The sequence below is a fragment of the Ruegeria sp. CDSA021 genome (assembly GCF_059612325.1).
Genome location: NZ_JBXWQJ010000003.1, coordinates 1 through 378353 on the forward strand (window position 1 = coordinate 1; position 378353 = coordinate 378353).

381 protein-coding genes, 9 tRNA genes and 1 other RNA gene are annotated in these 378353 nt (G+C 57.7%); 216 read left to right on the top strand and 175 right to left on the bottom strand.

Features of this window, described 5'->3' with window-relative positions; genetic code table 11:
• Positions 1 to 60: 60 nt before the first annotated feature.
• The 3 genes from AC2FLD_RS04395 to AC2FLD_RS04405 all read right to left on the bottom strand — a co-directional run bounded on the left by AC2FLD_RS04395 (position 61) and on the right by AC2FLD_RS04405 (position 1768).
• A tRNA-Gln gene (locus AC2FLD_RS04395) sits at positions 61 to 135 on the bottom strand.
• Between the two features lie 90 nt (positions 136 to 225).
• Positions 226 to 1215, bottom strand: a complete 990-nt coding sequence (locus AC2FLD_RS04400) for an NADPH:quinone reductase (protein ID WP_496667682.1) — start codon at positions 1213 to 1215, stop codon at positions 226 to 228.
• A gap of 91 nt (positions 1216 to 1306) precedes the next feature.
• Entirely contained in the window at positions 1307 to 1768 is a 462-nt protein-coding gene (locus AC2FLD_RS04405) for an SH3 domain-containing protein (RefSeq protein WP_083445206.1), read from the bottom strand.
• 198 nt (positions 1769 to 1966) lie between these two features.
• On the opposite strand from AC2FLD_RS04405, the gene AC2FLD_RS04410 reads away from it, so the two are divergent.
• The 6 genes from AC2FLD_RS04410 to AC2FLD_RS04435 all read left to right on the top strand — a co-directional run bounded on the left by AC2FLD_RS04410 (position 1967) and on the right by AC2FLD_RS04435 (position 9774).
• The gene (locus tag AC2FLD_RS04410) at positions 1967 to 2953 is read left to right on the top strand and encodes a 2-hydroxyacid dehydrogenase (protein ID WP_496667984.1); all 987 of its coding nucleotides are present in this window, start codon (positions 1967 to 1969) and stop codon (positions 2951 to 2953) included.
• A gap of 20 nt (positions 2954 to 2973) precedes the next feature.
• Complete coding sequence (locus tag AC2FLD_RS04415) at positions 2974 to 3357, top strand: GFA family protein (protein ID WP_496667683.1); 384 nt, start codon at positions 2974 to 2976, stop codon at positions 3355 to 3357.
• A gap of 111 nt (positions 3358 to 3468) precedes the next feature.
• Positions 3469 to 5256, top strand: a complete 1788-nt coding sequence (gene ggt, locus AC2FLD_RS04420; protein ID WP_496667684.1) for a gamma-glutamyltransferase — start codon at positions 3469 to 3471, stop codon at positions 5254 to 5256.
• Between the two features lie 93 nt (positions 5257 to 5349).
• Positions 5350 to 6759 (top strand): FAD-binding oxidoreductase, encoded by a 1410-nt coding sequence (locus tag AC2FLD_RS04425; protein WP_496667685.1) that lies wholly within the window; start codon positions 5350 to 5352, stop codon positions 6757 to 6759.
• Between the two features lie 8 nt (positions 6760 to 6767).
• A complete protein-coding gene (locus AC2FLD_RS04430) occupies positions 6768 to 7124 on the top strand; it encodes a hypothetical protein (RefSeq protein WP_496667686.1) in 357 nt (118 codons plus the stop codon).
• A 142-nt stretch (positions 7125 to 7266) separates the two neighbouring features.
• Positions 7267 to 9774 (top strand): GcvT family protein, encoded by a 2508-nt coding sequence (locus AC2FLD_RS04435; protein WP_050602965.1) that lies wholly within the window; start codon positions 7267 to 7269, stop codon positions 9772 to 9774.
• A 42-nt stretch (positions 9775 to 9816) separates the two neighbouring features.
• On the opposite strand, the gene AC2FLD_RS04440 is transcribed toward AC2FLD_RS04435, so the two are convergent.
• From AC2FLD_RS04440 to AC2FLD_RS04450, 3 genes are all read right to left on the bottom strand, one after another.
• A complete protein-coding gene (locus AC2FLD_RS04440; RefSeq protein WP_050602964.1) occupies positions 9817 to 10152 on the bottom strand; it encodes a carboxymuconolactone decarboxylase family protein in 336 nt (111 codons plus the stop codon).
• 68 nt (positions 10153 to 10220) lie between these two features.
• Positions 10221 to 10874 carry a DUF938 domain-containing protein gene (locus tag AC2FLD_RS04445; protein ID WP_496667687.1) on the bottom strand — a complete coding sequence of 218 codons (654 nt, stop codon included), beginning with the start codon at positions 10872 to 10874 and terminating at the stop codon, positions 10221 to 10223.
• Positions 10871 to 11944: an NAD(P)/FAD-dependent oxidoreductase gene (locus AC2FLD_RS04450; RefSeq protein WP_496667688.1), complete on the bottom strand. Its 1074-nt coding sequence runs from the start codon at positions 11942 to 11944 to the stop codon at positions 10871 to 10873. Before AC2FLD_RS04450 ends, AC2FLD_RS04445 begins: the two co-directional genes overlap by 4 nt.
• Positions 11945 to 12130: 186 nt before the next feature.
• On the opposite strand from AC2FLD_RS04450, the gene AC2FLD_RS04455 reads away from it, so the two are divergent.
• Positions 12131 to 12535 (top strand): hypothetical protein, encoded by a 405-nt coding sequence (locus tag AC2FLD_RS04455; protein WP_496667986.1) that lies wholly within the window; start codon positions 12131 to 12133, stop codon positions 12533 to 12535.
• Positions 12532 to 13764 (top strand): HlyD family secretion protein, encoded by a 1233-nt coding sequence (locus AC2FLD_RS04460; protein WP_496667689.1) that lies wholly within the window; start codon positions 12532 to 12534, stop codon positions 13762 to 13764. The genes AC2FLD_RS04455 and AC2FLD_RS04460 overlap by 4 nt, the downstream gene beginning before the upstream one ends.
• A 58-nt stretch (positions 13765 to 13822) precedes the next feature.
• Here AC2FLD_RS04460 and AC2FLD_RS04465 read toward each other — a convergent pair whose 3' ends face one another.
• The 7 genes from AC2FLD_RS04465 to AC2FLD_RS04495 form a co-directional block, all read right to left on the bottom strand.
• Entirely contained in the window at positions 13823 to 14968 is a 1146-nt protein-coding gene (locus tag AC2FLD_RS04465) for an iron-containing alcohol dehydrogenase (RefSeq protein WP_496667690.1), read from the bottom strand.
• A gap of 68 nt (positions 14969 to 15036) precedes the next feature.
• On the bottom strand, positions 15037 to 16419 hold the full coding sequence (locus AC2FLD_RS04470) for an aldehyde dehydrogenase family protein (protein WP_496667691.1): 1383 nt from the start codon (positions 16417 to 16419) through the stop codon (positions 15037 to 15039).
• Between the two features lie 94 nt (positions 16420 to 16513).
• Positions 16514 to 17866 (bottom strand): glutamine synthetase family protein, encoded by a 1353-nt coding sequence (locus tag AC2FLD_RS04475; protein ID WP_496667692.1) that lies wholly within the window; start codon positions 17864 to 17866, stop codon positions 16514 to 16516.
• Between the two features lie 92 nt (positions 17867 to 17958).
• Positions 17959 to 18990 (bottom strand): TRAP transporter substrate-binding protein, encoded by a 1032-nt coding sequence (locus AC2FLD_RS04480; protein ID WP_496667693.1) that lies wholly within the window; start codon positions 18988 to 18990, stop codon positions 17959 to 17961.
• 67 nt (positions 18991 to 19057) lie between these two features.
• Entirely contained in the window at positions 19058 to 20383 is a 1326-nt protein-coding gene (locus AC2FLD_RS04485) for a TRAP transporter large permease (protein WP_496667694.1), read from the bottom strand.
• Positions 20383 to 20901: a TRAP transporter small permease subunit gene (locus AC2FLD_RS04490; protein WP_496667695.1), complete on the bottom strand. Its 519-nt coding sequence runs from the start codon at positions 20899 to 20901 to the stop codon at positions 20383 to 20385. Before AC2FLD_RS04490 ends, AC2FLD_RS04485 begins: the two co-directional genes overlap by 1 nt.
• A 16-nt stretch (positions 20902 to 20917) precedes the next feature.
• Entirely contained in the window at positions 20918 to 21712 is a 795-nt protein-coding gene (locus tag AC2FLD_RS04495; protein WP_496667696.1) for an N-formylglutamate amidohydrolase, read from the bottom strand.
• Between the two features lie 94 nt (positions 21713 to 21806).
• On the opposite strand from AC2FLD_RS04495, the gene AC2FLD_RS04500 reads away from it, so the two are divergent.
• The 5 genes from AC2FLD_RS04500 (at position 21807) to AC2FLD_RS04520 (ending at position 27791) form a co-directional block, all read left to right on the top strand.
• Complete coding sequence (locus AC2FLD_RS04500) at positions 21807 to 22679, top strand: MurR/RpiR family transcriptional regulator (RefSeq protein ID WP_050602952.1); 873 nt, start codon at positions 21807 to 21809, stop codon at positions 22677 to 22679.
• Positions 22680 to 22784: 105 nt separating this feature from the next.
• Positions 22785 to 22858, top strand: a tRNA-Gly gene (locus tag AC2FLD_RS04505).
• A gap of 127 nt (positions 22859 to 22985) precedes the next feature.
• Positions 22986 to 24806: an ABC transporter transmembrane domain-containing protein gene (locus AC2FLD_RS04510; RefSeq protein ID WP_496667697.1), complete on the top strand. Its 1821-nt coding sequence runs from the start codon at positions 22986 to 22988 to the stop codon at positions 24804 to 24806.
• Between the two features lie 159 nt (positions 24807 to 24965).
• Positions 24966 to 26855, top strand: a complete 1890-nt coding sequence (locus AC2FLD_RS04515) for an acyl-CoA synthetase (RefSeq protein WP_496667698.1) — start codon at positions 24966 to 24968, stop codon at positions 26853 to 26855.
• Between the two features lie 12 nt (positions 26856 to 26867).
• Positions 26868 to 27791: an alpha/beta hydrolase gene (locus AC2FLD_RS04520; RefSeq protein WP_496667699.1), complete on the top strand. Its 924-nt coding sequence runs from the start codon at positions 26868 to 26870 to the stop codon at positions 27789 to 27791.
• 30 nt (positions 27792 to 27821) lie between these two features.
• Here the strand turns inward: AC2FLD_RS04520 and AC2FLD_RS04525 are convergent, their stop codons facing one another.
• From AC2FLD_RS04525 to AC2FLD_RS04590, 14 genes are all read right to left on the bottom strand, one after another.
• Entirely contained in the window at positions 27822 to 28658 is an 837-nt protein-coding gene (locus AC2FLD_RS04525) for an alkaline phosphatase family protein (protein WP_496667700.1), read from the bottom strand.
• A gap of 154 nt (positions 28659 to 28812) precedes the next feature.
• Positions 28813 to 30450: an ABC transporter ATP-binding protein gene (locus tag AC2FLD_RS04530; protein WP_496667701.1), complete on the bottom strand. Its 1638-nt coding sequence runs from the start codon at positions 30448 to 30450 to the stop codon at positions 28813 to 28815.
• A complete protein-coding gene (locus AC2FLD_RS04535) occupies positions 30447 to 31262 on the bottom strand; it encodes an ABC transporter permease (RefSeq protein WP_050602946.1) in 816 nt (271 codons plus the stop codon). Before AC2FLD_RS04535 ends, AC2FLD_RS04530 begins: the two co-directional genes overlap by 4 nt.
• Positions 31259 to 32215 (bottom strand): ABC transporter permease, encoded by a 957-nt coding sequence (locus tag AC2FLD_RS04540; RefSeq protein ID WP_496667702.1) that lies wholly within the window; start codon positions 32213 to 32215, stop codon positions 31259 to 31261. Before AC2FLD_RS04540 ends, AC2FLD_RS04535 begins: the two co-directional genes overlap by 4 nt.
• Positions 32216 to 32230: 15 nt before the next feature.
• Positions 32231 to 33817 carry an ABC transporter substrate-binding protein gene (locus tag AC2FLD_RS04545; RefSeq protein WP_496667703.1) on the bottom strand — a complete coding sequence of 529 codons (1587 nt, stop codon included), beginning with the start codon at positions 33815 to 33817 and terminating at the stop codon, positions 32231 to 32233.
• A 238-nt stretch (positions 33818 to 34055) separates the two neighbouring features.
• Positions 34056 to 35159, bottom strand: a complete 1104-nt coding sequence (locus tag AC2FLD_RS04550) for a DUF4147 domain-containing protein (protein ID WP_496667704.1) — start codon at positions 35157 to 35159, stop codon at positions 34056 to 34058.
• Complete coding sequence (gene dtd, locus AC2FLD_RS04555) at positions 35159 to 35596, bottom strand: D-aminoacyl-tRNA deacylase (protein ID WP_496667705.1); 438 nt, start codon at positions 35594 to 35596, stop codon at positions 35159 to 35161. The genes AC2FLD_RS04550 and dtd overlap by 1 nt, the downstream gene beginning before the upstream one ends.
• Positions 35597 to 35638: 42 nt before the next feature.
• On the bottom strand, positions 35639 to 36310 hold the full coding sequence (locus AC2FLD_RS04560; protein WP_496667706.1) for a nitroreductase: 672 nt from the start codon (positions 36308 to 36310) through the stop codon (positions 35639 to 35641).
• Between the two features lie 74 nt (positions 36311 to 36384).
• Positions 36385 to 37491, bottom strand: coding sequence for a TFIIB-type zinc finger domain-containing protein (locus AC2FLD_RS04565; RefSeq protein ID WP_496667707.1), 1107 nt, complete (start codon positions 37489 to 37491; stop codon positions 36385 to 36387).
• A 46-nt stretch (positions 37492 to 37537) separates the two neighbouring features.
• Positions 37538 to 38686, bottom strand: coding sequence for an SPFH domain-containing protein (locus AC2FLD_RS04570; RefSeq protein WP_496667708.1), 1149 nt, complete (start codon positions 38684 to 38686; stop codon positions 37538 to 37540).
• 22 nt (positions 38687 to 38708) lie between these two features.
• Positions 38709 to 39704 carry a DUF2927 domain-containing protein gene (locus AC2FLD_RS04575; protein WP_496667987.1) on the bottom strand — a complete coding sequence of 332 codons (996 nt, stop codon included), beginning with the start codon at positions 39702 to 39704 and terminating at the stop codon, positions 38709 to 38711.
• Positions 39679 to 40869, bottom strand: a complete 1191-nt coding sequence (locus AC2FLD_RS04580) for a toxic anion resistance protein (protein ID WP_496667709.1) — start codon at positions 40867 to 40869, stop codon at positions 39679 to 39681. Before AC2FLD_RS04580 ends, AC2FLD_RS04575 begins: the two co-directional genes overlap by 26 nt.
• Before the next feature lie 30 nt (positions 40870 to 40899).
• Positions 40900 to 41814, bottom strand: coding sequence for a 5-bromo-4-chloroindolyl phosphate hydrolysis family protein (locus AC2FLD_RS04585; protein WP_496667710.1), 915 nt, complete (start codon positions 41812 to 41814; stop codon positions 40900 to 40902).
• A gap of 174 nt (positions 41815 to 41988) precedes the next feature.
• Positions 41989 to 42804, bottom strand: a complete 816-nt coding sequence (locus tag AC2FLD_RS04590) for a pseudouridine synthase (protein ID WP_496667711.1) — start codon at positions 42802 to 42804, stop codon at positions 41989 to 41991.
• Between the two features lie 61 nt (positions 42805 to 42865).
• Between AC2FLD_RS04590 and AC2FLD_RS04595 the strand changes: the two genes are divergently transcribed.
• Positions 42866 to 43330, top strand: a complete 465-nt coding sequence (locus tag AC2FLD_RS04595; RefSeq protein ID WP_496667712.1) for a nucleoside deaminase — start codon at positions 42866 to 42868, stop codon at positions 43328 to 43330.
• Between the two features lie 14 nt (positions 43331 to 43344).
• Here the strand turns inward: AC2FLD_RS04595 and AC2FLD_RS04600 are convergent, their stop codons facing one another.
• Positions 43345 to 44037 (bottom strand): metal-dependent hydrolase, encoded by a 693-nt coding sequence (locus tag AC2FLD_RS04600; RefSeq protein WP_496667713.1) that lies wholly within the window; start codon positions 44035 to 44037, stop codon positions 43345 to 43347.
• A 60-nt stretch (positions 44038 to 44097) separates the two neighbouring features.
• Between AC2FLD_RS04600 and AC2FLD_RS04605 the strand changes: the two genes are divergently transcribed.
• The gene (locus AC2FLD_RS04605; RefSeq protein WP_496667714.1) at positions 44098 to 44769 is read left to right on the top strand and encodes a ceramidase domain-containing protein; all 672 of its coding nucleotides are present in this window, start codon (positions 44098 to 44100) and stop codon (positions 44767 to 44769) included.
• Positions 44770 to 44845: 76 nt separating this feature from the next.
• Here the strand turns inward: AC2FLD_RS04605 and AC2FLD_RS04610 are convergent, their stop codons facing one another.
• Both AC2FLD_RS04610 and AC2FLD_RS04615 read right to left on the bottom strand, forming a co-directional pair.
• Entirely contained in the window at positions 44846 to 45409 is a 564-nt protein-coding gene (locus tag AC2FLD_RS04610; RefSeq protein WP_050602933.1) for a DUF4202 domain-containing protein, read from the bottom strand.
• A 154-nt stretch (positions 45410 to 45563) separates the two neighbouring features.
• A complete protein-coding gene (locus tag AC2FLD_RS04615) occupies positions 45564 to 45722 on the bottom strand; it encodes a hypothetical protein (protein ID WP_496667715.1) in 159 nt (52 codons plus the stop codon).
• Between the two features lie 228 nt (positions 45723 to 45950).
• Here AC2FLD_RS04615 and gatC point away from each other — a divergent pair, with 228 nt between their 5' ends.
• From gatC to rnpB, 5 genes are all read left to right on the top strand, one after another.
• Positions 45951 to 46238 (top strand): Asp-tRNA(Asn)/Glu-tRNA(Gln) amidotransferase subunit GatC, encoded by a 288-nt coding sequence (gatC, locus tag AC2FLD_RS04620; protein WP_496667716.1) that lies wholly within the window; start codon positions 45951 to 45953, stop codon positions 46236 to 46238.
• Between the two features lie 3 nt (positions 46239 to 46241).
• A complete protein-coding gene (gatA, locus tag AC2FLD_RS04625; RefSeq protein ID WP_496667717.1) occupies positions 46242 to 47729 on the top strand; it encodes an Asp-tRNA(Asn)/Glu-tRNA(Gln) amidotransferase subunit GatA in 1488 nt (495 codons plus the stop codon).
• 37 nt (positions 47730 to 47766) lie between these two features.
• On the top strand, positions 47767 to 48471 hold the full coding sequence (locus AC2FLD_RS04630; protein WP_496667718.1) for a hypothetical protein: 705 nt from the start codon (positions 47767 to 47769) through the stop codon (positions 48469 to 48471).
• Positions 48422 to 49138 carry an N-acetylmuramoyl-L-alanine amidase gene (locus AC2FLD_RS04635; protein WP_496667719.1) on the top strand — a complete coding sequence of 239 codons (717 nt, stop codon included), beginning with the start codon at positions 48422 to 48424 and terminating at the stop codon, positions 49136 to 49138. Before AC2FLD_RS04630 ends, AC2FLD_RS04635 begins: the two co-directional genes overlap by 50 nt.
• A gap of 123 nt (positions 49139 to 49261) precedes the next feature.
• Positions 49262 to 49661, top strand: an RNA gene (gene rnpB, locus AC2FLD_RS04640) — RNase P RNA component class A.
• A gap of 6 nt (positions 49662 to 49667) precedes the next feature.
• Here rnpB and AC2FLD_RS04645 read toward each other — a convergent pair.
• The 3 genes from AC2FLD_RS04645 to AC2FLD_RS04655 all read right to left on the bottom strand — a co-directional run bounded on the left by AC2FLD_RS04645 (position 49668) and on the right by AC2FLD_RS04655 (position 51558).
• A complete protein-coding gene (locus tag AC2FLD_RS04645; protein WP_050603035.1) occupies positions 49668 to 50000 on the bottom strand; it encodes a GYD domain-containing protein in 333 nt (110 codons plus the stop codon).
• 66 nt (positions 50001 to 50066) lie between these two features.
• A complete protein-coding gene (locus AC2FLD_RS04650; protein ID WP_496667720.1) occupies positions 50067 to 50909 on the bottom strand; it encodes a DUF2182 domain-containing protein in 843 nt (280 codons plus the stop codon).
• Between the two features lie 13 nt (positions 50910 to 50922).
• Positions 50923 to 51558 carry a DUF1326 domain-containing protein gene (locus tag AC2FLD_RS04655; protein WP_496667721.1) on the bottom strand — a complete coding sequence of 212 codons (636 nt, stop codon included), beginning with the start codon at positions 51556 to 51558 and terminating at the stop codon, positions 50923 to 50925.
• A gap of 267 nt (positions 51559 to 51825) precedes the next feature.
• Between AC2FLD_RS04655 and AC2FLD_RS04660 the strand changes: the two genes are divergently transcribed.
• The 3 genes from AC2FLD_RS04660 (at position 51826) to AC2FLD_RS04670 (ending at position 53547) form a co-directional block, all read left to right on the top strand.
• Positions 51826 to 52527 (top strand): DUF533 domain-containing protein, encoded by a 702-nt coding sequence (locus AC2FLD_RS04660; RefSeq protein ID WP_496667722.1) that lies wholly within the window; start codon positions 51826 to 51828, stop codon positions 52525 to 52527.
• Between the two features lie 127 nt (positions 52528 to 52654).
• Positions 52655 to 52822: a 50S ribosomal protein L33 gene (gene rpmG / locus AC2FLD_RS04665; RefSeq protein WP_037309480.1), complete on the top strand. Its 168-nt coding sequence runs from the start codon at positions 52655 to 52657 to the stop codon at positions 52820 to 52822.
• A 218-nt stretch (positions 52823 to 53040) separates the two neighbouring features.
• Complete coding sequence (locus AC2FLD_RS04670) at positions 53041 to 53547, top strand: hypothetical protein (RefSeq protein ID WP_172677856.1); 507 nt, start codon at positions 53041 to 53043, stop codon at positions 53545 to 53547.
• A 137-nt stretch (positions 53548 to 53684) separates the two neighbouring features.
• Here the strand turns inward: AC2FLD_RS04670 and AC2FLD_RS04675 are convergent, their stop codons facing one another.
• Positions 53685 to 54464, bottom strand: coding sequence for a Bax inhibitor-1/YccA family protein (locus AC2FLD_RS04675; protein WP_496667723.1), 780 nt, complete (start codon positions 54462 to 54464; stop codon positions 53685 to 53687).
• 186 nt (positions 54465 to 54650) lie between these two features.
• Positions 54651 to 54860, bottom strand: a complete 210-nt coding sequence (locus tag AC2FLD_RS04680; protein ID WP_496667724.1) for a DUF1127 domain-containing protein — start codon at positions 54858 to 54860, stop codon at positions 54651 to 54653.
• Positions 54861 to 54987: 127 nt separating this feature from the next.
• On the opposite strand from AC2FLD_RS04680, the gene AC2FLD_RS04685 reads away from it, so the two are divergent.
• Positions 54988 to 55869: a LysR family transcriptional regulator gene (locus AC2FLD_RS04685; protein WP_496667725.1), complete on the top strand. Its 882-nt coding sequence runs from the start codon at positions 54988 to 54990 to the stop codon at positions 55867 to 55869.
• Positions 55870 to 55875: 6 nt separating this feature from the next.
• On the opposite strand, the gene AC2FLD_RS04690 is transcribed toward AC2FLD_RS04685, so the two are convergent.
• Positions 55876 to 56832: an NADPH:quinone oxidoreductase family protein gene (locus AC2FLD_RS04690; RefSeq protein WP_496667726.1), complete on the bottom strand. Its 957-nt coding sequence runs from the start codon at positions 56830 to 56832 to the stop codon at positions 55876 to 55878.
• A 334-nt stretch (positions 56833 to 57166) separates the two neighbouring features.
• Here AC2FLD_RS04690 and AC2FLD_RS04695 point away from each other — a divergent pair, with 334 nt between their 5' ends.
• The 3 genes from AC2FLD_RS04695 to AC2FLD_RS04705 all read left to right on the top strand — a co-directional run bounded on the left by AC2FLD_RS04695 (position 57167) and on the right by AC2FLD_RS04705 (position 59819).
• Positions 57167 to 57538, top strand: a complete 372-nt coding sequence (locus AC2FLD_RS04695; RefSeq protein WP_050602923.1) for a helix-turn-helix domain-containing protein — start codon at positions 57167 to 57169, stop codon at positions 57536 to 57538.
• Positions 57539 to 57578: 40 nt separating this feature from the next.
• Positions 57579 to 58370 carry a histidinol-phosphatase gene (gene hisN, locus AC2FLD_RS04700; protein WP_496667727.1) on the top strand — a complete coding sequence of 264 codons (792 nt, stop codon included), beginning with the start codon at positions 57579 to 57581 and terminating at the stop codon, positions 58368 to 58370.
• A 114-nt stretch (positions 58371 to 58484) separates the two neighbouring features.
• Positions 58485 to 59819, top strand: coding sequence for an 8-oxoguanine deaminase (locus AC2FLD_RS04705; protein ID WP_496667728.1), 1335 nt, complete (start codon positions 58485 to 58487; stop codon positions 59817 to 59819).
• On the opposite strand, the gene guaD is transcribed toward AC2FLD_RS04705, so the two are convergent.
• Entirely contained in the window at positions 59816 to 61102 is a 1287-nt protein-coding gene (gene guaD, locus AC2FLD_RS04710) for a guanine deaminase (RefSeq protein WP_496667729.1), read from the bottom strand. The two genes, AC2FLD_RS04705 and guaD, sit on opposite strands and share 4 nt — an antisense overlap.
• A 139-nt stretch (positions 61103 to 61241) precedes the next feature.
• Here guaD and mgtE point away from each other — a divergent pair, with 139 nt between their 5' ends.
• Both mgtE and AC2FLD_RS04720 read left to right on the top strand, forming a co-directional pair.
• Positions 61242 to 62636 (top strand): magnesium transporter, encoded by a 1395-nt coding sequence (gene mgtE, locus AC2FLD_RS04715; protein ID WP_050602921.1) that lies wholly within the window; start codon positions 61242 to 61244, stop codon positions 62634 to 62636.
• Positions 62633 to 63190 (top strand): 5-formyltetrahydrofolate cyclo-ligase, encoded by a 558-nt coding sequence (locus tag AC2FLD_RS04720; protein WP_496667730.1) that lies wholly within the window; start codon positions 62633 to 62635, stop codon positions 63188 to 63190. The genes mgtE and AC2FLD_RS04720 overlap by 4 nt, the downstream gene beginning before the upstream one ends.
• A 3-nt stretch (positions 63191 to 63193) precedes the next feature.
• Here the strand turns inward: AC2FLD_RS04720 and AC2FLD_RS04725 are convergent, their stop codons facing one another.
• On the bottom strand, positions 63194 to 63421 hold the full coding sequence (locus AC2FLD_RS04725) for a putative hemolysin (protein ID WP_496667731.1): 228 nt from the start codon (positions 63419 to 63421) through the stop codon (positions 63194 to 63196).
• A gap of 133 nt (positions 63422 to 63554) precedes the next feature.
• Between AC2FLD_RS04725 and AC2FLD_RS04730 the strand changes: the two genes are divergently transcribed.
• The 3 genes from AC2FLD_RS04730 to AC2FLD_RS04740 all read left to right on the top strand — a co-directional run bounded on the left by AC2FLD_RS04730 (position 63555) and on the right by AC2FLD_RS04740 (position 67069).
• On the top strand, positions 63555 to 64370 hold the full coding sequence (locus AC2FLD_RS04730; protein WP_496667732.1) for a TIGR00282 family metallophosphoesterase: 816 nt from the start codon (positions 63555 to 63557) through the stop codon (positions 64368 to 64370).
• Between the two features lie 87 nt (positions 64371 to 64457).
• Entirely contained in the window at positions 64458 to 66236 is a 1779-nt protein-coding gene (locus AC2FLD_RS04735; protein ID WP_050602917.1) for an SLC13 family permease, read from the top strand.
• A 95-nt stretch (positions 66237 to 66331) separates the two neighbouring features.
• Complete coding sequence (locus AC2FLD_RS04740; RefSeq protein ID WP_496667733.1) at positions 66332 to 67069, top strand: YbaY family lipoprotein; 738 nt, start codon at positions 66332 to 66334, stop codon at positions 67067 to 67069.
• 13 nt (positions 67070 to 67082) lie between these two features.
• Here AC2FLD_RS04740 and AC2FLD_RS04745 read toward each other — a convergent pair whose 3' ends face one another.
• The 4 genes from AC2FLD_RS04745 to AC2FLD_RS04760 form a co-directional block, all read right to left on the bottom strand.
• Positions 67083 to 68744 (bottom strand): FAD-binding dehydrogenase, encoded by a 1662-nt coding sequence (locus AC2FLD_RS04745; protein ID WP_496667734.1) that lies wholly within the window; start codon positions 68742 to 68744, stop codon positions 67083 to 67085.
• 11 nt (positions 68745 to 68755) lie between these two features.
• Complete coding sequence (locus AC2FLD_RS04750; RefSeq protein ID WP_496667735.1) at positions 68756 to 69613, bottom strand: bile acid:sodium symporter family protein; 858 nt, start codon at positions 69611 to 69613, stop codon at positions 68756 to 68758.
• A 73-nt stretch (positions 69614 to 69686) separates the two neighbouring features.
• Entirely contained in the window at positions 69687 to 70421 is a 735-nt protein-coding gene (locus AC2FLD_RS04755; protein WP_496667736.1) for a glutamine amidotransferase, read from the bottom strand.
• Positions 70422 to 70437: 16 nt separating this feature from the next.
• Complete coding sequence (locus AC2FLD_RS04760) at positions 70438 to 72210, bottom strand: SLC13 family permease (protein WP_050603029.1); 1773 nt, start codon at positions 72208 to 72210, stop codon at positions 70438 to 70440.
• 111 nt (positions 72211 to 72321) lie between these two features.
• On the opposite strand from AC2FLD_RS04760, the gene AC2FLD_RS04765 reads away from it, so the two are divergent.
• A complete protein-coding gene (locus tag AC2FLD_RS04765; protein ID WP_050602913.1) occupies positions 72322 to 73062 on the top strand; it encodes a YebC/PmpR family DNA-binding transcriptional regulator in 741 nt (246 codons plus the stop codon).
• 92 nt (positions 73063 to 73154) lie between these two features.
• On the top strand, positions 73155 to 74489 hold the full coding sequence (locus AC2FLD_RS04770) for an MFS transporter (RefSeq protein ID WP_496667737.1): 1335 nt from the start codon (positions 73155 to 73157) through the stop codon (positions 74487 to 74489).
• 11 nt (positions 74490 to 74500) lie between these two features.
• On the opposite strand, the gene AC2FLD_RS04775 is transcribed toward AC2FLD_RS04770, so the two are convergent.
• Entirely contained in the window at positions 74501 to 75190 is a 690-nt protein-coding gene (locus AC2FLD_RS04775; protein ID WP_496667738.1) for a nitroreductase family protein, read from the bottom strand.
• A gap of 27 nt (positions 75191 to 75217) precedes the next feature.
• Positions 75218 to 76111, bottom strand: coding sequence for a LysR family transcriptional regulator ArgP (locus AC2FLD_RS04780; protein WP_496667739.1), 894 nt, complete (start codon positions 76109 to 76111; stop codon positions 75218 to 75220).
• 87 nt (positions 76112 to 76198) lie between these two features.
• Here AC2FLD_RS04780 and AC2FLD_RS04785 point away from each other — a divergent pair, with 87 nt between their 5' ends.
• The 7 genes from AC2FLD_RS04785 (at position 76199) to AC2FLD_RS04815 (ending at position 82671) form a co-directional block, all read left to right on the top strand.
• Positions 76199 to 76798 carry a LysE/ArgO family amino acid transporter gene (locus AC2FLD_RS04785; protein ID WP_496667740.1) on the top strand — a complete coding sequence of 200 codons (600 nt, stop codon included), beginning with the start codon at positions 76199 to 76201 and terminating at the stop codon, positions 76796 to 76798.
• Between the two features lie 40 nt (positions 76799 to 76838).
• Positions 76839 to 77747: a DMT family transporter gene (locus AC2FLD_RS04790; RefSeq protein ID WP_496667741.1), complete on the top strand. Its 909-nt coding sequence runs from the start codon at positions 76839 to 76841 to the stop codon at positions 77745 to 77747.
• 86 nt (positions 77748 to 77833) lie between these two features.
• A complete protein-coding gene (gene betI, locus AC2FLD_RS04795; RefSeq protein WP_496667742.1) occupies positions 77834 to 78406 on the top strand; it encodes a choline-binding transcriptional repressor BetI in 573 nt (190 codons plus the stop codon).
• Positions 78403 to 79911 carry a choline-sulfatase gene (gene betC / locus AC2FLD_RS04800; RefSeq protein ID WP_496667743.1) on the top strand — a complete coding sequence of 503 codons (1509 nt, stop codon included), beginning with the start codon at positions 78403 to 78405 and terminating at the stop codon, positions 79909 to 79911. Before betI ends, betC begins: the two co-directional genes overlap by 4 nt.
• 70 nt (positions 79912 to 79981) lie before the next feature.
• Positions 79982 to 81640: a choline dehydrogenase gene (gene betA / locus AC2FLD_RS04805; protein WP_496667744.1), complete on the top strand. Its 1659-nt coding sequence runs from the start codon at positions 79982 to 79984 to the stop codon at positions 81638 to 81640.
• A 135-nt stretch (positions 81641 to 81775) separates the two neighbouring features.
• Positions 81776 to 82342, top strand: coding sequence for a thermonuclease family protein (locus AC2FLD_RS04810; protein ID WP_496667745.1), 567 nt, complete (start codon positions 81776 to 81778; stop codon positions 82340 to 82342).
• An 89-nt stretch (positions 82343 to 82431) separates the two neighbouring features.
• Positions 82432 to 82671, top strand: coding sequence for an HP1242/YdcH family protein (locus tag AC2FLD_RS04815; protein WP_496667746.1), 240 nt, complete (start codon positions 82432 to 82434; stop codon positions 82669 to 82671).
• Between the two features lie 49 nt (positions 82672 to 82720).
• Here AC2FLD_RS04815 and AC2FLD_RS04820 read toward each other — a convergent pair whose 3' ends face one another.
• Positions 82721 to 84121: a helix-turn-helix domain-containing protein gene (locus AC2FLD_RS04820; protein WP_496667747.1), complete on the bottom strand. Its 1401-nt coding sequence runs from the start codon at positions 84119 to 84121 to the stop codon at positions 82721 to 82723.
• 63 nt (positions 84122 to 84184) lie between these two features.
• The gene (locus tag AC2FLD_RS04825) at positions 84185 to 85390 is read right to left on the bottom strand and encodes a multidrug effflux MFS transporter (protein WP_496667748.1); all 1206 of its coding nucleotides are present in this window, start codon (positions 85388 to 85390) and stop codon (positions 84185 to 84187) included.
• 183 nt (positions 85391 to 85573) lie between these two features.
• Between AC2FLD_RS04825 and AC2FLD_RS04830 the strand changes: the two genes are divergently transcribed.
• From AC2FLD_RS04830 to AC2FLD_RS04840, 3 genes are all read left to right on the top strand, one after another.
• Positions 85574 to 87106, top strand: a complete 1533-nt coding sequence (locus AC2FLD_RS04830; protein ID WP_496667749.1) for an acyl-CoA carboxylase subunit beta — start codon at positions 85574 to 85576, stop codon at positions 87104 to 87106.
• Between the two features lie 113 nt (positions 87107 to 87219).
• Positions 87220 to 87705 (top strand): DUF6497 family protein, encoded by a 486-nt coding sequence (locus AC2FLD_RS04835; RefSeq protein WP_496667750.1) that lies wholly within the window; start codon positions 87220 to 87222, stop codon positions 87703 to 87705.
• Positions 87706 to 87838: 133 nt separating this feature from the next.
• Positions 87839 to 88192: a hypothetical protein gene (locus AC2FLD_RS04840; RefSeq protein WP_496667751.1), complete on the top strand. Its 354-nt coding sequence runs from the start codon at positions 87839 to 87841 to the stop codon at positions 88190 to 88192.
• 86 nt (positions 88193 to 88278) lie between these two features.
• Here AC2FLD_RS04840 and AC2FLD_RS04845 read toward each other — a convergent pair whose 3' ends face one another.
• Positions 88279 to 89430 (bottom strand): DcaP family trimeric outer membrane transporter, encoded by a 1152-nt coding sequence (locus AC2FLD_RS04845; RefSeq protein ID WP_496667752.1) that lies wholly within the window; start codon positions 89428 to 89430, stop codon positions 88279 to 88281.
• A gap of 650 nt (positions 89431 to 90080) precedes the next feature.
• Here AC2FLD_RS04845 and AC2FLD_RS04850 point away from each other — a divergent pair.
• The gene (locus AC2FLD_RS04850; protein ID WP_083445188.1) at positions 90081 to 90284 is read left to right on the top strand and encodes a hypothetical protein; all 204 of its coding nucleotides are present in this window, start codon (positions 90081 to 90083) and stop codon (positions 90282 to 90284) included.
• Between the two features lie 116 nt (positions 90285 to 90400).
• Positions 90401 to 92446 (top strand): acetyl-CoA carboxylase biotin carboxylase subunit, encoded by a 2046-nt coding sequence (locus tag AC2FLD_RS04855; protein ID WP_496667753.1) that lies wholly within the window; start codon positions 90401 to 90403, stop codon positions 92444 to 92446.
• Between the two features lie 76 nt (positions 92447 to 92522).
• Here AC2FLD_RS04855 and AC2FLD_RS04860 read toward each other — a convergent pair whose 3' ends face one another.
• Positions 92523 to 92969, bottom strand: a complete 447-nt coding sequence (locus AC2FLD_RS04860; protein WP_496667754.1) for a DUF4174 domain-containing protein — start codon at positions 92967 to 92969, stop codon at positions 92523 to 92525.
• A 165-nt stretch (positions 92970 to 93134) separates the two neighbouring features.
• Here AC2FLD_RS04860 and scpA point away from each other — a divergent pair, with 165 nt between their 5' ends.
• The 6 genes from scpA (at position 93135) to AC2FLD_RS04890 (ending at position 98600) form a co-directional block, all read left to right on the top strand.
• Positions 93135 to 95261 carry a methylmalonyl-CoA mutase gene (scpA, locus tag AC2FLD_RS04865; RefSeq protein ID WP_496667755.1) on the top strand — a complete coding sequence of 709 codons (2127 nt, stop codon included), beginning with the start codon at positions 93135 to 93137 and terminating at the stop codon, positions 95259 to 95261.
• Between the two features lie 107 nt (positions 95262 to 95368).
• Positions 95369 to 95971, top strand: a complete 603-nt coding sequence (locus AC2FLD_RS04870) for a VOC family protein (RefSeq protein ID WP_496667756.1) — start codon at positions 95369 to 95371, stop codon at positions 95969 to 95971.
• Positions 95968 to 96456: a GNAT family N-acetyltransferase gene (locus AC2FLD_RS04875; protein ID WP_496667757.1), complete on the top strand. Its 489-nt coding sequence runs from the start codon at positions 95968 to 95970 to the stop codon at positions 96454 to 96456. The genes AC2FLD_RS04870 and AC2FLD_RS04875 overlap by 4 nt, the downstream gene beginning before the upstream one ends.
• Before the next feature lie 45 nt (positions 96457 to 96501).
• Positions 96502 to 97182, top strand: a complete 681-nt coding sequence (locus tag AC2FLD_RS04880; protein ID WP_496667758.1) for a TerB family tellurite resistance protein — start codon at positions 96502 to 96504, stop codon at positions 97180 to 97182.
• A gap of 4 nt (positions 97183 to 97186) precedes the next feature.
• Positions 97187 to 98188 carry an endonuclease/exonuclease/phosphatase family protein gene (locus tag AC2FLD_RS04885; RefSeq protein WP_496667759.1) on the top strand — a complete coding sequence of 334 codons (1002 nt, stop codon included), beginning with the start codon at positions 97187 to 97189 and terminating at the stop codon, positions 98186 to 98188.
• A gap of 37 nt (positions 98189 to 98225) precedes the next feature.
• Positions 98226 to 98600 carry a hypothetical protein gene (locus tag AC2FLD_RS04890; protein WP_496667760.1) on the top strand — a complete coding sequence of 125 codons (375 nt, stop codon included), beginning with the start codon at positions 98226 to 98228 and terminating at the stop codon, positions 98598 to 98600.
• A 7-nt stretch (positions 98601 to 98607) separates the two neighbouring features.
• On the opposite strand, the gene AC2FLD_RS04895 is transcribed toward AC2FLD_RS04890, so the two are convergent.
• The 5 genes from AC2FLD_RS04895 to AC2FLD_RS04915 all read right to left on the bottom strand — a co-directional run bounded on the left by AC2FLD_RS04895 (position 98608) and on the right by AC2FLD_RS04915 (position 104393).
• Complete coding sequence (locus tag AC2FLD_RS04895; RefSeq protein ID WP_050602890.1) at positions 98608 to 100152, bottom strand: Ppx/GppA family phosphatase; 1545 nt, start codon at positions 100150 to 100152, stop codon at positions 98608 to 98610.
• A 49-nt stretch (positions 100153 to 100201) separates the two neighbouring features.
• Complete coding sequence (locus AC2FLD_RS04900; RefSeq protein WP_496667761.1) at positions 100202 to 100891, bottom strand: P-loop NTPase family protein; 690 nt, start codon at positions 100889 to 100891, stop codon at positions 100202 to 100204.
• Positions 100892 to 101965: an AI-2E family transporter gene (locus AC2FLD_RS04905; RefSeq protein ID WP_496667762.1), complete on the bottom strand. Its 1074-nt coding sequence runs from the start codon at positions 101963 to 101965 to the stop codon at positions 100892 to 100894.
• 89 nt (positions 101966 to 102054) lie between these two features.
• Positions 102055 to 103029, bottom strand: a complete 975-nt coding sequence (locus AC2FLD_RS04910; protein WP_496667763.1) for an isopenicillin N synthase family dioxygenase — start codon at positions 103027 to 103029, stop codon at positions 102055 to 102057.
• A complete protein-coding gene (locus AC2FLD_RS04915) occupies positions 103029 to 104393 on the bottom strand; it encodes an FAD-dependent oxidoreductase (RefSeq protein ID WP_496667764.1) in 1365 nt (454 codons plus the stop codon). The genes AC2FLD_RS04910 and AC2FLD_RS04915 overlap by 1 nt, the downstream gene beginning before the upstream one ends.
• 169 nt (positions 104394 to 104562) lie before the next feature.
• Here AC2FLD_RS04915 and proS point away from each other — a divergent pair, with 169 nt between their 5' ends.
• The gene (gene proS, locus AC2FLD_RS04920) at positions 104563 to 105903 is read left to right on the top strand and encodes a proline--tRNA ligase (RefSeq protein ID WP_050602885.1); all 1341 of its coding nucleotides are present in this window, start codon (positions 104563 to 104565) and stop codon (positions 105901 to 105903) included.
• A gap of 116 nt (positions 105904 to 106019) precedes the next feature.
• Here the strand turns inward: proS and AC2FLD_RS04925 are convergent, their stop codons facing one another.
• On the bottom strand, positions 106020 to 106379 hold the full coding sequence (locus AC2FLD_RS04925) for a hypothetical protein (RefSeq protein WP_496667765.1): 360 nt from the start codon (positions 106377 to 106379) through the stop codon (positions 106020 to 106022).
• A 356-nt stretch (positions 106380 to 106735) separates the two neighbouring features.
• On the opposite strand from AC2FLD_RS04925, the gene AC2FLD_RS04930 reads away from it, so the two are divergent.
• Both AC2FLD_RS04930 and AC2FLD_RS04935 read left to right on the top strand, forming a co-directional pair.
• Positions 106736 to 108031: a lipoprotein-releasing ABC transporter permease subunit gene (locus tag AC2FLD_RS04930; RefSeq protein ID WP_496667766.1), complete on the top strand. Its 1296-nt coding sequence runs from the start codon at positions 106736 to 106738 to the stop codon at positions 108029 to 108031.
• Entirely contained in the window at positions 108024 to 108710 is a 687-nt protein-coding gene (locus AC2FLD_RS04935) for an ABC transporter ATP-binding protein (RefSeq protein ID WP_496667767.1), read from the top strand. Before AC2FLD_RS04930 ends, AC2FLD_RS04935 begins: the two co-directional genes overlap by 8 nt.
• On the opposite strand, the gene AC2FLD_RS04940 is transcribed toward AC2FLD_RS04935, so the two are convergent.
• On the bottom strand, positions 108694 to 109131 hold the full coding sequence (locus AC2FLD_RS04940) for a DMT family transporter (RefSeq protein ID WP_496667768.1): 438 nt from the start codon (positions 109129 to 109131) through the stop codon (positions 108694 to 108696). The two genes, AC2FLD_RS04935 and AC2FLD_RS04940, sit on opposite strands and share 17 nt — an antisense overlap.
• 92 nt (positions 109132 to 109223) lie before the next feature.
• Between AC2FLD_RS04940 and AC2FLD_RS04945 the strand changes: the two genes are divergently transcribed.
• Complete coding sequence (locus tag AC2FLD_RS04945) at positions 109224 to 109628, top strand: c-type cytochrome (RefSeq protein WP_496667769.1); 405 nt, start codon at positions 109224 to 109226, stop codon at positions 109626 to 109628.
• Here the strand turns inward: AC2FLD_RS04945 and AC2FLD_RS04950 are convergent.
• Together AC2FLD_RS04950 and AC2FLD_RS04955 are read right to left on the bottom strand one after the other, a co-directional pair.
• Complete coding sequence (locus AC2FLD_RS04950) at positions 109619 to 110311, bottom strand: hypothetical protein (RefSeq protein WP_496667770.1); 693 nt, start codon at positions 110309 to 110311, stop codon at positions 109619 to 109621. The genes AC2FLD_RS04945 and AC2FLD_RS04950 overlap by 10 nt on opposite strands.
• Before the next feature lie 42 nt (positions 110312 to 110353).
• Positions 110354 to 111016: a DNA-3-methyladenine glycosylase I gene (locus tag AC2FLD_RS04955; protein WP_496667771.1), complete on the bottom strand. Its 663-nt coding sequence runs from the start codon at positions 111014 to 111016 to the stop codon at positions 110354 to 110356.
• 418 nt (positions 111017 to 111434) lie between these two features.
• Between AC2FLD_RS04955 and AC2FLD_RS04960 the strand changes: the two genes are divergently transcribed.
• The 5 genes from AC2FLD_RS04960 (at position 111435) to AC2FLD_RS04980 (ending at position 116870) form a co-directional block, all read left to right on the top strand.
• Entirely contained in the window at positions 111435 to 112385 is a 951-nt protein-coding gene (locus AC2FLD_RS04960) for an ABC transporter substrate-binding protein (RefSeq protein WP_050602878.1), read from the top strand.
• A gap of 10 nt (positions 112386 to 112395) precedes the next feature.
• A complete protein-coding gene (locus AC2FLD_RS04965) occupies positions 112396 to 113445 on the top strand; it encodes a quaternary amine ABC transporter ATP-binding protein (RefSeq protein ID WP_050602877.1) in 1050 nt (349 codons plus the stop codon).
• Entirely contained in the window at positions 113442 to 115508 is a 2067-nt protein-coding gene (locus AC2FLD_RS04970; protein WP_496667772.1) for an ABC transporter permease, read from the top strand. The genes AC2FLD_RS04965 and AC2FLD_RS04970 overlap by 4 nt, the downstream gene beginning before the upstream one ends.
• Before the next feature lie 105 nt (positions 115509 to 115613).
• Complete coding sequence (locus AC2FLD_RS04975; protein ID WP_496667773.1) at positions 115614 to 116279, top strand: NnrU family protein; 666 nt, start codon at positions 115614 to 115616, stop codon at positions 116277 to 116279.
• Between the two features lie 69 nt (positions 116280 to 116348).
• Entirely contained in the window at positions 116349 to 116870 is a 522-nt protein-coding gene (locus AC2FLD_RS04980; protein WP_496667774.1) for a DUF2478 domain-containing protein, read from the top strand.
• A 421-nt stretch (positions 116871 to 117291) separates the two neighbouring features.
• On the opposite strand, the gene AC2FLD_RS04985 is transcribed toward AC2FLD_RS04980, so the two are convergent.
• Positions 117292 to 117375 (bottom strand) — tRNA-Tyr (locus AC2FLD_RS04985).
• Positions 117376 to 117491: 116 nt separating this feature from the next.
• Between AC2FLD_RS04985 and rlmB the strand changes: the two genes are divergently transcribed.
• From rlmB to AC2FLD_RS05005, 4 genes are all read left to right on the top strand, one after another.
• The gene (rlmB, locus tag AC2FLD_RS04990; protein ID WP_496667775.1) at positions 117492 to 118262 is read left to right on the top strand and encodes a 23S rRNA (guanosine(2251)-2'-O)-methyltransferase RlmB; all 771 of its coding nucleotides are present in this window, start codon (positions 117492 to 117494) and stop codon (positions 118260 to 118262) included.
• Between the two features lie 15 nt (positions 118263 to 118277).
• Positions 118278 to 118559 (top strand): hypothetical protein, encoded by a 282-nt coding sequence (locus tag AC2FLD_RS04995; RefSeq protein WP_496667988.1) that lies wholly within the window; start codon positions 118278 to 118280, stop codon positions 118557 to 118559.
• Between the two features lie 98 nt (positions 118560 to 118657).
• Positions 118658 to 119116 (top strand): YHS domain-containing (seleno)protein, encoded by a 459-nt coding sequence (locus AC2FLD_RS05000; protein ID WP_496667776.1) that lies wholly within the window; start codon positions 118658 to 118660, stop codon positions 119114 to 119116.
• Positions 119117 to 119312: 196 nt separating this feature from the next.
• Positions 119313 to 119783 (top strand): CoA-binding protein, encoded by a 471-nt coding sequence (locus tag AC2FLD_RS05005; RefSeq protein WP_496667777.1) that lies wholly within the window; start codon positions 119313 to 119315, stop codon positions 119781 to 119783.
• Here the strand turns inward: AC2FLD_RS05005 and AC2FLD_RS05010 are convergent.
• The 3 genes from AC2FLD_RS05010 to hisF form a co-directional block, all read right to left on the bottom strand.
• The gene (locus tag AC2FLD_RS05010; protein WP_050602869.1) at positions 119780 to 120352 is read right to left on the bottom strand and encodes a hypothetical protein; all 573 of its coding nucleotides are present in this window, start codon (positions 120350 to 120352) and stop codon (positions 119780 to 119782) included. The two genes, AC2FLD_RS05005 and AC2FLD_RS05010, sit on opposite strands and share 4 nt — an antisense overlap.
• A gap of 69 nt (positions 120353 to 120421) precedes the next feature.
• Positions 120422 to 120739 (bottom strand): phosphoribosyl-ATP diphosphatase, encoded by a 318-nt coding sequence (locus AC2FLD_RS05015; RefSeq protein ID WP_496667778.1) that lies wholly within the window; start codon positions 120737 to 120739, stop codon positions 120422 to 120424.
• Positions 120736 to 121497 carry an imidazole glycerol phosphate synthase subunit HisF gene (gene hisF, locus AC2FLD_RS05020; RefSeq protein ID WP_496667779.1) on the bottom strand — a complete coding sequence of 254 codons (762 nt, stop codon included), beginning with the start codon at positions 121495 to 121497 and terminating at the stop codon, positions 120736 to 120738. The genes AC2FLD_RS05015 and hisF overlap by 4 nt, the downstream gene beginning before the upstream one ends.
• 174 nt (positions 121498 to 121671) lie before the next feature.
• On the opposite strand from hisF, the gene AC2FLD_RS05025 reads away from it, so the two are divergent.
• Positions 121672 to 122064, top strand: a complete 393-nt coding sequence (locus AC2FLD_RS05025; protein ID WP_496667989.1) for a DUF302 domain-containing protein — start codon at positions 121672 to 121674, stop codon at positions 122062 to 122064.
• A gap of 4 nt (positions 122065 to 122068) precedes the next feature.
• On the opposite strand, the gene hisA is transcribed toward AC2FLD_RS05025, so the two are convergent.
• Positions 122069 to 122788, bottom strand: a complete 720-nt coding sequence (gene hisA / locus AC2FLD_RS05030; RefSeq protein ID WP_496667780.1) for a 1-(5-phosphoribosyl)-5-[(5-phosphoribosylamino)methylideneamino]imidazole-4-carboxamide isomerase — start codon at positions 122786 to 122788, stop codon at positions 122069 to 122071.
• A 134-nt stretch (positions 122789 to 122922) separates the two neighbouring features.
• On the opposite strand from hisA, the gene AC2FLD_RS05035 reads away from it, so the two are divergent.
• Positions 122923 to 123324, top strand: a complete 402-nt coding sequence (locus AC2FLD_RS05035; RefSeq protein WP_496667781.1) for a DUF2147 domain-containing protein — start codon at positions 122923 to 122925, stop codon at positions 123322 to 123324.
• A 3-nt stretch (positions 123325 to 123327) separates the two neighbouring features.
• On the opposite strand, the gene hisH is transcribed toward AC2FLD_RS05035, so the two are convergent.
• Entirely contained in the window at positions 123328 to 123966 is a 639-nt protein-coding gene (gene hisH / locus AC2FLD_RS05040; RefSeq protein WP_496667782.1) for an imidazole glycerol phosphate synthase subunit HisH, read from the bottom strand.
• Entirely contained in the window at positions 123967 to 124554 is a 588-nt protein-coding gene (gene hisB, locus AC2FLD_RS05045) for an imidazoleglycerol-phosphate dehydratase HisB (protein ID WP_496667783.1), read from the bottom strand.
• Between the two features lie 153 nt (positions 124555 to 124707).
• Between hisB and AC2FLD_RS05050 the strand changes: the two genes are divergently transcribed.
• Positions 124708 to 124947: an Lrp/AsnC family transcriptional regulator gene (locus AC2FLD_RS05050; RefSeq protein WP_050602861.1), complete on the top strand. Its 240-nt coding sequence runs from the start codon at positions 124708 to 124710 to the stop codon at positions 124945 to 124947.
• Here the strand turns inward: AC2FLD_RS05050 and AC2FLD_RS05055 are convergent.
• The 3 genes from AC2FLD_RS05055 to AC2FLD_RS05065 all read right to left on the bottom strand — a co-directional run bounded on the left by AC2FLD_RS05055 (position 124944) and on the right by AC2FLD_RS05065 (position 126074).
• Positions 124944 to 125810 (bottom strand): GNAT family N-acetyltransferase, encoded by an 867-nt coding sequence (locus AC2FLD_RS05055; protein WP_496667784.1) that lies wholly within the window; start codon positions 125808 to 125810, stop codon positions 124944 to 124946. The genes AC2FLD_RS05050 and AC2FLD_RS05055 overlap by 4 nt on opposite strands.
• An 81-nt stretch (positions 125811 to 125891) precedes the next feature.
• Positions 125892 to 125966 (bottom strand) — tRNA-Gly (locus AC2FLD_RS05060).
• Between the two features lie 33 nt (positions 125967 to 125999).
• Positions 126000 to 126074 (bottom strand) — tRNA-Gly (locus tag AC2FLD_RS05065).
• Positions 126075 to 126222: 148 nt separating this feature from the next.
• On the opposite strand from AC2FLD_RS05065, the gene AC2FLD_RS05070 reads away from it, so the two are divergent.
• Entirely contained in the window at positions 126223 to 126375 is a 153-nt protein-coding gene (locus tag AC2FLD_RS05070; RefSeq protein WP_157054140.1) for a hypothetical protein, read from the top strand.
• Positions 126376 to 126387: 12 nt separating this feature from the next.
• Here AC2FLD_RS05070 and AC2FLD_RS05075 read toward each other — a convergent pair whose 3' ends face one another.
• The 4 genes from AC2FLD_RS05075 to AC2FLD_RS05090 form a co-directional block, all read right to left on the bottom strand.
• On the bottom strand, positions 126388 to 126771 hold the full coding sequence (locus AC2FLD_RS05075) for an MAPEG family protein (protein WP_050602859.1): 384 nt from the start codon (positions 126769 to 126771) through the stop codon (positions 126388 to 126390).
• A 78-nt stretch (positions 126772 to 126849) separates the two neighbouring features.
• Positions 126850 to 130287 (bottom strand): pyruvate carboxylase, encoded by a 3438-nt coding sequence (locus tag AC2FLD_RS05080; RefSeq protein ID WP_496667785.1) that lies wholly within the window; start codon positions 130285 to 130287, stop codon positions 126850 to 126852.
• 153 nt (positions 130288 to 130440) lie between these two features.
• Positions 130441 to 131568, bottom strand: a complete 1128-nt coding sequence (locus AC2FLD_RS05085; protein WP_496667786.1) for an alpha-hydroxy acid oxidase — start codon at positions 131566 to 131568, stop codon at positions 130441 to 130443.
• 39 nt (positions 131569 to 131607) lie between these two features.
• A complete protein-coding gene (locus tag AC2FLD_RS05090; RefSeq protein WP_496667787.1) occupies positions 131608 to 133383 on the bottom strand; it encodes a sensor domain-containing diguanylate cyclase in 1776 nt (591 codons plus the stop codon).
• 179 nt (positions 133384 to 133562) lie between these two features.
• On the opposite strand from AC2FLD_RS05090, the gene AC2FLD_RS05095 reads away from it, so the two are divergent.
• A complete protein-coding gene (locus tag AC2FLD_RS05095) occupies positions 133563 to 135959 on the top strand; it encodes an ATP-dependent helicase (RefSeq protein WP_496667788.1) in 2397 nt (798 codons plus the stop codon).
• Positions 135960 to 135963: 4 nt separating this feature from the next.
• Here the strand turns inward: AC2FLD_RS05095 and AC2FLD_RS05100 are convergent, their stop codons facing one another.
• Complete coding sequence (locus AC2FLD_RS05100; protein WP_496667789.1) at positions 135964 to 136254, bottom strand: DUF1330 domain-containing protein; 291 nt, start codon at positions 136252 to 136254, stop codon at positions 135964 to 135966.
• 370 nt (positions 136255 to 136624) lie between these two features.
• On the bottom strand, positions 136625 to 136849 hold the full coding sequence (locus AC2FLD_RS05105) for a DUF1127 domain-containing protein (protein ID WP_496667990.1): 225 nt from the start codon (positions 136847 to 136849) through the stop codon (positions 136625 to 136627).
• A 989-nt stretch (positions 136850 to 137838) separates the two neighbouring features.
• Here AC2FLD_RS05105 and mraZ point away from each other — a divergent pair.
• From mraZ to AC2FLD_RS05155, 10 genes are all read left to right on the top strand, one after another.
• Positions 137839 to 138342, top strand: coding sequence for a division/cell wall cluster transcriptional repressor MraZ (gene mraZ / locus AC2FLD_RS05110; protein WP_083445187.1), 504 nt, complete (start codon positions 137839 to 137841; stop codon positions 138340 to 138342).
• A 4-nt stretch (positions 138343 to 138346) separates the two neighbouring features.
• Positions 138347 to 139339 (top strand): 16S rRNA (cytosine(1402)-N(4))-methyltransferase RsmH, encoded by a 993-nt coding sequence (gene rsmH, locus AC2FLD_RS05115; protein ID WP_496667790.1) that lies wholly within the window; start codon positions 138347 to 138349, stop codon positions 139337 to 139339.
• Positions 139336 to 139704, top strand: a complete 369-nt coding sequence (gene ftsL, locus AC2FLD_RS05120; protein WP_496667791.1) for a cell division protein FtsL — start codon at positions 139336 to 139338, stop codon at positions 139702 to 139704. Before rsmH ends, ftsL begins: the two co-directional genes overlap by 4 nt.
• The gene (locus AC2FLD_RS05125; protein ID WP_496667792.1) at positions 139701 to 141488 is read left to right on the top strand and encodes a peptidoglycan D,D-transpeptidase FtsI family protein; all 1788 of its coding nucleotides are present in this window, start codon (positions 139701 to 139703) and stop codon (positions 141486 to 141488) included. The genes ftsL and AC2FLD_RS05125 overlap by 4 nt, the downstream gene beginning before the upstream one ends.
• 22 nt (positions 141489 to 141510) lie before the next feature.
• Positions 141511 to 143010, top strand: a complete 1500-nt coding sequence (locus tag AC2FLD_RS05130; protein ID WP_496667793.1) for a UDP-N-acetylmuramoyl-L-alanyl-D-glutamate--2,6-diaminopimelate ligase — start codon at positions 141511 to 141513, stop codon at positions 143008 to 143010.
• A complete protein-coding gene (locus tag AC2FLD_RS05135) occupies positions 143007 to 144401 on the top strand; it encodes a UDP-N-acetylmuramoyl-tripeptide--D-alanyl-D-alanine ligase (protein ID WP_496667794.1) in 1395 nt (464 codons plus the stop codon). The genes AC2FLD_RS05130 and AC2FLD_RS05135 overlap by 4 nt, the downstream gene beginning before the upstream one ends.
• 36 nt (positions 144402 to 144437) lie before the next feature.
• Positions 144438 to 145520 carry a phospho-N-acetylmuramoyl-pentapeptide-transferase gene (gene mraY / locus AC2FLD_RS05140; RefSeq protein ID WP_050602846.1) on the top strand — a complete coding sequence of 361 codons (1083 nt, stop codon included), beginning with the start codon at positions 144438 to 144440 and terminating at the stop codon, positions 145518 to 145520.
• 14 nt (positions 145521 to 145534) lie between these two features.
• Complete coding sequence (locus AC2FLD_RS05145; protein WP_496667795.1) at positions 145535 to 145876, top strand: hypothetical protein; 342 nt, start codon at positions 145535 to 145537, stop codon at positions 145874 to 145876.
• Positions 145877 to 145880: 4 nt separating this feature from the next.
• Positions 145881 to 147275 carry a UDP-N-acetylmuramoyl-L-alanine--D-glutamate ligase gene (gene murD, locus AC2FLD_RS05150; RefSeq protein WP_496667796.1) on the top strand — a complete coding sequence of 465 codons (1395 nt, stop codon included), beginning with the start codon at positions 145881 to 145883 and terminating at the stop codon, positions 147273 to 147275.
• A gap of 112 nt (positions 147276 to 147387) precedes the next feature.
• Positions 147388 to 147762 carry a glycine zipper family protein gene (locus AC2FLD_RS05155; RefSeq protein WP_253276814.1) on the top strand — a complete coding sequence of 125 codons (375 nt, stop codon included), beginning with the start codon at positions 147388 to 147390 and terminating at the stop codon, positions 147760 to 147762.
• Between the two features lie 50 nt (positions 147763 to 147812).
• Here the strand turns inward: AC2FLD_RS05155 and AC2FLD_RS05160 are convergent, their stop codons facing one another.
• A complete protein-coding gene (locus AC2FLD_RS05160) occupies positions 147813 to 148994 on the bottom strand; it encodes a BaiN/RdsA family NAD(P)/FAD-dependent oxidoreductase (protein ID WP_496667991.1) in 1182 nt (393 codons plus the stop codon).
• Between the two features lie 145 nt (positions 148995 to 149139).
• On the opposite strand from AC2FLD_RS05160, the gene AC2FLD_RS05165 reads away from it, so the two are divergent.
• The 17 genes from AC2FLD_RS05165 to AC2FLD_RS05245 all read left to right on the top strand — a co-directional run bounded on the left by AC2FLD_RS05165 (position 149140) and on the right by AC2FLD_RS05245 (position 166394).
• The gene (locus AC2FLD_RS05165; RefSeq protein ID WP_496667797.1) at positions 149140 to 149436 is read left to right on the top strand and encodes a putative quinol monooxygenase; all 297 of its coding nucleotides are present in this window, start codon (positions 149140 to 149142) and stop codon (positions 149434 to 149436) included.
• Between the two features lie 166 nt (positions 149437 to 149602).
• Positions 149603 to 150766 (top strand): putative lipid II flippase FtsW, encoded by a 1164-nt coding sequence (gene ftsW / locus AC2FLD_RS05170; protein ID WP_050602841.1) that lies wholly within the window; start codon positions 149603 to 149605, stop codon positions 150764 to 150766.
• Positions 150766 to 151863 (top strand): UDP-N-acetylglucosamine--N-acetylmuramyl-(pentapeptide) pyrophosphoryl-undecaprenol N-acetylglucosamine transferase, encoded by a 1098-nt coding sequence (locus tag AC2FLD_RS05175; RefSeq protein ID WP_496667798.1) that lies wholly within the window; start codon positions 150766 to 150768, stop codon positions 151861 to 151863. The genes ftsW and AC2FLD_RS05175 overlap by 1 nt, the downstream gene beginning before the upstream one ends.
• On the top strand, positions 151860 to 153269 hold the full coding sequence (gene murC / locus AC2FLD_RS05180) for a UDP-N-acetylmuramate--L-alanine ligase (RefSeq protein ID WP_496667799.1): 1410 nt from the start codon (positions 151860 to 151862) through the stop codon (positions 153267 to 153269). Before AC2FLD_RS05175 ends, murC begins: the two co-directional genes overlap by 4 nt.
• A 74-nt stretch (positions 153270 to 153343) precedes the next feature.
• Positions 153344 to 153592, top strand: a complete 249-nt coding sequence (locus tag AC2FLD_RS05185; protein WP_050602838.1) for a DUF2484 family protein — start codon at positions 153344 to 153346, stop codon at positions 153590 to 153592.
• Positions 153589 to 153855 (top strand): DUF2484 family protein, encoded by a 267-nt coding sequence (locus AC2FLD_RS05190; protein ID WP_050602837.1) that lies wholly within the window; start codon positions 153589 to 153591, stop codon positions 153853 to 153855. Before AC2FLD_RS05185 ends, AC2FLD_RS05190 begins: the two co-directional genes overlap by 4 nt.
• Before the next feature lie 21 nt (positions 153856 to 153876).
• Positions 153877 to 154170, top strand: a complete 294-nt coding sequence (locus tag AC2FLD_RS05195) for a hypothetical protein (RefSeq protein WP_050602836.1) — start codon at positions 153877 to 153879, stop codon at positions 154168 to 154170.
• The gene (gene murB / locus AC2FLD_RS05200) at positions 154167 to 155093 is read left to right on the top strand and encodes a UDP-N-acetylmuramate dehydrogenase (protein WP_496667800.1); all 927 of its coding nucleotides are present in this window, start codon (positions 154167 to 154169) and stop codon (positions 155091 to 155093) included. Before AC2FLD_RS05195 ends, murB begins: the two co-directional genes overlap by 4 nt.
• A 109-nt stretch (positions 155094 to 155202) precedes the next feature.
• The gene (locus AC2FLD_RS05205) at positions 155203 to 156120 is read left to right on the top strand and encodes a D-alanine--D-alanine ligase (protein WP_496667801.1); all 918 of its coding nucleotides are present in this window, start codon (positions 155203 to 155205) and stop codon (positions 156118 to 156120) included.
• Positions 156108 to 157115 carry a cell division protein FtsQ/DivIB gene (locus AC2FLD_RS05210; RefSeq protein WP_496667802.1) on the top strand — a complete coding sequence of 336 codons (1008 nt, stop codon included), beginning with the start codon at positions 156108 to 156110 and terminating at the stop codon, positions 157113 to 157115. Before AC2FLD_RS05205 ends, AC2FLD_RS05210 begins: the two co-directional genes overlap by 13 nt.
• A gap of 8 nt (positions 157116 to 157123) precedes the next feature.
• Entirely contained in the window at positions 157124 to 158458 is a 1335-nt protein-coding gene (gene ftsA / locus AC2FLD_RS05215; RefSeq protein WP_050603019.1) for a cell division protein FtsA, read from the top strand.
• Positions 158445 to 158864, top strand: a complete 420-nt coding sequence (locus AC2FLD_RS05220) for a hypothetical protein (protein ID WP_496667803.1) — start codon at positions 158445 to 158447, stop codon at positions 158862 to 158864. The genes ftsA and AC2FLD_RS05220 overlap by 14 nt, the downstream gene beginning before the upstream one ends.
• 347 nt (positions 158865 to 159211) lie before the next feature.
• Complete coding sequence (ftsZ, locus tag AC2FLD_RS05225; RefSeq protein WP_496667804.1) at positions 159212 to 160819, top strand: cell division protein FtsZ; 1608 nt, start codon at positions 159212 to 159214, stop codon at positions 160817 to 160819.
• A 213-nt stretch (positions 160820 to 161032) separates the two neighbouring features.
• Entirely contained in the window at positions 161033 to 161953 is a 921-nt protein-coding gene (gene lpxC, locus AC2FLD_RS05230) for a UDP-3-O-acyl-N-acetylglucosamine deacetylase (protein WP_496667805.1), read from the top strand.
• Positions 161954 to 162079: 126 nt separating this feature from the next.
• Entirely contained in the window at positions 162080 to 162922 is an 843-nt protein-coding gene (locus AC2FLD_RS05235; protein ID WP_496667806.1) for an outer membrane protein assembly factor BamD, read from the top strand.
• Between the two features lie 36 nt (positions 162923 to 162958).
• The gene (gene recN / locus AC2FLD_RS05240; RefSeq protein ID WP_496667807.1) at positions 162959 to 164608 is read left to right on the top strand and encodes a DNA repair protein RecN; all 1650 of its coding nucleotides are present in this window, start codon (positions 162959 to 162961) and stop codon (positions 164606 to 164608) included.
• A 100-nt stretch (positions 164609 to 164708) separates the two neighbouring features.
• On the top strand, positions 164709 to 166394 hold the full coding sequence (locus AC2FLD_RS05245; protein WP_496667808.1) for a chloride channel protein: 1686 nt from the start codon (positions 164709 to 164711) through the stop codon (positions 166392 to 166394).
• A gap of 3 nt (positions 166395 to 166397) precedes the next feature.
• Here AC2FLD_RS05245 and AC2FLD_RS05250 read toward each other — a convergent pair whose 3' ends face one another.
• A complete protein-coding gene (locus AC2FLD_RS05250) occupies positions 166398 to 167765 on the bottom strand; it encodes a DUF3179 domain-containing protein (protein WP_496667809.1) in 1368 nt (455 codons plus the stop codon).
• Between the two features lie 326 nt (positions 167766 to 168091).
• Here AC2FLD_RS05250 and AC2FLD_RS05255 point away from each other — a divergent pair, with 326 nt between their 5' ends.
• Positions 168092 to 169381: a TAXI family TRAP transporter solute-binding subunit gene (locus tag AC2FLD_RS05255; protein WP_496667810.1), complete on the top strand. Its 1290-nt coding sequence runs from the start codon at positions 168092 to 168094 to the stop codon at positions 169379 to 169381.
• Between the two features lie 63 nt (positions 169382 to 169444).
• On the opposite strand, the gene AC2FLD_RS05260 is transcribed toward AC2FLD_RS05255, so the two are convergent.
• The 5 genes from AC2FLD_RS05260 to AC2FLD_RS05280 form a co-directional block, all read right to left on the bottom strand.
• Positions 169445 to 169786: a DUF427 domain-containing protein gene (locus AC2FLD_RS05260; protein ID WP_496667811.1), complete on the bottom strand. Its 342-nt coding sequence runs from the start codon at positions 169784 to 169786 to the stop codon at positions 169445 to 169447.
• A gap of 63 nt (positions 169787 to 169849) precedes the next feature.
• Entirely contained in the window at positions 169850 to 171640 is a 1791-nt protein-coding gene (locus AC2FLD_RS05265; protein WP_496667812.1) for an aminopeptidase P family protein, read from the bottom strand.
• 137 nt (positions 171641 to 171777) lie between these two features.
• A complete protein-coding gene (cobT, locus tag AC2FLD_RS05270; protein WP_496667813.1) occupies positions 171778 to 173655 on the bottom strand; it encodes a cobaltochelatase subunit CobT in 1878 nt (625 codons plus the stop codon).
• A 123-nt stretch (positions 173656 to 173778) separates the two neighbouring features.
• Positions 173779 to 174765: a cobaltochelatase subunit CobS gene (cobS, locus tag AC2FLD_RS05275; protein WP_050602823.1), complete on the bottom strand. Its 987-nt coding sequence runs from the start codon at positions 174763 to 174765 to the stop codon at positions 173779 to 173781.
• Positions 174766 to 175031: 266 nt separating this feature from the next.
• A complete protein-coding gene (locus tag AC2FLD_RS05280; RefSeq protein ID WP_496667814.1) occupies positions 175032 to 175259 on the bottom strand; it encodes a methyltransferase in 228 nt (75 codons plus the stop codon).
• A gap of 604 nt (positions 175260 to 175863) precedes the next feature.
• On the opposite strand from AC2FLD_RS05280, the gene AC2FLD_RS05285 reads away from it, so the two are divergent.
• Positions 175864 to 176751, top strand: coding sequence for a Hint domain-containing protein (locus AC2FLD_RS05285; protein WP_496667815.1), 888 nt, complete (start codon positions 175864 to 175866; stop codon positions 176749 to 176751).
• A 154-nt stretch (positions 176752 to 176905) separates the two neighbouring features.
• Here AC2FLD_RS05285 and AC2FLD_RS05290 read toward each other — a convergent pair whose 3' ends face one another.
• Both AC2FLD_RS05290 and AC2FLD_RS05295 read right to left on the bottom strand, forming a co-directional pair.
• Positions 176906 to 177454 (bottom strand): NYN domain-containing protein, encoded by a 549-nt coding sequence (locus AC2FLD_RS05290; protein ID WP_496667816.1) that lies wholly within the window; start codon positions 177452 to 177454, stop codon positions 176906 to 176908.
• A 137-nt stretch (positions 177455 to 177591) separates the two neighbouring features.
• Positions 177592 to 178218 carry a J domain-containing protein gene (locus AC2FLD_RS05295; protein ID WP_496667817.1) on the bottom strand — a complete coding sequence of 209 codons (627 nt, stop codon included), beginning with the start codon at positions 178216 to 178218 and terminating at the stop codon, positions 177592 to 177594.
• 107 nt (positions 178219 to 178325) lie between these two features.
• Here AC2FLD_RS05295 and AC2FLD_RS05300 point away from each other — a divergent pair, with 107 nt between their 5' ends.
• A complete protein-coding gene (locus AC2FLD_RS05300) occupies positions 178326 to 178580 on the top strand; it encodes a BolA family protein (RefSeq protein WP_496667818.1) in 255 nt (84 codons plus the stop codon).
• Positions 178581 to 178592: 12 nt separating this feature from the next.
• Here the strand turns inward: AC2FLD_RS05300 and cysK are convergent, their stop codons facing one another.
• The 7 genes from cysK to pepN all read right to left on the bottom strand — a co-directional run bounded on the left by cysK (position 178593) and on the right by pepN (position 187863).
• Positions 178593 to 179669, bottom strand: coding sequence for a cysteine synthase A (cysK, locus tag AC2FLD_RS05305; RefSeq protein WP_496667819.1), 1077 nt, complete (start codon positions 179667 to 179669; stop codon positions 178593 to 178595).
• 330 nt (positions 179670 to 179999) lie between these two features.
• A complete protein-coding gene (locus AC2FLD_RS05310; RefSeq protein WP_496667820.1) occupies positions 180000 to 180419 on the bottom strand; it encodes a DUF4177 domain-containing protein in 420 nt (139 codons plus the stop codon).
• 80 nt (positions 180420 to 180499) lie between these two features.
• Positions 180500 to 181756: a peptidase T gene (gene pepT / locus AC2FLD_RS05315; protein WP_496667821.1), complete on the bottom strand. Its 1257-nt coding sequence runs from the start codon at positions 181754 to 181756 to the stop codon at positions 180500 to 180502.
• Positions 181757 to 181903: 147 nt separating this feature from the next.
• On the bottom strand, positions 181904 to 183415 hold the full coding sequence (gene gatB, locus AC2FLD_RS05320; RefSeq protein ID WP_496667822.1) for an Asp-tRNA(Asn)/Glu-tRNA(Gln) amidotransferase subunit GatB: 1512 nt from the start codon (positions 183413 to 183415) through the stop codon (positions 181904 to 181906).
• Between the two features lie 81 nt (positions 183416 to 183496).
• Positions 183497 to 184756, bottom strand: coding sequence for a hypothetical protein (locus AC2FLD_RS05325; RefSeq protein ID WP_496667823.1), 1260 nt, complete (start codon positions 184754 to 184756; stop codon positions 183497 to 183499).
• A 129-nt stretch (positions 184757 to 184885) separates the two neighbouring features.
• Entirely contained in the window at positions 184886 to 185314 is a 429-nt protein-coding gene (locus AC2FLD_RS05330; protein ID WP_496667824.1) for a hypothetical protein, read from the bottom strand.
• A complete protein-coding gene (gene pepN, locus AC2FLD_RS05335) occupies positions 185311 to 187863 on the bottom strand; it encodes an aminopeptidase N (RefSeq protein WP_496667825.1) in 2553 nt (850 codons plus the stop codon). The genes AC2FLD_RS05330 and pepN overlap by 4 nt, the downstream gene beginning before the upstream one ends.
• A 209-nt stretch (positions 187864 to 188072) precedes the next feature.
• Here pepN and AC2FLD_RS05340 point away from each other — a divergent pair, with 209 nt between their 5' ends.
• The 3 genes from AC2FLD_RS05340 to AC2FLD_RS05350 all read left to right on the top strand — a co-directional run bounded on the left by AC2FLD_RS05340 (position 188073) and on the right by AC2FLD_RS05350 (position 191709).
• Positions 188073 to 190208 (top strand): malate synthase G, encoded by a 2136-nt coding sequence (locus tag AC2FLD_RS05340; RefSeq protein WP_496667826.1) that lies wholly within the window; start codon positions 188073 to 188075, stop codon positions 190206 to 190208.
• A 75-nt stretch (positions 190209 to 190283) separates the two neighbouring features.
• Positions 190284 to 190709, top strand: coding sequence for a GlcG/HbpS family heme-binding protein (locus AC2FLD_RS05345; RefSeq protein ID WP_496667827.1), 426 nt, complete (start codon positions 190284 to 190286; stop codon positions 190707 to 190709).
• A gap of 220 nt (positions 190710 to 190929) precedes the next feature.
• Positions 190930 to 191709 (top strand): gamma-glutamyl-gamma-aminobutyrate hydrolase family protein, encoded by a 780-nt coding sequence (locus tag AC2FLD_RS05350; RefSeq protein WP_496667828.1) that lies wholly within the window; start codon positions 190930 to 190932, stop codon positions 191707 to 191709.
• 47 nt (positions 191710 to 191756) lie between these two features.
• Here AC2FLD_RS05350 and AC2FLD_RS05355 read toward each other — a convergent pair whose 3' ends face one another.
• Both AC2FLD_RS05355 and AC2FLD_RS05360 read right to left on the bottom strand, forming a co-directional pair.
• Entirely contained in the window at positions 191757 to 193997 is a 2241-nt protein-coding gene (locus AC2FLD_RS05355) for a xanthine dehydrogenase family protein molybdopterin-binding subunit (RefSeq protein WP_496667829.1), read from the bottom strand.
• A gap of 3 nt (positions 193998 to 194000) precedes the next feature.
• The gene (locus AC2FLD_RS05360) at positions 194001 to 194465 is read right to left on the bottom strand and encodes a (2Fe-2S)-binding protein (protein ID WP_496667830.1); all 465 of its coding nucleotides are present in this window, start codon (positions 194463 to 194465) and stop codon (positions 194001 to 194003) included.
• A gap of 99 nt (positions 194466 to 194564) precedes the next feature.
• Between AC2FLD_RS05360 and AC2FLD_RS05365 the strand changes: the two genes are divergently transcribed.
• Positions 194565 to 195143 (top strand): TetR/AcrR family transcriptional regulator, encoded by a 579-nt coding sequence (locus AC2FLD_RS05365; RefSeq protein ID WP_496667831.1) that lies wholly within the window; start codon positions 194565 to 194567, stop codon positions 195141 to 195143.
• Here the strand turns inward: AC2FLD_RS05365 and kynU are convergent.
• Entirely contained in the window at positions 195136 to 196329 is a 1194-nt protein-coding gene (kynU, locus tag AC2FLD_RS05370; RefSeq protein WP_496667832.1) for a kynureninase, read from the bottom strand. The genes AC2FLD_RS05365 and kynU overlap by 8 nt on opposite strands.
• Positions 196330 to 196501: 172 nt before the next feature.
• Between kynU and AC2FLD_RS05375 the strand changes: the two genes are divergently transcribed.
• From AC2FLD_RS05375 to AC2FLD_RS05400, 6 genes are all read left to right on the top strand, one after another.
• Positions 196502 to 196951, top strand: a complete 450-nt coding sequence (locus tag AC2FLD_RS05375) for a methyltransferase family protein (protein WP_496667833.1) — start codon at positions 196502 to 196504, stop codon at positions 196949 to 196951.
• Between the two features lie 129 nt (positions 196952 to 197080).
• Positions 197081 to 198652: a Re/Si-specific NAD(P)(+) transhydrogenase subunit alpha gene (locus tag AC2FLD_RS05380; RefSeq protein ID WP_496667834.1), complete on the top strand. Its 1572-nt coding sequence runs from the start codon at positions 197081 to 197083 to the stop codon at positions 198650 to 198652.
• 13 nt (positions 198653 to 198665) lie between these two features.
• Positions 198666 to 200120 carry an NAD(P)(+) transhydrogenase (Re/Si-specific) subunit beta gene (locus tag AC2FLD_RS05385; RefSeq protein ID WP_496667835.1) on the top strand — a complete coding sequence of 485 codons (1455 nt, stop codon included), beginning with the start codon at positions 198666 to 198668 and terminating at the stop codon, positions 200118 to 200120.
• A 152-nt stretch (positions 200121 to 200272) separates the two neighbouring features.
• Complete coding sequence (locus AC2FLD_RS05390) at positions 200273 to 200629, top strand: VOC family protein (RefSeq protein ID WP_050603017.1); 357 nt, start codon at positions 200273 to 200275, stop codon at positions 200627 to 200629.
• A gap of 107 nt (positions 200630 to 200736) precedes the next feature.
• Positions 200737 to 202014 (top strand): DUF3422 family protein, encoded by a 1278-nt coding sequence (locus tag AC2FLD_RS05395; protein WP_496667836.1) that lies wholly within the window; start codon positions 200737 to 200739, stop codon positions 202012 to 202014.
• Between the two features lie 68 nt (positions 202015 to 202082).
• The gene (locus AC2FLD_RS05400; RefSeq protein WP_496667837.1) at positions 202083 to 203219 is read left to right on the top strand and encodes an MFS transporter; all 1137 of its coding nucleotides are present in this window, start codon (positions 202083 to 202085) and stop codon (positions 203217 to 203219) included.
• A 7-nt stretch (positions 203220 to 203226) separates the two neighbouring features.
• Here AC2FLD_RS05400 and AC2FLD_RS05405 read toward each other — a convergent pair whose 3' ends face one another.
• The 3 genes from AC2FLD_RS05405 to AC2FLD_RS05415 form a co-directional block, all read right to left on the bottom strand.
• Positions 203227 to 204207, bottom strand: coding sequence for an ABC transporter permease (locus tag AC2FLD_RS05405; RefSeq protein WP_050602798.1), 981 nt, complete (start codon positions 204205 to 204207; stop codon positions 203227 to 203229).
• On the bottom strand, positions 204200 to 205207 hold the full coding sequence (locus AC2FLD_RS05410) for an ABC transporter permease (protein ID WP_496667838.1): 1008 nt from the start codon (positions 205205 to 205207) through the stop codon (positions 204200 to 204202). The genes AC2FLD_RS05405 and AC2FLD_RS05410 overlap by 8 nt, the downstream gene beginning before the upstream one ends.
• A 94-nt stretch (positions 205208 to 205301) precedes the next feature.
• The gene (locus AC2FLD_RS05415) at positions 205302 to 207008 is read right to left on the bottom strand and encodes a peptide ABC transporter substrate-binding protein (protein WP_050602796.1); all 1707 of its coding nucleotides are present in this window, start codon (positions 207006 to 207008) and stop codon (positions 205302 to 205304) included.
• Positions 207009 to 207291: 283 nt separating this feature from the next.
• Here AC2FLD_RS05415 and AC2FLD_RS05420 point away from each other — a divergent pair, with 283 nt between their 5' ends.
• From AC2FLD_RS05420 to AC2FLD_RS05440, 5 genes are read left to right on the top strand one after another with little or no spacing between them, the layout of a single operon-like run.
• Complete coding sequence (locus AC2FLD_RS05420) at positions 207292 to 209112, top strand: ABC transporter ATP-binding protein (protein WP_050603016.1); 1821 nt, start codon at positions 207292 to 207294, stop codon at positions 209110 to 209112.
• Between the two features lie 5 nt (positions 209113 to 209117).
• Positions 209118 to 210284 carry an acetylornithine deacetylase gene (gene argE, locus AC2FLD_RS05425; protein WP_496667839.1) on the top strand — a complete coding sequence of 389 codons (1167 nt, stop codon included), beginning with the start codon at positions 209118 to 209120 and terminating at the stop codon, positions 210282 to 210284.
• Between the two features lie 43 nt (positions 210285 to 210327).
• Entirely contained in the window at positions 210328 to 211494 is a 1167-nt protein-coding gene (locus AC2FLD_RS05430; protein WP_050602794.1) for a M20 aminoacylase family protein, read from the top strand.
• Positions 211495 to 211509: 15 nt separating this feature from the next.
• Complete coding sequence (locus tag AC2FLD_RS05435) at positions 211510 to 212673, top strand: M20 aminoacylase family protein (RefSeq protein ID WP_496667840.1); 1164 nt, start codon at positions 211510 to 211512, stop codon at positions 212671 to 212673.
• A 17-nt stretch (positions 212674 to 212690) separates the two neighbouring features.
• Positions 212691 to 213854 carry a M20 aminoacylase family protein gene (locus tag AC2FLD_RS05440; RefSeq protein ID WP_496667841.1) on the top strand — a complete coding sequence of 388 codons (1164 nt, stop codon included), beginning with the start codon at positions 212691 to 212693 and terminating at the stop codon, positions 213852 to 213854.
• Positions 213855 to 213896: 42 nt separating this feature from the next.
• Here AC2FLD_RS05440 and AC2FLD_RS05445 read toward each other — a convergent pair whose 3' ends face one another.
• Together AC2FLD_RS05445 and moaA are read right to left on the bottom strand one after the other, a co-directional pair.
• A complete protein-coding gene (locus AC2FLD_RS05445; protein WP_496667842.1) occupies positions 213897 to 215219 on the bottom strand; it encodes a 3-deoxy-D-manno-octulosonic acid transferase in 1323 nt (440 codons plus the stop codon).
• A gap of 1 nt (position 215220) precedes the next feature.
• Complete coding sequence (moaA, locus tag AC2FLD_RS05450) at positions 215221 to 216228, bottom strand: GTP 3',8-cyclase MoaA (RefSeq protein ID WP_496667992.1); 1008 nt, start codon at positions 216226 to 216228, stop codon at positions 215221 to 215223.
• A gap of 91 nt (positions 216229 to 216319) precedes the next feature.
• Between moaA and AC2FLD_RS05455 the strand changes: the two genes are divergently transcribed.
• Positions 216320 to 216751 (top strand): hypothetical protein, encoded by a 432-nt coding sequence (locus AC2FLD_RS05455; RefSeq protein ID WP_496667843.1) that lies wholly within the window; start codon positions 216320 to 216322, stop codon positions 216749 to 216751.
• Here the strand turns inward: AC2FLD_RS05455 and AC2FLD_RS05460 are convergent.
• From AC2FLD_RS05460 to glmU, 4 genes are read right to left on the bottom strand one after another with little or no spacing between them, the layout of a single operon-like run.
• On the bottom strand, positions 216739 to 217428 hold the full coding sequence (locus tag AC2FLD_RS05460; RefSeq protein WP_496667844.1) for a DNA alkylation repair protein: 690 nt from the start codon (positions 217426 to 217428) through the stop codon (positions 216739 to 216741). The genes AC2FLD_RS05455 and AC2FLD_RS05460 overlap by 13 nt on opposite strands.
• Positions 217425 to 217994 (bottom strand): GNAT family N-acetyltransferase, encoded by a 570-nt coding sequence (locus tag AC2FLD_RS05465; protein ID WP_496667845.1) that lies wholly within the window; start codon positions 217992 to 217994, stop codon positions 217425 to 217427. The genes AC2FLD_RS05460 and AC2FLD_RS05465 overlap by 4 nt, the downstream gene beginning before the upstream one ends.
• The gene (gene glmS, locus AC2FLD_RS05470) at positions 217991 to 219814 is read right to left on the bottom strand and encodes a glutamine--fructose-6-phosphate transaminase (isomerizing) (protein WP_496667846.1); all 1824 of its coding nucleotides are present in this window, start codon (positions 219812 to 219814) and stop codon (positions 217991 to 217993) included. Before glmS ends, AC2FLD_RS05465 begins: the two co-directional genes overlap by 4 nt.
• Positions 219815 to 219818: 4 nt before the next feature.
• A complete protein-coding gene (gene glmU, locus AC2FLD_RS05475; protein ID WP_496667847.1) occupies positions 219819 to 221174 on the bottom strand; it encodes a bifunctional UDP-N-acetylglucosamine diphosphorylase/glucosamine-1-phosphate N-acetyltransferase GlmU in 1356 nt (451 codons plus the stop codon).
• A gap of 134 nt (positions 221175 to 221308) precedes the next feature.
• Between glmU and AC2FLD_RS05480 the strand changes: the two genes are divergently transcribed.
• The 3 genes from AC2FLD_RS05480 (at position 221309) to AC2FLD_RS05490 (ending at position 224535) form a co-directional block, all read left to right on the top strand.
• Positions 221309 to 221980: an HAD-IA family hydrolase gene (locus AC2FLD_RS05480; RefSeq protein WP_050602786.1), complete on the top strand. Its 672-nt coding sequence runs from the start codon at positions 221309 to 221311 to the stop codon at positions 221978 to 221980.
• Positions 221981 to 222019: 39 nt separating this feature from the next.
• Positions 222020 to 223210 carry a DegT/DnrJ/EryC1/StrS family aminotransferase gene (locus AC2FLD_RS05485; protein WP_496667848.1) on the top strand — a complete coding sequence of 397 codons (1191 nt, stop codon included), beginning with the start codon at positions 222020 to 222022 and terminating at the stop codon, positions 223208 to 223210.
• Positions 223211 to 223371: 161 nt separating this feature from the next.
• Positions 223372 to 224535: an isovaleryl-CoA dehydrogenase gene (locus AC2FLD_RS05490; RefSeq protein ID WP_496667849.1), complete on the top strand. Its 1164-nt coding sequence runs from the start codon at positions 223372 to 223374 to the stop codon at positions 224533 to 224535.
• A 52-nt stretch (positions 224536 to 224587) separates the two neighbouring features.
• On the opposite strand, the gene AC2FLD_RS05495 is transcribed toward AC2FLD_RS05490, so the two are convergent.
• A complete protein-coding gene (locus AC2FLD_RS05495) occupies positions 224588 to 225190 on the bottom strand; it encodes an OmpW/AlkL family protein (RefSeq protein ID WP_050602783.1) in 603 nt (200 codons plus the stop codon).
• Positions 225191 to 225326: 136 nt separating this feature from the next.
• On the opposite strand from AC2FLD_RS05495, the gene AC2FLD_RS05500 reads away from it, so the two are divergent.
• From AC2FLD_RS05500 to AC2FLD_RS05650, 31 genes are all read left to right on the top strand, one after another.
• On the top strand, positions 225327 to 226853 hold the full coding sequence (locus AC2FLD_RS05500; protein WP_496667850.1) for an AMP-binding protein: 1527 nt from the start codon (positions 225327 to 225329) through the stop codon (positions 226851 to 226853).
• Complete coding sequence (locus AC2FLD_RS05505; protein ID WP_496667851.1) at positions 226850 to 227419, top strand: hypothetical protein; 570 nt, start codon at positions 226850 to 226852, stop codon at positions 227417 to 227419. Before AC2FLD_RS05500 ends, AC2FLD_RS05505 begins: the two co-directional genes overlap by 4 nt.
• A complete protein-coding gene (locus tag AC2FLD_RS05510; RefSeq protein ID WP_496667852.1) occupies positions 227416 to 229020 on the top strand; it encodes a carboxyl transferase domain-containing protein in 1605 nt (534 codons plus the stop codon). Before AC2FLD_RS05505 ends, AC2FLD_RS05510 begins: the two co-directional genes overlap by 4 nt.
• A gap of 1 nt (position 229021) precedes the next feature.
• Positions 229022 to 229447, top strand: a complete 426-nt coding sequence (locus tag AC2FLD_RS05515) for an ASCH domain-containing protein (protein WP_496667853.1) — start codon at positions 229022 to 229024, stop codon at positions 229445 to 229447.
• 3 nt (positions 229448 to 229450) lie between these two features.
• Positions 229451 to 231382 (top strand): acetyl/propionyl/methylcrotonyl-CoA carboxylase subunit alpha, encoded by a 1932-nt coding sequence (locus AC2FLD_RS05520; protein ID WP_496667854.1) that lies wholly within the window; start codon positions 229451 to 229453, stop codon positions 231380 to 231382.
• Positions 231383 to 231460: 78 nt separating this feature from the next.
• The gene (locus tag AC2FLD_RS05525) at positions 231461 to 232312 is read left to right on the top strand and encodes a hydroxymethylglutaryl-CoA lyase (RefSeq protein ID WP_496667855.1); all 852 of its coding nucleotides are present in this window, start codon (positions 231461 to 231463) and stop codon (positions 232310 to 232312) included.
• A 1-nt stretch (position 232313) separates the two neighbouring features.
• Positions 232314 to 233096 carry a crotonase/enoyl-CoA hydratase family protein gene (locus tag AC2FLD_RS05530; RefSeq protein ID WP_496667856.1) on the top strand — a complete coding sequence of 261 codons (783 nt, stop codon included), beginning with the start codon at positions 232314 to 232316 and terminating at the stop codon, positions 233094 to 233096.
• Positions 233097 to 233289: 193 nt separating this feature from the next.
• Positions 233290 to 233655 (top strand): NADH-quinone oxidoreductase subunit A, encoded by a 366-nt coding sequence (locus AC2FLD_RS05535; protein ID WP_050602775.1) that lies wholly within the window; start codon positions 233290 to 233292, stop codon positions 233653 to 233655.
• Entirely contained in the window at positions 233646 to 234179 is a 534-nt protein-coding gene (locus AC2FLD_RS05540) for a NuoB/complex I 20 kDa subunit family protein (RefSeq protein WP_010442777.1), read from the top strand. Before AC2FLD_RS05535 ends, AC2FLD_RS05540 begins: the two co-directional genes overlap by 10 nt.
• 11 nt (positions 234180 to 234190) lie before the next feature.
• Positions 234191 to 234793, top strand: coding sequence for an NADH-quinone oxidoreductase subunit C (locus tag AC2FLD_RS05545; protein ID WP_496667857.1), 603 nt, complete (start codon positions 234191 to 234193; stop codon positions 234791 to 234793).
• 2 nt (positions 234794 to 234795) lie between these two features.
• Complete coding sequence (locus AC2FLD_RS05550) at positions 234796 to 234972, top strand: hypothetical protein (RefSeq protein ID WP_050602773.1); 177 nt, start codon at positions 234796 to 234798, stop codon at positions 234970 to 234972.
• Between the two features lie 126 nt (positions 234973 to 235098).
• Positions 235099 to 236322, top strand: a complete 1224-nt coding sequence (locus AC2FLD_RS05555) for an NADH-quinone oxidoreductase subunit D (protein ID WP_496667858.1) — start codon at positions 235099 to 235101, stop codon at positions 236320 to 236322.
• Positions 236322 to 237461 (top strand): NADH-quinone oxidoreductase subunit E, encoded by a 1140-nt coding sequence (locus AC2FLD_RS05560; protein WP_496667860.1) that lies wholly within the window; start codon positions 236322 to 236324, stop codon positions 237459 to 237461. The genes AC2FLD_RS05555 and AC2FLD_RS05560 overlap by 1 nt, the downstream gene beginning before the upstream one ends.
• A 30-nt stretch (positions 237462 to 237491) precedes the next feature.
• Positions 237492 to 237719, top strand: coding sequence for a DUF5337 domain-containing protein (locus AC2FLD_RS05565; protein ID WP_496667861.1), 228 nt, complete (start codon positions 237492 to 237494; stop codon positions 237717 to 237719).
• 6 nt (positions 237720 to 237725) lie between these two features.
• Positions 237726 to 239024 (top strand): NADH-quinone oxidoreductase subunit NuoF, encoded by a 1299-nt coding sequence (nuoF, locus tag AC2FLD_RS05570; protein ID WP_496667862.1) that lies wholly within the window; start codon positions 237726 to 237728, stop codon positions 239022 to 239024.
• A 5-nt stretch (positions 239025 to 239029) separates the two neighbouring features.
• Positions 239030 to 239446 carry an MAPEG family protein gene (locus AC2FLD_RS05575; RefSeq protein ID WP_496667863.1) on the top strand — a complete coding sequence of 139 codons (417 nt, stop codon included), beginning with the start codon at positions 239030 to 239032 and terminating at the stop codon, positions 239444 to 239446.
• A gap of 37 nt (positions 239447 to 239483) precedes the next feature.
• Complete coding sequence (locus AC2FLD_RS05580) at positions 239484 to 239834, top strand: hypothetical protein (protein ID WP_496667864.1); 351 nt, start codon at positions 239484 to 239486, stop codon at positions 239832 to 239834.
• A gap of 101 nt (positions 239835 to 239935) precedes the next feature.
• Positions 239936 to 240340: a DUF5333 domain-containing protein gene (locus tag AC2FLD_RS05585; protein ID WP_496667865.1), complete on the top strand. Its 405-nt coding sequence runs from the start codon at positions 239936 to 239938 to the stop codon at positions 240338 to 240340.
• 3 nt (positions 240341 to 240343) lie between these two features.
• Positions 240344 to 242365 (top strand): NADH-quinone oxidoreductase subunit NuoG, encoded by a 2022-nt coding sequence (gene nuoG / locus AC2FLD_RS05590; RefSeq protein ID WP_496667866.1) that lies wholly within the window; start codon positions 240344 to 240346, stop codon positions 242363 to 242365.
• Complete coding sequence (locus AC2FLD_RS05595; protein ID WP_050602764.1) at positions 242362 to 242586, top strand: hypothetical protein; 225 nt, start codon at positions 242362 to 242364, stop codon at positions 242584 to 242586. The genes nuoG and AC2FLD_RS05595 overlap by 4 nt, the downstream gene beginning before the upstream one ends.
• Positions 242570 to 243607 carry an NADH-quinone oxidoreductase subunit NuoH gene (nuoH, locus tag AC2FLD_RS05600; protein WP_496667867.1) on the top strand — a complete coding sequence of 346 codons (1038 nt, stop codon included), beginning with the start codon at positions 242570 to 242572 and terminating at the stop codon, positions 243605 to 243607. The genes AC2FLD_RS05595 and nuoH overlap by 17 nt, the downstream gene beginning before the upstream one ends.
• A 2-nt stretch (positions 243608 to 243609) precedes the next feature.
• Positions 243610 to 244104 (top strand): NADH-quinone oxidoreductase subunit NuoI, encoded by a 495-nt coding sequence (gene nuoI / locus AC2FLD_RS05605; protein WP_050602762.1) that lies wholly within the window; start codon positions 243610 to 243612, stop codon positions 244102 to 244104.
• Complete coding sequence (locus tag AC2FLD_RS05610) at positions 244101 to 244511, top strand: carboxymuconolactone decarboxylase family protein (protein WP_496667868.1); 411 nt, start codon at positions 244101 to 244103, stop codon at positions 244509 to 244511. The genes nuoI and AC2FLD_RS05610 overlap by 4 nt, the downstream gene beginning before the upstream one ends.
• Positions 244508 to 245110, top strand: coding sequence for an NADH-quinone oxidoreductase subunit J (locus AC2FLD_RS05615; protein ID WP_496667869.1), 603 nt, complete (start codon positions 244508 to 244510; stop codon positions 245108 to 245110). The genes AC2FLD_RS05610 and AC2FLD_RS05615 overlap by 4 nt, the downstream gene beginning before the upstream one ends.
• 4 nt (positions 245111 to 245114) lie before the next feature.
• On the top strand, positions 245115 to 245420 hold the full coding sequence (gene nuoK / locus AC2FLD_RS05620; protein ID WP_050602759.1) for an NADH-quinone oxidoreductase subunit NuoK: 306 nt from the start codon (positions 245115 to 245117) through the stop codon (positions 245418 to 245420).
• Between the two features lie 7 nt (positions 245421 to 245427).
• A complete protein-coding gene (nuoL, locus tag AC2FLD_RS05625) occupies positions 245428 to 247581 on the top strand; it encodes an NADH-quinone oxidoreductase subunit L (RefSeq protein ID WP_496667870.1) in 2154 nt (717 codons plus the stop codon).
• A complete protein-coding gene (locus tag AC2FLD_RS05630; RefSeq protein ID WP_496667871.1) occupies positions 247581 to 249125 on the top strand; it encodes an NADH-quinone oxidoreductase subunit M in 1545 nt (514 codons plus the stop codon). The genes nuoL and AC2FLD_RS05630 overlap by 1 nt, the downstream gene beginning before the upstream one ends.
• Positions 249126 to 249140: 15 nt before the next feature.
• Complete coding sequence (gene nuoN, locus AC2FLD_RS05635; protein ID WP_496667872.1) at positions 249141 to 250583, top strand: NADH-quinone oxidoreductase subunit NuoN; 1443 nt, start codon at positions 249141 to 249143, stop codon at positions 250581 to 250583.
• 54 nt (positions 250584 to 250637) lie between these two features.
• The gene (locus tag AC2FLD_RS05640) at positions 250638 to 251387 is read left to right on the top strand and encodes a biotin--[acetyl-CoA-carboxylase] ligase (RefSeq protein WP_496667873.1); all 750 of its coding nucleotides are present in this window, start codon (positions 250638 to 250640) and stop codon (positions 251385 to 251387) included.
• Positions 251388 to 251398: 11 nt separating this feature from the next.
• On the top strand, positions 251399 to 252178 hold the full coding sequence (locus tag AC2FLD_RS05645) for a type III pantothenate kinase (RefSeq protein WP_496667874.1): 780 nt from the start codon (positions 251399 to 251401) through the stop codon (positions 252176 to 252178).
• The gene (locus AC2FLD_RS05650; protein WP_496667876.1) at positions 252175 to 253842 is read left to right on the top strand and encodes a ribonuclease J; all 1668 of its coding nucleotides are present in this window, start codon (positions 252175 to 252177) and stop codon (positions 253840 to 253842) included. The genes AC2FLD_RS05645 and AC2FLD_RS05650 overlap by 4 nt, the downstream gene beginning before the upstream one ends.
• A 10-nt stretch (positions 253843 to 253852) precedes the next feature.
• Here AC2FLD_RS05650 and AC2FLD_RS05655 read toward each other — a convergent pair whose 3' ends face one another.
• Together AC2FLD_RS05655 and AC2FLD_RS05660 are read right to left on the bottom strand one after the other, a co-directional pair.
• Positions 253853 to 254554 (bottom strand): NUDIX hydrolase, encoded by a 702-nt coding sequence (locus tag AC2FLD_RS05655; RefSeq protein WP_496667877.1) that lies wholly within the window; start codon positions 254552 to 254554, stop codon positions 253853 to 253855.
• Positions 254555 to 254579: 25 nt separating this feature from the next.
• Entirely contained in the window at positions 254580 to 254978 is a 399-nt protein-coding gene (locus AC2FLD_RS05660; RefSeq protein WP_496667878.1) for a DUF983 domain-containing protein, read from the bottom strand.
• Between the two features lie 222 nt (positions 254979 to 255200).
• Between AC2FLD_RS05660 and AC2FLD_RS05665 the strand changes: the two genes are divergently transcribed.
• From AC2FLD_RS05665 to AC2FLD_RS05680, 4 genes are read left to right on the top strand one after another with little or no spacing between them, the layout of a single operon-like run.
• Entirely contained in the window at positions 255201 to 255671 is a 471-nt protein-coding gene (locus AC2FLD_RS05665; RefSeq protein WP_050602750.1) for an EF-hand domain-containing protein, read from the top strand.
• A gap of 6 nt (positions 255672 to 255677) precedes the next feature.
• Complete coding sequence (locus AC2FLD_RS05670) at positions 255678 to 256295, top strand: RNA polymerase sigma factor (RefSeq protein WP_496667879.1); 618 nt, start codon at positions 255678 to 255680, stop codon at positions 256293 to 256295.
• A complete protein-coding gene (locus AC2FLD_RS05675; protein WP_496667880.1) occupies positions 256285 to 256638 on the top strand; it encodes a hypothetical protein in 354 nt (117 codons plus the stop codon). Before AC2FLD_RS05670 ends, AC2FLD_RS05675 begins: the two co-directional genes overlap by 11 nt.
• Positions 256635 to 257108: a periplasmic heavy metal sensor gene (locus tag AC2FLD_RS05680; protein WP_496667881.1), complete on the top strand. Its 474-nt coding sequence runs from the start codon at positions 256635 to 256637 to the stop codon at positions 257106 to 257108. Before AC2FLD_RS05675 ends, AC2FLD_RS05680 begins: the two co-directional genes overlap by 4 nt.
• 5 nt (positions 257109 to 257113) lie before the next feature.
• Here AC2FLD_RS05680 and AC2FLD_RS05685 read toward each other — a convergent pair whose 3' ends face one another.
• Complete coding sequence (locus AC2FLD_RS05685; RefSeq protein WP_496667882.1) at positions 257114 to 258514, bottom strand: diguanylate cyclase; 1401 nt, start codon at positions 258512 to 258514, stop codon at positions 257114 to 257116.
• Positions 258515 to 258602: 88 nt separating this feature from the next.
• Between AC2FLD_RS05685 and AC2FLD_RS05690 the strand changes: the two genes are divergently transcribed.
• The 5 genes from AC2FLD_RS05690 (at position 258603) to AC2FLD_RS05710 (ending at position 262977) form a co-directional block, all read left to right on the top strand.
• On the top strand, positions 258603 to 258887 hold the full coding sequence (locus AC2FLD_RS05690; RefSeq protein ID WP_496667883.1) for a DUF3572 domain-containing protein: 285 nt from the start codon (positions 258603 to 258605) through the stop codon (positions 258885 to 258887).
• 24 nt (positions 258888 to 258911) lie between these two features.
• Positions 258912 to 259607 carry an HAD family hydrolase gene (locus AC2FLD_RS05695; RefSeq protein WP_050602744.1) on the top strand — a complete coding sequence of 232 codons (696 nt, stop codon included), beginning with the start codon at positions 258912 to 258914 and terminating at the stop codon, positions 259605 to 259607.
• 115 nt (positions 259608 to 259722) lie between these two features.
• Complete coding sequence (locus AC2FLD_RS05700) at positions 259723 to 261282, top strand: trimethylamine methyltransferase family protein (protein WP_496667884.1); 1560 nt, start codon at positions 259723 to 259725, stop codon at positions 261280 to 261282.
• A 118-nt stretch (positions 261283 to 261400) separates the two neighbouring features.
• The gene (locus AC2FLD_RS05705) at positions 261401 to 261988 is read left to right on the top strand and encodes a heme NO-binding domain-containing protein (protein ID WP_496667885.1); all 588 of its coding nucleotides are present in this window, start codon (positions 261401 to 261403) and stop codon (positions 261986 to 261988) included.
• Entirely contained in the window at positions 261985 to 262977 is a 993-nt protein-coding gene (locus AC2FLD_RS05710; RefSeq protein WP_496667886.1) for a diguanylate cyclase domain-containing protein, read from the top strand. Before AC2FLD_RS05705 ends, AC2FLD_RS05710 begins: the two co-directional genes overlap by 4 nt.
• A 14-nt stretch (positions 262978 to 262991) precedes the next feature.
• Here the strand turns inward: AC2FLD_RS05710 and AC2FLD_RS05715 are convergent, their stop codons facing one another.
• From AC2FLD_RS05715 to AC2FLD_RS05750, 8 genes are all read right to left on the bottom strand, one after another.
• Entirely contained in the window at positions 262992 to 263690 is a 699-nt protein-coding gene (locus AC2FLD_RS05715) for a CbiX/SirB N-terminal domain-containing protein (protein WP_496667887.1), read from the bottom strand.
• Positions 263691 to 263751: 61 nt separating this feature from the next.
• The gene (locus tag AC2FLD_RS05720) at positions 263752 to 264684 is read right to left on the bottom strand and encodes an AEC family transporter (RefSeq protein WP_496667888.1); all 933 of its coding nucleotides are present in this window, start codon (positions 264682 to 264684) and stop codon (positions 263752 to 263754) included.
• 54 nt (positions 264685 to 264738) lie between these two features.
• Complete coding sequence (locus AC2FLD_RS05725) at positions 264739 to 265536, bottom strand: MBL fold metallo-hydrolase (RefSeq protein ID WP_050602739.1); 798 nt, start codon at positions 265534 to 265536, stop codon at positions 264739 to 264741.
• Positions 265533 to 266339, bottom strand: coding sequence for a TatD family hydrolase (locus tag AC2FLD_RS05730; RefSeq protein WP_496667889.1), 807 nt, complete (start codon positions 266337 to 266339; stop codon positions 265533 to 265535). Before AC2FLD_RS05730 ends, AC2FLD_RS05725 begins: the two co-directional genes overlap by 4 nt.
• Positions 266336 to 267457 (bottom strand): DNA polymerase III subunit delta', encoded by a 1122-nt coding sequence (locus AC2FLD_RS05735; protein WP_496667890.1) that lies wholly within the window; start codon positions 267455 to 267457, stop codon positions 266336 to 266338. Before AC2FLD_RS05735 ends, AC2FLD_RS05730 begins: the two co-directional genes overlap by 4 nt.
• 3 nt (positions 267458 to 267460) lie before the next feature.
• Positions 267461 to 268087, bottom strand: a complete 627-nt coding sequence (gene tmk, locus AC2FLD_RS05740; protein WP_496667891.1) for a dTMP kinase — start codon at positions 268085 to 268087, stop codon at positions 267461 to 267463.
• A complete protein-coding gene (locus AC2FLD_RS05745; RefSeq protein WP_496667993.1) occupies positions 268084 to 269202 on the bottom strand; it encodes a D-alanyl-D-alanine carboxypeptidase family protein in 1119 nt (372 codons plus the stop codon). The genes tmk and AC2FLD_RS05745 overlap by 4 nt, the downstream gene beginning before the upstream one ends.
• A gap of 64 nt (positions 269203 to 269266) precedes the next feature.
• A complete protein-coding gene (locus AC2FLD_RS05750) occupies positions 269267 to 270589 on the bottom strand; it encodes an SPOR domain-containing protein (protein ID WP_496667892.1) in 1323 nt (440 codons plus the stop codon).
• 202 nt (positions 270590 to 270791) lie between these two features.
• Here AC2FLD_RS05750 and AC2FLD_RS05755 point away from each other — a divergent pair.
• The 4 genes from AC2FLD_RS05755 (at position 270792) to AC2FLD_RS05770 (ending at position 274801) form a co-directional block, all read left to right on the top strand.
• A tRNA-Ser gene (locus AC2FLD_RS05755) sits at positions 270792 to 270881 on the top strand.
• Between the two features lie 220 nt (positions 270882 to 271101).
• A complete protein-coding gene (xylB, locus tag AC2FLD_RS05760; RefSeq protein WP_496667893.1) occupies positions 271102 to 272559 on the top strand; it encodes a xylulokinase in 1458 nt (485 codons plus the stop codon).
• Positions 272559 to 273506 carry an aldose epimerase family protein gene (locus AC2FLD_RS05765; protein ID WP_496667894.1) on the top strand — a complete coding sequence of 316 codons (948 nt, stop codon included), beginning with the start codon at positions 272559 to 272561 and terminating at the stop codon, positions 273504 to 273506. The genes xylB and AC2FLD_RS05765 overlap by 1 nt, the downstream gene beginning before the upstream one ends.
• Positions 273503 to 274801: a cytochrome-c peroxidase gene (locus AC2FLD_RS05770; protein WP_496667896.1), complete on the top strand. Its 1299-nt coding sequence runs from the start codon at positions 273503 to 273505 to the stop codon at positions 274799 to 274801. The genes AC2FLD_RS05765 and AC2FLD_RS05770 overlap by 4 nt, the downstream gene beginning before the upstream one ends.
• Here the strand turns inward: AC2FLD_RS05770 and AC2FLD_RS05775 are convergent, their stop codons facing one another.
• Both AC2FLD_RS05775 and AC2FLD_RS05780 read right to left on the bottom strand, forming a co-directional pair.
• The gene (locus AC2FLD_RS05775) at positions 274802 to 276313 is read right to left on the bottom strand and encodes a CRTAC1 family protein (protein WP_496667897.1); all 1512 of its coding nucleotides are present in this window, start codon (positions 276311 to 276313) and stop codon (positions 274802 to 274804) included.
• Positions 276303 to 277520 carry an ROK family transcriptional regulator gene (locus AC2FLD_RS05780; protein ID WP_496667898.1) on the bottom strand — a complete coding sequence of 406 codons (1218 nt, stop codon included), beginning with the start codon at positions 277518 to 277520 and terminating at the stop codon, positions 276303 to 276305. Before AC2FLD_RS05780 ends, AC2FLD_RS05775 begins: the two co-directional genes overlap by 11 nt.
• 192 nt (positions 277521 to 277712) lie before the next feature.
• Between AC2FLD_RS05780 and xylF the strand changes: the two genes are divergently transcribed.
• From xylF to xylA, 4 genes are all read left to right on the top strand, one after another.
• Positions 277713 to 278693, top strand: coding sequence for a D-xylose ABC transporter substrate-binding protein (xylF, locus tag AC2FLD_RS05785; protein WP_371255952.1), 981 nt, complete (start codon positions 277713 to 277715; stop codon positions 278691 to 278693).
• A 75-nt stretch (positions 278694 to 278768) separates the two neighbouring features.
• Positions 278769 to 280067, top strand: coding sequence for a sugar ABC transporter permease (locus tag AC2FLD_RS05790; RefSeq protein WP_496667899.1), 1299 nt, complete (start codon positions 278769 to 278771; stop codon positions 280065 to 280067).
• Positions 280067 to 280864 (top strand): ATP-binding cassette domain-containing protein, encoded by a 798-nt coding sequence (locus AC2FLD_RS05795; protein WP_496667900.1) that lies wholly within the window; start codon positions 280067 to 280069, stop codon positions 280862 to 280864. Before AC2FLD_RS05790 ends, AC2FLD_RS05795 begins: the two co-directional genes overlap by 1 nt.
• 10 nt (positions 280865 to 280874) lie before the next feature.
• Positions 280875 to 282182: a xylose isomerase gene (gene xylA, locus AC2FLD_RS05800; protein WP_496667901.1), complete on the top strand. Its 1308-nt coding sequence runs from the start codon at positions 280875 to 280877 to the stop codon at positions 282180 to 282182.
• Between the two features lie 43 nt (positions 282183 to 282225).
• Here xylA and AC2FLD_RS05805 read toward each other — a convergent pair whose 3' ends face one another.
• Positions 282226 to 282651: a VOC family protein gene (locus AC2FLD_RS05805; RefSeq protein WP_496667902.1), complete on the bottom strand. Its 426-nt coding sequence runs from the start codon at positions 282649 to 282651 to the stop codon at positions 282226 to 282228.
• A gap of 192 nt (positions 282652 to 282843) precedes the next feature.
• On the opposite strand from AC2FLD_RS05805, the gene AC2FLD_RS05810 reads away from it, so the two are divergent.
• A complete protein-coding gene (locus tag AC2FLD_RS05810) occupies positions 282844 to 284247 on the top strand; it encodes an MATE family efflux transporter (protein WP_496667903.1) in 1404 nt (467 codons plus the stop codon).
• Between the two features lie 10 nt (positions 284248 to 284257).
• Here AC2FLD_RS05810 and AC2FLD_RS05815 read toward each other — a convergent pair whose 3' ends face one another.
• The 8 genes from AC2FLD_RS05815 to AC2FLD_RS05850 form a co-directional block, all read right to left on the bottom strand.
• Positions 284258 to 285352: a M56 family metallopeptidase gene (locus tag AC2FLD_RS05815; protein ID WP_496667904.1), complete on the bottom strand. Its 1095-nt coding sequence runs from the start codon at positions 285350 to 285352 to the stop codon at positions 284258 to 284260.
• Complete coding sequence (locus AC2FLD_RS05820) at positions 285339 to 285734, bottom strand: BlaI/MecI/CopY family transcriptional regulator (RefSeq protein WP_050602724.1); 396 nt, start codon at positions 285732 to 285734, stop codon at positions 285339 to 285341. The genes AC2FLD_RS05815 and AC2FLD_RS05820 overlap by 14 nt, the downstream gene beginning before the upstream one ends.
• A 65-nt stretch (positions 285735 to 285799) precedes the next feature.
• Positions 285800 to 286204: a DUF2160 domain-containing protein gene (locus tag AC2FLD_RS05825; protein WP_050602723.1), complete on the bottom strand. Its 405-nt coding sequence runs from the start codon at positions 286202 to 286204 to the stop codon at positions 285800 to 285802.
• 8 nt (positions 286205 to 286212) lie between these two features.
• Complete coding sequence (locus AC2FLD_RS05830; protein WP_496667905.1) at positions 286213 to 287010, bottom strand: carbohydrate ABC transporter permease; 798 nt, start codon at positions 287008 to 287010, stop codon at positions 286213 to 286215.
• Positions 287007 to 287870, bottom strand: coding sequence for a carbohydrate ABC transporter permease (locus tag AC2FLD_RS05835; RefSeq protein ID WP_496667906.1), 864 nt, complete (start codon positions 287868 to 287870; stop codon positions 287007 to 287009). The genes AC2FLD_RS05830 and AC2FLD_RS05835 overlap by 4 nt, the downstream gene beginning before the upstream one ends.
• The gene (locus tag AC2FLD_RS05840; RefSeq protein WP_496667908.1) at positions 287867 to 288943 is read right to left on the bottom strand and encodes an ABC transporter ATP-binding protein; all 1077 of its coding nucleotides are present in this window, start codon (positions 288941 to 288943) and stop codon (positions 287867 to 287869) included. The genes AC2FLD_RS05835 and AC2FLD_RS05840 overlap by 4 nt, the downstream gene beginning before the upstream one ends.
• Before the next feature lies 1 nt (position 288944).
• Complete coding sequence (locus AC2FLD_RS05845; protein ID WP_496667909.1) at positions 288945 to 289994, bottom strand: ABC transporter ATP-binding protein; 1050 nt, start codon at positions 289992 to 289994, stop codon at positions 288945 to 288947.
• An 81-nt stretch (positions 289995 to 290075) separates the two neighbouring features.
• A complete protein-coding gene (locus AC2FLD_RS05850; RefSeq protein WP_050602718.1) occupies positions 290076 to 291815 on the bottom strand; it encodes an ABC transporter substrate-binding protein in 1740 nt (579 codons plus the stop codon).
• Positions 291816 to 292058: 243 nt separating this feature from the next.
• Between AC2FLD_RS05850 and AC2FLD_RS05855 the strand changes: the two genes are divergently transcribed.
• Genes AC2FLD_RS05855 through AC2FLD_RS05885 form a run of 7 tightly spaced genes read left to right on the top strand, consistent with a single transcriptional unit; the run spans position 292059 to position 299445 of the window.
• Entirely contained in the window at positions 292059 to 293420 is a 1362-nt protein-coding gene (locus AC2FLD_RS05855; RefSeq protein ID WP_496667910.1) for a V-type ATP synthase subunit B, read from the top strand.
• Positions 293398 to 294003 carry a V-type ATP synthase subunit D gene (locus tag AC2FLD_RS05860; protein ID WP_496667911.1) on the top strand — a complete coding sequence of 202 codons (606 nt, stop codon included), beginning with the start codon at positions 293398 to 293400 and terminating at the stop codon, positions 294001 to 294003. Before AC2FLD_RS05855 ends, AC2FLD_RS05860 begins: the two co-directional genes overlap by 23 nt.
• Positions 294000 to 295796 carry a V-type ATP synthase subunit I gene (locus tag AC2FLD_RS05865; RefSeq protein ID WP_496667912.1) on the top strand — a complete coding sequence of 599 codons (1797 nt, stop codon included), beginning with the start codon at positions 294000 to 294002 and terminating at the stop codon, positions 295794 to 295796. The genes AC2FLD_RS05860 and AC2FLD_RS05865 overlap by 4 nt, the downstream gene beginning before the upstream one ends.
• Complete coding sequence (locus tag AC2FLD_RS05870) at positions 295793 to 296236, top strand: ATP synthase subunit C (protein WP_050602715.1); 444 nt, start codon at positions 295793 to 295795, stop codon at positions 296234 to 296236. Before AC2FLD_RS05865 ends, AC2FLD_RS05870 begins: the two co-directional genes overlap by 4 nt.
• Entirely contained in the window at positions 296236 to 296913 is a 678-nt protein-coding gene (locus AC2FLD_RS05875; RefSeq protein ID WP_496667913.1) for a hypothetical protein, read from the top strand. The genes AC2FLD_RS05870 and AC2FLD_RS05875 overlap by 1 nt, the downstream gene beginning before the upstream one ends.
• 1 nt (position 296914) lies before the next feature.
• Positions 296915 to 297607, top strand: a complete 693-nt coding sequence (locus AC2FLD_RS05880; protein ID WP_496667914.1) for a hypothetical protein — start codon at positions 296915 to 296917, stop codon at positions 297605 to 297607.
• Positions 297604 to 299445 carry a V-type ATP synthase subunit A gene (locus tag AC2FLD_RS05885; RefSeq protein ID WP_496667915.1) on the top strand — a complete coding sequence of 614 codons (1842 nt, stop codon included), beginning with the start codon at positions 297604 to 297606 and terminating at the stop codon, positions 299443 to 299445. The genes AC2FLD_RS05880 and AC2FLD_RS05885 overlap by 4 nt, the downstream gene beginning before the upstream one ends.
• Before the next feature lie 9 nt (positions 299446 to 299454).
• On the opposite strand, the gene AC2FLD_RS05890 is transcribed toward AC2FLD_RS05885, so the two are convergent.
• The 6 genes from AC2FLD_RS05890 to AC2FLD_RS05915 form a co-directional block, all read right to left on the bottom strand.
• Positions 299455 to 299529 (bottom strand) — tRNA-Glu (locus AC2FLD_RS05890).
• Between the two features lie 24 nt (positions 299530 to 299553).
• Positions 299554 to 299628: transfer RNA gene (locus AC2FLD_RS05895), tRNA-Glu, on the bottom strand.
• A 98-nt stretch (positions 299629 to 299726) separates the two neighbouring features.
• The gene (gene recJ / locus AC2FLD_RS05900; RefSeq protein ID WP_496667916.1) at positions 299727 to 301469 is read right to left on the bottom strand and encodes a single-stranded-DNA-specific exonuclease RecJ; all 1743 of its coding nucleotides are present in this window, start codon (positions 301467 to 301469) and stop codon (positions 299727 to 299729) included.
• A gap of 93 nt (positions 301470 to 301562) precedes the next feature.
• A complete protein-coding gene (gene glpX / locus AC2FLD_RS05905; RefSeq protein WP_050602710.1) occupies positions 301563 to 302546 on the bottom strand; it encodes a class II fructose-bisphosphatase in 984 nt (327 codons plus the stop codon).
• Positions 302547 to 302615: 69 nt separating this feature from the next.
• Entirely contained in the window at positions 302616 to 303902 is a 1287-nt protein-coding gene (locus AC2FLD_RS05910; protein WP_496667917.1) for a homoserine dehydrogenase, read from the bottom strand.
• A 126-nt stretch (positions 303903 to 304028) separates the two neighbouring features.
• Entirely contained in the window at positions 304029 to 304277 is a 249-nt protein-coding gene (locus tag AC2FLD_RS05915; protein ID WP_496667918.1) for a hypothetical protein, read from the bottom strand.
• 104 nt (positions 304278 to 304381) lie between these two features.
• Between AC2FLD_RS05915 and AC2FLD_RS05920 the strand changes: the two genes are divergently transcribed.
• On the top strand, positions 304382 to 304969 hold the full coding sequence (locus AC2FLD_RS05920) for a TetR/AcrR family transcriptional regulator (RefSeq protein ID WP_496667920.1): 588 nt from the start codon (positions 304382 to 304384) through the stop codon (positions 304967 to 304969).
• A 21-nt stretch (positions 304970 to 304990) separates the two neighbouring features.
• Here the strand turns inward: AC2FLD_RS05920 and AC2FLD_RS05925 are convergent, their stop codons facing one another.
• Entirely contained in the window at positions 304991 to 305902 is a 912-nt protein-coding gene (locus AC2FLD_RS05925; protein ID WP_496667921.1) for a pirin family protein, read from the bottom strand.
• A gap of 157 nt (positions 305903 to 306059) precedes the next feature.
• Between AC2FLD_RS05925 and AC2FLD_RS05930 the strand changes: the two genes are divergently transcribed.
• Positions 306060 to 306539, top strand: a complete 480-nt coding sequence (locus tag AC2FLD_RS05930) for a hypothetical protein (RefSeq protein ID WP_496667922.1) — start codon at positions 306060 to 306062, stop codon at positions 306537 to 306539.
• Here AC2FLD_RS05930 and AC2FLD_RS05935 read toward each other — a convergent pair.
• The 3 genes from AC2FLD_RS05935 to AC2FLD_RS05945 form a co-directional block, all read right to left on the bottom strand.
• Positions 306501 to 307016 (bottom strand): TadE/TadG family type IV pilus assembly protein, encoded by a 516-nt coding sequence (locus tag AC2FLD_RS05935; protein WP_496667923.1) that lies wholly within the window; start codon positions 307014 to 307016, stop codon positions 306501 to 306503. The genes AC2FLD_RS05930 and AC2FLD_RS05935 overlap by 39 nt on opposite strands.
• Before the next feature lie 85 nt (positions 307017 to 307101).
• Positions 307102 to 307632 (bottom strand): TadE/TadG family type IV pilus assembly protein, encoded by a 531-nt coding sequence (locus AC2FLD_RS05940; RefSeq protein ID WP_496667924.1) that lies wholly within the window; start codon positions 307630 to 307632, stop codon positions 307102 to 307104.
• Positions 307629 to 309266: a Tad domain-containing protein gene (locus AC2FLD_RS05945; protein ID WP_496667925.1), complete on the bottom strand. Its 1638-nt coding sequence runs from the start codon at positions 309264 to 309266 to the stop codon at positions 307629 to 307631. The genes AC2FLD_RS05940 and AC2FLD_RS05945 overlap by 4 nt, the downstream gene beginning before the upstream one ends.
• 332 nt (positions 309267 to 309598) lie before the next feature.
• Here AC2FLD_RS05945 and AC2FLD_RS05950 point away from each other — a divergent pair, with 332 nt between their 5' ends.
• From AC2FLD_RS05950 to rpoD, 4 genes are all read left to right on the top strand, one after another.
• On the top strand, positions 309599 to 311029 hold the full coding sequence (locus AC2FLD_RS05950) for a Glu/Leu/Phe/Val family dehydrogenase (RefSeq protein WP_496667926.1): 1431 nt from the start codon (positions 309599 to 309601) through the stop codon (positions 311027 to 311029).
• Positions 311030 to 311161: 132 nt separating this feature from the next.
• On the top strand, positions 311162 to 311458 hold the full coding sequence (locus AC2FLD_RS05955) for a hypothetical protein (RefSeq protein WP_050602700.1): 297 nt from the start codon (positions 311162 to 311164) through the stop codon (positions 311456 to 311458).
• An 80-nt stretch (positions 311459 to 311538) separates the two neighbouring features.
• Positions 311539 to 313485: a DNA primase gene (dnaG, locus tag AC2FLD_RS05960; protein ID WP_496667927.1), complete on the top strand. Its 1947-nt coding sequence runs from the start codon at positions 311539 to 311541 to the stop codon at positions 313483 to 313485.
• A gap of 114 nt (positions 313486 to 313599) precedes the next feature.
• Entirely contained in the window at positions 313600 to 315588 is a 1989-nt protein-coding gene (gene rpoD, locus AC2FLD_RS05965) for an RNA polymerase sigma factor RpoD (RefSeq protein ID WP_496667928.1), read from the top strand.
• A gap of 173 nt (positions 315589 to 315761) precedes the next feature.
• On the opposite strand, the gene AC2FLD_RS05970 is transcribed toward rpoD, so the two are convergent.
• A complete protein-coding gene (locus tag AC2FLD_RS05970; protein WP_496667929.1) occupies positions 315762 to 316712 on the bottom strand; it encodes a helix-turn-helix domain-containing protein in 951 nt (316 codons plus the stop codon).
• 398 nt (positions 316713 to 317110) lie between these two features.
• Here AC2FLD_RS05970 and AC2FLD_RS05975 point away from each other — a divergent pair, with 398 nt between their 5' ends.
• From AC2FLD_RS05975 to ribD, 6 genes are all read left to right on the top strand, one after another.
• Complete coding sequence (locus tag AC2FLD_RS05975) at positions 317111 to 317548, top strand: thiol-disulfide oxidoreductase DCC family protein (protein ID WP_496667930.1); 438 nt, start codon at positions 317111 to 317113, stop codon at positions 317546 to 317548.
• Positions 317548 to 318096, top strand: a complete 549-nt coding sequence (locus AC2FLD_RS05980; protein WP_496667931.1) for a DUF4166 domain-containing protein — start codon at positions 317548 to 317550, stop codon at positions 318094 to 318096. Before AC2FLD_RS05975 ends, AC2FLD_RS05980 begins: the two co-directional genes overlap by 1 nt.
• 78 nt (positions 318097 to 318174) lie before the next feature.
• Positions 318175 to 318579 (top strand): hypothetical protein, encoded by a 405-nt coding sequence (locus AC2FLD_RS05985; protein WP_050602695.1) that lies wholly within the window; start codon positions 318175 to 318177, stop codon positions 318577 to 318579.
• Positions 318580 to 318600: 21 nt separating this feature from the next.
• Positions 318601 to 319014: a secondary thiamine-phosphate synthase enzyme YjbQ gene (locus AC2FLD_RS05990; protein WP_496667932.1), complete on the top strand. Its 414-nt coding sequence runs from the start codon at positions 318601 to 318603 to the stop codon at positions 319012 to 319014.
• A 120-nt stretch (positions 319015 to 319134) separates the two neighbouring features.
• A complete protein-coding gene (gene nrdR / locus AC2FLD_RS05995) occupies positions 319135 to 319605 on the top strand; it encodes a transcriptional regulator NrdR (protein WP_050602693.1) in 471 nt (156 codons plus the stop codon).
• Positions 319602 to 320702 carry a bifunctional diaminohydroxyphosphoribosylaminopyrimidine deaminase/5-amino-6-(5-phosphoribosylamino)uracil reductase RibD gene (gene ribD / locus AC2FLD_RS06000; protein WP_496667933.1) on the top strand — a complete coding sequence of 367 codons (1101 nt, stop codon included), beginning with the start codon at positions 319602 to 319604 and terminating at the stop codon, positions 320700 to 320702. The genes nrdR and ribD overlap by 4 nt, the downstream gene beginning before the upstream one ends.
• Positions 320703 to 320704: 2 nt before the next feature.
• On the opposite strand, the gene AC2FLD_RS06005 is transcribed toward ribD, so the two are convergent.
• The 3 genes from AC2FLD_RS06005 to AC2FLD_RS06015 form a co-directional block, all read right to left on the bottom strand.
• On the bottom strand, positions 320705 to 322705 hold the full coding sequence (locus AC2FLD_RS06005) for a capsule polysaccharide biogenesis protein (protein ID WP_496667934.1): 2001 nt from the start codon (positions 322703 to 322705) through the stop codon (positions 320705 to 320707).
• Between the two features lie 3 nt (positions 322706 to 322708).
• Entirely contained in the window at positions 322709 to 323827 is a 1119-nt protein-coding gene (locus AC2FLD_RS06010) for a polysaccharide biosynthesis/export family protein (protein ID WP_050602690.1), read from the bottom strand.
• 71 nt (positions 323828 to 323898) lie between these two features.
• Positions 323899 to 325224, bottom strand: coding sequence for a capsule polysaccharide biogenesis protein (locus AC2FLD_RS06015; RefSeq protein ID WP_496667935.1), 1326 nt, complete (start codon positions 325222 to 325224; stop codon positions 323899 to 323901).
• Between the two features lie 141 nt (positions 325225 to 325365).
• Between AC2FLD_RS06015 and AC2FLD_RS06020 the strand changes: the two genes are divergently transcribed.
• From AC2FLD_RS06020 to nusB, 4 genes are all read left to right on the top strand, one after another.
• Positions 325366 to 325953, top strand: a complete 588-nt coding sequence (locus tag AC2FLD_RS06020; RefSeq protein WP_050602688.1) for a riboflavin synthase — start codon at positions 325366 to 325368, stop codon at positions 325951 to 325953.
• 99 nt (positions 325954 to 326052) lie between these two features.
• Entirely contained in the window at positions 326053 to 327174 is a 1122-nt protein-coding gene (gene ribB / locus AC2FLD_RS06025) for a 3,4-dihydroxy-2-butanone-4-phosphate synthase (protein ID WP_050602687.1), read from the top strand.
• 4 nt (positions 327175 to 327178) lie between these two features.
• Positions 327179 to 327730 carry a 6,7-dimethyl-8-ribityllumazine synthase gene (locus AC2FLD_RS06030; RefSeq protein WP_496667936.1) on the top strand — a complete coding sequence of 184 codons (552 nt, stop codon included), beginning with the start codon at positions 327179 to 327181 and terminating at the stop codon, positions 327728 to 327730.
• Positions 327727 to 328209, top strand: a complete 483-nt coding sequence (nusB, locus tag AC2FLD_RS06035; RefSeq protein ID WP_496667937.1) for a transcription antitermination factor NusB — start codon at positions 327727 to 327729, stop codon at positions 328207 to 328209. The genes AC2FLD_RS06030 and nusB overlap by 4 nt, the downstream gene beginning before the upstream one ends.
• Positions 328210 to 328365: 156 nt before the next feature.
• Here the strand turns inward: nusB and AC2FLD_RS06040 are convergent, their stop codons facing one another.
• The 3 genes from AC2FLD_RS06040 to AC2FLD_RS06050 are packed head-to-tail and all read right to left on the bottom strand — an operon-like array spanning position 328366 to position 328971.
• A complete protein-coding gene (locus AC2FLD_RS06040) occupies positions 328366 to 328515 on the bottom strand; it encodes a LuxR C-terminal-related transcriptional regulator (RefSeq protein WP_496667994.1) in 150 nt (49 codons plus the stop codon).
• Positions 328516 to 328527: 12 nt separating this feature from the next.
• Entirely contained in the window at positions 328528 to 328797 is a 270-nt protein-coding gene (locus AC2FLD_RS06045; RefSeq protein WP_496667938.1) for a hypothetical protein, read from the bottom strand.
• 21 nt (positions 328798 to 328818) lie between these two features.
• Positions 328819 to 328971, bottom strand: a complete 153-nt coding sequence (locus AC2FLD_RS06050) for a hypothetical protein (RefSeq protein WP_496667939.1) — start codon at positions 328969 to 328971, stop codon at positions 328819 to 328821.
• An 87-nt stretch (positions 328972 to 329058) separates the two neighbouring features.
• Here AC2FLD_RS06050 and AC2FLD_RS06055 point away from each other — a divergent pair, with 87 nt between their 5' ends.
• Positions 329059 to 329364, top strand: coding sequence for a hypothetical protein (locus AC2FLD_RS06055; RefSeq protein WP_050602682.1), 306 nt, complete (start codon positions 329059 to 329061; stop codon positions 329362 to 329364).
• Positions 329365 to 329578: 214 nt separating this feature from the next.
• On the opposite strand, the gene AC2FLD_RS06060 is transcribed toward AC2FLD_RS06055, so the two are convergent.
• Entirely contained in the window at positions 329579 to 330004 is a 426-nt protein-coding gene (locus AC2FLD_RS06060) for an SRPBCC family protein (protein ID WP_496667940.1), read from the bottom strand.
• Entirely contained in the window at positions 330001 to 330321 is a 321-nt protein-coding gene (locus AC2FLD_RS06065; protein ID WP_050602680.1) for an ArsR/SmtB family transcription factor, read from the bottom strand. The genes AC2FLD_RS06060 and AC2FLD_RS06065 overlap by 4 nt, the downstream gene beginning before the upstream one ends.
• Before the next feature lie 114 nt (positions 330322 to 330435).
• Between AC2FLD_RS06065 and AC2FLD_RS06070 the strand changes: the two genes are divergently transcribed.
• Complete coding sequence (locus AC2FLD_RS06070; protein ID WP_496667941.1) at positions 330436 to 330867, top strand: MmcB family DNA repair protein; 432 nt, start codon at positions 330436 to 330438, stop codon at positions 330865 to 330867.
• 2 nt (positions 330868 to 330869) lie between these two features.
• On the opposite strand, the gene AC2FLD_RS06075 is transcribed toward AC2FLD_RS06070, so the two are convergent.
• On the bottom strand, positions 330870 to 331058 hold the full coding sequence (locus tag AC2FLD_RS06075; protein WP_050602678.1) for a DUF6324 family protein: 189 nt from the start codon (positions 331056 to 331058) through the stop codon (positions 330870 to 330872).
• A gap of 77 nt (positions 331059 to 331135) precedes the next feature.
• Here AC2FLD_RS06075 and AC2FLD_RS06080 point away from each other — a divergent pair, with 77 nt between their 5' ends.
• Entirely contained in the window at positions 331136 to 331618 is a 483-nt protein-coding gene (locus tag AC2FLD_RS06080) for a GNAT family N-acetyltransferase (RefSeq protein ID WP_496667942.1), read from the top strand.
• 47 nt (positions 331619 to 331665) lie between these two features.
• Positions 331666 to 331742: transfer RNA gene (locus tag AC2FLD_RS06085), tRNA-His, on the top strand.
• 90 nt (positions 331743 to 331832) lie between these two features.
• Here the strand turns inward: AC2FLD_RS06085 and AC2FLD_RS06090 are convergent.
• The 11 genes from AC2FLD_RS06090 to secG form a co-directional block, all read right to left on the bottom strand.
• Positions 331833 to 332639, bottom strand: a complete 807-nt coding sequence (locus AC2FLD_RS06090) for an ABC transporter permease (RefSeq protein WP_050602671.1) — start codon at positions 332637 to 332639, stop codon at positions 331833 to 331835.
• Entirely contained in the window at positions 332636 to 333523 is an 888-nt protein-coding gene (locus tag AC2FLD_RS06095; protein WP_496667943.1) for an ABC transporter permease, read from the bottom strand. The genes AC2FLD_RS06090 and AC2FLD_RS06095 overlap by 4 nt, the downstream gene beginning before the upstream one ends.
• Positions 333524 to 333607: 84 nt before the next feature.
• Positions 333608 to 334357 (bottom strand): transporter substrate-binding domain-containing protein, encoded by a 750-nt coding sequence (locus AC2FLD_RS06100; RefSeq protein WP_496667944.1) that lies wholly within the window; start codon positions 334355 to 334357, stop codon positions 333608 to 333610.
• Between the two features lie 32 nt (positions 334358 to 334389).
• Complete coding sequence (locus AC2FLD_RS06105; RefSeq protein ID WP_050603008.1) at positions 334390 to 335166, bottom strand: ABC transporter ATP-binding protein; 777 nt, start codon at positions 335164 to 335166, stop codon at positions 334390 to 334392.
• 125 nt (positions 335167 to 335291) lie between these two features.
• The gene (locus AC2FLD_RS06110; protein ID WP_496667945.1) at positions 335292 to 336044 is read right to left on the bottom strand and encodes a phosphate/phosphite/phosphonate ABC transporter substrate-binding protein; all 753 of its coding nucleotides are present in this window, start codon (positions 336042 to 336044) and stop codon (positions 335292 to 335294) included.
• Positions 336041 to 336478 (bottom strand): tellurite resistance TerB family protein, encoded by a 438-nt coding sequence (locus AC2FLD_RS06115; RefSeq protein ID WP_050602667.1) that lies wholly within the window; start codon positions 336476 to 336478, stop codon positions 336041 to 336043. Before AC2FLD_RS06115 ends, AC2FLD_RS06110 begins: the two co-directional genes overlap by 4 nt.
• A 20-nt stretch (positions 336479 to 336498) precedes the next feature.
• Positions 336499 to 336948, bottom strand: coding sequence for a tellurite resistance TerB family protein (locus AC2FLD_RS06120; protein WP_050602666.1), 450 nt, complete (start codon positions 336946 to 336948; stop codon positions 336499 to 336501).
• Between the two features lie 181 nt (positions 336949 to 337129).
• Positions 337130 to 337906, bottom strand: coding sequence for an isocitrate lyase/PEP mutase family protein (locus tag AC2FLD_RS06125; protein WP_496667946.1), 777 nt, complete (start codon positions 337904 to 337906; stop codon positions 337130 to 337132).
• A gap of 167 nt (positions 337907 to 338073) precedes the next feature.
• The gene (locus AC2FLD_RS06130; protein ID WP_050602664.1) at positions 338074 to 338556 is read right to left on the bottom strand and encodes a bacterioferritin; all 483 of its coding nucleotides are present in this window, start codon (positions 338554 to 338556) and stop codon (positions 338074 to 338076) included.
• Between the two features lie 123 nt (positions 338557 to 338679).
• Positions 338680 to 340323 carry a CTP synthase gene (gene pyrG, locus AC2FLD_RS06135; protein WP_496667947.1) on the bottom strand — a complete coding sequence of 548 codons (1644 nt, stop codon included), beginning with the start codon at positions 340321 to 340323 and terminating at the stop codon, positions 338680 to 338682.
• A gap of 160 nt (positions 340324 to 340483) precedes the next feature.
• Entirely contained in the window at positions 340484 to 340849 is a 366-nt protein-coding gene (secG, locus tag AC2FLD_RS06140) for a preprotein translocase subunit SecG (RefSeq protein ID WP_496667948.1), read from the bottom strand.
• A 151-nt stretch (positions 340850 to 341000) separates the two neighbouring features.
• On the opposite strand from secG, the gene nthA reads away from it, so the two are divergent.
• The 5 genes from nthA (at position 341001) to AC2FLD_RS06165 (ending at position 344370) form a co-directional block, all read left to right on the top strand.
• Positions 341001 to 341615, top strand: a complete 615-nt coding sequence (gene nthA, locus AC2FLD_RS06145; RefSeq protein ID WP_496667949.1) for a nitrile hydratase subunit alpha — start codon at positions 341001 to 341003, stop codon at positions 341613 to 341615.
• Positions 341612 to 342289 carry a nitrile hydratase subunit beta gene (nthB, locus tag AC2FLD_RS06150; RefSeq protein ID WP_496667950.1) on the top strand — a complete coding sequence of 226 codons (678 nt, stop codon included), beginning with the start codon at positions 341612 to 341614 and terminating at the stop codon, positions 342287 to 342289. The genes nthA and nthB overlap by 4 nt, the downstream gene beginning before the upstream one ends.
• Positions 342286 to 342615: a nitrile hydratase accessory protein gene (locus AC2FLD_RS06155; RefSeq protein ID WP_496667951.1), complete on the top strand. Its 330-nt coding sequence runs from the start codon at positions 342286 to 342288 to the stop codon at positions 342613 to 342615. The genes nthB and AC2FLD_RS06155 overlap by 4 nt, the downstream gene beginning before the upstream one ends.
• Before the next feature lie 223 nt (positions 342616 to 342838).
• Positions 342839 to 344134, top strand: coding sequence for an adenylosuccinate synthase (locus tag AC2FLD_RS06160; RefSeq protein WP_496667952.1), 1296 nt, complete (start codon positions 342839 to 342841; stop codon positions 344132 to 344134).
• On the top strand, positions 344134 to 344370 hold the full coding sequence (locus tag AC2FLD_RS06165; RefSeq protein ID WP_050602657.1) for a DUF2842 domain-containing protein: 237 nt from the start codon (positions 344134 to 344136) through the stop codon (positions 344368 to 344370). The genes AC2FLD_RS06160 and AC2FLD_RS06165 overlap by 1 nt, the downstream gene beginning before the upstream one ends.
• On the opposite strand, the gene AC2FLD_RS06170 is transcribed toward AC2FLD_RS06165, so the two are convergent.
• Both AC2FLD_RS06170 and AC2FLD_RS06175 read right to left on the bottom strand, forming a co-directional pair.
• Complete coding sequence (locus AC2FLD_RS06170) at positions 344361 to 344933, bottom strand: GNAT family N-acetyltransferase (protein WP_496667953.1); 573 nt, start codon at positions 344931 to 344933, stop codon at positions 344361 to 344363. The genes AC2FLD_RS06165 and AC2FLD_RS06170 overlap by 10 nt on opposite strands.
• Positions 344934 to 345120: 187 nt before the next feature.
• Positions 345121 to 346824: a hypothetical protein gene (locus AC2FLD_RS06175; RefSeq protein WP_496667954.1), complete on the bottom strand. Its 1704-nt coding sequence runs from the start codon at positions 346822 to 346824 to the stop codon at positions 345121 to 345123.
• A gap of 123 nt (positions 346825 to 346947) precedes the next feature.
• Between AC2FLD_RS06175 and AC2FLD_RS06180 the strand changes: the two genes are divergently transcribed.
• On the top strand, positions 346948 to 347655 hold the full coding sequence (locus AC2FLD_RS06180) for a thiamine diphosphokinase (RefSeq protein ID WP_496667955.1): 708 nt from the start codon (positions 346948 to 346950) through the stop codon (positions 347653 to 347655).
• Here the strand turns inward: AC2FLD_RS06180 and AC2FLD_RS06185 are convergent.
• From AC2FLD_RS06185 to AC2FLD_RS06200, 4 genes are read right to left on the bottom strand one after another with little or no spacing between them, the layout of a single operon-like run.
• Complete coding sequence (locus tag AC2FLD_RS06185) at positions 347600 to 348514, bottom strand: DMT family transporter (RefSeq protein ID WP_496667956.1); 915 nt, start codon at positions 348512 to 348514, stop codon at positions 347600 to 347602. The genes AC2FLD_RS06180 and AC2FLD_RS06185 overlap by 56 nt on opposite strands.
• 45 nt (positions 348515 to 348559) lie before the next feature.
• The gene (locus AC2FLD_RS06190; protein ID WP_496667957.1) at positions 348560 to 348976 is read right to left on the bottom strand and encodes a GFA family protein; all 417 of its coding nucleotides are present in this window, start codon (positions 348974 to 348976) and stop codon (positions 348560 to 348562) included.
• Positions 348977 to 348998: 22 nt separating this feature from the next.
• A complete protein-coding gene (locus AC2FLD_RS06195) occupies positions 348999 to 350372 on the bottom strand; it encodes an L-serine ammonia-lyase (RefSeq protein ID WP_496667958.1) in 1374 nt (457 codons plus the stop codon).
• A 1-nt stretch (position 350373) separates the two neighbouring features.
• The gene (locus AC2FLD_RS06200) at positions 350374 to 351075 is read right to left on the bottom strand and encodes a glutathione S-transferase family protein (RefSeq protein WP_496667959.1); all 702 of its coding nucleotides are present in this window, start codon (positions 351073 to 351075) and stop codon (positions 350374 to 350376) included.
• Positions 351076 to 351242: 167 nt separating this feature from the next.
• Here AC2FLD_RS06200 and rpiA point away from each other — a divergent pair, with 167 nt between their 5' ends.
• The 6 genes from rpiA to AC2FLD_RS06230 all read left to right on the top strand — a co-directional run bounded on the left by rpiA (position 351243) and on the right by AC2FLD_RS06230 (position 357447).
• Positions 351243 to 352031 (top strand): ribose-5-phosphate isomerase RpiA, encoded by a 789-nt coding sequence (gene rpiA / locus AC2FLD_RS06205; RefSeq protein WP_050602650.1) that lies wholly within the window; start codon positions 351243 to 351245, stop codon positions 352029 to 352031.
• A 127-nt stretch (positions 352032 to 352158) separates the two neighbouring features.
• Entirely contained in the window at positions 352159 to 353517 is a 1359-nt protein-coding gene (gene gor / locus AC2FLD_RS06210) for a glutathione-disulfide reductase (RefSeq protein ID WP_496667960.1), read from the top strand.
• 72 nt (positions 353518 to 353589) lie between these two features.
• Positions 353590 to 354732 (top strand): FtsH protease activity modulator HflK, encoded by a 1143-nt coding sequence (gene hflK / locus AC2FLD_RS06215; RefSeq protein ID WP_496667995.1) that lies wholly within the window; start codon positions 353590 to 353592, stop codon positions 354730 to 354732.
• On the top strand, positions 354732 to 355628 hold the full coding sequence (gene hflC, locus AC2FLD_RS06220) for a protease modulator HflC (RefSeq protein ID WP_496667961.1): 897 nt from the start codon (positions 354732 to 354734) through the stop codon (positions 355626 to 355628). Before hflK ends, hflC begins: the two co-directional genes overlap by 1 nt.
• Positions 355628 to 355822, top strand: coding sequence for a DUF2065 domain-containing protein (locus AC2FLD_RS06225; RefSeq protein ID WP_496667962.1), 195 nt, complete (start codon positions 355628 to 355630; stop codon positions 355820 to 355822). Before hflC ends, AC2FLD_RS06225 begins: the two co-directional genes overlap by 1 nt.
• Positions 355823 to 355953: 131 nt before the next feature.
• On the top strand, positions 355954 to 357447 hold the full coding sequence (locus AC2FLD_RS06230; RefSeq protein WP_496667963.1) for a Do family serine endopeptidase: 1494 nt from the start codon (positions 355954 to 355956) through the stop codon (positions 357445 to 357447).
• A gap of 219 nt (positions 357448 to 357666) precedes the next feature.
• On the opposite strand, the gene AC2FLD_RS06235 is transcribed toward AC2FLD_RS06230, so the two are convergent.
• The 5 genes from AC2FLD_RS06235 to AC2FLD_RS06255 all read right to left on the bottom strand — a co-directional run bounded on the left by AC2FLD_RS06235 (position 357667) and on the right by AC2FLD_RS06255 (position 361903).
• Entirely contained in the window at positions 357667 to 358335 is a 669-nt protein-coding gene (locus tag AC2FLD_RS06235) for a Crp/Fnr family transcriptional regulator (protein WP_496667997.1), read from the bottom strand.
• Between the two features lie 115 nt (positions 358336 to 358450).
• Positions 358451 to 359056, bottom strand: coding sequence for an inner membrane-spanning protein YciB (locus AC2FLD_RS06240; RefSeq protein WP_050602646.1), 606 nt, complete (start codon positions 359054 to 359056; stop codon positions 358451 to 358453).
• Positions 359057 to 359072: 16 nt separating this feature from the next.
• Positions 359073 to 359975 (bottom strand): EamA family transporter, encoded by a 903-nt coding sequence (locus tag AC2FLD_RS06245; RefSeq protein WP_496667964.1) that lies wholly within the window; start codon positions 359973 to 359975, stop codon positions 359073 to 359075.
• A 91-nt stretch (positions 359976 to 360066) separates the two neighbouring features.
• On the bottom strand, positions 360067 to 361206 hold the full coding sequence (gene ftsY / locus AC2FLD_RS06250) for a signal recognition particle-docking protein FtsY (protein ID WP_496667965.1): 1140 nt from the start codon (positions 361204 to 361206) through the stop codon (positions 360067 to 360069).
• Between the two features lie 58 nt (positions 361207 to 361264).
• The gene (locus AC2FLD_RS06255) at positions 361265 to 361903 is read right to left on the bottom strand and encodes a lysoplasmalogenase family protein (RefSeq protein WP_496667966.1); all 639 of its coding nucleotides are present in this window, start codon (positions 361901 to 361903) and stop codon (positions 361265 to 361267) included.
• A gap of 140 nt (positions 361904 to 362043) precedes the next feature.
• Between AC2FLD_RS06255 and AC2FLD_RS06260 the strand changes: the two genes are divergently transcribed.
• Positions 362044 to 362439, top strand: a complete 396-nt coding sequence (locus tag AC2FLD_RS06260) for a hypothetical protein (RefSeq protein WP_496667998.1) — start codon at positions 362044 to 362046, stop codon at positions 362437 to 362439.
• On the opposite strand, the gene AC2FLD_RS06265 is transcribed toward AC2FLD_RS06260, so the two are convergent.
• Together AC2FLD_RS06265 and xseA are read right to left on the bottom strand one after the other, a co-directional pair.
• On the bottom strand, positions 362440 to 363081 hold the full coding sequence (locus tag AC2FLD_RS06265; protein WP_496667967.1) for a glutathione S-transferase family protein: 642 nt from the start codon (positions 363079 to 363081) through the stop codon (positions 362440 to 362442).
• A gap of 3 nt (positions 363082 to 363084) precedes the next feature.
• A complete protein-coding gene (gene xseA, locus AC2FLD_RS06270) occupies positions 363085 to 364569 on the bottom strand; it encodes an exodeoxyribonuclease VII large subunit (RefSeq protein WP_496668000.1) in 1485 nt (494 codons plus the stop codon).
• 75 nt (positions 364570 to 364644) lie between these two features.
• Between xseA and purD the strand changes: the two genes are divergently transcribed.
• Positions 364645 to 365913, top strand: a complete 1269-nt coding sequence (gene purD / locus AC2FLD_RS06275) for a phosphoribosylamine--glycine ligase (RefSeq protein WP_496667968.1) — start codon at positions 364645 to 364647, stop codon at positions 365911 to 365913.
• A 271-nt stretch (positions 365914 to 366184) separates the two neighbouring features.
• Here purD and AC2FLD_RS06280 read toward each other — a convergent pair whose 3' ends face one another.
• The 6 genes from AC2FLD_RS06280 to AC2FLD_RS06305 form a co-directional block, all read right to left on the bottom strand.
• Positions 366185 to 366838 (bottom strand): hypothetical protein, encoded by a 654-nt coding sequence (locus AC2FLD_RS06280; RefSeq protein ID WP_496667969.1) that lies wholly within the window; start codon positions 366836 to 366838, stop codon positions 366185 to 366187.
• A gap of 308 nt (positions 366839 to 367146) precedes the next feature.
• Positions 367147 to 367509 carry a tautomerase family protein gene (locus AC2FLD_RS06285; RefSeq protein WP_496667970.1) on the bottom strand — a complete coding sequence of 121 codons (363 nt, stop codon included), beginning with the start codon at positions 367507 to 367509 and terminating at the stop codon, positions 367147 to 367149.
• 10 nt (positions 367510 to 367519) lie between these two features.
• Positions 367520 to 367963, bottom strand: a complete 444-nt coding sequence (locus tag AC2FLD_RS06290; RefSeq protein ID WP_496667971.1) for a hypothetical protein — start codon at positions 367961 to 367963, stop codon at positions 367520 to 367522.
• Positions 367960 to 368175, bottom strand: a complete 216-nt coding sequence (locus AC2FLD_RS06295) for a hypothetical protein (RefSeq protein WP_496667972.1) — start codon at positions 368173 to 368175, stop codon at positions 367960 to 367962. The genes AC2FLD_RS06290 and AC2FLD_RS06295 overlap by 4 nt, the downstream gene beginning before the upstream one ends.
• Positions 368176 to 368685: 510 nt before the next feature.
• Entirely contained in the window at positions 368686 to 369783 is a 1098-nt protein-coding gene (locus tag AC2FLD_RS06300) for a Gfo/Idh/MocA family protein (protein ID WP_496667973.1), read from the bottom strand.
• A gap of 12 nt (positions 369784 to 369795) precedes the next feature.
• Positions 369796 to 370506, bottom strand: a complete 711-nt coding sequence (locus tag AC2FLD_RS06305; RefSeq protein WP_496667975.1) for a GntR family transcriptional regulator — start codon at positions 370504 to 370506, stop codon at positions 369796 to 369798.
• A gap of 105 nt (positions 370507 to 370611) precedes the next feature.
• Between AC2FLD_RS06305 and AC2FLD_RS06310 the strand changes: the two genes are divergently transcribed.
• Genes AC2FLD_RS06310 through AC2FLD_RS06335 form a run of 6 tightly spaced genes read left to right on the top strand, consistent with a single transcriptional unit; the run spans position 370612 to position 376188 of the window.
• The gene (locus AC2FLD_RS06310; RefSeq protein ID WP_496667976.1) at positions 370612 to 371766 is read left to right on the top strand and encodes an LLM class flavin-dependent oxidoreductase; all 1155 of its coding nucleotides are present in this window, start codon (positions 370612 to 370614) and stop codon (positions 371764 to 371766) included.
• Entirely contained in the window at positions 371766 to 372656 is an 891-nt protein-coding gene (locus tag AC2FLD_RS06315; protein ID WP_496667977.1) for an aldo/keto reductase, read from the top strand. The genes AC2FLD_RS06310 and AC2FLD_RS06315 overlap by 1 nt, the downstream gene beginning before the upstream one ends.
• Positions 372656 to 373171 (top strand): flavin reductase family protein, encoded by a 516-nt coding sequence (locus AC2FLD_RS06320; RefSeq protein ID WP_496667978.1) that lies wholly within the window; start codon positions 372656 to 372658, stop codon positions 373169 to 373171. The genes AC2FLD_RS06315 and AC2FLD_RS06320 overlap by 1 nt, the downstream gene beginning before the upstream one ends.
• Positions 373172 to 373224: 53 nt before the next feature.
• Positions 373225 to 373812: a TRAP transporter small permease gene (locus AC2FLD_RS06325; RefSeq protein WP_050603411.1), complete on the top strand. Its 588-nt coding sequence runs from the start codon at positions 373225 to 373227 to the stop codon at positions 373810 to 373812.
• Positions 373813 to 375102: a TRAP transporter large permease gene (locus AC2FLD_RS06330; protein WP_496667979.1), complete on the top strand. Its 1290-nt coding sequence runs from the start codon at positions 373813 to 373815 to the stop codon at positions 375100 to 375102.
• Positions 375103 to 375126: 24 nt separating this feature from the next.
• Positions 375127 to 376188 (top strand): TRAP transporter substrate-binding protein, encoded by a 1062-nt coding sequence (locus tag AC2FLD_RS06335; RefSeq protein WP_496667980.1) that lies wholly within the window; start codon positions 375127 to 375129, stop codon positions 376186 to 376188.
• Positions 376189 to 376218: 30 nt separating this feature from the next.
• On the opposite strand, the gene AC2FLD_RS06340 is transcribed toward AC2FLD_RS06335, so the two are convergent.
• On the bottom strand, positions 376219 to 376689 hold the full coding sequence (locus AC2FLD_RS06340; protein WP_496667981.1) for a tetratricopeptide repeat protein: 471 nt from the start codon (positions 376687 to 376689) through the stop codon (positions 376219 to 376221).
• Positions 376690 to 376704: 15 nt separating this feature from the next.
• Here AC2FLD_RS06340 and AC2FLD_RS06345 point away from each other — a divergent pair, with 15 nt between their 5' ends.
• Complete coding sequence (locus tag AC2FLD_RS06345; RefSeq protein ID WP_496667982.1) at positions 376705 to 377976, top strand: cytochrome-c peroxidase; 1272 nt, start codon at positions 376705 to 376707, stop codon at positions 377974 to 377976.
• Positions 377977 to 378353 lie beyond the last annotated feature (377 nt).

A 378353-nucleotide genomic window follows, 5' to 3' on the forward strand; every position in this document is an offset into this window, starting at 1 on the left:
GGGGCATTTCTCGGGTATCGGTGACCCAAGAGCATGTCGTTGTTCCATGTTCTGATGAGCTGGCTGGGGTGGTAGGATTCGAACCTACGATACACGGTACCAAAAACCGCTGCCTTACCACTTGGCTACACCCCAACGGTGAGCGGCTGTCTACGATTGTTGTCGGCGGGGTTCAAGAGCTATTTGCAAAAAATGAGACCGCGATGCGAAAATTTTTTCTGACCATTATTTGGTATCGATCAGCACGGCTCCGGCGCGGTTTCCGGCCTGTACCATTTCGTGTGCAGCGGCGCAGTCTGCCAGTGAAAATACCTTTTGAAGCGGGCAGATCAAAGCGCCGTCCGTCAGCGCCTGATGAAGGGTTTTCACGGCAGCAGTGCGCATTTCCGGTGGCAACAGATAGATCAGGATTGTCTCAAGCGTAACGGCCTTAAACATCATCGATCCGAACGGAAAGACAGGTGCCATGTTATGGGCAGAGCCATAGGTATTGATACGTCCGTTCTCGGCGATCACAGCGGTGTTCGTTTCGATGTTTTGTCCAAACTCCACATCAACGATTCGGCTGAGTGTCTGCCCGCCATTCGCTTCCAGAATCTCGTCTGCAAGGGTCTCGCTGGCATAGTCCAGCACCACATCTGCTCCGGCTACATTGACCCGATCAAAGTTTCGGGGGCTCGCAGTTGTTATAACGCGCGCGCCGGCCCATTTTGCAAGCTGAACTGCTAGATAACCGACCGTGCCTGCGCCGCCGTGAATTAGAATCGTTTGGTCTTTGGGTGTTCCGCTCGAGAAGACGGCATGGCATGCCGTCAGGCCGGGGATACCCAGAATTGCGCCTGTCTCAAGCGACACAGTATCCGGCAGCTCAACAGCCTGACCACTAGGCAAGGTAATGTGGCTGGCGGCTGTGCCAAAGGCGCGCCGCCATTGCCCGTTCCAGATCCAAACACGCTGACCGATCCGTGAAGTGGGAACACCGTCCCCAACAGCTGAAATAACACCTGACCCGTCGCTGTGGGGGATGATCACAGGGAAAGGAGGTTGCGTCACGCCCGGACGGGTTCCCGCGCGGGCTTTGATGTCCGATGGGTTGACGCCTGAAAATGCCAGCTCGACGGTAACTTCGCCTGGACCCGGAGGAACCGGAGGGAGATCTTGCAGGCGTAAGACATCGGCTGCGTCTCCGAAAGCGGAATAGGTGACTGCGCGCATGAAAACCTCCGATTTTTTCGGAGTATCACAACAATCTGACAGGAAACTCAATGGGAGTATTGCTGGTTGCCCAACTAGCAAGGTCACGGCTTTATTCGCGGATTTCGGCCGGATCGACGCCCCACAGATTCGACTTCAGCGTCCAGCCCCGATAGCCGCCCGCCGTGATACGGCACCAGTCCAGCGAACACGTGCCAAGGCGAGCCACGACGCCGGTCTCGAAATGCGCATTCGCGGGCGAATTAGAGTCGGGGCGGGCATAGACGGGCAGCATGTCGGATTCGATCAGCACCGTGCGCACACCTGACAACAAGGCATAGTGCACCCAGCCACCGGCACCGTCGCGGTCCTGAACTTTGCGCCAGTTGCCATATTCCGCCGTCACTTGCAGCGGCATGCCGCGCCGTTTGAACACCCAATCGATTCGATGGCTCAGCGAAGGCCCGCGCCGCACGTTCCCTTCTGCTGCTTTCATGGACACATAGCGCGGCAGGGGCAGGTTGGTGACAGATCCACGTTGATCCTCGGCATGTGCGGCCCAGGAACCGAACATGACCAGAAATGCGGATATCGCCGCCAGACATCGGCTTTTTACCGGTCGAATACCACTCACTGACTGCCCGCTCTTATGCCCGTTGATCCGATTATGAAAAAAGGTCGACTCAATGCCAATGGGGTTCTTGTGCCCCGCCTTATCCTGCGCCACGATGCCATGGCGCGCGTCTGTTTGCAAAGCAGTGGGAGGGCCGAGGTGCCAAGAGAACGTCTGAGTGTTGTCGTTACGCGACGGTTGCCCGAAGCAGTTGAAACCCGGTTGAGCGAGTTGTTTGATGTGCGCCTGCGCGATGACGACACGCCGATGACAAGAGATGAGCTTGTGGCCGCGATACAGGAAGCCGATGTTCTGGTGCCCACGGTGACGGATGCGATTGATGGCGGCCTTTTGGGTCAAGCGGGTGAAAACCTGAAGCTGATTGCCAATTACGGGGCGGGTGTCGACAATATCGATGTGTCTACAGCGCGACAGCGCGGCATTTTGGTGTCGAACACGCCCGGCGTGCTGACAGATGACACTGCCGACATGACAATGGCCCTGATCCTTGCCGTCACGCGACGCATTCCTGAAGGGCTGAGCGTGATGCAGCAGGGCGATTGGTCCGGCTGGGCCCCAACCGCCTTTCTGGGTGGTCGGATCGGTGGTCGCCGTCTGGGTATTCTAGGGATGGGTCGGATCGGGCAGGCCGTTGCGCGGCGTGCAAGCGCTTTTGGAATGCAGGTTCATTACCATAATCGCCGCAGGCTGCGCCCCGAGACTGAACAAGAACTGGAGGCAACCTATTGGGAAAGCCTTGATCAGATGGTCGCTCGAATGGATGTGATTTCGGTTAATTGCCCGTCAACTCCGTCGACCTTCCACCTGATGAATGCGCGTCGTTTGAAGCTTATGAAGGCGTCAGCCGTGATCGTGAATACCTCGCGCGGTGAAGTTGTCGACGAAAATGCCCTGACCCGGATGATTCGAGCGGGCGAAATCGCGGGCGCAGGGCTGGACGTTTACGAACAGGGCACCGACGTGAACCCGCGGTTGCGGCAGCTGCCCAACGTTGTGTTGTTGCCGCATATGGGGTCGGCCACGCTGGAGGGGCGGATCGAAATGGGCGAGAAGGTCATCATCAACATCAAAACCTTCGAAGACGGCCACCGTCCGCCAGATCAGGTTGTGCCCTCTATGCTCTAAGCCGCCGGAAAGGAGCCTGAATGGACCTGTTTGAAGGGGGATGCCGCTGCGGACGGTTGCGCATCATGGCTTCGGGCCGTCCCCTTCGGGTCGGGGTGTGTCATTGCATTGACTGCCGCAAGCATCATGGGGCTTTGTTCTATGCCGCAGCGATTTTTCCCAGCGATGCCGTCGAAATATCAGGCCCGTCGCAGGGCTATGCGGACCGGTTCTTCTGCCCGACCTGCGGTTCTGCGGTTTTTGCGCGTAGTGGTTCTGAGGTCGAGGTGCATCTGGGATGTCTCGACATGCCCAACCAATTGACGCCGACATACGAATGCTGGGTCTCGCGGCGCGAAGGCTGGTTGCCCGAATTCAATGGAATGACTCGGTTTGACCGGGATCGGGATGAATTTGAGCAATAGGTATCGTGGCGAAACCTTGCTGTGAAGTCACGACTGTACGGCGAACCGTTGCAGAGCGCGGTCATTGCTTACAGGTGTGAAACAAAACGAAGTATTGGAGGATTTAATCAGATGAGATGTGTTTCTGCTTTATTACTTTCGGCAATTGCGTTTTCGACGCCGGTCCTTGCTCAGGAGGCTGCTGATGCCGTTGCACCCGAAACTGCCTCGGAAGGGCAGGTGCAGGCCCTGACAGCCGAAGTCATCGCCGCGCTTGAGGCCAAGCTGGACGGTGTTCCGGTTACATCTGAGAACTGGATGGTGGCTGCCGCCAACCCACTGGCCGTTGAAGCCGGGGCCAAAGTATTACGCGCAGGCGGGTCCGCTGCGGACGCGATGGTAGCCGTACAGGTTGTGCTGGGTTTGGTCGAGCCGCAATCCTCGGGCCTGGGTGGTGGCGCGTTTTTGGTCTGGTACGACGCAGCAACTGGGCAGATGACAACGCTGGACGGGCGCGAAACCGCACCACAGGCGGCCACACCAATACTGTTTCACGACGAAAACGGTGAGCCGCTGAAATTCTTTGATGCGGTCGTTGGAGGATTGTCGGTGGGAACTCCGGGCACGCCTGCCTTGCTGGAAGAGGCCCATCGTCGCTGGGGACGCTCTCCCTGGCCCAGCTTGTTCGCTGATGGAATCCGTCTGGCAGATGAGGGCTTTCTGGTCTCGCCGCGCTTGGCCAGCCTTGTTGAAAACGATGCCGAGCGCCTGTCGCGCTTTCCCGAAACGGCCGCGTATTTTCTGCCGGGTGGAGAACCTTTGCAGCAAGGGCAGCGCCTGATGAATTCGGCCTATGCCGATACCTTGCGTGTGCTGGCCAGTGACGGGGCCGCAGGATTTTATGGCGGTGAGATCGCTGCCGATATTGTCCGCACGGTGCAGAACGCTCCGGGCAATCCCGGTGTTCTGTCCGGCATTGACTTGGCGCTGTATCAAGTGAGCGAACGTGAACCGGTTTGTGCCGAATACCGCGCGTATGAGGTTTGCGGAATGGGGCCGCCATCGTCCGGTGCGCTGACTGTGGGACAGATTTTGGGGATGCTGAACAGCTATGATCTGGCAGCGATGGGTCCCGAAAGCGCAGAAGCCTGGCGGTTGATCGGAGATGCCTCTCGCCTCGCCTTTGCAGATCGTGGTCGTTACATGGCTGACAGTGATTTTGTGCCCATGCCCACAAAGGGGTTGGTTGATCCGGACTATCTTGCGCAGCGTGCGGCTTTGTTGGAAACCGAAGGTGCGTTGGCTGAAATCGCTCCGGGGCAGCCTGAATTCGACCATGCGCTGAACTGGGCAGACGACGTATCGCTCGAATTACCCTCGACCTCGCATATCTCAATCGTGGACGGCTATGGCAACGTGTTGTCGATGACGACGACCATAGAAAACGGCTTTGGATCGCGTCTGATGACGAACGGGTTTCTGTTGAACAACGAGCTGACGGACTTCTCGTTCAAAACCCATAGCGACGGAGTGCCGATTGCCAACCGGTTGGAACCCGGAAAACGTCCGCGTTCTTCCATGAGCCCGACAATCGTGATGCAGGACGGCGCGCCGGTTCTGGCCATCGGTTCGCCGGGCGGCAGCCGTATCATTGGCTATGTCGCGAAAACGATCATCGCCTGGGCTGATTGGGATATGGACGTACAGCAAGCACTGTCCTTGCCGCATCTGGTCAATCGTTTCGGGACTTATGATGTCGAGGCTGGTAGCGCCGCCGAAGGGTACACGGATGCGCTGGTTTTGCAGGGCTTTGAGGTTAATCCGCGCGATCTGACATCGGGCCTGCATGCCATCGAAATCGGTGACGTGCTGAGCGGGGGCGCCGACCCGCGTCGCGAAGGGATTGCGCTGGGCGAATAAGCCCTCGGTATTTGTGGGGGTTGCCCACACTCTGCGGGCCTTTTAGTCATAGGCTGAAAGGCCCGCAGTGTTTTGGGGCAGCGGAGGATGACAATGGTACAAGCTACGGCCTTGCCTAGAAATGAAACAGGCATAGAAACCGCGATCAGCATTCTCAAACAACGTTTCGGCGACAGGCTGCAAACAGGCGCCGCGATCCGGGAACAGCACGGCCACACCACAACATGGATCGAAAACCAAAGCCCAGACGCCGTGGTTTTCCCGCACACGACGCAGGAGGTTTCGAACATCGTCAAAACCTGTGCCGCGCATGGGGTGCCGGTGATCCCGTTTGGAACTGGAACGTCGCTGGAAGGGCATGTGAACGCGCCGGCTGGAGGCATCTCGGTCGATCTGACGCAGATGGACAAGGTGCTGTCGGTTCATGCCGAAGATCTGGATTGTGTCGTGCAGCCTGGCGTGACCCGCGAGGCGCTGAACGCCCATTTGCGAGATCAAGGCCTGTTCTTTCCGATTGATCCCGGGGCCAATGCCTCGCTTGGCGGTATGGCTGCCACGCGCGCCTCGGGCACCAATGCGGTGCGGTATGGGACGATGAAGGACAATGTTCTCAGCCTCGAGGCGGTCATGCCAGATGGCCAGATCATCCGTACAGGGCAAAGGGCCAAGAAATCCTCGGCTGGGTATGATCTGGCCCGCCTTCTGATCGGGGCCGAAGGAACGCTGGGGATCATCACCGAACTGACCCTGCGTCTTCAAGGCATCCCCGAAGCGATTAGCTCGGCCCGATGCTCGTTTCCAACTGTGGATGCGGCCTGCCGCGCAGTGATGATGACCATACAGTATGGCATTCCTGTCGCCCGAATTGAGTTGCTGGATGAAATGTCGGTTCAGGCGGCCAACGCCTATTCCGGGCTGAACCTGCCGGAAACGCCGTTGTTGCTGTTGGAGTTCCATGGCTCTGAAGGCGGTGCCGTGGAACAGGCCGAGACATTTGGTCAGATCGCTGAAGAATTCGGCGGTACCGATTTTGCCGCGACTTCGACCACCGAGGACCGAAACATGCTGTGGCAGGCGCGGCATGACATGTATTGGGCCTGCCTGCAACTGCGCCCCGGCGCGCGGGGTATCTCCACGGACGTCTGTGTGCCGATCTCGCGTCTGGCCGAATGTGTGACGCAGGCTCAGAAAAAGGCCGACGACCTCAGTCTTCTGGCCCCCATCGTGGGGCATGTAGGAGACGGCAATTTCCACACGCTGCTGCTGATCGACATGGAAAGCGCCGATGAAGTTGCCAAGGCTGACGCCTTTGTCGGCTGGCTGAACGATCTTGCGATCTCGATGGAAGGCACCTGCACCGGGGAACATGGTATCGGGCAAGGCAAACGGCCTTATCTTGAAAAAGAACTGGGGCCTGCCACCCGGTATATGGCCGCAATCAAGGCCGCGCTGGACCCCGACAACATCATGAACCCCGGCAAGATCTTGTCTGATCGCCCCTAGCGGATTTCGTGATCTGGTCGGTTTTGTGCCCTCAAAACGTCCACTTGTTCTGGATTCTTACAGCCGAATACAAACAGGTGGTCGACATGAGCGCGAAATATTTGGCAGGCCTTGTTACAATCTGCGGATTGGCGGTTGCAGGGCTTGACTATTATCAACAAGCCCAGGCATCGGAAAACGGTCTGAATATGAAAGATTATTTGGCTTCTGTGTCGGCGCGCGCCGGGTTTACGGACACCCTTGCTGAAGCAGAATCCCAAGTTTCCCAACCACAGGAACCAGCGGCGCAAAAACCCTCAGGCGAGGGCGGCAAACTGGTCTGCGTTACAGTCGGGACCAGCAAACGCTGCAGCTCTAGCGGGTGAACCAAGCGGCCAGATAGGTGATCTGCGACCTGCATTCGATGTTCGGGTCGTTTTTTTCCTATCACTGGTCGGATGAATGTCGCGCGTTGCCCCCTAAGTGCGCCATATGGTGTCAGCTGAATTCAAGGGGAGACGCCCGGTTATGAAAACCCAAGTCAAAGCATTGGTCGTTGGCGGTGGCGCCGTTGGGACCTCGATTGCCTATCATCTGGCCAAAGCGGGCTGGGACGATGTGATGTTGATCGAACGGGACGAGCTGACGTCGGGCTCGACCTGGCATGCTGCTGGTTTGCTGCCACTGTTCAACATGTCCTATGCGACAACTCATATTCACAAGTATTCGGTCGACTTCTACAAGACACTGGAAGAAGAAACCGGACTGAATGCGGGCTTTGCTGTTGTTGGTAACCTGCGCATGGCGCAGACGCAGGACCGCATGGACGAATACATGCTCTATGCCTCCACGGCCGAGACCTGTGATGTCAAATACGAATGGTTGACCCCGGGTCAGATCAAGGAACGCTGGCCGCTGATCGAGACCTCTGATCTGAAAGGTGCGATCTATCATACCGAGGATGGTTACATTAATCCCGCCGATGTGACGCAGGCGATGGCAAAGGGTGCCCGTCAGCGTGGAGTGGACATCGTGCGGAAAATGCAGGCTGATGCGTTCCATTGGAACGGTACTCATTGGGAAGTCACCTGCACCAAGATGGTCGAAAAAGGCGGCAACCTCGTTCCGTCCGATGAGCAGGTCGTGATCACTGCTGAGCATGTTGTGACCGCTTCCGGAAACCATGCGCAGCGTACGGCCAAAATGCTGGGCATCAAAATGCCCGCGATCCCGGTTGAGCATACGTTCATCGTCATGGACAAAGACCCCGAGCTGGTCAAATGGCGTGAAGCTGGTAACCCCGAACACCCCGTTGTGCGCGATGCCGACAACGAATCCTACGCGCGTGAAGAGCGCGGCGGCTGGATTCTAGGCATCTATGAACATGGCGCGCCTGCGCAGTTCGAACATGGCGTGCCGGACAGCTTCCGTGCCGACCTGTTCCCGCTGGACCTCGACCGCATCGCCGATCAGTACATGGCGATGGCCGAACGCGTGCCGTCCTGCGCCGAATCCGGTCTGAAAGACGATTTCAACGGCCCGATCTGCTACACCCCCGACGGCAACCCGCTGGTTGGCCCGGCTCCGGGCCTGCGCAACATGTGGCTGGCCGAAGGTTTCTCGTTCGGCATCACCGCTGCGGGCGGCACCGGCTATTATCTGGCACAGATGATGGTCGATGGCGAAGCCGAGATCGACATGGCCTCGCTGGACCCCAAACGCTACAGCAGCAACTGGATGACCACCGAGTTCGCGGCACGCAAGAATGAAGAGTGCTATGAGCACGTCTACATTCTGCACCACCCCGACGAAGAGCGTGCGGCCTGCCGCCCATTGCGGACTGTTCCGGCGTACGATCGTCAGAAAGCGCGTGGCGCACAGTTTGGCTGGGTCAATGGATGGGAGCGCCCGAACTATTTCGGTCCGCTGGATGCACCCGAAAACTTCGACCATGACGCCCGCTCGTTCCGCCGCGGTGGCTGGTGGCAGCATGCCGTTGACGAAGCCAAGGCGATCCGAGAAGGCGTTGGCCTGATCGACGCGTCGGCCTTCACCAAGCATGTCGTCAAAGGCCCCGGTGCGACCCAGTTCCTGGATTGGTTCACCTGCAACAAACTGCCCAAAGTCGGTCGTATCAACCTGACCTACGCGCTGACTTCGCACGGCACCACCCGCACTGAATACACCATCGTCCGCAACGGCGAGAACAACTACTACATCGTCTCTGCCGGGGCATGGACTGAGTATGACGCCGACTTCCTGCGCAAGGCGGCCGAGGACAAGATGGAGGAGTTCGGTTACATCGAGATCCAGGATGTGACCACTCAGTGGGGCGTCTTCGCCATCGCCGGACCCAAGTCGCGTGACGTTCTGAAAGAGGTCATCAAGGACGCCGACCCGGAAACCGCATTGTCCAACAAGCGCTTCCCATGGCTGTCGGCCCGTCAGATCGAATTGGGCATGTGCCCGGTCAACGCGATCCGCGTGGCCTATACCGGTGAGCTGGGCTGGGAACTGCACCATCCGATCGAGATGCAGAACTACCTGTTCGACCTGCTGGAAAAAGCCGGTGAGAAGCATGGCATGAAGCTGGTTGGTGCCCGCGCCCAGAACTGGCTGCGTCAGGAGAAATCCTATCGCGCATTTGGCACTGAGCTGGGCCGCGACGCGACCCCGCTGGAAGCCGACCTGCCGCGCTTTGTCGATCTGTCCAAGGACTTCTATGGCAAGGCCAAGCTGGAAGAGACTGGCGTGCGCGTGAAATGCTGCACCCTGCTGATAGACGGACCGGAGGATGCCGACCCGTGGGGCCGTGAGGTGCTGTATACCCCGGAAGGTGAGCGCGTTGGCCGTCTGACCTCGGGTGGGTATTCGGTGGCCTTCGAGAAGTCCATCGGCATGGGCTATGTGAAGCCTGAAATGGCCGTCGAAGGCACCAAGCTGAAGGTCAAGATGCTGGATAAGCTGTGGGACGCTGTTGTCACCTGCGATAGCCCCTACGATCCGAAAAACGAGGTCATCCGCAAGGACGGTTGATCAAAGAAAGGCCCCGGAAACTTCCGGGGCCTTTTCAGTTGGTTACGCGGACAGTTCGTCAAAACATTCCAGCGCTTTGGCCGCGTACATCATGGCTGGTCCACCACCCATCTGAACGGCCATGGCCAATACGTCCGAAACCTCATCTCTCGTCGCACCTGCTTTGATCAGGGCTTCTGTGTGTAAGGTGATACAGGGCTCGCATCGGAGTGTGACCGACATGCCCAAAGCGATGAATTCCTTTGTTTTGTAGTCGAGCGTTCCGCCCTCTTTCACGGCCTTCCCTAGCGCGCCGAACGCGCGCGTTGCGTCCGGGATGGACCCGTTGAGATTACGGAGGCTCTTGCGGGTTGCCGAGAGCTTTTCTTGCCAGTGCATGTCTGCTGCCTTTCACATTTCGCAAATGGAATATGAAATAAGAAGCAGGGATTTGACTTTGATCTCGATCAGGTCGCTGGTCGCGATGTGATGAATGCAAGATTGTTGGCGGGCATATCGACCGTATTCAGTACCGTCAGGTCGACATCCTCAAAAAGCGCTATCATATCTGTGTCGTCTTTGTAGCCTATGTCCGGATCTTGCTGGGTGAGAGCTTCGTGAAATCTCTTGTCGCCTTCGCTTGTAAGCTGGCCCGAGCGCTTGAATGGTCCGTATAAGACAAATCGACCGGATGGCCTTAGCACTTTGGCAGTCTCGGCGATGATGGTTTGCGTTTCCTGCCAGCTGATCAAGTGCATCAGATTGATCAACAAGATCATGCTTTGTTCGGGGAACCGGACATGCCAGCCTGCGGTTGTGGCATCCAGTTCTCGGGCACGCGCGACGTTCGGTAAATCGCACGTGTAGGCGTCGATACTGGCACGCCGTTCCGAGTCAATTTCCGTCGGCTGCCACTGGAGGCCGGGCAACAGGTCCGCGAAGGCCGCGATATGCTGACCGGTGCCGCTGGCAATCTCTAACGCCTGTCCCTGGGACGGAGCCCAGTCACGCAGCAATGCGCACAAGGCGTCGGAGTTTCGCGATGCCGCCGGGGCCACCAGTTTGCCATCTTCAGCCGAATTGGCAACGCTGGCAGAAGAGGGAAGTCTGCGTTTGATCATTGCTTCAACCTTTCTGGGGTCAACATGGCAACAATCTCAGGGTCGAGAGCAGGAGGAGCTCCTGTAACCAGATCGCAAAGCAACTGAGATGCTGCTGGCGCGGTTTGAAAGCCATAGCCACCTTGTCCAGCGCTCCATATGAATGAAGGGTCCTGAGGGTCTCTTCCAAGTACCAAAGTTCCGTCTGGCGCAAAACTGCGCAACCCGGCCCAGTTTGTTTCGACCCGCGTGACCCTTTCGGTCATCAAAGCTTCGTAACGCGCCAGACCTTCTGCCAACACCATATCGTCGGCATAGGCATCCTGAGGCGGAACAGGGTCGGCTTCGGATGGCGAGACCAGAAGTTTCCCGGCATCGGGTTTAGCGTACCATGTTTCACCCACACCCAGCATCATGGGCCAGCCGGAAACATCATGGCCACCTGGGGCGGGCAATCGCGCCATGGATCGGCGGCGCGGGGTAATACCGATGGGCGGAAGCCCCGCAAGACCGGCGACTTCGTCCACCCACGCCCCGGCGGCGTTGACCAGGTTATGGGCCTCAAAACTCTGGCCGGCGGTGACGATCCAATGCAAGTCTTTGCGGATGGCAGTGACCCTGTGTTTGGTCGAAATCGTCCCGCCATTCTGCCGAATGGTTCGGGCAAAATCCTGCAACAAACGATCTGTATCGATGTCAAAAGCGGCTTCGCTGACAGCCGCAAAGCCCACGTGCTGGAGGTTCAGGATGGGAATGCGTGCAATGGCGTCAACTGTCGATATTTGCGCCATGTTCAAGTCCCTGCAATCAGCAGCAAACAGGTCTGACTGATCTCGCGCGCCGACCAACATCAATCCGCGCGGAGTCAGATAACCTCCGTTCTGCGAATGCAGGAAGGCAGCGCCTGCCTTGTTCAGAGCGACAACCGAAGGCGATCCATAGTTTTCTTCAAACAGTGCAGCAGATCGGCCGGATGCGTGATAGCCTAGGGCGTCCTCGGCCTCGAGCACCATCACGGTTCCATGCTTCGACAGGCGCGCGCCGGCGCTGAGACCGGCGATGCCACCACCGATGATCAGAAAATCAATCATGGTTTGCGGGCGCCTCGGACGGGATGCGGCGAAGTATTCTGGAATCGCATATTGGTCTGTGAGTCTTTCATTCGTTTTGCGTTTGTCTTTCAAGACTATAAGCAGCCTTGAATTTACGCTTCAACCCGGTCAAAGAAGTATCAAAATATTAAGGAGGGTAAGGTGACTGCAGCAGACCTTCATCCAATGGCTACAGGGCATATTCCCCGATACGTTGTCGCAGCTGATGGAAGCGACTACCTTTTTTCAGCCATGATCGTCTTTTTTGTCGTTCTGGTGGTGTTGATTGGTGTTGGATACCTGACGCTCCACTCCGTGCCGGAAAAAATGGCTCATGAAAACAACCACCCGCAATTTCAATTGGTGGGTATTTTGGCGCTGCTCGCGCTGTTTACGCATAATGGACTGTTCTGGGTTGCCGCCATACTGGTCGCAGGGTTTCAGTTTCCGGACTTTGCCACACCGCTCAGAAACATTGCTGATGCCATTCGTTCTCTTGGTCGGGTCCAGGTGCCGGATCCGTTGCCTGAGGCAGTCGCACCGGCAGCGCCCGTTACAGAAGCTGGTGAAGCGCAGGAGCACAGCAAATGATCGAGACCATGCTCTGCGCCTTGATTACGGTGCTGCCCGATTATTTGTTCCGCCGGTTTGTACAGGGCAAACGTATAGGTCACGAAATCACCTTGTTTACCATGTGGTACGAACTGCGTTGGGGCCTGACGACATGCGCCATTCTGGCGCTGACCGTGATCACCACGCTGTTTTATTTCCACCCGGCCAGCAAAACGGCCGCGTCCTATTTCCGTACCGTCACGATCCTGCCGCAGCTGGGTGGGCGTGTTTCAGAGGTTTTCGTAAAGAACAACCAACTGGTCACGGCGGGTCAGCCGATATTCCGGATCGAGGATTTCAGCCAAACCGCGCAGGTTCAGGCGGCAAATGCACAGATAGCGCAGGTCCAGGCCTCGCTTAAAGTTGCCGAAACCGACCTGGCAGAGGCTGACGCTGGCATCGCTGGCGCGAAGGCGGCCCTTGCGCAGTCTCTCGAGGATCTGGAACGCAACACAACCTTGCGCGACGAAGGTTCGAGCGCTGTGCGGCTGGCCGAGATCGAGCGCCTTGAAAACCTTGTCGCCGAGCGAGAGGCTCAGGTTGTCGCGGCTGAAGCCAAACGTGCAGCAGTTGAGCAGCAGATCGAAGAACTGATCCCCGCCCAACTGGCCAGTGCGATTGCGCAACTGGACGCCGCGCAGACCGAGTTGGACAAAACAGTTATTCTCGCTGGTGTTACCGGACGGGTCGAACAGTTTAGCTTACAGGTCGGCGATTATGTAAGCCCATTGTTGCGCCCTGCCGGTATTCTGGTGCCGTCACATACCGGACATGACCGGTTTCAGGCTGCGTTTAACCAACTGTCTGCTCAGGTCATCAAACCGGGCATGATCGGTGAGTTGGGCTGCATGACCAAGCCGTTCACGGTAATTCCCACGGTCGTGGTCGAGGTGCAGGATGTGATCCCATCGGGACAGATCCGCCCGTCGGACGAGCTGCGCGATGTGCAAACCAACAACCAACCCGGTTCGATCCTGGTCTATTTGGAGCCGCTATACAAAGGTATGGCCGATGACATTCTTCCGGGCAGCAACTGTCTGGCCAATGTCTACACCGACAACCATGAGCGGCTAGAGCACGAGGATCTGGGCTTTTGGGAGGCTGCGTTCTTGCATGTGGTGGACACAATCGGTGTGGTTCACGCCGCAGGTCTGCGCCTGCGTTTGATCCTGATGCCGGTGAACACTTTGGTGCTGACCGGGCATTGATCCGGTCTTGGCAATCCAAACGCAAAGGGCCCGGCAGTTTTTGCCGGGCCCTTTGGTTTTAAAGCGCGGCCTTGAACAGCTGCGTCAGATTTTCTTTCGTCAACTCTATCGGGTTGCCCCCGCAAGAGGGATCGATGATCGCGCCTTCGACCAGTTCGGGGATTGCGACCTCGGTCACGCCCAAGTCGGACAGGGTGCGCGGGATGCCGAGGCTGTCGTTGAACTCCTGCACAAAGGCACGGAAGCCGTCAAAGCCACCATCAATGCCCAAATAAGACGCGGCCTGTTGGAACCGGTCGGCGATGGCAGGGGCGTTGAACTCCAGCACAGCAGGCATACAAACCGCGTTTGTGGTGCCGTGGTGGGTGTTGAACACCGCACCGATTGGGTGGCTCATCGCGTGGATGGCACCTAGCCCTTTCTGGAAGGCCGTCGCGCCCATGGCTGCTGTGCTCATCATCTGGGCGCGGGCCTCGATATCGGTGCCGTCGGCATAGGCGCGAGGCAGATACTCTTTCACCAGCAGCATCCCTTCCAGCGCAATGCCCTGGCTCATCGGGTGATAATGCGGGCTGGAATATGCCTCGACGCAGTGAGCAAAGGCGTCGAGACCTGTGCCTGCGGTGATGAACTTGGGCATCCCGACGGTGAGTTCAGGGTCGCAGATCACTACGGTTGGAAGAACCTTGGGGTGGAAAATGATCTTCTTCGCGTGGGTTTCCGAGTTGGTGATGACACTGGCACGCCCAACTTCCGATCCCGTCCCGGCGGTGGTCGGCACTGCGATGATCGGCGCGATCACTTCCGCGTCTGCGCGGGTCCACCAGTCGCCGATATCCTCAAAATCCCATACGGGCCGCGTCTGACCCGCCATGAAGGCGACCATCTTGCCCAAATCCAGACCTGAACCACCGCCAAAAGCGATCACACCGTCATGGCTGCCCGCATTGTAGGCAGCAACCCCGGCGTCGAGGTTCTTTTCGTTCGGGTTGGGATCCACATCGCTGAATAGCCCACGACCCAGTCCTGCGGCCTCCATGATGTCCAAGGTTGCGGCGGTGATCGGCAGATCGGCAAGCCCCTTGTCCGTGACAAGCAGGGGTTTTTTCATCCCGGCGGCAGCGCAGGCTTCAGGCAGTTCCTTGATGCGTCCGGCGCCGAATTTGATTGCGGTCGGATAGGACCAGTTTCCAACAAGTGACATGTCAGGTTTCCTTTGTGATTTGAGGTCTGCTTGGGGGGAGGGGGTCAAACCCGAGCAGACCATCGTCCTTAGCCCGTGACCTTCTTCAGGTGATAGGATTTGGGACGGGTTAGGTTGTGATAGCCAATGACCGAAAGGCCGCCGCCGCGCCCGGTGTTCTTGCAGCCGGTCCAGCACAGGCCAGGGTCTAGATAATCCGCCCGATTCATGAATACAGTGCCGGTCTCGATCTGATCGCCCACCCGCGCCGCACGATCCACATCGCGGGTCCACAGGCTGGCAGTCAGGCCAAACTCGCTGTCATTCATCAGTTGAATGGCTTCTTCATCCGAAGACACTTTCATGATGCCCACAACCGGCCCAAAGCTCTCATCCCGCATCACCCGCATGTCATGAGTCACATTGGTCAGAATCTGTGGCGTCAGGTAGGCGCCACCATCGTCTTCAGCAAAGGTGTCGATATGTGCGACCGCACCGGCCTCAACAGCCTCGGCAATCTGCGCGCGCACTTCTTTGGCAAAACGTACATTTGCCATCGGACCAATCGTCGTCTCGGTATTCAGCGGATCGCCCAACTTGTAGCTGTTTACAATCTCAACTGCCTTGGCGACAAAATCATCAAAGAGGCTTTCGTGGACGTAAATGCGCTCGATCCCACAGCAACATTGGCCCGAGTTGAACATTGCTCCGTCGATCAACGTATCGACGGCTGCGTCCAGATCCGCGTCCTCCATGACATAACCCGGGTCTTTGCCACCCAGCTCGGTGCCTACGCCGGTAAACGTACCAGCCGCCGCATGTTCCATCGCCTGGCCACCGCCGACCGAGCCGGTGAAGTTCACAAAATCAAACGCATTGCCCGCAATCAGTTCATTGGTGACGTCATGGCTCAGGAACACGTTCTGAAACACGTCCTCAGGCACACCTGCCGAATGGAACGCCTGTGCCATACGCTGACCCACCAGCAGCGTCTGCGTGGCATGTTTCAGGATCACAGTATTCCCCGCGATCAGCGCCGGTGCGACCGTGTTTATGGCGGTCATATAGGGGTAGTTCCACGGTGCCACGACAAACACCACCCCATGCGGAATGCGCTTGATGTAACGCTTGAACGTCTCATCTTCGCTCACCGCGATATCAGCCAGAGAAGCCTCAGCGATTTCGGCCATATGGCTGGCGCGCTCGTTGAAACCACCAAACTCACCGCCATAGCGCACCGGGCGACCCATCATATGCGCCAGCTCGGGCACGATCTCGTCATTCATCGCGCCAACAGCAGCCACGCCCGCCATGACAAGATCAATCCGCTCCTGCAGGGGCCGCGCCGCCCAATCTGCCTGAGCGGCGCGCGCCCGGTCTGCAACCTCAAACGCCGCGTCCCGAGACAACACTTCTCGTTCCGCAAAAACCGATCCATCGATCGGTGAGACACATTTCAACATCTGCCCCATATCCACTCCATTTCCGAAAGAAACAGGATCCCTGCTTCATCTGGCCAAAAATATCTCGGGGGTCTGGGGGCAGAGCCCCCAACCTGGCCCGACCTCAAGCCCGTTCAAACCCGCGAGCAACTTCCCAATCGGTCACTACACGCTCGAACTCTTCGATCTCGACCTCTGCTGCGCGGGCGTAGTGATCGACAACGTCATCGCCCATGGCCTCCCGTAACATGGCCGAGCCATGCAGCGCATCCCGTGCCGCACGCAGGTTGCCGGGGATCATGCCGGTCTCGCCCTGATAGACGTCGCCGGTGGTGGGCGGCTGCAACTCCAGCCCTTCCTCGATCCCTGCAATCCCAGCAGCCAGCATTCCGGCCATCGCCAGATAGGGGTTCATGTCCGAACCTGGAATCCGGCACTCGACCCGAACCGCCTTGGTGCCATCCCCACATAGGCGGAAACCGGCGGTGCGGTTGTCGACCGACCAGATGATCCGCGTCGGTGCAAAGGTGCCCTTCATGAAGCGTTTGTAGCTGTTGATGTAGGGCGCCATGAAACAGGTATAATCAGGGGCGTATTTCAGCAGACCGGCCATGTAGCTTTTCATCAGCGCTGACATGCCCAACGCGTCGTCCGCGTCATAGAACGCAGGCTTGCCATCGGCCCACAGTGACTGATGCACATGGGACGAGCTGCCCACCTTATCATGGTGCCATTTTGGCAGGAAAGTCGCGGCATGGCCGTGCTGCCATGCAATCTCCTTGATCGCGTTTTTTGCGATCGAGTGATACTCGGCGGTATCCATTGCCGGGGCGTATTTGATGTTCAGCTCTTCCTGTCCGGTTTCGGCCTCGCCCTTCGAGTTCTCAACCGGTATGCCCGCGTCCCACAGGTGATTCCGGATCGGGCGCATCACATGCTCTTCTTTGGTGGTTTGAAGAATATGATAGTCTTCGTTGTAGCCCGAGATCGGTTCCAGATCGCGGAAGCCCTCCTTGCGGATCTGGTCAAAGCTCTTCTCGAACAGGAAAAACTCCAATTCCGTCGCGGTCATCGCGTCGTAGCCCATGGCTTTCAAGCGTTTGACCTGTTTTTTCAGGATCGAACGCGGTGCGTGTGGCACCTCTTCATGCGTATGGTGATCCAGCACATCGCACATTACCATGACCGTGCCCTCAAGCCATGGAACCGGGCGCAACGTATCAAGGTCGGGTTTCATGACATAGTCACCATAGCCGCGCTCCCAACTGGTGGAGGCATAACCGTCGGGCGTCGCCATTTCCAGATCAGTGGCCAACAGATAGTTGCAACAATGTGTCTCTTCCCATGCGCTGGCCACGAAATGGCCTGCGTGAAAGCGTTTGCCCATCAAACGGCCCTGCATATCGACCATGCAGACCAAAACCGTGTCCACCGATCCCTCGGATACCTGCGTTTTCAGATGTTCGAACGTGAGCATGTGCCACCTTTGTCTTTGCCGAATTGAGTTTTCGGCCATTCGTCCTGATAGACCTGCCCCCACGAAAGGGGCAGGTTGAGTATGCAGTTTTCTTAACCGTAGCGATAAGGCCGACCGGCCTTTTGCATGTCGGCATTGTATTGTTTGAAGATTTCGACAACTTTCGCTTTTGTCTCAGACTCGGCCGCAATCTCGTCCCAGAATTTGACGGCCGCGTCCTCGACGGTTGCCCATTCATCATCCGGGATTGTGGTCAACTTCAGCTTGTCGCCATTCACGCGCAATGAGGCTTCTCCGCCCCAATACCACCACTGGCGGTAATAATGCGACTGGTCGGTGCAGACCTTGAACAGTGTTTTAAGATCTTCCGGCAATTCATTCCAACGGTCCATGTTGGCGAAGAAGTGACCCGCCCAAGCGCCCGACACATTGTTGGTCAGGAAGTAGTTGGTCACATCTGCCCAGCCCACGGTGTAGTCTTCGGTAATGCCCGACCAGGCGATCCCGTCCAATTCACCTGTCTGAACCGCAACTTCGATATCTTCCCAAGGTAGAGTCACCGGTACGACACCGAACTGTGTCAGGAACCTGCCTGCGGTCGGGAAGGTAAAGATGCGCTTACCCTGCAGATCAGCAAGCGAATTGATAGGATCTTTGGTCGCAAAGTGGCAAGGGTCCCATGCACCGGCCGAGATGTGTTTAACACCGACTGCCGAATATTGTTCGTCCCAGATTTCATTCAGGCCGTACTGGTTGAACAGAACCGGCACGTCCAATGAGTAACGCGATGCGAAGGGGAAATACCCACCAAACACCGTGACTTCGGTGGGCGAGGCCATCGAGTCATCGTCTGACTGCACCGCATCAATTGTACCGCGCTGCATTGCGCGGAACAATTCGCCTGTGGGCACAAGCTGGTCCGCGTAGAACAGCTCGATCTGCATCCGGTCACCGGCGATGTCATTGAACATCTTGATGGCAGGATCGATCACGTGTTCTGCCAATGCCGGACCGGCATATGTTTGCATCCGCCACGTTATCTTCGATTGCGCCAATGCAGGCGTCGCCAGCGCAGCAGCGGGGGCCGCTGCGGCACCTTTCAGAAATGCACGTCTGTTTGTCATTCTCTCTCTCCGTTGGTCAGTTTCAGCAATGCGGGGGATACCCGCGATGCCCCGGTTTGGTCCGGGATCATTTGTTGTAGACAAATTCTGGCAGCCACAGCGCGATCTGCGGGAAGGTCATGATGATAGCCAGTGCAAGCGTCATCACCATCACGAAAGGCAGGATTGACCCGTAAATGTCGCGCAGCGAAATCTCTGGTGGCGCCATCGCGCGCATCAGGAAAAGGTTATAGCCGAAGGGTGGGGTCATATAAGCGATCTGGGTCGTGATCGTATAAAGCACGCCATACCAGATCAGATCGAACCCCAATGCCCCGACCAGCGGCACATACAACGGTGCGACGATGACCAGCATGGCCGTGTCGTCCAGGAAAGTACCCATCAGGATAAAGCTGAGCTGCATGAAGATCAGGATCACCCACGGGTTCAGACCCAGACGTTCGGTGAACAGGTTCTCGATGGCGCGCACCGCGCCCAGCCCGTCGAACACGGCGCCAAAAGCCAACGCCGCAAGGATGATCCACATGAACATGCAGGTGATGCCCAGTGTCGAGCGCACCGAGGTCTCGAACACTTCGCGCGTCATACGGCCTTTCAGGATTGCGGCCGCAAAAGCGGTCAATGCGCCGATGGCCGAGCTTTCCACCAATGAGGTCCAACCGTTCACAAACGGCACCATCATCGCGGCGAAAATTCCCAAAGGTAGCAAGCCTGCACGCAACAGGCGCATTTTCTCTGCCATTGGCACGTCGCGCTCTTCCGCCGAGAGCGCCGGTCCCAAGGCTGGGTTAATCCGGCAGCGGATCACGATATACAGGATGAACATCGCAGCCATCATCAGCCCCGGCAGCAACCCAGCCAACCAAAGCTGGCCAACCGGCTGGCGCGCGATCATCGCATAAAGAACCAGCACAACAGAGGGTGGCACGAGGATACCCAGCGATGATCCGGCTTGTATCACCCCGGTTACCATTTTCTTGTCATACCCACGTTTCAGCAATTCAGGCAGCGCAATAGTCGCGCCAATGGCCATTCCGGCAACGCTCAACCCGTTCATGGCCGAGATCAAAACCATCAGGCCAATGGTGCCGATGGCCAGACCGCCGTTCAAACCGCCCATCCAGACGTGGAACATCTTGTATAAATCGTCTGCGATTTTGGATTCTGCCAGCACATACCCCATGAAAATGAACATCGGCAGCGTCAGCAGCGGGTACCATTTCATCAGCTTCATGGCGGCGGAAAAGCCGATGTCATAACCACCGCGATCCCCCCACAGGAACAGGGCGGCCATGACGGCAACAAAGCCGATGGCCCCAAACACCCGCTGCCCGGTCAGCAGCATCAGCATCATGGTCGAGAACATCAAGATGGCGATCATTTCGTAAGACATCAAATCACCTCGCGCGGGATGTCATCGCCCTTGAGGCGCAAAATATCTTTGAACAGTTCCGAGATGGCCTGAAGCAACATCAGGAACAGCCCTACGACCATGATCACCTTGATTGGCCAGAGGTACGGACGCCACGCGGTTGGGCTGCGTTCACCATATTGCAGCGAATAGCTCAGCGAGTCGTATCCGCCGTAGATCATCACACCGAGATAGACGATCAGAAAGAACACTGTGATCGCGTCGGTCCAAGCCCTGCGGCGATCGGACCATTCACTGTAAAGCAGGTCCATGCGGACGTTTGACCCCATCTGGATCGAATAGGGGCCGCCCAGAATGTAATAGGCCACCATGGCGAACTGGGCCATTTCCAGTGTCCATAGCGACGGAAGAAAGAAGGTTTTCGAGATCGAAGACCAGAGCAGAATGCCCATCATGACGAAAATGCCATACATGACCACGCGCCCGATCCAGCGGTTCGCGCGGTCAATGACCGCCACATATCCCCGCATGAAATTCATTTCGATACCCGTGTTCTCATGATTTTACGCCTGTGCCTGGAAGGGCGGTGATGACTGATTGCAGGATCGGCGCCAGCAGACCTGCCATGCGGTTCACGCCTTTTGGTGTGTCGATCAGGTCATTGCGAACCTCGATCATGACGTTCGGAAGTCCGCGTTTGATCGCATGTTCCCGCAACGTATGCGTGACGCCGTCAGTCGCCGAATACGGCTCGTTCAGCGCAACGCGCAGCCCGGACCCCTGCGCCTGTTGCAGCATGATCTGGGCCGCACGGTTGTCTTCGTCGTGCAGAATGCCCAGTTCCACCGTCCTTCTCTGTCCTTTGTAGACCGGAGTGAAGCTGTGAATGGTGACGACAATCGGCGGTTCGCTTCTCGCGTCCAGTGTGGATGACAGCAACTGCCGGAACGGTTCGTACACATCATGAACCCGCTGGGCACGCTGGGCCGCCGTCAGGTTTGCGTTGCCGGGAACCGAGAACACTTCGCTAAGTTGCGGCATCGCATCTTCGCGTTCCGGTGGACGGTTGCAGTCGTAGACAAGGCGACTGACACGGGAATGCACCAATGGTGCGTCCAGCGCTCCCATCAACTCAACCGAAAGCTCTAAGGCGCCGATGTCCCATGCCGCATGAGACCGTGCTGCATCCTCATCCAGACCCAGACCGTTCAAAGCAGCCGGGATGAAACGGCTGGCATGTTCGCACACCAAAACCGCAGGCGCGCGGCCTTGTGCATTAAGCACACGGGCGGCCGGGGCTTCTGTCGGTTGTAGCAGTGATGACTCGGTCTCGTGAAGCATAGGTAGCATTTGTTACAGCAATTTCCCACCTGTCAAGAAAATTACTGTAGACAAAATTACAAACGAGAATACTCTGTAACAAATTTAAGAAGAGAGGGCATCGATGGCCACCGTTGTGAAGCTCGTCAAACAGCGGATTCAGGATGAACTGGACGAACTGACCCGGTCAGAGCGCCAGTTGGCATCTATCCTGTTGCAGGACTATCCGATGGCAGGGTTGCAATCGATCACCAAGCTGGCGGCTGCGGCTCAGGTCTCGACGCCGACGGTTATTCGCATGGCGCGCAAACTGGGATTCGATGGGTTTCCAGATTTGCAGGATGCGCTGCGCGAAGAAGTGGCCGCGCAGATCAAGAAACCGATCTCGAAACGGGATGCCTGGGTCGTCGATGACGAGGCCGAACACCCGACAACCCGCTTTGCGCAAGCCGTATGGACAAACATGCGCCACACCCTGGAGCGTCTGGACAAAGGGATGTTTGACACCGTTGCCCAGCTGTTGGCCGAGACGGATCGGCATCTCTATGTGGTGGGTGGCCGTATCACCCGATCCAACGCGGATTACCTGTTCAATCACATGCAGATCATCCGGCCCAATGTGACGATGCTGGGCAATTCGGCCAATGTGTGGCCGCAATACCTTCTGGATATGGACGCGTCCTCTGTTCTGGTGATCTTCGACATCCGCCGGTACGAAGCGCATTTGGAAAAACTGGCGCAAGTCGCTTCGAGCCGGGGCGTGACGGTTGTTTTGTTTACGGATCAATGGGGCTCACCGATCGGAAAGGCTGCCAATTACACCTTCCACGCTTTGGTCGAGGCCCCTTCAAGCTGGGATTCGACGATAGCACTGCAACTGATTTCCGAAACCCTGATTGCCGAAGTGCAGGAGGCTCGGTGGGAGGAAAGCAAGGAGCGGATCGAGGAACTGGAGCAGTTTTTTTCCTCGACCCGGATATTCCGCAATCAGGATTGATCGGGCGAATCTGACTAAGCGCTGTGGTGCAAAAACGGAGGCACAAAATTTGCCACTTCCTGCTTGACGCGCCCGGGTGCATGACTTAACCAACGCAAACCATTTGCGGGTATAGCTTAATGGTAAAGCCCCTGCCTTCCAAGCAGGCTATGTCGGTTCGATTCCGTCTACCCGCTCCAAACTCTCCAACTTTCTGCGTCAAATGGCCCTTTCGGGTCGCTGATCCTTATCGTGATGCTTGACCACAAGGGCGGCTGAGGCCAAGAAAGCTGTCACTTTCTAGCGTTCAATCCATAAGGGCCCGACATGGCAAGACAGACCGCCAACAAACCAGCACCAGCCGCTGCACCCGGTGCCAGCGAAGAGCGGGCCCGCTCAAAGAAAATAGGGGTGCTGGCCTCGCTGTGGCCATTCATGAAGCCCTACAAGCTTTTGATGATTGGCGCGACACTGGCGTTGATTCTGACTGCAAGCATGACGCTGACTCTACCACTGGCGGTCCGGCGCGTGATCGACAACTTTCGCATTCAGGATGGCGAGCTGTTGGATTGGTACTTTCTGGCCGCACTCGTCATTGCCGCTGTTTTGGCTGTGGGTACCGGCATTCGATATGCGCTGGTGACGCGCTTGGGTGAACGCGTGGTCGTTGATATTCGCAAGGCCGTGTTCGATCGCGTGATCGCGATGAGCCCGGAATTCTATGAACGCATCATGACGGGTGAGGTTCTCAGCCGGATCACAACGGATACGACCCTGATTCAATCGGTTCTTGGGTCTTCGGTGTCTATCGCGCTGCGCAATATGCTGTTGTTCTTCGGTGGGCTTGTGCTCATGCTGTTGACCTCGGCCAAGTTGACCGGTTTGGTCCTGTTGCTTATCCCGATTGTCATTGTTCCGATTCTGGTTCTGGGTCGCCGTCTGCGTGTGATCAGCCGCGAAAATCAGGATTGGATCGCGGCGTCGTCCGGCAATGCCGGGGAAGCTTTGGGTGCGGTGCAGACCGTGCAGGCCTTTACCCATGAGCAGGCCAGCCGCCAGCGATTTGGTGAGATGACAGAGACTTCATATGAGGTCTCGTTGCGCCGCATTCAAACCCGCGCTGTCCTGACGGTCATTGTGATCTTTCTGGTCTTTTCTGGCATCGTTGGTGTCCTGTGGATGGGTGCAATTGACGTGCGCAACGGTGTGATGACCGAAGGTGTGCTGGTGCAGTTCGTGATTTATTCGATCATCATGGCAGGTTCGGTCGCGGCTCTGTCCGAGATCTGGAGTGAAATTCAGCGTGCTGCTGGTGCCACTGAGCGTTTGGTTGAGCTTCTGAATGCCCAAGACACCGTAACCGATCCCGCCAAGCCCGTAATCCTGCCCAAAGACCTCAAAGGTGAAATCCGGTTCGAAGATGTCAGTTTCCGTTACCCCGCGCGGCCCGATACCGTCGCGCTGGATCATCTGTCGCTGCAGGTCAATCCGGGTGAAACGGTGGCCTTTGTCGGACCGTCCGGCGCAGGCAAGACGACCGTCATTCAATTGATCCAGCGTTTCTATGATCCCAATTCGGGCCGGGTCACGCTGGATGGTCACGACCTGCAAGAACTGGGGCGGGCAGATTTCCGAACGCATATGGCGCTGGTCCCGCAAGACCCAGTAATCTTTGCGGCTTCGGCCCGTGAAAACATCCGTTTCGGTCGTCTGGATGCAACTGACGCCGAAGTTGAAGCCGCAGCTCGCACTGCCGCTGCACATGATTTCATTGCGGCCTTGCCTGAAGGATATGACAGCTTTGTGGGGGAACGCGGTGTCATGTTGTCCGGTGGTCAGAAGCAACGTATCGCCATTGCGCGTGCCATCCTGCGCGACGCACCAGTACTGCTGCTGGACGAGGCAACCTCGGCCCTGGATGCGGAAAGCGAACGCGCGGTACAGGGCGCGGTGGACCAGATGCGCGCCGGACGCACAACCTTGATTGTTGCGCATAGATTGGCAACCGTGAAGAAGGCCGACCGCATCGTCGTATTGGAAGAAGGGCGTATTGTGGCGCAGGGCAGCCATGACGATCTGGTCTCTCAAGACGGGCTGTACGCACGGCTTGCACGGCTGCAATTTACCGATGGCGTTGCTGCCGAATAGAAGTGACGCACGGGCACTAACCCTTTCGCCGTAGCGTCATTCTACATTTTACCCACTGTCACAGCTAAGCCCTCGCTTGCGCGGGCTTAGTTTTACTTCCATCTTGGAGGCGAACAACAAGCCCGCGCAAATGCGGGAGAAAATAACGGGAGGAACCACATGGCCTTTGTGGGATTGGAAGACAAAACGCGCATGGAACAGGAAATGCCGTGGGAGGATCGGGATCTGCCCGTCACCTTCCATCAACTCTTGTCGCGCACGGCAGAGAAGTTTCCCAACCACAATGCCATCAGTTTTCAACTGCTTTCGGGACCAACCGACAAAGCCGAGACTCTGACCTGGTCGCAATTGCAGGGCAAGGTAAACCAGGCGGCGAACCTGTTCCGGTCGCTGGGCATTGGCGAAAAGGATGTGGTGGCCTATGTGCTGCCTAACTGTAACGAGACGCTGGTTACGATGATGGGCGGCGCGGTTGCAGGGATCGTCAACCCGATTAACCCGCTGCTTGAGCCGGAACAGATCGCGGCCATCCTGCGTGAGACCGGCGCCAAGGTTGTGGTGACGCTGAAATCTTTCCCAAAGACGGATGTCGCCCAGAAGGTTGAAGAGGCTGTTCGCCACGCGCCCAAGGTCAACACCATTCTGGAAATCGACCTGAACCGCTATCTGACACCGCCCAAATCCTGGTTGGTGCCTTTCCTACGCCCCAAGATGGGTGACAAGGAAAAACTGGCTCATGCGAATTACAAGAACTTTAACAAAGAGCTGGCCAAGCAGCCGACGACGCTGACATTCGAAGACAGTAAGGAAGACCGCGTTGCGTGTTACTTCCACACCGGCGGCACGACGGGCATGCCAAAAGTGGCGCAGCACAAGTATTCCGGCCTCGTCTACAACGGCTGGCTGGGTCATACGCTGCTGTTTGACGAAAATGACGTCATCATGTGTCCGCTGCCCATGTTCCACGTCTTTGCGGTACATGTGATTATGATGGCGGCTGTGTCCTCGGGTGCGCATGTGATCTTCCCGACACCGGCCGGGTATCGTGGCGACGGCGTTTTCGACAATTTCTGGAAGCTGATCGAACGCTGGAAAGTGACATTTATCATCACCGTTCCTACGGCGATTTCAGCCAAGATGCAGCGTCCGGTCGATGCTGATATCACCAGCGTGAAAACGGCCTTCTCGGGCTCCGCCCCGCTGCCGGTCGAACTGTTCCGTCGCTTTGAAGAAGCCACCGGCGTCACCATCGTTGAAGGCTATGGCCTGACCGAGGCCACCTGTCTTGTGTCGTGCAATCCCGTGGACGGTGAGAAAAAGATCGGCTCAATCGGTATTCCGTTCCCATATACGGACGTGAAAATCCTTCAGGACGGGCCGGATGGACCGAACGAATGCGGCACCGATCAAATCGGTGAAATCTGCATCTCGAACCCGGGTGTTTATGCCGGCAACACTTATACTGAGGCCGACAAGAACGTAGATCTTTATTACTTTGAAAAGTACCTGCGCACAGGTGATCTGGGGCGGTTCGACGAAGACGGATACCTTTGGATCACGGGTCGTGCCAAGGACCTGATCATTCGGGGCGGTCACAACATCGATCCGGCCGAGATCGAAGAGGCACTGCTGGGCCACAAGGCTGTCGCTTTTGCCGGGGCCATTGGCCAGCCCGACGCGCATTCTGGCGAAGTGCCCTGTGCGTTCGTTGAACTGGTCGACGGTGCTTCGGTCACCGAAAAAGAGCTGATGGAGTACTGCAAAGTTCATGTGCATGAGCGCGCGGCGCAGCCCAAGCATATGACCATTCTGGACGAGTTGCCAAAAACTGCGGTGGGCAAAGTCTTTAAACCCGATCTGCGCAAGCAGGCCATCACGCGCATCTACAACGGAGCACTTGAGTCTGCGGATGTTGCAGCGCGGGTGGTCTCGGTGATCGACGATAAAAAACGCGGCCTTGTCGCGCAGCTTGACGCGAACGGATCTTCGGAAGACGATGTCTCAAAAGTGCTGGGTGCTTATACCCAGCCGTGGGAGTGGTCTGAGTAAGCCGGAGGGACAATGGACTATGAACGCCTGATTGATGAGGAAACCTGGGCGTTCATACGTCGCACGGCTGAAAGCTATCCTGATGATGCGGTTGATCTTTCAATCGAGGATCAACGCCGCGTCTACGACACCATGTGTCAGGATTTCCGCCAACCGCGCCCCAAGGGAGTGGAAACACAGGACAAGACCGCTGATGGTGTTCCGGTCCGTATCTATAGCGCCGGTCAACCCACACGCACTGTCGTCTACTTTCATGGCGGCGGGTTTGTTGTGGGCGGGCTGGACAGCCATGATGACGTTTGCGCTGAACTGTGCGCGCAGACCGGCTACCGAGTGATGGCGGTTGACTACAGGCTGTGCCCCGAACACGTGCACCCGGCGCAATTTCAGGATTGTTGGGCGGCTGTGAATTGGGCCGCGGCTGAGTTTGGAGACCCGCTTGTTTTGGCCGGGGACAGTGCCGGAGGGAACCTGGCCGCCGCCGTTGCACATCAAACGCGGGGACGGCTTGAGGGCATTCTGGGGCAAGTGCTGATCTATCCCGGGCTTGGAGGGGACCGTAGCCAAGGCTCGTATCTTGAACACGCCCACGCCCCTTTGCTGACGCTGGACGATATCACTTTCTATGAAACTGTTCGGTGTTCAGGCGACCACCCGCAGGGTGATCCGACCTATGCCCCTTTGCAGGACAGTGATTTCTCTGACCTTCCGCCAACCGTGGTTATCACCGCTGATTGCGATCCGTTGCGCGATGACGGGCAGGTCTATTGCGGACGCGTTATCGCGGCGGGCGGCCAGGCGCACTGGATCAACGAGCCTGGCCTTGTACACGGCTACCTGCGCGCCCGGACCTCGGTCAAACGCGCAGCAGAAAGCTTCGAACGTATTTCGGTTGCCATCGAGGCACTGGGGCAGGGGATCTGGTCCTACGATTAAGCCATTTGCAGCCACGAAGGTGGGCGCATCCTACCGCAAGAACACTTCACCCTTCATTGTCTCGGCAACAGGTGCGCCCATGCGCTTCAGCATCGTTGGGGCCAGTTGCAGCTGGTCGATTATGGTGTCTGCATCCGGCCCTTCGGCGTCACCAAAGTAGTACAGTGCTGTTTCCTGTTGCAGCGGGCCGCGCCCACCGTGATGGCCGCGTTCGTCCTGACCGTGATCGGCAGTTACGATGACCTCATATCCCAGTTGACGCCAGCGGGTAATGAAAGGGGCAAGCATCTCGTCCGCGACAAAACAGGCGTGGTCCATCTCTTCGCAGTCATGGTAGAAGCGGTGGCCCATGCTGTCCAATGTACAGGTGTGCAGAATGCCGTAGTTCAGACCGAAGCGCAGGCACAGATTGGTAAGTGTACCATACAGGTCGACATCAGACGGCGTCATCTGATTGTCTTTGCCATAGCCGGTCATGCTGTAAAAACGACCATGGTTGATGGTCATGCTCTCTGGTTCATCATATTCGATGTCGCGCACGTAGTCGAACGGGTGACGGTTGAAGAACTGCGACCAGTAGCTGTGGGTAACGGCCCCGGTCACGCCACCGGCCTCTCGCACCTGGCTAAATACGTCCTTGTGGCTCAGTCGGAAAACATTGCCGTTGCCGGTGCAACCGTGCTCCTGAGGTGTCACACCGGTATGGATCGATGCATAACAACTAGCCGATATCGACGGCAGCACTGCGCGCAGCTTCCAAACGCGTGCGTCGCCGCTGTCGACCCAGCCTTCGAGATTACCGAACAGGCGGCGAAAGTTGCGATAGGGGACGCCGTCCAGAATGATGAGGAGAAGCTTACGGTCCATGTCGAGGCCCTTCGAGAGTCATTGTTTTCAGGCGACCCCATGAGATTCGCAATCCACGGGCTGCCACTTTGCGCCTCCAATAGCAAAATCCCGACGCCTGTCATCAGATAAAGCGCCGGGATTTCAAATCTTCATGGGAGTGTCACGAACCGTGTTAGTTTCCGGCGCTTTCCATCTTGCGATGGGCGACAACTTCTTCCAGCCAACCCAGATGCATTTCGGGCACCGAACTGAGCAGAAGGTCGGTATAGTCGTCGAACGGCGGGCTCAGCACCTGGCTCTTTGAGCCATAGCGTGCCACGCGCCCCTGATACATTACCGCAATGCTATCGCTGATCGCACGGACCGTCGCCAGATCGTGGGTGATGAACAGATAGGCCACGTCCTCGATCTTTTGCAGGTCCAGCAACAGCTTGAGGATACCGTCCGCCACCAATGGGTCCAGCGCCGAGGTCACCTCGTCACAGATGATCATCTTGGGCTTGGCCGCCAGTGACCGCGCGATACAGACACGCTGTTTCTGACCGCCGGACAGTTCCGCAGGATAGCGGTCGATGAACTTTTCACCCAACTCGATCTCATCCAACAGTTCGATGATCCGTTTTCGCTTCTCGGCGCCGCGCATGTTGAAGTAGAACTCCAGCGGACGGCCAATGATCGTGCCAACGGTCTGACGCGGGTTCATGGCCACGTCTGCCATCTGATAGATCATCTGCAGCTCACGCAGATCCTCGCGGGTGCGGCCCTTGAGGTCTGGTGAGAGCTTGCGCCCGGCAAAGGTGATCTCACCATCACGCGGTGGCAGCAGACCTGTGATCACACGTGCTAGTGTGGATTTGCCCGAGCCGGACTCACCCACAACTGCCAGCGTCTGCCCCGGATGAAGCTCAACGTTGACATTGTGCAGCACGTCGAAGTTCAGCCCTTTGTAGCGCGCGGTGATACCGTCGACGCTGAGCACCGGTTCCGATGTGGGCTGTTTTTCTTCGTGCTCGATTGAGCGGACCGAGACAAGCGCCTGGGTATACTCTTCCTGCGGGTTGTTGATGATCTGATCGGTACTGCCATACTCGACCGTATCGCCCATCCGCAAAACCATGATTTCGTCGCTGACCTGAGCAACGACGGCCAGGTCGTGCGTGATGTACAATGCGGCAACGCCGGTGTCGCGAATGGCATCCTTGATTGCCATCAGAACGTCTATCTGCGTGGTCACGTCCAGCGCCGTGGTCGGTTCGTCAAATACCACCAGATCAGGTTCGGGACACAGCGCCAGCGCGGTCATGCAACGCTGCAGCTGACCGCCTGAAACCTGATGCGGATAGCGATTGCCGATATTGTCAGGATCGGGCAGGCCCAGCTTGGCGAACAATTCGCGCGCGCGGCCTTCGGCCTCTTTGCGCGAAAACTTCTTGTGCTCGACCGCAGCCTCGACAACCTGATCCATGATCTTCTTGGCGGGGTTGAACGACGCCGCGGCGGACTGGGAGACATACGCAACCTCACCACCGCGCAGATTGCGGATATCACCATGCGATGACTTTAGGATGTCGCGTCCGTTGACCCAAACCTCGCCTCCGGTAATTTCGACGCCACCACGGCCATAGGCCATCGAGGCGAGGCCGATGGTGGATTTACCGGCACCTGATTCACCGATCAGCCCCAGGACCTTGCCGCGCTCGAGGTCAAAGCTGACCCCGTGCACGATTTCGATATCCTGGGGTTTCTCGCCCGGTGGATAGACGGTCGCACCGATCTTGAGGTCGCGGACCTTGAGAAGGGTATCACTCATCCCCGGCCTCCTTTCAGTGATGTGGTTCGGTTCAGGACCCAGTCAGCCACAAGGTTGACCGAGATTGCCAGTGTCGCGATGGCCACAGCGGGGTACAGAGCCGCGCCAATGCCATAGACGATGCCGTCCTTGTTTTCTTTCACGATGCCACCCCAGTCGGCCAAAGGCGGCTGAACGCCGAGCCCGAGGAAGGACAGGGTTGAGATAAACAGCACCATGAAGATGAACCGCAGACCAAACTCGGCCACCAATGGCGACAATGCGTTTGGCAGGATTTCCCGGAAGATGATCCAAGCCCGTCCCTCACCGCGCAGTTTTGCTGCTTCGACATAGTCCATCACGTTGATGTCGACGGCAACAGATCGCGAAAGGCGATAGGGGCGCGTCGCATCCAAAAGGCCCATGACAAGGATCAGGATCGGAACAGTTACCGGAACGATGGCCAGAATGACCAACGCCAGGATCAGTGTAGGGATCGACATGACAAGGTCGACTGCCCGGCTCAGTACTTGATCTGCCCAACCGCCCAGAACGGCAGCCAACAGGCCCAGCGAGGTACCGGTCAGAAAGCTGAGCAGAGTCGCCGCAGCAGCAATGAAGATTGTCGTGCGCCCGCCATAGATCATGCGGGTCAGCAGGTCGCGACCGATGTTATCCGTGCCCAACAGGTGTTTGGCACTGGCCGGTTCCCATACATCGCCGACCACTTCTGCCATCCCGTAAGGCGCGATCAACGGGGCTGCGATAGCCACGAAGAAATAGGCGCCTGTGAATATAAGGCCAATCAGAGCCGAAATAGGAATATTTTTCATTTCGGATGCCTCAGTCTTGGGTTGGCAAGGATCGAGACGACGTCCGCAACCATGTTCAGGCCGATGTAAACAGCGGCAAACACTACGCCGCAGGCCAGAACGACGGGCACGTCACGCTTGGTCACCGCATCCACAAGGTATTGCCCCATGCCGGGATAGACGAACACCACTTCGACCACGACGACTCCAACGACCAGATAGGCCAGGTTCAACATGACGACGTTCACGATAGGTGAGATGGCGTTGGGAAAGGCATGCCGTGCGATAACCTGAAACATGCTCAGGCCCTTAAGCTCGGCTGTCTCGATATACGCTGATTGCATCAGGTTCAGAATCGCGGCACGTGTCATGCGCATCATTTGCGCAAGGACCACCAGCGTCAGAACAAAAGCGGGCAGGGCGATTGCATTCAGTTTTTGCCAGAAGGACATCGAGTCGTTGATCATCGCAAGTGATGAAAACCATCCCAGCTTGACCGAGATAAAATAGATTACGACGTAGCCGATCAGAAACTCAGGGATCGATACTGTTGTCAGCGTGATGGCAGAAATGAGCTTATCCGGCCACCGATTGCGGTACCGGACGGCCAGCAGCCCCAGAAAAATCGCAAGAGGAACGGATACGATCGCGGCAACACAGGCCAGGAACAACGTGTTACCTAAACGTTTTCCAATGCTCTCGGAAATATCCAACTTGTTGGTCAGCGATTGGCCAAGATCGCCCTGAACAATGCCACCCAGCCATTCAAAATAGCGGGTCAAGGCCGGGCGATTCAGGCCCATTTCTTCTCGGAGGTTTGCAAGCGCTTCAGGAGTGGCGGACTGCCCCAGGACGGCTTGCGCGGCGTCTCCGGGAAGGGCTTCAGTCAGGCCAAAAATCAAGGCCGAAGCGCCGAGCAGCAATAGAATTCCCAGCGCGAGGCGCTGGGAAACCAGTTTGATGATGGGATGCATTATCCGGTGCCCGTATCAGACGAACCACATTTTGCGGGACATGTTGCCGTTCATCATTTCTTGCGTCGGGTCGCTTTCCCAGCCGTCCAGCTGGTTGCTAACACCTTCGACAAAGTCGTTGAACATCGGGCAGATCAGGCCGCCTTCGTCGCGGACCATCCGACCCATCTGGCTATAAATGCCCTTGCGTTTTTCAACGTCCAACTCCGCCTTCGCCGCGAACAACATGTCGTCGAATGCCTGAACCTTGAACCGTGTATCGTTCCAGTCGGCGGTCGACAGATATGCGGTCGAATACATCTGATCCTGAACTGGACGGCCACCCCAGTACGAGGCACAGAAGGGCTGAACATTCCAGACTTCGGACCAATACCCGTCGTTCGGCTCGCGTTTGATCTCCAGCGGAATTCCGGCTTGCGTAGCTGTTTGCTGGAACAGAGCAGCAGCGTCCACAGCACCCGGGAAGGCGCCATCTGCGACACGCAGAATAATCGGCGAACCGTCATGACCGGACTTCTTGTAGTGCTCAGCCGCCTTTTCAATGCTGAACTCTCGCTGTTCGATTGTCTCATCAAACAGGGGGTAGGCCGCGTTAATCGGCATGTCATTCCCGACAGAGCCGTAGCCGCGCAGAACCTTGTCCACCAGTTCCTCGCGGTTGATGGCGTATTTCAACGCGGTACGCAGTTCGTTGTTGTCGAACGGCGCGGTATCGCAGTGCATGATGAAGACATAATGCCCACGGCCAGCGGTTGAGTGAACCGTCAGGTTTGGTGCACGACCCAACAGGTCGGCAACTTTGGGTTCAACGCGGTTAACTGCGTGGACCTGACCAGATTGGAGAGCCGCGGTACGCGCCGTTGCATCGTTGATTACAACAACCTCAACACTGTCAAAGTTACCGAAATCACTGTTCCAGTGGTTTTCGTTCTTAGTGAACAGGTGACGGACGCCGGGTTCGTCCACTTCCAGTTTGTAAGGACCTGTACCAATACCCGCCCCCGGATTGTCCATTCCACCATCGGGCTGAATGATCAGGTGGTAGTCGGCCATCAGGTATGGCAAGTCAGCGTTTGGCTCTGTCAAAGTGACCTGAAAGTTGTCACCATCAGCTTTCATCGACTCGATGCCCTTCATGATGCCAAGGGCGCCGGATTTAGAGTCTTCGTTCGAGTGGCGCTGCATTGTCTTCAGCACGTCTTCGCTGGTCATTGTCTTGCCGTTGTGGAACTCGACGCCTTGACGCAGCTTGAACGTCCACACCTTTGCGTCCGCGCTTCCTTCAACGCTTTCGGCCAGACGCGGCTCGATCGTGCCGTCAGGCGCAACTTCCACCAGTTGGTCACCGAACTGTTTGCCGTTCTGGAACGGAACCGAACTTGCATAGGTTGCCGGGTCCAGAGAGTTGGTGGACTCGCCGCCCTGAAGACCAAATTTCAGATCGCCGCCTTTTTTGGGGCCAGCCGCACGTGCAGCATCTGCAAACATTGTGCTGGCCATAGCTGCCGATACACCCAGAGCTGCGGCTTTCCCCATGAACTCGCGGCGGGTCATTTTCCCCGTCGTAACTTGACCAGCCATGTGAGTGAGTTGATCGTTCATTCAGAATTCTCCCTATCGTTTAGTACTGCCCTGTTTGGGCATTTTTTATTGACGCGATAGTCAATGTTGGCCGATTTCAGCCCAACGGGCAAGCGCTAATCTAAGACAATGATATGGACGGGTACCGAAGATTCGGTTGTTCATCCCGATCATCTGAAGTGACGCAAGCCAGCTACAACATGCTTATTTGAGACAGTGTCATTGCTTTCCAGATCGCGGGGTTGCGAAATGCGTCAATTCATCCTCGGATTGCGACAACCAAGTCCATCACGTTCGTGCTAGTAGGGCCAGTGGTCAGCAATGCATTCACATTGTCCAAAAACGTCCCACTGTCCGCGTTGTCGAGGTAGGATTGCGCCGTTTCGCTCCAGGTTTTACCGGATATGATTCCTCCTGCCGCGTTTGTCGGGCCATCTGTTCCATCTGTTCCGCCAACAACAACAACAAGATTGGGCTGCCCAGAGATCTCTTTTGCCAGCGCAAGCGCCAGTGCCTGATTTCGCCCTCCACGACCCGGTTGATCCGGTAGAACCACAGTTGGTTCACCACCAAAGATCATCACGCCTTTGTCCATGCCGCGCAGAATTGGCCCCAGTTTCGCGGCGACCTGCAAATAGTCGTCGTGCAGGGCTTCGTCATTGGCCAAAACAGCAAGGCCTGCCGAGACCGCAACGTTGGCCGCCGCATTCCGAGCATGGGCGTTTGAAGCCACGATCTGCGTGGTGGCAGTAAAGCTGTAGCTGTTCGGCAAAGCGCCGATGCCCGAGCCAATGACATTCAGATCATCCCCCAGCACGTCCGAAATCGCCAGTACGGTGGCGCGTGCGCCCTTAAAATGAGATAGCAAACCGCCACCCTTGATACGCGACATCTTGCGCCGCTCGTCGTTCATGGCGCGGATGTCCAAGCCTTCGGCCAGCAGCTTACGGTTCAGCGCCTCAAGATCGCGCAGAGAAGTGCCGGGCAAAAGATCCTCGGCCAATGAGGACGCCCCGCCCGAGACCAGCAGAAGCACATGTGATCCGGGCTGCATCCGTTCCATTGCCAATCGCAGCTCTCGCCCGCCAGCAAGGCTGCGGTTGTCCGGCACCGGGTGCGAGGCTTCGATGACGTCGACCGCTTCCGGCAGGTCGCGGCCATGATCGTCTTTGGTGACAACAAGTGCGGGGACCGGTCCAAAGTGTGCCAGCGCCGCACGTGCCATGGCGGCTGCGGGTTTGCCAACCGCGAGAATCTGGTCCGGCTTGGGAACATCAGACAGAGCGGCATTGGTGGCGGCAAATCCGTCAACCGCATCGACCCCTGCCTGCCAAAGTTCTGCAGCGCGCTTGGCTGTATCCATCAGTTCTCAATCCAGATCGTGACAGGGCCGTCATTTACAAGTTCAACCGCCATGTCAGCCCCAAATTGCCCAGTTTCCACTGCAACACCTTGTGCGGCAAGATGCGTTGCAAATTCCTTGTACAGGTGCTTGCCCTGATCCGGCGGCGCTGCGGTTGAAAACCCTGGACGGTTGCCGCTTGTTGTATCAGCAGCCAAGGTGAACTGGCTGATCACCAGCGCCGATCCGCCAATATCCAGCAGAGAGCGATTCATTTTACCTGCATCATCCTTGAAGACACGCAGTTTCGCGGCTTTCTCTGCAAGCTTTCTGGCCTGTATGTCGTCATCGCCCTGCATGGCGCAAACAAGAATCAAAAGGCCCGGTCCCGACGATCCTATGGCTGTGTCATCAACCGAAACTTTGGCGTGTGACACTCTTTGCAACACTGCGCGCACGTGGTTCCTCCCTTAACGCGATAGGACTGCCCTTGCGTCCGTTTACCCGCGCCATTCCACAAAGTCACTCGGTGCGGCGCGATCCGTGCGAAAGTTATTTGCAGGATGACTTGGATCGGCATAGCCAAATGAAATCGCGCAGAGGATCAGGCGGTCTTCAGGGATTTGAAAATACCGGTGCAGAAAGGGGCTGTACGTGGCCAACGCGGCTTGGGGGATGGTCGCCACGCCCAAGGCCTGCGCGGCCAGAGTGAAGGCTGTGATAAAACCACCGCAATCCATTGCGCCATAGGGGCCAAGCTCTGCCGGGCTTGAGAGGATGGCACAATGCGGCGCGCCAAACAGGGCAAAGTTCTGCATCATTTGCTGCGCTGACCCGACGCGGTCCCCTCGTTCCACCCCAACAGCTTCGTAAAGCGCCCAGCCACAGGCCCGGCGGCGGTCTTGGTGCACGCCAGAATAGGATGTTGGAAACGGAAGATCCGGTGCCGGAGCTCCGCTGAAAGCCTCGTTTTGCATCGCTTCACGGAAAGCATCTGTTTCGTCTGCGCTGGTGATCACCAACTGCCAGGGTTGCGCATTGCACCAGCTTGGCACCCTCGACGCGCTTGCCACGATCTGTTCAATCTGCGCGCGCGGAATTGGATCCGGCAGAAACGCTCGGCAGGAATGGCGATCTTTCAGTAGGGAATTCAACTCAGCAAACGACACCACAGGCCCACCCCATTGTTTTTCGAGCTGAACATGACCGTGCTTTGGCGGATGCACAAGCTTGTATGCAGGTCCGCCTATTGCCCGGTGGCCGCCAGATACCCGACACCTGCTGCCACCAGTAAACCCAGAACGACGGCGATGGTTATCTTGATGGCTGACCACGGGCGTTCACCCTGAACCCGCCCGGTTCGGCCATTGACCACAAACCGATAGGTCTGGCCGCGGTATTTGTAAGCGGCCATCCAAACCGGCAACAGGATATGCTTGAACGTGACATCGCGTACGTCTGTATCGACCGCATGGATGCGCTGCCGATCCCCGCCGATGTCAAAACGAACATCCCGCTCGATCACGCGCGCCATATGGGTACGGGCTTCGACGTAGCCGTCCCTGAGTTCAACGGTATATGCCTCAGCCCGGAAACCGGCCAGGTATTCGGGCTGATACGGTTCGAGCGCGGGCAGGTCCCAGGGCTCCAGCGCGTCGGTATATTTTTTGGGGAGCGATCTGGACGCCAGCACCAGCACGTCGTCAAAAAATCGCGCGACGCGCCCGGACTTGGACGTCCAGCGTACCTTTGGCACCTGTTGCTGAACCCGTTTGCCGTCTCGCATCACGGTGTGGGTTTCGTAATAGACAATGCCGCGTTCGCCGCGATAAGTGGATTTGGTGTCGGCATCGAAGGTCCAGTAGGGCACGTAAATACCCTGCATCCTGCGCCCCTTGCGGGCATACTCTTTCAACCCGTTAGGTGCGAACCACAGTCGTCCCAGCCAATCTCCCATCGCCTTATGGGCCGAGTGTTCGTCGAACGCAAAAGGCAGCACACCTTTTGGCTTGATATGCCGATTGATTCCGGTGTCGGTCACGACCGGCGTGGCACAGAACGGGCATTCGGCGGCGTGTGTGTTCGGGTCAAACTCCACCTGTGCGGCGCAGTTTGGGCAGGACAGAACACGGGTTTCTTCGATCTCGCTGTCCGGCAGGCGATCCGCGATGGCCGCTTCAAAGTCCAGTTCTCGCAGACTGGCACCGCCCCAAGGCCCGGCACCGATTGGTCTGGAATGCCCGCAATGATCGCATGTCAAAGTGCCGTCACCCGGGTTGAACCGGTAATCCGCGCCGCACTGGTCGCAGGGAAAGCGGTGTTCGGCAAGGTCAGGGGCGGTGACTTGTGTCATGAGTTACCCAGTGGTCACGATGAATATGAAGGAAGACCGCGTTTTGTTAAGCTCCGGGCGGCGGTGGCGGCAAGATGGTGAACAGCTGCGCCAGTTCCTGCACATCACCTGCCTTTTTCCAACCGTCTTGTCCTGCGGTCCAGACATAGGTGTCCCGGGTAAGCTCGCCTTCGCTGGCCATCCGCCCCATCTTGGCCTTGGAAAACGGCCCGCTGGTCTGCCCATCCACAGCGATATGCCAAACATGCTCAACTGGGGGAGGGGGCGGCGGTGCCGCATGTGCTGCCGGTTGCGGGGCAGCGGGGGCAGGCGATCCCCACGGGCCGCTTGGTTGCCCCGCTGCCATGTTCGACATTTGCTGCGCCATCGCCATGCCCATGCCCATGCCAAGACCTGCACCCATACCACCACCTTGTCCGGGGTTGTTTGCCGCAGCGGTCATTGCTTCGGCGGCAGAATACTGCGTGAACTTGCCCAGATCGCCAGCCAACCCCATCGAGGTCCGCTTATCCAGCGCCGCCTCGACCGCAGGCGGCAGCGAGATGTTCTCGATATAAAATTCCGGCATCTCCAGCCCATAGCTGTCCAGAACGGGTGTCACCTCGGCTGCGATCAGCTTGCCCAGATCGGCGGTGTTTGCGGCCATGTCCAGCACCGGAATGCCCGAGCTGGAAATGACGCGGCTGAACTCCTGCACGATGATGTTGCGCACCTGAAAGCTGATTTCATCCATGGTGAACTCGCCGTCTGTTCCGACGATCTCGACCAGAAACTTCGCAGGGTCTTTCACACGTACCGTGTAGGTGCCATAGGCCCGGATGCGGGTTGGGCCAAATTCCGGATCGCGCAGCATGATCGGGTTCTTTGTGCCCCATTTCAGGTCGTTGAACCGGGTCGTGTTGACGAAATAGATCTCAGATTTGAACGGCGACTGAAAGCCGTGATCCCAATGCTGCAGCGTCGTCAGGATCGGCATGTTGTTGGTCTCAAGCATGTAGAGACCCGGCGTGAACACATCGGCCAGTTGCCCTTCGTGTACAAACACCGCTGCCTGACCTTCGCGCACGGTCAGCTTGGCACCGTACTTGATTTCGTGGCCTTCCCGTTCAAAACGCCAGACCATTGTGTCACGAGTGTCGTCCACCCAGTGAATGACATCAATGAATTCTCCGGTCAGAAAATCGAAAATTCCCATTTGGGTTCTCCTGTCCTTGGGGTCAGAGCGGCTGCCCCATCAATTCGCGTGCAATAATTCGTACGACGGGGCGCGCCTCGTCCACGCCCACACCGGGCTGCAACCGCTGGTCGTACAGCATCGTCAGCAGTTTCTCATCATGGCTGGTCAGCAGGGCAAACTCATCATCATCGTTGAAGATCGAAGGTCGTGCTGCTGGGCTATCATTAGACAGACCAAGCCCCTGAGCGATTTCTTCGTGAATACAGCTGCGGCGCACCAGATCCGTCAGTTCAGCCCGGATCAATGCAACCGCGCGCACATATTTGTAGGGTGACGCCTTGGTCGCAGATGCAAAGACGAGACAGTCGAAATTGGCGCGTGGGTTGGCGGCCAGATCCAGCGAGGCCTGGCTGATATTTGGGATCAACTGCTTCAGTCGTGACGCGACATAGGCGCTGTCGTCCTTGCCTGCGAAAAAGACATGGAAATTGGCGTTTCGCGACACAACCGAAATCGGGTGCTGGGTCAACGCGGCCAGGCGGCCTGTAAACAGCCGCACCTGCTTCGCATCCTGCGCTCGCGTTTCGGGCAGAACCGAGGGGCCGAACTCGGTCTGGATACGCACGGGGCCGGACCACCGGCTCAACTGCCCGTCCGTCTGCCGTGAGCCGATCGAGACGCTTTGTGTCGGATATTCGCTGTAGAACGCGATTGCTTCGAAGTTTCGGGCCAGATCATCGGCATCATAAGGTGTATCCGGTCCGCCGCCATCAGTGCGCAACAACCCACGAACCAGAAGGTCACGTTCAACACGCTGGTAAAACCGCGCCAGATCCTGACTGGCGGCAGAGGGCGGCACATAGGCATTGGCTGCCGTAGGCGCAGGTTCCGGCCGGGGTTGCGGTGCAACAGTGGTCGTCAGGGTTTCATCGCAATTGGCCAGAGCCATAACCGAGGTCATCCCCAACGCAAATTTCAGAGAGTTGAAGCGCCGCACGCCAATCCTGCCTTTAGCCGGGAACCGCCGTACCGGCATTGTCACCAGTCCCGTCCCGGCGCGCTTTGGCAGCGGACAGTGTGTCGCGCAGCTCGGTTTCCATCTTTTGCAATTCAACCTCAGCCGCAGCACGTTTGGCCTTGCCTTCATCTGCAATCGCCAGGCTTTCGTTGATGGTGCCGATCAGGTCAGCATTAGCCTGCTTGACCGCTTCGATGTCGAATACGCCGCGCTCCATCTCTTCGCGGATCATCTTGTTGGATTCGCGTAGGTTGGCTGCATTCGAGGTCAGCAGTTCGTTTGTCAGATCGTTGGCGTCACGCACGGCTGCTGCAGCCTCGGCGCTGCGCTGGATGGTGACGGCCTGCGCAAGCTGGGTTTCCCACAGAGGAACCGTGTTCACCAGCGTCGAATTGATCTTGGTCACAAGCGACTTGTCGTTTTCCTGTACCAAACGGATCGATGGTAGCGACTGCATCGTGACCTGGCGCGTTAGCTTCAGGTCATGAACACGGCGTTCCAAATCGTCGCGCGCAGCACGCATGTCGCGCAGCTCCTGCGCTTTCATCACCTGTTCTTCCTCGGGTACTGCCTGTACTTCGGCTTCTTTCTCAGGGATGTCGTGGCTGTCCAACTCGGTCAGCTTTTCCTCGCCCGCTGCAATATACAGCGCCAGTTCGTCGTAGAAATCCAGGGTCTTTTCATACAGCAGATCCAGCGACTTGATGTCCTTTAGCAACGTATGCTCATGGCCCAGAAGATCGTCGGTGATGCGGTCGATCTGGTCCTGAACTTCTTCGTACTGAGCGGTGAATTTGGCAAAAGGTGCAGCCTTGCCCAGCAGTTTCTCCCACCAACTGCGTTCACGGCGCACGTCCAATTCACTGACCGAGAATCCACGGATCGTGGTCACGATGTTACGCAGGCTGTCGCCAGCCGGGCCCACGTCCTTGTTGCGCACATCCGCCAGCATAGCCTGACTGATTTCCTGCAACTCTGCCTGTGCGGAGGAACCAAATGAAACGATGGAGTTGGTGTTATCCATGTCGATCTCATCCATCCGTTTGCGGATCTCAGCGCTGACGGGTTCTTCAGCCTCTTCCAGCGAAACGATCTCGCCCTGCGGTTCGGGCAGGGCAACTGCGGTAACCTCCTGCACCAGCGTTTCGGCCTGAACTGCCTTGTTCTTGATCTCTTCGGACATGGGGATGTTCCTCGCTCAAATATTGGCCGGTCAGTCCAACCGGACGCCTTCGCGTTGCAGCCTTTCGCGCAACACATCAATTTCAACCGTCAGATCACTGCGGTCATCCAAAAGCATTTTGCGCGTGCGCGCGGCGAAATTCTGTTCCAGATCGTCCAGCAAAGCGGAGTAATCCGCAAGCGCCTGCGCGTCGCGGGTGCGGGCGTAGACGTCGGCAAACTTGACGGTCGCGTCACGTGCACCCTGCAGGTACACGGTCAGGTACTTTCTGGCACCGGCCAGATCGCGTGGGTCTTCCTCGACCGTGCGGAACAAGTCCCGCGCGGTGTCCTGAAACCGTTCCACGCGGGCTTCGACGCGGCGGTCGCCTGCGCGTTTGATCGCATCGGTCATCTCGGACAGGTGCTTCTCGGCATCGTCGACAACGCGGGCTACGCGGTCTTGTTGAAAGGTGTCCACCCCTTCCATGCCTTTGTCTTTCATCGGATCAATTCCGAAAGAGACTGAGTGTAAAACGGTTGCCGCAATACCGAACAGCACCGGGGCCAACAGGCCCGCTTGTGCGGCGGTTTCTGCATCCAGAAGTTCAGTCCTGTAAGTGGCAAGCCCTGCACCCAGACCTGTCAGAAAGCTTGCAAATATCTTACGCGGGAAAGCAGGCCGACGGGCGGTTTTGCGGGTGTTGTACGCCGCCTCGGCCCGCAACCCTTCACGCAGCAAAAACGCAGCCGCTGTTAGAATACCAGCCGCGACCAACCCGATGGTCATGCCAATCGCGCCATCGTTCAGGGACAAAAACACCAAAGGGATGGCCGGAAGAAATAGCAGATTTGCTCGGGCACCAGCCGGTTCAATCCGCGCGCCATCGAACTGCCCCCTTGGCAGAGGAGTATTGTCCGACGCATCCCCTTGTGGGCTATACTTGCCGCCAAACCGCTTTGCCATGGTTTACAGACCCCCAAGCAGTCCGGTGCAGACACCAATCAACAGCAGCAACAAGACAGCGTAGGCCAGTTTTTGCACTCCGCTTCCGGACATCACATCCCCCAATAGCAACTTCCACTGAAAATTTAGGGGATGCGCGGGCTTAGCGCTAGGGGGAAGGTTGCCAAACCCGCGTCACTTGCGAGGTTTCTTGCCGATTGGGGGGCGTTTTCGTTGCGGTCGCGACGGAGGCTTGGGTGCCGCATCGGGTTTGGTATCTGAATCCAGTCCAAGTTGATCGCGCATCACACGGCGACGGACCTCTTCGACCTCGCCCTGTTTCAGATCGCCCAGTTGGAACGGTCCGTAGGACACGCGCAACAGGCGGTTCACCGTAAACCCGATGTCTTCTATCGCACGACGGATTTCGCGGTTCTTGCCTTCACGCAGACCAATGGTCAGCCAGGCATTTGCCCCTTGCTGGCGATCCAGCGCCACGGTCATTGGCTGAAACCGCTCGCCTTCGATGACCAGACCTTTGCGCAGCGCTTCGAAATTTTCGTCCTTGGGGCGGCCATTTATGCGAACACGGTATTTCCGCAACCAGCCGGTCGAGGGCAGCTCGAGCTTGCGTTTGATGCCACCGTCGTTGGTCAGCAGCAACAAGCCTTCGGAATTCAGGTCCAACCGACCGACGCTCATGACCCGTGGCATGTCGTCGGGCAGTTTGTCGAAAATCGTATCGCGCCCTTTTTCATCGCGAGTCGTTGTCACCAACCCCGCGGGCTTGTGGTACAGCCACAAGCGCGACGGTTCCGGTTCAGAGACCGGTTTGCCATCGACAACAATCTTGTCTTTTGCCGTCACGTTCAGGGCAGGGCTGTCGATGGTCTTGCCATTTACGGCCACACGGCCTGCTTCGATCATGCGCTCAGCCTCGCGCCGCGATGCAATGCCAGCACGGGCCAGGACTTTGGCGATCCGGTCGCCGGGAGGAGGGGTCTTGTTCATGTCAGGCCCATAACGCATCCCGCGCGCTTGCGAAAGGCAGGTTTCTGATGCAGTCAGAGGCATGGTGTTCAAATCGCATATGGAACAGGCCCTGGCCGAGGCGCGCGCGGCAGCGGATCGTGGCGAGGTACCGGTGGGGGCTGTTATTGTCGGCCCTGACGGAAGTGTTGTGGCGACAGCAGGGAACCGAACGCGCGAATTGAATGACCCAACTGCCCATGCTGAAATCCTGGTCTTGCGCGCGGCATGTGCCAAGGCGGGGTCCGAACGGTTGCCAGAGCATGATCTCTATGTGACGTTGGAGCCCTGCGCCATGTGCGCTGCGGCCCTGGCAGCCGCGCGCATCCGGCGGATTTACTATGGGGCCGCAGATCCCAAATCCGGGGGTGTGGCCCATGGGGCGCGGGTGTTTTCACACGCGCAATCCCACCACGTGCCCGAAGTCTATGACGGGATCGCCAGTGAAGACGCTGCGGCCCTTCTGAAAGCCTTCTTCGAAGCCCGCCGCAAGGACGCGCCGGACTGATCCGACGCGTTAACTCAGACGGTGATGGCTTTCATAACCTCTGGTTCGATCACGTCGACCCCGGGAAGCCCATCAATCAGAGCCTGTGCAGACTGTTCAAGAATTGGGAAAGTCTTGTAATGACACGGAATAACCGTCCTGAAGTTGAAATACCGATTGGCGGCATAGGCGGTGGCTTTCATGTCCATGGTGAAATGTCCGCCAGCCGACAGGATGCCGATATCGGGTTTGTAGTAATCCCCCATCCAGTCCATATCGGCCATGATGTCAGTGTCGCCGGAAACGTAAAGCACTTTTTCCTCAGCCGCGATCATGAAACCGACCTCGCTACCGCCGGTGCGCAGACCATCGGGGGTTGAAAAAGTCGAGCTGTGAGAGGCCGGGACCATTGTCGCCTTGACCCCGTTCAGGTTGACGGTGCCGCCCTTGTTGAAGCCAACGGTCTCAACGCCTTCGGCTTCACTCCAATACCCCATCAAATCGTATTGACCAACAACTGGGATTTTCAGGTGCTTGGCCAGCGGCAGAACATCAGCGACATGGTCAAAATGTGTATGGGTCAGAAGGATATGGGTTGCACCGTCCAGCGCTGCATCATGCTGTTCTTCGGGCAAAACCGGGTTGCCGGTCAGCCACGGATCAATCAATAGAACCTGCCCCTGCGTTTCGACGCGGAAACTGCCATGGCCCAACCAGATAATATTCATAAATTATTTCCTCCTGAACATACTATTGGCATCAACCTAGCATCGGCTATGTAAAATTTCATGGACTGGATTCGAGAAATCGACGGATATTGCGAACGCTTGTCGCCGGACTATTGGGCCGAGCCAATCAATGCGGCCACAAATGCGGCCTTTCTTATTTCTGCTTGGATCATGTGGCGACGGGCGCGCGATCAGGACATGCCACTGGCCATGGTTCTGGTTGCGCTTTTGGCGATGATCGGGATTGGCAGCTATCTGTTCCACACACATGCGCAGGTCTGGGCGGCCTTGGCAGATGTGGTGCCGATCCTTCTGTTCATTCTGGTCTATATCTTTGCAGTGAACAGGGACATCTGGCGGATGTCTTCGGTGTTTGCATTTGGGGCAACGTTGCTTTTTTTTCCCTATGCTGCTGCAACCGTTCCGCTGTTTCAGCTTGTTCCGGGGCTTGGCGGATCAGCGGCTTATGCGCCGGTCCCGTTGTTGATCCTGATTTACGCGGCCCTGTTGCGGGGTCGTGATCCGATCTTGGCCAATGGGATGGCAATCGGAGCGGTGATTCTGCTTCTTTCGATCACGTTCCGTGCGCTCGACTTGCCTGTTTGCGGAGAATGGCCGCTGGGTACGCATTTCATGTGGCACATCCTGAATGCCATCATGCTGGGCTGGATGATCGAGGTGTACCGCGCGGCGCTGATACGGGGTCGCTTTTCAACAGGCTTCGGGTCGTGAGGACGCAGCGGGATGAACCATTTCTGGTCATCCCAGAGAAACGCAATTGAGGTTCTTAAACCGCGCCGGTCCTGACTTAATCCTGAAAGGCCGCAGCCAGATGGTTAGGCAAGTCAAACTCAGCCAAAACCCGCGCGCGGCCCGCTGATGACATCTTTCGGGCGGTCTTTTCGACAATACTCTGGATTTTTTCAGCTGAATGCTTCGCGGCAAAGGGAAGGAAATACCATTTCAGGAATACAAAGCAGATCACATCTTCCAACGCCTGCACCTCTTCATCGCGCTTGATTCCCTGCTTGCGCAACATACGTCCTGCGGCCTCGACCTGCTCTGCGTCATAGCCTTCACGGGTCATCAGGCCAGTGACCACTTCGGCATGGTGCACAGCCTGCGCTTTGCGCCATGCCAGATAACCTGCCCGACCTTCGGGGTACTCACTGCGGGCCAGTTTCCACCGCTCTACATGCTGACCACGCGCCGCAATCTGTAGGACGTCAGAGGCGTTCGGGACCAAACGGTCCAACTCAGCGGTCATGCGTTCACCGTAAAGCAGCGCTTCGGGTCGGTCGTCGTCTAGGTTGGGGTCATGTGCATTGGCTGCATCAATTGCGTCCAGAACCGCTTGTTTTTGCGCGCTCATGTCTTGCTCCACTGGCTTGCCTGCGCCACGAGAGACCCGCGGCCGTCTTGGATATCGTTGCTCATGCTAGCGGCTTGCCGTGGGATGTGCATCCTCGAAAATGCAAAATGGCCGGGTCAGAGAGGGGAAGTCCGACCCGGCCGGGACCTGCGCTTTATTTGGCAGGTTTAACCTGATCCTGCGTGACCGGTTCCGCCACAGGGGACGGGAAGGTCAACGTGCGTGTCAGGTTGTTTGTGTCGATACCCAAAGCCATTGCCGGTGCGGCCAAAAAAGTGGCGGACAAGACTGCGGCTGTCATCAGGGGTTTCATGTTTTTTCTCCGGTTTGCGTTATGTCGCATAATTAAAATGAACTGTACAGTACAGTTTTCAAGTTCCAAAATGAACTAAACAGTTTACTATTTCGCATATCCCTCATTCAGATTTGAATAGCAGGTGACAGACCCGGAATTTGAAACACTGGCCTACCAGTGGCGCAGTGGTCTTGCGACTGCCGCGACAGACGGGTAAACGCCCCATAACGTAGATGAGGGAAGCCGATGTCGATTGACCAAAGCACCGCCGCCAAAGTGGCCAAACTGGCCCGGATCAAGGTCGAGGATGACGCGCTGCCGGCGCTGGCATCCGAGTTCAACACCATCCTTGGGTTCATCGAGCAACTGAACGAAGTGGATGTTGAAGGCGTTGAGCCGATGGTTTCGGTCGAGCCGATGCGCCTGAAACGTCGTCAGGACGAGGTCACCGACGGCAACCAGCAGGACAAGATTCTGGCGAACGCGCCCGACGCGCGCGAGGGCTTTTTCGCAGTCCCCAAAGTGGTGGAGTAAGACATGAGCGATCTGAACAAACTTGGCCTGGCCGAGGCCCGCGACGCCCTGCGTGCCGGCGACGTCACTTCTGTCGAACTGACCGAATCCTGCCTGAAGGCCATTGATGAGGCCGACGCGCTGAACGCTTTTGTGCATAAGACGCCCGAAATCGCGCTGGAGCGTGCGAAGGCAGCGGACGAGCGGATCAAGGGCGGCGAGGCGCCGTCGATGTGTGGTCTGCCCATTGGTATCAAGGATCTGTTTTGCACCAAGGGCGTGCCGTCACAAGCCGCATCGGGCATTCTTGAAGGCTTCAAGCCTGAATACGAATCTACTGTGTCGCAGCAATTGGCCGATGCCGGTGCGGTGATGTTGGGCAAGCTGAACATGGACGAATTCGCCATGGGATCGTCCAATGAAACCTCGGTCTATGGTAATGCGGTCAGCCCGTGGCGCCGCGGCAATGATGATGCGCAACTGACACCGGGTGGTTCGTCGGGCGGATCTGCATCCGCTGTGGCCGCTGACTTGTGCCTTGCGGCGACGGGCACCGATACAGGCGGCTCCATCCGCCAACCTGCCGCTTTTGTCGGCATCACCGGCATCAAGCCGACCTATGGCCGCTGCTCGCGCTGGGGCATCGTGGCCTTCGCATCTTCGCTGGATCAGGCCGGTCCGATGACAAAGAACGTCCGCGACGCAGCGATCATGCTCGAAACCATGTGCGGCCATGACGCCAAAGATTCGACGAGTGCCGAGCTGGCCGTCCCGAATTTCGAGGAGATGCTGACCGGTGATATCAAGGGCAAGAAGATCGGTATCCCCAAGGAATACCGCATGGACGGTATGCCTGCCGAGATCGAAAAGCTCTGGGCCGAAGGGGCTGAAATGCTGAAAGCCGCGGGTGCCGAGATCGTCGATATCTCGCTGCCGCACACCAAATACGCGCTGCCTGCGTACTACGTGATTGCTCCGGCCGAGGCGTCCTCGAACCTCGCACGCTACGACGGTGTTCGCTATGGTCACCGCGCGCAGCTGGCGCAAGGCGACGGCATCACTGAGATGTACGAAAAAACCCGCGCCGAAGGCTTCGGCCACGAAGTGCAGCGTCGCGTAATGATTGGCACCTATGTGCTGTCGGCAGGTTTCTACGATGCCTATTACAACCGTGCACGCCGGGTGCGGACGCTGATCAAGAAAGACTTCGAGGATGTATTCGCGGCAGGCGTCGATGCGATCCTGACCCCGGCAACCCCCTCGGCGGCCTTTGGTCTTGGCGAAATGACCGAGGCGGATCCAGTTCAAATGTATTTGAACGATGTCTTCACGGTGACTGTAAACCTGGCTGGTTTGCCCGGTATCTCGGTCCCCGCTGGACTGGATGCACAGGGTCTTCCGCTGGGTCTGCAGCTGATCGGACGTCCGTGGGAAGAGGGTGATCTGCTTAACACCGCCTATGCGCTGGAAAACGCGGCCGGTTTTGTGGCCAAGCCCGGGAAATGGTGGTAAGCCTCGGGCAACTGAAGCACTAGACACGGAGCCAATGATGCGCGTTTTGCTTTCGGTCCCCGCCCTGACGCTGGTTGTGGCCTGCACGGATGTTGCGCCGCTAACCAGCACCGGTTTCAATACGCCTGAGTATCAGGCGCAGCGCGAGGCGCAATTGGCCGGGCAGGGCGCAGTGGGCAACCCACTTCTGGCTCCTGTCGATGTGTCGCAGCAGCCGCTGGGCGCGCCAGGTTCGACAGATGTCGCAACCGGTGAGAACGCCGACATTGCCAATCAAGCCGCAGCAGCCCTGGCCGGCACGTCTGGACAAAGCTCTGCAGGCGTGTCCACAGCACCTGCATCAAACAATGGCGCAATTTCCGACGAACAGGATTTCGCGGCTGTGTCTGAGCGGCGCAGCATCGAATCCGACGCCGCGCGGATCGAGCAAAACCGCCAAACCTACGAAGTTGTGGCCCCGACCGCCGTGCCCGAGCGTAGCGCAGGCGGTCAGCCCAACATCGTGCAATACGCGCTCAGCACCTCGAACCCGGTCGGCACGCAACTCTACAGCCGCGCAGGCTTTAACCTGCAAGCCAAGGCACAGCGGAACTGCGCACAATTCCCATCGCCGGATCAGGCGCAGATCGAGTTTCTGTCCAATGGCGGCCCGCAGCGCGACCGCAAGGGTCTGGACCCGGACGGGGATGGCTATGCCTGCGGCTGGGATCCCAGCCCGTTCCGCAGTGCCGTCAACAACTGAACTCTCACCCATTTGGCATCCGTCGCCCAATGTCGGTGAGCGCAGGGATGGGCTGACGCCGAGTTTGGTCGTGATCCATTACACGGCCATGAATAGCGCGAAAGCGGCGTTGGATCGTTTGTGCGATCCGGCTTCCGAGGTTTCGGCCCATTTCCTGATCGGTGGTGATGGCACCCTTTGGCAAATGGTGCGTGAAGAAGACCGCGCCTGGCATGCTGGGGCAGGGGAGTGGGAAGGTCAAACCGACATTAACTCGCGGTCGGTCGGGATCGAATTGGACAACACAGGATCGCATCCCTTTTCCGAACCGCAAATGTCGACCCTCGAAGCGCTGCTGCCGCGGATTATGAAAAGCTGGTCCATCCCGGCATCGGGCGTGATCGGCCATTCCGACATGGCGCCCGGCCGCAAATCAGATCCCGGGCCCCACTTCGATTGGCAAAGGCTGGAGCGGCAAGCTTTGGCTAAACCTCGCGCGCTGGTCACCACGTCAGCCACACCAAGCCCGGAGGCATTCCGCGCCGCGGCGCGAAGGGCAGGTTTCACTGCTCCCGTGGATGATACCCAACTGCTGGCTGCCGTCCGGCTGCGATTTCGTCCCTGGGCACAAGGCCCACTGGAAACAGGGGATCTGAATGCGCTCACCCCGCTCGGCACAATAACCTGATCTGCGCTTCATCGGGCTAATAATACCTCGGGGTTGAATTGGCCGCAGGCCAAGAAGGGGTTGGCCCAATTCCCCGCTTTCCACTCTTGACGCCGCATGGCGCACAGCCTACCCATCCCCGGCGCGGAGGGCCGGATGGCCGCTGGGGTCGCAAGGCCCGAGAGGAAAGTCCGGACTCCACAAGACAACGGTGCCGGGTAACGCCCGGGCGGGGCAACCCGACGGAAAGCGCCACAGAAATTAGACCGCCCAGGATTTCGGTCCGGGGTAAGGGTGAAACGGTGGGGTAAGAGCCCACCGCGCCTCTGGCAACAGGGGCGGCACGGCAAGCCCCACCGGGAGCAATGCCAAATAGGGTCCCCGCGCGGGCCGGTCGGCGCAAGCCGATACCGCCGCTAAGCGCGTCTTGGCCGAGAGGGACCGGGTTGGCAGCTTGAGCCGCGCAGCAATGCGCGGCCTAGAGGAATGGTCATCGAAGGGGGAAACCCCGGAACAAGATCCGGCTTACAGGCCCTCCGCGCGTATTCTCTTAGCCTCCGGGCGGCGTATAAGCCCCCGTTAGTCGGGCCGCTTTTTCGGTGACCGAGACGAACTCGTCTGCCGTCCAGGCGCGAACCGTCTCGATATTCGTCACCGCACCCGATGCGGCAACGGCCATGCCAACAGCGACTGCATCGGTTCCATCGGGGGCTTCGCTGATCACAACAACATCGTTGCCGCCAGTGGTCATGTAAAACGACAACAGCCTGCCGCCGACTTTGTCGAGCAGGGCTTTTACCGGACCGGTGCGGTTCTCGGGCTTCTGCAACATGCCTTTGACGCCAGCTTGCGAGTAAGTTGCGTATGTAATGAAAATGGGCATTGAAACCTCCGTTTTGTGACAATCAAACGGGGCCATTGCATCGGCTGGTCCCGGGGCCGATTGGTGTCAGCCGCCGGTAAGAAACGGGGCTGCGATCAACCAAATACCTGCGCCGATAAGCGCCACACCGGAGACCGGAACCAGCCAGCGGGCCGTTGGCAGAAGTTTTTCAAGCGCAACGTAAGCGGCGATACCGACGATCCAATAGAGGTTCATGATACCGCCGACGAAAAGCAGCAGCATCAGCGCCCAGCAGCATCCGAGGCAATAGGTGCCATGCAAGCCACCTGTTCTGAACGCCCCCCAAAGACCGGGATGGTTGTGGTCCGCCAAGAACCGGGCGGGGCTTTGGCAATGGCGCAGACACGCCGTTTTCAATTCTGAAAACTGGTAGATGCCCGCAGCTAACAGAACGGATCCAGCAAAAATGCCAGACCGGACCGTCATCATCGGCCCGTCAGACAGTCCAATGTGCTCTAACCCCCATTGCAAAGCGGTTGCGGTAAAACTGAAAACCCCCCACGCCACCAGATAGCCCGACAGAAAGCTCAGACTGTACGTCGCGGTGCGCTCCTTGTCTGGACCTACGCGCTTGAGCGCGGTGAACAAAAGTACAGCAGGCGTAGCGCTTGGGGTCATCATCGCGATCATCATGACCCACCACATGAAAAAGATCAGCAGGGCGTAACCGGTGCTCCAGGCCATGGCAGAACCCATGTTCATTGGCTCACCTATCGGGCCAGCCATCCGCGTCATCTCAACTGCGGACATGTTCATCCCAACCCCGGTGACCGTGTACCATGCGGTACACAGAACGATCAAAAAAACACTGCCTAAAACGATCACAGTGTCCTGTCGTAACAGCCGCTCAACCGCGCCGGCTTGAAGTGATGATTTCTGCTTGGTCATGAGACATCCTAGGCTATGCGCCCAAAACGCCGTGGCCCGAGATGTTTAGATGCGCCAGATGGGCGTGAGTGGTATCAAAGGTGAGGCTGATCTTGCTGCCGGTGGTTTTTGCACTGCCCGAGGCAGCCTCGGCATGGCGATACTCAAACCCGTTTGGCAACTGGATCGATGCCCGATGGGGCGCGCCAGAGACGATATGAGGAATCGGTTTGACCTCGACGTCGAAAACACCCGTGACCTTGGCATATCCGCTGCGATCTTCGCGGCTCCAGTCCAGCTCGATCGGAACGAATAGTGTTTCATGCTTGGTCGGAGCCATCGCGCTGAAGACGTACCAGAACGTAGCCATTTCGTCAGTGTCTTGCCCGGTCATGATGGCCTGCAATGCGGCCCGCTGATCTTCCGAGGCGCTTTCATCGATGATCAGTTGCATCTGACCATTGCCTTCATGAATTGGGCCTGGCCAGTAGTAAACACCTGCCGCCCGAAGGCCGCCCAGATCGGTGTCACCATAGTGGCCGCTATGGATATCGAAGACGACAACCGCTTCGCAATTGCCATGAGACGGCAGAACGCTGAACTGGCAAGGACAGCCGAAGTTGCAGTTGCAATTGGCCAGTTCCTCGGCCTGAATAACCCATTCTGTCATGATAGCCCCCCAAGAAAAGTCGCATTAAACAACTCTGCTCGACACAGGCCGACCCTGTTTTTGCTGCCTCGGCTTATGAGCCTGAACTTGGCTTCTTGGATGAGAGTACGTATCACGAATCCTTGATATGTACAAACATAACAGCAGATTTAACGCACCAAACAGATGTTGTCTGAGCATTAATCGCGTTGGGGTTGAACGCCGTATTCGCTTATACATTCTGCTGTTAGACTCGCCGTGTAGATTTGAAGAACCGGGAGGATAGTTATGAGCTTTATGAAAACACTGGCGTCTGTGGCCATTGGTTTTGCAGCTGCAAAGGGCATGGACAAGTATCAAAAGATGGGTGGAATGGCTGGCCTGCAGGATATGATGCAGGGCGGTGGTTTTGGTATGGACCAGCTTGGCAAGATGGCCGATCAGTTTGGCTTGCCCGGCGGTGCTGCTGGCCTTCAGGACATGATGGGCAAGATGGGGCTTGGCGGCAACGCCGCCGGGGCCGCCGGGTTGGGCGGGTTGTTGAATGCCATGCAAGGGGCCGCAAAAACCGCCAATCAACAGGCCGGTGATATGATGGAAACCGTTTTCAGTGGCACACCCGCAGGCGCAGCGATGGAAGAGCAGGCAAAGCTTATGCTGCGGGCCATGATCCAGGCGGCCAAGGCGGATGGCGAACTGGATGAACAGGAACAAGAGATCATTCTGGGAGAACTGGGCGACGACGTCACTGATGAGGAGCGTGCTTTTGTGCAAGAGCAGTTGAACGCACCGATTGACGTGATGGGATTGGCGGCTGATTCTGGCGCGCCGCTCAAAATACAGATCTACGCTACATCTCTGGCAGCCATCCGTCTGGACAACACGCGCGAGGCGTCCTATTTGCGGCAATTGTCCACTGCGCTGGGCCTCTCAGACGCGGAAAGAGACCAGATTCACACCTATATGGGGGCCCCAACCCTGCCGGATTAAGTTCGGTCGGGATTCCTGTGGCAGGATGGGCCGATTGGTCTTGACATAGGCGGTGCAGCGCGTAAAAGCGCACGCTCATAGGAATTCAACCGAAAGGCCCCTGCCTTTCCGGACGCAGGAGATAACCATGGCGAAGCCGACGACAATCAAGATCCGTCTGAACTCGACCGCGGGCACGGGCCACTTCTACGTGACCAAAAAGAACGCGCGCACCATGACCGAGAAAATGACCATTCGTAAATACGATCCGGTCGTTCGTAAGCATGTCGAGTACAAGGAAGGCAAGATCAAGTAATCTGCCGTTCCGCGTGAACAATTTGAAAGGGGCTCTGTTTTTCAGGGCCTCTTTTTTTGTGCGAGAAAGCCCCTCATCAAAAGGGCAGGGGCGCACATAACTGCCAGGGTCCGTTGCAGCCGCGCATCAGCGGCCAGAGCAATCGCATTGCCTGTGGCTTGCTTTTTGCGGTGCCCAGCAAGTACGGTTCAGCAAACCGCCACAAAATGTTGAGCGCCATGAAAAAAATCTTGTTATCCACAATTGCTGTCCTGACCCTTGCGGCCTGCGATGACCCGTTCAACCGCGAAGGCGTCGGGTTCACTGGAATCGATGGTGAACCGCGCACGATTTCCGATGTGCCCGGTGCCGTCGCCTTTTTGCCAGACGCAACCAACGTGCCTGCGGAACTGGCAGAGTTTCCGACTGTGACGCTGCTGGTGGATGAAACCGACCCGTCCAAAGTGGCGTCAGTGGCAATCGACAATGGTGGGCAGACGCCAAATTCCGCTGTTCAACTGGAGGGCAGCGACAGGGACCTGTTCCTCAGCACCGTCAGTGTCAATGGCACACTGTTTGGCGTGTTGCGTACATCAAGCAACAGCGCGAAGGTTGAAAATTCGATAGGGGTCGGTTTTGCGGAAGAGACCGAGCGATTCACCGGATGCCTGCCGGCGGGCGGCGTGTTCCGAAAAGGTACATCCGAGCGGAGTTCTGGCTTTGCCATTCCGCTGAATTGTAGCTGATCGGATTTTGATCCAGATAAAAAAGCCCCGCCTGAACGGCGGGGTTTTTTGTTTCTCCGCAAACCAGACATGGCTGTTGAAGCAAAGAAAAGGGCCGGTGATTAACCGGCCCTTTCATCATTGACTTGCAGCAGGCGCTATTCCTGTTGCCCCATGAACATCAACAGGAACTGGAACATGTTCAGGAATGAGATGTACAGGCTCAGCGCGCCGTCAAAGGCCGCCTTGTCCAGCCATTCCTGATCGCCATGCGCAGCATGTGCGACATAGGTGTTCTTGATGTCCTGCGTGTAGAAGGCAGTCAGACCGGCAAAGATCAGGATACCGATGGCGGAAATGGCCATCATCATGACGCCAGACTGCAGGAATAGGTTGATGATCATTGCAACCAGAAGCCCAATCACACCCATCATCAGGAAGGTGCCCATACCGCTGAGGTTACGCTTGGTGGTGTAACCGTACAGGCTCAGGCCGGCAAAGGCGATCGCGGTCACCAGGAAAGTCTGAGCAATCGAGTAGGGCGTGAAGACCATGAAGATCGAGCTCATGGATACGCCCATAACGGCGGCAAAGACAAAGAAGCCAAGCTGAACTGTCGCGGCTGAACCACGGCGCATCAGAGCACCCCAGCCAAAGAGGATAAAGGCCAGAGGGGCGAACATGACCACCCACTTCAGCGGCGATAGGAACAGTGCACCACCCAGGCTGGTCAGATAGCGATCAGCGCCAATTTGTGCGACCGCGTTGCTTGGATCACTGGTGACAGCCAGACCGGCGATCGCCCATGCCGCCAATGCTGTGATCAGCATGCCGACGGACATTGTGCCGTAGACTTTGTTCATGTGGGCGCGCAGGCCCTGATCAATCTCGGCGGCGCGCGCGCCGGATACCGTCCGGATCGTGTCGAATTGTGCCATCAAAGGGTCTCCCTATTCATCGAGTTAATACGCCCCGGCGATGCGGGGCGGTTTTCTCTCTAAATATCGGCAACTAGTGGCTGTGTTTCAAGAGATTCCGACCGAAAACCGACTAAAACACGCAACAAATTCTGCGGCAGGTGACTCTTGGCCGCCCGCCGCCGCAAAAAAATGTGTGTTTTGCAGTTACCTTTTCCAGTAACCGGGAGCATCCCAGAGGAATCGCTCTGCCTCAGCAGAGGCTTCAGTGCGTGTCACGCCGATATCTTCAAGGGCTGCATCGTCCAGCTGAGCCAGCTTGCGTCGCTGCCGCATCAGTTCGATTGCCTGAAAGACCAGCGACGCCAGGGACCGGTTGGCGGGTTTGCAAGGTGTGTGCAATGCAATTTGGGTCATGATCTTTGTCCTTTCCAGGTTTTTCGATGATTTCCGCTTCAGTCATCAACTTCCTTGATTGATATGGGGCAATGTGGCATATTTTAAAAACGAATATTTTTGATGGTATATATAAGGAAACGTGAAGTTGCGAAATTTGGATATAACCACCCTTCGCTCTTTTGTGGCTGTGGCGGATCAAGGCGGTGTCACACGCGCCGCCGGGTTTCTGCATCTGACGCAATCCGCCGTCTCCATGCAGTTGAAGAGGTTGGAGGAACTGTTGGGTCTGGAATTGCTGGACCGTAGCGGTCGGACCATTGCGCTGACGGCTTCAGGCGAGCAATTGCTGGCCTACGCCCGGCGCATGATCGCGTTAAACGACGAGGTAATCGGGCGCCTGACAGATCAGGCATTTGAAGGCGAGGTGGTGCTGGGTGTGCCGCATGACATCGTTTATCCAGCGATTCCCCGGGTGCTGCAGCGGTTCAATGCGGAATTTCCACGCGTCCGCGTGCAATTGGTGTCGTCATATTCGCTTCAGCTCAAGGACATGTTCAAACGTGGTGAATGTGATGTGATCCTGACAACAGAACCGTCTTCGACTGTGGGGGCAGAGACCATCGCCGAGCTCCCTTTGCGTTGGATTGGCGCGCCGGGCGGAACTGCGTGGCGCAAAGAGCCGCTGCCTCTGGCACTTGGGCGTCGCTGCCTGTTCCGACCTCAGGTGATCTCGGCATTAGATGCTGCAGGAATTCCGTGGGAGTTGTCGGTTGAAACCGAAAACGATCGGACCATCGAAGCCACGGTCAGTGCCGACCTTGCTGTTCACGCCATGTTGGACGGAACCGAAGCCTCGCATCTTGAGCAAATCGATTCCGGTGGCACGCTGCCAGAGCTGCCGGCCCATATGATCAACCTCTATGGTGGCGAGTCGGGCCGTGGCGCTGTTGTCGAGGCATTGGCGCAGTTGGTACGCCAGAATTTTCGGATGCTGGGTGGTGCGCCTCTGCGTGCGGTGGCGGGGTAACGGCGATCAGGGGGTGATGACAATCTTGCCAGTCGATTTCCGCTCTTTCAGCAATTGCAGTCCAAGAGCCACCTGTTCAAGCGGCAGGATGTGACTGATATGGGGCTTGATCCGACCCTCTGCGTGCCAACGGAACAGGGTATCGAAGCTGTTGTGCACCACCTCGGGGCGGAATCTCAGGTAACCACCGATGTAAAACCCGATCACAGTCAGATTCTTGACCAGAAGATGGTTGGCAGGGATTTGCGGAACCTCGCCCCCGGCAAAACCGATGGGCAACAAGCGGCCTTCGGGGTTCGTGGCGCGGAAGGCGGCTTTGAACACGTCGCCGCCGATGGCATCATACACCACATCCGCGCCGCCCAGGGCTTTGACCCGCTCTCTGAGGTCCTCAGAGGCGTCTATCAGATGATCGGCTCCTGCAGCCTTGGCCACGGCCAGTTTATCCTGGCCGCGTGCATGCGCGATGACGGTGGCACCCATGAGTTTTCCGATTTCAACAGCGGTCAGCCCAACACCACCCGCTGCCCCTGTGACCAGTAGCGTTTCACCGGGTTGCAATCTGGCCCGATGATCCAACGCCATGTGGCTGGTGCCATATGCAATCTGGATGGCGGCGGCCTCTTCAAAGCTGGTGCTGTCCGGCAGAAGAATCGCCCGGTCGGCGTCGAACACGCCATATTCTGCCAGCCCACCTTGACCCGAATACACCGCGATGCGGTCACCGGGTTTCAATTGTGACACGCCTGCTCCGACGGCATCGACAACCCCCGCAATTTCCATGCCGAGGGTAAACGGAGCAGCGGGTGTATCCTGATAGCTGCCCTTTTGCATCAACAAATCGGCGAAGTTCAAACCACATGCCTTGATTGCAACGCGCACCTGACCCTTGCCTGGTTCGGGCACCTCAAGGCTGCATAGTTGGGCAGCCGCCCCGTCAGATTGAATGCGATAGGCCCGCATAATTGTCCTCGTTTTTTTTGGCCATAGGCGCGAGCGTGATAACAAAAGTCAATTGCTTTGAGGAAACGGTGTGAAGAGGAAAATCAGGGGGCTTTGGGGGAACAACTTAAACGGGCGCGGTAGGCTCAATTCAATACAACCACAGCCCTTCCTGAGGGGGCTCGACTCAACCGCCTTGAAAAAAATTTCAAAACCGGCATTATAAGCGTCTAGTGCTGTGCGGGGGAGGCGGCGCAATCCGAATTAGGAGGAAGTTAAGGGGAAACCTCTAAGTCTGCGATATCGGACGTCGCGAACTCCCGCGTAGATGTTTGTGTAGTATAGGAGAATACCAATGACTCATCACGTCGATGTCCATGTGGGCAAGCGCGTTCGGCATCGCCGCTGGCTGATTGGCATGACCCAGCAGCAGTTGGCGCAACAAGTTGGTATCAAGTTTCAGCAAATCCAGAAATATGAGACCGGGGCCAACCGAATCAGCGCATCTCGCCTGTGGGACATTGCCGAGGCATTGGACGTGCCGGTCAGCTTTTTCTTCGAAGGTTTGGAAGAAGCTGAAAAAAGCGATGCGGACAAAAAATCTGTTCCGGCTGACCTGATGGGCGACAAGGAAGCTTTGGATCTGGTGCGCTCTTACTATGCGATTCCAGAAAACCAGCGCCGCCGCTTGTTTGAGCTAGCTCGCGTTCTCAGCGAAGTCGCCTGATAGACTTGACTTTGGGGGGCATTGCTCGCACCTGTGGGCTATGCAACCGACGACGTTGAGCGACCTAGAAATTGCCGAAGAAATGGCCGAAGCGGCACGCGCGGCCATTCTTCCTTTTTTTCGTCAAGCAGATCTGGAAACCGCGAACAAGCTGGCCGATGGGTTTGATCCTGTTACGGTGGCTGACCGTGCGGCTGAACAGGCGATGCGTGAGGTTCTGGCCCGGCAACGTCCGGATGACAGCATTCTGGGCGAAGAGTTCGGCGAACACAAAGGCACCAGTGGTCGAACCTGGGTTCTGGACCCTATCGATGGCACCCGTGGATTTATCAGCGGTACGCCAACCTGGGGTGTTCTGATCGCGCTAAGCGATCAGGATGGACCGTTCATGGGGGTGATCGATCAACCCTATATCGGAGAGCGTTTTGTGGGATCCTCTTCTGGCGCTCAACTGACTGGTCCGCACGGGACCACCGCTTTGCAGACACGCAAGACGAAGACGCTGGAACAAGCGACCCTGTTCACAACCTTTCCCGAAGTCGGCACCCCGGAAGACAGGGCAGGGTTTCAGGCTGTGTCCGAGCAGGTGAAACTGACGCGCTATGGAATGGATTGCTACGCTTACGCGCTTCTTGCGGCAGGCCAGGCGGATCTGGTGATTGAGGCGGGCCTGAATTCCTATGATATTCAGGCACCTATTGCCGTTGTTAAGGCGGCGGGCGGTATTGTCACCGATTGGCAGGGTGGTCCGGCCCATGAAGGGGGTCGTGCCCTGGCTGCTTCAAACGCGGACCTACACGCCGCGGCCCTTCAGGTATTGCGTCATTTCTGAATTCTGTTGCCGGGCGGGCCAATGACGATTAAACCGGTTTTAGCCGGTTCTTGAGCCCGTTTTCCGCCGGCACACGCACTCCTTGCATGAAACGGGCAGATGCAGGAGCGCGATATGACAGAAATCCTACTCCAGAATGCCGATCTGATCCTGACGATGGATGATACCCGGCAAGAGATGCCCGGGTCTGACATTCTTATCTGCGACGGGCAAATCGCCGAAATTGGTCGCGGGTTGCAGACACAGGGCGACGTTCACGACGCGACGGGGTGTCTGATTACACCCGGTCTGGTGAACACCCATCACCACCTTTACCAAACCCTGACCCGTGCTGTACCGGGCGGGCAGGATGCGTTGTTGTTCGGGTGGCTGCAAACGCTTTACCCGATCTGGGCAAGGTTTGGACCGGACGAGATGTTCACTTCGGCCCAGATTGGATTGGCCGAGCTGGCGCTGTCTGGCTGTTCGCTCAGTTCCGATCACCTTTACCTTTACCCCAATGGTGCGCGGCTGGAGGATACGATTGCTGCCGCGTCGGAGCTGGGGATGCGGTTCCAGCCGACGCGTGGCGCGATGAGCATTGGTGAAAGTGACGGTGGTCTGCCGCCGGACAGTCTGGTGGAAGACGAAGCCGCCATTCTGAACGACATGATCCGTGTCGTTGATGCGTTTCATGACCCGTCGGAAGGGTCGATGTGCCGCGTCGGCCTCGCCCCGTGTTCGCCGTTCTCTGTAAGCCGAGACCTGATGCGCGATGCAGCCTTGCTGGCGCGGGACAAAGGCGTGATGCTGCACACTCATTTGGCCGAGAATGACGAAGATATCGCCTATTCGCAGGCACAATTCGGCTGTCGCCCCGGTCAGTATGCCGAAGATTTGGGCTGGACCGGCGCTGATGTCTGGAACGCCCATTGCGTCAAGCTGGACGGGGCCGAGATCGACCTGTTTTCGCGAACCAAAACAGGCGTGGCCCACTGCCCCTGCTCAAATTGTCGTCTCGGATCGGGCATCGCGCCAGTACGGGCGATGCGGGATGCAGGCGTCAGGGTTGGCCTTGGCGCGGACGGATCAGCCAGCAATGACAATGGCAACCTGATGCTGGAGGCCCGGCAGGCGATGCTGTTGCAACGGGTGGCCAATGGCGCAGATGCCATGTCAGCCCGCGAAGCGTTGGAGATTGCGACGCGCGGCGGAGCCGACGTATTGGGACGTCCGGATTGTGGGCGACTCATGCCAGGCAAACGCGCTGATATTGCGGTATGGGATACGCGCAGCATCGAAAGCGCAGGTAGTTGGGATCCGGCGGCTCTGCTTTTGGCGGGGCCGATGACCGTGAAACATCTGTTTATCGAAGGCCGTCAAATCGTGCGCGATGGGCAGATCGCAACGATTGATCTGCCCCGCGTGATCGAGCGTCAGAATGCGCTTGCTCGGGCGTTGCAGGCTTAAACTGCCTGCTGCCCGCCGATCCAAACCTCTGCCACGGCCCGATCATCACCCATCATGATGGTCGGGAAGATCGCCTCCCAAACATCCTCTGCATGAGCTTCGCGCTGGGCGATGGCCGGGGTCGAGGCGAGGTCGAGCACTACCAAATCCGCCTCCATTCCCGGGGCGACATTGCCAATGCAGTCATCCATCCGCAGGCTAAGCGCGGACCCTACTGTGCCCAGCCAAAGCAATTGCGCCGAGTGCAGCGGGCGACCACGCAACTGGCCGATCTCATAGGCGGCAGCCATGGTACGTAGCATCGAGAAACTGGACCCTCCGCCTGTATCGGTGGCCAGACCGATACGGTGGCCATCATGGACCAGCCCGTTCATGTCGAACAGGCCCGACCCGATGAAGGTGTTGGAAGTGGGGCAGTGGATCAACGACGCATCGACCTCACGCAGCCGATCCCGCTCCCGGTCTTCCAGATGGATGACGTGCCCATACAGGGCATTCTGACCCAGCAGGCCGAACTTCTCGTACGTGTCCAGATAATCCCGCGCATCCGGGAACAGCGACTGGACCCATTCGATTTCATCTGTTTGCTCGCTCAGATGAGTTTGCATCAGGCAGTGCGGATGTTCGGCCCATAGAGCGCCCATCGCCTCAAGTTGCTCGGGAGTTGAGGTAGGGGAAAAGCGTGGGGTGATGGCATAGGACAGTCGGTCGACACGGTGCCACTTTTCCAGAAGAGTTGCCGATTGATCATAGGCGGTTTGAGCCGTGTCGCGCAGACCTTCAGGCGCATTGCGATCCATGCAGGTCTTACCTGCCACTACCCGTTGTCCGCGTTGTTGCGCTGCTGTAAAGAACGCGTCCACGCTTTCGGGATGGATCGTGCAAAAGCTGCACATGGTTGTGGTGCCATGTGCGGCAGTCAGGTCCAGATAGCGATTGGCAATTTCGGTCGCATAGCCGAGATCGCCGAACTTCATCTCTTCCGGGAAGGTGTAAGTGTTCAGCCAGTCGATCAGCCGTTTTCCCCAGCTGGCGATCATCGCCGTTTGCGGGTAATGCACGTGCGGGTCCACAAACCCTGCCATGATCAGGTGCTTGCCGTGATCCTTGGTGATTGCATCAGGATGAGCCTGCGCCAACGCATCGGCGGTGCCGACATCTGCAATGCGCCCGTCTTCGATGACAACCGCTTCGTCCAGCCGGGTGGCCTCGGTCGGCTCTCCGTCAAAGGGTGAGGCCGTGAAACTCAGAACGCGCCCTTTCAAAAGCGTCTTTTGCGCCATTGTCCCTATTCTCCACCTGTTTGGAACCGCGCATCAGCATAGGCAGACGAAAGAAGTGGGTAAATCGGTGCATTGTCATTGTTTTCCGGTAGCTGCTTCTTCTATTTAGAAGTCAATCGCCGAATTAAGGGGGCCGCGCATGACGACAGGCAGTGACGAAGCCGGATACGATCAGCCCCGGGACGAAGACGCCTATGCGCTGGATCCCAAGGCAGTGGCGGGGATCCTCTATGCGGTGGATATCGATGATCGCGACAAGCTGATTGAGCTGATGGAGCCGCTGCACGCGGCCGACATCGCTGACCTTCTGGAACAGATCAATCCGTTTGATCGGGCCCGCCTGATCCGACTGTATGACAAGGAATTTGATGGCGACATCCTGTCTGAACTGGATGAGTCGGTCCGCGAAGAGGTGATCTCGGTCCTAAAGCCGGACGTTCTGGCCGAAGCCGTGCGCGAGATGGAAAGCGACGACGTCGTTGACCTGCTGGAAGACCTTGAGGAACCTCAGCAGGAAACTATTCTGGATGCGCTGGAGGATTCCGAACGGGTTGCAGCCGAACAGGCGCTGTCTTACCCTGAGAACTCGGCCGGTCGTCTCATGCAGCGCGAGGTCGTCATGTCGCCCGAGCATTGGACGGTCGGGCAAGCCATTGATTTCATGCGCGCAAATGATGACCTGCCCGAGCAGTTCTATCACGTGGTGCTGGTCGATCCACGCCTGAAGCCGGTGGCGCAGGTGACATTGGGCAAGTTGATGGCGACGCGGCGCGAGGTGCCGCTGCACGACCTTGCGGAGGAGGAGTTTCACATCATCCCCGTCGATCAGGACGAGGAAGACGTGGCCTATGCCTTCAACCAGTACCACCTGATCTCGTCCCCGGTGGTGGACGAGGATGGGCGTCTGGTTGGCGTTATCACCATCGACGACGCGATGGTGGTTCTGGATGAAGAGCACGAAGAAGACATTCTGCGTCTTGCCGGTGTCAGCAACGAAAGCTCTTTGTCCGACAGCGTGGCGGCAACCAGTCGGCGGCGATTGCCGTGGCTGGCGGTGAATCTGTGTACGGCGATCTGTGCCTCGCTGGTGATTTCACAGTTTGAGGCGGCGATTGATCAGTTGGTCGCCCTGGCCATCCTGATGCCGATTGTGGCCTCGATGGGCGGCAATGCGGGCACGCAATCGCTGACGGTAGCCGTGCGCGCACTGGCGACGCGCGACCTGACCAATGCAAACGTGATGCGGGTGATCCGGCGCGAGTTGCTGGTCGGTATGCTCAACGGGCTGTGTTTCGCCATCGTGTTGGGAACCGTGGGGATGTTGTGGTTCGATTCTCCGCTCTTGGGTGTCGTGATCGGATCCGCCTTGGTCGTGAACATGATCATCGCAGGGTTCGCGGGTACGGTAGTACCGGTCGTGCTGGACCGTTTGGGCGTTGACCCGGCGCTGGCGTCTGGAACCTTTGTAACAACCACAACGGATGTCATGGGGTTCTTCATCTTTCTTGGGCTTGCCAGCGTGGTGCTTCTGTGACCGATCTGACCGAAATTAAAGCCGCAGCCCGCAAAGCGGCCTTTGCGCGCCGCAAGGCTGCATTTGATGCGTGTTCACCAGGAGCTGCAGGACGTTTGTCCGAGGTTTTGGCAGGCCACCGCGGCGTGCCAATGTCAGGCTATATGCCGATCCGGACCGAGATCGACCCGCTGCCCGCGATGGCCGAGGCATCAGCTTATGGGCCGGTGGGGGTGCCGGTCATTCAGGCCGCCGGTCGCCCTTTGAAATTCTCTCGCTGGACACCCGAAGGGGCGCTGAAAGATGGCCCGTTCGGTGCCAAAGTGCCCGAGGTGGATGACTATTTCGATCCCGAGATTCTGATCGTGCCGCTGGTCGCGTTTGATGCAAAAGGCGGTCGGCTGGGTTATGGTGGCGGGTTCTATGACCGCACTCTGGAAGGTCTGCGCGCCAAACGTCCGACGCTTGCCATCGGCTTTGCCTTTGACGCGCAGGAGGCAGAGGGCCTGCCGCTGGAGCCAACCGACCAACAGCTGGATATGGTCATCACGGAAAGCCGGGTACTGACCTTCTAGCTGTTACTGCTCGAAGTGGCTGCGCAAGTAATCCCAGGCATCAACTTCGGTGCCGTCTTTCAAAATGCAGACGCCAAAAACGCTACCATCTTCGTTTTTCCGAAGTTGGTAAGTCCCGTCGTTTTCGATGCAAAATGTTGCCGCCGGATTGGGCATGGATGTTTTGGTGCCTTCCGCCCCCGCAGCCGAAGCGGTCAAAAGACAGGCGGTCAGAAAAATTAGAGCTTTCACGAAGAATTCCTTCTGTATTCAAACGCTATTTCAATACATTGCCGCGCTTGAATGTTAATTCAACCCTCAACTCTGCGGCAAATTTCATGCTTCCGCCTTGTTATTGCCCTGCACAGCCCCTACGACCCGGATCATGAGGATTTTATTTCTTGGTGATGTCATGGGGCGCGCGGGCCGCGCAGCCGTTCAGCAGCATTTGCCACGTCTTCGCGACGAATGGCGGCTGGATTTTGTTGTGGTCAACGGTGAAAACGCGTCGAACGGAATGGGGCTAAGCGGTGATCACGCCAAGCTGCTTCTGGATGCTGGTGCGGATTGTCTGACGCTGGGTGATCATGCCTTCGACCAGAAGGATATGTTGCAATACATCGATAAAGAACAGCGTATCGTGCGTCCGGTGAACTTTGCCAAAGGAGCACCGGGGCGGGGGCATCGACTGTTCAACGCGCCGGGCGGGCGCAAGGTTCTGGTGGTGCAGGTGCTGGGGCAGGTCTTCATGAAACGGCCGTTTGACGATCCGTTCTCGGCCATTGAACCGATCCTGAAGTCGCATCCTCGCGGAGGGCAGGCGCAGGCTATCATCGTGGACATGCATTGCGAGGCGACGTCCGAGAAGATGGCGATGGGCCATTATTGCGATAAACGTTCCAGCCTCGTGGTGGGAACACATACCCATGTGCCGACTGCGGATTCTCAAATTTTGCCCGGTGGTACAGCGTATCTGACGGATGCGGGCATGTGCGGCGACTACGACTCGGTCATCGGCATGGACAAGCAGGAACCGATGCGCCGCTTCATCACCGGAATGCCCAAGGCGCGGTTCACCCCTGCCAATGGCGAGGCCACGTTGAGCGGCGTGTTCGTGGAAACCAATGATCGCGACGGTCAGGCTAAATCTGTGCGTATGGTGCGCGTCGGGGGGCGTCTTGAACAGGCTGGGCCTGATTAATCAACGTCAGACTTGCTCTGCTGCGCGCAATGCGTGAAACTGCATGTCATCAGGCGCTTGGGCCCGGGTTCGGACAGAATACCACGAATGAATTTCCTTTCACTGACAGACACAGGCAGCGCAATTCTGGCGCTGCTCATCGTTGCGGGCATGTTCGTCATGTTCCTGCGCGAGGTTTATCCGACCGAGGTCGTGGCCATTGGTGGCGTCTCGCTGATGCTTGTCACAGGCATCCTGCCCTATCAAAGCGCGTTGGCGGTTCTGTCCAACCCTGCGCCCTGGACGATTGGCGCGATGTTCATCATCATGGGGGCTTTGGTGCGAACGGGGGCGTTGGACTCATTCACCTCGACTGCGCAGAAACAGGCTCAGGTCAACCCGCGTTTCGCCATCGGGTTGCTTATGGCGTTTGTCGTGCTGGCTTCGGCGGTGGTGTCGAATACACCTGTTGTTGTGGTGATGATCCCGGTCTTTGTTCAGATCGCCCGCACGCTGAACGTACCTGCGTCGAAACTGTTGATTCCGCTGAGCTATGCCGCCATTCTGGGCGGCACGCTGACGCTGATCGGCACGTCGACCAACCTGCTCGTTGATGGTGTCGCTCGCGCTCAGGGGATGAAAGCCTTCACGATTTTCGAAGTCACGCCACTGGGGATCGCGCTGGTGATCTACGGCATGATCTATTTGCGGTTCATTGCGCCCAAGCTGTTGCCCGAGCGGGACAGCATGGCGTCACTGCTCAGCGATCGGTCCAAGATGAAGTTCTTCACCGAAGCTGTCATTCCGCCGGACAGTAACCTGATCGGGCGCGAAGTAACCGGGGTACAGTTGTTCAAACGCCCTGGTGTGCGTCTGATCGATGTCATTCGGGGGGACGAGTCGCTGCGGCGTAACCTGAAAGGCGTCGAACTGAAAGTTGGCGATCGGGTGGTTTTACGCACCGAGATGACCGAACTGCTGAGCCTTCAGCGCAACAGAGAGCTCAAACGCGTGGATCAGGTGTCCGCCGTTGAAACCAAGACGGTTGAGGTGCTGATCACGCCCGGATGCCGTTTGGTGGGTCGGACCCTTGGAATGATGCGGCTTCGGCGTCGTTATGGCGTCTACGTGTTGGCGGTGCACCGCCGTAACCAGAATATCGGTCGCCAGTTGGATGATTTGGTGGTCAGGGTTGGGGATACTCTGCTTCTGGAAGGTGCCCCGGCGGACATTAAACGGCTTGCAGCCGAAATGGATATGGTAGATGTCACCCAGCCGTCCGCGCGCGCCTTCCGTCGCAGCCACGCGCCAATTGCAATTGGCGCGCTTGTCGGGATCGTCGCTCTTGCCGCGCTGGGCGTCGCGCCGATCCTGCTGTTGTCGATTGTGGCCGTTGCTGTGGTTCTTTTGACCCGCTGCATTGATGCTGATGAAGCGTTTTCCTTTGTTGAAGGTCGGCTGCTGGCGCTGATCTTTGCGATGCTGGCTATAGGTGCGGCGCTGAACAGTTCCGGCGCGGTCTCTCTGATCGTCGAGGCCATAGCGCCGGGGCTCAGTACTTTGCCGCCATTCCTGATTATCTGGGCGATTTACTTGCTGACCTCGGTGCTGACCGAATTGGTTTCCAACAACGCGGTCGCGGTTGTCGTCACCCCGATTGCCATTGGTTTGGCGCAGGCTGTAGGGATTGATCCACGCCCGCTGGTGGTCGCGGTTATGGTGGCGGCATCGGCATCCTTTGCAACACCGATCGGATACCAGACCAACATGATGGTCTACGGTCCCGGTGGCTACAGGTTCACTGACTTCATGAAAGTGGGCGTTCCGCTTAACCTGACGGTTGGACTGCTGGCGTCCCTGCTTATCCCGTTGATCTGGCCACTATAATATCGGCGCAGATTTGCCACTTTGTCGGAGGCAGGCTTGTAAATGGCGGACAATATACAATCTTTTGTGAATAAAACTTGCAAAGGGGATTAGCCATGCTGACGATAGGACGTTCTACATTTGCAGGCGCAGCGTTTGCGACCGTCATAAGCAATGTCGCGATTGCAGGCACCGTTGCAGGGAACGCATCCTACCGAGAGCGTATTGCGGTCCCGCCCGACGCAACTCTTTTTGTCGAACTTCAGGATATCTCACTGGCTGATGCTCCGGCTGTGACACTTGCTGCGCAGAGATACGCTCTGACCGGGGTGCCGGCGCAATTTGAACTGACCTATGATGATGCGTTGATTAAGGACGGGTATAGATACGCGGTGCGCGCTTCAGTCATGCAGGGGCAAAAACTGCTGTTCACGACTGATACTAATTACCCGGTTCTGACCAATGGCGCAGAGAATACCGCCGACCTGTTGATGGTACAGGTTCAGCATCAGGAAGCTGCTATGCTGGAAAACACGGAATGGGTCGCCTCAGGCCTGAACGGCGCGCCTATTGAGACTGAAAAACGTCCCGAGCTTGCTTTCGGGCAAAGCGGTGCGTTTTCGGGAAGCGGCGGTTGTAATCGGTTTAGTGGTCAGGCAGAGATTTCTGCTAATCGGATCGAATTCCCGGACAACATGGCTGCGACACTCATGGCGTGTCCACCCCCGATGGATGAGGTCGAACGGCAGTTTCTGAAAGCGATGCAAAGCGTCACGACGTTCGCAATGCAAGGCAACGCACTGGCCCTTTTGGATGCGGACGGAGAGCCGGTGATTAAGCTGACCCGTAAGTAACGCGATGGGGCCGTCAGGCGACGGCCCTTGACCGCCCTGCGTTGCGCCCCGAAAAGATGCAACCGCCCAGAAACGTACCCTCCAGCGCGTTGTAGCCGTGATAGCCGCCACCGCCGAACCCGGCGACTTCGCCTGCTGCGAACAGGCCGGACACCACCTGCCCATCCGCTCCGATCATCTGGCTGTCCATATTGGTCTGAAGCCCGCCCAACGTCTTGCGTGTCAGGACGTGTAGCTTGACCGCGATCAGCGGACCGTTGGCCGGGTCGAGGAACTTGTGTGGCTTGGCGGTGCGGATCAGCTTGTCGCCGCGGTAGTTTCTGGCCGCCAGGATCGCCATCATCTGCGCGTCTTTTGAGAATGGATTGTCGACCTGAGAATCTCGTGCTTCGATCTGCGCGCGCAGGTGCGCTTCGTCAATCAGACCGCCGCCCAGATGGTTCATCCCGTTGACCAGTTCGGTCAACGTGTTGGCCACGACGAAATCCTCGCCATGTTCCTTGAACGCTTCGACCGGGGCGGTTGCCTTGGACCCCGACAGGACGCGCTGACGGATCACCTCTTTCCAACTGCCCGAGGTGAAATCGGGGTTCTGTTCAGACCCGGACAGGGCGAATTCCTTCTTGATGACCTTCTGGGTCAGAACAAACCAGCTGTATTCGTACCCTGTCTTCAGAATTTCGCGCAGCGTACCCAGCGTATCGAACCCCGGCAGGCAGGGAGGCGCGAGGCGGTCGCCCTTGGCGTCGAACCACATCGAGCTGGGGCCGGGCAGAATGCGAATGCCGTGGTCGGGCCAGATCGGATTCCAGTTGCGCACGCCTTCGGTGTAATGCCACATGCGGTCGCCATTGATGACATGGCCGCCCGCTTTTTCGCTGATCCCGATCATGCGGCCATCGACGTGAAAGGGTACGCCTGCCACCATCTTCTGCGGCGGTTCCCCCAGACGATCCTTGGGCCAATTCTGCCGCACCATTTCAAAGTTACCACCGATACCGCCAGAGGTGACGATGATCGAGGGCGCATAAACCTCGAACTCGCCCACTTCGTCGCGGTTGGTCTTGCCGCCGCGCTGGGCAGTGTCATCGGCCAGCACTTCACCGGACACGCCTTTGGCGGCGCCATTTTGCATGATGATATGGCTGACCTGATGGCGGAATTTCATCTGGATCAACCCGGCGCTGGCATGCTCTTTTACACGACGGATAAAATGCTCCAGCACGCCGGGTCCTGTGCCCCACGTTATGTGAAAACGGGGAACCGAGTTTCCGTGCCCGTTCGCATAGGAACCACCACGTTCGGCCCAACCAACCACCGGAAACCAGCGTAGGCCCATCTCGTGCAACCATGGGCGCATCTCGCCCGCTGCAAACTCGACATAACTCTCGGCCCATTTGCGGGGCCAGGTGTCTTCCGTGCGGTCAAACTGCGCGCTGCCCATCCAGTCAAGTAGGGCAAGATCTTGGCTGTCCTTGATGCCCATCCGGCGTTGTTCCGGCGTGTCGACCATGAACAGTCCACCAAGGCTCCAGAATGCCTGACCACCCAGAAAGCTCTCGGCCTCTTGATCGACAATGATCACCCTTTTTCCCCGATCCCCCAGCTCAGCCGCGGCTGCCAATCCCGCCAGGCCCGCGCCGACGACAATCGCATCTGCTGTATTATTGGTCATGAACTGTCCTTTCAGCGTCTGCGAAACCAAACGAGGAACGGTAGCACGACCGCATACATCGTGATCCCGTAGACTGCGGACGGCAAAGCCAGAGGGCTAAACCCGCTCTCTGTGCCCGTGATAAGTGCCGCCAGCGTTATACCCAGTGTCGAATTCTGGATGCCTGTGTCAATTGAGATGCTTTTACACTCGGCCCATGACAGATTTGCAGCACGTGCGATCCCCAGCCCGATGAGCAAAAGGGCAACGTTAAGTGAGATCAGGCCTGCACCCATAATGCCCAAGTTATCAACGAAAATCTGCCAGTTTCCGGCCAGGGCGGCCACGACGATCACAACAAACAAAGCAGTTGCTAACTTTGAAAGTCCGCCGTCGATATGGTTTGCAAACTCGGTTGCAAATCTGCGAACCCCGATGCCGATTGCCACAGGAAGGGTGGTGATCAGGAACATGGCAACGGCCAGACCGCTGATCGAAACGTCCGGGGCATTTTCCCCCATAAAATAGGTGATGGACCATGCCGCCAGAAAGGGCACTGTCAGGATAGACAGAATGCTGATCACCGCAGTCAGGCTAACGGAAAGCGCCACGTCACCCTTTGCCAGTTTGGTCAGAATGTTACTGGTCACACCGCCCGGGCAAAAGCTGAGCAGCATAAAGCCCACCGCTATTTCAGGGGGCAGGCCAAACAGAGTGACAGTAACAAAAGCAGCAATAGGTAGAAGCACCACCTGACAGATCGCACCAATTGCAAACGGGTATCTACGGTTCAACACGCGCCGGAAATCCGCAATCTCTAGCCCAATGCCAAGGGATAGCATGATAATGGCCAGCGAGATCGGCAGGCCGACATTGATTAGAAAATCCAAGAACAACTCCTCCCAAAGTCGTTTCGGATCAGCCTATGCGAGCATGAAAGCCGCAGGCAACCGCTCCGTTAGGTCACTTGTAACGTTCGACGAACCGGCGCAGGATTTCGCCGGGTTGGGTGACGTCAGCGGCGTTGCAGACATCGATCAAACGTTGGGCGTCTTCGGGCGGGAAATAACCGTGATGTTTGTAGATGTTAATGCGCTGCTCAAAGTCCTTCGCATCCGCTTCGGGGTGAAACTGTGTGGCATAGACGTTCTGGCCAAAGCGGATCATCTGAAACGGGCAGGGGTCTGAGGAGACAAGATGCACGCAGCCCTCCGGCAATGTCTGGACGGCCTCTTTGTGGCCGACGAAGGCGTCGAATTCAGGGGCCAGCCCAGTGGTCAGCGGGTCTGACACGCCGTCTGCCGTCAGGTGGCAGGCTGACGGGCCGACCGGTTCGCCGTAACGGGCTTTGCTCACGTCGCCACCTAAGTGTGCAGCCAGAACGCCTAAACCATAGCAGCAGCCCATGAAGGGATGATCTTGCGCCGTGATCTGCGGCATGAGCCCCATGACCGCATCTTCGATCTTTGCGTCCAAGTTGGATTTTGTTGCGGGGTCATCGCTGACACAACCGGGACCTCCGCCAACGATGACGCCCGCATAGTCCGTCACGTCCAAGCTGTCAGGCAAATCCTCACAATCCAGCCGGATACGGTGGGTCTGCTCGGGCGTAAGGCGGGTCTTGTCCAGAATCGAGGCGTATTCGGCGTCGGACGCATCCGTTTCCGGGCGCAGTTGCAGGATCAAAAAGCGTTTCATGTGCTGCCTTTACCCGTCACAACGGCCAAAAGACAAGGATGGCGGGGATGGAAACCGCGATGATCAGCACCTCAAGCGGCAGACCCATACGCCAGTAATCTCCGAACCGATAGCCACCAGGTCCCAGAACCAGCGTATTGTTCTTGTGCCCGATAGGCGTGAGGAACGCGGCCGAGGCCGCAACGGCAACCGTCATCAGGAACGGATCGGGCGAAACCTCGAGCGTGCGGGCCATTTGTATCCCAACCGGTGCAGCGACAATGGCAGTGGCTGTGTTGTTCAGGACATCAGACAAAGTCATGGTCACGACCATCAAAACGGTCAGGATGGCCCAGGCGGGAAGGCCATCGGTCAGTTGGATCAGCGCATTCGCGATCAGTTCAGTCCCGCCCGAGGTCTCCAATGCACTGCCCAGCGGGATCATGGAACCCAAGAGGACAACCACCGGCCATTCGATGTGGTTATAGATGTCGGCGATCGGCATGATCTTAGTCAGCACATAGGCAATGACCACTAACCCCAGGGCAACAGGCAAGTAGATCAACCCGACACTGGCGGCCAAAACGGCGGCAGCAAACAGGCCGATGGCCAGCCACGCCTTGTCATTTGCAGTGACGTTCAGCCCGCGCCCGGCAAGGGGCAGGCAGCCCAGCCACTCCGTTACATCCGCAGCGCGGTCGCGGGGGCAGAGCAGTAACAGGATATCACCGGGCTCAACCTCAGTCTTGCGGACCTGTTGGGTGATCTGCCGACCTTGGCGCGATATGCCCATCAGGACGGTGCTCTGCCGCCATGCCAGCCCAAGACCCTGTGCAGTGCGGCCAGTGATGCGGGCACTTTCCGGCACAACCACTTCGATCACTTCCAGCCCGTCACCCTCTGCCGTCAGAAGTTCCTGTCGCCGTGTGTCTGAGAAATCCAGATTAAGCGCGGCACGGAATTCATCCAGCGCCTCGGGCCGGGCTTCCAGAACCAATGCGTCGCCTTCTTTCAGTGTGGTATGGGCAGAGCGGCCATAGCGCCGCTTGCCGTCGCGGATGAGGCCAATAATGGCCACGTCGGATTTTTCGGCGGCCTCATAAAGCTCGCTGACACGTTTGCCGATATGCGCGGATTCGGGAGGAACTGTCAGCTCGGCGATGTATTCTGCCAGCGCTTCAGACGTCTCGGTTTGCGGCCCGCGATTTGGGATCAGACGCCAGCCCACCAGTGCGACAAAAGCAAGACCGGCGATCGCGGCCAGCCCACCGACCGGGGCAAAATCGAACATGTGAAACGGCTCGCCCAGCGTCTCGGCCCGGATCGAGGCGATGATGATGTTCGGAGGGGTGCCGATCAACGTCGCCATTCCCCCCAGAATGGTGGCAAAGCTCAGCGGCATCAGGGTCAGGCCCACAGATCGCCCCGCTTTGCGTGCGGTCTGAATGTCGACGGGCATCAGCAGGGCCAATGCTGCCACGTTGTTCATGAAGGCCGACAGCACTGCGCCGATCCCGCCCATCAGGGCGATATGCGCGCCCAATCCACGTGAGGCATCGACCAGGGTGCGGGTGATCAAGAACACCGCCCCCGACCGAACCAGACCGGCAGAGACGACCAGAACCAGCGCCACGATGATGGTGGCCGGATGACCGAACCCGGCGAAGGCGTCGTTCACAGGCACGACGCCCAGCACAACGCCGATCATCAGTGCCGCAAAGGCCACAAGGTCGTATCTAAACCGACCCCAAAGCAGCATTCCGAAGACCGTGATGAAAAGTGAAAAAAGAATGATCTGATCTGTCGTCATGTCGTCACCATACAAGTCAGTGATGTCGTCGCAAGCCGCTCTCTTGATCCTGCCCCCCGCAAACGTCTATATGAGCGCCGAACACGAAATCACGAATGACGAGGACGCACTATGGCAGGCCACTCCAAATGGGCCAACATCCAGCACCGCAAGGGACGTCAGGACGCCGCGCGGTCCAAACTGTTTTCCAAACTGTCGAAAGAGATCACCGTGGCCGCCAAGATGGGCGACCCCGATCCCGACAAGAACCCGCGCCTGCGCCTGGCCGTGAAAGAGGCCAAGTCGAATTCGGTCCCAAAGGACGTGATCGACCGGGCCATCAAGAAGTCGCAGGCGGGCGACGGCGACGATTACGAAGAAATCCGCTATGAGGGCTACGGCCCCAACGGCGTGGCCGTGATTGTTGAAACAATGACCGACAACCGCAACCGCACCGCGTCGACCGTACGTTCGACCTTTTCCAAGAACGGTGGCAATCTGGGTGAGACGGGCTCGGTTGGGTTCATGTTCGAACGCAAGGGCGAAGTTCTCTACCCGGCGACTGCGGGTGATGCGGATACCATTTTCGAAGCGGCCATCGAAGCAGGCGCCGAAGATGTCGAAAGCTCAGAAGATGGTCACATCATCTGGTGCGCGGATACGGATCTGAACGACGTTTCGAACGCTCTGGAAACTGCTTTGGGTGAAACGGAGTCCACCAAACTGGTCTGGAAGCCCACCACCACGACCGAGCTGGGTCTGGAAGACATGCAAAAGCTGATGAAGCTGGTTGATGCGCTGGAAGACGATGATGACGTGCAGCGCGTCACGACGAACTTCGAGGCCACTGACGAAGTGATGGCTCAGCTCTGAAGAAGCAAAATATGCAATTGCGGAACCCGGCCAATCTGGCCGGGTTTTTTAGTTTCAGGACAATTCGTATGGGTTATTGGCTGAAGCCCTAGATGCGCTTAGGCTGGGTGGGTGTTGAACTATGGAAAGACGCGACCCCAAGATCCATGACGTCCAAGAAACCTGATACTGCCAAACGCAATGTGCCGGTTCTGACCGGGCAGAGTATTGTGTCCCAGGTTGCGTGGACCTTGGGCAGCCCTTCGGTGGTATTGCCGTTTCTGGCCGTGTCCTTCGAACTGCCGATGTTCGTGGCAGGCGCGCTGGTTTCTGTGCGGATGGTCGGTAGTATGATTTCCGATTTTTTTCTGGCGCAACCTGTCGCGGCAAAATCGCAGAAAAAGCGCGCCATTGCTCTGACCGAAGCTGTTATCGGCGTCTGTCTGGTACTGGCGATGGCCGCAGCAGCGACCGGGGTCGTTCCGTTGATTGCTGTGATCTTCGTTTCGGTCTTTTTTGTGATTGGTCTGGTGGACGAGGTTCAGAACCTGATGTTCACTGATCTGCTGGGCGATCATGTCCATTCACGATCACGCATGGCGATGCAGTACCTGCAACTCGGGTGCGGTGGGCTATGCGCCATCGGCCTTGCCTTGCTTGTGCATCAGATCACCAAGGAAAACCCACCGTTTTCGCGCCATTCCACAATGATTGGAGTGTCGGTTGCGTTTTTTATGCTCTCAGGGCTTTTGATGCTGGCGATGACCGAGAATGCGCGCTCTGTCGAACCAGCAAAGAGGGCTGAAACCAAGCCAAGGCTATCGTTTAAGGCCAATGTTCAGGGTATTCTGAACATGTTCGAATTCCCTTGGTTTCGGCGTTACATGGCTATGCGTATGCCTTTGGTGGCTGTCTCGCTCTCTGTACCGTTCTTCGCCCTGATCGCGGCAGAGGCGCATCACAGTTCGGCAAAAGGTCTGACCGCGATGATCGTGTCTTCTGCTTCAGGTTATCTTGTTTCAGGGCCTTTATGGCAATTCGTGAACATGAAGTCCCATCGCGCTGTCATGATGGTTGGAACCCTGATGGTGGCCGCCACCGGAAGCGTCCTTTTGGCGTTCCACTATTTGGGCATCGATCACGATGTGCATCTGCATGCCATCGCTCTGTTTGTTGTCACCGTGGCGGTGACGGGGATCAGCAGTTCGCGCAAACTGTATTTTCTGGACATCGCGCCCAAGGATCTTCGCGTGCAGGGGTCAGCTGCGGTCAAATCAATTGCCCGTTTGTCAGCGGTGCTTCTCTCGGCGGCATTGGCCGCAGTTGCCCATATGCATGAGGTCGCATTGGCGGTCGCCTTCATTGTCGCCGTCAGCCTGGCGTCCTGCGTAACATGCTATCTAATGATGCAGCCTGTCCGGAAAGACGCATCCCAGCCGCAGGAGTAAAGCGCGTGTTCTCAGAAGAACGACGAGATCTCGTCCAGCGGTTTCTTCAGCTTTGCCACTGCAGGCACTGTCGCGGTTTCCGAAGAATGCCCAGCTGCGATGATCATCGTCGGTTTTTCTGATGCGGGCCGGTCCAGCGCGTCGTTCAGAAACCGCATCGGATTCGGGGTATGGGTCAAAGTGCTGAGCCCCGCGTGGTGCAGTGCAGCCAGCAGAAAGCCGGTGGCAATGTTCACGCTTTCCGGCACGTAGTAATTCTTATATCGCGTCCCATCGTCGAACTGTCCCCAGCGCTGGGCGAAAACCACGATCAGCCAGGGGGCGATGGTCAGGTGCTCTTTGACTGCATTGGTGCCGATGGGCTCAAGCGCTTTGATCCATTCATCACCTGCGCCGCCCGCATAGAACCTGCGTTCTTCTTCCTCGGCTTCTTCGCGGATGCGCTGCTTTAGGTCAGGGGCCGAGATCGCGGCAAAGTGCCAAGGTTGATGATTGGCGCCAGAAGGCGCGGTGCCCGCCGTGCGCAAACACATTTCGATCACGGTGCTGTCGACGGGGCGGGGGCTGAAATCCCGCACCGTATGGCGCTGGCGCATCTTGTCGTAAAAGGCCTGTGCCGCGTCTAGCATGTCTGCATCGCTGATCTCGCACCGGTCTGGCAATGGAATTGGATCATAGCTGAGAGCATCGCGTGAGAACATCGGTTCCTCCGAAATTGGGGTGTGCGATCAGTTCGCGCTTGGGGGCAGCAGGACCTGCTTTGCGGCACGTTGAACCGCATTTGTAAGTGGTTTGAGGGCAGGCGCAAGTACGCGCCCAACCTGCCAGCTGAGGGAAATGTCCAGCGGAGCATTTGCAGCGATGGGACGCAACAGCCCCTGATCCAAGGCGTCTTGGGCAAGGGCCGCAGGGTTCATGCCCCATCCGAGCCCGGCAATCGCCGCATCCACGAATCCGTGCGAGGACGGCAGGAAATGAAACGGGGGCGACAGGTGAGGGGCGATATATTGGGACAGCCACGCCTTTTGCAGACCATCCTTTTGGTTGAAGACAAGGCAGGGTGCTTTGCCGAGCGTGCCCTCGGTCACGCCGTCCTTGAACCACGTGTCGATGAAGGCCGGACTGGCTGTGGGTAAGTATCGCAGGACACCCAGCGCTGTCACGTTACACCCCGTAACGGGGTGCCCGCCAACGGTGACAGCGGCGCTGACCTCACCTCGTTTCAGCCAGTCTGCCGAATGATCCTGATCGTCGATGACGAGATCGAACAGCATATTGGGCACTTGCGCCATTGCATCGACAAACCACGTGGCCAGTACATCGGCGGGCACAGCAATGCGAACACGCGCCGATCCCGGATCCGTTTCCAATGCCAATTCGCGGGCCAGTTGCGCCTCAAGCAGTCCGACATCCTCAGCATAGCGGGCAATGCGCAGCCCTGCCGACGTTCCGGTGCATGGCGTACCCCGATGGATCAGTGATGCCCCAATCCGGTCCTCCAGTGCCTTTATCCGTTGGGAGATGGCTGAAGGCGTCACAGCCAATTCCGCCGCTGCTGCGTCAAAACTGCCATGACGTAGAATGGCTGACAAAGCAGACAGGTGGTTAGGGTCCAGAAACATTAGTGGAACTTAATTGAGGGTAACATCTTTAATTTGATAGATCGTGCCATGGGGCTTAGTCAACGTTGGGAATTCGCAGGAGGTCCCATGCCCACATCCATGATCGCCGGTTTCGCACTGGGTTTCAGCCTGATCCTCGCGATCGGGGCGCAAAACGCCTTTATTCTGCGGCAGGGGTTGCGGCGAGAGCATGTTTTCATTCTGTGCCTGACCTGCGCGGTATCTGATGCTTTGCTGATTGGTGCGGGCGTGGCTGGATTTGGCACTCTGGCACAGGCGATACCATGGTTCGAAACCGTGATGCGCTATGGCGGAGCCGCGTTCCTGACTTGGTATGGGCTGCGCAGCCTGCAGTCGGCTTGGCGGGGTGGCGCGGTGATGGAGATCGGCAATGGCCAGCGCACCAGCCTGAAAGCCGCGCTTCTTACGGTGCTCGCGTTCACTTGGCTGAACCCGCATGTCTATTTGGACACTGTAGTCCTGATCGGTTCAATCTCGGCGCAGTATGACGACCGTCTTCGGTTCGCTCTGGGTGCGATGTTCTCCAGCTTTGTGTTCTTTTTTTCGCTTGGGTATGGCGCGGGCATTTTGTCGCCCGTTTTTACACGACCACGGGCGTGGCAGGTGCTGGATGTGGGGATTGGCGTTGTCATGCTGGGTATCGCACTGAAACTTGTTATCATGTGAAGGGTTGTCCCGGGTCTGGTTTCGGTGTTCAACCTATGCCATGACCTCACACACCGCTTCGTCCCGTCCCCTAGCAGGCATGTTCTGGATGTTTTCCGCCGGGCTGTCCTTTGTTGTGATGACGGCATTGGTGAAGTCCCTGGGCACGACCATGAACCCGATCCAGGCCGCGTTCCTGCGATACGTTCTGGGGCTGGTGTTCTTACTCCCGGCTTTACGGTCGATCATGGCAACCAAACTGACACCCCGGTTGTTGACCCTGTTCGGAGTGCGTGGGGTCGTTCATGCGGTTGCGGTAATGCTGTGGTTCTTTGCCATGACCCAGATCCCGTTGGCTGAAGTCACGGCCATGAACTACATGACGCCGGTTTATGTGACTTTGGGGGCAGCCCTGTTTCTGGGTGAAAAACTGGCCTTTCGGCGGATAGCCGCAATTCTGGTAGCTTTGGTCGGGGTACTGATCATCCTGCGACCTGGATTTCGAGAAGTGTCAGCAGGCCATTTGGCTATGCTGGGGACGGCCCTGACACTGGGTGGCTCTTATCTGTTGGCCAAACTGCTGGTGCGAGATGTGCCACCTTCGGTCGTCGTGGCGCATCTGTCGATTTGGGTGACGCTTGCGCTGATCCCATTTGCTGTGGCCGTCTGGACCCAACCCAGCTTGCGTGATCTCGGGGTTCTGTTTCTGGTGGCCTGTTTTGCGACCGCCGGGCACTATCTCATGACCCTCGCCTTGCAGGCCGCGCCGGTGGCGGTCACGCAGCCGATCACGTTTCTTCAACTGATCTGGGCCACATTGCTGGGCGCTGTTGTGTTCCACGAAAGCGTCGATGTTTGGGTCGTTGCCGGTGGCACATTGATCCTGTGTGCTGTCAGTTTCATCTCATGGCGCGAAGCAGTCCTGAACCGTCGAGACTTGACGCCTCCGAGTATTGCGCCGAAGCTGTGAGGTCGGCACGCTTCGGATTTTCATTAATTGACGAGTCAATAAAACTCCCTTAGCTTGGCATCGTGATGCTTGCTCAGGGGGAAGTGATGCCGAAAGTCGGAATGGAACCAATTCGCCGGGATGCGATTGTCCGTGCGACGATTGCAGAATTGGGCGTGCAGAAATCCCTTGATGTGACTGTCAGCCAGATTGCGAAGCGCGCGGGCATGTCCAGTGCACTGGCGCATCACTATTTCGGTGGCAAGGATCAGATATTTTTGGCTGCCATGCGTCAGATCCTTTCGGATTTTGGTGATGAAGCGCGGGCCAAACTGAAGGCATCTGCTCCGGAAGGTCGGGCACAGGCGATCATTGAGGCGTGTTTTGCCCCCTCGTGTTTCACACCCGACGTGATCGCAGCATGGATGACCTTCTATGTTCTGGCGCAAACCAATGATGATGCACTGCGCTTGTGGCAGATCTATCAGGCACGCATCCGTTCAAACCTGATATACGCTTTGCGCTCAAAGATGCAGGATCCCGTCGAAGCCGCCGAAAACATGATCGCCCTTATTGACGGGTTGTATATCCGCGCGGCTCTCAGCGCGCCGGAAGAACCACAACTGGCCGTGACACACGCGATACGCGTGCTCAACACTCTGCTCGAGGCTGAAAAGTGACTAAACCAAACATTCTTATCCTGATGGTGGATCAGCTCAACGGGACCCTCTTCCCCGACGGTCCCGCTGATTGGCTTCATGCCCCGAACCTGAAGAAGCTAGCGGAACGGTCGACCCGGTTTGCAAATGCTTACACGGCGTCGCCACTCTGCGCGCCGGGGCGGGCCAGCTTCATGTCCGGTCAATTGCCTTCGCGCACCGGCGTCTATGACAACGCAGCCGAGTTTCGCAGCGACATCCCCACCTACGCACACCATCTGCGCCGGGCAGGATATTACACATGCCTTTCGGGCAAGATGCATTTTGTAGGTCCGGACCAGATGCACGGGTTCGAGGATCGCCTGACCACTGATATCTATCCGGCTGATTTCGGCTGGACCCCGGATTATCGCAAACCGGGCGAGCGGATCGACTGGTGGTATCACAACATGGGGTCTGTCACCGGTGCTGGCGTTGCCGAGATTTCCAACCAGATGGAATACGACGACGAGGTTGCCTATCACGCCAAGGCCAAGCTCTATGATCTGGCGCGCGGCAAGGATGATCGCCCATGGTGTGTGACCGTCAGCTTCACCCATCCGCATGATCCTTACGTCGCCCGTCGCAAATACTGGGATCTGTACGAGGATTGCGAGCATCTGCAGCCCGAGGTCGCTGATATCGGCTATGACAATCAGGACCCGCACGCCCAACGTATCTTCGACGCCAATGACTGGCGCAGTTTTGACATTACCGAAGAGGATATCCGCAAATCCCGTCGCGCCTATTTTTCCAATATCTCCTATCTGGACGACAAGATCGGCGAAATCCTAGAAGTGTTGGAAACGACCCGGCAGGAGGCGATCATTCTGTTTGTCTCGGATCACGGCGACATGCTGGGCGAACGCGGCTTGTGGTTCAAAATGAACTTCTACGAAGGCTCGGCGCGCGTGCCGCTGATGATTTCGTCCCCGGATCTGCCTGCTGGGCGGATCGATACACCGGTTTCGACCATCGACGTAACACCAACCCTTGGGGCATTGGCAGGTGTAGACATGGATGAAATCGCGCCGTGGACGGATGGTGAAAACCTCGTGCCGCTAGCGAAAGGCGTCGAACGTACCGCGCCAGTAGCCATGGAGTACGCGGCCGAGGCGTCTTACGCGCCGCTGGTTTCGCTGCGCTATGGCAAGTGGAAATACAACCGCTGCGCGTTGGACCCTGATCAGCTGTTTGATCTTGAGGCCGACCCGCACGAAATGACCAATCTGGCAGACAGCCCCGAACATGCGGGTACGCTGCAAACCTTGCGCGCAAAATCCGAAGCCCGCTGGGATTTGGATCGTTTCGACGCCGATGTCCGCGCCAGCCAGGCAAAACGCTGGGTCGTGTACGAGGCGCTACGGCAAGGCGGATATTACCCATGGGATTATCAGCCGCTGCAAAAAGCGTCTGAACGCTACATGCGCAATCATATGGATCTGAACATCGTAGAGGAAGACGCCCGGTTCCCGCGCGGCGAATAACCTCTTCACCTTTGTGAAAATACCCCCGCCGGAGGCGTCCAACCTTCTTGGCGGGGCAGGAGTTATGGAAATGGAAGCAGATTTTGTCATCGTTGGCGCAGGGTCCGCAGGCTGCGCAATGGCGTATCGCCTAAGCGAAGCCGGGGCCTCGGTTCTGGTGATTGAACACGGTGGCACCGACGCAGGTCCGTTCATTCAGATGCCGGCGGCTCTCAGCTACCCCATGAACATGTCGCGCTATGATTGGGGCTATCAGTCCGAACCTGAGCCGCACCTGAAGAACCGTCGTCTGGCTTGTCCGCGCGGCAAGGTGATCGGCGGCTCGTCCTCAATCAATGGTATGGTCTACGTTCGCGGTCACGCGCGTGATTTTGACACATGGGCCGAGATGGGGGCAGATGGCTGGTCTTATGCGGATGTGCTGCCTTACTACAAGCGCATGGAAAGCTGGCACGACGGAGGTCACGGCGGTGATCCGACATGGCGGGGTACTGATGGTCCGCTTCACGTCTCGCGTGGCCCTCGTGACAACCCTTTGTTCAAGGCGTTTGTCGATGCAGGCCAGCAAGCTGGTTACGAGGTGACAGGCGACTATAACGGTGAAAAGCAGGAAGGCTTTGGCCCGATGGAGCAGACCGTCTGGAAAGGACGGCGCTGGTCGGCGGCAAATGCCTATCTGAAGCCCGCTCTCAAACGCGACAATTGCGATATCGTACGGGGCCTTGCGTCTCGGGTCGTGATGGAAAACGGTCGCGCCACCGGTGTCGAACTGATCCGCGGCGGCAAGAAAGAGGTGATCAAAGCCCGACGCGAAGTGGTATTGGCGGCGTCGTCGATCAACTCGCCCAAGTTGCTGATGTTGTCCGGCATCGGCCCCGCCGCGCATCTGGCCGAGCATGGGATCGATGTTGTGGCGGATCGTCCGGGGGTTGGCGCAAACCTGCAGGACCATCTGGAGCTTTACATCCAGCAGGCCTCGCTGCAGCCAATCACGCTGTATAAACACTGGAACTTGGTCAGCAAGGGTTTGATCGGGGCGCAATGGCTGTTTACGAAAACCGGCTTGGGGGCATCGAACCAGTTCGAAAGTGCGGCTTTCATCCGGTCGAAACTGGGGGTCGAGTATCCGGACATTCAGTACCATTTCCTGCCCATCGCCGTGCGTTATGACGGGCAGGCGGCTGCAGAAGGGCACGGGTTCCAGGCGCATGTTGGCCCGATGCGGTCCCCGTCGCGCGGGGCAGTTACGCTGCGATCGGCAAAAGCCACGGATGCGCCGGTGATCAGGTTCAACTACATGAGCCATGAACAGGATTGGGAAGATTTCCGCACCTGTATACGTCTGACCCGCGAAATCTTTGGCCAGGACGCGTTCAAACCCTATGCAGGCAAAGAAATCCAGCCGGGTTCTGCTGTGCAAACGGATGAAGAGCTGAACGCCTTTATCTCGGAACATGCCGAAAGCGCCTATCACCCTTGCGGCACCTGCCGAATGGGGCGTGCGGATGACAAAAACGCCGTGGTCGATCCCGAAGGCCGTGTCATCGGTGTGGATGGGCTGCGCGTTGCAGACAGTTCGATCTTTCCTCAGATCACCAACGGCAACCTCAACGCGCCGTCAATCATGGTGGGCGAGAAATTATCGGATTCCCTGTTGGGCAAGGACCCGCTGCCCAAAGCCAATGATCGGCCCTGGATTCACCCAAACTGGGCATCTGCGCAGCGTTAACCTTTTGGCGTGCCTCCGGTTGAATATGCGTGATTTCAAGCGCATATCGGGGGCATGTTAAGGATTTGTTTAGCTTTTGTTATTCTTTTGCCGTGCGTAGCGCTGGCTGCAGAACGACTCACGGGTCGGGTTCATGTGATTGATGCCGATACCTGGGATGTGGGCGGCGTTCGGGTTCGATTGCATGGAATCGATGCCCCTGAGTTGGACCAAACCTGTCAGGATGCCAAAGGCTCACACTGGCCGTGCGGTGCCTGGGTTACGCAGGAGGTTCGGCAGCAGTTTCAGGGAAAAACAGCGCCCTGCATACCGTTAGATCGCGATCGCTATGATCGTATCGTCGCAAATTGCACGGTTAGGGCTCAGGATGCGGCGGATCAACTCGTGCGGCAGGGATTGGCCTTTGCTTATCGCAAGTATTCCTCTACCTATGCGGGTGCTGAAAAGGACGCAAAGGCGCGACGTGTCGGACTGCATCAGCAGAAGGTTCAGGTGCCTTGGGTGCATCGGACGGCAGGAAAGTCCAGATCGTCCGATGCGTGCTGGATCAAAGGGAACATCTCTGCCAAAGGTGACAGGATATATCACCGGCCGGGCCAGAACTTCTATGCCAAAACCCGGATTGATACGTCCAAAGGCGAGCGTTGGTTTTGTTCCGCCGCTGAGGCACGCGCTGCCGGGTGGCGCGCTTCGCGACGTTGAAATCTGTATGAAATTGATCCGCGTCAAAGCGAGTACAGCCAGACGCATCTACGACTGATGTGCAACGACTTATTATGGAGCGAACAGATATGTCCCACACCCCGCATGAACTGGCCGAAGAGTTTCCGGACAAGGTCGAACTGATGAGCCAGCTCAAGCAATCGGACGCGCATTTTGCCCGGCTGGCCGACGAGTACCACGAAGTCAATCGTGTGGTGCACCGGGCGGAAACCAATGTCGAGCCCATGGAAGAACTGGCCGAAGTTGATTTGCGCAAGAAGCGGGCAGCGCTGAAAGACGAAATCTGGGCGATTTTGTCCAAAGCCTGATCACTGTGCCGGGGGCAGCGCCCCCGGAATACGCTTTGCCTGGTCAAGATCAGGTAACTTCGTAGGGCAGGGTGCCACGAGTATGGGTGTCAATGCTTAGGCGACGCTCAAGCGGAGGAACCGAACGCTGGTGGCAATTCTGCCGTTCGCAGATGCGGCAGGAGATACCGATAGGCTCGTAGGCGCTTGCGTTGTTGATATCGAGGTTGTCGGCATAAACCAGAGCGGGCGCATGGCGCACCTCACACCCCAATGCGATTGCATACCGTCTGACGGGCGCGCCGAATGATCCCCCGGATTTCGACACATCCCGCGCCAGCGAGATATAACGCACCCCATCCGGCGTTTCCGCCAGTTGCCGAAGGAAATGACCGGGCGTTTCAAAGGCCCGATGTACGTTCCACAGGGGGCACGCGCCACCAAACCGTGCAAATTGCAGACGGGTGGCCGAGTGCCGTTTGGTAATCGTTCCGGCCTGATCAACCCGGACGAAAAAGAATGGGATACCCTTTGCTCCGGGGCGTTGAAGCGTCGACAATCGATGAGCAACCTGCTCGATCGAAGCGCCGAACCGATTGCTGAGTAGTTCCAGATCGTGGCGCTCTTCCTGCGCGGCGGTCAGGAAGGTGGAATAGGGCATCAATGATGCGCCGGCAAAATAGTTGGCCAGGCCGATTTTTGCAATTGACCGGGCCTCGTCGCTTTGGAACTTCGCAAAATCCAGCGTCGCTTCCAACAGTTTGTCCTGGCTGATCAAGGCAACCTGCAACAGCAATTGGAACACTTGTGTTTGCGGCGCGGCGCGTGACGATAGACGCAGTATCTTGCTTTCGGCGTCATACGTGCGCAGGGGTGCAATGTCTGAAAATATCACCTGTATGCCGCGTTCCGTCAGGCTGTTCAAAGCGGCCTGGCGGATGTTCCCAGGCCCGTCTGCCCGGTTGGCAAACAGTTCCGCCGCCCTGTCCACAGCGTCGATATAGTTGTCGCAGTAGTGAAAGAAATCCCGCACTTCCTCCCATGGGCTGGCCTGAATGCGGGCGTCTTCGCGACCTAGCGCTTCGTCCAGTGATGCAAGGCGTTCGTGGGTTTGGCGGTAGGTTTTGTGTAACTCGATGAATGCGCGTGCCAGGGCGGGTGCATTGGACGCCGTCAGGCGCAAATCCGCCAGCGGAGGTTGGATATCGGCAAACACCGGATCGGCCAATGCCTCGCGCATGTCGGACACAAGTCGTTCGCTGTCACCGGTGCTCAGCTCGGTCACATCCATGCCGAATTCCTGCGCCAGAGCCAACACAACCGTTGTTGAAATCGGTCTGTTGTTGTTCTCCATCTGGTTCAGGTAAGGCAGGGAAACACCCAGCTTGGCTGCGAATTCCCGTTGTGTCAGGGTCAGGCGTGTGCGCATCTCACGCAGCTTTGCACCCGCATAGAGTTTTTGAGTCGCCATTGGGGGCCTTTGCAAGTTTTCTAAATCCGAAGACTAACTTTGCAAACTGGTCCGCGCAAGCTGTCAGAGCCCCAATTGCCGTTCCCGTCGGATGACGGCCGCGATGGCGCAAATGGCCAGAAGGGCGGTGGTCAGCATCAGCCACAACAGCGGCATTGCGCCGGTTTCGTGGGTCAGCAGTGCACCTGCCAATGCGCTGAGTCCCGCGCCGCCACCCAACATGATGGCGCCACTCAGGCCCGACGCTGTTGCCGCCAGATGGGGGCGAACTGATAGAGCACCCGATGTTGCATTGGGAATGACCATGCCGTTGCCCACACCGACAAAGGTCATAAGTCCAAAAAAGCTGAGCGCGGTGCCGCTGCCTGAAAGAAAAAAGAGGGCTGACAGGGCGACACCGAAGGCGTTCAACAGGCTGCCCCAAAGCACCATGCGATTTACCCCGACTCGCACGGAGTAGCGCCCGCTGATAAAGTTTCCCGCAAAATATCCGACGGCTGGCGCGCCAAAATAAATGCCGACCTGAGCGGCGCTTAACCCGAACAATTCAGTGCCGATGAAGGGTGCGCCGCCCAGATAGGCAAAGAACGCCCCTGACGAGAAGGCACAAGCCAGCGAATACCCCCAAAAGCGGGGCGAGGTCAGCAACTCGGGGTATTCTTTGAATTGCTGTACAAGCGATTTCCCGCTTTTAGCGGCCGTTTCGCCGAAATCCGTGAATGTCAGGAACAAGGTTAACACGCCGATGGCAAAAGGCAGCCAGAAATTGGCTTTCCAGCCAAGCGTCTCTTCCAATATGCCGCCGATAGCGGGACCGATCATGGGGACCACGGCCATGCCCATGGTCACATAGCCGATCATCGAAGCTGCCTGATCTTGGTCATACATGTCACGTACTGCGGCACGGCTGAGAACCATGCCCACGACCACAACCGCCTGGCACATCCTGAAGATCAGAAAAATTTCGGCGTTGGGGGCATAGATACATCCCAAGGTCGCCAGCAGGAACAGCGCGAGCCCCCAAAGCAGAACGGGTCTGCGACCTGCCTTGTCTGCGAGCGGTCCAATCACGATTTGCAGAATGGCGTTGATCAGCAGGTACAAGGCAATCGACAGCTGCATGACCTTGTAATCGGTTTCGAAATACAGGGCCATATTGGGCAAGCTGGGCAGGAATAGGTTCATGCTCAGGGCGGACAGGCCCGAAAGCAAGACAAGCGTTGCCAATGTAGGTGGTGTGCGCGTAACGGCGCCAGAGCTGAACTGCATGGTTCACGTGTATAGCCATGGATTTTTGGAAAGCCAGCCATCTTGAGAATTCAATGTGATACTTAGCTAATTTGCATTTATCCAAAAGACTGTTGCTTAAAATTTGCAAATTTGCCGAAAAGAACTTTGGCTGAGGAAGGCGAACGGGTAGGGTCGCGTCAAATTTTATAGGGGATACTCGCCATGAAAGACATCCTTTCTGAGTTGGAAGACCGCCGCGGCGATGCACGGCTGGGCGGAGGGCAAAGACGGATCGACGCCCAGCATTCACGCGGCAAACTGACCGCGCGCGAGCGGGTCGAGCTGTTGTTGGATGAAGGCAGCTTTGAAGAATTTGACATGTTTGTCAGCCATCGCTGTACTGAATTTGGGATGGAAAACCAAAAGCCTGCGGGGGATGGTGTCGTCACCGGCTGGGGCACAATCAACGGCCGTATGGTCTATGTGTTCAGCCAGGATTTCACTGTTTTTGGCGGGTCGCTTTCGGAAACCCATGCGCAGAAGATTTGCAAGATCATGGATATGGCAGTGCAGAACGGCGCACCGATCATCGGGATCAACGACTCGGGTGGCGCGCGAATCCAGGAAGGTGTTGCTTCGCTGGCTGGCTATGCCGAAGTATTCCAGCGCAATATCACGGCCTCCGGCGTTGTTCCGCAGATCAGTGTAATCATGGGCCCTTGTGCCGGTGGCGCGGTTTACAGCCCGGCGATGACCGACTTTATCTTCATGGTCAAAGATTCGTCTTACATGTTCGTGACCGGCCCTGACGTGGTCAAAACCGTTACCAACGAGGTTGTCACGGCCGAGGAACTGGGTGGTGCTTCGACACATACCAAAAAGTCTTCGGTTGCGGATGCGGCGTTTGAAAACGATGTCGAGGCACTGGCGGAAGTACGTCGACTGGTGGATTTCCTGCCCCTCAACAACCGCGAGAAACCACCAGTCCGCCCGTTCTTTGACGAACCTGGCCGGCTTGAGCCATCGCTGGACACACTGATTCCGGATAATCCAAACTCGCCTTACGACATGAAGGAGCTCATCACCAAAGTGGCGGATGAGGGCGACTTTTACGAAATCCAGGAAGATTTTGCCAAGAACATCATCACCGGCTTCATCCGGCTTGAAGGGCAAACCGTGGGCGTCGTCGCTAACCAGCCGATGGTTCTGGCAGGATGTCTGGACATTGACAGCTCGCGCAAGGCGGCACGCTTTGTGCGTTTCTGCGATTGCTTTGAAATTCCGATCCTGACCTTTGTGGATGTTCCTGGCTTCCTGCCAGGCACGCAGCAGGAATATAGCGGCGTGATCAAACACGGTGCGAAGCTGCTTTATGCTTATGGTGAAGCCACAGTGCCCAAAGTGACTGTGATCACGCGGAAAGCCTATGGCGGTGCTTATGTGGTTATGGCGTCTAAGCACCTGCGCGGCGATTTCAACTATGCCTGGCCCACGGCCGAGATCGCGGTGATGGGGGCAAAAGGTGCAACCGAAATCATCCACCGTGCGGATCTTGGGGATGCGGAAAAGACCGCACAGCACGTCGCGGATTACGAAGATCGGTTTGCCAATCCCTTTGTGGCAGCCGAACGCGGCTTTGTGGACGAGGTGATCATGCCGCAATCAACCCGCCGCCGCGTGTCCAAGGCGTTTGCCAGCCTGCGGGGCAAGCAGCTGAAGAACCCGTGGAAAAAACACGACAATATCCCGCTGTGACCGATCCGGGGCGGTGCAGGCCGCCCCGGTACTGCTCCCTGCTGTCAGGCTGAGATTTGGGCAAAAACTGCTCAAAATCGAGGCGGAATTGACAAGAATCGGCAAATAGTTGAATGATCCGACCCATCAGACATAGAACAGCGCAGTTCAACAGCACTGCGCGCGCGATCCTGGAAGGAGGAGCTCGCCTTCGGCGAGTCCGGGATCGCGCCATTTGTCTGGTGTTTTGTGCGCTTTGTGCGCCTGTTTTTGCTCAATCGGATGCCCCGCTGCCAGTGCCCTCCGGCCAGCCGGTGCACTTGGACGACGTCTTGCTCGACAACAATCCGGGCGAGCTTTGGCTGCGTTTTCGGTTCATCGCCCCAAAGATCGGCGCGACGGTTGGGCGGATCACCTATGATGTGGCGTCAAAGGACATGGAGCATCTGTGCCAAATTCTGGCGGTTCCCTATGTGACGCAACATAACTTGCAGCCGACACGTGTTGTCATTTCGTTGTCGGACAGACCGGTGGAATTCGGTGATGCCGCCCCGGACGCGACGCAGTTTTTTGAAGCCTACCGGCTGGAGCAATCCCGGTGTATCTGGGAGGGGCTTTGATCATGAATTTTTCCCGTCATGACATCAGAGCATCTCAGACCAACGGTGCGGCTTTGGAGGTGCGCAACATGATCCCATCCCTTTTCGGGCTCGATTTGTCTTTGTCTGTAACTGTTAAGCAGGAGGTGCTGACATGCTGAAGCATCGTGGGTTTCCCGGTCGTCTGACCGGTACAGATTTTCAATTCACCATTCGCCGCGCTAATCCAAAAGGCGTGACACCGCTGACCCGCAGGGAACGGTTTCGCGACCGCAAACCTGCGGACAAGCGCGCGGACACAGCGTTCTTGGAGGCGCTATGGACGCATTTCGGCGATCAGCCGTTCGAGCGGGGCAATCTGGATGCAGGCCGCCTGAGCTGGTTGTACGGGCGCGAGGTTATTCCGGCAGAGGATCCGTTTGATCCGGCCAGTTATGATGCGCTTTTGGTTATTGATGTGGATGCGGCCCGCGCATCCTTTCCCGAAATCATCGACGGGATGGGCTGACTGTGACACTGGCTGCCGCATATCAGTTTGCCGAACCCGGTTTTGCGGCGATCCTGCCCAAATCCGGGCAGGATCTGTGTGTGGCATCAGAAGTTCAGCTGAGCAGCAAGTTGAACGCGGCTGCCGTCAAATGTGCGACCGGTGGGCGCGTCGTTTCGCTCACCATAGATATACTCGGCGCTGAGGGTCAGATTGTCGGTCGCCTTGTAGAAGGCGTTGACGTGGATCGTTTCCAGCTCGGTAAAGGACAATGTGCCGGTCGAGGTGGGAAGATCATAGTCCTCACGACCATAGGCTATGCCGACATTCCATTTCGGACTCAGATCTTGTCTGAATTCGACGGTATAGCCATCCACGTCGTTCGCCTGTCCACCGACAATGGCATCCCCGAGGCCGATCAAGTAAGGGCCAAGGGCCTCACCTGTCACATAGTTGACCTGGAACAGCCCGCCTTCCCACGGACGGACCGAGGCAGAGGCGGTGAAGCCGGTTTGATCAACCTCGACATTGCCGGAATTGGCTTTGCCATACAGCACAGCACCACGTGCGATATACGTGCCATCGTTGTACTCCGCCGAAGCGGTCAGGACCGGGTCCTCGGAATTGGAACCGCTGACGTTTTCTTCCACCGAAACGGCAAACTGAGCATTGCTTCCCAACTGCCCAGTGTAACGCAACTGTGGAACACGGGCGAAGGCGATGCCGACCGGTCCGTTGAATTCAACCGAGGTCGGATAGGTGTCCAGCGGCTGGAAGTTAGTCCAGTACTGACCGATCAGGAATTGGTCACCGATCGTGATGTTCGCATGACGCACGCGCAGCTCGGCGGTGCCACCGGAGCCGAACAGGTCAAGCTCCAGTTGACCTCCAATGTCTCCGATCCCGCTGGGTGTTGTGGTGCGCAAGCCGATCCGCGATTGGCGCACAGTGGCGCCAAAGGTGCCATCGGTCGCGGCAGAGGGTTCACCTATGACGTTCACGAAGGCGGTATCGCCCTGATCGAATTCGAAGTCATAGAAGAAGTCGGCCTTGACGTACCCGTATACGTCCAAAGTGGTATTACCAATCCGAAAGTCGCCGTTGGCCGGGCTGCTTTTGGCAGTTTCCAGCGCTTCAACCCGGGCGCGCAACGCGTCGAGTTCGGCTTGGGTCTGGGCGTCCTGAGCATAAGCAAGCGTGCCGGTCACACTAAGCGCGGAGGCAGCAAGCAGGAGTGCCTTCAGTCTTGTCGTCGTCATGTGGGTGTTTCCTTGTGTGCGAGTGTGCACCAACACCGTTTCACGCGGTTTGCGGCGACGGAAATCACGAGAATGGGACAAAAAAGATCAAATATCTCAAGGAATTGTGCAAATTTTGCGTCAAATCCTCACGCGTGGGTGAACAGGTCTGTCAACCATATGAATCCGAAGGCGTTTTTGCGATGCAGAAAGTTGCCGCTGCGTGATGCTGCAGGTGCAAAAAGCCGCCATCCAAACCGGCGTTGTAACGCCAAAGTGACAAGGCAAGCCCCTGGTTTTGACGGAATGTCGAAATCTTTGGTCGGCGCTATTTCGCGCGGGTTTGCAAGAGATGGGCAATTTCCAGCCGGAATCTCAGTTGGAAACAATACTTTGTTTGCGCACCTAATTGTGGCGTGCAAACTGACAGGGCCGTGCGGCTCTACTTTGCCTGCGCCGCACATGCACCTACTATTCCGTACCCCTTCCTTGCGCGGGCAGGCTTGTGTTCCCCACAAAGACCTGTCCGCGTTTTTCTTTGGGTGCCTCGCAGGTAAAAAGAGGCAAAAACCTGCACAAAATCTGCCCACTTGCCTATTGATATTGAATAACAGCTCGCCTTTCGCGCATCTGAGCCCAAAAGGACAAGAAAACCAAAAAGGGCAGACACAATGCGATTCTCACGACTCATCCTTGTTGCGGCAACCTGTGCGGGCCTGGCCGCCTGCGGCGACACCACGGGCGAACAGGCAATCCTCGGCGGTGGTGCCGGGGCAGTGGGGGCGGCTGTCCTCAACGCCGATCCGTTGTTTGGCGCAGCCGTCGGCGCGGCAGGCAACGTGCTTTACTGCAAAACGCAGAACACCTGTAACTAACGCATCTTTTTCGGGGCGCGCGTCGTCCCATCCGTCATCGCGCATCACGCCGTCGTGGGGATCGTTCCCTGCGGCGGCGTTTTGCGTTTCCAGAACACCAAGCCAAAGGACGTTCCATGTTCAATAAGATCCTGATCGCCAACCGGGGCGAAATCGCCTGCCGGGTCATCAAGACCGCCCGCAAGATGGGTATCGGCACCGTCGCCATTTTCTCGGACGCGGACAAGAACGCGCTGCATGTGTCGATGGCCGATGAAGCCGTTCATATTGGCCCGCCGCCCGCCAACCAGTCCTATATCGTGATCGACAAGGTCATGGACGCCATCCGCCAAAGCGGTGCGCAGGCGGTGCATCCGGGTTACGGTTTCTTGTCAGAAAACTCGAAGTTCGCTCAAGCACTCGAGGCTGAAGGTGTCGCCTTTGTCGGCCCTCCGGTTGGTGCGATCGAAAGCATGGGCGACAAGATCACCTCGAAAAAGATTGCACAAGAGGCCGGTGTTTCAACTGTTCCCGGTTACATGGGCCTGATCGAAGACGCGGACGAGGCGGTGAAGATCTCGAACGAAATCGGCTATCCTGTCATGATCAAAGCCAGCGCCGGTGGCGGTGGTAAGGGCATGCGAATTGCGTGGACCGACGAAGAAGCCCGCGAAGGGTTCCAATCGTCCAAGAACGAGGCTGCAAACTCGTTCGGGGATGACCGGATTTTCATCGAGAAGTTCGTCACTCAGCCGCGCCACATCGAAATTCAGGTCCTGTGTGACAGCCATGGCAACGGCATCTATCTGGGCGAGCGTGAATGTTCGATCCAGCGCCGGAACCAGAAGGTGGTTGAAGAGGCACCATCACCCTTCCTTGATCCGGAAACCCGCAAGGCGATGGGCGAACAGGCTGTGGCGCTGGCCCAGGCCGTGAACTACGCCAGCGCAGGCACGGTCGAATTCATCGTGGACGGAGACAAGAACTTCTACTTCCTCGAAATGAACACCCGTTTGCAGGTGGAACACCCCGTTACTGAACTGATCACCGGCGTCGATCTTGTCGAACAGATGATCCGTGTAGCAGCGGGCGAGAAGCTGACGATCACGCAGGATGACGTCACATTGACTGGCTGGGCCATTGAGAATCGCCTGTATGCTGAAGACCCGTATCGGGGCTTCCTGCCGTCGATTGGTCGCCTTTCGCGTTATCGGCCGCCGCAAGAAACAGCGGCTGGCCCGATGCTGGTTAACGGCAAATGGCAAGGCGATGCGCCGGAAGGTGAGGCCGCGGTGCGTAATGATACCGGCGTCTATGAAGGCGGCGAGATCAGCATGTATTACGACCCGATGATCGCCAAGCTCTGCACTTGGGCGCCAACTCGCGAACAGGCGATCGAGGCGATGCGCGTGGCGCTGGACAGCTTCGAGGTCGAAGGCATCGGTCACAACCTGCCGTTCCTGTCGGCCGTGATGGATCACCCGAAATTTATCAGTGGCGACATGACCACCGCTTTCATTGCCGAAGAATATCCGGACGGGTTCGAAGGTGTAGAGCTGCCCGAACTTGATCTTCGTCGGATAGCAGCTTCTTGCGCGGCGATGCATCGTGTCGAAGAAATTCGTCGCACTCGAGTTTCGGGCCGCATGGACAACCATGAACGCAAAGTCGGTAAGCGCTGGGTCGTTTCGCTGGAAGGTCTCGAATTCCCGGTTCAGGTTAACGCTGACAAAGAAGGCGCAACGGTCAAGTTCGAAGATGATACAACCATTCGCGTTTCTTCGGATTGGACACCGGGTGATCAACTGGCGATGTTGGACGTTGACGGCAGCCCGCTGGTTCTGAAAGTCGGTAAGATTTCGGGCGGGTTCCGCATCCGCAATCGTGGTGCCGATATGAAGGTGCGGGTGCGGCGTCCGCGCCAGGCCGAGCTGGCCAAGCTTATGCCGGAAAAACTGCCGCCGGATACTTCGAAAATGCTGCTCTGCCCGATGCCTGGCCTGGTCGTTAAAATCGATGTCGAAGTGGGACAGGAGGTGCAGGAAGGTCAGGCGCTTTGCACCATCGAGGCGATGAAGATGGAAAACATCCTGCGCGCCGAGAAGAAAGGCACGGTTGCCAAGATCAATGCGGGTCCCGGCGACAGCCTCGCCGTGGACGAAGTGATCATCGAGTTCGAGTGATCATGGCTGCGCTTTCAACATATCTCCAAAAGTCTCCGGCGTTCTGCGCCGGGGCTACGGGGTGCGGTGAAAGCGCTCAACCGCCTTCGCGTCGGTCGCGGATTTCGCGCTCACGCAGGGGGGTCTTGTCGATGGACCGGCCGATCTCTCGCACGCTCCAAGGGCTTGGTTTGCGCAGTTTGACCACACCGTCCTTGTCGACAAACACCATCTGGAACCCGCGCGGGCGTAGTTGCGCCCGGATCGGGGATCGCGCCGACGGGTCGGTATCGGTCAGGACCACCACATCCCGGTCTCGCATGGTCGCCTCCCCGTCCAGAAGCATATCTATCTGTTGCTGGAACCTGGGATCGGCAGGTGTGTCTGCAAAAACGACTATGGGCCGGTGCATCCACAAAAAATCGCTTAACTCACTGTCGCCTACAGGGCGGACAAATTCATCATCAGCGGGCGCGGACCCATCGGCGGCCATCGCTGCCAGCGGTATTAGTGCCGAGAAAACAAAGGCAAGCGTTTTGTTCATGGGGCCTCCTGTTCCGTTGAATATAACCCTTGCGCGCGCGAATGCGACTGACGAATTGCACAAGCTGCTCAATTTGTCGCGCGTTGCCCCCGTGGACCCGACGCTGATCAACCATACGCACGGATTACAGTTGCCTGCGATCCGAATTGACGAGAGGACCCCTCAATGACCAACACAAAGGACTGGCGCGCGCTGGCAGAGAAAGAGCTGCGCGGACGACCATTGGATGATCTAACGAAGGAAACGCTGGAAGGCATCGACGTTAAACCGCTTTATACGCAGGAAGATACGGCTGATCTGCCGCACATGGGCTCTCTGCCCGGGTTTGGTCCGTTTACGCGCGGGGTGAAGGCAACGATGTATGCCGGTCGCCCTTGGACGATCCGTCAATATGCAGGCTTTTCGACTGCCGAGGAATCGAACGCCTTCTACCGCCGCAACCTCGCTGCGGGTCAGCAAGGTGTCTCGGTCGCCTTCGATCTGGCCACGCATCGCGGATATGACAGCGACCATCCTCGCGTTGTCGGCGATGTGGGCAAGGCGGGTGTGGCCATCGACAGCGTCGAGGACATGAAAATCCTGTTCGATGGTATCCCGCTGGACAAGGTCTCGGTTTCGATGACCATGAACGGGGCGGTGGTCCCGATCCTTGCCAGCTTCATTGTAGCAGGCGAAGAGCAGGGTCATGACAAATCCGTGCTGTCCGGCACCATTCAGAACGACATTCTGAAAGAGTTCATGGTGCGCAACACCTATATCTATCCGCCCGAGCCATCGATGCGGATCATCTCGGACATTATCGAGTACACCTCGAACGAAATGCCCAAGTTCAACTCGATCTCGATCTCAGGCTATCACATGCAAGAGGCCGGGGCGAACCTGGTGCAGGAACTGGCCTATACCCTGGCCGACGGGCGCGAATATGTACGCGCTGCGACACAGTCTGGTATGGACGTGGATAAGTTTGCGGGCCGTCTGTCGTTCTTCTTTGCCATCGGTATGAACTTTTTCATGGAGATCGCCAAACTGCGCGCCGCGCGGACCCTGTGGCATCGCGTGATGACCGAGTTCGGCGCAAAATCCGACCGTTCAAAGATGCTGCGCACGCACTGCCAGACGTCTGGCGTGTCGCTGCAAGAGCAGGACCCCTATAACAACGTGATCCGCACAGCCTATGAGGCGATGAGCGCGGTACTGGGCGGCACCCAGTCGCTGCACACCAACGCTTTGGACGAGGCGATTGCGCTGCCGACTGACTTTTCGGCCCGCATTGCGCGGAATACCCAGCTGGTGCTGCAGGAAGAGACCGGTGTGACCGATGTGGTCGACCCTCTGGCCGGTTCTTATTACATCGAAAGCCTGACCAACGAGCTGGTCGAAAAGGCCTGGGCCCTGATGGAAGAGGTCGAGGAGATGGGCGGCATGACCAAGGCCGTCGCTTCAGGTATGCCCAAGCTACGGATCGAGGAAAGCGCCGCGCGCCGTCAGGCCATGATCGACCGTGGTGATGAGGTGATCGTCGGTGTCAACAAGTACCGAAAGGAACAGGAAGACCCAATCGACATTCTGGACGTCGACAACGTCGCCGTGCGCGAAGCGCAGGTCGCGCGACTGGAACGTATCCGTGCAACCCGTGACGAGGGTGCGTGCCAAGCGGCACTGGACAATCTGACCCAAACCGCCCGCGAAGGTGGCAACCTGCTGGCTGCTGCGGTTGAGGCCGCCCGTGCCCGCGCATCCGTAGGAGAGATCAGCATGGCAATGGAGAAAGAATTCGGCCGTCACCGCGCCGAAGTGAAAACGCTGGCCGGTGTTTATGGCGCGGCTTATGAAGGTGACGAAGGCTTTGCCGCGATCCAGAAATCCATTGAAGACTTTGCCGAAGCTGAAGGACGGCGCCCCCGCCTGTTGGTGGTGAAAATGGGCCAGGATGGTCACGACCGGGGTGCCAAGGTTATTGCGACGGCCTTTGCGGACATTGGATTTGACGTCGATGTCGGGCCTTTGTTCCAGACACCTGCCGAAGCCGCGCAGGACGCAGTGGACAATGACGTGCATGTGGTCGGGATTTCTTCGCAGGCTGCCGGGCACAAGACGCTGGCCCCGCAGTTGGTGGAAGAACTGAAGAAGGCCGGGGCCGAGGACATTATCGTCATCTGCGGCGGCGTGATCCCGCAGCAGGATTACCAGTTCTTGTACGACCACGGTGTGAAAGCGATCTTTGGTCCGGGCACCAATATCCCCGAAGCGGCCCAGGACATCCTGCGCCTGATCAGCGAAGCTCGCGACTAACCATTGGCCAAGATTTTCCGTCGAAAAATCTTGTGATCCTGCGCTAATGTCGGAAACATGCGACCAGACCTGCTTGGGTCTGGTCGTAATTTTTTCAGGAGGGGCGCATGTTGCTCGATCATCTGGCTGTCGCTGGCGAAACGCTGGAGGAAGCGTCCGCGCATATCGAACAGGCATTGGGCGTGGCGCTGCAGGCGGGCGGCAAGCACGAGAAGTTTGGCACCTATAACCGATTATTGGGCCTCAAAGATGGTTTGTATCTTGAGGCGATTGCAATTGACCCCGACGCGCCGACACCGGAACGGACCCGCTGGTTCGATCTGGACCGGTTTACAGGCAACCCTCGCTTGACCAACTGGATTTGCCGCGTGCCCGATATCGAAGCTTCGCTGTCAGTATTTCCCGATGGTGTCGGAGCGCCTGTCGATCTGAACCGCGGGGCCCTGAGTTGGCGCATGGCCGTGCCACCGACTGGTCGTCTTCCTTTTGATAACCTGTTTCCTGCACTGATCCAGTGGCAGGGTGATCTGCACCCAGCACAGATGTTGCAAGACAGCGGTTGCCGCCTGCGCAGGTTGGTTGTGTACCACCCGGATGCGCTGACATTGGCCACGCATCTTGGCGCGCTCGACGGGGTGGTTTTTGACACTGGCCCAGCCGCCCTGCGGGCCGAGGTTGAAACCCCGCACGGTCTGCGCGTGTTGGAATGAAGGTTCGCCCTGCTCAGCCAGCAGATGCGCCCGCGATTGCCGAGATTACCAATCAGATCATTCGCGAGACGCTGGTGACGTTTACAACCGATACCCGCAGCGCTGAGAGTATCGCCCAAGATATCCACGCCCGAGGTCCGGGGTTTCTGGTTGCAGAAGTTGACAATCACGTGGTCGGGTTTGCAACCTTTGGACCTTTCCGCTCTGGCCCCGGTTATGCCCACAGTTGCGAACACTCGATCCAATTGGCACGCGACGCGCGCGGCAAAGGCGCGGGCCGCGCCTTAATGACCGCGCTTGAGCAGGCAGCGCGGGCCAAGGGCATCCACGTGCTGGTTGCGGGTATCTCGTCCGCAAACCCTGCTGCTGTTGCATTCCACGCGGCGCTGGGCTTCGAACAGGTCGGGCATTTGCCTCAGGTTGGTTACAAATGGGGGCAATGGCTGGATCTTATGCTGATGCAGAAAATTCTTTCACCGGGATGATCTATCGCACCTGACAGTCCCTTATTGTGGCGCTAGGGTACGCCCATGTCGATTTGGACTCGCATATCCGACGCGCTCAGCGCCCTTGCCCAAGGCGAAAGCCTGACCGCCGTTTTTGAAAAACTGCGCTCACCACCTGAACGCTCGGTGGCGTTCACGATTGCCGTGATTGCACTGGGTGCAAAAATGGCCAAGGCCGATGGGCAAGTGACGCGGGATGAGGTCACGGCCTTCCGCGACGTGTTCCAGATCGCCCGCGAGGATGAAGAGGGCGCGGCGCGGGTTTTCAATATGGCGCGCACGGATGTCGCCGGGTATCAGGACTATGCCCGCAAGATCGCGCGGATGTTTTCCGAAGACAGCACCACGCTTTGCGACCTGATGGAGGGGTTGTTCCACATTGCGATGGCCGACGGTTTCTATCATCCCAACGAAAATGAGTTTTTGGAAGACGTCAGTCGCATTTTTGGCCAGACAGATGCGCAGTTTCTGGCCTTGCGCGCACGGTTTGTAACGGATGCGCCCAACGACCCATATGTGGTGCTGGGTGTGTCTCGGGATATGCCCATGGCTGAGATTCGCAAAGTCTGGCGTCAGTTGGTTCGTGAGACTCACCCGGACGCCATGATGGCGCGCGGGGTCCCGGAAGAAGCGATCCGGTTGGCAGAAAAGAAGATGATCGACATCAATCGCGCCTGGGACGAGATCAACGGCGCGGCGGCCTAAGGAGATGCGGCTGGCGACCTACAATATCGAATGGTTTGCCAATCTCTTCGACAAAAATGACGCCCTCATTGTCGATGGCAGTTGGTCGGGCCGGCACGACGTCACCAAAGCTCAGCAAGTCGAGGCTATTGCCAAGGTTTTGACCGCGATGGATGCCGACGCGGTGTTGATTGTCGAGGCCCCGAACACCGGCAAACGCCAGAACACGGTACGTGCGTTGCAGGCTTTTGCCGAGGCATTTGATCTGCGCACCACTGACGCAGTAATGGGCTTTGCCAATGACACGCATCAGGAACTTGCGTTGCTATATGACAGATCTGTTCTGAGCACGCGTCACGATCCGCAAGGGGACATCGCAGACGGGTCTGCCCCCCGGTTCGATGGCGAATTCAGAATCGACCTGGATGTTGATGCGACCGAGGACATCGTTCGGTTTTCAAAACCGCCATTGGAATTGGCGCTGACAACACAAGCAGGCAAGGACATCAGGCTTATTGGGGCGCATCTAAAGTCCAAAGCGCCGCATGGGGCAGGGTCCAGAGACGAGGCGATCCGCATTTCGATTGCCAATCGCCGCAAGCAGCTTGCGCAGGCGGTCTGGTTGGCCCGAAGGGTCGAGGGGCATTTGGCGCAGGACGAGTCTGTCATTTTGCTGGGGGATCTGAATGACGGTCCGGGGCTGGATGAGTTCGAACACCTCTTTGGCCGCTCGTCGGTTGAGATCTTGCTGCAAGCGGGGCTGTTTGATCCGCACGCGGTCAGGGCTCATGAATTCCGGCCGGGATCTCTACCTGCTACCGCGCGATTTGCGCGCCCAGACGAAGGCCGGTATCTTGAGGCGCTATTGGATTACATCATGATATCCGACGACCTCCGTACCTTTGATCCCACCTGGCGCATATGGCACCCGTTTCGGGATGTCGCCTGCTGGTCTGAACCTGAATTGCGGCAGGCGCTGTTGACAGCTTCGGATCATTTTCCGGTCACTCTGGATATTGACCTGTGACCTTTGCAGCCTGTGCTCGAGAGGTTTTATAAAGGCTATGAAACAGATTGTTCTGATCAGCATCTTATCGGCGTCTATTGCGATGCCATCTTCGGCGCAAGAAGACACGGACAAATCCCTGATGGAGCAGGGGGCCGAGCTGTTTTTCGAAGGGCTGCGCAAGGAAATGGAACCGGCGCTGGATGACTTGCTGGGGCTGGCGGATGAGTTTGGTCCCGCCATGCAGTCCTTTTTGCAGGAAATGGGCCCTGCGTTGGCGGAGCTGGCGGCTCAGGTCAAGGATTGGAGCGCCTATGAAGCGCCTGAAATCCTGCCCAATGGCGACATCATCATCCGCAAAAAGCCGGTTGAAGACCTGCCTGAACCTGAAAGCAAGGACGAAGAGATCCCCGAGGGCACAACCGATATCTGAGCCCGCCTCAGCCCTTGATGATCACCTGCGCCTCAGATTTCAGCGCGCTTGCCAGCGAATTCAGGCGGGCTTCGGCCACTTCGCTGAACAAAGGGGCTGCAGTCTCGGGCAGATACAGCTCAAGTTCGCGCTTTTTGGGATAGAATTTCAGACGTCCCATACTGGCGTCGTTATGCATCCACAGCATCGCGCCAAAACGCATGGCCTTGCCAAGAATCTCGGCTTGTTTCTGGTCTTTTTCGTCCAGCAACGCATACAGGGGTGCAAACCTGTTGCCCTCGCGCTTGTTCTTGTAGCGATGTTGCAGTGCCAGCCCGATAAAGACACGTTCCGAGTGTTTCAGACCCCCAAGGTTGGCGCGGGTGACATTGTCAAAGCAGACCTCGGCCCGATAGTCGGGATGGGCGCGCCAACTGACGTCGTGCAACAGGCACGCCGCCTGGATCAGGCGCACTCGGCTTGATGGGGCTGAATTGAACAGCGGCATCACAAAGTCATACAAACTGCGGCCAAAGCCGGGTATACGCGCGTCCTTGGCTTCGGAAAAACGGCTGGCTTCGATCAACGGGTCGCGGTCGCGCAGTTCCTGCGACATCTGTTCATACAGCAACCCCTCGCGGATGCCGTAGCTTGAGATCGCGATATCCTTTGGTTTGAACGTACGGATCAGCCGCGCCAGAACATCCATTGCATAAGGGATCAGAGACATACGCGAGCTTGAGACCCCGGCCTCGCTGCGCAGTTTTTCATAGTCACTCTTTTCTATGAACTTGATCGTCTCGCGCACCTGTTTGGTGGTCATGCGGTATTCGTGCAGCACGTTCAGCGGATAACCCCGTCGCAGCATGTCCAGCCGGGCAAAGGCACGCCAGCTGCCTCCGACCAGAAACAGGCGATCGCGCTGCGGACCCATCTGATCGCGCAGCTCTTCCATAGTTGACTTGATATGCGCTTTTCGCGCCCGCCGCCCACCCTTGATGTCGCGCAGCTTCAGTGGCCCGAGGGCTGATGTCACGCGACGACCGACCTGACCATCGCCGATTTCCGCCAACTCCATGGACGAGCCGCCAATGTCGCAGATCAGGCCATAAGCGCCGGGCCAGCCCAACAACACGCCTTGCGCTGACAAACGCGCCTCTTCGGCCCCGTCGATCACAGCCACGTGCAATCCGGTTTCTGCCTTGACCTGCGCGCAGAAATCCGGCCCGTCTTCGGCCTCGCGCACTGCGGCTGTGGCCACCACGTGCAGTCCTGGCAAATCCAAGTCCATTGCCAGATGCTGGAACCGCCGCAGCGCCGCCAGCGCTCGGTCGCGCCCGCGCGGGTTCAGCCGACCCGTCTCGGACAGGCCCGCGCCCAGTTCGCACATCACCTTTTCGTTGTAGAAATAAGCGGGCGACCGAGCCGCCCCGTCGAAGATCACCATCCGAACCGAGTTCGACCCCACATCGACCACCCCGACCCTCGACAGGGCCCGTGTGCCAGGGTCGTCGAACAGAGGTTTTCCGAAAGGTCCCCAGTCCGGGATGTCGGTTTCGACGGTCTGATCCATGTGTCTTCCAGATACTGCAGTAAGAGGATGCGAAATTGGGGCTTGCGGGTCAATCATCCGTCTCGATCTCATCCGGGTGTGTGTTCAAGACCCGGACCGCCAAGGCGCGTGTGATGTCACGCTTTTCTGCCAACGCCAAATGGTCAAGTTGCGCGACAACGTGCGCGGCGGTTTCAAACCGTCGATCCATGTGCTTGACGAGATAGGCGATGACCTCGGGGCCCGGATTTAGCTGCCGGTCCACAAACAGTTTGGCCAGCACCGCGCCCAGCAACGCGTCATCAGGTGGATCCAACGCGACGTGATGGGCCCCTTCCACGCGGCTTTGCAGATCCGCCAGCGGCAGCTCCCAGAACTTCGGCGCAAGCCTGCCGGTCATAAGCAGGGCATGCCCTTCGGCCAGAACCAGATTGTGCAGGTGAAAGAGTGTTTTCTGCTGTTCCAAGTCCCCCGCAACCATGGGCACGTCTTCAACAGCGATCGGCTTGCGCGCCAGATCAGGCACGTCGTCATAACGCAGGTCTGCCGCCTGAATGATCCGACCGCCGGTTTCGGCGGCCCATACATGCGCCAGATGAGTTTTGCCCGCGCCCGCCGGGCCACTCAGCACCAGCTTGTTGCCGGGCCAGGACGTGGCCGAGATCATTGCAACGGCCAGAGCATTAGAAGGCGAGACAAAGAAATCCTCACGCCCAAGCGCAGTTTTGGCGGGCAGGTCAAAGCTGAGTTGTTGGGCCATTTAGTCGGTTTCCTGATCCTGGCTTTCAAGACCGGTGTAAAGTCTGCTGTCCAGATACAGTGATGTACCAAACCGGGCCAGCACACCCAACGCGGCGGCGACCGGAACGGCGATCAGCATCCCGACAAAGCCGAAAAGCGCACCAAAGACCGATAACGCCAGCAGCAGCCAGACCGGGTGTAGCCCAACAGAGTTGCCTACCAGCTTGGGCGTCAGGAAATTGCCTTCGGTGACTTGGCCAATAGCAAAGATGCCCGCGATCAAGCCGATATGTGCCCAATCGCCCCAAAATTGAAACAGCGCCAGCCCAATGGCCAGTGAGCCACCGATCAAAGCACCCAGATAGGGAATGAACGTGACCAGTCCGGCGATGAAACCCACGATCAGCCCGAATTGCAGACCGGCCAGCATGAGGGCAACCGCGTAGTAGGTGCCGAGGATCAAACACACAGTTCCCATCCCACGCACAAAAGAGGCTAGCACCACGTTGATCTCGCCCGCCAGTCGCATGATGGCGGGGGCATGGTCGCGCGGCAGCAACTCTCCGATACGGGCGATCATGCGATCCCAATCCAGCAGCAGGTAGACAGCCACAACTGGTACGATCACCAGAAGCACCACGATGTTGAGTGCTGAACCCAATGAGGTCAGCACCGTTTGCAAGACATCCCCAGTCTTGGATTTCAGCGTTTCACCGAAAGACACCAGCATTTGGTGTGTGCTTGATTCCCGGTCCAATAGGGAGGGAAACTGTTTTTCGATAAAGCCGCGCAATTGTTTGAACAGGTCGGGTAGGACATCAATCAGGTCCAGCAACTGAGTGATCAGAGCGGGTACTACCATCAGAATTGCCAGCACAAATCCCAGCACGCCCACCACCGTGATGATGGCCGTGGCCGCCATGCGCGACAGGCCAATCCGCTCAAGTCGGTCTGCAACCGGATCAAGGAAATAGGCAATTGCCCCACCAATGACGAAGGGCAGCAGGACATCCCCCAAAGCCCAGAGGATCAGCACAAAAACCGCAGCGGCGACGCTCCAGTATCTCAGTTGATCCTTAACCGGCAAAGCCATGGCGATCCCCTTGTTCAGGCCGTTGCTGGTGTTCTTGGCGTATCAAAGCCCATGATGCAAGCGCTTCATTTGACCGGGCTTTGCAGCGTTCAGACGTGCAGTGTCCCGAGTTCCGGAGTGTTCACGTCTGCGGCTTCATCTGGCCAGTTGGTACGCCAGATTTCCGCTGACCAATGGCCGCAATGGACGGCAGGGCGGTCAAAACCGGGCAGGGCAGGCAACATCGGTTCAACAATGACGTCATGGCGGGGGACGGCGAAGTAAGGGAAGGAGTATCGTTCCTTGCCTGACCGGTTGACCACACGATGTGGTGTGGACTTCAATCGTCCGCCGGACCAAAGCTCCAGCATGTCGCCGATATTGACCACAAAGCCGCCGGGCGGGCAGTCCGGTGTGATCCATCCGCCGGTGCGGGTTTGCACCTCAAGCCCGCCAACCGGATCGGGGGCGATGATGGTCAGCGCGTCCGTGTCCTTGTGCGGGTGGATGCCATAGCCTGCCTCATCCTCCTCCTGCGGAGGGTAGTGCAGCAGGGTCATGTTGGTCATCGGGTCCCGAAAGGCGCCGCGCAGCGTGTCATGTTTCAGGTTCAGGCCAGCCTCTAAGGCGCCCAGCAAAAGATCGGCTACGCGATCCAGTTGGGCCCAATAGCCCAGAATGATCTCTTTGGCACCGGGCACCTCATCTGGCCACAGGTTCGGTCCGTATAAAGCACAATCTGCGCGTACCGGCGCGTCTTCCGCGACCTCGTGATGCAGTTTGTAGCCTTCATACTTGTCGGCCTTGCCTGACCCATCATTGGGCGTGAAGAACCCCATGGGAATATAACCGCGATAGTTCTCACGGGTGATGGCCTGATCCCATTTGCGGGTCTCTTCGATGGCAAAAATCTCTCGGGTCGCCTGCCGGACCATATCAACGGTTTGCCGAGGCACGCCTGTCCCGGTGATGGACAGGAACCCGATCCCGGTACAAGCCTCAATGATGCGCTGTACAGTCGCATCGTACGCCGCAGTATTCGGCTCAGCCAATGGCGAGATGTCGATGGTCGGAATGCTGTCCATCAGTGAATCCTGACCCCCTGACGCCGTAGTTCCTTGTGAACAGGTGTCAGATTCAACTGGTCCAGGTCCTGATTGCTTTTCAAAGACAGGGCTGCCGCAACGCCTGCACCCTGACCCATGACGGCGCAGCAGGCCATGTTGCGTGTGGCGGCATGGGCCACGCGGTCCGCGCCATGGGACCGACCTGCGACCAGCAGGCCCTTGATCCCCTTCGGCAGCATCGAGCGATAGGGAACCTGCATGTATCGCCCCGTGGTGGGCAGGATCAGAATGCCATAGCCGTCGATGAATTCGGGGTAGATGCCGATCGTATCCTCGAACCGGCCCTGATGGCGGGCGTCGTTTTCGGTCATGGTGTACACGGCATCGATCTTGCGGGTGTCGCGAATACCAATGGTCATCCCGAAATTCCGCAACCGTGCGTTCTCGCAACCGGGCATGAACCTTCGTAGGGCATCGATGGCCAACATCGACTGGCGCCGCCCCTCGATTTCACCGCGCGTCAGGCTGTCAGGATCGGTCCCGTCGATCTCGGCCAGGTGGATGAGGTTCATATAGGTCAGCTCACCCGTGTCATGCATCGCGCCCCAAGTGCCCGCAATCGTGTTCAGATGCGGGGGGATCAGACCTTCGTCTATCGCTTGCTGGAACGGCTTTTTTACGAAGGGCGAGAACATGTCGTCCTCTTTTCCGCTGGTTTCGATATTCCACTCACCGCCACCGCCCCAATCCTTGTAGGTCTGCGGGTCCGCTTTCACGCCTTCCATAAAGGCGCGTTTGTCGACACCTGCCAGATGGAACATGACCGAGGCGGCCATCATGTCCTCACGTGGGGTTTTGTAGGTCGGCGCTCCCGCGCGATGGGCCACATCTGCATCACCGGTGGCGTCGATCACAACCTTGGCAAGGATCGCCTCGCGCCCCGCCTTGGATTCGGTGATGATGCCGGTGATCCGGTCGCCCTCCATGATGGGGGCAACGAATTGACGGTGCAGCATGGGATGCACGCCCGCCTCTTCGACCAGTTTGTCTGCGACCAGTTTGAACCCTTCGCTGTCCAGCTCATAACTCAGCGATTGACTCTCCGGGACAGCAGCCCCCATGTCTTTGGCCCTGGTTTCGAACTCCATCCCGATACCGCCTGCTTCAACGGTTTTCTCGTGCCGGTACCAGGCGAATCCTTCGACGCCGACCGCTGTGATGTTGCCGCCCATGCAGCCGAACCGATCAACCAGAGACACCTCGGCCCCGGCTCGTGCAGCGGCCAGCGCTGCGGCCAGTCCGGCGGGGCCGGAACCCACAACCAAAACATCGGTCTGATGGATCACAGGGACTTGGCGGGCTGGTTCCTGAATCGTTTGCATCGGCGCCTCGTGGATTTAGCAATTCTGTTACAATTGAAACTCTCGATTGGCGGGTCAATCAAAAAACCGACTGACGTGAAGTCGTAAAATCACCAATGTCCGATTGCCCCCGGCGGGGCTTTGGAATAATCACCTGTGCAGTCGAATTCTTACCTTTGAAGGTCCACCCATGCGCCTCAGCCGTTACTTTCTGCCCGTTCTCAAGGAAAACCCCTCCGAGGCCCAGATCGTCAGCCACCGGCTGATGCTGCGCGCGGGCATGATCAAACAAGCCGCCGCCGGGATTTATTCATGGCTGCCGCTGGGCTTCAAAGTGCTGCGCAAGTTGGAAAACATTGTGCATGAGGAGCAGGCGCGCGCGGGACACATCGCAATCCAGATGCCCATCATCCAATCGGCGGATCTGTGGCGCGAATCCGGTCGTTATGATGATTATGGTCAGGAAATGCTGCGCATGAAGGACCGGCATGACCGGGACATGTTGTTTACGCCGACGGCTGAAGAACTGGTGACTGATATCTTCCGTGGTCACGTGAACAGCTACAAAGATCTGCCGCTGACGCTGTATCAGATCCAGTGGAAGTTTCGCGATGAAATCCGCCCCCGCTTCGGCGTGATGCGGGGACGCGAGTTCTATATGAAGGATGGCTACAATTTCGACCTGACCAAGGAAGATGCGTTGCACGCGTATAACCGCCATCTGGTCAGCTACTTGCGCACCTACGAACGCATGGGTTTGCAGGCGATTCCGATGCGCGCCGATTCAGGCCCCATCGGCGGCGATGATACCCATGAGTTCCTGGTGCTGGCTGATACTGGTGAATCCGAGGTCTTCTATGACAGTGCCGTCACTGATCTTACCTTCGGTGACCGTGAGATCGACTATGACAGCCACGGACAGTGTCAGGCTATTCTGGAAGAGTTTACTTCGAAATACGCGCGGACTGACGAAACTCATGACGAAGCGCTGTTCAACCAGATCCCGGAAGAGCGCCGTCGCGTGGCGCGTGGTATCGAAGTTGGGCAGATTTTCTATTTCGGCACCAAGTACTCCGAACCATTGGGCGCGACTGTACAAGGCCCCGACGGCAAACCGGTTCCGGTTCACATGGGCAGCCACGGTATCGGCGTCAGCCGCCTGATTGGCGCGATCATCGAGGCCAGCCATGACGACAAAGGCATTATCTGGCCAGAGGGCGTGACACCGTTCCATTGCGGTATCGTGAACCTGAAGCAGGGTGATGAGGAAGCGGATGCGGCCTGTGACAAGATCTATGCGGCGCTGACCGCCTTGGGTCTGGAGCCGCTATACGATGATCGCAACGAACGAGCAGGCGGCAAGTTTGCAACCATGGACCTGATCGGTCTGCCCTGGCGCATCACCGTGGGCCCGCGTGGTTTGAAGAACGGTGTTGTTGAACTGACTTGCCGCCGCACTGGCGAAAGCGAAGAGCTGAGCCCGGAAGCGGCTGTCACCAAAGTTGCTGAAATCTATGAGCAGATCGCCTGAGCACGATTGTCGGGTGCCGCGCTGACCGGCACCTGAAACTGATCTGAACGAGTTTGACGGACAGAATCTTGAACTGGCCGCCGTCTGCGGCCGGAGCAAGGCGCTTGGCTTAGCCTTTAGTTTCGGTCTGGCGTCGGGCGCTCAGCCAAAATATCGCCATTGGCGTCGTCGCCGCGTGCGACCACGATCGGTCGGCCCAGACGGCTGACCAGTTCACGAAACTCAAGGCCCAGAAACCGCAGCCCGCAAACACGTGCGTCGGTTGTCCGATCCGTGATGCACAAACGGCCCTGACGGAACACCAGCCGGTATCCTTTTTCTTTCAGGATATCTGTCAGGTTGCTCCAGCTTGCTGCGCTGGCAAAGATCGGTCGAATGGCCGCGCGCAGCAGTGCCGCTGTTTCGCAATCCAGTTCTGTTGATGCTTGGCGGGACGGAATAACCCCCGCTCCATTGGTTGAGATTTGAAAATTCATTGAGCGACCCCCGCTCTTTAAATGTGTTCCCCCACAGTCAGGGTGACAAAGTTTCTGAAAATAATCAAAAAGAGTAATAATATTTCGCACTTATTGTTGCCTTTTGGATTCAGGACATCACGAAGCGCGATGATTAACTTCATAGCTGAAACAATCCGGCTTTGTCTGTGATGCGGTTCACAACTCATGGTGTAGCGCTTGATATCCAAGTCATCTGTTTGGCCGTAACGCTACTGTTGTCACCTGTATTGATTCGGCTCATTCGGGCTGAGGAACCGGGTCAGAGTGACAACCGGCTTGACCATTGGGTGAAATGCCGAAACTGTCCCCGCAAACAAGAACACCCCGGAGCAGGCATGGCCAAAACACCCCCGCCCTTTGCCCAATTTGAATGGAAAATCGCCTGGCGTTACCTGCGGGCCCGCCGGGCCGAAGGTGGTGTCAGTGTGATGACGTGGATTTCCTTGATCGGGATCACCCTGGCAGTGTTTGCACTGATTGCGACACTGGCGGTCCGGTCCGGCTTCCGCTCGGAATTTGTGGGCACCATTCTGGGTGCCAACGCACATGTGACGGTCTATTCGTCGGGGGAAATTGATGATCAGGGTCGGGTCGACCGAACGATAGCTGATTATGAAGATCGTGCGGCCCGGATCGCGCAGGTCGCCGGAGTTGAGCGAGCTGCGCCTTTGGTCAAAGGGCAGGTTTTGATCACAAGTCGCGACCGCAGCAGCGGAGTTGAGGTCTTTGGCATCCACCCCGATGATCTGCGTGACCTGCCGGGTGTAGCGCAGGCGGATCAGGCCGCAGGCGACCTGGCAGAGTTTCAAACCGGTGAAGATGTCATCGCCATCGGGTCTGGCGTGGCGCGCAGTATCGGGGCCACCGTGGGCGATGTCGTCAAGTTGACTTCGCCCAATGGGGTCAAAACCGCCTTTGGTACCTCGCCGCGTGTAAACGCGTATCGCGTCGTCTACGTGTTCTCGGCGGGTCGCTATGACATCGACCGCACCCGCATCTATATGCCGTTTTCGCAGGCCCAGAGTTTTTTCAACCGCGAAGGTGTGGCGGATGAGATCGAAGTGATGGTACAGCAACCCGAAAGTCTGGGTCCAATCCTGATTTCGATCATTGAAGCCTCGGGTGAACGCAGCCAGATCTGGACATGGCAGGATGCGTCCGGTGGCTTTCTGCGGGCCTTGGAGGTTGAGGACAATGTGATGTTTATCATCCTCTCGATCCTGGTTCTCATTGCCGCAATGAATATCGTTTCTGGCCTGATCATGTTGGTTAAAAACAAGGGGCGCGATATCGGCATCCTGCGCACCATCGGGCTGAGCGAGGGGTCGGTTCTGCGTATCTTTTTCATATGCGGGGCTTTCACCGGCCTGATCGGAACGGCGATGGGTGTTATTCTGGGATGCCTCTTTGCCATCTATATCGATCCGATTTTCTCGTTCGTGAATTACGTGATGGGCGGCGGCGTATGGGACCCGTCGATCCGGGGCATCTATGCTTTGCCGGCCGAATTGCATCTGAGCGATGTACTCAAAGCCATCGGCCTGTCGCTTGGCCTGTCCTTCATCGTCACTTATTTTCCAGCTCGCCGCGCGGCGCGGCTGAACCCGGTCGAGGCGCTGCGCTATGAATGATGTCACATTGCGTCTGAATGGTCTGACAAAGACTTACCTCAAAGGTACGCCGGGCGAAGTACAGGTTCTGCGCGGTGTCGATCTGGACCTGCGCGCGGGGGAGGCCGTGGCGATGGTTGCCCCGTCAGGCGCGGGCAAATCAACGCTTCTGCACATTGCCGGTTTTTTGGACAAGCCCGATGAAGGCTCGGTCGAGATTGGCGGGCAGAGCGTGACCGGCAAGGGCGATCGCACCAGAACCGCGCTGCGCCGTCAGGATGTCGGGTTCGTTTATCAGTTCCACCACCTGCTGCCTGAGTTTACGGCACTGGAAAACATCACCCTGCCGCAACTGGCGAACGGCATTTCAGAAAAGGCCGCGCAGGTACGGGCCATGGATCTGTTGGACCGGGTCGGCGTTGCCCCGCGCGCCAGCCACCGGCCCGCAGCATTGTCCGGCGGCGAACAGCAGCGTGTCGCCTTTTGCAGGGCTCTGGCCAACGAACCGCGTGTATTATTGGCGGATGAGCCGACCGGCAATCTGGATCCCGAAACCTCGGATCAGGTGTTTGATGCGCTGATGGCTCTGGTACGCGACGAAGGGCTGTCGGCCTTGATCGCGACCCACAACCTGAATCTTGCGGCGCGTATGGACCGGATGGTCAGGCTTGAGGGCGGGGTGCTCAGGCCAGTTGAGTGATCGCGACACCAATGGCCATCACGGCAATACCACCGGCCCGTATCCAAGTCAGTGGCGTGATCTGAGCGCCAAACAGGCCGAAATGGTCAATAGCCGCCGTGCTGATCAATTGCCCCAGCAATACAAAGAACACGGCGTTGCCAACCCCGAAATGAGGGGCAACGTGGGTGATTGACAGAACGTAGAATGCGATCAGGACACCGGCCAGTAACAGATGTTTCGGCGCTGCGGCCACCTTGGAAAGCGCTTCGAAACCCGGAAATAGCAGCATCACCAGGACCGACGCCGCGAAGGCGATCGCGAACAGAATCACGGCGGCCGTGGTTGGCGATCCGATCAGCTTGCCCAGGGCCGCGTTCAAAGCCGCAAGAATAGGGACGCCGATCCCTGCCGCCAGCATAATGGCTGCGTATTGTGTCATTGCCCGTACCCTCCGCCTGCGTTGATCTGGATCATTGCGCCAAGACGTCGACCGGGCAACCCTGCAAATGTCTATCGTGGCAGGAGGATATGATGTTCAGGGCAACTCTTAGGATGCTGGTGTTTGGGTTTTCGGTCGCCACCTCACAGGCGGTTTCGGCGCAGGATGCCAAGACCGGAGAGGAGCTTTACATGCATTATTGCGCAACCTGTCATGGGATTGATGCAACCGGGCAGGGGCCTATGGCCAGCGTTTTGGTTGTACAGCCAACCGATTTGACCAATTTGACCGATGAGGATGGCCTGTTCCCGACCGCTCGTGTGGTCGCCCGGATCGATGGCAGAGATCCATTGGTCAGCCACGGCAGCCCTATGCCGGTTTATGGACCGTTTTTTGACGGGCAGGACACGTCCATGAAAACACCTCGGGGTCAGCCTATCCTGACCAGCCAGCCTATTGTAGATCTGGTGGCCTATCTGGAAACGCTTCAGGACTGACTGCAAATTCCGTCTACTTCCGCCTCGCTCCAAGGCAAAAGAACCGCCCGTTCACGTCCGTTTTCCGGCAAGGGTGACAAGTCGAAATTTTCGCCCAGCATGGTGTGCAGCCTCTTGGTGCGCTTGGCCTGAGGGTCCAGCGCGCGACAGCACACGTATTCCTCGACAATCGCGCCCTGCTGTTCGAAGCCGTAGGATAAAAAGTCAGGCGAGGTGTCCAGATTGAACAGATACGGATCTCTCCGTCCGCCATGCTCTGCTGCCGCCCGCAGAGGGTGATAGCCGGTGGTTGCGCGATTCTGCCATTGCCAGACATGTGTCAGTTCATGAGCCAACAACATAGCGGCAATTAGGTTCATCTGATCGGGGAAGTCGGTCATATAGTCTTCTAAATACCAGTCGCGCGCGAAATAGACCTTGTTGAAAAGGGCTACGGCCGCGGGCTTGCCTGTCACATGCCCGGCCTCGACCGGCGGCAGGATAAGCTCGCGGCAGGCCAGACGCGGGCGTTCCTCTCGGAAATACGTGACCGGAGCCACCGGGGCACCTTCGACCAATCGCACATTATTCAAGTTCAGTGTGTCGCCTTGAATGCTCTCTGCAAACACGCGTTCCGGTTCGGTCAGTGGGCGACCGCAGGAAGACAGAAACAAGAGTGCAACAAGAAATACACGCAGAACCATGAGTTGAATCCTAGTCCGCTGTGCCTGTTCCGCAAACCGTTTTCACAGGCTCGTGGCCAGAACCCGGCTGATTTCACTCAGGGATCGCCCGGATTGGTCCATCCAAGTATTAAAGGCATGTTGAACGGCCAGCATAGCTTTCTTGGACGTGGCGGGTTTGTCGATCACACCTTCTGCGATCAGTCGCGCTGTAACGTCTTGAGACAGAATGAAACTGTCCCGTCCGGAAAATCGCATCGCGTATTGGGCTGAAGCGCCACCCAGACGTGACCCACGCTTGGCCAGCAGTGCAAGCAAGTTGATGTAATCCGTTGAGGGCCACCCCCCCAGTACTTTGCTCGCACCACCTTCTTCACGCAGCTCCATCAGAAACGCAGCGTTGTCCCGCACTGCCGCGATCTTGGTTCCATTGCGCACGATTCGCGTATCCTGCAGCAACGCATCGAATTTTTCGTCATCCATAAAGGCACATCGACCTACATCAAAACCATCAAACGCGATCTCGAATCCATCCCATTTGTTTTCGATGACCTTCCAGTTAAACCCGGCCTGAAAAACGCATTTCGTGATAATGGCCAGCCAGCGATCTTCCGGAATTGCGGCCAGTTCCTCAGGGCTCTTGGGTTTGTGCAGCATCGCCTCCAACGCATCCGGCCCGCCATGTCGTGCTGCTGAAATGTCGAAGATTTCGTCAAATGTGCGCATCAGCCAAACCTCAAAATCACTCCTCGAATGTTTGTCTTTTGTTCCGGTTTGGCAATGGCAAACTTGAAATAGTGCTTCTTAGCTGTTGTGCTGACATTTCTGATCCGAGTGAAAAAAGGGCAGAAGTGTTAAAGAAATCCTCGACAAACGGGGGCAAAATAGTTTGTGATTGACTCGTCAGTCAACGATCCGCGTTTTGTACGAGGGTTAATGATTGGCCATGCCGGGTGCGTTAGGGGTACTTGAAAGGAAATATCCACGGTTTGCCGTACGATTAACGTCGTCTGGTACAAACTGATTACTTTCCTTTTCCGGCTAAATTTGTGCATGTTGCGACATGGTATTGTCGTCAGACAAGTATGCCGGCGGAAACAAGTCCGCCGGGGTGGGCAAAACAAATAAGACAGGGAGAAAATCCATGAAAAAACTAAGTGTAAGCCTTATGGCCCTAACCGTTGCTGGTGCGGCGCAAGCGGCGGATATGGGTGCCGTGGACGAGCCGATCAAGCTGGCGATCAATGAATGGACTGGTCAGCACGTGACCACGCATGTGGCGGGTGAGATGCTCAAGGCCGCAGGCTATAACGTCGAGTTTGTGACTGCGGGCATGATGAACCAGTTCCAAGCGCTGGCCGATGGCGACATCGACGCGACGCTGGAAATCTGGTCGTCCAACGTATCGGACGAATATGCCAAGAAGATCGACGAAGGCACGGTTGTCGAAATCGGCGATCTGGGCCTGGCTGCCAAGGAAGGCATCGCATACCCGGCGCACGTCGCTGATCTGTGCCCGGGCCTTCCCGCCTGGGAGGCGCTGAAAGACTGTGCGCAGGTCTTCGCAACCGCCGAAACCCTGCCTGGTGGCCGTCTGGTTGACTATCCGGCCGACTGGGGGACGCCTGGCGCAGATCGTATGACCGGTCTGGAACTGCCGTTCAAAGCTGTGCCTGCGGGTTCCGAAGGTGCTCTGATCGCTGAACTGCGCGCCTCGACCGAGCGTAAGTCGCCGCTGCTGATCACGTTCTGGCAGCCGCATTGGGCGATGTCGGCCTATGACGTCCAGTTCGTCGACCTGCCCGCGGGTGAAGAGGCGTGCTTCAACGATCCGGCATGGGGCCCGAACCCCAATGCGATCAACGATTGCGACTTCTCGCCGTCGCGCATCTTCAAAGCCAGCTGGAGCGGCATGGAGGACAAATGGCCCGCTGCTTATGAGATCCTGTCGAACTACCAACTGGCGGTCGAAGACCAGCAGCCAATGATGGGCGCGATCGACGTTGACGGCGGACAGGTCGAAGAGGTTGTTGCCGCATGGATGGCCGAAAACGAAGGCAAGTGGCGTCCGGTTGTTGACGCAGCAACGCAGTGAGCGCGCGTAAGTGACTGACGCGACTATGCCAGCCATCGCCTGCCGGAATCTCTGGCAGGTGTTTGGCCCCGGCGCTGACAAAGCCCTGACCGACGCGCTGTCTCGGTCAGGGAATGACGCTGACAAAGCCGCCACCGACCTGCGGGAAAACGGGTTCATCCCGGCGGTGCAAGACGCCAATTTCGAGGTCAAAGAGGGCGAGTTGTTCGTCATTATGGGCCTGTCAGGCTCGGGTAAATCCACGTTGATCCGCTGTATCTCGCAACTGCTGCCCGGCACGGGCGGCGAGATTCGTGTGGATGATCAAAACGTCATTGGTGCTTCGAAGAAGGTGATGACGGACCTGCGCCGCAAAAAGCTGGGTATGGTGTTCCAGCATTTCGGTCTGTTCCCGCATATGACCGTGGCCGAAAACGTGGCCTATCCGTTGCGTGTTCAAGGCGTGAGCAAAAGGGAACGGCTGGACCGCGCGCAGGAAGTAATCTCACTGGTCGGTCTTGACGGGCGCGAAGACAGCTTTCCTCGTCAGCTTTCTGGTGGTCAGCGTCAGCGTGTGGGCATCGCACGCAGCCTCGCCGTGAACCCCGATATCTGGTTTCTGGATGAACCGTTCTCGGCCCTTGATCCACTGATCCGCCGACAGCTGCAGGACGAGTTTCTGCGCATTCAGGCGACGCTGAAGAAATCAATCGTGTTTATTACCCACGATATCCAAGAAGCACTGAAACTGGCCGACCGCATCGCCATCATGCGCGATGGCAAGATCGTCCAGATCGGAACGCCGACAGATATCGTATTGCGCCCCGTAGATGACTACGTTCGCGAATTTTCGAAAGACGTGGCCAAGGGTCAGCACGCCAAGGTCGCCTCGGTTATGCGGAGCGAGGCGGACTGTGGTCCGGACGATCCTGGCCTGACCACTTCGATGACGTTGGACGCGGCCCTTGCGCATTGCATGGAGTTGTATGAGCCCGTGCCGGTGCGGGACGCCGACGGCAACGTTGTCGGTACGGTACATCCATCTGATCTTGCTGCCGCGTTGCAGGTGGACGAATCATGACGGCTGTAACCGACCTGTCGACGCAAAACAGCGCGCAGTTGACGGCGGGGGCAAAGGCCGCCCTTATCACGGTCATCATCGGCGCCGTTTGCCTTGTGCTTGAAGGTATCGCCCCATGGCTGGTGAAATGGCCAACTGCGTGGGAATTGCCTGCAACCCAATGGGTTGGCGCGTTTCTGGACTGGTTTTTGAACCTGATCAAACCGGCGATGCGGTTGTTTTCAGACCTGATGACCTATCCGATGGACTGGGCTAATTACGTGCTGGGCAATACGCCATGGCCCATCCTGATTGGAATCGTGACCGCACTGGGCTGGTACCTTGGCGGCTTGCCGATGGCAGCACTGGGTTTTTTGGGTCTCAGCTTTGTACTGGCGTCGGGCTATTGGGCCGAGAGCATGAACACCTTGGCTCTTGTTGCCGTTTCCGTCCCGGTGGCGTTGATCATGGGCGGCGGTATCGGCATTCTCGCCAATGAGGTGCCTAAGGTAAAATCCTTGGTGCAGGCTGTTCTGGATGTCATGCAAACGGTACCGACCTTCGCTTATCTAACGCCTCTGTTGCTGCTTTTTGGCTTTGGGCCCGTTGTCGGCCTGATCGCCTCGGCCATCTACGCAGCGCCACCTATGGCACGCAACGTGATGCTGGGGTTGGAGCGCGTGGAGCCCGAGATCAAAGAGGCCGCCATCATGTCTGGCGGCACACGGTTCCAGCAACTGTTTCAGGTCGAAATCCCCGCCGCTACAACGCAGATCATGGTCGGTGTGAACCAATGCCTTATGGCCGCTTTGTCGATGGTGATCATTGCCGCAGTTATCGGTGGGTTCAACGATATCGGCTGGGAGGTTTTGCTGACCATGCGCAAAGCTCAGTTCGGTGAATCGCTGATGGCGGGTCTGGTCATCGTGGTCTTTGCCGTGGTGATCGACCGGATGAGTGGCACCCTTGCAACCGAACGCAAACGTTATGACAGCCGTGTTGTCTGGGCGATGCTGGGCTTTGCCGTGTTGTTTACTTTGGCATTCCGCAATTGGTTGCCGAATCCGTCCGAACTGACCCTGTTGGACCCGATGGCCGAGGCTGTCGACAGCGGCTTGACCGCGTTCACACAAGCCAACGGCCCTTGGCTGGATGCGTTCAAGAACAACTCGTTGTTCTATGTGCTGCTGCCGTTACGGATCGGTCTGGATCAGGCGGTGCTGCCCTTCACTTGGGGCTTTCAGTGGACGTCGACCATGAGCGCTGGCCTGTTCGCCGCTGGTGCCGCGATTGCCCTGTTGATGGCTTGGCGCGGGCGGTTGACGGGTGGCCTGATCGTTCTGATCCTGATTGGAATGCTGGAAACTGGCATCGCCAACCTGCCGTGGCCTTTTGTCCTGACCAGTGTTGCCGCGCTGAGCTGGGTCGCGGGCGGTTGGCGTCTGGCCGCGCTCTGTGTGGGTCTGCTGTGCACCATCCTTGTTTCGGGCCTTTGGGAAAGAGCGCTTCTGTCACTCTACCTCAGCGGCGCGGCAGTGTTTTCCTGCGCCGTGCTTGGCGGCCTGATCGGTCTTGCCAGCGCGGTATGGGAACCGGTGTGGAAAGTGGTCCGCCCGATCTGCGATATGCTGCAGACGATCCCGCTGTTCGTGTTCCTGATCCCGGTCCTGATGGTGTTTCAAATCGGCGAATTCTCGGCCTTCCTTGCAATCTGCGCCTACGCGATCGTCCCAATGATCCGCTACACCCGGCACGGGCTGGTCAACACGCCAGAGGAAATGATGGAGGCCGCGATCTCCAGCGGGGCGACCGAATGGCAGATCATGCGGGACGTACGAGCACCCTATGCAGCGCCGACCATATTACTGGGGCTGAACCAGACCATTCTCTATGCCTTTGCAATGTTGGTGATTGCCGCCCTGATCGGGACCACAGGTCTGGGTCAGTCGATCTATCTGGCGCTGGGTCAGGCGGATGTGGGGCTTGGTATCTCGGCGGGCGCGGCGATGGCGATTCTGGCACTGATTGCTGATCGCATCGTGCAAGGTTTTGCCGAAGAACGCCGCGCTGCACTTGGGTTATAAAACAGGGCAGGGGCGGTTCATCTGCCCCTGTTCCAAACTTGATTTCGGACAAGGAAGCCGCCGCCGTCCTGAACTAGACCGATCCCAATACATTCGGAGATCACCATGACCGGTTGGGGCCTATTCCTTGCAGCGCTTATCACATTCCTCCTCAGCCACGTAATTCCCGTGCGGCCCGCAGTGCGCGGGTGGCTGGTCGGAACGCTGGGGCATCGCGGGTATTTTGCAGGGTATTCCATCCTGTCGCTGGCTGTGCTGGCCTGGCTGATCATTGCTGCCGCAAACGCACCGTATGTGGAGGTCATTCCACCGTTTGCGGTTCTGCGCTGGGTTCCGATCCTGATCATGCCGGTTGTCTGCTGGCTGGCAGTTGTGGGGCTGGCTATCCAAAACCCGTTCTCGTTTGGTGGGCTGGGCAACCGACCGTTTGATCCAGAGCAGCCCGGTATTCTACGCACAACCCGCCATCCCATTCTTGCCGCTCTGATGCTGTGGGCGGTGGCGCATTTGCTGGCCAATGGCAGCCTTTCTCATGTGATCCTGTTCGGTCTTTTTGCCGGGTTCGCGGCAATGGGCATGGCCCTGATCGACCGGCGTAAATCCCGCGAAATGGGCTTTGAGTGGGTCCGATTGTCTCGAAACACTGCACGGTTTTCACTCCGCGCGCCGCGTCCCTGGCCGCGTCCCAGGGTCTGGCTGGCGGCGATTGCAGTATACGCAGTTCTTCTTCACCTGCATGCACCTGTGATCGGCCTGTCGCCGCTTCCGTAGCTAGGGGAGTGGTCGGATGCGCCTTGGCGTGCTATTTGAAATGTCGCAATGAAAAACAAGAGGTCCAAGATGAATCTGGCCTATGTCACCACCACCGATCGCGGCGCCACCGACCGCTTGCTGAGCGCTGTCGCAGAACGTCTACTGGACTCGGGCGCAAAATTGGCGGGCGTTGTTCAGACCAACACCGAATGCGTGGACAGCAGCAAATGCGATATGGATGTACGCGTGCTGCCAGAGGGTGAAACCATCCGCATCTCGCAATCGCTGGGAACCCAGTCGCGCGGCTGCCGTCTGGATCCGGCGGCGCTGGAACAGGCCGTGGGATATGTGACAGCCTCGCTTGAAGATGCGCCTCAACTGTTGATCATAAACAAGTTCGGCAAGCACGAATCCGACGGGCGCGGATTCCGCCCAGTGATCGGTGAAGCGCTGGCGATGGACATCCCGGTTCTGGTCGGTGTGAACGGATTGAACGAGGAGAAGTTCCAGGCCTTCGCAGACGGTGCTGCCGAGGTCTTGCCAGCCGATCTGGATGCGATTGAGGCCTGGTTCGAAAGGGTCTCAGAGCTGCGTACGGCGGCGGAATAGGCGCGTCAAATCGCAAGACACACAGTGGCAAACGCAAACAAGATCGTGCTGATAATCAATCAGCGCGGCCTTTTTGGGTATTGGTAGCAACTACGATGCCCCAAGTCTGCGATATCCGCCAAATGCTATCACGGCATCCAACAACAACAGGCCGCTGGCGGGCAAGGGAACAGGTGCCAGGGTGACGTTCAGGTTGTCTATCCGATAACCAGGGCACCAATCGTTACACCAAACCGTGTTGGGGCTAAACGGGTGATAAAGGTCGTTCCAGAACGGTTGCCCTTGTAGTGGATTGTTGAGGGTCAGAACCAACTGGTGCGATAGCACTGAACCCGCTTGAAAGTGCCCGGGTTTGCAACGAGCTCTGACTGGAAATCTCTGAAAAAAGGGTTTTCAACATGATTTCAGATACTTTGGAAGATGGTGGGCGACCCTGGAATCGAACCAGGCGTGCGTCTCCGCGAGGGAGTTACAGTCCCCTGCCACACCTTGCGGCCTGTCGCCCACTGTCAGGCGTTGCACCTGACGTGGAGGCGTGATTACTAGCGCACCAAAGGAGCGTCAACAGGAAAATTTCGCTTTGACGCAGGAAACCGAATTCTCGGCCCGGAGGCCCTTAAAATGAAGAAACCCAAATGGGTCGTCGAAAAGGAACAGGCGCGCAAAGCTGCTGCGGCCGAAACCGTCTGGCTGTTTGGCCTGCACGCGGTGCGGGATGCTTTGATGAACCCAAGTCGTCAGAAACTGCGCCTGATCGTGACACGCAACGCGCGTGACAAACTGGCCGAAGCGATTGAATTTGCAGGGATCGAGGTCGACATGGTTGATCCGCGCAAATTTACCGCGCCCATCGATGCGGGATCGGTTCACCAGGGTGCAGCACTTGAGGTCAAGCCGTTGGATTGGGGTGGTCTGGTCGAAAACTGTATTGGACGGGAAAACCCGAGAGTCATTCTGTTGGACCGTGTGACCGATCCGCATAACGTTGGGGCGATTCTGCGCTCGGCCGAAGTTCTTGGGGCCAGCGCCGTGATTGGCACGCGCCATCATTCTGCACCCGAAACGGGAGCGCTGGCCAAAACTGCCAGCGGCGCGCTGGAGCGCCAACCATATCTGCGGGTGCGCAACCTTGCGGACGCGATCATTGAACTTCAGGGCATGGGCTTTCTGGTACTTGGACTGGACGGCGAAGCCGAGGTGACAATCGAAGGCGCGCTGGGCGAGGGAAGTGATCGCCCCGTGGCGCTTGTGCTTGGTGCGGAAGGCCCGGGTTTGCGGCAGAAGACCAAGGAAACCGTGGATCAGTTGGTGAAAATTGACGCAGCAGGTGGGTTTGGGTCACTGAATGTCTCAAACGCGGCGGCAATCGCCTTATATGCATCTCGTCCCTGAGCAAAGGAGAGCGCCATTTCCGGTCCATCCAAAATCGCCACCTGCTGTTATTGCGGGACTCGCGCGGCCCTGGTCCTGAAGGGCAAAGAGCGATACGAGCTCAGCTGTTCAAACTGCGGGGCGCCGTTGCATGATTTGAAGATGCTGCCCAGGCGAAAGACCGGGAAAACCGCAAAAGCACGATCGGCCGGTTCTCATGTGTCACCAACTAAGGCGAAACGCAAAAAGAAGAAGAAAACTATGCTCTCGCGGGTGTTTGACGAAGCCTGGGATGTGATCGAGGACATCTTTGACTAAGGGCAGCGGCGCTGAACCCTGATCACATCCATGTCAACAGGGCTTCCGTTGCCGGAAAAAACTTGCATCTTGATACCTTCAAGATTGCAGATTCTGAAATGACGATGTTGATCCGACGTACCATCCTTGGCGTGCTGAGTGCCGTTTTCCTGACTTCTGCGGCATTCGCGCAGGACAAACCGGTCTATTTTGTCACCGAAGGTGTGGCATTGGCCGGGTATGACCCCGTGACCTATTTTGAAGGTTCGACGCCTGTCATGGGCGCAGCTGAAAATGCGGTGATGTGGAAAGGGGCCAAGTGGCATTTCTCATCTGTGGAAAACCGTGAGCGCTTTGAAAGCAACCCACGCGCCTTTGCCCCGCAGTTTGGCGGGTATTGTTCTTATGCGATGGCCAAGGGGGTCCTGAAAAGCACCGATCCCAATGCGTGGCAGTTGGTCGATGGTCGCCTGTATTTGACGCATTCCCCACAGATCGAGGCGATGTGGCGGCAGGACAGGGCCGAATACATTGAAATGGCAGAAAAAAACTGGCCGATAATCCTGTATCAGGATTAGGCGGGAATCAGCTGATTGTGAAAAGTCATCACAAAAAAGCGCGCCACCTCTTTTTTTCCTCAAACTTATGCCTAAATGTCACAGTGACCGCGGAACGGAACTGCCGCGGGTCATTTCACTGTCCCTCGTTCCAACAACTGGCGCCCAAGGTTTCTTGGGCGCTTTTTTCTTTTTGGAACCCTGTTAAGGATGAGGCATGCCTCAGTATTCTGACCCATATCTGAAAGCCATTCTGCAACGGACCAAGACGGTCGCCGTTGTTGGGGTATCCATGAATCCGGTGCGGCCCAGCTATTACGTGGCGCGTTATCTGTCGTTGAAAGGGTTCGTTGTGATCCCGGTCAATCCGGGACATGCGGGTAAGGAACTGTTTGGCCAGACGGTGCGTGGCAGCTTGTCGGAGTTATCCGAGCCGGTGGACATGGTCGACATTTTCCGGCGGTCCGAAGCTGTGCCACCCATCGTTGACGAAGCGTTGGCAGCCTTCCCTTCACTCAGTACGATCTGGATGCAAATCGGGGTTGAACATCCCGAAGCAGCCGCAAAGGCCGAAGCGCGAGGTGTGGACGTCGTGATGAACCGCTGTCCCAAGATCGAGTATCAACGCCTGTTTGGCGAGCTGCGCATGGGCGGGTTTTCGACCGGAATCATCTCATCCAAGCTTTAAGGCGTTGCCGGCTGATACGGTTTCAGCCGGGCCACTTGTTCCTGACGCCGCTTCTCCAAAACCACGTCGCGCGGCACCCATTCGTACCGGGTGTCCTCAACCAGCGGAGACCAGAACAAAACCCCGCCGTAGCGCCACGGATCCAGTACAACGCCGTCATACAGCGTTTCCCCCTTGCGGCTGATGATTGCGGTGCTGTGGTCGATCCTCAGCGGGTTGTCGGCATTGGCGATGGCGCGGTGCATCTCCAGCGTTTGGAAGTTCTCTTGTTTCAGGCGACGCTCAATGTCTTCGGCCCAGTGCCAGCACAGCCCGCGCGGGCGTAGGCCCTTGTTGACTTTTGCGTTGTGGATCAATGGCGGATCCGTGATCTGATATTCATCGACAAGCTGCGCGGTGTAGGCATAAGCGACTTGCGCAGCCCGTCGGGCTTCTTCTGGGTCGATATCAGGACCCAGCGCCTGAATTTCGGCTGACAGTCGTTGAACCTCGTCCCCGGTCGAGGCAGGTGGCGCAGAGCAGGCCGCAGCAATGGCAAGCGTTGCCACAAGCATCAAAACTCGGATCATATCGCGCCCTCGGCCTGCCAATCTGACGCCCGAGTATAGCGGTCAAAACAGCGGCGCGGAACCCAGGCGTTACCCGTCGGAGCGGGATGCCTTTTCCGCGATGCCGCTGACGCCCTGACGACGGGCCAGTTCGGCCAAGACATCATCCAGCGCCACGTCCCGTGCGGCCAACATGACCAAAAGGTGATACAGAACATCCGCCGCCTCAGAGGTCAGCTTGGCTTTGTCACCCTTAACGGCCTCGATGATCGCCTCAATGGCTTCCTCGCCGAATTTCTCGGCGCATTTTACTGGGCCTTTGGCCAGAAGCTTGGCCGTCCAGCTGGAGTCCTGGTCAGAACTCTTCCGAGCCTCAATTGTATTGGCCAGTTCGTGCAGAGTGTTCATGTCAGCCTCATCGGGATACCAGCGGCGGACATGTGTTCCTTGGCTTCGCGGATGGTGTATTCGCCGAAGTGGAAAATTGAAGCAGCGAGTACCGCACTCGCCCGGCCTTTCGTGACGCCTTCCACCAGATGTTCCAGATTGCCGACACCGCCGCTGGCGATCACCGGCACGTCCACAGCATCGGAAATTGCGCGGGTCAGGGGCAGGTTGAACCCAGCCTTTGTGCCGTCACGATCCATCGAGGTCAGCAGGATTTCTCCGGCCCCTTTGGCAACGACGGTTTTTGCAAATTCCACAGCATCAATGCCGGTGGGCTTGCGTCCTCCATGGGTAAAGATCTCCCACTTGCCGGGGCTGACCGTCTTGGCGTCGATGGCGCAGACAATGCACTGACCTCCGAACTGGTCCGCTGCTTCCGCGATCACATCCGGGTTGGCAACGGCGGCCGAGTTGAAGCTGACCTTGTCCGCCCCTGCCAAAAGCAAGGCACGGACATCATCCTTGGTGCGTACGCCACCGCCCACTGTCAGCGGCACAAAGCACTGCTCGGCCGTGCGTCGCACCACATCGAACATGGTTCCACGGTTCTCATGGGTCGCGTGAATATCCAGAAAACAGATCTCATCTGCACCGGCAGCGTCATAGGCTTTGGCCGATTCCACCGGGTCGCCTGCATCGCGCAGACCGACGAAGTTTACACCTTTGACCACGCGGCCATCAGCAACATCGAGACAGGGAATGATCCGGGTTTTTAGCATCTGGGCGTCCTTCGTTGCCGGACCTTTAGCGGCAAAGCCCCGCCGATGCCAGACTTGTGATTGCGATCCATCGTGAAGCCATGGAAATTAGAGGTGAAATTCATGAAAAGGATTATCGAGATGAAACATCTTCTTCTGGCTTCAATTCTAACATTCGGGGGCGCACTATCCGCCATGGCTGACGACATTATCAAAGTTCAAACAAATAAATCCGTGGTTGAGGCGCTGGACGCGTTGGAAGCAGCGGTCGGCAACGCCGGGGCCACCGTGTTTGCACGCATCGACCATGCGGCCGGGGCGGAAAAGGTCGGCACACCCATTCCCGCCAATCAGGTGCTGATTTTCGGCAATCCTGCGCTGGGCACACCAGCCATGCAGATTGATCCACGTGCCGGGTTGTTCCTGCCGCTCAAGGTGCAGGCCTATGAAGATGCCAACGGTCAGGTCTGGCTGGCTTATGAAGACCCCAAAGAAACGATGGATGAGCTGGATGAAGTCGAAAAGTCACCCGCCATCGAAAAGATGCGCGGCGCTTTGGCCAAACTGACCGCCGCTGCCGCGCAGTAACCTATCAAGACAGGGCGCGAATGGCCTCGGCCAGGTCAATCGCGCCATCATACAGTGCCCGACCCGAGATCGCGCCGTCCAGTTCGACACCACAGTCGCGCAGGGCAATCAGGTCGTCCAGAGAACTGACACCGCCCGAGGCGATGACCGGGATTGATACAGCCTGTGCCAGCGCGGCGGTGGCCTCGATGTTCGGACCCTGCATGGCGCCGTCTCGGTTGATATCGGTATAGATGATTGCGGCGACACCGGCATCCTCAAAGCTGCGGGCAAGGTCGGTGACTTGCACGTCAGTTTCTTCGGCCCAACCTTTGGTGGCAACCATCCCGTTGCGCGCGTCGATACCCACAGCGACCTTGCCGGGAAAGGCTTTGGCGGCTTCCCGCACCAGATCGGGGTTTTCGACAGCAACCGTGCCCAGAATGACCCGGGCCAGACCCTTGTCTATCCAGGTCTCGATGGTGGCCATGTCGCGGATGCCACCGCCCAGCTGAGCTGGCACATTGCACGCTTTCAGAATCGCCTCGACGGGGGCTGCGTTGACTGGCTCACCCGCAAAAGCGCCGTTCAGATCGACCAGATGCAGCCACTCGCATCCCGCCTCGACAAAGGCGCGGGCCTGTGCGGCGGGGTCTTCGTTGAAAACGGTCGCCTTGTCCATTTCTCCGCGCAGAAGGCGGACGGCGTTGCCGTCTTTGAGGTCGATGGCGGGGTAGAGGATCATTTCGGGCGGCCCTATATCACTGTTACACGCGCGGGATATCGCACAAGCAGGGCAGGGGATGCAACGCGACGCTGGGTCATTCTTGCCCGTCGCCCATTGGCGGGTCAGACTGTCCTCAAAACAGGGAGAAAACCATGAAGAGATTTACTTTTGCAGCGGGTTTGACGCTTCTTGCAACCGGGGCAATGGCCGCTGATCCCGTCGATGGTCTGTGGAAGACCGCACCGGGTGATACAGGCGGATATCTGCACGTAACAATTTCAGAATGCGGCAGCGCGATTTGCGGTACCATCGACAGTGCGTTCGACGCGGATGGCAACCAGCAGCTGGAATATGAAAATCTGGGTAAACAGATCATCTGGGACATGGTGCCCGAGGGTGGCGGCAGTTATGACAGCGGCAAGATCTGGGCCCCGGACCGCGACAAGACCTATAACTCGAAAATGTCGTTGGACGGCCAGAACAATCTGACTGTCAAAGGCTGTGTGGCGGGCGGTTTGATCTGCCGGGGTCAGACCTGGACAAGGGTCCAGTAAGCGTCAGGGTTTCCAGGTCAGGAAATTGCCCAACAGACGCAGGCCAACGTCCTGGCTTTTCTCGGGGTGGAACTGCATCCCAACCATCGTGTCGCGGCCGATCATGGCCGTGACTTCCTGACCATACTCCACATAAGCCAGCCGCTGTGCCGGATCTGTGACGCGGAAGTGGTAGGAGTGCACGAAATAGGTGTGATCCCCCGATTTCACTCCGTTGAACACGGGGTGATCGCTTTCCAGAACCAGATTGTTCCAGCCCATATGGGGTACTTTCAGAGTTGAATCCGAAGGCTCGATCCTGACCACATCACCGGCAACCCAGTCCAGACCATCCGTATCAGTATATTCATGGCCTGTTGTTGCCATGAGTTGCATGCCGACGCAGATACCCAGAAACGGTCGGCCTTTCTGCTCGACTGCCTCGACCATCGCATCATAGATACCTTTGTGGCCGCGTAGCTCGGCAGCACAGGCCGGAAATGCCCCGTCACCGGGCAGAACCAGACGATCCGCTCGCGCGACAACATCCGCGTCCGAGGTTACAACAACCTCGCCCGCGTTCACCTCGCGCGCCATGCGCTGAAACGCTTTCTCGGCCGAATGCAGGTTACCGCTTTCGTAATCAATAATTGCGGTCAGCATTTACAGCGCGCCTTTGGTTGACGGAATAGCGTCCGCCTTGCGGGGGTCGGTCTCAACCGCATCCCGCAGGGCGCGTGCAACGGCCTTGAAGGCAGCTTCGGCGATGTGGTGGCTGTTGAAACCGTGCAGTTGATCGATATGCAGCGTGATGCCGCCATGGGTGCTGAGTGCCTGAAAGAACTCGCGCACCAGCTCGGTGTCGAATGTACCGATCTTCTGGGTCGGCAGATCAACGTTCCAGATCAGGAAGGGACGGCCCGAAAGGTCCAGCGCACAGCGTACCTGTGCGTCGTCCATGGGCAGGTGACATTCGCCATAACGACGGATGCCTTTCTTGTCCCCCAAAGCCTGCGCCAGTGCCTGACCCAGCGCAATACCGGTATCTTCGACCGTGTGGTGGTCGTCGATGTGATAATCGCCCTTGGCGTTGATCGTCATGTCGATCAGCGAATGGCGCGCCAGCTGATCCAGCATATGGTCAAAGAACCCGACGCCGGTTTGGTTGTCATAGGTGCCGGTGCCGTCCAGATTGACCTGAACCGAAATTTCGGTCTCGGCGGTCTTGCGGCTGATCGAAGCGCTGCGCATGGGCGAATTCCTTTTGCTACAGGCGCGCTTATAGACGGGGTTGGGTTGCCTTATCCAGACCATAGGTGGCATTCACGGCAAACTGTTGCAGGGGATTGCACCCGGCTGTGCCCCGTGTCAGCTTGCAAGCAAACGAACCGATAGGGTTACACCATGTCCACCTGCGTTTTCATCCAGATCCGCTGCAAACCCGGCACCACGTATAAGGTGGCCGAGGAAATCGCTCTGCGCGAAATTCATTCGGAACTTTATTCCACCAGCGGTGAATACGACCTGCTGCTCAAACTCTACATCCCCGAAACCGAGGATGTAGGTCATTTCATCAACGAACATTTGTTGGTGATTCCCAACATCGAACGTTCGCTGACGACGATGACGTTCAAGGCGTTTTAACCAAGTTCGAACGTGGTGACGCCAAAGATGCGGTTCAGATCGATATCCGGCTCGTGGTCGGAATACATCCGGGCCGTTTCAAAGACTTTATCCAGCCCAAGCTCGTCGGCCAATGCGAAGGCTGATGCGTTGGGCTGAGGCATATCCACGAAAACCTGGTGTTGATTGTGGTCCTCGGGAATCGAGGACAAGACAGCGTTCAACAACGCCTTTGCGATATCGGTGGTGTCCGCAAACAGAGGCCCTACTTTATAGCCCGTGAGGCAAGGGCGCAGCGTAGCGTAGCCTCTGATCTCGCCATTCTCAGTATAAACCTTCGAGACATGGCTGTAAGCGCTCAGCCAACTATCCAAAAAAAGGTCACGTGGCGCAGGGAACAGTTTGCGGTCATAAGCCTTCAATGCGACGGATGCGTTGTTCAGATCCGCGATGCGATCATTCGGAGATGTGTCCAGTTTCGCCAACATCCGAGTTTTCGTTCCGGCAAACCGATAGTTGTTATAGGCGAAGGTGAACCCGGACTTGCGATAATTGTCCTGTTGCTCGACCACGCCGTCCAGACCCATGTTGCGCCCGGTGCAATGGGCCAGCGCATGCTGCGCGATCTCAAGCCCGTGGCCATGGTGTCTGAATTCGGGTTTGACGATGTAGAAGCCCAGGAAAGCAAAGTGATCGTCATAATTTACCGCTGAAACTGATGCGATCATCTCTCCGTTCAGAAAACCTCCCAAGAAGCCGTCGGGGTCCGTCGGACGAAAGCACTCGGCATCATGAACCCCCAGGTTCCAGCCCTCGCGCCCGGCCCAATCGACGGCGTGCTGAACTTCGGCGGCAGTGAGCGGGCGTATGATGTAATCAGACATAGGGTAATCCTGCATTGCGTAATGCGGCCAGAATGGCGCAACGCCCAGCAAAGAACCAGCATGTTTGGAGAGTTTGGTATCTGGAGCGGGCGAGGCGATTCGAACGCCCGACCCTAACCTTGGCAAGGTTATGCTCTACCCCTGAGCTACGCCCGCATCAGATACATATGTGGTCCAAAGACCTCTCAATGGAGCGGGCGAGGCGATTCGAACGCCCGACCCTAACCTTGGCAAGGTTATGCTCTACCCCTGAGCTACGCCCGCGCCGTTGAGTGAGGAGGGATGTATAAATTCCCACGCGGGGCTGCAAGCGGAAAAACGCAAAAAAGCGGAAAAATCTTTCGACGGAAATCTAGGGTTGAAGCGTTCTAAATCCAGAGCATCACAAAACAAGAGGGGCTGAGAGAAGAAAATGACAAATACAGCGGACCTGAAAATGGCGGTGTTGGCTGCCTTGATTGCGCTTACAACACTGATCTGCGCGCGCGGCGAAGACAGGGTGGCAGAGGTCGAGCCAACCCTGATGCAAGCCCCGCTGATCGAAACGCGGGTTTTGGCGGGTTAAACCCGCAATCGGTCAGAGCGCCAAAACCAGATTCGCAATGGCAGCGACCAATATCGCCGTGAAGGTCAGCCCCATACCAATCTGTCGCAGGATGACGATCTGTGGCGTTCTGCCAAACCCATAAGCGTGCAGCAAACGTCCAGCCAGCAACAGCAAGCCCAGCACATGCAAAAGCACGCCACCTGCGCCCTGCAACTCCACCATTGCGATCAGCAATAGGCCGATGGGTGCGTATTCGGCGCAGTTGGAATGCGTCCGTACCGCTTTGATCATCATTTTGCTGCCGCCATCCCCGACTGAGATCTTGTCGCTGCGGCGCTGCAGGATCACTTTGACGCTGAGCGTCACATAAAGCAGTGCGATCAGGGCCGCGTAGATCGGGGTGATTGCAAGCATGGTGTATCTCCGTTCCATTATAGAAAAGGGCCACGCAGTTTCCCGCGCGGCCCTTTGAACTGTAGAAGGTTCTGCAGCTTATTCCAGCTCGACCAGAAGGTCCTTTGCGTCAATCTGGCCGCCGGGCTGCACATGAACCGCTTTGACCGTCGCGTCGCGCTCGGCGTGGATACCGGTTTCCATCTTCATCGCCTCGATGGTCAGCAGCATGTCGCCTTCCTTGACATGTTGGCCCGCAGTAACGGCGACAGTGGCCACAACACCCGGCATGGGGGCTCCGACATGATCTGGGTTGCCGACCTCGGCCTTAGGCCGAGCCTGCGTGGTCGATGTGACCATCCGGTTCGGAACCCGGATGACACGCGGCTGGCCGTTGAGTTCAAAGAACACTTTAACCTCGCCCTTTTCATCCGTTTCGCCAATGGCCTGGCAGCGTATTTCCAGCGTCTTGCCCGGGTCGATTTCCGCCGTGATCTCTTCGCCCGGCTCCATGCCGTAGAAAAAGGTGCGCGTGGGCAGGGTGCGGACCGGGCCATAAACCCGGTGACGGCCAATGTAGTCCAAAAAGACCTTGGGATACATCAGGTATCCGTTCAGGTCCTCGTCATCGACCTCTTTGCCTTCCAATTGCTTGGACAGCTCTTCGCGGGTGGCCTCAAGATCAACCGCAGGCACGTCCTTGCCGGGGCGTTCGGTGTTGGGGGCTTCGTCCTTGAGCACCTTCTTTATGATGGTGTCGGGGAACCCGCCCGGAGGCTGACCCAGATTGCCGCGCATCATGTCTGCGACCGAGTCAGGGAAGGCCACATCGGTGCCCGGGTCCTCGACCTGTTCGCGGGTCATGTTCTGGCTGACCATCATCAGTGCCATGTCGCCAACAACCTTGGACGACGGTGTCACCTTCACGATATCGCCGAACATCCGGTTCACGTCCGCATACATCTGCGCCACCTCATGCCAGCGCTCTTCCAGCCCCAGGCTGCGCGCCTGCGCCTTGAGGTTGGTGAACTGGCCTCCGGGCATCTCGTGCAGATAGACTTCCGATGCCGGAGCCTGGAGACTGGATTCAAAGGCCGCGTACTGGCCGCGTACAACCTCGAAGTAATCGCTGATTTCGCGGATCGCCTTGATGTCCAACCCGGTGTCGCGGTCGGTATGGCGCAGCGCCTCGACCACGGTGCCCAGCGTTGCCTGGCTGGTGTTGCCCGAGAAGCTGTCCATCGCGCAATCCACCGCATCGACGCCCGCCTCGGACGCCGCCAGAATGGTCGCGCTAGCAATACCTGCAGTGTCATGGGTGTGGAAGTGGATCGGCAGACCGACCTCTTCCTTCAACGCGCGGATCAGGATCTTGGCTGAGGCCGGTTTCAGCAGGCCAGCCATGTCCTTCAGGCCCAGAATATGTGCACCGGCATCGCGCAGCTCTTTCGCCATGCCGACATAATATTTCAGGTCATATTTGGCACGATCCGGGTCTAGAATGTCACCGGTGTAACAGACGGTACCTTCGCAGATTTTGCCGTTTTCTACCACGGCGTCCATCGCCACACGCATGTTCTCGACCCAGTTCAACGAGTCGAACACACGGAACACGTCGATATTTTTGGACGCCTGACGCACAAATTCCTGCACTACGTTGTCGGGATAGTTGGTGTAACCCACACCGTTCGCGCCGCGCAGCAACATCTGGGTCATCAAGTTCGGCATCGCTTCGCGCAGGTCACGCAAGCGCTGCCACGGGCATTCCTGCAGGAAGCGATAGGCCACGTCGAAGGTCGCACCCCCCCAGCATTCGACCGAGAACAGTTGCGGCAGGTTGGCGGCATAGGTGGGGGCCACCTTGATCATGTCGATCGAGCGCATACGGGTTGCCAGCAGCGACTGGTGCCCGTCGCGCATGGTGGTATCGGTGATCAGCAGCTGACGCTGCGCTTTCATCCAGTCGGCCACGGCCTGCGGGCCCTTCTGCTCCAGCAGGTTGCGGGTGCCCATTTGCGGCTCTGCCTTCTGCGCGGGGGGCTTGGCCTCTTTCAGATCGGCGCGCGGCTCTGGCCGATCCTTTGTTTCGGGGTGACCGTTCACCGTGATGTCGGCGATATAAGTCAGAACCTTGGTGCCCCGATCGCGGCGGCGCTTGAAGGCAAACAGGTCCGGCGTCGTGTCAATGAACTTGGTAGTGTATTCATTCGACAGGAAGGTCGGGTGCTTCAGCAGGTTGATGACGAAGTCGATATTGGTGCTGACGCCACGAATACGGAACTCGCGCAGCGCACGGTCCATGCGGGCAATCGCTGCTTCGGGGGTAGGCGCTTTGGCCGTTACCTTGGTCAGCAGCGAATCATAATAACGCGTGATCACACCACCTGCATACGCCGTGCCGCCGTCCAGACGAATGCCCATGCCGGTGGCCGAGCGATAGGCGGTGATGCGGCCGTAATCGGGGATGAAGTTGTTCTGCGGGTCTTCGGTCGTGATCCGGGTCTGCAGAGCATGACCGGTCAAATGTACGTCTGCCTGACTTGCTGCACCGGTGGCCTCGGCCAGTGTTTTGCCTTCCGCAATCAGGATCTGCGCCTGCACAATGTCGATGCCGGTGACTTCTTCAGTCACGGTGTGTTCCACCTGTACGCGCGGGTTCACTTCGATGAAGTAGAACTTGCCGGTTTCCATATCCATCAGGAATTCGACCGTGCCAGCGCATTCATAGTTCACATGGGCACAAATCTTGCGGCCCAGCTCGCAGATCTCGGCGCGTTGCTCTTCGCTCAGGTATGGGGCGGGGGCGCGTTCGACCACTTTCTGGTTCCGGCGCTGGACCGAGCAGTCGCGTTCATAGAGGTGATAGATCTCACCATGCTTGTCGCCCAGGATCTGTACCTCGACATGGCGGGCGTGGATGATCATCTTTTCCAGATATCCCTCGCCGTTGCCAAAGGCGGCTTCGGCCTCGCGGCGACCTTCCAGAACTTTTTCTTCCAGCTCATCTTCCGACTGGATCGGGCGCATTCCCCGACCACCACCGCCCCAGCTGGCTTTGAGCATCAGCGGATAGCCGATCTCGGCGGCCTCTTTGCGGATGGTATCCATGTCATCGCCCAGCACTTCGGTTGCCGGAATGACCGGTACACCCGCCGCGATTGCGACACGCCGCGCGCTGGCCTTGTCGCCTAGTGCACGCATGGTTTCCGCCTTGGGGCCGATGAAAGTGATGCCATTCTTGACACATGCATCTACGAAATCCGGGTTCTCGGAGAGCAGGCCATAGCCTGGGTGGATCGCGTCTGCGCCGCATTGCTTGGCAACACGGATTATCTCATCGATCGACAGATAGGCCGCGACCGGCCCCATGCCCTCACCGATCTGATACGCCTCGTCCGCCTTGAACCGGTGCAAGCCCAGTTTGTCCTCTTCGGCGTAAACGGCGGCGGTTCGTTTTCCCATCTCATTTGCTGCGCGCATAACGCGGATGGCAATCTCGCCGCGGTTGGCGATCAGGATCTTGGAGAAGTCTGTCATAATAGGTCCCGGTCTTTTGTGGTTGGGCGTCTCTTTGGGCGAACAATACGCGCAGGTATATCCGTTCTTCTGGGTAGAACCGGCATGTTACCGCTCGCAAACGCCCTTGGTCGCTGCGCTCTTATACTTATGCCGCGCCGCAGCATCAAATACTTAGCGTTTTCTCTCAAATTGAGACAAATCTGCCAGGCCCATCTGACCCATATTTGCGTGCAGATCCTGTCTTAGAATATCGATGACATGGGCGGGTCCGCGCGCGCCAAGTGCCGCCAATCCGTACAAGAATGCGCGCCCAAGCATGACGAAATCCGCTCCCAGAGTCAGCGCACGCAGAATATCCAGCCCGCCTTCGACACCGCTGTCAAAGATCAGGGGCAGGCGGGTTGTGTTGCGGATCGAGGGAAGAACCTCAATGCTGGCAGGAGCGGCGTCAAACTGACGCCCACCGTGATTCGAGACCCAAAGGGCGTCCACCCCGATCTGTTCCAGACGCTCTGTGTCTTCGGCGCGCAGGATGCCTTTTATAACAAAAGGTCCGTCCCAATGATCGCGCAGCCACGAGACATAGTCCAACCCTGGCGAGGTCCTTAACAGGTATCCGACATGGGCCGTCGGAGGCAGATCTCCGGGATTTTCGATGTACTTGTCCAGAGTGCGCATATGCGGCACGCCGTTGCGCAACATCCCCATAGCCCAGGCGGGTCTTGCCGCAATCTGTGCCAGCAAGCGCGGCGTCAGCTTTGGCGGCTGCCTGAGACCTGAGCGGGTTTGCCGTTCCCTGCGCGAGGCAACAGGGACGTCCACGGTCAGCACCAGAGTTCGAAATCCGGCCCGGCGCGCCCGATCCAGCATATCCTTGCGAATTTCGGGGTCCCGCGGTGGATAAAGCTGAAACCACGCGTTTGGTCCCAAATGCGGGGCCAAATCTTCGGGGCTTTGGCTGGCAACGGTGGACAGGGTATAGGGAATACCCGCCTGCGCGGCGGCCTGCGCCAACAGCCGTTCCGCATCGGGCCAGACCAGTCCAGACATCCCGATGGGGGCGATTCCGAAGGGCAATGGGCAAGCGGTACTCAGACACGTCCTTGATGTGTCGAACTCCAGCTCACCGTGCAGGATCGAGGGGGAAAGGCGGACATCATCCAGCGCTATGCGGTTGCGGTTTAACGTCGTTTCAATACCGGTTCCGCTGTCGATATACTCCCACACGAAATGCGGCAGGCGGCGGCGCGCGCGTCGTTTCAGGTCCGGAATGCCGGGATAGGTGCTGTGCAGATCCATGCAGATTGATCCGATCCGCCACGCGATTCGGCAAGGTTTTTATGCTGCATCTGTCGAGGGATGCTTGCTTTCAGGCCCTGCGCGTTTAGCCGGATCCGTGGTTCCGCAGGCAACCTGAACCTGATTGCGACCCTTATCCTTGGCAACATACAGTGCGTCGTCGGCAGCACGCATCAGGTCCTGTGGAATGGTGCCATGGGCCGGGTAATGCGCGACCCCAACCGACATCGTGATGCGGGGCAGAGCCTTCTCGCCATAGCGTACAGCTACGGCTTCGACCGCCTGACGCATCTGTTCGGCACGAGTTACGGCGTCTTCGGGGCTGTTGTCGGGCAGAATCAGCATGAATTCTTCGCCGCCGATGCGGCAGGCGATTTCGTCCCTGTCGCAGCCTTGCTCCAGCGCGGCGCCGACCGCGCGCAAGACCATGTCACCGGCATAATGCCCATGTGTATCGTTGAACTTCTTGAAGTGATCGACATCCACCGCAATCAGGCTCAGCGCAGCGCCCGTCTGTTGGCAGCGGCTGATGGATTTGCGCAGCGTTTCGGTCATGTGGCGGCGATTGAACAATCCGGTCAGCGGGTCGCGTACCGATTGGTCATGAAGCTGATCCCGCATGCGGACATTGGCAATCGCCATGCTGATCTGTTCGGCGCACAATTGAGCCAATTTACGGCTTTTGTTGAAACAATCCTCACGCCCCTCGATTGCCCTAAGGTGCAGAAGACCAACTGTTTCGCCATGTGCCAGAATGGGAAAGCAGAAATAGGGTCGGCCGTCATGCGGTTCGGCATGTTCGCAGACAAAATCGATCTCGGATGCGCCGAACTCATAGGTCCTGCCGCGCCGCAAGCCCCAGCATCCTTCAGGATGGATATGCGCCTTGTGCGCGCCGCCATTCCAGCTGGCGCAGCCATCCAGCACATCGCGAGAGTTCGAATAGACATAAACACTGCCTTCCGACTCAGGCAAAATGTGGGTCATAAAGCGTGAGACCATTTCGAAAAGCTCGTCCAGTGATCGACTTGATTGCAACCATTCGTTCAATTCCCCGAGCAGGCGAACCTCTCGAGCCAGGCGCAGTTGTTCATCCATCAGCTCACGTTCTTTTTCGGCACGTTTGCGCAGATCACGCACCTGACGGCGGTTGGTGCGGTGGACAATCAGGATGACGGTGGTCAGTGCCAGCAAGGCGACTCCGCTCAAAAACGCCAGAGAAATGCGGACGCGGGAGATAAACAGGTTCCTGAGGTCTGTAATATCCGAATAGAATTCGATAGCCCCCAGAAACACCGCATCCTTGATGATCGGTGTGTGAACCTCGGCCACGTGACGACTGCTTAGGCCTGTATCTCCGGCATGATCGGGATCAAACGAATCTATTTCCGTGATCGGTTTCTCTTCGTGTTTGTAATAGAGACCGCCGGCCGCGACGACCGACTGGAAAAACGGTTGTGTGTTCACGGTTCCAATATCATTTGTACGTGTCGACCAGAAAACGTGCCCCGAAGCATCAAACAGCTTGAAGCGATAGATGTCCGAGGTTTCGGGCAACAGCTCCAGAAATTCTTCATCATGCTCGGTCAATGCGTGAAAACGGAAAGTAGCATTCAGATCGCTCAGGTGGCTTTCGACCTGACGGCTCATCTGCATTGCCCTTTTTCGCAGGTCGGATTCCAGCATGCGATCAACCACCGGTGCGGGAACGGCATAGATTCCCCAGCCTGCTGCTGCCGTCAGCGCAAGCATCATTACGGTCACACCCACCAATTTCAGCCTTGATGACTGACCAGTCGGTTCCACCTGTTCCATTTTTTCCGCTCCCACAACACTCAGACAAGCATCCGATCCAAGATTTGACAGAGGGTTAACAGGCGCTCAGGGCAGCGGCGTATTTGTTTAGGATTGAATGGAAAAAGAAGTGCAAAAGCTTGTGAACAAGCCGTGAACAAACTCTTTCCCTCGGCGCGCATCCGGCGTAGTTTGGATCCATGAGCAGTTTTGACGAAATGGACGCCTTCGAAGGCGCATCGCTGTCGGCGCGGGCAATGGCCGTGCGCCCTTCGCCCTACCTGGATGAGTTGAACCCGGCGCAGCGGGACGCAGTTGAGCGTCTGGACGGTCCGGTTCTGATGCTGGCCGGGGCAGGGACGGGCAAGACCAAGGCCCTCACTGCCCGGATCGCGCATTTGCTCAATACGGCGCGGGCCCGTCCGAATGAGATTCTGTCGGTGACGTTTACCAACAAGGCCGCGCGCGAGATGAAAGAACGGGTCGGTCGCCTGCTGGGTCAGCCTGCCGAAGGGATGCCGTGGCTGGGCACGTTTCATTCGATCTGCGTCAAGCTGTTGCGCCGCCATGCGGAGCTGGCTGGCTTGAAGTCGAATTTCACCATTCTGGATACTGATGATCAGCTTCGCCTGCTCAAACAACTGGTACAGGCCGCCAATATCGATGACAAACGCTGGCCAGCGCGGATGCTGCTGGGGATCATCGACGATTGGAAGAACCGCGCGCTGACACCGGAGAAGGTACCAACCGCAGATGCCGTGGCCTACAACAACAAAGGCATTGAGCTTTATGCTCAATACCAGACCCGTCTACGTGAGTTGAACGCGGTGGATTTCGGCGACCTGCTGCTGCACGTGGTCACGATCTTCCAGACCCAACCGGACGTGTTGGAGCAATACCAGCGCTGGTTCCGCTATATTTTGGTGGATGAGTATCAGGACACAAACGTCGCCCAATACCTGTGGCTGCGGTTGCTGGCCGGGGGGCACAAAAACATTTGCTGTGTGGGTGATGACGATCAGTCGATCTATGGCTGGCGCGGGGCCGAGGTAGGCAACATCTTGCGGTTCGAAAAGGACTTCCCGGGCGCATATGTGGTGCGGCTGGAGCAGAACTATCGCTCGACCCCGCATATTTTGGCGGCTGCATCGAACGTTATTCGGGGCAATGAAAACCGTCTGGGCAAAGAGCTTTGGACTGATGCGGATGATGGCCACAAGGTCAACCTGATCGGCCATTGGGATGGCGAGGAAGAGGCCCGCTGGATCGGTGAAGAAATCGACGCGATGCAGGGCGGCACACGTGGCATCCGCCCTGTGAACCTTGATGAGATGGCTATTCTGGTCCGTGCCTCGCACCAGATGCGCGCGTTCGAGGATCGGTTCCTGACCATCGGTCTGCCCTACAAGGTGATCGGCGGCCCGCGATTCTATGAACGCATGGAGATTCGCGATGCCATGGCCTATTTCCGGCTGGTCGTCAGCCCCGAGGATGATCTTGCCTTTGAGCGCATCGTAAACACCCCGAAACGCGGCCTTGGTGACAAGGCGCAGCAGACGATTCAGATGACAGCGCGTGAGAACGGGGTGCCTCTGGTCGAGGGCGCGCGGATCGCGGTCGATAATGGGTTGATCAAGGGGAAGGGTGGCAAAGCGCTGCGCGAGTTGATCGATGGGCTGGCCCGGTGGAACGCGATGACGCGCGGCCCCCGGATCGAAGTCGAAGACGATTCGGTGATCGATGACGGGATATCCCCCATGCGGTTCGGCGCGCCCGAACATACGCATATCGAGTTGGCGCAGATCATCCTCGATGAATCCGGCTATACCTCCCATTGGCAGAACGACAAGACCCCCGAAGCGCCTGGGCGTCTGGAAAACCTGAAAGAACTGGTCAACCAGCTGGACAATTTCGAAAACCTGCAAGGGTTTCTGGAACATGTCAGTCTTGTCATGGACAACGAACAAGACAGCGACGGAGCGAAGGTGTCGATCATGACCCTGCACGCAGCCAAGGGGCTTGAATTCCCGGTGGTCTTCCTGCCGGGGTGGGAGGACGGCTTGTTCCCGTCGCAACGGTCAATGGACGAATCCGGCCTCAAAGGGCTCGAGGAAGAGCGCCGTCTGGCCTATGTCGGCATCACCCGCGCTGAAGAGGTATGTACGATTTCCTTTGCTGCCAATCGGCGGGTGTTCGGGCAATGGCAGAACTCCATGCCTTCGCGCTTCATCGATGAATTGCCGGAAGACCACGTTGAGGTGCTGACGCCCCCTGGTCTTTATGGCGGCGGGCACCGGACCGCGGGAATCGAAACCCGCGCAGCCGAAGCCAATGTCTACAACTCACCAGGCTGGAAACGGTTGCAGGCGCGGCAAGGTCAATATGGCATGTCGCAGCCGAAAGAAAGCCGGAGCACGGTGATTGACGCCACCGCATTGGCCAGTTTCACGCTGGGTGAGCGTGTTTTCCATCAGAAATTCGGCTACGGCGCGGTGATCGGGATCGAGGGCGACAAGGTCGAGGTCGATTTTGACAAGGCGGGAACCAAGAAAGTGGTCTCGCGTTTCCTGACCAACAAGGATGACGTCCCGTTCTGAGGTGTCAGATTCCTTCGACCAGAACCAGGTTGGTCGAGGCGGTGGCTTGCCGGATCTTCGCTAGCTCGATGTAATCGGGGTCGTCTTTCCAGGCTTTCGCCGCAGCAAGGTCTGGAAACTCCATCAGCACAATTCCACCTTCCGGCCAACCGCCTTCAATCTGTTCGACCGGTTTCGACGAGACCGTCAGCAAGCGGCCTCCGTGGCGGTCAAAGATTGGCATGAAGCCCGCCAGATAATCCTGATACCCGTCCGGGTCGTGGATGTCGATCTGCGCGATGAAATAGGCTGCCATGGCGTCCTCCGGATCAGAAATCAGAAGGCCATCTTACACCAGTGTCGAAAAAACAAAAAACGGCGGTTCCCAGGGAGGAGGAAGGGAACCGCCGTCTTGTCAACATCAGAGCAGGGAGGAGGAGAGCCCTGACGTATGCGAACCCGGGTCTGAGCCCGGTATGAGGAAGACGCGGCGACGCTAGGGAGGAGGAATGCGTCGCCGCGCGCTTTCAACATCAAGGCAGGGAGGAGGAGAGCCCTGATGTATCAGGTTCCGGCATCTTGAGGCCGGTATAAGGTGCGGCAACGTCAAGGAGGAGGAAAGACGTTGCCGCTGATTACAGACCCAAAGGGAGGAGGAAGGGCCTGATCTCTGTATCTGTTTGCGCTTAACGCGCGGTGTGGTCTTCTGCGGCCTGCAGCGCGACCCGGCGGATCATCGAGCGGTGCAGACCCAGATCGGTCAGTTCACGATTTGACAGCCCGGACAGTTCGTTAACTGTCTGGCGATACATGCGATAGCGCACAAAACGGGTCTTGGCGGTCTCAACCAATGCGGTCAATCCAAACGCCGTTGTGCTTTTATGTGCTGTATGTGTGCCTGCGACTGCCATTTTCATCATCCGTCTGTCTTGTGTTACCGATATCACTCGGCCCTTGCTTGAGATTGAAAATAGGCAAATGCTGCGATTGCACAATAGGTCACATCGTCAATGCTGCCATGCAGCAAATGCATAGATTGGTTCGGGTTTTTCGTGGCGGTGAAATACGCCTTTGAAATATAGGTATTGTCTGAGGCACCGTCAGGGCCTTGAAAAACGCCACGCGGTGGTGTGCCTTTGAATTGAGCATGTTCGGCGTGAATTTGTGCGACGTGAAATGCTGACATCAGATCATTGAAGTGCCGGAGGACACCAACGACTGGCCGTTTGGAGGCGTAGCATCGTCTCGTTGATTCCAGTTTTTCGGGGTGGAGTCAGGTCGGGGACTCGCTTTTGCGGTCGCAAGTGACTGCGTATGGGAAATCGTGGGCGGTGTTGGTGTAGGTGGGGAAATGACACCTATAACCCCCTTTTGCTTTAGTCGATTCTATGGGCCGGTTGCTTGCAGTGGGCCAGAAAATCCAGTCCGAATAAGAAATCTCAAATTTTTTTGGGAAAACGTGGGAAATTTTCGCCGGTACGTTTTTTCTATATGTTGATATTGTTGGGCAGTTCGCTTCTAATTATGGTGTCTTGATGCCGAATTTCTTCCGTTTTAGTATAGATATGCCGTGCTTCAAGCGACACGATCAAAAATTTCCTATTGATTTCCATGAATTCCCATGGCATCCCTTGTACATCCGATGAGGACGAGGCAGCAGGGGCACCAAACGACCCCGAACCAAAAATACTAATCAGGTTTCATACAGGCATCTCGCTTTCATCAATCAAGAGATCCGGCGCGCGGGCGAGCAGACATCCCCCCAGGTGGCGCGTGCAGCTGGACATCCCGCAAAGCGGGTCAATGCGGCGGGTTGATCAGTGGCAGCAGATCAACCCGCCGTTTTTACCTTCTGGGGACGTGAATTTTAAATGGGGCGCAAGCGAAAGGGACAGTCGTCTTGGCGCGCAGGTTTAGAGGTGAAAGCCACCATAAGGTGGACACGAAGGGCAGGGTCTCGATCCCGGCCTCGTTTCGCCGTGTGCTTGAAGCTTCCGATCCCAACTGGCAGCCTGGTGACAATCCTGAACTCGTGATTGTGTACGGCGATCACCGTCGCAAATACCTTGAATGTTATACCATGCAGGCGATTGACGAGGTCGATGCCAAAATCGACGCGCTTCCGCGTGGCTCGATGGAGCGCAAGATGTTGCAACGCATGTTCCACGGTCAGTCTTTCCCGACAAACGTGGATGAAACCGGGCGTCTGGTTCTGCCCGCCAAGCTACGCACCAAGATCGATCTGGAGAGCGAGGCCTTCTTTATCGCTGCCGGTGACACGTTCCAGATTTGGAAGCCCGAGACCTACGAAGTCGAGGAACTGGCCAAAGCCGAAGAATGGATGGACGATCTGCCCGACGATTTCGACCCGATGGTCTATCTCGATGGCGTCGGGGACGCGTGACGGCATGTCCGGCGCTGTCCCTCTCTCCGATAAACCTCATATTCCTGTTTTGCTGCGCCCATTGCTGGCTGCGGTGTCTCCGGTGTCCGGCGTTTGGTTGGACGGCACCTTTGGGGCAGGCGGATACACGCGCGGGTTGTTGGATACGGGGGCTGACAAGGTCATCGGCGTGGACCGTGATCCACTTGCCTTTGAAATGGCTGCGGATTGGGCCGGAGAGTATGGCGGCAGGCTGGTGATGCAGTCCGGTGTGTTCTCGCGGATGGACGAATACGCACAGGATCTGGACGGCGTTGTGCTGGACCTTGGTGTGTCTTCGATGCAGCTGGATCAGGCCGAACGTGGCTTTTCCTTCATGAAGGACGGCCCATTGGACATGCGGATGAGCCAGGAGGGTGAAAGCGCAGCGGATTTGATCAACGCGGCGAGTGAGGCGCAACTGGCTGATATCCTGTTCCATTTCGGAGAGGAGCGCGCAAGTCGTCGAATCGCCAAAGCCATCGTCAAGGCGCGGGCCGAAGACCCAATCACCACGACCTTGCGCCTGACCGGGATCATAGAATCCTGCCTGCCGCGACCCAAGCCGGGGCAATCTCACCCGGCGACGCGCAGCTTTCAAGGGCTGCGGATCGCTGTGAATGCCGAATATGAAGAGCTGTTTCAAGGATTGATGGCGGCGGAGAGGGTGTTAAAGCCTGGCGGGCAACTGGCCGTGGTGACCTTCCATTCCATCGAGGATCGGATGGTAAAGCGGTTCTTTCAGTCCCGCGCGGGCAAGACAGGGCGTGCGAACCGATATGCGCCCGAAATCGAGCAGGACCAGCCGCAATTCACGCTGAAGACCCGTAAGGCCGTAGGGCCGGATGAGCAGGAGTTGCAGGAAAACCCCCGCGCGCGCTCGGCCAAGCTGCGCGTGGCGATCCGAACCGAGGCACCATCAGGGGAAATTGAGGCCCGTGCGATTGGGATGCCGCAACTGGGGGGAAGGGCAAGATGAAGAGTATTTTGTATGTGTTGACCGCTCTGTCCGTTTTTGGATTGGCGCTGTGGGCCTATCAGGAAAACTACCGCACCCAGCAGGTGGTGAAGGAAACTCAGAAACTACAGCGCGAGATTGGCATGGCGCAGGTTCGGTTGGCTGTCCTGAACGCCGAATGGGCTTATCTGAACCGCCCCGACCGGCTGCGCGAATTGGCAGATTTGAACTTTGAACGTCTGGCTCTGCTGCCGCTGCGGGCAGAACAGTTTGGGCGTGCCGACCAGATTGCCTATGCCGAAGACCCCGATCTGCCCATTGTGGATCCTATTGAACTGCAGGCCATCACAGACATTCAGGCTTTGGGCGAGGTGCAGATTCCATGACTCGCACGCCGCTGCGCCCGCTGGCCCGAATCCTCGACGCTCGCGCCCGGGGCGAAAACCCCAAGGCGATCGAGCGGGAAAACATCCGTAAACGCCACGAAGACATGAAAGACCGCGCCCGCGCCCGCGCCGAAGGGCGCCTATTGGTGCTGGGGTTATTCTTCTTCTGCGCCTTCTCGGTTGTTGGCGTGCGCATGGGAATGCTGGCCACGTCCGAGGCGCAAGAGCCCGTGGCAAGTGCGCCGGGTGCGACCATTGCCATGCAGCGTGCCAATATCGTCGACCGCGAAGGGCGTATTCTGGCGACCAATCTGGACACTTATTCGGTCTACGCGCAGCCGCCGTTGATGATCGACCCGATTGCCGCTGCAGATCAGCTGGTGGCAATCTTCCCTGATCTGGACAAAGAGCGTTTGGTCAAGGATTTCACCAGTAAGCGCAAGTTCCTGTGGATCAAGAAACGTATCTCGCCCGAGCAGAAGCAGGCCGTCCATGACATCGGCGATCCGGGCATTCTGTTTGGTCCGCGCGAAATGCGTCTTTATCCCAACGGCAGGCTTGCCGCGCATATTCTGGGCGGGTCCGGTTTTGGTCGTGAAGGCGTCAGCGCTGCCGAAGTGATCGGTGTGGCAGGTGTAGAGAAACAGTTCGACGACTATCTGCGTGACCCGGCCAACGGCAACAAGCCGCTGCAATTGTCGCTGGACCTGACAATTCAGGCGGCTGTTGAACAGGTGCTGTATGGCGGCATGAAGATCATGAACGCCAAGGGCGCGTCGGCTGTTTTGATGAACGCGCATACGGGCGAGGTCGTGTCGGCTGCGTCTCTGCCTTCGTTTGATCCGAACGACCGCCCGCGCCCGCCGACTTCAGGTTTTGATCCATCAGACAGCCCGCTGTTCAACCGGTACGTGCAAGGTGTGTACGAACTGGGCTCGGTCTTCAAGATTTTCACTGCGGCGCAGGCTGTTCAGCTGGGGCTGGTGAATTCCAATACCATCATCGACACATCAGGTCCGATGAAGATCGGTCGCTTTCCCATTGGAGAGTTTAACGGCAAGAATTACGGCAAGATCAGTGTTGCGGATGTGATCGTACACAGCTCGAACCGGGGCACGGGACGTCTTGCCTTGCAGATTGGTGCGCAGCGGCAGCAGGAATTCCTGAATACGCTGGGCATGTTCGACCCGACACCGTTTGAAATTGTCGAGGCCAAGGGTGGGGTGCCGCTCAGGCCCAAGAAATGGGGTGAGCTGAGCACAGTGACCATTTCCTACGGCCATGGTCTATCGACCAGCCCGATGCATCTGGCCGCCGGGTACGCTGCCATTGCCAATGGCGGGCACTATGTCAGCCCGACCATTCTGCGCAAAAACGGCCCGCAATACGGCCCTCGCGTTTTGTCGGAAAACACCGCGCGCCAAGCACAGAAAATGCTGCGCAAGGTGGTAACAGACGGCACCGCCAGCTTTGCCGAGGTTAAGGGTTACGATGTGGCCGGCAAAACTGGTACGGCGGACAAGCCCAAGCCGCGCGGCGGGTATTACGATGACAAGGTCATCGCGACCTTTGCGACAATCTTCCCGGCCTATGATCCGAAATACGTTCTGATCGTCACGTTGGACGAGCCTTCGATCGTGGCATATGGCGAAAAGCGCCGCACTGCGGGCTGGACTGCCGTGCCGGTCGCCGCCGAACTTATTAGTCGCGTCGCGCCGTTGCTGGGCCTGCGTCCCCGGCTTGAGCCTGAGGCGGGCGCTGCTATAACGCTGACCTCAAACTAGGCTGTCCGGCAAGAGGTGGGTCATGGGCACAAGGACAAAGAAACTTAACCAACTGGCCCTGACTGCACGCGGGGGCGCAAACCCCGGCATTACAGGTCTGGCCGTCGACAGCCGCGAGGTGAAAGACGGCTTCCTGTTTGCGGCCCTTCCCGGCACGCGCGTTCATGGCGGCGAGTTCATCCAGTTTGCCCTGCGCATGGGGGCCGCTGCGATCCTGACCGATGCCGAAGGGGCCGCGATAGCTGAGGCCGAGCTGGATGAATCAGGCGCGGCACTGGTAGTGGTTGAAGACCCGCGTCAAGCGCTGGCCGGGGCAGCCGCATTGTGGTTTGGCGCACAACCGCGGACCATCGTCGCTGTTACCGGGACCAATGGTAAAACCTCTGTTTCCACGTTTGTGCGCCAAATCTGGGCCGAGCTGGGCCATGCCGCCGTGAATCTTGGCACCACCGGGGTCGAGGGAGCCTGGACCGCGCCGCTGGCCCACACCACACCCGAGCCGATCACCCTGCATCGCTGTCTGGCAGAGGCGGCTGAGAATGGCGTGACCCACGCCGCGATGGAGGCTTCGTCCCATGGTCTGGAACAGCGCCGTCTGGATGGTGTGCACCTGACAGCCGCAGGGTTTTCCAACTTCACTCAAGACCATCTGGACTATCACGAAACCTTCGAGGCGTATTTCGCCGCCAAGGCCGGTCTGTTCGACCGTGTGTTGTCGCAAGATGGTACAGCGGTGATCAATCTGAGCGACCCCAAAGGCGCTCAAGTCCAGCGGGTCGCAAAATCTCGGGGTCAATCGGTTCTGACCGTTGGTTTGGGTGACGCCGATTTATGCCTGATCAATCAACGGTTTGACGCCACCGGGCAGGACCTGCGGTTTTCCTGGCAGGGCCGAACGTTCCAGACCCGCCTGAACCTGATCGGTGGGTTCCAGGCGGAAAACATCCTGCTGGCCTGCGCGCTGGTCATCGCCGCAGGCGACAGCCCAGAGCAGGTTTTTGAAACCCTGCCGCATCTGACGACCGTGCGGGGGCGGATGCAACTGGCCGCAACGCGCGATAATGGTGCAACGGTTTTTGTGGATTACGCCCACACGCCCGACGCCGTGGCCACCGCCCTCAAGGCGCTGCGCCCGCATGTGATGGGGCGACTGATCGCTATAGTCGGGGCAGGCGGGGATCGAGACGCCACGAAACGACCTTTGATGGGCAAGGCGGCGGCCAACCATGCTGATGTGGTGTTTGTCACCGATGACAACCCGCGCAGTGAAGACCCTGCCGCCATCCGTGCGGCCGTCATGGAAGGTGCGCTTGAGGCCGCAGATCAGGCCAGTGTGACTGAGGTTGGCGACCGCGCCGAGGCTATTTTACGCGGCATCGACGCGCTGCAACCGGGCGATGCGCTGCTGATTGCTGGTAAGGGACATGAAACCGGCCAGATCGTCGGGGATCAGGTTCTGCCTTTTGATGACGTTGAACAGGCCAGCATCTCGGTCGCCGCGCTGGACGGGAGGGTCGCATGACGCTCTGGACAGCATCCGAGGCCGCTGAGGCTACTGGCGGTCAGGCTACAAGTGACTGGATTGCCAATGGTGTGTCCATTGATACGCGCACAATCCAGCCCGGCGATTTGTTCGTGGCGCTGAAAGCCGCGCGGGACGGTCATGATTTTGTGGCGCAGGCACTGGAAAAAGGCGCAGGGGCGGCGCTGGTTTCTCACATTCCCAAAGATGTCCCGGATGGGGCGCCTCTGCTGAAGGTTGATGACGTGCAGGCCGGTCTTGAAGCGTTGGGGCAGGCGGCACGAGCTAGAACTGATGCGCGCGTTTTGGGTGTGACGGGCAGCGTCGGCAAGACCTCGACCAAGGAAATGCTGGCGACGATCCTCGAAACACAAAGCAAAACCCACGCCAGCGTGGACAGCTATAACAACCATTGGGGCGTACCGCTGACTTTGGCGCGGATGCCGCGTGATACTGAGTTTGCCGTGATCGAGATCGGCATGAACCACCCAGGCGAGATTGCCCCGCTGGCAAAACAGGCCCGACCGCACGTGGCGCTGGTCACAACCGTGGCTGCGGTGCACTTGGAAGCCTTCGAGTCCGTCGCAGGCATCGCTCATGAGAAAGCGGCGATCTTCGAGGGGTTGGAACCCGGCGGAGCCGCGATCGTCAACGCAGATATAGAACACGCTGACATCCTGCGTCAGACTGCGCAGGATCACGGGGCCGGGATCGTCGATTTCGGCTGCAATGCAGCAGAATACCGGCTGACTGATGTGCAGCAAGGGGCCAACACAGTGAACGCCCAGGCAGTGGTCGGCGATCAACTCATCCGCTTTGAGGTCAACTCTGCCGGTACCCATTTTGCCATGAACGCGCTTGGGGCTCTGGCGGCATGCGTGGAACTGGGTGTCGATCTGGATCAAGCCATTTCGGGTCTGCGTGCGTGGTCGCCGGTCAAGGGTCGCGGTGTACGCGAAAGCTTGCCGCTGTCCGGGGGTGGTCAGATCGAACTTCTGGATGACAGCTATAACGCCAACCCAACCTCGATGGAGGCCGCGCTGGATGTCTTGGCCGCCTCGCAAGGTACCCGTCGCATCGCATTTCTGGGCGATATGAAAGAACTGGGCCCGCAAGAAGAGGTGATGCACGCCGCGATGGCGGACGCTGCAGCCATGGCACAGGTGGATCAGGTACATTGCATTGGACCGCTGATGCAGGCCCTGCACCAAGCGCTACCCGATGACAAACGCGGGCTCTGGTTCGAAACCAGTGCTGAGATGACCGAACACTTGCCCGCACTGATCCGCGATGGCGACACGGTGCTGGCAAAAGGCTCTCTCAGCATGACATTGGCTGCAATTGTTGACGGTCTGCGCAAAATGGGGCAAGGGAGCGCGCTTGATGGGTGATCGCGCCCAGACGCCGCGTGTAAGAAAGGTATTGTCATGCTGTATTGGTTGACCGCCCTGTCGGACGGTGGGGATTTCTGGAACCTCTTCCGCTATATCACCTTCCGCGCTGGCGGTGCCTTCATGACGGCGTTGATCTTTGGGTTCCTGTTCGGAAAACCCCTGATTAATGTGCTGCGAAAGAAACAAGGCAAAGGACAGCCGATCCGCGACGACGGTCCCGAAGGGCATTTTTCCAAGGCAGGTACGCCAACCATGGGCGGGCTGCTGATTGTCGGCGCGCTGGTGACGTCGACCCTGATCTGGGCGCGTTGGGACAATCCTTATGTCTGGATGGTGCTGTTTGTGACCTTGGCTTATGCGGCTATCGGATTTGCGGATGATTACGCCAAAGTGTCGAAACAGAATACCAAGGGCGTTTCGGGCAAGATGCGTCTGGCACTGGGCGTCATTATTGCAGTTCTGGCCTCGCTCTGGGCGTCGCTGCATCATCCTGAAGCACTTCAGAACCAACTGGCGGTGCCGGTGTTCAAGGACACTCTGGTCAATCTGGGACTTTTCTACATCCCGTTCACGGTCGTCGTGATCGTGGGGGCCGCCAATGCGGTGAACCTGACCGACGGTCTGGATGGGCTGGCCATCATGCCCGCGATGATTGCCGCGACGACCCTTGGGATCATTGCTTATGCGGTCGGGCGCGTTGACTTCACCGAATATCTAGACGTGCACTACGTGCCTGGAACCGGCGAGATTCTGATTTTCACGGCTGCCCTGTTCGGAGGCGGTTTGGGCTTTTTGTGGTACAACGCCCCACCCGCGGCGGTGTTCATGGGCGACACCGGATCGCTGGCCTTGGGCGGCGCCTTGGGCGCAATCGCCGTGGCCACCAAGCACGAGCTGGTTCTGGCCGTGGTCGGAGGTCTGTTCGTGGTCGAGGCGCTGAGCGTGATCATTCAGGTTCTCTACTTCAAGCGCACCGGAAAGCGGGTCTTTCTGATGGCCCCGATCCATCACCACTATGAGAAAAAAGGTTGGGCCGAGCCAACTATCGTAATCCGCTTCTGGATCATCTCGCTGATCCTGGCGATGATCGGTCTGGCAACGCTGAAAGTGCGCTAAGAAGGAGCCATTGAATGCACCTCGATTTCACAGACTCCACCAGAGACGAAGGCCGGATTGCGAATTTTTTCCGTGGATTTGGCGGCACGTTCGGTCTTGCCTTGGCGACGCTCTGGTTTTTTGAGAAAGCTGAGTTTTCGAAACTGGGTGCTCTGCACTTTGTTTGCGGTGTCGTATTTGCCATGTGCACGTTGACAGTTGCTGCTTATGCATATGACAGTCTTCTGAAAGCGATCACACAAGGTAAAAGCCTTGAGAACCACTTTATTAATTACTTCGGTCGGAGACTTCTTCTTGTTTCCGTTTTTGTGATTGCGACCTTTGCAATTGTCTGCACCAGATATCACGGGTCTTGAACAAATGATCCCGGTCAAAGGCTTTTCAGGACAAAAAGTGGCCGTTCTGGGGCTGGGCCGGTCCGGCTTGGCCACAGCTCGCGCCTTGCACGCAGGTGGGGCAGAACCGGTCTGCTGGGATGACAACCCAGCGGCCCGTGATACCGCCGAGGAAGAAGGCTTCATCTGCGCTGACCTGCGAAAGCATGGGGCGTTTGACGACATCGCGTCGCTGATCGTCTCACCGGGCATTCCACATCTCTATCCTGAACCGAACCTCGTGGTGGCCGCAGCCTTGGACGCAGGCGTGCCGGTGGACAATGACATCGGCCTGTTCTTCCGTTCGTTCGCGGGGTCGGAATGGAACAACTACGACACGCCTCCGCGCGTGATCGCGGTGACGGGATCGAATGGAAAATCAACCACTGCCGCGCTGATCCATCACATTCTGACCGAGGCGGGGCGCGAGGCGCAGTTGGCAGGCAATATCGGGCGCGGGGTTCTGGATATCGATCCGGGCGGTAACGGGTCGGTCGTGGTGCTGGAACTTTCCAGCTATCAGACGGAACTGGCCCGCGCGCTGACCCCCGATGTGGCGGTGTTTACCAATCTCTCGCCCGACCATCTGGACCGTCATGGTGGGATGGGGGGCTACTTCGCGGCCAAACGGCGCCTCTTTGCCGAAGGCGGACCGGATCGTGCGATCATCGGCATTGACGAAACCGAGGGCGCATTTCTGGCGGGACAACTGGCCGAAGGGCCAGCGGATGACCGGGTGATCCGTGTCTCGGTCGCGCGCAAACTGACCGGTCCGGGTTGGCAGGTTTTTGCCCGCAAGGGCTTCCTGTCGGAATACCGCAAAGGGCGGCAGGCAGGCTCAATCGACCTGCGCATGATCAAGGGCCTGCCGGGTGCGCATAACCATCAGAACGCTTGTGCTGCTTATGCCGCCTGCCGCTCGCTGGGCCTTGCCCCGCGCGTGATCGAGGATGCGCTGCACTCCTATCCGGGCCTACCACACCGCAGCCAGATCATTGCCGAGGCGGATGGGGTCACTTACGTCAACGACTCCAAGGCGACCAATGTCGACAGCGCTTTGAAAGCGCTGACCGCGTTCAAGAATATCCGTTGGATTTGCGGTGGGCTTGAGAAAGAGGGCGGTATCTCAGCCCTGAACGCGGCAGCGGACCGGGTCATCAAGGCTTATGTGATTGGTCGCGAAGCGGCTGGTTTTGCGATGCAGCTTGATGCTGACGCGCAGGTTTGTACCACGATGGAGGCCGCCGTGTCGCAGGCGATGAAGGATGCCGAAGCGGGTGACACCGTGTTGCTGGCGCCGGCAGCGGCCAGCTTCGATCAGTATGACAACTTCGAACAGCGCGGTGATGACTTTGTCACCGAGGTTCGAAAAAGGGTGTAGCCGACCTCTGGTTGCAAATGACCGCCGGTTGAGGGAAGCTGGCGGTCTATCAGCTTGACGCGCCATGATTATTGGTTTTTGCCTTGCAGAGTTTCAAAACGAGGTCATGACTATGCCATTTCGTAAACTTTCTATGATCCTGCCTGCCATCCTGGTGGCTGGGGCGTGCACCAACACCGGTGCCAATTACCAACCTATTGTCGATGGTCCAATTGGTCCGAACTACAATGTTGATCTGCAGCAGTGTCAGCAACTGGCCGCGTCGCAGGCGTCCGTTGATGGATCCACGGCTGGGAACGCTGCCATCGGTGCGGCGGGTGCGGCTGCCGTCACCGGAATCGTTCAGGACAGCAGCGACAATCTGGGTCGTGCAGCTGTTGCAGGCGCGCTTGTGGGTGCCGGTGCGGACGTGATCAACAAGAACCAGAACAAAGAAGTCATCGTGCGCAACTGTATGCGCGGTCGCGGGTATAACGTCGTCGGCTAAGGCCGCGCGATCTCAGGTGTCGGCTAAGGCCGCGCTATCGGAAGTGTCGTTTAGCTTTTGGCGGCAATGGCAATACCAGCAGCATGGCCCGAGGACCATGCCCACTGGAAATTGTAGCCGCCCAACCAGCCGGTGACATCCACCGCTTCGCCAATCGCATAGAGGCCAGGGGCATCCTTGGCCTCCATCGTTTTTGAGGACAGGTCGTCGGTGTCGATCCCGCCCAGTGTCACCTCAGCCGTGCGATACCCTTCGGTTCCTGACGGCACCAGCCGCCAGTCCGCCAAAGACGCAGCCAATGCAGACAGTTTTGTGTCCGATTGGTCGGCCAGGTTCCCGGACATGGGAATGACCTGACGAAGATGGTCGACTAGACGCGCAGGCAAGTGGCGCGCCAGCTCTGTTGTCAACGCCTTGCGGCCCGCGCTCTGTCGTTGGGTTCGCAGAAGGTCGAACAGCGGCAGTTCGGGGATCAGGTTCACCCGGATCGTTTCGCCTTCGTTCCAGTAAGACGACAGCTGCAACACCGACGGCCCGCTCAGGCCGCGATGCGTGAACAGCAGCGCCTCGTCAAAGCTGGTGCGGTCGTTTGACAGACGAGCGGCCAGGGAAACACCGGACAGGTCCTTGAACCGACCATCCGAAAAGGTGAACGGTACCAGCGCGGCGCGCGTATCGGTCATGCGCAAGCCGAACTGCCCGGCAATGTCATAGGCCAACCCGGTCGCGCCCATCTTGGGGATTGATTTGCCGCCCGTGGCCAGCACCAGATTGGCACAGGTCAGGTGTTGGCGTTGTCCCTCACGTTCTACCTCCAGCGCAAATCCGCCTTCCTGTTTGCGAAGATCCCTTAGCGAGGTCTGCACCCACAGCTCGGCTCCTGCATTGCCCATCTCGTCCAGCAACATCTGGATGATCTGTTTCGAAGACCCGTCGCAGAACAATTGCCCCAAAGTTTTCTCGTGCCATGCGATGTTGTGCCGATCGACCAGATCGATGAAGTCCCATTGGGTATAGCGCGCCAACGCGGATTTGCAGAAATGCGGGTTCTGCGACAGGAAGTTGCCGGGCCCCGCATACATATTGGTAAAGTTGCAGCGCCCACCGCCCGAGATGCGAATTTTCTCACCCGGTGCCTTGGCGTGATCGATCACCAGCACGCGTCCGCCGCAATGGGCCGCGCACATCATGCCGGCTGCCCCGGCGCCAAGGATGATCGTGTCATAGGTCATGGGCGGGGGATGGCTTGGATTGGTTCGGATGGCAAGAGGCAGCACACTGGCAGACCCGGCGTCAGTTCATCAGAAGCGACAACCTTGTGGTAAACTCGTTTCACGAAGGACCCCAAATCTGTCTATTGCATAGGAGCGTCCCGCAATGATCATGCGCATTTTCCAAGTCACGGTGCGACCCGGTAAAGAGGCCGAATTCTCGAAATTCTTCCGCGAGACCGCGATACCCCTGATGCAAAACACCGAAGGTATCGTGCAGGTTCTGCCGGGCGCGCCGCGCTCGGATTCGCCGCGCGAATTCAGTTTTGTCATGGTTTGGAACAGCCTGGACGCGCTGAAAGCATTCGTCGGCGAGGATTACACAAGCCCGCATATCGATCCCGCTGAAGCTGAACTGGTCGAAGCCAGAACCATCAAGCACTACGATCTTGTTGGTTCGTGATCCAAGACTCTGTTGAAGTTCAATTGCCAGTTTTCAGATCATTGCTCCTGGGGGTAATTTTGGCAATGGCTCTGTCATCCTACTAGCCCAAACGCAAAATACCCTGTAAACTCTCAATCAGATCCCGAAAACGGGACGTGAACGAGGCAGAGAGTGGCGGTATCTCATGACTGAGATGGTGTATGGCGCGGTCCAGGACCAGCGCGGAGAACCGATTCTACCGAAGTGGTGGCGTACAATTGATCGCTGGACGATGTCCTGCGTTCTGATTCTTTTTACCATCGGGTTGTTGCTGGGGCTGGCCTCATCCCCTCCGCTGGCTGGGCGCAACGGGTTCGATCCTTTCCATTATGTCGAGCGTCAGGCCATCTTCGGCGGATTGGCGCTGATCGCGATGTTGCTGACATCGATGATGTCTCCGACCTTGGTGCGGCGTTTGGCCGTTCTTGGGTTTCTGGCGTCATTTGTGGCACTGGTCTTTCTGCCGGTCTTCGGGACCGACTTTGGTAAGGGCGCAGTGCGCTGGTATTCGCTGGGCTTCGCCTCGCTGCAGCCGTCCGAGTTCTTGAAGCCCGGTTTCATTGTCGTGGCCGCGTGGCTGTTGGCTGCCTCGCAACAGATTAACGGCCCTCCGGGGCGGATTTGGTCCTTTGCACTGTGTATGGCGATTGTCGGGATGCTGGTGATGCAGCCCGATTTCGGTCAGGCCTGCCTGATCCTGTTCGGTTGGGGTGTGATGTATTTTGTGGCGGGGGCCCCGATGCTTCTGCTCGTCGGCATGGCAGGGGCGGTCGTATTGGGCGGTATGTTTGCCTATTCAAACTCCGAACACTTCGCCCGCCGCATCGATGGCTTCCTGAACCAAGAGGTCGATCCGACCACCCAGTTGGGCTATGCCACCAATGCCATCCGCGAAGGCGGGCTGTTCGGTGTTGGCGTGGGTGAGGGGCAGGTGAAATGGTCTCTGCCCGATGCCCATACCGACTTCATCATTGCGGTTGCGGCCGAGGAATATGGCCTGATCCTGGTGCTGATCATCATTGCGGTGTACTCACTGATCGTGGTGCGGTCTCTGCTTCGCCTGATGCGCGAACGCGACATGTTCATCCGACTGGCAGGCACTGGTCTGGCCTGCATGTTTGGGGTTCAGGCGATGATCAATATGGGTGTCGCCGTGCGCCTGTTGCCCGCCAAGGGCATGACGTTGCCGTTTGTCAGCTATGGCGGGTCGTCCCTGATTGCGGGCGGCATTGCCATTGGCATGTTACTGGCCTTCACCCGAACCCGCCCTCAAGGCGAACTTGGCGATATTTTACGCGGACGAGGATAATGGGGAGCCCTTACCTGTTGATTGCGGCTGGCGGAACCGGGGGCCACATGTTCCCCGCTCAGGCCTTGGCCGAGGCTTTGCTGCAGAAGGGCTGGCGGGTGCGCCTGTCCACCGATCCACGCGGTGCGCGTTATACAGGTGGCTTCCCGGATGCGACCGAGATTACCGAGGTGTCCTCGGCTACCTTCGCGCGCGGCGGTTTGGCAGCCAAGGCGCTGGTCGGCCCAAAGATCGTGGGCGGTGTAACCAGCATGGCGTTCCAGATGATGCGTGATAAGCCCGACGTGGTTGTTGGGTTTGGCGGGTATCCGTCGATCCCTGCGTTGGGCGCGGCAACACTGCTAAAGATCCCACGCATGATCCACGAACAGAACGGTGTGTTGGGCCGTGTGAACAAGCTTTTCGCCACCCGAGTTGCGCAGGTTGCATGCGGTGTCTGGCCAACGGACTTGCCCGAAGGGGCACAGGGCGTCCACACCGGCAACCCGGTGCGCGCCGCCGTACTGGACCGCGCTGCCGCCGGATACATCCCGCCCGGCGACTACCCGATGTCGATTTTGGTCATGGGGGGCTCACAAGGCGCGCGTATCCTGAGCGACGTGGTGCCCGAGGCCATTGCCGCCTTGCCTGAAAACATCCGTAACCACATCCGTGTTTCGCATCAGGCGCGGGATGAGGACAGTGCGCGCGTCACAGCGTTCTACAATGATCATGGCATTCGCGCCGAAGTTCAGACCTTTTTCGCTGACGTGCCCCGTCGCATGTCGGATGCACAGTTGGTGATCTCGCGCTCGGGCGCGTCCAGTGTTGCCGATATCTCTGTCATTGGGCGACCTTCGATCCTGGTCCCGTTTGCCGCCGCCGCCGGAGATCACCAAACCGCCAATGCGCGCGGACTGGTACAGGCTGGCGGTGCGATCATGGTCCCCGAAAACGCCCTTGACGTTCACGCATTGACGCAGCAAATCACCACGGTTCTGACCAACCCCGAAGCCGCACAGAAAATGGCCCATGCCGCCCTTTCGACCGGTGCCGCCGACGCGACCGAGCGTCTGGTGCATCTTGTCGAACAACTGGTGCAGAAGGAGACCGCATGAATCCTGCAACCAAACTGCCGCAAGACGTAGGACCGATTCACTTTGTTGGGATCGGAGGGATCGGGATGTCCGGGATCGCCGAGGTTCTTCTCAATTTGGGGTACCGGGTGCAGGGCTCGGACCTCAAGACTTCCAAGATCACCGACCGCTTGGCAGGTTTGGGCGCAGAGATTTTTGTCGGGCAACGGGCCGAAAACCTGGAAAACGCCGCCGTTGTGGTCGTCTCGACCGCGATCAAACCGGGCAACCCGGAACTGGATGAAGCGCGCGCGCAAGGGCTGCCCGTCGTTCGCCGGGCCGACATGCTGGCCGAATTGATGCGCTTGCGCTCGAACATCGCCATTGCCGGCACGCACGGCAAGACCACCACAACCACGATGATGGCGGAACTCATGGTGGCGGGGGATTTCGACCCGACTGTAATCAATGGCGGCATCATCCACGCCTATGGCTCGAATGCACGCATGGGGCAGGGCGAATGGATGGTGGTTGAGGCGGACGAGTCTGACGGCTCGTTCAACCGTCTGCCCGCCACCATCGCCATCGTCACCAATATCGACCCCGAGCATATGGAGCACTGGGGCGATTTCGACAGATTGCGGGACGGTTTCCACGAGTTTGTTTCGAACCTGCCATTCTATGGCCTCGCTGTCTGCTGCACTGACCATGCCGAGGTTCAGGCTCTGGTTGGTCGTATCGCCGACCGCCGCGTGCGCACCTATGGGTTCAACGCACAGGCCGACGTGCGGGCGGAAAACCTGACCTACAAGGGCGGTGTCGCCCATTTCGACATTCACCTGCAATACGAAGACAAGGTGATCGAAGGCTGCACCCTGCCGATGCCCGGTGATCATAACGTCTCGAACGCGCTGTCTGCTGTGGCCGTTGCGCGCCATCTGGGTATGAAAGCGACTGAGATTCGCGAGGCCCTGGCCAATTTTGGCGGGGTCAATCGGCGCTTCACCAAGGTTGGAGAAGTTGACGGTGTCACCATCATCGATGACTACGGCCATCATCCGGTCGAAATCGCAGCTGTCCTAAAGGCTGCGCGCCAAGCGACCGAAGGCCGCGTCATCGCTGTTCACCAACCTCACCGCTACTCACGTCTGTCCAACCTGTTCGACGATTTCTGCACCTGCTTTAACGACGCCGATGTCGTGGCCATCGCTGAAATCTTCGCGGCTGGTGAAGAGCCGATCGAAGGGGCCTCCCGCGACGATCTGGTGCAGGGGTTGATCCGCCATGGCCACCGCCACGCACGGGCGCTGTTGGACGAAAACGATCTTGAGCGTTTGGTGCGGGAACAGGCCCGTCCAGGAGACATGGTCGTTTGCCTCGGGGCCGGTACGATCAGCGCCTGGGCCAATGCTCTGCCCGAGAGACTGTTAAGAAAACAAGCTGTTTGACATTCCGGTCCATTGGTGTGCAACCATAGGGTGAACCAACCTGCTACCCGCCATCACCGACCTTAGGAGGGGAAATGGATTATTCCGTAATCTTTGCGGCCCTCTGGGTGATCTGTGCGACCGTTGTGGCGATGCTGCCGATGCGGCTGCAATTCCCTCCGGGGATCGTCCTTTTGATCTGCGCGCCGGTTCTGATCGTTTGGTTGGGATATGGCCATGGCTGGGTTTGGTCTGTTCTTGCCTTTGGTGGCTTCGTGTCGATGTTCCGCAACCCGATCCGCTATTACTGGCGCAAATGGACGGGCCGAGAGGTGGCAGAATGAGCTGGTCCCTCGCTCTGGCCGCTCTTTGGGGCTTGTCTGCCAATATCCTTGCGATGATCCCCAGCAAGGATAACCACTGGACACGGGCTTACATCCTGATCGCCGTGGGAATCCCGATCCTGGGCTATGTCACATACCAGCACGGCCCGTGGATCGGCCTGTTGGTGCTGGGGATGGGCATGTCCATGCTGCGCTGGCCGATGATTTACCTGACCCGTTGGACAAAGACAAAAATGCAGGGCATGAAGGCGGCCAGTAAGTAACGGTCGTTTTCAGGAGGCTCCATGGTCGACATCGCCACTTTCGCTTATCTGCCGCTCATTTCTTTGATCCTTGGCGCTGTTGCCGGGTTTGTTGCCGGGCGTTGGATCGGAATCAGGGGTTTGTTATGGCTCATCGGCCTGACCTCGGCTGGTGCCTTGGTGCTGATCGTAATGCTGGCGGGCGTCGGAACAGGTGAAGAGGAACAGGCATTCGGACCCTTCGTCTGGCTGACCGGCTCGGTCCTGCCCTTCCTGCTTGCTGTGATCGCCGGCGGCGTTGGCGGGCGCGGGCTGGCCGCAAAGTCAAACGCATGAGCAACCTGCCTGAAGTTCGGGGGCGCCTGAACTCGGCACGCCCGCTGAACGACCTCACCTGGCTGCGTGTTGGCGGCCCGGCGGACTACCTGTTCCAACCTGCCGACCTCGAAGACCTGCAGGCGTTTCTGCGAGATCTTCCGTCAGATGTTCCTGTCTTCCCAATGGGGGTTGGTTCGAACCTGATCGTGCGGGATGGTGGCCTGCGCGCGGTGGTGATCCGGTTGGGGCGCGGGTTCAACAGGATTGAGGTCGACGGAACCACCGTCACGGCCGGGTCTGCCGCGCTGGATGCCCATGTGGCACGCAAGGCAGCGGATGCGGGGGTGGACCTTACGTTTCTGAGGACCATTCCCGGCTCGATCGGTGGGGCAGTGCGGATGAACGCGGGATGCTATGGCAGCTACACGGCGGATGTGCTGCAAAAGGCCACCATTGTCACAAGGTGCGGTGAGGTTCTGAACCTCACGCCGGGTGACCTGAATTTCCGCTATCGACAAACAGACCTGCCGGAAGGAGCAGTGTTAGTTTCCGCCACGTTTGAAGGCCCGTCGGGCAATCCCGAAGACCTCCATGCCCGCATGGAAGCGCAGCTGAAAAAGCGCGACGAAACCCAGCCGACCAAGGACCGCAGCGCAGGGTCGACCTTTCGCAACCCGGCGGGGTTTTCCTCGACGGGTCAGGCGGATGACGTGCATGATCTTAAGGCGTGGAAAGTGATCGACGATGCAGGGATGCGTGGCGCGACGCTTGGCGGTGCGCAGATGAGTCCCAAACACTCGAATTTCCTGATCAATACCGGCACCGCCACCGCAGCTGACCTTGAGGGTCTGGGTGAAGAAGTGCGAAAAAAGGTTTACGAAACAAGCGGCATCACGCTAGAGTGGGAAATCATGCGGGTCGGAGATCCGCTGAAAGAATAAAGCCCCAACCGTCAGACCAATAACAGGCAAATTCAGGCGACGGATCAAAGGCATAAACGCAGTACGGACCAAGACATAAGGTCCGGGGACATTGAGGCGCACGTTGGGTATGTCGAGCAGGACAAACCCCAAAGTGGTGGTATTGATGGGTGGACCCTCGGCGGAACGCGAGGTGTCTCTCAGTTCTGGGCGCGAATGCGCAGCCGCCCTTGTGGGAGAAGGTTTTGAAGTGGTCGAGCTGGACGCAGGTCCCGACCTCTATGCGCGCCTTTTGGACATCAAGCCGGATGTGGTTTTCAATGCCCTGCATGGCCGCTGGGGTGAAGACGGTTGTGTGCAGGGTCTGCTGGAATGGATGCGGATTCCCTATACGCACTCTGGCGTGCTGGCCTCGGCCCTGGCGATGGACAAACAGCGTAGCAAGGAAGTGTATCAGGCCGTAGGGCTGCCCGTAGTTCCCAGTGTGATCGTTCCGAAAACTGCAGTGATCGAAGCGCACGTGCTGGAACCGCCTTACGTGGCCAAGCCGAACAACGAAGGCTCCAGCGTCGGCATCTACATCGTGCACGAAAACGCTAACGGCCCGCCGCAATTGTCTGAAGACATGCCCGATCAGATCATGGTCGAAAAATACGTGGCAGGGCGCGAACTGACCGTGACCGTGATGGGCGACCGCGCCCTGACCGTGACCGAGATCATGATTGATGGCGGTTGGTACGATTATGATGCCAAGTACAAGCCCGGCGGGTCTTGGCATGTGCTGCCCGCTGATATCCCGCAAGACATCTTCGACCGCTGCATGGACTACGCAGGGCGGGCGCATGACGCCCTGGGATGTAAGGGCGTCAGCCGTACCGATTTTCGGTGGGATGACAGCATGGGCGCTGATGGTCTGTTTCTGCTGGAGACCAACACTCAACCCGGCATGACGCCTACATCGCTGGCCCCGGAACAGGCCGCCCATCTGGGCATGACATTCGGCCAGCTTTGCGCCTGGATGGTGGAGGACGCCACATGCGACCGCTGACCGCCAGCCGTTCGTTGGAAATCCATCGGTCCAAACCCCTTTCGGGGCCGGATGCTGATTTCGCCTCGGCGGACACAGAACCGCATGAGACCGAGCCGCTTTTGCGCCTGCGTGGGGCACGGGTGTTTTCACGCACTGCGCGCCGCAGCGATCCGGCGCCTTCGCGTCTCAGCTATCGGCTCCAGCGATGGATGCTGACGCCGGGCATTCGCATGGGCGTCAAAGTGGGCCTGCCGCTCTGCGCCGTTGCGGCAGCCGTTGGGCTTTACTTCGCCTCGGAAGAGCGCCGCGAGGCTGTCATGGCCTTTGCCGCCGATATCCGCACCTCGATTCAGGACCGCCCCGAATTCATGGTCAATCTGATGGCCATCGATGGGGCAGGGACCAGCCTGTCCGAGGATATTCGCGAGGTCGTGCCTCTGGATTTCCCGATCAGTTCCTGGGATCTGGACGTCGAGCATATGCGCGACACGATCACTGGGCTGGACCCGGTGAAATCCGCAACCGTGCGCATCCGCCCGGGCGGCATCCTGCAAGTGGATGTGGTCGAGCGGCAACCCGTGATCGTCTGGCGCACCCGCGATGGGTTGGAACTGCTGGATGAAACCGGAGCCCATGTCAAGGAAACCCCCTCGCGCAAGGATCATGTTGACCTGCCGTTGATTGCGGGCAGGGGCGCGGATGCCCATGTGGCTGAAGCGCTCGAGCTCTTCCGGACTTCGCGCAGCCTGGGCAATCGCGTGCGCGGGCTTGTACGTGTGGGCGAGCGGCGCTGGGATCTGGTTCTGGACCGCGGTCAGCGCATCATGCTGCCGACCGACCGCCCGGTGCGCGCGCTGGAGCGCGTGCTTGCTGTGAACGAAGTGCAGGACCTTCTGGAACGCGACGTGGCCGTGGTGGATATGCGCCTTGGCCAGCGTCCAACCATCCGAATGACCAAAGCCGCCAGCGAAGACTGGTGGAATACAAAAGTGAATGTGAGTAACGGGCAGTAACGACTATGATGACCGATCTTTATCAGTCCCAACGTGCCATGCGGCAGATGCGGCGGCAGGCTTTGCAACGCGGTGTGATCGCCATTCTGGACGTGGGCAGTTCCAAAATTGCCTGCCTTGTTTTGCGTTTTGACGGCACTGGCCGACTGAGTGAAGACAACACCATCGGCTCGATGGCCGGTCAGACTGGGTTCCGCGTCATCGGAGCGGCGACCACGCGCTCTCGCGGAGTGCAATTTGGCGAAGTCACCGCCATGCAGGAAACCGAACGCGCCATTCGCACTGCGCTGCAGGCGGCGCAGAAAATGGCCGATATCCGTGTTGATCACGTGATTGCCTGTTTCTCGGGGGCCAACCCTCGCTCATACGGGTTGGACGCGCAGGTGGACCTTGACGGTCAGCTTGTGTCCGAGGCCGAGGTTGGACGCGTTTTGAACGCCTGTGACGTGCCCGATTACGGCGAAGGACGCGAAGTACTGCATGCGCAACCAGTGAACTTTGCGCTGGACAACCGTTCTGGCCTGATTGATCCGCGCGGACAGATGGGCCAAAGCCTTGCGGTCGACATGCATATGCTGACTGTCGATGCGACGGCGATCCAGAACATCGTGCGCTGTATCAAGCGCTGTGACCTTGAGCTGGCAGGCATTGCCAACTCGGCCTATGTCTCGGGCGTTTCAGCGTTGGTCGAAGATGAACAAGAGCTTGGCGCAGCCTGTATCGATATGGGCGGTGGCACCACCAGCGTGTCGATCTTCATGAAAAAACACATGATCTACGCGGATTGCGTCGGCATGGGCGGCGATCATGTGACCAGCGACATTTCGATGGGTCTGGGTGTGCCAGCGGCAGTGGCCGAACGGATAAAAACCTTCAATGGGGGCGTTCACGCAACCGGGGCCGATGACCGGGACATGATCGACATTGGTGGCGACACGGGCGATTGGGAACATGACCGTCGCACTGTCAGCCGGGCCGAGCTGATCGGCATCATGCGTCCGCGCGTCGAAGAAATTCTGGAAGAAGTCCGCGTGCGGCTGGATGCCGCCGGGTTTGAACATATGCCAAGCCAACAGATCGTTCTGACCGGGGGCGGCAGTCAGATCATGGGGCTGGACGGGCTTGCCACCCGCATTCTGGGGCAGCGCGTGCGCCTGGGACGCCCGCTGCGTGTACATGGCCTGCCGCAATCGGCAACGGGCCCTGCGTTTTCCTCTGCCGTGGGTCTCAGCCTGTTTGCGGCCCACCCGCAGGATGAATGGTGGGACTTCGAGATCCCCGTCGACACCTATGCTGCGCGCCCGTTCAAGCGCGCCGTGCGGTGGTTTCGTGATAATTGGTAAACATCTGCGAGGGGCCGCGCTGAGCGTTGCCCTGCTGCCCGGTTGGGCCATGGCCCAGAGCATGATCACGCCGGACGCATTTCTGGATGCGGCTGTTGGCAAAACACTTATGTTTTATGAGATTCGCAGTGGAGAACTGGTCGGGACCGAGCAATTTCTGAACCGCCACGTCTCGGTTTGGCGGGAAGAAGGGCGTGGCTGTGTTTATGGGCAAATTACCACGCAAAACGGTCAGATCTGCTTTCTCTATGACAACGACCCGGATGGAATTCCTGTCTGTTGGTGGCCCTTCTTGCACGAAGACCGCCTGATGGTGCGGCTCGCCTCCTTCGTGGACGGAGAGATTCAAGAAGTGCGCAGCATTACGGAAAGCAGCTTGAACTGCCCAAATGCCCCGACCAGTTGAAAAATCCGGTTGCGGCAGGACGATTTATCCCTCAAGATATCCACAAGGCCCGTCAGAGGTCTCGCGGCAGGACCTGAGCAGTTTTCCGCAGTGTGAATGACGATCTATCAGAGCGTGAAGGGTAGCAAAACCTTCGCGGCCTGTCGGGTGTCTTGTGATGATCGCCGATGTTTCCGCTACATCTGGCAGAGCCTGCAAAATGCCGCCGGTTCGTGCCTTATTTCCTCCATATTTTGTGGTGAAACGCGATTTTTGACGTGACCTTTTCGCATCATCCGGCTAGAATCGTCCAAGGATAGGTAAGAAAAACACCGCTTTGGCGGGACAAAAATACAGGCGGACAGAGCATGACATTGAATCTTTCGATGCCCGGGCACGACGAACTGAAGCCTCGGATTACAGTATTTGGCGTTGGCGGTGCAGGCGGGAACGCTGTCAACAACATGATTGAGAAACAGCTGGACGGTGTCGACTTTGTGGTCGCCAACACCGACGCGCAAGCACTGCAGCAAAGTCAGTCCTCGGCACGTGTGCAACTGGGCGTGAAAGTCACCGAAGGTCTGGGGGCAGGGGCACGTCCGACCGTGGGGGCTGCTGCTGCCGAAGAGAGCATTGAACAGATCGTCGATCATCTGGCTGGGGCTCATATGTGCTTCATCACTGCTGGTATGGGCGGTGGCACCGGCACCGGCGCCGCACCGATCATCGCACAAGCCGCCCGTGAACTGGGCGTTCTGACCGTTGGTGTTGTCACCAAACCTTTCCAGTTCGAAGGGGCCAAGCGGATGCGTCAGGCCGAAGACGGTGTTGAAGCGCTGCAACAGGTTGTCGACACGCTGATCATCATCCCCAACCAGAACCTGTTCCGCCTGGCCAATGAGAAAACCACCTTTACCGAGGCGTTCTCGATGGCGGACGACGTTCTGTACCAAGGGGTTAAGGGGGTGACGGACCTGATGGTGCGTCCGGGCCTGATCAACCTCGACTTTGCCGACGTTCGCGCGGTGATGGACGAAATGGGCAAGGCGATGATGGGCACCGGTGAAGCGACCGGTGAAGATCGCGCTGTTCAGGCGGCGGAAAAAGCCATTGCCAACCCGCTGTTGGACGAAATCAGCCTCAAGGGCGCGAAGGGCGTGCTGATCAACATCACTGGCAGCCACGACCTGACCCTGTTCGAACTGGACGAAGCCGCCAATCGTATTCGCGAGGAAGTGGATCCAGAAGCGAACATCATTGTCGGGTCGACTCTGGACACAGTGATGGAAGGTGGAATGCGCGTATCGGTCGTTGCCACCGGCATCGACGCCAGCGAAAAATCCGCAGATGTGCCGGTTGCGCGCCGCTCGATGTCCGAGCCGCTGACCCGCACCGTTTCGGCGGAAGAGCACGTTCAGGAAGAAGCACCTGTTGCAGCAGAAGTGGCGGACGCGGCGCCTCAGATGGAAGAAACTCGCGAACCTTCGCTGTTTGAGGCCGCAGAAGAGCCTGCGCAACCGCAGTTCCAACCGCGTGACGAGCGTGAGAGCGACGACCTGCCACCGCCGGCTTACCAGCCGCGCGTGGCCGAATTCGAACCTCAGCCCGAGCATATCGAACATGCGCCCGAAAGCTATGTCGCGCCACGCGGGCATCAGGCCGCAGGCACACCGTCGCCCGAAGCGCTCCAACGTTTGCAGGCGGCGGTTCAAAAGGTTCCTTCAGCGCCGCAACGCCCGGCTGAGCCGCGTCAGCCCGAGGTTGGTTCGCAGCCTGAACCTGAAGAACGCTCGCGTTTTGGCTTCAATCGACTGATTGATCGGATGACCGGCCATGCTGCGGATACACCGGCGCAAGCACCACGTCAGCAGCCCGTTTTGCGCCAGTCCGAAGCCACCGCACCGGCCCAGGATGAGGCCGACCCGGAACAGGATCGTATTGAAATTCCCGCCTTCCTGCGCCGTCAAGCCAACTGATCGCGGTAACAAAATCCACTCACAGGGCCGCTTCTCAGCGGCCCTTTATTGTTTGAAAATGGTATCTTACGAAGATGTAAGCAGGGTTTTGCCGATCTGTTACATACATGTTTCATTCGGTTACAAAGAGTGAGTTGAGCCTTGACGCAGGCTTCCTTAACTGAGTGTCCAACACAGCCCTCGCAGGCTGGACACTGCTCACCGAGGCCCATTTTGCAACATACGCTCAAATCTCCGGTCACGTTCAAAGGCGTTGGGCTGCACGGCGGCCAACCCGCCACCATGGTTCTCAAGCCCGCTGCCGCCGGTCACGGAATCTGGTTTAAACGGACGGATATTCATCTGGGCGATGCAATGATCCCTGCTATCTACCATGCGGTCGAGCGTACGCCGCTCTGCACCCGCCTGGTGAATGAGGCGGGTGTATCGGTCTCGACCATCGAACATATCATGGCTGCGCTGGCCGGGTGTGGTGTCCACAACGCGTTGATCGAGATTGACGGTCCCGAAGTTCCGATTATGGATGGGTCGTCGATCGATTTCGTGCGCGGAATCATGTCCAAGGGCGTGCGCCGCCAGGCCAGCCCGGTTCTGGCCTATGAAGTTCTGAAACCCGTGACCGCGTCACGCGAAGGCGCAGACGCCAGCATCGTGCCTGCGGACGGCCTGATCATCGACTTCCACATCGATTTCGAAGACAGCGCCATCGGTAGCCAGACGAAAACGCTGGATATGCGCAACGGCTCTTTTGCACGCGAACTCAGCGATTGCCGTACGTTCTGCCGTCGCACCGATGTCGAAGCCATGCGTGCCAACGGTCTGGCCTTGGGTGGTACGCTGGACAATGCCGTTGTTGTTCAGGGCGACGAGGTGCTGACGCCCGGCGGCTTCCGTCGTGCGGACGAAGCTGTGCGTCACAAGATGCTGGATGCACTGGGCGATCTTTATCTGGCAGGTGGTCCGATTCTGGGCCACTTCACCGGTAACAAGTCGGGCCATTCCCTGACCAACACCTTGTTGCGCAACCTGTTTGAAACGCCGGGTGCCGTGCGTCCGGTTCTGTGCACGCCGCAACAGGCCGCGCGTCTGCCGGGGCAAGGGTTGATCGTGAACGAAATTCCCGAAGTTGCCTGAGCCGATCAACTCTGACGACAATTGCGCCAGAAGTTGCATAAGGCGTTTTGCACCGGAATTTTCTGTGCTAGACCATGGCTCAATTCGGGGCGAGCCCCATTAAGTAAGACGACAAGGATGGGCGGTATGGTTGGCAGCAAAGCGGCAGTCAGGTTCGCGGGTGCGATTCTTCTGGCAGCAGTTTTGACAGCATGCAGTAACAAAGGCGCTGACCGCGATCAGAATCTGGAAGGGTTCACGCCCGAGCAGATTTTTACGCGTGGTGAATACGAACTGTCGCAGAATCGCTCGGACGATGCAGCGTGGTACTTCTCGGAAGTCGAACGTCTGTATCCTTATTCCGATTGGGCCAAACGCGCGCTGATCATGCAGGCGTTTTCATTCCATTCGGACAAGAACTACGAAGAAAGCCGGGCCGCAGCGCAGCGCTATATCGACTTCTACCCGACGGATGAAGACGCAGCATACGCGCAATACCTGCTGGCACTCAGCTACTATGACCAGATCGATGAGGTTGGTCGCGATCAGGGCCTGACCTTCCAGGCGCTGCAATCGTTGCGCACTGTGATCGAGGTCTACCCTGACAGCGAATACGCCACCTCGGCGGTTCTGAAATTCGATCTGGCTTTCGACCATCTTGCCGGCAAGGAGATGGAGATTGGGCGCTATTACCTGCGTCAGGATCACTACATCGCGGCGATCAACCGATTCCGCGTTGTCGTCGAAGACTTCCAGACCACCTCTCATACCGCCGAAGCGCTGTATCGTCTGGTCGAGGCTTATCTGTCCCTCGGCCTGCTGGATGAAGCGCAGTCTGCGGGGGCAATCCTTGGATATAACTATCAATCCACGGAATGGTATGACGATGCCTATAAGCTGCTGACCTCGCGCGGGCTGAAACTCAAGAGCCGTGGAAACAACTGGCTGAACACGATCTATCGTCAAACCATCAAAGGTGAGTGGTTGTAATCGCCATGGCCTTTGGTCTGGGACGCTAACGACCGGATGCTACGCGCCCTTGATATCCGCGACATGCTGATCATTGATCGGTTGGAGCTGACGTTCCAACCGGGGCTGAACGCGTTGACGGGCGAGACCGGCGCGGGCAAGTCGATTCTTCTGGATTCGCTGGGTTTCGTGCTGGGCTGGCGCGGACGGGCCGAATTGGTGCGGCAAGGTTCTGCACAGGGCGAAGTTGTCGCCGAGTTTGAACTCTCCACCGACCATCCAGCTCATGCGATTCTGGCCGAAGCTGGCCTGCCGGGTGGTGAAGAACTGATTCTGCGCCGCGTCAACACCGCCGAGGGGCGCAAGACCGCTTGGGTCAATGACCGCCGCTGCTCGGGCGAGGTATTGCGGGCGCTCTCCGAGACTCTGATCGAACTGCACGGCCAGCATGACGACCGAGGGCTGCTGAACCCGCGAGGTCACCGGGCGATGCTGGACGACTTCGCCGGGGTCTCGGACCATCTGGCCAAGGTCCGCGCGGCCTGGACTGAAATGTCGCGCACCCGCAAAGCCCTGGCAGAGACAGAGGCCGCTCTGGCGGTTGTCCGCAGCGAAGAAGAATTCCTGCGCCACGCTGTGGCCGAACTGGACCAGTTGGATCCACAACCCGGTGAAGACGCCGAACTGGATGCTCGCCGCCGCATGATGCAAGGGGCCGAGCGTATCCGCGACGACGTTGCGCGTGCCTTTGCCTTGCTGTCCGGCGATGGGGCCGAAGGGGCGATGTCCGACGCCATCCGCTGGCTGGAAGGTGCGTCTGACAATGCGGGTGGCCAATTGGAGGATCCGATTGCCGCGTTGGGGCGTGCAATGATCGAACTGGGTGAGGCGCAGGACGGTGTAAACGCCTGCCTTCAGGCGTTGGACTTCAACCCGGCGGAACTGGAACAGGCCGAGGAACGCCTGTTTGCCATCCGTGCGCTGGCCCGCAAGCATGACGTGACTCCGGATGAGCTGGGGGTTTTTGCCGAAACGCTGCGCGATCGCCTGAATCGCTTGGATGCAGGTGATGCCGATCTGGCAGATAAACGTGCAGCCGTGGACACGGCGAAGGCTGCCTATGAGACTGTCGCCGCCGCGCTCAGCGCAGCCCGTACTGCCGCAGCAGGGCGGTTGGACACGGCCGTCATGGCCGAACTCGCCCCACTCAAGATGGAACGCGCTGTGTTCGAAACCGAAGTCACCCCGTCTGAGCCGGGCCCCGAGGGCACCGACGCGGTGGCCTTCACCGTGGCCACCAATCCCGGTGCTCCGGCAGGGCCGCTGAACAAGATCGCTTCGGGGGGCGAGCTCAGCCGCTTTCTGCTGGCGCTCAAGGTCTGCCTGACAGGGGATGACAGCGCCCGTACGATGATTTTTGACGAGATCGACCGCGGTGTTGGCGGCGCTACGGCGGATGCGGTTGGACGCAGGCTGGCATCGCTGGCACAGGGCGGGCAGGTGCTGGTTGTCACCCATTCCCCCCAAGTGGCCGCCCGCGCCGCGCATCACTGGCGCGTGCAGAAGCATGTGACAGAGGGGCAAACTCTGTCCACCGTTATTCCCTTGGCCGAACCGGACCGCGTGGACGAGATCGCGCGCATGGTGGCAGGCGACAGCATAACCGAAGAAGCGCGCGCTGCCGCCCGGGCCTTGCTGCAGACCTGACGTGCCTATGGCGTGAATTGATGCTCACACTGTCGCTATCTCACTTTTATATGGGCGCTCCGTGGCTTACTAAGGTGTAAGTGATGATCCCCGAGGGCCAATGACCCAATCGACCCGCACCGTTCTGCGCAACCAGTTCAATCAGGCTCTGGCCGCGATCAAGGATGCTTGGCGGGTGATGCTGCACCGGGGTCCAAGCCAGATCCAGTTCTGGTTCATCGCACTGGCCATCGGTATCGCTGCAGGGTTCATGGCGCTTGGTTTCCGTAAAGCCATCCGAGGCTTGCAGGCTTATCTTTATGACACCGATGATATCTTGCTGTTGCACAGCCATGCTGAAAAACTGCCCTGGTTCATGGTCCTGATCATTCCCATCATCGGTGGTCTGGTTGTGGGCGTGATCTTGAACCGGTTCACCAATGACGGGCGTGTACGGTCCGTAGCTGATGTCATCGAAGGTTCTGCGGTCACTGACGGGCGAGTCGAGGTCAAGGCGGGCATCGCTTCGTTTTTTGCTTCGCTGATCACGCTCAGTTCCGGAGGGTCAACAGGGCGCGAAGGCCCTGTGGTGCATATGGCCGGTGTCATCTCCACATGGGTCAGCAACCGCATTCACGCGGATGGGATCACGGGCCGCGACCTGCTGGGCTGTGCGGTCGCAGCCGCCGTATCAGCCAGCTTCAACGCACCCATCGCCGGGGCTTTGTTCGCGCTCGAGGTTGTGCTGCGCCATTTTGCCGTTCATGCCTTTGCACCAATCGTCATCGCCTCGGTTGCCGGAACGGTGATCAACCGGCTGGAATATGGCGACGTTACCGAATTCACTCTGGAGACGCCGGGATCGCTGCAATTCTATGTCGAGCTTCCGGCATTCCTGATCCTTGGCCTGATCTGCGGCTTTGTCGCACTGCTGCTGATGCGGTCAATCTTTTTTGCCGAGGATATCGGCAGCCATATCCAGAACCGCCTGTCCATCCCGAGCTGGCTGCGCCCGGCGGTGTCTGGCGCGATGCTGGGGCTGATGGCAATCTGGTTCCCGCATATCATTGGCGTGGGGTATGAGACGACAATTCGCGCCCTGACCGGTGATTTAGTGCTGACCACGGCCATTCTGTTTGCGGTGACCAAGACAGTTGCGGTGGCGATTACCATGGGCGGGCGCATGGGGGGTGGGGTGTTTTCTCCTTCTCTGATGGTAGGTGCGCTGACGGGGCTGGCCTTTGGTCTGATCGCAACAGGGTTGTTGCCGGATGTTTCCGGCACCCACACGCTTTATGCCTTTGCCGGAATGGGTGCTGTAGCTGCGGCGGTTCTGGGCGCCCCTATCTCAACCACACTGATTGTTTTTGAACTGACTGGTGACTGGCAGATCGGTCTTGCCGTGATGGTGACGGTTTCCATGTCCACGGCACTGGCCTCGCGTCTTGTGGACCGGTCTTTCTTCCTGACACAGCTGGAACGGCGTGATGTTCATCTGGCTGCCGGACCGCAGGCTTACCTTTTGGCCATGCTGCGCGCCGGGGCGGTGATGCGCCCCATCGGCGATCCGCGTTCGATTACAAAGGAACAAGCCCTGGAATTGATCGAGCAGGGCATGTGCATTCAAGCCAGCGCCACGTTGGAAGCCGCGATGCCCTATTTTGCCCATGATGACATCCCTTGTATCCCGGTTGTCATCATCGAATCGGATGGATCAGAGACGCCTGTAGGGGCGCTCTATCACGTTGACGCGCTCAAGGCGTATAACCGAGCTTTGGCTGCAACGGCGGCAGAGGAGCATTCCTAAGGGTTACCCGCCAAAAACGCTGGCGGCATCTCCCAAGTAATTGTCCCATGCAAACCAGTACGAGATATGACCGGCAACCCGCGACAAGCGCGTGCCATCCGGTCCAATCAACGCGTCTTCGGTCACGGTCCAGCTTTGACCCGCGCCATCCTGCAAACCGCTTTGCGTAGCTTTGAACGTATGGCCCTTACGCTCATAGGCGCGCACGCTGCGTTCCTTTGGATCGCCGATCAGAACCAGCGGTGTCTGCGCAATGGCGTCATTGATCACCGGCTTGCTTTCAAATGCCTTCAGCGGCCAGGCCCGCGCGGCCCCGAACTGACGCACGGCAAAAATGTAGTCTTTCTGCCGATGTCGTGTCTCTTCCACTACAGCGGGGAACATCAACTCGCTTGAGGCGAAATAATCCCGGTACACAACCCCCGAGCCATAGTTGCGTCGATGCCCGGTGTTCAGCGACAGGACGCGCGTTTTGGGGTGCGAATTTTTCCAGCTGTTCCACGTTGTGATCACCACCGGGCGCTGTTTCAACGCGATTCCGCTGTTCACCAAGGGCCCCACAACAGGTTTGCCGGTGTATTGATTCCACAGCGAATGTGTCTCGCGATCAAACATCAGCTTGTTCGACCGATAGAGGAAACCTGACGAGCCGAAAACGAACGGTTTTCGCCGCCCCGCAACCTGTGTTTCAAACAAGATACCCGATCCACAGAGCGTGCAATAAGCCAGCGCTACGGGCACACCGCCGATCACCTCGTTGAACATCTCGTGCCACCCCATAATCCGAAGCGGATAGGCACGCTCATCCCCGTTGATGGCCACGCCAAAAACAAGATCGTCGCCTTTCAAATATCCGGCATTCGAAGGCGAGATAAGGGTCGGGTTGTCCAGCGAAGGAATGCCATCCTTATGCACCCCGCCCCACGCGATTTCTTCCAGCCGTATCTTCATCCTGTCGCGTTGCAGATATTCTGGCCGCAGGAACACATCGAAGTTCGGATCGATCTGCAGCAGAACTTCGCGTTTGAACGGGATCAGCGAGGGGTGGGGGACAATCTGCGAGTTCCGTTCTTGCCACAGCATCCACTCGAACCAGTCGTTACCATAACGCTGTCCGGTCAGGGCCTCCATCACCTCGACAATCTCATCCCGTCGGCGATCTGCATAGCGCATCGCGGTCAACAACCCGGGAACAACGTCCGGCTGGTCGCGATCCCTGAGGTAAGCCATCTGGTCCTCAAACGCTGTCCGGCGCCCGTCCAATGTGCTGCGCAATGCCTCTAGAACCGGATCCTGCTGCGCCCACAGCATGCCGGGTGCAAGTGCACCGGCCCCGATCAGCCCTGTAAAACCGCGACGTGAAATCGACATGGAAGCCTCCGGTAGTACCCGAAGGAAGTGTGCCGTAAATACCGCTCACTTGCATACCACAGATGTGTGAGGAGGGTTCCGACGTAAGATCCGTGGCCAAGTAAAAAAGAACCGGCCGGTTGATTGATGAGGTGTTTCTGGAAACGGCTGCTGGCCGACTGAGCTTTCGTGCGAACAAAGTTGCCCCAATTCTGCCAGCCAAAGATCAGCCAGGTTTTTCGCCTAACGCGTCATTCACTGCTCCGCTCGATTGATTTTCGTTGACGCGAAGAATGCGGACAAGCGAGGTTTAAGAAACAGTTCGCATCATCTGAATGTGAGAATTCATGCGTGTATTCATCTTTCTTCTTCTTCCTATCCTGTTTGTCGGGATGATTGCGTCTCTGATTCTTGGTTTGAAACCGCCAAGCAGCATAAGGCTTGCGACCGGAGTGAGCGGAGGGGGCTATTGGCAGATCGGGCAACTTTACAAAGCAGAACTGGCCCGAGACGGCATTCACATTGATTTGGTTGAGACCGCAGGTTCTGTAGAGAACATAGAGAAGCTTGTTTCCGGTGACGTCGATGTCGCGTTCGTTCAAGGTGGTCTCGATCTTCCTCAAGATGGTGACTTGCATTCGTTGGGAGCCATTTTTCTTGAACCAATGGTGGTGTTTCGCGGAAAGCCAAACTCAATCGGTGGAAATGCAGGGAAATGGGAGGGCATCCGTCTTGCCGCTGGGGTAGAAGGGTCGGGAACCCGCGCGGCTGCCATTGCCCTGATCGAAGCGGCAGAGCTTGAGGACACGGGAATCACGCTGGTAGATGCGGGTGGCTCAGAAGCCATCGATGCGCTCTATTCAAACGAAGCTGATGCAGCTTTGTTTGTCGCACCTCTGGATGCGCCTTATTTGATGGACGCGATTTTTGATCCAAACATAGACTTCGTCCCTATGGCTTTAGTCGACGCGCTTGCACTGAAGCTCCGAGGGGCGAGTTCGGTGACCGTGCCTGCTGGGTCGATCACTCTTGATCCTCCAAGACCGCCCGAGGATGTAAAGATCCTTGCATTGAGGGCATCAATGATTGCCGGGCCTGATCTGCACCCGGCCGTCGCAGATCGGCTGGTTACCGCAGCTAAGATCATTCATGGACAGCCCGACATTCTGCAGGGTTCAAGGGAATACCCGAAAACGGAGTCTCCGCCCGCTCCATTAAACGAAGTTGCCGAAGAACTGATAAACTCCGGGCCAAACTTGTTGCATTCCATTTTGCCCTATTGGATTGCTGCGCAGTTTGGTCGTGTTCTTTTGTTACTGTTGCCTTTACTTTTCCTCGCACCGCTTTTGCGGATCGTTCCATCTGGGTATGTGTGGTTCCAGAAACGCCGTGTCTGGCGTTTTTATCAGCGGATCGCAGCGCTTGAGGAAGAGTTGGGGCAGGCTCGGACGCTAAGCGACGTGGATGCAGTGGCCGACAGCATCGAAGAGCTGGACACCAGCATTGCCAACCTCAAGTTACCGCTTGCCTACCGTCAAGGTGCATATGACGCGCGATTGCATATCGGTTTAATTCGACAAGAGATCACGCGCCGAAGAGCAGCCGAACAAGAGCCCAATCCGGTCGCGGGCTTCTGATTCAAACCAGTTCGCCTCATAACCAACAGGTCAACTGCGGCCCACAATGTGTCTCAGGCTGCGCTAGATCTGCTCCACCTTCACCGAGTCGACCGGGTAAAACGCCAGATGACCTTTGATCTCGGCCACAGCCGGGATCGGGCTCTCATAGCTCCAGACCGCGTTTTGGGTCACGGATGATTTGTTGACGATGGAAAAATGGGTCGCATCGCCCTTGCCGGGGCAGTGGGTCACCTTGTCAGTCTGGTCCAGAAACGCCATCGCGATATCGTTGCGTGGGAAGTAGATCACAGGATCCTTGTCGCCTTCATGCAGTTCCAGCGCATTGTTTGTTTCGCCCAGAATCGCACCGCCCGAGCGGACACTCCATTTGCCTGGCGCTTTTTGGATCGTGATCTCAGTCATTCCATTTCCTTCCGTCGTCGTATTAGGGCCACTCCTCTGCCCGTTCTATGTAACAGGTCGATGTCAGATTGGAGCAGTTGCGGCATCCAACCACAGTTGCGCGTCATGTCCCAGCCTGGGGCGGATCTTTTCCGCGACGTCGCGATGATAGGCATTCAGCCAGTCGCGTTCGTCAGGCGTCAACATATCCACCAGGATCAGCCTGCGGTCAATCGGAACGAAAGTCAGTGTGCGCCAGTTCAGCATGGTGCGCTCTGCGTCGCTGCTGGGCAGGGCGGGGGCTTCTTCCACGACCACAAGGTTTTCGATGCGGATGCCAAACGCTCCCTCGCGGTAGTAACCCGGTTCGTTCGACAGGACCATACCGGGCATTAGCGGTACATGGCTGACTTTTGACAGGCGCTGCGGCCCCTCATGCACGCTCAGATAAGCACCGACCCCGTGGCCAACCCCATGATTGAAATCCTGCCCCGCCGACCACAACGGCACGCGCGCCACGCATTCGATATCGCGCCCCGCCAACCCGGTGGGCCAACGTAGCATCGACATGGCAATCATGCCCTTTAGCACACGAGTGAAACAGGTTTTTTCTTCTGTGCCGACATCACCGATGGCAACGGTCCGGGTAATGTCGGTGGTGCCGTCAAGATACTGCCCGCCACTGTCCAGAACCAGAATATGACCGTTTTCCAGCCGGTTATCGGTCTCTTCGGTCACGCGGTAATGCATGATGGCACCGTTTGGTCCAGTCCCAGCTATGGTGTCGAACGAAATATCCTGAAGCGCATTGTCCTTGCGCCGGTTCTCTTCCAGTTGTGTGACAACTTGCGTCTCGGCCACACTGCCGGGGGTCTGTTCGTCCAGCCAGCACAAGGTCTCGATCACAGCCACTGCGTCGCGCAAATGTGCCTCGGCGCTGCCTGCGATCTCAGCGGGATTTTTACAGGCCTTGGGCAAGGCGCAAGGATCACCCCCGTCTGTCATGGCGTCGCCCAACGCGTCTGCCACGATCTGAGGCAGCGTGCCGTCGTCTACCTGCACCGGCCCTTCCAATACCGCAATCGCATCCAGAAACGTGCGCGGGTCGTGGACAGCCACGCTCGGCCCCAAATGATCCCGTACCTCCGCCAGCTTTTCGGTTGCCATGAACAGATCGACCCGGCCATCGGCGTGCAACACAGCAAACCCATGAGCCACGGGGTTATATGCAATGTCCGATCCGCGAATGTTCAACAGCCACATGATTGAGTCCGGCAGGGTGATCACTGCCGCGCAGCACCCATCCCGTTGCAAACCCTCAGCCAGACGAGCAATCTTGCTGTCTGTCGTTTCCCCGGCGAACTCAATCGGATGCGCCTTGACCGGGCTCATCGGCGGGGCGGGCTGATCCGCCCAGATCCGGTCTACAAGATTGTCACAACGCACCAATTTTATGCCAGTGCCTTTCAAATCCTGTTCTGCATTGGAAATCTGCCCTGCCGCGTGCAGCCAAGGGTCAAACCCAACTTTACCTCCGTCGGGCAGTTGCTCTTTCAACCAGGTACTCAGGCTGACTTCGGGCCAGGGCACCGGTGTGAAATCCTCGGCCACCTGAGCCTTAACCTGAGTGCGATACCGCCCGTCAATGAACACCCCCGCCACATCGCGCAGTGCGACACAAAACCCGGCCGAGCCCGTAAAGCCGGTCAACCAGGCCAGGCGTTCATCACGTGGGGCCACGTATTCCCCTTGATTGGCGTCTGCGCGCGGGATCAGAAACCCGTCCAAACCTGCCTGCGCCATCTCCGCCCGCAATGCGGCCAATCTTGGTGGACCCTGTTCCGGGCGCGCGGTCACTTGAAAGGATTGGAACATAACAGGCCTCTTTCGCTGCGTTTCCGGCAGACCCTGAGGCGCAACTGGGGAAATGTCCAGATCAGGATGCCATGATCTGAACACCCCTCTGGTGCTTCCTCTTTTCCAAAATTCTCCCGCCAGAGGTAAGGCCAGCCTCAGCTGGCCTTTTTCATCCCCATTACACGCGCCCGTGCGCGTGGATCACTGTCGAACAGGGCCGCCAGTTGCTCGGTCATTGCACCTGCCAGCTGTTCCACATCTGTGATGGTCACGGCGCGGTCATAATACCGGGTCACGTCATGGCCGATCCCGATGGCCAGCAGCTCGACTATCTTGCGCTTTTCCACCATGGCGATCACATCGCGCAGGTGTTTTTCCAGATAGTTGGCCGGGTTCACGCTCAGCGTGGAATCATCGACCGGGGCACCATCTGAAATCACCATCAGGATCTTGCGCTGCTCGCGCCGCGCCAGCATCCGCCGGTGCGCCCATTCCAGCGCCTCACCGTCGATGTTTTCCTTCAGCAGGCCTTCTTTCATCATCAGGCCCAGATTGGGTCGCGCCCGACGCCAGGGCGCATCGGCACCCTTGTAGACGATGTGACGCAGATCGTTCAGGCGCCCGGGTTGCTGTGGTCGTCCATCGTTCAACCAAGCCTCGCGCGCCTGACCGCCTTTCCACGCCCGCGTGGTAAAGCCCAAGATCTCGACCTTCACATTGCAACGTTCCAATGTACGCGCCAGAACATCCGCACAGATGGCGGCAATGGAAATTGGGCGTCCTCGCATCGAGCCCGAATTGTCCAGCAGCAGCGTCACCACTGTATCGCGGAATTCGGTATCTTTCTCGACCTTGAAGCTCAGCGGTGTGGTTGGGTTCGCCACAACGCGTGCCAGACGACCGGCGTCCAGAATACCTTCCTCGCGGTCGAATTCCCAACTACGGTTCTGTTGCGCCTGAAGACGGCGTTGCAGTTTGTTTGCCAGACGCGAAACCGCCCCTTTCAGAGGCTCCAACTGCTGATCCAAATAAGCCCGCAGACGTTCCAACTCGGCCGGTTCTGCCAGATCCTCTGCCGATATCTCTTCATCATATGTGTCCAGATAAACCCGATAATCCGGGTCCGCCTCGGACGCAGGAGACGGTGCAGGGGGCTCTAGCGGAGCTTCACCTTCGGGCATCTCCGCCTCATCGCCCAACTCATCCTCGGCCATCTCGTCCATCGAGACCTGAGCCTGTGACTGATCCTGCTGCTCTTCCTGAGATTGCTCAGGGGTCGCATCCGCGTCCTGTTCGTCCTGATCATCCTGACCGGTGCTGTCGGGATCGGGTTGCTCCTCTGCGTCTTCTTCGCCCTGATCTTCCTGCTCGTCATCCAGCTCATCGGGGTCATCACCCAGCTGGTCGCCATAGCCAAGATCCTTGATCATCTGGCGCGCGAACTTGGCAAACTCGGCCTGATCCGAGAGAATCTCATCCAGATTCTCCAATGTCCCACCAGCTTGTTCCTCGATGAACCCACGCCACAGGTTCATGATGTTTTCGGCAGCAGGTGGCAGATCGCGCCCGGTGGCCAGATGCCGGATCAAATACCCTGCGGCCACCGCCAAAGGTGCATCGGCAGGTTGCTTGCATTGGTCATAGCCGCGCCGGATCGCCTCATGCCCGATTTTAACGTCGATATTGCTGGCGGTGCCGGGCATATCCCGCGCGCCCATCGCCTCGCAGCGAGCGGTCTCCATCGCCTCATAGAGATCCCGCGCCATATCACCCGGAGGCGCATAGCGCGCATGGGTCGCGTCATCATGATACCGGCGCTGCAATGCCAGAGCATCCGCCGTGCCGCGCGCCAGAAGCACCTCTTCGCGTGTCATTCGTCGCGACACTTGGGGCAGGCGCATCGACTCGCCGGACATGCCAGAAGGATCAACCGTGTAGGTTACCGACAACTCGGGGTCATCGGCCATGACCTTGGTGGCTTCGGCCAGAGCCTTCTTGAACGGATCAGCAGGGTTGTCGTTCTTCTGTACCATGTCCCCAAGCCTTTCACATTGCAGACCCAATATCCAATAGCAGAGAAACCGGATCCGCCTTCATCTGGCTAAAAATATCCCCGCCGGAGGCATTGCGGCCGCAAGCGGGCGCAATTCAGCGGTTTATCCCAGGCTCACGCTCGCCGCGCTCTCGGGCAATTCCTCGTCAAAACAACGCTGATAGAACTCGGCCACGGTCTGGCGCTCCAGTTCGTCACACTTGTTCAGGAAGGACAGGCGGAAAGCATAGCCAACGTCGCGGAAAATCTCTGCGTTCTGGGCCCAGTTGATCACGGTTCGTGGGCTCATGACGGTGGACAGATCGCCGTTCATGAAGGCGGTCCGGGTCAGGTCGGCGACGGTGACCATCTGGCTGACGGTCTTGCGGCCCTCGGCGGTGTTGTAGTGCGGGGCTTTCGACAGCACGATCATCGTTTCGGCGTCGTGGCTCAGATAGTTCAGTGTCGAAACCAGCGACCAGCGGTCCATCTGGGCCTGGTTGATCTGTTGGGTGCCGTGATAGAGTCCCGTAGTGTCGCCGAGACCTACGGTGTTGGCGGTGGCGAACAGACGGAAATTTGGGTTCGGGGTGATGATCTCGTTCTGGTCCAGCAGGGTCAGCTTGCCGTCATGCTCCAGCACGCGCTGGATCACGAACATCACGTCCGCGCGGCCTGCATCGTATTCGTCGAACACGATGGCGACGGGGTTGCGCAGCGCCCAGGGCAGGATGCCTTCGTGGAACTCAGTGACCTGCTTGCCGTCACGCAGCTTGATCGCGTCTTTACCGATCAGGTCGATCCGGCTGATATGGCTGTCCAGGTTTACACGAACGGCAGGCCAGTTCAGTCGCGCCGCGACCTGTTCGATATGGGTCGATTTGCCGGTGCCGTGATAGCCTTGGATCATTACGCGACGGTTGTGCGAAAAACCTGCCAGAATGGCCAGTGTTGTTTCAGGGTCAAACTTGTAGGTCGGGTCGACGACCGGAACGCGGTCTGTGGCCTCGGCAAAGCCTTTGACTTTCATTTCCGTGTCAAAGCCGAATACGTCGCGGACCGAGATGTCTTCGGTGGGTTTTGCGTTTACGTCGTTCGATCCGTCAGCCATTCGCCTCGTCCTTATACCTTGACCCGCCTTGCCGGGTTTGAACCCGTGTGTGGTGCAACATATTGCGGGCAAGGGCAAGGGAAAGCGGCGCGCGTGAAAAGGTGAGCAGGTTTTTCTTTCAAACTGGCCCTATCGGCGCGCGGGAATGGTCAATCTAAAAATGCGTCGCGTACCCGCATCAGACTGCATTCATCAACAAATCGGGGGCGTCTGCATGTAATCCTGAAACGCACGGCCATAGCCCTGCAACAGCCGGCGCTCTTCGTTCAGAACAAACAGAAAATAGAACACAAGCAGCGCTGCCGCCAGCGCCAGCGTGATCCATGACCCGCTTGCAACGTCCAACCAACCGTGGCCAGCGCCGAGGTCACATATTGCGGGTTGCGTGAATAGGCGTACATGTCGCCGGTGACCAGCCCGTCGCTTTCGTAATAGGTGTTGTCGAGCCCCAGAAAGCGATAGCCCCAAAGTGTGACGCCAAAAGACAGGACCATGATCGGAACGCCTAACGCGCCCAATGACCCCAACCATTCACGCAGACTTCGAACAGCGCGAAGACAACAGTGGCGCCGCAATACAGCCGGAACAGGCCAAACGCTGTGTGATGCCGCCACCCCTTGGCACTGGGCTACAGCCCAAGCCGCGGCAGACGCAGGTTGAGGGAAAGGTATCCGCCCAACAACTGGGCCGAGCCACACGCAAACATAAGAACAATCGCATGAACGTGGTAGATCAGGGGTTCCATATCGAATTCCATTGGCACAGGTCACATTCAGATATGGGCGCGGGTCACGGCCTATGGCATAGGCCGTAGCAACGTTTTGTAACAGAGTGAGTAAGCCCTTCGATCAATCTATGCGGCCTTTGCAGGAGCGGAAATAAAAAGTCGGGTACGGTCTTGTTTGTTTCGGACAAATGCAATTATCCAAATATCTTGTTGAAACATCGCAAGGTCGGAATAAACTAACATCTGAGATGTGGGTTTTTGAAATTTGTACGAGGTTTTGAGGTTGATGTTGCTTTGTTCGTCTAACTTGCAGCGGATCCTAGAGCGCTACGAGATCACTTTGAGTTCACTCAATTCAGTGGGCGCAACGAATGTCGTTTGACGTCCTGCTTCATACGGTCAACACAAGCGGGCAAGGCGACTTGATCGTACAAAACAGGACCGAACCAGCCATTGTCTCGGGTCAAACAATTTCGATCAACGGTGGTCCGTTCGTACCCTATACATACCTTGGACAAGGTAACTACAAAGGTACCGGGGAATCTGGCGAATTCATTCAGGTCGGTACTGGCACCTATGCCTGGGACACCAATAACCCCACCGGGCCAATGACAACCGGAAACTGGCAAATCACAACCGGAGATCTTGATCCGAACAATCCGCCCTGTTTTGTTGCCGGAACTCTGATCGAAACCGAAACCGGTCCCCGTCCGGTTGAAAGCTTGGCGATCGGTGACAGAGTTTGCGTGTCCGGTGGAAAAACACTGCCGGTTTTGTGGATCGGGAAAAAAGTGCTGAGTGCGCAAACATTGCATCTGCAACCGAGGTTCAGACCTGTTCGCATTCGGCGCGACGCGATTTGCAAGGGTCAACCCAACCAAGACTTATTCGTTTCGCCACAACATCGTATCATGCTGGAAGGCTGGCGTGCTGAGTTGCTGTTCGGCCAGGAAATGGTCTTTGTTGCGGCAATCCATCTCGTGAATGACGGAACAATTCAGCAGGTAAACACTGGTGAAGACGTCACCTATTACCACATTGCCTGTCCACGACACGCGATACTGCACTCACAAGGGCTGCGCAGTGAAAGCTTGTTTCTGGGCGATACAGCGCTGAAGTCCTTTCACCGTGAAGACGTTAAGGAGCTGCGCGCGCTATTCCCGGAGTTGCTTGGAAACTCCGAAATGCCGACACAAACTCGCTTAGTTTGCTTGAAGCGCCGGGAAGCAATTGCATTGCGAAGTACGTCTCCGGATTAAAGCCTGTCTAGTTGAAATTCTGCCTGACCTTGAACTGATCCTTCGGCCAAACAAAATCGGGTCGCAACTCTTCCTCAGATTGGCTGGCACATTCTGCATCCGAGCAGTTCACATGGGCTTTGTGTATTTCGGCTTTGAATCAACAATTTCAAGGTCATAGCGAAAACCAAAGCTCATTGTTGCGAAAGCCACCTTTCACAAGGCGGTCCGCTTTCAAAACATCCGGAAACTCGTCCACCCAATCCTTGAACCGATCATTTGTGACAATGCATGCCTTGCTGTCCCGCGATGCCTGCAAAATCAAAGGATCCGCTGGCGTGCCCTTGGGGGCGATCATGACCTGCCTGGCACGCAGGCCCAAAGCGCGGCTCAGCGCCCGGTCGTTCATGTATTCGCCCTCGAGCTTGTAGCCGACATTTGCATCGAACACGACGCCCGGTTTGAACCCGGCGGTCTTCAGCGCCGACAGCACCAACCGCAATGTGCCCAGATCCGGCTGGCCCTCTTTCCAATGGATCACGTTGGACCCGTCCACGATGATCCATGTGTTCGCTTTGCGCCACCTGAGCCACGCGCGCAGTCCCCAGAGCAGGCTGATGACGATAAACAAGAGGCTCAGAGCACGGGTGAACGCGAATTCAGGTGGAAGAAACGGGGCTGCGAAATAAACGCCCAGCGAAAAAAGCAAGAGGAGGTATGGCATACGCACAGCGGCTGCTCCGTTGAAACCCGTGTTCAAACTCCACCACTATTGCGGGATTTGAACAAGGTTTCCAGCGGGCTTGATTGTAATCGGTCCAGACTGTGTACACACAAGGCAACAGCTGTCGGATCGTGGATTTATTTGAAGTTCCGGCTGTCCTTGATCTGGTCCCAAGCCCAGACGACTTCCTGCAGCTGTTCTTCCTGGCTGCGGTCGCCACCGTTCATGTCCGGGTGAAGCACTTTGATCAGCTTCTTGTATGCCTTGCGCACCTCGGCCTTGGTCCAGCTGTCATTGGCTTCGAGAATTTCAATCGCACGACGCTCGGTGGGCGGCAACCGACGTCCGCCACCGCCACCGGTACGGCCTTTGTTCTGGGTGCTGTTGGCGCCCAGCACCTGATGTGGGTCTTCGATCCCCAGACGGGCCCAGGCGCGGGCCTCGGGGTCGCCCATCGGCTTGGTCTCACGCTCCCACACCTTGTCTTTCGACCGCTGCGCGTTCAGTTCGGCCTCGGTTGTGCCGTCGAAGAAGTTCCATTTCTGGTTGTATTCGCGCACATGCTGCTGACAGAACCAGTAGAAGTCGTCCAGCACATCGGGCGCTTTGGGGGCGCGAAACTTGCCAGGCTCTTCGCATCCCGGGTGATCACAAATGCGTACCGAGGTTTCGGACGCGCCCGACATGCCCCGGCGCCCGCGCGGGTTCTTCTTCTTGGCGCTGGAAACGGACATATCAAATCCGAAGGGGTCTGACTTCGCCATGCTCTAATCCTTACGAACGCATCTTTTCGACTCGGAGGCAGCAGTTTAGTCTAAGCAGCCGAAAGTAGAAGAGGGGAGCGGTAAAATTTTTGCCGCTGAGCTAAAAAATGAGCGTGACCGACGAAATCCGAACCCGCCTGCAAGCCGCCTTTGACCCGCGCGAGCTTGAGGTGATTGATGACAGCGAAAGCCATCGCGGCCACGCGGGCTATCAGGACGGTGGTGAAAGCCACTTTAACGTCCGCATCCGTGCCGCTGTGTTCGAGGGCCAATCTCGCGTCGCCCGCCACCGTGCCGTGCACAAGGCGTTGGGCGACATCGTACCTCGAATCCATGCGCTGGCGTTGGATATCGGCGCCTGAGCCCTTCTGACGTCAGTCGGCGCTCATCTGCGCGGAAGGTGTCGAGGCCGAGATTGCATATTCTTCTTTCGTCATGCCCTCTTCGATTCCATCGAACAAGGGGGTCGAAAGATAACGCTCACCCGTATCCGGCAGCATGACCAGTATGACAGACCCTTCTGGCGCGGTTTCTGCCAGATTCATCGCCACGGCAAATGTTGATCCGCCAGAGATACCAGTGAAAATGCCTTCCTCCGAGGCAAGGCGACGCGACCATTCGATTCCCTCAGGTCCGGAAACAGGGATCAGTTCATCGTAATAGGAATTGTCGATGGCTTCCTGCAAAACCCAAGGAATAAAGTCGGGCGTCCATCCCTGAATCGGGTGCGGTTCGAAATTGGGGTGGCTTTCGGTGGGCTGATGATCGCCGTTTCGAGTGTTAACGTACCCGGATGACACAATCGCGGCGTTGGCCGGTTCGGTCAGAATGATCTTCGTGTCGGGTCTTTCTTGCCGCAACACACGGGAAACACCGGAAACGGTGCCGCCGGTGCCGTAGCCCGTCACCCAATAATCCAGCCGTTCCCCCTCGAAATCGGCAAGGATTTCCCGCGCCGTCGTGTTTTCATGGATATCGGCATTGGCAGAGGTCTCGAACTGGCTGGCAAGGAACCACCCGTTTTCCTCGGCCAGTTCCTTGGCTTTGGTGTACATGCCAAACCCTTTCTGCGCTTTGGGGGTCAGAACCACCTTTGCGCCCAGAAAACGCATCAGCTTGCGCCGTTCGACCGAAAAGCTTTCAGCCATCGTCACTACCAGCGGATAGCCCTTGGCGGCGCAAACCATGGCAAGGCCGATTCCGGTATTGCCCGAGGTTGCTTCGACAACGGTCTGACCGGGCTTCAATCGTCCGTCGCGTTCCGCCGCTTCGATAATATTCAGCGCCAGCCTGTCCTTGACCGAACCCGCCGGGTTGAAGGCTTCGAACTTCACGTAAACAGTCACATGATCCGGCGCGATCCGGTTAACCCGGATGCACGGCGTGTCACCCACCGTTTCCAGGATGCTGTCATACAGGCGTTCCCGCCCTTGCGTCTGTCGAATAGCCATTTCGATGTCCCTCCAGGTTGTTCGGTTAACATGCCACAGAATTCTTGGGTGAAATTCCTTTTTTCCGATCGTGAGTACTGTATTCGCTCTAATCGCAGTTAGCCATTTGGTACTGCTGTGCTGTGTGGTGCGAGCATATGCACTGGGATGTGCCGGTTTCGGCTATGCGTGACCGGCATACATAGAATCACACGCCGGAACAGCAAAAATTACCTGATGTCGGCAGGCATACAGTGGCAGAAACGGTTGGTATCTATCTAATATTTATTATTTTTCTGGAATGGCAGGGCCAGGTGTGGTGGAGCAGATCCTAAACCCTTCCATAAAATGTCAGGTTTTTGAGGTGTCGTCGGCCTCGGGTGCTTCATCGGACCGTTTCAATGACAAGGGCGGTTCATCCGCCTCGGCCGCGATTGGTTGAGGCGCCTGCACTTCATCGGGGCCCGGAATCGGTTGGGCCAGAGGGGTGTCATCCATCTCAGGCGCCCCGCCGACCTCTGCAGCATCTATTTCTTCGGCCACGACGCGGCGGAACACCAGAACGTTACGCCAGTTCGTGGTCGACCCGGTCAGGCCCGTGCGCTCTTCGCTGGGTAGCAACTCGGCGCGCTGATATTCCCAGCCGTCCTGACCCATCTGGTTCAGAACCTGCTCGACCGAAACCGCAAATCGGCCCTCAGCCGTTTTAACGCCCTTTGCTTTAACGCCTTTTTGCGGGGCGGGGATTACCTTGTATTCGTAGCGCTGCATCAACTGTTCCTAAACACCTGTTCGCGCCAACTTAACACGCTGATCCCCGGGTGAAAGAGCCGTTGCCCAACTGGCGGTTTTCAGCCCTGACTATTCCCGTCCGCCTGTGCCGCCTTGGTCACAACCGACAGGCACAGCTCGGTCGCCAGTGCCATGTCCTGCACCGAAATCCACTCCATCGGTCCGTGAATGCACTGCATCCCGGTGAAGATGTTGGGGCAGGAGGTGCCGAACTCGGTCAGGCGCGACCCGTCGGTGCCGCCTCGGATCGGGACAGACAGAGGCTCAATCCCCAACTCGCGGCAGGCATCGCGGGCCAGATCCACCGGCGTCATGTCATTTTCCAGCCAATAGCGCATGTTGCGATACTGATGGCTGATGTCGCAGGTGATGGTCGCGCGTGGTTCGGTGGCCTGCACCGCGGCGCAGACCTGACGTACGATGTTGCGCTGCGCCTCGAGGGCCTCCATTTCGAAATCACGCAGGATCAGCTTGATCTCCATCTCGGATGATCCGCCGTTCATGTCGGTGACATGGATAAACCCGTCGCGCCCGTCGGTGGTTTCAGGCGTCATGGTGGCCTGCGGCAACGTCTGCACGATCTTTGCCGCCAAATGTGCCGCGTTCACCATCTTTTCCTTGGCCAGTCCGGGATGGATCGAAACACCTTCGATCCTGATCACCGCGCGGTCAGCCGAGAAGCTTTCATACTCGATCTCACCCACTTCCTGGCCATCCAGAGTATAGGCGAAATCCGCGCCCAGATCCTTGGGCAGCTGTTCGGTTACACCGCGCCCGATTTCTTCATCTGGTGTAAAGGCGATGCGGATCGGTCCGTGCGAGATATCCGGGTTTTCGATCAGGTGCCGCGCCATGGTCATCAGGATTGACACGCCCGCCTTGTCGTCTGCACCCAACAGGGTCGTGCCCGAAGCGGTAATCAGGTCATGGCCAATCTTCTCGGCCAGATAAGGGTTTTCTTCCGGTGACAAAACCAGTTCGGGATCGTCAGGGAATGAGATATCGCCGCCGTTATATCCCTTGATCACCCGCGGTTTGACGCCGGTTGCATTGAACTGAGGAGCCGTATCGACATGGGCCAGAAAACCCACGGTCGGCCCCGGAGCGGTTCCGGGAATGGTCGCAACCACCACGCTGTCACCTGTAATCTCGACATCTTGCGCGCCGATCTGGGTCAGTTCATCGCGCAAAAGGTTCAGCATGTCGAACTGGATCTGCGTGCTTGGGGTTGTGGGGGATGTCTCGTCACTCTGACTGTCAATGGCCGCGTAACGCATCAGCCGGTCTTGGAGTTCCTGATCAAATCTGTTCTGCATGATACCTCACCTCTCTGTGGCGGAGGAAAGGGCGCGAACAGAGGGAAGTCAAGCCGATGGCTTGACCCCAAGTCTTAAGATTTCGTGAGAAAACCGTTTGTCCAATTCCGACACTTGACGATGCCAGACCTGCACAAATCGATAGTTTTACGACCCAAGCTTTTTGCTGACCAGTTCGTTCACAGCCTTTGGGTTCGCTTTGCCTCCGGTCGCTTTCATGACCTGACCGACAAACCAGCCCGCCAGTTTCGGGTTCACTTTGGCCTTCTCAACCTGCGCCGGGTTGGCGGCGATGATCTCGTCCAAAGCAGCCTCAATGGCGCCGGTATCGGTCACCTGTTTCATGCCGCGTTCTTCAACGATCTGCTCTGGATCGCCACCTTCGGTATAGACGATCTCGAACAGGTCTTTCGCGATTTTGCCCGAGATGGCATCCGACGAAATCAAATCGATAATCCCACCCAACTGCACAGGCGAAACCGGCGAGTCGGTGATGTCGTGATCTTCTTTCTTCAACCGGCCGAACAGCTCGTTGATCACCCAGTTCGCGGCCAGCTTGCCGTTGCGACCCTTGGCGACCTCTTCGAAATATGCGGCGGCTTCGACCTCAGCGGTTAGAACCGATGCGTCATAGTCGGTCAGGCCGAACTCGCTGATAAAACGCGCCTTTTTCTCGTCGGGCAATTCGGGCAGTTTGGCGGCGATGTCGTCGACCCATGCCTGCTCGATCTCCAGCGGCAACAGGTCCGGGTCAGGGAAATAGCGATAGTCATGCGCTTCTTCCTTGGACCGCATCGAGCGGGTCTCACCCTTGTCCGGGTCATACAGGCGGGTTTCCTGATCGACCTTGCCACCACCTTCGACGATGGCGATCTGTCGGCGGGCTTCGACATCGATCGCTTGCTGAATAAAGCGCATCGAGTTCATGTTCTTGATTTCGCAGCGGGTGCCGAGATGCGAGAAGTCCTGCGTTTCCTGATATTTCTCATAGGCGCCGGGCAAGCAGATCGAGACGTTGACGTCCGCCCGCAGGTTGCCGTTCTGCATATTGCCGTCACAGGTGCCCAGATAGCGCAGGATCTGGCGCAGCTTGACGATATAGGCGGCTGCCTCTTCCGGGCCCCGGATGTCAGGGCGCGACACGATTTCCATCAGGCAGACACCGGTTCGGTTCAGGTCCACGAAGGACATATGCGGGTCCATGTCATGGATCGACTTACCCGCATCCTGCTCCATATGGATACGTTCAATACGGACCATACGTGCGGTGCCGTCACCCATCTCAACCAGTACTTCACCTTCACCCACAATCGGATGATACAGCTGGGAAATCTGATACCCCTGCGGCAGGTCGGGGTAGAAATAGTTCTTGCGGTCGAACGCCGATTTCAGGTTGATATCCGCTTTCAGGCCCAGCCCAGTGCGCACAGCCTGTTCCACGCAGTATTCGTTGATCACAGGCAGCATCCCCGGCATCGCCGCGTCCACAAAGGCCACGTTCGAGTTCGGTTCAGCGCCGAATTGGGTGGACGCGCCGGAAAACAGTTTGGCATTGGATGAGACCTGAGCGTGCACCTCCATCCCGATCACCAGTTCCCAGTCGTGCTTGGCCCCGGCAATGGTCTTGGGTTTGGGCATTTCGTATGTCAGATCGAGCATGGCGCGCCTCATTTCCGCAGAAGTCTAAGCCTGCGTATTAGGCCCGGCAGGGCCTAGGGGCAAGGGGGAATCCTGACGCTTTTAGTTCTGGGAAAACTGCAAGCCCGATGGTGTGAACGTCACATCCATACCGCTGCGCAGTTCATCCCGGAACAGATCCGAGATGGCCCGCAACGCATCCCGCTGACCACGCGCCGCAAACCGCTCGGGCGAATTGATGCGCACCGAGTTGTTGAACCCTGCGGTCGCGTGGGCCCAGATCAGGGGGTGCAACTCGGTCAGGTGGTCGCGGATCAGCCAGTTTGCCGTCTCGCGCATTTGCGCGCGGAACTGATCGGCTTGTTTGTTCTGGCTCTGGCCGTTCTGGATGGTGATCGCGCAATAGGCCGACATCATATTGATCATTTGCTGATCGGGTTGCAGCCGCACGATGTCGCGCAAACCGTCCAGGAAATATTCGACATCAACGCGCGCGCAGGCTTCTTCATCCAACGCGATGGCATCGAACTGAACCCAGGTGTAACCGCCCGCGCCCCATACGTCTTGGGTCCGGGCCGCAGTGCGCAGCGCTTGCAATTCCAGCTCTTCGTAGCTTCCGAACCACCGGGGCAACAGATGGCTGCCCATGGCGCGCATGTGCCGCTGGTTGCGTGGATCCAGCGTGATCAGGCGCTCGTATTCGTCAGACACACGCGCGTTGGATCGGCGTTGACCGGCCAAAAGCGCGCAGCTTGCCGCAGCAATCAACGGGCTGTCCGGGGCGTCTGTACGGCATTTCGGCAAGATCGACGCAGCCCGGTCAAAATGGGCCGCACAGCGCGACCGGTGCAACGGCGGCAGCGCCGCGTCCGAGGCCGTTCCGCGCCACGCCCAGGCCAGATCGACATGGGCAAGGGCCACAACGGCAGCAATCATGGGATCATCCGGATTGTCCGACATCTCGCCTTCAAGCTCAGATATGCCTCCCAGCAGGTCGTAATCCGAAATGGCCTTGCCATCCGTTAGTGCATGTTCCGCAGCCAGAACCACATCTGATCTGGCTCCAAATGCCAGAAGATCGGCAATTGGCATCCCGTCCGATACGGCGGCACGATCCTGATCAGCGGCGCGCATCTCCTGTGACAGGTCTTCCCAACGATCCTGTCTGGCCAGGTAACGCCCATGTTCGATTGTGGAATGGCCGATCAGGTTATCACCACCCGTTTGCGCAACCGGAATGTTGAGCTGCCCTTGCTCGGGCAAAGCGGCAGCCAACGCGGATTGTGTCGCGCACACATCTGGTGCGGCGGCTGTTGGGGTGGTTGAGGATGGGGCAAACAATGCCCTGAAAGACCGAAACATGGCGAAACTCAAAAACTGTAAAAACACTGAACGTTTGTTAAATCTGGCGAGATATCGAGCTCAGATCAAGATAAATACTTAACAGATTTCGGTTTTGGTGTCCAATTCCCCGATCAGAGGTCCAGTGTTTCAGAAAACAGTGAAATGATGGCGCTCTATACGGAACCCGGCTTCCGTCAGAATGGATTCCAGATCGTGGTGCGGGGGCAGCGACTCATCAGGTAGACGGATTCGCTTGCCGGATTGCAAAAGGATTGAGACGCGCACGGAAAAGTCCCAGCGGGTGTCAAAACGGAAGAAATCGATATCCCGCAGCATGACTTCGCCCTGACGCTTGCCAGTAAACCAGCGTATGGCGTTCTGATCCATCTGAACGCCTGCGCGGGTGTTCTGAACCACATCCCAAACCGCGGGCAGGGTGACCAAAGCCAGCAACCACACGATCCACCATGCGGCATCAAACAACACGACCAGAGCCATCAAACCGGCATAGACGCTGGCCAGAATGACCAGTGTCCGCGTGTTCCGGTTCTGGCGGGCGAAGGTGTACTCTGTCATGCGCCGATGATACGCGACACCATTTCACTGGTATCACGCGACAGGTTTTGGGTTTCCGCAATACGGGAAAGCTGCGCACGCATCATGTCCTGACGATTGGCATCATACCGTTTCCACGTTTGAAAAGCCGAACACATGCGCGCTGTGGTTTGCGGGTTCAACGGATCCAGCCGGATCAGCCAGTCAGCCAGCAGGGCATAGCCGGCTCCGTCAGGCTGATGGAACCCGGCGTGGTTCATCGCCAGAGCACCCATAACGGCACGGAAACGGTTCGGGTTCTTCCAATTGAAATCGGAGTGCTGTGTCAGAGCGCGTGCCACGTCGGCGGTCGCCTCGGGTGCAGCCATTGCCACCTGAAGGCCAAACCATTTGTCCAAAACAAGGCGGTCATGTTGCCACTGATCATAGAACGCGGTCAACTCGGCTTCTCCCTTTCGCGCGCGCAGCAGGCAGGACAGAGCGGTAAGTTGCAGGGTCATGTTATCTGCTTTGGCATACGCCCCAGCCGCCATTGCCCCGCCATCCAGTCGGGTGGTCAGCGCCAGTGCTGCGCTGCCAAGCGCGCGTTTGCCGGATTGCGCGGCATCTGGCGCATAGGGGCCATCCACCAAGGCTTCGCTGTGCAGCCGGGGCAACAGATCCTGTACGTGCTGGGCGGTGGCCTGCCGCAGTGTCTCAACTGAGGTCCAGATCATCATCGGATCGGGGGTGTGGCCGCGCTCATGCAGGGTCGCTGCCAGTTCGGACTGCGTCGGCAATCCCAGCATCAAGGCCCGATAGGCCGGATCCAGTTCGCCATCGCGCAGCACAGCCAGCAACCCGTCAAGGTAATCGGCATCCGGCGCGGCCTCATTCAGGATCATCCGCAGCAATGCACTTTGCGCCAACGACCGCCCGGCCTGCCAGCGGTTGAAGGGATCGGTGTCATGGGCCAACAGAAAAGCACGCTCGGCGTTGCTGACGTCATGCTCAAGGATCACCGGCGCTGAAAAATCGCGCAGGATCGAGGGCGTGGGTTTTGCAGTCAGTCCAGTGAACTGAAAGCTCTGCTCAGCTTGGGTCAGTTGCAACACTTCGGTTGGACGGACCTCATTACCTTTGGGCCCCAGCAGGCCCACGGCAACCGGGATCACCTGAGGCTGCTTTTCATTCTGCCCCGGCGTTGGCTCGGTAAGCTGCTTCAACGTCAGAGTATAGGTGTCGTCTGTCCAATCTTCCGAAACCGTGACGCGCGGCGTTCCCGATTGGCTGTACCAGCGTTTGAATTGAGTCAGATCGCGGCCCGTGGTGTCTTCGAAGACCTTGATCCAGTCCTCGATGGTGCAGGCCTGACCATCATGGCGGTCAAAGTACAGGTCCAGTGCCTTGATATAGGCATCATCGCCAACCAGCCGTTTCAGCATCCCGATCACCTCGGCGCCTTTCTCATAGACCGTCGCGGTGTAGAAATTGTTGATCTCTTGAAAACTCTCGGGTCGAACCGGGTGCGACAGAGGGCCGTTGTCTTCGGGGAATTGTCGTGCGCGCAGGTCGATGGCGTCATGGATGCGTTTCACCGGGGCCGAGCGCATGTCGGATGTGAACTGAGCATCGCGGAAAACCGTAAGCCCTTCTTTCAGACACAGCTGGAACCAGTCGCGGCAGGTGATGCGGTTGCCGGTCCAATTGTGGAAATACTCATGAGCGATGATCGCTTCGATGCGTTCGAAATTCGCGTCGGTCGAGGTTTCGGGGCTGGCCAGAACAGCTGATGAGTTGAAGATGTTCAGCCCTTTGTTCTCCATTGCGCCCATGTTGAAATCGTCCACAGCGACAATGTTGAACACGTCCAGATCGTATTCACGGCCATAGACGTCCTCGTCCCATTTCATCGACTTTTTCAGGGCTTCCATTCCGAAGGCGCATTTGCCCTCATCACCGGGACGGACCCACAGGTTCAACTCGACATCGCGGCCCGACTTGGTGGTGAATTTGCCGGGATGGGCGATCAGGTCACCTGCAACCAGAGCAAATAGATAGGCCGGTTTGGGCCACGGGTCGGTCCATTCGGCCCAGCCTTCGCCCTTGCCCGACGGGTTGCCGTTGGACAGAAGTACGGGAAGGTCGCCGTTGATGCACACGGTGAAGGTGGACATCACGTCCGGGCGATCGGGGTAGTAGGTGATCTTGCGGAAGCCTTCCGCCTCGCACTGGGTGCAGTACATGCCGTTTGACATGTAAAGCCCTTCCAATGCGGTGTTGTTGCCGGGGTCTATCTCAACCTCGGCCTCCCAGATGAACGGCGCATCTGGCACGGCGGCGGTCAGGCCCTTGTCGGTCACGTCCGGCGTGATCTCTGCGCCGTTGATCGAGGCGCGGATTAGCGTCAGATCTTCCCCGTGCAGAAAGAACGTCCGGTCTGTGGCATCGGGGTTCGGGCGAAATGCGATGCGCGATGTGACACGGGTGGCGTGGTCTGCAAGGTCAAATGTCAGGTGCACGTTGTCCACCAAATAGCCAAACGGCGTGTAGTCTTTCAGGTAAATTGTTGTGGGGGCAGCGTCGCGCATTTGTGGCCTCGTATCCGTACGGGTTTGGCGCGACGTTAGGGGCTTCGGTCAGGGGCTGCAACTGGCCTGCGCCATTCCTTTGCTGATTTGAAGCAACCTCAAGGGCAGACCAAATGCAGCAAATCAAGCGACACAAGTTGCCTATAGGAAACTTTCGGCCTAAATGCACCAAAGCATACAGTGGCACACAATCGCGGGAGAGCAGGAATATGACGGACAGACACACCCTGAACGGGCTGCAGATCGATCCGATTTTGGCAGAGTTTATCGAGACGCAGGCGCTGCCGGGAACGGGAGTGTCGCCGCAGCAGTTCTGGACAGGTTTGGCGCGGCTGGTAAACGAGCTTGGGCCAAAGAACCGCGACCTTCTGGCGAAACGTTCCGAGATTCAAAGCCGTATCGACGGCTGGCATATGGCCCGCAATAGGCAGGCGGTTGATCCCGCCGAGTATCAGACTTTCCTGAAAGAGATCGGCTATCTGGTCCAGGAAGGGGACAGCTTTGAGGTCGAAACAACCAATGTTGACCCCGAGATCGCGCTGACCCCTGGACCGCAACTTGTGGTGCCGATCACAAACGCGCGCTTTGCATTGAACGCAGCCAACGCGCGCTGGGGCAGCCTGTACGACGCGCTCTATGGGACCGACGCAATGGGGGATCTGCCAACGGGCGGTGGCTATGACACGGCGCGTGGGGCGCGCGTGATCGAATGGGCCAAGGCCTTTTTGGATGAGGCTGTACCACTGGCATCCGGGTCCTGGGCGGACGTGTCCAACCTAACGGTGAAAGATGGAGGGTTGGTCCCGGCGCTGGGCAATCCTGCACAATTTGCAGGGTTTGGTGGTTCGGCTGACAAGCCGGATTTTGTGCTGTTGAAAAACAATGGCCTGCACATCCAGATCATCATCGATGCGTCCAGCAATATTGGCGCAACCGATCCCGCCGGTATCGCAGACGTCCGGTTGGAATCGGCGCTGTCGACGATCATGGATTGCGAGGATTCGGTGGCTTGTGTCGATGCCGCTGACAAAGTTGTCGCCTACGGAAATTGGCTGGGCCTGATGAAGGGCGACTTGACCGAAGAGGTTAATAAAGCCGGTACCACGTTCACCCGTAAGCTTGCGGACGACCTGAGCTTCACCGCGCCGTCGGGGGGGCAGGCCACGCTGAAAGGCCGTTCGCTGATGCTGGTCCGAAATGTTGGCCACCTGATGACCAACCCTGCCGTGCTGGATGCCGAAGGGCGCGAGATTGGCGAAGGGCTGATGGATGCGCTCTGCACCACTCTGATCGCCATGCACGATCTGAAGCGCGACGGCGGCAACTCGGTCGAAGGCTCGGTCTATGTGGTCAAGCCTAAGATGCACGGACCCGAGGAAGTTGCGTTCTCGGTCGAGATATTCGACATGGTCGAAGACATTCTTGGTTTGCCCCGCAACACCGTAAAGCTGGGTATCATGGATGAAGAGCGGCGCACGTCTGCCAATCTCAAGGAGTGTATTCGGGCGGCTAAGTCACGCGTGGCCTTCATCAACACCGGGTTTTTGGACCGGACTGGCGATGAGATCCATACCTCGATGGAAGCCGGTCCAATGCTGCCCAAGGGCGACATCAAGAATACGCCTTGGATCGCGTCTTACGAGGACCGCAATGTCGATATCGGTCTGGCGTGCGGCCTGAAAGGTAAGGCGCAGATCGGTAAAGGCATGTGGGCGATGCCGGATCGCATGGGCGACATGCTGGAGGCCAAGATCGGGCACCCGATGTCTGGCGCGACCTGCGCCTGGGTACCGTCGCCGACCGCCGCAACGCTACACGCAACGCATTACCACAAGGTTGATGTGCTGGCCCGACAGGATGAGCTTGCTGCCGTAGGCGCGCGCGGTACTCTGGTTGATCTGTTGACCATTCCACTGTTGGGTGGACGCAATTTGAGTGAAGATGAGATCACTCGCGAGCTTGAGAATAACGCACAAGGCATTCTGGGATATGTAGTGCGCTGGGTCGATCAGGGCGTCGGCTGTTCCAAGGTGCCGGACATTAACGATGTCGGACTTATGGAAGACCGCGCCACCTGCCGGATTTCATCTCAGGCGTTGGCAAACTGGCTGCATCATGGCGTCGTGGACGAGGCGCAAGTGATGGCAGCGATGCAGAAAATGGCTGCCGTCGTGGATCGCCAGAACGAAAACGACCCCAGCTATAGGCCTATGGCGCCGGGATTTGATGGTATTGCCTTTCAGGCGGCCTGTGATCTGGTGTTCAAAGGGCGGGTTCAGCCCTCGGGCTATACTGAGCCTGTTTTGCACGCCCGTCGTCTGGAGTTGAAAGCAAGTCAGGCTTAAACGGAACTGGAGGGAGCGAGAGGGTATCCCTTATCGTATCCCAATATTATCTTGGACAGATGAAAGGAATTGAGGATGGCTATTTCTTTGCGCAAGGCGCGCACCATCATTCGTAAGGCGCTGGAAAAAGGGCGCGAGATGGAGCTGAAGCCTCTGTCTGCCGTGGTTCTGGATGCAGGCGGTCATGTCATCGCGTTCGAGCGTGAAGACGGTGCCGCCCCGGGCCGTTTCGCGATTGCGCACGGCAAAGCCTATGGTTCGGTCATGTTGGGCATGGCGGGGACCGCGCAGATGCAGCGCGCCGAGGCGCAGGCCTATTTCATGGCCGCAGTGAATGGCGTCTATGGCGGGCAGGTTGTGCCGGTTCCGGGCGGTGTTCTGCTGCGTGACCGGAAAGGCGCTGTTATCGGGGCTGTCGGCGTGACAGGGGACACCTCGGACAATGATGCAATTGCTGCAATGGCGGGCATTGAGACGGCAGGTCTGATTGGTGAGGTCTAATTCTCCGAGTATTTCATCCTGAATATTGTCGGGAATTGGGATAATTTCCCAAGTATGTGATATATAAGGGGAAATATTCCCCTCTTTTGGGAAAATTTCGGAACTGAGTTGTGCGTACCTGAACACGCCCCTGCGCTGTCACGCAGGGCGTGTATTCTTGCACGTCTGAGAGGCTGCCGGTAGCTTCCATGTTAATCACTGGAACAATAAGGAAAGCAGAATGTCTCGTCCCGTCGTCGGTATCATCGGCAACTCGTATCTCATGAATGACCAATACCCGACACATGCGGGTGGGACGATGAACTCGGATGCGGTGGCCAATGTGTCGGGATGCCTGCCGCTGCTGATCCCTGCTGATCCCCGATATGTGACGGTCGATGAGCTGCTGAAGGTCTGCGACGGCTTTCTGCTGACCGGCGGTCGCCCCAATGTACATCCTGAGGAGTACGGCGAGCCCGAAACCGAAGCGCATGGAGATTTCGACCGGGCGCGCGACGCCATCACTCTGCCGCTGGTTCGGGCCTGTGTCGAGCGTGGCCAACCGTTCCTGGGCATCTGCCGTGGGTTTCAAGAGGTCAACGTGGCGATGGGTGGAACGCTTTATCCTGAAATTCGGGATCTTCCAGGGCGAATGAACCACCGGATGCCGCCCGACGGTACGCTGGAAGAGAAGTTTGCGCTGCGCCATGTGGTGAAACTGGATGAAGGCGGTGTGTTCCATGACCTGTTTGGCGCAACCGAGGTCATGACCAATACGCTGCACGGGCAGGGCATCAAGACCATTGGTGAACGTGTCGTTATCGACGGTCACGCGCCCGATGGCACGCCCGAGGCGATATATATAAAAGATGCGCCTGGCTTTACACTGTCCGTTCAGTGGCACCCTGAATGGGATGCGATCAATGACCCGGTGTCACGCCCCTTGTTCGAGGCGTTTGGTTCTGCGGTCCAAGCCTGGTCCAGGGGGACGGGCGCGCAGGTGTTCCAGAAAACTGCGTAGTTTTTTACGCCGGCCCGCCGAGGGGAGGACGGACCGGCGATTTGCGATCAAACCAGCAGGTTGAACTGATTGATCAGTGGCAGGCTGCGGGCGCGTTCTCCGGTCAGATCAAACAGGGCATTTCCGAGCGCTGGCATCGAAGGGGGCGTGCCTGGCTCACCTGCGCCCCCCATGTGGCGGTTGGTCTCGAGAACGCGCACCTCGACCTGCGGGGCAGTATGCATGCGAAGGGCGCCATAGTCGGGGAAGTTGAACTGTTCAGCTTCACCATCTGAAAAGGTGATCTCGCCATAGCACGCTGCGGACAAACCATACATCATGCCGCCGAACATCTGCGCCTTGACGTTGTCAGGATCCAGCGCCAGCCCTATGTCACAGGCGATCCATGCCTTATTGATGCGGATGGTTCCGTCTTCGTCGACGACTTCGATCACTTGCGCCACGGGTGTGCCAAAGCTGTAGCTGAAGGCAACGCCCCGGCCAACGCCTTCAGGCGTTTTGCCAGTCCAGCCCGACATCTGCTTTACGGCTTCAAGGCATCCGGCGGAGGGGGCATGTTCGGTCTTCATCAGCTCAAGCCGGAAATCCAGTGGGTCGCGCCCTGCGGCGTGGGCCATTTCATCCATGAAGGTCTCATGGAAGAAACCATTGTGGCTGTTACCGACCGAGCGCCAAAAGCCCACCGGAACGGCCAGATCAGCGATATGACCACTCATGCGGTAGTTTGGCACGGCGTAGGGTTGGTTGAAGAACCCTTCGACCAATACTTTGTCGGGGCCACCGCCTGGGAAGCCGGTGTAGCGCTCGACCGCCTGCTGCGTGCAGGACTGTGCCGCCAGCTTGCCGTCAATCAGCATGGCTTTGCCGTCCTGAACCGCGCCGCGCATCCGGGCGATAGCACCGGGGCGGTAATAGTCATGACGCATGTCTTCTTCGCGGCTCCAGGTCGTTTGAACCGGCGTGCCGGGCATTGCCATGGCGACCTTGGTGGCGATCTCACCAAAGTCCAGCTCACCCCGACGGCCAAATCCGCCACCAAGATAGGTGGTGTGAATTTGCACTGCCTCGGTGTCCAGATTGGCGGTTTTTGCAACACGGAACTGGATCAGGGTCGGGGCCTGGTTGCCGCACCACAGCTCCACCGCGTTTCCGGTATAAACCGCGGTGGCGTTCATAGGCTCCATCGTGGCGTGGGCGAGATAGGGCACTTGGTATTCGGCGGTGATTTCGGTCGCGCCTTCGAGGGTCACGCCGACATCGCCATCGTCGCGCATGGTCGAGTTCGGGGCGTCGTCGAACGCCTCGGAAATCTTGGCAAAGATGCCGTCGGTTTCTGGCGGATAGGGCGCATCGCCCCAATCAACATCGATGGCCTCAACTGCCTGGTTTGCCAGCCAAGTGTTGTTGGCGATCACGGCGACACCTGAGCCCAGATCGACAATCTTCTCGACCCCCGGCATGGATTGGGCAGCACTGTCATCAAAGCCATTCATCACGCCGCCCAGTTTGGGATTCATGCGCACGCTGGCAAATTTCATGCCCGGCAGGCGAACATCGACGCCGAATTCGGCCGTGCCGTTCACTTTGCCCATCATGTCCAGACGCGGTTGGGTCCGGCCCAGATAGCGCCATTCGGACGGATCGCGCAAAGGCACGTCCACCGGTTCCAATCCGGCTGCTTCGACGGCCAGATCGGAATAGGCGATCTTGTCGCCGTTAGGGGCAATGACGTGGCCCGAGGCCGTTTGCAGGTCCGAAGGGTCAACGCCCAGACGGTCTGCGGCCGCGCGTTTTAGAGTTTCGCGGGCCGAAGCACCGGCGTGTCGCATCCGCTGGAACCCGTCTTTCATAGACGTCGAACCGCCAGTGACCTGCAGGCTGAGCGCCTTACCCAGAACACCCAATGCCTCACCCAGATTGTGCTGGAAGTTCGAGATGTCATACCCTTTGTTGGGCAGCCCCTCACCCACCAGGGCAGAGTTGTAATAAGCCGCTGCCGCCGGACCATGCAGAACGGTGATCTGGTCCAGATCGACGTCGAGTTCTTCGGCAATCAGAGCGGCCCAAGTGGTTTTCACGCCCTGACCCATTTCAGCGCGCGGGGCGAACAGGGTAACACCATTCTGGTCAATCAGCACAAAAGGGTTCAGTGCCGCTTCACCTTCGCCGGGTTTCAGCGGATTGGCGGCAGGACGGGTGACGTAATAGGCGCCAAAGGCCACACCGCCGACAATCGCGGCAGAGCCAATCAGAAACGTGCGACGGAGGATTTTTCCAACTTTACCCATGACTTATACCTCCTTCAGCTTGCCGGCAGCGTCGTGAATTGCTGCTCGAATTCGGGGGTAGGTGCCACAGCGGCAAAGGTTGCCCTGCATTGCGTCATCAATATCGGCATCGGTGGGTGAAGGGTTTTCAGCCAGCAAAGCTGCGGCCTGCATGATCTGTCCGGATTGGCAGTAACCGCATTGCGCAACCTGATGATCGACCCAGGCCTGTTGAATCGCGGCCAGCGCGTCTGGCGAGCCGATGCCTTCGATTGTGGTTACGTCACCCCAGACATCCGACAACGCCACCTGACAAGAACGTACGGCCTCGCCGTCGATATGAACAGTGCAGGCCCCGCAAGCGGCAACGCCGCAGCCGAATTTGGTGCCGGTCAAACCGACCTCATCCCGCAGAACCCAGAGCAGGGGGACGTCATCAGGCAGGCCCACCTGATGTTGCTTTCCGTTGATCTTCAGGGCCGTCGCCATGGCGCACCTCTTGTTGCTGTGGCTTATTTCTGACATAATGGGTCTAAAGTGTCAGGATGTCAATTGACAATTTAAACTATAAATGTCAGTGCTTTTGATATGAAAGATTCAAGTGACGATGCACGGCAAAAGGCGATCCTGAATTCGGCGTTTCAAGCCTTTTCCACTTATGGGTACCGAAAGACCTCGATGGACGATATCGCGCGTGGGGCGGGGATGTCGCGACCTGCGGTCTATCTGCACTACAAGAACAAAGAGGCGATCGTCAGCAAACTGACCGAGTTATACTATGCCGAAAAAAGCGTCGCGGTGGCGCAGGCGCTGGCGACAAAGGGTTCGGTGCCCGAGGTATTGACCCGAGCGGTTCAGGCGCAGACTGACGGGATGGCTAGAATTCTGGCCTCACCTCACGGGCTTGAGATGCTGGACAACACCAAGTCCCTGTCTTCTGAAATCATCGCGGCGGGCGAGGCTAAACTGGCCGGGCTTTACACGGATTGGCTGACGCAAGAGGAAAAGGCGGGCCGTGTGCATTTGCGGGCCGACGCGTCAGAGACGGGCCGAACGATTACGGCCACGCTCAAAGGGTTAAAGCTGATCGGCGCCGGGGCCGAGGTCTATGAACAACAAGTGGCACAGGTTGCTGCCCTTTTCGGCGCCGGGCTTGAAGTCAGGTAACGCGCTGGCGGACTTTGTATTCCGGCGCGTCCCACAGTTTGTTCTGCATCACATCGGCCAGAATTTCCGTCGCTTGGATCACGTCGCCCTCGTCGATATAGAGCGGTGTAAAGCCAAAGCGCATAATGTCAGGCGCGCGGAAATCGCCAATCATACCCCGGGCGATCAGGGCCTGCATCGCGGCATATCCTTCTTTGAAGCGGAATGAAACCTGGCTGCCGCGGTCCTCTGGCGTTCTAGGACTGGCCAATTGTAAATCGGGGCAGGATGCCTCGACGCGGCTGATGAACAGCTCAGTCAGGTCAATAGACTTCGCGCGAACATCCGCCATCTCTGCCATATCCCAGATATCCATGGCCGCAGACAAGGCCGTCATCTGGATCACTGGGGGCGTGCCCACGCGCATCCGCTCAATCCCGTTGCCGGGGCGATAGTCCAGGTCAAAAGCAAAGGGGGATTCGTGACCCAGCCAGCCAGACAAAGCCGGTCGCACCGTACCAGCCAGTCGCGGTGCAACATAGATAAAGGCCGGTGCGCCGGGGCCGCCGTTGAGGTACTTATACGTGCAGCCCACAGCGAAATCGACATTGCATCCTGCAAGATCGACCGGAATTGCCCCGGCGGAATGGGCCAGATCCCAGACCGTCACCACCCCGTTAGCATGGGCCAGTTCGGTCAGCGCTTTCATGTCATGCATTCGACCCGAGCGGTAATCCACCTCGGTCAGCATCAAAACCGCGACCTCTTCTGTGATCGCTTCGGCAATGTCTTCGGGATCTACAACGCGCAATTCATAGTCTTCGCCCAGCGAGCGCAGCAGACCATCCGCCATATACAGGTCCGACGGGAAGTTGCCGCTATCTGACAGGACAACCTTGCGGGTCGGGTTAAGCTCGAGTGCGGCGGCCACGGCCTGATAGACCTTGATCGACAAGGTGTCGCCCGTGACGACGCTGCCTTGTTCGGCACCGATAAGGCGGCCGATGCGGTCGCCCAGCCCGGTGGGCAGACCCATCCACCCGGCCTTGTTCCAACCGGTGATCAACATCTGACCCCATTCGTCTGTCAGCATCTCCTGCACCCGCGAGGTCGCGGATTTGGGCAGAGGGCCCAATGAGTTGCCGTCCAGATAGATCACACCCTCGGGCAGGTCGAACATGGCTTTGGTTGCTGCGAAGTCGGTCATGAAGGCTCGCTAATTTGTGAAAGTTCATGTGCTTGCTTCTGAGGTAGCCCATCCTCAGATGCGTGTCTATCGATGCGACATACTGGTCTTTTGCCATTTTGGGTCAAAAGCGGTAGGACATGGCCCAGAAGCGACGTGGCCCCGGTCTTGTCGCCACTTATGAGGGCATAACATGCGCTGGATAGATGTACCGCCAGTTTGGTTGATCGCCTTTGCTGTGGCGGCCTGGATGCAGGCAAAGTACCTGTCGTTCGGCTTGTCCCTTGAAAGTGGTTTTACCGATCTGCTCAGCGGCGTGCTGATCGGTGGCGGGATCTTGATGGCAGTTCTGGCCGTGGTCGAATTCCGCCGTCACCAGACAACCGTAATTCCCCATGAAACACCATCGTCGATGGTCCAGTCGGGCATCTACAAGTGGAGCCGAAATCCGATCTATGTGGGTGACGTTCTGATTTTGGCCGGTCTTGTGCTGCGGTTTGACGCCGTGTTGTCTCTGGTTCTTGTACCGGTCTTTGTCTGGGTGCTGGAACGCCGGTTCATCCTGCCGGAAGAAAACCGCCTGCGCCGAACATTCCGGGCTGACTTTGCCCGCTATGAGCGTAAGACCCGGCGATGGATCTAGGGTGATGCTCTTTTTGATTTCACATAAAAAATGCTGCACTTGCGAAATAATATTGCGCAGGATACATCTTTGCTTAACAAAGAATACCGACCACCCGCTCAGACAGAGTAAGAATTAGGGGGACTGCCAGTGAAGATAGGCACGCCAAAAGAAAGACTGGACGGTGAGAACCGGGTTGCGATGACACCTGAGTCTGCCGTGCAATTGCAGAAACTGGGCTATGACTGCCTGATCGAAAAGGGGGCAGGTGCTGCTGCGGGCTTTTCGGATGCTGCCTATGAAGCCGCAGGTGTCGAGGTCGTAAAAACGGCAGCGTCGCTGTGGAAGGCTGCCGACATCGTCGCCAAGGTGCGCATTCCGACCGAAACCGAGATGAAGCGTCTGACCAAGGGTAAGACACTGATTTCCTTCTTCAATCCTGCGGGCAACGAAGAAGGAATGGAGCTAGCAAAGTCCAAGGGTGCCAACGTCATCGCAATGGAAATGGTGCCACGTATTTCACGTGCCCAGAAGATGGACGCGCTTTCTTCGATGGCCAATATCGCGGGCTATCGCGCGGTGATCGAGGCAGGCAACAACTTTGGCCGCTTTTTCACCGGTCAAGTAACGGCTGCCGGTAAAGTGCCGCCTGCCAAAGTGCTGATTGTGGGCGCGGGTGTGGCTGGCTTGGCCGCCATCGGAACCTCGACCTCGCTGGGTGCGATCACCTATGCGTTCGACGTGCGCCCCGAAGTGGCCGAACAGGTCGAATCGATGGGCGCCGAGTTCGTCTATCTGGATTTCGAGGAAGACCAGCAGGACGGTGCGGCCACCGGCGGCTATGCCTCGGTCCAGTCCGAGGAATTCCGCAACGCGCAGCTGGCCAAGTTCCGCGAACTTGCTCCGGAAATAGACATCGTAATCACCACCGCGCTGATCCCGAACCGCGAAGCGCCTGAGCTTTGGACCAAGGATATGGTCGAGAGCATGAAGCCGGGTTCGGTTATCGTTGACCTCGCGGCGGAAAAAGGCGGCAACTGCAAGCTGACCGTCGCAGATGAGAAGATCGTGACCGATAATGGCGTGACCATCATCGGCTATACCGACTTCCCCAGCCGGATGGCAGCGCAATCTTCGTCGCTTTATGCCACCAACATCCGTCACATGATGACCGACCTGACGCCTGAAAAGGACGGTCAGATCAATCACGACATGGAAGATGACGTGATCCGCGGCTCGACCGTGACGCATGAGGGTGAGATCACCTTCCCGCCGCCACCACCCAAGGTGCAGGCGATTGCGGCGCAGAAGAAACCGGAAGTCAAGGAATTGACCCCGGAAGAGAAAAAAGCGCAAGAGATTGCAGCCTTCAAGGCGCAGACCAAGCAGCAGTTCACCTTGCTGGGGGGGGGCGGTGCGCTGATGCTGCTGGTGGGGCTAATTGCTCCGGCCAGCTTCATGCAGCACTTCATCGTCTTCGTACTGGCCATCTTTGTGGGCTTCCAGGTGATCTGGAACGTCTCACATTCGCTGCACACACCGCTGATGGCGATCACCAATGCGATCTCGTCGATTATCATCGTCGGGGCCTTGATGCAGATCGGGTCGGGGTCGTTCCTGGTCATTCTGCTGGCGGCGCTGTCCGTCTTCATGGCCGGGATCAACATCTTCGGCGGCTTCCTCGTAACCCGGCGCATGCTCGCCATGTTCCAGAAATCTTAAGGAGGCCGGGCACATGGATTATGGCTTCACTACTGCCGCATACGTTGTTGCGGCTGTCCTTTTCATCCTTTCGCTCGGCGGTCTGTCGAACCAGGAAAGCGCGAAACGCGCGGTCTGGTACGGCATCGTCGGTATGGCACTGGCGGTCTTCGCCACACTTGTTGGCCCCGGTTCCGGTCTGTGGCTGCTGTCGTTGCTGCTGATCGCGGGGGGCGGCCTGATCGGTCAATATGTGGCGCAGCGCGTCCAGATGACCGAGATGCCGCAACTGGTCGCTGCGATGCACTCGCTGGTTGGTCTGGCGGCTGTGTTTGTGGGTTTCAACGCGCATTTCGAGATCGGCAACGTGGCGCAGGTCATGGCAATCGCGGATTCCGCGAAAGAGGCTGATCTGCATGATCTGGGCGCTTTTGCCAAGCTGATTGCCAAGAAGACACCGGCGGAACTGGCAATCCTGCACGTGGAACTGTTCCTGGGCATTTTCATCGGTGCGATTACCTTTACAGGCTCGGTTGTGGCCTATGGCAAGCTGGCGGGCAAAGTGACGTCGGTGGCGACCAAACTGCCCGGTGGCCATGCGCTGAACGCCACGGCTGCAGGTCTCTCGCTGATCTGCCTGGTCTGGTACACTTCGACCGGCGGCTTCTTCCCGCTGTTCCTGATGACCTTGGCGGCGCTGTTCATTGGCTATCACCTGATCATGGGTATCGGCGGTGCTGACATGCCGGTGGTTGTGTCTATGCTGAACAGCTATTCGGGCTGGGCGGCTGCGGCGATCGGTTTCTCGCTGGGCAACGACCTGCTGATTGTGGTCGGTGCGCTTGTGGGTTCGTCGGGTGCGATCCTGTCCTACATCATGTGTAAGGCGATGAACCGGCATTTCGTCAGCGTGATCCTGGGTGGCTTTGGCGGCCCGCAAGGCGAGCAGATGGCCGTTGAGGGTGAACAGATCGCAATCGAGGCTGATGGCGTCGCTGCGGCTCTGAATGACGCCGACAGCATTGTCATCATCCCCGGCTACGGTATGGCGGTGGCTCAGGCGCAGCAGTCAGTCAGCGAACTGGTCCGCAAGCTGCGCGCCAAGGGCAAGAACGTGCGTTTTGCAATCCACCCGGTTGCCGGTCGTCTTCCAGGACATATGAACGTTCTGCTGGCCGAGGCAAAGGTTCCGTATGACATCGTTCTGGAAATGGACGAGATCAACGACGATTTCCCTGACACGGATGTGGCCATCGTCATTGGTTCCAACGACATCGTGAACCCAGCGGCGCAGGAAGACCCAAACAGCCCCATTGCTGGAATGCCGGTTCTGGAATGCTGGAAGGCAAAGCAGGTGTTCGTATCGAAACGCGGCCAGGGCACCGGCTATTCAGGCATCGAAAATCCGCTGTTCTTCAAAGAGAACACTCGCATGTTCTATGGCGATGCCAAAGCATCGTTGGACAAGCTTTTGCCGATGATCCATTGAGCCAGTAGCTGTAATCAAATTGCAAAGGGCGCCTGAGGGCGCCCTTTTCTTTTGTACTGGAGGAGGCTTTGCCTCCTGACCCCCAGGATATTTTTTAGCCAGATGAAGCCGTAGCACGTGGTATGATTGGGTGATGGATCAGGAGGTCGATGATGCAGAAGGTGAATGGAATAGGCGGTGTGTTCTTTCGGGCAAAGGACCCACAGGCGTTAAGCGCTTGGTATCAGACTCACTTAGGTGTTAATCACTACGATCCCGCACCTTGGAAGCAGCGTGAAGGTTATACGGTATTTGCCCCGTTTGCGCAGGATACCGAGTATTTCGGGCAGGCAGATCAACAGTGGATGATCAATTTCCGTGTTGATGATCTGGCTGCGATGATAGCGCAGTTGCAAGCTTCGGGAATCAGGGTCGAAACCAATCCGGACTGGAACAGTGAGGTTGGGAAATTCGCCCGCATTCATGATCCGGAAGGCAATCCCATTGAGCTGTGGCAGCCAAATCAATGAGATAGCAGATTTGTATACCATTGTATCCCTGTAAGTATATGAAATAAAAAGAGAATTGATGTAAATCCTTTGTGTCGTATAGTGCGCGGGATGAGGCGGAGCACTGAATGACACCGATAGATGACCATCCCCTTCGCTATGCGTTGGCCAATGAGTTGCACGCGCGACCGTTCCCGGTCGCATCAATGCCCTGTACGGTGACCTTTCTGGCGATCAAGAAACCGGAAGCTGCCGTCGCCCGTGACAGGCGTGAGGATTTGGCCCATTTGATCAACCTTCTGGATCGCCATGGTGCACAGCATCCGCAGCCTGATGCCACACATTACGCGGGTCAGATCGGTAGACATTGGCTGAAATGGGAGCAACACACAGAGTTTGTCACCTATACTGCAATCGCGCAGAACGTGAGCGACCGCGCGTTCAACCCGGCCGATTTTGAAGTCTTTCCGCCGGATTGGCTGATGGCCAGCCCGGGGCAAAGGGTCACGTCTGTGATGGTTCGCGTGATAGAACGTGAAAGTGACGATGCGATTAAATCCAAATTGCTGGATTGGTTCGAGCCTGAAAGCCTGGCTGTGGCCAGGGTGTTGGATGATGCCGCCGTGTGCGCGAGCGATTTTCGTATTGATCCGGCAGGTCACATGCGCTTTGCGATGTTTGTGGCCGAGGGGACGGGTCGGCGTCGGACGGGGCGGGTTCTCCAACGCCTCTGCGAGATTGAGACTTACAAGGCGATGTCCATGTTGGGTTTCGCACGCGTTAAGCAACTGATGCCGCGTATCGGAGAATTGGACGGGCAGCTGACCCAGTTGATGGGGCAAATGACCGACAACACGGCCCAGCCTGACGCGCTTCTGAAGGATCTCTTGTCGACGTCGATTGAACTCGAAACATTGTCAGCCCGGTGTTCGTTCCGGTTCGGAGCAACGGGTGCATACGAAGCTATCGTTAACCAGCGGATTGAAGTGCTGCGCGAAGAGCGGTTCCAGGGCGGTCAGAATTTTGCCGATTTCATGATGCGGCGCTATGACCCTGCGATCCGTACCGTAAAATCCACTGAACGCCGTCTTCAGGCATTGTCCGACCGGGCCATCCGTGCGGGCGAGTTGTTGCGGACCAGGGTGGATGTGGAGCGCAGTGAGCAGAACCAGGCGCTGTTGGAAAGCATGGACCGTCGGGCCGATCTGGCCTTGCGGCTGCAACATACGGTCGAGGGGCTTTCTGTTGTTGCCATCAGTTATTACGCGGTTTCTCTGGTGAGCTATCTTCTGTATCCGCTGACGGCTTCGGGCATCAGCAAGGGTATGTTGACAGCGGCAGTTACAATCCCCGTTGTGACCGGAGTATGGTTCGCAATCCGACGGATCCGTAAGCGGCTTGGTTGAGCGTCAATTGCCAAATCTTGCTGGACCTGTAGAACAGGGGCGTTTGGCGAGCGGCATGAGGGTTTTCGGTGACTACCATATTTGCAGCATGGCGGGCTGTTGCCGCCATGTTTATCCTCAACGGAGCTCTGTTCGGTATCTGGGCGTCGCGCATTCCAGCCATGCGCGACCAATTGGATCTGTCGCATGAGGCGTTGGGCTACGGGCTCTTGTTTATGGCGGCGGGTGCAGTCTGTTCTTTCCCCATTACAGGGCGGTTGACGGACAGCTTTGGTGCGGTTTCGATCACCCGCGTCATTGCCGTTCTTTACACGCTGTCGCTGATCTTGCTTGCCTTGGCTGGAGGGTTCTGGGGGCTTGCAGCCTTCTTGTTTGTCTTTGGTGCCTTCCACGGATCCATGGACGTTGCAATGAACGCCTGGGCGGCCGAAGTCGAGCAGGCATACGACAAGCCCATGATGTCTTCGTTTCATGCGATGTGGAGCCTTGGGGCCGGACTTGGCGCGATCAGCGGATACCTCGCGGTGCAATTGGGGCTGACCGTTCTTGTGCATTTCCTTGTGGCAGGGGGAATCGTTGTCGGTCTCGCTTTGGCAATGTCCAGGGTGCGTTGGACGTCAAAAAGATCGGAAGGAGCACGCGGAAAGGTTTTTGCGCTGCCATCCGGGGTGTTGGTTCTGGTTGGGTTTACAGCCCTGTGCGGCGCGTTGGGCGAAGGGGCCGTTGCAGATTGGAGTGCGATCTTTCTGCGTGACATAACGGACGCAACTGAAAGCGTTGCGGCTCTGGGCTACGCAGTCTTTTCTGTGGCCATGGTGGCGTGCCGCCTTGGGGGGGCCATCGTGATTACTCGGTTCGGTCCCGTTTCTACAGCCCGTTTCGGGGGCATTTGCGCCGCGCTGGGTGTATTCGGAGTGGTTTCAGCGGTGACACCGCTGCCTGCACTGGCGGGCTTTGCTCTGATGGGGGCGGGGTATGCCGTGATCATGCCATTGGCGTTCAGCCGTGCGGCGGGCGATCCGGACGTTCCGCCGGGGCAGGCCATCGCAAGTGTCGCAACACTGGGATATGGGGGGTTGTTGATCGGTCCGCCGTTGATCGGGTTTCTGGCCGAGTTGTTTGGCCTACGTCTGGCGTTCTCGGTGTTGTTGCCGTTGGCAATTCTGATCGTTTTGTCAGCCGGCGCGCTGAGGCGCGCCGACTGAGATTGGCTTAACGTCCGCGTATACGAGGATCCAGCGCGTCGCGCAGGCCATCGCCCAGATAGTTGACGCTGAGAACGGTCAACGAGATTGCCAGACCGGGCCAGAACACACGCTCGGGGTACTGCTGCAGGTAGTCGACCCCATCGAACAGCAAGCGCCCCCAGGTTGGGAAGTCGGGTGGGAAGCCCAGCCCAAGGAAGGACAGCGCGCTTTCGGTGATGATCGCCGTGGCAATCCCCAGCGTCGCCGACACCATGATTGGGGACAGCACGTTGGGTAGAATGTGCCGCGTGATGATCTGCGAGTTACTGGTACCGATGGACCGGGCGGCCAGAACGAATTCACGCTCTTTAATGGCCAATACGTCGCCGCGCACGATCCGTGCCGTGGGCATCCACGATGTAATGCCAATGGCGCAGACGATCAGGATGAATATCCCGCGCTCAAGCCCGAATGCTGCGGACAGAGGCTCGCGGAACAGCAGCATCATGACCAGTAGCAGGGGCAGCAGGGGCAGGGCCAGAAACAGATCGGTCAGGCGCATAAGCGGCCCGTCCAGCCGTCTGAAAAACCCGGCCAGAACCCCGATGAACGATCCCAGAAACAGCGCCAGCAGCATCGCGGTGATGCCCACGGAAACCGAGGTTTGCCCGCCTGACATCATGCGTGCCAGAATGTCCCGGCCCAGTTGGTCGGTGCCGAACGGGTGCGACCAGCTTGGGCCCTGATTGCGCGAGCGGATGTCGATCTGCGTCGGATCAATGCTCCAGAGATATGGCCCCAGATAGACACCTGCAACGATGAAGAAGAACAGGATCGCCCCCAGCATCGCGCCCTTGTGGGTCTTGAACTGATCCCACACATCGCGCCATTGGCTGCGGGGTGGGGTTGCCAGCTCTTCCATCACGTCCGCCGTCGGCAGAGCGGTAGAGGCCGGGGCTAGTCCTTCATCCGGGATCAGCGTGTCTGATTTGTCATGATCAGTCATAGCGAATCCTCGGGTCCAGAATGCCGTAGAGAACGTCGGCGATCAGGTTGAACAGCACGATCAGCACGGCAAAGATGAAGGTCAGTGTTTGCACCATCGGCAGGTCGTTGGCCTGTATTGCGCCGATCAACAACTGACCGATGCCGTTCACTTTGAACACCTGCTCGGTGATGATGGCGCCACCAAAGATGGCCGGGATACCCAGCGCAATAACGGTAACCACCGGGATCATCGAGTTGCGCAGGACATGGACCATAACCACGGTGTATTCGCTGAGCCCCTTGGCGCGCGCAGTGCGGACGTAATCTTGGTTGAGATTGTCCAGCATCGAGGCGCGCATGAACCGGCTGAGCTGCGCGGTGATCTGCAAGGCCAGAACCATGACCGGCATAATCATCTGCTTTAGTTGCAGCATAAAGCTGTCCCAGCTGTTCACCACAAGAGTGGTATCATAGATCGACGGAAACCAACCCAGTTGCACTGAGAAGATCACGATCACCAGAACGCCCGAGAAGAAGGGCGGGACCGAGAAGCCGACCATAGACACGAATGTGCCCATCTGGTCGAACCAGGAATACTGGCGGTAGGCCGAATAGATACCGATCGGCAGCGCGATCAGGATGGCAACGATATAGGCGGTGCCGACAACCCACAGGGTCTGCGGGATACGCTGAACAACGATGTCCATGACCGGCGAACGGGTCTGCCAGGAAATCACGCGCAAGTCGCCTTCAGAGAAGGTGGTGCCGAACATTGCGTCGATCAGAACCTGCGGTTCAATCCAGAAGAACTGTACGATCCATTTCCAGAACCGGATATGCATCGGTTGGCCAAGGCCCAGGGCCTCGCGCATCTTCTCTTTGACTTCGGGGGGGACAGTGAGCGGAACCTGCGCCATCGGATCGCCGGGTGCGAGTTCGAGGAGCAGGAAGATGACGAGGCTGATGAACAGCAGTGTTGGAACGGCCAGCACCAGTCGTCTGATTGTAAAATTGAGCATTAAGAGGCGCCTTTATATGCGTCTTCTTGTTGGGGTGGTGTGCAAATGACCGCGCCCCGATAACGATCGGGGCGCGGCTTTGCAAGATCAGTGCTTAGGAACCGGTTTTGCGGTACCAGTCCGCAATGTTCCAAAGCTCGCTGTCCCAAACGTTCAGGACAACGCCACCCAAGGTGTTTGCGTGCGCCGACAGACGACCACGGTGAACCAGCGGGATCATGCCGCCGTTTTCAACCATGATGTCGTTCAGCTTTTTCGCGATCTCGGCGCGGGCTTCCAGACCGGCAGTTTCGGCCAGCTGACCATGCAGCTTGTCGAACTCTTCGTTGCAGAAGCGGCTGATGTTTTCACCCTGCCACTGTGTGTCGGGGCGAGGGGCTTTATCACACAGGCCGTTGCCCAGATAGGACTGCGGGTCGGTGCCGTTGAAGGTATTGGCGTACATCTCAACGTCCGCATAGAACTTCTGGAAGGTGTCAGGCGAACCCGGGTCACCACCAAAGAAGACCGACGCGTTGAGGTTGCGCAGCTCGGATTCGATTCCGATCTGGCTCCACCACTCTTTGACCAGTGCCTGGAAGTCCTGACGGACAGCGTTGGTCGAGGTCTGGTAGACGATTTTCAGAGGAACGCCGTCTTTTTCACGCACGCCGTCGCCGTCAGTGTCGACGATACCGGCATCATCCAGCAGTTTCTTCGCGCCTTCGATATCCTGTGTGTCGCAGGTCATCGATGTCGAGTTGAACGCAGCCGGAGCAGGAACCCAGTTACAGGTTACTTTACCTGCCTGACCATAGCCGATCTCAACCAGCAGCGGGCGGTCGATGGCCATGGACATGGCTTTGTAAACCGCGGGGTCTTGCAGGAACGGGTGCGGATGCGCAGCTGTCGAACGCTCACCCTCCGGCAGATCGGGCGACGGATTGGTCTGGTTCAGCATGATACGCTCGACCAGTGGACCGAAGCCAGCAACGGGTGTACCTTTGCCGCCTTCCTGCATCTGCGCGATCACTTCGGGTGCCAGTTGCAGGTTCCAGGCATAGTCAAACTCGCCTGTTTCCATGACCGCGCGGCCCGCAGCGGTTGCATCGCCGCCACCTTTGAAAGTCACGCTCGCAAAGGCCGGCTTGGCCGGATCGCGATAGTTGTCGTTGGCAGCGAAGGTGATCACGTCGTTGGGTTTGAACTCGGTGACGACAAACGGGCCGGTGCCAATCGGGTTGAAGTTCTGATTGGTGCACTCAGGTGCCTTCGCGCCCACACAATCGGCGAACTGAGCGGCTTGAATGATCGGGCTCTCACCACCTACGAAGGGGCCATAAGGGAAAGGAGTCGGAGCATCGAACGTGACTTTCACAGTCAGGTCGTCCACGGCCTCAATCGAGGTGACGCCTTCGAACTTTGTGACCTGCGCACAGCCACCTTCGGGGTGCATGCAGTAATCAGCGGTGAATTTCACGTCCGCCGAGGTGAAAGGTGAGCCATCCGACCAGGTGATTCCCGGAGCAATTTTCCAGGTGATCGAGGTCAGGTCTTCGCTGACGCCGCCGTTTTCAACAGTCGGGATTTCCGCCGCGAGGAACGGAACCATGTTGCCGTCTTGGTCATAGCGCGCGAGCGGTTCGATCACCAGCGACGCTGCTTCCACATCTTTTGTGCCGCCCGACAGGAATGGGTTCAGGATCGACGGGGCCTGCCAATAGATGATGCTGACATTGCCGTCCGACCCGCGCTCAGCAAAGGCCACCGGGGCCATTGCCGTGCTTGCAATCGCACCAAGCAAAAGGGTTTTGATTTTCATAGTTTACTCCCGAATTGGACACGTTTGTGTCTCGATTATTTCCGCAAGGCCTGCGGACTTGGCGTTGCTGCCTTGGGCAAGGTTTTGATCGATAACGATAATAGCTCTAACGTGTTTTAACGCGTGCTCTCCCCAAAGCAGTTACGATGGGTATCGAAACAGAACTTAAAAAAAATGCAAGTGGTGCCGTCGCGAAAATGTGTAATGGGTTTGACTTTTCCCGACAGCCCACCGTAGCGTTCGGCACTCAGAACAAAAATGACAACGTCAGGGGAGCGTGCGCGTGCTGGATCAGCCTATTGCACAAATCAAAAAACTGCGGGTGGAATTTCAGACCAAGGACGGCCCTGTCGTCGGCGTCGAGGACGTCTCGTTCGAGGTCAATCCGGGCGAAACTGTTTGTATCGTTGGCGAATCTGGCTCTGGAAAGTCTGTGTCATCGCTGTCTCTGATGCGGTTGGTCGAATTCGGCGGGGGCGAGATTGCGGGTGGCGAACTGTTGTTTGATCGCCGTGATGGCGAAGAGATGGACCTGTCCAATGCCGATCAGGATCTGATGAAACAGATTCGCGGAAACGAGATCGGGATGATCTTCCAGGAACCGATGACCGCCTTGAACCCCGTTTTCACCGTCGGACGTCAGTTGACCGAAGGGTTACGCATCCACAAGGACATGTCGAAATCCCAGGCCGAAGAACGGGCGCTGGAACTGTTGCGCCAAGTGCGGATCCCCGAACCCGAGCGCCGTTTGCAGCAATATCCGCACGAGCTGTCAGGTGGGATGCGTCAGCGTGTTGTCATTGCGATGGCCATGGCGTGCGAACCGCGTCTGTTGATCGCGGATGAACCTACCACAGCTCTAGACGTAACCATTCAGGCCGAGATTCTGGCTCTGATGGACCGGCTCAAGCGGGAAACCGGTACGGCGGTGATGTTCATCACCCATGACATGGCTGTGGTTGCGCAGATGGCGGACCGTGTGGTGGTCATGTTCCGCGGCAATAAGGTCGAAGAAGGCACAGTCAAAGAGATCTTTGAAAACCCGCGGCATGACTACACCAAGGCCCTGCTGGCAGCAGTTCCGAAATTGGGTGAAATGCAGGGTAAATCCGCGCCTGAGCCAATGAAACTGCTGGGTGTGGAAGGGCAGAACATCGCGCCGATCCCCGGGACTGAAGAGGTTCTGTTGACCGTCAAGAATCTGACGACGCGCTTTCCGGTCAAGGGCGGGCTGCTGCGACGCACGATTTCGAACGTTCATGCGGTCGAAGACGTGTCATTTACGCTGAACAAAGGTCAGACCCTTAGCCTTGTGGGTGAATCCGGTTGCGGCAAGTCTACGGCGGGGCGCTCGATCCTGCGGCTGGTCGAGCCGCTGTCGGGCGAAGTCAATCTGGATGGCGTCGACATCAAGAAACTGGATCCGTCCGGATTGCGCAAGGCGCGGCTGGACATGCAGATGATCTTCCAGGATCCGTTCGCCTCACTGAACCCGCAGATGCAGCTGGTGGACCAGGTGGCCGAGCCGATGCGCAATTATGGTGTTGCGTCTGGGTCGGAGCTACAGGACCGCGTGGCACAACTGTTCGACAAGGTGCAGTTGCCGCGCAGTTTCATGCGCCGCTTCCCGCATGAAATGTCGGGCGGTCAACGCCAGCGGATCGCGATTGCCCGGGCCTTGGCCCTGAACCCAAAGCTGATCATCGCGGATGAAGCGGTTTCCGCTCTCGACGTGTCGGTACAGGCGCAGGTGCTGAACCTGATGATGGAGCTGCAATCCGAACTGGGCCTGTCCTATCTGTTCATCAGCCACGATATGGCCGTTGTCGAACGGGTCAGCCATTATGTAGGGGTCATGTATCTGGGTCGCATCGTCGAACTTGGCCCGCGCGCTCGGGTATTCGAGAACCCGCAGCACGCCTATACGCAGGCGCTGATGAAGGCGGTTCCAATCGCGGATCCGAACAAGCGGAAATCGGAAAAGGACCTGAACTTCAAACCGATCCCGTCTCCGATCCATCCTGTCGGTCACATGCCGGAACCTTCTAAATATCGCGAGGTTGAGGCGGGTCACTTCATCTTGACGACGGACAGCGGATACTAATCCCAATGGCAAAACGCCTGACGCCGCTTGAGATCATGACCAAGCTGATCTCTTTTCCGACTGTAAGCCGTGAAACCAATCTGCCACTGGTGGATTGGGTTGAGGAATACCTGCAAGTTCATGGGATCGAACCGCATCGTTGGCCAGATCCGGATCAACCGCACAAGGCCGCTATCTTTGCGCATGTTGGTCCATTGGAAGAGGGCGCGGTGATTCTTTCTGGCCATACCGACGTCGTGCCGGTGGATGGGCAGCCGTGGGATACGGACCCGTTCACCGTGACCGAGAAGGACGGCAAGTATTTCGGACGCGGCACCTGCGACATGAAAGGCTTTGATGCACTGGCCATATGGACCCTTGTCGAAGCACATCACGCAGGGGTCCAACGACCATTGCAGCTTGCGCTCAGCTTTGATGAAGAAGTCGGCTGTACCGGCGCGCCGCCGATGATCAAGGCGATGCAGGAGGTTCTGCCGAAAGGTTCCGCCGTGATCGTGGGTGAACCGTCGATGATGCAGGCCGTGACGGGGCACAAAGGCGGGTTTGGCTTTGACACGCACATCATGGGATTCGAAGTTCATAGCTCGATCATGCATACAGGGGTAAACGCGATCATGGAGGCTGCGTCTCTGATCGATTGGGCGAACCAGCAGAACGCCGAGAACATGGCGACAGAACCTAGCCCGATCGCCTCTGTGTTCGATCCACCGTGGACGACCTGTCACGTCGGCATGATTGAAGGTGGCACAGCCCATAACATCACGGCCAAAGATTGCCGGTTCATGATGGATTTCCGAACCGTACCGGATGAAACCAAATCGCAATGGCAGGATGCGTATTTTCAGCAGGTGCGCGCGATTGAGGCTCGTATTCAGGCTGTGCGTCCGGAAGCCCGTATTGAGCTGTCTGAAAACTTCGCGATTCCGGGGCTTGTGCCTGAACAGGACGGCGAGGCCGAAGCTTTGGTGCGCGTGCTAACCGGGGACAATGCAAGTCACGTTGTCAGTTATGGGACGGAGGCGGGCCAGTTTCAGGAGGCAGGGTATTCTGCTGTGATTTGTGGGCCGGGCGATATTGCGCAGGCCCACCAGCCGAATGAGTTCATCTCGATTGCGCAGTTCGAAGCTGGGCAAAAGTTCATGCAGCGCCTGGTTGAAAAGCTGGGTACCTGATCCGACGTAAAGCAGTGACGTTAGTCAAAAGGGAGATCTTGAGATGCCCGTGAAAAACAGACTTGCGGAAATGCACGGCGAGATTGCCAAGTGGCGTCGTCACCTGCATGCGCATCCTGAGCTAATGTATGACGTCCACGAAACTGCAGCATTTGTTGCGGACCGCCTGAAAGAGTTTGGTGTAGACGAGATTACTCCGGGGATTGGCAAGACAGGCGTGGTCGGCGTTATCAAGGGGCGCACGGATACACAGGGGCGTGCCATTGGCCTGCGGGCTGACATGGACGCGCTGCCGATTGAAGAAGCGACAGGGCTGGACTACGCCTCGACCGTTTCGGGTAAGATGCATGCCTGCGGGCACGACGGGCATACCTCGATGCTGTTGGGGGCCGCGCAGTACCTGGCGGAGACGCGCAACTTCGATGGCAATGTGGTTTTGATCTTTCAACCAGCCGAGGAAGGTGGCGCAGGGGGGCTGGCCATGTGTCAGGACGGCTTGATGGAGCGCTGGGGCATTCAGGAAGTCTACGGTATGCACAACATGCCCGGCCTGCCCGTGGGTGAGTTTGCCATTCGACCCGGTGCGTTGCTGGCCTCATCTGATGAGTTCGAAGTCACTGTTACGGGCAAGGGCGGGCACGCTGCCGCACCGCATGACGCAGTGGATACGACGCTGGTTGCCTCGCATATCGTTGTTGCATTGCAATCCGTGGTGTCGCGCACGGTTGACCCGATCAAGCGCGTTGTGTTGACAGTCGGAACCTTTGAAACAGACAGTGTTGCGTCAAACGTGATTGCGCACACTGTACGTTTGCAGGGTACCGTTCGGACGCTGGATCCCGAATACCGCTCAATCGCGGAAGAACGGGTGCGCCGGATTGCCGAAGATACGGCCTCGGCCTTTGGAGCAAAGGCAGAGGTCGTCTGGACACCGGGATATCCTGTGACCGTGAATTCCGAGACAGAGACAACATACGCGGCCGAAGCGGCGGCGGCTGTTGCGGGCAAGGTCAACGACAGTACGGACCCGATCATGCCGTCTGAAGATTTCGCCTACATGCTTGAAGAACGGCCCGGAGCCTACATCTTTATCGGGAACGGGGACACGGCCATGTGTCATCACCCGGAATACAATTTTGACGACGACGCGATCCCCGCCGGCTGCAGTTGGTTTGCCGAGCTTGTGGAACGACGATTGCCCGTCGCTTAAATCAGGGAGAATGCCATGCCGATCAAAAACCGCCTTGCAGAGATGCACGCAGAAATCACCGGGTGGCGGCGTGACATTCACCAACACCCGGAAATTCTGTACGATACACACCGCACAAGTGCGCTGGTGGCTGAAAAGCTGAAGGAATTCGGCTGTGACGAGGTCGTAACCGGTATCGGCCGCACCGGCGTGGTTGGGGTCATTCGCGGTAAAAGCGACACGCAGGGCCGTGCGATTGGTCTTCGCGCCGACATGGACGCCCTGCCGATGCAGGAGCAGACCGGGCTGGGCTACGCCTCGAAAACAGCAAATGCGATGCATGCCTGCGGGCATGATGGGCACACGGCGATGGTTTTGGGAGCGGCAAAGTACCTGACTGAAACGCGCAATTTCGATGGCACTGCAATCGTGATCTTTCAGCCCGCCGAAGAGGGCGGGAATGGCGCCGAGGCGATGTGCAAAGACGGTCTGATGGACCGGTTTGGCATTCAGGAAGTTTATGCGATGCACAACGTCCCGGGCGTAGAGACTGGGCAGTTTGCCATCCGCTCGGGCCCGCTGCTGGCCGCAGCGGACGAGTTTGACATCCATCTTGAAGGGCGCGGGGGTCACGCGGCGAAACCGCATGAGACAGTTGATACGACGGTGATGCTGTCGCAACTGATCGTAGCGCTGCAAACGATCGTGTCGCGCAATGCGGATCCGATCCTGCAAGCCGTGCTGTCTGTGACCTCGGTCGAGACGTCCTCGAAAGCGTTCAACGTAATCCCGCAATCGGCGCAGATACGCGGCACGGTCCGGACCCATTCCAACGAGATGCGCAATCTGATCGAACAGCGCCTCAAAGAGGTGGCCGAAGGGGTCGCTGCGACTTTTGGCGGATCGGTGAACGTCAACTATACGCGCGGCGTTCCCGTGACGATCAATGCCGAAGCTCAGACGGGATTTGCCGAAGAAGCCGCAGTCTCGGTTGGGGGCAGTTGCATCGATGCGCCGATGGTGATGGGGGGCGAAGACTTCTCGTTCATGCTGGAAGAACGGCCCGGAGCCTTCATCGTTCTGGGCAATGGCGACAGCGCCGGGTTGCACCATCCCGAATACAATTTCAACGATGAGATTATCCCGATCGGGTGCTCATGGTTTGCAGAAATGGTCGAGCGCCGGATGCCGGCAGCTTGAATTAGGAGAGAGAAGATATGCCAGTCAAAAACCGCTTTGCCGAATTGCAGAATGAGATCACCGCATGGCGCCGGGACCTTCACGAGAACCCGGAAATCCTGTTCGAAACCCATCGCACCAGCGCAGTTGTGGCCGAGAAGCTCGAAGAGTTCGGCTGTGACGAGGTCGTCACCGGAATTGGCCGAACAGGTGTTGTGGGTGTGATCAAGGGTAAGTCGGACAACAAGGGCAAGGTGATTGGCCTGCGCGCGGATATGGACGCGCTGCCGATCCACGAGGCGACTGGACTGGATTATGCCTCGAAAACGCCGGGTGCCATGCATGCGTGTGGCCATGATGGACATACGGCGATGTTGCTGGGCGCGGCGAAATACCTGTCTGAAACCCGCAATTTCGATGGCACCGTTGTTGTGATCTTCCAACCTGCGGAAGAAGGCGGCGGCGGTGGTCGCGAAATGTGCGAAGACGGCATGATGGACCGCTGGAACATTCAGGAAGTTTACGGAATGCATAATTGGCCGGGGCAGCCTGTCGGCAAGTTTGCAATCCGTCCGGGCTCGTTCTTTGCCGCGACCGATCAGTTCGACATCACTTTTGAAGGACGCGGTGGTCACGCGGCCAAGCCTCATGAGACGATAGATGCGACGGTGCTGGCTGCGCAGGCGGTTTTGACGCTGCAAACCATTTCCTCGCGCAACGCGGACCCGATCGATCAGGTTGTGGTTTCTGTGACGTCGTTTGAGACCTCATCGAAAGCCTTCAACGTGATCCCGCAGACCGTTCAGATCAAAGGAACCGTGCGTACGATGAGCAAGGACATGCGCGACTTGGCTGAAAAGCGGATCAACGAGATTTGCAACGGCGTTGCGGCCACATTCGGTGGCACCGCTGATGTGACCTATATCCGTGGGTATCCGGTGATGGTGAATAGTGACGAGCAGACGGAGTTTGCCGCCGATGTTGCCCGGTCGGTGTCCGGAGATTGTAACGATGCGCCGTTGGTCATGGGCGGAGAAGACTTCGCCTTCATGCTGGAAGAGCGTCCGGGTGCCTATATCTTGGTGGGCAATGGCGATACGGCCATGGTTCATCACCCGGAGTACAATTTCAACGATGAAGCCATTCCGGCCGGCTGTAGCTGGTGGGCGGAGATTGTTGAACAGCGGATGCCAGCAGCCTGATGAGCAGGGTGGGGGCTCTGCCCCCACACCCCCGGGATATTTCTAGCCAGATGAAAATGGATCCTGTGTGTGCAGATCAAGCTCTGTACAGAGGGTATCGATGACCGCTTCCAGAGCATCTGACTGCGTGTTTACGCAGGATTGGGCTGCTTGTTGCGCGGATTGCAGAGCGTCCTGGTCCGACAACCAGTTTGCCACGATTTCGGACAGGTCAGCAGCGGTTTTTACTTCGACTGCACCGCCGGCTGCGATCAGCGGGGCAAAAGTTTCAGCAAAGTTGAAATACCCCGAGCCGGTGATCACGGCAGCCCCGGCCTGCGCCGGTTCAAAGGGATTGTGGCCTCCGATTTCCTTCAGAGACCCGCCAAGGAATACGATCGGACACAGCGCGTACCATGTTCCGGTCTCGCCCAATGTATCGGCCACGTAGACTTGCGTGCTTTCGTGGATTGCTTCGCTTTTGGAGCGGAAAGACGCCGTCATCCCGGCATCTTGGATCAGCGTGGCGACTTCACTTCGGCGTTCAGGGTGGCGCGGTATTAAGAGCAACAGCAGGTCAGGCCACCGCTCGAGCAAGGTTTTGTGCGCGGCCAGAACGATTTCTTCTTCGCCTGCGTGGGTTGAGCTTGCGATCCAGACGGGACGGTTTGCGATCTGCGTCTGGATGTCTTGCAAAGTACCCTGATCCACGGGCAACGGATCTGACATTGCCTTGAGGTTAGTGCCTGGAAGCACGCGGTTCGGCGCTGCGCCAATGTCGATCAGGTTAGTTGCGGTTTTGTCATTCTGGGTCAGAAACAGGTGGAATTTGGACAGGATAAAGTGTGCGGTGTCCGGGCGTTTTTTCCAGCCCGCGACGGACTTGTCCGAAAGTCGCGCGTTCAAAAGCGCCAATGGGGTGTTCCGCTGATGACTTTCCACGATCAGTTGCGGCCAAATCTCGCTTTCCACAAAAACACCCGCGTCTGGCTGCCAATGGTCGAGGAAGCGTCCTACCGGGCCTGCAGTGTCCAGCGGCGGATATTGATGCCGCGTTCGTGGGGGCAGGCGTTTGGCAATCAGGGCGGCCGAGGTAGGGGTGCCGGAGGTGATCAGGAACTCGGCATCTGGCAGGCGGTCTCCCAGCCGTTTGATCATGCTGAGGACCGACAGGCTCTCGCCGACACTGGCGGCGTGAAACCAGATCAGACGCCCGGAAGGGCGGGGCAGGCTGGCATGGCCAAGCCGTTCCTTCTGGCGGTTCTCAGGCACTTCTGCTGCGCGCAGTTTGTTGCGCACGATGCGCCATGCCAACGGCTGGGCAAGAGCAGTGAAGCCGCAGTACAGCCGGTACAGCAGCGTCGGGCGGTCGCTTGCGCCGTGCATGTCAGCCGCCTGTGTGGCTCATGTGACGGCTCATCTGACCATCGACTGCCTGGCGGGAATAGTCGAAGTCATGCCCCTTGGGCTTGAGATTGATTGCAGAACGGATCGCTTCTTCAAGCGGCAGCTCAGTATCCGGATGATCGCGCAGCGAAGCCCGAAGGTCGGCCATATCCTCCTGACCGAGGCACATGTAAAGCTCACCCGTGCAAGTCAGGCGCACTCGGTTGCAGCTTTCGCAGAAATTATGTGACAGCGGTGTGATGAAACCGATCTTCTGACCCGTTTCCTCCAGCCGGACATAGCGGGCCGGGCCACCGGTGCGTTCAGCCAGATCGGTGACCGTATAGTGGTTTTCGTATTCCTTGCGCACGTCCTTGAGAGACCAGTATTGATCCAGGCGGTCTTCGTTGCCGATGTCGCCCATGGGCATGACCTCGATCCAGGTCAGGTCCATGTCACGTTCGGCGCACCATTCCGTGATCTTTGGCAGTTCAGGTTCATTGAACCCTTTGAGAGCAACGGCGTTGATCTTGATCCGCAGGCCCGCTTTTTGCGCGGCGTCGATGCCGTTGAGGACCTGTTTCAGACGTCCCCAGCGCGTAACCTCGGCGAATTTGTCATCGTCCAGCGTATCCAGTGAGATATTCACGCGCCGCACGCCAGCCGCATACAAGTCCTCCGCTAAACGGTGTAGTTGCGAGCCGTTCGTTGTCAGCGTCAGTTCCTTCAACGCGCCACTGTCCAGGTGACGTGTCATAGAATTGAAAAAACTCATGATATTGCGGCGCACAAGGGGTTCGCCGCCCGTGATTCGCAGCTTTTCGACCCCCATCTTCACAAAGGTCGAACACATCCGGTCCAGCTCTTCCAGCGTCAGCAGGTCTTTCTTGGGCAGAAAGGTCATGTTCTCGGACATGCAATACACACAGCGGAAATCGCAGCGATCTGTGACGGAGACGCGGAGATACGTGATGGCGCGGGCAAATGGGTCGATAAGCGGAGCTGTCATGACGTAATAGGTAAAGCCGGAACCTGCCCGCGACAAGGGCGAACTGCGCTTTGCGCTGGAACAGATGGGCGCAGGCCTGTAGGTTTCAGGGATGAAGAAAACACTTGTTTTGTTATGTGTGATGACGGCCGGATGCGACGCAGTACGGTCGACGACTGACCGTGTGTTCGGCGGGGGCGACGCGCCTGCGCAGACAGTGTCTGACACCGAAGCAGCGACCGAAGTGGCAGAAGAAGTGCTGCGACCCGAGCCCGTTTCCGCGCGTCCCAGTTGGGCCGGGGCGAAAACAACCATTGCGGGGCTGGGAGATCCGACCACTCCGGGACGCTGGATGCAGACACCGCTGGTGGATAGTGAGGTGACGGCACGAGTCGTCGTACCCAAAACCGGAGCGCAGGCCTATATTACGCTCGTCCCAGTTTCAGGTCCCGAAAGTGGCGGCAGCCGCTTGTCTCTGGACGCCATGCGGGCCTTGTTGGTGCCCTTCGATGAGCTTGTCGAAGTAGAGGTCTACGCCGACTGATCTTTCAGGTATTTGCCTGCTTCACGGCGGGCGAAGGGTTTCATGGCGTCGCCATGTTCTGCCAGAAATGCAATCACGCGATCCGGGTCGTGTTTGGACAGTTCACGCAGCCACCAGGCGATGGACTTCTGAATGAACCAGTCGCGCTCGGGAACGTACAAGGCGGCCCAGCCGAGGATGCGGTCACGGCGCCGAAGGTCGTCAGGTTTGGGGTGGTTCTGCTTGGTCCAGGGCAAAGTTGCGACCAAGGCTGCCCGCCGAGCCCACATGTGGTCTGACCGGGTCCACTGCTCAACTTCGTCAAGCCGTTCAGGGTCGGCTGAAAGCCGCTTTTGCATGGCAATGCAGGCATGATCAGCAACCGCCCAGGCATCGAAATCAGGTAACCAGCTTTGGAGCAGCGCCCAGACTGCGTCGTCGGGCCGGATTCGCGCTTGGGTGAGGAGTTTGGCGGCACTAAGACGGCCTTCGTGGATATTGGTCTGCCAAAGGGCATCCGCCAGTGCGACACGAGTGGGAACGTCCAACTCTTGCCGCCACGCTTTGGTCAAGTCGTTGAGCACCGGGTTCCCTACACCGAGATAGGGGCGGGCGACCTTATGATAGGCCGCCATCTGCTGGGCGCGTTCGGGGTCGGCTTGGGCCTGTAGCGCGGACAGCGCCTCGTCCAGTGTCATCGGTTCAGCTTGTGGAGCAGATGCGCGCGCACTGTGGGCCATTCCGGTGCAATGATCGAATAGACCGCCGTGTCGCGCACAGTGCCGTTGGGCATCAACATATGGGCCCGAAGGATGCCATCAAGCTGCGCGCCGAGCCGTTCGATGGCCCGTCGCGACTGGGAGTTCATCCGATGGGTCCGGAATTCGACCGCATTGCAGCGCAGATCTTCAAACGCATGACGCAGCATCAATAATTTCGCTTCAGTGTTCAGCGGTGTGCGCTGGACAGCTCGTCCGATCCAGGTCGACCCGATTTCGACACGCCTGTTGACCTCATCAGTGTGCATGAAAGTGGTCATTCCAACCGGGGTGCTATCTGGAGTCATTAGCGTAAAGGGCTGCATATCGTGCAACCCCATGCGGCGTGTGATCTCGGCTTTCATCCCCTCAGCTGTTGGAATGGAGGTGTACCATAGTTGTCCCAGATCCGCCGCCGCGACTTTCAAGTCTTCGGCATGCGCGATATCCAGTGGTTCCAGCCGGACGTGATCTCCGACAAGCGTGACAGGGGCAGGCCAGGTCATTCCACAGTGACCGACTTGGCCAGGTTGCGCGGCTGATCCACATCCGTGCCTTTGGCAACGGCCGTGTGATAGGCCAGCAGTTGCGCGGGAACGGAATAAAGGATTGGCGCAAGGCTGGTGTGAACATGTGGCATTCGGATGGTGCTCCAAACGCCATCACCGGCTTCGTCAATGCCATCATCATCCGACACGAGGATCACCTTGCCCTTGCGCGCCATCACTTCCTGCATGTTTGATACGGTCTTGTCGAACACGGTATCACGTGGGGCCATGACAACCACGGGCATATGCTTGTCGATCAGGGCGATGGGGCCATGTTTCAGCTCGCCCGATGCATAGCCTTCCGCGTGGATATAGCTGATTTCCTTGAGCTTCAGCGCGCCTTCCATTGCCAGCGGAAACATCAGGCCGCGGCCCAGAAACAGAACGTCGCGTGCTTCGGACAGTCGTTGGGCCGCCTTACGGATCGCACGGTTCTGATCCAAAGCCGCATTTAATACAGTCGGCAACCCGCGCAAGGCGGCGGCGTGATCAGCGATTTCCTCAGCCGTCAGTGTGCCCCGGTCGGCGGCTGCCTTCAGGGCAAGCATCAACAGCACGCTGAGCTGGCAGGTAAACGCCTTGGTCGAGGCGACGCCGATTTCGACACCGGCATGAATCGGCAGAGCGATATCGCTTTCCCGTGCAATCGAGCTTTCGGGGACATTGACGACTGAAACGATCTTGTCAGCCTTGCCTTCACAATAGCGCAGCGCGGCCAGCGTGTCGGCAGTTTCCCCCGACTGGCTGACAAACAGCGCCAGAGTACGGTCGGTGATCGGAGGTTCGCGATAGCGGAACTCGCTGGCGATATCGACTTCAACGGGCATCTTGGCCAGCTGTTCGAACCAGTATTTTGCGGTCAGGCAAGCGTAGAACGCGGTGCCGCAGGCCACCATGGTCAGGCGGTCCAGCTTGCTGAAGTCCAGATCTGTATCGGGCAACACGACACGGTCAACGCCCGTGGGCAGGTAGGACCGGATTGCCTCGGCCACGACGACGGGCTGCTCGGCGATTTCCTTGGCCATGAAGTGTTTGTGCTCGCCCTTGTCGGCGCGTGCATGATCCAGCTTGATCTGGCGCTTTTCACGGTTGGCAAGCTCACCTGCCTCATTACGGATCTCCAAAGACGTGCGGGTCAGAACCGCGCGGTCGCCTTCCTCAAGATACGTGATCTGATTGGTCAGTGGAGCCAGCGCGATGGCATCGGAACCGACATACATCTCACCGTCCCCGTGGCCGATGGCCAGAGGTGACCCCTTACGAGCAGCCACGATCAGGTCGTCCTCACCGTCAAACAAAAACGCCAGCGCAAAGGCGCCTTCCAGCTGATCGATCGTTTTGAATGCAGCTTCAACCGGGGACAGGCCCGAATTCAGGTGGTGTTCCGTCATCAGGGCGACGGTTTCGGTATCCGTCTCGGTCTGGAAATCGACGCCATGTTCGGCAAGTTCGGCCCGCAGGTCGCGATAATTTTCGACGATGCCGTTATGTACCACAGCCACGGGGCCGGCCTTATGCGGATGCGCGTTGTTGACCGAAGGCGCGCCGTGGGTGGCCCAACGAGTGTGGCCAATACCTGATTTTCCGGGCAGCGGGTCATGCACCAGAAGGTCGCTGAGATTGACCAGCTTTCCGACCGCGCGCCGTCGGCCCAATGCGCCGTCGTTGACGGTTGCAATCCCGGCGCTGTCATAGCCGCGATATTCCAGCCGTTTCAAGGCCTCTACCAGAATAGGGGCCGCTTCATGCTGCCCCAGAACACCTACTATTCCACACATATTCTCAGGCCTTTTTATCGCGGCGAGCCTTCTTCGCCTTTAACATATCAAACAATTTGCGCGCGTATCCGGGTTTGTTTTCCTGCTTGGCGCGGGCAACAGCCAACGCGTCAGGGTCCACATTCTTGGTCACGACGGTGCCCGTCGCGGTCATCGCGCGATCACCCACAGTGACCGGGGCTACGAGCATGGTGTTCGACCCGATAAAGACGTTCTCACCAATGGTGGTCTTGTGCTTCATCACGCCGTCATAGTTACAGGTGATCGTCCCCGCGCCAATGTTTGTTGCGGCACCGACCGATGCATCGCCGATATAGCTGAGGTGATTGACCTTCGCGCCTTCGGCGATTTCGGCATTCTTGATCTCGACGAAGTTCCCGACCCGCGTGTTTTCCGCAAGTTCGGCGCCGGGGCGTAGTCGGGCGTAGGGCCCTATGATGGCACCACGGCTTACATGGCAACCTTCCAGATGGGAAAACGCTCGGATCGTCGCGCCGCTTTCAACCGTGACGCCGGGCCCGAACACCACATTGGGTTCGATGACCGTGTCCCGTCCGATCACTGTGTCGGCCGCCAGATACACCGTTTCCGGGGCCATCAATGTAATACCTTGTTGCAGCAGAGCTGTGCGCGCGCGGGCTTGATACTCTGCATCCGCAGCGGCCAAATCTGCGCGCGAATCCACACCGAGGGTTTCCGCCTCGTCGCACTTGATCGCGGTGGCATTCAGTTCACGTGAATTTGCCAAAGCAGCCAGTTCGGTCAGATAATACTCGCCTGATGCGTTTTCGTTGCTGACCTGATCGATCAGGTCGAACAGCAAGTCGGCATCGCAGGCCAGCAAACCGCTGTTGGTAAAGCGGATGGCGCGCTGTTCTTCAGTGGCGTCCTTGTATTCGACGATCTCGACCAGCCGGTCACCGTCCATGATCAGCCGCCCGTACCGGGGCTGAACTTCGGCAATGTCAAAGCCCAGCATGACCAGATCAAAGGATTCGCGTGCCTCAATCATACGTTCCAGAGTCGACGGGTCGATGAAGGGCGTGTCGCCGTACAGAACGATGACGTCGCCACGGAACCCTGCCAAGGCCTCACGTGCCTGCGCGACGGCATGCGCGGTGCCAAGCTGTTCTTCCTGAACCGCGATCTGAGCGGTATCATCCTCTGCCTTCGCAGCCTCTGCCACAGCTTCGGACCTATGGCCCGTGACAATCACCGTCCGCTCAGGCGACAGGACAGACCCGGCGCGCATCGCGTGGACAAGCATCGGAACTTGCGCGATGGGATGAAGGACTTTGGGAAGATCCGAATTCATCCTGGTGCCTTTTCCGGCGGCGAGGATGACAAGGGCAGTGCTCATGAAATCGTTTTCTCTTTGTGTTTTGTTGCGGACCGTTTTATCCGCTGAGGGCAAAGGCGCAAGTCGTTCGGCCATCAAACAAGATTGCCGATTGAAACAGGACACGGCGAAAACCTGCCGAACAAGGAGGCTAAATGCGTACAGTCATTTTCGATCTGGACGGCACTTTGGCGGATACATCGGGCGATTTGCTGGCCGCGGCGAACCATTGTTTTCGCGAAATGGGGCATGGCGATGTGCTGGTCCACGGGCCAGATTCCGGTATAGCACTGCGTGGCGGGCGTATGATGTTGACCCAGGGGCTAAAGCGCGTTGGGGCCTATGATGAGGACACCGTCCACGCCTATTATCCAGTTCTGCTAGAGGCCTATGCGCAGGATATCGACACCCACACCAGTTTCTATCCCGGCGCTTTGCAGGCGGTCGAAATGCTGTGCAGTGCAGGTTACGGTGTGGGCATTTGCACCAACAAACCGGAACATCTGGCCGAATTGTTGCTGACCCGCATGGGGGTACGAGACCGCTTTGCCTCGTTGGTCGGGGCCGATACGCTGCCGGTGCGCAAGCCTGATCCGGCACCGCTGCGCGAAGCTGCGCGACGCGCCGGGGGTGATCCTGATCGGTGCGTGCTGATCGGTGACTCGGATACCGACCGCAATACCGCCAAAGCAGCGGGGGTGCCTTCGGTTCTGGTGACCTTTGGTCCATCGGGGGATGATATGGCGGCACTGGAGCCAGAAGCCCTGCTGCACCATTTTGACGATTTGCCCGGCCTCGTGCCCGATCTGATAGGTGCGGCAGCCTGAAACCTTGACCGGATCCAGTCGGAGCCTAAGAACTAGACCATGACCGAAAAATTCTCTGGCAATTTCACGCAGCAGGAGCCCCTTCCCGAAGATGCGATTGAGGCGGCTTTGGTCGTTCTGCGTCATGGGCGTTTGCATCGATACAACGTGGCCCCAGGCGAATTGGGGGAAACGGCCCTGCTAGAGCAGGAATTCGCTGCTCAGATGGGGGCAAAATACTGTTTGGCTGTGTCTTCTGGCGGATATGCACTGGCCACGGCCTTGCGCGCGGTCGGCGTTCAGCCCGGTGATCCGGTTCTGACAAACGCCTTCACACTGGCGCCGGTACCGGGGTCGATTGCCTCGGTCGGGGGGCGGGCCATCTTTGTGGGTGTTACGGAAAACCTGACTATCGATTTGGATGACCTTGAGCGCAAGCTGGATCAGGCGCGCGTGCTGATGCTCAGCCATATGCGCGGGCATCTGTGTGACATGGACCGGCTGATGCAGATGTGTGACGCCGCCGGGGTAATCGTGATTGAAGATTGCGCGCATACGATGGGTGCGACCTGGCGCGGTCAGTTGTCGGGGCGGCAGGGCGCGATCGGGTGTTTTTCTTGCCAGACCTACAAGCATGTCAACTCGGGCGAAGGCGGTTTGCTGGTCACCGATGATGAGGAGCTGGCGGCCAAGGCCACCATGCTGTCGGGGTCTTACATGCTGTATGAACGCCATCTGGCCGCACCAAGACCCGAGGTTTTCGATCGGATCAAGTATACGACGCCCAACGTGTCTGGCAGGATGGATAATCTACGCGCGGCGATCCTGCGCCCGCAATTGCGGGATCTGGACCGGCAGGTGGAACGATGGAACGAGCGCTATCGCGCGCTTGAGGCCGGGTTGCGCGGCACTCCGGGCCTGACCATTGTTGAGCGGCCCAAGGAGGAAACCTATGTCGGGTCTTCGATCCAGTTCTTGCTGCTGGGTTGGTCGCCTGAGCGGATTGCCGACGTCCTCAGCCGTTGCGCGGCGCGTGGTGTCGAGCTGAAATGGTTCGGAGGAGCAGAGCCGTCCGGGTTTACGTCGCGTTATGACAGCTGGCGGTATTTCGACAGTGAGCGTATGCCTGAAAGTGATCGTGTTCTGGCTGGTGTCATGGATATGCGCGTGCCACTGACCTTTTCGATTGAGGACTGCCAACTGATTGCCCGCATCATCCGCACTGAAGTAGGAGCGGTTTACCAATCATAACTCAGCAGAGTGCGCCTGCGGCGTACGCTCAATCTTTTGCAACGCCGCCCCCGTTTGGGCGGCGTTTTGCATTTGCGGTGTTTCACAAAGATTGACCGGGCAGGGATTCGCTGATACTTATTTATTGAACACTTGTTCATTAACGCGGAGGGAGGACGCAGATGTTCATGGCCACGATGAAGTTCGATCTGGGTGAGGATGTGAATGCCCTGCGTGAGATGGTGCATCGCTGGGCGCAGGAACGGGTTAAGCCGATGGCGGCTGAAATCGACTCAACAAATGCCTTTCCGAACGAGCTATGGAAAGAGATGGGAGAGCTTGGCCTTTTGGGTGTCACCGTGCCCGAAGAATATGGCGGTGCTGAGATGTCCTATCTGGCGCATACGATCGCGGTCGAAGAAGTCGCGCGTGCGTCGGCGTCGGTATCTCTGTCATACGGGGCGCATTCGAACCTGTGCGTGAACCAGATCAAGCTGAACGGCACCGATGAGCAGAAGCAGAAATACCTGCCGCGTCTGATCTCGGGCGAGCATGTCGGCGCGCTGGCCATGTCGGAACCGTCGGCCGGATCGGACGTTGTGTCGATGAAGCTGCGTGCTGAAAAGCGGAACGATCACTACCGCCTGAATGGCAATAAATACTGGATCACCAACGGGCCGGACGCGGATACTCTGGTCGTCTACGCCAAGACTGACCCCGATGCCGGGTCCAAGGGCATCACGGCCTTTCTGATCGAAAAAGAGATGAACGGGTTTTCGACCTCACCCCATTTCGACAAGTTGGGGATGCGCGGATCGAATACAGCTGAACTGATCTTCGAAGATGTCGAAGTGCCATTCGAGAATGTGCTGGGTGAAGAAGGCAAGGGCGTTGCCGTGCTCATGTCGGGGCTGGACTATGAACGTGTCGTTCTGGCCGGGATCGGCACCGGCATCATGGCGGCCTGTCTGGATGAGGTGATGCCCTATTTGGCCGAGCGAAAACAGTTCGGTAAACCCATCGGCAGCTTCCAATTGATGCAAGGCAAGATCGCCGACATGTACACCGCAATGAATTCGGCGCGGGCTTATGTCTATGAGGTCGCCAAGGCGTGCGATCGGGGTGATGTGACCCGGCAGGATGCGGCAGCCTGCTGCCTCTATGCATCAGAACAGGCGATGGTGCAGGCGCATCAGGCTGTTCAGGCGCTGGGCGGGGCGGGGTTCCTGTCGGATTCACCAGTCAGCCGGATTTTCCGGGATGCCAAGCTGATGGAAATTGGTGCCGGCACCAGCGAGATTCGCCGGATGCTGATTGGTCGTGAAATGATGAGCAAAATGCTCTGAGGAAAAAAACGCCCCGCAGACGAGGGAACCGCGGGGCGCTTTGAAGATGGGATCAGAACTTATGGACGTAGGAAACGCCGACCAGGAACGGATCGATTTCTGCGGTGCCGATATTGGTGCCGTTCAGCGACACGTCCGAGTCGATGTCGAACCAGCGTACGTTCAGGCGGACTGCGCCGTTGTCGCTGACCATGTAATCCAGACCGGCCTGCAGCGAGACACCGAAGGAGTCATCGACCTTGAGATCGCCCAGAGCGGTTTGTTCGTCAAAGAAGATGGTGTAGTTCAAACCGGCACCCACATAGGGTTTCCAAGCGCTGTTGGTCGGGAAGTGATAGTTCACCGAAAGGGTGGGCGGAAGGTGCTTTACCGTGGCCGCATCAACACCGCCCAGGGCGATGGTGTGTTTGAACGGCGTCGCGGCCAGCAGCTCGATGCCCAGGTTGTCACGGATGAAGTATTCAGCGGTGAAGATCGGGCGCGTATCTGCGTCGATCGTGGCAGGCGCACCTGCGATCGTGCCGTTGTCGGATTTCGGGTCCAGATAGCCCAAACCAACGCCAACGGTCCAATCGCCTTGCGATTGGGCAAACGCAGGGGCGGCCATCGCCAGCAGCGCGGTGGACAGGGTCAATGCGGCGAGTTTCTTAGTCATATTGTTGCCTTTGGTTCTGTTGATGGGTCCGAAGTCGCAGAGCGGTGTCCGTCTCGCTCTGATCTGCATCAAATTTCGGTGACTGCGAGGCTGGATAAAGACCTGCTAAGCATCGGAAATATAACAGGAAATTAAGGTGTTAAGCACTGAACGCATACCGGGATTGCACCCAGAGGGTGGCTGGGACTTACCTGAGCGATTGAACATGGCGCGGCAATGCCTGCGCCGTCCCGACAATCAGGTGGCGCTGATTGATCTGACCGGTTCGGATGCGCGCAATATCACCTATGGTCAGCTGACCCAGATGACGGACGATCTTGCCCGCGCACTGTTGCGCCGTGTGCAACCCGGAGACTGTGTCGGTGTGCTGCTAAGTCAGTCCCCCTGGTGCGCCGCGGCGCATCTGGCGATCTGGAAGATCGGAGCGATCTCTGTCCCTCTGTTCAAACTTTTCAAACAGGATGCCCTGCGGTCGCGGGTCGGTGATGCGGGTGCCAAGATTGTGCTGACCGATGCAGCAGGGGCTGCGCTTCTGGGCGATCTGGTTGAGGCTCTGATTGCATCGGAAATAGCTGAGGCTGGCGCGCCTATTCCATTCGCCGACACTGGCCCCGAGGACCCTGCGGTGCTGATCTATACCTCGGGCACCACCGGCAGCCCCAAGGGCGCGCTGCACGGGCATCGGGTGCTGACGGGGCATCTGCCCGGTGTTTCGATCAGCCATAATCATCTGCGTTCGGGCGATTGCCTTTGGACGCCGGCGGATTGGGCGTGGATCGGTGGTTTGTTCGATGTGCTGATGCCGGGCCTGGCGCTTGGTATTCCCGTGGTCGCGGCGCGGCTTGAGAAATTCACGCCCGAAGCCTGCGCCGATATTGTCGCGCGCGGCGGGGCGCGCAACGTGTTCTTCCCACCCACGGCGTTGCGGATGCTGAAAGCAGCCGATCAGGGGATTCCCGGCCTGCGTTCGGTCGCCTCTGGCGGAGAGCCCTTGGGCGCCGAGATGCTGGCCTGGGGGCAAAAAGCGTTTGGCCTGACCATAAACGAGTTTTACGGCCAAACCGAATGCAACATGGTCGTGTCATCCTGTGCCGAGGACTTTCCCGTTCAGCCCGGTTGCATCGGCAAGCCGGTGCCGGGGCATGAGATTGCGGTGATCGACGATGACGGCAACCCGACGACCGAGGAAGGCGACGTGGCCATCCGGCGCGGTTCAGCCGCGATGCTGCTGGAATACTGGAACCGACCTGAGGCGACGGCTGAGAAGTTCCGGGGCGATTGGTTGATCACCGGCGACCGAGGCGTGTGGGAGGATGAGTACTTGCGCTTCGTTGGCCGCGATGACGACGTGATCACCTCGGCCGGATACCGCATCGGCCCGGCCGAGATCGAGGATTGCTTGCTGACCCACCCGGCCGTGGCGACGGTGGGCGTGGTCGGCAAACCCGACCCGATGCGGACCGAGATTGTAAAGGCCTATGTGGTGCTGAAACCGGGGGCCGAGGCCTCGGGGCAGGAGTTGCAGGACTGGGTCAAGGACCGTCTGGCGCAGTATTCTTACCCGCGTGAGGTGGCGTTTCTGGAGGAACTGCCGATGACGGTGACCGGGAAGGTGATCCGGAAGGAATTGAAGGCGCGGGCAACGGCGGAGGTACAAGCATGACTTGGGTGACCTTTGGCGAGGGCACGCGACGTTTGAAATCGCAAGAAGCGCTGGATGATGCATCTAGCGCAATTTACAAATGGGCTTACGGCCCAATTCAGCCGGGTGGCGAGTCCAGAGTGATGTACATTTCAGCGGTAACTCTGCTGCGAGTTGTTGGTCACGTATTACATAAAGTGGATTGCAATAAATTTCCCGAAATTAGGGCCGAAGTCGAAAGACGATTTCAACGGTGGAAGAAGGGCGAAGGTCGAGATCTCATTTTTGCCGAGTTCATCGAGAAAGAGAGAAACCTAATTCTGAAAGAGTACGCGCCTAATTGGTCTCCAGACAACGAGGTGGAACTCAAGTGGAGAACTTTGCCAGCCGGGCCGTACGCATCAGAAGAATCAAAGCAGTTTTCGGCTGCGCTATTCAAAGGTTTGGAAGGTAGAACAATGAAAGCGATACTAATGCCGACGGGACCGTTTGCGGGTTGGTCTTTTGATGAACTTTTGTCCGAAGCTGCAAGTTGGTGGGTGCGGCAACTTTCTGAAATTGAATTACTTTTGGAGGCTAATGCATGAAACTCACATCCAAAGCCGTGCCCGCCTCCGAGGGCTACAAAGCAAACCGCGCAGCCCATCTGGACGCACTGGCCCAAATCTCTGCTGCCGCTGAAGCAGCCCGCATGGGCGGTGGCGAGAAATCCCGGGCACGGCATGAATCCCGTGGCAAGATGCTCCCCAGACGCCGGGTGGCGAACCTGCTGGATGCGGGGTCTCCGTTTCTGGAAATCGGGGCGACGGCGGCGCATGGAATGTATGGCGATGCCGCGCCTTGTGCCGGGGTGATCGCGGGCATTGGCCGGGTGCAAGGGCGCGAGGTCATGGTGGTGTGCAACGACGCCACCGTGAAGGGCGGCACCTATTACCCAATGACCGTCAAGAAACACCTGCGCGCGCAGGAGATTGCCGAGGAAAACCATCTGCCCTGCATCTATCTGGTCGATAGCGGCGGCGCGAACCTGCCCAATCAGGATGAGGTTTTCCCAGACCGCGACCATTTTGGCCGTATCTTCTACAATCAGGCGCGGATGAGCGCGAAGGGGATTGCGCAGATCGCTGTGGTGATGGGGTCGTGCACGGCGGGTGGCGCTTATGTGCCTGCGATGTCCGATGTGACGATCATCGTGAAAGAGCAGGGCACGATTTTTCTGGCCGGGCCGCCTTTGGTCAAGGCCGCAACGGGCGAGGTTGTCAGCGCCGAAGATCTGGGCGGCGGAGACGTGCACACCCGCCTGTCCGGTGTGGCGGATTATCTGGCCGAAGACGACGCGCATGCGTTGGCTCTGGCCCGCCGCGCGGTTGGGTCGCTGAACCTGAGCAGACTGCAGACCGTGGATTGGGCCAGCCCTGAAGACCCGACCTACGACCCCGAGGAAATCCTCGGCGTGGTCCCCGCTGACCTGCGCACGCCCTATGACATCCGCGAGGTGATCGCGCGTCTGGTTGATGGCTCGCGCTTTGATGAATTCAAACCTCGGTTCGGCGAGACGCTGGTAACCGGGTTCGCCCATGTGAAAGGCTGCCCCGTCGGGATCATCGCCAACAATGGTGTGCTGTTTTCCGAGGCCGCCCAGAAGGGTGCACATTTCGTGGAACTGTGTTCGCAGCGCAAAATCCCGCTGGTGTTCCTGCAGAACATCACCGGCTTCATGGTCGGTCGGAAATACGAAAACGAAGGTATCGCACGGCACGGGGCCAAGTTGGTGACGGCGGTAGCAACGACCTCGGTGCCAAAAGTTACGATGCTGGTGGGGGGCTCGTTCGGGGCTGGAAACTACGGTATGGCCGGACGCGCCTATCAGCCTCGATTCCTGTGGACATGGCCGAATTCGCGGATTTCCGTGATGGGCGGTGAGCAGGCGGCGGGCGTACTGGCCACTGTCAAACGCGACGGGATCGAACGGCAGGGTGGCACTTGGTCCGCCGAGGAAGAGGCCGAATTCAAACGGCCGACGTTGGAGATGTTTGAGGAGCAGTCCCACCCGCTCTTTGCTTCGGCCCGCCTATGGGATGACGGCATCATCGACCCGCGCAAAAGCCGCGACGTGCTGGCCCTGTCGCTGAGTGCTGCGCTGAACGCACCCATTGAGGAGACACGTTTCGGCGTGTTCAGGATGTAAGATGAGCGTTTCTTTGAATGATGTAATGGCGCGCTATCCGGGCGCGCAGACCTTCAAATTTGGCGACAATGCTTCATTGAGCTCTGAGCTGTTGCGTCTCGTGCGAACAGGTCGGAAAACGGCGACTTGCGGTGCTTTACGCGACTACCCTGAAGGCAGTTCTGCGACGCCGGTAGTAGGGCGGCGGGATATCGCTTTGGAATGGGATGATCACCCGGCATTGGTGATCGAAACGGTTGAAGTGTCGATCTGTCGATATTGCGACGTGGCCGAAGACTTTGCGTTGGCCGAAGGCGAGAATGAGACCCTGGAAGACTGGCGCGAAAACCACCGCCGGTATTTCGAGCGCAATGGCGGGTTTGATGCCAAGATGGAATTGCTCTGTGAACGGTTCCACCTCGTCGAAGATCTGGCGGTTGAGGAGTAGACAATGTTCAATAAAATCCTGATTGCCAACCGGGGCGAGATTGCCTGCCGGGTGATGGAAACGGCCCAAAAGATGGGTGTGTCCTGCGTTGCTGTGTATTCGGACGCGGATGCCTCGGCCAAGCATGTGCAGATGGCGGATGAGGCCGTGCATATCGGCGGTGCGGCCCCGGCGGAGAGTTATCTGAAGGGCGACGTGATCATTCAGGCGGCGCTGGAGACCGGCGCGCAGGCGATCCATCCCGGCTATGGCTTTCTGTCCGAAAACCCCGATTTTGTGGATGCGGTTGAGGCGGCGGGTCTGTCCTTCATTGGCCCCTCGGCGGACGCGATCCGCAAGATGGGCCTCAAGGATGCCGCCAAGGTTCTGATGGAGCAAGCCGGTGTTCCGGTGGTCCCTGGCTATCACGGTGACAATCAGGACCCTGAGCATTTGGCTGGCGCGGCGGATACCATCGGCTATCCGGTTCTGATCAAAGCCGTTGCAGGCGGTGGCGGTAAGGGGATGCGGCTGGTCGAACGGCCCGAGGATTTCACCGCCGCGCTGGACAGCGCACGAGGCGAGGCCAAGACCGCGTTTGGCAACGATGCAGTATTGGTCGAGAAATTCGTCGCCAAGCCGCGCCATATCGAGGTGCAGGTCTTTGGCGACGGCACCCATGCTGTGCATCTGTTTGAACGCGATTGCTCTCTGCAACGCCGACATCAGAAGGTGATCGAAGAGGCTCCGGCCCCTGGCATGACGGGTGAAATGCGGGAATCTATGGGGCAGGCGGGCGTGCGCGCAGCTGAAGCAATTTGCTACAAGGGCGCGGGCACCGTTGAGTTCATTGTGGATGCCTCGGACGGGCTGCGCCCGGACAGGTTCTGGTTCATGGAAATGAACACGCGCTTGCAGGTGGAACACCCAGTGACCGAGGCGATCACAGGGGTCGATCTTGTCGAATGGCAATTGCGTGTCGCGGCGGGTGAACGCTTGCCGAAGCAGCAGGAAGATCTGTTTATTCAAGGCCATGCGTTCGAGGCACGGCTTTATGCAGAGGACGTTCCGAAAGGGTTCCTGCCCGCGACGGGTACGCTGACCCATCTGGATTTCCCGGTCAATTGCCGTGCCGACAGTGGCGTGCGGGCCGGGGATACGATCAGCCCCTGGTACGACCCGATGATTGCCAAGGTGGTGGTACATGGGCCGACTCGCTCTGTTGCACTTGAGACGTTGCACCGCGTGCTTCAGAAAACCGAAGTGGCAGGCACCGTAACAAACCTGGCTTTCCTGGGCGCGTTGACGCGCCACGCGGGGTTCTCCTCGGGGGATGTGGATACGGGATTGATCGGACGTGACCTTGAGGCATTGGTGCAGGAACCAGAACCTTCGGTCGTGGCAAGCGTTGCAGCCGCGATGACGGCTTTGGACCTTGTGGACGTCGCACCTGAAGCCGGGTTTTCGCTATGGGCTCCGTTGCATCGTGCTGTACAACTGTCTGCTGGGGGTGAAATCTTGGATCTGGATGTGCAAGTCGACGGGTCAGATCGCCAGTTTTGGCAGATCGGAGAGGATCGTGTCTTGGCCGAGCGGACCTCGGGTCGCTGGGCACTGAATGGGGCGCCGATGCCCGAAGTTTCAGTCAGCGGATCGACCCTGACCGTGTTTGCGGACTATGGACGCAGCTTCGACCTGATCGATCCGCTGGATCGGGACACCAGTGCCACGGGCGATACCAACGTGATCGAGGCCCCAATGCCGGGTCTGGTCAAAGCGGTCTTTGCGACAGCAGGTCAGGCCGTGCAGGAGGGTGACCGATTGGCCATTCTTGAAGCGATGAAGATGGAGCATTCCCTGCTGGCTGCACGCGATGGCGTGGTGGCCGAGGTGCTGGTCGAAGATGGCGCTCAGGTCGAAGCCGGGGCAGCTTTGGTGCGGTTGGAGGAAGAGTGATCTGTACCCGGGTCGCGACACGTGGCACGGTCGAATCATTCGTTTTGAGAACAAAATGCAGCTGGAAGGGGCACAGACATGGGCGATCAGGTCGAAATTTATGAGGTTGGGCCGCGCGATGGGCTGCAGAATGAAAAGCGTGAGATACCAGTTGCTGACAAGGTAGCACTGATCGACTGTCTCAGCTGTGCCGGGTTTCGCCGGATCGAAGTAGCAAGCTTTGTGTCCCCCAAATGGGTGCCGCAGATGGCGGGATCGGCGCAGGTGCTGGCCGGGATTGCCCGCGCAGATGGGGTCCGCTATGCGGCCCTGACGCCCAATATGCGCGGGTATGAGGATTCGCTGGCCGCCAAGGCAGACGAGATTGCGGTGTTTGCATCAGCCTCGGAAGGGTTCTCAAAAGCCAATGTCAATGCGTCAATCGAAGAGTCGATTGAGCGGTTCATTCCGATCCTGGAAGCGGCACGTCATATCGACCTGCCGGTGCGGGGCTATGTCTCATGCGTGACGGATTGCCCTTACGATGGCCCGACCCCGCCCGAGCAAGTGGCCGAAGTTGCGGATCGGTTGTTTGCGCTGGGCTGCTACGAGATCTCGTTGGGTGATACGATCGGGCAGGGGACGCCGGACAAAATCGCGCATATGCTTCTGGCGGTGCGCGAAAGGGTTCCCGTGACGCGGCTGGCGGGGCATTTCCACGACACCAATGGTCGCGCGATTGACAATATTGATGCGGCTCTCGCGCTGGGTGTGCGCGTGTTCGACGCAGCCGCGGGCGGATTGGGCGGTTGCCCCTATGCGCCGGGGGCTGAAGGGAACGTAGCCACCGAAGCCGTCGCCGGGCATTTGCAGCGATTGGGATATGAGACCGGGCTGGACCTTGATGTGGTTGAAGAAGCTGCACGGATGGCAAAGGCACTAAGGGGCTGACATGTTTGAAACCATAACGATTTCGACAGATGCGCGTGGTGTTGCCATTCTCACTCTGAACAGGGCGGACAAACATAACGCCTTGTCAGGGCGAATGATCACTGAACTGACCGAGGCTGCATCACAACTGGGTAGTGATGATGCTGTCAGAGTGGTCGTTCTGGCTGCGGCCGGAAAGACGTTTTGTGCTGGCGGTGATCTGGGGTGGATGCAGGACCAGATGGCTGCTGATGAAGAGACGCGGTTTGTGGAAGCGCGCAAGCTGGCCGAGATGTTGCAGGCTTTGAACACAATGCCCAAGCCTTTGATCGGGGCGCTGCAAGGCAATGCCTTCGGAGGCGGTGTGGGCATGGCCGCGGTGTGCGATGTAGCAATTGGCATCGACAGTCTGAAAATGGGTTTGACCGAGACAAGGCTAGGGCTGATCCCCGCAACAATCGGGCCCTATGTCATTGCCCGCATGGGCGAAGCTCGTGCGCGCAGGGTGTTTATGTCCGCACGATTGTTCGATGCTGCAGAGGCTGTTGATCTGGGATTGCTGGCAAAGACGGTGTCAGCAGACCGGCTTTCAGATGCAATAGAAGATGAAATTCGCCCCTATTTGACTTGCGCGCCCGGCGCGGTCACCTCTGCCAAGGCGCTGATCAGAACCTTGGGTCCGCTCATTGACGATGCCGTGATCGATCAGACCATTGGGGAACTGGTCGAACGCTGGGAAACGAAAGAGGCGCGCGAAGGCATTGCGGCGTTTTTCGAAAAACGTAAACCTGCATGGAATAAGTAGGTTTAACAAAGATCCGCTAGGCCCTGGCAAGAAACCCCGCTGCGGTTCTATGCCGCGCTGTCAAGCGAAGGTTTGATGGCGAAGGGGGCTGTGTTCGGTTGACCCTCTGACCCCGCGCGGATAGAGAATGTCCAGTCAACACGCCAATTGACGGCGCACCCGTTTTGGGGCGTGCGCAGGAAAGGAGCTATTCGTGGAAGACCTGCTGCGGGAGTACCTCCCGATTCTGGTGTTTCTGGCCGTTGCGGTGGGCCTTGGGATCGTCCTGATTCTGGCTGCTGTGGTTCTGGCCGTCCGCAATCCCGACCCTGAAAAGGTCAGCGCATATGAATGTGGTTTCAATGCCTTCGACGATGCGCGGATGAAATTCGACGTCCGGTTCTATCTGGTATCGATTCTCTTTATCATCTTCGATCTGGAAATCGCCTTTCTGTTTCCCTGGGCCGTCGGCTTCAAGGATATCAGCGATGTAGGGTTCTGGTCGATGATGGTGTTCCTGGGCGTTCTGACCATCGGCTTTGCCTATGAATGGAAGAAGGGGGCCTTGGAATGGGAGTGATGACGGGTGCAAACACTGCCGGCGTCGACAAAGAAGTCGCGACCCAGGCCCTGAATGCCGAGCTGCAGGACAAAGGGTTCCTGCTGACCTCGACCGAGGACATTATCAACTGGGCCCGGACCGGTTCGTTGCACTGGATGACCTTTGGTCTGGCCTGCTGCGCGGTCGAGATGATGCACACCTCGATGCCACGTTATGATGCGGAACGGTTTGGCATCGCGCCGCGCGCCTCTCCACGTCAGTCGGATGTGATGATCGTGGCAGGGACGCTGACCAACAAGATGGCTCCGGCGCTGCGCAAGGTCTACGACCAGATGCCCGAACCACGTTACGTGATCTCGATGGGATCCTGCGCCAACGGTGGCGGCTATTACCACTATTCCTATTCGGTCGTACGCGGCTGCGATCGTGTTGTACCCGTAGACATCTATGTGCCCGGCTGCCCTCCGACCGCTGAGGCGCTGCTGTATGGCCTGATGCAGCTGCAACGTAAAATCCGCCGTACCGGCACCATCGTCCGCTGAGGAGAGAGCTGATGAGCGAAGCACTCAAAGAACTCGGCGCACAGCTGGAACTGAAGCGGGCCGATTGCGTTCTGTCCTGGGATGTGACCCATGATGAGTTGAACGTGGATGTTGCGCCGTCGAACCTTGTGGAATTCATTGAATTCCTGAAATCCGACCGCAACTGTCAGTTCTCGACTTTGGTCGACATCACCGGTGTAGACTATCCCGAACGGGCCAAGCGGTTCGATGTGGTTTATCACTTCCTGTCGATGTACCAGAACCAGCGCATCCGCCTGCGGGTGTCGATCCGCGAAGAGGACATGGTGCCCTCGATCGTCGATGTTCACCCCTCGGCCAACTGGTTCGAGCGTGAAGTGTTCGACATGTTCGGCATCCTGTTCACGGGTCACCCGGATCTGAGGCGCATCCTGACCGACTATGGATTCCGCGGCTATCCGCTGCGCAAGGATTTCCCGACCACCGGCTATACCGAGGTTCGCTATGACGAGGCGCAGAAACGCGTGGTCTATGAACCGGTCTCGTTGGTGCAGGAATACCGTCAATTCGATTTCATGTCCCCATGGGAAGGTGCGAACTACATTTTGCCAGGGGATGAAAAACAGGAGACCTAATCATGTTTGAGTTCCTGATCTGGATTGTTCTGGTGGTGGCGACGGTCGTACCGATGCTCAAGCTGCTGCCGCATTTCGGGATCAACAAGAACTGGGCGTTTGCATGTATCATCTCTCCGGTTGTTATTGTCCTGCTGTGGATGATGGCCATGAAACTGCAAGAGATGGAGCGCCGCTGACGTGATGATGGGCGAACTGATCATATTGGGCGCATTGGGCGTCTTGCTTGCAGGGGCCGCGGCGAAAGCGGCTGAGGCTGAAAAAGTCCGGGTACGGGCTGAGGCAAAGAAGAAACGAGGGCGTTGATGGACGGCTCAAGATACGATGACGGCAGCACGGACGCGCTGAGCGGAGAACAGAAGATCCGCAACTTCAACATCAACTTCGGCCCGCAACACCCTGCGGCGCACGGGGTTCTGCGTCTGGTGCTCGAACTCGACGGTGAGATCGTCGAGCGTTGTGACCCGCATATTGGCTTGCTGCACCGTGGCACCGAAAAGCTGATGGAAAGCCGGACCTATCTGCAGAACCTGCCGTATTTCGACCGTTTGGACTACGTGGCGCCGATGAATCAGGAACATGCCTGGTGTTTGGCCATCGAAAAGCTGACCGGAGTCGAAGTGCCGCGCCGTGGTTCGCTGATCCGGGTTCTGTATTCCGAGATCGGGCGTATCCTGAACCACCTGCTGAACGTGACCACGCAGGCGATGGACGTTGGCGCGCTGACACCACCGCTTTGGGGTTTTGAAGAGCGTGAAAAGCTGATGGTGTTCTATGAGCGCGCCTGTGGTGCCCGACTGCACGCCGCCTATTTTCGACCTGGAGGCGTCCATCAAGACCTGCCGCCCGAACTTCTGGACGATATCGAGGCGTGGAGCCACGAATTCCCCGCTGTTCTGGACGACATCGACGGCCTGTTGACGGAAAACCGCATCTTCAAACAGCGTAACGCCGATATCGGCGTCGTGACCGAAGACGATATTTTGAAATTCGGCTTCTCCGGCGTGATGGTGCGCGGATCGGGTCTGGCCTGGGATCTGCGTCGCGCGCAGCCCTATGAATGCTATGACGAGTTTGAGTTCCAGATCCCCGTCGGCAAGAACGGCGATTGCTATGATCGCTACCTCGTCCGAATGGAAGAGATGCGCCAGTCTCTGCTGATCATCCGTCAGGCCATCGCCAAAATCCGCGACTGCCCGGGCGACGTTCTGGCGCGTGGCAAGATCACCCCGCCGAAACGCTCGGACATGAAGACCTCGATGGAAAGCCTGATCCATCACTTCAAGCTGTACACCGAAGGTTTCCACGTCCCCGCAGGGGAGGTTTACGCCGCCGTCGAAGCCCCCAAGGGTGAATTCGGCGTCTATCTGGTCGCCGATGGTTCCAACAAACCCTACCGCGCAAAACTGCGTGCGCCGGGGTTCCTTCACCTGCAAGCCATGGACCACGTTGCCAAAGGCCACCAACTGGCCGACGTCGCCGCCATCATCGGCACCATGGACGTCGTATTTGGAGAGATTGACCGCTAATGCTCCGCCGTCTGCATCCCGAACAACCCGAAAGCTTTGCCTTCACCGCTGCCAACCAGCAATGGGCCGAAGCGCAGATCACCAAGTATCCCGAGGGGCGTCAGGCCAGCGCGGTCATCCCTTTGCTGTGGCGCGCGCAAGAACAACAGGGTTGGCTCAGCCGCCCGGCGATTGAAACCGTCGCGGATATGCTGGGCATGGCCTATATCCGCGTGCTCGAGGTCGCTTCGTTCTACTTCATGTTTCAGCTGCAACCGGTTGGGTCCGTTGCGCATATTCAGGTCTGCGGCACAACTTCCTGCATGATCTGCGGGGCCGAGGATCTGATTGCCGTTTGTAAAGAAAAGATCGCAGCCAAGCCGCATGAACTCTCTGCCGACGGCAAGTTGAGCTGGGAAGAGGTCGAATGCCTTGGTTCCTGCACCAACGCGCCGATGGCGCAGATTGGCAAGGATTACTACGAAGACCTGACTGCCGAGAGCTTTGGCAAGATCATCGACGATCTGGCGGCAGGTAAGGTGCCGACGCCCGGTCCTCAAAACGGACGCTACGCGGCTGAGCCGCTGAAAGGGCTGAGCAGCTTGTCCGAGTATGAAGCTGGCAAGCCGCAACACAACGCCAGCGTTGAGTTGGCGACAGATCTGGGCGACACGGTCAAGCGAATTGACGGGACCGAAGTTCCGATCCTGACGCCGTGGCTTGGCAAGGATGGCAAGCAGGCGGGTGCGTCGGCGGCAGCAAAACCTCCGAAAGCGCCCGAGGCTCCGAAACCGGCAGTGAAACAAGCGGCTGAGGCGAAAGCCAAACCTGTTGCGAAAGAAGCCGATGCCAAGCCCGCAGACGTCAAAGAAGACCAGCCCGAGACTCTGACCGCCGCACGCAACGGCAAGGCAGATGACCTGAAGCTGTTGAAAGGCGTTGGTCCCAAGCTGGAAGAGACGCTGAACGAACTGGGTTTTTATCACTACGACCAGATCGCAGCCTGGACACCCGAACAGATGGCTTGGGTCGATGCGCGGTTGAAATTCAAAGGCCGTATCGAACGCGATGGCTGGATTGCGCAGGCGGCCAAGCTTGCTGCGGGTGAAGAAACCGAATTTGCCAAACGTGCCAAGGAAGACGGTACGTACGAAGACTAGGCGGATGCCCATCCGGGGCATCGGGGGAAAATGGACAAGGACAACGAACAAGCCATAGCCCGCAAGGGCCGACACATCGGAGTGGTCATAGCTATGACCATGCTGATCTGGCTTGCGATGAACCTGTTCATTGGACCCGCGCTGGGTTTGACGACCCGGCACGCTCTGCTGTTTGATCTCGCTGCTTTGGCGGGCTTCATCTATGCGGGCATCAACATTTTTCAACTCTGGCGCATGCGTCAGGATAGCCAAGGGTAACTAGCGATGCTGAAGGATCAGGACCGGATCTTTACCAACATCTACGGGATGCATGAGCGTACGCTGAAAGGCGCGCAGGCCCGCGGGCATTGGGACGGCACTTCTGGCCTGATTGATAAGGGCCGCGACTGGATCATCCAGACGATGAAGGACTCGGGCCTGCGCGGTCGCGGCGGCGCTGGCTTTCCGACCGGTCTGAAATGGTCGTTCATGCCCAAGGAAAGCGACGGGCGTCCGTCCTATCTGGTGGTGAACGCCGACGAATCCGAACCCGGCACCTGTAAAGACCGCGAGATCATGCGCCATGACCCGCATACGCTGATCGAAGGCTGCCTGATCGCGTCGTTCGCGATGAATGCGCATACTTGCTACATCTACCTGCGCGGCGAATACATCCGCGAGCGCGAGGCGCTGCAGGCCGCGATTGATGAGGCCTATGATGCGGGCCTGCTGGGCAAGAACGCCGCCGGTTCAGGTTGGGATTTCGATATCTTCCTGCATCACGGGGCAGGGGCCTATATCTGCGGCGAGGAAACCGCCCTGATCGAAAGCCTTGAGGGCAAGAAGGGTATGCCGCGGATGAAACCTCCGTTCCCGGCGGGCGCTGGCCTTTATGGTTGCCCGACCACGGTGAACAATGTGGAATCTATCGCTGTTGTGCCGACCATCCTGCGCCGGGGTGCCGATTGGTTCGCAGGCTTTGGCCGTCAGAACAACGCGGGCACCAAGCTGTTTGCGATCTCGGGCCATGTGAACAACCCTTGTGTCGTCGAAGAGGCGATGTCGATCTCGTTCGAGGACCTGATCGAGACCCATTGCGGTGGAATTCGCGGCGGTTGGGACAATCTGCTGGCAGTGATCCCGGGTGGCTCGTCGGTTCCTTGCGTGCGCGGTGAGAACATGCGCGACGCGATCATGGATTTCGATTATCTGCGCAATGATCTGGGCTCGGGTCTTGGAACAGCGGCTGTGATCGTGATGGACAAGTCTACGGACATCATCAAGGCGATCTGGCGGTTGTCCAAGTTTTACAAGCACGAAAGCTGCGGCCAGTGCACGCCCTGCCGCGAAGGCACCGGCTGGATGATGCGCGTGATGGACCGTTTGGTGCGCGGCGAGGCCGAGTTGGAAGAGATCGACATGCTGTTTGATGTGACCAAGCAGGTCGAGGGTCACACGATCTGCGCCCTGGGCGACGCCGCCGCCTGGCCGATCCAGGGCCTGATCCGCAACTTCCGAGAAGAGATCGAGGACCGCATCAAGGCCCAAAAATCGGGTCGCATGGGTGCGATGGCAGCGGAGTAAACCCGATGGAAGCCTTAGCTGAATATTCACACGCCCTAGCATCCGTTGTGTTTTTCACATTGGTTGTTTTGCTTCTGGCCCCGTTTTCTGCGTTGGCCAAGCAGGGCAAAGGTCTGGCACCAGGTGCCACGCCCGAGCAGGACTATGGGGATCAAGCCTATCGTCTGAACCGGGCCTATCTGAACGGAACCGAAACGCTTCCGGCGTTTCTGACTGTTGTTGTGGCGGCAATTTTGCTTGGGGTCAGCCCATTCTGGGTCAACCTTCTGGCGTCGGTCGCCTTGGTTGCGCGTCTGCTCATGCTGGTGGTGCATCTCAGGGGCATCGGCAAGCCGAACAGCGGTCTGCGGTCCGTGCTGTATGTGCTGGGCTGGGCCTGCATGTGTGTGATCGGGCTTATGGCATTGGTGGCGGCGTTTTGATAGCGACACGGCGGAACAGAAAACAAAGAGGGAATGTATGAAGGCCCCAAGAACCCTTATTGTTGTGCTGGCTTTGGCGAGCGTGTCCGCCTGTGGTTTGATCAGACCGTCAGAGGATCGCATTCTGTTTGATGGCAAGGCGTTTCGAACCAAGGCGAAAGCGGTCGATAAAAAGAATTCGCCCGCTGACTTTACAATTGTTGTCAAAGGCGTGTCGGCTTCGCTGGATGGCGCGCGCGAAGCCGGGCGGCACGAAGGCACAAAATTCTGTGTCCAGAACTTCGGATCGTCGCGCATCAACTGGAAAGTGGGCCCGGACACTGAACCACAGCAGCTTACCATTTCTGATGATCAGCTTACGTTTGCGGGGACCTGTCAGCGGCCATGATGACAGCTGTTTTTGCATATCACCACTGGGCGCGCACGGCGTTATTGCATAGCAGACGCGCATTCCTTCGTCTTGGATCTTCCAAGACGAAAGGAAAACCCATGTCATTTGCAAAAACAGTCGCTCTGGCCGCTTTGATGGCTGTCCCTGTCGCAGCAGAGGCAAAGCCGCCCTTGAGGGATGTCAAAGAGATCGACAACGAACTCTACTACATCGCAATCGCAAACGAGATTTCGGAATTCTGCGCGTCGATCAGCGGGCGGCGACTGAAGGCGATCAGTGTGATGTGGGGGCTACGGTCCAAAGCAAACGAATTGGGGTATTCGGACACAGAAATCCGGTCTTACGTGGAATCGGATGCGGAAAAAGACCGGATGCGTGCAAAGGGCGAGGCTTATTTGACCTCAAACGGCGTGTCGTATGAAAACCCCACCACATTCTGCACCCTGGGGCAGAAGGAAATCCAAAGAAACAGCGCCATCGGCGTTTATTTGAGGGCGAACTAGACCATGTCTGACCTCCGCAAGATCAATATCGACGGGCAGGAAATCGAAGTCGAAGGCGCGATGACCCTGATCCAGGCTTGTGAGCAAGCCGGGGTTGAAGTACCGCGTTTTTGTTATCACGAACGTTTGTCGATTGCCGGGAACTGCCGGATGTGTCTGGTCGAGGTTGTCGGCGGTCCGCCGAAACCTGCGGCCTCCTGCGCGATGCAGGTGCGTGACCTGCGTCCCGGGCCGGAAGGTCAGCCGCCTGTGGTTAAGACGAACTCACCCATGGTCAAAAAGGCCCGCGAGGGGGTGATGGAGTTCATGCTCATCAACCACCCGCTGGATTGCCCGATCTGCGATCAGGGTGGTGAATGCGACCTGCAGGATCAGGCGATGGCCTATGGCATGTCCGGGACGCGTTTCAAGGAAGCCAAGCGGGCGGTCGATGATCTTGATCTTGGTCCGCTTGTCTCGACCGCGATGACGCGTTGTATCAGTTGCACCCGCTGCGTGCGCTTTACGACCGAGGTGGCCGGGATTGCCCAGATGGGTCAGACCGGCCGGGGTGAAGATGCCGAGATCACCTCGTATCTGAATCAGACGTTGGATTCGAACCTGCAGGGCAACATCATCGACCTGTGCCCGGTGGGGGCGCTGACGTCGAAACCTTATGCCTTTACCGCCCGCCCGTGGGAGCTGACCAAGACCGAGAGCATCGATGTGATGGACGCTCTGGGCTCGAACATCCGGGTGGATACCAAGGGGCGCGAAGTAATGCGTTTCCTGCCGCGCAACCATGACGGCGTGAATGAAGAATGGATCAGCGACAAGACCCGCTTTGTCTGGGACGGCCTGCGCCGTCAGCGTCTGGACAAGCCTTACATCCGCGAAAACGGCAAGTTGCGCCCGGCCACTTGGCCAGAAGCACTGACTAAGGCTGCTGAGGCGCTGAAAGCGGCTGAAAAGCCTGCTGGTATCGTCGGTGACCTGGCCTCGGTCGAGGCGGCCTTTGCTTTGAAGCAGATGATCGAAGGGCAGGGCGGTGTTGTCGAATGCCGTACGGATGGGGCCAAGCTGCCTTCGGGCAATCGCGGGGCCTATGCCGGGACCGCTGCCATCGAAGACATCGACAGCGCCGAGCGCATTCTGTTGGTCGGCACCAACCCGCGCGATGAAGCGCCGGTTCTGAACGCGCGCATCCGCAAGGCCTGGGCGCATGGGGCCGAGGTGGCCTTGGTCGGGCCTGCCGCCGATCTGACCTATGACTATCACCACATGGGCGATGACCGCGCGGCGCTGCAACAGGTCGTGGACATGGGCGGCGATGATGAGATCAAGGGCAAAGCCTCACTGGTTATCGTCGGTCAGGGTGCCCTGCAAGAGGCGGACGGCTCTGCCGTTCTGGCCGCTGCTCAGACCATTGCGGCCAATACTGAAAGCGGTCTGCTGATCCTGCACACCGCCGCGTCGCGCGTCGGCGCGATGGATGTGGACGCCACCAACCAAGGCGGTATGGAGGCCGTGGGCGCAGCCGACGTGATCTATAACCTCGGCGCGGATGAGGTCGAGATCGGCGAAGGGGCCTTTGTGATCTATCAGGGCAGCCACGGTGACCGGGGCGCGCACCGCGCCGACGTGATCCTGCCGGGTGCGGCCTATACCGAAGAAAACGGGTTGTTCGTGAATACCGAAGGCCGCTCGCAACTGGCTATGCGCGCCGGTTTTGCACCAGGCGAAGCCAAAGAGAACTGGGCGATCCTGCGTGCGCTGTCGGCTGAGCTGGGCGCAACGTTGCCTTTCGACTCGCTGGCGCAATTGCGGACCGTGCTCATCGAGGCTGTGCCGCATCTGGCGCGGATCGATGAGGTCATCGAGAACGAAGCTCAGCCGATCGACGCGGCGTCGCTGGGTCAGGCCACGTTCCGCAACGCGGTCAAGGATTTCTACCTGACCAACCCGATTGCACGCGCGTCGCAACTGATGGCCGAGCTTTCGGCGCAAGTCCAGGCGCGTCAAGCCGGAAAGATCGCTGCGGAATGAAGCAGAACCGTTTCATATCGCAGGCAAAGGCGACTGCCGGGTGGCAGTTCGCCGCGCTGGATTTGTGTGTGAAACTGAAGATTAAGGGTAGCGCTGAAGCGGCAGATGCTGTTTACACCAACGCGCCGACCCAGTCGCTCTTTGCGCAGGCATCTGGCCTTTGCATCGCGCGCGGAAAACGGAATACCCACGGTGTGAGGACCAATGGCAGAATTCTTTAACACCCCAGGCGGAATAGCCATCATCATTCTGGCGCAAGTGCTTGCAGTCGTTGCGTTCGTGATGATCTCGCTGCTGTTCCTCGTTTATGGCGACCGCAAGATCTGGGCCGCTGTCCAGATGCGCCGCGGCCCCAACGTGGTTGGCGTCTATGGCATCCTTCAATCGGTGGCCGACGCACTGAAATACGTGGTGAAAGAGGTTGTCATTCCCGCCGGGGCCGACCGTGCCGTGTTCATACTGGCACCATTGACCAGCTTTGTTCTGTCGCTGATCGCCTGGGCGGTGATCCCGTTCAATGACGGCTGGGTTCTATCCGATTTGAACGTGGCCGTTCTATATGTTTTTGCCGTATCCTCGCTTGAGGTTTATGGTGTGATCATGGGCGGTTGGGCGTCGAACTCAAAGTACCCTTTCCTCGGTTCGCTGAGGTCTGCGGCCCAGATGATCTCATACGAAGTGTCCATCGGTTTGATCATCATAGGCGTGATCATTTCAACCGGGTCCATGAATTTCGGTGCCATCGTTGGGGCGCAAGATACTGGCTACGGTTTCTTCGGTTGGTACTGGCTGCCGCATTTCCCGATGGTCTTCCTGTTCTTCATCTCGGCACTCGCGGAAACCAACCGCCCGCCGTTCGACCTGCCCGAAGCGGAATCGGAACTTGTGGCCGGTTATCAGGTGGAATACTCCGCCACCATGTTCCTGCTGTTCATGGCAGGTGAATACATCGCCATCTTCCTGATGTGTGCCCTGACCACGCTTCTGTTCTTTGGTGGTTGGCTTTCGCCGATCCCGGGTCTGCCGGATGGCGTGCTGTGGATGGTCGGCAAGATGGCGTTCTTCTTCTTCATCTTCGCGATGGTCAAGGCGATCACGCCGCGCTACCGCTATGACCAACTGATGCGGCTGGGTTGGAAAGTCTTCCTGCCCTTCTCGCTGGCCTGGGTGGTCTTCGTAGCCTTTGCGGCGAAATTCGAGTGGTTCTGGGGCATCTTCGCCCGGTGGAGCGTAGGAGGCTGATCATGACCCAAATCGACTACACCCGCGCCGCGAAATACTTCCTTCTGCAGGACTTCTGGGTCGGCATGAAACTGGGATTGAAGTATTTCTTTGCCCCCAAGGCCACCATCAACTACCCGCATGAGAAGGGCCCGCTGTCGCCTCGATTCCGTGGTGAACACGCCCTGCGTCGCTATCCCAACGGCGAAGAACGCTGCATCGCCTGCAAACTCTGCGAGGCGATCTGTCCCGCGCAGGCTATCACCATCGACGCCGAGCCACGCGAAGACGGCAGCCGCCGCACTACGCGCTATGACATCGACATGACCAAATGCATCTATTGCGGTTTCTGCCAAGAGGCCTGCCCGGTCGATGCCATCGTCGAAGGCCCGAATTTCGAATTCGCCACGGAAACCCGTGAAGAGCTGTTCTACGACAAGGAAAAACTGCTGGATAACGGCGAACGCTGGGAAGCCGAAATTGCCCGCAATCTGGAAATGGACGCGCCGTACAGATGAGTGACGCTCCGACAAATCCGTTCGAGCTGATGATGAAGCAGGCTCAGGACATGGCCAAGGCGATGAACCCGGCGATGGAGAATTTCTCGCCCAAGGGGTTCGAGGCGCTGTGGCCGACCATGCCCAAAGAGGTCATGGAGATGATGTTCGGCAACACCGTCAACAAGGACGGTCTGGATGCCAAAACCCGCCTGTTGCTGACGCTGGCCGGGCTGACCTGTCAGGGCGCTCAGGCGGATGCGGCGGTGCGCCAGACCGTGCGCCACGCGCTGGAAGCGGGCGCAAAGAAACAAGAGATCGTGGAAACGATCGGTCAGATGTCGGTTTTTGCCGGCATCCCGGCCATGACCCGCGCGCTGGAGCTGGCGCAAGAGGTCATGGGCGATAACGAGGATGAGGATCAATGACCGTCTTTGCCTTCTATCTGTTTGCCATCAGCGCCATCACCGGCGGGCTTTTCACGGTGATCAGCCGTCAGCCGGTGCACTCGGTGCTTTGGCTGATCCTGTCCTTCCTCTCCTCGGCGGGGCTGTTCGTGCTGCTGGGGGCCGAGTTCGTGGCGATGTTGCTGATCATCGTCTATGTCGGTGCAGTCGCGGTGTTGTTCCTGTTTGTAGTGATGATGCTGGACGTGGACTTTGCCGAGCTGAAGGCCGAGATGGCGCGCTATATGCCGCTGGCGCTGCTGATTGGTCTGGTCATCCTGATGCAGTTCGTCATGGCCTTCGGCGCCTGGGACAGCGCGCAGGGTGCGGCGACCAATCTGGCGCAGCCGGTGCCAGTGGATCGCCACAACACCGAAGCACTGGGCGTCATCCTTTATGATCAATACTTCCTTCTGTTCCAATTGGCGGGCCTGATCCTGCTGGTGGCCATGATCGGTGCCATTGTTTTGACGCTGCGCCACCGCAAGGACATCAAGCGTCAGGACATCGTCGGCCAGATGATGCGCGACCCGGCCAAGGCGATGGAGTTGAAGGAAGTGAAACCGGGGCAGGGACTTTGAGGCGATGATCGGACTTGAACACTATCTAACGGTCGCGGCGACGCTGTTCGTCATCGGCATCTTTGGTCTCTTCCTGAACCGCAAGAACGTCATCATCCTGCTGATGAGCATCGAACTGATGCTGCTGGCGGTGAACATCAACCTCGTGGCGTTTTCCAGTTTTCTCGGCGATCTGGTCGGGCAGGTGTTTACGCTGTTCGTGCTGACCGTGGCGGCGGCCGAGGCGGCGATTGGTCTGGCCATTCTGGTCTGCTTCTTCCGCAACCGCGGCTCGATCGCGGTTGAAGACGTCAATATGATGAAGGGCTAAGAGAACCATGGAAACCACCATCCTCTTTGCCCCGCTGGTGGGCGCGCTGCTCTGCGGTTTCGGCTGGAGATTTATTGGCGAGAAAGCCGCCATGTGGACCGCCACCGGCTTGCTGTTTCTGGCCTGTCTGTTGTCATGGATCGTGTTCTTCACCTTTGACGGGGTGACGCAACAGATCGAGATCATGCGCTGGATCGAGAGCGGGTCGCTGTCGACAAGCTGGGCGATCCGTCTGGACCGCCTGACCGCGATCATGCTGATCGTTGTGACGACCGTCTCGGCGCTCGTGCACCTCTATTCCTTCGGCTACATGGATCACGATCCGCAATGGCGTGAGGGCGAAAGCTATAAGCCGCGCTTCTTTGCCTATCTGTCCTTCTTCACCTTTGCCATGTTGATGCTGGTGACGGCGGACAACCTTGTGCAGATGTTCTTTGGCTGGGAAGGCGTGGGCGTCGCATCCTACCTGCTGATCGGCTTTTACTATCGCAAGCCTTCGGCCAATGCAGCGGCGATGAAAGCGTTCATCGTCAACCGTGTGGGTGACTTTGGCTTTGCGCTGGGAATCTTCGCGCTGTTCTTCCTGACCGACAGCATCAACTTTTCGGATATTTTCGCATCGGCACCCGCGCTTGCAGAAGAAAAGCTGCATTTCCTGTGGGGCGAATGGACCGCGGTCGAAGTGATCTGCGTTCTGCTCTTCATTGGTGCGATGGGTAAATCGGCGCAGCTGATCCTGCACACTTGGCTGCCCGACGCGATGGAAGGCCCGACGCCTGTGTCGGCGCTGATCCACGCCGCGACCATGGTTACTGCGGGTGTCTTCCTGGTCTGCCGTATGTCGCCGCTGATGGAGTTCGCTCCGGGTGCGACCGGTTTTATCACCTTCCTTGGTGCCTCGACCGCGTTCTTTGCGGCTACCGTGGGTTTGGTTCAAACCGACATCAAGCGGGTCATCGCCTATTCGACCTGTTCCCAGCTGGGTTACATGTTCGTCGCAGCTGGCGTCGGCATGTATTCGGCGGCGATGTTCCACCTATTCACGCACGCGTTCTTCAAGGCGCTGCTGTTCCTTGGTGCGGGCTCGGTGATCCACGCAATGCATCACGAGCAAGAGATGACGGAGTATGGTGGTCTGCGCAAGAAGATCCCCTATACGTTCTGGGCGATGATGATCGGTACGTTGGCCATCACGGGTGTCGGTATCCCGTTGACGACCTTTGGGTTTGCCGGGTTCCTGTCCAAGGACGCGATTATCGAAAGCGCCTATGCCGGCGGAACGGGCTATGCGTTCTGGATGCTGGTCATCGCGGCGATGTTCACTTCGTTCTACAGCTGGCGCCTGATTTTCCTGACTTTCTTTGGCGAACCGCGCGGGGACAAGAATACGCACGACCATGCGCATGAAAGCCCGATAACCATGCTGGTGCCGCTGGGCGTCTTGTCACTGGGTGCGGTGTTTGCCGGGATGATCTGGTACGGCAACTTCTTTGGCCATGCGGACAAGGTCGGCAAGTTCTACGGTATTCCGGTTGCAGAAGCATCCGAGCATGCCGAGGCTGGTGATCATGCGGCGGCGGATGCTTCGCACGGTGAAGACAGCCATGCCGATGAAAGCCATGCAGATGACAGCCATGCCGACGATGCCGCGCATGGCGAGAAAGACGCGCATGCCGGTGACCATCATTATGTGTTCGCCGGTGAACCAGGTGAAGGTGCGCTCTATATGGCCCCAGACAACCACGTTCTGGACGATGCGCATGCGGCTCCGAAATGGGTCAAGGTTTCACCGTTCGTCGCCATGTTACTTGGCTTTGTCGTTGCATACTGGTTCTACATCGTGAACACGACGCTTCCAGCCCGTCTGGCTGCAAATCAACGTCCGTTGTACCTGTTCCTGCTGAACAAGTGGTACTTTGACGAAATCTATGATGCGATCTTCGTCAAACCCACGGTGGCGCTTGGCCGCTTCCTGTGGAAACGCGGTGACGGCAATACAATCGATGGCTTCCTTAACGGAGTAGCAATGGGCGTTGTTCCCTTCTTTACCCGCCTCGCTGGCAAGGCGCAGACCGGGTACATTTTTACCTATGCCTTCTGGATGGTGCTGGGCATCGCGGCCCTTGTGACCTGGATGTCTATCGGCGGAGGGGCCCACTAATGGACAACATCCTTTCCATTGTTACGTTTATCCCGGCTATTGCAGCAGGTATTCTGGCCCTGTTCCTGCACGGTGACGATGCAGCGGCACAGCGGAACGCCAAATGGATTGCTCTGCTGGCCACCACTGTGACATTCTTGGTTTCCATCGGCATCTATACGGGCTTTGAACCGTCAAACCCCGACTTCCAGATGGTGGAAGAGGGCGAATGGCTGATGGGCCTCAAGTACAAGATGGGCGTTGATGGCATCAGTGTTCTGTTTGTACTGCTGACCACCTTCATCATGCCGCTTACCATTCTGGCCAGCTGGAACGTGATTGACCGCGTCAAGGAATACATGGTCGCCTTCCTGCTGCTGGAAACGTTGATGCTGGGCGTCTTCATGGCGCTGGATCTGGTGCTGTTTTACCTGTTCTTCGAAGCAGGCCTGATCCCGATGTTCCTGATCATCGGCATCTGGGGCGGCAAGGATCGCGTTTACGCCAGCTTCAAGTTCTTCCTCTACACCTTCCTCGGCTCGGTTCTAATGCTGGTGGCAATGGTTGCGATGTATGCAGATGCGGGCACCACGGATATCGAGGCGCTGATGACCCATCAGTTCTCGTCCGAGAGCTTCAGTGTGTTGGGCATCTATGTTGTCGGCGGCATGCAGACGCTGATGTTCCTGGCCTTCTTCGCCAGCTTCGCGGTGAAAATGCCGATGTGGCCGGTCCACACCTGGTTGCCGGATGCGCACGTGCAGGCTCCGACCGCGGGCTCAGTTGTTCTGGCTGCGATCCTGCTGAAGATGGGCGGCTATGGCTTCCTGCGGTTCAGCCTGCCGATGTTCCCAGTGGGTTCGGCTGTGATGACCGATCTGGTGCTGTGGATGTCGGCCATTGCGGTTGTCTACACCTCGCTGGTGGCGTTGGTGCAGGAGGATATGAAGAAGCTGATCGCTTACTCCTCGGTCGCGCATATGGGCTTTGTGACCATGGGGATTTTTGCGGCGAACCAGCAAGGGATTGATGGCGCGATTTTCCAGATGCTGAGTCACGGCTTCATCTCGGCGGCGCTCTTTCTTTGCGTAGGCGTGATCTATGACCGAATGCATACTCGGGATATCGAAGCCTATGGCGGTCTGGTGATCCGGATGCCTGCTTATGCGCTGGTCTTCATGTTGTTCACCATGGCGAATGTCGGCTTGCCTGGCACGTCCGGGTTCATCGGCGAATTCCTGACCCTGATGGGCGCGTTTCAGGTCAACACCTGGGTAACGGCAGTGGCTGCGACCGGTGTGATCTTTTCGGCCGGCTATGCACTGTGGCTGTACCGCCGCGTGGTTTTTGGCGACCTGATCAAGGAAAGCCTGAAGGCGATGACCGACATGAGCTCGCGCGAGCGGTTGATCTTTGCCCCACTGATCGTGATGACCATCCTTCTGGGGGTCTATCCTTCGCTGGTAACGGATGTGATCGGTCAATCCACTGCCGCGCTGATTTCGAACTATGACACGGCTCTGGCCGCAGCAGAAGCTGCGACCCAGACGGCCGCTTCGCATTAAGGGAGCTTTGGAGACATGATCCAGGCTGATCTGACAATTATCCTGCCGGAAATCATTCTGGCGCTCTATGCGATGGCGGCGCTTTTGGGGGCTGTCTACACAACGAAGGATGGGCTGGCACCGCTGCTGGTTTGGACTACGGCAGGTTTGATGGCCCTTCTGGCGATCTGGATCGCCACACAGGGTGAGGGCACCAATGTGGCCTTCAACGGCATGTTTGTCGACGATGGGTTCGCCCGTTTTGCAAAGGTTGCCATTCTGCTTTCGGCCGGTGCTGTTCTGGTCATGAGCCAGGAATACATGGCGCGCCGTGATCTGCTGCGTTTTGAATACCCGCTGCTGGTGGCTCTTGCTTCCGTAGGTATGATGATGATGGTCAGCGCAGGCGATCTGATGTCGCTCTATATGGGTCTCGAGCTGCAATCGCTCTCGCTCTATGTTGTCGCGGCACTGCGCCGGGACAGTGCGAAATCGACCGAAGCGGGCTTGAAGTATTTCGTGCTTGGTGCGCTCAGCTCAGGTCTGCTGCTTTATGGTGCGTCGCTGGTGTATGGATTCACCGGTACCACGCTCTTTTCGGGTATCATCACGACCGTTCAGGCCGGAGACGTCTCGATTGGTCTGCTGTTTGGTCTGATCTTCATGATCTCAGGTCTGGCCTTCAAAGTTTCTGCCGTGCCGTTCCACATGTGGACACCGGACGTGTACGAAGGCTCGCCGACACCGATTACAGCCTTTTTCGCGACCGCGCCGAAAGTGGCCGCCATGGCGCTTTTTGCGCGACTGATGCATGATGCTTTCGGAGGCATTGTGAAAGACTGGCAACAGGTGATCGTACTGCTTTCGGTGCTGTCGATGCTGCTGGGTGCTGTCGCCGCGATTGGTCAGCGCGACATCAAACGTCTGATGGCGTTCTCGTCGATTGCGCATATGGGTTATGCGCTGATCGGTCTTGCAGCGGGCACCGAGTTGGGCATCAAAGCGATGCTGATGTATCTGGCCATTTACGTGACCATGAATATCGGCACCTTCGCCTTCATATTGATGATGGAACGTGACGGTAAACCCATCACCGACATTGATGCGTTGCGACAATACTCCAAACGTGATCCGGGTAAGGCGCTGGCCGTTCTGATCCTGATGTTCAGCCTTGCTGGTGTGCCGCCGATGCTGGGCTTCTTTGCCAAGTTTGGAGTTTGGCAAGCGGGTGTCAGCGCAGGGTTGACCGGCCTTGTGATCGTCTCGGCCATCGCGTCCGTCATTGGTGCGTTCTACTACCTTCGGATTGTGTTCTATATGTATTTCGGGGCTGAAAACGAAGAGCCAATCGAGACCCGATCAACGCCCGTTCTGTGGGTTGCCCTTATGGGTTCTGCGGCGTTGATGCTGGTCGGCATCTTCTATCAGTTTGGCGTCGAGGGCGCGGCAGCTGCCGCAGCAGCCACGCTTGTCAACTGAACGTCTTGAGCAATCGGAAGGAGGGGCTCGGTCGTGTGACCGGGCCTTTTTGATATGACCAAATGGCCCCAAGGATACGGCCTGCACGAGGTGCAGGAAGTCGATAGCACCCTGAACGAGGCGGCGCGGATTGCGCCCAATGCGCGTGGTCCTGTCTGGATCATGGCGCATCACCAGACGGCAGCGCGCGGTCGGCGTGGACGGGCCTGGGCCAACCCCATGGGCAATCTGGCCGCGACGTTGCTGATGCGTCCGCAAGGTGCCCCAGAACTGGTGGCATTGCGCAGTTTCGTGGCCGCGCTGGCGTTGTTTGATGCCTGTGTCGCCGTGACCGGGCGCACGGCAGGGCTGTCGCTGAAATGGCCCAATGATGTGTTGCTAAACGGCGGAAAGCTGGCCGGTATCTTGCTGGAAAGCACCGGGCAGGGGCACGGTGTGGCGCATCTGGCTATCGGCATCGGTGTGAACCTGGCCAATGCTCCGGACGCTGATGCGGTCGAATCCGGCGCTATGCGGCCTGTCTCGTTGCTGTCGGAAACCGGGGCGCATGTCTCGCCAGAGGATTTTCTGACCGAACTTGCTGCCGCCTACGCCACCTACGAAACTCAATTCACCACTTATGGTTTCGATCCAATCCGTACCGCTTGGCTGGCCCGCGCGGCCCGGTTGGGTGAGGTCATCACCGCACGTACCGGGACGTCAGAGACCAAAGGCACCTTCGAAACAGTGGACGAAAGCGGCAACCTTGTCTTAAACACCGCCAAGGGCCGCGTGAGCATTCCTGCGGCGGATGTCTATTTCTGAAAGGGGCGCAGATGCTGCTGGCCATCGATTGCGGCAATACCAATACCGTTTTCTCGATTTGGGACGGTGAGAAGTTCCTGTGCACCTTGCGCACATCGACCCACCACGCGCGCACGGCAGACGCATATTTCACCTGGTATTCGACGCTGGTGAAACACTACGGTATCGAGGCGGATATTACCGATGTCATCATTGCCTCGACTGTACCGCGTGTTGTGTTCAACCTTCGAATTTTCGCAGACCGTTTCTTTGCCTGCAGACCGCTAGTGGTGGGTAAGCCGGATTGTCTGTTACCTGTACCGCCTCGTGTGGATGAAGGGACAGTGCCTGGTCCGGATCGACTGGCCAATGCTGTCGGCGCATTTGACCGTCATGGCGGCAATGTGGTTGTGGTGGATTTTGGCACTGCAACGAACTTTGACGTAGTTGCTGCTGATGGGGCCTATGTCGGGGGAATTATCGCGCCCGGTGTGAATCTGAGCCTCGAGGCTTTGCACCAGGGGGCGGCAGCGCTTCCGCATATCGACATTACCCGACCGGACAAAGTGATTGGGACGAATACGGTTGGATGTATTCAATCGGGCGTGTATTGGGGCTACTCCGGCCTGATCGAAGGGCTGATCGCCCGGATCAAGACCGAATACGGAATGCCCATGAAAGTTGTCGGGACGGGGGGGCTGGCCCCTTTGTTCGATCAGGCCGATGTAGGGTTCGACATAATCGAAGACGATCTGACGATGCACGGCTTGACCGTGATCTATCGCTATAACAAGGATAATGGCTCCACATGAGCAGTGAAAGATTGATCTACCTGCCGCTGGGTGGTGCGGGTGAAATTGGCATGAATGCCTATGTGTACGGCTATGGCAAACCCGGTCAGGAACGCCTGATTCTTGTCGATCTGGGCGTAACCTTTCCGGACATGGACACAACGCCGGGCGTTGACCTCATCTACGCGGACATTTCGTGGCTGAAAGAGCGCGGCGACCGGCTGGACGGTGTTTTCATCACCCACGCGCATGAGGACCACATCGGAGCTGTGGCGCATTGCTATGAAGCCTTGGGTGCCCCGGTCTATGCCCGCGCCTTCACGGCCAATATCGCACGCCGCAAGATGGAAGAACATGGGCACCCGACCGAGGCAGTGACGACCGCATCTGCCTGGCCTGAACAGGTCACGGCCGGTCCTTTCACGGTTGGCTTTCTGCCTGTATCGCACTCGATTCCCGAAAGCGCGGCCTTGGTCATCGATACGCCTGTCGGGCGCGTCGTGCATTCGGGTGACTTCAAATTAGATGCAGTTCCGGTCGTTGGCGAAGCCTTTGATCCCGATCTTTGGGCCGAGGTGGCCAAGCCGGGTGTCAAGGCGCTGGTCTGTGACAGTACAAATGTGTTTTCCACCCATCCGGGTCGTTCGGAATCTGAGGTTGGCCCCGAGATCGTCAAACTGGTCGAAAGCGCTGAAGGTATGGTTGTGGCCACCACTTTTGCCTCAAACGTCGCGCGGGTCAAAACACTTGCAGAGGCGGGGGCGCGTGCAGGACGTTCGGTAGTCCTGTTGGGCCGGGCCATGCGCCGGATGATTGAGGCCTCGACCGAGACCGGTATCCTTGTGGATTTCCCAAAGGTGATCAGCGCGGAAGAGGCGCTGGATCTTCCGCGTCAGAACCTGATGCTGATCGTGACCGGCAGCCAGGGCGAGCGCCGTGCCGCCAGTGCCCAACTGGCACGTGGCAAGTATCGCGGTCTGGAACTGGCCGAAGGCGACCTGTTCTTGTTTTCCTCGAAAACCATTCCGGGCAACGAACGGGGCGTGATCTTTATCATGAACCAGCTCAGCGAGAAGGGAGTGGATGTGGTGGATGACAGTTCGGGGCTCTATCACGTGTCAGGCCACGCCAACCGACCCGATCTTGAAAAGGTGCATGCGCTGATCAATCCGCAGGTCGTGATTCCCATGCATGGAGAACACCGTCATCTGCGTGAACACGTCAAACTGGCAGAGCAAGGCGGCAGAACCGGCGTGCTGGCAGTGAACGGTACCATGCTGGATCTAAGCGGTAACGCCCCGACGGTTGTCGATTATGTCGAAACCGGGCGCACCTATCTGGACGGGACGGTCAAGATCGGCGCGTTGGACGGGGTGGTGCGGGATCGTATCCGCATGGCTTTGAACGGGCATGTCACCGTAACCGTGGTTCTGGACGAGGAAGATGAACCGCTGGGCGAGCCTTGGTGCGATACGATGGGCCTGCCCGAGATCGGAACCTCGCGCGCTGCTTTGGTAGAGGTTCTGGAAGAGGACCTGAATCAGTTCCTGATGCGGGCTGCTGCCAAAACACTGCGCGATGACGACAAGCTGGAAGACGAAATGCGCCGGATCGTTCGGCAGACCGCAAGAACGGAAATCGGCAAGAAGCCCGAAGTGACGGTGGTTGTCAGCCGGATGCGGTGAACCGGAACCGTCAATCGTGTTCCGGCATGGTCAAGCCCCTGAGGCGCAGGAACAGATTGGATTCGTCGTTATTCTTGTAGAATGGAACTGACGATGGCGGCTCGGGGGATGTAACCCGGGCCGCGATTTCCGCCAGAACGACTTCTGTAATAAATGGCAGATCCAGATCTCGGGCCCGATCCAGTTGCACCCATTGCAGGTGCGACAGCTCATCCGAGGCGCGGCTGAAATCGTCCAGATCACCTTGAAGGGCGTCTGCGTCGACTAAAAAGAACCGTGCGTCAAACCGACGAGGGCGTCCGGGTGGTGTTACCGCGCGGAATACGAACTGCAACGCAGCTGCAGACGGCACGTATCCCATGGCGGAAAAACTCTGCCAGTCGTCAGGTGCGAGACCTGACCAAGCACTCGGCTGGCCCAGAACAAGCCCTGTTTCTTCCCAGAGCTCTCGAATGGCAGCAGCGGCCAGCGCATGTTGCAACCCTGGCTCTGCCTGTTCGGCCAAGCGGTCATGGCACAGATCGGGCAGCTTGGTGGCCAAGGGGATCTTTGAATCCGTTGGATCAACGGCCCCGCCAGGAAACACGAACTTATTTGGCATGAACGCGGCCTTGGACCCGCGCTGACCCATAAGGATCGAGGGGTTGGTCCATCTGTCCCGCAGAACGATCACAGTTGCGGCGTCCCGGATGGCGGTCTTGTCTGCTGTCATGTCTACGCTAAACGGCCCATTGGGTTTACTTGGATGTGTCGAAACCGTGCATACGGCGGGCCCATTGATACGCGACAACGGCCCCCTTCAGTCGAGGCAGAAGGTACAGCGACAGAGCAATGCAACCAATCGACAAGGTGATGGCCATGGTCCAGGGGTCTGGTCGCCAATGGACGTAAGACACGTGCAGAGCAGGCGCGAGCAGGTGGCCAACAAGAAGAATCGTCAGGTAGGCGGGCCCATCGTCGGCGCGGTGATGAAACAGCTCCTGCCCGCAATTCGAGCAGCTATCATTGACCTTGAGGTAGCTGTGCAACAGCTTGCCTTCACCACAGTTGGGGCATTTGCACCGAAACCCTTTGACAAGGGCGGGCCATGTTTCACGCTCTGACTCGGTTGCGGTGTCGATCGTCTGATCCGTCATAATATAACTCGCGCATTAATCTTTGCGGGATAATGCGTCTGAACGGGTGGATTTGAAAGGGGGGTGCGTCGCTTTGCAACGCTTGAAACCAGAAGAACATCATGAGCGTCTCAACTCATTCTAGAAAAAAGTGTCACTTTCCTGCGACGGAATTCCCGTTCGCCTGCGTTTGAATAGGTATGAGCAGCGGCACTGGGGCCGCGTCAACAAGGGAAAACCGAAATGAAAAACGCGACATTCATCACGGCCATCGTTTTGTCTGCAGTTGCCGTCACCGGCACATCTGTCCTGGCTGCCGGAAAAGGCGGGCGCGAGCCTGTATCCTTTCAAGAGCTCGACGCCGATGGTGATGGTCAGGTGACGCAACAAGAGATCGAGGCCCATCGCACAGCGCGCTTCACACAAGCGGATACCGATGGCGATGGCCAGCTGAGCCTTGAAGAGATGCAAGCCGCTGCGCAGAAAAGGGCGAGTGACCGCGTCGCCAAGATGTTCGAAAAAAATGATGCGAACAAAGACGGGTTTCTAAACCAGGACGAGTTGCCGAAACCCCGCCGTGCTGACAAGATGTTTGATCGGATGGACGCGGATAACAGTGGCGGAATCTCGGAGCAGGAATATGCCGATGCCAAGGACCGGATGGGGCGGCACCACAAGAAAAAGCATCACAACTCGGACGCAGACGACAGCTGATGCAGGATGGAGGATCTGACCTCCCACCCACAAGACGCCCGCGGTGCGATGAGCAGCGCGGGCACTCTCAGCGACGATGAGTTGCTGGGCCGCTTTGCTGATGGCAATGCCGAGGCCGCTCGGGTTCTTACTGACCGTCTGGGTCCACGCTGTTACTCGGTTGCGTTGCGCATGTTGGGCAATCGGGCCGAAGCGGAAGACGTGACACAAGAGGCGATGATGCGGTTGTGGCAATTGGCACCGGATTGGGTGTCCGGCCAGGCCAAAGTCTCGACCTGGCTGTACCGGGTGACTTTGAACCTGTGCGTGGACCTTCGGCGCAAGAAGACACCCGACAGATTGTCGGATGTTCCTGAACCTGAAGATGGTAAAGCCAGCGTGGTTGACCGGATGCAGGACCAGGCGCGCAAGGATGCCTTGCAGATCGCGTTGGCCGAACTGCCCGAGCGGCAGCGGCAAGCGGTGGTGCTGCGCCACATTGAAGAATTGCCCAACCCCGAGATTGCCGGGATCATGGGCATTTCCGTGGAAGCGGTCGAAAGTCTGACAGCGCGGGGAAAACGAAGTCTGGCCGCCATTCTGGCGGGGCGGCGTGAAGAACTGGGGTATGACAATGACGGATGACAACCTGGAACTGGATCAATTGTTTGCTCAGGCGCGCCAACAACGGCCCGCATTGCCGGATGATCTGGCCGTGCGCATCCAGACAGATGCCGAGGCCGTGCGCCTGAACCGAATGAAACCCGCGCCGGAGCCAAGACCTGCGCTGTTGGAAAGGCTGGTGCGCAATCTGGGCGGCTGGCAGGGGTTGAGTGGCCTGGTGGCGGCCAGTGCGGCGGGGGTCTGGATCGGGTTTTCAGCTCCTACCTTTTTGCCCGATCCCGTCAATCTGCTGACGTCGCAAGAGACTGCCTATTTTGTGGCAGACCTTGGATATGACACAAGCTTTCTGGAGACCACGGAATGAACGTTGACCCCAAACCCAAACGCCGGTGGATGCCACTTGTCCTGGCCGTGTCTCTGGCTGTGAACCTGTTGATCGTTGGAGTGGCCTTAGGAACCGTGTTGCGCCTGAAAGGCGAAGATCATGCCAAGCCACCACCGGGATTTGGCCCAGCCTTGTACCGGGCTTTGCCAAAAGACGAACGCAAGGCAATGCGGGGCGAACTGTCGGGCCTTCACAAAAAAGGAAGCAAAGGCCGTACGCAGGACTTTGAGGCGATGAGCCAGGCGTTGCGCAGGGTTCCTTTTGACCCAGTCGCCGTCGAAGTGCTTTTGCAGCAGCAGGCAGACGCCACAGCTGCCCTGCAAGAGGCGTTGCAATCTCAATGGTTGGCGCGTGTTACCGCCATGAGCGACGGCGAACGGCAGGCATATGCCGATCGGTTACAAGACTTCGTCAAGCGCGGGAAGCACGGGCACAAGAAAAAGGACTGACAGGCTCACGCTGCATTTTGCCGGATTCTCACCTGATTGCGCCCGGCCTTTTTCGCTGCGTACAGCGCTTTGTCGGCGGAATCTATCAGGGTTTTAACATAAGAGGATACGCAGTCCTGAGCAGGTAAAGAGGGCTGAGACATCTTCAACCCGATGCTGACTGTCACATCGACCTGTCGTCCCTCGTTCGAAAGCCTGAACGGCGTGCTGCAAACGCTGCTGCAAAGGGTTTCGGCCATTTGCTTGGCTTGAGTGGGTGACACGTCGGGCATCCCGATCATGAATTCTTCGCCTCCGATACGGGCGACAAAGCCACGAGACCCCAAGGCACCGCGCATACGTTCCGCTGCCTGCGTCAGAACGTGATCGCCACTGGCGTGGCCATGGTCGTCATTGATGGCTTTGAAGTGATCGAGATCGGCCAGCATGACCGCAAATCCGCGCTCGGTCCGAGCGGATTCGCGTGCGATTTGATCCAGTGCTCGCATGGCAAAACGCCGATTGTGCAGCCCGGTCAAAGGATCGATCCACGACTCGGCGATGCCTTTTCTCAGCGAAACCCGCAGATGATCCAACCGCGCCTTGCGGGCGATCTGATTGTCTAGCTGCAGCAAGATTTCCTGCGTGCAGAACCCGCCCAGGCAAACGGCATCTGCGCCGCGGTCCAGCGCCTCTGACGCTTGAAGGGCATCGTTGTCCTGCATCACCCCGATCAGCACGGTATTTCGTGTGATGCTTCGCGACCTTAGATCAGCCAGGATATTCAAATCGGACGGATGCGTGCCCAGTTCGACAATAACGGCATCGGGAACCGCACCTGACAATACGCTTTGAAGATTCGACTGAAGGTGCCAGGACAGGGAAAATTGCCGCTGTTCGCTTAACGCTTTGTGCCACAGGACACCGCTTTGCACCGCATGTGTCAGAATGCTGACCTGTGCCGCCTTGGGGGGGCGGATGATGCTTGGCGCAGGTTCCCCGAACCCGATAGGTTGTGAACTGTTGCTGGCCTGCAGGTCCTGTGTGACGGCGCGCGCGCGCAACAGGCTGCGGATACGCGCCAGCAGTAAGGTGTCTTTGAAAGGGTGTGTCAGTACATCGTCCAACCCATCCTTCAGGGCGCGCAGACGCGCGTCTCTGTCGTTTTGTGCGGCGATAGCAACGATAGGCACATCCTCGAGGCCGGGAACTGTCGCGATCGCGTTCTTGACATCCGCAGCAGTTCCATCGGGCAGAGTCTGAGCGGTCAGTACCAAATCAGGTTGCGTGCGGCGCACAAGCGCCTGCAGTCCTTCTAGCTTTTCACCTTGCACCACGTGATACCAAGCCGCTGTCAGCTGAACCTTCAGCATGATGCGATTGGTTGATACCCCGTCGAGGACAAGGATGGTTCCCTGCACAGACATAGTTGCTCACCATTGATTGCATGCGTGAACAAAGTGTTTATGAGTCTGGTTAACAAACCCTTTCCACGACTGGATATGAGCCCGATTTATGCCGATATCGTCCGATTCTGCTGAAACACTTGCTTTGACGGCCCTGGGTTGGCTGGTTGGTAACGACGAGCTTTTGCCTGTATTCCTTGGATCGACGGGTGCTTCGATAGACGATGTGCGTGAGCGGGCAGGGGATCGGGATTTTCTGGCATCGGTGCTTGATTTTATGGTGCTTGACGACTCGTGGGTCATGGCGTTTTGTGACGCGAACTCGATCGCCTATGATCTTCCCGCGCAGGCGCGTGGGGTTTTGTCCGGCGGCGCAGAAATACACTGGACCTGAATTCCTGACCTTTAGGAGCAACCGATGCCGATAGATGCAATCGTCTTCGACAAAGATGGCACGCTGTTTGATTTTGCAAACACATGGGGCGGCTTTGGACGCTCTATGTTGCTGCGCCTGACAGATGGTGACAAAGACCGTGCGGCCGAGATTGGGCGTGTTATCGGCTATGATCTTGAGCAAGAGCAATATGCCGAAGACAGCATCGTGATTGCCGCGACCGTCGAGGAAATCGCTGACGTTTTGGCCGATCACTTTCCAGATATGACCGTACACCAGATTGTGGACGTGATGAATGCCGAAGCCGCCGCGGCCCCGCAGGCGCCTGCTGTTCCTCTGGTCCCATTTCTTGAAGCTCTGCGAAATGCAGGGATCAAGCTTGGTGTCGCGACCAATGACAGTGAACACCCGGCCTTGCAGCATCTGAAGTCCGCAGGGATCCGGGAACATTTCGACTTTGTCGCCGGATATGACAGCGGGCACGGGTTCAAACCGGGCCCCGGTCAGTTGCTGGCCTTTGCGGCCCATGTTGGGGTCGAGCCGTCCCGCGTCGTAATGGTGGGTGATAGCCTCCATGATCTGCAGGCAGGACGCGCCGCAGGGATGACCACCATCGGTGTTCTGACGGGGCTGGCCGAGGCAGATGCCCTGGCGCCAATGGCGGATGTAGTCTTGCCGGATATCGGGCATATTCCCGAGTGGTTGGCAAAAAATCGTTAGGCTAAACTCGGTAATCGACAGTCCAAAAGAAAAAACCGACATTTTCTGTCGCAGACAGAGCGGCCAGAGTCATGCCTTCGGGGCTTGCTTGTGTAAAGCAAGAACGGAGGCAACGATGGCCGAGACGACGACACGAAAGCGCCGAGGAGGAGGACGCGCAGGGGCAGCAGCGCGCAGAGGTAGCGCGGCGATTGATCAGATGCCCTGGGATCCGCCTGTCAATATTGACTGTCCCACTGAACCTTTGGATCAGGCCGGTATCGAAGCGATCCATGACGGGGCTATGCGTATCCTTGAAGAAATCGGGATCGAATTCTACAACAAAGAGGCGATTGGCATCCTGCGCGAGGCAGGCTGCACCATCGACGGGGACAATGTCCGAATGGGTCGCGACTTTGTCATGGAGATGGTCGCCAAAGCCCCCAGCCAGTTTTCAATCACGCCCCGCAACCCGGATCGCAAGATTGAGATTGGTGGCAAGAACATTCTGTTTGGCAATGTTTCGTCTCCGCCGAATTACTGGGACATGGAGATCGGGAAAAAGGTGCCTGGCAATCGCGAGATGTGCCGGAATCTTCTGAAACTGACGCAGTACTTCAACTGTATCCATTTCGCGGGCGGGTACCCGGTTGAGCCGGTAGATATCCACGCCAGTGTCCGCCATCTGGATGTGCTGTATGACAAACTAACCCTGACCGACAAGGCGATGCATGCTTATTCGCTGGGTAAGGAACGCGTTGAAGATGTAATGGAAATGGTACGAATTGCCGGCGGTCTGAGCCACGAAGAGTTCGAAGCCGAGCCGCGTATGTACACCAATATCAATTCGACTTCACCGCTGAAGCATGACCATCCGATGATCGATGGCTGTCTTCGGCTGGCCCGGCGCGGGCAGGCCATAGTGGTTACGCCCTTTACATTGGCAGGTGCAATGGCACCGGTGACAATGGCAGGGGCCGTTGCGCAGTCACTGGCCGAGGCGCTGTGTGCCATAGCGCTGTTCCAATATGTGCGCCCCGGAATTCCCTGCGTGATCGGCACCTTTACGTCGAATGTTGATATGAAAACCGGTGCGCCCGCCTTTGGAACACCGGAATATATACGTTCGACCCAGATGACCGGCCAGATGGCGCGGTTCTATGGCTTGCCCATGCGCTCATCGGGAGTTTGCGCCGCAAATGTGCCGGATGGGCAATCGGTGTGGGAGACCTCGAATTCGCTTTGGGCTGCTGTGCAATCGGGGACCAACATGGTCTATCATGCCGCCGGTTGGCTAGAGGGCGGTCTGATCGCTAGCCCGGAAAAGTTCATCATGGATTGTGAAATCCTACAGCAAATTCAACGGTATATGAATCCGGAACTGACCGCCACCGGTCCGGACGAAATCGCGCTGGACGCAATCCGGGCTGTGGGAAATGACGGTCATTTCTTCGGCACTCAGCATACGCAGGACCGATACACCACCGCATTCTATCAACCCTTCCTGAGTGATTGGAAAAACTATGAAGGGTGGGAAGTCGCAGGCGGAATCTGGACTGCCGAACGCGCCCACCACATGTTCAAAGAGATCGTATCGAGCTTTGAAGCCCCCCCTCTGGACGACGCTATTCGTGACGAACTGGCCGAATTTGTCGAACGTCGCAAAGCTGAAGGTGGCGCGCCGACGGACTTTTGAGCTCGGACCAAATGTCGGGATGATACCTGGTTGCATTTGCTGCAACTCAGGGTGGATTTTGGCTTTTTGTTAAGAGTTTTCAGCCCAGAGTACCGGGGACACCAATTTGGGGTTTCCGATGCATGGTCTGATCAATCGGGCGATACAATCCTTTGTCTGCGCGACCTATGGGCAATCTTGTTGGTTGCGCGTGACCGATGCCGCGCGACTGGGGTTCGCCGAGTTTGAAGCCATGCTCGTTTATGACGATGACATGACGACACGGGTGCTTGACGCGCTCAGCGACGACCTCAATCGGCCACAGGCGGAGATTCTCGAAGATGTGGGGACCTATCTTGTTTCCCATCCCAGTATGGAAGGGTTGCTTCGTCTTCTCCGGTTTGGCGGCGTAAATTATGTTGAGTTCCTGCATTCGCTGGATGATCTGGCGGATCGCGTACGTCTGGCCGTGTCAGATTTGACTTTGCCGACCCTGGAATTGCGAGAGCTTTCAGCCATGGAATACCAGCTATGTTGTTCTCCGGGTCTTCCCGGGTTTTCCAGTGTTATGGTCGGGATTTTACGTGCCATGGCCGACGATTACGGCGCGCTGGTGATGCTGTCGCATGAAGGGCAACAGCATGACAGCGACGTCATTTCCATCATGTTGGTTGAAAGCGCCTTTGCAGAAGGTCGGCATTTTGATCTGGGGGCCCGGAACGGATGACGGACACACAGGAACTGGCTGGTCTTCTGGAAACGCTTTGCCCGATGTATCTTCTGGTGGACCAAAACGGGTGCATCCAACAAGCAGGCCCGACCCTGCAAAAACTGCGGCCTGAACTGCCGCTGGTGGGGCAGGGGTTTTTGGATGTGTTTGAACTGATCCGTCCCAGAACGGTTACGACCGTTCCCGCCTTGATGTCGATGGCCGGGGCAAAACTGCACCTGAAATTTCATGATGAGCCGCGCACAACGCTCAAAGGGTTGGTCGCCCCTTTGGCGCGTTCCGGTGGTGCCGTCATCAACTTGTCATTCGGGATTTCAATTCTGGATGCGGTTCGGGATTATGCGCTGACAAGTGCGGACTTCTCAGGAACTGATCTGGCTATCGAGTTGCTCTACCTGGTCGAAGCCAAATCCGCCGCAATGGAGGCGTCGCGTTCGCTGAACCTCAGGCTTCAAGGTGCCATGCTTGCTGCCGAGGAACAGGCTTATACCGACACGTTGACCGGATTAAAGAACCGCAGGGCTATGGACAACGAGTTGGCACATTTGATCTCGACCCGTTCCACCTTTGCCTTGATGCATCTGGATCTGGATTTCTTCAAATCCGTAAATGACAGGCTGGGCCACGCGGCTGGTGATTTCGTCCTGCAACAGGCGGCCCGGATCATGTTGGAGGAAACGCGCGGCGAGGACACGGTTGCCCGCGTGGGTGGGGACGAGTTTGTCATTATTTTCAAAGACCTGACTCAGGAAGATACATTGGAATCCATCGCGGATCGTCTGATCTCGCGACTGACTGAGCCGATGATGTTTCAGAACCAGCGATGTAGTATTTCAGCCAGTATTGGTACGGCCCTGTCCACTCATTTTCAGGCGCTGAAGGCCGCCGATATACTGCATGGGGCCGATCTGGCGTTGTATCAAGCGAAACTGGATGGCCGGTCGTGTCATCGGCTCTATTCGACACTGACCAACGCGCGATCCTGAGTGTTTGCGGGATTTCAGACCGACTCGAATGCCTCAGTGACCTTTTTTGCAATCTGGTTCTGGATGGGCGCGAGCTCTCCCACAACAGGCATAACAATACCTTTGAATTGGGCACGCTCCAGCTCTTCGGGTACGTCTTCCAGAACATGCCCTCCGGCACAGGCGAAGAACGGCAGGCAAATCGCCTGTTCTGATGCATCGCGGGCCGCCTCGGAAATCGAAGGTGGTTCTTCGACGAACCCAACGCGGATCGACTGGAACGCGATCTTCTTGGCAAGCTGAGTGGCAAACTCATTGGCCACGGCCGATGGGTTCCGGCTGCGGCCGGAACCGTGCGCAGCGATCACCAGATCAGTCGCAGACGCATCCCAATGCTCTTCCAGCAGTTTTGCCCTTAAGGCGAGCGCAGTGAGTGTGGGCAGATCGGGGTCAATGCCCAAAGGGTCCAAAATCTGCGCGGCGTGGTCCCCGACCCGTTTCGGCAAGGCGCTGGTCACGAACCATCCCTTCGCCATGAAAAGCGGATAGATCACCGCGTTTTCCGGAAGGCTGTCCAGTTTCACCTCTAAAGCGCCAGGCTTGGCCAGCGTTGCCGAATGCACCGTCACAGAATCAGTCATCGCCTCCACCTTCGCCGCAAATGCAGCCAGTGCGGCTTCGGCCGGATCCGGGTCGGATGGCTGGCCATGGGCGACGATAATAGCGTGTGACATTCGGATCTCCTGCTGCGGTCTGCGATAGGTGTTTCGGCACGACCTGAAGTCAACACTACAGTTAGCCCAGAAGCGTCAACCAAAGCCAGACGGTCAGAATGGAAGTGGCCGTTCCGATCAAAACGGACGACGCGGCAACGCGTTTGGCGCGGCCATACATATTGGCAAAGATATAGGCGTTGAATCCCGGCGCCATGGCAGCATTCAACACGCCTGAACGGAACAGATCCTGTGGCAGGCCAGTGGATGTGCCGAATATCCACACCAGGCTGGGATGCACCATCAGCGAGATGCAGCAAACAAAACCAATGGTACGCAGGTCGCCTTCCGGCTTGTATTTGACCAGCACCCCACCCAAGGCAAACAACGCACCAGGCAAGGCCGCGCGGGTGACTAGCCCAAGGGCTTCGTCGACCACCGCAGGGATGACCAAACCTGTCAGGTTGACCAGAAAACCAAGCGCAATTCCCAGAATCAGCGCGTTCTTGAACATCGCAGACAGAACCGAGCGTGCCATATGCACCCCGCCATTACCGCGATTGCGCACGACCTCCATCACTGTGATTCCAACGCCGTAACAGAACGGAGAATGGAAGGCGATGATCGCGTAGTTGCCGGTCAGATTCTCGGGTCCATAAGCACGTTCGGTAATCGGCAGGCCCAGCAGGACCGAGTTCGAGAACAGGCAACAGAAGCCTATGGCGACGCAATCTTCCCAATCACGGCCAAAGATGATCCTTGCCCCAAAGAGGCCCGCAGTGAAGCACAACGCAGCGGCAGAATAGAAGCTGGCCAGCAGCCGGGGATCGAAACTGGCGCTGAGGTCCAGATGCGCGATGGCCAGAAACAGCAGGCAGGGAATCGCAAAGCCTTGGGTGAACTTCATCAACCCATCGACATGCTCTTGTTTGAAATAACCTGTGCGGGTCGCCGTGTATCCGGCACCGATCACAAGGAAGACCGGAAGAATGACATCGATCAGGCTTTGTAGCATGTGGCCCCCGTGCGGCAGGCGCGCTGCGATATCTTGGGCGCGCGGGGCAGGGGCTTAGAGCGCCTGATGGATCACCATCCCGTCAAAGGCGGGGGTGATGTGGTCGGGCGTTTCTGCGTCAACCGTCGCATAGTCGAGATCGATATGCATGTTGGTCAAAATCGCGCGTTTCGGTTGCAGCTGTTCGATCCACCCCAGTGTCTTGTCCAAATGCGCGTGCGTTGGGTGCGGGGTGCGGCGCAGGGCATCGATGATCAGACAGTCCAGCCCCTCCATCTCGGGCCAGGCGTCGTCGTAAATTTCGGCGACATCCGGCAGATAGGCAATTTGACCGATGCGGAACCCAAGGGAATCGATCGATCCGTGGTTCACTTTGAACGGGCGAAGTGGAATGGGACCACCGGGGCCGTCGATCTCAAACGGGCCGTTGATAGACTTGAGATCCAGGATCGGTGGATAGGGTGAGCCTTCGGGCTGAATGAACGCGTATCCGAAACGTCCCAGCAAGGCGTTCTGTGTGTCACCGTCCGCCCAGACCGGCACGCGCGTTTTCATGTTGAACACGATCATGCGCAGGTCATCAATCCCGTGCACATGATCCGCGTGCGAATGGGTATAGACCACACCGTCCAACCGCCCGGTGCCCGTGTCCAGCAACTGGCTGCGCATATCCGGCGTGGTATCGACCAGAACCGAGGTCGTCCCATCCGGCCCATCACGTTCAATCAGCAGCGAGCAGCGGCGGCGCACGTTCTTCGGGTTCGACGGGTCACAATCACCCCATTGCCCGCCCAGCCGTGGTACGCCGCCCGAGGAACCGCAGCCCAGAATTGTAAGGCGCATCCCGGTCATGCAGCGGCCTTGTACAGCGCGGCTTTGGTAAACAGGCGGTCGAAATTTGCCTGGGTCTGGGCGGCAAAGGCAGTGTAATCCATGCTGAAGATTTCAGCCCCTTTTCGAGCTATGTGGGCCGTATAGGCGGGTTCGTTGCGTTTGCCGCGATAGGGCGGCGGGGCCAGATAGGGCGCGTCGGTTTCCACCAGAATGCGGTCCATTGGCGCGCTTGCGAAAATGTCCCGCAATTCCTGGCTTTTGGGGAAAGCGGCGATACCGGACATGGACAGGTAGAAGCCCAGGTCCAGTGCGGCTTTGGCCAATTCAGCAGAAGACGAGAAACAGTGCATGACGCAAGAATAGGCTGCGTTGCGATATTCCTCGGCCAGAATTCGGGCCATATCGTCATCCGCCGCGCGGGCATGAATGATCAGGGGCAGCCCAGTGCGCTGGGCCGCTTCGATATGGATGCGCAAAGACCGTTTCTGTACCTCGGCACTCTCGGCGGTGTAGTGATAATCGAGACCAGATTCACCGATACCGACGAATTTCGGGTGCTGGGCCAAGGCAACCAAGTCTTCGACCGAAGCCATCGGCTCTTCCGCCGCACTCATCGGGTGCGTACCGGCAGCATAGAACACGGGTGCGTGGGCTTCGGCAATCGCACGGACGCTGGGTTCGTTACGTAACTTTGTGCAGATCGTGACCATACGGGTCACGCCAGCCTCAGCTGCGCGCGCGATGATCTCGTCCAACTGGCCGTCAAAATCCGGGAAGTCCAGATGGCAGTGGCTGTCGGTAATCTGGGGGGTGTCGCTCATCTGTTCTGACCGGCGGTTTCCTGTATCTTGAACACCGTATCTAGAACCAGAGCGGCAGGGTCAAGGTTCACCGCCTGGCCGTGCCGTGCGCGGGCCGTGATTGTCGCGGCAACCTCGGCCCAGCGGCGGGCATGATCGGGAGAAGCTGAAAGACGCGCCAGCGTTTCGCCTTCGTTTGGCGCAGCCTCCGGGACGGGCGGAGCTCCGGTCGCCCCGGTCACGGCCAACCGTGACAAGGCGACATCGATCAGCGTCAGCAACAGCTCGAACCGCTCTGCCGCGCCGCGTTGGGCTGCGGCCTCGGCCAGCGCCAGTGCGCGTTGCCGATCCATACGGGGCAGGGTTCCCAGAATGGCAATCAGTTCAGTATAAATTTCAAGCCCGCCAAGATTTATCAGGCGCACCGCATCCCCCACCGAGCCAGCAGCCAATGCGGCGAGGTAACCGGTCTGGTTGGGCAGGTCGGTACCAGTTTGCGACAGGGCGGCCTGCATGTCGTCTGCGCCCAGCGGTCCAAGGCGCAAGGACCGGCAGCGAGAGCGGATCGTGGGCAGCAAGCGCGAGGGTTGGTGCGACACCAACAGCAAGGTGGTGCGCGCGGGCGGCTCTTCCAGCATTTTCAGCAGCGCGTTGGCGGCACTGACGTTCATTTCGTCTGCCGAATCCACAATTACGACACGACGTCCACCATCGGCAGAAGACAGTCCGAAGAACTTTCCGAGCTTGCGGATATCGTCCACGACAATCTCACCGCGCAGCCGCCCCTGATCATTCAGCGACCGGGTTATTGCCGCCAAACCCGGTTCCGCCCCCGCCTGAATGCGATGAACCACAGGGTGATCGGGATCAATGTCGAGCGTCACCGGCGGAGGCGGCGCGCCAAACAGCCCTTCGTCATCTGTCGGAGGTGTCGTAAGCAGAAATTGCGCGATCCGCCAAGCCAGTGTCGCCTTGCCGACGCCGCGCGGCCCGGTCAGCAACCAACCGTGATGCAGCCTGTCGGAATTGTAGGCAGTCAGAAATGCCTGTTCTGCCGCGTCCTGACCAAAAAGCCGCGCGGTCTCACGCGGGTGCGGTGCACCCGGCACCTGATCCGGAGAAGGGGTATCGTCGCTCATCGTTTACCGCAAAGCTGCCTGAACGATGTCTGTCACATCCTTTGCGACGCTGTCCATGTCTCTGTTGCCGTCCACGATGCGAAACCGGTCCGAGAATTCGTCAGCCAACGCCAGAAAACCTGCGCGCATTTTCTTTTGCAGATCGGGGCCGAAATCTTCGAACCGCTCTTCGGTGCCTTGCCGGCCTTTTGCGCGCGACAAGCCCGTTTCCGGGTCCATATCGATCAGCAGCGTCATGTCCGGTTCGCGCCCGATCATCAGGCTGTGCAATTGATCCACCAGACCGCGCAGATCGCCGCGCGACAGGCCCTGATACATCCGCGTGCTGTCGGCAAAACGGTCGCAGATCACCACTTTGCCCGCCGCAAGGGCGGGCTGGATGGTGCGTTCCAGATGGTCGCGGCGGGCTGCGGTGAACAGCAACAGTTCAGTTTCGGCAGACCAACGATCCGGGTCGCCTTCCAACACCAGTCGGCGAATTTCTTCAGCCCCCGGAGAGCCGCCGGGTTCGCGTGTCAGCACAACCTGATGACCCTGCGTGCGCAAGCGTTCCGCCAGCATCCGCGCCTGAGTTGACTTGCCTGATCCGTCAATGCCTTCGAAGGTCAGAAATAACCCCGCTTTGGTCACATCGACTCCAGCGGGTTGTTGATCACGTCTTTCAACACGATGCCGCCGACCGTCAACATGCGCACGACAAACCCACCAACGGCCACGTCCTCGGCGGCCACAAGCGGGCGTCGGATTTCCGGCAGCCCTTCGGGTTTGATCACCAGTTCCGCCAGTTGCTGGCCTTTTTGGACTGGCGCGTTGATGGGGCCGTCATACACAACTTCGGCCTCGACATTCTGAGTCCCCAGAACCGGAAACAGCACGTTCAGATCACCGTCGGGAACAAGCCCCACGGTCTTTTTCTCACCCATCCACAGCTTGGCTTGGGCTATCGGCGTTTCCGCGTCGGCAACCGTCCTCTCGACAAAATTTCGAAACGACCAGTTAACCACGGCCTCAGCCTCCTCTGCGCGCTGTCGTGTGGTGTCGAGGCCGGTTAGAACGAAGATCACTCGCCGATCACCTTGTTTGGCAGAGCCGACAAGACCATACCCGGCCTCTTGCGTGTGGCCGGTTTTCAAACCGTCCGCGCCGATGTTCAGGTTGAGCAGCGGGTTTCGGTTGCGGGCATTCGACGGCGCGCGGCCATCAAATTCAAACACTTCTTCCGCGAAGAGGGGGTAGTATTCGGGGAAGTCCGAGATCAACCGATCCGCAAGAACGGCCAGATCATGCACCGACATCATATGCCCGGCTGCAGGCCACCCGTTCGAGTTCGCAAAGTTCGAATTATTCATGCCCATCTGCTGCGCGCGCTGGGTCATGTAACGGGCGAACCCGGCCTCGGTTCCATCGGGGCTAAGCGCTTCGGCGATGACAACGCAGGCATCATTGCCCGACAAAACAATGATACCGCGCAGCAAATCCTCAACCGTGACTCGGTCCTGAGTGTTCAGGAACATGGTCGAGCCACCATAGCTCATCGCGTGCTCTGATACGGGAAGTGTTTCGTTCAGTGTCAATCGCCCGTCCCGCAGCGCTTCGAACGCGACATAGAGCGTCATGAGCTTGGACATCGACGCCGGAGGTAAGGGTTGGTCGGCTTCTTTCGACAACAACACGGTGCCGGTGGTTTGATCAATCACATAAGCCGCACGGGCGGATGTATCAAAGGCATGGGCAGGAATTGACATCAAGGCAATTCCAAAGGCCAGTACGGATGTTCGCAATGAGGATAGCACGCTGCGTCTCCCTGTATCAGTCGGACACGGTGAACGCGTCTTTGAAGCCAAGGTCTTTTACGTCCTTCTGAATGGCTTTGCGTTCGGCCCGGGTTGCGGCGGGGCCTACCAGCACCCGCCAGACGGTATTATTTGCGGTTTTCAGTTCCCGGACAACTGCCGACATGCCGTTCCGGCGCACCTTTTGGGCGGCAGAGTTGGCATTTGCCTCGACGCTGAAGGTTCCGATCTGAACAAACGGTTTGCTCAAGGGCGTCGACGATGTTGTGGCCGCGACTGCTGCGGGGGTGGTTTCGGTTGCATCAATCGCCGCCGCAGCGCCTTCGATCGGATCCAGTGGTGTTTCGGTGATCGCGGCAGGGTCTTTCTTCTGCCACCATTTCCGCTTGGCGGGCTGTTCTGCAGGTGCCTCGACCGGCGCGTCTGTCAGGGACGGAGGGGGTACAACCGCTGCAGCCTCGGTCGCAACTTCCGCGCCGTCTGTAGCTGCATCTGCTGCTGCGACCGCTGTTCCTGCTGCCGCAGCAGCCGGTGCTTTCTTCTGCCACCATTTCCGCTTGGCCGGTTTTTCAGCTTGCGTCTCGGCCTGCTCATCGGCCGCGGTTGCAGTCTCATCCGTTTCGCTGGACGTATCGGTGCTTTCCGCCTGTGTATTGGTGCTTTCCGCTTGTGTATCATCCGAGCTGGACGCACTCGCAGCAACTGCGGCGGTGCCGGCTGCTGCAACGGCTGTTTCTTTCTTCTGCCACCACTTCCGTTTGGCTGGCTGTTCCGGATCAACCGTGGCTTGGCTATCGGTTGCGGTATCCGCCGATGCAGTGGCGGTTTCTTCTGACGTTTCCTCGGCCTGAGGCGCTTCTTCAGGCGGAGCTTCTTCTATCTTTTCACGGCGCAAGGCCACAACGCTGAGCTTTGTCGGAGAACCCGCCAGCAACCCAAGCTGTTCCGCTGCGGCGGACGAGACCTGAAGCGCCGGGCCGGGCAAGTTGCGTTCGCGGCGGAACAGGGCGCCTGTTACCGTTTTGTTATTGGTGGTGTTCTTGATCGCCACGCGTTCGGGCTGGGTCACATCAGGGTGCGCAACCCAGATCCCACCCAGCGAAGGGCGCCCATCCCAAAGCCCTGCTTCGGTGACGTCGAACACATCCGGTGCCTCAATATCACGCTGCTTGCCACTGGTTACTTGGGGGAAAAGCTCGGTTTTGCCCGCAGTGTCCTGAGGTTTTTCCTCGGACTGTGCCGTGCCCAATGCTTCTTCGCATCCGGCCAATATCGTCAAACTCAACGCCAGATACGCCAGCCGTTTCGGCCCCGGGCGTGTCTCGATCGCTCGCTTCATCTGCTTATCCCTTGCCTGAAGGGGCCTCGTTTCACGAACCCCGCTGCCGGTCTGCTGGTTCTGGATGCCAGCCTGTGACGGTCTTTCCTGCAGATCATAACGTGGCTGAAGTGTCATGGAAAGACCGCTGAAAAGCCTTCGGCAAGATTTCCCGTTTTCGACTTGCCTCTGGTTGAACTTGGCCTTAGACCCTGCTTTCGACGGGGAGGTGGCAGAGTGGTCGAATGCGGCGGTCTTGAAAACCGTTGAACGTGAGAGCGTTCCCAGGGTTCGAATCCCTGTCTCCCCGCCACTGCCTTTTTCCTGAGCAAAAAATCGTCACCTCGTGCGTTCACCTGAACGAAACGAGGGATGAACGTGTGCTTCACTCGGTATGACCCCGAAAAAGATGCATAAAAGGATGTTTCTCCCTTACATTTTGGCTTAATATGTTAGCGCAAACTTTAACGTGTTGATTGGCGGGTGATTTCCTGCAGCACGGGTTTTGCAACAAGGGGAGGGAGAGACAGCAAGTGTATCTTGGTCTGGATCTGGGGACGTCCGGTCTCCGCGGAATTGTTGTCGATGAAAGTGGCCAGGTTCTTGCCGAGGCTGATGCAGGCGTTGAAACCTCAACACCACAGTCCGGGTGGTCGGAACAGGCGCCGGCGGATTGGGTGGAAGCATGCCAAAAGGTGGTTGCCCAATTGCGTACCGCGAATGGGGATGCGTTTTCCACTGTCCGGGCCATAGGTCTCAGCGGGCATATGCATGGTGCGACACTTCTGGATTCGAGTGGCAACGTTTTGCGGCCTTGTATCATGTGGAATGACACGCGGTCCGCGCCGGAAGCTGCCGCGTTGGACGGGACCCCAGAGATGCGCGCGATCACGGGGAATATCGTGTTTCCGGGCTTTACCGCGCCCAAACTTGAATGGGTGCGGCGACATGAGCCAGAGGTATTCGAAAAGGTTTCCAAGGTTCTGCTTCCAAAAGATTATTTGCGTTTGTGGCTGATTGGTGAATCTATCAGCGATTTGTCCGACAGTGCTGGCACCGCGTGGCTGGATGTTGGTCGCCGCGAATGGTCTGACACAGCGCTTGAGCATGGTCATATGCGTCGCGATCAGATGCCCGAACTGGTTGAGGGCAGCGCGATTGGAGGCCAGTTGCGGCCCGAGATATTGCAGAACTGGGGCTTGTCCGGGTCTGTGATTGTTGCCGGAGGGGCAGGCGACAACGCGGCGGCAGCCTGCGGCATTGGCAGCATAAACGAGGGGACGGGTTTCCTGTCGTTGGGTACCTCCGGGGTGATGCTGGTTGCTAAGGAAAGCTATGCACCCGCGCCGGAAACAGCGGTTCATTGCTTTTGTCACGCAGTGCCTGGACGTTGGATTCAGATGGGCGTGATTCTGTCGGCAACGAACAGCTTGAATTGGCTGTCCCGCAACTTGGATCAGCCTGTCGGGGCGTTGGCGTCAGCCCTGCCAGACAGAGTCGATGGGCCGTCGAGCACAGTGTTTTTGCCCTATCTGTCGGGGGAGCGGACCCCGCACAACGACAGTGCGATTCGAGGGGCATTCCTTGGTCTGGATATCGCCTCGGATCCGAAGGCTTTGACGCAATCCGTGATGGAGGGCGTTGCCTTTGCTATGCGTGATTGCCTTGAGGCGCTGAAAGGTACAGGAACAACACCTGAAAGCCTTCTGGTTGTGGGGGGTGGGGCACGATCCCGGTTCTGGCTGGAGACACTGGCGACCGTCCTGAACACTCCGCTTGCTCTGCCCAAGGGAAGTGAGTTCGGCGCTGCGATTGGCGCGGCGCGCCTGGCGGCTTGCGCATCTCAAGGGGCAGACCCGGCAGATGTCATGATACCTCCGGAAACTGCTGAGATCATCGCGCCCAGAACAGATCTGTGCGACGGTTATGAGAATGCCTATCAGCGGTATCGCCAGTATTACGCAGCCCTGTCGCCGTTCTCTGCGTCATGATGGCGGGACAAGGTGTCGAAACCATAGAACGGGTTGTGTTGGAAGACGGTGACATGTCCGTCTCCTTGCTCAGCTATGGTGCGATCACCCAAGGGTGGTGGATCGGGCAAACGCCGTTGATACTGGGCTATGATGCACTACAGGATTATCTGACGGACCCGTTTTATTTGGGTGCAATTGTGGGGCGCGTGGCCAACCGTGTCAGCGGGGCGACGTTCGCATTGCTGGGTGAAGTCCACCGACTGACGGCGAATGAAGGCAACAACACATTGCATGGCGGCCCGGTTGGCCTGTCCCAAGTAAATTGGACCGTCGATAAAATTGCTCCAAATCAAGCGGTTCTGTCGATGTATTCACCCGACGGTGATGGAGGGTTCCCCGGTGCGGTCCGGTTCGAGATAGGGGTTGAGCTGGCTTATCCGTGCCTGACCTACACGATCACCGCACATCCAGATCGGCCCGCGCCGATCAGTATCGCCCAGCACAATTATTACTCGCTTGGCTGCCCGCAGGGCATTCTGGAGTGCCATCTTAAACTGAAGGCCACTCACTCTCTGGAATTGAACGAAAGCGCGATACCAACCGGCCGAATTCTGAACACTGATGCCGAAAACCTGGATTTCTCGCACAATCGTGTAATAGGGCAAGAAGCTGGCCATCTTGACCACTACTTTGTTTTTGAAAGCGGACGAGACGTGACCATGCCGGTTGCGGAAGTCGAAACACCGTCGGGTTTGCGAATGAATGTTTATTCAGATCAACCGGGCGCGCAGGTCTATGCTGCGGCGCATTTGTCTGATCCGTTCAGACCCGGGGCGGCGCTTTGCATCGAACCCGCCGGATACACAGACGCGGTGAACAACCCTACCTTTCCCTCTGTGATCTGCACGCCGGAAAAGCCCTATCATCAGAAACTTACGCTAGAGATTGTCGAGGGGCGAGCATGAGAGGTCAGATTTCGGCAACTGCTGCGGGCCTTTGGCTAACGGTGTCGGCGGTTCAGGCGCAGGATCTTGGACCGATTCCGAAATTTGTTGAGCCAGACCTGGAACGTGTCGAGCTGGGGCAGTTGTTGTTTTATGACCCCATCCTGTCAGGGAACAAAAACATCAGTTGCGCCACTTGCCATCATCCAAAACTGGGCACGTCTGACGGTCTTTCGCTTGGGATTGGTGAGGGCGGCGTGGGGCTTGGGGCTGAACGCAAGATCACTCAGGACAACACGCCCGAACAGCGGATCCCGCGAAACTCTCCGGGGCTGTGGAACCTTGGCGCGTTGGAGTTCACGACCTTTTTCCATGATGGGCGGCTTGAGGCTGATCCGTCACAACCCAACGGCATCAGAACACCGTTGGGAACGGATATGCGGCCCGGCTTTCAATCAGCCCTGGCCGCGCAGGCCATGTTTCCGGTGCTTTCACCCGACGAAATGGCAGGGCACTATTCCGAGAACGAAGTAAGCAAGGCTGTGCGGCTGGGCTTGTTGACCCAAGAAGGCGGGGCCTGGGACCTGATCGCTGCGCGCGTGGCCGCGATACCAGACTATTCAGAGCGGTTTGAAGAAATTGCGCCCGGGGAAGAGATCACCTTTACCGCCATCGCCAATGTTATTGCGGATTTCATTGCCTTTGAATGGCGGGCAGATAACAGCCTTTTTGATCGCGCGATGCGGGGTGAGACGACTCTGCCCGCGTCGGCACAATTAGGCATGACCCTGTTTTATGGCGAGGCGGGGTGCAGCAGCTGCCATTCCGGATGGTTCCAGACGGATCACAGTTTCCATTCCATCGCCATGCCTCAGATCGGCCCAGGAAAAGCGGCCCGGTTCGAAAACCATGTGCGTGATGACGGGCGGTTGCGCGTGACAGGGGATGCAGGGGATGCGTTTGCCTTTCGAACACCGTCGCTGCGGAATGTGACATTGACTGCACCTTACGGGCACAGCGGCGCATATGCGCAGCTTGAGGATGTGGTGCGCCATCATTTGGACCCTGTCGGCGCATTGCGTCGCTATTCGGTCGAGAAAGCCGCTCTTCCTCAATTTGATGGGATAGAGGATGCCCAGGCCATGCAAGACCCTGCGCATGTCGAGGCAATTGCCGCTTCTAACGCACTGGTGCCGATCAGCCTGAGCGACGAAGACATCAGCGCCATCCTGAGTTTCCTCGGCACTCTGGAAGACCCGGCGGTGCGGTTGGGCGTGCCCAGCACGGTTCCAAGCGGTTTGCCCGTTGACCAATAGTCAGCGGGTAAGGTGTATCACCTGATTGGAGCTGACGGTCTGCCAATCACTTGCTTCACCGTCGGACCAGATCACCCTGATCTGCAAACTATCCGCATCGCCCAGACCAAAGTGGTGAAATCCAGCAATGCCACTGGCATGGCCGCCGCCAACTGTGACTTCACGGGTCTGCACTCCGGCGTCCGTTTTGACCTCGATAAAGCTGCCAACAGCAGAGCGGTTAGGGTTTGATTGCCTCAAGTCCACCATCACCCAATTGCCATCCTGTGGCTTGTTCTGAAACACCTCCAGCGATGAGCCGCGATTGACCACCACCATGTCCAGCCAGCCATCCCCGTTCAGATCGGCCAAGGCACCGCCGCGGGACTTTGCCATAGAAGCCACGCCTGCTTCTGATGCTGTTTCGACAAACTGACCATTGTCGTTTTGCATCAGCAGGTTGTTTGGATCGGTTTGCGCAGCGTCGGGCATCTGTTCGACATTACCCTTGGCGACAAAAATATCGTCCAGGCCGTCGTTATTCACATCGCCAAACTGGGCGTGCCAGCCGGTTGAGGGACGACCATCGCCACCGGTATGCGGCCTGTGTGCCGTCGTCCCCCGATCATAGGTCGCGTCCCGCCATGTCGGACCTGCAGTCGAAGGATCGAAGGTCTGAAACTTCTGATCTCCCATCGAGGTCAGATAAACATCTGGAAACCCGTCTCCGGTCAGATCGCGCGAGGCTATGCCCATGCCCCAGATCGAATAGGGCAGCCATCCGTCCGCCTGCCCATAAAGACGCGGGGTGTCTTCCATCGCCCATAATTGCTCTTGCCCATCGCGCACATAGTAGTGGCGGTCGTTGCTGACACGCAGATCCGCGCGCCCCGACCGCGCCCAGTCGGAAAACAGAATTGAAAGGGAACAGTGCCCGGGTTCCAGATGGATCGGAGCGCCATATGAGTTGCCATCCGGTCGGTACAGCAAGGTTGGCCCGCAGGTTTCAAATGGTCCATCCGGATCGCTGCGGTCAACATATGTGCCAAACGCCAAAGTCGGGAGAACTTGCCCGCTTTCCCAAGTGGCCGAGAAACCCGTGGTCCAATGATCCTCAGAATCGAAGTTCAACGTGTTGAAGGGTTCGAACGCGCAATCCGCCCCGCCGCGTAGCAACAGATCCGGACCCACGCGCAGAACTGCGAGGTCAAGCTGCCCGTCGCCATCCACATCTAGCGGGTATGCGCCGGTTACACCCGTCAGGGACAGCGCGCTGGGCGTGTCTGTCCGAAACCGAACATCTTTCTGGGATACGTTTACAAATAATTGGGCGGGGTTGGAGCCTCCGGCGGCATAAAGCTCGGGACGGTCATCGCCATTACAGTCAAAAACAGCGACCCCACCGCCGACAAAATGCTCCCACCCGCCGTCATAGACGTGGGATGGGACGTCAACGCCAAGAAACTGCGGAGAAGGTGCATCCGCTGCAACGGTTGTCGCCGCGGTCAGCAGAAAAGCCAGACTAGTTCGCATTTGCCGCCAATTCCCTGACTTTCAGGATCGACACTTGTTCGATTCCATAAGCGGCCGCCCCTTTGGCCCACATTGAATCGCCCCAGTGATTCACTTTGATTTCGGGCAACGGTGCGTCGACGCTGACGACGCCGCTTTTGACGCGGGCCATGACTTCTTCTGAATGCAAATACTCAAAACTGCCTCTTGTGCCGGACAGGATAATGCACTCGGGGTCGAACAGGTTGATCAGGTTTGACAGGCCCATGCCAAACATCTGCCCGGCGCGTGACAAAACGGAAATTGACCGTGTGTCTCCGGCTTGAGCCGCTGAAAGAATGTCAGAAAGCGTTTTGGGGTCGGTCATCTGGCTTGCAATCGTGGCTTCTCGGATCAGGGCATATTCGCCGACATAGGCCTCAAGGCAGCCGCGCTGACCGCACTGGCACAGCGCGCCGTCCAGTTGAACCTTCAGATGTCCGAATTCTGCCCCGCAACCGCGTTCACCGCGATAAAGCTTGCCATCAAACACGATACCCAGACCGATGCCGTGTTCGATGGTCACGACCAAAAAAGTCTTCAACCCTTTGCCCAGACCAAAAAGCTGTTCGGCCTTTGCCACCAGATTGGCGTCGTTTTCAATAAATGCGGCGCAGGGCAGGGCCTTGGACAGTAATGGGCTCAGGTCCACATTTCGCTCAGTCAAAGATGATGACCAATGCACAAAGTTTTTCTCTGCATCAATCAGCCCGGCGATTCCGATGCAGACGCCCGACAGATCTGTGAGCGAATGGTTTGCTGCGCCACAGGCAAGGTCGAGCGCTGAGCGGATCATCCGCGTGAAAGCCTCGGGTGCCATACGCGCCTCGTCCAAGGGGTGGGTATAGGACCCGATTTCTGTACCTTCGAAGTCCACCAAAATGACCGAGATCTGATGCCGCGCGACTTTCACGCCAGCGATACTGTGGCAGCCGCCTTGCAGTTTCAGAAGCACACGCGGCCTGCCGCGACGTGCGGATTTTGACTGTGGCTCCCCCTCGGTTTCCTGGATCAAGCCGGCGGATAACAGGTCTGCCGTGGCGGACGTGATCGTTGCGGGGCTGGTGTCAAGCGCGGTGGCAATATCGATTCGCGAAATGGCACGGGTCGCGCGAATCTGGTCCAGCACACGCAGCCGGGTGGTGTTCCTTTGGTCCGTGGCGTTTGAAGAAGCTTTGCTTTTCAGCATCTTGCCCTCGCGATTCTGGTCATTTCCCAAACCTAGGCGGTTTTCATGCTTTCGGATAGCATAAATATTTTACCGACTGAAATAAATATGCTACTCAGAGTTATCGGGGCCACGAATCATGAAACGATGGCTCAATGAAACCGGGAGGAAATCATGAAACGAATTCTCAGCGCTTCCGCTGTAGCGGTATTGATGGGTACGGTCGCCTTTGCCGAACCTGTTGTGGGCGTTAGCTGGTCGAATTTCCAGGAAGAGCGTTGGAAGACCGATGAAGCCGCGATCAAAGCCGCGCTTGAGGCAGGCGGTGCCGAATACATTTCGTCGGATGCGCAATCGTCGTCGGCCAAGCAATTGTCGGATGTTGAAAGCCTGATTGCCCAGGGCGTTGATGCGCTGATCATTCTCGCGCAGGATTCTCAGGCCATTGGTCCGGCGGTTCAGGCCGCTGCTGACGAAGGAATTCCAGTCATCGCGTATGACCGCCTGATCGAAGACGACCGTGCGTTTTATCTGACCTTCGACAACGTTGAAGTCGGCCGGATGCAGGCGCGAGCGGTGTTCGACGCGATGCCCAAAGGCAACTACGTGATGATCAAGGGCTCTCCCACCGACCCGAACGCGGATTTCCTGCGCGGTGGTCAACAAGAGATCATTCAGGGTGCCGTTGACAGTGGCGACATTGTAATTGTGGGCGAGGCTTACACCGACGGTTGGTTGCCAGCGAATGCGCAGCGTAACATGGAACAGATCCTGACCGCGAACGAGAACAACGTTGACGCGGTCGTGGCCTCGAATGACGGTACAGCTGGTGGTGTTGTTGCAGCACTGACCGCGCAAGGTATGGACGGCATTCCGGTGTCGGGTCAGGATGGCGACCACGCTGCGCTGAACCGCGTTGCTAAAGGTACGCAAACCGTCTCGGTCTGGAAAGACGCACGTGAGCTGGGCAAAGCTGCCGGTGAAATCGCGGTCGCGTTGACCAGTGGAACAAGCCCTGCGGATGTTGAAGGCGCGATCAGCTGGACCTCACCCGGTGGAACCGAGATGAATTCGGTCTTCCTGGCACCTGTGCCGATCACCAAAGACAACCTGACCGTTGTGGTCGATGCTGGCTGGATTCCCCTGGAAGACCTGTGCCAGGGCGTCGAAAACGGCCCTGCGCCCTGTAACTAAACCAAGTTCCAAACCATAACGTCTCTGGCCTGCAAGGGTGGGCCAGAGATCATAGCTGAACATGAAAGATCGGATATGACCGAAACTTCGTCTCAGCCGGTACCCCAAAAAGCAAAGACCAACCTGTTCCAGCAGCTGGAACTGGATATGCGGCTATTGGGCATGATCGGCGCCTTCATCATCCTGTGCATCGGCTTCAACATCTTTACGGATGGCCGTTTTCTGACGCCCAGAAATCTGTTCAACCTGTCGATACAGACCGTCTCGGTCGCCATCATGGCCTGTGGCATGGTGTTCATCATCGTGATGCGCCACATCGACCTGTCGGTCGGAGCTTTGCTGGCGACCACATCTGCCGTCATGGCGATGACCCAGACAGAGCTGTTGCCAAACGTGCTGGGAATAGGTTTGAACCACCCGGCGACATGGGCGATCACATTGGTGGTGGGCCTTGTGGTGGGCACATTGATCGGCGCTTTCCACGGTTGGATGGTGGGCTATCTGACCATACCGGCCTTTATTGTGACACTTGGTGGTTTTCTGGTCTGGCGCAACGTTGCCTGGTACATGACGGATGGCCAGACGATCGGACCGCTGGACAGTACCTTCCTGATGTTTGGGGGGACAAACGGAACGTTGGGCACAACAGTCAGCTTGCTGGTCGGCCTTGCGGCTACGGCAATTGCGATCTGGGCATTGTGGAGCGGTCGCCGATCCAAAGCCGCCCACGGGTTTCCTGTGAAACCTATTTGGGCCGAAACAACGCTGGCCGCGATCATCGGCATTGCCATTATGGGCTATGTCTTCATCGTCAACAGCTATGCGATCCCGACCCGCCGTCTTGAGCGGATGTTCGAAGCGCAGGGTGAGACCATGCCCGAGGGGCTGGTTGTCGGCTACGGCATTCCGATCTCAGTCCTGATCCTGATCCTTGTGGCCGTGACATTGACCGTTGTGGCCCGCAAAACCCGCTTTGGCCGCTATATCTTTGCCACCGGCGGCAACCCGGACGCAGCAGAATTGTCGGGCATCAACACCCGCATGATGACTGTCAAAATCTTTGCCCTGATGGGGTTCCTGTGTGCGTTGTCGGCGGTTGTGGCCTCGGCCCGTCTGGCCAACCATTCGAACGATATCGGTACGCTGGATGAGTTGCGCGTGATTGCCGCCGCCGTGATTGGTGGAACGGCGCTGTCTGGCGGTATTGGCACGATCTATGGCGCAATCCTTGGCGCATTGATCATGCAGGCGCTGCAATCAGGCATGGCCATGGTCGGCGTGGATGCACCGTTCCAGAACATCGTCGTCGGCTCCGTTCTGGTTTTGGCTGTCTATATCGACATCGTCTATCGCAAACGTCTGGGGGCGAAATGATGCAAGATCAAGAAACACAGAAGCGAACTTCGGGTCGTGGGTCCGGCCAGCCGCCTTTGGTGGAAATGCGCGATATCTCGATTTCCTTCGGGGGGATCAAGGCGGTAGACCACGTTTCGGTCGATCTTTATCCGGGCGAAGTTGTGGGCCTTCTGGGTCACAACGGGGCAGGTAAATCCACCCTGATCAAGGTGCTTTCGGGCGCCTATCAGATGGACCATGGCGAGATTCTGATCGACGGCAATAAGGTTGAGATCAACAACCCCCGGGATGCTCGGGCGAACAATATCGAGACGATCTATCAGACGCTGGCACTGGCGGATAATCTGGATGCAAGCTCGAACCTGTTTTTGGGGCGCGAGATGGTCACACCTTTTGGTCTGGTCAACGACGCCGCGATGGAGGCCGAGTGCCGCAAGATCATGGCGCAGCTGAATCCGAACTTTCAGAAGTTCAACGATCCGGTCTCGGCCCTGTCGGGCGGTCAGCGACAATCGGTGGCAATTGCGCGCGCGGTGTATTTCAATGCACGTATCCTGATCATGGACGAACCCACGGCAGCGCTGGGTCCACATGAAACGCAGATGGTGGCGGACCTGATCCAACAGCTAAAGGCGCAGGGGATCGGGATTTTCCTGATCGACCACGATGTGCACGCGGTGATGGAACTGTGCGACCGGGCCTCGGTCATGAAAAACGGGCAACTGGTTGGCACCGTGGACATCCCAGACGTCACCGATGACGATCTGTTGTCGATGATCATTCTGGGCAAAAAGCCCGGCGAAAAGACAGAGTGAGGTGAACGAAATGACGCGCGGTTTCTTTCAGAGTATCGAACAGGTCCAATTCGAGGGCGAGGACAGCAGGAACCCGCTCGCATTTCGCCACTACAACCCGGACGAGATTGTCATGGGCAAGCGCATGGAAGATCACCTGCGTTTTGCCGTAGCGTGGTGGCACTCGTTCGCGTGGGAGGGTGGAGACCCGTTTGGCGGCCCCACCTTCGAGCGCCCCTGGCATCCGCAGGACGACATGGGTCGGGCCAAGATGAAGGCTGATGTCGCCTTTGAGATGTTCGATATCCTGGGCCAACCATACTTCTGCTGGCATGACGCCGACATTCGCCCAGAGCAAGGAAATTTCGCGGGTAATCTGCGGACACTGAACGAGATCACCGATTATATCGGCGAAAAGATGCAGGTGTCGGGCACCAAGCTGTTGTGGGGCACTGCCAATATGTTCAGCCACCGCCGCTGGATGGGCGGTGCCAGCACCAACCCTGACCCGGATGTCTTTGCCTTTGCTGCCGCCACAGTGAAGTCCTGCATGGATGCCACCCATAAGCTGGGCGGCGAGAACTATGTGCTTTGGGGCGGGCGTGAAGGCTATGAGACGCTGCTCAACACCGACTTGAAGGCCGAGCTGGACCATATGGGCCAGTTCCTGAACATGGTGGTCGAATACAAGCACAAGATCGGGTTCAAGGGCGCGATCCTTGTTGAACCCAAACCGCAGGAACCGTCAAAGCACCAGTATGATTTTGACGCTGCCACCTGCATCGGGTTCCTGCGCAAGTATGGGCTTGAGGATGAGGTCAAATTGAACCTTGAACAAGGGCACGCGATCCTTGCCGGGCATAGCTTTGAACATGAGATTGCCGTGGCTGCAGCCGAAGGGATGCTGGGGTCCATCGATATGAACCGAAACGACTATCAATCGGGTTGGGACACGGATCAGTTCCCCAACAACACGCCCGAAGTCGCGTTGGCCTTTTACCACATCCTGAAAGCAGGCGGGTTTACCTCAGGCGGTACCAATTTCGACGCCAAGCTGCGCAGGCAGTCCATCGATGCCGAAGATCTGATCGCCGCGCATGTGGGTGGGATGGACATCTGCGCCCGGGGTTTGAAAGCGGCGGCCGCGATGATTGAAGACGGCGGTTTGGAGCAAATGCTGGCTGACCGGTATTCGGGCTGGAAAACGCCCGAGGCGCAAGCGATGCTGACCACTGGCCTGGACGAGATTGCCGCGCTGGTGCTGGCCGAGGGGATAAACCCGCAACCGCGCTCCGGTCGTCAGGAAGTTCTGGAAAACTACGTCAACAGATTTGTCTAAGACGAAATCCGGGTGGGGGCGGTAAGCGCCGCCCCCGTGCTGGTCAATTGTCCTGAACGACTTGCTGGTGGACTTCGATCACATTGCCTTCGGGGTCGTGAAAGAACACCTGGTGCCACTCTTTTGCGAAAGTGGTGCCGTAGTCGGAATAGGGGATCCCGCGCTCATCCAGCATTTTGAGGAAAGCGGGCAGATCATCGGTGCGAAAGGCGATATGGCCACGCTCGACCGGGTTGATCACTCGCCCGTTCTTGAAGGCCACGTCAAAGGCGCGTTCGGCCAGATGCATCTGCATGTTGCCCTCTGTCGCAAAGCGGATTTTGCCGTCATAGCCTCTCTTGCTGTTGGCCTCGGTGCGCGGGAAGTTGTCCTGCGGGATATCATCCAGACCCAGCACATTTGTGTAAAAATCATGCATACGATCAACGTCATCAGCCACGAAGTTGATGTGGTGGAATTCCAGTTTCATGCTCTGCTTTCGCCTTGGATCATCAGTGTTTCGGCTGTTCTAACACGCCCTTGCGGGGCTGTGGATGCCAAAACAGGACGAAAGGTCGTGTCAGGCGACCGACCTCATCAGCAAAGCTCGGGATGAAACCGTTGACGCGTGGCGGTGATCTGTGATGCTGGCTCGGTAGAACACAGAGCATGACAGGTTAGAATGTCCAACCAATCCCAAACCGAAGCCGTATTCCTCAGCGGCAGTCTGATGCGGCATGTCACCCGCATGTCGTTGACGACGAGTATCGGATTGATGGCCATCTTTGCCGTCGACTTTGTGGACATGGTCTTCATTTCGATGCTGGGCAACGACGCGCTGGCGGCGGCAGTGGGCTATGCTGGAACACTGCTGTTTTTCACCAATGCGATCAATATCGGCCTTTCTATATCCGCCGGGGCGCTGGTGGCGCGTGAACTTGGGGCGGGACGAGCCGAACAGGCCCGGCACTATGCGTCCAGTGTGGCGGTGCTGGGTCTGATCGTTGGGTTGGTCGTTCCGGTGTTGGTCTTGTTGAACCTCAGCCATCTGCTGTCACTGCTTGGCGCGGAAGATGAGGTTCTGAGGCTGGCGATGCGTTATGTCTCGATCATCCTGCCGACAATGTGCGTCATGTCGATTGCGATGGCGGCTATGGCCGTGCTGCGCGCCCATGGCGATGCGCGGCGGTCGATGATGGCCACGATCTACGGCGGTGTGGTGAATGCGGTCTTGGACCCGATCCTGATTTTTGCCGTGGGGCTGGGACTGGATGGGGCCGCGATAGCCTCGGTACTGGCGCGGCTTTGCATGTTGGGGGCGGCCTTATGGCCTGCGCTGCGGGTGCATCAAGGGTTTGCGCGCCCGTCGCTCAAACAAGTGAAGCAGGACTTGCGCCCCGTGCGAGCCATCGCAATTCCTGCCGTTCTGACGAATGTGGCCACACCGATCGGGAATGCCATCGTGGTGCGAGAAATTGCGCAATATGGAACGGATGCGGTGGCGGGTATGGCCGTCATAGGGCGGCTGCTGCCAGTTGCCTTTTCGGTCATCTTTGCCCTATCGGGCGCAATTGGGCCAATCATCGGACAGAATTTCGGGGCAGAGAAACTCGATCGCGTGCGCGCCGCCTTTCTGGCCGGGATCAAATTTACTGCGCTATATGTTCTGGTCATGGCCGCGATCTTGTTTCTGCTGCGGGCTCCGATTGCGGATTTGTTTGCGGCGCAAGGTGAAACCCGGGTTCTGATTTACCTGTTCTGTGGGCCTCTGGCGCTGGCATCGTTTTTTAATGGTGTGATTTTTGTATCAAATGCCAGCTTCAACAATCTTGGACATCCGGTCTATTCCACATGGATCAATTGGGGGCGTCACACGATTGGAACGTGGGTGTTTGCAACCATCGGGTCCAATCTTGCAGGGGCGTCCGGTGTTCTGCTGGGCCAGGCCTTTGGAGGCGTCATTTTTGCCATAATCAGCTGGGTTATGGTCGAGCGTGTGGTGGCGCGTTTGGGACGTGCTCACGCGCCCGAGCCGTTTGTGGATCAAGGTCGAATCCACTCTCTGTTCGGGCGTCGTGGCTGGTGAAGCGACGGCATCAATTGCCCTGATTGCGCGCTTCAAGACGTTCCAGATTGACCACGGTCGACAGCATCAGGCGATCATGGCTCCAGCCTTGAGTCTGCTGGATCGAAGCTGCCCCCAGCGCCAGAAGGGTGGCGAAGGTCAGTGACATGCCAAGGAACAACGCGGGCAGGGGAGCTTCGGCAGGTTGTGCATCGGTCAATGCAATCACACGCTGACGCAGCACACGTTTGGCTCTGCCACCGGTCACGAAAGCGACATTCAGAACGCGCGGATTTCGGGCTGAAACTGTCCGCGCACAATAGTCCAACAGGCACGTTGTGTATTCACGCGCATCGATCCTTTTGCGCGCGACGACAGACTGGTCACAGGCAAGTTCTCGCAACCGGCCGAACTGATACTTGAGCATCAGGTAGGCGGGGTTCCAAAACAGCAATGGGCGCAGAAGTTCAAAACCAAGTTCCCATTCTACATCGCCGGCCCGAATGTGTTGAAACTCATGCGCCAGCGCAAAGCGCAACTCGCGTGGTGTGTCCAGCAGATGGCTGGGCAGAACGACATGGCGGCGTAGCCCGCGTACCGCAAATGGCACAGTAATACGATCAGAAAGGCGTATATCCACTTTTGCCGATTGCCGCCAAAGGAAGCTGGATTTGACCGTCTGACGGATCATCATTGCGTCCCGAAAGGCGCGACCGGCGAACACAGCGGCTACAAGAGTGAACAGGGTGGCAAGCACCGTGATCGCGGGCTGTTGTCCTGACAAAGCAAAATCGACCCACCTTTCGCGGGTATTCAGCATGGCTTCGAACTGTGTGGCAGGCATGGCGATGTCGCCGCGCAGATAGGCTGCCACCGCGATATCACCAAGGGCGACAGCGCTCCCTGGCCATGCGTAAGCGGCCAGATATGATACGCCCAATGCAAGAAAAGGGCTGACCAGAATGCAAACGCACAGAACCTTGAGTGCGCGCAATTGTGCGACATAGCCATGGCGCAGGCTGGTGCGGGTCAGGGCAGCACGTGCCAGCAGCCAAATAATGGCCGACAAGGCCAGCACGATGTTGAGTTCGATATATGCGTCGAGAACCGGTCTAACCGCTGTCATTTTGCAGTCTCCTCTCTACCAGTGCTCGAATTTCCTCAAGATCGGCTTCGCTCAGCCCGGCATCATCGACAAGCCGCGCCACCAGCGTGGCTGGGGTGTCGTCGAACAATGTGCGGGACAGGTTTTGCAGCGAACGGGCCTGATATCTGTCCTTTTCCAGAAGCGGCGTATAGATCAGGGTCTTCCCTGCCTTACGGCTTTCCACAAAACCCTTTTCATCCAGAATACGCAGGATCGTGGCACCGGATGTGTAGGCCAGATTGCGTTCTGAGGGCAGGCGGTCCAGGACATCGCGCACCGAGCCTTCCCCGAGGGCCCAGAGCTCGTTCATGAACTCCAGTTCGACCTCGGTCAGCAGATTTGTCGTCTTTTTCTTTCGCATCGATCTCGGTGCCGTCATGTTTAGTATGCCTGACAGACAAGCATCCTTTCGCTATTTCGCAAAGCTTAAACTTTCCAGAAGACGAAGATACCCCATCCGACGGACAGGAAAAGCGGCGTCCAGACAGGTTGTCCGACAATTCCCAACCAGGCGAGGAAGATATACGCCGAGCCAAGCAAGGTGATGAACAGCCGGTCGCCCAACGTGGTTGTCAGCCCTAGCACACCACGCCGTTCGATCCCGTCGCGGTACTTGAAGCCTTCGAGCAGACCGATCACGGCAATGGCCGAGAAGATACCCACGAACAAGGCCAGAGTTGCTGGCGTCCATGCCATCCAGAAATCGGGCCAGAGCGGATCGGTCCAAGAGAACCCTTTTTCCTCTTGCTGTCCGACGTTGCCCCAACCGGCTTGCTGGGCGAAGGCCATGGTGGGCAGGAAGGGGAGGGTGAGAAGAAGAAGTTTACGCATATTGAACCTCACACGCGTCCCATCGCGAAACCACGCGCGATGTAGTTGCGGACAAACCAGATGACGATCGCGCCGGGGATGATGGTCAGGGTTCCGGCAGCAGCCAGCAGGCCCAGTTCATACCCCGCGCTGGATGCGGTGCGTGTCATCACGGCTGCGATGGGTTTTGCCTCGACCGCAGTCAGGGTTTTGGCCAGCAGCATTTCCACCCACGAGAACATGAAGCAGAAGAAAGCCGCGACGCCGACGCCTGCTTTGATGTTGGGCAAGAAGATCGTCACGAAGAAGCGCGGGAAGGAATAGCCGTCGACATAGGCTGTTTCATCCAACTCCTTCGGGATGCCGCGCATGAAGCCTTCCAGAATCCAAACCGCCAGCGGCACGTTGAACAGTGTGTGGGCCAGCGCCACTGCCAGATACGTGTCAAACAGACCGATGGAGGAATAGAGCTGAAAGAAGGGCAGCGCGAAGACCGCCGCCGGGGCCATCCGGTTGGTCAGCAGCCAGAAGAACAGCTGCTTGTCACCCAGAAACCGATAGCGCGAGAACGCATAGGCTGCGGGCAGGGCGACACAGACCGAAAGCACAGTGTTCAGCGTCACATAGATGATCGAGTTGATGTAACCCCAATACCATGTCGGATCGGTGAAGATGGTGATGTAGTTCTCCAGCGTGAAGGTCTGGGGAAACAGGGAAAAACCCGACAGGATCTCGTTCGTGGTCTTGAAGGACATTGCAACCAGCCAATAGATCGGCAGCATCAGGAACGCGATATAGAGGATCGGGATAAGGGACCGCTTCTTCATTGCGCGTCATCCTTTGTCATCAGAGTGTAGAAGACCCAAGAGACCAGCAGCGTGATGGCGAAGTAGATCAGGCTCATCGCCGCCGCAGGGCCAAGGTCGAACTGTCCCAACGCGATTTTCACAAGGTCGATCGACAGAAGGGTGGTGGAGTTGCCGGGGCCGCCGCCGGTCAGAACGAAGGGTTCCGTATAGATGTTGAAACTGTCCATGAAGCGCAGCAGAATGGCGATGGTCAGGACGGTTTTCATCTTGGGCAGTTGGATGTAGCGGAACACGGACCACGGGCTGGCGCCGTCGATCTTGGCCGCCTGATAGTAGGCGTCCGGGATCGAGACGAGGCCCGCATAGCACAGCAGCACCACAAGTGAAGTCCAGTGCCAGACATCCATGACGATGACGGTGATCCAGGCCGACAATGGCTGTTGGGTCATGTCATAGTTGATGCCAAGGACATCATTCAGGAAGTATCCCAGCAGGCCGATCTTGGGCAGGGTAAAGATGTTCCACATCGAACCGACCACGTTCCAAGGGATCAGCATGGGCAGGGCCATCAGGACCAGGCAAACCGGCACCCAAAAGCCTTTGCGCGGCATTGACAGGGCCACGATGATGCCCAGAGGGACCTCGATTATCAGGATCAGGAAGGTGAACAGGAATTGCCGCCCCAGAGCGGCCTGAAACCGGTCGGACCGCAGAATCTGTTCAAACCAGCCCAGTCCTTCCCAGAAGAACTGGTTGTTGCCGAAGGTTTCCTGCACCGAGTAATTGACCACCGTCATCATCGGAACAAGTGCGTTGAACGCGACCAGCGCCAGCACCGGCAGGACAAAGAACCATGCCCTTTGGTTTTCCGTTCTCATTGCGCCCGCTCCTGAGTTGCGATCCAGCCGTCACGGTAGACGCGGGATTGTTCTGGTTTGAATTGCAGGAAGACCTGCGACCCGGGTTCAGGGACCTCGTGTTCCGTAACGGCCTTAAGGGCGGTGTTGCCGACCATCGCGCTGACCACAAAGTGACGGCCAATGTCCGAGACCTTGGTTACATGCGCCGGGATGCCCGTGTCGCCGAAGCCCACATACTCGGGGCGGATACCCAGATCAGTGCGACCGCCGTCGCCGTGGGTTGGGCCTTCCAGCATCACCTCGTGCCCTTCAAACAAGGCACGGTCGCCTTTTGCCTCACAGGGCAGGACATTCATTCCGGGCGAACCGATAAAGTGACCGACAAATGTGTGCTGAGGGCGTTCGAACAGTTCGACCGGTGTGCCGATCTGAACCACTTCTCCCTCCTGCATCACGACCACTTCGTCTGCAAAGGTCAGCGCCTCGGTCTGGTCGTGGGTCACGTAGATCATCGTCGCTTTGACGCGCTGGTGCAGCTCTTTCAGCTTCGATCGTAGTTTCCATTTCAGATGCGGGTCGATCACAGTCAGCGGTTCATCAAACATCACCGCGTTTACGTCGTCACGGACCAGACCGCGCCCCATCGAGATCTTCTGCTTGTTGTCCGGGCTCAGACCAGAAGCCTTGGTGTTCAGCATGTCCGTGACGTCCAGCATCTCGGCAATCTCATCGACGCGACGCTTGATCGTCGCGGGGTCAACGCCTCGGTTCTTCAGCGGGAAGGTCAGGTTCTCACCCACGGTCATCGTGTCGTATATCACTGGGAACTGGAACACCTGTGCAATGTTGCGCTGATCCGGGGGCAGGGCGGTGACGTCCTGACCGTCGAACAGAATTTGCCCTTCGGAGGGCATCAGCAGGCCCGAGATGATGTTCAGCAGCGTGGATTTGCCACAACCCGACGGCCCGAGCAGAGCGTAGGCCCCACCGTCGCGCCATGTGACGTCGATTTCCTTGAGCGCATAGTCCTCGGGGCCTTTCGGCACGGGCAAATAGCTGTGTCGCAGGTTTGAAAGCTTTATCTGTGCCATGTCAGACCACCCTCTTGCCGTCTTGGTCGAAATACCGGCAATGGGCCGGGTTCATGTAGAAACTGTGATCCTCGCCGACCTGGTAGGGGTGTACACCGGTAGCCAGTGAAACCCAGGCGTCATCCCCATGTTGGAAATGCGCGCTGGAATCCGAACCGGACAGTTCCGTCACGATCACGCGGCCTGTCAGCTCTACGTCAGCGTCAGACGTACGGAACGGCGTCACGCGATGAGGGCGCACGGCGACCATATACTTTCCATCGGCCATGTCAGAAACTGCCCAGCCACCACCGCCTGCCAGCTGCGCCCGAGCGTCTGATACGGTGATTTGCGCGACGTTGATCGGCGGGTCCGAGAACACCCGCGCGGCGGCGATGTTTTCAGGGTTGCGGTATATGTCTGCGGTTGGACCGAATTGGGTCACACGGCCATCTTCCATCAATGCAGTGTAACCGCCCAGCAAAAGGGCCTCTTCGGGTTCTGAAGTGGCGTAAACCACGACTGCGCCACGGCCTGCGAACAAATCAGGCAGTTGTTCGCGCAGTTCTTCACGCAGTTTGTAGTCAAGGTTGGCCAGCGGCTCATCAAGGAACACGGCGCGGCTCTCTTTCGCAATTGCGCGGGCCAGTGCCGTTCGTTGTTGTTGCCCGCCTGACAGCTCATGAGGGCGGCGGTGCAGCATGGGGCGTAATTGAAGCAGATCGGCGGCCTCTTCCACGCGACCTTCGATCTCAGATTTCGCCATGCCCGCCACACGTAGCGGCGAGGCGATGTTGTCGAATACGGTCATATGCGGGTAGTTCACGAAGAACTGGTGCACCAGGCTGATCTGCCGCTTTTGCGTGTTCAGCCGTGTGACGTCCTGACCATCCATCAGGACCTTGCCCGAGGCGATCGGGTCTAGCCCGGCCATCATCTTGATAAGAGAGGTCTTGCCCGATCCCGTCGCGCCCAGCAGCACATTGAAATGGCCGGTTTGTAGCGCCAGGTTCGTGGGCTTAATATGGATGACGTTACCGACCCGTTTGGTCGCGTCTTGAAGTTCAATCATGTCCGTGGATTCCGGTCCTTCAGTGCACCGCACTGGCCTTGGTGTGGGGATGCCGCAAACGGCACCCCCGGTTTCAACAGCTTACTGAGACTGCCAGCGCTGAACCAGTTCGTCATAGTTGACGGTCTGGCCCTGCGGCTTTTCGTTCTCAAGCTTGGCCTTGGGTGAACCTGCTTTTTCCAGCCAGAAGGCGGGATCCTGTGGTTCGTTCAGGCGCGGTCCGCAACCGCCATAGACGTTGGCAGCCTCATCTGCGGCCTGCATACGGCCCATGGTGATGTCCATCTCTTCAGCCAGACGATCCATCGCCTCTTGCGGGGTGAAGGCGCCTGAGTTCACGTCACCGATCTGCTGCCACCAGATCTGGGCAAGCTTCGGATAATCAGGAACGTTGATGCCGGTCGGCGACCATGCCACACGGTCAGGCGAACGATAGAACTCGACCAGGCCACCCAGCTTGGGTGCACGTTCGGTGAACGACTCGTGGTTGACCGAACTGTCGCGGATGAAGGTCAGACCCACATGGGACTTCTTCACATCGACAGTCTTGGACGTCACAAACTGGGCATAAAGCCAAGCTGCCTGCGCACGATCTGAGGGGGTCGATTTCAGGAACGTCCAAGAGCCCACGTCTTGATACCCAACTTTCTGGCCATCTTCCCAGTATGGGCCATGCGGGCTGGGTGCCATCCGCCACAGCGGCGTACCTTCGTCGTCCACGGTGTTGTTGCCTTCAGACTTCGGCTTCACCATGTCGGCGGTAAAGGCAGTGTACCAGAAGATCTGCTGGGCCACATTGCCTTGGCTGAGCGCGGGCAGCGACTGGTAGAAGTCATAAGACGCCGCACCCGGAGGCGCATAGGCCCGCAGCCATTCGTCCCATTTGCGGATCGCATAGACCGCCGCTGGACCGTTCGCTGCACCACCACGCGACACCGAAGCGCCGACCGGGTTACAGGTGCCCGCTTCCATGCGGATGCCCCATTCGTCGACGGGGATGCCATTGGGTTCACCCACATCGCCGGCACCAGCCATCGACAGCCAGGCGTCGGTCATACGCCAGCCCAGGTCAGGCGCGCGCTTGCCGTAGTCCATGTGGCCGTAGATCGTCACACCGTCGACTTCTTTCACGTCATTGGTGAAGAACTCGGCGATGTCCTCATAGGCCGACCAGTTGACCGGAACGCCCAGATCATAGCCATACTTTTCCTTGAATGCGGCCTTGTTGGCCTCATCATCGAACCAGTCTTTGCGGAACCAGTAGAGGTTTGCAAACTGCTGGTCGGGCAGCTGATACAGCTTGCCGTCCGGACCAGTGGTGAACTGAATGCCCATGAAGTCATCCAGATCCAGCGTCGGCGAGGTTGTACCCGCCCAGTCGCCGCCCATCATGTCGGTCAGCGGGTAGGCCAGTTGCAGACGCGAGTGCGTACCGATCAGGTCACTGTCGTTGACATAGCCGTCATACAGGTTCCGGCCCGTTTGCATCTGGGTCTGAACGGCCTGAACCACTTCGCCCTCACCGAGGATCTGGTGGTTGACCTTGATTCCAGTGATTTCTTCGAATGCCTTGGTCAGAACCTCGGACTCGTAAGAATGGGTCGGGATGCCCTCGGACAGGACGTTGATTTCCATGCCAGCATAGGGTTGTGCAGCTTCGATGAACCACTGCATTTCACCCATCTGTTCGTCTTTCGACAAGGTCGATGGCTGGAATTCGTCGTCGATCCAACGTTGTGCTGCGGCTTCGTCGGCCCAAGCAGGACCGTGCCCCGCAATGACGGCAGCCGCCGCCACTGCGGAAAGTAGATGTCTCCGCATCTGTCTCCTCCCAAAGATTGTGGTTTCCGGCGTAAACCGGATGCCGGACAGCATCAGCGATTTTTTGCGTATGTGTCAAACTAAATTTTTAGTAATTGACGATCAGGCATCCGAGGAAGGGTGAAATAGAACTCATTTGCCAATTTGTGAATTCGTTGTAAGCTGGAGCTACTATTATAAAAAATGCCGGTGAACGACGCGGCGCGCTTTGAAAAAAACAACTTGAACCAGCGAGGATAGATGATGTCCCGAAGCCTGTTGAAGTACACGCGAGTTCTGGAAATTGTTGGAGACACGATCAAGGTTCGGGTACCGGTTGAGGGTGACGGAAACCCTGCTGTTCGGTTCAACGACCTCGCGGTCATCGAGACCGTTGATGGCCGTAAAACGCTGGCGCAGGCGATCTTCATCGACCGGGATGTTGTCACGCTTCAGGTGTTTTCCGGCACTAAGGGAATCTCGACCGAGGCGACAGCGACCTTTCTTGGCCACCCCATGCAAACACCGTATTCTGCCAATATTCTGGGGCGGGTCTTTGATGGCGCTGGGGTACCGATAGACGGTGGCCCAGATCTGTCTTCCGAGCCGCGAATCGACATCGGTGGACCGACCGTAAACCCGGCTGAACGCGCAGTGCCCAACAAAATGATCCGCACCGATGTGCCGATGATCGACGTTTTCAACACGCTGGTTGAAAGCCAGAAGATCCCGATCTTTTCGGTTTCGGGCGAGCCATTCAACGCCTTCCTGAGCCGAATCGGTATTCAGGCGGACGCGGATATCGTGGTCTTTGGCGGGCTCGGGCTGATCTTTGATGATTATTACACGTTCCGAACCTCGTTTGAGGATGCGGGCGTGTTTTCGCGTTCTGTCATGTTCGTCAATCAGGCGATGGATCCTCTGGTTGAACGTTTGCTGGTGCCCGACATGGCCTTGGCCGTGGCCGAGAAGTTTGCGGTGGAAGAGGGTAAGCGTGTCCTGGTCCTGCTGACTGACATGACAGCATACGCCGACGCGATGAAAGAGGTGGGGATCAGCCAGGAAAGGGTGCCGTCGCAGCGCGGATATATGGGGGATCTCTATTCCCAGTTGGCGCGCCGATATGAAAAGGCATGTGACTATGCCAAGGGCGGATCGGTCACGGTTCTGACTGTGACAACAATGCCCGGCAATGACGTAACCCACCCCGTACCTGATAATACCGGCTATATCACTGAAGGGCAGATCTATCTGCACTCGGGTGTGATTGATCCCTTTGGCAGCCTGTCGCGCCTGAAGCAGAATGTGATCGGCAAGACCACGCGCGAAGATCACGGTCAGATCATGAACACGATGATCCGTTTCTACTCCGAAAGTCGCGACGCTGCGCAAAAACAGGCGATGGCGTTTGATCTGTCAGACTATGACCATCAGTTGTTGAAATTTGGCGCCTTATTCAGTGCGCGGTTCATGGACATCAACGTTTCGATCCCGCTGGAGGAGGCGCTGGATCTGGGCTGGAAAACGCTGGCCGAATGTTTCGCTCCGGAACAGTTGCTGATGAAACAGGCCTTGATCGACAAGTATTTCCCAAAGGATACCGATGGCGCGGTTGCAGCTGAATAAATCGTCACTGGCGCGCCAGCAGACACAGCTGAAAAGCTATGAGCGGTTTCTGCCGTCGCTGGACCTGAAGCGCCAGCAATTAATGGCGGAACGGGTGAAGGCGCGCGAGGATGTCAAACGTCTTCAGGATGAGGTGCAGGCCCTTGCGCAGCAGGTTGGCGAAAAGCTTCCGATGCTGGCCCAGCAGGGCATTGATCTGGATGGGCTGGTTGAGCTTAGGGATTACAAGGTCAAAGAGGTCAACGTAGTGGGCGTCAAGATGCCCGACCTGGACCGGATCGAAGTTGTCGTCCGTCCGTATTCCGTACTTGCCAAACCCCATTGGGTTGATACCGCCGCGCAGTTGCTGCACGACATGATCGAAGCGCGCCTGCGGGTCAAAATTGCCGAAGAACGTGTACGCATTTTCGACAAGGCAGTGGCCACGATTACGCAGCGGGTCAACCTATTCGAAAAGGTTCTGATCCCGCGCGCCAAAGCCAATATCAAAAAGATTCGCATCTATCTGAGCGACGAACAGATGCAGGCGGTGGTGCGGTCGAAGATTTCAAAGCGCAAACACGCGCAGGAGGCTTTGGCATGAGTGTGGCGCGTTTGAAAAAGATGTCTCTGGTAGGTCCGGCAACACATAAGGCGGACACGCTTGAGGCGTTACAGGACCTCGGCTGTATGCACGTTCTTCCGCTTGTTCCCCCACCGAATGAACCTGAAAAAATCAGCGATCGTGGTGCAAGAGAAGCGTATAAAGCGTTGCGTTTCCTTGCAGAAGTTCCTGAACCACGGCGTCAGATTCAGCGAGACCCCGACTTTGACATGGACCGTTTTGTGCATGAAGTGACTGACCTCATGCAGCGCACTCGGGATACGATGGACCAACGGGATTTTCTGGTACATCGTATTGCTCAGGTGCGGCCGTGGGGCGATTTGGACTTCCCGCCAACAGATGTTTTGGCTGGTAATCGCCTGTGGTTCTATCAGCTTCCATTGAAGCATCGTGAGGCTTTGGCAGAAGTCAAACTGCCCTGGGCCATATTGGAAGAAGACCACCGATTTCTTTACGCTGTGCTGATCTCGCCCGATGAACCTGACGACGATATTCTTCCGATCCCGCGCACGCATGTTGGCTCGTTGCCCATTCACGAGCTTGAAGCGCAGCTGGAAGAGGCTGAAATCGCGCTGGAGGCGCTCGAGGCTGAGCGTGTGGCGCAAACCCGCTATCTGACCCTTATGCGTCAGAACCTGTCCGTCGCCGAGAGCGCCGCCGAACTGGCCCATGCAAAGCAGAAAATACGCGACGCAGAAGCCATGTTTGCGTTGCAGGGGTGGGTGCCTGAGGATCGGATCGACGCAGTTCTGGACATGGCGCATTCCAAAGGGTCAGCTGCATTGATTGAAGAACCGGGCCCGGACGACACGCCTCCGACATTGTTGGAGCAGCCTGAGAAGCGCAGCGCTGCGGTCGATCTGGCGCTGTTTTATCAGGTGCCCGGATATCAGGATTGGGACCCCAGCGTCATCGTCTCGGCATCCTTCGCGATCTTCTTTGCCATGATTGTCGCGGATGCCGGATATGGCGCTGTCATCCTGCTGGGGATGCTGGCGTTTTGGAAACGGATGGATGGCACAGCTGGACTAAGGTCCTGGCGCCGCTTTGGTCTGATTATTTCGGGGGCTACGATTCTGTACGGCGTCATGGTTGGGAGCTATTTTGGGGCGTCCCCGTCTGCTGGCTCGATTTGGGCAAAGCTCAAGGTTTTGGATTTGAACAATTTCAGCGCAATGATGATGGTCTCGATTGTGGTTGGTGTCTTGCATCTGGTTCTGGCCAACGCGCTGGCGGCCCGTGCCGCGTGGGGGCAACGCAAGGCGATCGCCAATCTGGGTTGGATTGCTGCTCTGATCGGCGGGTTTGCCCTATGGCTCAGCTATATGAACGGCAAATCACCTGTGCCCGGCACATCTACTCTGATCGTTGGTGTTGTCGCGATTGTTTTGTTTTCCAGCGAAAGGATCATCCGAAAGCCGACAGATTGGATCTGGCGGCTGATCGAAGGATTTCAAAGCCTTGCCGGGGCGATGGGCGCCTTTGGCGACGTGCTAAGTTATATGCGCCTGTTCGCGCTGGGCCTTGCTTCGGCCTCACTGGCGATCACGTTCAACGATTTGGCCGTTTCCGTCATGCACGCGCTCAAAGGGCCGGGCATTCTGTTTGGGTTGCTGATCCTGATCATCGGTCACGTCTTGAATTTCGCCCTCGCCATGATGAGCGGCGTCGTCCACGGCTTACGTCTCAATTACATCGAATTCTTTAAATGGGGTCTGCCGGATGAAGGCATCGTCTTTCGTCCGTTTGCCCGCAAGGAGGTTCAGGAATGAATGAGCTTGTTCTCACACTGGGTTGGCTGGGCATCTACGCGCCAATGGCGTTGGGGGCTGCGTCAAGCGCCATAGGGTGCTCGATTGCCGGGATGGCCAGCATCGGGGCCATGACAGAAACCGAAGGTGGCTATGGCCGTTTTGTTGGTGTTTCAGCCTTTCCGTCAACGATGGTGATCTATGGAATTGTCATCATGTTCACCCTGAACCGTGACGTGACGCCGGAAAACGCAGGAGGTCTGTTTGGCATCGGCATTTTGTCTGGAATTGCCCTTATGTATTGCGGCATCTGGCAGGGCCGGGCTTGTGCCGCTGCGATCAACGCCACCAAGGAAAAGCCCGAGATATTTGGCCTCGCGCTTGCACCGGCAGCGATCATCGAAGGCTTTGGTGTTTTTGCCTTTGTGTTCGCTTTGGTCATTAGTGCGGGGATCAGCTGATGGCACAGAACGGAACGATTTCGCATGGCGTTGACGCCCTGATCGACAAGCTGCGCAATGATGGGGTAGCTGCCGGTCAGGCCGAAGCCGAGAAGCTGCGCGACGATGCCAAGGCCGAGGCTGCGCGCATTTTAGCGGATGCAAAGCGCGAAGCTGAAGAGTTCAAAAAGAAGGCGCGCACAGAATCCGACAACTATCGGTCTGCGGGTGAAGAAGCGTTGAACACCGCGATGCGGGATGCCGTGTTGACCATGAAGGCCGGCCTGACGGATCGCTTCAAGGAAGATGTTGAACGTCTTGTCACCAAAGAAATGTCCGATCCTGAGCTTCTCAAGCAAATGATACTTGAGGTTGTCGGCCGGGCCGGGGAAGGTGCCAACCTTGACGGCAAGGTTCAGGTCATTTTGCCCACCAAGGTCGCCACGCAGGAAGACATCAAGCAAAACGCTGATGACATTCAATCGGGCAAATTGACGAAGTACGTTCTTGGACTGACGGCGAAGATGCTTCGCGAGAATGTTGAACTGCACGTGGCAGACAACACTCAGGAAGGTATTCGCGTTCGGGCGGAAGATCAGGGAGTCGTGCTGGACCTGACCGACAAGGCTGTCGCTTCGTTGTTGATGGAGCATTTGCAACCCCGGTTCCGTGCGGTGCTGGAAGGGGTCATCCGCTGAGATGTCAGGGCAGGACGCCTATATCGCGTTGATGTGCAGTCTTCCGGGATCGGAACGGTTGTTCGTTGCCAAACAGCCGCCGCTGTCGCGTATCAGGCTCGAGCGTCGGTTGACGGCTCTGACAGCAAAAGATGCCGAGGTCTTGAATGTGCTGGAGCATACGCTGACCTGGAGTGCCTATGACATGGATGTCACAGACGTTCAGGCGATCCAGCGCTGCAAACAGGCGTTGCAAAACATCCCGCAGCCCACATTGCGCAAGCTCTTCATGGAACGCATGGAGCTACGCTCGGTAGTTGCAGCACTGCGTCTGAGAAAACGCGGAGACCCCGCGCCTTCAGGATCATTCGGCGTGGGACGATGGAGCCGCCATATTCCAGCCCACTGGGCCGATCCTACATTTGGGCTTGATACCCCGATGCCATGGTTGAAAGAGGCGCACCAATTGCTCGAAGACGAAGATCCGCTTGGTCTGGAACGTCTGCTTTTGTCTATCAGCCACAAGCAACTCAAGCGATATGCAGCTCGCCACATGTTCGATTTTGAAGCGGTCGCGATCTACGTCCTGATCTGGAACATTTTTGACCGCTGGGCGCAAAGCAGCGCCACGGAAGCGGCCAAGAGATTTGAGAAACTGGCGCAGCAGGCGATGGCCGATGTCGCCGATATCGATTTTGAGGGAGCAAGCGCATGACAGCCCCAACCTCAGCTAAACAAACGTCGACCGCACGTGTCGTCTCGGTTCAGGAAGGGCTTGTGAAGATACAGGCCAACCCGGACGTGACCGGTCAGCCCGGCCAATTGGTCAAAAACGAAGTTGTATTCATCCTGCCATCACGCCCCGGCCCCGGTGGGCGTCAGGAACGTCTAAAAGCCGAGGTGCTGCGTGTGCGTGGCGACACCGCAGACGTACAGGTCTATGAAAGCACCGACGGGGTGGCCGTTGGCGATCTGGTTGAGCAATCGGGTCAGTTGCTGTCGGTTGAGCTGGGGCCGGGACTTCTGGGGCAGGTGTTTGACGGGTTGCAGTCGCCTCTGCCCAAAGTGGCCGCCGAATTCGGCACCTTCCTGCCGCGCGGCGCAGATGTGGCACCGTTGGATGAGCTGGCAAAATGGTCCTTTACGCCCTCGGTCAAGGTTGGCGACACAGTAACTGCCGGGGACAGTATCGGGACGGTGCCCGAGGGCCACTTTAGCCACAAGATCATGCTGCCGTTCAATTGGTCCGGCACTTACAAGGTCGTCTGGGTGCAAAAGGGTGCGGCCACGATTCATGACCTTGTGGCCCGTCTGGAAGACGAAAACGGCGGCGAGCATACTTTGACACTTTCGCAGAAATGGCCGGTTCGGCGGCCATTGCCGGAAAACATCTTGAAACGCACCTTGTCAGAGCGCCTGTATCCGACCGAACCCGTTCTGACCTCGCAACGTCTGATCGACACATTCTTCCCGATCGCCCGCGGCGGAACCGCCTGTATTCCTGGGCCTTTCGGGGCAGGCAAGACCGTGCTGCAGAACCTGATTGCGCGGAATGCGAAAGTGGACATCGTGATCGTTGTGGCCTGCGGTGAGCGCGCGGGTGAGGTGGTTGAGACCATCGCGGAATTTCCGAAGATGACCGATCCGACCACGGGCGGTAGCCTGATGGACAGAACGATCATCATCTGTAACACGTCCTCTATGCCGGTTGCTGCGCGCGAAGCATCGATCTTCACCGGAATTACGTTGGGCGAATACTACCGTCAGATGGGCTATGACGTGCTGCTGATCGCGGACAGTACCAGCCGCTGGGCACAAGCCATGCGGGAAACCTCTGGCAAGCTCGAGGAGATCCCGGGTGAGGAAGGATTCCCCGCCTATCTGGAAAGCTCGATCAAAGGGTTGTACGAGCGCGCAGGGGCCTTGAAAACCAATGACGGTGATCTGGGCAGCCTGACGCTGATCGGAACGGTTTCACCTGCTGGCGGCAACTTTGACGAGCCGGTGACGCAATCCACACTGTCCACGGTCAAGTGCTTCCTCGGCCTGTCGTCCGAGCGCGCCTATAAGCGCTTTTATCCAGCCGTTGATCCGATGCTCAGCTGGTCTCGGTACTCGGACCAGTTGTCTGACTGGTACGACAAGAATGCCGAACCAGGCTGGACAGACAAAGTGCGCGCCCTTCTCGCCCTGATCGAAAAAGGTGAACAGGTTGATCAGATGATGCAGGTCACGGGGGAAGAGGGCGTCACAATCGACGATTTTGTTACGCAGCAAAAGGCGCTGTTTGTCGATATGGTCTATCTGCAGCAGGACGCCTTCGACAAGGTTGATGCGACCGTACCGCTGGAGCGGCAGAAAATGACGTTCAAACTTGTCTATGGCGTCACACAATCCACGGCCGCCTTCTCGGACAAGGGCGAAGTGCGACAAGTGTTTACGCAGCTGACCGGATTGATGAAGAATTTCCACTATGCGGCGGAAAACACGCCGGAATACAAATCGATCTGGACGCAGATCGAAGATCTGTGTCGCGAAAAGTTCGAAATTTAAAGAAGTAAATGGTAGCCCGTAGGGGAATCGAACCCCTCTTTCCAGGTTGAAAACCTGGCGTCCTAACCGATAGACGAACGGGCCATATGGTACTGGCACAAGCACAAGTGGTAGCCCGTAGGGGAATCGAACCCCTCTTTCCAGGTTGAAAACCTGGCGTCCTAACCGATAGACGAACGGGCCACGCTGGCTTGTGGAGGGCCTTTTACGGTTTCACCGTGACCCCCGCAAGCGGAAAAATGCAGGGACGTGAAAGTTTTTTGGGCCACTGCCGCAGAGTGTCAATTGGCCTCTGCTGCATCCTCCAGCCTGAGTTGCACGGATTGACGTCCGCCCCATGTGTTCACCTCAAGCCGACCCGCGAAATGGAAGCGCGCACCACCATGATTTGACAGCTTCTCACCCATCGGCCCATCAAAGGCACCAAAGGCAATTGCGTCCAGCCCACCACCCATGCCATCGGCGAGCGACAGTTTCAGATGCGTTTCCCCCACACGTTTGGCAAAGCGCACCTGCAGATCCGGCAAAGCATAGCGCGGGGCAGGGGCCGCAGCCCCAAATGGCCCTGCCTGTTCAACTTGTTCGATCAGATCAACCGTTGCCGCACCGGGCATGAGCGTGCCATCCAGTTTCAGGTCGGTCGGGCCACTCTGACCGGCCCCTTGTTTGGCCAGCAATTCGCTCAGACGTTCCATGGCAGGTTCAAGCTTGTCGCGCATCACCGTCAGACCCGCCGCCATTTTATGACCGCCGCCTTTAACCAGCAGCCCTTCGGCGGCGAGGCGCTGGATTGAAGCCCCCAGATCAACGCCCGAAACCGATCGTCCGGAACCTTTGCCTTCTTCGCCGTCAAAGCCGATCACGATGGCCGGACGGTTGGCGGTTTCCTTCAGGCGCGAGGCCACAATCCCCACCACGCCGGGGTGCCAGCCTTCACCTGCTGCCCACACCAATGGCGCGTCCATACCGCGGTCCTCGGCCTGTTCCATCGCAGCGGCGCGAACCGCGTTTTCAATGTCACGACGTTCCGTGTTCAAAGCGTCCAGACGTTCGGACAAGGCCTGTGCTTCGTGCAGAGACTCTGTGCTCAACAATCGCGCACCCAAATCGGCCTGACCGACCCGCCCACCTGCGTTCACGCGGGGGCCAAGCAGGAAACCTAGGTGGTAGCTGTTTGGCGCCGTATCCATGCGTGAGACATCGGACAGGGCCACAAGACCGGGGCGCTGCCGCTGCGCCATCACCTTCAAGCCTTGCCGAACCAGAGCGCGATTGGCGTCGATCAGAGGTGCAACATCGGCCACAGTGGCCAACGCCACCAGATCCAGCATGGACATCAGATCCGGCCCTTTTGTGCCTGCTTCGCGCAATTGGCGTCCGGCTTCGACCAGCATCAGAAACACAACGCCCGCCGCGCACAGATAGCCCAGATCACCGCTTTCATCCTGACGGTTGGGGTTCACGACAGCGACGCAATCCGGCAGCGTCTCGCCGCCAAGGTGATGATCCAGCACGATTACGTCGGCCCCTTTGGCCGCTGCGATCGGATCATGGCTGAGCGTCCCGCAATCGACGCATATGATCAGGTCATGCGCCGCCGCCAGGTCCCGCATGGCGGGCACATTGGGGCCGTACCCTTCGTCTATCCGGTCGGGCACATACAGCGTCGCCTGCAGGCCCATCTGCCGCAGCCAGACCAGTAGCAACGCGGCAGAGCTGCCGCCGTCGACATCGTAATCCGCAAACACAGCGATCTTTTGGCCATGTCGAACAGCTGCCAGAAAGCGTGCCGCCGCAGCCTCCATGTCTTTCATCGCACGAGGGTCAGGCAGCAATTCCTTGAGTTTGGGGTCCAGAAAGCTGCGTGCCTCCATAACCGGTACGCCGCGTCGGGCCAGAACCTGACACACCGCGCGTGGCAGGTCGGTCTGTTGTGCCATCATCTCAGAGGCGCGCTCTACCTCGGCGGCGGGACCAACCCAACGCCGCCCTGTCAACGATTGCTCAACCCCAAGAAAACTCATGTCCCGCCTCTTATGCGCCAAGGCCGGACCCTTGCGGATCCGGCCTCTTCATCTTTTCAGAAATACTCGCGCCGAAGGCAATGGCGCAAGCCGTTACGCTTCGTCGTGTGGCCATGTGGGCGTGCGATAGGACATGCGGCGCACCGACCCGGTTTTCGACCGCATCAGCAGCGTCGTGGTTTCCACCCAACCCGGTTCGCGTTTGATGCGCGGCAGCAACGAACCGCCAGTCACACCCGTTGCGGCAAAAATGACATCCGCAGTCACCATCTCATCGCGCGCATACACACGGTCCAGATCGGTGATGCCTGCCTTGGCGGCCCGACCACGTTCGTCATCGTTGCGGAACACCAAACGACCAAAGATCTGACCGCCCATACACTTCAGGGCCGCGGCAGCCAGAACACCTTCGGGTGCGCCGCCCTGACCCATATACATGTCGATGCCGGTCACTTCACTTTCGGCACAATGCATGACGCCAGCCACGTCACCATCGGTGATCAGGCGGATCGAGGCACCGGTTTCGCGTACCTCGGCAATCATCGCTTCGTGGCGGGGGCGCTCCAGAATGCAAACGGTGATGTCGGCCGGTTTGCAGTCCTTGGCCTTTGCCAGAGCTTCCACCCGTTCTCGCGGGGACATGTCCAGGTCGACCACGCCCTCGGGCAAACCCGGACCAACAGCCAGCTTGTCCATGTAAACGTCCGGCGCGTGTAGCATCGATCCACGAGGGCCCATTGCGATCACGGTCAGCGCGTTGGGCATATCCTTGGCAGTCAGCGTGGTGCCTTCCAGCGGGTCCAGCGCGATGTCCACACCGGGGCCGCTTCCGGTGCCGACCTCTTCACCGATATACAACATTGGTGCTTCATCGCGTTCACCTTCACCGATCACCACAACACCGGCAATGTCCAGCAGGTTCAGCTGTTCGCGCATGGCGTTTACGGCTGCCTGATCGGCGGCTTTCTCATCGCCACGCCCCACAAGCGAGGCCGAGGCCAGTGCAGCCTGTTCCGCCACCCTTGCAAGCCCCAGAGACAGCAGGCGGTCGTTAAAATCGGTTCTGGCAGCACTCATTGTTCAGTATCCCTTGATCAGTAAAGCCGTTTCTACCGGCATAGCTTGCGTTTCATGCAGGCCGCAAGATCAAACCTCTTCAATCCGCAAAGCAACAGGCTCACCTGCCACCACATCCGTGTTTCGGCACCCGTCCAGCGCAACGTCCAGTGCGGCGCGGGTGGTTTTGTGAGTGACGATCAGCACAGGCGCTGTGCTTTCAGCATGGGCATACTGGCGCATCCTGTCGATCGAAACACCGGCATCGCCCAAAATGGCAGCCACCTTGGCCAGTGCACCTGGCTTGTCCAACAGGCCCAGCCGTAAATAATAGGGCGCAGGCAGTCCGGTGACGGCCGGTTTGGCGGCCTCGAGCGAGGTGGCAGGCCGGCCAAAGGTCGGGATTTGCAGTCCACGCGCCAGATCGCAAACATCGCCCATCACGGCGCTGGCTGTTGGACCTTCGCCTGCTCCGGGACCACGCAACACGACCTGTTCGACCGAGTCGCCTTCGATCACCACCATATTGGTGCCGCCTTCCAACTGACCCAGCGGCGAGTCGCTGGGTACGAGGCAAGGTTGCATACGTTGCTCAAGTCCGCGCGCGGTGCGCTGCGCGACACCCAGCAGCTTGATGCGAAAGCCCATGTCCTCGGCCTGATCGATATCGTCGAGGCTGATTTGCTGAATACCTTCAATCTCGATGCCGTTAAAATTTGGTTTGGTGCCAAAGGCGATTGAGGCAAGCAATGCCAGTTTATGCGCCGCGTCGATACCGCCCACGTCCAGATTGGGGTCGGCTTCCAGGTACCCAAGTTCGGCGCACTCATCGAACAGGGCATTATATCCCTGACGCTGCGATTGCATCCGTGTCAGGATGTAGTTGCAGGTTCCGTTCATCACGCCCATGACGCGTGTGATCTCGTTTCCGGCCAGACCTTCAGTGAGGGATTTGATCACCGGGATGCCACCAGCAACTGCAGCCTCAAAGCGGATGACACGACCCGCGGCCTCGGCCTGTTCTGCCAACTCTTGACCGTGGATGGCCAGCAATGCCTTGTTGGCAGTGACAACATCCTTGCCCGAGGCCAAGGCTGCCTCGACCGAAGCTTTGGCGGGGCCGTTTTCACCACCCATCAACTCGACATAAACATCGATATCGTCGCGTTTCGCCAACGTGACTGGATCGGTTTCCCAGGCATAACCCGACAGGTTTACACCGCGATCTTTGTTGGGATCTCGTGCAGACACTGCCACGATCTCAATCGAACGGCCTGTGCGCGCTTTCAGCAAATCGGCATGGCGGCGGACAATCTTGACGACACCGACGCCGACTGTTCCCAAGCCCGCAATTCCCAGCCGCAGTGCCTGTGTCATGTCGTGTGTCCCTTTCCGCCGGAATCTAACTGAATTCGGACGTTTGTCCGATCAGCGCTGCCTTATCGGGTTCGGACCAATGGTGCAATCCGTCACCGGGCAATTGTAGGGGTGAAATACCGCGCTTTAGTTGGTGGGTGCGTTTTGCAGCGCTTCTGCCTTTTGCGCCAATGCTTCGCTGCGCTGTGTCAGGTCTTCTTCGACCGCTGCAGCCTCGCTGACCGGATCAATGGCAGGCCCTAGTGTTTCTTGCAATGGAACAAGGCGCGGGTAGGGGGCTTTTTTGACCGAGGCCGCTTCGCTGCCTTCCAACTCGGGGAAATCTGCGCATCCGGCGCAAAGAAGAACAAACGGCAGTAATGGCAGCAGTTTCATTGGGTGCGCTTTTTCTGGTGTTACGTGCCCCATTGTGATGCACGTTTTGGCACCGTCGATCAAGCGGGGTTCTATCTGAACAATTGTTCAGATATTGTGAGTACATGGCACGTACTCAAGGCTCTCATTCCGACATAACCGGCCCACGCATTCGCAAGGCCGCGCTGAACCTGTTTGCGCGTCACGGCTATGCGGCTGTTTCGATGCGGCAAATCGCAAAAGAAGTCGGCGTGCAGGCCGGGGCGTTGTACAACTACACACCAGACAAGCAACATTTGTTGTTCCGGTTGATGCGGGAACATATGCAAGAACTGCTTTCGGCACTTGGTGACTTGCAGCTAGGCCAAGACGCACAAGAAGCGCTGCGCCAGTTCGTGGGGTTCCATATCCGGTTCCACCTGCAACGCCCCGATGAAGTCTTTATCGCGTATATGGAGTTGCGAAACCTTACGCCTGAGAACTTTGCTGAAATTGAAGACCTTCGCCGACAGTACGAAAACGCACTGGAAAACATCCTTCACACCGGACAACAGGCCGGTCAGTTTGCGATACCGGATACCAAGATTGCAACGCTTGCTGTGATTGCCATGTTGAACGGTGTGATGACCTGGTACCGATCCGGTGGCCGACTGTCGCTGGATGAGGTTGAACAGATCTATTGGAACATGGTGCACAAAGCGGTGACGGCCTGACAAGGTCAGACCGCCATTATGCTAGTGCGCGGGGCGAATGAACGTCCCGTTTCGCAGTTCCCGAAACGCCTGTTCCAGTTCGGTCCGGGTGTTCATCACGATGGGACCATGCCATGCGACTGGCTCATCGATTGGAGCGCCAGATATCAACAGGAACCGAACACCTTCCGGGCCTGCCTGAACCGTGATTTCATCCCCGGTGCCAAAACGAACAAGGGTTCTGTCGCCGGACATGTCGCGGATGTTGACCTCTTGCCCTGCGACCTCTTTCTCCAAGAGCACTCCTGCCGGCTGCGATGCGTCGGCAAAGGCGGCCTGGCCCTGAAACACATAGGCGAAAGCCCGGCGATAGGTGTCGATCCGAAACGTCTTTTTCACACCTGCCGGGACAGAGATGTCCAGGTATTGCGGGTCTGCCGCGATACCATCTACAGGCCCGGTTTTACCCCAAAAATCACCGACAATCACCCGCACGGTCGTGCCGTCGTCATCGGTGATTTCGGGAATGTCCTTGCTTTGAACATCCTGATACCGAGGGGTGGTCATCTTCTGGTCTGAAGGCAGGTTGCCCCACAGTTGGAAACCGTGCATCTGGCCCGAGGCGTTTCCGTGCGGCATTTCCTGATGCAAAATACCTGAACCCGCCGTCATCCATTGCACATCGCCAGCACCTAAGGTGCCAGTGTTGCCCAATGAATCGGAATGCTCGACCGATCCAGCCAGAACATAGGTGATCGTTTCGATCCCCCGATGCGGATGCCAGGGAAACCCGGCCTGATAGTCCTGCGGCTGATCGTTTCGAAAATCGTCGAACAGCAGGAAAGGATCCAGTTCCGATGGATCCTGAAACCCGAATGCACGATGCAGCTTTACTCCGGCCCCTTCCATCGTGGGAATAGCCTTGCGCGTTTCCAATGTAGGTCTGAGAGACATGGTAACCTCCGGTTCGTTTGAGCAGCATTTAAGTTCTGCGCTCATGCAGTCAATTTACGCAAATAAACCAAACCTGTGCGAATTTGCATCGCAAGCAAACCTCTGTTGTTTCCCGTTCAAAGTAGCTAAGTCGAGTGGGATGAAACAGGAGGCTTCCATGCAGGACGAAGTGCTGGCAACGATTCAGGCATCCACGCCCAGACGTTGGGCCGGGGTAGGGATGCTGACGACGGTCGGGGTCTTGGTGACTTACGTCGCCGTGGTATCGCCACCCGAACCGGTGTGGCAAATCTTCCTGTTTGCAATCGGCGGAGCGTCGCTTTGGCTGGCATATTCAGTCTGGCGCGCAACCGAAGACTGCATAGAGCTGACTCAGACCGAGATACGTTCGGGGTCCGGTGAAGTCATTGCAAAAGTGGAAAACATCGAGGCCGTGGATCGGGGTGTCTTCGCATTCAAACCGTCAAATGGTTTTCTGGTTCGTATGCGCCACAAAATGCCGAACCGTTGGGCGCCCGGTCTGTGGTGGCGCGTGGGCCGCAGGGTTGGCGTGGGCGGCATGACAGCTGCCGCCGAAGCCAAGTTTATGTCGGAAGCTTTAAGCGTTCTTATCGCAGACGAAAGGTGTCTTCGCTAGGTTACAAGCGACTTCGTTGGTAAAGCGGGGGCGGGTAAAAATGAAGTTTTCAAAAGTGATACCCGTCGCAAAATCCCAACCCGGTTTGAATGTTGGAATGTATTCGTTGGAAGTCTCAACTAAAATTACCGTGTCCTGATTAGTCATCGGAGGCAGGCGGTTTTCGATACCCTGGATGCTATTGTCGTTCCATTCCTTATCAAAGCCGCGCACGGTTGACCAACGCACATAATGGCGGTCATCGTCTGCGTCGTAAACGATCAGCGAAACCCGCATCTTTATTTCAGACCGGTTGTTGATCATCTTCCCTGCCAAGTCGTGCAGCGAGTCAAAGTACACATCTGTCACAGCCTGCGTTTCGCGCGAGATCAGATCACTGACCGTGTAGGCTGCTTTCAGGTTGGACGCACTTTGACGAAATCCTTCAAAAGCCGTGAAGGTGAACGTGATTGTCCAAAGCATCAGCGGGAAAATCATGAGTGCTTCTACCGTCAGAATCCCACTTTCGTCGTTCTTGAAGGCTTTGACGCGGCTTTTCAGGTTTTTGAGTACAGACATGATCTTAAATCGGCTCCTGTACGAATGCTGTTGTCGCGGTTACCGCGTAGTGGCCGGACCCGTCAGGGACAACTTTTGCAATGGCCGACGTCTCAAGAACTGGATCAATGCGAAGGCAGGCCCGCAAAATCATTAGTTCATTGGATTGGCCACTTTTGAAATCCAAGACAGGCTTGGGATCTTCGGAACTGTCCGTGCAGGGGACATCATCTGAAAGAACGATGCCTGCAAATGCGTCCTGTTGGACCATCTGCAGCCGCAGGTTGCCTGAACAGTCCTTGATACCGGAAACATTACAAATCCGGTTCTTGATCTCATCATGATTCCAGTTGGTGCCTGTACCCAGTCGAATGTCCCGTACGACCAAATCTACACCACGTTCAAGGGCAGCGTGCTGCATTGTAATGATCGACAGCTCGGTTCCTGCCACAAGAAGAGCTAGGAAGCCCGGAACGAGCATGACAAACTCGATCGTTGCATTTCCTGTCTCGGATCGCCGGAAGGGGCCGAGCTTTGACAGCATTTTCCGGATCATTGGGTCAGTCTCAATTTGTGGATGGATGAGGCAATTGATTCGAATGCTTTTTCAAGATTTAGACCGCTAACGTCATAGACGTGGCTATCCGAACTGGCACAGTCTTGGAGCGTTCTGAAGCCAGCACGCGGTGCTTCAAATGCGATTCCATAGACAATGATACCTTCGTCTTTCGCTGCGCCACACACGTGTTTTGTGTGTTGGTTCTTTGCCGAAGTTTCTACCTTGGAGTAAGCTTTGGAATACCATTCCGCCCAACCGCTGGATTGCCAGTAGTAATTGTATCTGGCGTTCCAGGCCAATGAGGTACGGTTAAACAGTTCGGGATAGGTCAAGCGAACCGCCGTCCCGGTTTCCTCGTTCAAAGGTGTCTCAGGCTCGGGGTTTCCGAAGGGGTGATCCGCCCACACGTTTTGCTGGGGCCAGAAAAAGTTCGGACGGCCTTGAGAATGGTAAACGGTATATTCGCCTGCTTCGGAATTGTACCAAACGTCCGACATACCTTCGCGCAACGAGGGATTGAGCATATATTGGTCTGTGTTCTGCCCGTCGGTCATGACAATGATAATTTTCAAGACGTCCGAATTATAGTCTGTCGGGCGCACCGAAAACTTGCTTGGAACGATCGTTGACGGTGCATATGCCGGGTCTTGTTCTGTCGATAGTTGCTGTACAATTGACCGAGTACTGGGGTCCAAAAGGGCAGTTCCCCACTTCACTCCGATATCGATTGATGTGTTCCCGCCCGGCGTGAGCGATGCAATTTGCCCAAGGAGCTTATTCATATTGTCCGTCACAGGTGTGATTGCGCTGCCTGCGCGAACTGGGCAAACGGGCAGGTCAATTGAACCTTCAGAATAGGTGAAGGGATCGAAATGAGCCGTGCGTTCCAACGTATCACCTACGTGCAAGTCAGCATCGCTGTACTGCTCCGGAATAAAGTTTACGCAATGCGAATAGCTATGCTCCTGCGTTACGTTAGTAAACTTGTCCAGAATTGGAGCACCAGCATTTACCTGAGTTGCATATGGGACGATCGAGATTGAAATTTGACCTTCCCCTGGTTTGTCTAACATCAGACGGACAAATTCCGAGGCGGCCTCGCGCAGCACAGCGATCTTGGTTTTCGAAGGCGTGGCCGAAACGCGAGACATGGACCCAGAAATATCGAGAACTAGCGAAATTTCCACCGCGCCGATCGATTCTTCAGCCGCACTATTCGCTTGCATCGCCAATTCTGTAACCTTGCCAAACCGTAGGTAACGCGTTGGCATGACAGCATCGGCCGTTGCCGTTACGCTTCTGGAGCCAAAACCTTCTGTAACCGTGGTAACGGCTTCAAGATTGCCCAGCCCGGCCTTGTCCATGTACGCATCGACAACCTCTTTGGCTGGAAGTTTCTGGTCAAGGTCGGCGGCCGCCAGCACAGCACGGTCCAGGGTGGACTGAAGGCTTGCACGGTCGCGTTCATATTTCATGACATCCATTGACATGCCGGTGATCGCAAGCATCAAGACTACCATGAACAGCACGAAAATAGTAAACGTGCCGTCTTCTTCTTTGGCAAACTTACGAATATAAGTAGGCTGAAGCTTCGGCTTCAAACCATTCTTCTGAGTTGAAAATGTGTTCATTGTGATGACTCCGCCCCGCGTTTATTTCATGCGGTCAAGAAAAGAACTTTGCGTTAACACTAGCCTTCAATCGTGGCGCGAATTAGGCAGAAAAGGCTTGGTTTTGGCCTTTTTGCGCACTTTTCAGCTATAAAGACGGCCGCCACGCGCCATCTGTCAATGAATTGAAAACAATCCGTTAAGGTTTGAGAAAGAGTGGGCGACTCATCCTCAGCCGATCAGAACTTTATGACGGAAATGATGAAAAAAAGTGCATTGTTTGATTGCAGCCTGTTCTAACTGGTGCGACAAAACGACATGACGTCGCGTCTGATACCTAATCGGAGGATTGTATGACCAGCATCAAAGAACCCAGCTTTCGTGAAAGCGTTGATCTGATGTTTAACAGGGCGGCGTCCCTAATGGACCTGCCGCCGGGATTGGAGCAAAAGATCCGGGTTTGCAACGCGACCTATACCGTTCGGTTCGGTGTACGCTTACGCGGTGAAATTCACACATTCACGGGGTATCGTTCCGTGCATTCCGAGCATATGGAGCCTGTCAAAGGCGGCATTCGTTACGCAACAGCGGTGAACCAGGACGAAGTTGAGGCGCTGGCCGCTCTGATGACGTATAAATGCGCTCTGGTTGAAACGCCTTTTGGCGGATCGAAAGGCGGATTGTGCATCGACCCACGCAAATACGAAGAATATGAGATGGAGCAGATCACCCGGCGCTTTGCCTATGAGTTGGCCAAGCGTGACCTGATCAACCCGTCCCAGAACGTCCCGGCCCCGGATATGGGAACGGGCGAGCGAGAGATGGCATGGATGGCCGACCAATACGCACGGATGAATACGACTGATATCAACGCGCGCGCCTGTGTGACCGGGAAACCTTTGAACGCGGGCGGCATTGCTGGTCGGGTTGAGGCGACGGGACGCGGCATTCAATACGCGCTGCGCGAGTTTTTCCGTCATCCCGAAGATGTCCAGAAAGCCGGCCTGTCGGGCAAACTGGACGGCAAACGCGTCGTCGTGCAGGGATTGGGCAACGTGGGATATCACGCGGCCAAGTTCCTAAGTGAGCAGGACGGTTCAATCATTGTTGGTATCATCGAATGGGACGGCGCGCTTTATAACCCCGAAGGTATCGACGTCGAAGCGGTTCGGCAGTGGATCGTCAAACATGGCGGCGTCAAGGATTATCCCGATGCAACGCATTCGGCCGAAGGTGCAAGCGTGCTGGAATCGGATTGCGACATCCTGATCCCGGCTGCTTTGGAGGGGGTGATCAACCTGTCCAATGCCGAACGGATCAAAGCCCCATTGATCATCGAAGCAGCCAATGGGCCGGTGACGGCGGGTGCGGATGAAATTCTGCGTAAGAAAGGCACGGTGATCATACCGGACATGTATGCCAACGCGGGCGGTGTGACGGTCTCGTACTTCGAGTGGGTCAAGAACCTCAGCCATATTCGCTTTGGCCGGATGCAGCGCCGACAGGAAGAAGCCCGGCATGAGTTGATCGTCAGCGAACTGGAAAGGCTCGACCGCTATTTGGGTGATGCCTGGACCATGTCGCCCGACTTTAAGTCGCAATATCTGAAGGGGGCCGATGAGCTGGAGCTGGTTCGGTCCGGTCTGGATGACACCATGCGCATTGCTTACCAGTCGATGCGCGAGGTCTGGCACAGCCGCGATGATGTCGAGGATCTGCGGACGGCGGCCTATATCGTGGCCATCGACCGCGTTGCGAAAAGTTATCGCGCCAAAGGGCTCTGATCTTAAATTGAGTGGGGCAGGTCGGCTGCCCCGCTCTGACGCTGCCGTGATGCCAAGTGTTGAAATGGATGATGGCAGCCCAAAGTTCTGACGGGTAAGCTGTGCCGAAAGAAACGAATCCGGGAGAACCCCATGTTGCGTATCGCCATCGTCGCGGCCTTGCTTGCCACCCCTTCACTGGCTCAGGACAGCGCCGAGCAAAGCTGTAAATATCAGGCCGATGTGGTGGCCGCGATCCAGAAGGCGCGGTTGGACAAGGTCAAAGAGCGCGACGTCGCGCAGGCGATTACGGACAACTCGCCAACGTGGCCGGAAAACTATAACGCGGCCATTCCGCTGATTGCGCCTTGGGTCTATGAACAAAAGATGCGCGATGTGCGCAAGAAGGACCTGGGCGCGGCGTGGTTGGAGCTGTGTCTGCAGCAATAATCCACAACCAAGCCAATTCTCTGTGGATAAGCCCGCGCCGTCCCCTTGGCGCGGGTTGTCATTTCTGGCAGGTTTGATCCATGTCTTTGCCCCCCGGATTTCTGGATGAGTTGCGCACCCGGCTAAGCCTGTCTCAGGTCGTTGGGCGCAAAGTCATGTGGGATCAGCGCAAGTCAAATCAGGGCAAGGGCGATATGTGGGCCCCATGCCCGTTTCACCATGAAAAGACAGCTTCGTTCCACGTGGACGATCAGAAGGGGTTTTATTACTGCTTCGGTTGTCATGCGAAAGGTGACGCCATCAGCTTTGTGAAAGAGACCGAGAATGTCTCGTTCATCGAAGCGGTTGAGATTCTGGCGCGTGAGGCTGGGATGCCCATGCCCGCCCGTGATCCCAAAGCGCAAGAAAAGCAGGACCGCCGGTCGCAATTGGCCGATGTGATGGAGCAGGCGGCGCAATTCTTCCGTCTGCAGCTCAAGACCGGGGCGGGGGCATCTGCACGTGATTACCTGGTAAGCCGTGGTCTGGATGCACAAGCACTGGATCGGTGGGAGATTGGCTTTGCCCCGGATGGTTGGCAGGCCTTGTGGGATCATCTGCGCGGCAAGAATGTGGCCGATGATCTGATCCTTGGGGCAGGGCTGGTCAAGCCCTCGAACAAGGGAAAGAAGCCGTATGACACCTTCCGCAACCGCATCATGTTTCCTATTCGCGATCCGCGCGGGCGTTGCATCGCGTTTGGCGGGCGGGCTATGGACCCAAATGACAACGCCAAATACCTGAACTCGCCCGAGACCGAATTGTTCGACAAAGGGCGCAGCCTGTATAACCATGGACCCGCGCGGCAGGCGGCAGGGAAAGGGCAGCCGCTGATCGTTGCCGAAGGGTATATGGACGTAATCGCGCTGGCCGAGGCGGGCTTTGGCGCGTCGGTTGCCCCCTTGGGCACCGCGATCACCGAGCATCAGCTGCAATTGCTCTGGCGCGTTTCCAATGAGCCGGTCATTGCGCTGGATGGCGACACGGCAGGTTTACGCGCTGCGATGCGGGCGGTCGATTTGGCCTTGCCGTTGCTCGAAGCGGGAAAATCCCTGCGCTTTGCACTGATGCCCGAAGGCAAAGATCCTGACGATCTGTTGCGGGCAGAGGGGCCGGGCGCTGTTCAGACTGTACTGGAAGGTGCCATTCCGATGGTCAAACTGCTGTGGCAGCGGGAGACTGAGGGTAAGATCTTTGACAGCCCGGAGCGCAAGGCGGCGCTGGATAAATCCCTGCGGGACAAGATCAAGCTGATCCGCGACCCGTCGATCCGCTCGCATTATGGGCAAGAGATCAAGGATTTGCGCTGGCAGCTTTTCCGTCCCCAACGCCAGCCGCAGAACCGACAGTGGCAACCGCGTGGGAAATGGAAACCGCCCCAATCGGCAACGCCGGGTGCGCGTTCATCTTTCCTGGCCTCGTCCGAGACGGCTGATATCCAACTGCGCGAGGCAGCCATTCTGGCCATCGCCATCCTCAACCCAAAAGTTGTCGTGCAGTTCGAGCACCAGCTTGAGGATATGGAGTGTCACGATCCAGATCACGCAGCGTTGCGCGACGTTGTCCTGCGTCATGCGATCGATGACCCGGACCACCTGAAAGACCACATTATGGAGTCTTTAGGCCCCCAGCCCCTTGAAAACCTGCTGGCCCTTCGCCATGTCGCAGTGATCCCCTGCGTGTACAAACCGGGCGACGTTGAAAAGGCCGAGATGACGCTGGCCGAGGAACTCGCAAAGATCAAAGCGCTCCAGGGGTTGGATGCTGAGATTGCCGAAGCGGCGGAGGAATTGTCTGATCTGGCCGATGAGGCGCTGACATATCGGCTGGCGCAAGCCGCCGAAGAGCGCAACCGCACAAGCCGCAGCCAGAACGAGGACCGGGCCGTGTTCGACATTGCCGACAATGGCGCGCGAATCAACCGCGACGAGAAAGACGCGTTCAAGGCAATCATGTCCGGCATCAATTTTGAACGGAAACGCCGGTAAAATGGTGTTTTCGTAAGGCACTGGAAAAGAAAAACGGGTAAACGGGTGGCCGAATCACTTCAACGCGCTAATGATTCGGTTCAAACGAATCACCCATCCCTGCAGGAGCATTGAATGGCCGCCAAGGATACAAACGAAGACCGCAAATCCGACGAGCAGGAACAGGAAATCTCGCTGGACATGAGTCAGGCCAACGTCAAGAAGATGATCGCCGAGGCCCGCGAGAAAGGTTACATCACCTACGACCAGCTCAATCAGGTTCTGCCGCCTGACCAGGTCAGCTCGGAACAGATCGAAGACGTCATGTCGATGCTGTCCGAGATGGGCATCAACATTATCGAAGATGAAGAAGCCGAAGAGGAAGAGAACAAAGGCTCGACCGAACTGACCACTACCGATAGCAACCGCGAGGTTGTGTTGGCTGGGGCCGCCACCGAAAAGCTGGACCGCACTGATGATCCCGTCCGCATGTATCTGCGTGAGATGGGGTCTGTTGAACTGCTGAGCCGCGAGGGCGAGATTGCCATCGCCAAGCGGATCGAGGCCGGTCGCAACACCATGATTGCCGGTCTGTGCGAAAGCCCACTGACCTTCCAGGCGATCACCATCTGGCATGACGAATTGCTGTCCGAAGACATTCTTCTACGGGATGTCATTGATCTGGAAACTACGTTCGGCAACCAGCTGGACGAAGATGGCGATGTTGAAGAACCGGTGGTTGATACGTCGGCGGTGCAGGCGGCGAAGCCGGCCAAAGACACCGGCCCAGAACTGGATGCGGATGGCAACCCGCTGAACAACGATGATGACGACGACGATGATGATCAGGCCAACATGTCTCTGGCCGCGATGGAAGCGGCGCTGAAAGATCAGGTTCTGACCACGTTGGAACGAATCTCGACCGACTTCTCGATGCTGTCGGAGATGCAGGACAGCCGGATTTCGGCTACGTTGAACGAAGACGGCACGTTCAGCGCAAAGGACGAAGAGACCTATCAGAAACTGCGTGCCGAGATTGTCGAACTGGTGAACGGTTTGCATCTGCACAACAACCGGATCGAAGCGCTGATTGACCAGCTTTATGGCATCAACCGCCGGATTATGTCGCTGGACAGTTCGATGGTGAAACTGGCCGACCAGGCCCGTATCAACCGCCGCGAATTCATCGACGCTTATCGCGGGCGCGAGCTGGACCCGAACTGGATGTCGGATATGGCTGAAAAGCCGGGCCGCGGCTGGCAAATGTTCATCGAACGTTCAACTGCCAAGGTCGAAGAACTGCGCAACGATATGGCGCAAGTCGGTCAGTATGTTGGTCTCGATATCTCTGAATTCCGCCGCATCGTGCAGCAGGTTCAGAAGGGCGAGAAAGAGGCGCGGCAGGCCAAGAAGGAAATGGTCGAAGCCAACCTGCGCCTGGTGATTTCGATCGCCAAAAAGTACACGAACCGTGGTCTGCAATTCCTTGATCTTATTCAGGAAGGTAACATTGGCCTGATGAAGGCCGTGGACAAGTTCGAATACCGTCGCGGCTACAAGTTCTCGACCTATGCGACCTGGTGGATCCGTCAGGCGATCACGCGCTCGATAGCGGATCAGGCCCGCACGATCCGTATTCCGGTGCACATGATCGAAACGATCAACAAGCTGGTCCGGACCGGCCGTCAGATGCTACACGAAATCGGCCGCGAACCCACGCCGGAAGAACTGGCCGAAAAGCTGCAAATGCCGCTCGAGAAGGTTCGCAAGGTGATGAAGATCGCCAAGGAACCGATCTCGCTGGAAACCCCGATTGGCGACGAAGAAGACAGCCAACTGGGCGATTTCATCGAGGACAAGAATGCAGTGCTGCCACTGGACAGCGCCATTCAGGAAAACCTGAAGGAAACCACCACACGGGTTCTGGCCTCGCTCACGCCGCGTGAGGAGCGGGTCCTGCGGATGCGTTTCGGCATCGGTATGAACACTGACCACACTCTGGAAGAGGTTGGCCAGCAGTTCAGCGTGACCCGCGAACGGATCCGTCAGATCGAGGCGAAGGCGCTGCGCAAGTTGAAGCACCCCAGCCGGTCACGAAAACTGCGGTCTTTCTTGGATCAGTAAGTCGAAAGGCGCCTCACCCGAGGCGCCTTTTTTTATTCGGTCATCACGATGGCCTGTTCTCTCATCACATTGGCGGGATATCACACGGGATGGGCGGTGCCCTTGTCTATATCGGTTTTGTCCACTCATGGGACAGGGCCGGGGCGAGGTTTTTTGGCTGATGACCCCCGGTCTCACGTTCGAAGGGGATGCTCGACGCGGGTCTTGAAGGCGCTTGGCGGTTGGCCAGTCCAGCGCTTGAATGCGGTTGAGAAGGCGGCCTGATCTGCATACCCAAGTGAAAATGAAATCTCAGACAGAGACATCTGGTTGGTCAGGAAGGTCTGGGCCAGATCGCATCTGAGGTCGTCCACGATGTCGCGATAGCTTGTGCCTTCTTCCTTAAGGCGCCGGCTAAAGGTTCTGAGACTCATTCCAAGGTCAGAGGCGATAGTCTCGGCCTGCGGGATCGTGCCGGGCAGGGACCGGGTGATAAGCCCTTCGGTAAGTGCGCGGATCGAATGATCGGGTTTCGTGCATTCTGCCAACAGACGTTCACCGTATTCCAGCAGATGCTCGCGCAGTTTAGGGTCATAAGTCGGTACCGATATATCCAGCGCCGAGAGAGGCAGGACAATCTCAATCTTCTCCGACCCAAAGACCACTGGAAAACCTGCGAGTTTTTCAAACCTTTTGGCGTGATCCCCAACCTTGTGCTGAAATCGTATCTCAATTGGGTTCAGGTTGACCTGAGTCAGGTTCCGCATTCTTGCGAGGGCCGCGAAGATCAGAAATTCTGTGCGTCGGTGAAAACGGGCAAACCCTGCATCTTTCCAATCGGCTTCCAGAGCAGCAAAATTCCCGGCAATGCGCAGACTGAGCGCGATAGCCGGGTCAATGATTCCGTGAAAACGTGAAAGATTCTCCATTACCTGTTTCAGATCGCGTGAATACTTGCTGATATAGGCCGTCACGGTCGATGCGGATGTGACCTCAAGCCCAGTACGGGCCGCAAAGGTAATGTCTTTGGTCGCGTCACAGGCGTAGCGGACGAACAGGGCCTCTTTCTGAATGCTGCAGGTTTCAACCGGAGGGGCGATGTCCTGCGGCCTGAGGCCGGTTTTCTTCAGGACAGCCCGAGACATATCATGATTGCCGCTGTGGCGATCGAGCGCCTGAATAAAGAAATGAAGACGGCCAACATTCACGTCCATCGCACAACAATACCTTACGATTACAAAACCATAGGCAGATTATCACAAAAATCTGCGTGATAGTTGGGTTTTTCGCGACCTTCTGGCAGCAGATGGCCGAACCAAAAAAAGGATTGACCGGATCGCGCATGTTCATATTGGGTCAGGCCCCCAGATAAGCTGTGTTGCCGGGTCAGCACCTTTATGGGGATGAGGTCAGAGCCGCCGGAGAAATCACCACTCTCTGTTCAGCGCTCCCCGGCACGCATTTACCTTTCGCAGATGTCGCATTGCTCTGACGTAAGGGATTTGTCACCTTGCCGTCAAAGCGGCCTATTGGTGTCGGGATCATGCAGGACCATGCTGAAATTACAGAAGCCTATGGCCGGAACCTGATCGTGTTCGACGGCGAATGCGTGCTGTGTTCGGGGTTCTTCAATTTCATGCTCAGACACGATCGATCCCATCGCTTTCAGTTCGCAACCGCACAATCCCCGCTTGGCCAAAAACTCTACCAGGTGCTTGAATTGCCGACGCAGGATTTTGAAACCAATTTGGTGATCGTGGATGGGGTGATCTATCAACACTTGGATGCGTTTGCCGCAGCGATGCGTCAGCTGCAGGGATTGTGGCGGGTGTTGTCGTTGTGCCGGTTTCTACCCAAGGCGATCAAGGACCCTGCGTATCGATTGATTGCACGGAACAGATACCGGCTGTTTGGAAGGTCCGGCACATGTTTGGTGCCCGAGCCTGATATTGTGGCGCGTTTTGCTCGTGATGGGTTTTGATGGCGGCCGACCCCTTTCTTAAGGCGTTGGGCCCGGTTGAGGATCTGCCCGAAGCTGTCAGTCAGTTGCACATGACCGACGGCCGGTTTTCCGGCCAATGTGATATTGTGCGCGGTGCTGGCATCCTGGCGTCTTTTGCGACGCGCCTGGCTGGGTTTCCGCCGAATGGACATGATGTTCCGGTTTCCGTCACGATAAGCGCCGAGGGCGAAGCCTTGAGTTGGCAGCGCGACTTTGGCGGGCATTGCACCACATCGCATCTGACCTATGACGCTAAACGAAACTGCGTCCGCGAAGATTTCGGAGCGATTTCAATCTGGCTTCAACCCAACTTGCAGAATGGGTCCTTATGCATCAAAATTCTTCGCTTGACGGTCCTTGGCATTCCGATGCCCACCTTTTCCCTGCCGCGCTCGGACACACGGGAATGGCAGGACGCGCTGGGCCGATTTCGATTTGATGTTTCCGCTGAAGCACCGGGGTTGGGGCTGCTGATCCGATACCAGGGCTGGCTCACTCTGGATCACGCAATGCACGAGGCGGGTTGAATTGATCGTGAGGTGCCCTGTGCACTTGGTAAAGTTCGACTAACCTATTTGGAACAGACAATCAGGGAAGAATTAACGATGAAACAGTTTTTCACCTTCGCCGCGCTTGCGGCCCTGGCTCTCAGTATTCCCGTGACCGCAGATGCTGCGCCGAACGGGTATCGAACAGAACCCATAAATGCCACCGATTTTGAGGTTGTCCCACGCGGCGATCAACGCACGGAAGGCTATTGGTGTGCGGCCGCAGATTATGCACGCCGGACTTTAGGTTTGGGTTGGCAAGACAGGATCTACGTGTTGCGCGGATACGGGCCCAGTGTCACCACCGGGCGCAGAACGGCGGTTCAGTTTTCGATCAAGCAACCTCAATCCGTCGATGTACAACCCAGCAGCTTTGTCTCGTACGGCTTTCAGCCTGGCAACAGTGAATCTGTACAAGGTGCAAACGCACGGTGTAACTATCGGCCGTTCTTCAACGACTGATAATTTCACGGGATCGCCACGATGCAGACTGAATTCGTTGTGCACACCCAAGGGGCCGGGCTTTACGAATTCACGTCTGACGTGCGGAATTGGCTTGCTCAAGGGGTGTCCGATGGCGTTTTGACGTTGTTCGTCCGCCATACCTCCTGTTCCTTGCTGATTCAGGAAAACGCCGACCCTGAGGTTCAAACCGATTTGCAGGCTTTTTTCGAAAGGCTTGTGCCGCCTTCCAATCACCCGGCCATGTCCTATTTGCGGCACACGTATGAAGGGCCAGACGACATGCCCGCGCATATCAAGGCGACACTTATGCCTGTGTCGTTGTCGATCCCGGTGTCACGGGGTCGGATGGTGCTTGGAACCTGGCAGGGGATTTATCTGTTTGAGCACCGAACAGCGCCGCATCCCAGACGTGTCGTTGCGCACCTGGTCTGACCCTTTATCTAGCGGTTGAAATTTCCGACTACCCAAACCCTAGCGGCTGCCCTATAGTTGTGGATAAGTAAGCCGGAGCGCTTACAAAAAGAGGCCGAACTTGGGACGAGGAGACGGCGGATGCGCTGCCCGTTTTGCGGAAATATCGACACTCAGGTAAAAGACTCACGCCCGGCAGAGGACCACGTGGCAATCCGCCGACGCCGGTTCTGTCCTGCCTGTGGTGGGCGGTTCACGACGTATGAGCGTGTGCAGCTGCGTGACCTGGTTGTCATCAAGACCAACGGAAAGCGCGAGGATTTCGACCGCGACAAGCTGGAGCGTTCGATACGTATCTCGATGCAGAAGCGGCCTGTTGATCCGGAACGGATAGATCAGATGATCTCGGGCATCGTGCGCCGGCTGGAAAGCATGGGCGACACGGATATTCCGTCCAACAAGATCGGCGAGATCGTTATGGAAGCTCTGGCGCGGATCGACACCGTCGCCTATGTTCGCTTTGCGAGTGTGTACAAGAATTTCCAGGCGGCCGATGATTTCGAGGAGTTTGTCCACGAACTGCGCCCGCCGCAGCCTCCGACGGACGAGTGAACGAAACAGATAAGCGATTTATGGCGCTGGCCCTGTCTTTGGGGCGGCGCGGCCAAGGAACGTGCTGGCCGAACCCCGCTGTCGGCTGCGTCATTGTGCGCGACGACCGGATCATCGGGCGTGGCTGGACCCAACCCGGCGGGCGCCCTCATGCCGAGACCGAGGCGTTGGCCCAAGCCGGACAGGCCGCAAGCGGCGCAACAGCCTACGTGACCTTGGAACCGTGTTCCCATCACGGAAAAACGCCACCTTGTGCCGAGGCGTTGATTGCGGCTGGCGTGTCACGCGTAGTGGCCGCCGTGGAAGACAGCGACCCGCGTGTGGCCGGGCAGGGCTTTGCCGTGTTGCGCGAGGCGGGGATCGAGGTCGTCACAGGTGTTCTTGCAGAACAGGCCGAGCGTGATCTGGCCGGTTTTTTCCTGAAAACCGAACAGGGGCGGCCCTTTGTAACCCTAAAACTGGCCAGCAGCTTTGACGGGCGGATTGCAACTTCGACCGGGCACAGTCAATGGATCACCGGCCCAAAGGCGCGTCGCGTAGTTCATGCGATGCGCGCGCGTCATGATGCGGTCATGGTTGGGGCAGGGACGGCGCGTGCCGATGACCCCTCGTTAACCGTGCGGGACCTTGGTGTCGCGCATCAGCCCGTGCGTGTTGTGGTATCGCGCCACATGGACATATCGCTGATGGGTCAGCTGGCACGCACAGCCTCAAACATTCCCGTCTGGCTGTGTCACGCCCATCACCCGGATGCCGAGCGCGCCCGCGCCTGGGAGGGGTTGGGCGCGAAACTGATCCCTTGCGCGTTGAAAGATCACCATATCGATGCGGTGGACTTGCTTCAGCAATTGGGGCAGGCCGGTCTGACCAGTGTTTTCTGCGAAGGCGGGGCCGCTCTTGCGGCGTCTCTTCTGGCCGAAGATCTGGTGGATGAACTGATCGGCTTCACTGCCGGGCTGACCATCGGGGCCGACGGGCTTTCAGCGGTTGGATCATTGGGCCTTGAAACGCTGGAGGCCGCGCCGCGATTCCAGCTTGTTGAATCGCTGAACGTGGGGGGGGATATCCTGCACCGGTGGCGCAAAATGCCGCTTTAGGATCAACGCCAAAGATGGGCGTGTGTCGCAAACACGCCCTGAAGTTTTGACAGCATACGATTGAACGGACCCGTAGGGGCAGAATGCCCCTGCGACAGACGCTCTGCCGCCACTTCAACAGGGCAGGGTTGGCGAGTGATGGGATCGAAGTAGCGGGGATAATCGATCAGGGCGGCATGGACCAAACCCATCAGTGATGGTCTTGCGCCCCGCCGGACCGGGACTGCCCCAAGGTCGGTGGTCAGACCCCAACCGGCGTAAAACGGAGCACCCAACGTTGTGACCTTTACCCCACGCAACAAAGCCTCGAACCCCAGAAGTGAGGTCATCGTCCACACCTCTTGGACGTGGGGCAGCAGCGCGGCGGGATCAGTGTGGGGCAGGACAACGTCAGCCAATGCCGCCGCGTCGATTCTGCCTTCGCGCAATCCGGCCTCGACATCGGGATGCGGCTTGTAGATCAGGATCGCGTTTGGATTGGCGTCTCGTGCGGCTTGCAAAAGATCCTGATTGTTGCGCACCGTGCTGGCGCCCAAGAGGATCGAAGCATCATCCTCGACCTGCCCCGGCACCAGAATACGATGCCCTTCAGGCAAGACGGGGGTGGGCTGACCCGTGTTGTATTTGCTCAACCCCTCCGCCAGCAACCGATCGATCAGGCGCTCGGCCCGCAATTCCTGATCCGGGCGCAGAGTTTCTCGCCGACTGATCAGGTCTTCCAACTGGCTGGGTTTTGTGGGGTCGTAGTAAATGCCGATGTCATCCGTCACCAACGAAAGCGGCGGCACAAGCTCTGCCCCCAATCCACGTGATCTGAGAAATCCGTCTTCGACCCGTACCGCCCCTTCGATGTTTCGCGCCTGACTGGCCCAGGCCATATGCGGGCGATTAGAGGTTTCGGGCTGCGTGGCTGTAAAGCGCAGCTTTCTGTGTTGCCCGAAAATCTGTTGTAGATGTTTGCGTTTCCACATTCGCATACCCGAGGCGGTCCATCCGTTCCGATCCTGCCGCCAGGCGCGCGTTTGCGCCTCAAGCGTGTCTAGCACAGTTTCCAGATCGCAGGTCTTGTCCCGATAGGGATCATACCATGTGGGGTACAGCAGCATGGCTGCCGCGAAAAGCTGCGCCCGGGTCAGGTTGCGCTGTCGGCGCGCAATCGGGTCTTCATCCCGTGTCAGGCCCCATCCGGCGTAAAAGGGTTTGCCAAAAACGCGTGGATTGTGCCCGGCCAAAATGGCTTCAAACCCCAGTTGCGAAGACACCGTGTAGACTGCGACAGCACCTTCCAGAAGAGGCCAGGGACTGATCGGGTCGCGGAACAGCGAGATCCGATCTGAAAGGTCCTGATCGGTGAAATGCCCGTGGCGATGACCCGCCTGAGTTTCCGGATGCGTCTTGATCAGGATACGTGCCCCGGGGTTTTCCTCTTGCGCGACGAACAGCATTTCAAGGAAGCGGGCCCGGTCTGCGCCGCTGGCTGTGACCGCAGCGTCGCCAACTGTCTGATCTATGACCAGAACATATCCGGGGTCAGGCGGGGCCAGGTCCAGATCAAAAGCGGAATATTTGCTGAGTTGATTTTCTTTGATCCGTTCGATCGCAGCCCGAGCACGGTTCAGCAGTGCGGTGTCGTCCAGCGGGTCAGTGATCAGGATCTTCTCAAGATCCGATGGTCCGGACGCGTCGAAATGCAGGCCCGAGCGATCCAGCAGCAAGCCCAAGGGGGGCTCTCCCTCGCGTCCTGGATGTAACGATCTGAGGAACGCGTCTTCAATACGCAAAACCGGCGCGCCGTGTTTTTCGGCAACCTTTTGACCCCGATGGGCCGTGGGGCTGTTGCCCCAGACTCCTACGTAATGCCGGCTTTGGGGAATGCCCAGGCGAACATCGTAGCCAGAAAGAGACAGGATTCGCCTAAGACGCTTTTGCGTCAAAAACCCGCCATTATAGACAAACAACCGGGTGCGACTGACCTCGGCTGAGCTGTCTGCATCAGGGATCATGCATCAGCTGCCTGTCAGCGTGGCAACGTTTGCAAGGGGCGTCAGGCCACCAGCGATAAGCGAGATCGATTTGCTCCACTGAGAATAGGGCGCTTCGGTCACGTAGATCGTGTCGTCATCGCGGATCACAAAGTCTCGAGCGATGAACAGGCCGTTGGGTGCTGTCAAGTTCAGCAGATAGATTACGCGCTGGTCGCCTTTCAGATCAGCGCGCCCGGTGATGTTGCGAGCCACACTCTCGCGTTCCTTGCGCAGGATGAAAATACCTGTCGGGTCCGACGACAGCGTCAACAAGCCGCCCACCTGGGCCAGAGCCTCAAGCGCAGACAAGTCCTGGCTTTCAAATGCTACGCGGGACTGACCGCCCGTGGCGCCCAGGGCGATATAAGATCTGCTGTCTTCTTCCACTAGGATACGATCACCGCCACGCAGGGCCACATCCAGTTTGGGGTTGCGGTACAGGTCCTCGTACCAGACGGTGCCTTTCTGGCCCCCTCGGATCAAAGTCACCAGCGCGATATCGGACGCGACCGAGACGCCCCCGGCTTGAGACAACATGCCCAGCAAGGACCGGGTGGGCCGTTCGATCGGGTAAATTCCTGGTGCCCCAACGGTACCGGTCAGCGAAACGGTGGACCCGTCGCCCGCCACGCGTCGTACTTCAACTTGCGGGTCGGGCGTCTGTTCCCGCAATTTGTTCGTGATCAGAACACGCAATTGCTCTGGCGTGTTTCCTGCGGCGCGCATCCGGCCTGCATAGGGGACAAAGATGAAACCCTCGCTGTCGACTTGAACTTCGTCCAGCGCGGTCGCTGTGCCGGTTTCCCCCGACAGAAGGCCATCATCGACGTTTTCCCAGATGGTCAGACCCAGCACATCGCCGGGCCGCACCGTGTCGGCAGTTAGAGTTTGGGCGCTGCTGAACGAGGAAGAGAAGCCGAATTGCGGAATGGCTGAAGTGGCACGCGTTACCCGATCATCGACTTCGACGACAAAAGCGTTGCCACCATTCTGAACGGAACCGGCCAGAATCTCGGTTTTGTTCGGCCCGGATTTCGGAAGCTGACAGGCGGCCAGCAAACCGATTGCTACCACAAGGGACGCCCCCCGCATCCAACGCATAGGAGAGATGTTCACTGCCGGATATCCTCAGTCTTTTTTTGTACTTGGGCGCAGCCTACCCGGTCAGGCGCTCAACTTCCAGTCACAGAGTGGCCCTGTCCTTCGACGATTCTCAACTGTGGCGTCCACGCCTCGTTCTTGTTGAGGATCGCTTGATAAGGGTCATTGGCGTTTAGCATCATGTCTGCCGCACGCCGCAAAACCTGCCGTCGTCCACGGCGGGAATAGAACCCGCCCGGCACCTGACTGGTTTCCAAAAGGAACTTCCGGTAGCAGCGGTAGGCTTCGTTGTCGGGGCGTTTCGGGTTCGCAAAAAACGCCGCAATCGGTTGCTGAGATACGAATTCGGGCTTGTCATAAACCGACCGCCCGAAGATCCGCAGGGGAATGCCGCGCCACAAAACCTGCTGCCCTGCCGTCGAGTTCACGGTCACGGCCGAATGCGCCTCATCCAAAAGCTTGGCCAGTTTTCCGCCGGGGACATAGTGAACCCGTTCTTGGATACCGTGTTGTCTTGCGCGTTCTGTCGCGTGACGTCGCAATGGTTCGCGGTGGTTTTCCAACGGGTGCTCTTTGATAACCAGCCTGTGATGGGCGGGCGCGCCCTGCGCGAAGCCCTCGATCGCCTGATCCAGAAATTCGCACATACCAGAATAGCCGGAATGTGCCCGGACCGAGCTGTCATGCCCCAATTGCAGCAGAACAAGGTGATACGGATAGCCGCCCCACCTGACCCGGGCTGTCGCAAGACTACGGCGCAGTCTATGAAAAGGCATCAATATCAGCCGCTTAAAGTAAAGCTTGAACTCAGTTGACACCGGCAGTTCCCGATGTCTTCGGAAGTTGCGGTATCGTCCATTCAGGAACATCACGAACCAATGATAGAGGGCACCGTAGAAAATGTGCTGCCGCATGTCCCCCCAATGTGATGGTGGAGGGGGCGTGCTGCTTTCTGCCACTTTCAATGCCTGCCGCATTTGTGCCGCATCCAGCGACATGAGCCGAGAGTTCCCGTTTGACCCGTTCCGCTCATACGTCACCCACCAAGGGCGCAGGTAGCCTTCTTCGAACACATGAACAGTGACCCCGCGCGCTTTCGTGGCTTGAATGGCTTGTGCGTGGATCGGACGTGTGTCCCCATAGAGTACGATATCGGTGACGCCCTTTTCGCTGACGATCGCGTTCAGGGTATTTGGCCAAGCGTCAGGATTGTCCAGGAACGGGATAAAACTTGCCTTGTCGAACCAGAACGCCTGATCGCCGGCGTTGAACCCAACGCGCCAGACCTGCGCCCCCGTGGCGCGCAGCATTCTCCCCAATGCCGAAAAAAACGGCCCATGTGGTCCCTGAAGGAACAGAAATACGCGGTCTTTTGGGCCTGAAGGCGCATACTGCATCTGGACTGCTCGTTTGGTTTTTATTGTCAATATTATGCCTGTTTGAACAAAGTACGGCAAGGCAGGGCTTGCCCGCGCGGTCCGATACGCTTACCTCGGCTGTGATAGTCAGGCACAGGGTAGAGACTGAGGGTTAACGGAATGTTCACAGGGATCGTCACCGACATAGGCACCGTCACCGAACTGGAGCAGAATGGAGACCTGCGTGCCCGGATCAAAACGGCTTATGAAACTGCTGGCATAGATATCGGAGCCTCGATTGCCAGCGACGGCGTGTGTCTGACAGTGATCGCTTTGGGCGATGATTGGTATGACGTTCAGATCAGTGCCGAGACGGTCTCAAAAACCAACCTCGATACTTGGACAATCGGCAAACCCGTCAATCTTGAGCGTGCGCTCAAGGTCGGCGATGAGCTCGGTGGCCATATCGTGTCCGGTCACGTGGATGGCGTGGCCGAAGTGGTTGCGGTCGAAGACGAAGGTGACAGCACCCGCGTGACCTTGCGTGCGCCCAAAGATCTGGCGCGGTTTGTTGCCCCAAAGGGTTCGGTTGCGCTGAATGGTACTTCGTTGACAGTCAACGAAGTGAAAGAGTGCGATTTCGGTATCAACTTCATTCCGCACACCAAAGAGGTGACCACCTGGGGCAATGTCCAAGTAGGTGATCGGGTCAACCTTGAGATCGATACGTTAGCCCGCTACGTGGCGCGTCTGGCCGAGATGTCCTGATACGTCGCGTCGGTCCCGAGCGGCGCCGTTTGCAGGCTGGTCTTTGGGGCCTGAGTGGTCTATTCCGCCGTGCAAACACGCCATCTGAAAGGCTGCCCCATGAGCTTTGAAACCCCCGGTCCAGTTGAGGCCCAGCTGCGCGACGCGATCAGCCCGATCGAAGACATCATCGAAGAGGCACGTGCAGGCCGGATGTATATTCTGGTCGACCACGAAGATCGCGAGAACGAAGGTGATCTGGTGATCGCCGCCGAATTCGCCGATGCCGAGGCAATCAACTTCATGGCCACCCATGGGCGCGGCCTGATTTGTTTGCCAATGACGGCAGAACGGGTGGATGCATTGGGTCTGCCGATGATGGCCGTGAACAACTCGTCCCGGCACGAGACCGCATTCACAGTGTCAATTGAAGCACGCGAAGGTGTCAGCACGGGAATTTCCGCCGCTGACCGTGCGCTGACTGTGGCAACCGCGATCAACGAACAAAACACGATGGCGCATATCGCCACCCCAGGCCATATCTTCCCTTTGCGGGCCAAGCGGGGCGGGGTGCTGGTGCGCGCGGGTCATACCGAGGCGGCCGTTGATATCTCGCGTCTGGCAGGGCTGAACCCGTCTGGCGTGATTTGTGAGATCATGAAACCCGACGGCACCATGGCGCGCCTGCCTGATCTGGTTGAATTCGCGCAGGCGCACGACATGAAGATCGGCACGATCAGTGACCTGATCAGCTATCGTTCGCGCAATGACAATCTGGTGGTGGAAACCTCGCGTCAGACTGTCACGTCAGAGTATGGCGGCGCATGGGAGATGCGGATTTTCACCGATCAGACCCACGGAATCGAACATGTGGTCATGATCAAAGGTGACATTACCACGCCAGAACCGGTTCTGACCCGTACGCACGCACTGCATGAAGCGCCGGATATTCTGGGCCTTGGACCGAAGTCTTCACGTGAATTGCCGCGCGCGATGGAGAAGATCGCCGAAGAGGGGCGAGGTGTTGTCTGTCTGTTCCGGCAACCGCGCAACTCGCTTTACGCTGTTGATGATGATGGCCCGCGAACCATTAAGCAGACTGGCCTTGGCGCGCAGATTTTGTCCAAGATGGGCGTTCAGAAACTGGTGTTGCTGACCGACTCGCCGGAAACCGTGTATCTAGGGCTCGACGCGTTTGGACTGTCCATCGTGGGTACCCGTTCGATTCTAAAGGAAGAGTGAGCTCATGGCTGAACAAGACAAACACGGCATCCTGCCGACGCCCAGTTTCGACAAGCCAGTGAAGCTGCTGATCGTGGCGGCCCCGTTCTATCGCGCCATTGCCGACAATCTGATCGCTGGGGCCAAGGCCGAGATCGAAGCGGCAGGCGGCACCTGCGACGTCGTTGAAGTGCCCGGCGCGCTGGAGATCCCCACCGCTATTGCGATGGCTGACCGTCAGTGCAATTTCGACGGTTATGTTGCGCTGGGCTGCGTTATCCGTGGTGAGACCACGCATTATGAGACCGTCTGCAACGACTCGAGCCGTGCCATCCAACTGATGGGCCTGCAAGGGCTGTGCATCGGCAACGGTATTCTGACTGTTGAGAATGACGAACAGGCCGAAGTGCGTGCCGACCCCGAAAAGATGAATAAAGGCGGAGGAGCCGCCGCTGCGGCCTTGCATCTTATCGCACTCAGCCGTAAGTGGGGCTCTTCCAAAAAGGGCGTTGGCTTCAAGCCGCCGTCCGAGTCCATCCTTGTGGCGGGCGACAGCAATGGACCCACAACAGCATGACCAAGACAGACGCGCCGAAGTCGGCCAACCAGAAACGCCTGATGAAATCTGCCGCCCGGCTTTATGCCGTGCAAGCGCTGTTCCAGATGGAACAGTCGGGCCAGACGACCGAACAGGTTGTGAATGAGTTTCTGGATCACCGTTTTGGTGCCGTCTACGAGGGCGATGAAATGCTGGATGGCGACATTAGTGTGTTCCGGTCGCTGATCGACAACGCGGTGAACTATCAGGCCACGATCGATCAGATGACCGACCGTGCTCTGGTCGCCAAATGGCCGATCGCGCGCATCGACCCGACCCTGCGCGCAGTATTCCGCGCAGCGGGTGCCGAGCTGACCCAAAGCAATACGCCGCCCAAGGTGGTCATTACTGAGTTTGTCGATGTCGCGCGCGCTTTCTTCCCCGAAGGTAAAGAGCCCAAATTCGTCAATGCCGTGCTTGACCACATGGCGCGCGAGGCACAGCCCGAAGCGTTCTGAACGCAGCAGAACGGCGCTGAAAAAAGGCGCGGTGGTCGAGTGACCAATCCGCGCCCGAACTTCTGAAATACATTCTCAAAAACATCGACGAATTCGACCAAGCACAGGTTATATCCACTGCTTGAACAGCTTAGCGTCTTCAAACGTCAAAACTCGTTATCGTTTCCGATAGGGTGTGGGCGAAAACAGCCCCAATTGCATCGCTTGCACCAAGGCGGATTCACGGGTAGGAGCCTGCAGTTTCTGACGTGCACTTTGCAAATGGGCGCGGACCGTAATCTCGGACAGGTTCAGCCTGTCTGCGATCCTGCCGGGCCGTTACCTGATGCATTTCGGGGCGGTCCGAGGCCAGAACGACCAGTTTTGCTTCGTTCTCGGGGCAGGGGCCACCAGCGAAAATAGGTAAATATAGCCTACGTTGCTCAGCCCGTGATTCAACCCCAAGGCCAGATCAGAATGACCATCTTCGGCGCGCAGGCTGGCCGCTTGTACATACAGGCTTTTGGTACCGTTAAAGACCTGCGCCAGCATCGGGTCAGCCTCGGAATGTCCCCCGCGTTTATATTGGTTCAGTCGGGGTTTAGACATCGAACTGCGCACCCAGTGAATCTATCCTGTCTTTGGGGTGAAACGCAAAATGTTTAGGGCGTTGATGCCCAGTTCAGCCAATCGGTTTAGGGTGGATTCCCAGCGATCGCTGTCAATCGGATATGAAGAAAAGTCGTCAACAAGGTCCAGAACGAATTGGTCCAGTGCGCTCATGGCGTCTCTGTTAAATTGCCGCACCTGGTGCGGTTTACTGCACCCAAGCATGCGCTATCATATTCTCGATAGGCAAGGAGAGATGCGATGCCGAAACTGATCCGCCTGTATATCACACAAGTTGCCTGGGGCTTTGTTATTTCGGCCGTTTTCGTCGGTGTGCTATTGGCGCTGAACGTTGCTAACCTGCGCCACTTGATTACTGGCTCCGAAGTCGGCCTGGTCGCTCTGGTGATGATCTGGTTCATGAACGGTATCGTCTTTGCCGGTGTTCAGTTCGCTTACAAGATCATGAGCATGGCAGAAAAGCCACAGGGTCCACGCCGGGGAACACCGGTCGTTCACAGCTTTGAACCGGCAACGGTCAAACAGGAGGCCCACGCAGGGCGCTGATATTTCGTGGAAAGTGCGGCGGGACCACCAGTCAACCGTGTGGTTTGATTCCCGAGGACCTGTATGTACAGGTGGGCGCCAGGTAATCAGGCCAGGACCTGAACAGAGCCAGCCCCCTCGGAATTGCTTAAGGCCACCAGAATGCTACCTGTCACAAGAAGGGCAGAACCCGCCACGCGCTTAAGTAGGGCGTCTGACGGGTTCGCACAAGGGGTTACGCATCAACAGTTTCGTGCATCGCTGTGCGCATCTTGCCGAAATGTTCGTCCCAGCCGTTGTCCAGTGCCAAGATCAGGCCGAAGGCCTCGGCGGTTTGCGGCAGTCCTTCGTGCAGCAGGCTCAGTCTTGTTCCGCCCGCAACAGGGGACAGCGTCCATTTGACTACGCTGACGGCGTCACCCATCGGTTTGACGGTGAAGGTATACTCCAGATATTCCGGCGCGCGCGCTTCGCGCACTTCCCCCCAGATCAGAAGATCGCCGCTGGTGGTCCCGAACATCTCAAGCTTTTGTCCCTTTGCCAATGTGCGCTGGGGTTTGTGAAACCATTCCGCCAGCCGTTCGGGTTCGGTCAAATAGGCCCATACGGTTTCCGGTTTGGCCCGCAGAAAGATCGTTTTTTGCAATACAGAATCGGTCATTTTTCTTCCCTTTCAACAGCTTCCTTGAGAGAATTGAGGCGATCATCCCAGAATTGGTCAAAGTAGCTGAGCCAATCCAGAACAGGGGCCATCCCAAGTGGTTCAAGTCGGTTAATACGTTCTCGACCGCGCACTTCGACCGAGATCAACCCACCATCAGACAGCACCGTCAGGTGTTTCTTGACCGCAGCGCGGGTCATGTCGAACCGGTCGGTCAACTGCCCGATCGTCATGTCCTGAACCGCGAGCAGTTGCACGATGCCTCTGCGGGTTGGGTCCGCAAGCGCGCGAAACGCGTTTTGAGTTTGGTTTTCCATAAGCACCCTCAAATGAGATACCATTAGGTATTACATTAATGAAGTACCAAAGGGTATCATGTCAAGCCTGAAGGGGTGCTTTACTTTTGTTCGCTAATTGTTCACATTTGCGAAATGGTTTTGGATTTGCAACCCGGACAGAAACTGGCGCGCGGTGTCGCACGGCACCTTGCGGCGCATGGCTTTGTTTCTCTTGAGGAATTTGTTCCGGCACGTGGCCTGCGTGTCGATGTGATGGGGTTGGGCCCTAAGGGTGAACTTTGGGTGATCGAATGCAAATCCAGCCGGGCCGATTATCAGTCAGATTCGAAATGGCAGGGCTATTTAGAGTGGTGCGACCGATTCTTCTGGGCTGTGGATACCGAGTTTCCGACCGACCTGTTGCCCGATGAAACAGGACTGATCATTGCCGATGCCTATGACGCCGAGATTGTGCGTATGGCGCCCGAAGACAAGCTTGCCCCTGCGCGACGCAAGAAGATGATCCAGAAGTTTGCAACAGATGCAGCGCGTCGTCTGCACGCACTGCGCGATCCACGATTGTGAGATCAGCCTTTCACCGCCAGGGCGGCCTGTATTGCGGCGCGGATCTCATCGGCGATTTCTTCGGCTTCTTCCGGTTCGAAATCCATCGGAATTTCCACGCCATCGGCTTCAATGAACAAGCGTACCATACCCTGATCGGTCGGACCGATTTGCAGATTTGCCTGAATGTCGCGTTCGGTGTTGATGCCCATCTGTGCCTCCGAGACTGAGCGTTCGTGCTAGCGTGCGCGGGGTTGAGAATCAAGTCACCAATGTAGTCAGATAAGATATGGATGATGTCGTTCTCAGAGCTTTCCAGCCCGATGATGCCGCTTGGCTGGTTGAACAGCATGGTGTGCTCTATGCACGTGATGAGGGGTTCGATGACAGCTTCGCGCCTTTGGTGGCACGTATCCTTGACGGCTTCATCACATCCCACGATCCCATCCGCGAAAAGGGTTGGATCGTAGAGCAAGGCGGGCAACGACTGGGCAGCATTTTTTGTGTAAGTGTCGATCAGCACACTGCCAAACTACGACTGTTTCTGGTTGTCCCCGAGGCACGTGGTAAAGGGGTGGGAAAACGGCTGCTAGAATCCTGTACCGACTTTGCTAGGGAGGCAGGATACCAGGAAATGGTTCTGTGGACCCATGAAAGCCACACGGCGGCATGTGCGCTTTATCGGGCGTTTGGCTGGGAATTAACGGGCAGCAAACCGGTGCATTCCTTTGGCGTCGATCTTGTCGAGCAAAGCTGGAAATTTCGACTTTAATCCTCTTGCAATCCTGCGGCGCGTTCGGTACATCGCCCCTCACGAGTGCCGCCTTAGCTCAGTTGGTTAGAGCGCTGGATTGTGGATCCAGAGGTCCCCTGTTCAAGCCAGGGAGGCGGTACCACTTCTCTTAAAACTGGTTTGTTTTTCGCAAGACTGCGTGCGTTGAGCCGTTGGTTTGATTTTGACCGTGAGGCGACAGGCGCGCTGTGTCTCAGCGCGCCAGATTCAGCCGAAAGCGCATCTTGGTCTGTCTGGCAGCTGGAAGGTGCCGGTTCAGGCGCTTGTTGATCATGCCAAATCCCCAGACGATCACCAATGTCAGCAGGATGAAGTAGAACGCCAGAATAGGATAGGGAACGAATGGGTTGAATGTCTTGTCGGCAAAGTAGCTGGCGTAATACAGCGCGTCTCCGCGTTGTTGCCAGGCTGGGAAAGCCGAGAAGAAGACCAGTGTGGTGGCGTGGAACAGAAAGATCGCCTCGTTCGTGTACGCCGGCCATGCCAGTCGCAACATCGTCGGCCAGACGATCCGGCGGAAGCGGGCCCAGCCAGACATGCCATAGGCATCCGCTGCCTCGATATCACCCTTGGGGATCGAGCGCAGTGCGCCATAGAAGATCTCGCCTGAATAGGCGGCGGTGTTCAGGAACAGCACGATCAGCGCGCCCAGCCAGGCCGAGGTGAACGCGTCAAACATCGGGTAGGATTTCTTCAGCGACAGGAAGAAGAAATAGGCAAAGAAGAACTGGATAAACAAGGGCGAGCCGCGAAACAGGAAGATGAACCATTCCGAGGGCTTGCGCAGCCATTTGTTCTGCGATGCTTTGCCAACCGCCAGGGCGGTGGCAAAAAGGAACCCGGTCGCCAGTGCCATGATACCGAAATACACGTTCCAGATCATGCCCGACCCGATCAGAGTGAACTGTTCGCACAAGGTGAAGTCGTTCTTGGGAAGCAGGCGTTCGCCAATACCAAGAGAACGGAGGCCATAGTCATGAATGGTCTGCAAGCAGCTCATGCCGTGGTCTCCTTGCGCAGAAGTTCACCGCCCGAGGTGGCTTGTCCATGCGACAGCTTACGCATCAGTTTTTCCAATCCGATCTCGGACACGCGGGTCATGCCAAGATAGAAGACAAGCAGGAACAGGAAGTACCACATGCGCCAGTCTCCGTGCGGGTATTGGGTAAACTTGGACGTCTTGGTACCGCCCAGTTCGCGGGCCCAGTAGACGATGTCTTCGATGCCCAGCAGGAACAGCAGCGGCGTGGCTTTGATAAGCACCATCCAAAGGTTCGACAAACCGGGCAGGGCGTAGACCCACATCTGCGGCACAAGGATTCGCCAGAATGTCTGGCGACGGGACATGCCATAGGCTTCGGCGGTTTCAAGCTGTGCGTGCGGAACGGCTCGCATCCCACCAAACAGGACGTTGGCGGCAAATGCACCGAAGACGATGGAAAAGGTGATGACGGCGAGGAAAAAGCCATAGGTTTCATGTGCCCATTCCGGGGCTGAGCCCAGGGGCAGTTTGGCCGCCTGACAGACGATGAAGTCATTGCCCTGACGGATCGGGTCGGTCCATTCCGGGCACAGGATTTTATGCCGCGTCCATTCGAATGCCTGATCCAAGGCAATGACAAAAAACAAGAAGAAAGCGATGTCCGGAACACCACGCACAATGGCGATATATCCTTTTCCCAGCCAGCTCAGCGGTGGAAAATGCGACCGGGCTGCCATAGCGCCCATAAATCCAAACGCCAAAGCAACAGGCGCGGTCACGGCCAGCAATCCCAACACCTTGAGAAATGACAGGTAGAAGGAAAAGTGAACACCGTTGGTCAGGTAACAAGAGAACCAACGGAGTGTTCCGAGCGTGTCAGGATCAGCGCAGTAGGAAAACATGTAGCGTCTTTCGAACGTCGTGCCCGCTTAGCTGCCGGGCGAGGTTCGGCGCAACAGGCGCGCCGAACTGCTGTTTGATGCGGTTTAGTTTGTAACGACTGAACCGTCAGCGTTGTAGGTCGGAACGCCTTCGCCAAACCATTTGCCGATCAGCTCGTTCAGTGTGCCATCCGCTTTCATCGAAGTGATCGCTTCGTCGAACTTGCCACGCAGTTCGCTGTCCGATTCACGGATGCCCAGGCCGATACCACCGCCCAGCGGGACATCATCGCCAACGAAAACCAGCTCACCGCCCGATTCGTCGACGATCGGCACCAGAAAGTCTTTGTCAGCAAAGACGGCATCGGCTTCGCCATTGCGAACGGCTGCGATGGTTTCTTCCGGGGTTGCGAACTCGACCAGGGTTGCACCCGATTCAGCCACGTGACCGGCCTGAATGGTCGCGGTTTGCGCCGCAACGATACCGCTGGCGACATCAACACCTTCCGCTGCGCCTACATAGGCCGAAGCCGCAGGCGGGAAGTAGTTCTGAGTAAAGTCGATGACTTCGTCACGCTCGTCGGTGATCGACATGCCCGCGATGATGGTGTCGTAGTTGCCTGAGACCAGGTTCGGGATGATCGAATCCCAGTCGTTCTTGACCCATTCGCATTCCAGGTTTGCGCGCTTGCACAGCTCGTCGCCGACCTCACGCTCGAATCCGTCAATCTCACCGGCATCGTTGATGAAGTTGTACGGAGGGTAGGCGCCCTCGGTGCCCATGCGGACCGTGTCGGCCATGGCGATACCGGCGGTCAACGCCAGTGCTGCGGTGGACAGAATCAGGTTTTTCATTGGTTACTCCCCAGTTTGGTTCTGTTTTGATTTTAAGCCGCCTGAGTGGCGGAGAGAAAGCCCCGAAGCCGTTCGGATTCGGGTGACGTAAAGATATCTTCGGGTGTGCCTTCTTCTTCGATCAAGCCCTGATGCAGGAAGACTACGTGGCTTGAAATGTCGGCAGCCATTTTCATGTCATGAGTCACGATGATCATGGTGCGCCCTTCGGCGGCCAGATCCTTGATCACCTTGATGACCTCTTGTTCAAGCTCGGGGTCCAGCGCCGAGGTTGGTTCGTCGAACAGCAGCGCCTCAGGCTCCATACACAAGCCGCGCGCAATGGCGGCACGCTGTTGCTGACCGCCGGACAATTGGGCGGGGTAAACGTCGCATTTGTCGCCGATGCCGACCTTCTCCAGATACGCGCGTGCGCTGTCTTCGACCTCGGCCCTATCGCGGCCCAAGACGGTTACGGGGGCTTCCATAACGTTCTGGAGGATGGTCAAATGCGCCCAGAGATTAAACTGCTGAAACACCATCGACAGGTTGGTGCGAATGCGCAAAACCTGTTTGGAATCCGCCGGGCGGCGTCCGTGATGGGTTCCAGTCCACTGGACCGGTTCGCCCTTGAACAGAATCTCACCCTGCTGGCTGTCTTCCAGCAGATTGCAGCAGCGCAGCAGTGTCGATTTTCCCGACCCTGATGAGCCGATCAGCGAAACCACGTCGCCGCGATGAGCTGTGATATCCACCCCCTTCAACACCTCGAGATGACCGAAGCTTTTGTGAAGGTCTTTGATTTCGATGACGGGAGCGGTTTCTGTCACGGGCAATCCAGCGGTTGGTGGTGTTGGAGCGGTACTAGGGCTTAAAAAAAAGGTCAATGCAATGCGCAAAAGACAGAATCAAGACCTCAAACGCTCAAAATGACCAAATGCGTTCGACAATTTGGTCAACTGACTGAATGTAAAGCTTTTGGAGTAGGCGGGTTGGGAACAGACAGGTAATCGGCAGGTGGGATATCGATCAGTCCTCTGAGATGCAGCTGTTGCCGATCTCCTTCCTCCAGCCCGTCGATAGCCGCACGCACCGCGAGTGCAATCCGGGCGGCATCCTGCCCCTGTGCGGTAATGTAAGGCAGTGCTGGGGTCGGCGAGGTGCCTGTTAGACCTTGCAAGTGTTCACCCAGATCAGTGTGTTCTTGCAGCAGGCGCCATGTCAGCGCATCCAGCGCGGCAAAATCAGCTTTTCCCATGGCCACAGCCTGTGCTGACAGGGCGTGCCCTCCCGTTTCCACAAGGGTCGCAGGACGCAGGTTCATCAGTTTCATATGCGCTATAGGGGCTGCCCAACCGGACTGAGACAGCGCCTCGTTATACGCAAAGGTACCGTCCGCCAGATCTTTCAGGTCACGTGTATCATCTCTGCGTGTGACGAAGACCGAGTTATAGTATCCGGCCGGGCAATCGGGCAGGTCGTGATCCGGCGTTCCCACCAGTTGGACCTGACCATGCAACCGGGTTCGGTAGGGCATCCCGCATGTCTGCGCCAGAATCAGACCCGGGTCCTGCCATACGTCCCACATATTATGATCGCGGGTCAGTCGATCTGGACCAAAGCTCAGATCATCGCGTATCAGGTTCCAGAAACGATCATGAGCTGCTTGAAGCGCAGGCATGTCATACATGCCCAGCATCGCAATCACGACTTTGCAGCCCTTTGACGCGCCAAGGCCGAATCCACGTCACTCACGCCCAACAGGCTGACCACAAGGCGCAGCAATGAATCCTCTTCGCCTGTGCGATGACCGTCAGCCAATGCCACGGACCACAACGCCTGTACCACGGCCAGCCGATCCTCGTACGCGACGGCTTCCTTGATGGCGCGGGTAAAGCGAACCGTGTCTGGGGCTTCGGCCTCCAGATCTTCGGCGCGGGCGCGCAATGCGGCGCTTTCGAATGGGGACAACCCATATCGTTCTGCCGAGATACGGTCGATGCGCGCCATCTCGGTATCAGAGTAGTCATTGTCGGAACGTGCCAAACGTACCAATAGGGCCGTCAATGCAAGGCGGGCGTCATCTTCGACAAGCGGGGCGGGTTGAGGCTGCGTGAGCCTGGAAAGAAATTCACTGAACATGAGTTAGATATAGCGAGCGTCTAACTTACATCCAAGCGGCTTTGAACGCGTTCGCGTGCGGCTTGGCTGTCATTGAAGCTCAGCCCCATGGCAACGCGGGCTTCTTCGACGATCTTCATCTCGCCCTCATCCGTGCTGCCATCGGCCAGAACAACTTCCCATAATGCATCCAGCGCGGCCAGACGCTCTTTCAGGTCCGTTGTCTCCCGGATCAGCTTGCCAAAAGTGTCGGTATCGGGCGCCGCGGCATGAAGCTTTTCGCAGGTGGCCCGCACTTTTGCTGCCTCGATCGCGTTATGCTGGTAAAGACGGGCCAGAATCTTATCGATCAGACTGATCTCTTCCAATTTGTAATCCCGATCCGCCTGCGCCACACGCACCATAAGCGCGCCCAGGGCAAGCTCGGCGTCGGGATCTGGCAGGTGTTCATGTTGAGGCGGCCTGAGCGCCTGGAGAAACTTTTTCAACATAGGATCAGGTTATTCCATATTTTGTGGCTCGCCAAGCGAAGACTACCCGTCATAGCCCTGAATGATCACAAGATCGCCGATCAAACGGGTTTGGGCAGCACTCTGATGCACCGCCCAGCTAGGTTCAACCAAAAGGTGAAGAAAAACCGTCTTGAGGGCAATCCCAAGCCTGTTGGGACGATTAGCCCCGGTATTGCAGCGCGGTCTGTGCTTGCTCGGTCAGCCATTTGATCATCTGCCGGTAAGGGACAGGCCCATAGCTGATGCGCGCCACGCCCAGTTCAGCCAGCTTGGAGGAATCAGGCGTCCCAGGGAGGGCGATGATGTTCACGGGCAGGTCGGTTGTTGCGCACAAACGACCAATAAGGGATTCGCCTTTCAGGCCGGGAGCAAAAAAACCACTGGCTCCGGCCGCTTCATAGGCAGCAGCGCGGGCGATGGCGTCGTCCAGCATGGCCTCATCATGGGCCTCAGCGGAAGCTTTGAGAAAGAGATCCGTGCGTGCATTGACGTAAGCGGGGATGCCCGCGCTTTCGCACGCCTCACACATGGCTTCGACGCGCTTGGCTTGAACCGCCACATCGTAAAGCCCCGCACCTCCGATGATCTGATCTTCGAAGTTGAAGCCAACCACGCCGCAATCCAGAGCGCGCTTCACATTTTCTGAGATCCCCTGCACGTCTTCTGCATAAGCGCCTTCGAAATCCAGTGTCACCGGCAGATCGACCGCAGATACAATGCGGCGGGCGTTGTCCAAAGCGGCGTCGATCGGGATGTTTTGTCCGTCGCTGAACCCTTGAGCCATGGCAACCGGGGCGCTACCGGTCGCAATCGCCTGTGCGCCAGCATCCCGCACTGCGCCCGCGCTGCCTGCGTCCCAGATGTTGAAAAGGATGACCGGATCGCCTTTTTTGTGAAGGCTGGTGAAGGTCTTCGCGTTCTGGATCTGGTCGGTCATCGGAACTCTCCTGTTGTCGTCAGCGCAACAGTTAGCCACTTGCAAGACAGGGGAATAGAGGTTTTTCGGCCCCACACGTCACTTTGAAGAGACGACACAGGCTTTGCAGGCACGCTCCGTAGAACCTTTAGCTGCCTGTGTCGTCTGATAGGTTGGTTCGATAACCGTCAGGCTTGGTCTGCCACACCGGAGACAAATTTTGCACTGAAGTTGGAATCGCCAAGACGTTTCAGCAGGCTCAGCTGAGTTTCCAACCACTCTTTGTGCCCTTCTTCTTCCAACAGGATGCGTTCGAAGAGGGTGCGTGAGCCGACATCTCCGGCCTCAGCGGCCTGTAGCGCGGCTTTGGTATAGAAATCGACGGCTTCGGTTTCGTCCTTCAGGTCGGCAGAGAACATCTCTTCCAGAGAACCTGCTGCTGCCGGGCTTTTTTGAAACTCAAGCTCGGGTACGCCGCCAAGGAACAGAATGCGCTCAATGAACGCGTCAGAGTGGCCCAATTCTTCCTGCATCTCGCCGCGCATCTTTTCGGCCAGGATATCCAGGCCCCAATCCTCCAGCACATGGGCGTGCAGCTGGTACTGATGCGCCGCCGTCAGCTCCATATGCAGCGCTTGCTGGAGGTTTGTGATCGTTGTTGCGTTGCTCATCGGAAATCTCCTGAATCTCTGAACTGCATCCAAACTGCGAAGCAGAAACTCCGCATCCTCATACAGTTAAGAGATCAGCCCCCACAAAACAACGCGGGGGCGACAGTCCGACACAGCGGTATATCAAACCAGACGCGAAGTGTCTTTTGCTGCGCGCACGAAGTCGCGGAACAGCGGGTGCGGATCAAACGGCTTGGACTTGAGTTCCGGGTGGTACTGAACGCCGATGAACCAGGGGTGATCCGACCATTCGACAATTTCCGGCAACCGGCCATCCGGCGACATGCCCGAGAAGTTCAGGCCTGCTTTCTCAAGCTGCTCACGGTACTTGATGTCCACCTCATAGCGGTGACGGTGGCGTTCTTCGATCTGGGTGTTGCCATAGACGTCAGCAACTTTGGACCCTTCGGCCAGTACCGCGTTGTAAGCGCCCAAACGCATGGTGCCGCCTTTGTCGTCGCCGACTTTGCGTTCAACCTTGTGATTGCCCTGTACCCATTCTTTCAGGTGGTAAACCACAGGTTCAAACCGCTTTTTACCGGCCTCGTGGTCGAACTCTTCCGAGCCTGCTTCTGTGATTCCCGCCGCATTCCGAGCGGCTTCGATCACGGCCATCTGCATACCCAGACAGATACCCAGATAAGGCACCTTGTGTTCGCGCGCATACTGAGCGGCCTTGATCTTGCCTTCGGTGCCACGCTCGCCAAACCCGCCGGGTACGAGAATGGCGTGGAAGCCTTCCAGATGCGGTGCGGCGTCTTCGGTGTCGAACACCTCGGCATCGACCCACTCGACTTTCACCTTCACCCGGTTGGCCATACCGCCATGGGTCAACGCCTCGGCAATCGATTTATAGGCGTCTTCGAGCTGTGTGTATTTGCCGACGATGGCGACCTTCACTTCGCCTTCGGCGTTGTGAATACGGTCGCTGACGTCTTCCCACTTGGCCAGATCGGGTTTTGGGGCGGGGCTGATCTGGAACGCGTCCAGAACGGCCTGATCCAATCCTTCACGGTGATAGGCCAGCGGGGCGTCATAGATCGTGGAAAGGTCCTGCGCCGCGATCACGCTGTCGGGGCGGACGTTACAGAACAGGGCCAGTTTTTCGCGTTCCTTGGTCGGGATCGGACCCTCGGACCGGCACACCAGAATATCAGGGGCCAGACCAATCGAGCGCAACTCTTTCACCGAATGCTGAGTTGGTTTGGTTTTCAACTCGCCTGAGGCTTTGATGAATGGCAGCAGCGTCAGATGCATGAAAAGACATTGCCCGCGCGGTTTGTCCTGACTGAACTGACGGATGGCTTCAAAGAAGGGCAGGCCTTCGATATCGCCGACGGTGCCGCCAATCTCACACAGCATGAAATCAACCTCATCCTCGCCAATGGCGATGAAGTCCTTGATCTCGTTGGTGACGTGCGGGATGACCTGAATGGTCTTGCCAAGGTAATCACCACGGCGCTCTTTCTCGAGCACATTCGAATAAATGCGCCCCGAACTGACCGAGTCGGTCTTGCGGGCGGCCACACCGGTGAAACGTTCATAGTGGCCAAGGTCCAGATCGGTTTCGGCCCCATCGTCGGTGACGAACACTTCGCCATGTTCAAACGGCGACATCGTGCCAGGATCGACGTTCAGATAGGGGTCCAGTTTGCGCAGGCGTACCGAGTATCCCCGCGCCTGCAACAGTGCACCCAAAGCCGCCGAAGCCAGTCCTTTGCCCAAGGACGAAACCACACCACCAGTGATGAAAATAAAACGCGCCATAGTTTTTCGGCTGCTCCCGTGAGACGTCAAAATCAGCTGCCCGGCGGTTCCGAAAAACCGCTGCACCACGGGACTTCACATATAAAGGATTCGCGCCAATAGCGCAAGAGAACCGCAAGATGCTGTTGCAGTTCTCTTTCTGGTTTCTAGGTTTTGTGGATCAGTCCGCCTGCGGGATCAGTGGCGCGTTGTCGCCCTGTGCCGGCGGCAGAAGGTCATCTGCCGACGGAATCGCCGGAGTGCTTTCTTCGGTCGAAGCCGGCGCCTGACCACCCAGACGATCAATCACCGAGTTGCCCGAGGACTTCTGAGCGGCCAGAATGGTCAGCGTGACTGAAGTCACGATGAAGCACGCAGCCAGAATCCATGTCACCTTGCCCAAAGCGGTTGCCGCTGCACGGCCTGTCATGGCGCCACCGCCGCCACCGCCCATACCAAGGCCACCGCCTTCGGACCGCTGCATCAGAACAACGGCAATCAGGCCCAGAGCCAAAAGAAGATGGATGATGAGAACGACGTTTTCCATGGTGTTCCTGTACAGCGTGGCGTGTATCGCGTGGTACTTATGCAAGTTTGTCAGCGGGGGCAAGTCAGGAGTTCGCATCACGACGCGTGATGTATCATATCACGGTAAAGGGACTGGACAGAACGCCGTAGCGTAACGCAGGCTGCGGCCCATGCCACATGACGATCACGACCACCCGCACGCTTTACTGCCGCCGGAACCTGCTTTGCGAGTAAAGGCACTGGAAACGATTCTGACCCGTAAAGGGCTGATCGACCCGGCGGCACTGGATGAAATCACTGACACTTATCAGAACAGGATTGGCCCGCAGAACGGTGCGCGCGTCGTTGCCAAAGCGTGGAGCGACCCGGCTTTCAAGGCGGCCTTGCTGGAAAACGCCACGCCTGTGGTGGCTGATCTTGGCTATTATGGTCGGCAGGGTGAACATATGGTTGTTGTCGAGAACGCGCCAGCCCAGCACAACATGGTCGTCTGCACCTTGTGCAGCTGCTACCCGTGGCCGTTGTTGGGTATCCCGCCCGGCTGGTACAAGTCGGACGCCTACCGGGCCCGAGCCGTGCGGGAACCGCGCAAAGTGCTGGCTGAATTTGGCGTCACCCTGCCCGAGGGCACTTCGGTGCGGGTCTGGGATTCGACCGCCGAGATTCGCTACCTCGTTCTGCCGATGCGTCCCGAAGGCACAGATGGGTTGAGTGAAGACAAACTTGCCGCGCTGGTGACACGCGACAGTATGATCGGCACCGGCCTTCCCAGGGTGCCCTCATGACGCGCGTTCATGACATGGGGGGGCGTTTTGGGGATGGGCCGATAAACCCCGAAGCAGAAGACGCGCCGGTATTTGCCGAGGAGTGGCACGCTCGAGCCTTGGCCGTGACACTCGCGTCTGGGTTTCTGGGGCAGTGGAACATTGATGTATCCCGCCATGCGCGCGAACGGCTGTCACCCAAGGATTACACGCGGTTTTCGTACTATGAGAAATGGATCTCGGGGCTGACCGATTTGTTGGTCGAGAACGGAGTATTGACCCTTGAAGATCTGCGTGGTGGTGGAGAGAACGAACCGCACCCGCTGGCTGATAGAATGCTGAAAGCGGAAGCTGTGTCCGCGGCATTGGCGAAAGGTGGTCCTGCAGACAGGCCCTCAAACATCGCGGTGCGCTATTCTGTCGGGCAAGAGGTTGTCACGACTCGGCGTGCAGCGAATCGCCTTGTAGATGGCGGCCATACACGCCTGCCGATCTATGCATCTGGCGCCAAGGGGCGCATCTTACGCCTGCACGGAACCCATGTTCTGCCCGATTCCAATGCGCATGGTTTGGGCGAAGCGCCTGAACCGATCTTTGCGGTGGTTTTCCCGGCGTCGGAACTATGGTCTAGTCCTGAACACCCTGATGACGAAGTAGTGCTGGATCTGTGGCAAAGCTATCTGGAGCCGGCATGAGCGATTGCATCACCCACAGCGCGCCAGAGCCTGTCTTCGCTGAACCCTGGCACGCGCAGCTCTTTGCCGTCACAGTTGCGCTGAACGAGGCAGGGCGGTTTGACTGGCCAGACTGGGCGGCACGTTTTTCGGACACACTTAAACGCAATGGCCTTGATCGGGAACTGGATGGTTGCGACGACTATTTCCATGCTTGGCTGGAAACGCTTGAGTGTTTGCTGGCCGATCAGGGCACCGCTCTACCGCAGGATGTGAAAGACCTGCATCATGCGTGGGAAGAGGCTTATCTGACGACACCTCACGGGCAGCCGGTGCATTTGCGATAATGTCGGGAAGGGGGCTCTGCCCCCGCCGCCCATTCGGGCGACTCCCCCGGGATATTTCCAGCCAGATGAAGCAAGGGATCCTTTCTTCATCTGGCTTCAAATATCCCCGCCGGAGGCATCGCGCGTTCGCGCGATTTTCATCTGCGGCGAAATATCGGTTTCCCTGCCGTTTGCGCCCCGCTATACGAGCCGGGTTTGGTAATTCAGCACAAAAGGACCGGATATGGCCAACGTGGTTGTTGTCGGCGCCCAGTGGGGTGACGAAGGAAAAGGCAAGATCGTCGACTGGCTCAGCGAACGGGCGGACGTGATCGCGCGTTTTCAGGGCGGGCATAATGCCGGTCACACGCTGGTCATTGACGGGGAAGTCTACAAACTGAACGCGTTACCTTCGGGTGTCGTGCGCGGCGGCAAGCTGAGCGTCATCGGCAACGGTGTTGTGCTGGACCCCTGGCATCTGGTCGGGGAAATCGCTTCGATCCGTGAGCAGGGTGTCGAGATCAGTCCGGAAACACTGATGATCGCCGAAAACACACCGCTGATTCTGCCCATTCATGGTGAGCTGGACCGCGCCCGTGAAGAAGCCGCGAGCAAAGGCACCAAAATCGGAACCACTGGTCGCGGTATTGGGCCGGCTTACGAGGACAAGGTTGGCCGTCGGTCCGTTCGTGTTGCTGATCTGGCTGACGAAGCGACGCTTGAGGCACGTGTCGACCGCGCGTTGCAGCACCATGATCCGCTGCGCAAGGGGTTGGGGATTGAACCAGTTGACCGCGATGGGCTGATCGCTCAGTTGAAAGAGATCGCGCAGCAGATTCTGCCGTTCGCGGCACCCGTCTGGAAAGTGTTGAACGAAAAACGCAAAGCCGGCAAACGTATCCTGTTTGAAGGCGCGCAAGGTGCATTGCTGGACATCGACTTCGGAACTTATCCGTTTGTGACATCTTCGAACGTGATAGCCGGGCAGGCGGCGACAGGTGTGGGTATTGGACCGGGATCTGTGGATTTCGTGTTGGGCATCGTAAAAGCCTATACCACTCGTGTGGGTGAGGGGCCGTTCCCGACCGAGCTGGACGATGATGATGGTCTGCGCCTCGGAACCCGTGGGCATGAGTTCGGCACTGTCACTGGCCGCAAACGTCGCTGTGGCTGGTTCGATGCGTGTCTGGTGCGGCAAACCTGCGCGACCAGCGGTGTAAACGGCATCTCGTTGACCAAACTCGATGTTTTGGACGGCTTTGAAACGCTGAAAATCTGCACAGGGTATGAACTGGACGGCGAACGTTTGGATTATCTGCCCACGGCAGCTGACCAGCAGGCGCGCTGTACCCCGATCTACGAAGAAATGCCTGGTTGGAGCGAATCGACCGAAGGCGCGCGCAGTTGGGCCGATCTGCCTGCCAACGCGATCAAGTATGTGCGACGGGTCGAAGAACTGATCGAATGCCCCGTGGCGCTTCTGTCCACCAGCCCGGAGCGGGACGACACCATTCTGGTGACCGACCCCTTTGCTGACTGATGACCGAGGAAAACAAACCAGGTCTAAGCTATAAGGCGCGCCGCCGGTGGTCGCTGGTGATCCTTGTTGTTGGACTGCCACTTTATATTGTGGCGGTGGTGACAGTTGTGAACTGGCTGGAGCGCCCCCCGATCTGGGTGGAGCTTCTGGTCTATATCGTTCTTGGCATTCTTTGGGCTCTGCCGTTCAAGTTCGTGTTTCGCGGCGTCGGGAAAGAAGACCCGGATCAGTCCTGAGCTTGTTGTGAAGTTTGCATATGGCTTGGCCAACTGAGCACTGCGCGTGTAAACGCGCGGTACTCGCTTGTGATTTCTTTCGCCATGCTGAAGGGGGTCGGCCATGGGGTGGTCAAAGTAGCCTCAACCTGGCCTGGCACAAGTGCTAGCTCTGCATTGTGTTTCTCGGCCAGGCGTCGCATTTTTTGATTGGTTGCAAGGCATAGCATGTGAACTTCTCTGACCCCTCTGTTTTGAGCTACCGTAATGAGGCGTGACAACAAAGCATCTCCAATCCCCTGATCCTGCCAAACTTTTTCGACAGTAAAGGCGGCTTCCGCGGCGTGGTGTTTATGATCAGGTATCAAACGCAACTCGCCTACACCACGCAGGCAAGAATCCGGAAAGGCTCCGAATATCAATGCTGCGTTCGCAAACATGTTGGAAATGTAGTGTCGCAATCCCTCGGGCTGAACAGGTGTGCCAAAGCGTGACAACAAAACTTCTTCATCCAAGCTGTTGAAATGGTTTGTAACTAAGGCTTGGTCGTATTTTCGAAGCCGGCGAATTATGACGTCTTGCATAGCGTTTCCTCTGTCTGAAACGGGCATGATGACGAGATTTCTGCCGTAAGAGTATATCACAATTCTGCACTGCAGCATAAATTGTTGGTTGGCGCTGCCTAAAAAGTTTTTCCAACGCGCATTTCCGTGGGAGCGACAAAAAAAGGGCCGGGGTTTACCCGGCCCTGCTTGTCTGTTGACGCGTCACTTAACCAACTGCGCGCTCATCATCTGGACGGAAGCCGATCAGGTTGGATGCGGCGAACCGGCCACCGCCAGCTTTTTCGATTTTTCCATCGCGCAGCAGCTGACCGAATGAACGCAGGCTTTCTTCGCGATTGAACTCATCCTGTTTCAATGAGCGGACCTTGTTCATCAGCTGCGGACGAGAGAACTGTTCCTGACCTTCGATGAAGGAAAGATAGGCAGCGGCTGCTTCCAGAAGGTCGGGCAGCGATTGTGCGCCCTGGTCCTGTGCAAACTGTGCAAAGCCGCCTTCTTCCGATCCGGTATCGTCCAAATCCGAGGTTACGCGGCGCGGCATAACCGGTCCGGTTGGTTGGCTTTGGTCGTCGACACGCTGCTCTGCCACCAGTTTAAGCGGGGCAGGTGCATCCGTTTCCGGGCGTGCACTTGTCACCTTCACCTCGGGGCGGCGGGGGCTGACTACGGATTCAAGGTCGCCGCGATATTCCTCATCCTTCGAGGACGCAGTGGCTTTGTCATCAAGTTCGGCTTCGGTCGCGGCAACGGCTGTGCGCAGGTGCGAATAGGTTTCCCGCGCATCGCTGCTGGACGGGTCGTCCATATGTTCGCCTGTTTTGGCCATCAGACGCAGAACGTCCTGATCGGGATCTGCATCGTCGGTCAGCCTCTGGCTGGAACGAACGGCAAAACTGTCTTCGATATCGGAAATCTCGCTCAGCAGGTTTTCTTCATCCTCAGCGGTCAACATGCCCTGCTTAAGATCTTCATCCGCTTCATCTGCGACCTCGTCCGCAGTTTCGATGGCCACATCTTCGACGTTAAGGATGTTCGGGACGTCTTCTTCGTCAAATTCGTCCTCAGATTCCTGTTCCACGTCCGCAAGCAGTTCTTCGGCGGGAAGCTGCTCCATTTCCGAAGTGTCTTCCAGATCGTCAACTTGCACGTGCTCGGGGGTCAGAGGCACGGGCAAATCGTCGGTTTCGAACGTTAGGATTTCGTCGGCTTCGGTGTCCTGTGCTTCAGTAGGGGCTTCGGCGGTCAGGTCATCTGTTTCTTCGGCTTCAGGTTCATCGACAACATATTCTTGCGGTTCTTCGGCCTTGGGTTCTTCGGGTTCAGCAAAGTCCTCAGCGTTGAGAGCACCGGCTTCAAACGCTGCCGCAACAGCGTCAACAGGGGGCTGGGGGTTGGTCAGCAGCGAAGTATCCTCGTCTTCGGAATAGGCTGCGGGTGGAACGTCTGAATGAGAAACAACGGCCCGAATGCGCTGCAGCTTTGCGGCGATGCTGTCGGCTTCCGGAGGAGGAGTGTCTCCAACTGGTTCCGCCTCTGCGAAGCTGGTTTCGGCCGGGCTTGGCTGTCCGTGAGTCGGCGCGGTTGCAGCGGACATCACGGCTGCTGCTTGCGGGGCTGGATCCTGATGGGTGACAGTTGCAGCGGTTGCGGGCGTCTGAGTCGCGCGCAGCAAAAGGCCGGTGTCGTTTTGACTGGCTTCAACGCGCTGCGACGCGTCGCGCCGGGCTATGTGGGCCAGCATCTCGGCATCAGGTTGAGGGGGTTCCGAGCCGAAATAGCGGTCATCCGCTGCAAGATCGCGAAAATACTCGGCGATGGCTTTCATCGTCTCAAAGGAATCGTCAAATCCTTCCAAAGTGCAGGAGAAGGTTCCGTAAGAAACTGTCAATACCTTGTTATTCTGTACCATCAGACGCACGTCCTTTACAAACTACGAGAGCCAACTTACCCGGAATCGGGAGCACACATCGGCTCTGAACATCCTGCATGAATCTATCATTTTGTGGTCTTAATGTGTCCAAAACCGGGAAATATGACCAATCTTAGTAAATTCGAGCCAATTGTACGCTCTAATGATCCAATTGGGTTGTTTGGAGGGGGATTTGTCGGGCCTGATGACCTGAATCTGGTGCTGAGCCGCGTCAAGTCCGTCGTTGCGGCCGATGGTGGAGCATCTGTTTTAACAGAATCAGGTCATATCCCCGATGCTGTCATCGGAGACTTCGATTCGCTGGATGCCGAGGCCAAGGCAAAAATACCGTCGGAGCGGCTTTTTCCGATCCGCGAACAAGACAGCACCGATTTCGACAAGGCGCTGCGCAGCGTGCAGAGCCCGGTGATCTTGGGAGCAGGTTTTCTGGGGGGGCGGCTGGATCATCAGCTTGCGGTTTTGAATACCCTGATCCGAAGGCAGCATCAGACGTGCATTCTGCTGGGCGAGGATGAGGTGGTCTTTCACGCACCCCCCCGGATTCGCTTGCCAGTTGACCCCGGGGACGTGGTATCGCTGTTTTCAATGCGCTTGGTGACCGGCCGCAGCACCGGGTTGGAGTGGCCAATTGATGGGTTGCAGTTCGAACCGGACGGTCAGATGGGGACGTCCAACCGTGCGCTGGCCGAGGTTGAACTGCAAATGGACGGGCCGGGACTTTTGGTCATGATCCCGCGTGCCGCGCTGGACCCGCTTATGCGGGTGTTTCTGTCGGGGCAGACCGGGCGGTGGCCCGTTCGCGCAGAATAACGTAGAGCCCTGCGGCGATTGTGATGGCGATTCCTATCGCTGCAAGTCCGTCTGGCAGGTCGCTGAAGATCATCCAGCCGATCAGCGTTGCAACAGGGATTTCCAGATATTGCATCGGAGCCAGTGTGGCAGCGGGCGCATAGCGCAAGGACCATGTCATCAGCAAATGGGCAATCGTGCCCAACGCCCCAATCGCAAACAGCAGCCAGTACATGTCAGGACCGGGAAGGATCACTGAGATCTCCCAGATATCCAGCTGCGTACCGACCAGCAGAACCGGGGCCAATATGAGCGTGGCAAAAACACCCGAGACAGCCTGCAAAGACACAGGGTCGGTCTCTTTCGCGATTTGCCGAGTGACCAGCATGAAAAAGGCAAAGACAACAGCGACGATCAGGGGCAGCAGGGCGGGGGCGCCAACTTCGGCAAAGCTGGGTTGGATGACCAGCAACGTGCCCGCGAACCCAACGATACAAGCAGCCAGGCGGCGAATGCCGACCTCTTCCCCGAGAGCGAACTTGCCCAGCAGCAGCATAATGAAGGGCATGACAAAGGCGATTGCGATGGCGTCGGCCAGTGGCAGAAACTTCAACGCGCTGAACATGGCCGTGATCCCGACGATGTGCAGCAGCGTGCGGATCACCGTCAGGCGCAGGATGCGCCCGCTCATCCGCCAGGGCCGCCCAGTCAAAACAATCAGAGGGATCAGAATCAGGGCCTGCGCAGCAAAGCGAGCTGTTACCAGCAAGCCCAATGGAGTGGTCTCACCCAACAGCTTGGCCATCGCGTCGCCCAATGGGGCGAGGACGCAAAAACCAAGCATCAAGACGATGCCAAAGACGGGGCGATCGTGGGTCATGTCGGCGACGCTATCCGTTTCACGTCACAGGAGAAAGGCCTGATGTCACGCATCGGGCAGTGGCTGAACCTTTGTGTAATCCGGCCCGGTGCAAGTGGGCAGACCATCATCAAGATGAAGCCAGCTCAGCTTTTCTTCATACGCCACATGGAGAGTGGGCGTCAGAGCCTCGGGGTTTTCCAATGTCGCGACATACAGGTGCTGCACACCCGACATCTTCGTCGAACGGAATGAGATCGGTGTGCCGCAATGAGGGCAAAAGCTGCGCTCAACGCCCGGAGAAGAGTTGAAGCGCTTGGGGTCCTCTCCGATCCAGCGCCATTGTCCGTCGCGGACCGCGAAATAGGTGGTCATCGGAGCGGCGCATTGGCGTCGGCAGCTGTCGCAATGACAGCTGACGCAGGACAGGGGCGCAGAGTCGATTTCGTATTTGATTTTGCCGCACAGGCAATGTCCACGCATATCGACCCTCTCCTGGTCTCCTTCAGCAGTTTGGCACGTTCACAGCCAATCCGCCAAGCGAGGTTTCCTTGTACCTTTCGTGCATGTCATGCCCGGTCTGACGCATGGTCTCGATCACCGAATCCAAAGGCACGAAATGCTGACCGTCCCCGCGCAAGGAAAGTGACGCGGCAGAAACTGCCTTGATGGCACCCAGCCCGTTCCGCTCGATACAGGGTACCTGAACCAGCCCGGCGACGGGATCGCAGGTCATGCCCAGGTGATGCTCCAGCGCGATTTCGGCGGCGTTCTCTACCTGTTCAGGCGTTCCGCCCATTACGGCGCAAAGCCCGGCAGCAGCCATGGCGGCTGCGCTGCCGACCTCGGCCTGACATCCCGCTTCGGCCCCCGAGATCGAGGCGTTGTACTTCACCAACCCGCCGATGGCGGCTGCGGTCAGCAGGAAGTCCTCGATATGGCTTTCCGAGGCACCGGGCACGTGGTCGAGGTAATAGCGCAGCACCGCAGGCAGAACACCTGCCGCACCGTTGGTAGGTGCGGTGACGACCTGCCCACCGGCTGCGTTTTCTTCGTTTACCGCCATTGCGTAGACGCTCATCCAGTCGTTGATCGTATGCGGCGCGGTCAGGTTCATGCCGCGTTCAGCCATCAGGGCGTCATAAATGCCCTTGGCGCGGCGGCGCACTTTCAACCCGCCCGGCAGAATGCCGTCTGTGGTCAATCCGCGTTCGATGCAGGCGTTCATGACTTCCCACAGGCGCGCTGAGCCTTTGGCAAAACTGTCAGCACAGCCCCGCGCGATTTCATTTTCGCGCTTCATTCCGGCAATGCTCTTGCCGCTGGATTTTGCCATCTCCAGCATTTCCACGGCTGATTTGAATGGGAACGGCACCGGTGCGCCTTCATTGGTTGCTTTTCCCTCGGCCAGTTCTTCCTCGGTCAGGACAAATCCGCCGCCGACGGAATAGAAAACCTGCCGCAGGATCACGTCGCCCTGTGCGTCCGTCGCCATCAGGATCATGCCGTTGGCGTGCCCGGGCAGAGTGTTGTCATAGTCGAAAATCAGGTCGGTCTTGGGGTCGAATTGAAGCGACGGCAAGCCTTCTGGCGTAACCGTATGCGTACGGGTGATTTCCGTCAGCGCAGCCTCGGCTTTGGCGTTGTCATAGGTGTCCGGTACAAAACCGGCCAAGCCAAGGATGGTCGCCCGGTCGGTTGCGTGACCCACGCCGGTAAAGGCCAGTGAACCGTGCAATGACCCCTTGAGACCCGAAAAATCAAACGGCGACGCACGCATCATATCCAGAAAGCGTGCGGCAGCCACCATGGGGCCCATAGTGTGAGAAGAGGACGGGCCGATGCCCACTTTGAACATATCGAAAACAGAGAGGAACATATCAGATAGCTGAGCCTTCTGGTGGGTTGGCGTGAACTGGGGATGTGAACGGGGTGACTCCCAGACCTTCTGCCGCAATGGCCGAACGGGTCGCTGGGCGTGCTTCAAGCTTCATCAGCAGCGTTTGCAGGTAAGGCGTGTCCGGCAGTTGATACCAACTGCGGTCTGCCTGAGCGGGGTAAAGTGCCATCCAGCGCATCATGCACGCGACATAATACGTCAGAACGGATGGATGATCAGCACAGAACCAATCCGGCGCGCTCTTTGCTACTTGGTCCAGCAATTGCAAATGGTGTCTCACGCGGGGGCGAATGCCAGCCCGCAATGTGTCAGCCTGCGACGGGTCGATGTATTTCTCGGCATAAAACAGGATGCGCACATCCGCGTGCAGCGTGTTGGATGCGAAGAATAGCCATTTCAGAAAGCCTGCGCGGTCCGGATCATCTTTGGCCGGGGCAAGCTGGCCATGCTGCTCGGACAACCACAGCAGGATAGCGGCGGTTTCAAAGATCGGCCCTTGCGGCGTTTCCAGAACCGGGATCAGGCCGTTGGGATTGAGTGCCCGATAAGCAGCGCTGTCCTGCGCGTTCTGGCGCCGATCCACCAGAGCGGTTTCATAAGGCACACCCATCTCTTCCAGCGCCAGGCGGATCACCAGCGAGGCGTTGTCGGGGGCATAGTGTAGGCGGTAGGGCGTCAACATGGCGGCAACTTATAACGCAAAGATGAGCTTGTAAGACATGATTGCGACGTTTCCGATAGGAAACGCGTAGTCCTTCGGTATCTTTAAGCCCATCGGGTCGCAAATTGGGGTCGCAGTCACCCGACGCATTCCCTATAACTTCGGCAAGCCAACCTTGGAAAGCTGCCATGACCGGAGATTTGTCGCCCATCGACACTGCAAAATACGTGGCCGCGTGCCGTGCGGCCGAGATGGTCGAAGACGGAATGCGCGTGGGCCTTGGGACAGGTTCCACAGCCGCCTGGTTGGTGCGCCGTCTGGGCGAACGGGTTCGCGAGGAAGGCTTGCGGATCAAGGGCGTGCCGACATCGACCCGCACGGCACAGCTTGCGCGCGAGGTCGGGGTCGAGGTCATTTCACTGGACCAAGCCGGGTGGTTGGACATGACCATTGATGGTGCCGATGAGTTTGACGCCGACCTGAACCTGATCAAGGGCGGCGGCGGGGCGCATCTGCAGGAAAAGATCGTGGCCACGGCCAGTGATCAGATGATCGTCATCGCTGACGCCGGAAAAGAGGTTGAAACGCTGGGCGCTTTCCCACTGCCGGTCGAGGTGGTTCCCTTTGGCTGGCAAACCACACGGACGCTGATCGAAGAGGCGCTGGACACCATGGATGTTCTGGGCACGACCTCTGCATTGCGCATGAATGGTCAGGCCCCTTTTGTGACCGATGAAGGAAATCACATTCTGGACCTGCACCTGCAACGCATCGGCAATCCGCGTCAGATGGCGCTGATCCTGAATCAGGTGCCGGGCGTGGTCGAAAATGGCCTGTTCATCGATATCTGCGACAAGGTCGTTCTGGGCCACGGCGATGGCCGGGTCGAACTGCGGGACATCAATGCAGGCACCATCGAGCTGGACCAGTTTTTGGGCCGGTCGCGCGACAACCTGTTTTCCGATGTTTCGGACTGAGTTTGATGCCCTTGATCCCGACAAGCGTCAGTGAATGTTCGAAATTTCTGTGCCCAGGGGTTGGCACCGGGGTTTTCGCGCCCAGATATCCAGAGAATTTTTTGAATGTTGAACGAAGGAACCCGGCATGAGCTTTGACTATGATCTTTTTGTCATCGGCGGAGGCTCGGGCGGGGTCCGTGCTGCGCGTGTGGCGGCAGGTGAGACAGGGGCCAAGGTCGCGTTGGCCGAAGAAGACCGCTATGGCGGCACCTGTGTGATCCGTGGCTGTGTGCCCAAGAAGCTGATGGTCTTTGCCAGTGAATACTCGGGCATGGTCGGTGATGCAAAAGCCTATGGCTGGGACATTCAACCCGGTGCGTTCAACTGGAACACCTTCCACGGCAAGTTGGTGACGGAACTGGACCGGCTGGAAGGTATCTATCGTAACATCCTGAAAAACAACGGTGTTGAAAGCTTTGACCAGCGCGCGCGTTTGGTTGATGCCCATACGGTCGAGCTGACCGATGGCACCCGCAAAACCGCCAAGCACATCCTGATCGCCACTGGCGGCCGTCCGGTTGTGCCAGAGTTTCCGGGCTCGGACCTGGCGATCACCTCGAACGAGATATTCCATCTGGACAGGCTGCCCCAGAACATCCTGATCGTTGGTGGCGGTTATATCGCCAGCGAATTCGCAGGGATCATGAATGGGCTGGGCGTCAAGACCACGCAATTCTATCGTGGCGCGCAGATTCTGCGTGGCTTTGATGAAGAGGCGCGGGGGCTGATCTGTGAAGAGATGCGCCAGAACGGTGTCGACGTACGTCTGGGCACCAATGTTCTGGAAATGACCAAAGACGGGGACCAGATACGCGTCAAGGCAACCGATGGCACCGAGGATCGATTTGACGTCGTGATGTACGCCACGGGCCGTGCGCCAAATGCCGACAATCTGGGGCTGGAAGATCTGGGCGTCGAACGTGGTCGCAAGGGTGAGATCATCGTAAATGAATACAGCCAGACGGCGGTGCCTTCGATCTATGCCATTGGCGATGTTACGGATCGGGTGAACCTGACACCGGTAGCGATCCGCGAGGGCATGGCTTTTGTCGAAACCGTGTTCAAAGGCAACCCAACGCCCGTGGATCACGAACTGATCCCGACTGCGATCTTCACGCAACCGGAATTTGGAACAGTTGGCCTCAGCGAAGAAGAGGCCGCAGCGCAAGAACCGATCGAGGTTTATGCCACGTCGTTCAAGCCGATGCAGAAGGCATTCGCTGGCGGAACGCAGCGGGTTTTGATGAAGCTTCTGGTCAGCCAGGCCACCCGCAAGGTTCTGGGTTGCCATATCGTGGCGCCCGGCGCGGGTGAGATGATCCAGTTGGCTGGTATCGCCGTAAAGATGGGCGCCACCAAAGAAGATTTCGACCGCACGGTTGCGGTGCACCCGGTGATGGCTGAAGAACTGGTGACAATGCGGCAACCTGTACGCACCGCTTGATTTGCAAGCGCGAATACACACGTTACAAGGGACACCGTGATCACACGGTCCATAATGAAGGAATTGAAACATATGGCGGGCAACAGCGGCGGCCCCTGGGGGGGCGGAGGCTCTTCCGGCGGCGGAGGAAATCGGGGCAACAACGGCGATGGGCGCAAGCCCCCCGAAGGCGATGGCCCGCAGATCCCCGAGATCGACGAACTGATGAAAAAGGGCCAAGAGCAGCTGCGCGTTCTGATGGGCGGTCGCGGCGGCTCGGGCAAGGGTGGCGGTAGTGGTCAAGGCGGCGGTGGTCCGGCCTTTACCAAGGGCACTATTGCAATTGGCGTTCTGGTCGCTGCCGGTCTTTGGGGGTTGGCGAGCTTCTACACCGTAAAGCCAGAAGAACAGTCGGTTGAGTTGTTCCTGGGCGAATTCTCGGCCGTCGGCAATCCGGGCCTGAACTTTGCGCCCTGGCCGTTTGTAACCGCTGAGGTAATCCCGGTAACACGCGAACAGAACGAAGACATGGGCGGTGCCCGTGGCAGTGATGACGGCCTGATGTTGACCGGCGACGAAAATGTGGTCGATATCGACTATCAAGTGGTTTGGAACATCAACGATCCCGCCAAGTACTTGTTCAATCTGCGCGATCCACGCCAAACCATCCGCGCCGTGTCAGAATCTGCGATGCGTGAGATTATTGCGCAAAGCGAACTGGCGCCGATTCTGAACCGGGATCGCGGCATTATCGCCGACCGCCTGCAGGAACTGATTCAGGAGACGATGGACAGCTACGATTCGGGCGTGAACATCGTCCGTGTGAACTTTGACAAGGCCGACCCGCCACAGGACGTGATTGCGGCGTTCCGCGATGTTCAGGCGGCCGCGCAAGAGCGTGACCGTCTGCAGAACGTCGCTGACGCCTATGCCAACCGGGTACTCGCTGAAGCGCGCGGTGAAGCCGCACAGATTTTGGAAGAGGCTGAAGGATATCGTGCGCAACAGATCAACAGCGCTCAGGGTGAGGCCAGCCGCTTTAGCGCGGTTCTGGAAGAGTATTCCAAGGCACCGGACGTGACCCGCAAGCGTTTGTATCTGGAACGGATGGAACAGATTTTGGGTGACGTCGATAAGATCATTCTGGACCCGAGCTCGAGTGGGCAAGGGCAGGGTGTTGTGCCGTATCTGCCGCTCAACGAGCTGCGCCGAAGCCCTGCAGGGGAGAGCAACTGATGCGTAAGACGACATTTATTCTGCCGATCGTTTTCATCGCGATAGTCGGCGTGCTGTCCTCGATCTTCATCGTGGACGAGCGTGAACGCGCGCTGGTTCTTCAATTTGGCCGCGTTGTCGCGGTGAAGGAAGAGCCAGGTCTGGCGTTCAAAATTCCGCTGATTCAGGAAGTGGTGCGCTATGACGACCGCATCTTGTCCATCGACGTGCAGCCGCTGGAGGTCACACCTCTGGATGATCGTCGGCTCGTGGTCGACGCTTTTGCACGTTACCGGATTTCCGATCTGAACCAATTCCGTCAGGCGGTTGGTGTTGGCGGTATCCCGGTTGCCGAGGATCGACTGGATCGCATCTTGCGTGCCGAAACCCGTGAAGTTCTGGGTTCGGTGTCCTCGCGCGATATCCTGAGTTCCGACCGTGCCGCGCTGATGCTGCGTATCCGCAACAGTGCTATTGCCGAGGCGCTGGCGCTGGGTGTTACCGTAATCGACGTTCGTTTGAAGGCGACAGATCTGCCGCAGGCCAACCTTGAGGCGACCTTCGATCGGATGAAGGCCGAGCGGGAACGTGAAGCGACCGACGAACGCGCGCGTGGTAACGAGGCCGCGCAGCGTGTACGTGCGCAGGCCGACCGAACTGTGGTTGAACTGGTGTCGGATGCGCGTCGTGAGGCTGAAATCACCCGCGGTGAGGCCGACGCCGAACGCAACGCGATCTTTGCTGATGCCTACGGTGCTGATCCGGAGTTCTTTGAGTTTTACCGCTCACTGACGGCCTATGAGAATGCGCTGCAAGGCGGCAACAGCTCGCTGGTGTTAAGCCCGGATTCAGAGTTCTTCAATTACCTTGGGTCTCCGACAGGGCGGCCTGTGCCAGCGGCTCCGGCCTCTGAATAATGGGTATGATCCTTCTGGCCTTCGGGCTGGTATTGATTGTCGAGGGGCTGGCCTATGCGCTGGCCCCTTCGCTTATCGAGCGTATGCTCGAAGCGTTAAGGTCGCTGCATGAACAGGCGCGTCGATTGGCCGGGCTGCTTTGTGTCATCAGTGGGCTGATCCTGCTTTGGGGGGCGTATCAACTGGGTTTTTGATACGATGCCTTCACTTGGCAGTGATTTCCCTGCGATCCCGAGTTGCTCGTCAGACCAAACTGACTACATTGGTTGTCAAGAAAGACCGTGTTGGAGCGGTCTTGGCAAGAACGTCAACAAGGAGAGCTCAAGTGCAGGCGAAAGCGCGCAGTGTATCCGTCCGGTGGGACGAAGTGAGTGTTTGGATGCGGCTGATGTGGCTGGCGTTTGCCGGTTCGTTGCTTTTGCTGGCGCAATCAGCCGAAGCTCAGGCCCGGGGCGAAAGCCTGGCACCGCTGGCAGAGAAAATCAGCCCTGCGGTGGTGAACATCACAACCAGCACCCTGATTGAAGGCCAGACCGGCCCGCAGGGTATTGTGCCCGAAGGATCTCCGTTCGAGGATTTCTTTCGCGAGTTTCAGGACCGCAACGGCGATGACGACAACGACGCACCGCGTCGTAGCAACGCTCTGGGCTCGGGATTTGTGATCTCGGAAGACGGATTTATCGTCACCAACAATCACGTCATCGCCGAAGCGGATGAAATCCTTGTGGAATTCTTTCCCGGCGACGATCAGCCCAAGAAAGAACTGGTGGCCAAGGTCATCGGTACAGATGAGAAAACCGATATCGCGCTGCTCAAGGTCGAGGCGTCGGGTCCTCTGCAGTATGTGACCTTCGGCGACAGCGATATCGCACGAGTGGGCGACTGGGTGATTGCCATGGGCAACCCGCTGGGGCAGGGCTTTTCGGTATCGGCCGGGATCGTTTCGGCACGCAATCGGGCACTGAGCGGCTCGTATGACGATTACATTCAGACCGACGCAGCGATCAACCGCGGCAATTCGGGCGGCCCACTGTTCAACATGGAAGGTGAAGTGATCGGTGTGAACACCGCGATTCTGTCTCCGAACGGGGGATCGATCGGTATTGGGTTTTCGATGGCTTCCAATGTTGTTGTCAAAGTTGTCGATCAACTGCGTGAATTTGGCGAAACCCGTCGTGGCTGGCTGGGTGTCCGTATTCAGGACGTGACCGAGGACATGGCCGAAGCCATGGGGCTTGAGAAACCAAGTGGTGCCCTGATCAGCGATGTCCCGGATGGACCCGCGAAGGAGGCGGGTTTGAAGGCAGGCGACGTTATCACCAGCTTTGATGGTGTAGAGGTCGAGGACACGCGCGCACTGGTGCGTCAGGTTGGTGAAACCGAAGTTGGCAAGTCCGTGCGCGTGATCGTGCACCGTGACGGCGGCACACAGACCGTGCTGGTCACGCTGGGTCGTCGTGAGGATGCTGAACGCGCTGACAGTAGTGAAGAAAGCGTCGAAGAAGCTCCCGTCGATGAGAATGCTGATATACTCGGCCTGACCATCGCGCCTCTTACAGATACGCTGCGCGAGGAACTTGGGCTGGATGCAGATGCAGAAGGTCTGGTGATTTCCGAAGTTGACCAGGCGTCGCAAGCTTACGCCAAAGGTCTGCGGGCTGGTGATCTGATCACCGAAGCAGGTCAGCAGAAGGTGACGACCATCGGAGATCTGGAAAAGCGGATGGAAGAATCACGCGAAGCTGGCAGAAAGTCTTTGCTTCTTCTGGTTCGAAGAGGCGGCGACCCGCGATTTGTGGCGCTGAGCCTCGAAGATTAAAGACACGAGGTCGGGACAAAATCCCGGCCTTTTCTTTGCCTGGTCGGCTTCAAACTCTGAGTAATGTAAGAAAAATGAGCCATACGCTGCTATTGCGTATGGCTCAGATACAGGGAGAGGTCATTGGACAGATATCGGGGATGATTCTCTGACCTCCTACGGTAACAAATCCACCCTAACCATCTTCTGTGTTCGATCTGTGAACCAGGTCACATAAGGTCAAATTAGGTCGGAATCGGCCAATTCACGCAAGGCTGAGAAGTCCTGAATCAATATTCCGCCCCGGGAGGCTTCGACCACATTGTCACGCTTCCAACCTGATATTGTTTTGGACACGGCTTCACGCGTGGCCCCGACGAACTCGGCCAGCTCGCTTTGAGACAAGGTGATCCGTTCTGACGGGTTGTCTTGCAGGCCCGACAGATGCAGCAGCTTGCGGGCCAGTCGAATGGGCATGGGCAGAAAGACCTGCTCGTTCAACTGCGATCCCATCCATCGCATCCGCAATCCTGCCAAGCGGATCAAATCCTCTGCAAGATCAGGTTGTTGCCGGACTTGTTTCATGACGTCGTTGCGGCGCACACGCAGCACGCGTGACGGTTCTGCCGCCGCAATGGTGGCGGTGCGCGGGCCGTTGTCGAACAGCGCAATCTCACCAAAGACTTCACCCGGACGCATCAGCGTCAGTGTAAGTTTGCGGCCGCTCATGGCCAGAAAGGACACTTCCAGCGTGCCGTCCAATATGGCGTAGAGCGAATCGCCCTCGTCGCCTTGTTCAAAGAGTGTTTCGCTTTGGGCCAGGGAAATTTCGGTCGCTTGAGCCGAAAGCATATCTCTGAGCCCGTCGGAGGCTTCGGAAAGGAAGCCGCTGTTGGGAAAGGCCGTCATGTATGCACCGATCTTGGGCAAGGTGAGTGTGTGGGTGGTCACTCAACTTCCCATAGCTGGGCGCATTAGCCAAGAATTTTGTTTGTTTTGGCAGACCTGGCGGACGTAAGGGCAGCTATTTCTTCTCTGGGTCGTCCATGAACCGCTGCAAAATGCTGAATTGCAGCATCAGGAAGGCCATCAGTGCAATAGGAAATCCGAAGGTCTCGATCTTGACCCACATGTCCGTCGACATGGTGCGCCAGACAAGTTCGTTTGCCAGTGCCAGAACCGCAAAACAGGCGCACAGACGTCGGGTCAGGATCATCCAGCCTTCGTGCTGCATCGGCAACATCTCGTCCAGCACATAAGCCAGATAGGATTTCTTTTGCATCAGGCCGATCCCCAGGATCAGGGCGAACAGGCCGTAGACCAGCGTGGTTTTCATTTTGAAGAACCGCTCGTCATTGAACCAGGCGGTAAGGCCGCCGAAAAAGATCACCATGAAGGCCGTGAAAATTTGCATTCGGCTGAGTTTGCCGGTCAGATACCACAGGATGGCCATTGCCCCCAGCATCAGCGGAACAAAGATGATCGTCGCCACGATAAAGCCGGAATACTCGGTGCCAGCGACGAGAAAACTGTCGTCGCGAAGGCGCAGGTAGATGAAGAAGAAGGCCAGCGGAGGGCCCAGTTCCAGCACCTGTTTGAGAAACGGGTTGATGTCTTTTTTGCCTGTCATCTGATTGTCCTGCTGTTTACCCGCCCATTTCAACTATTACAGCGCCGAGTGCAATCAATGCCATCAGGGCAATGCGTCTGGGGCCTACGGTTTCCTTTAGCACAAGCCAGCCGATCAATGCCGCAAAGACAGTTGAGGTTTCGCGCAGAACGGCGGCCTCACCCACTTTATCCAGTCGAGTGGCGAGCATGATTGCGCCGAAAGACAGCGGAGCGATAAGGCCACCGGCCAAACCGCGCACCATCAGCGGGCCAACTGCAGGGCGGTCGATCATGGCTCGCCACCTGAGGAAGGCGTAGATGGGCATGGCTGCGCCATCAATCATGAAAAACCAGGCCAGAAAGGTGAACGGGTCGGCGGTGGCGCGGATGCCATAGGCGTCATAGGTGGTGTATAGGGCTACAAAAAGGCCCGTGATGATCGCAAGTGTCAACGCGATGCCCAGTGTATCCCGATTGGTTTCCAGAAATCGGAAGTTATACGCGGCCAGGCCGAATATCCCGGCCAGCAGGGTTGCGACGCCCAGCCATTGTACTGTCGTAAAGGTCTCGCCGAATAACAGATAAGCGCCGATCACGGTGAACAGGGGACCGGTGCCGCGCACCACTGGATAGACCACGGTGTAAGAGCCTTTAGTATATGCCATGGCCTGAAGCGTCTTGTAGGCAATGTGGATCAGCCATACGAATGCAAAAATCGACCACATATGCGGTTCAGGCCAGGGCACCACGAAGAAGGCAAAAGGCGCGGCCATAATGCAGTAACTGGCATCAATGGCCCCACGGGACAGCCACGGATCATGCCGCCCTTTTTGCAGCGCGCCAAACACGGCATGAAGGAAGGCAGCCATCAGGGCCAAGCCCAGCGCGAGCTGGTGGCCCGTTTCGGTCCCTTCAAGTGAGATCAGCCAGTTGCTCAAAAATGCCAACCTTTTGTAGGGTGGAGAAGGTGGGGGGCTGTCTGCCCCCCAACACCCCCCGAGGATATTTTGGGCCAGATGAAGGGGCGGATCAGCCTTTGTTTAGACCGGTCAGGGCGGCGGCAAATTCTTCGGGGTCGAAAGGCGCAAGGTCGTCAATCTGTTCGCCCACGCCAATCGCGTGGATGGGCAGGCCGAACTTGTCTGCCAGCGCGACCAGCACGCCGCCTTTGGCAGTGCCGTCCAGCTTGGTCATGACCAGGCCCGAGACGTCCGCCAGATTACGGAAGGTTTCCACCTGGCTCAGCGCGTTCTGGCCGGTTGTGGCGTCAAGGACCAGCAAGGTGTTGTGCGGTGCTGTGTCGTCGACTTTGCGGATGACACGGACGATCTTGGCCAGTTCCTCCATCAGGTCAGCACGGTTTTGCAGGCGTCCTGCGGTGTCGATCATCAACAGATCTGCACCGTCTGCCTGTGCGCGGGTCAGGGCGTCGAACGCAAGGCTGGCCGGGTCCGAGCCTTCGGGCGCCGTCAGTACCGGAACCCCGGCGCGGTCTCCCCAGACTTGCAATTGTTCAACGGCTGCGGCGCGGAAGGTGTCACCGGCGGCGATGACAACTTTCTTGCCGGCTTCTTTGAACTGGCTGGCCAGCTTGCCGATGGTGGTGGTCTTGCCCGATCCGTTGACGCCAACGACCAGCACCACCTGCGGGCGATTGGGATAGATTGGCAATGGTTTGGCCACGGGCTCCATCACGCGGGAAACCTCTTGTGCCAGCAATTGCTTGATTTCCAGAGTTGAAAGTTTGCGACCAAAGCGCCCCTCGGCCATGTTCGAAGTGACGCGCAAGGCCGTATCAACGCCCATGTCGGAAGCGATCAACAGCTCTTCGAGCTGCTCCAGCATGTCGTCATCCAGCGTGCGGCGCATTTCAGTGGTGCCACCGCGGTTGAACAGGCGATTCAGGATACCTTTGGATTCCGGTATCTCTGGCGGTGGCGCGACGGGCGTGGGATCGGTCGGGATCGGGGCAGGCGGCTCAACCGGTTGCGGGGCCGGGGCCGGATCCGGAATTTCGGGAACCGGTTGCGGTTCAGGCTGAGGTTCGGGGATCACCGGATCGGGCGCGACCGTTTCCTCGCCGCCATCTTCGACGATGGCTTCCAACCCCTCTTCCAGACGAGAAGAGGATTTGAACAGCTTGTCTTTTAGCTTTGAGAAAAACGCCATTTTTGGTCTCCGCAGGTGTTCCCTTCACCTAATGCGGATTTGCGGCAGTTGCAAAGGGTCACGCGAACGCAAGAACAAAGCCAAGCTGCGCCCCCCAGTACAGTGGCCAGACCAGATAGGGTGTGGCTTTGAGGGCAGGATGGCTCGGTGGCAGCAGGAACTTTTCGGTTGCAAGGATCAGATCGGACGCGATGAAGGCGATGGCGGCAGGAAATGCCCACCGCATTGCGCCCGTATCCGGCAGTGCCAGAACGGTGATACCCATCCCAAGGATGATGGCGATATAAGCCAGAACGGGCCCTTTGAGATTACCGGCGCGAGGCGCAAGTACCGTGGCCATGATGATGCCTAGGATAACCAGAGACCATACCATTGCGGGCGCGTTCCAGATCAGGTCAGGGGTACTGGCCGGATGGGTCAGGAACAGCGCGATATAGGCCAGATGTCCGGCGGCAAAGGCGGCAATACCCACCATGAACGTGGCATCCGTTTCGCGCGACAACAGAGCGTCACCCGTCGCACATAAGACAAGCGCGAATACAAGTAACCAAGGTCCGCCGTGCACCAGGGCAACAATGGCCAAGGTGGCCACGGAAGCGGTTTTCAATACTGTGCGCAAATGCGATGCCGGGCGAGCCGTAAGGGGCAGATAGCTGAGCGCGCAGCCAATAGCGATCCAGAAGAGTATGTTGATCATAGGTGCCCCTTGCAGTTTTCAGATTATCTCAGCCGGAGTGAGATTTAAAATCAACCGCTTACGTTAAGTTAAGTTCCTTGTGATGACTCGGAGGCAAAGGGTGAATGGCGCAGATAAAGCGCTTCTGGCAGTATGCACTTATGCTCAGATACTGGATGATTCTCGCAAGCTTTGTCGCGCAATCCGTTGCGGCCCAGACCCCTTTGTCTGGCCCGGAATTCGATAAATACACGCAGGGCAAAACTCTGTTCTACGGGTTTGAGGGGCAGGTGTACGGGGTCGAGCGGTACCTGCCGAACCGCCGCGTGATCTGGTCCTTTCTGGATGGCAACTGCAAGGAAGGCGTCTGGTATCAGCGGGATGAGCAGATCTGTTTTCTCTACGAAGACAGGCCCGACCCTCAATGCTGGGTTTTCACACAATCCGGTGGCGGCCTTGTCGCACTGTTTGAGGGCAATCCGGAGGCGACGGAGTTGTATGAGGCCGAAGAACTTGGTGAGGAAATGGTGTGCTACGGTCCTGAGGTTGGTGTTTGATCACGGCGCGCGCAGTTCATCATAGCTGATCATGACATGGGTTTGATACGCGGGCCTGTCCGCCAGCATCTTGTAATACCGGCGCAGGTTCGGCAGTTCTGCACGAGATATGTCGATGTCGTAATAGCGGTAAAGGATGTGACCCAGCTGAATGTCCGCCAAGGTCAGGTCGGCGCCGCAAAGAAACGCGCCTTCGGACAGTTGCGCATCGGCAAGTGCCAGTTTGTGCTCCAATGCAGCCACGGCGTGTTTGTTTGCGTGTTGGTCCTGTTCCGCTTTAGGGGTTCGAACAACCTGCCAAAACACGGGCACGGTAAATGCCATAGCAATATTGATCTTGGCCCATTCCGCCCATTTGTCGACTTCGGCCTGTCGTGCCGGATCGCGGGGCCAGAACGCTTGATCCCCGTAGGCGTTGGCCAGGTAGCGCAGGATCGCGCCTGTCTCCCATAGGGGCGGGTGGTCGTCGTCCTGTATGACCGGGATGGTTCTGTTTGGGTTCAATTGGCGGAACGCGTCGGTGTCCAACCCTCCGAACCTGTGTCCCAGATCGTGACGGTGATATTCCACCCCCAACTCACCGACACACCACATCAGAGCTTGAACATTCGATGATGTTTTGCGGCCCCAGATAGTCAGCATGGTTCAGAACAACGATCCTTGATCCGGGGCGTCCGGTTTGGGTTTCCTGGGTGTCGGTTTTCCCGCTGTTCCGGTGCCGAGAATGCCATCTGTGAATTCGATCTCAAGCGCCGAGTGTTTCGCGGCCTGCGCTTTGGTGGTGATCAAGTCCCCGTCCGCGCGGACGACGGCATATCCACGTTCCAGTGTGGCTTTGTAGCTGAGCGTTTCACGCAAGCGGTCCGTCGATTCAAGCAGTTGTTGAAGGCGATCCAGCCGTGTGGTCTGGGCGGTGCTCATACGATCTCCAAGCCGTGCAAGGCTCTGCCGCTGCTGGTCGATTTCTCGTTGAATGGGACGCAGAGACAGACGCGAAGACAGGTTGCGCAGCGATTCCTGCCGCGTCGTTACCAAGCTGCGCAAGGTCGAGGGGCGCAGATGCGCGGACATTTCCACCACTTGCAGACGGCGGTTTTGTACGCCGCGGGTCAAGGCAGGGGTTAAGCGATCTGCTATTAAATCAAGACGTTGTCGTGGGGTGTTCAACAGGGTGTCCGGGCGCGGCAGGGCGCGGGACAGATCGCGCAACCTTTGGGTTCGGCGTTGAACTGCATCCGTTGCCGCGCGCGACAGGCGGGCACCTTGCTCTCCGGTCCAGGCGAGCAGTTCCATGCGGACCGGCACGGCAAGTTCCGCTGCTGCAGTGGGCGTGGGCGCGCGGCGGTCCGAGACATAGTCGATCAGCGTTGTATCGGTTTCGTGCCCGACGGCCGAGATCAGCGGTATGTCCGAAGCAGCAGCGGCGCGGGCGACGACCTCTTCGTTAAAGCCCCAAAGATCTTCGATGGACCCACCGCCACGCGCCACGATGATCAGGTCTGGGCGCGGCAATGCACCTCCGGGCCTCAACTGGTTGAAACCATCGATGGCGCGGGCGACCTCAGGTGCGCAGTTCGCCCCTTGCACGGCCACGGGCCAGATCAGCACCTTGCGCGGAAACCGGTCCCGCAGACGGTGAAGAATGTCGCGGATCACGGCACCCGAAGGAGATGTCACCACCCCAATGATCTGCGGCAGATAGGGCAAGGGCTTCTTTCGCTCGGGCGCAAACAAGCCCTCGGCCTCAAGTTGTTTCTTGCGCTTTTCCAGCAACGCCATCAGCGCGCCTTGCCCGGCGACTGAAACTTCATCGACATTCAGGTTGTACTTCGATTGCGCCCCAAAAGCGGTGAGGCGGCCGGTGACGATGACCTCTAACCCTTCCTCCGGCACCACGGATAAGCCGGAAATTTGTCCTTTCCATGTGGTGCAGGACAGAACGTTCCGGTCATCTTTGATGTCATAGTACAGATGGCCCGAGCGTGCTTTGAACACGCGCCCGACCTCACCGCGCACACGGATTCGCCCAAACGAGCCTTCGAGTGTCCGTTTCACCTCGCCCGAGATCTCGGACACCGTGTATTCAGGGGTATTTTGGCCCGGAATCGGGTCATCAAGCAGGTCGGACATTTCAACGCCTTGTTTCATATGCCGGGCCAGCTTAGAACGCCGCGCAGGCAAGGCCAAGCAGATCGGAGCGCATTCATGAACATCCTCATTCTCGGCAGCGGCGGGCGCGAACACAGTCTCGCCTGGGCGGTGTTGCAAAACCCCAAATGCGACCGTCTGATCGTGGCACCGGGAAATGCCGGGATCGCTCAGATCGCGGATTGTGCGGATTTGAATATCGAGAATGGCGGGGCCGTCGTCAGCTTTGCTGAAGAAAACGCGATTGATTTCGTAATTGTCGGCCCCGAGGCACCGTTGGCCGCTGGCGTGGCCGACCGTTTGCGCGAGGCCGGTGTGCTGGTTTTTGGACCGTCGGCCGAAGCTGCCCGGTTGGAAGCCTCGAAAAGCTTTACCAAGGAAATCTGCGACGCGGCTGATGCCCCCACCGCAGGTTATGCCCGGTTCACCGAAGCCGAGCCCGCCAAGGCCTATATCCGCGCGCAAGGCGCGCCGATTGTGGTCAAGGCCGATGGTTTGGCCGCAGGCAAGGGCGTGATCGTGGCGATGGACGAAGGCACAGCGCTTGAAGCCATTGACGACATGTTCGGCGGCGCTTTTGGCGGTGCGGGCGCCGAGGTAGTCATCGAGGAATTTATGGAAGGTGAAGAAGCCTCGCTGTTTGTTCTGTGTGATGGCGAGAACATACTCTCTGTCGGGACGGCTCAGGATCACAAGCGTGTTGGCGAGGGGGATACCGGGCTGAACACGGGCGGCATGGGGGCGTATTCACCGGCACCGGTGCTGAGCGAAGAGATCGAAGCGCGCGCAATGGAAGAGATCGTGCGTCCGACCATTGCCGAGATGAAGCGCCGGGGTACACCGTTTCAGGGCGTTCTCTATGCGGGGTTGATGATCAAGGACGGACAGCCGCGCCTGGTGGAATACAATGTGCGTTTTGGCGATCCTGAGTGTCAGGTTTTGATGATGCGCCTAGGCGCGCAGGCGATGGATCTGATGCACGCCGCTGCCGAAGGGCGGCTGGGCGAGATGCGGGTCAATTGGGCCGATGATCATGCGATGACAGTTGTGATGGCGGCCAATGGCTATCCGGGTGCGTACGAGAAAGGCTCTGTCATCAAAGGATTGGACGCGCTGCCTGAAGACAGCAGCAACATGGTCTTTCACGCTGGCACCAAGGCTGTTGAGGGTCAGGTGCAGGCCGCCGGCGGGCGTGTCTTGAACTTCACCGCGCGCGGTGAAACGCTGCAAGAGGCGCGCGACCGAGCCTATGTGATGGTTGACAGTGTGGATTGGTCTGATGGGTTCTTTCGACGCGATATCGGATGGCGTGCTCTGGATGGCTGATCGGGCAGGGGGCGCTGCCAAGCCGTCGATTGCACTTTTGTATGGCACCACTTCGCACTTGCCAGCTTGGGCTAAATGCCTTGGCGCTCTCGCACTTATCCGAGCGCTTAGGCAATAAATACGCTATCAAGCCAATGGTGTTCAGGATATTTGGACGGCGCGGACGGCTCTATTACGCTCATTGGCTATTACCGCGGCGAAAGCCTGCCCAGAGCCCAGAGCGGACATTTGATACCACTCCGAGCTATTTGCAGACTTTCCGGTAGAAGTGTCAGTCAGCGGCAAAACAGTAGAAATAGCCGTTCCCACCGGTACCTCGAAGCGCATCAGGAGAACAACCACGACTACCGTGAGCTGCGTTCCAAGATGTGTTTCCCCCGCCGTGACGATCGTGATGTCCGACAGTCGCCGAGCCCTCTCCATTGGATGTCCAATTCGAGCACGTCTTGTCTCCCTCCTGCCAAGGGAAATAGGCGGTTCCATCGGCCTGAGTGCCGGTCAGAATGTCGTGTTCGTTGGGGCTATCGCCGCGGCCCTTGATTTTGTTTCCATTCTCGTCAACCGCAGTCCGGTAGTAGATGTTTGGCAAGATGTGCAGTTGATCCAGGTCCGAAGCGATCAATTCGCCATTTGCGTTGTACCAAGGACCTTGTCCGATGCGACTTCTGGCGGAAATTCCGCGTTTTCCTTCTTCCTGTGTTGACAAATACGCGCGCCATTGACGTTCATCAGTGCCGGCAGCCGCCGCGAGGCTTTGGCAATGGGCGTCAGCGCCTTCGAGGCCGCCGAGGTTTCCTCCATCACCCAATCCAACTGATGTAACAAAAAAGCCCATCGGATGAGCGACATTCGTTCCTTGTGCAAAAGATTCGGCGGCCAGAAGGCTTACCGCAACGGAAACAGAAAGTGAAATTGAACGATACATTTATTATTACTCCTTGTTGCAACCACGTCGTCAAACAAGCTCAGTTTTATCCGCTCAGCGTAGTTGTTGAGAAAGGATTAGACTGAAGACGCTGCCCAGTTTGCAAGCGTTTTGTCCAAGGGGCTTTGCCGATCAAGCTCGCTCCGCTTGCAAAATCTCGTACGGTTGCGCCGTTTCGCAAGGCTGTCATTCAGGCGGAGTATAGCGAATGACAGTTCTGGGCCACAGTGTCTGACGCCGCGATGTCTTCGCATGACTACTTTTAGGAATCTGTTCCGATCAGCTACCCCCTTTTAAGGATGACTTTTTTACTGATCTGCAGGCACCCACGCAGGCAACGGAGCACCACCAGTATAGTGGTTCTCAGAGGGGTTTTCCCGGAAAAGAACGTATAGATCGGTAGGGTCTGAGTTAAGTTCCTTTTGCAGCAGCACCGCAATGGCATCGACTAAAGCCTTCTTGCGGCCTGCGTCGCGACCTGGGCGTAGGTCAACTGTAACTAGTGGGAGGCCATCGCCCAAAATGCCGAAGACTTCGCGCACACCGACGTAGTCGTATTTGACTTCCTTGGGGGCAAGCGTGTCCAGAACGGCTTGTTTCACACCTTTACGAATTCTCTTCTTAGACTCTTGAGGGGTGCCTTCTGGCACTTCTATGCGGATAACAGGCATGAATTTTCCTTTATGCTACAGCAATGCGATAGCCTGTACGCGGGAAATGTACGCAGACTGTTCCCACCTCATCGGTTGTGCGTACAATCGAAATGGTTTCAGCATCTGCGTAGCGCACTTTGCCTTCGACGGGTTGCTCGCCGCCTTCAACATCAGGGGTGACCGTTACCAAAGTATCGATTTGAAGGTCCTGCGAATCGTGAGGAGCTACACCGATTTCCGACACGGGCTCGGCGTTATTTGCTTGCTCGATTGCGTGCTCCGCGCGCATAGCCTTTGAAGTCCCATGCCCAATTCCGCGCACATTTTCTTCCCACCGTATCAGGTCAGGAAATTCGGATAGCAGATCAGGGCCACCGGCCCACCGCCCACGAATGAACCAAAGGATATGGTACATTTGCGCGTCAATGGCCGCGGGATCAGAGCCGAGCAAGAAAGTACGCCCGTCGCTCAACTGAGCATCCATCCAAGATAGGGGTGCGCGCATCTGAGCGACAAGATGTGGTAGCCGCCCGTCAGCGCTGTCAGCATGGGCTTCGGCGGCAGGCGCGGGATCTCGACATCGCGCCAGGACAGCTGCTTGATACCGAAAGCCACGCGCACTTTCTCAGCTACGGGTGATTGCGGATAGTTGTGGAAGACTATCTCTGTAGCTGGATAGATCATGCAGTTTGTCTCTCTTCTGTTTTTCGAGTTGCTTCAGGACGCTAACGGAACTCGTCAGATCACGAAACCCAGGCGATCTTCAATTTTCTGGAAATGCTGGTTTGAAGGCGTGACTATTGCAGAAATCGACTTCGAAGTGGCGGATCACTTTGCATAGACTACCGACTACAAGCTTCGGCACTGCAGTCATTGTTGCATAGTGCAGCGAATGGCTGCTCCGAGCCCAAAGGTGACCTCTATACACGTCGCAGTAATCGGCAAAATGGGCGGAAAGCGGGCATTCGCTGCAACCGAAAGAGCATCTCACTCGATCATGAAAAGCGGCCTTTCGCAGCCGGAAAGGCAGGACAAATAGTGTAGGGTGGGCATCCCAGCGGGAATGCGGAAAAGTAGGCTTCTACAGTCGCTATAAATGGCCCTTTGCCAACTCGAGTGGCGATATATGACATAAGTTCACGCAATATGGGGCTATTTAGCGGCTGCAAAACGCACCCGCGTTTTTGATCTCATTCAATCAACCATGTATACTGTTTCGCTGGTGTCTATTGCCTGTTGCGCCGCTTGCCCCATCCTGACGGCCCAGAGGCCGTCATTCAAACTCACATCCGGCTTTGCTTTTTCGCCACGAAGCACAGCCAAGAATCCTTCATGCTGGTAGTAGGTCGACCCATTGTGATCCCCAGCCGCCAACAGATTTGGGTCCACTGGAACGTCCATTGATACGGGACCTTTGGGAATGCGCGGACTAATAATTACACGCGGAGGCGGGGGGGCGCCCAAGTGATCCTGCCAAAAGCGTCCGGGTCCTGGAACCAGCGCCTCGATTTTAACATCTGGTCCGACGGCCGAAATTTCTTCCTGATAGCGAGAGCCTTCGGCAAACATGCAAAGTTCCAACATCGCGCGCGCGCCCGAAGCAAAGTCGACAAGAACATAGCCGTGATCCAGAATATCTGGGGTTTGGCCGTCGTAACTCTCGTCCAAATGGTTCACCGCCTGCCCACCACTTGCCGTTATCCGTACCGGGTCGGATTGCAATATCAGGCGCATTAGGTCGAAGAAGTGGCAGCATTTTTCAACAAAAGTACCGCCAGTATTGCGGTTGAAACGGTTCCAGTGGCCGACCTTTTCCAGGAATGGAAATCGATGCTCGCGGATCGATAACATTTTTATACCACCTGTCGCCTGAGTCTTCTCGATCAGAGCAGCAATAGGGGGCATGTACCGGTATTCCATCGCGACCCAAACCGGGCAGGGGTAGTCGCGCTGCAACTGCTCGAGTCGGGTCACGTCTTGCGGGTCGGTGAACAATGGCTTTTCTACCAAAAGCGGTAGTGGACGTGTTTCAGCGATTTCGCAAATCTGGTCTACATGAAAATGGTTTGGGCTAACAATGACGACGCAGTCCAGTTCTTCAACCGCCAGAAGCTCTTGCACGGAACCAACCATGGCTGCAGTTGGCGCAAGTGCCTTGGCGACTTTTGTCATCTCTGGATCGGGCTCAAAGATCGCTGACACATTAGTACCTTCCAGCAATCCGATATTGTGCAGGTGCTCTTGCCCCATCATTCCGCATCCAATCAGCCCGTAATTGATGGTCCGGGTCATGTGCGATTCCTTTTACTTCAAACGTTGTACGTAGTTGGCCCGATCTGGGTCGAACCATGTTTTTGAGAATTCAACGGCTTCGGCGTTTTCCGACCAGCTGAACCGCTCAATGTAACCTACCGCTTGGCCCGCTGGTTTGGTAAATTCAGGAGGGGTCCAGTCCGGTAGCGGCCGGACCGATACTCTGTCTTCGGCTCTTGCGATCCAAAATCCCAATTGCCGCTGATAATAGCGATAGAGTGAGTCGGACAGTAGGCTCTGGTCGACCAGACCAGCTGATTCGTCTAGCCAGATTTCTTCGACAGCGATGATTGTATCATTCAGGTAGCGCATCCGCCGCACGCGCGAACCGGCATCAGAATCACCGAATTTAGGCAGATCGATTGGCTTTTTCAGATGGTCAACTGACAGGATTTCCGCACGTGGCAGGCCACCCCCTTCAGGTAGTTCCAGCCGGAACATTGCATAGACGCTATTTTGTGTGCCGGTCTCGCGGATGTAGTTTCCTGAGCCTTGGATACGCTCCAACATCCCCTTTTTTTCTAGCTCAGAGAGCGATTTTCGTAGCGTTCCAACCGAGACATTCAACTCCGCGGCCATCTCGCGCTCGGGTGGCAAGCGCTCTCCTTCAATAAGGCGACCAGCCGAGATGTCACGGATCAGAAGTTCCGCGATCTGAGTAAATACCGGCAGGGCATTTGGGTTTCGGTTGGACACAGGCACAGTAGACGCTTCACTCGGCCGCAGGAAAAATTGATACACTATTGATCTACATCAAAGCGATTGCTACGCAAGAGGAAAGTCAAAGATGTACGGAGCGTAAATCAAATGAGCATCGTCCCCATCACATCCCCCGATCTGGATGCGGCCGAAGTTTCGTGGTTTGCCGCGCTGTGTTCCGATGATTACCGGTTCCTTGGCGTTCCCGATGGCGACCTGCGGTCGAGTTGGGAGCATTGTTCGAACATTGTGAAGGAGGTCGAAGCGCAGGGTTTTCGCAACATCCTCTGCCCGTCCTCCTATCAGGTCGGTCAAGACACGCTGAGCTTTGTCGCCGGCTGCGCTCCGATCACCGACCGGATCAACCTGCTGGCCGCCGTACGCTGTGGTGAGATGCAACCGATCATGCTGGCCCGCACCATCGCAACGCTGGATCACATGCTGAAGGGGCGGTTGACGGTTAACATCATCTCATCCGACTTTCCCGGTGAGAAAGCCGACAGCGCGTTCCGCTACCAACGCTCGCGCGAAGTGGTGGAGATTCTGAAACAGGCCTGGACCAAGGATGAGATCAATCATGCAGGCGAAGTCTATAACTTCTCGGGCCTGACCACTGACCCAGTCAAGCCATACCAGGCTGGAGGGCCGCTACTCTATTTCGGCGGCTATTCTCCCTCCGCTTTGGATCTGTGTGGTGAGCATTGCGATGTCTATCTGATGTGGCCTGAAACCAAGGACCAACTGGCTGAACGGATGAAGGCTGTTCACGCCGTCGCGGAAAACTACGACCGCACGCTGGATTACGGCCTGCGTGTCCATATGATCGTTCGCGATACCGAGGCTGAGGCGCAGGAATACGCGGACTACATCGTCTCGAAGCTGGACGACGAATACGGTCGCGCCATCCGCGAACGGGCGCTGGATTCGACTTCGCTGGGTGTGGCGCATCAGGCCAGGAACCGCGACCTGGCGGATGAGTACGGCTATGTCGAACCCGGTCTCTGGACCGGTGTTGGCCGGGCGCGGTCTGGCTGCGGTGCCGCTCTGGTCGGATCCACCGATCAGGTTATGTCGAAGATCGAGGAATACCAGAAGATGGGCATCCGCGCTTTCATCTTCTCGGGCTACCCGCATCTGGACGAAGCCCGTCATTTCGGCGCCCGCGTGTTGCCGAACCTGAAGATCTGTTCCCTTCCCGAAGCTTACGGAAGGGTTCCAAATACGACCCCGGCCACACCGCTGGGCAACGGAGATCGCCGCTGATGCAACGTGTGAAACTATCTGACTCGCTGGAAATGAGCCGCCTTGTGTATGGCATGTGGCGGTTGGGCGATGACAGTGACACGTCCGCGGGCCATGTCGAGGCCAAGATTCAGGCCTGTCTGGATCAGGGCATCACCACCTTCGATCAGGCCGACATCTATGGCGGCTACCAGGCCGAGGCTGTGCTGGGCACGGCCCTGCGCGCCAATCCAAGCCTGCGTCAGAAGATGGAATTTGTCACCAAATGTGACATCGTCGCGCCGGTTGGCCGTTACGCGAATGCGAAAGTAAAATACTACGACACCTCGCGCGCTCACATTCTGAAATCGGTCGACACGTCGCTGTCCGAAATGGCGATTGACCACATCGATCTGCTGCTGATCCACCGCCCAGATCCCATGATGGACCACCATGAAACTGGAGCAGCTCTGGATGAGGTTGTTGCCAGTGGCAAGGTCGGCGCCGTCGGTGTTTCCAACTTCCGCCCGTGGGATTGGTCGTTGCTGCAATCGGCGATGAAAACGCAGTTGGTCACCAACCAGATCGAAATTTCTCTGGGTGAGATCAGCCCCTTCACCAACGGAGACCTGGCGTTTCACCAACAGCATGGCCATCCGTTGATGGCATGGTCGCCGCTAGGTGGAGGCCTGTTGATGGCCGGAAACCCACCGGTTGGGGTTGTCGCTGATGAAATCGCAGCCGAGTTCGGCGTGGATCGCGCCGCCGTCGCCGTGGCGTTCCTGCTGACCCATCCGGCCAGCATCCTGCCGGTTCTAGGCACCAACAGTCTGGACCGGATCAAACGCGCCTCGGACGCATTGAAAGTCAAACTGGATCGGGAAAGCTGGTTCCGCCTGTACGAGGCGGCACTGGGGCACGAGGTTCCATGATGAACGCAATCTCAAAGGACATGACCCACACCTTCGTTCCGCAAAAGGAGGACACCCGCACCTTGCGCGATGCCTTCGGCCGCTTTGCGACCGGTGTCACCATCGTCACTTGTGATAGCGCGGACGGGCCGGTCTGCATCACCGCGAACAGCTTTTCGTCCCTATCGCTCGACCCACCGCTGATCATGTGGGCCGGAGACCGCAACTCGCGCCGCTTCCCCTATTTCCACAAAGCCCGTCATTTCAGCGTCCACGTGCTGTCCTCGGAACAGGCCGAGCTGTGTTTCGGCTGCTCGAAAGACGCCTTTGCACTGCGGGACATCAACCACGAGCGCTGTGAGAATGGGACACCGGTGTTGGCGGACTGCCTTGCTCGGTTCGAATGCGAACAGCACGCGTATCACGATGCAGGCGATCACGTTATTGTAGTTGGAAAGGTTCTCAAGGCCAGCATGTCGGATGGAGACGCGCTGACCTTTTATGCTGGGAAACTCGGCCAATTCGCGAAAGCCTAAGCGCGATTTGACGACCGTGGGACATACCTGCGGCTGAACAAGGGAGGATCCGCATGAGCGGACTGGCATCGGTGCTTGCGCCGATTGCATTCGTGAACGAAACCGTGCTGCGTCTGGGCCGCGCGGTTGGTATTGTTGCGATTGCGCTCATGGTGATCGCAATTCTGATCCAGGTGTTCTTCCGATACGTTCTGGGCAACGCGCTGCCCTGGCCGGATGAGGCCGCGCGGTTCTGTATGTTGTGGATGACCGGTCTTATGGCGCCCACCGCCTTTCGGCGCGGCGGCTTTGTGGCCATAGACATGCTGGAACGCTTCCTTCCCCGCGTCGTCGGCCAAACGCTGAATCTTTTCCTGCTTTTGATCGCGCTCTCCGTCTTGGTGGTCGCAGTCAACATCGGCTGGTCCGAGGTTACCGGCTTTGGCGGCAAATTCGCCACTGCCGCGCTGTATCTGCCCACCTCTTTCGGGTTCGACGAATGGTATCGCATTCCACGCAGTTGGATGATGGCATCGCTGCTGGTGGGGATCATCCTGCTGATCTCGGTGAATATCGAGCTGATCCTGCGATCCTTCATCACTCTGCTGGGCGGCGGCCACCTGTTGCCCGAAATTCCCGATGCGGCAGTGGGGGCCGAATAAATGCTGATCTGGTTCCTGCCCACCTTCCTGATTTTCCTGCTGATCGGCCTGCCGGTCTTTTTTGCCCTTTTGGCCGCGCCCGGTATCTTGCTGTGGCTCAACGGTCAGGCCAATGACATCACGCTGCTCTATCGCAATGTCTATAACGGCATGGACAGCTTCCCGCTGATGGCGATTCCCTTCTTCATGCTGGCCGGAGAGTTGATGAATCGCGGTGGCATCACTATCCGCTTGGTCGAGTTCAGCCAAGCCCTGATGGGCCACCTGCGCGGTGGTCTGGCGCATGTGAACGTGCTGAGCTCGATCCTCTTCGCGGGCCTCTCGGGGTCCGCCGTGGCGGACACCTCGGCGCTTGGGTCGATGCTGATCCCGGCGATGGAGAGACAGGGCTATACCCGCAAATTCGCTGCCGCGATCACAGCAGCCAGTTCAGTCATTGGTCCAATCATCCCGCCCTCAGGCATCATGATCATTTACGCCTATGTGATGGGCGAAAGTGTGGCCGCTCTGTTTTTGGCGGGTATCGTCCCCGGCGTGATGGTCGGCGTTGGTCTGATGCTGATGATCAAACTCATGGCAGACCGTTATGACTTCCCCGTTGCCAGCCGAAAATACACTTGGTCCGAACGGCGTCAAGCCAGCCTGAAAGCCTTTTTCCCATTGATGACCCCGGTGATCATTCTAGGCGGCATTCTGGGCGGCATTTTCACACCAACCGAGGCCGCCGCCGTCGCCGTGGGTTACGCCTTCATCATCGGCTTCTTCGTCTTGCGCACGCTGACTTGGAAAGAAGTGCCAAAAGTTCTCAGCAACGCAGGCATGACCTCCGCCGTCGTCCTGCTGCTGGTCGGCGCGGCGATGGCGTTCAAGACGGTTGTCAGCCTCAGCCATGCGCCGGAACAACTGGCCTCACTGATCCTCAGCCTGTCGGAAAACCCGCTTATCTTGCTGTTCCTGATCAACCTGCTGCTATTCATCGTCGGCATGTTTCTAGATGCAGGCCCCGCGATCATCATCCTTGGCCCGATCCTTGGACCCATCTTCACCAGCCTTGGTGTAGACCCGATCCATTTCGCCATCATCATGAGCGTCAACCTGACCGTCGGCCTCGCCACTCCGCCGATGGGCTTGGTCCTGTTTGTCGCCGCCGCCGTATCCCGCGAACGGGTCGAAACAATCGCCAAGGCGATCCTGCCGTTCCTGGCCGTCGAAATCATAGTGATCTTCCTAATCACCTATATCCCCGCACTATCAATGACTATCCCTAGGATAACGGGATTTGCCAACTAACTGAGTTCCACAGGGAGGAAACGCATGCTCAGAAACTTCATCAAAACCGCAGCGGTGGCCACATCGTTTGTGGCCGTGTCCGCTATGGCCGCCACAGCTGCCGACTACACACTGCGCGCTACTGCCAACTCGAACGAAAATGACGAAGATTATGACGGCCTGATCGTCTTCAAGAACTATGTCGAGGCAGCCTCGAACGGTGCGATTGAGGTCGAACTGTTCATCGGCACCCAACTGTGTTCGAACGGCGCGGAATGCCTGCAAGGCGTGGCCGATGGCACCATCGACATCTACATCTCCACCTCGGGCGGGGCCTCGGGCATCTTTCCTTACGTGCAGGTTCTGGACCTGCCCTACCTGATGGCCGATGACCGCATTGCCGAGCATGTTCTGTCCGGCGACTTCACCCGCACCATGCGCGACATGGCACTGGAAGATTCTGGGGGTGCGATACGTCTTATGACCATTGGCAACACCGGCGGCTGGCGCAACTTCGCCAATACCCAGCGCCGCATTGCCGATCCTGCCGACATGGAAGGTCTGAAAATCCGCACCGTGGTCGCCGACCTGCCGCAGGAACTTGTCAAAGCTCTGGGAGCTTCGCCGACACCGATCCCATGGCCGGAACTGTTCACTAGCTTCCAGACCGGCGTGGTCGAGGGATCCAAGAACGGCATCACCGACATTATGGGCATGAAATTCCCTGACGCGGGTCTGCAATATGTCACGCTGGACGGCCATGCCTATATGGGAGCGCTGTGGTGGATGAACAACGCCAAGTTCCAAGAGATGCCCGAGGAAATGCGCCGCGTCGTTGTCGACGGTTTCTATGCGCTGCAACAGGCCACCTTTGCCTCGCCCAAGCGAAAGTCGATTCAGGCCTATGAGGATTTTGTCGCCGGTGGTGGGGACCTCTATGTCCTGACGCCTGATCAGAAGGCTGCGTTCAAAGAGGCCGCAACCCCGGTTTATGACTGGTTCCAGTCCAACGTCGCCCGCGGGGATGAAATCTTTGGCGCGTTGACCGAAGCGGTTACTGCGGCTGAGGCCGATGTGAACGCCTCACGCGCAGCAGACCTTAACTAAATGCAAGGGCCGGGCTTTGCGGCCCGGCCATCACCGAAACGGGTACATCCACCCTTTGTAGTCGTTGACAAGCACATGCGCCCTTTCGATCTGCTCCGGCGACATTTTCTTAACCACTTCCTCAAGGCTGATCGCCGCGTCGGGGTCGCCGCCAATGGCGCTGAGCGTGTACCACAAGTAGGCTCGCACAAGATCGGGCGCGGGCATGCCCAGACCCAATTCATAATACCAGCCAACGCCCGACTGAGCCCCCGGATGCCCCTTCATCGAGGCGCGCAGATACCATTCAAAGGCCCGTTCGTAATCCTGCTCGACCCCGAGACCCAGCCCGTACATCACGCCAATCAACTCCTCGGCCTCGGCGTTGCCCGAGCGAGCGGCTGGAAGAAGTTCCTCGCGCGCGGCTTCGAACTGACCGGCTTCCATCATATCGCGAGCTTGCTCCAGTTCAGCCAGGGCCGGAGACGCAAATACGCAAAGGGCGAAAACAAGCTGGCGCATGGGATAGTTGCTCTCTTGTGGGTTGGGGCCGCGGCGGCACAGGATTTGCCGCGCCCGCTAACCAATGATGACTTTGTTCCTTTTGATATGGAACAGGCCGCCGTCGGTCATCAACTGTTTTACGACCCGATCCTGTCAGGCAACCGCAACATCACCTGCGCCCATTGTCACCACCCGGATTTCGGCACCTCGGACGGGTTGTCACTGGGTATAGGAGAAGGCGGGCAGGGGTTGGGGCCGGACCGCACACCCGGCACTAGGGCAGACAGAATACGCAAACGCATCCCTCGCAACTCTCCGGGCCTATGGAACCTTGGGGCCAAGGAAATTCATACCGTATTTCACGACGGCCGGCTGAGCATTTCCAACGTCTACGGCAATGCCTTCAATTCCCCAGCACAGGAGTGGCTGCCTGAGGGTCTGAATTCCCTGCTGGCGGCCCAGGCTCTGTTTCCCCTGACTTCACAATTTGAGATGGCGGGCAATGTGGCCGAGAATGAGGTTACAGGCGCGGTGCATAATCGTATTGACAAGGGCTGGCCGATTCTGGCGAAACGCGTCCGCACCGATCCACGCTATGGTCCGGCCATCGTCGCCGCCTTTGATGAGGTCGAGACGACCGAAGACATCACTATAACGCAAGTCGCCAACGCTCTGGCCGCATTCATGGCGATCGAGTGGCGTAGTACCGACAGCCAGTTTGACCACTACCTCGCAGGTGACGCAAATGCCCTTTCACCGGCCCAATTGGATGGGGTGAAGCTTTTCTACGGCAAAGCCCGCTGCTCCACCTGCCACACCGGACCGCTCATGTCAGATCAGAAGTTCCATGCCTTGGGATTACCGCCCTTTGGGCCGGGCCGCACCCGTCAGTGGGATCCCGTTGTCCGGGATGTTGGCCGCATGGGTGAAAGCAACCGCCTTGAGGATGCTTATAGGTTTCGCACCCCTATGTTGCGCAACGTTGCCCTGACTGCGCCTTACGGTCACAATGGCGCCTTCCCCGATCTTGAAAGCGTCGTTCGCCATCATTTAGACCCGCAGGCAAGCCTAGAAAAATGGAGTCCCAAAATGGCTGCATTGCCCGAGGTGCCATGGTTGCAAAAAACTGATTTCTTAGTTTGGGAGGACTACTATGAGATGGAGCGGCAACGCAAAAAAAATGACATTGTTCCGATCCAACTCACGGAGTTAGAAATTCAAAACCTGATTGCATTTTTACATTCGTTGACAGGTGTCAGCGCAGGTTCGTTGAAGTTTGGGGTACCGAAAGGATTTATTCCTTAGCTATCCCTCAGGAAGATATTGTTGCGGAATGCTATTGTCGTACTTCGCCTATATCTCAATCACGTACACCATTTGCAGCGGGGCAAATCTCGGCAGTTAGCTGTTGTGGGACCAACGCATCGGGTTGGGCGGTTGTGTCCGAATGGGCCTCGGACGCGCGGAATTCCACCTTGCTGAGCGCAGGTTTCAAATGCCGGTTTTGTGTGAGATCATCTACGCTTTGGCTTCGCAGCTGCGGCTAAAGTCCGGTTTGACGGGCCGCATCGCAGCATCGATGGTTATCGCCGGAGGTCGGCTTTGGGCCGTTTTTGTTGAACCCGCGGCGAAGGTCCGCTTTAGACACTGCGAGCACCCCGATTAGCTGAGGCAACAACTAC

Coding starts and splice junctions, on each gene's coding strand:
- AC2FLD_RS04400 (WP_496667682.1), bottom strand. CDS start 1,215: ATGCGCGCAGTCACCTATTCCGCTTTCGGAGACGCAGCCGATGTCTTA.
- AC2FLD_RS04405 (WP_083445206.1), bottom strand. CDS start 1,768: ATGTTCGGTTCCTGGGCCGCACATGCCGAGGATCAACGTGGATCTGTC.
- AC2FLD_RS04415 (WP_496667683.1), top strand. CDS start 2,974: ATGGACCTGTTTGAAGGGGGATGCCGCTGCGGACGGTTGCGCATCATG.
- ggt (WP_496667684.1), top strand. CDS start 3,469: ATGAGATGTGTTTCTGCTTTATTACTTTCGGCAATTGCGTTTTCGACG.
- AC2FLD_RS04425 (WP_496667685.1), top strand. CDS start 5,350: ATGGTACAAGCTACGGCCTTGCCTAGAAATGAAACAGGCATAGAAACC.
- AC2FLD_RS04435 (WP_050602965.1), top strand. CDS start 7,267: ATGAAAACCCAAGTCAAAGCATTGGTCGTTGGCGGTGGCGCCGTTGGG.
- AC2FLD_RS04440 (WP_050602964.1), bottom strand. CDS start 10,152: ATGCACTGGCAAGAAAAGCTCTCGGCAACCCGCAAGAGCCTCCGTAAT.
- AC2FLD_RS04445 (WP_496667687.1), bottom strand. CDS start 10,874: ATGATCAAACGCAGACTTCCCTCTTCTGCCAGCGTTGCCAATTCGGCT.
- AC2FLD_RS04450 (WP_496667688.1), bottom strand. CDS start 11,944: ATGATTGATTTTCTGATCATCGGTGGTGGCATCGCCGGTCTCAGCGCC.
- AC2FLD_RS04455 (WP_496667986.1), top strand. CDS start 12,131: ATGGCTACAGGGCATATTCCCCGATACGTTGTCGCAGCTGATGGAAGC.
- AC2FLD_RS04460 (WP_496667689.1), top strand. CDS start 12,532: ATGATCGAGACCATGCTCTGCGCCTTGATTACGGTGCTGCCCGATTAT.
- AC2FLD_RS04465 (WP_496667690.1), bottom strand. CDS start 14,968: ATGTCACTTGTTGGAAACTGGTCCTATCCGACCGCAATCAAATTCGGC.
- AC2FLD_RS04470 (WP_496667691.1), bottom strand. CDS start 16,419: ATGGGGCAGATGTTGAAATGTGTCTCACCGATCGATGGATCGGTTTTT.
- AC2FLD_RS04475 (WP_496667692.1), bottom strand. CDS start 17,866: ATGCTCACGTTCGAACATCTGAAAACGCAGGTATCCGAGGGATCGGTG.
- AC2FLD_RS04480 (WP_496667693.1), bottom strand. CDS start 18,990: ATGACAAACAGACGTGCATTTCTGAAAGGTGCCGCAGCGGCCCCCGCT.
- AC2FLD_RS04485 (WP_496667694.1), bottom strand. CDS start 20,383: ATGTCTTACGAAATGATCGCCATCTTGATGTTCTCGACCATGATGCTG.
- AC2FLD_RS04490 (WP_496667695.1), bottom strand. CDS start 20,901: ATGAATTTCATGCGGGGATATGTGGCGGTCATTGACCGCGCGAACCGC.
- AC2FLD_RS04495 (WP_496667696.1), bottom strand. CDS start 21,712: ATGCTACCTATGCTTCACGAGACCGAGTCATCACTGCTACAACCGACA.
- AC2FLD_RS04500 (WP_050602952.1), top strand. CDS start 21,807: ATGGCCACCGTTGTGAAGCTCGTCAAACAGCGGATTCAGGATGAACTG.
- AC2FLD_RS04510 (WP_496667697.1), top strand. CDS start 22,986: ATGGCAAGACAGACCGCCAACAAACCAGCACCAGCCGCTGCACCCGGT.
- AC2FLD_RS04515 (WP_496667698.1), top strand. CDS start 24,966: ATGGCCTTTGTGGGATTGGAAGACAAAACGCGCATGGAACAGGAAATG.
- AC2FLD_RS04520 (WP_496667699.1), top strand. CDS start 26,868: ATGGACTATGAACGCCTGATTGATGAGGAAACCTGGGCGTTCATACGT.
- AC2FLD_RS04525 (WP_496667700.1), bottom strand. CDS start 28,658: ATGGACCGTAAGCTTCTCCTCATCATTCTGGACGGCGTCCCCTATCGC.
- AC2FLD_RS04530 (WP_496667701.1), bottom strand. CDS start 30,450: ATGAGTGATACCCTTCTCAAGGTCCGCGACCTCAAGATCGGTGCGACC.
- AC2FLD_RS04535 (WP_050602946.1), bottom strand. CDS start 31,262: ATGAAAAATATTCCTATTTCGGCTCTGATTGGCCTTATATTCACAGGC.
- AC2FLD_RS04540 (WP_496667702.1), bottom strand. CDS start 32,215: ATGCATCCCATCATCAAACTGGTTTCCCAGCGCCTCGCGCTGGGAATT.
- AC2FLD_RS04545 (WP_496667703.1), bottom strand. CDS start 33,817: ATGAACGATCAACTCACTCACATGGCTGGTCAAGTTACGACGGGGAAA.
- AC2FLD_RS04550 (WP_496667704.1), bottom strand. CDS start 35,159: ATGGATACAGCCAAGCGCGCTGCAGAACTTTGGCAGGCAGGGGTCGAT.
- AC2FLD_RS04565 (WP_496667707.1), bottom strand. CDS start 37,491: ATGACACAAGTCACCGCCCCTGACCTTGCCGAACACCGCTTTCCCTGC.
- AC2FLD_RS04570 (WP_496667708.1), bottom strand. CDS start 38,686: ATGGGAATTTTCGATTTTCTGACCGGAGAATTCATTGATGTCATTCAC.
- AC2FLD_RS04575 (WP_496667987.1), bottom strand. CDS start 39,704: ATGCCGGTACGGCGGTTCCCGGCTAAAGGCAGGATTGGCGTGCGGCGC.
- AC2FLD_RS04580 (WP_496667709.1), bottom strand. CDS start 40,869: ATGTCCGAAGAGATCAAGAACAAGGCAGTTCAGGCCGAAACGCTGGTG.
- AC2FLD_RS04585 (WP_496667710.1), bottom strand. CDS start 41,814: ATGGCAAAGCGGTTTGGCGGCAAGTATAGCCCACAAGGGGATGCGTCG.
- AC2FLD_RS04590 (WP_496667711.1), bottom strand. CDS start 42,804: ATGAACAAGACCCCTCCTCCCGGCGACCGGATCGCCAAAGTCCTGGCC.
- AC2FLD_RS04595 (WP_496667712.1), top strand. CDS start 42,866: ATGGTGTTCAAATCGCATATGGAACAGGCCCTGGCCGAGGCGCGCGCG.
- AC2FLD_RS04600 (WP_496667713.1), bottom strand. CDS start 44,037: ATGAATATTATCTGGTTGGGCCATGGCAGTTTCCGCGTCGAAACGCAG.
- AC2FLD_RS04605 (WP_496667714.1), top strand. CDS start 44,098: ATGGACTGGATTCGAGAAATCGACGGATATTGCGAACGCTTGTCGCCG.
- AC2FLD_RS04610 (WP_050602933.1), bottom strand. CDS start 45,409: ATGAGCGCGCAAAAACAAGCGGTTCTGGACGCAATTGATGCAGCCAAT.
- AC2FLD_RS04615 (WP_496667715.1), bottom strand. CDS start 45,722: ATGAAACCCCTGATGACAGCCGCAGTCTTGTCCGCCACTTTTTTGGCC.
- gatC (WP_496667716.1), top strand. CDS start 45,951: ATGTCGATTGACCAAAGCACCGCCGCCAAAGTGGCCAAACTGGCCCGG.
- gatA (WP_496667717.1), top strand. CDS start 46,242: ATGAGCGATCTGAACAAACTTGGCCTGGCCGAGGCCCGCGACGCCCTG.
- AC2FLD_RS04630 (WP_496667718.1), top strand. CDS start 47,767: ATGCGCGTTTTGCTTTCGGTCCCCGCCCTGACGCTGGTTGTGGCCTGC.
- AC2FLD_RS04635 (WP_496667719.1), top strand. CDS start 48,422: ATGCCTGCGGCTGGGATCCCAGCCCGTTCCGCAGTGCCGTCAACAACT.
- AC2FLD_RS04645 (WP_050603035.1), bottom strand. CDS start 50,000: ATGCCCATTTTCATTACATACGCAACTTACTCGCAAGCTGGCGTCAAA.
- AC2FLD_RS04650 (WP_496667720.1), bottom strand. CDS start 50,909: ATGACCAAGCAGAAATCATCACTTCAAGCCGGCGCGGTTGAGCGGCTG.
- AC2FLD_RS04655 (WP_496667721.1), bottom strand. CDS start 51,558: ATGACAGAATGGGTTATTCAGGCCGAGGAACTGGCCAATTGCAACTGC.
- AC2FLD_RS04660 (WP_496667722.1), top strand. CDS start 51,826: ATGAGCTTTATGAAAACACTGGCGTCTGTGGCCATTGGTTTTGCAGCT.
- rpmG (WP_037309480.1), top strand. CDS start 52,655: ATGGCGAAGCCGACGACAATCAAGATCCGTCTGAACTCGACCGCGGGC.
- AC2FLD_RS04670 (WP_172677856.1), top strand. CDS start 53,041: ATGAAAAAAATCTTGTTATCCACAATTGCTGTCCTGACCCTTGCGGCC.
- AC2FLD_RS04675 (WP_496667723.1), bottom strand. CDS start 54,464: ATGGCACAATTCGACACGATCCGGACGGTATCCGGCGCGCGCGCCGCC.
- AC2FLD_RS04680 (WP_496667724.1), bottom strand. CDS start 54,860: ATGACCCAAATTGCATTGCACACACCTTGCAAACCCGCCAACCGGTCC.
- AC2FLD_RS04690 (WP_496667726.1), bottom strand. CDS start 56,832: ATGCGGGCCTATCGCATTCAATCTGACGGGGCGGCTGCCCAACTATGC.
- AC2FLD_RS04695 (WP_050602923.1), top strand. CDS start 57,167: ATGACTCATCACGTCGATGTCCATGTGGGCAAGCGCGTTCGGCATCGC.
- hisN (WP_496667727.1), top strand. CDS start 57,579: ATGCAACCGACGACGTTGAGCGACCTAGAAATTGCCGAAGAAATGGCC.
- AC2FLD_RS04705 (WP_496667728.1), top strand. CDS start 58,485: ATGACAGAAATCCTACTCCAGAATGCCGATCTGATCCTGACGATGGAT.
- guaD (WP_496667729.1), bottom strand. CDS start 61,102: ATGGCGCAAAAGACGCTTTTGAAAGGGCGCGTTCTGAGTTTCACGGCC.
- mgtE (WP_050602921.1), top strand. CDS start 61,242: ATGACGACAGGCAGTGACGAAGCCGGATACGATCAGCCCCGGGACGAA.
- AC2FLD_RS04730 (WP_496667732.1), top strand. CDS start 63,555: ATGAGGATTTTATTTCTTGGTGATGTCATGGGGCGCGCGGGCCGCGCA.
- AC2FLD_RS04735 (WP_050602917.1), top strand. CDS start 64,458: ATGAATTTCCTTTCACTGACAGACACAGGCAGCGCAATTCTGGCGCTG.
- AC2FLD_RS04740 (WP_496667733.1), top strand. CDS start 66,332: ATGCTGACGATAGGACGTTCTACATTTGCAGGCGCAGCGTTTGCGACC.
- AC2FLD_RS04745 (WP_496667734.1), bottom strand. CDS start 68,744: ATGACCAATAATACAGCAGATGCGATTGTCGTCGGCGCGGGCCTGGCG.
- AC2FLD_RS04755 (WP_496667736.1), bottom strand. CDS start 70,421: ATGAAACGCTTTTTGATCCTGCAACTGCGCCCGGAAACGGATGCGTCC.
- AC2FLD_RS04760 (WP_050603029.1), bottom strand. CDS start 72,210: ATGACGACAGATCAGATCATTCTTTTTTCACTTTTCATCACGGTCTTC.
- AC2FLD_RS04765 (WP_050602913.1), top strand. CDS start 72,322: ATGGCAGGCCACTCCAAATGGGCCAACATCCAGCACCGCAAGGGACGT.
- AC2FLD_RS04770 (WP_496667737.1), top strand. CDS start 73,155: ATGCGCTTAGGCTGGGTGGGTGTTGAACTATGGAAAGACGCGACCCCA.
- AC2FLD_RS04775 (WP_496667738.1), bottom strand. CDS start 75,190: ATGTTCTCACGCGATGCTCTCAGCTATGATCCAATTCCATTGCCAGAC.
- AC2FLD_RS04780 (WP_496667739.1), bottom strand. CDS start 76,111: ATGTTTCTGGACCCTAACCACCTGTCTGCTTTGTCAGCCATTCTACGT.
- AC2FLD_RS04785 (WP_496667740.1), top strand. CDS start 76,199: ATGCCCACATCCATGATCGCCGGTTTCGCACTGGGTTTCAGCCTGATC.
- AC2FLD_RS04790 (WP_496667741.1), top strand. CDS start 76,839: ATGACCTCACACACCGCTTCGTCCCGTCCCCTAGCAGGCATGTTCTGG.
- betI (WP_496667742.1), top strand. CDS start 77,834: ATGCCGAAAGTCGGAATGGAACCAATTCGCCGGGATGCGATTGTCCGT.
- betA (WP_496667744.1), top strand. CDS start 79,982: ATGGAAGCAGATTTTGTCATCGTTGGCGCAGGGTCCGCAGGCTGCGCA.
- AC2FLD_RS04815 (WP_496667746.1), top strand. CDS start 82,432: ATGTCCCACACCCCGCATGAACTGGCCGAAGAGTTTCCGGACAAGGTC.
- AC2FLD_RS04820 (WP_496667747.1), bottom strand. CDS start 84,121: ATGGCGACTCAAAAACTCTATGCGGGTGCAAAGCTGCGTGAGATGCGC.
- AC2FLD_RS04825 (WP_496667748.1), bottom strand. CDS start 85,390: ATGCAGTTCAGCTCTGGCGCCGTTACGCGCACACCACCTACATTGGCA.
- AC2FLD_RS04830 (WP_496667749.1), top strand. CDS start 85,574: ATGAAAGACATCCTTTCTGAGTTGGAAGACCGCCGCGGCGATGCACGG.
- AC2FLD_RS04835 (WP_496667750.1), top strand. CDS start 87,220: ATGATCCGACCCATCAGACATAGAACAGCGCAGTTCAACAGCACTGCG.
- AC2FLD_RS04840 (WP_496667751.1), top strand. CDS start 87,839: ATGCTGAAGCATCGTGGGTTTCCCGGTCGTCTGACCGGTACAGATTTT.
- AC2FLD_RS04845 (WP_496667752.1), bottom strand. CDS start 89,430: ATGACGACGACAAGACTGAAGGCACTCCTGCTTGCTGCCTCCGCGCTT.
- AC2FLD_RS04850 (WP_083445188.1), top strand. CDS start 90,081: ATGCGATTCTCACGACTCATCCTTGTTGCGGCAACCTGTGCGGGCCTG.
- AC2FLD_RS04855 (WP_496667753.1), top strand. CDS start 90,401: ATGTTCAATAAGATCCTGATCGCCAACCGGGGCGAAATCGCCTGCCGG.
- AC2FLD_RS04860 (WP_496667754.1), bottom strand. CDS start 92,969: ATGAACAAAACGCTTGCCTTTGTTTTCTCGGCACTAATACCGCTGGCA.
- scpA (WP_496667755.1), top strand. CDS start 93,135: ATGACCAACACAAAGGACTGGCGCGCGCTGGCAGAGAAAGAGCTGCGC.
- AC2FLD_RS04870 (WP_496667756.1), top strand. CDS start 95,369: ATGTTGCTCGATCATCTGGCTGTCGCTGGCGAAACGCTGGAGGAAGCG.
- AC2FLD_RS04875 (WP_496667757.1), top strand. CDS start 95,968: ATGAAGGTTCGCCCTGCTCAGCCAGCAGATGCGCCCGCGATTGCCGAG.
- AC2FLD_RS04880 (WP_496667758.1), top strand. CDS start 96,502: ATGTCGATTTGGACTCGCATATCCGACGCGCTCAGCGCCCTTGCCCAA.
- AC2FLD_RS04885 (WP_496667759.1), top strand. CDS start 97,187: ATGCGGCTGGCGACCTACAATATCGAATGGTTTGCCAATCTCTTCGAC.
- AC2FLD_RS04890 (WP_496667760.1), top strand. CDS start 98,226: ATGAAACAGATTGTTCTGATCAGCATCTTATCGGCGTCTATTGCGATG.
- AC2FLD_RS04895 (WP_050602890.1), bottom strand. CDS start 100,152: ATGGATCAGACCGTCGAAACCGACATCCCGGACTGGGGACCTTTCGGA.
- AC2FLD_RS04900 (WP_496667761.1), bottom strand. CDS start 100,891: ATGGCCCAACAACTCAGCTTTGACCTGCCCGCCAAAACTGCGCTTGGG.
- AC2FLD_RS04905 (WP_496667762.1), bottom strand. CDS start 101,965: ATGGCTTTGCCGGTTAAGGATCAACTGAGATACTGGAGCGTCGCCGCT.
- AC2FLD_RS04910 (WP_496667763.1), bottom strand. CDS start 103,029: ATGGACAGCATTCCGACCATCGACATCTCGCCATTGGCTGAGCCGAAT.
- AC2FLD_RS04915 (WP_496667764.1), bottom strand. CDS start 104,393: ATGCAAACGATTCAGGAACCAGCCCGCCAAGTCCCTGTGATCCATCAG.
- proS (WP_050602885.1), top strand. CDS start 104,563: ATGCGCCTCAGCCGTTACTTTCTGCCCGTTCTCAAGGAAAACCCCTCC.
- AC2FLD_RS04925 (WP_496667765.1), bottom strand. CDS start 106,379: ATGAATTTTCAAATCTCAACCAATGGAGCGGGGGTTATTCCGTCCCGC.
- AC2FLD_RS04930 (WP_496667766.1), top strand. CDS start 106,736: ATGGCCAAAACACCCCCGCCCTTTGCCCAATTTGAATGGAAAATCGCC.
- AC2FLD_RS04935 (WP_496667767.1), top strand. CDS start 108,024: ATGAATGATGTCACATTGCGTCTGAATGGTCTGACAAAGACTTACCTC.
- AC2FLD_RS04940 (WP_496667768.1), bottom strand. CDS start 109,131: ATGACACAATACGCAGCCATTATGCTGGCGGCAGGGATCGGCGTCCCT.
- AC2FLD_RS04945 (WP_496667769.1), top strand. CDS start 109,224: ATGTTCAGGGCAACTCTTAGGATGCTGGTGTTTGGGTTTTCGGTCGCC.
- AC2FLD_RS04950 (WP_496667770.1), bottom strand. CDS start 110,311: ATGGTTCTGCGTGTATTTCTTGTTGCACTCTTGTTTCTGTCTTCCTGC.
- AC2FLD_RS04955 (WP_496667771.1), bottom strand. CDS start 111,016: ATGCGCACATTTGACGAAATCTTCGACATTTCAGCAGCACGACATGGC.
- AC2FLD_RS04960 (WP_050602878.1), top strand. CDS start 111,435: ATGAAAAAACTAAGTGTAAGCCTTATGGCCCTAACCGTTGCTGGTGCG.
- AC2FLD_RS04970 (WP_496667772.1), top strand. CDS start 113,442: ATGACGGCTGTAACCGACCTGTCGACGCAAAACAGCGCGCAGTTGACG.
- AC2FLD_RS04975 (WP_496667773.1), top strand. CDS start 115,614: ATGACCGGTTGGGGCCTATTCCTTGCAGCGCTTATCACATTCCTCCTC.
- AC2FLD_RS04980 (WP_496667774.1), top strand. CDS start 116,349: ATGAATCTGGCCTATGTCACCACCACCGATCGCGGCGCCACCGACCGC.
- rlmB (WP_496667775.1), top strand. CDS start 117,492: ATGAAGAAACCCAAATGGGTCGTCGAAAAGGAACAGGCGCGCAAAGCT.
- AC2FLD_RS05000 (WP_496667776.1), top strand. CDS start 118,658: ATGACGATGTTGATCCGACGTACCATCCTTGGCGTGCTGAGTGCCGTT.
- AC2FLD_RS05005 (WP_496667777.1), top strand. CDS start 119,313: ATGCCTCAGTATTCTGACCCATATCTGAAAGCCATTCTGCAACGGACC.
- AC2FLD_RS05010 (WP_050602869.1), bottom strand. CDS start 120,352: ATGATCCGAGTTTTGATGCTTGTGGCAACGCTTGCCATTGCTGCGGCC.
- AC2FLD_RS05015 (WP_496667778.1), bottom strand. CDS start 120,739: ATGAACACTCTGCACGAACTGGCCAATACAATTGAGGCTCGGAAGAGT.
- hisF (WP_496667779.1), bottom strand. CDS start 121,497: ATGCTAAAAACCCGGATCATTCCCTGTCTCGATGTTGCTGATGGCCGC.
- AC2FLD_RS05025 (WP_496667989.1), top strand. CDS start 121,672: ATGGCTGACGACATTATCAAAGTTCAAACAAATAAATCCGTGGTTGAG.
- hisA (WP_496667780.1), bottom strand. CDS start 122,788: ATGATCCTCTACCCCGCCATCGACCTCAAAGACGGCAACGCCGTCCGC.
- AC2FLD_RS05035 (WP_496667781.1), top strand. CDS start 122,923: ATGAAGAGATTTACTTTTGCAGCGGGTTTGACGCTTCTTGCAACCGGG.
- hisH (WP_496667782.1), bottom strand. CDS start 123,966: ATGCTGACCGCAATTATTGATTACGAAAGCGGTAACCTGCATTCGGCC.
- hisB (WP_496667783.1), bottom strand. CDS start 124,554: ATGCGCAGCGCTTCGATCAGCCGCAAGACCGCCGAGACCGAAATTTCG.
- AC2FLD_RS05050 (WP_050602861.1), top strand. CDS start 124,708: ATGTCCACCTGCGTTTTCATCCAGATCCGCTGCAAACCCGGCACCACG.
- AC2FLD_RS05055 (WP_496667784.1), bottom strand. CDS start 125,810: ATGTCTGATTACATCATACGCCCGCTCACTGCCGCCGAAGTTCAGCAC.
- AC2FLD_RS05070 (WP_157054140.1), top strand. CDS start 126,223: ATGACAAATACAGCGGACCTGAAAATGGCGGTGTTGGCTGCCTTGATT.
- AC2FLD_RS05075 (WP_050602859.1), bottom strand. CDS start 126,771: ATGCTTGCAATCACCCCGATCTACGCGGCCCTGATCGCACTGCTTTAT.
- AC2FLD_RS05080 (WP_496667785.1), bottom strand. CDS start 130,287: ATGACAGACTTCTCCAAGATCCTGATCGCCAACCGCGGCGAGATTGCC.
- AC2FLD_RS05085 (WP_496667786.1), bottom strand. CDS start 131,568: ATGGATCTGCACAGCACCTATCCCGGCATTCCGGACCTGAAACGACGC.
- AC2FLD_RS05090 (WP_496667787.1), bottom strand. CDS start 133,383: ATGGAACAGGTGGAACCGACTGGTCAGTCATCAAGGCTGAAATTGGTG.
- AC2FLD_RS05095 (WP_496667788.1), top strand. CDS start 133,563: ATGAGCAGTTTTGACGAAATGGACGCCTTCGAAGGCGCATCGCTGTCG.
- AC2FLD_RS05100 (WP_496667789.1), bottom strand. CDS start 136,254: ATGGCAGCCTATTTCATCGCGCAGATCGACATCCACGACCCGGACGGG.
- AC2FLD_RS05105 (WP_496667990.1), bottom strand. CDS start 136,849: ATGGCAGTCGCAGGCACACATACAGCACATAAAAGCACAACGGCGTTT.
- rsmH (WP_496667790.1), top strand. CDS start 138,347: ATGTCCGGCGCTGTCCCTCTCTCCGATAAACCTCATATTCCTGTTTTG.
- ftsL (WP_496667791.1), top strand. CDS start 139,336: ATGAAGAGTATTTTGTATGTGTTGACCGCTCTGTCCGTTTTTGGATTG.
- AC2FLD_RS05125 (WP_496667792.1), top strand. CDS start 139,701: ATGACTCGCACGCCGCTGCGCCCGCTGGCCCGAATCCTCGACGCTCGC.
- AC2FLD_RS05130 (WP_496667793.1), top strand. CDS start 141,511: ATGGGCACAAGGACAAAGAAACTTAACCAACTGGCCCTGACTGCACGC.
- AC2FLD_RS05135 (WP_496667794.1), top strand. CDS start 143,007: ATGACGCTCTGGACAGCATCCGAGGCCGCTGAGGCTACTGGCGGTCAG.
- mraY (WP_050602846.1), top strand. CDS start 144,438: ATGCTGTATTGGTTGACCGCCCTGTCGGACGGTGGGGATTTCTGGAAC.
- AC2FLD_RS05145 (WP_496667795.1), top strand. CDS start 145,535: ATGCACCTCGATTTCACAGACTCCACCAGAGACGAAGGCCGGATTGCG.
- murD (WP_496667796.1), top strand. CDS start 145,881: ATGATCCCGGTCAAAGGCTTTTCAGGACAAAAAGTGGCCGTTCTGGGG.
- AC2FLD_RS05155 (WP_253276814.1), top strand. CDS start 147,388: ATGCCATTTCGTAAACTTTCTATGATCCTGCCTGCCATCCTGGTGGCT.
- AC2FLD_RS05160 (WP_496667991.1), bottom strand. CDS start 148,994: ATGACCTATGACACGATCATCCTTGGCGCCGGGGCAGCCGGCATGATG.
- AC2FLD_RS05165 (WP_496667797.1), top strand. CDS start 149,140: ATGATCATGCGCATTTTCCAAGTCACGGTGCGACCCGGTAAAGAGGCC.
- ftsW (WP_050602841.1), top strand. CDS start 149,603: ATGACTGAGATGGTGTATGGCGCGGTCCAGGACCAGCGCGGAGAACCG.
- AC2FLD_RS05175 (WP_496667798.1), top strand. CDS start 150,766: ATGGGGAGCCCTTACCTGTTGATTGCGGCTGGCGGAACCGGGGGCCAC.
- murC (WP_496667799.1), top strand. CDS start 151,860: ATGAATCCTGCAACCAAACTGCCGCAAGACGTAGGACCGATTCACTTT.
- AC2FLD_RS05185 (WP_050602838.1), top strand. CDS start 153,344: ATGGATTATTCCGTAATCTTTGCGGCCCTCTGGGTGATCTGTGCGACC.
- AC2FLD_RS05190 (WP_050602837.1), top strand. CDS start 153,589: ATGAGCTGGTCCCTCGCTCTGGCCGCTCTTTGGGGCTTGTCTGCCAAT.
- AC2FLD_RS05195 (WP_050602836.1), top strand. CDS start 153,877: ATGGTCGACATCGCCACTTTCGCTTATCTGCCGCTCATTTCTTTGATC.
- murB (WP_496667800.1), top strand. CDS start 154,167: ATGAGCAACCTGCCTGAAGTTCGGGGGCGCCTGAACTCGGCACGCCCG.
- AC2FLD_RS05205 (WP_496667801.1), top strand. CDS start 155,203: ATGTCGAGCAGGACAAACCCCAAAGTGGTGGTATTGATGGGTGGACCC.
- AC2FLD_RS05210 (WP_496667802.1), top strand. CDS start 156,108: ATGCGACCGCTGACCGCCAGCCGTTCGTTGGAAATCCATCGGTCCAAA.
- ftsA (WP_050603019.1), top strand. CDS start 157,124: ATGACCGATCTTTATCAGTCCCAACGTGCCATGCGGCAGATGCGGCGG.
- ftsZ (WP_496667804.1), top strand. CDS start 159,212: ATGACATTGAATCTTTCGATGCCCGGGCACGACGAACTGAAGCCTCGG.
- AC2FLD_RS05235 (WP_496667806.1), top strand. CDS start 162,080: ATGGTTGGCAGCAAAGCGGCAGTCAGGTTCGCGGGTGCGATTCTTCTG.
- recN (WP_496667807.1), top strand. CDS start 162,959: ATGCTACGCGCCCTTGATATCCGCGACATGCTGATCATTGATCGGTTG.
- AC2FLD_RS05245 (WP_496667808.1), top strand. CDS start 164,709: ATGACCCAATCGACCCGCACCGTTCTGCGCAACCAGTTCAATCAGGCT.
- AC2FLD_RS05250 (WP_496667809.1), bottom strand. CDS start 167,765: ATGTCGATTTCACGTCGCGGTTTTACAGGGCTGATCGGGGCCGGTGCA.
- AC2FLD_RS05255 (WP_496667810.1), top strand. CDS start 168,092: ATGCGTGTATTCATCTTTCTTCTTCTTCCTATCCTGTTTGTCGGGATG.
- AC2FLD_RS05260 (WP_496667811.1), bottom strand. CDS start 169,786: ATGACTGAGATCACGATCCAAAAAGCGCCAGGCAAATGGAGTGTCCGC.
- AC2FLD_RS05265 (WP_496667812.1), bottom strand. CDS start 171,640: ATGTTCCAATCCTTTCAAGTGACCGCGCGCCCGGAACAGGGTCCACCA.
- cobT (WP_496667813.1), bottom strand. CDS start 173,655: ATGGTACAGAAGAACGACAACCCTGCTGATCCGTTCAAGAAGGCTCTG.
- cobS (WP_050602823.1), bottom strand. CDS start 174,765: ATGGCTGACGGATCGAACGACGTAAACGCAAAACCCACCGAAGACATC.
- AC2FLD_RS05280 (WP_496667814.1), bottom strand. CDS start 175,259: ATGGTCCTGTCTTTTGGCGTCACACTTTGGGGCTATCGCTTTCTGGGG.
- AC2FLD_RS05285 (WP_496667815.1), top strand. CDS start 175,864: ATGTCGTTTGACGTCCTGCTTCATACGGTCAACACAAGCGGGCAAGGC.
- AC2FLD_RS05290 (WP_496667816.1), bottom strand. CDS start 177,454: ATGCCATACCTCCTCTTGCTTTTTTCGCTGGGCGTTTATTTCGCAGCC.
- AC2FLD_RS05295 (WP_496667817.1), bottom strand. CDS start 178,218: ATGGCGAAGTCAGACCCCTTCGGATTTGATATGTCCGTTTCCAGCGCC.
- AC2FLD_RS05300 (WP_496667818.1), top strand. CDS start 178,326: ATGAGCGTGACCGACGAAATCCGAACCCGCCTGCAAGCCGCCTTTGAC.
- cysK (WP_496667819.1), bottom strand. CDS start 179,669: ATGGCTATTCGACAGACGCAAGGGCGGGAACGCCTGTATGACAGCATC.
- AC2FLD_RS05310 (WP_496667820.1), bottom strand. CDS start 180,419: ATGCAGCGCTACGAATACAAGGTAATCCCCGCCCCGCAAAAAGGCGTT.
- pepT (WP_496667821.1), bottom strand. CDS start 181,756: ATGCAGAACAGATTTGATCAGGAACTCCAAGACCGGCTGATGCGTTAC.
- gatB (WP_496667822.1), bottom strand. CDS start 183,415: ATGCTCGATCTGACATACGAAATGCCCAAACCCAAGACCATTGCCGGG.
- AC2FLD_RS05325 (WP_496667823.1), bottom strand. CDS start 184,756: ATGTTTCGGTCTTTCAGGGCATTGTTTGCCCCATCCTCAACCACCCCA.
- AC2FLD_RS05330 (WP_496667824.1), bottom strand. CDS start 185,314: ATGACAGAGTACACCTTCGCCCGCCAGAACCGGAACACGCGGACACTG.
- pepN (WP_496667825.1), bottom strand. CDS start 187,863: ATGCGCGACGCTGCCCCCACAACAATTTACCTGAAAGACTACACGCCG.
- AC2FLD_RS05340 (WP_496667826.1), top strand. CDS start 188,073: ATGACGGACAGACACACCCTGAACGGGCTGCAGATCGATCCGATTTTG.
- AC2FLD_RS05345 (WP_496667827.1), top strand. CDS start 190,284: ATGGCTATTTCTTTGCGCAAGGCGCGCACCATCATTCGTAAGGCGCTG.
- AC2FLD_RS05350 (WP_496667828.1), top strand. CDS start 190,930: ATGTCTCGTCCCGTCGTCGGTATCATCGGCAACTCGTATCTCATGAAT.
- AC2FLD_RS05355 (WP_496667829.1), bottom strand. CDS start 193,997: ATGGGTAAAGTTGGAAAAATCCTCCGTCGCACGTTTCTGATTGGCTCT.
- AC2FLD_RS05360 (WP_496667830.1), bottom strand. CDS start 194,465: ATGGCGACGGCCCTGAAGATCAACGGAAAGCAACATCAGGTGGGCCTG.
- AC2FLD_RS05365 (WP_496667831.1), top strand. CDS start 194,565: ATGAAAGATTCAAGTGACGATGCACGGCAAAAGGCGATCCTGAATTCG.
- kynU (WP_496667832.1), bottom strand. CDS start 196,329: ATGACCGACTTCGCAGCAACCAAAGCCATGTTCGACCTGCCCGAGGGT.
- AC2FLD_RS05375 (WP_496667833.1), top strand. CDS start 196,502: ATGCGCTGGATAGATGTACCGCCAGTTTGGTTGATCGCCTTTGCTGTG.
- AC2FLD_RS05385 (WP_496667835.1), top strand. CDS start 198,666: ATGGATTATGGCTTCACTACTGCCGCATACGTTGTTGCGGCTGTCCTT.
- AC2FLD_RS05390 (WP_050603017.1), top strand. CDS start 200,273: ATGCAGAAGGTGAATGGAATAGGCGGTGTGTTCTTTCGGGCAAAGGAC.
- AC2FLD_RS05395 (WP_496667836.1), top strand. CDS start 200,737: ATGACACCGATAGATGACCATCCCCTTCGCTATGCGTTGGCCAATGAG.
- AC2FLD_RS05405 (WP_050602798.1), bottom strand. CDS start 204,207: ATGACTGATCATGACAAATCAGACACGCTGATCCCGGATGAAGGACTA.
- AC2FLD_RS05410 (WP_496667838.1), bottom strand. CDS start 205,207: ATGCTCAATTTTACAATCAGACGACTGGTGCTGGCCGTTCCAACACTG.
- AC2FLD_RS05415 (WP_050602796.1), bottom strand. CDS start 207,008: ATGAAAATCAAAACCCTTTTGCTTGGTGCGATTGCAAGCACGGCAATG.
- argE (WP_496667839.1), top strand. CDS start 209,118: ATGGCAAAACGCCTGACGCCGCTTGAGATCATGACCAAGCTGATCTCT.
- AC2FLD_RS05430 (WP_050602794.1), top strand. CDS start 210,328: ATGCCCGTGAAAAACAGACTTGCGGAAATGCACGGCGAGATTGCCAAG.
- AC2FLD_RS05435 (WP_496667840.1), top strand. CDS start 211,510: ATGCCGATCAAAAACCGCCTTGCAGAGATGCACGCAGAAATCACCGGG.
- AC2FLD_RS05440 (WP_496667841.1), top strand. CDS start 212,691: ATGCCAGTCAAAAACCGCTTTGCCGAATTGCAGAATGAGATCACCGCA.
- AC2FLD_RS05445 (WP_496667842.1), bottom strand. CDS start 215,219: ATGCACGGCGCAAGCGACCGCCCGACGCTGCTGTACCGGCTGTACTGC.
- moaA (WP_496667992.1), bottom strand. CDS start 216,228: ATGACAGCTCCGCTTATCGACCCATTTGCCCGCGCCATCACGTATCTC.
- AC2FLD_RS05455 (WP_496667843.1), top strand. CDS start 216,320: ATGAAGAAAACACTTGTTTTGTTATGTGTGATGACGGCCGGATGCGAC.
- AC2FLD_RS05460 (WP_496667844.1), bottom strand. CDS start 217,428: ATGACACTGGACGAGGCGCTGTCCGCGCTACAGGCCCAAGCCGACCCC.
- AC2FLD_RS05465 (WP_496667845.1), bottom strand. CDS start 217,994: ATGACCTGGCCTGCCCCTGTCACGCTTGTCGGAGATCACGTCCGGCTG.
- glmS (WP_496667846.1), bottom strand. CDS start 219,814: ATGTGTGGAATAGTAGGTGTTCTGGGGCAGCATGAAGCGGCCCCTATT.
- glmU (WP_496667847.1), bottom strand. CDS start 221,174: ATGAGCACTGCCCTTGTCATCCTCGCCGCCGGAAAAGGCACCAGGATG.
- AC2FLD_RS05480 (WP_050602786.1), top strand. CDS start 221,309: ATGCGTACAGTCATTTTCGATCTGGACGGCACTTTGGCGGATACATCG.
- AC2FLD_RS05485 (WP_496667848.1), top strand. CDS start 222,020: ATGACCGAAAAATTCTCTGGCAATTTCACGCAGCAGGAGCCCCTTCCC.
- AC2FLD_RS05490 (WP_496667849.1), top strand. CDS start 223,372: ATGTTCATGGCCACGATGAAGTTCGATCTGGGTGAGGATGTGAATGCC.
- AC2FLD_RS05495 (WP_050602783.1), bottom strand. CDS start 225,190: ATGACTAAGAAACTCGCCGCATTGACCCTGTCCACCGCGCTGCTGGCG.
- AC2FLD_RS05505 (WP_496667851.1), top strand. CDS start 226,850: ATGACTTGGGTGACCTTTGGCGAGGGCACGCGACGTTTGAAATCGCAA.
- AC2FLD_RS05510 (WP_496667852.1), top strand. CDS start 227,416: ATGAAACTCACATCCAAAGCCGTGCCCGCCTCCGAGGGCTACAAAGCA.
- AC2FLD_RS05515 (WP_496667853.1), top strand. CDS start 229,022: ATGAGCGTTTCTTTGAATGATGTAATGGCGCGCTATCCGGGCGCGCAG.
- AC2FLD_RS05520 (WP_496667854.1), top strand. CDS start 229,451: ATGTTCAATAAAATCCTGATTGCCAACCGGGGCGAGATTGCCTGCCGG.
- AC2FLD_RS05525 (WP_496667855.1), top strand. CDS start 231,461: ATGGGCGATCAGGTCGAAATTTATGAGGTTGGGCCGCGCGATGGGCTG.
- AC2FLD_RS05530 (WP_496667856.1), top strand. CDS start 232,314: ATGTTTGAAACCATAACGATTTCGACAGATGCGCGTGGTGTTGCCATT.
- AC2FLD_RS05540 (WP_010442777.1), top strand. CDS start 233,646: ATGGGAGTGATGACGGGTGCAAACACTGCCGGCGTCGACAAAGAAGTC.
- AC2FLD_RS05545 (WP_496667857.1), top strand. CDS start 234,191: ATGAGCGAAGCACTCAAAGAACTCGGCGCACAGCTGGAACTGAAGCGG.
- AC2FLD_RS05550 (WP_050602773.1), top strand. CDS start 234,796: ATGTTTGAGTTCCTGATCTGGATTGTTCTGGTGGTGGCGACGGTCGTA.
- AC2FLD_RS05555 (WP_496667858.1), top strand. CDS start 235,099: ATGGACGGCTCAAGATACGATGACGGCAGCACGGACGCGCTGAGCGGA.
- AC2FLD_RS05560 (WP_496667860.1), top strand. CDS start 236,322: ATGCTCCGCCGTCTGCATCCCGAACAACCCGAAAGCTTTGCCTTCACC.
- AC2FLD_RS05565 (WP_496667861.1), top strand. CDS start 237,492: ATGGACAAGGACAACGAACAAGCCATAGCCCGCAAGGGCCGACACATC.
- nuoF (WP_496667862.1), top strand. CDS start 237,726: ATGCTGAAGGATCAGGACCGGATCTTTACCAACATCTACGGGATGCAT.
- AC2FLD_RS05575 (WP_496667863.1), top strand. CDS start 239,030: ATGGAAGCCTTAGCTGAATATTCACACGCCCTAGCATCCGTTGTGTTT.
- AC2FLD_RS05580 (WP_496667864.1), top strand. CDS start 239,484: ATGAAGGCCCCAAGAACCCTTATTGTTGTGCTGGCTTTGGCGAGCGTG.
- AC2FLD_RS05585 (WP_496667865.1), top strand. CDS start 239,936: ATGTCATTTGCAAAAACAGTCGCTCTGGCCGCTTTGATGGCTGTCCCT.
- nuoG (WP_496667866.1), top strand. CDS start 240,344: ATGTCTGACCTCCGCAAGATCAATATCGACGGGCAGGAAATCGAAGTC.
- AC2FLD_RS05595 (WP_050602764.1), top strand. CDS start 242,362: ATGAAGCAGAACCGTTTCATATCGCAGGCAAAGGCGACTGCCGGGTGG.
- nuoH (WP_496667867.1), top strand. CDS start 242,570: ATGGCAGAATTCTTTAACACCCCAGGCGGAATAGCCATCATCATTCTG.
- nuoI (WP_050602762.1), top strand. CDS start 243,610: ATGACCCAAATCGACTACACCCGCGCCGCGAAATACTTCCTTCTGCAG.
- AC2FLD_RS05610 (WP_496667868.1), top strand. CDS start 244,101: ATGAGTGACGCTCCGACAAATCCGTTCGAGCTGATGATGAAGCAGGCT.
- AC2FLD_RS05615 (WP_496667869.1), top strand. CDS start 244,508: ATGACCGTCTTTGCCTTCTATCTGTTTGCCATCAGCGCCATCACCGGC.
- nuoK (WP_050602759.1), top strand. CDS start 245,115: ATGATCGGACTTGAACACTATCTAACGGTCGCGGCGACGCTGTTCGTC.
- nuoL (WP_496667870.1), top strand. CDS start 245,428: ATGGAAACCACCATCCTCTTTGCCCCGCTGGTGGGCGCGCTGCTCTGC.
- AC2FLD_RS05630 (WP_496667871.1), top strand. CDS start 247,581: ATGGACAACATCCTTTCCATTGTTACGTTTATCCCGGCTATTGCAGCA.
- nuoN (WP_496667872.1), top strand. CDS start 249,141: ATGATCCAGGCTGATCTGACAATTATCCTGCCGGAAATCATTCTGGCG.
- AC2FLD_RS05640 (WP_496667873.1), top strand. CDS start 250,638: ATGACCAAATGGCCCCAAGGATACGGCCTGCACGAGGTGCAGGAAGTC.
- AC2FLD_RS05645 (WP_496667874.1), top strand. CDS start 251,399: ATGCTGCTGGCCATCGATTGCGGCAATACCAATACCGTTTTCTCGATT.
- AC2FLD_RS05650 (WP_496667876.1), top strand. CDS start 252,175: ATGAGCAGTGAAAGATTGATCTACCTGCCGCTGGGTGGTGCGGGTGAA.
- AC2FLD_RS05655 (WP_496667877.1), bottom strand. CDS start 254,554: ATGACAGCAGACAAGACCGCCATCCGGGACGCCGCAACTGTGATCGTT.
- AC2FLD_RS05660 (WP_496667878.1), bottom strand. CDS start 254,978: ATGACGGATCAGACGATCGACACCGCAACCGAGTCAGAGCGTGAAACA.
- AC2FLD_RS05665 (WP_050602750.1), top strand. CDS start 255,201: ATGAAAAACGCGACATTCATCACGGCCATCGTTTTGTCTGCAGTTGCC.
- AC2FLD_RS05670 (WP_496667879.1), top strand. CDS start 255,678: ATGGAGGATCTGACCTCCCACCCACAAGACGCCCGCGGTGCGATGAGC.
- AC2FLD_RS05675 (WP_496667880.1), top strand. CDS start 256,285: ATGACGGATGACAACCTGGAACTGGATCAATTGTTTGCTCAGGCGCGC.
- AC2FLD_RS05680 (WP_496667881.1), top strand. CDS start 256,635: ATGAACGTTGACCCCAAACCCAAACGCCGGTGGATGCCACTTGTCCTG.
- AC2FLD_RS05685 (WP_496667882.1), bottom strand. CDS start 258,514: ATGTCTGTGCAGGGAACCATCCTTGTCCTCGACGGGGTATCAACCAAT.
- AC2FLD_RS05690 (WP_496667883.1), top strand. CDS start 258,603: ATGCCGATATCGTCCGATTCTGCTGAAACACTTGCTTTGACGGCCCTG.
- AC2FLD_RS05695 (WP_050602744.1), top strand. CDS start 258,912: ATGCCGATAGATGCAATCGTCTTCGACAAAGATGGCACGCTGTTTGAT.
- AC2FLD_RS05700 (WP_496667884.1), top strand. CDS start 259,723: ATGGCCGAGACGACGACACGAAAGCGCCGAGGAGGAGGACGCGCAGGG.
- AC2FLD_RS05705 (WP_496667885.1), top strand. CDS start 261,401: ATGCATGGTCTGATCAATCGGGCGATACAATCCTTTGTCTGCGCGACC.
- AC2FLD_RS05710 (WP_496667886.1), top strand. CDS start 261,985: ATGACGGACACACAGGAACTGGCTGGTCTTCTGGAAACGCTTTGCCCG.
- AC2FLD_RS05715 (WP_496667887.1), bottom strand. CDS start 263,690: ATGTCACACGCTATTATCGTCGCCCATGGCCAGCCATCCGACCCGGAT.
- AC2FLD_RS05720 (WP_496667888.1), bottom strand. CDS start 264,684: ATGCTACAAAGCCTGATCGATGTCATTCTTCCGGTCTTCCTTGTGATC.
- AC2FLD_RS05725 (WP_050602739.1), bottom strand. CDS start 265,536: ATGACCGGGATGCGCCTTACAATTCTGGGCTGCGGTTCCTCGGGCGGC.
- AC2FLD_RS05730 (WP_496667889.1), bottom strand. CDS start 266,339: ATGAGCGACACCCCCCAGATTACCGACAGCCACTGCCATCTGGACTTC.
- AC2FLD_RS05735 (WP_496667890.1), bottom strand. CDS start 267,457: ATGAGCGACGATACCCCTTCTCCGGATCAGGTGCCGGGTGCACCGCAC.
- AC2FLD_RS05745 (WP_496667993.1), bottom strand. CDS start 269,202: ATGTCAATTCCTGCCCATGCCTTTGATACATCCGCCCGTGCGGCTTAT.
- AC2FLD_RS05750 (WP_496667892.1), bottom strand. CDS start 270,589: ATGAAGCGAGCGATCGAGACACGCCCGGGGCCGAAACGGCTGGCGTAT.
- AC2FLD_RS05765 (WP_496667894.1), top strand. CDS start 272,559: ATGGCGGGACAAGGTGTCGAAACCATAGAACGGGTTGTGTTGGAAGAC.
- AC2FLD_RS05770 (WP_496667896.1), top strand. CDS start 273,503: ATGAGAGGTCAGATTTCGGCAACTGCTGCGGGCCTTTGGCTAACGGTG.
- AC2FLD_RS05775 (WP_496667897.1), bottom strand. CDS start 276,313: ATGCGAACTAGTCTGGCTTTTCTGCTGACCGCGGCGACAACCGTTGCA.
- AC2FLD_RS05780 (WP_496667898.1), bottom strand. CDS start 277,520: ATGCTGAAAAGCAAAGCTTCTTCAAACGCCACGGACCAAAGGAACACC.
- xylF (WP_371255952.1), top strand. CDS start 277,713: ATGGGTACGGTCGCCTTTGCCGAACCTGTTGTGGGCGTTAGCTGGTCG.
- AC2FLD_RS05790 (WP_496667899.1), top strand. CDS start 278,769: ATGACCGAAACTTCGTCTCAGCCGGTACCCCAAAAAGCAAAGACCAAC.
- AC2FLD_RS05795 (WP_496667900.1), top strand. CDS start 280,067: ATGCAAGATCAAGAAACACAGAAGCGAACTTCGGGTCGTGGGTCCGGC.
- xylA (WP_496667901.1), top strand. CDS start 280,875: ATGACGCGCGGTTTCTTTCAGAGTATCGAACAGGTCCAATTCGAGGGC.
- AC2FLD_RS05805 (WP_496667902.1), bottom strand. CDS start 282,651: ATGAAACTGGAATTCCACCACATCAACTTCGTGGCTGATGACGTTGAT.
- AC2FLD_RS05810 (WP_496667903.1), top strand. CDS start 282,844: ATGTCCAACCAATCCCAAACCGAAGCCGTATTCCTCAGCGGCAGTCTG.
- AC2FLD_RS05815 (WP_496667904.1), bottom strand. CDS start 285,352: ATGACAGCGGTTAGACCGGTTCTCGACGCATATATCGAACTCAACATC.
- AC2FLD_RS05820 (WP_050602724.1), bottom strand. CDS start 285,734: ATGCGAAAGAAAAAGACGACAAATCTGCTGACCGAGGTCGAACTGGAG.
- AC2FLD_RS05825 (WP_050602723.1), bottom strand. CDS start 286,204: ATGCGTAAACTTCTTCTTCTCACCCTCCCCTTCCTGCCCACCATGGCC.
- AC2FLD_RS05830 (WP_496667905.1), bottom strand. CDS start 287,010: ATGAAGAAGCGGTCCCTTATCCCGATCCTCTATATCGCGTTCCTGATG.
- AC2FLD_RS05835 (WP_496667906.1), bottom strand. CDS start 287,870: ATGAGAACGGAAAACCAAAGGGCATGGTTCTTTGTCCTGCCGGTGCTG.
- AC2FLD_RS05840 (WP_496667908.1), bottom strand. CDS start 288,943: ATGGCACAGATAAAGCTTTCAAACCTGCGACACAGCTATTTGCCCGTG.
- AC2FLD_RS05845 (WP_496667909.1), bottom strand. CDS start 289,994: ATGATTGAACTTCAAGACGCGACCAAACGGGTCGGTAACGTCATCCAT.
- AC2FLD_RS05850 (WP_050602718.1), bottom strand. CDS start 291,815: ATGCGGAGACATCTACTTTCCGCAGTGGCGGCGGCTGCCGTCATTGCG.
- AC2FLD_RS05855 (WP_496667910.1), top strand. CDS start 292,059: ATGTCCCGAAGCCTGTTGAAGTACACGCGAGTTCTGGAAATTGTTGGA.
- AC2FLD_RS05860 (WP_496667911.1), top strand. CDS start 293,398: ATGGCGCGGTTGCAGCTGAATAAATCGTCACTGGCGCGCCAGCAGACA.
- AC2FLD_RS05865 (WP_496667912.1), top strand. CDS start 294,000: ATGAGTGTGGCGCGTTTGAAAAAGATGTCTCTGGTAGGTCCGGCAACA.
- AC2FLD_RS05870 (WP_050602715.1), top strand. CDS start 295,793: ATGAATGAGCTTGTTCTCACACTGGGTTGGCTGGGCATCTACGCGCCA.
- AC2FLD_RS05875 (WP_496667913.1), top strand. CDS start 296,236: ATGGCACAGAACGGAACGATTTCGCATGGCGTTGACGCCCTGATCGAC.
- AC2FLD_RS05880 (WP_496667914.1), top strand. CDS start 296,915: ATGTCAGGGCAGGACGCCTATATCGCGTTGATGTGCAGTCTTCCGGGA.
- AC2FLD_RS05885 (WP_496667915.1), top strand. CDS start 297,604: ATGACAGCCCCAACCTCAGCTAAACAAACGTCGACCGCACGTGTCGTC.
- recJ (WP_496667916.1), bottom strand. CDS start 301,469: ATGAGTTTTCTTGGGGTTGAGCAATCGTTGACAGGGCGGCGTTGGGTT.
- glpX (WP_050602710.1), bottom strand. CDS start 302,546: ATGAGTGCTGCCAGAACCGATTTTAACGACCGCCTGCTGTCTCTGGGG.
- AC2FLD_RS05910 (WP_496667917.1), bottom strand. CDS start 303,902: ATGACACAGGCACTGCGGCTGGGAATTGCGGGCTTGGGAACAGTCGGC.
- AC2FLD_RS05915 (WP_496667918.1), bottom strand. CDS start 304,277: ATGAAACTGCTGCCATTACTGCCGTTTGTTCTTCTTTGCGCCGGATGC.
- AC2FLD_RS05920 (WP_496667920.1), top strand. CDS start 304,382: ATGGCACGTACTCAAGGCTCTCATTCCGACATAACCGGCCCACGCATT.
- AC2FLD_RS05925 (WP_496667921.1), bottom strand. CDS start 305,902: ATGTCTCTCAGACCTACATTGGAAACGCGCAAGGCTATTCCCACGATG.
- AC2FLD_RS05930 (WP_496667922.1), top strand. CDS start 306,060: ATGCAGGACGAAGTGCTGGCAACGATTCAGGCATCCACGCCCAGACGT.
- AC2FLD_RS05935 (WP_496667923.1), bottom strand. CDS start 307,016: ATGATTTTCCCGCTGATGCTTTGGACAATCACGTTCACCTTCACGGCT.
- AC2FLD_RS05940 (WP_496667924.1), bottom strand. CDS start 307,632: ATGATCCGGAAAATGCTGTCAAAGCTCGGCCCCTTCCGGCGATCCGAG.
- AC2FLD_RS05945 (WP_496667925.1), bottom strand. CDS start 309,266: ATGAACACATTTTCAACTCAGAAGAATGGTTTGAAGCCGAAGCTTCAG.
- AC2FLD_RS05950 (WP_496667926.1), top strand. CDS start 309,599: ATGACCAGCATCAAAGAACCCAGCTTTCGTGAAAGCGTTGATCTGATG.
- AC2FLD_RS05955 (WP_050602700.1), top strand. CDS start 311,162: ATGTTGCGTATCGCCATCGTCGCGGCCTTGCTTGCCACCCCTTCACTG.
- dnaG (WP_496667927.1), top strand. CDS start 311,539: ATGTCTTTGCCCCCCGGATTTCTGGATGAGTTGCGCACCCGGCTAAGC.
- rpoD (WP_496667928.1), top strand. CDS start 313,600: ATGGCCGCCAAGGATACAAACGAAGACCGCAAATCCGACGAGCAGGAA.
- AC2FLD_RS05970 (WP_496667929.1), bottom strand. CDS start 316,712: ATGTCTCGGGCTGTCCTGAAGAAAACCGGCCTCAGGCCGCAGGACATC.
- AC2FLD_RS05975 (WP_496667930.1), top strand. CDS start 317,111: ATGCAGGACCATGCTGAAATTACAGAAGCCTATGGCCGGAACCTGATC.
- AC2FLD_RS05980 (WP_496667931.1), top strand. CDS start 317,548: ATGGCGGCCGACCCCTTTCTTAAGGCGTTGGGCCCGGTTGAGGATCTG.
- AC2FLD_RS05985 (WP_050602695.1), top strand. CDS start 318,175: ATGAAACAGTTTTTCACCTTCGCCGCGCTTGCGGCCCTGGCTCTCAGT.
- AC2FLD_RS05990 (WP_496667932.1), top strand. CDS start 318,601: ATGCAGACTGAATTCGTTGTGCACACCCAAGGGGCCGGGCTTTACGAA.
- nrdR (WP_050602693.1), top strand. CDS start 319,135: ATGCGCTGCCCGTTTTGCGGAAATATCGACACTCAGGTAAAAGACTCA.
- AC2FLD_RS06005 (WP_496667934.1), bottom strand. CDS start 322,705: ATGATCCCTGATGCAGACAGCTCAGCCGAGGTCAGTCGCACCCGGTTG.
- AC2FLD_RS06010 (WP_050602690.1), bottom strand. CDS start 323,827: ATGCGTTGGATGCGGGGGGCGTCCCTTGTGGTAGCAATCGGTTTGCTG.
- AC2FLD_RS06015 (WP_496667935.1), bottom strand. CDS start 325,224: ATGCAGTATGCGCCTTCAGGCCCAAAAGACCGCGTATTTCTGTTCCTT.
- AC2FLD_RS06020 (WP_050602688.1), top strand. CDS start 325,366: ATGTTCACAGGGATCGTCACCGACATAGGCACCGTCACCGAACTGGAG.
- ribB (WP_050602687.1), top strand. CDS start 326,053: ATGAGCTTTGAAACCCCCGGTCCAGTTGAGGCCCAGCTGCGCGACGCG.
- AC2FLD_RS06030 (WP_496667936.1), top strand. CDS start 327,179: ATGGCTGAACAAGACAAACACGGCATCCTGCCGACGCCCAGTTTCGAC.
- nusB (WP_496667937.1), top strand. CDS start 327,727: ATGACCAAGACAGACGCGCCGAAGTCGGCCAACCAGAAACGCCTGATG.
- AC2FLD_RS06045 (WP_496667938.1), bottom strand. CDS start 328,797: ATGTCTAAACCCCGACTGAACCAATATAAACGCGGGGGACATTCCGAG.
- AC2FLD_RS06050 (WP_496667939.1), bottom strand. CDS start 328,971: ATGAGCGCACTGGACCAATTCGTTCTGGACCTTGTTGACGACTTTTCT.
- AC2FLD_RS06055 (WP_050602682.1), top strand. CDS start 329,059: ATGCCGAAACTGATCCGCCTGTATATCACACAAGTTGCCTGGGGCTTT.
- AC2FLD_RS06060 (WP_496667940.1), bottom strand. CDS start 330,004: ATGACCGATTCTGTATTGCAAAAAACGATCTTTCTGCGGGCCAAACCG.
- AC2FLD_RS06065 (WP_050602680.1), bottom strand. CDS start 330,321: ATGGAAAACCAAACTCAAAACGCGTTTCGCGCGCTTGCGGACCCAACC.
- AC2FLD_RS06070 (WP_496667941.1), top strand. CDS start 330,436: ATGGTTTTGGATTTGCAACCCGGACAGAAACTGGCGCGCGGTGTCGCA.
- AC2FLD_RS06075 (WP_050602678.1), bottom strand. CDS start 331,058: ATGGGCATCAACACCGAACGCGACATTCAGGCAAATCTGCAAATCGGT.
- AC2FLD_RS06080 (WP_496667942.1), top strand. CDS start 331,136: ATGGATGATGTCGTTCTCAGAGCTTTCCAGCCCGATGATGCCGCTTGG.
- AC2FLD_RS06090 (WP_050602671.1), bottom strand. CDS start 332,639: ATGAGCTGCTTGCAGACCATTCATGACTATGGCCTCCGTTCTCTTGGT.
- AC2FLD_RS06095 (WP_496667943.1), bottom strand. CDS start 333,523: ATGTTTTCCTACTGCGCTGATCCTGACACGCTCGGAACACTCCGTTGG.
- AC2FLD_RS06100 (WP_496667944.1), bottom strand. CDS start 334,357: ATGAAAAACCTGATTCTGTCCACCGCAGCACTGGCGTTGACCGCCGGT.
- AC2FLD_RS06115 (WP_050602667.1), bottom strand. CDS start 336,478: ATGTTCAGTGAATTTCTTTCCAGGCTCACGCAGCCTCAACCCGCCCCG.
- AC2FLD_RS06120 (WP_050602666.1), bottom strand. CDS start 336,948: ATGTTGAAAAAGTTTCTCCAGGCGCTCAGGCCGCCTCAACATGAACAC.
- AC2FLD_RS06125 (WP_496667946.1), bottom strand. CDS start 337,906: ATGACCGACCAGATCCAGAACGCGAAGACCTTCACCAGCCTTCACAAA.
- AC2FLD_RS06130 (WP_050602664.1), bottom strand. CDS start 338,556: ATGAGCAACGCAACAACGATCACAAACCTCCAGCAAGCGCTGCATATG.
- pyrG (WP_496667947.1), bottom strand. CDS start 340,323: ATGGCGCGTTTTATTTTCATCACTGGTGGTGTGGTTTCGTCCTTGGGC.
- secG (WP_496667948.1), bottom strand. CDS start 340,849: ATGGAAAACGTCGTTCTCATCATCCATCTTCTTTTGGCTCTGGGCCTG.
- nthA (WP_496667949.1), top strand. CDS start 341,001: ATGCCACATGACGATCACGACCACCCGCACGCTTTACTGCCGCCGGAA.
- nthB (WP_496667950.1), top strand. CDS start 341,612: ATGACGCGCGTTCATGACATGGGGGGGCGTTTTGGGGATGGGCCGATA.
- AC2FLD_RS06155 (WP_496667951.1), top strand. CDS start 342,286: ATGAGCGATTGCATCACCCACAGCGCGCCAGAGCCTGTCTTCGCTGAA.
- AC2FLD_RS06160 (WP_496667952.1), top strand. CDS start 342,839: ATGGCCAACGTGGTTGTTGTCGGCGCCCAGTGGGGTGACGAAGGAAAA.
- AC2FLD_RS06165 (WP_050602657.1), top strand. CDS start 344,134: ATGACCGAGGAAAACAAACCAGGTCTAAGCTATAAGGCGCGCCGCCGG.
- AC2FLD_RS06170 (WP_496667953.1), bottom strand. CDS start 344,933: ATGCAAGACGTCATAATTCGCCGGCTTCGAAAATACGACCAAGCCTTA.
- AC2FLD_RS06175 (WP_496667954.1), bottom strand. CDS start 346,824: ATGGTACAGAATAACAAGGTATTGACAGTTTCTTACGGAACCTTCTCC.
- AC2FLD_RS06180 (WP_496667955.1), top strand. CDS start 346,948: ATGACCAATCTTAGTAAATTCGAGCCAATTGTACGCTCTAATGATCCA.
- AC2FLD_RS06185 (WP_496667956.1), bottom strand. CDS start 348,514: ATGACCCACGATCGCCCCGTCTTTGGCATCGTCTTGATGCTTGGTTTT.
- AC2FLD_RS06190 (WP_496667957.1), bottom strand. CDS start 348,976: ATGCGTGGACATTGCCTGTGCGGCAAAATCAAATACGAAATCGACTCT.
- AC2FLD_RS06195 (WP_496667958.1), bottom strand. CDS start 350,372: ATGTTCCTCTCTGTTTTCGATATGTTCAAAGTGGGCATCGGCCCGTCC.
- AC2FLD_RS06200 (WP_496667959.1), bottom strand. CDS start 351,075: ATGTTGACGCCCTACCGCCTACACTATGCCCCCGACAACGCCTCGCTG.
- rpiA (WP_050602650.1), top strand. CDS start 351,243: ATGACCGGAGATTTGTCGCCCATCGACACTGCAAAATACGTGGCCGCG.
- gor (WP_496667960.1), top strand. CDS start 352,159: ATGAGCTTTGACTATGATCTTTTTGTCATCGGCGGAGGCTCGGGCGGG.
- hflK (WP_496667995.1), top strand. CDS start 353,590: ATGGCGGGCAACAGCGGCGGCCCCTGGGGGGGCGGAGGCTCTTCCGGC.
- hflC (WP_496667961.1), top strand. CDS start 354,732: ATGCGTAAGACGACATTTATTCTGCCGATCGTTTTCATCGCGATAGTC.
- AC2FLD_RS06225 (WP_496667962.1), top strand. CDS start 355,628: ATGGGTATGATCCTTCTGGCCTTCGGGCTGGTATTGATTGTCGAGGGG.
- AC2FLD_RS06235 (WP_496667997.1), bottom strand. CDS start 358,335: ATGACGGCCTTTCCCAACAGCGGCTTCCTTTCCGAAGCCTCCGACGGG.
- AC2FLD_RS06240 (WP_050602646.1), bottom strand. CDS start 359,056: ATGACAGGCAAAAAAGACATCAACCCGTTTCTCAAACAGGTGCTGGAA.
- ftsY (WP_496667965.1), bottom strand. CDS start 361,206: ATGGCGTTTTTCTCAAAGCTAAAAGACAAGCTGTTCAAATCCTCTTCT.
- AC2FLD_RS06255 (WP_496667966.1), bottom strand. CDS start 361,903: ATGATCAACATACTCTTCTGGATCGCTATTGGCTGCGCGCTCAGCTAT.
- AC2FLD_RS06260 (WP_496667998.1), top strand. CDS start 362,044: ATGCTCAGATACTGGATGATTCTCGCAAGCTTTGTCGCGCAATCCGTT.
- AC2FLD_RS06265 (WP_496667967.1), bottom strand. CDS start 363,081: ATGCTGACTATCTGGGGCCGCAAAACATCATCGAATGTTCAAGCTCTG.
- xseA (WP_496668000.1), bottom strand. CDS start 364,569: ATGTCCGACCTGCTTGATGACCCGATTCCGGGCCAAAATACCCCTGAA.
- purD (WP_496667968.1), top strand. CDS start 364,645: ATGAACATCCTCATTCTCGGCAGCGGCGGGCGCGAACACAGTCTCGCC.
- AC2FLD_RS06280 (WP_496667969.1), bottom strand. CDS start 366,838: ATGTATCGTTCAATTTCACTTTCTGTTTCCGTTGCGGTAAGCCTTCTG.
- AC2FLD_RS06285 (WP_496667970.1), bottom strand. CDS start 367,509: ATGCCTGTTATCCGCATAGAAGTGCCAGAAGGCACCCCTCAAGAGTCT.
- AC2FLD_RS06295 (WP_496667972.1), bottom strand. CDS start 368,175: ATGATCTATCCAGCTACAGAGATAGTCTTCCACAACTATCCGCAATCA.
- AC2FLD_RS06300 (WP_496667973.1), bottom strand. CDS start 369,783: ATGACCCGGACCATCAATTACGGGCTGATTGGATGCGGAATGATGGGG.
- AC2FLD_RS06310 (WP_496667976.1), top strand. CDS start 370,612: ATGAGCATCGTCCCCATCACATCCCCCGATCTGGATGCGGCCGAAGTT.
- AC2FLD_RS06315 (WP_496667977.1), top strand. CDS start 371,766: ATGCAACGTGTGAAACTATCTGACTCGCTGGAAATGAGCCGCCTTGTG.
- AC2FLD_RS06320 (WP_496667978.1), top strand. CDS start 372,656: ATGAACGCAATCTCAAAGGACATGACCCACACCTTCGTTCCGCAAAAG.
- AC2FLD_RS06325 (WP_050603411.1), top strand. CDS start 373,225: ATGAGCGGACTGGCATCGGTGCTTGCGCCGATTGCATTCGTGAACGAA.
- AC2FLD_RS06330 (WP_496667979.1), top strand. CDS start 373,813: ATGCTGATCTGGTTCCTGCCCACCTTCCTGATTTTCCTGCTGATCGGC.
- AC2FLD_RS06335 (WP_496667980.1), top strand. CDS start 375,127: ATGCTCAGAAACTTCATCAAAACCGCAGCGGTGGCCACATCGTTTGTG.
- AC2FLD_RS06340 (WP_496667981.1), bottom strand. CDS start 376,689: ATGCGCCAGCTTGTTTTCGCCCTTTGCGTATTTGCGTCTCCGGCCCTG.